Origin of the sequence: Polaribacter cellanae (assembly GCF_017569185.1) — a bacterium.
Classification (GTDB): domain Bacteria; phylum Bacteroidota; class Bacteroidia; order Flavobacteriales; family Flavobacteriaceae; genus Polaribacter; species Polaribacter cellanae.
In genome coordinates this window covers 1,979,730-2,441,102 of record NZ_CP071869.1, presented here as the reverse complement: position 1 = coordinate 2,441,102, position 461,373 = coordinate 1,979,730, and the positions used below count along the sequence as shown (strand labels likewise).

At 30.5% G+C, this 461,373-nt stretch carries 435 protein-coding genes, 1 tRNA gene and 13 pseudogenes (2 of these 449 running past the window's edge); 176 read left to right on the top strand and 273 right to left on the bottom strand.

Features of this window, described 5'->3' with window-relative positions:
• From J3359_RS10990 to J3359_RS10980, 3 genes are all read right to left on the bottom strand, one after another.
• Nucleotides 1–99: the start of a GNAT family N-acetyltransferase gene (locus tag J3359_RS10990; RefSeq protein ID WP_208076913.1), read on the bottom strand. The gene continues 342 nt to the left of window position 1, outside the view; only the first 99 of its 441 coding nucleotides appear in the window; its start codon is at nucleotides 97–99; the stop codon falls past the left edge of the window.
• Between the two features lie 102 nt (nucleotides 100–201).
• The gene (gene rpiB, locus J3359_RS10985) at nucleotides 202–636 is read right to left on the bottom strand and encodes a ribose 5-phosphate isomerase B (protein ID WP_208076912.1); all 435 of its coding nucleotides are present in this window, start codon (nucleotides 634–636) and stop codon (nucleotides 202–204) included.
• Between the two features lie 831 nt (nucleotides 637–1,467).
• Entirely contained in the window at nucleotides 1,468–1,641 is a 174-nt protein-coding gene (locus J3359_RS10980) for a hypothetical protein (protein ID WP_208076911.1), read from the bottom strand.
• A 763-nt stretch (nucleotides 1,642–2,404) separates the two neighbouring features.
• Between J3359_RS10980 and J3359_RS10975 the strand changes: the two genes are divergently transcribed.
• The 4 genes from J3359_RS10975 (at nucleotide 2,405) to tatA (ending at nucleotide 6,200) form a co-directional block, all read left to right on the top strand.
• Nucleotides 2,405–4,645, top strand: a complete 2,241-nt coding sequence (locus J3359_RS10975; protein ID WP_208076910.1) for a ribonuclease R family protein — start codon at nucleotides 2,405–2,407, stop codon at nucleotides 4,643–4,645.
• A 187-nt stretch (nucleotides 4,646–4,832) separates the two neighbouring features.
• Complete coding sequence (locus J3359_RS10970) at nucleotides 4,833–5,156, top strand: heavy metal-binding domain-containing protein (RefSeq protein WP_208076909.1); 324 nt, start codon at nucleotides 4,833–4,835, stop codon at nucleotides 5,154–5,156.
• A gap of 94 nt (nucleotides 5,157–5,250) precedes the next feature.
• Nucleotides 5,251–5,940: a head GIN domain-containing protein gene (locus tag J3359_RS10965; protein ID WP_208076908.1), complete on the top strand. Its 690-nt coding sequence runs from the start codon at nucleotides 5,251–5,253 to the stop codon at nucleotides 5,938–5,940.
• A 68-nt stretch (nucleotides 5,941–6,008) separates the two neighbouring features.
• Nucleotides 6,009–6,200 carry a twin-arginine translocase TatA/TatE family subunit gene (tatA, locus tag J3359_RS10960; RefSeq protein WP_208076907.1) on the top strand — a complete coding sequence of 64 codons (192 nt, stop codon included), beginning with the start codon at nucleotides 6,009–6,011 and terminating at the stop codon, nucleotides 6,198–6,200.
• Nucleotides 6,201–6,297: 97 nt separating this feature from the next.
• On the opposite strand, the gene J3359_RS10955 is transcribed toward tatA, so the two are convergent.
• The 3 genes from J3359_RS10955 to J3359_RS10945 all read right to left on the bottom strand — a co-directional run bounded on the left by J3359_RS10955 (nucleotide 6,298) and on the right by J3359_RS10945 (nucleotide 10,052).
• Nucleotides 6,298–7,224, bottom strand: coding sequence for an SPFH domain-containing protein (locus J3359_RS10955; protein ID WP_208076906.1), 927 nt, complete (start codon nucleotides 7,222–7,224; stop codon nucleotides 6,298–6,300).
• A gap of 173 nt (nucleotides 7,225–7,397) precedes the next feature.
• Nucleotides 7,398–8,924, bottom strand: coding sequence for a glutamate--tRNA ligase (gene gltX, locus J3359_RS10950; protein WP_208076905.1), 1,527 nt, complete (start codon nucleotides 8,922–8,924; stop codon nucleotides 7,398–7,400).
• 294 nt (nucleotides 8,925–9,218) lie between these two features.
• Nucleotides 9,219–10,052, bottom strand: a complete 834-nt coding sequence (locus J3359_RS10945; RefSeq protein WP_208076904.1) for a hypothetical protein — start codon at nucleotides 10,050–10,052, stop codon at nucleotides 9,219–9,221.
• Between the two features lie 111 nt (nucleotides 10,053–10,163).
• On the opposite strand from J3359_RS10945, the gene J3359_RS10940 reads away from it, so the two are divergent.
• The 4 genes from J3359_RS10940 to J3359_RS10925 are packed head-to-tail and all read left to right on the top strand — an operon-like array spanning nucleotide 10,164 to nucleotide 16,824.
• Complete coding sequence (locus tag J3359_RS10940; protein WP_208076903.1) at nucleotides 10,164–13,580, top strand: DUF4175 family protein; 3,417 nt, start codon at nucleotides 10,164–10,166, stop codon at nucleotides 13,578–13,580.
• A complete protein-coding gene (gene ybeY, locus J3359_RS10935; protein WP_208076902.1) occupies nucleotides 13,577–13,990 on the top strand; it encodes an rRNA maturation RNase YbeY in 414 nt (137 codons plus the stop codon). Before J3359_RS10940 ends, ybeY begins: the two co-directional genes overlap by 4 nt.
• A gap of 44 nt (nucleotides 13,991–14,034) precedes the next feature.
• On the top strand, nucleotides 14,035–15,912 hold the full coding sequence (gene mnmG, locus J3359_RS10930) for a tRNA uridine-5-carboxymethylaminomethyl(34) synthesis enzyme MnmG (protein ID WP_208076901.1): 1,878 nt from the start codon (nucleotides 14,035–14,037) through the stop codon (nucleotides 15,910–15,912).
• A gap of 54 nt (nucleotides 15,913–15,966) precedes the next feature.
• On the top strand, nucleotides 15,967–16,824 hold the full coding sequence (locus J3359_RS10925; protein ID WP_208076900.1) for a class I SAM-dependent methyltransferase: 858 nt from the start codon (nucleotides 15,967–15,969) through the stop codon (nucleotides 16,822–16,824).
• Nucleotides 16,825–16,968: 144 nt separating this feature from the next.
• Here the strand turns inward: J3359_RS10925 and J3359_RS10920 are convergent, their stop codons facing one another.
• From J3359_RS10920 to panB, 6 genes and pseudogenes are all read right to left on the bottom strand, one after another.
• On the bottom strand, nucleotides 16,969–17,367 hold the full coding sequence (locus J3359_RS10920) for a DoxX family membrane protein (protein ID WP_208076899.1): 399 nt from the start codon (nucleotides 17,365–17,367) through the stop codon (nucleotides 16,969–16,971).
• A 13-nt stretch (nucleotides 17,368–17,380) separates the two neighbouring features.
• The gene (locus J3359_RS10915; protein ID WP_208076898.1) at nucleotides 17,381–17,818 is read right to left on the bottom strand and encodes a YtxH domain-containing protein; all 438 of its coding nucleotides are present in this window, start codon (nucleotides 17,816–17,818) and stop codon (nucleotides 17,381–17,383) included.
• A 2-nt stretch (nucleotides 17,819–17,820) separates the two neighbouring features.
• A pseudogene (locus J3359_RS10910) lies at nucleotides 17,821–18,003 on the bottom strand (VOC family protein); the annotation flags it as partial.
• A 30-nt stretch (nucleotides 18,004–18,033) separates the two neighbouring features.
• Nucleotides 18,034–18,492, bottom strand: a complete 459-nt coding sequence (locus tag J3359_RS10905) for a DUF1801 domain-containing protein (RefSeq protein ID WP_208076897.1) — start codon at nucleotides 18,490–18,492, stop codon at nucleotides 18,034–18,036.
• Between the two features lie 154 nt (nucleotides 18,493–18,646).
• The gene (locus tag J3359_RS10900) at nucleotides 18,647–19,627 is read right to left on the bottom strand and encodes a 2-hydroxyacid dehydrogenase (protein WP_208076896.1); all 981 of its coding nucleotides are present in this window, start codon (nucleotides 19,625–19,627) and stop codon (nucleotides 18,647–18,649) included.
• Nucleotides 19,628–19,781: 154 nt separating this feature from the next.
• Nucleotides 19,782–20,600 carry a 3-methyl-2-oxobutanoate hydroxymethyltransferase gene (gene panB, locus J3359_RS10895; RefSeq protein WP_208076895.1) on the bottom strand — a complete coding sequence of 273 codons (819 nt, stop codon included), beginning with the start codon at nucleotides 20,598–20,600 and terminating at the stop codon, nucleotides 19,782–19,784.
• A gap of 171 nt (nucleotides 20,601–20,771) precedes the next feature.
• Here panB and J3359_RS10890 point away from each other — a divergent pair, with 171 nt between their 5' ends.
• The 9 genes from J3359_RS10890 (at nucleotide 20,772) to J3359_RS10850 (ending at nucleotide 32,083) form a co-directional block, all read left to right on the top strand.
• Nucleotides 20,772–21,338, top strand: a complete 567-nt coding sequence (locus J3359_RS10890; RefSeq protein WP_208076894.1) for a sigma-70 family RNA polymerase sigma factor — start codon at nucleotides 20,772–20,774, stop codon at nucleotides 21,336–21,338.
• A 3-nt stretch (nucleotides 21,339–21,341) separates the two neighbouring features.
• Nucleotides 21,342–21,602 (top strand): hypothetical protein, encoded by a 261-nt coding sequence (locus J3359_RS10885; protein WP_208076893.1) that lies wholly within the window; start codon nucleotides 21,342–21,344, stop codon nucleotides 21,600–21,602.
• 156 nt (nucleotides 21,603–21,758) lie between these two features.
• Nucleotides 21,759–22,400, top strand: coding sequence for an O-methyltransferase (locus J3359_RS10880; protein ID WP_208076892.1), 642 nt, complete (start codon nucleotides 21,759–21,761; stop codon nucleotides 22,398–22,400).
• A 598-nt stretch (nucleotides 22,401–22,998) separates the two neighbouring features.
• Nucleotides 22,999–23,565, top strand: coding sequence for an RNA polymerase sigma factor (locus J3359_RS10875; protein WP_208076891.1), 567 nt, complete (start codon nucleotides 22,999–23,001; stop codon nucleotides 23,563–23,565).
• Between the two features lie 89 nt (nucleotides 23,566–23,654).
• A complete protein-coding gene (locus J3359_RS10870; protein WP_208076890.1) occupies nucleotides 23,655–24,881 on the top strand; it encodes a FecR family protein in 1,227 nt (408 codons plus the stop codon).
• A gap of 95 nt (nucleotides 24,882–24,976) precedes the next feature.
• A complete protein-coding gene (locus J3359_RS10865) occupies nucleotides 24,977–28,309 on the top strand; it encodes a SusC/RagA family TonB-linked outer membrane protein (RefSeq protein WP_208076889.1) in 3,333 nt (1,110 codons plus the stop codon).
• Between the two features lie 15 nt (nucleotides 28,310–28,324).
• Nucleotides 28,325–29,782, top strand: coding sequence for a RagB/SusD family nutrient uptake outer membrane protein (locus J3359_RS10860; RefSeq protein ID WP_208076888.1), 1,458 nt, complete (start codon nucleotides 28,325–28,327; stop codon nucleotides 29,780–29,782).
• A gap of 17 nt (nucleotides 29,783–29,799) precedes the next feature.
• Nucleotides 29,800–30,573 carry a DUF4843 domain-containing protein gene (locus J3359_RS10855; protein ID WP_208076887.1) on the top strand — a complete coding sequence of 258 codons (774 nt, stop codon included), beginning with the start codon at nucleotides 29,800–29,802 and terminating at the stop codon, nucleotides 30,571–30,573.
• Between the two features lie 31 nt (nucleotides 30,574–30,604).
• Entirely contained in the window at nucleotides 30,605–32,083 is a 1,479-nt protein-coding gene (locus J3359_RS10850; protein WP_208076886.1) for a PKD-like family lipoprotein, read from the top strand.
• A gap of 575 nt (nucleotides 32,084–32,658) precedes the next feature.
• On the opposite strand, the gene J3359_RS10845 is transcribed toward J3359_RS10850, so the two are convergent.
• Nucleotides 32,659–32,964: a Sec-independent protein translocase subunit TatA/TatB gene (locus J3359_RS10845; RefSeq protein ID WP_208076885.1), complete on the bottom strand. Its 306-nt coding sequence runs from the start codon at nucleotides 32,962–32,964 to the stop codon at nucleotides 32,659–32,661.
• A gap of 324 nt (nucleotides 32,965–33,288) precedes the next feature.
• On the opposite strand from J3359_RS10845, the gene J3359_RS10840 reads away from it, so the two are divergent.
• From J3359_RS10840 to J3359_RS10825, 4 genes are all read left to right on the top strand, one after another.
• A complete protein-coding gene (locus tag J3359_RS10840) occupies nucleotides 33,289–36,138 on the top strand; it encodes a TonB-dependent receptor (RefSeq protein ID WP_208076884.1) in 2,850 nt (949 codons plus the stop codon).
• Between the two features lie 86 nt (nucleotides 36,139–36,224).
• Entirely contained in the window at nucleotides 36,225–37,487 is a 1,263-nt protein-coding gene (locus J3359_RS10835; RefSeq protein ID WP_208076883.1) for a DUF5690 family protein, read from the top strand.
• Nucleotides 37,477–38,634, top strand: a complete 1,158-nt coding sequence (locus tag J3359_RS10830; RefSeq protein ID WP_208076882.1) for a TIGR03364 family FAD-dependent oxidoreductase — start codon at nucleotides 37,477–37,479, stop codon at nucleotides 38,632–38,634. Before J3359_RS10835 ends, J3359_RS10830 begins: the two co-directional genes overlap by 11 nt.
• A 5-nt stretch (nucleotides 38,635–38,639) precedes the next feature.
• Entirely contained in the window at nucleotides 38,640–39,308 is a 669-nt protein-coding gene (locus J3359_RS10825; RefSeq protein ID WP_208076881.1) for a phosphonatase-like hydrolase, read from the top strand.
• Nucleotides 39,309–39,867: 559 nt separating this feature from the next.
• Here J3359_RS10825 and J3359_RS10820 read toward each other — a convergent pair.
• Nucleotides 39,868–40,443, bottom strand: coding sequence for a helix-turn-helix domain-containing protein (locus J3359_RS10820; RefSeq protein ID WP_208076880.1), 576 nt, complete (start codon nucleotides 40,441–40,443; stop codon nucleotides 39,868–39,870).
• A gap of 393 nt (nucleotides 40,444–40,836) precedes the next feature.
• On the opposite strand from J3359_RS10820, the gene J3359_RS10815 reads away from it, so the two are divergent.
• The 13 genes from J3359_RS10815 to J3359_RS10755 all read left to right on the top strand — a co-directional run bounded on the left by J3359_RS10815 (nucleotide 40,837) and on the right by J3359_RS10755 (nucleotide 51,833).
• A complete protein-coding gene (locus J3359_RS10815) occupies nucleotides 40,837–42,540 on the top strand; it encodes a hypothetical protein (protein WP_208076879.1) in 1,704 nt (567 codons plus the stop codon).
• The gene (locus J3359_RS10810) at nucleotides 42,527–43,015 is read left to right on the top strand and encodes a hypothetical protein (protein ID WP_208076878.1); all 489 of its coding nucleotides are present in this window, start codon (nucleotides 42,527–42,529) and stop codon (nucleotides 43,013–43,015) included. Before J3359_RS10815 ends, J3359_RS10810 begins: the two co-directional genes overlap by 14 nt.
• A gap of 96 nt (nucleotides 43,016–43,111) precedes the next feature.
• The gene (locus tag J3359_RS10805) at nucleotides 43,112–43,969 is read left to right on the top strand and encodes a hypothetical protein (protein ID WP_208076877.1); all 858 of its coding nucleotides are present in this window, start codon (nucleotides 43,112–43,114) and stop codon (nucleotides 43,967–43,969) included.
• On the top strand, nucleotides 43,950–44,549 hold the full coding sequence (locus J3359_RS10800; protein WP_208076876.1) for a hypothetical protein: 600 nt from the start codon (nucleotides 43,950–43,952) through the stop codon (nucleotides 44,547–44,549). The genes J3359_RS10805 and J3359_RS10800 overlap by 20 nt, the downstream gene beginning before the upstream one ends.
• 344 nt (nucleotides 44,550–44,893) lie before the next feature.
• Complete coding sequence (locus J3359_RS10795; RefSeq protein WP_208076875.1) at nucleotides 44,894–45,730, top strand: hypothetical protein; 837 nt, start codon at nucleotides 44,894–44,896, stop codon at nucleotides 45,728–45,730.
• A 1-nt stretch (nucleotide 45,731) separates the two neighbouring features.
• A complete protein-coding gene (locus tag J3359_RS10790; RefSeq protein WP_208076874.1) occupies nucleotides 45,732–46,115 on the top strand; it encodes a hypothetical protein in 384 nt (127 codons plus the stop codon).
• Between the two features lie 531 nt (nucleotides 46,116–46,646).
• Complete coding sequence (locus tag J3359_RS10785; RefSeq protein ID WP_208076873.1) at nucleotides 46,647–48,584, top strand: hypothetical protein; 1,938 nt, start codon at nucleotides 46,647–46,649, stop codon at nucleotides 48,582–48,584.
• Between the two features lie 115 nt (nucleotides 48,585–48,699).
• Complete coding sequence (locus J3359_RS10780) at nucleotides 48,700–49,062, top strand: hypothetical protein (RefSeq protein ID WP_208076872.1); 363 nt, start codon at nucleotides 48,700–48,702, stop codon at nucleotides 49,060–49,062.
• Between the two features lie 20 nt (nucleotides 49,063–49,082).
• On the top strand, nucleotides 49,083–49,313 hold the full coding sequence (locus tag J3359_RS10775; RefSeq protein WP_208076871.1) for a hypothetical protein: 231 nt from the start codon (nucleotides 49,083–49,085) through the stop codon (nucleotides 49,311–49,313).
• Between the two features lie 165 nt (nucleotides 49,314–49,478).
• Nucleotides 49,479–49,748 carry a hypothetical protein gene (locus J3359_RS10770; protein WP_208076870.1) on the top strand — a complete coding sequence of 90 codons (270 nt, stop codon included), beginning with the start codon at nucleotides 49,479–49,481 and terminating at the stop codon, nucleotides 49,746–49,748.
• A 329-nt stretch (nucleotides 49,749–50,077) separates the two neighbouring features.
• The gene (locus tag J3359_RS10765) at nucleotides 50,078–50,536 is read left to right on the top strand and encodes a hypothetical protein (RefSeq protein WP_208076869.1); all 459 of its coding nucleotides are present in this window, start codon (nucleotides 50,078–50,080) and stop codon (nucleotides 50,534–50,536) included.
• 177 nt (nucleotides 50,537–50,713) lie between these two features.
• Entirely contained in the window at nucleotides 50,714–51,391 is a 678-nt protein-coding gene (locus J3359_RS10760) for a hypothetical protein (RefSeq protein ID WP_208076868.1), read from the top strand.
• Nucleotide 51,392: 1 nt separating this feature from the next.
• Nucleotides 51,393–51,833 (top strand): hypothetical protein, encoded by a 441-nt coding sequence (locus tag J3359_RS10755; protein ID WP_208076867.1) that lies wholly within the window; start codon nucleotides 51,393–51,395, stop codon nucleotides 51,831–51,833.
• 68 nt (nucleotides 51,834–51,901) lie between these two features.
• Here the strand turns inward: J3359_RS10755 and mutS are convergent, their stop codons facing one another.
• Nucleotides 51,902–54,475, bottom strand: coding sequence for a DNA mismatch repair protein MutS (mutS, locus tag J3359_RS10750; protein WP_208076866.1), 2,574 nt, complete (start codon nucleotides 54,473–54,475; stop codon nucleotides 51,902–51,904).
• Nucleotides 54,476–54,751: 276 nt separating this feature from the next.
• Between mutS and J3359_RS10745 the strand changes: the two genes are divergently transcribed.
• The 8 genes from J3359_RS10745 to J3359_RS10710 all read left to right on the top strand — a co-directional run bounded on the left by J3359_RS10745 (nucleotide 54,752) and on the right by J3359_RS10710 (nucleotide 62,951).
• Nucleotides 54,752–55,708, top strand: coding sequence for a Rossmann-fold NAD(P)-binding domain-containing protein (locus J3359_RS10745; RefSeq protein ID WP_208076865.1), 957 nt, complete (start codon nucleotides 54,752–54,754; stop codon nucleotides 55,706–55,708).
• Nucleotides 55,709–55,715: 7 nt separating this feature from the next.
• Entirely contained in the window at nucleotides 55,716–57,173 is a 1,458-nt protein-coding gene (gene thrC / locus J3359_RS10740) for a threonine synthase (RefSeq protein ID WP_208076864.1), read from the top strand.
• A gap of 1 nt (nucleotide 57,174) precedes the next feature.
• The gene (locus J3359_RS10735) at nucleotides 57,175–58,119 is read left to right on the top strand and encodes a phosphotransferase (protein ID WP_208076863.1); all 945 of its coding nucleotides are present in this window, start codon (nucleotides 57,175–57,177) and stop codon (nucleotides 58,117–58,119) included.
• A 32-nt stretch (nucleotides 58,120–58,151) separates the two neighbouring features.
• The gene (locus tag J3359_RS10730; protein WP_208076862.1) at nucleotides 58,152–58,466 is read left to right on the top strand and encodes a pyridoxal-phosphate dependent enzyme; all 315 of its coding nucleotides are present in this window, start codon (nucleotides 58,152–58,154) and stop codon (nucleotides 58,464–58,466) included.
• Nucleotides 58,420–59,157, top strand: a complete 738-nt coding sequence (locus J3359_RS10725; protein ID WP_208076861.1) for a pyridoxal-phosphate dependent enzyme — start codon at nucleotides 58,420–58,422, stop codon at nucleotides 59,155–59,157. The genes J3359_RS10730 and J3359_RS10725 overlap by 47 nt, the downstream gene beginning before the upstream one ends.
• A gap of 2 nt (nucleotides 59,158–59,159) precedes the next feature.
• The gene (locus tag J3359_RS10720; RefSeq protein ID WP_208076860.1) at nucleotides 59,160–60,683 is read left to right on the top strand and encodes a M28 family peptidase; all 1,524 of its coding nucleotides are present in this window, start codon (nucleotides 59,160–59,162) and stop codon (nucleotides 60,681–60,683) included.
• A 1-nt stretch (nucleotide 60,684) separates the two neighbouring features.
• Nucleotides 60,685–61,218: an RNA methyltransferase gene (locus J3359_RS10715; protein WP_208076859.1), complete on the top strand. Its 534-nt coding sequence runs from the start codon at nucleotides 60,685–60,687 to the stop codon at nucleotides 61,216–61,218.
• Nucleotides 61,219–61,613: 395 nt separating this feature from the next.
• The gene (locus J3359_RS10710) at nucleotides 61,614–62,951 is read left to right on the top strand and encodes a transposase (protein WP_367890395.1); all 1,338 of its coding nucleotides are present in this window, start codon (nucleotides 61,614–61,616) and stop codon (nucleotides 62,949–62,951) included.
• A gap of 246 nt (nucleotides 62,952–63,197) precedes the next feature.
• Here the strand turns inward: J3359_RS10710 and J3359_RS10705 are convergent, their stop codons facing one another.
• The 5 genes from J3359_RS10705 to rsmA all read right to left on the bottom strand — a co-directional run bounded on the left by J3359_RS10705 (nucleotide 63,198) and on the right by rsmA (nucleotide 66,524).
• A complete protein-coding gene (locus J3359_RS10705) occupies nucleotides 63,198–63,641 on the bottom strand; it encodes a MarR family winged helix-turn-helix transcriptional regulator (RefSeq protein WP_208076858.1) in 444 nt (147 codons plus the stop codon).
• On the bottom strand, nucleotides 63,625–63,948 hold the full coding sequence (locus J3359_RS10700) for an EVE domain-containing protein (protein ID WP_302850178.1): 324 nt from the start codon (nucleotides 63,946–63,948) through the stop codon (nucleotides 63,625–63,627). The genes J3359_RS10705 and J3359_RS10700 overlap by 17 nt, the downstream gene beginning before the upstream one ends.
• A gap of 105 nt (nucleotides 63,949–64,053) precedes the next feature.
• Entirely contained in the window at nucleotides 64,054–64,287 is a 234-nt protein-coding gene (locus tag J3359_RS10695) for a DUF2798 domain-containing protein (protein ID WP_208076857.1), read from the bottom strand.
• 91 nt (nucleotides 64,288–64,378) lie between these two features.
• The gene (mgtE, locus tag J3359_RS10690) at nucleotides 64,379–65,731 is read right to left on the bottom strand and encodes a magnesium transporter (RefSeq protein ID WP_208076856.1); all 1,353 of its coding nucleotides are present in this window, start codon (nucleotides 65,729–65,731) and stop codon (nucleotides 64,379–64,381) included.
• A complete protein-coding gene (gene rsmA, locus J3359_RS10685) occupies nucleotides 65,715–66,524 on the bottom strand; it encodes a 16S rRNA (adenine(1518)-N(6)/adenine(1519)-N(6))-dimethyltransferase RsmA (RefSeq protein WP_208076855.1) in 810 nt (269 codons plus the stop codon). The genes mgtE and rsmA overlap by 17 nt, the downstream gene beginning before the upstream one ends.
• An 86-nt stretch (nucleotides 66,525–66,610) precedes the next feature.
• Here rsmA and J3359_RS10680 point away from each other — a divergent pair, with 86 nt between their 5' ends.
• Nucleotides 66,611–67,459 carry a hypothetical protein gene (locus J3359_RS10680; protein ID WP_208076854.1) on the top strand — a complete coding sequence of 283 codons (849 nt, stop codon included), beginning with the start codon at nucleotides 66,611–66,613 and terminating at the stop codon, nucleotides 67,457–67,459.
• Nucleotides 67,460–67,631: 172 nt separating this feature from the next.
• Here the strand turns inward: J3359_RS10680 and J3359_RS10675 are convergent, their stop codons facing one another.
• Together J3359_RS10675 and J3359_RS10670 are read right to left on the bottom strand one after the other, a co-directional pair.
• Entirely contained in the window at nucleotides 67,632–67,958 is a 327-nt protein-coding gene (locus tag J3359_RS10675) for a DUF4286 family protein (protein WP_208076853.1), read from the bottom strand.
• 100 nt (nucleotides 67,959–68,058) lie between these two features.
• Nucleotides 68,059–69,873 (bottom strand): tetratricopeptide repeat protein, encoded by a 1,815-nt coding sequence (locus tag J3359_RS10670; RefSeq protein ID WP_208076852.1) that lies wholly within the window; start codon nucleotides 69,871–69,873, stop codon nucleotides 68,059–68,061.
• A 125-nt stretch (nucleotides 69,874–69,998) separates the two neighbouring features.
• Between J3359_RS10670 and J3359_RS10665 the strand changes: the two genes are divergently transcribed.
• Complete coding sequence (locus tag J3359_RS10665; protein ID WP_208076851.1) at nucleotides 69,999–70,142, top strand: hypothetical protein; 144 nt, start codon at nucleotides 69,999–70,001, stop codon at nucleotides 70,140–70,142.
• Between the two features lie 114 nt (nucleotides 70,143–70,256).
• On the opposite strand, the gene serS is transcribed toward J3359_RS10665, so the two are convergent.
• On the bottom strand, nucleotides 70,257–71,531 hold the full coding sequence (gene serS, locus J3359_RS10660; protein WP_208076850.1) for a serine--tRNA ligase: 1,275 nt from the start codon (nucleotides 71,529–71,531) through the stop codon (nucleotides 70,257–70,259).
• Nucleotides 71,532–71,754: 223 nt separating this feature from the next.
• Nucleotides 71,755–72,693 carry a bifunctional riboflavin kinase/FAD synthetase gene (locus tag J3359_RS10655; protein WP_208076849.1) on the bottom strand — a complete coding sequence of 313 codons (939 nt, stop codon included), beginning with the start codon at nucleotides 72,691–72,693 and terminating at the stop codon, nucleotides 71,755–71,757.
• A 192-nt stretch (nucleotides 72,694–72,885) separates the two neighbouring features.
• Between J3359_RS10655 and J3359_RS10650 the strand changes: the two genes are divergently transcribed.
• Both J3359_RS10650 and J3359_RS10645 read left to right on the top strand, forming a co-directional pair.
• Nucleotides 72,886–75,606 (top strand): TonB-dependent receptor, encoded by a 2,721-nt coding sequence (locus J3359_RS10650; protein ID WP_208076848.1) that lies wholly within the window; start codon nucleotides 72,886–72,888, stop codon nucleotides 75,604–75,606.
• A 17-nt stretch (nucleotides 75,607–75,623) separates the two neighbouring features.
• Nucleotides 75,624–77,291 (top strand): SGNH/GDSL hydrolase family protein, encoded by a 1,668-nt coding sequence (locus J3359_RS10645; protein ID WP_208076847.1) that lies wholly within the window; start codon nucleotides 75,624–75,626, stop codon nucleotides 77,289–77,291.
• A 138-nt stretch (nucleotides 77,292–77,429) separates the two neighbouring features.
• On the opposite strand, the gene J3359_RS10640 is transcribed toward J3359_RS10645, so the two are convergent.
• Complete coding sequence (locus tag J3359_RS10640; protein WP_208080463.1) at nucleotides 77,430–78,644, bottom strand: aminotransferase class V-fold PLP-dependent enzyme; 1,215 nt, start codon at nucleotides 78,642–78,644, stop codon at nucleotides 77,430–77,432.
• A gap of 99 nt (nucleotides 78,645–78,743) precedes the next feature.
• Here J3359_RS10640 and J3359_RS10635 point away from each other — a divergent pair, with 99 nt between their 5' ends.
• From J3359_RS10635 to J3359_RS10625, 3 genes are all read left to right on the top strand, one after another.
• The gene (locus tag J3359_RS10635; protein WP_208076846.1) at nucleotides 78,744–80,066 is read left to right on the top strand and encodes a serine hydrolase domain-containing protein; all 1,323 of its coding nucleotides are present in this window, start codon (nucleotides 78,744–78,746) and stop codon (nucleotides 80,064–80,066) included.
• A 121-nt stretch (nucleotides 80,067–80,187) separates the two neighbouring features.
• The gene (locus J3359_RS10630) at nucleotides 80,188–80,490 is read left to right on the top strand and encodes a nucleotidyltransferase family protein (protein ID WP_208076845.1); all 303 of its coding nucleotides are present in this window, start codon (nucleotides 80,188–80,190) and stop codon (nucleotides 80,488–80,490) included.
• A complete protein-coding gene (locus J3359_RS10625; protein ID WP_208076844.1) occupies nucleotides 80,480–80,815 on the top strand; it encodes a HepT-like ribonuclease domain-containing protein in 336 nt (111 codons plus the stop codon). The genes J3359_RS10630 and J3359_RS10625 overlap by 11 nt, the downstream gene beginning before the upstream one ends.
• Before the next feature lie 578 nt (nucleotides 80,816–81,393).
• Here J3359_RS10625 and J3359_RS10620 read toward each other — a convergent pair.
• The 12 genes and pseudogenes from J3359_RS10620 to J3359_RS10565 all read right to left on the bottom strand — a co-directional run bounded on the left by J3359_RS10620 (nucleotide 81,394) and on the right by J3359_RS10565 (nucleotide 92,271).
• On the bottom strand, nucleotides 81,394–81,597 hold the full coding sequence (locus tag J3359_RS10620) for a hypothetical protein (protein WP_208076843.1): 204 nt from the start codon (nucleotides 81,595–81,597) through the stop codon (nucleotides 81,394–81,396).
• Between the two features lie 100 nt (nucleotides 81,598–81,697).
• Nucleotides 81,698–83,011 (bottom strand): Fe-S cluster assembly protein SufD, encoded by a 1,314-nt coding sequence (gene sufD / locus J3359_RS10615; protein WP_208076842.1) that lies wholly within the window; start codon nucleotides 83,009–83,011, stop codon nucleotides 81,698–81,700.
• Between the two features lie 48 nt (nucleotides 83,012–83,059).
• Nucleotides 83,060–83,447: pseudogene (locus J3359_RS10610) on the bottom strand (four helix bundle protein).
• Nucleotides 83,448–83,478: 31 nt separating this feature from the next.
• Nucleotides 83,479–84,228: a Fe-S cluster assembly ATPase SufC gene (sufC, locus tag J3359_RS10605; RefSeq protein WP_208080462.1), complete on the bottom strand. Its 750-nt coding sequence runs from the start codon at nucleotides 84,226–84,228 to the stop codon at nucleotides 83,479–83,481.
• A 22-nt stretch (nucleotides 84,229–84,250) separates the two neighbouring features.
• Nucleotides 84,251–85,366: an MBL fold metallo-hydrolase gene (locus J3359_RS10600; protein WP_208076841.1), complete on the bottom strand. Its 1,116-nt coding sequence runs from the start codon at nucleotides 85,364–85,366 to the stop codon at nucleotides 84,251–84,253.
• A 57-nt stretch (nucleotides 85,367–85,423) separates the two neighbouring features.
• The gene (gene sufB / locus J3359_RS10595) at nucleotides 85,424–86,872 is read right to left on the bottom strand and encodes a Fe-S cluster assembly protein SufB (protein ID WP_208076840.1); all 1,449 of its coding nucleotides are present in this window, start codon (nucleotides 86,870–86,872) and stop codon (nucleotides 85,424–85,426) included.
• Nucleotides 86,873–86,904: 32 nt separating this feature from the next.
• Complete coding sequence (locus J3359_RS18325) at nucleotides 86,905–87,117, bottom strand: four helix bundle protein (protein ID WP_243766020.1); 213 nt, start codon at nucleotides 87,115–87,117, stop codon at nucleotides 86,905–86,907.
• Between the two features lie 179 nt (nucleotides 87,118–87,296).
• The gene (locus J3359_RS10585) at nucleotides 87,297–87,626 is read right to left on the bottom strand and encodes a HesB/IscA family protein (RefSeq protein ID WP_208076839.1); all 330 of its coding nucleotides are present in this window, start codon (nucleotides 87,624–87,626) and stop codon (nucleotides 87,297–87,299) included.
• Between the two features lie 109 nt (nucleotides 87,627–87,735).
• Nucleotides 87,736–88,794 (bottom strand): cytochrome-c peroxidase, encoded by a 1,059-nt coding sequence (locus J3359_RS10580; RefSeq protein ID WP_208076838.1) that lies wholly within the window; start codon nucleotides 88,792–88,794, stop codon nucleotides 87,736–87,738.
• 187 nt (nucleotides 88,795–88,981) lie between these two features.
• Nucleotides 88,982–89,722 carry an MbnP family protein gene (locus J3359_RS10575; RefSeq protein ID WP_208076837.1) on the bottom strand — a complete coding sequence of 247 codons (741 nt, stop codon included), beginning with the start codon at nucleotides 89,720–89,722 and terminating at the stop codon, nucleotides 88,982–88,984.
• 5 nt (nucleotides 89,723–89,727) lie between these two features.
• Complete coding sequence (locus J3359_RS10570; RefSeq protein ID WP_243765899.1) at nucleotides 89,728–91,053, bottom strand: hypothetical protein; 1,326 nt, start codon at nucleotides 91,051–91,053, stop codon at nucleotides 89,728–89,730.
• Nucleotides 91,054–91,059: 6 nt separating this feature from the next.
• The gene (locus J3359_RS10565) at nucleotides 91,060–92,271 is read right to left on the bottom strand and encodes a choice-of-anchor B family protein (RefSeq protein ID WP_437440100.1); all 1,212 of its coding nucleotides are present in this window, start codon (nucleotides 92,269–92,271) and stop codon (nucleotides 91,060–91,062) included.
• Nucleotides 92,272–92,478: 207 nt separating this feature from the next.
• Here J3359_RS10565 and thiL point away from each other — a divergent pair, with 207 nt between their 5' ends.
• The gene (thiL, locus tag J3359_RS10560) at nucleotides 92,479–93,528 is read left to right on the top strand and encodes a thiamine-phosphate kinase (protein WP_208076835.1); all 1,050 of its coding nucleotides are present in this window, start codon (nucleotides 92,479–92,481) and stop codon (nucleotides 93,526–93,528) included.
• Between the two features lie 301 nt (nucleotides 93,529–93,829).
• On the opposite strand, the gene J3359_RS10555 is transcribed toward thiL, so the two are convergent.
• The 4 genes from J3359_RS10555 to J3359_RS18315 all read right to left on the bottom strand — a co-directional run bounded on the left by J3359_RS10555 (nucleotide 93,830) and on the right by J3359_RS18315 (nucleotide 97,182).
• Nucleotides 93,830–95,671 (bottom strand): PLP-dependent aminotransferase family protein, encoded by a 1,842-nt coding sequence (locus J3359_RS10555; protein ID WP_208076834.1) that lies wholly within the window; start codon nucleotides 95,669–95,671, stop codon nucleotides 93,830–93,832.
• A 64-nt stretch (nucleotides 95,672–95,735) separates the two neighbouring features.
• Nucleotides 95,736–96,521, bottom strand: coding sequence for an alpha/beta fold hydrolase (locus J3359_RS10550; RefSeq protein ID WP_208076833.1), 786 nt, complete (start codon nucleotides 96,519–96,521; stop codon nucleotides 95,736–95,738).
• A 58-nt stretch (nucleotides 96,522–96,579) separates the two neighbouring features.
• Entirely contained in the window at nucleotides 96,580–96,795 is a 216-nt protein-coding gene (locus J3359_RS18320; protein ID WP_243765898.1) for a hypothetical protein, read from the bottom strand.
• Between the two features lie 48 nt (nucleotides 96,796–96,843).
• On the bottom strand, nucleotides 96,844–97,182 hold the full coding sequence (locus J3359_RS18315) for a transposase (protein ID WP_243765897.1): 339 nt from the start codon (nucleotides 97,180–97,182) through the stop codon (nucleotides 96,844–96,846).
• Nucleotides 97,183–97,348: 166 nt separating this feature from the next.
• Here J3359_RS18315 and J3359_RS10540 point away from each other — a divergent pair, with 166 nt between their 5' ends.
• Together J3359_RS10540 and brnQ are read left to right on the top strand one after the other, a co-directional pair.
• Nucleotides 97,349–98,899, top strand: a complete 1,551-nt coding sequence (locus J3359_RS10540) for a serine hydrolase (protein WP_208076832.1) — start codon at nucleotides 97,349–97,351, stop codon at nucleotides 98,897–98,899.
• A 1-nt stretch (nucleotide 98,900) separates the two neighbouring features.
• Entirely contained in the window at nucleotides 98,901–100,166 is a 1,266-nt protein-coding gene (gene brnQ, locus J3359_RS10535; RefSeq protein ID WP_208076831.1) for a branched-chain amino acid transport system II carrier protein, read from the top strand.
• A 3-nt stretch (nucleotides 100,167–100,169) separates the two neighbouring features.
• On the opposite strand, the gene J3359_RS10530 is transcribed toward brnQ, so the two are convergent.
• On the bottom strand, nucleotides 100,170–100,652 hold the full coding sequence (locus tag J3359_RS10530) for a PIN domain-containing protein (RefSeq protein WP_208076830.1): 483 nt from the start codon (nucleotides 100,650–100,652) through the stop codon (nucleotides 100,170–100,172).
• On the bottom strand, nucleotides 100,642–101,421 hold the full coding sequence (locus tag J3359_RS10525) for a hypothetical protein (protein ID WP_208076829.1): 780 nt from the start codon (nucleotides 101,419–101,421) through the stop codon (nucleotides 100,642–100,644). The genes J3359_RS10530 and J3359_RS10525 overlap by 11 nt, the downstream gene beginning before the upstream one ends.
• On the opposite strand from J3359_RS10525, the gene J3359_RS10520 reads away from it, so the two are divergent.
• Complete coding sequence (locus J3359_RS10520; protein WP_243765896.1) at nucleotides 101,402–102,358, top strand: helix-turn-helix domain-containing protein; 957 nt, start codon at nucleotides 101,402–101,404, stop codon at nucleotides 102,356–102,358. The genes J3359_RS10525 and J3359_RS10520 overlap by 20 nt on opposite strands.
• 164 nt (nucleotides 102,359–102,522) lie before the next feature.
• On the opposite strand, the gene J3359_RS10515 is transcribed toward J3359_RS10520, so the two are convergent.
• Complete coding sequence (locus tag J3359_RS10515) at nucleotides 102,523–103,530, bottom strand: IS110 family RNA-guided transposase (RefSeq protein ID WP_208076828.1); 1,008 nt, start codon at nucleotides 103,528–103,530, stop codon at nucleotides 102,523–102,525.
• Between the two features lie 479 nt (nucleotides 103,531–104,009).
• Here J3359_RS10515 and trxA point away from each other — a divergent pair, with 479 nt between their 5' ends.
• The 3 genes from trxA to J3359_RS10500 all read left to right on the top strand — a co-directional run bounded on the left by trxA (nucleotide 104,010) and on the right by J3359_RS10500 (nucleotide 105,811).
• A complete protein-coding gene (gene trxA / locus J3359_RS10510) occupies nucleotides 104,010–104,333 on the top strand; it encodes a thioredoxin (RefSeq protein ID WP_208076827.1) in 324 nt (107 codons plus the stop codon).
• Nucleotides 104,334–104,771: 438 nt separating this feature from the next.
• Entirely contained in the window at nucleotides 104,772–105,323 is a 552-nt protein-coding gene (locus J3359_RS10505; protein WP_208076826.1) for a carboxymuconolactone decarboxylase family protein, read from the top strand.
• Between the two features lie 98 nt (nucleotides 105,324–105,421).
• On the top strand, nucleotides 105,422–105,811 hold the full coding sequence (locus tag J3359_RS10500) for a cupredoxin domain-containing protein (RefSeq protein ID WP_208076825.1): 390 nt from the start codon (nucleotides 105,422–105,424) through the stop codon (nucleotides 105,809–105,811).
• 81 nt (nucleotides 105,812–105,892) lie between these two features.
• Here the strand turns inward: J3359_RS10500 and J3359_RS10495 are convergent, their stop codons facing one another.
• The 5 genes from J3359_RS10495 to J3359_RS10475 form a co-directional block, all read right to left on the bottom strand.
• On the bottom strand, nucleotides 105,893–106,906 hold the full coding sequence (locus J3359_RS10495) for a hypothetical protein (protein ID WP_208076824.1): 1,014 nt from the start codon (nucleotides 106,904–106,906) through the stop codon (nucleotides 105,893–105,895).
• Nucleotides 106,884–107,936 (bottom strand): cytochrome-c peroxidase, encoded by a 1,053-nt coding sequence (locus J3359_RS10490; protein ID WP_208076823.1) that lies wholly within the window; start codon nucleotides 107,934–107,936, stop codon nucleotides 106,884–106,886. The genes J3359_RS10495 and J3359_RS10490 overlap by 23 nt, the downstream gene beginning before the upstream one ends.
• 155 nt (nucleotides 107,937–108,091) lie before the next feature.
• Complete coding sequence (locus tag J3359_RS10485; RefSeq protein ID WP_208076822.1) at nucleotides 108,092–108,871, bottom strand: MbnP family protein; 780 nt, start codon at nucleotides 108,869–108,871, stop codon at nucleotides 108,092–108,094.
• Nucleotides 108,872–109,049: 178 nt separating this feature from the next.
• Nucleotides 109,050–109,349 (bottom strand): hypothetical protein, encoded by a 300-nt coding sequence (locus tag J3359_RS10480; RefSeq protein ID WP_208076821.1) that lies wholly within the window; start codon nucleotides 109,347–109,349, stop codon nucleotides 109,050–109,052.
• Nucleotides 109,350–109,506: 157 nt separating this feature from the next.
• The gene (locus J3359_RS10475) at nucleotides 109,507–109,854 is read right to left on the bottom strand and encodes a hypothetical protein (RefSeq protein ID WP_208076820.1); all 348 of its coding nucleotides are present in this window, start codon (nucleotides 109,852–109,854) and stop codon (nucleotides 109,507–109,509) included.
• A gap of 113 nt (nucleotides 109,855–109,967) precedes the next feature.
• On the opposite strand from J3359_RS10475, the gene J3359_RS10470 reads away from it, so the two are divergent.
• A complete protein-coding gene (locus J3359_RS10470; protein ID WP_208076819.1) occupies nucleotides 109,968–110,753 on the top strand; it encodes an alpha/beta fold hydrolase in 786 nt (261 codons plus the stop codon).
• On the opposite strand, the gene J3359_RS10465 is transcribed toward J3359_RS10470, so the two are convergent.
• The 3 genes from J3359_RS10465 to J3359_RS10455 all read right to left on the bottom strand — a co-directional run bounded on the left by J3359_RS10465 (nucleotide 110,750) and on the right by J3359_RS10455 (nucleotide 113,729).
• Entirely contained in the window at nucleotides 110,750–111,838 is a 1,089-nt protein-coding gene (locus J3359_RS10465) for an acyltransferase family protein (protein ID WP_367890373.1), read from the bottom strand. The two genes, J3359_RS10470 and J3359_RS10465, sit on opposite strands and share 4 nt — an antisense overlap.
• Before the next feature lie 122 nt (nucleotides 111,839–111,960).
• Nucleotides 111,961–112,674 carry a LytR/AlgR family response regulator transcription factor gene (locus J3359_RS10460; RefSeq protein WP_208076818.1) on the bottom strand — a complete coding sequence of 238 codons (714 nt, stop codon included), beginning with the start codon at nucleotides 112,672–112,674 and terminating at the stop codon, nucleotides 111,961–111,963.
• A gap of 11 nt (nucleotides 112,675–112,685) precedes the next feature.
• Nucleotides 112,686–113,729 carry a sensor histidine kinase gene (locus J3359_RS10455; RefSeq protein WP_243765895.1) on the bottom strand — a complete coding sequence of 348 codons (1,044 nt, stop codon included), beginning with the start codon at nucleotides 113,727–113,729 and terminating at the stop codon, nucleotides 112,686–112,688.
• Nucleotides 113,730–113,929: 200 nt separating this feature from the next.
• On the opposite strand from J3359_RS10455, the gene J3359_RS10450 reads away from it, so the two are divergent.
• From J3359_RS10450 to J3359_RS10435, 4 genes are all read left to right on the top strand, one after another.
• Nucleotides 113,930–117,055 (top strand): SusC/RagA family TonB-linked outer membrane protein, encoded by a 3,126-nt coding sequence (locus J3359_RS10450; protein WP_208076817.1) that lies wholly within the window; start codon nucleotides 113,930–113,932, stop codon nucleotides 117,053–117,055.
• A gap of 19 nt (nucleotides 117,056–117,074) precedes the next feature.
• Complete coding sequence (locus tag J3359_RS10445; RefSeq protein WP_208076816.1) at nucleotides 117,075–118,601, top strand: SusD/RagB family nutrient-binding outer membrane lipoprotein; 1,527 nt, start codon at nucleotides 117,075–117,077, stop codon at nucleotides 118,599–118,601.
• 239 nt (nucleotides 118,602–118,840) lie between these two features.
• Nucleotides 118,841–120,856: a beta-N-acetylhexosaminidase gene (locus J3359_RS10440; RefSeq protein ID WP_208076815.1), complete on the top strand. Its 2,016-nt coding sequence runs from the start codon at nucleotides 118,841–118,843 to the stop codon at nucleotides 120,854–120,856.
• A 5-nt stretch (nucleotides 120,857–120,861) separates the two neighbouring features.
• Nucleotides 120,862–121,746, top strand: a complete 885-nt coding sequence (locus J3359_RS10435; protein ID WP_243765894.1) for an SMP-30/gluconolactonase/LRE family protein — start codon at nucleotides 120,862–120,864, stop codon at nucleotides 121,744–121,746.
• A gap of 300 nt (nucleotides 121,747–122,046) precedes the next feature.
• Here the strand turns inward: J3359_RS10435 and J3359_RS10430 are convergent, their stop codons facing one another.
• From J3359_RS10430 to J3359_RS10415, 4 genes are all read right to left on the bottom strand, one after another.
• Entirely contained in the window at nucleotides 122,047–124,266 is a 2,220-nt protein-coding gene (locus J3359_RS10430; RefSeq protein WP_208076813.1) for a nitric-oxide reductase large subunit, read from the bottom strand.
• A 17-nt stretch (nucleotides 124,267–124,283) separates the two neighbouring features.
• The gene (locus J3359_RS10425) at nucleotides 124,284–124,622 is read right to left on the bottom strand and encodes a cupin domain-containing protein (RefSeq protein WP_208076812.1); all 339 of its coding nucleotides are present in this window, start codon (nucleotides 124,620–124,622) and stop codon (nucleotides 124,284–124,286) included.
• 72 nt (nucleotides 124,623–124,694) lie between these two features.
• Nucleotides 124,695–125,129, bottom strand: a complete 435-nt coding sequence (locus tag J3359_RS10420; RefSeq protein WP_208076811.1) for an RrF2 family transcriptional regulator — start codon at nucleotides 125,127–125,129, stop codon at nucleotides 124,695–124,697.
• A gap of 294 nt (nucleotides 125,130–125,423) precedes the next feature.
• A complete protein-coding gene (locus tag J3359_RS10415) occupies nucleotides 125,424–126,716 on the bottom strand; it encodes an aminopeptidase P family protein (RefSeq protein ID WP_208076810.1) in 1,293 nt (430 codons plus the stop codon).
• 1,283 nt (nucleotides 126,717–127,999) lie between these two features.
• On the opposite strand from J3359_RS10415, the gene J3359_RS10410 reads away from it, so the two are divergent.
• Nucleotides 128,000–128,446 (top strand): hypothetical protein, encoded by a 447-nt coding sequence (locus J3359_RS10410; RefSeq protein WP_208076809.1) that lies wholly within the window; start codon nucleotides 128,000–128,002, stop codon nucleotides 128,444–128,446.
• Between the two features lie 864 nt (nucleotides 128,447–129,310).
• Here the strand turns inward: J3359_RS10410 and J3359_RS10405 are convergent.
• The 3 genes from J3359_RS10405 to J3359_RS10395 are packed head-to-tail and all read right to left on the bottom strand — an operon-like array spanning nucleotide 129,311 to nucleotide 130,473.
• Nucleotides 129,311–129,925 (bottom strand): hypothetical protein, encoded by a 615-nt coding sequence (locus J3359_RS10405; RefSeq protein ID WP_208076808.1) that lies wholly within the window; start codon nucleotides 129,923–129,925, stop codon nucleotides 129,311–129,313.
• Nucleotides 129,912–130,208, bottom strand: a complete 297-nt coding sequence (locus tag J3359_RS10400) for a helix-turn-helix domain-containing protein (protein WP_208076807.1) — start codon at nucleotides 130,206–130,208, stop codon at nucleotides 129,912–129,914. Before J3359_RS10400 ends, J3359_RS10405 begins: the two co-directional genes overlap by 14 nt.
• A 55-nt stretch (nucleotides 130,209–130,263) precedes the next feature.
• The gene (locus J3359_RS10395) at nucleotides 130,264–130,473 is read right to left on the bottom strand and encodes a hypothetical protein (protein WP_208076806.1); all 210 of its coding nucleotides are present in this window, start codon (nucleotides 130,471–130,473) and stop codon (nucleotides 130,264–130,266) included.
• A gap of 124 nt (nucleotides 130,474–130,597) precedes the next feature.
• On the opposite strand from J3359_RS10395, the gene J3359_RS10390 reads away from it, so the two are divergent.
• Together J3359_RS10390 and tnpA are read left to right on the top strand one after the other, a co-directional pair.
• Nucleotides 130,598–131,503, top strand: a complete 906-nt coding sequence (locus tag J3359_RS10390; protein ID WP_437440098.1) for an IS982 family transposase — start codon at nucleotides 130,598–130,600, stop codon at nucleotides 131,501–131,503.
• Between the two features lie 100 nt (nucleotides 131,504–131,603).
• Entirely contained in the window at nucleotides 131,604–132,044 is a 441-nt protein-coding gene (gene tnpA, locus J3359_RS10385; protein ID WP_208076805.1) for an IS200/IS605 family transposase, read from the top strand.
• On the opposite strand, the gene J3359_RS18540 is transcribed toward tnpA, so the two are convergent.
• From J3359_RS18540 to J3359_RS10360, 4 genes and pseudogenes are all read right to left on the bottom strand, one after another.
• Nucleotides 132,020–132,202 carry a hypothetical protein gene (locus J3359_RS18540; RefSeq protein WP_367890399.1) on the bottom strand — a complete coding sequence of 61 codons (183 nt, stop codon included), beginning with the start codon at nucleotides 132,200–132,202 and terminating at the stop codon, nucleotides 132,020–132,022. The genes tnpA and J3359_RS18540 overlap by 25 nt on opposite strands.
• 26 nt (nucleotides 132,203–132,228) lie before the next feature.
• A complete protein-coding gene (locus J3359_RS10375) occupies nucleotides 132,229–132,696 on the bottom strand; it encodes a GLPGLI family protein (RefSeq protein WP_302850220.1) in 468 nt (155 codons plus the stop codon).
• Between the two features lie 302 nt (nucleotides 132,697–132,998).
• Nucleotides 132,999–133,987 (bottom strand): annotated as a pseudogene (locus tag J3359_RS10365) (IS110 family RNA-guided transposase).
• A 318-nt stretch (nucleotides 133,988–134,305) separates the two neighbouring features.
• Nucleotides 134,306–134,737, bottom strand: a pseudogene (locus tag J3359_RS10360) (IS1595 family transposase); the annotation flags it as partial.
• Between the two features lie 344 nt (nucleotides 134,738–135,081).
• Between J3359_RS10360 and J3359_RS10355 the strand changes: the two are divergent.
• The 3 genes from J3359_RS10355 to J3359_RS10345 all read left to right on the top strand — a co-directional run bounded on the left by J3359_RS10355 (nucleotide 135,082) and on the right by J3359_RS10345 (nucleotide 137,783).
• A complete protein-coding gene (locus tag J3359_RS10355; protein ID WP_208076801.1) occupies nucleotides 135,082–136,338 on the top strand; it encodes a tyrosine-type recombinase/integrase in 1,257 nt (418 codons plus the stop codon).
• 167 nt (nucleotides 136,339–136,505) lie between these two features.
• The gene (locus tag J3359_RS10350) at nucleotides 136,506–137,231 is read left to right on the top strand and encodes a hypothetical protein (protein WP_208076800.1); all 726 of its coding nucleotides are present in this window, start codon (nucleotides 136,506–136,508) and stop codon (nucleotides 137,229–137,231) included.
• Between the two features lie 6 nt (nucleotides 137,232–137,237).
• A complete protein-coding gene (locus J3359_RS10345; protein ID WP_208076799.1) occupies nucleotides 137,238–137,783 on the top strand; it encodes a hypothetical protein in 546 nt (181 codons plus the stop codon).
• Between the two features lie 177 nt (nucleotides 137,784–137,960).
• Here the strand turns inward: J3359_RS10345 and J3359_RS10340 are convergent, their stop codons facing one another.
• The 11 genes from J3359_RS10340 to J3359_RS10295 all read right to left on the bottom strand — a co-directional run bounded on the left by J3359_RS10340 (nucleotide 137,961) and on the right by J3359_RS10295 (nucleotide 149,420).
• On the bottom strand, nucleotides 137,961–138,200 hold the full coding sequence (locus J3359_RS10340) for a DUF6443 domain-containing protein (protein ID WP_208076798.1): 240 nt from the start codon (nucleotides 138,198–138,200) through the stop codon (nucleotides 137,961–137,963).
• A gap of 5 nt (nucleotides 138,201–138,205) precedes the next feature.
• Nucleotides 138,206–141,562 carry an RHS repeat domain-containing protein gene (locus tag J3359_RS10335; RefSeq protein ID WP_208076797.1) on the bottom strand — a complete coding sequence of 1,119 codons (3,357 nt, stop codon included), beginning with the start codon at nucleotides 141,560–141,562 and terminating at the stop codon, nucleotides 138,206–138,208.
• 252 nt (nucleotides 141,563–141,814) lie between these two features.
• Complete coding sequence (locus J3359_RS18430) at nucleotides 141,815–141,946, bottom strand: hypothetical protein (protein WP_302850177.1); 132 nt, start codon at nucleotides 141,944–141,946, stop codon at nucleotides 141,815–141,817.
• 145 nt (nucleotides 141,947–142,091) lie between these two features.
• Complete coding sequence (locus J3359_RS10330; RefSeq protein ID WP_208076796.1) at nucleotides 142,092–142,238, bottom strand: hypothetical protein; 147 nt, start codon at nucleotides 142,236–142,238, stop codon at nucleotides 142,092–142,094.
• 327 nt (nucleotides 142,239–142,565) lie between these two features.
• Nucleotides 142,566–142,991, bottom strand: coding sequence for a hypothetical protein (locus tag J3359_RS10325; RefSeq protein WP_208076795.1), 426 nt, complete (start codon nucleotides 142,989–142,991; stop codon nucleotides 142,566–142,568).
• Between the two features lie 171 nt (nucleotides 142,992–143,162).
• Nucleotides 143,163–143,333: a hypothetical protein gene (locus J3359_RS10320; RefSeq protein ID WP_208076794.1), complete on the bottom strand. Its 171-nt coding sequence runs from the start codon at nucleotides 143,331–143,333 to the stop codon at nucleotides 143,163–143,165.
• Nucleotides 143,334–143,378: 45 nt separating this feature from the next.
• Nucleotides 143,379–143,927, bottom strand: coding sequence for a DUF6934 family protein (locus J3359_RS10315; protein ID WP_208076793.1), 549 nt, complete (start codon nucleotides 143,925–143,927; stop codon nucleotides 143,379–143,381).
• 56 nt (nucleotides 143,928–143,983) lie between these two features.
• Nucleotides 143,984–147,232, bottom strand: coding sequence for a DEAD/DEAH box helicase (locus J3359_RS10310; protein WP_208076792.1), 3,249 nt, complete (start codon nucleotides 147,230–147,232; stop codon nucleotides 143,984–143,986).
• A 145-nt stretch (nucleotides 147,233–147,377) separates the two neighbouring features.
• Nucleotides 147,378–148,367: a hypothetical protein gene (locus tag J3359_RS10305; protein ID WP_208076791.1), complete on the bottom strand. Its 990-nt coding sequence runs from the start codon at nucleotides 148,365–148,367 to the stop codon at nucleotides 147,378–147,380.
• The gene (locus J3359_RS10300; protein WP_208076790.1) at nucleotides 148,354–148,743 is read right to left on the bottom strand and encodes a hypothetical protein; all 390 of its coding nucleotides are present in this window, start codon (nucleotides 148,741–148,743) and stop codon (nucleotides 148,354–148,356) included. The genes J3359_RS10305 and J3359_RS10300 overlap by 14 nt, the downstream gene beginning before the upstream one ends.
• Before the next feature lie 137 nt (nucleotides 148,744–148,880).
• Nucleotides 148,881–149,420 (bottom strand): tyrosine-type recombinase/integrase, encoded by a 540-nt coding sequence (locus J3359_RS10295; protein WP_208076789.1) that lies wholly within the window; start codon nucleotides 149,418–149,420, stop codon nucleotides 148,881–148,883.
• 227 nt (nucleotides 149,421–149,647) lie between these two features.
• Here J3359_RS10295 and J3359_RS10290 point away from each other — a divergent pair, with 227 nt between their 5' ends.
• The 3 genes from J3359_RS10290 to J3359_RS10280 all read left to right on the top strand — a co-directional run bounded on the left by J3359_RS10290 (nucleotide 149,648) and on the right by J3359_RS10280 (nucleotide 152,037).
• On the top strand, nucleotides 149,648–150,019 hold the full coding sequence (locus J3359_RS10290) for a transposase (protein ID WP_208076788.1): 372 nt from the start codon (nucleotides 149,648–149,650) through the stop codon (nucleotides 150,017–150,019).
• The gene (locus tag J3359_RS10285) at nucleotides 150,016–150,870 is read left to right on the top strand and encodes an IS3 family transposase (RefSeq protein WP_208076787.1); all 855 of its coding nucleotides are present in this window, start codon (nucleotides 150,016–150,018) and stop codon (nucleotides 150,868–150,870) included. The genes J3359_RS10290 and J3359_RS10285 overlap by 4 nt, the downstream gene beginning before the upstream one ends.
• A gap of 204 nt (nucleotides 150,871–151,074) precedes the next feature.
• Nucleotides 151,075–152,037 (top strand): hypothetical protein, encoded by a 963-nt coding sequence (locus J3359_RS10280; RefSeq protein ID WP_208076786.1) that lies wholly within the window; start codon nucleotides 151,075–151,077, stop codon nucleotides 152,035–152,037.
• Between the two features lie 344 nt (nucleotides 152,038–152,381).
• Here J3359_RS10280 and J3359_RS10275 read toward each other — a convergent pair whose 3' ends face one another.
• The 6 genes from J3359_RS10275 to J3359_RS10250 form a co-directional block, all read right to left on the bottom strand.
• Nucleotides 152,382–152,762 carry a hypothetical protein gene (locus J3359_RS10275; RefSeq protein WP_208076785.1) on the bottom strand — a complete coding sequence of 127 codons (381 nt, stop codon included), beginning with the start codon at nucleotides 152,760–152,762 and terminating at the stop codon, nucleotides 152,382–152,384.
• Entirely contained in the window at nucleotides 152,759–153,622 is an 864-nt protein-coding gene (locus J3359_RS10270; RefSeq protein WP_208076784.1) for an RHS repeat domain-containing protein, read from the bottom strand. The genes J3359_RS10275 and J3359_RS10270 overlap by 4 nt, the downstream gene beginning before the upstream one ends.
• Nucleotides 153,623–154,600: 978 nt before the next feature.
• Nucleotides 154,601–155,146, bottom strand: coding sequence for an ORF6N domain-containing protein (locus J3359_RS10265; RefSeq protein WP_208076778.1), 546 nt, complete (start codon nucleotides 155,144–155,146; stop codon nucleotides 154,601–154,603).
• Between the two features lie 54 nt (nucleotides 155,147–155,200).
• Nucleotides 155,201–156,085 carry a tyrosine-type recombinase/integrase gene (locus J3359_RS10260; RefSeq protein WP_208076777.1) on the bottom strand — a complete coding sequence of 295 codons (885 nt, stop codon included), beginning with the start codon at nucleotides 156,083–156,085 and terminating at the stop codon, nucleotides 155,201–155,203.
• Between the two features lie 12 nt (nucleotides 156,086–156,097).
• Complete coding sequence (locus J3359_RS10255) at nucleotides 156,098–157,027, bottom strand: tyrosine-type recombinase/integrase (RefSeq protein WP_208076776.1); 930 nt, start codon at nucleotides 157,025–157,027, stop codon at nucleotides 156,098–156,100.
• A gap of 36 nt (nucleotides 157,028–157,063) precedes the next feature.
• A complete protein-coding gene (locus J3359_RS10250; protein WP_208076775.1) occupies nucleotides 157,064–158,647 on the bottom strand; it encodes an MTBMA_p00010-related P-loop-containing protein in 1,584 nt (527 codons plus the stop codon).
• Nucleotides 158,648–158,804: 157 nt separating this feature from the next.
• Between J3359_RS10250 and J3359_RS10245 the strand changes: the two genes are divergently transcribed.
• Nucleotides 158,805–159,125: a helix-turn-helix domain-containing protein gene (locus J3359_RS10245; RefSeq protein ID WP_243765893.1), complete on the top strand. Its 321-nt coding sequence runs from the start codon at nucleotides 158,805–158,807 to the stop codon at nucleotides 159,123–159,125.
• Nucleotides 159,126–159,233: 108 nt separating this feature from the next.
• Here the strand turns inward: J3359_RS10245 and J3359_RS10240 are convergent, their stop codons facing one another.
• From J3359_RS10240 to J3359_RS10205, 8 genes and pseudogenes are all read right to left on the bottom strand, one after another.
• A complete protein-coding gene (locus J3359_RS10240) occupies nucleotides 159,234–159,602 on the bottom strand; it encodes a hypothetical protein (RefSeq protein ID WP_208076774.1) in 369 nt (122 codons plus the stop codon).
• Nucleotides 159,583–160,491: pseudogene (locus J3359_RS10235) on the bottom strand (RHS repeat-associated core domain-containing protein); the annotation flags it as partial. The gene J3359_RS10240 and the pseudogene J3359_RS10235, both read right to left, overlap by 20 nt.
• A 1,289-nt stretch (nucleotides 160,492–161,780) precedes the next feature.
• A complete protein-coding gene (locus J3359_RS10230) occupies nucleotides 161,781–161,996 on the bottom strand; it encodes an ORF6N domain-containing protein (RefSeq protein ID WP_208076783.1) in 216 nt (71 codons plus the stop codon).
• A gap of 54 nt (nucleotides 161,997–162,050) precedes the next feature.
• Nucleotides 162,051–162,935, bottom strand: a complete 885-nt coding sequence (locus tag J3359_RS10225; RefSeq protein WP_208076777.1) for a tyrosine-type recombinase/integrase — start codon at nucleotides 162,933–162,935, stop codon at nucleotides 162,051–162,053.
• Between the two features lie 12 nt (nucleotides 162,936–162,947).
• On the bottom strand, nucleotides 162,948–163,775 hold the full coding sequence (locus J3359_RS10220) for a tyrosine-type recombinase/integrase (RefSeq protein ID WP_208076782.1): 828 nt from the start codon (nucleotides 163,773–163,775) through the stop codon (nucleotides 162,948–162,950).
• Nucleotides 163,776–164,478: 703 nt separating this feature from the next.
• A complete protein-coding gene (locus J3359_RS10215; protein ID WP_208076781.1) occupies nucleotides 164,479–164,643 on the bottom strand; it encodes a hypothetical protein in 165 nt (54 codons plus the stop codon).
• Nucleotides 164,621–164,842 carry a hypothetical protein gene (locus J3359_RS10210; RefSeq protein ID WP_208076780.1) on the bottom strand — a complete coding sequence of 74 codons (222 nt, stop codon included), beginning with the start codon at nucleotides 164,840–164,842 and terminating at the stop codon, nucleotides 164,621–164,623. Before J3359_RS10210 ends, J3359_RS10215 begins: the two co-directional genes overlap by 23 nt.
• A gap of 18 nt (nucleotides 164,843–164,860) precedes the next feature.
• Nucleotides 164,861–165,511: an MTBMA_p00010-related P-loop-containing protein gene (locus J3359_RS10205; RefSeq protein ID WP_208076779.1), complete on the bottom strand. Its 651-nt coding sequence runs from the start codon at nucleotides 165,509–165,511 to the stop codon at nucleotides 164,861–164,863.
• Between the two features lie 157 nt (nucleotides 165,512–165,668).
• On the opposite strand from J3359_RS10205, the gene J3359_RS10200 reads away from it, so the two are divergent.
• A complete protein-coding gene (locus J3359_RS10200) occupies nucleotides 165,669–165,989 on the top strand; it encodes a helix-turn-helix domain-containing protein (RefSeq protein WP_243765893.1) in 321 nt (106 codons plus the stop codon).
• A 108-nt stretch (nucleotides 165,990–166,097) separates the two neighbouring features.
• Here J3359_RS10200 and J3359_RS10195 read toward each other — a convergent pair whose 3' ends face one another.
• The 6 genes and pseudogenes from J3359_RS10195 to J3359_RS10170 form a co-directional block, all read right to left on the bottom strand.
• The gene (locus tag J3359_RS10195; RefSeq protein WP_208076774.1) at nucleotides 166,098–166,466 is read right to left on the bottom strand and encodes a hypothetical protein; all 369 of its coding nucleotides are present in this window, start codon (nucleotides 166,464–166,466) and stop codon (nucleotides 166,098–166,100) included.
• A pseudogene (locus J3359_RS10190) lies at nucleotides 166,447–167,355 on the bottom strand (RHS repeat-associated core domain-containing protein); the annotation flags it as partial. The gene J3359_RS10195 and the pseudogene J3359_RS10190, both read right to left, overlap by 20 nt.
• Before the next feature lie 954 nt (nucleotides 167,356–168,309).
• Nucleotides 168,310–168,855 (bottom strand): ORF6N domain-containing protein, encoded by a 546-nt coding sequence (locus J3359_RS10185; RefSeq protein WP_208076778.1) that lies wholly within the window; start codon nucleotides 168,853–168,855, stop codon nucleotides 168,310–168,312.
• Between the two features lie 54 nt (nucleotides 168,856–168,909).
• A complete protein-coding gene (locus tag J3359_RS10180; protein ID WP_208076777.1) occupies nucleotides 168,910–169,794 on the bottom strand; it encodes a tyrosine-type recombinase/integrase in 885 nt (294 codons plus the stop codon).
• A gap of 12 nt (nucleotides 169,795–169,806) precedes the next feature.
• The gene (locus J3359_RS10175) at nucleotides 169,807–170,736 is read right to left on the bottom strand and encodes a tyrosine-type recombinase/integrase (RefSeq protein WP_208076776.1); all 930 of its coding nucleotides are present in this window, start codon (nucleotides 170,734–170,736) and stop codon (nucleotides 169,807–169,809) included.
• 36 nt (nucleotides 170,737–170,772) lie between these two features.
• Nucleotides 170,773–172,356, bottom strand: a complete 1,584-nt coding sequence (locus J3359_RS10170; RefSeq protein ID WP_208076775.1) for an MTBMA_p00010-related P-loop-containing protein — start codon at nucleotides 172,354–172,356, stop codon at nucleotides 170,773–170,775.
• Nucleotides 172,357–172,513: 157 nt separating this feature from the next.
• Here J3359_RS10170 and J3359_RS10165 point away from each other — a divergent pair, with 157 nt between their 5' ends.
• Complete coding sequence (locus tag J3359_RS10165) at nucleotides 172,514–172,834, top strand: helix-turn-helix domain-containing protein (protein WP_243765893.1); 321 nt, start codon at nucleotides 172,514–172,516, stop codon at nucleotides 172,832–172,834.
• 108 nt (nucleotides 172,835–172,942) lie between these two features.
• Here J3359_RS10165 and J3359_RS10160 read toward each other — a convergent pair whose 3' ends face one another.
• The 7 genes and pseudogenes from J3359_RS10160 to J3359_RS10130 form a co-directional block, all read right to left on the bottom strand.
• On the bottom strand, nucleotides 172,943–173,311 hold the full coding sequence (locus J3359_RS10160; RefSeq protein WP_208076774.1) for a hypothetical protein: 369 nt from the start codon (nucleotides 173,309–173,311) through the stop codon (nucleotides 172,943–172,945).
• A pseudogene (locus J3359_RS10155) lies at nucleotides 173,292–174,200 on the bottom strand (RHS repeat-associated core domain-containing protein); the annotation flags it as partial. The pseudogene J3359_RS10155 and the gene J3359_RS10160, both read right to left, overlap by 20 nt.
• Nucleotides 174,201–175,154: 954 nt before the next feature.
• A complete protein-coding gene (locus J3359_RS10150; protein ID WP_208076754.1) occupies nucleotides 175,155–175,463 on the bottom strand; it encodes a type II toxin-antitoxin system RelE/ParE family toxin in 309 nt (102 codons plus the stop codon).
• Nucleotides 175,464–175,727, bottom strand: coding sequence for an addiction module protein (locus J3359_RS10145; RefSeq protein ID WP_243765891.1), 264 nt, complete (start codon nucleotides 175,725–175,727; stop codon nucleotides 175,464–175,466).
• A gap of 7 nt (nucleotides 175,728–175,734) precedes the next feature.
• Nucleotides 175,735–176,622, bottom strand: coding sequence for a tyrosine-type recombinase/integrase (locus tag J3359_RS10140; RefSeq protein WP_208076753.1), 888 nt, complete (start codon nucleotides 176,620–176,622; stop codon nucleotides 175,735–175,737).
• Nucleotides 176,615–177,544 carry a tyrosine-type recombinase/integrase gene (locus J3359_RS10135; protein ID WP_208076752.1) on the bottom strand — a complete coding sequence of 310 codons (930 nt, stop codon included), beginning with the start codon at nucleotides 177,542–177,544 and terminating at the stop codon, nucleotides 176,615–176,617. The genes J3359_RS10140 and J3359_RS10135 overlap by 8 nt, the downstream gene beginning before the upstream one ends.
• Before the next feature lie 124 nt (nucleotides 177,545–177,668).
• On the bottom strand, nucleotides 177,669–179,195 hold the full coding sequence (locus J3359_RS10130; RefSeq protein ID WP_208076751.1) for an MTBMA_p00010-related P-loop-containing protein: 1,527 nt from the start codon (nucleotides 179,193–179,195) through the stop codon (nucleotides 177,669–177,671).
• 164 nt (nucleotides 179,196–179,359) lie between these two features.
• On the opposite strand from J3359_RS10130, the gene J3359_RS10125 reads away from it, so the two are divergent.
• Nucleotides 179,360–179,707 (top strand): helix-turn-helix domain-containing protein, encoded by a 348-nt coding sequence (locus tag J3359_RS10125; RefSeq protein ID WP_208076750.1) that lies wholly within the window; start codon nucleotides 179,360–179,362, stop codon nucleotides 179,705–179,707.
• A gap of 2 nt (nucleotides 179,708–179,709) precedes the next feature.
• Here J3359_RS10125 and J3359_RS10120 read toward each other — a convergent pair whose 3' ends face one another.
• Both J3359_RS10120 and J3359_RS10115 read right to left on the bottom strand, forming a co-directional pair.
• On the bottom strand, nucleotides 179,710–180,267 hold the full coding sequence (locus J3359_RS10120) for an REP-associated tyrosine transposase (protein WP_208076749.1): 558 nt from the start codon (nucleotides 180,265–180,267) through the stop codon (nucleotides 179,710–179,712).
• Nucleotides 180,268–180,642: 375 nt separating this feature from the next.
• Nucleotides 180,643–181,524 carry a hypothetical protein gene (locus tag J3359_RS10115; protein WP_208080528.1) on the bottom strand — a complete coding sequence of 294 codons (882 nt, stop codon included), beginning with the start codon at nucleotides 181,522–181,524 and terminating at the stop codon, nucleotides 180,643–180,645.
• A gap of 310 nt (nucleotides 181,525–181,834) precedes the next feature.
• Between J3359_RS10115 and J3359_RS10110 the strand changes: the two genes are divergently transcribed.
• Nucleotides 181,835–182,629: a hypothetical protein gene (locus J3359_RS10110; RefSeq protein WP_208076772.1), complete on the top strand. Its 795-nt coding sequence runs from the start codon at nucleotides 181,835–181,837 to the stop codon at nucleotides 182,627–182,629.
• Between the two features lie 119 nt (nucleotides 182,630–182,748).
• Here J3359_RS10110 and J3359_RS10105 read toward each other — a convergent pair whose 3' ends face one another.
• The 4 genes from J3359_RS10105 to J3359_RS10090 all read right to left on the bottom strand — a co-directional run bounded on the left by J3359_RS10105 (nucleotide 182,749) and on the right by J3359_RS10090 (nucleotide 187,615).
• On the bottom strand, nucleotides 182,749–182,940 hold the full coding sequence (locus tag J3359_RS10105) for a hypothetical protein (protein ID WP_208076769.1): 192 nt from the start codon (nucleotides 182,938–182,940) through the stop codon (nucleotides 182,749–182,751).
• Between the two features lie 1,178 nt (nucleotides 182,941–184,118).
• A complete protein-coding gene (locus J3359_RS10100) occupies nucleotides 184,119–185,003 on the bottom strand; it encodes a tyrosine-type recombinase/integrase (protein WP_208076767.1) in 885 nt (294 codons plus the stop codon).
• A 40-nt stretch (nucleotides 185,004–185,043) separates the two neighbouring features.
• On the bottom strand, nucleotides 185,044–185,964 hold the full coding sequence (locus J3359_RS10095; protein WP_208076766.1) for a tyrosine-type recombinase/integrase: 921 nt from the start codon (nucleotides 185,962–185,964) through the stop codon (nucleotides 185,044–185,046).
• Between the two features lie 142 nt (nucleotides 185,965–186,106).
• Complete coding sequence (locus J3359_RS10090) at nucleotides 186,107–187,615, bottom strand: MTBMA_p00010-related P-loop-containing protein (RefSeq protein ID WP_208076765.1); 1,509 nt, start codon at nucleotides 187,613–187,615, stop codon at nucleotides 186,107–186,109.
• A gap of 141 nt (nucleotides 187,616–187,756) precedes the next feature.
• On the opposite strand from J3359_RS10090, the gene J3359_RS10085 reads away from it, so the two are divergent.
• Both J3359_RS10085 and J3359_RS10080 read left to right on the top strand, forming a co-directional pair.
• Complete coding sequence (locus J3359_RS10085; RefSeq protein ID WP_208076764.1) at nucleotides 187,757–188,086, top strand: helix-turn-helix domain-containing protein; 330 nt, start codon at nucleotides 187,757–187,759, stop codon at nucleotides 188,084–188,086.
• 19 nt (nucleotides 188,087–188,105) lie between these two features.
• Nucleotides 188,106–188,591 (top strand): hypothetical protein, encoded by a 486-nt coding sequence (locus J3359_RS10080; protein WP_208076763.1) that lies wholly within the window; start codon nucleotides 188,106–188,108, stop codon nucleotides 188,589–188,591.
• Here the strand turns inward: J3359_RS10080 and J3359_RS10075 are convergent.
• The 4 genes from J3359_RS10075 to J3359_RS10060 all read right to left on the bottom strand — a co-directional run bounded on the left by J3359_RS10075 (nucleotide 188,575) and on the right by J3359_RS10060 (nucleotide 191,746).
• Nucleotides 188,575–189,345 (bottom strand): DUF2927 domain-containing protein, encoded by a 771-nt coding sequence (locus J3359_RS10075; RefSeq protein ID WP_208076762.1) that lies wholly within the window; start codon nucleotides 189,343–189,345, stop codon nucleotides 188,575–188,577. The two genes, J3359_RS10080 and J3359_RS10075, sit on opposite strands and share 17 nt — an antisense overlap.
• 108 nt (nucleotides 189,346–189,453) lie before the next feature.
• A complete protein-coding gene (locus J3359_RS10070; protein ID WP_243765892.1) occupies nucleotides 189,454–190,293 on the bottom strand; it encodes an RHS repeat-associated core domain-containing protein in 840 nt (279 codons plus the stop codon).
• A 789-nt stretch (nucleotides 190,294–191,082) separates the two neighbouring features.
• Complete coding sequence (locus J3359_RS10065) at nucleotides 191,083–191,283, bottom strand: hypothetical protein (protein ID WP_208076770.1); 201 nt, start codon at nucleotides 191,281–191,283, stop codon at nucleotides 191,083–191,085.
• Between the two features lie 271 nt (nucleotides 191,284–191,554).
• Nucleotides 191,555–191,746: a hypothetical protein gene (locus J3359_RS10060; protein ID WP_208076769.1), complete on the bottom strand. Its 192-nt coding sequence runs from the start codon at nucleotides 191,744–191,746 to the stop codon at nucleotides 191,555–191,557.
• A gap of 723 nt (nucleotides 191,747–192,469) precedes the next feature.
• On the opposite strand from J3359_RS10060, the gene J3359_RS10055 reads away from it, so the two are divergent.
• A complete protein-coding gene (locus J3359_RS10055) occupies nucleotides 192,470–192,727 on the top strand; it encodes a hypothetical protein (RefSeq protein ID WP_208076768.1) in 258 nt (85 codons plus the stop codon).
• Nucleotides 192,728–192,928: 201 nt separating this feature from the next.
• Here J3359_RS10055 and J3359_RS10050 read toward each other — a convergent pair whose 3' ends face one another.
• The 3 genes from J3359_RS10050 to J3359_RS10040 all read right to left on the bottom strand — a co-directional run bounded on the left by J3359_RS10050 (nucleotide 192,929) and on the right by J3359_RS10040 (nucleotide 196,425).
• Nucleotides 192,929–193,813 (bottom strand): tyrosine-type recombinase/integrase, encoded by an 885-nt coding sequence (locus tag J3359_RS10050; RefSeq protein ID WP_208076767.1) that lies wholly within the window; start codon nucleotides 193,811–193,813, stop codon nucleotides 192,929–192,931.
• Nucleotides 193,814–193,853: 40 nt separating this feature from the next.
• A complete protein-coding gene (locus J3359_RS10045; RefSeq protein WP_208076766.1) occupies nucleotides 193,854–194,774 on the bottom strand; it encodes a tyrosine-type recombinase/integrase in 921 nt (306 codons plus the stop codon).
• 142 nt (nucleotides 194,775–194,916) lie between these two features.
• On the bottom strand, nucleotides 194,917–196,425 hold the full coding sequence (locus J3359_RS10040; protein ID WP_208076765.1) for an MTBMA_p00010-related P-loop-containing protein: 1,509 nt from the start codon (nucleotides 196,423–196,425) through the stop codon (nucleotides 194,917–194,919).
• A 141-nt stretch (nucleotides 196,426–196,566) separates the two neighbouring features.
• Between J3359_RS10040 and J3359_RS10035 the strand changes: the two genes are divergently transcribed.
• On the top strand, nucleotides 196,567–196,896 hold the full coding sequence (locus J3359_RS10035) for a helix-turn-helix domain-containing protein (RefSeq protein ID WP_208076764.1): 330 nt from the start codon (nucleotides 196,567–196,569) through the stop codon (nucleotides 196,894–196,896).
• A gap of 19 nt (nucleotides 196,897–196,915) precedes the next feature.
• Complete coding sequence (locus tag J3359_RS10030) at nucleotides 196,916–197,401, top strand: hypothetical protein (RefSeq protein ID WP_208076763.1); 486 nt, start codon at nucleotides 196,916–196,918, stop codon at nucleotides 197,399–197,401.
• Here the strand turns inward: J3359_RS10030 and J3359_RS10025 are convergent.
• Both J3359_RS10025 and J3359_RS10020 read right to left on the bottom strand, forming a co-directional pair.
• Nucleotides 197,385–198,155 (bottom strand): DUF2927 domain-containing protein, encoded by a 771-nt coding sequence (locus tag J3359_RS10025; protein ID WP_208076762.1) that lies wholly within the window; start codon nucleotides 198,153–198,155, stop codon nucleotides 197,385–197,387. The genes J3359_RS10030 and J3359_RS10025 overlap by 17 nt on opposite strands.
• 108 nt (nucleotides 198,156–198,263) lie before the next feature.
• Complete coding sequence (locus tag J3359_RS10020) at nucleotides 198,264–199,103, bottom strand: RHS repeat-associated core domain-containing protein (protein WP_243765892.1); 840 nt, start codon at nucleotides 199,101–199,103, stop codon at nucleotides 198,264–198,266.
• A 303-nt stretch (nucleotides 199,104–199,406) separates the two neighbouring features.
• Between J3359_RS10020 and J3359_RS10015 the strand changes: the two genes are divergently transcribed.
• Nucleotides 199,407–200,201 (top strand): hypothetical protein, encoded by a 795-nt coding sequence (locus J3359_RS10015; protein WP_208076761.1) that lies wholly within the window; start codon nucleotides 199,407–199,409, stop codon nucleotides 200,199–200,201.
• A 1,612-nt stretch (nucleotides 200,202–201,813) separates the two neighbouring features.
• On the opposite strand, the gene J3359_RS10010 is transcribed toward J3359_RS10015, so the two are convergent.
• The 3 genes from J3359_RS10010 to J3359_RS10000 form a co-directional block, all read right to left on the bottom strand.
• Nucleotides 201,814–202,698, bottom strand: a complete 885-nt coding sequence (locus J3359_RS10010) for a tyrosine-type recombinase/integrase (RefSeq protein ID WP_208076760.1) — start codon at nucleotides 202,696–202,698, stop codon at nucleotides 201,814–201,816.
• 40 nt (nucleotides 202,699–202,738) lie between these two features.
• A complete protein-coding gene (locus J3359_RS10005; protein ID WP_208076759.1) occupies nucleotides 202,739–203,659 on the bottom strand; it encodes a tyrosine-type recombinase/integrase in 921 nt (306 codons plus the stop codon).
• A 142-nt stretch (nucleotides 203,660–203,801) separates the two neighbouring features.
• A complete protein-coding gene (locus J3359_RS10000; RefSeq protein WP_208076758.1) occupies nucleotides 203,802–205,310 on the bottom strand; it encodes an MTBMA_p00010-related P-loop-containing protein in 1,509 nt (502 codons plus the stop codon).
• Between the two features lie 141 nt (nucleotides 205,311–205,451).
• Between J3359_RS10000 and J3359_RS09995 the strand changes: the two genes are divergently transcribed.
• Nucleotides 205,452–205,784 carry a helix-turn-helix domain-containing protein gene (locus J3359_RS09995; protein ID WP_208076757.1) on the top strand — a complete coding sequence of 111 codons (333 nt, stop codon included), beginning with the start codon at nucleotides 205,452–205,454 and terminating at the stop codon, nucleotides 205,782–205,784.
• A gap of 36 nt (nucleotides 205,785–205,820) precedes the next feature.
• Here J3359_RS09995 and J3359_RS09990 read toward each other — a convergent pair whose 3' ends face one another.
• The 7 genes and pseudogenes from J3359_RS09990 to J3359_RS09960 all read right to left on the bottom strand — a co-directional run bounded on the left by J3359_RS09990 (nucleotide 205,821) and on the right by J3359_RS09960 (nucleotide 212,230).
• On the bottom strand, nucleotides 205,821–206,243 hold the full coding sequence (locus J3359_RS09990) for an Imm44 family immunity protein (protein WP_208076756.1): 423 nt from the start codon (nucleotides 206,241–206,243) through the stop codon (nucleotides 205,821–205,823).
• 14 nt (nucleotides 206,244–206,257) lie between these two features.
• Nucleotides 206,258–207,235: pseudogene (locus tag J3359_RS09985) on the bottom strand (RHS repeat-associated core domain-containing protein); the annotation flags it as partial.
• Nucleotides 207,236–208,189: 954 nt separating this feature from the next.
• On the bottom strand, nucleotides 208,190–208,498 hold the full coding sequence (locus tag J3359_RS09980; protein ID WP_208076754.1) for a type II toxin-antitoxin system RelE/ParE family toxin: 309 nt from the start codon (nucleotides 208,496–208,498) through the stop codon (nucleotides 208,190–208,192).
• Nucleotides 208,499–208,762, bottom strand: coding sequence for an addiction module protein (locus J3359_RS09975; RefSeq protein ID WP_243765891.1), 264 nt, complete (start codon nucleotides 208,760–208,762; stop codon nucleotides 208,499–208,501).
• A 7-nt stretch (nucleotides 208,763–208,769) separates the two neighbouring features.
• The gene (locus J3359_RS09970; protein WP_208076753.1) at nucleotides 208,770–209,657 is read right to left on the bottom strand and encodes a tyrosine-type recombinase/integrase; all 888 of its coding nucleotides are present in this window, start codon (nucleotides 209,655–209,657) and stop codon (nucleotides 208,770–208,772) included.
• Complete coding sequence (locus J3359_RS09965) at nucleotides 209,650–210,579, bottom strand: tyrosine-type recombinase/integrase (RefSeq protein WP_208076752.1); 930 nt, start codon at nucleotides 210,577–210,579, stop codon at nucleotides 209,650–209,652. Before J3359_RS09965 ends, J3359_RS09970 begins: the two co-directional genes overlap by 8 nt.
• Nucleotides 210,580–210,703: 124 nt before the next feature.
• Complete coding sequence (locus J3359_RS09960) at nucleotides 210,704–212,230, bottom strand: MTBMA_p00010-related P-loop-containing protein (protein WP_208076751.1); 1,527 nt, start codon at nucleotides 212,228–212,230, stop codon at nucleotides 210,704–210,706.
• Nucleotides 212,231–212,422: 192 nt separating this feature from the next.
• Here J3359_RS09960 and J3359_RS09955 point away from each other — a divergent pair, with 192 nt between their 5' ends.
• Nucleotides 212,423–212,743 (top strand): helix-turn-helix domain-containing protein, encoded by a 321-nt coding sequence (locus J3359_RS09955; protein ID WP_302850219.1) that lies wholly within the window; start codon nucleotides 212,423–212,425, stop codon nucleotides 212,741–212,743.
• Between the two features lie 2 nt (nucleotides 212,744–212,745).
• Here J3359_RS09955 and J3359_RS09950 read toward each other — a convergent pair whose 3' ends face one another.
• The 7 genes from J3359_RS09950 to J3359_RS09920 form a co-directional block, all read right to left on the bottom strand.
• The gene (locus J3359_RS09950; RefSeq protein WP_208076749.1) at nucleotides 212,746–213,303 is read right to left on the bottom strand and encodes an REP-associated tyrosine transposase; all 558 of its coding nucleotides are present in this window, start codon (nucleotides 213,301–213,303) and stop codon (nucleotides 212,746–212,748) included.
• Nucleotides 213,304–213,678: 375 nt separating this feature from the next.
• Nucleotides 213,679–214,521: a hypothetical protein gene (locus J3359_RS09945; protein WP_208080527.1), complete on the bottom strand. Its 843-nt coding sequence runs from the start codon at nucleotides 214,519–214,521 to the stop codon at nucleotides 213,679–213,681.
• Nucleotides 214,522–215,502: 981 nt separating this feature from the next.
• A complete protein-coding gene (locus tag J3359_RS09940; protein ID WP_208076754.1) occupies nucleotides 215,503–215,811 on the bottom strand; it encodes a type II toxin-antitoxin system RelE/ParE family toxin in 309 nt (102 codons plus the stop codon).
• Complete coding sequence (locus J3359_RS09935; protein ID WP_243765891.1) at nucleotides 215,812–216,075, bottom strand: addiction module protein; 264 nt, start codon at nucleotides 216,073–216,075, stop codon at nucleotides 215,812–215,814.
• A gap of 7 nt (nucleotides 216,076–216,082) precedes the next feature.
• Entirely contained in the window at nucleotides 216,083–216,970 is an 888-nt protein-coding gene (locus tag J3359_RS09930) for a tyrosine-type recombinase/integrase (RefSeq protein WP_208076753.1), read from the bottom strand.
• Nucleotides 216,963–217,892, bottom strand: a complete 930-nt coding sequence (locus tag J3359_RS09925; protein WP_208076752.1) for a tyrosine-type recombinase/integrase — start codon at nucleotides 217,890–217,892, stop codon at nucleotides 216,963–216,965. Before J3359_RS09925 ends, J3359_RS09930 begins: the two co-directional genes overlap by 8 nt.
• 124 nt (nucleotides 217,893–218,016) lie before the next feature.
• Entirely contained in the window at nucleotides 218,017–219,543 is a 1,527-nt protein-coding gene (locus J3359_RS09920; RefSeq protein ID WP_208076751.1) for an MTBMA_p00010-related P-loop-containing protein, read from the bottom strand.
• 164 nt (nucleotides 219,544–219,707) lie between these two features.
• Between J3359_RS09920 and J3359_RS09915 the strand changes: the two genes are divergently transcribed.
• On the top strand, nucleotides 219,708–220,055 hold the full coding sequence (locus J3359_RS09915; protein ID WP_208076750.1) for a helix-turn-helix domain-containing protein: 348 nt from the start codon (nucleotides 219,708–219,710) through the stop codon (nucleotides 220,053–220,055).
• Nucleotides 220,056–220,057: 2 nt separating this feature from the next.
• On the opposite strand, the gene J3359_RS09910 is transcribed toward J3359_RS09915, so the two are convergent.
• From J3359_RS09910 to J3359_RS09880, 7 genes are all read right to left on the bottom strand, one after another.
• Nucleotides 220,058–220,615 (bottom strand): REP-associated tyrosine transposase, encoded by a 558-nt coding sequence (locus tag J3359_RS09910; protein ID WP_208076749.1) that lies wholly within the window; start codon nucleotides 220,613–220,615, stop codon nucleotides 220,058–220,060.
• A 375-nt stretch (nucleotides 220,616–220,990) separates the two neighbouring features.
• Entirely contained in the window at nucleotides 220,991–221,833 is an 843-nt protein-coding gene (locus J3359_RS09905) for a hypothetical protein (protein ID WP_208080527.1), read from the bottom strand.
• Nucleotides 221,834–222,814: 981 nt separating this feature from the next.
• On the bottom strand, nucleotides 222,815–223,123 hold the full coding sequence (locus tag J3359_RS09900; RefSeq protein WP_208076754.1) for a type II toxin-antitoxin system RelE/ParE family toxin: 309 nt from the start codon (nucleotides 223,121–223,123) through the stop codon (nucleotides 222,815–222,817).
• On the bottom strand, nucleotides 223,124–223,387 hold the full coding sequence (locus J3359_RS09895; RefSeq protein WP_243765891.1) for an addiction module protein: 264 nt from the start codon (nucleotides 223,385–223,387) through the stop codon (nucleotides 223,124–223,126).
• A 7-nt stretch (nucleotides 223,388–223,394) separates the two neighbouring features.
• A complete protein-coding gene (locus J3359_RS09890) occupies nucleotides 223,395–224,282 on the bottom strand; it encodes a tyrosine-type recombinase/integrase (protein WP_208076753.1) in 888 nt (295 codons plus the stop codon).
• Entirely contained in the window at nucleotides 224,275–225,204 is a 930-nt protein-coding gene (locus J3359_RS09885; protein ID WP_208076752.1) for a tyrosine-type recombinase/integrase, read from the bottom strand. The genes J3359_RS09890 and J3359_RS09885 overlap by 8 nt, the downstream gene beginning before the upstream one ends.
• A 124-nt stretch (nucleotides 225,205–225,328) precedes the next feature.
• Complete coding sequence (locus J3359_RS09880) at nucleotides 225,329–226,855, bottom strand: MTBMA_p00010-related P-loop-containing protein (protein ID WP_208076751.1); 1,527 nt, start codon at nucleotides 226,853–226,855, stop codon at nucleotides 225,329–225,331.
• Nucleotides 226,856–227,019: 164 nt separating this feature from the next.
• On the opposite strand from J3359_RS09880, the gene J3359_RS09875 reads away from it, so the two are divergent.
• The gene (locus J3359_RS09875; RefSeq protein WP_208076750.1) at nucleotides 227,020–227,367 is read left to right on the top strand and encodes a helix-turn-helix domain-containing protein; all 348 of its coding nucleotides are present in this window, start codon (nucleotides 227,020–227,022) and stop codon (nucleotides 227,365–227,367) included.
• A gap of 2 nt (nucleotides 227,368–227,369) precedes the next feature.
• Here the strand turns inward: J3359_RS09875 and J3359_RS09870 are convergent, their stop codons facing one another.
• The 9 genes from J3359_RS09870 to J3359_RS09835 all read right to left on the bottom strand — a co-directional run bounded on the left by J3359_RS09870 (nucleotide 227,370) and on the right by J3359_RS09835 (nucleotide 245,121).
• On the bottom strand, nucleotides 227,370–227,927 hold the full coding sequence (locus tag J3359_RS09870) for an REP-associated tyrosine transposase (RefSeq protein ID WP_208076749.1): 558 nt from the start codon (nucleotides 227,925–227,927) through the stop codon (nucleotides 227,370–227,372).
• Nucleotides 227,928–228,302: 375 nt separating this feature from the next.
• Nucleotides 228,303–232,220: a DUF6443 domain-containing protein gene (locus tag J3359_RS09865; protein WP_208080526.1), complete on the bottom strand. Its 3,918-nt coding sequence runs from the start codon at nucleotides 232,218–232,220 to the stop codon at nucleotides 228,303–228,305.
• A 3-nt stretch (nucleotides 232,221–232,223) separates the two neighbouring features.
• Entirely contained in the window at nucleotides 232,224–235,232 is a 3,009-nt protein-coding gene (locus J3359_RS09860) for an RHS repeat domain-containing protein (RefSeq protein WP_208076631.1), read from the bottom strand.
• A 505-nt stretch (nucleotides 235,233–235,737) separates the two neighbouring features.
• Entirely contained in the window at nucleotides 235,738–235,851 is a 114-nt protein-coding gene (locus J3359_RS18585) for an IS1/IS1595 family N-terminal zinc-binding domain-containing protein (RefSeq protein WP_437440099.1), read from the bottom strand.
• A gap of 634 nt (nucleotides 235,852–236,485) precedes the next feature.
• Nucleotides 236,486–238,651, bottom strand: a complete 2,166-nt coding sequence (locus J3359_RS18310) for an RHS repeat domain-containing protein (RefSeq protein ID WP_243765890.1) — start codon at nucleotides 238,649–238,651, stop codon at nucleotides 236,486–236,488.
• 164 nt (nucleotides 238,652–238,815) lie between these two features.
• Nucleotides 238,816–240,063 (bottom strand): transposase, encoded by a 1,248-nt coding sequence (locus J3359_RS09850; protein WP_496559661.1) that lies wholly within the window; start codon nucleotides 240,061–240,063, stop codon nucleotides 238,816–238,818.
• Nucleotides 240,064–240,291: 228 nt separating this feature from the next.
• The gene (locus J3359_RS09845; RefSeq protein ID WP_208076748.1) at nucleotides 240,292–240,894 is read right to left on the bottom strand and encodes a hypothetical protein; all 603 of its coding nucleotides are present in this window, start codon (nucleotides 240,892–240,894) and stop codon (nucleotides 240,292–240,294) included.
• Between the two features lie 214 nt (nucleotides 240,895–241,108).
• Nucleotides 241,109–241,750, bottom strand: a complete 642-nt coding sequence (locus J3359_RS09840; RefSeq protein WP_208076747.1) for a DUF6443 domain-containing protein — start codon at nucleotides 241,748–241,750, stop codon at nucleotides 241,109–241,111.
• 5 nt (nucleotides 241,751–241,755) lie between these two features.
• A complete protein-coding gene (locus J3359_RS09835; protein ID WP_208076746.1) occupies nucleotides 241,756–245,121 on the bottom strand; it encodes an RHS repeat domain-containing protein in 3,366 nt (1,121 codons plus the stop codon).
• A gap of 318 nt (nucleotides 245,122–245,439) precedes the next feature.
• Here J3359_RS09835 and J3359_RS09830 point away from each other — a divergent pair, with 318 nt between their 5' ends.
• Nucleotides 245,440–245,853, top strand: coding sequence for a hypothetical protein (locus J3359_RS09830; protein WP_208076745.1), 414 nt, complete (start codon nucleotides 245,440–245,442; stop codon nucleotides 245,851–245,853).
• A 351-nt stretch (nucleotides 245,854–246,204) separates the two neighbouring features.
• Here the strand turns inward: J3359_RS09830 and J3359_RS09825 are convergent, their stop codons facing one another.
• From J3359_RS09825 to J3359_RS09775, 11 genes are read right to left on the bottom strand one after another with little or no spacing between them, the layout of a single operon-like run.
• On the bottom strand, nucleotides 246,205–247,332 hold the full coding sequence (locus J3359_RS09825; RefSeq protein ID WP_208076744.1) for a type II secretion system F family protein: 1,128 nt from the start codon (nucleotides 247,330–247,332) through the stop codon (nucleotides 246,205–246,207).
• A complete protein-coding gene (locus tag J3359_RS09820) occupies nucleotides 247,332–247,793 on the bottom strand; it encodes a prepilin-type N-terminal cleavage/methylation domain-containing protein (RefSeq protein WP_208076743.1) in 462 nt (153 codons plus the stop codon). Before J3359_RS09820 ends, J3359_RS09825 begins: the two co-directional genes overlap by 1 nt.
• Complete coding sequence (locus J3359_RS09815) at nucleotides 247,780–248,136, bottom strand: hypothetical protein (protein WP_208076742.1); 357 nt, start codon at nucleotides 248,134–248,136, stop codon at nucleotides 247,780–247,782. The genes J3359_RS09820 and J3359_RS09815 overlap by 14 nt, the downstream gene beginning before the upstream one ends.
• On the bottom strand, nucleotides 248,124–249,389 hold the full coding sequence (locus J3359_RS09810; RefSeq protein ID WP_208076741.1) for a hypothetical protein: 1,266 nt from the start codon (nucleotides 249,387–249,389) through the stop codon (nucleotides 248,124–248,126). Before J3359_RS09810 ends, J3359_RS09815 begins: the two co-directional genes overlap by 13 nt.
• Nucleotides 249,390–249,845 carry a hypothetical protein gene (locus J3359_RS09805; protein ID WP_208076740.1) on the bottom strand — a complete coding sequence of 152 codons (456 nt, stop codon included), beginning with the start codon at nucleotides 249,843–249,845 and terminating at the stop codon, nucleotides 249,390–249,392.
• Between the two features lie 9 nt (nucleotides 249,846–249,854).
• Nucleotides 249,855–251,264: a GspE/PulE family protein gene (locus tag J3359_RS09800; protein WP_208076739.1), complete on the bottom strand. Its 1,410-nt coding sequence runs from the start codon at nucleotides 251,262–251,264 to the stop codon at nucleotides 249,855–249,857.
• A complete protein-coding gene (locus tag J3359_RS09795; protein ID WP_208076738.1) occupies nucleotides 251,264–251,746 on the bottom strand; it encodes a prepilin peptidase in 483 nt (160 codons plus the stop codon). Before J3359_RS09795 ends, J3359_RS09800 begins: the two co-directional genes overlap by 1 nt.
• An 8-nt stretch (nucleotides 251,747–251,754) precedes the next feature.
• Entirely contained in the window at nucleotides 251,755–252,276 is a 522-nt protein-coding gene (locus J3359_RS09790) for a hypothetical protein (protein WP_208076737.1), read from the bottom strand.
• Nucleotides 252,269–253,444: a PilN domain-containing protein gene (locus J3359_RS09785; RefSeq protein ID WP_208076736.1), complete on the bottom strand. Its 1,176-nt coding sequence runs from the start codon at nucleotides 253,442–253,444 to the stop codon at nucleotides 252,269–252,271. Before J3359_RS09785 ends, J3359_RS09790 begins: the two co-directional genes overlap by 8 nt.
• Nucleotides 253,444–255,537, bottom strand: coding sequence for a type II secretion system protein GspD (locus J3359_RS09780; RefSeq protein ID WP_208076735.1), 2,094 nt, complete (start codon nucleotides 255,535–255,537; stop codon nucleotides 253,444–253,446). Before J3359_RS09780 ends, J3359_RS09785 begins: the two co-directional genes overlap by 1 nt.
• A gap of 7 nt (nucleotides 255,538–255,544) precedes the next feature.
• Complete coding sequence (locus J3359_RS09775; RefSeq protein ID WP_208076734.1) at nucleotides 255,545–255,898, bottom strand: hypothetical protein; 354 nt, start codon at nucleotides 255,896–255,898, stop codon at nucleotides 255,545–255,547.
• A 94-nt stretch (nucleotides 255,899–255,992) separates the two neighbouring features.
• Between J3359_RS09775 and J3359_RS09770 the strand changes: the two genes are divergently transcribed.
• Nucleotides 255,993–256,406, top strand: a complete 414-nt coding sequence (locus J3359_RS09770) for a type IV pilin protein (protein WP_367890372.1) — start codon at nucleotides 255,993–255,995, stop codon at nucleotides 256,404–256,406.
• On the opposite strand, the gene J3359_RS09765 is transcribed toward J3359_RS09770, so the two are convergent.
• From J3359_RS09765 to J3359_RS09745, 5 genes and pseudogenes are all read right to left on the bottom strand, one after another.
• Nucleotides 256,396–257,073 carry an IS1 family transposase gene (locus tag J3359_RS09765; protein ID WP_208076732.1) on the bottom strand — a complete coding sequence of 226 codons (678 nt, stop codon included), beginning with the start codon at nucleotides 257,071–257,073 and terminating at the stop codon, nucleotides 256,396–256,398. The two genes, J3359_RS09770 and J3359_RS09765, sit on opposite strands and share 11 nt — an antisense overlap.
• Nucleotides 257,074–257,499: 426 nt before the next feature.
• Nucleotides 257,500–257,973, bottom strand: coding sequence for a hypothetical protein (locus J3359_RS09760; protein WP_208076731.1), 474 nt, complete (start codon nucleotides 257,971–257,973; stop codon nucleotides 257,500–257,502).
• Nucleotides 257,973–258,959, bottom strand: a pseudogene (locus J3359_RS09755) (RHS repeat-associated core domain-containing protein); the annotation flags it as partial. The gene J3359_RS09760 and the pseudogene J3359_RS09755, both read right to left, overlap by 1 nt.
• A 135-nt stretch (nucleotides 258,960–259,094) precedes the next feature.
• On the bottom strand, nucleotides 259,095–259,400 hold the full coding sequence (locus tag J3359_RS09750; RefSeq protein ID WP_208076729.1) for a hypothetical protein: 306 nt from the start codon (nucleotides 259,398–259,400) through the stop codon (nucleotides 259,095–259,097).
• A gap of 3 nt (nucleotides 259,401–259,403) precedes the next feature.
• Entirely contained in the window at nucleotides 259,404–259,670 is a 267-nt protein-coding gene (locus tag J3359_RS09745; RefSeq protein ID WP_208076728.1) for a hypothetical protein, read from the bottom strand.
• A gap of 76 nt (nucleotides 259,671–259,746) precedes the next feature.
• Between J3359_RS09745 and J3359_RS09740 the strand changes: the two genes are divergently transcribed.
• The gene (locus J3359_RS09740) at nucleotides 259,747–261,048 is read left to right on the top strand and encodes a DDE-type integrase/transposase/recombinase (RefSeq protein WP_208076727.1); all 1,302 of its coding nucleotides are present in this window, start codon (nucleotides 259,747–259,749) and stop codon (nucleotides 261,046–261,048) included.
• Nucleotides 261,049–261,427: 379 nt separating this feature from the next.
• Here J3359_RS09740 and J3359_RS09735 read toward each other — a convergent pair whose 3' ends face one another.
• Together J3359_RS09735 and J3359_RS09730 are read right to left on the bottom strand one after the other, a co-directional pair.
• Complete coding sequence (locus tag J3359_RS09735) at nucleotides 261,428–261,631, bottom strand: hypothetical protein (protein ID WP_208076726.1); 204 nt, start codon at nucleotides 261,629–261,631, stop codon at nucleotides 261,428–261,430.
• Nucleotides 261,618–263,189, bottom strand: coding sequence for a hypothetical protein (locus J3359_RS09730; RefSeq protein WP_208076725.1), 1,572 nt, complete (start codon nucleotides 263,187–263,189; stop codon nucleotides 261,618–261,620). The genes J3359_RS09735 and J3359_RS09730 overlap by 14 nt, the downstream gene beginning before the upstream one ends.
• 78 nt (nucleotides 263,190–263,267) lie before the next feature.
• Here J3359_RS09730 and J3359_RS09725 point away from each other — a divergent pair, with 78 nt between their 5' ends.
• Nucleotides 263,268–263,834 (top strand): hypothetical protein, encoded by a 567-nt coding sequence (locus J3359_RS09725; RefSeq protein WP_208076724.1) that lies wholly within the window; start codon nucleotides 263,268–263,270, stop codon nucleotides 263,832–263,834.
• A gap of 131 nt (nucleotides 263,835–263,965) precedes the next feature.
• Here the strand turns inward: J3359_RS09725 and J3359_RS09720 are convergent, their stop codons facing one another.
• The 3 genes from J3359_RS09720 to J3359_RS09710 form a co-directional block, all read right to left on the bottom strand.
• The gene (locus J3359_RS09720; RefSeq protein ID WP_208076723.1) at nucleotides 263,966–264,862 is read right to left on the bottom strand and encodes a tyrosine-type recombinase/integrase; all 897 of its coding nucleotides are present in this window, start codon (nucleotides 264,860–264,862) and stop codon (nucleotides 263,966–263,968) included.
• Entirely contained in the window at nucleotides 264,852–265,796 is a 945-nt protein-coding gene (locus J3359_RS09715) for a tyrosine-type recombinase/integrase (RefSeq protein WP_208076722.1), read from the bottom strand. Before J3359_RS09715 ends, J3359_RS09720 begins: the two co-directional genes overlap by 11 nt.
• A gap of 189 nt (nucleotides 265,797–265,985) precedes the next feature.
• Nucleotides 265,986–267,533: an MTBMA_p00010-related P-loop-containing protein gene (locus tag J3359_RS09710; protein WP_208076721.1), complete on the bottom strand. Its 1,548-nt coding sequence runs from the start codon at nucleotides 267,531–267,533 to the stop codon at nucleotides 265,986–265,988.
• Between the two features lie 152 nt (nucleotides 267,534–267,685).
• Between J3359_RS09710 and J3359_RS09705 the strand changes: the two genes are divergently transcribed.
• Together J3359_RS09705 and J3359_RS09700 are read left to right on the top strand one after the other, a co-directional pair.
• Nucleotides 267,686–268,078 carry a helix-turn-helix domain-containing protein gene (locus J3359_RS09705; RefSeq protein WP_208076720.1) on the top strand — a complete coding sequence of 131 codons (393 nt, stop codon included), beginning with the start codon at nucleotides 267,686–267,688 and terminating at the stop codon, nucleotides 268,076–268,078.
• Between the two features lie 263 nt (nucleotides 268,079–268,341).
• Nucleotides 268,342–268,695 (top strand): DUF7222 domain-containing protein, encoded by a 354-nt coding sequence (locus J3359_RS09700; protein WP_208076719.1) that lies wholly within the window; start codon nucleotides 268,342–268,344, stop codon nucleotides 268,693–268,695.
• A gap of 362 nt (nucleotides 268,696–269,057) precedes the next feature.
• Here J3359_RS09700 and J3359_RS09695 read toward each other — a convergent pair whose 3' ends face one another.
• From J3359_RS09695 to J3359_RS09645, 11 genes are all read right to left on the bottom strand, one after another.
• On the bottom strand, nucleotides 269,058–269,348 hold the full coding sequence (locus J3359_RS09695) for a hypothetical protein (RefSeq protein ID WP_208076718.1): 291 nt from the start codon (nucleotides 269,346–269,348) through the stop codon (nucleotides 269,058–269,060).
• Between the two features lie 47 nt (nucleotides 269,349–269,395).
• Nucleotides 269,396–269,932 (bottom strand): relaxase/mobilization nuclease domain-containing protein, encoded by a 537-nt coding sequence (locus tag J3359_RS09690; protein WP_208076717.1) that lies wholly within the window; start codon nucleotides 269,930–269,932, stop codon nucleotides 269,396–269,398.
• Nucleotides 269,929–270,396 (bottom strand): hypothetical protein, encoded by a 468-nt coding sequence (locus tag J3359_RS09685; protein ID WP_208076716.1) that lies wholly within the window; start codon nucleotides 270,394–270,396, stop codon nucleotides 269,929–269,931. Before J3359_RS09685 ends, J3359_RS09690 begins: the two co-directional genes overlap by 4 nt.
• 24 nt (nucleotides 270,397–270,420) lie before the next feature.
• Nucleotides 270,421–270,786, bottom strand: a complete 366-nt coding sequence (locus tag J3359_RS09680; protein ID WP_208076715.1) for a DUF2958 domain-containing protein — start codon at nucleotides 270,784–270,786, stop codon at nucleotides 270,421–270,423.
• 10 nt (nucleotides 270,787–270,796) lie between these two features.
• Entirely contained in the window at nucleotides 270,797–271,105 is a 309-nt protein-coding gene (locus J3359_RS09675) for a hypothetical protein (protein WP_208076714.1), read from the bottom strand.
• Nucleotides 271,105–271,308: a hypothetical protein gene (locus J3359_RS09670; RefSeq protein WP_208076713.1), complete on the bottom strand. Its 204-nt coding sequence runs from the start codon at nucleotides 271,306–271,308 to the stop codon at nucleotides 271,105–271,107. The genes J3359_RS09675 and J3359_RS09670 overlap by 1 nt, the downstream gene beginning before the upstream one ends.
• The gene (locus J3359_RS09665; protein ID WP_208076712.1) at nucleotides 271,295–272,794 is read right to left on the bottom strand and encodes a type IV secretory system conjugative DNA transfer family protein; all 1,500 of its coding nucleotides are present in this window, start codon (nucleotides 272,792–272,794) and stop codon (nucleotides 271,295–271,297) included. Before J3359_RS09665 ends, J3359_RS09670 begins: the two co-directional genes overlap by 14 nt.
• 49 nt (nucleotides 272,795–272,843) lie before the next feature.
• Nucleotides 272,844–272,993 (bottom strand): hypothetical protein, encoded by a 150-nt coding sequence (locus tag J3359_RS09660; protein ID WP_208076711.1) that lies wholly within the window; start codon nucleotides 272,991–272,993, stop codon nucleotides 272,844–272,846.
• 5 nt (nucleotides 272,994–272,998) lie between these two features.
• The gene (locus tag J3359_RS09655; protein WP_208076710.1) at nucleotides 272,999–273,703 is read right to left on the bottom strand and encodes a hypothetical protein; all 705 of its coding nucleotides are present in this window, start codon (nucleotides 273,701–273,703) and stop codon (nucleotides 272,999–273,001) included.
• Between the two features lie 12 nt (nucleotides 273,704–273,715).
• Complete coding sequence (locus tag J3359_RS09650) at nucleotides 273,716–274,828, bottom strand: hypothetical protein (RefSeq protein ID WP_208076709.1); 1,113 nt, start codon at nucleotides 274,826–274,828, stop codon at nucleotides 273,716–273,718.
• A 64-nt stretch (nucleotides 274,829–274,892) separates the two neighbouring features.
• Nucleotides 274,893–275,372: a hypothetical protein gene (locus tag J3359_RS09645; protein WP_208076708.1), complete on the bottom strand. Its 480-nt coding sequence runs from the start codon at nucleotides 275,370–275,372 to the stop codon at nucleotides 274,893–274,895.
• Between the two features lie 154 nt (nucleotides 275,373–275,526).
• Between J3359_RS09645 and J3359_RS09640 the strand changes: the two genes are divergently transcribed.
• A complete protein-coding gene (locus J3359_RS09640) occupies nucleotides 275,527–279,237 on the top strand; it encodes an NACHT domain-containing protein (protein ID WP_208076707.1) in 3,711 nt (1,236 codons plus the stop codon).
• Between the two features lie 2 nt (nucleotides 279,238–279,239).
• On the opposite strand, the gene J3359_RS09635 is transcribed toward J3359_RS09640, so the two are convergent.
• The 4 genes from J3359_RS09635 to J3359_RS09620 all read right to left on the bottom strand — a co-directional run bounded on the left by J3359_RS09635 (nucleotide 279,240) and on the right by J3359_RS09620 (nucleotide 281,763).
• Entirely contained in the window at nucleotides 279,240–279,701 is a 462-nt protein-coding gene (locus J3359_RS09635; RefSeq protein ID WP_208076706.1) for a hypothetical protein, read from the bottom strand.
• 135 nt (nucleotides 279,702–279,836) lie between these two features.
• On the bottom strand, nucleotides 279,837–280,346 hold the full coding sequence (locus tag J3359_RS09630; RefSeq protein WP_208076705.1) for a hypothetical protein: 510 nt from the start codon (nucleotides 280,344–280,346) through the stop codon (nucleotides 279,837–279,839).
• Entirely contained in the window at nucleotides 280,333–280,545 is a 213-nt protein-coding gene (locus tag J3359_RS09625; RefSeq protein WP_208076704.1) for a hypothetical protein, read from the bottom strand. The genes J3359_RS09630 and J3359_RS09625 overlap by 14 nt, the downstream gene beginning before the upstream one ends.
• A 309-nt stretch (nucleotides 280,546–280,854) precedes the next feature.
• Nucleotides 280,855–281,763 carry a tyrosine-type recombinase/integrase gene (locus J3359_RS09620; protein WP_208076703.1) on the bottom strand — a complete coding sequence of 303 codons (909 nt, stop codon included), beginning with the start codon at nucleotides 281,761–281,763 and terminating at the stop codon, nucleotides 280,855–280,857.
• A gap of 462 nt (nucleotides 281,764–282,225) precedes the next feature.
• Between J3359_RS09620 and J3359_RS09615 the strand changes: the two genes are divergently transcribed.
• From J3359_RS09615 to J3359_RS09590, 6 genes are all read left to right on the top strand, one after another.
• Nucleotides 282,226–283,398 carry a type IV secretory system conjugative DNA transfer family protein gene (locus J3359_RS09615; RefSeq protein ID WP_208076702.1) on the top strand — a complete coding sequence of 391 codons (1,173 nt, stop codon included), beginning with the start codon at nucleotides 282,226–282,228 and terminating at the stop codon, nucleotides 283,396–283,398.
• A 121-nt stretch (nucleotides 283,399–283,519) separates the two neighbouring features.
• Nucleotides 283,520–283,987 (top strand): JAB domain-containing protein, encoded by a 468-nt coding sequence (locus tag J3359_RS09610; RefSeq protein WP_208076701.1) that lies wholly within the window; start codon nucleotides 283,520–283,522, stop codon nucleotides 283,985–283,987.
• Nucleotides 283,988–284,010: 23 nt separating this feature from the next.
• Nucleotides 284,011–284,811, top strand: coding sequence for a DNA adenine methylase (locus J3359_RS09605; RefSeq protein ID WP_208076700.1), 801 nt, complete (start codon nucleotides 284,011–284,013; stop codon nucleotides 284,809–284,811).
• Between the two features lie 26 nt (nucleotides 284,812–284,837).
• A complete protein-coding gene (locus J3359_RS09600) occupies nucleotides 284,838–285,029 on the top strand; it encodes a hypothetical protein (RefSeq protein ID WP_208076699.1) in 192 nt (63 codons plus the stop codon).
• Nucleotides 285,030–285,125: 96 nt separating this feature from the next.
• Nucleotides 285,126–285,689, top strand: coding sequence for a hypothetical protein (locus J3359_RS09595; RefSeq protein ID WP_208076698.1), 564 nt, complete (start codon nucleotides 285,126–285,128; stop codon nucleotides 285,687–285,689).
• Complete coding sequence (locus J3359_RS09590; protein WP_208076697.1) at nucleotides 285,661–286,083, top strand: hypothetical protein; 423 nt, start codon at nucleotides 285,661–285,663, stop codon at nucleotides 286,081–286,083. The genes J3359_RS09595 and J3359_RS09590 overlap by 29 nt, the downstream gene beginning before the upstream one ends.
• A 68-nt stretch (nucleotides 286,084–286,151) precedes the next feature.
• Here J3359_RS09590 and J3359_RS09585 read toward each other — a convergent pair whose 3' ends face one another.
• Both J3359_RS09585 and J3359_RS09580 read right to left on the bottom strand, forming a co-directional pair.
• Nucleotides 286,152–286,475 (bottom strand): hypothetical protein, encoded by a 324-nt coding sequence (locus J3359_RS09585; RefSeq protein WP_208076696.1) that lies wholly within the window; start codon nucleotides 286,473–286,475, stop codon nucleotides 286,152–286,154.
• Nucleotides 286,476–286,477: 2 nt separating this feature from the next.
• On the bottom strand, nucleotides 286,478–286,822 hold the full coding sequence (locus tag J3359_RS09580) for a hypothetical protein (protein WP_208076695.1): 345 nt from the start codon (nucleotides 286,820–286,822) through the stop codon (nucleotides 286,478–286,480).
• 153 nt (nucleotides 286,823–286,975) lie between these two features.
• Here J3359_RS09580 and J3359_RS09575 point away from each other — a divergent pair, with 153 nt between their 5' ends.
• The gene (locus J3359_RS09575) at nucleotides 286,976–287,209 is read left to right on the top strand and encodes a helix-turn-helix domain-containing protein (protein WP_208076694.1); all 234 of its coding nucleotides are present in this window, start codon (nucleotides 286,976–286,978) and stop codon (nucleotides 287,207–287,209) included.
• A 585-nt stretch (nucleotides 287,210–287,794) separates the two neighbouring features.
• On the opposite strand, the gene J3359_RS18535 is transcribed toward J3359_RS09575, so the two are convergent.
• Entirely contained in the window at nucleotides 287,795–288,778 is a 984-nt protein-coding gene (locus J3359_RS18535; RefSeq protein ID WP_367890398.1) for a Hint domain-containing protein, read from the bottom strand.
• A gap of 177 nt (nucleotides 288,779–288,955) precedes the next feature.
• A pseudogene (locus J3359_RS18415) lies at nucleotides 288,956–289,183 on the bottom strand (RHS repeat domain-containing protein); the annotation flags it as partial.
• 236 nt (nucleotides 289,184–289,419) lie between these two features.
• On the opposite strand from J3359_RS18415, the gene J3359_RS09565 reads away from it, so the two are divergent.
• A complete protein-coding gene (locus tag J3359_RS09565; RefSeq protein ID WP_208076692.1) occupies nucleotides 289,420–289,680 on the top strand; it encodes a hypothetical protein in 261 nt (86 codons plus the stop codon).
• A gap of 4 nt (nucleotides 289,681–289,684) precedes the next feature.
• Nucleotides 289,685–289,987, top strand: a complete 303-nt coding sequence (locus J3359_RS09560; protein WP_208076691.1) for a type II toxin-antitoxin system RelE/ParE family toxin — start codon at nucleotides 289,685–289,687, stop codon at nucleotides 289,985–289,987.
• Nucleotides 289,988–290,014: 27 nt separating this feature from the next.
• On the opposite strand, the gene J3359_RS09555 is transcribed toward J3359_RS09560, so the two are convergent.
• From J3359_RS09555 to J3359_RS09530, 6 genes are all read right to left on the bottom strand, one after another.
• The gene (locus J3359_RS09555; RefSeq protein ID WP_208076690.1) at nucleotides 290,015–291,781 is read right to left on the bottom strand and encodes an anti-phage protein; all 1,767 of its coding nucleotides are present in this window, start codon (nucleotides 291,779–291,781) and stop codon (nucleotides 290,015–290,017) included.
• Between the two features lie 12 nt (nucleotides 291,782–291,793).
• The gene (locus tag J3359_RS09550; protein ID WP_208076689.1) at nucleotides 291,794–292,357 is read right to left on the bottom strand and encodes a Cap15 family cyclic dinucleotide receptor domain-containing protein; all 564 of its coding nucleotides are present in this window, start codon (nucleotides 292,355–292,357) and stop codon (nucleotides 291,794–291,796) included.
• Nucleotides 292,358–292,363: 6 nt separating this feature from the next.
• Nucleotides 292,364–293,263 carry a nucleotidyltransferase domain-containing protein gene (locus J3359_RS09545; RefSeq protein WP_208076688.1) on the bottom strand — a complete coding sequence of 300 codons (900 nt, stop codon included), beginning with the start codon at nucleotides 293,261–293,263 and terminating at the stop codon, nucleotides 292,364–292,366.
• Nucleotides 293,264–293,420: 157 nt separating this feature from the next.
• Nucleotides 293,421–294,317: a tyrosine-type recombinase/integrase gene (locus J3359_RS09540; RefSeq protein WP_208076687.1), complete on the bottom strand. Its 897-nt coding sequence runs from the start codon at nucleotides 294,315–294,317 to the stop codon at nucleotides 293,421–293,423.
• Entirely contained in the window at nucleotides 294,307–295,251 is a 945-nt protein-coding gene (locus tag J3359_RS09535) for a tyrosine-type recombinase/integrase (RefSeq protein WP_208076686.1), read from the bottom strand. The genes J3359_RS09540 and J3359_RS09535 overlap by 11 nt, the downstream gene beginning before the upstream one ends.
• A 201-nt stretch (nucleotides 295,252–295,452) precedes the next feature.
• Nucleotides 295,453–297,000, bottom strand: coding sequence for an MTBMA_p00010-related P-loop-containing protein (locus tag J3359_RS09530; RefSeq protein ID WP_208076685.1), 1,548 nt, complete (start codon nucleotides 296,998–297,000; stop codon nucleotides 295,453–295,455).
• Between the two features lie 152 nt (nucleotides 297,001–297,152).
• On the opposite strand from J3359_RS09530, the gene J3359_RS09525 reads away from it, so the two are divergent.
• The gene (locus J3359_RS09525; RefSeq protein WP_208076684.1) at nucleotides 297,153–297,542 is read left to right on the top strand and encodes a helix-turn-helix domain-containing protein; all 390 of its coding nucleotides are present in this window, start codon (nucleotides 297,153–297,155) and stop codon (nucleotides 297,540–297,542) included.
• 51 nt (nucleotides 297,543–297,593) lie between these two features.
• On the opposite strand, the gene J3359_RS09520 is transcribed toward J3359_RS09525, so the two are convergent.
• The 12 genes from J3359_RS09520 to J3359_RS09465 form a co-directional block, all read right to left on the bottom strand.
• Nucleotides 297,594–297,905 (bottom strand): helix-turn-helix domain-containing protein, encoded by a 312-nt coding sequence (locus tag J3359_RS09520; RefSeq protein ID WP_208076683.1) that lies wholly within the window; start codon nucleotides 297,903–297,905, stop codon nucleotides 297,594–297,596.
• 190 nt (nucleotides 297,906–298,095) lie between these two features.
• A complete protein-coding gene (locus J3359_RS09515; protein ID WP_208076682.1) occupies nucleotides 298,096–298,326 on the bottom strand; it encodes a hypothetical protein in 231 nt (76 codons plus the stop codon).
• Nucleotides 298,327–298,770: 444 nt separating this feature from the next.
• Complete coding sequence (locus tag J3359_RS09510) at nucleotides 298,771–299,673, bottom strand: relaxase/mobilization nuclease domain-containing protein (protein ID WP_208076681.1); 903 nt, start codon at nucleotides 299,671–299,673, stop codon at nucleotides 298,771–298,773.
• Nucleotides 299,670–300,116 (bottom strand): hypothetical protein, encoded by a 447-nt coding sequence (locus tag J3359_RS09505; RefSeq protein ID WP_208076680.1) that lies wholly within the window; start codon nucleotides 300,114–300,116, stop codon nucleotides 299,670–299,672. Before J3359_RS09505 ends, J3359_RS09510 begins: the two co-directional genes overlap by 4 nt.
• A complete protein-coding gene (locus J3359_RS09500) occupies nucleotides 300,116–300,505 on the bottom strand; it encodes a DUF2958 domain-containing protein (protein ID WP_208076679.1) in 390 nt (129 codons plus the stop codon). The genes J3359_RS09505 and J3359_RS09500 overlap by 1 nt, the downstream gene beginning before the upstream one ends.
• A gap of 4 nt (nucleotides 300,506–300,509) precedes the next feature.
• Nucleotides 300,510–300,956, bottom strand: a complete 447-nt coding sequence (locus J3359_RS09495; RefSeq protein WP_208076678.1) for a TraM recognition domain-containing protein — start codon at nucleotides 300,954–300,956, stop codon at nucleotides 300,510–300,512.
• Nucleotides 300,957–300,962: 6 nt separating this feature from the next.
• The gene (locus J3359_RS09490) at nucleotides 300,963–302,261 is read right to left on the bottom strand and encodes an IS1380 family transposase (protein WP_208076639.1); all 1,299 of its coding nucleotides are present in this window, start codon (nucleotides 302,259–302,261) and stop codon (nucleotides 300,963–300,965) included.
• Between the two features lie 63 nt (nucleotides 302,262–302,324).
• Complete coding sequence (locus tag J3359_RS09485) at nucleotides 302,325–303,386, bottom strand: type IV secretory system conjugative DNA transfer family protein (protein ID WP_208076677.1); 1,062 nt, start codon at nucleotides 303,384–303,386, stop codon at nucleotides 302,325–302,327.
• Nucleotides 303,387–303,510: 124 nt separating this feature from the next.
• Entirely contained in the window at nucleotides 303,511–304,218 is a 708-nt protein-coding gene (locus J3359_RS09480) for a hypothetical protein (RefSeq protein WP_208076676.1), read from the bottom strand.
• The gene (locus J3359_RS09475) at nucleotides 304,218–305,309 is read right to left on the bottom strand and encodes a cytochrome b family protein (protein WP_208076675.1); all 1,092 of its coding nucleotides are present in this window, start codon (nucleotides 305,307–305,309) and stop codon (nucleotides 304,218–304,220) included. The genes J3359_RS09480 and J3359_RS09475 overlap by 1 nt, the downstream gene beginning before the upstream one ends.
• A gap of 67 nt (nucleotides 305,310–305,376) precedes the next feature.
• Complete coding sequence (locus tag J3359_RS09470; RefSeq protein ID WP_208076674.1) at nucleotides 305,377–305,610, bottom strand: hypothetical protein; 234 nt, start codon at nucleotides 305,608–305,610, stop codon at nucleotides 305,377–305,379.
• A 426-nt stretch (nucleotides 305,611–306,036) separates the two neighbouring features.
• Nucleotides 306,037–306,507 (bottom strand): hypothetical protein, encoded by a 471-nt coding sequence (locus J3359_RS09465; RefSeq protein ID WP_208076673.1) that lies wholly within the window; start codon nucleotides 306,505–306,507, stop codon nucleotides 306,037–306,039.
• Between the two features lie 97 nt (nucleotides 306,508–306,604).
• Between J3359_RS09465 and J3359_RS09460 the strand changes: the two genes are divergently transcribed.
• Nucleotides 306,605–307,267, top strand: a complete 663-nt coding sequence (locus tag J3359_RS09460) for a hypothetical protein (protein ID WP_208076672.1) — start codon at nucleotides 306,605–306,607, stop codon at nucleotides 307,265–307,267.
• A complete protein-coding gene (locus J3359_RS09455) occupies nucleotides 307,264–309,147 on the top strand; it encodes a WG repeat-containing protein (protein ID WP_208076671.1) in 1,884 nt (627 codons plus the stop codon). Before J3359_RS09460 ends, J3359_RS09455 begins: the two co-directional genes overlap by 4 nt.
• A 29-nt stretch (nucleotides 309,148–309,176) precedes the next feature.
• Here J3359_RS09455 and J3359_RS09450 read toward each other — a convergent pair whose 3' ends face one another.
• The 16 genes from J3359_RS09450 to J3359_RS09375 all read right to left on the bottom strand — a co-directional run bounded on the left by J3359_RS09450 (nucleotide 309,177) and on the right by J3359_RS09375 (nucleotide 318,621).
• Nucleotides 309,177–309,662, bottom strand: a complete 486-nt coding sequence (locus J3359_RS09450; protein ID WP_208076670.1) for a hypothetical protein — start codon at nucleotides 309,660–309,662, stop codon at nucleotides 309,177–309,179.
• Nucleotides 309,652–310,002: a hypothetical protein gene (locus J3359_RS09445; RefSeq protein WP_208076669.1), complete on the bottom strand. Its 351-nt coding sequence runs from the start codon at nucleotides 310,000–310,002 to the stop codon at nucleotides 309,652–309,654. The genes J3359_RS09450 and J3359_RS09445 overlap by 11 nt, the downstream gene beginning before the upstream one ends.
• A 142-nt stretch (nucleotides 310,003–310,144) precedes the next feature.
• Nucleotides 310,145–310,639, bottom strand: a complete 495-nt coding sequence (locus J3359_RS09440) for a hypothetical protein (protein WP_208076668.1) — start codon at nucleotides 310,637–310,639, stop codon at nucleotides 310,145–310,147.
• Nucleotides 310,640–310,745: 106 nt separating this feature from the next.
• On the bottom strand, nucleotides 310,746–311,639 hold the full coding sequence (locus J3359_RS09435) for a tyrosine-type recombinase/integrase (RefSeq protein ID WP_208076667.1): 894 nt from the start codon (nucleotides 311,637–311,639) through the stop codon (nucleotides 310,746–310,748).
• Between the two features lie 365 nt (nucleotides 311,640–312,004).
• Nucleotides 312,005–312,973, bottom strand: a complete 969-nt coding sequence (locus J3359_RS09430; protein ID WP_208076666.1) for a tyrosine-type recombinase/integrase — start codon at nucleotides 312,971–312,973, stop codon at nucleotides 312,005–312,007.
• Nucleotides 312,974–313,037: 64 nt separating this feature from the next.
• On the bottom strand, nucleotides 313,038–313,466 hold the full coding sequence (locus J3359_RS09425) for a hypothetical protein (protein WP_208076665.1): 429 nt from the start codon (nucleotides 313,464–313,466) through the stop codon (nucleotides 313,038–313,040).
• On the bottom strand, nucleotides 313,438–313,977 hold the full coding sequence (locus J3359_RS09420; RefSeq protein ID WP_208076664.1) for a hypothetical protein: 540 nt from the start codon (nucleotides 313,975–313,977) through the stop codon (nucleotides 313,438–313,440). The genes J3359_RS09425 and J3359_RS09420 overlap by 29 nt, the downstream gene beginning before the upstream one ends.
• Nucleotides 313,978–314,022: 45 nt before the next feature.
• The gene (locus tag J3359_RS09415) at nucleotides 314,023–314,634 is read right to left on the bottom strand and encodes a hypothetical protein (RefSeq protein ID WP_208076663.1); all 612 of its coding nucleotides are present in this window, start codon (nucleotides 314,632–314,634) and stop codon (nucleotides 314,023–314,025) included.
• On the bottom strand, nucleotides 314,631–314,915 hold the full coding sequence (locus J3359_RS09410; protein ID WP_208076662.1) for a hypothetical protein: 285 nt from the start codon (nucleotides 314,913–314,915) through the stop codon (nucleotides 314,631–314,633). Before J3359_RS09410 ends, J3359_RS09415 begins: the two co-directional genes overlap by 4 nt.
• The gene (locus tag J3359_RS09405) at nucleotides 314,866–315,069 is read right to left on the bottom strand and encodes a hypothetical protein (RefSeq protein ID WP_208076661.1); all 204 of its coding nucleotides are present in this window, start codon (nucleotides 315,067–315,069) and stop codon (nucleotides 314,866–314,868) included. The genes J3359_RS09410 and J3359_RS09405 overlap by 50 nt, the downstream gene beginning before the upstream one ends.
• An 18-nt stretch (nucleotides 315,070–315,087) precedes the next feature.
• Nucleotides 315,088–315,354, bottom strand: coding sequence for a hypothetical protein (locus J3359_RS09400; RefSeq protein ID WP_208076660.1), 267 nt, complete (start codon nucleotides 315,352–315,354; stop codon nucleotides 315,088–315,090).
• Nucleotide 315,355: 1 nt separating this feature from the next.
• Nucleotides 315,356–316,144, bottom strand: a complete 789-nt coding sequence (locus J3359_RS09395) for a DNA adenine methylase (RefSeq protein WP_208076659.1) — start codon at nucleotides 316,142–316,144, stop codon at nucleotides 315,356–315,358.
• Between the two features lie 53 nt (nucleotides 316,145–316,197).
• A complete protein-coding gene (locus J3359_RS09390) occupies nucleotides 316,198–316,665 on the bottom strand; it encodes a JAB domain-containing protein (protein WP_208076658.1) in 468 nt (155 codons plus the stop codon).
• 91 nt (nucleotides 316,666–316,756) lie between these two features.
• Nucleotides 316,757–317,740, bottom strand: coding sequence for a type IV secretory system conjugative DNA transfer family protein (locus tag J3359_RS09385; protein WP_367890371.1), 984 nt, complete (start codon nucleotides 317,738–317,740; stop codon nucleotides 316,757–316,759).
• A gap of 300 nt (nucleotides 317,741–318,040) precedes the next feature.
• Nucleotides 318,041–318,361 (bottom strand): hypothetical protein, encoded by a 321-nt coding sequence (locus J3359_RS09380; RefSeq protein ID WP_208076656.1) that lies wholly within the window; start codon nucleotides 318,359–318,361, stop codon nucleotides 318,041–318,043.
• Between the two features lie 2 nt (nucleotides 318,362–318,363).
• On the bottom strand, nucleotides 318,364–318,621 hold the full coding sequence (locus tag J3359_RS09375; protein ID WP_208076655.1) for a hypothetical protein: 258 nt from the start codon (nucleotides 318,619–318,621) through the stop codon (nucleotides 318,364–318,366).
• Nucleotides 318,622–318,852: 231 nt separating this feature from the next.
• On the opposite strand from J3359_RS09375, the gene J3359_RS09370 reads away from it, so the two are divergent.
• Both J3359_RS09370 and J3359_RS09365 read left to right on the top strand, forming a co-directional pair.
• Entirely contained in the window at nucleotides 318,853–319,086 is a 234-nt protein-coding gene (locus J3359_RS09370; protein WP_208076654.1) for a helix-turn-helix domain-containing protein, read from the top strand.
• 151 nt (nucleotides 319,087–319,237) lie between these two features.
• Nucleotides 319,238–320,293 (top strand): hypothetical protein, encoded by a 1,056-nt coding sequence (locus tag J3359_RS09365; protein WP_208076653.1) that lies wholly within the window; start codon nucleotides 319,238–319,240, stop codon nucleotides 320,291–320,293.
• Nucleotides 320,294–320,444: 151 nt separating this feature from the next.
• Here J3359_RS09365 and J3359_RS09360 read toward each other — a convergent pair whose 3' ends face one another.
• Nucleotides 320,445–321,692, bottom strand: a complete 1,248-nt coding sequence (locus tag J3359_RS09360; protein WP_496559661.1) for a transposase — start codon at nucleotides 321,690–321,692, stop codon at nucleotides 320,445–320,447.
• A gap of 211 nt (nucleotides 321,693–321,903) precedes the next feature.
• On the opposite strand from J3359_RS09360, the gene J3359_RS09355 reads away from it, so the two are divergent.
• Nucleotides 321,904–322,179 (top strand): hypothetical protein, encoded by a 276-nt coding sequence (locus J3359_RS09355; protein WP_208076651.1) that lies wholly within the window; start codon nucleotides 321,904–321,906, stop codon nucleotides 322,177–322,179.
• A 209-nt stretch (nucleotides 322,180–322,388) separates the two neighbouring features.
• Here J3359_RS09355 and J3359_RS09350 read toward each other — a convergent pair whose 3' ends face one another.
• The 3 genes from J3359_RS09350 to J3359_RS09340 all read right to left on the bottom strand — a co-directional run bounded on the left by J3359_RS09350 (nucleotide 322,389) and on the right by J3359_RS09340 (nucleotide 324,885).
• Entirely contained in the window at nucleotides 322,389–323,276 is an 888-nt protein-coding gene (locus tag J3359_RS09350) for a two-component regulator propeller domain-containing protein (RefSeq protein ID WP_208076650.1), read from the bottom strand.
• A gap of 118 nt (nucleotides 323,277–323,394) precedes the next feature.
• The gene (locus J3359_RS09345) at nucleotides 323,395–323,712 is read right to left on the bottom strand and encodes a hypothetical protein (protein WP_208076649.1); all 318 of its coding nucleotides are present in this window, start codon (nucleotides 323,710–323,712) and stop codon (nucleotides 323,395–323,397) included.
• Nucleotides 323,713–323,715: 3 nt separating this feature from the next.
• Nucleotides 323,716–324,885: an RHS repeat-associated core domain-containing protein gene (locus J3359_RS09340; protein ID WP_208076648.1), complete on the bottom strand. Its 1,170-nt coding sequence runs from the start codon at nucleotides 324,883–324,885 to the stop codon at nucleotides 323,716–323,718.
• A 288-nt stretch (nucleotides 324,886–325,173) separates the two neighbouring features.
• Here J3359_RS09340 and J3359_RS09335 point away from each other — a divergent pair, with 288 nt between their 5' ends.
• Nucleotides 325,174–325,968, top strand: a complete 795-nt coding sequence (locus J3359_RS09335) for a hypothetical protein (protein ID WP_208076647.1) — start codon at nucleotides 325,174–325,176, stop codon at nucleotides 325,966–325,968.
• Between the two features lie 160 nt (nucleotides 325,969–326,128).
• Here J3359_RS09335 and J3359_RS09330 read toward each other — a convergent pair whose 3' ends face one another.
• From J3359_RS09330 to J3359_RS09315, 4 genes are all read right to left on the bottom strand, one after another.
• Nucleotides 326,129–326,278: a hypothetical protein gene (locus J3359_RS09330; RefSeq protein ID WP_208076637.1), complete on the bottom strand. Its 150-nt coding sequence runs from the start codon at nucleotides 326,276–326,278 to the stop codon at nucleotides 326,129–326,131.
• 1,161 nt (nucleotides 326,279–327,439) lie between these two features.
• Complete coding sequence (locus J3359_RS09325; RefSeq protein ID WP_208076636.1) at nucleotides 327,440–328,324, bottom strand: tyrosine-type recombinase/integrase; 885 nt, start codon at nucleotides 328,322–328,324, stop codon at nucleotides 327,440–327,442.
• Entirely contained in the window at nucleotides 328,321–329,241 is a 921-nt protein-coding gene (locus J3359_RS09320; RefSeq protein WP_208076635.1) for a tyrosine-type recombinase/integrase, read from the bottom strand. The genes J3359_RS09325 and J3359_RS09320 overlap by 4 nt, the downstream gene beginning before the upstream one ends.
• Before the next feature lie 89 nt (nucleotides 329,242–329,330).
• Nucleotides 329,331–330,857, bottom strand: a complete 1,527-nt coding sequence (locus J3359_RS09315; RefSeq protein WP_243765889.1) for an MTBMA_p00010-related P-loop-containing protein — start codon at nucleotides 330,855–330,857, stop codon at nucleotides 329,331–329,333.
• Between the two features lie 90 nt (nucleotides 330,858–330,947).
• Between J3359_RS09315 and J3359_RS09310 the strand changes: the two genes are divergently transcribed.
• Complete coding sequence (locus tag J3359_RS09310) at nucleotides 330,948–331,364, top strand: helix-turn-helix domain-containing protein (RefSeq protein ID WP_208076642.1); 417 nt, start codon at nucleotides 330,948–330,950, stop codon at nucleotides 331,362–331,364.
• Nucleotides 331,365–331,778: 414 nt separating this feature from the next.
• On the opposite strand, the gene J3359_RS09305 is transcribed toward J3359_RS09310, so the two are convergent.
• Nucleotides 331,779–332,858 carry an RHS repeat-associated core domain-containing protein gene (locus tag J3359_RS09305; protein WP_208076641.1) on the bottom strand — a complete coding sequence of 360 codons (1,080 nt, stop codon included), beginning with the start codon at nucleotides 332,856–332,858 and terminating at the stop codon, nucleotides 331,779–331,781.
• A 288-nt stretch (nucleotides 332,859–333,146) separates the two neighbouring features.
• Between J3359_RS09305 and J3359_RS09300 the strand changes: the two genes are divergently transcribed.
• The 4 genes from J3359_RS09300 (at nucleotide 333,147) to J3359_RS09285 (ending at nucleotide 335,349) form a co-directional block, all read left to right on the top strand.
• The gene (locus J3359_RS09300) at nucleotides 333,147–333,506 is read left to right on the top strand and encodes a hypothetical protein (RefSeq protein ID WP_208076646.1); all 360 of its coding nucleotides are present in this window, start codon (nucleotides 333,147–333,149) and stop codon (nucleotides 333,504–333,506) included.
• A 540-nt stretch (nucleotides 333,507–334,046) separates the two neighbouring features.
• Complete coding sequence (locus J3359_RS09295) at nucleotides 334,047–334,229, top strand: hypothetical protein (RefSeq protein WP_208076645.1); 183 nt, start codon at nucleotides 334,047–334,049, stop codon at nucleotides 334,227–334,229.
• Between the two features lie 19 nt (nucleotides 334,230–334,248).
• Nucleotides 334,249–334,980, top strand: coding sequence for a transposase (locus J3359_RS09290; RefSeq protein WP_208076644.1), 732 nt, complete (start codon nucleotides 334,249–334,251; stop codon nucleotides 334,978–334,980).
• 150 nt (nucleotides 334,981–335,130) lie between these two features.
• Complete coding sequence (locus J3359_RS09285) at nucleotides 335,131–335,349, top strand: hypothetical protein (RefSeq protein ID WP_208076643.1); 219 nt, start codon at nucleotides 335,131–335,133, stop codon at nucleotides 335,347–335,349.
• 159 nt (nucleotides 335,350–335,508) lie between these two features.
• Here the strand turns inward: J3359_RS09285 and J3359_RS09280 are convergent, their stop codons facing one another.
• The 4 genes from J3359_RS09280 to J3359_RS09265 form a co-directional block, all read right to left on the bottom strand.
• Nucleotides 335,509–335,658 carry a hypothetical protein gene (locus tag J3359_RS09280; RefSeq protein ID WP_208076637.1) on the bottom strand — a complete coding sequence of 50 codons (150 nt, stop codon included), beginning with the start codon at nucleotides 335,656–335,658 and terminating at the stop codon, nucleotides 335,509–335,511.
• Nucleotides 335,659–336,819: 1,161 nt separating this feature from the next.
• The gene (locus J3359_RS09275) at nucleotides 336,820–337,704 is read right to left on the bottom strand and encodes a tyrosine-type recombinase/integrase (RefSeq protein WP_208076636.1); all 885 of its coding nucleotides are present in this window, start codon (nucleotides 337,702–337,704) and stop codon (nucleotides 336,820–336,822) included.
• Nucleotides 337,701–338,621, bottom strand: coding sequence for a tyrosine-type recombinase/integrase (locus J3359_RS09270; protein ID WP_208076635.1), 921 nt, complete (start codon nucleotides 338,619–338,621; stop codon nucleotides 337,701–337,703). Before J3359_RS09270 ends, J3359_RS09275 begins: the two co-directional genes overlap by 4 nt.
• Before the next feature lie 89 nt (nucleotides 338,622–338,710).
• Entirely contained in the window at nucleotides 338,711–340,237 is a 1,527-nt protein-coding gene (locus tag J3359_RS09265; protein WP_243765889.1) for an MTBMA_p00010-related P-loop-containing protein, read from the bottom strand.
• Nucleotides 340,238–340,327: 90 nt separating this feature from the next.
• Between J3359_RS09265 and J3359_RS09260 the strand changes: the two genes are divergently transcribed.
• Nucleotides 340,328–340,744 carry a helix-turn-helix domain-containing protein gene (locus J3359_RS09260; RefSeq protein WP_208076642.1) on the top strand — a complete coding sequence of 139 codons (417 nt, stop codon included), beginning with the start codon at nucleotides 340,328–340,330 and terminating at the stop codon, nucleotides 340,742–340,744.
• A gap of 414 nt (nucleotides 340,745–341,158) precedes the next feature.
• On the opposite strand, the gene J3359_RS09255 is transcribed toward J3359_RS09260, so the two are convergent.
• Complete coding sequence (locus J3359_RS09255; RefSeq protein WP_208076641.1) at nucleotides 341,159–342,238, bottom strand: RHS repeat-associated core domain-containing protein; 1,080 nt, start codon at nucleotides 342,236–342,238, stop codon at nucleotides 341,159–341,161.
• A gap of 375 nt (nucleotides 342,239–342,613) precedes the next feature.
• On the opposite strand from J3359_RS09255, the gene J3359_RS09250 reads away from it, so the two are divergent.
• From J3359_RS09250 to J3359_RS09240, 3 genes are all read left to right on the top strand, one after another.
• Nucleotides 342,614–342,985 (top strand): hypothetical protein, encoded by a 372-nt coding sequence (locus tag J3359_RS09250; protein WP_208076640.1) that lies wholly within the window; start codon nucleotides 342,614–342,616, stop codon nucleotides 342,983–342,985.
• A gap of 63 nt (nucleotides 342,986–343,048) precedes the next feature.
• Nucleotides 343,049–344,347, top strand: coding sequence for an IS1380 family transposase (locus tag J3359_RS09245; protein WP_208076639.1), 1,299 nt, complete (start codon nucleotides 343,049–343,051; stop codon nucleotides 344,345–344,347).
• Nucleotides 344,348–344,353: 6 nt separating this feature from the next.
• Complete coding sequence (locus J3359_RS09240) at nucleotides 344,354–344,722, top strand: hypothetical protein (RefSeq protein ID WP_208076638.1); 369 nt, start codon at nucleotides 344,354–344,356, stop codon at nucleotides 344,720–344,722.
• 160 nt (nucleotides 344,723–344,882) lie between these two features.
• Here J3359_RS09240 and J3359_RS09235 read toward each other — a convergent pair whose 3' ends face one another.
• The 4 genes from J3359_RS09235 to J3359_RS09220 form a co-directional block, all read right to left on the bottom strand.
• Entirely contained in the window at nucleotides 344,883–345,032 is a 150-nt protein-coding gene (locus J3359_RS09235; RefSeq protein ID WP_208076637.1) for a hypothetical protein, read from the bottom strand.
• Between the two features lie 1,161 nt (nucleotides 345,033–346,193).
• Entirely contained in the window at nucleotides 346,194–347,078 is an 885-nt protein-coding gene (locus J3359_RS09230) for a tyrosine-type recombinase/integrase (RefSeq protein ID WP_208076636.1), read from the bottom strand.
• Nucleotides 347,075–347,995, bottom strand: coding sequence for a tyrosine-type recombinase/integrase (locus J3359_RS09225; RefSeq protein WP_208076635.1), 921 nt, complete (start codon nucleotides 347,993–347,995; stop codon nucleotides 347,075–347,077). The genes J3359_RS09230 and J3359_RS09225 overlap by 4 nt, the downstream gene beginning before the upstream one ends.
• Nucleotides 347,996–348,084: 89 nt before the next feature.
• Nucleotides 348,085–349,611, bottom strand: coding sequence for an MTBMA_p00010-related P-loop-containing protein (locus J3359_RS09220; protein ID WP_243765888.1), 1,527 nt, complete (start codon nucleotides 349,609–349,611; stop codon nucleotides 348,085–348,087).
• Between the two features lie 90 nt (nucleotides 349,612–349,701).
• Between J3359_RS09220 and J3359_RS09215 the strand changes: the two genes are divergently transcribed.
• Nucleotides 349,702–350,118: a helix-turn-helix domain-containing protein gene (locus J3359_RS09215; RefSeq protein WP_208076634.1), complete on the top strand. Its 417-nt coding sequence runs from the start codon at nucleotides 349,702–349,704 to the stop codon at nucleotides 350,116–350,118.
• 67 nt (nucleotides 350,119–350,185) lie between these two features.
• Here J3359_RS09215 and J3359_RS09210 read toward each other — a convergent pair whose 3' ends face one another.
• The 4 genes from J3359_RS09210 to J3359_RS18580 all read right to left on the bottom strand — a co-directional run bounded on the left by J3359_RS09210 (nucleotide 350,186) and on the right by J3359_RS18580 (nucleotide 358,309).
• The gene (locus J3359_RS09210; protein ID WP_208076633.1) at nucleotides 350,186–350,635 is read right to left on the bottom strand and encodes a contact-dependent growth inhibition system immunity protein; all 450 of its coding nucleotides are present in this window, start codon (nucleotides 350,633–350,635) and stop codon (nucleotides 350,186–350,188) included.
• Nucleotides 350,635–354,678, bottom strand: a complete 4,044-nt coding sequence (locus J3359_RS09205; RefSeq protein ID WP_208076632.1) for a DUF6443 domain-containing protein — start codon at nucleotides 354,676–354,678, stop codon at nucleotides 350,635–350,637. Before J3359_RS09205 ends, J3359_RS09210 begins: the two co-directional genes overlap by 1 nt.
• Before the next feature lie 3 nt (nucleotides 354,679–354,681).
• Complete coding sequence (locus tag J3359_RS09200; protein ID WP_208076631.1) at nucleotides 354,682–357,690, bottom strand: RHS repeat domain-containing protein; 3,009 nt, start codon at nucleotides 357,688–357,690, stop codon at nucleotides 354,682–354,684.
• A 505-nt stretch (nucleotides 357,691–358,195) separates the two neighbouring features.
• Nucleotides 358,196–358,309: an IS1/IS1595 family N-terminal zinc-binding domain-containing protein gene (locus tag J3359_RS18580; RefSeq protein WP_437440099.1), complete on the bottom strand. Its 114-nt coding sequence runs from the start codon at nucleotides 358,307–358,309 to the stop codon at nucleotides 358,196–358,198.
• 173 nt (nucleotides 358,310–358,482) lie between these two features.
• On the opposite strand from J3359_RS18580, the gene J3359_RS09195 reads away from it, so the two are divergent.
• The 10 genes from J3359_RS09195 to J3359_RS09150 all read left to right on the top strand — a co-directional run bounded on the left by J3359_RS09195 (nucleotide 358,483) and on the right by J3359_RS09150 (nucleotide 364,973).
• Complete coding sequence (locus tag J3359_RS09195) at nucleotides 358,483–358,773, top strand: hypothetical protein (RefSeq protein WP_208076630.1); 291 nt, start codon at nucleotides 358,483–358,485, stop codon at nucleotides 358,771–358,773.
• A 283-nt stretch (nucleotides 358,774–359,056) separates the two neighbouring features.
• The gene (locus J3359_RS09190; protein WP_208076629.1) at nucleotides 359,057–359,317 is read left to right on the top strand and encodes a hypothetical protein; all 261 of its coding nucleotides are present in this window, start codon (nucleotides 359,057–359,059) and stop codon (nucleotides 359,315–359,317) included.
• Between the two features lie 159 nt (nucleotides 359,318–359,476).
• Nucleotides 359,477–359,758, top strand: coding sequence for a hypothetical protein (locus tag J3359_RS09185; RefSeq protein ID WP_208076628.1), 282 nt, complete (start codon nucleotides 359,477–359,479; stop codon nucleotides 359,756–359,758).
• A gap of 782 nt (nucleotides 359,759–360,540) precedes the next feature.
• Nucleotides 360,541–361,359 (top strand): hypothetical protein, encoded by an 819-nt coding sequence (locus J3359_RS09180; protein ID WP_208076627.1) that lies wholly within the window; start codon nucleotides 360,541–360,543, stop codon nucleotides 361,357–361,359.
• 3 nt (nucleotides 361,360–361,362) lie between these two features.
• Entirely contained in the window at nucleotides 361,363–361,896 is a 534-nt protein-coding gene (locus tag J3359_RS09175) for a hypothetical protein (RefSeq protein ID WP_208076626.1), read from the top strand.
• A gap of 102 nt (nucleotides 361,897–361,998) precedes the next feature.
• A complete protein-coding gene (locus J3359_RS09170) occupies nucleotides 361,999–362,328 on the top strand; it encodes a helix-turn-helix domain-containing protein (protein WP_208076625.1) in 330 nt (109 codons plus the stop codon).
• Nucleotides 362,329–362,330: 2 nt separating this feature from the next.
• Nucleotides 362,331–362,672 (top strand): plasmid mobilization protein, encoded by a 342-nt coding sequence (locus J3359_RS09165; RefSeq protein ID WP_208076624.1) that lies wholly within the window; start codon nucleotides 362,331–362,333, stop codon nucleotides 362,670–362,672.
• A complete protein-coding gene (locus tag J3359_RS09160; RefSeq protein WP_208076623.1) occupies nucleotides 362,647–363,267 on the top strand; it encodes a relaxase/mobilization nuclease domain-containing protein in 621 nt (206 codons plus the stop codon). Before J3359_RS09165 ends, J3359_RS09160 begins: the two co-directional genes overlap by 26 nt.
• A gap of 85 nt (nucleotides 363,268–363,352) precedes the next feature.
• Complete coding sequence (locus J3359_RS09155) at nucleotides 363,353–364,258, top strand: IS982 family transposase (RefSeq protein WP_437440098.1); 906 nt, start codon at nucleotides 363,353–363,355, stop codon at nucleotides 364,256–364,258.
• A gap of 220 nt (nucleotides 364,259–364,478) precedes the next feature.
• Nucleotides 364,479–364,973 carry a hypothetical protein gene (locus tag J3359_RS09150; protein ID WP_208076622.1) on the top strand — a complete coding sequence of 165 codons (495 nt, stop codon included), beginning with the start codon at nucleotides 364,479–364,481 and terminating at the stop codon, nucleotides 364,971–364,973.
• Here J3359_RS09150 and J3359_RS09145 read toward each other — a convergent pair.
• Nucleotides 364,970–365,170, bottom strand: coding sequence for a helix-turn-helix transcriptional regulator (locus J3359_RS09145; protein WP_302850173.1), 201 nt, complete (start codon nucleotides 365,168–365,170; stop codon nucleotides 364,970–364,972). The genes J3359_RS09150 and J3359_RS09145 overlap by 4 nt on opposite strands.
• Before the next feature lie 121 nt (nucleotides 365,171–365,291).
• On the opposite strand from J3359_RS09145, the gene J3359_RS09140 reads away from it, so the two are divergent.
• The 3 genes from J3359_RS09140 to J3359_RS09130 all read left to right on the top strand — a co-directional run bounded on the left by J3359_RS09140 (nucleotide 365,292) and on the right by J3359_RS09130 (nucleotide 368,094).
• Nucleotides 365,292–366,629: a transposase gene (locus tag J3359_RS09140; RefSeq protein ID WP_367890397.1), complete on the top strand. Its 1,338-nt coding sequence runs from the start codon at nucleotides 365,292–365,294 to the stop codon at nucleotides 366,627–366,629.
• A 530-nt stretch (nucleotides 366,630–367,159) separates the two neighbouring features.
• Nucleotides 367,160–367,429 carry a hypothetical protein gene (locus tag J3359_RS09135; RefSeq protein ID WP_208076619.1) on the top strand — a complete coding sequence of 90 codons (270 nt, stop codon included), beginning with the start codon at nucleotides 367,160–367,162 and terminating at the stop codon, nucleotides 367,427–367,429.
• A 200-nt stretch (nucleotides 367,430–367,629) separates the two neighbouring features.
• Nucleotides 367,630–368,094, top strand: coding sequence for a hypothetical protein (locus J3359_RS09130; protein WP_208076618.1), 465 nt, complete (start codon nucleotides 367,630–367,632; stop codon nucleotides 368,092–368,094).
• 107 nt (nucleotides 368,095–368,201) lie between these two features.
• Here J3359_RS09130 and J3359_RS09125 read toward each other — a convergent pair.
• The 3 genes and pseudogenes from J3359_RS09125 to J3359_RS09115 form a co-directional block, all read right to left on the bottom strand.
• Nucleotides 368,202–368,348, bottom strand: a pseudogene (locus J3359_RS09125) (transposase); the annotation flags it as partial.
• Nucleotides 368,349–368,361: 13 nt separating this feature from the next.
• A pseudogene (locus J3359_RS09120) lies at nucleotides 368,362–369,239 on the bottom strand (IS982 family transposase).
• Between the two features lie 439 nt (nucleotides 369,240–369,678).
• A tRNA-Gln gene (locus J3359_RS09115) sits at nucleotides 369,679–369,750 on the bottom strand.
• A 169-nt stretch (nucleotides 369,751–369,919) separates the two neighbouring features.
• Between J3359_RS09115 and J3359_RS09110 the strand changes: the two genes are divergently transcribed.
• From J3359_RS09110 to J3359_RS09100, 3 genes are all read left to right on the top strand, one after another.
• Complete coding sequence (locus J3359_RS09110; protein ID WP_208080373.1) at nucleotides 369,920–373,030, top strand: glycosyltransferase family 117 protein; 3,111 nt, start codon at nucleotides 369,920–369,922, stop codon at nucleotides 373,028–373,030.
• A 6-nt stretch (nucleotides 373,031–373,036) separates the two neighbouring features.
• On the top strand, nucleotides 373,037–373,729 hold the full coding sequence (locus tag J3359_RS09105) for a polysaccharide deacetylase family protein (protein WP_208080372.1): 693 nt from the start codon (nucleotides 373,037–373,039) through the stop codon (nucleotides 373,727–373,729).
• A gap of 514 nt (nucleotides 373,730–374,243) precedes the next feature.
• Complete coding sequence (locus J3359_RS09100; RefSeq protein WP_208080371.1) at nucleotides 374,244–375,557, top strand: hypothetical protein; 1,314 nt, start codon at nucleotides 374,244–374,246, stop codon at nucleotides 375,555–375,557.
• A 111-nt stretch (nucleotides 375,558–375,668) separates the two neighbouring features.
• On the opposite strand, the gene J3359_RS09095 is transcribed toward J3359_RS09100, so the two are convergent.
• The 4 genes from J3359_RS09095 to J3359_RS09080 form a co-directional block, all read right to left on the bottom strand.
• The gene (locus J3359_RS09095; protein WP_208080370.1) at nucleotides 375,669–376,526 is read right to left on the bottom strand and encodes a DMT family transporter; all 858 of its coding nucleotides are present in this window, start codon (nucleotides 376,524–376,526) and stop codon (nucleotides 375,669–375,671) included.
• A gap of 92 nt (nucleotides 376,527–376,618) precedes the next feature.
• Nucleotides 376,619–379,963 carry a transcription-repair coupling factor gene (gene mfd / locus J3359_RS09090; RefSeq protein WP_208080369.1) on the bottom strand — a complete coding sequence of 1,115 codons (3,345 nt, stop codon included), beginning with the start codon at nucleotides 379,961–379,963 and terminating at the stop codon, nucleotides 376,619–376,621.
• Nucleotides 379,964–380,058: 95 nt separating this feature from the next.
• A complete protein-coding gene (locus J3359_RS09085) occupies nucleotides 380,059–380,544 on the bottom strand; it encodes a thioredoxin family protein (protein WP_208080368.1) in 486 nt (161 codons plus the stop codon).
• A gap of 199 nt (nucleotides 380,545–380,743) precedes the next feature.
• On the bottom strand, nucleotides 380,744–383,017 hold the full coding sequence (locus J3359_RS09080) for a TonB-dependent receptor (RefSeq protein ID WP_208080367.1): 2,274 nt from the start codon (nucleotides 383,015–383,017) through the stop codon (nucleotides 380,744–380,746).
• A 107-nt stretch (nucleotides 383,018–383,124) separates the two neighbouring features.
• On the opposite strand from J3359_RS09080, the gene J3359_RS09075 reads away from it, so the two are divergent.
• The 10 genes and pseudogenes from J3359_RS09075 to J3359_RS09030 all read left to right on the top strand — a co-directional run bounded on the left by J3359_RS09075 (nucleotide 383,125) and on the right by J3359_RS09030 (nucleotide 397,032).
• Nucleotides 383,125–383,781: a metal-dependent transcriptional regulator gene (locus J3359_RS09075; protein ID WP_208080366.1), complete on the top strand. Its 657-nt coding sequence runs from the start codon at nucleotides 383,125–383,127 to the stop codon at nucleotides 383,779–383,781.
• Complete coding sequence (locus J3359_RS09070; protein WP_208080365.1) at nucleotides 383,778–384,788, top strand: metal-dependent transcriptional regulator; 1,011 nt, start codon at nucleotides 383,778–383,780, stop codon at nucleotides 384,786–384,788. The genes J3359_RS09075 and J3359_RS09070 overlap by 4 nt, the downstream gene beginning before the upstream one ends.
• A gap of 17 nt (nucleotides 384,789–384,805) precedes the next feature.
• A pseudogene (gene feoB, locus J3359_RS09065) lies at nucleotides 384,806–386,983 on the top strand (ferrous iron transport protein B).
• A gap of 391 nt (nucleotides 386,984–387,374) precedes the next feature.
• Nucleotides 387,375–390,515 carry a UvrD-helicase domain-containing protein gene (locus J3359_RS09060; protein ID WP_208080364.1) on the top strand — a complete coding sequence of 1,047 codons (3,141 nt, stop codon included), beginning with the start codon at nucleotides 387,375–387,377 and terminating at the stop codon, nucleotides 390,513–390,515.
• A gap of 47 nt (nucleotides 390,516–390,562) precedes the next feature.
• Nucleotides 390,563–391,756, top strand: a complete 1,194-nt coding sequence (kbl, locus tag J3359_RS09055) for a glycine C-acetyltransferase (protein WP_208080363.1) — start codon at nucleotides 390,563–390,565, stop codon at nucleotides 391,754–391,756.
• 116 nt (nucleotides 391,757–391,872) lie between these two features.
• Complete coding sequence (locus J3359_RS09050) at nucleotides 391,873–393,234, top strand: OmpA family protein (protein WP_208080362.1); 1,362 nt, start codon at nucleotides 391,873–391,875, stop codon at nucleotides 393,232–393,234.
• A 178-nt stretch (nucleotides 393,235–393,412) separates the two neighbouring features.
• On the top strand, nucleotides 393,413–394,924 hold the full coding sequence (gene atpD / locus J3359_RS09045; RefSeq protein WP_208080361.1) for a F0F1 ATP synthase subunit beta: 1,512 nt from the start codon (nucleotides 393,413–393,415) through the stop codon (nucleotides 394,922–394,924).
• Nucleotides 394,925–394,999: 75 nt separating this feature from the next.
• Complete coding sequence (locus J3359_RS09040; protein ID WP_208080360.1) at nucleotides 395,000–395,293, top strand: FoF1 ATP synthase subunit delta/epsilon; 294 nt, start codon at nucleotides 395,000–395,002, stop codon at nucleotides 395,291–395,293.
• A gap of 104 nt (nucleotides 395,294–395,397) precedes the next feature.
• Nucleotides 395,398–395,793, top strand: coding sequence for a 30S ribosome-binding factor RbfA (gene rbfA, locus J3359_RS09035; RefSeq protein WP_208080359.1), 396 nt, complete (start codon nucleotides 395,398–395,400; stop codon nucleotides 395,791–395,793).
• A gap of 9 nt (nucleotides 395,794–395,802) precedes the next feature.
• Nucleotides 395,803–397,032 carry an ABC transporter permease gene (locus J3359_RS09030; protein WP_243766014.1) on the top strand — a complete coding sequence of 410 codons (1,230 nt, stop codon included), beginning with the start codon at nucleotides 395,803–395,805 and terminating at the stop codon, nucleotides 397,030–397,032.
• Nucleotides 397,033–397,034: 2 nt separating this feature from the next.
• On the opposite strand, the gene dusB is transcribed toward J3359_RS09030, so the two are convergent.
• The 3 genes from dusB to J3359_RS09015 form a co-directional block, all read right to left on the bottom strand.
• Nucleotides 397,035–398,033, bottom strand: coding sequence for a tRNA dihydrouridine synthase DusB (gene dusB / locus J3359_RS09025; RefSeq protein WP_208080358.1), 999 nt, complete (start codon nucleotides 398,031–398,033; stop codon nucleotides 397,035–397,037).
• 81 nt (nucleotides 398,034–398,114) lie between these two features.
• Complete coding sequence (locus J3359_RS09020) at nucleotides 398,115–398,507, bottom strand: DUF4345 domain-containing protein (protein WP_208080357.1); 393 nt, start codon at nucleotides 398,505–398,507, stop codon at nucleotides 398,115–398,117.
• Between the two features lie 188 nt (nucleotides 398,508–398,695).
• The gene (locus tag J3359_RS09015; RefSeq protein WP_208080356.1) at nucleotides 398,696–399,919 is read right to left on the bottom strand and encodes a M28 family peptidase; all 1,224 of its coding nucleotides are present in this window, start codon (nucleotides 399,917–399,919) and stop codon (nucleotides 398,696–398,698) included.
• A 44-nt stretch (nucleotides 399,920–399,963) separates the two neighbouring features.
• On the opposite strand from J3359_RS09015, the gene J3359_RS09010 reads away from it, so the two are divergent.
• The 5 genes from J3359_RS09010 to lepA all read left to right on the top strand — a co-directional run bounded on the left by J3359_RS09010 (nucleotide 399,964) and on the right by lepA (nucleotide 407,308).
• On the top strand, nucleotides 399,964–401,061 hold the full coding sequence (locus J3359_RS09010) for a TolB family protein (protein ID WP_208080355.1): 1,098 nt from the start codon (nucleotides 399,964–399,966) through the stop codon (nucleotides 401,059–401,061).
• A gap of 128 nt (nucleotides 401,062–401,189) precedes the next feature.
• Nucleotides 401,190–403,664 (top strand): TonB-dependent receptor, encoded by a 2,475-nt coding sequence (locus J3359_RS09005; RefSeq protein WP_208080354.1) that lies wholly within the window; start codon nucleotides 401,190–401,192, stop codon nucleotides 403,662–403,664.
• Entirely contained in the window at nucleotides 403,665–404,930 is a 1,266-nt protein-coding gene (locus tag J3359_RS09000; RefSeq protein ID WP_208080353.1) for a PepSY-associated TM helix domain-containing protein, read from the top strand.
• An 89-nt stretch (nucleotides 404,931–405,019) separates the two neighbouring features.
• The gene (locus J3359_RS08995; RefSeq protein ID WP_243766013.1) at nucleotides 405,020–405,322 is read left to right on the top strand and encodes an EF-hand domain-containing protein; all 303 of its coding nucleotides are present in this window, start codon (nucleotides 405,020–405,022) and stop codon (nucleotides 405,320–405,322) included.
• A 189-nt stretch (nucleotides 405,323–405,511) separates the two neighbouring features.
• Nucleotides 405,512–407,308, top strand: coding sequence for a translation elongation factor 4 (gene lepA, locus J3359_RS08990; protein ID WP_208080352.1), 1,797 nt, complete (start codon nucleotides 405,512–405,514; stop codon nucleotides 407,306–407,308).
• A gap of 229 nt (nucleotides 407,309–407,537) precedes the next feature.
• Here lepA and J3359_RS08985 read toward each other — a convergent pair whose 3' ends face one another.
• Together J3359_RS08985 and J3359_RS08980 are read right to left on the bottom strand one after the other, a co-directional pair.
• The gene (locus J3359_RS08985; protein ID WP_208080351.1) at nucleotides 407,538–407,831 is read right to left on the bottom strand and encodes a thioredoxin family protein; all 294 of its coding nucleotides are present in this window, start codon (nucleotides 407,829–407,831) and stop codon (nucleotides 407,538–407,540) included.
• An 87-nt stretch (nucleotides 407,832–407,918) separates the two neighbouring features.
• Entirely contained in the window at nucleotides 407,919–409,142 is a 1,224-nt protein-coding gene (locus J3359_RS08980) for a metallophosphoesterase (protein ID WP_208080350.1), read from the bottom strand.
• A gap of 105 nt (nucleotides 409,143–409,247) precedes the next feature.
• Here J3359_RS08980 and polA point away from each other — a divergent pair, with 105 nt between their 5' ends.
• From polA to J3359_RS08970, 3 genes are all read left to right on the top strand, one after another.
• Nucleotides 409,248–412,079, top strand: coding sequence for a DNA polymerase I (polA, locus tag J3359_RS08975; protein ID WP_208080349.1), 2,832 nt, complete (start codon nucleotides 409,248–409,250; stop codon nucleotides 412,077–412,079).
• 254 nt (nucleotides 412,080–412,333) lie between these two features.
• Nucleotides 412,334–412,459: a hypothetical protein gene (locus J3359_RS18405; RefSeq protein ID WP_302850212.1), complete on the top strand. Its 126-nt coding sequence runs from the start codon at nucleotides 412,334–412,336 to the stop codon at nucleotides 412,457–412,459.
• Between the two features lie 28 nt (nucleotides 412,460–412,487).
• Entirely contained in the window at nucleotides 412,488–413,447 is a 960-nt protein-coding gene (locus J3359_RS08970) for an L-threonylcarbamoyladenylate synthase (RefSeq protein ID WP_208080348.1), read from the top strand.
• A gap of 53 nt (nucleotides 413,448–413,500) precedes the next feature.
• Here J3359_RS08970 and J3359_RS08965 read toward each other — a convergent pair whose 3' ends face one another.
• Entirely contained in the window at nucleotides 413,501–414,055 is a 555-nt protein-coding gene (locus J3359_RS08965) for a coiled-coil domain-containing protein (protein ID WP_208080347.1), read from the bottom strand.
• 155 nt (nucleotides 414,056–414,210) lie between these two features.
• On the opposite strand from J3359_RS08965, the gene J3359_RS08960 reads away from it, so the two are divergent.
• The 8 genes from J3359_RS08960 (at nucleotide 414,211) to J3359_RS08925 (ending at nucleotide 421,444) form a co-directional block, all read left to right on the top strand.
• Nucleotides 414,211–415,878, top strand: coding sequence for an RluA family pseudouridine synthase (locus J3359_RS08960; RefSeq protein ID WP_208080346.1), 1,668 nt, complete (start codon nucleotides 414,211–414,213; stop codon nucleotides 415,876–415,878).
• Nucleotides 415,879–416,406: 528 nt separating this feature from the next.
• A complete protein-coding gene (rplM, locus tag J3359_RS08955; protein ID WP_208080345.1) occupies nucleotides 416,407–416,862 on the top strand; it encodes a 50S ribosomal protein L13 in 456 nt (151 codons plus the stop codon).
• On the top strand, nucleotides 416,862–417,248 hold the full coding sequence (gene rpsI, locus J3359_RS08950) for a 30S ribosomal protein S9 (RefSeq protein WP_208080344.1): 387 nt from the start codon (nucleotides 416,862–416,864) through the stop codon (nucleotides 417,246–417,248). Before rplM ends, rpsI begins: the two co-directional genes overlap by 1 nt.
• 180 nt (nucleotides 417,249–417,428) lie before the next feature.
• Nucleotides 417,429–418,247, top strand: a complete 819-nt coding sequence (rpsB, locus tag J3359_RS08945; RefSeq protein ID WP_208080343.1) for a 30S ribosomal protein S2 — start codon at nucleotides 417,429–417,431, stop codon at nucleotides 418,245–418,247.
• Nucleotides 418,248–418,295: 48 nt separating this feature from the next.
• A complete protein-coding gene (gene tsf, locus J3359_RS08940) occupies nucleotides 418,296–419,261 on the top strand; it encodes a translation elongation factor Ts (RefSeq protein ID WP_208080342.1) in 966 nt (321 codons plus the stop codon).
• 140 nt (nucleotides 419,262–419,401) lie between these two features.
• Entirely contained in the window at nucleotides 419,402–420,109 is a 708-nt protein-coding gene (gene pyrH / locus J3359_RS08935) for a UMP kinase (protein ID WP_208080341.1), read from the top strand.
• Between the two features lie 114 nt (nucleotides 420,110–420,223).
• On the top strand, nucleotides 420,224–420,778 hold the full coding sequence (gene frr, locus J3359_RS08930; protein WP_208080340.1) for a ribosome recycling factor: 555 nt from the start codon (nucleotides 420,224–420,226) through the stop codon (nucleotides 420,776–420,778).
• Nucleotides 420,779–421,189: 411 nt separating this feature from the next.
• Nucleotides 421,190–421,444, top strand: coding sequence for a hypothetical protein (locus J3359_RS08925; protein WP_208080339.1), 255 nt, complete (start codon nucleotides 421,190–421,192; stop codon nucleotides 421,442–421,444).
• Between the two features lie 464 nt (nucleotides 421,445–421,908).
• On the opposite strand, the gene J3359_RS08920 is transcribed toward J3359_RS08925, so the two are convergent.
• The 6 genes from J3359_RS08920 to J3359_RS08895 form a co-directional block, all read right to left on the bottom strand.
• Nucleotides 421,909–422,628, bottom strand: coding sequence for an energy transducer TonB (locus J3359_RS08920; RefSeq protein WP_208080338.1), 720 nt, complete (start codon nucleotides 422,626–422,628; stop codon nucleotides 421,909–421,911).
• Nucleotides 422,629–422,695: 67 nt separating this feature from the next.
• Entirely contained in the window at nucleotides 422,696–422,977 is a 282-nt protein-coding gene (locus tag J3359_RS08915; RefSeq protein ID WP_243766012.1) for a VanZ family protein, read from the bottom strand.
• A gap of 58 nt (nucleotides 422,978–423,035) precedes the next feature.
• Nucleotides 423,036–423,416 (bottom strand): glycine cleavage system protein GcvH, encoded by a 381-nt coding sequence (gene gcvH, locus J3359_RS08910; RefSeq protein WP_208080336.1) that lies wholly within the window; start codon nucleotides 423,414–423,416, stop codon nucleotides 423,036–423,038.
• Nucleotides 423,417–423,444: 28 nt separating this feature from the next.
• Nucleotides 423,445–430,575 carry a T9SS outer membrane translocon Sov/SprA gene (gene sov, locus J3359_RS08905; RefSeq protein ID WP_208080335.1) on the bottom strand — a complete coding sequence of 2,377 codons (7,131 nt, stop codon included), beginning with the start codon at nucleotides 430,573–430,575 and terminating at the stop codon, nucleotides 423,445–423,447.
• A gap of 4 nt (nucleotides 430,576–430,579) precedes the next feature.
• Nucleotides 430,580–431,161, bottom strand: a complete 582-nt coding sequence (gene ruvA / locus J3359_RS08900) for a Holliday junction branch migration protein RuvA (protein ID WP_208080334.1) — start codon at nucleotides 431,159–431,161, stop codon at nucleotides 430,580–430,582.
• 251 nt (nucleotides 431,162–431,412) lie between these two features.
• Nucleotides 431,413–433,695 (bottom strand): NADP-dependent malic enzyme, encoded by a 2,283-nt coding sequence (locus J3359_RS08895; protein ID WP_208080333.1) that lies wholly within the window; start codon nucleotides 433,693–433,695, stop codon nucleotides 431,413–431,415.
• A 309-nt stretch (nucleotides 433,696–434,004) separates the two neighbouring features.
• Between J3359_RS08895 and J3359_RS08890 the strand changes: the two genes are divergently transcribed.
• Complete coding sequence (locus J3359_RS08890) at nucleotides 434,005–436,479, top strand: DUF5686 and carboxypeptidase regulatory-like domain-containing protein (protein ID WP_208080332.1); 2,475 nt, start codon at nucleotides 434,005–434,007, stop codon at nucleotides 436,477–436,479.
• 9 nt (nucleotides 436,480–436,488) lie between these two features.
• On the top strand, nucleotides 436,489–436,731 hold the full coding sequence (locus J3359_RS08885) for a MoaD/ThiS family protein (RefSeq protein WP_208080331.1): 243 nt from the start codon (nucleotides 436,489–436,491) through the stop codon (nucleotides 436,729–436,731).
• Between the two features lie 164 nt (nucleotides 436,732–436,895).
• Here the strand turns inward: J3359_RS08885 and J3359_RS08880 are convergent, their stop codons facing one another.
• Nucleotides 436,896–437,168: a DUF3817 domain-containing protein gene (locus tag J3359_RS08880; protein WP_208080330.1), complete on the bottom strand. Its 273-nt coding sequence runs from the start codon at nucleotides 437,166–437,168 to the stop codon at nucleotides 436,896–436,898.
• 149 nt (nucleotides 437,169–437,317) lie between these two features.
• Here J3359_RS08880 and J3359_RS08875 point away from each other — a divergent pair, with 149 nt between their 5' ends.
• Nucleotides 437,318–437,740 carry a molybdenum cofactor biosynthesis protein MoaE gene (locus tag J3359_RS08875; protein ID WP_208080329.1) on the top strand — a complete coding sequence of 141 codons (423 nt, stop codon included), beginning with the start codon at nucleotides 437,318–437,320 and terminating at the stop codon, nucleotides 437,738–437,740.
• Between the two features lie 168 nt (nucleotides 437,741–437,908).
• On the opposite strand, the gene J3359_RS08870 is transcribed toward J3359_RS08875, so the two are convergent.
• A complete protein-coding gene (locus J3359_RS08870; RefSeq protein ID WP_208080328.1) occupies nucleotides 437,909–438,931 on the bottom strand; it encodes a COX15/CtaA family protein in 1,023 nt (340 codons plus the stop codon).
• A gap of 412 nt (nucleotides 438,932–439,343) precedes the next feature.
• Here J3359_RS08870 and J3359_RS08865 point away from each other — a divergent pair, with 412 nt between their 5' ends.
• The 5 genes from J3359_RS08865 to J3359_RS08845 all read left to right on the top strand — a co-directional run bounded on the left by J3359_RS08865 (nucleotide 439,344) and on the right by J3359_RS08845 (nucleotide 447,574).
• Nucleotides 439,344–440,618, top strand: coding sequence for a ribonucleotide-diphosphate reductase subunit beta (locus tag J3359_RS08865; RefSeq protein WP_208080327.1), 1,275 nt, complete (start codon nucleotides 439,344–439,346; stop codon nucleotides 440,616–440,618).
• Nucleotides 440,619–440,621: 3 nt separating this feature from the next.
• A complete protein-coding gene (locus J3359_RS08860) occupies nucleotides 440,622–442,400 on the top strand; it encodes a ribonucleoside-diphosphate reductase subunit alpha (protein WP_208080326.1) in 1,779 nt (592 codons plus the stop codon).
• Between the two features lie 305 nt (nucleotides 442,401–442,705).
• Complete coding sequence (locus J3359_RS08855; RefSeq protein WP_208080325.1) at nucleotides 442,706–443,461, top strand: hypothetical protein; 756 nt, start codon at nucleotides 442,706–442,708, stop codon at nucleotides 443,459–443,461.
• A gap of 13 nt (nucleotides 443,462–443,474) precedes the next feature.
• Nucleotides 443,475–444,815: a deoxyguanosinetriphosphate triphosphohydrolase gene (locus J3359_RS08850; protein ID WP_208080324.1), complete on the top strand. Its 1,341-nt coding sequence runs from the start codon at nucleotides 443,475–443,477 to the stop codon at nucleotides 444,813–444,815.
• 44 nt (nucleotides 444,816–444,859) lie between these two features.
• Entirely contained in the window at nucleotides 444,860–447,574 is a 2,715-nt protein-coding gene (locus tag J3359_RS08845) for a T9SS type A sorting domain-containing protein (RefSeq protein WP_208080323.1), read from the top strand.
• Between the two features lie 13 nt (nucleotides 447,575–447,587).
• Here the strand turns inward: J3359_RS08845 and dxs are convergent, their stop codons facing one another.
• Entirely contained in the window at nucleotides 447,588–449,357 is a 1,770-nt protein-coding gene (gene dxs / locus J3359_RS08840) for a 1-deoxy-D-xylulose-5-phosphate synthase (RefSeq protein WP_208080322.1), read from the bottom strand.
• Between the two features lie 109 nt (nucleotides 449,358–449,466).
• Between dxs and J3359_RS08835 the strand changes: the two genes are divergently transcribed.
• The 3 genes from J3359_RS08835 (at nucleotide 449,467) to J3359_RS08825 (ending at nucleotide 451,463) form a co-directional block, all read left to right on the top strand.
• Entirely contained in the window at nucleotides 449,467–449,916 is a 450-nt protein-coding gene (locus tag J3359_RS08835) for a nucleoside deaminase (RefSeq protein ID WP_208080321.1), read from the top strand.
• A 97-nt stretch (nucleotides 449,917–450,013) separates the two neighbouring features.
• Complete coding sequence (locus J3359_RS08830; RefSeq protein WP_208080320.1) at nucleotides 450,014–450,781, top strand: enoyl-CoA hydratase/isomerase family protein; 768 nt, start codon at nucleotides 450,014–450,016, stop codon at nucleotides 450,779–450,781.
• A gap of 124 nt (nucleotides 450,782–450,905) precedes the next feature.
• On the top strand, nucleotides 450,906–451,463 hold the full coding sequence (locus J3359_RS08825; protein WP_208080319.1) for an MOSC domain-containing protein: 558 nt from the start codon (nucleotides 450,906–450,908) through the stop codon (nucleotides 451,461–451,463).
• Nucleotides 451,464–451,518: 55 nt separating this feature from the next.
• On the opposite strand, the gene J3359_RS08820 is transcribed toward J3359_RS08825, so the two are convergent.
• The 4 genes from J3359_RS08820 to J3359_RS08805 form a co-directional block, all read right to left on the bottom strand.
• Nucleotides 451,519–452,763, bottom strand: a complete 1,245-nt coding sequence (locus J3359_RS08820; RefSeq protein ID WP_208080318.1) for an RNA polymerase sigma factor — start codon at nucleotides 452,761–452,763, stop codon at nucleotides 451,519–451,521.
• Nucleotides 452,763–453,110, bottom strand: coding sequence for a YciI family protein (locus J3359_RS08815; RefSeq protein ID WP_208080317.1), 348 nt, complete (start codon nucleotides 453,108–453,110; stop codon nucleotides 452,763–452,765). The genes J3359_RS08820 and J3359_RS08815 overlap by 1 nt, the downstream gene beginning before the upstream one ends.
• Before the next feature lie 100 nt (nucleotides 453,111–453,210).
• Nucleotides 453,211–453,552: a hypothetical protein gene (locus J3359_RS08810; protein WP_208080316.1), complete on the bottom strand. Its 342-nt coding sequence runs from the start codon at nucleotides 453,550–453,552 to the stop codon at nucleotides 453,211–453,213.
• A 2-nt stretch (nucleotides 453,553–453,554) separates the two neighbouring features.
• Nucleotides 453,555–454,697, bottom strand: coding sequence for a DNA polymerase III subunit (locus J3359_RS08805; protein WP_208080315.1), 1,143 nt, complete (start codon nucleotides 454,695–454,697; stop codon nucleotides 453,555–453,557).
• A 155-nt stretch (nucleotides 454,698–454,852) separates the two neighbouring features.
• On the opposite strand from J3359_RS08805, the gene J3359_RS08800 reads away from it, so the two are divergent.
• The 3 genes from J3359_RS08800 to J3359_RS08790 all read left to right on the top strand — a co-directional run bounded on the left by J3359_RS08800 (nucleotide 454,853) and on the right by J3359_RS08790 (nucleotide 458,172).
• Nucleotides 454,853–455,614, top strand: coding sequence for a TspO-related membrane protein (locus J3359_RS08800; RefSeq protein WP_208080314.1), 762 nt, complete (start codon nucleotides 454,853–454,855; stop codon nucleotides 455,612–455,614).
• A 94-nt stretch (nucleotides 455,615–455,708) separates the two neighbouring features.
• Complete coding sequence (locus J3359_RS08795; RefSeq protein WP_208080313.1) at nucleotides 455,709–456,902, top strand: phosphoglycerate kinase; 1,194 nt, start codon at nucleotides 455,709–455,711, stop codon at nucleotides 456,900–456,902.
• Nucleotides 456,903–457,131: 229 nt separating this feature from the next.
• A complete protein-coding gene (locus J3359_RS08790) occupies nucleotides 457,132–458,172 on the top strand; it encodes an aldo/keto reductase (protein ID WP_208080312.1) in 1,041 nt (346 codons plus the stop codon).
• 57 nt (nucleotides 458,173–458,229) lie between these two features.
• Here J3359_RS08790 and J3359_RS08785 read toward each other — a convergent pair whose 3' ends face one another.
• Nucleotides 458,230–459,087, bottom strand: a complete 858-nt coding sequence (locus tag J3359_RS08785; protein WP_208080311.1) for an alpha/beta hydrolase family protein — start codon at nucleotides 459,085–459,087, stop codon at nucleotides 458,230–458,232.
• 93 nt (nucleotides 459,088–459,180) lie between these two features.
• Between J3359_RS08785 and J3359_RS08780 the strand changes: the two genes are divergently transcribed.
• A complete protein-coding gene (locus J3359_RS08780) occupies nucleotides 459,181–459,999 on the top strand; it encodes a helix-turn-helix domain-containing protein (protein ID WP_208080310.1) in 819 nt (272 codons plus the stop codon).
• Between the two features lie 159 nt (nucleotides 460,000–460,158).
• Nucleotides 460,159–461,373: the 5' portion of an apolipoprotein N-acyltransferase gene (lnt, locus tag J3359_RS08775; RefSeq protein ID WP_208080309.1), read on the top strand. It continues 303 nt past the right edge of the window; only the first 1,215 of its 1,518 coding nucleotides appear in the window; it begins with the start codon at nucleotides 460,159–460,161; its stop codon lies off the right edge, out of view.

The window sequence follows — 461,373 nt, the reverse complement described above, 5'->3', positions numbered from 1 at the left end:
ACAATCTTGCTCCACCACAAAAACTTTAGCACGTAATTGCAATATTTCGTACAATTCGTAAGTTGTTAATTCGGAAAATTGTTTTGTAGTGAAGTTCATTATTTATCTCATCTTTAAAAAGATTTCTCTGTACTATTCCCTAAAAAAGCGGAATCACTCGAAATAACAGTTTGTAAGTTATATTGTATTTACAAAAGAAATTTACACAGCACAAGAAATTTTATCGACTCTAGTTGCATGTCTTCCTCCCTCAAATTCTGTATTTAAGAAAACATCTACAAAACTAATGGCTTGTTGTAAAGACACAAAACGTGCAGGAATTGTTAAAACGTTTGCATTGTTATGCTGTCTTGTTAACTCTACTAATTCTTTATTCCAACACAAAGCTGCTCTAATTCCTTGGTGTTTGTTGGCTGTCATTTGTGCGCCATTTCCAGAACCACATAAAATAATACCTAATGCTGCTTTCCCAGATTCTACTGCATTTGCTGTTGGGTGAATAGCATCTGGATAATCCATAGAACTATTTGAGTCGGTTCCAAAATTTAATACCTTATGTCCTTTTTCTTCTAAATGTTTTATAATTTCGAACTTGTATGCTGTTCCTGCATGATCGTTACCAATGGCAATTGTCATAATAAGTTAGTTTTTTAAATTTATTATCTTGTTAATTTGTCATCCTCGAGTTTATGGAGAGATCTCAATTTTAAAACAATTTTATAGATTCCTCTGTTTGGCTATCGCTTCAATCTTAATGACAGATAGTTACATCAACAAAAATATAGAATTTTATGGTTATGAACAGTTATAAACAACTTAAAAATTCTCTTTTTTAATAACTCTTTAGTATTTAAGTTTTTAGCGTTTTAAGCCAATGTTAAGAAGTTGTAATAATAAACTCGTAACTTTTTTTGGTGAATTAAATTTTTATTACAATACAGCGAGCCTTATAACATACACAACTTTTTTTATTCTTATTTCATAAAAGTTTATCAACATAAAATTTACAATTTATTTACATAGAAAGTGGTATTAATTATTCATAAAAATAGGTTGATAGCTGTTTATAAGTTTTGTTAATAAGTGTATTTTAAGATTGATTTTTAACTCTTTAAATAGCTTATAAAATGTCAGCAGTTTTTAATAACTCATATATTAAAATAAAAAGTAATTATTTTATGGTAACTATTCACACACTATTATAACCATTATAGTTTTTTAAAAATTTTATAAAAGAAAAAATATAATAATATAGAATGTTAATAAGTGTAGAAAGAGAAAAAAAAATATTTTTAAAAGATACGAATTACACAGATTCCACGAATCTTATCTACTTTTTTTTAGAGAAATAGCAAAGATTAATAGTTTTTTTTAAATTATAAAATAGAATTTTATATAATATTTTAAGATAATTCTATAAATAAATGTTAGGCTAAGTTTGTCGAATTTTTTTATGAAATTTAAATTCTAAACCGTTTTCTTTTCAGCCTTTAAAAGATAAGTGGTGTCTTTTTTAATTTCAACCGTTTTTTGAGGAGTATCTACTTTATCCAACGAAGAATTAACTGTTATTACAGTTACAAAAACTCCTGCAATAAAGATAATAGCAAATAAAGTAATTATTTTATATAGATTTTTCATCTGAATTTAAATGTCCTCTTACTATAAAGACGCTTAATTTTCAGAAACGTTACAAAAATATTAAGTTTTTTTTAACTTTTTAAGATTTTAATTTTTAAAAACTATAAAGTAGCGCATTTAACTTTGTAAGTTGAATTTATTTATCGATTTTTTAGTATACTTAAAAATATAGTACATCTTTACCCAATCGTTTCCAGTTCTTAAAGGAATATACGAATAGTTAATTCGGAAGTTTTTACATACCTTTGCACTATTATTTCGTTTACTACATTGTGTAGTGTTTCATCTCCGCCAACTTAAAATAATTGTTTCTAAACCCCTTTTTTTGATAGCATTTGTACTAAATTAACCTTGTGTGTTTAGAGAATTTTGTAAAAACAAAAGAATAGTTTAAATTCTTGCGTTTTAAGTTTTGTTGAATTTCTTTCCATCGTTTAGAAAAATCGCCATTACCAGAAGCTGGGTTTGCAATTGTAAACCAAGAAATACTATTTATAGTATAAATATAACATATAAAAAAATAAATTAATAGCGCTATTTCTAAAGTAGGAGTAGTATAAACAAGCAAAGTACAATATAGAATCGTAACAATAAATTAATAAAAATATAGATTCTTTAGAAATAATGATGGTTATTTTAGCATCGAATTCAATATTTAAATTAGATTTATAAACAAATAAAATTTGTGAATTTGTGGCGAAAAAATCCACAAAAATTTCATTTTAAAAAATTGTATTTTGCAGAAGAAATAATAAGAATATAAATGACAAAAAAGAAGAAAAAAATATACAAAAAGAAAGGAAAAGTTGTAAAAGATTTAACCAAAAATATATTTAGAATTTTAAATGAAGACAGTAGTAAGTTCTTTAATTATAAACAAATAGCTTCAAAATTAAAAATAGAAGATACTAATGGGAAAAATCAGGTTATTAAAAAATTAGCCGAATTAACTGCTACCAAAAAAATTAAAGAAGTAGATAGAGGAAAGTTTCAAATTAATGAAGATAGAAAATATTCTATTGGAACTTTAGATATTACATCGAACGGAAATGGATATTTTGTAACAGACGCTTACGAACACGATGTTTTTGTTCCAAACATTAACCTTGGTAAGGGTTTACATGGCGATGTTGTAAGAGCTTATGTGTACAAACGAAAGCGAAGTAATAAGCTAGAAGCCGATGTTGTAGAAATTATAGAACGTGCAAAAACAGAGTTCGTAGGTGTTTTACAGAAGAATAAAAATTTCGGATTCGTAATTTGCGACAACCACAAAATGTACGCAGATATTTTTATTTCTCAAAACAAGATAAATGGCGCAGAACATGGAGATAAAGTACAAGCAACCATACAAGATTGGCCAGAAAATTCTAAAAATCCGTTTGGTAAAATAACCACAGTTTTAGGAAAACCAGGAGACCATAATACAGAAATGCATTCTATTTTATTAGAATACGATTTGCCTTACGAATTTCCGCCAGAAGTAGAAAAAGATGCAAAATTACTTCCATTAGAAATTACAAAAGAAGAAATTTCGAATCGAAGAGATATGCGTAAAGATTTAACGTTTACCATAGATCCAAAAGATGCAAAAGATTTTGATGATGCATTATCTTTCACAAAATTAGAAAACGGAAATTTCGAAGTAGGCATTCACATTGCAGATGTTTCGCATTATTTAGAACCAAATACCCTTTTAGATAACGAAGCTTATGAAAGAGCAACATCTGTTTATTTAGTAGATAGAGTAGTGCCAATGTTACCAGAAATGTTAAGTAATGGTGTTTGTTCTTTAAGACCAAATGAAGAAAAATTAACGTTTTCTGCAGTTTTTGAAATCAACCAAAAAGCACAAATCGTAAACGAATGGTTTGGTAGAACTGTCACCTATTCCGACCAACGTTTTGCGTATGAAGAAGCACAATATTTAATTGAAAATAATGATGTGATCTCGAGCGAAATCGAGAAATCTCATAATAATTTTAACTGCACAATTCCTTCAAATATTTCAATTACAGATAAAGAGTATATTGTTACTCCAGAAGTGGTAGAAGCCACTTTACAATTAGATAAATTGGCAAAAATTCTTCGTAAAAAAAGAATGAGACAAGGTGCCATTTCTTTTGATAGAGTAGAAGTAAAGTTTAATTTAGATGAAGAAGCAAACCCAATTGGTGTTTTCTTTAAAACCTCTAAAGATGCTAATAAATTAATTGAAGAATTTATGTTATTAGCCAATAGAAAAGTGGCAGAATTTATTGGAAGACATAAAGGAAAACCATCAGGAAAAACGTTTATTTACAGAGTTCATGACGAGCCAAATGAAGAAAAATTAGCTTCTTTAGAAAATATTATTGGCAAATTCGGTTATAAAATTGATACGACTACAAAACAATCTACATCTAATTCTTTAAATAAGCTTTTAAATGATGTAAATGGAAAAGCAGAATCGAATATGATAGAAACGCTTGCTATTAGAACCATGTCTAAGGCAGTCTATACCACACAAAATATTGGGCATTATGGATTGGCTTTCGACTATTACAGCCATTTTACGTCGCCAATTAGACGTTACCCAGATGTTATGACACACAGATTATTGCAACATTATTTAGATGGAGGAACATCACCAAAAGCAGATTCTTACGAAGAGAAATGTAAACATTCTTCACATAGAGAAGAATTGGCTTCAAAAGCAGAACGTTCTTCCATAAAATATATGCAAGTTAAATACATGCAAGATCATAAAGATGAAGTGTTTAATGGTGTAATTACAGGTGTTACAGAATGGGGAATTTATGTAGAAATTTCGGCCAATAAATGTGAAGGAATGGTAAGAATTAGAGATATAAAAAGCGATTATTATATTTTTGATGAAGACCAATATGCTATTATTGGGCAGTCTACAAAAAATATGTATCAATTAGGAGATAATGTAAAAGTTCAGGTAAAAAAAACCGATTTAGAACGCAAACATTTAGATTTTAATTTAATTGAAGAATAAATTAGTCTGTCATTTCGACCCTGTGGAGAAATCTCTAATTTATAATATTAAATTTATATAAAGTTTGTAATGCTGTAAGTTTCTCACATAAGAGTAAGAAAGTAGTGTGGAATTCTTTCAGAATAACAAACTCTGTGGTTACTTTGAGAGAAATTCTATTAATAAATATAATTAATTTAAAAAAACAATGATTTTAACAACAACACACAACATAGAAAGCTTTAAAATAATTAATTATTTAGGAATTGTAACAGGAACAGCCTACGATTCTAGTTACTCTTCAAACGGAACAAAAATGTCTTTTAAAGACATGTTTAGCATGTCTAAATATTACGAAAAATATACTTTGGGTTTAGAAGCTATTAAAGAAAAAGCCTTCCAAAATTTAAAAGATAATGCTTTAAAATTAGGTGCAAATGCAGTTGTTGGTATTCAGTTAGATGTAGAACCTTTGGCAAATTCATCTACTTTATTAGTTTCAATTACAGGCACTGCAGTAAAAGCTGAATAGATTTTTTTAACGATATTTGCACAATAAAAACCAGTAAAAAACTTTATAGTGGTATAATTTTTGAAACAGGATTATCAACTAAACCCTAATTATAATGAAAAAATTAGCTTTTTTAAACTTACTATTTGTAGCATTTTTAACAAATGCACAAACAACAGTTACTAAGAACTTAGGCGATTATAATACATTAAAAGTGTATAATGGAATAGAAGTAACACTTATAAAATCTACCGATCAAAAGTTAGAAATTACTGGCGAAAAATCGGAAATGGTAAAAATTAAAAATGTAAACAACACTTTAAAATTATCTTTACCTTTTTCTTTAAAACCAGATAATAATGCTGCAGATGGTAAAATTTTAATTAAAATTTATTACAATAAAAATATCGATGTTATTGATGCAAATGAAGGTGCAACAATTACTGGAAAAGATTTTAAACAAGATAAAATTGAAGTAAATGCACAAGAAAGAGCATTCATAAACTTAACCTTAACAACAAAAGAATTAAAAGTAAGAGCTTCTTCTGGAGGAATTATAAAACTTTCTGGAACAACAACTAACCAAGAAGTAGATGTAGATTTATATGGTATTTACCATGGTTTTAAAATGAATTCTTCAGCAAAAACAGATGTAAAAGCAGGAACAGGAGCGAAAGCAGAGGTAAATGCAGAGAAAACGTTGCATGCGAAAGTAAGTTTTGGAGGAACCATTTTTTACAAAGGAAATCCAGAAGTTGTAAAAGATAAAAAAGTAATTGGTGGTATTATCGAAAAAAGAAATTAGGAGAAATAAAACAAAATAGTACTATAACAACCTTTTTTGTATCTTTGTACTATTAAATTACATAAAAAATGAACAGTTTATCTATATTTTTTGGCTTTATTGGCGGACCTCAAGTAATTATAATTCTTGTAGTTGTTTTATTATTGTTTGGTGGAAGAAAAATACCAGAATTAATGAAAGGTTTAGGAAGTGGAATTAAAGAATTTAAAAATGCTTCTAAAGAAGATTCAGAAGAACAACTAAAAGAAGAAAACAAATAATAAAAAAAGCGCTATTTTACTTACAAATAGCGCTTTTTTTATTTAAGAATTTAATGGATTTTAATCTCCAATTAATTTAAATTTTTAATAAAAAAAATTATTTGTCTAATTTTTTTGTTTTTTGATTTTTCATAGCTTCACCAATTTGGTTACTTGCTGTAAAACTAGCTACCATATCGTTTAACATTTGGCTTCCAGCTTGTGGCGAGTTTGGTAATAAAATTAAGTTGCTATTAGTTTCGCCTCCAATTGCTTGTAAAGTATCATAATGTTGGGTTACCACGATTAATGCAGACGCTTCTTGTGAATTGATACCTACTCTATTTAAAACATCTACAGATTCTTCTAAACCACGCGCAATTTCTCTTCGTTGATCTGCAATACCTTGTCCTTGCAAACGCTTACTTTCTGCTTCTGCTTTTGCACGTTCTACAATTAAAATACGTTGTGCATCCCCTTCAAATTGAGCCGCAATTTTTTCTCTTTCGGAAGCATTAATTCTGTTCATGGCTTCTTTTACTTGCGCATCTGGATCGATATCTGTAACCAACGTTTTAATAATATCGAAACCATAATCTAACATGGCATCATTTAATTCTGCTTTTACAGCGATGGCAATATCATCTTTTTTTACAAAAACATCGTCTAATTTCATTTTTGGAACTTCTGCTCTTACTACATCAAAAACATAAGAAGTTATTTGATCGTGAGGATAATCTAATTTATAAAAAGCATCGTACACCTTGTCGTAAATAACTTTGTATTGTACAGAAACTTTTAATTTTACAAAAACATCATCTAATGTTTTTGTTTCTATAATAACATCTAATTGCTGAATTTTTAAACTTAATCTTCCTGCAACCCTATCTACAAAAGGTATTTTTGCTCTAAGACCAGATTGTCTTATGGCGTTAAATCTTCCAAAACGTTCGATTATAGCAGCAGTTTGTTGTTTTACCATAAAAAAGGAAGCGAAAAGAATAAGAATTCCAATAAATAAAAGGATAATTAAAAAAGGAGGCATAGTTTAGTTTTTTTAGAAGTTAATATTGGTTTTTTTGTAAATATACAGAAATTATATACTAACTTATTAGTATACAAATCTTCTAAAAAGTTACAATTTTTTTATAAAAAAAAAACTCTCAAATAAATGAGAGGCATTAAACTTTTATTTTTGGTAGAAAATAAATTTGTAAGTTAAATACTAATTTTTAAAATTGCGTTTTCAATTCTCAAAATTGTTTCTTCTTTTCCAATCATTTCCATAATATCAAATAAATGAGGTCCAGCTAATTTACCAACCAAAGATAAACGTAGTGGTTGCATTACTTTACCAAAACCAATTTCTTTATTGGCAATCCACTCTTTAATTTCTTTTTCTGTGTTTTCTGATGAAAAGTCTTGGATTTTTTCAATTTCTGAAATCAATTCTTGCATTAATTCTGCAGTTCCTTCTTTCCAATTCTTTTTTGAAGCTTTTGCATCATATTCTGTTGGAGCTTCAAAAAAGAAAGAAGATAAATCCCAAAAATCTGATACGAAAACGGCTCTTTCTTTAATTAAAGAAACTACTTTTTGAGTATAATTTTTATCCGTTTTAATTCCTTTTTCTTCTAAAATAGGCAAGTACAAATCTGTTAATAATGCATCAGATTTTGTTTGCATATATTGTTGCTGAAACCACTTCGTTTTATCGGGATTAAATTTGGCACCAGATTTACTAACACGTTTTAAATCAAACTCTTGTGCTAAATCTTCTAAAGAAAATAATTCCTGTTCTGTTCCAGGATTCCAGCCTAAAAAAGCCAACATATTTATAAAAGCATCTGCAAAATAACCATCTTCTTTATAACCACGAGAAACGTCTCCAGTTTCTTCATTTGTGTAGGCTAAAGGAAATACTGGGAAACCTAATTTATCGCCATCTCTTTTGCTTAATTTTCCTTTTCCAGTTGGTTTTAAAATTAATGGCAAATGTGCAAATTTTGGAGTTTTCCAACCAAATGCTTTGTATAATAAAACGTGTAAAGCCATGGATGGTAACCATTCTTCACCACGAATTACGTGACTAATTTCCATTAAATGGTCATCAACAATATTTGCTAAATGATAAGTTGGCATACCATCACTTTTAAACAAAATTTTATCGTCTAAAACATTGGTATCTATTTTAATTTCTCCACGAATTTCGTCATTCATTATTAAAGTTTCGTCTTGTGGAGATTTAAAACGAACTACATATTTATCGTTATTATTAATTCGGTTTTGTGTTTCTTCATTAGTTAAAACTAAAGAATTTACCAAACGTCCTTTTTCGCGATTGTGCCAATTGTAAATAAATGTTTTTCCTTCAGATTCGTGAGCTTTTCTTTCTGTATCTAAAGCTTCAACAGTATCAAAAGCATAATAAGCCCAGCCTTTTTCAATAAGAATATCTACGTATTTTTTGTAAATTTCTTTACGTTCCGACTGTTTGTATGGACCAAATTTTTCGTTCTTTCCTGAACCTTCATCAAAAGGAATATTACACCATTTTAAAGAGTCTATAATATATTGTTCTGCATTGGCAACATAACGAGTTTGGTCTGTGTCTTCGATTCTTAACACAAAAGTTCCATTGTGTTTTTTGGCGAATAAATAATTGTATAAAGCTGTTCTTACGCCACCAATATGTAATGGTCCTGTTGGACTTGGGGCAAAACGAACACGAACATTAGATTCCATTTTTTTGTTTTTATATTCCTGTTTTACTGAAACAAGTTCAGCATAAATCACAAGAAATTTATTTTTAATGAACCTTAAAGAAAGTTTAAGGTGCTTTTTTCGTTGTGCAAAGATAGTTTTTAATGAAAAAATTTGCCACGAATTCACAAATTAATACTCTTAAAAATAAAATGAGTACGTAAATTTATAGAAAACATAGGTTTATAGTATAAAAAAGACCTCACGAGGTTTTTTAAACTTGTGAGGTCTGAAATACATTTGTGAATTTGTGGCATTATTTAAGAAATAACTAACCTAAAAAGTATTAAAAATACCAATGGAAAAAGCAGTTTTTTTAGGCACATTATTACCAAAGAAAGCGTTACCAAAACTAGCAGTAATTCCTAAATCGCACAATTGTAAAATTCCTTTTAAACCATAAGCACCATATTCTTGGTCGTTTACATATAAACCTGTTAATGAGTTGTTTATAGGTATATTTACCTCTCCATTTTTAAATGATTTTACAACATCTACATACCCAATTAACCAAATATTTTTAGTAATTTTTCCTCCAAATTCTCCTCCAATTTTAAAGTTAGAACTGTAATCGTTCGTTCTTAAATCTGCACCAATATGTGTTTGTAAAAATGTTTTTCCAAAACTTTTACCAGCTAACAATTGAGGGGTAAAAGTAAAAGCATCGTAACCTGTTCTAATTCCTGTTGCTTTGTCGTAAGAACTTGTATTTATTTCAGATAATAATTGACCTGCTAAAACCCAACCATTATTATAAAATTGATGTTTTAAACCCAATTGAATGTTTCCGAAAGAGGTTTTAGTTCCATTATTTGTTAAAGGAGAAATTAAATTTTTATTGGCAACAAAATCTCCTACTTTAATAGATTTTAAAGGAACACTAAAAATTAAGGAAGTCTTATTTGTAAACCCATATTCTCCATAAATTTGGAAGGTTCTATCCGTAATATTTCTTTCGGTGTTATCTGGGTCTCCAAAAAGTTTGTTATAATTAGGAATTGTGGTGTAAGAAAAATTTACAAATAAATCTCCTTTTTTCTTAGTCCAAGGACTTTGTGCAAAAAGGGATGTTGTTAAAAGTAATAGTAATAGTGAAGTTAATTTTTTCATTTTTTTTAGTTTATTTTTTGTTAGTAGAAATCATTTTAAAATGCTTACAAATTCATTTAACAAATATTTCGTTTCAATTTCGTGCAAAAATAGTATTTTTATTAGTTGATTATGAGCGGATTTAAAATTATAGAACAAAAACTACATCGATTTACGAGAAAATTCTACGTAAATGAACTGATAAAAGGAACCATTTTATTCCTTTCTTTAGGATTCTTATACCTAATTTTTACCCTTTTTATAGAATATTTTTTATGGTTGAAACCCACTGCAAGAACCCTATTATTTTGGGTTTTTATAATTGTTGAAGTTTTTCTACTAATAAGATTTATCGCGATTCCTATTTTTAAATTGTTAGGGTTAAGAAGAGGAATTTCTTTGGAAGAATCTTCAAAAATAATTGGAGCACATTTTCCAGAAGTTAAAGACAAATTATTAAATGTTTTACAGCTGAAACAAAATTCTAAACAATCGGATTTGTTATTGGCGAGTATCAACCAAAAATCGGAAAAGTTACAACCCATTCCGTTTGTAAAAGCTGTTGATTTTAAGAAAAATACCAAGTATTTAAAATACGCAATTGTGCCTGTTTTAATTTGGTTAATTACTTTAATATCAGGTAATAATGGGGTTTTTACACAAAGTTTAAATCGTGTTGTAAACCATAGAACAGCTTACAATCCGCCAGCGCCATTTTCTTTTTCTTTACAAAATAAAAAATTGCAAGTTATTCAGGGAAAACCAATTACAATTATTGTAAATACAATTGGAACTGTGTTGCCTTCCGAAGCAAAAATAATCTACGATAATCAACAATATTTCCTTCAAAATAATGGGAATGGAACTTTTTCTTACACATTTTCGGATGTTCAAAAACCCGTAAATTTCTTTGTTGAAGCAAATGGAGTGCAGTCGCAAGACTATAAAATTGAGGTGATAAACACACCAACAATCAACAATATTTCTTTGCAATTGAGTTACCCAAGATATGTTGGTAAGCGAAATGAAACCATCCAAAATACAGGAAATATAATTGTTCCAGAAGGCACCAGAATTACGTGGAAAGTGCAAGCTTCTCAAACCGATTCTGTGGCGTTTATCAACAATAAAAAAAGAACATTATTCAAAAACGGTACGAATTCTAATTTTGAGTTTTCGAAATATATTAGAAATTCGCTTAATTATCAAATAACATCTTCCAACAGAAATCTTCGCGATTATGAAAATTTGCAATTTTCTGTCGGTATTATTAAAGATGAAGTTCCAGAGATTTCTGTACAAACAAATATCGATAGTATTTCACGTGGAACAGCAGAATTTGCGGGTCAAATTTCCGACGATTATGGGTTAAACAAATTGCAGGTTGTTTATTATGATGTAAATAATCCACAAAACCAACAGACGTTCGATTTACAAATTACGAGATCAAACATTCAAACATTTTTCTATCAATTTCCTGATGGCTTGAATTTAAAACAGGGAATTAATTACGAACTGTTTTTTCAGGTTTTTGATAATGATGCCGTAAATGGAAATAAAAAAGCGAAGAGTAAAGTTTTTAATTATCGACAAAAAACTACGCAAGAAATCGATGAAGAATTATTGCAAGAACAACGCAATACAATTAATAGTTTAGAAAAATCCATTCAAAAACAAGAAAAGCAAGAGAAAGAGTTGACTAAAATTCAGGAAGATTTACAAAACAAAAAAAAGTTAAGTTGGAATGATAAGAAGAAAGTTGAAAATTTTATAAAACGTCAAGAGAATTATAAAAAAATGATGCAACGTCAAACGGATGAGTTGCAAGAAAATTTAGACGAAAAAAAGGAAGAGAATGAGAATCTCCAAGAAAAAAAAGAAGAGCTTAAAATGCGAATTGACGAGCTTAAAAAGTTAGATAAGCAACAGAAGTTGTTAGACGAAATTAAAAAAATGGCAGATAAACTAAACAAGGAAGATTTAGTGAAAAAAGCCAAAGAATTAGCACAACAAAACAAACAACAAAGAAGAAGTTTAGAGCGCATGTTAGAGTTAACGAAACGTTTTTACGTGGAACAAAAAACAATGCAAATTGCCAATAAGTTGGAAGCATTAGCAAAAAAGCAAGCCGATTTAGAGAAAAAAGAAGATGCAACTTTAGCAGAGCAAGAAAAAATAAACGAAGAATTTAAAGAATTAAAAAAGGAATTAGAAGAATTGGCAAAGGATAACGAAAAGTTAAAAGAGCCAATGGAATTGCCAGATGTAGAAGATGAAAAAGAGGTAATTGACGAAGAATTAAAAAAATCGGAAGAAAGTTTAAAAAAGCAAGATAAAAGCGGAGCAAAGAAAAGTCAAAAAAAATCATCTAAAAAGATGAAAGAAATGAGCGCCAAAATGCAAAAGGCGATGGAAGCAATGGAAGGAGAATCCATTGAAGAAAATATGGACGATTTGCGTAAAATTTTAGAAAATTTGGTCACGTTTTCTTTTCAACAAGAAAATTTAATGAATAAATTTAATGAGATTTCTACAGGACATCCAGATTATGGAAAAGACCTAAAAAAGCAAAACGATATTAGAACTTATTTCGAACATATAGACGATAGTTTGTATGTGCTTTCTATGCGTTTACCAAAAATATCCACAAAAATTCAAGACGATTTATCTACTGCACATTACAATTTAGAACAATCTTTAGAAAATTTTTCTGAGAACAGATTCAATAATGGAATCTCAAATCAACGTTATGTAATAACGTCCACAAACAATCTTGCAGACTATTTAAGTAACATTTTAAATAGTATGAAAAATTCGATGTCTATGAAAATGGGCAAAGGAAAAAAAGGAAACCAAGGAGGTTTTAGTTTGCCAGACATTATTAAAAAACAAGGCGAATTATCGGAGAAGATGAAAGAGGGAATGAAAAAAGAAGGAAAGAAATCTGGTCAAAAACCTGGCGAAGGCCAAAAAGGAGGAAAAGACGGAAATAAGCCAGGAGAAAATGGGAAACCTGGCGATTCTGGTAAGTCAGGTAAGAATGGAAAAGGAAAAGATGGCAAATCTGGTGAAAATGGAAAAGTTGGAGGAGAAGGTAATAGAGAAAATGACGATTTAGATGGTGAATTGTATGAGATTTACAAAGAACAATCTAAATTAAGACAAGAACTTCAAAATGCTATAAAAGAAAGCGAAAACGGAAATCCTAATGGAAATACCAATGCAAAAAAAGCATTAAAAACCATGGAGCAGTTAGAAAACGAAATTTTGGAAAAAGGTTTTAATGCAGGAACGATTCAAAACATGCAACGTTTAAATTACGAATTATTAAAATTAGATACAGCTGCTTTAGAGCAAGGAGAAGATAAAAAACGAAAATCTACTACTAATTTTAAAGAAACGAAAAGAAATAAAGCAAAAGCATTGCAATTTAAAAAGCAGTTTTACAATCAAATAGAAATATTAAATAGACAATCCTTACCTTTGCAGGAAAATTACAAAATAAAGGTTCGAGAATATTTTTCTGAACCTCAGAAAAAAGAAAAATGATAACCTTTAATTACGAAACGGATTTTGAAATCGTTAACGAAAAATCTTTAGAAATTTGGATAGAAAATACGATTAAAAAACACAATTGTGAAGTTGGAGAAATCAATTATATTTTTTGTGATGACACTTATTTACATAAATTAAATGTCGAATTTTTACAGCACGATACGTTAACGGATATTATAAGTTTCGATAATTCTTTAGGTAAATTAATTAATGGAGATATTTATATTTCTGTAGAAAGAGTAGCAGATAATGCAAACGATTTTAAGGTTTCTTTTGAAGAAGAATTACACAGAGTAATGATTCATGGTATTTTACATTACGTCGGTTTTAAAGACAAAACAGAAACCGATAAAAAAGAGATGAGAAAGCAAGAAAATATTGCTTTATCTGTTTTAAATATTTAATAATCAGTTATTTAAAACTATAGTTTCACGTGGAACAGTAATATATGAGTTTATTTACAACAATTTACGATGTTATAGTAGTTGGTGGTGGTCATGCAGGAAGTGAAGCAGCAGCTGCAAGTGCAAATATGGGTGCACATACGTTATTAATTACAATGAATTTGCAAAACATAGCGCAAATGAGTTGCAACCCTGCAATGGGTGGAATTGCAAAAGGGCAAATCGTTAGAGAGATAGATGCTTTAGGTGGTTATAGTGGAATTGTTACAGATAAAACTGCGATTCAGTTTAAGATGTTAAACAAATCTAAAGGACCTGCAATGTGGAGTCCAAGAGCACAGTCGGACAGGATGCAATTTGCAGAATGTTGGAGAACTATGTTAGAGCAAACAGAAAATTTAGACTTTTATCAAGATTCCGTAAACGGATTATTACTTGATGAAAATAAAATTATTGGAGTAAAAACAGCTTTAGGTTTAGAGATAAAAGCAAAGACGGTTATTATAACTGCAGGAACTTTTTTAAACGGATTAATTCATATTGGTGATAAAAGTTTTGGAGGAGGTAGAGCAGGAGAAGGAGCGTCAACAGGAATTACAGAAGATCTTTTAAAAAAAGGTTTCGAAGCTGGTAGAATGAAAACAGGAACACCTCCAAGAGTCGATGGAAGATCGTTAGATTATTCTAAAATGATTGAACAACCAGGAGATAAAATTACAGAAAAATTTTCTTATTTACCAACTTCAAAAGCATTAACAGAACAACGTTCTTGTTGGTTAACTTATACCAATTTGAATGTGCATGATTCTTTGCGAGAAGGCTTTGATCGATCTCCAATGTTTAACGGTAGAATACAATCTACAGGACCAAGATATTGTCCTTCCATTGAAGATAAAATAGATCGTTTTGCGACAAAAGATAGACATCAAATATTTGTAGAACCAGAAGGTTGGACAACTTGCGAAATGTATGTAAACGGATTTTCAACTTCGCTTCCAGAAGACATTCAAGACAAAGCAATTCGTTCTGTTGAAGGTTTCGAAAATGTAAAGTTTTTAAGATATGGTTATGCAATTGAATACGACTTTTTTCAACCAACACAATTAAAACATTCTTTGGAAACAAAGTTAATTGAAAACTTATTTTTCGCAGGACAAATAAATGGAACAACGGGTTACGAAGAAGCAGCTGCACAAGGTTTAATGGCGGGTGTAAATGCGGCCTTAAAAACGCAAGAAAAAGAACCTTTTATTCTAAAAAGAAACGAAGCTTATATTGGAGTTTTAATAGACGATTTAATTACAAAAGGAACAGAAGAACCTTATAGAATGTTTACTTCTCGAGCGGAATATAGAACACTTCTTAGACAAGATAATGCCGATTTAAGATTAACTCCAAAAGGTTTTGAACTTGGTTTGGCATCCAAAGAACGTTTAAATCGTGTAATAGAAAAACAAAGAAAAACCGACTTGTTAATTGACTTTTTACAAAAAACAAGTGTAAAAGAAGCAGAGATAAATCCTATTTTAGAAGCAAAGAATTTAGCGTTAATTAATCAATCGATGAAGCTTTATAAAATTGCGGCAAGACCACAATTAGAGTTTTCTGAGTTTTATAGTATAGAAAAAGTAAAGGTCTTTTTAGAAGAAAATAATATCGATAAAGAAATTATAGAACAAGCAGAAATTCACTTAAAATATGCTGGTTATATAGAGAAAGAAAAAAACAATGCAGATAAATTAAATAGGTTAGAAAATGTAGTAATTCCTTCTTCTTTTAATTACAGCAAAGTAAAATCTCTCTCTTATGAAGCAAGAGAAAAATTAACTAAAATACAACCAACTTCTATTTCGCAAGCAAGCAGAATTAGCGGAGTTTCACCAAGTGATATTTCTGTTCTTTTGGTTTACATGGGAAGATAAAAAAACAAAAATTGCAAAATGTTCCTCGTGGAACAATGTTAAAAATTAATAAATATGGAGAATGAAAAAGAACTCTATACAAATTTAATTCCCCACTTAAATTGTAAAGATTTTACGGTTTCGAAAGAAACTTTTCGAATACTAAAAAATAAGGAATATGAAATGTTAGTTACATTACCTGTTCCAGAAAATTTAGAAGATTATTATAAAAGTGAAGATTATATTTCTCACACAGATAGTAAAAAATCTTTAATTGATAAAGTATATCAACGTGTAAAAAATTACACTTTAAAACAAAAACTTTCGCTATTAAATTCTTTTGAAACAAAATCTAAATTGGTTTTAGATATTGGAGCAGGAACAGGAGATTTTTTAAAAGTTTGTAAAAATGATAATTGGGAAGTTTTAGGAGTTGAACCTAATTTAGATGCAAAAAGTATTGCCGCAAAAAAAGGAATTCAATTAAAAGAAAATTTATTAGAAATTACAAAACAACAATTCGATGTAATTACACTTTGGCATGTTTTAGAACACGTAGAAGATTTAAAAGAAACTATAAAAACTTTAAAAAGTTTATTAAAACCAAAAGGCAGAATTCTTGTTGCAGTACCCAATTATAAAAGTTACGATGCAAGTTTTTATAAAGAATATTGGGCTGCTTACGACGTGCCAAGACATCTTTGGCATTTCTCACAAAAATCGGTTCATAAATTATTTTCTGAAGTAGAAATGGTTGTAGATGCAACTTTACCTATGAAATTCGATGCATATTATGTTTCGCTATTAAGCGAGAAATACAAAACAGGTAAAATAAAACCATTAAAAGCTTTTTACAGAGGTTTTTTATCTAATATGAAAGCAATAAAGAATTCTGAGTACTCTTCGCATATATATGTAATAAAAAACTATTAAAAAATGATTTTAAAGTATTAAATTTAATACTTACAGATTAAAAACACATAAATACCTTGTTAAATTTTAAAAAGCCCTTAAAACGCATGTTTTAAGAGCTTTTTTTATAAATTATATTTATTGAATATTTAAAAAATATAAAATTTAACTATTTAAAAGATAAATACCAAATATTGATATGATAAAATAGACGGCTAAAGACATCGCTCCTGCATAATCTTTTGCCAAACGTTGTCCTATTAATAAAAATATTAATGTAATTGCAGAGAGCTCAATTCCAAGAGAGGCAATTTCTTTTGCTTCTGAAGTGTATAATTGATAAACACCAATAATCATTAAAATTCCAGAAAGAACTTCAATAATTAAAATAATGGCTAGCAAAAATGGAACACTATTTTTTAGTGGAGAATTTTTAAAATGATCTGTAATAAAAGAAACATTTCCTTTCCAATCTAAAAGTTTGTCGATTCCAGATTGTATAAAAGTAACAATTAGGAAAAACAGAATTAATACTTCTGCAGGGTAATTTGATAAAAAGTTCATAATTTGTATTTTTTTATTTTCCGAATAAACGTTGAAAGAAACCCTTTGTTTTTGTGGTTGCTTCTTTTATTTCTTCCTTAGCTTCTTCTGCTAAATCAGCCAAGTTTTCTGCTGCTTCACTTGCAAATTCAGATGCTTTTTCCTTCACATCATCAAACATTTCTTCTGCATCTTCTGCAAATTCACTTACTTTTTCTTTGGCTTCGTTTGAATATTCGCCTAGTTTTTCCTTCACTTTGTCCATATTTTCATCAGAAAAAGTTTCGTTTATTTTCTCTTTTGCAACATCAAAAGCCTTGGTTGCGTCTTCCTTAAATTCAGCTACTTTTTCTGAAGTTACCTCCTTAATTTCGTTCGCTTTTTCTTTTAAATTATCTAAGGCTTCTTTAGACTCTTTTGTAACCGTTTTTTTTATTTCTTTCGGTTGTAATTTATCTTCTTTTTTAGACATAATTAGTTGATATATAATTGTTTATGTTGTTTAAAAGTTTTATCTATGGGTTCCCAAAGTTCTATTTTATTTCCTTTGTTATCTAAAATCCAGCCGAATTTTCCATAATCGTAGGTTTCTATTTCTCCAACAATAATAACACCTTCTTTCTTTAATTCAGCTAACAATTCTACTAAATTTTCGACTCCACTACGTTTTATTTGGATGACAAAATATTACTTCTTTTTAATGTTCGTTTCATAAATATCTATCCATTCTTTAACAGATAATTTTTTACATAATTCTCCAATTAAATCATAAGGAATAGCATCTACTTTTTTAAAACGGATACAACTTTTTCCCATGTCTAATTTTCGAGAATTGTGTTTTGAATATTCTTTTACAAACCAATTATTAATTTCTGGAACTGCATAAATTCCACTATGATATAAATTAACAGAATTTTTTTGAGAAGCAAAACTCATAAAAGGCAAAGGCTCTTCTGGCTTACAATGATAACCATCTGGATAAATTTCGTGTGGAACAAAATACCCAATCATTCCATATTGAATGCCTTCCTCGAAGTCTTTTGGTAGGTTTTCTTTGATGGTTTTTCGCAGCTTTTTAAGCGCCTCTTGTCTCTCTTCTGGAACTTGATTGATGTAATCTTCAGGAGAATTTGCTTTGTATTGCATAATTTAATTTTGAAGTTTACAAGTTAGCAATTTTTTTTGAGCATGTCATTTCGAACAAAACCCAGTGGAGTTAAGAAATCTTATTGTTAAGTTTTAGTCTTTGAGATTTCTCTCCCGAAATTTATGGAAAAATCGAAATTACAAATAAAACGATTTAACAAAATTTTGCTTTGATCTTATCGACAATCGTTTGAGCTAATTTTTCCTTGCTTTCAACAGTCCAACCAGCAACGTGAGGAGAGAGAATTACGTTCTCTGAATTAATTAAATAATTAAACGCTTCAGGCATTTTATCATTTTCATTGTCAGGTTGAGCGCAGTCGAAACCTCTTTTTTCGTTTTTAAATAAGTTTTCGAAACTTGCTTTTTCATACTCCAAAACATCTAAACCAGCGCCTAAAATTTTGCCCGATTTTAATGCAGCAACCAAATCTTTGGTAACTACAGAGGTTCCACGTGCAGTATTTATTAACCAGAAATTCTTTTTAAAACTGTTGATAAAATTCGCATTTACCATATTTTTTGTGAGTTCTGTTTGTGGTGTGTGTAAACTTAAAACATCTACATTTTCCTGGAGTTCTTGTAAGGAAACCTGTGTACAATTTTCGTCGCCAACATTGGGTTTTAAATCGTAACAAAGAACGTTTACATCGAAACCACGCAATTTTTTTGCGAACGATTTCCCCATATTTCCATAACCAATTAAACCAACCGTTTTCCCATCGAGTTCTATTCCGCGATTTTCTTCACGCAACCATTTTCCGTTTCTAACTTCTTTATCGGCTTTATTTAACTTATTAAAAAGCGATAATAACATGCCTAAAGAATGTTCGCCAACTGCGTTTCTGTTTCCTTCTGGAGCAGCAATTAATTCGATATTTTTAGAGGTTGCATAGTCACAATCGATATTTTCTAAACCAGCACCAACTCTTCCAATAAACTTCAGTTTTGTGGCTTTGTCCAGGAAGTTTTTATCAATAGAAAACCTGCTTCTAATGATAAAACCATCGTAATTATTAATTTTTGCTTCAATTTCTTCTTTTGAAGACGTGTAATCTTCATCATTAGTAAAGTCTAAATCTTTTAATTGATTAATTAAAAGTGGGTGATTTGTGTCTAAATGGAGGATCTTCATCTGTAATATACTTTTTTTGATAGGAAGTTAAAACACAATCTTACAATTGGAATCAAGAGCAAAAATTTTATCGTAAAATAAATTTTCTCAGCCATTTCTATTTTAACTTATACCATAACAATTTCCTTCCCTTTTGGAAGGTTAGGATGGGATTTTAATACTGCTCCTTATCACTAGGAAAATCGCCACTTTTAACATCTGTAATATAGCTTTCGAAAGCACCAGACATGTCTTTGTATAAATCTAAATATCTACGTAAAAAACGCGGATGAAATTCGTGTGTCATTCCAATCATATCGTGTGTTACCAAAACTTGGCCATCAACACCATTTCCTGCGCCAATTCCTATTACAGGAATCGAAATTGCATCTGCAACTTGTTTTGCTAATTTTGCAGGCACTTTCTCTAAAACAATGGCAAAACAACCAATTCTTTCGAGCATTAAAGCATCTTCCATTAGTTTTTCCGCTTCTTCTTCTTCTTTTGCTCTAACAGTGTACGTACCGAATTTATAAATAGATTGTGGTGTTAAACCTAAATGCCCCATTACAGGAATTCCAGCGTTTAAAATTCGTTTTATCGATTCTTTTACCTCTTTTCCACCTTCTAATTTTATGGAATGTCCACCCGATTCTTTCATAATTCGAATCGCAGAACGTAAAGCTTCTTTAGGGTCCGATTGGTAACTTCCAAAAGGCAAATCTACCACTACCAAACAACGCTCAATTGCTCTAACGACAGAACTTGCGTGATAAATCATTTGATCTAACGTAATTGGTAACGTCGTTTCATGCCCAGCCATTACATTAGAAGCGGAATCGCCTACTAATAAAACATCTATTCCTGCGCTATCTAAAATTTTTGCCATGGTATAATCGTAAGCAGTTAACATAGAGATTTTCTCTCCATTTGCTTTCATATCTACCAACGATTTTACAGTAACGCGTTTGTATTCTTTTTTAGCTACAGACATATTTTATAGTTTTTTGTTGTGGTAAAAGTAAGAAAAAGCAATAGATGTTCTGCATTTTTTCAATTTCTAAAAAAATGATAAATAATTTATTTGGTAGATGTAAGAAGAAGAGAAAATTGTGAAGCTTTAAAAGAAAAAAAATAGCAGTATATTTGTTGCTTTAAGAACCAAATGGCAGAAGAAATAAACACAATAAATTCCGATAAATGGATTGATAGTTACGCAGATTATCTATTTAATTATGCAATTTCTCGTGTAAACAATAGCGATTTAGCAAAAGATTTAGTGCAAGATACTTTTTTTGCAGGTTTAAAATCTGCTAAAAATTTCCAAGGAAAATCAACGGAAAGAACCTGGTTGGTTTCTATTTTAAAGAGAAAAATTATCGATTATTATCGTAAAATTAATTCTAATAAAGGAAAAGCCGAAGTTCGAATGAATTTTTATGACGATGGCGAAAACGAAGGTAATTGGCTAGAAGAAAGAGTGCCACAAAGTTGGGACAATCAATCTGAAAAAAATATAGAAAGTCAAGAATTAAGAGACCAAATAGAAGTTTGTATTGATAATTTACCAGAAAAATACGCGATGGTTTTTAGGATGAAAACAATACAAGAATTTGAAACTGAAGAAATTTGTAAGGAGTTAGCTATTACTGCGTCAAATTTATGGGTTATTATTCATAGAGCAAGAACACAGCTTAGAAAATGTATGGAAGATAACTGGTTTAATAATTAAGAAATGTTTAAAAGCTTAAAAATAACTTGTGATGAGGCAACTGCTATATGTGATAAAAATCAGTATGGAGAGGCTTCTATCTTAGAATTAATAAAGTTAAATATCCATTTTATTCGATGTAGAATTTGTGCTTTGTATACCAAACAAAATATGAAGTTGTCTAAGTTTTACAAAGGATATTCTAAAACTTGTAAAAAAGTAAACCATAGTATGTCTGCAGAAGACAAAGAAAGGTTAAAAAAAGCACTTAAAGAAAGTAAATAGTAATGTTACTTCTTTTAAATCTTAAAACGGAACGTGTAATTTGCAAGTTCCGTTTTTTTGTATTTTTGAATTGTCTCCTCGAGCGCAGTCGAGAGGTATTTATTTTAAGAAACTTAAACTAAGCGTCGACTGCGCTCGACCAAACATATAAATTAAATGCACTTTTTACCAGAAAATATAGACAACTACGTAGTTAATCATTCGCAAGAAGAACCAAAAATATTACAAGAATTAACCAAAGAAACTTGGCAAAAAGTACTGAATCCAAGGATGTTAAGTGGTGCTTTTCAAGGGCGAGTTTTATCGATGATTTCTAAATTAACTTCGCCAAAAAATATTTTAGAAATAGGAACTTATACAGGGTATTCTGCATTGTGTTTGGCAGAAGGTTTGGCGAAAAATGGCACTATTTTTACAATTGATAAAAATGAAGAATTAGAAACTCTTCAAAATAAATATTTCGAAAAATCGGAATATAGAGACCAAATTACGCAGTTTGTGGGAAATGCTTTAGAAATTATTCCAACAATTGATGTAAAATTCGATTTGGTGTTTATTGATGCAGATAAATCAAATTACATCAATTACTTCAACTTAATTATTAATAAAATGAATGCTGGCGGAATTATTTTGTCTGACAATGTACTTTGGAGCGGAAAAGTTGTAGAAGAATTAGATCCTAAAGATACAGATACAAAAATACTTTTAGAATATAACAAATTACTAAAAGAAGATGTTAGAATAGAAACCGTTTTATTACCAATTAGAGATGGTTTAACCATTAGTAGAGTAAAATAATTTTTAGATTTTGCCCTTAAAAAAAACTTACTCTGGTGTTGTTTTAGGTTTAAATTAAAAAAAAATGGATATGTTATATTTGACAGAAAGAAATTTATAAGTAAAAGTGTTTTAAATAAATTACTGAATATCACTAATTTATAAAAAATGATACCTTACAACTATATGATTATCAAATATTTAAGTCGTCCCGTAAAAAAACAACACCAAAAAACACAAAACGTATTATTGTAGTAGAGTTTAGTTATGCAAAAGGAAATTTAAAATAAATCTGCAAAGATTTATATATTTATTTATAAAGACTATACTCTGAATTATAGCTAAAACCTATAGAATAATTTCAAAGAGAAAAAGAATAATCAAAAATTAGTAGCATAATATCTTTTCTTTTTCTCTAGTTTTTTTGCAATCCTACAACTCTAAAAAAAAAGTAAATAATTAATTTTTAATTAATTATAAAATAATTTTTCAAAAAAGTATAACTTTGTTTTCTTGGTAAAAATAAATGAGTAATGTTAATAGAGATTTTAGTTAAAAAAAAATCAGTATTTTTTTTGAAGTAAAATATATTATATGTGTTTCACTATAAATCTTATAAATGACTGAACTTTCAAAAACAGTTCTAGAAAACTTAAAAAAAGGAAATCAAGCTGCTTTTAAAGAGCTCTTTGATTTTTTTTATGAAAGACTTTATGCTTTCTCTTTTAAATATGTAAAAAATAATTATGCTGCAGAAGAAATCACTGCAAATACAATGCTTTTTTTATGGGAAAAAAGAGCTAATATTTCAAATATAAAAGACATTAAGCCCTATTTGTATAAAGTAACTAGAAATGCTTCTTTAGATTATTTAAAGAATAAAGATAAAGTTGTAAGATTAGATTTTAACTCTGTAAGCCTACTTTATTTTGACAAGTATATAATAGAAGAAGAAGTACATGCTATTTTGTTAAAAGCAATAGAAAACTTACCTAGTAAATGCAAACGTGTTTTTGAACTATGCTGTATTGAAGGGGTTAAGTATAAAGACGTAGCAGAAGACCTTAATATAAGTATTAATACGGTTAAATCTCAAAGGAGACGCGCCTTAGCTTTATTGAAAAATCAATTTAAAGACAATCCTTTATTTTTATTTATTCTTAAAGGTCTCTTAAAAGTTTCTTAAAAAAAACAAAATTTTTTACACCCTTTTTCTGTTTTAGACAGTCTTATTAAAAAAGGTAGCTAAAATAATAGCTCTATATTATTAAGAAAGTGTCAAAACAAACAAACCCATTTAATATTTCTCGGTTAATATATAAGTCTATAATTAAGTCACTTAGAGGCGTAGAGAAAGAAGTTTTTACAGACTGGTTAAAAGACGAATCAAATGAAAAAATATATACAGAAATTATTAGTGATGTTGCTATTTATGAAAAGAGGAAACTTTACAAGGAATCAAACAAAGAAAAAGTCTTTAAAATTGTTCAAAAAAAAATAAAAAAAAATAAAAAGAAGGCAATTTTTAAACAAGTTTATTTTAGGGTTCTTAATTATGCTGCTATTATTTTAATACTATTAACACTAGGAAATGTTATTTATAAAACAAATTTTGATAAAAAAGCAATTACTAAAGAAGCAATTAAGAATATTAAACCAGGAGTTAAGAAAGCCACATTAACTTTGTCTGATGGAACAACAATTGATTTAGGAGAGTATAAAAACGAGTTAATTACATCTAAAAATATTACTCGAGTACAAAATACCAACAATGGGTTGGTATATAATGCTATAACAAAGGATGGGGTAAAAACCCCTACTATTCCTTTGAAGTACAATACTTTAAAAACCCCTATTGGAGGTACATACCAAGTAGAGCTAATTGATGGAACAAAAGTATGGTTAAACTCTGCCACAACATTAACTTACCCTAAAAGCTTTAATGGCAAACAAAGATTGGTAAAGTTAGATGGAGAGGCTTATTTTGAGGTAACAAAAGGTGTTAAAGAATTTGTCGTTCAAACCAATACAGCAGATGTTATCGTTTTAGGAACTCAATTTAACGTGTCTTCATATAAAGATGATCCTTTTTTCTCATCAACTTTAGTTGAAGGTAAGATTAAGTTGGCAACATCTCAAAAACTAAAGGTTAGTAATACTAAAATATTATCTCCAAACCAAAGAGGTGTATTAGATAAGAATACATCAAAAATTAAAATAACTACAGTCGAAACAGATATATATACTGCCTGGAAAGATGGTAAATTTTACTTTGAAAAGGAAAAGTTAGAGCGTATTTTAACAAGAGTGGGTAGGTGGTATAATATAAATGTAGTATTTGAAGACAATTCTTTAAAAGATGAAATTTTTACTGGTGTTATACTTAAAAACAAACCCATTGAAAACCTATTAAATATGATAAGGAAAACAACAAAAATTAATTATTTAATAACTAAAAACAAAATAAATGATAAATACGAATTAAAACTAATTAGAGATTAGTTAACAAAAACCGGAAAATGCTGTGAACATCTCCCGGATAAATTTAGTTAACTAAAAAATTTTGAAACCGATTATTTAACTAAACAAACACATTTATGGAAAAAAAAAGAACCATAAAAATGAGTGGTTTTCTTAGCAAATATACTAAAAATCTCTTGTTAATTATGAAGCGTTGTCTTATTCTAAGTATGCTATTTTTTAGTGTTACTGCTTTCTCTTATTCTCAAAAAGTAACATTAGAATTAGGAGAAGTCAAATTATCAAAAGCGTTAAAAAGCCTTAAAAAACTAACAAAAGTCGATTTCTTTTATAGTGATAATGAACTTAATGTTAATCGTATGGTTGTCGCTAATTACAAAGAAATAGACCTAATTACTGCTGTATCAAAACTTGTAGGAATAAATTATAAAGTAGAGAAAACAAATGATAACATTGTGCTAATTACTCCTGTTACAATTTTAAATTTTAAAAAAAATATTATTGTAAAAGGAACAGTAACAAATACCAATGGAGATGTTTTACCAGGGGCAACTGTAATGATTAAAGGAACCAAAAACGGTACTATGACAGATTTTAATGGAAATTATTCCATTGAAACAGATAAAAAAGCAACTTTAATTTTTAGTTATATTGGATATTTATCTCAAGAAATTAAAGTTGATGGTAAAACACAGATTAACGTAAAATTAGTTGAAAGTGCCTCTAAATTAGATGAAATTGTTATTACAGGTGTTGTAAAAAGAAAGAAAGAAAGTTTTACAGGAGCCATTACTACAGTAAAAGGTAAAGAATTGAAAACAATAGGTAACTTAAATGTTATTGAAAGCTTAAAAACAATAGACCCTTCTTTTGTTATATATGAAAATAATATATTAGGCTCAAACCCAAACAGGTTGCCAAATATCGAAGTTCGTGGTAAAACTAGTGTGTCTACAGATAATTTAAGAGACGAATTTGGAGCAAACCCTAACCAACCACTATTTATTTTAGATGGTTTTGAATCTACATTAAGAACAATTATCGATTTAGATATGAATAGAGTTGCATCTATCACAATTTTAAAAGATGCTTCTTCTACAGCGTTATATGGTGCTAGAGCTGCAAATGGAGTAATTGTTGTTGAAACTATAAAACCTGTAGCAGGAAAATTACAGGTAATATACAATTCTGATTTAAGGGTTGAAATGCCAGATTTAACTGATTATAACTTAATGAACTCTACTCAAAAACTAAAGTACGAAAAACTTTCGGGCCTTTGGAATGCCCCTTCATACGATATTGGAAAACAGTTTGAGTTGGATAAACAATATAATAAAACATTAGCTGAAATTAAGCGAGGAGTAAATACGTATTGGTTAAATGAACCTGTGCGAGTAGGAACTACCACAAGTCACTCTTTAAATATTAGTGGAGGTAATAAGGAAATTACTTTTGGAGTTGGTCTTAACTATAAAGATTTAAATGGGGTAATGATTGGCTCAAACCGTAAAACTTGGGGAACTAACTTTAATTTAAGATACCGAAAAGATAAATTAAATGTTTCTAATAATCTATACATAAATGGCTACGATGCCAACGAATCTCCTTACGGATCGTTTTCAAATTTTGTAACGGCAAATCCATATTTTAGAAAAACAGATACTAATGGTAATCCTACAAAATACTTAGATATCGATGGCTACTTTAGAAATACCATTACAAATCCATTATATAATGCAACGTTGAATACTAAAAACAATAGTTCTAATTTGCAAATTACCAATAATTTACAAGCTATATTAACGTTGAGTGAGAAGTTTCGAATTCAGTCTAATTTTCAGATTAACAAAGAGACCACTATTTTAGATACTTTTTTACCTCCAGAACACACTAACTTTATAGGTACAGATATTCTAGAAAGAGGTAAATATACAAATCAAAAATCAGATAGATTTAGTTATAGATTAAATGTAATGGCATCTTATGCAACTGTTGTAAAAGATAAACATAGTATAACTGCAAACTTAAGAGCAGAAGCAGAAGAAACTAACAATAATAGATTAGGTGTATCTGCTGTTGGTTTTCCTACAGGAACAAATGGAAACCCTGCTTTTGCGTTCGGTTATCAACCAAACTCTAAGCCTGTTTCAGTAAATAGTAAATTTAGAAGAATTAATATGCTAGCAAGTGTTAACTATGTTTTAGATAGAACATATTTATTTGATGCCACATATCGTATAGATGGATCTACAGTTTTTGGCTCCAATAAAAAATTCTCTCCATTTTGGGCTATTGGTGCAGGTATAAATTTACACAAAGCATTCGAAATGGATAATCATAAAGTATCGATGCTTAAATTAAGAGGGAATATTGGATCGACAGGAAATCAAGGTTTTGGTAATTTATCATCGGTTTCTATTTATGAGTTTACTAAAGACATAAATATTTTTGGGCAAGGAACAGATTTATTAACATTGGCAAACCCTAATTTGCAATGGCAAAAAACGTTAAATACAAGTATTGGTTTAGATGCTGTTTTATTTAATAACAGAGTTAATGCAACTTTAAATGCATTTCAAAAGAAAACAGACCCTTTAGTTGTTCGTATTGACCTTCCTTCGTCTACAGGTGTTTTTAATTATCCCATTAATACCGGTTTTATGAATACAAAAGGAGTTGAAGCTATTATTAGAGTTTCTCCAATTTATAAACCACAAGAGCAAATAGTTTGGACCTTAGGGTTTACAGCAAGTGCAGTAAAAAGTGTTTATGGAGGGTTTAATAATACTTTAAAATCTTTAAATGATAAAGCTCAAGTAAGTCAATCTTTACTTAGATATAAAGATGGATATAGTCCAGATGATTTATGGGCAGTAGAATCTCTAGGTATAGATCCTGCCAGTGGTAAAGAGGTGTTTTTAAATTCTGATGATTCTCCAACTTATGAATATAATTCAAAAAATATAAAAGTAATGGGTAATAGCAGGCCAGATTTAGAAGGGGTAATTAGTAGTAATTTACGCCTAAAAAACTTCACTTTTGGTGTTAATTTACGATATCGTTTTGGTGGAGATGTATTAAATACGGCCCTTTTTAATAAAGTTGAAAATATCTCTTTGAGACAAAGAATTAACAATCAAGATTTACGTGCATTAACCGACAGATGGATAAAACCTGGAGATATTTCAAGTTTTAAATCTATAGCACAATTTGGGTCAACACCTATTTCTTCACGTTTTATTCAAGAAGAAAATGTAATTATTGGAGAGTCGATAAACTTTGGTTATGAGTTTAGAGAACAACAATGGATAAAGCACATTGGTCTAAATAGATTAAGATTAAATGGCTATATGAATGAAATATTCCGAATTTCATCGATTAGAACAGAAAGAGGTATCGATTACCCATTTGCACGTGCAATTTCGTTTAGTATTAATGCATATTTTTAATAAAAAGAGAAGACAATGAAAAAATACTTAAAAAATATTATAGGAATATTGGGTTGCATTTTAATAATTTCATGTAGTAATTATTTAGATGTTCAACCTGAAGATAAATATTTAGAAGAAGATGTTTTTAGCTCGGAGGCAGGTATACAAACTGCATTAAATGGAATTTATTCTAACATGGCCAATAATAATACTTATGGAAGTAATTTAACAATGAGTACATTAGATGTATTAGGGCAAAGATATAATGTTGCAGATAAAATTCATCCTTGGCATTATTATGCAAAATACAATTATGAAGATAATTTAGTAAGAGCTACTTTCGATAAAATATGGACAAGCCAATACACCAATATATTAAATATTAATAACTTCATTAAAAGTATAGATACTTATAAAGGTGTTATTTCAGCTGAAAATGAACGTATTTTAAAAGGCGAAGCAATAGGATTAAGAGCAATGCTTCATTTAGATTTGTTAAGATTATATGGTCCTATCTATAGTACTAATGCCAAAGATTTAGCAATACCTTATTACACAGAGGCAAAGGCTAGTTTAAGCCCTTTACTTACTGCAACTGAAGTTATCGCTAATATTTTAAATGATTTAGATATCGCTGAAAAGTTGTTAGAAAACGATCCAGTAAGAAAGTATGGAAAAATTATCGTACCTCAATTCGATGAAGAGTCAGATTTTAAAGGCACAGATTTTTACAGACATAGAAACTTAAGGCTTAATTATTTTGCAGTAAAAGCATTACAAGCAAGAGCTAATTTATATGCAGGAAACAACCAAGCTGCATTAAAAGCAGCTAAAACAGTAATAGATAAAGCTACTGAATGGTTTCCTTGGACAAATCCGTTAGATATAATTTCGGCAGGAGCAAACCCAGACCGTACTTTTTCTTCTGAAGTTTTATTTGCTATTCAAAACAATAATCTATATAATAATCAAAGAGTGCTTTTTAGTAGTTCTTTAGAAAATAGTAAAATTTTGGCACCTCAAAATTCAAGATTAAATGTTGAAGTGTTTGAGAACAACCAAAATGATTATCGTTACAACTCTACTTGGGCATTACCTGCTGTTGGAGATAAGCAATATAAAACCTTTTTTAAATTTGCAGATGTCGAAAATAAGAAAAAAGATTTTCGTTTTAGACAGCCATTAATAAGAATTAGTGAAATGTATTATATAGCTGCAGAAACAGAGCAAAATTCTTCAATAGCCTTAACTTACTTAAATACTGTAAGATTAAATCGTGGATTGGTAAACTTAGCTTCTGGGGTTGATATAGCAGATGAGATCCAGAAAGAATATCAAAAAGAATTTTACGGAGAAGGACAGCTTTTCTTTTATTATAAAAGAAAAAATATTAAAAGTATACCAAATGGTTCTTTAGAATCTGGTACTATAAGTATGGGAGCCAATCAATATGTAGTTCCGTTACCTTTATCAGAATTAGACTTTCGTTAATAATAAAATTTAATTTCATGAAAAAATATATAAAAACTATTATAGCAACATGTTTAGTTGGGTTAACATTTTTCGCCTGTGAAAATGAAGATATTGCTACCTTTAGTGGTAAAAATGTAATTTATTTTCAATGGGCAATAGATGGTAAAGACTTTGCAGCAAATAAAATAGATAGCACATCTATAACTTTTGCTTATAAATTACCAAGTAAAGTCTCAGATTCATTAATAAAAGTACCAATAAAAGTACAGGGTTTTATTAGTGATAAAGATAGAACAGTAAAAATTAATATTTTAAAAACATCAACAGCTAAAAAAGGTGTTCATTTTAATATTGCAGACAATATAATTGTACCTGCAAATGAAATAATTGGCTACATACCTGTTACTTTAAATAGAACTGCAGATATGAAACTAAAGCCATTTTCATTAAAACTACAATTATTAGAAAATAAAAACTTTAAAACCAATCTTAAGGGAAGTAAAAAAAGCTCTAACGCTAACAGACTACTTAATTATACAGAATTTGAATTAACTTTTTCTGATATTTTAACAGAGCCAGATAAATGGTTTATTTTAAAAAGTTGGATTGGCGATTTTTCAACAAAAAAGCTTTATCTATTTGCAGAGGTAAATAAAATTCCAGTTCCAAATTATAATAAATTTCCAGATTTTGGTAACTTTTTAGGGCAACTAGCAGTAATGAAAGCTTATTTAGCAGCTCAAAAAAATGCAGGAACTCCTATTTTAGAGGAAGATGGTTCAGAAATGACTTTGGGACCTTATGCATAAAAAATTTAGTGTTTAATTTAAAAAAAGAAATATGTTTAAATATATAAAGACACAATTAATCCTAGTATTATTTACCTTAGTGTTAGTTATTTCTTGCATGGAAGATAAAGGTAATTATAATTATAAAGAAATAAACGAAGTAAAGGTTGAAGGACTTAAAGAAGAGTATTCGGTTGTTAGATTTGATAATTTTAACATTGTTCCTCGGATAGTAAACACAAAAAAAAATAATAATAGTGCTGGCTATAGTTATAAGTGGCAAACGTACGATTCAAATAGCATTGGAGATGAAGTTAAGTTGATAGATTTATCAACAGAAAAAGACTTACTAACACCTATTCAATTAAAACCAGGGAACTATAATATTTATTATACCATAAAAGATTTAGATACAGAACTAGAATTTCAATATAATTTTCGTTTAGAAGTTGTAAATAGTATTTATGAAGGGTGGCTAGTTTTAAGTGAAGTTAATGGAGGTTCTCGTTTAGATATGGTTTCATTAATCAACGGAAAATATGAAACAAAAATAGATGTTCTTGGTTTATCTAGTTCTGAATTAAAACTAAAAGGAAAACCAGGGTTTGTTTACACGTATAAATATAAAAGAGATTATTATGGAATCTATATTTCAACTTCTGGAAATGGAACCGTTAAAATAGAGCCAAACACTTTTTCTTGGAACAGTGCCCTTAATATTTCTAATGAATTTGTAGGTTCGCAACCATTAGATTTAGAAGTAGATAATTTAGTAGCAAAATATAATGGACATGCTTATATCGCTAAAAATGGTAACATATACTATTACTTTGATACTTATCAATTAAAATATAGTGCACCAATTAATACAATTGGAGGTGTTGTATTTGAGGCCTCTCCATTTATAGGAAAAGGATACTTATTTGGTAATTCTATTTTGTACGATAATACAAACAAACGTTTTGTAAATACAAATTATGGAAAGACAAGTGTAATGCCTGCAGGAACTTTATTTAACTTTACCACAGGAAAAGATTTGGAATATATGGTTGGAAGTGAGTTTAATGGAAGTTATGGGGCAGAAATTTTTTCAATCTTAAAAGACTCTAATAACGGAAAAAAATACTTAGCTATATTTAATTCACAAAACAACTCACAATCTTATTATGGAGAAGTAATTGCACCAGATTTTAACAAGGCAACAAGTTATGCTGTTAGTCCAGATTATGGGTATTTATTTTATGTTGCAGGAAGTAAAGTATATCAATACGATTTTTCTTTACGAACAACCAAACTAATGTTAGACAAAGGTTCTGAGGAAATCTCTTTGATAAAATTTCATAATTTCTTTGAAGATTTTTTAAATGATGATTATAAAAGTATGCAAAGTAAATTAATTGTCTGTAGCTATAATGGCTCAGAAGGAACAATGGAATTATACAAAGTGCCACCAGTAAATGGTCAAATAAAACTAGAAACCAAATATTCTGGTTTTGGTAAAATTAAAAGTATTACCTACAGAGAACGTTAAAAACTCGCTTTTAAAAATTAAATAAACAAGGATTTTTAAAATAACAAACCTTAAATATTCTATAAGTAATAATTTTGTGGATAGTTTTTCCATATCCTTTTTTAGAAAACCTAAAAGTTTTTTCAATAAAAATTAAATATCTAAAATTATTTAGCCATCCCCCGTTTTTTTGAAAAAAACCTAATTTAGCTAAAATAAAAACAATTAAATTTCTCATTTTAAATAATTTAAGAAATTCATTTTTTTTCAAATTTAAAAATGCTTTCCAAATAAAAAATCCTCTGAAACATTAGTACTTCACAAATATGAAATTTAAATTTTCAGGGGATGACTAATAAAAACAAACATCAAATATTAATTATCAAGGAAATATTTAAAAGGTAGTTATACCAATCTATAACCCTAAAACATGGCAAACAAGTTGGCTGCAAATGAACAAAGAAAAACTACAAGCACTTTATATTAAGATAAACAACAGGGGTTGTTACTAATAATTATTAAACCCATATTAAGAAATAATAATGATGTATTTTGGAGTGTAAAATTAACAGGCAGAGTTTCATTTAAATTTCTAACTAAAACTGTCTTTTAATCGGGCCAGTAATATCTTCTATATCTTTTTGCACTCTTTTAAACTCTTCACTTACACCCTTAGTAGCTTCGTTAGCAGTATTTTTAATAGATTTAGTTTCCGATTTTTGGATATCCGAACTATCTTTAATTTCTTGCTTAATATCGTTGGTTGCATCTTTAATTTGACGCATTCCTTTCCCCAATCCTCTAGCAATTTCAGGAATTTTATCCGCACCAAAAACCATTACTACGATTAACATAATAACCATAATTTCAGGACCGCTAATAAATAAGAATACTGTATTCATATTACAAAGATAATGAGATATTTTAATAAATTGAATAAACTAACAATTGTTTAATACTTCTTAGTACAAAAAAAAGTTAAAATTTATAGCAAACATTTTATTAATTTTACTATTTGTAAATTTTTTGTTAATCAATAATAAAAAATAAAACCTTTATTTTAAAGGAATTTAGATTTTTCTTCCATTTTAGATAACATTGTTAACCTTAAACTAACATTTTATTTCTGTTTTCGTAAAACTTTCTTAATATTTAAATATTTACAAATAGTAAAAAGAACTATTTATTTGTGTTGTAAAATTTAATAATTGTAAACAAACCAACAAATGAATAATTTTAAACTATTAGTAAGTACATTTTTTGTTTTACTTGTAAGTAGCAATGCATTTTCACAAAAAGCAACAATAACAGGAACTGTAAGCGATGGAAATTATCCTTTACCAGGAGCAAGTGTTATGATTTCGAATACAAATAAAGGTGTAAATACAGATTTCGATGGAAAGTTCGTATTAACAAATGTCGATTCAGGAAAATTAAATATCCTAATCTCTTACATAGGTTTTAAAAAGAAAGAAATTTCTGTAAAAACTGTAGAAAATAAAAACGTTAATATAGGTTTAATTGTCTTAGAAGCTTCATCAGAAGAATTAAATGAAATTGTAATTAGCGGTTCTACAAGAAGAAATAGTGAAGCAAGAGCATTAAATATTCAAAAAAAAGCAATGAGTATTTTAAATGTAATTGCAGCAGACGGAATTGGAAAATTACCAGATAGAAATGCAGCAGAAACCGTACAACGTATTCAAGGTTTATCAATAGAAAGAGATCAAGGAGAAGGACGTTTTGTCTCTGTGAGAGGATTGCCACCATTTTGGGCATCTACAACCATTAATGGAAACAGAATACCAACTGCAGAAGAGGAAACAACTTCTCGTGCAACAGCATTCGATTTTTTCCCATCAGAATTAATTTCTTACGTACAAGCAGCAAAGGCATATACACCAGATATGGAAGCAGACGGAATTGGAGGTGGAGTAAATTTTATCACACAAACTGCCCCTGCAAAACAAATTTTAAGTGTAAATGTTGGTGGAGGTTACAATGTAAAATCAGAAAAACCAATTTACAATGCTTCTTTAACTATTGGAAACAAAAGTAAAAATGGGAAATTCGGTTACATTTTAAACGGTTCCTACTGGAACAGAGGTTGGGGAACAGATAATTTTGAAGCTCGAAGAAAAGGCGACGAAGGTGTTTACAGAATGGAATTGAGAGATTATAATGGAGAAAGAGTTACAAAAGGAATTAATGGAGCGATGGAATACAACTTTACACCTGCGACCAAAATGTATTTTAGAGGAATGTATGGAACCCTGTTAGATACTGAAAAACATTATAAACACAGAGTTCGTTTCGATAAATTTAATGCAAATACAAGCACAGCAAGAGTAGAACTTCAAAATATACATAACGAACTTATAACAGAAATGTTTGGAAGTGAAATTGGTGGAAAACACAATTTTAACAACGGAAAATTAGATTGGAGCATTGCTTCTTATTCAAATGAATTTAAGTACGGAGGAATTCCAACAGCAGAAGACAAGAGTTATTTTGTAGTAAAATACAAGCAAGATGGTGTAGGCATCAAACCCGATTATTTAGATAATAGACCAAAAGCAAATGGCGGAGCAGGAGACGATAGAGCTTATTGGAAAGTAGATGGTGGTAAGTTAGATTATAACGATACAGACGCTTTATTCGGTTTTTATAGCGACCCATCTTTTAAAATGGATGCAACAAAAATGAAATTTGCTGACTTAGAATTGTATAAAATTTCAATTAGAGAAAGAGATAATATTGTAGCTTCTTTAAATTACGAATTAAATGTAAACGATAATTTTAAGCTAAAAGTTGGTACAAAATACAGAGATAAAGATAGGCGAGCAACGTTCGAAGATTTATTTTACGGTTGGTCTGGAGCAGGTACAACACCATTTTTATCGGATGAATCTAAATTTATTACAGAGCAGCCAGGAAGAGCAAATTATTTAAAAGAATTGGGTGCTAATATACAAAATACTTTTGGACCAGTTTTATCTACAGACGGAATGACAAATTTCTGGAATAAAAACAGGGCGAATTTAACTGTTTTACCAGACGATTCCGCAGCAAAACAATTTAACACTGGTTTAGGAAGAAACTTTAATGTAGATGAAACTCATTTGTCTTTCTACGGAATGGGAACCTTAAAAGCGTCTGAACAATGGACAGTTTTAGGAGGTTTAAGAGCCACGAAAACCAACACAAAAGTAGGTGGTTATGTAAACGATAATAGAACGCTTATCAAATCCATGAAAACAAACAATTATTGGGCAATTCTACCAATGTTGCATATTAAATATTCGCCTTTAGAAGATATGAATATTCGCTTTGCAGCAACTAGAAGTTTCTCAAGACCAAACTTTGGAGACATTTCTCCTTCTGGAACTTATTTTTCCTTAGAAAACGAATTTAAAGGAGGTAACCCAAACTTAAAACCAACATATTCTTGGAATTTAGATCTTTTAGGAGAATATTATTTCGAAAATGTAGGGGTTTTAAATGCTGGTATTTTTTATAAATCTATTACAGATCCAATAATTAATAATACTTATCAAGGAACTTATAATGGAATAACTGGTGTAGAATTTAATACACCTGTAAATGGAAATAAAGCTTGGATTGGTGGTATTGAATTAGGTCTTAACAAACGTTTCGATTTTTTACCTGGTTTCTGGAAATATTTCGGAACACAAATTAATGCCACTTTTATGGATTCTGAAACCTCTAAACCAAGTGGAAGAAAAGTAGCTTTAGCATATCAAGCAAATGCGCTATTTAATGCGCAATTATTCTACGAAAAAGATGGTTTTAACACAAGATTGGCTTTTAACCATAAAGGAAAATATGCAATTGCTTACGGAGAAAGAGATATAGATGATGTTTATTACGGAAAATATAGTACTTTAGATTTTTCTGCATCGTATCAAATTGGAAAAAAATGGACTATTTTTACGGATGTGAATAACATTTTAAATAACCCTTTAATTTATCATTATGGCAAAACAGAAGATCGACCAAAACAAGTAGAGTTCTATGGAATTAAAGGAAATATTGGAATAAAATATAGTTTATAATAAATTTTAACTTTGTTAAATGTTGGCAAAACTCTCGATTTTTATATGGAGAGTTTGCTGGCTTTTATCAACCTAACAAAACCAACATGAATTTAAGGTTTATAATACAAGCATCTTTAGCGGCATTCGGAACGTATTTTTGTATGTATGCGTTTAGAAAACCGTTTACGGTTGCTACTTTTCAAGACCTTGCTTTTTGGGGTGTCGATTATAAAATTTTATTAATTATTGCCCAAGTTGTTGGATATACACTCTCTAAATTTATTGGAATTAAGGTAATTGCAGAAATGAAATCGAACAAAAGAATTTTCTTTTTAGTCGGTTTTATTCTTTTTGCAGAACTAGCACTGCTCGGTTTTGCAGTAGTACCTGCACCTTATAATATTGTATTTTTATTCTTAAATGGTTTGCCTTTAGGGATGATTTGGGGCATCGTTTTTTCGTATCTCGAAGGTAGAAAAACTTCTGAATTATTAGGTGTTATACTTTCTTCCAGCTTTATTGTTTCTTCTGGCGCAGTAAAATCTATCGGAAAAATTGTGCTAGACGATTTTAATATCAGTCAGTTTTGGATGCCTTTTGCCACTGGCGCAATTTTTGTGCTTCCTTTAGTGTTTTTTGCTTGGTTATTAGAGAAAATTCCTGCACCCTCTGCAGAAGATAAACTTTTAAAAAACGAACGAAATACACTAAATTCAAAAGAACGAAAAGCATTATTTAAAAAATTTGCAATTCCATTAATTTGTATTATTGTTTTTTACATGATTTTAACATCTGTAAGAGATTTTAGAGACAATTTTGCCAGAGAAATTTGGGATGCTCTTGGATATAGAGATGCTTCAATTTATAGCATTTCAGAAATACCAATTGCAATTTTGGTATTGGTTGTTTTGGGAATTATTGGTAGTATCACAAAAAATTACAAAGCATTCTTATACTACCATTACGTATTGCTAACAGGCTGTTTATCTATATTAATTAGTACTTATTTTTATAAAATTGAAGTAATTTCTCCACTAACGTGGATGATTATTTCTGGACTTGGATTGTACAGTTGCTATGTTCCTTTCAACGGAATTTTTTTTGATAGAATGATAGCCACATATAAAATAAATGGAAACGTAGGATTTCTAATTTACATTGCAGATGCTTTTGGTTACTTAGGAAGCATTTTAATTTTATTATATAAAAATTTCGGACAAAAAGATATTTCTTGGCTTACATTCTTTACCAATATTTTATATTTTTTAGGGTTTATAGGTTTGCTAATAACCATTTATTGTTACTCTTTTTTTCGAAAAAAATACCACAAAAAAGTACAAACCAATTTTTCAATTTATGAACAATAAATACGATTTAATAATTGTCGGGGGAGGCGTTCTTGGAACGTTTCACGCTTTTCACGCCTTAAAAAAAGGATTTTCTGTTGCAATTTTAGAAAAAAACAGCAAACCACAAGGTGCGACTGTTCGTAATTTCGGACAAGTAGTACCATCTGGAATGAATCAAAAATGGCAAAATTACGGACGAAAAAGTTTGGAAATTTATAAATCCATTCAACAAGAATTCGATATTTCTATCAGGCAAAATGGAACGATTTATATCGCTTCTAATGATGAAGAAGTTCAGTTGATAGAAGAACTTCATCAAATTAACAAAAACAATAACTATAGCTCTAGAATACTAACAAAACAGCAATGTTTAGAGAAATATAATGGTTTAAAAAGTAGTTATTGCAAAGCGGGTTTATTTTTTCCAGAAGAGGTAACTGTAGAGCCAACGAAAATGATTCATGCATTGCATTCTTTTATGATTAAAACCTTAAAAGCAACTATTATTTATAACACAACAATAGTAAATGTTGAAGAACAAAATGAAGAAACTGTGGCAATTACATCCGAAGGAAAAAAATACAGCGCCACAAAAACAATTATTTGTAATGGAAGCGATTTTAAAGCGCTATTTCCAATAATTTATAATCAAAGCGATTTAATTGTATCTAAACTACAAATAATGCAAACAAAACCTCAAAAAAACTATAAGTTAAATGGTTCTATTTTAGCAGGTTTAACCATTCGTAGGTACGAAGCTTTTGAAGAGTGTGCCTCTTGGAAAACGATTAAAGCAAACGAAAATCCAGAAAGTTTCGAGAATAAATTTGGAGTCCATATTCTTTTTAAACAAGCTACAGATGGTTCTGTAATTTTGGGAGATTCTCATGAATATGCAACTGCAAAAGAAATAGACAATTTAGGGTTCGATTTGAATATGGATATTGATAATTTTATGATAAAAGAAGCCAAAAAAATTATCGATTTACCAACCTATGAAATTCAGCAACGTTGGGCTGGTTTTTATTCACAATGTAAAAACACCGATATTTTTGAGCGTTCAATAGGTAAAAATATTCACATTATTACAGGAATTGGCGGAAAGGGAATGACAGGAAGTGCTGGTTTTTCCGAAGAAAACTTACAAAAAATACTTAACAATTAATATAGATGAAAAATATAAAAATGGTGGTTTTAGATATGGCAGGAACCACAGTAAACGAGAATAATGTCGTGTATAAAATGGTGCACAAAGCCATTGAAAATGCAGGTGTTGTTGTTACTTTAAAAACTGTTTTAGAATATGGAGCAGGTAAAGAAAAACACCAAGCAATTAAAGATGTTTTAACGCATTTAAACGAAGTCGATAAAAGTTCTTTAGCAATATTTAAAGAGTTTAAAGTTTTATTAGAAGAAGCCTATAAAACGCTGGATGTTAGTCCAATTAATGGTGCAGAAAAAACAATTTTAAACCTAAGAGAAAAAGGAATTATTGTTGTTTTAAATACGGGTTATAATAAAAAAGTAGCCACAAGTTTATTGGAAAAAATGCAATGGAAAAAAGGGCAACATTTCGATGCTTTAATTACAGCAGACGATGTCGAAAAAGGACGACCAAACTCAGATATGATTTTAAAAGCGATGCAACTTTTTAATCTTAAAGACCCAAAAACTGTTTTAAAAGCAGGCGATTCTGCAATTGATATTGAAGAAGGTAAAAACGCAAATTGCGGTATTACAATTGGTGTTTTATCGGGAGCGCAAACCAAAGAACAAATAGAAAAAGAAAATCCAACTTATATTTTAGATTCTTTGGCAACTTTAGAAACTGTTTTATAAAAAAGGGTACAAATCGTGGAGAAAATAGTAGAGATTTAAAAATAGAAGCATTACAATCTTCTTTTTCTCCAAGAAGAATTTACCTGTGTTAGAAATGTAACTCTTTTAGGACTAAATTTAGCGGTAGATATTATAAAAAGAAAAAAGAAAAAGAGATTCCGAAAAAGCATATCAATTAATAACGTGAGTTCGATTTAAGAAATAATAGATGACTATATTTTAATTTATTGATAAAAAGTACTTTATACTTTGTTCATTTCGAGAATGGGAGAAATCTCATAATTTATAACTACAATTTGTAAGATTCCTTTTGCTGCGTCATCGAAATGATATATATATTTTTAAGAAAAACACCTAAGCAGTTGATAATTAATAAATTAGTAGTGTGTCGAACTTACGTTTAATAATATTTTACTAAAAAAAACGACATTTCATTCAAACTAATTCAAGGCAATACTCTAAATCTAAAAACAAGTTTAATCATTACAAAAGAAGAAGTGTATTTTGTATAGAAAAACCTAAAAAACGGATTGCTTTCGTTGTAAATTTATTATGAATTTTATTGATTTTCAGAATAAAAATAAAGTACTAACATCGTACAAGATTTTGTGTTATTATTTATAGGAACGTGAGGCAATCTTCCATTAAAATAAAGAGCATCTCCTTCGTTAACAGTTACTTCTTCGTTATTTATAATATAAGTACAACTTCCGTTTAAGATATATTTTAATTCCCAGGCATCTGTAGTTACTTTTTCTCTGTGAGAATTTGGTGCAATTGTTAATACAACAGCTTCAAAACCAATAGTATTTAGGTTTTTTCCAAAAATATGATAATAGGTAAAACCCTGTGCATCTGTTTCTTTTTCTAAAAACTGTTGTTCGTCTTTTTTAATTAAAATATAGGTGGCTCCAGCTGTGTTTTCTACGCCTTCAAAAAACGTACTTGCATCAATTTCTAAGGCGCTAATTAACTCTAACAAAACAGGAAGAGAAGGAATGGTTCTTCCGTTTTCGATTCTGGAAATAAGTCCATTACTAACCCCAGCAGAAGTTGCCAAAGTGCTAATGGTAATTTTTTGTTTATTTCTAATGGATTTAATTCGCTTTCCAATACCAATTAAAAAGTTATTCATACCTTGTTTTGTTTACTGCTTACGAATGTAAAATAATTTGTCTAAAAAGAGTTGTTTTGTAGTGAATATCTATTTAAATACGTTCAATTTCATCAACGCTTCAATAGGTGTTAAAGTTTCCTCACAAATTTTACATATTTTTTCACTTTTAACAAAAATCTGCGTTTTTAAAATTATCAAGATTGTTAAAACTGTTTTTTAGATTATTATTTGGGGCTAAAAAACATTTTTTAACTAACTAAAAATCAAATAATTAAAAACATTTTATCCCTGAGTTCAGGGACAAGCATCCCTGAGTTCAGGGATACGAAAAACATACGGAGCTCAGGGATTGACAAGTACTTTTTTATCGTTTATGTTTGTTGAACACAAATAATTACTAAATTTATAAAAATGAAAAACAGTACAAACAAAATTGCTAAACTTTTAAAATTAGGGATGTTTCTCTTTGGAATAATATTGTTGTGGAGTTGCGAGAAAGAGAATGAAGTAGTTCCAAATTCAGATTTACAAGATAAAACAAGCACAATTAGTAAGATTTCATTAGACGCTTTTTTAGAAAAAAACAATACAACAACACAAGGTATTGGTTTTAAGAAAAAAAAACAAGCAAACAACAACAGCAAAAAAACCAATAAACCTTCTTACAAGATAAGTAGCAGCACAGTTTTATCTTACACAAATAAAAAAGGAAAAACAACCTATATATTACCCTTAAAAAAAAGTACCAAAGACCCTTCATATATTTACAATCTAGTAATAAAAAAGACTGATAATAATTTAGAGAAATACATCTATAAGTACCCCAAAGACAAATCTAAACCCATAGAAATTTCGAAAATTGGAAAAACAAATTCCCATAAAAAAGCTTCACATACTCACAAAAAAGGAAAAACATGCGAAACATTTACAAGATATAGAGTAATACCATGTCCATGCGTAGGTCATATAGACCCTTATACCTGTTTTTGTGCAATAAGACCACAATGGTTTGTCGTAGGCTCCTATCAAGTATGCACAACAGACAATACCGAGCCAGATATCGAAGAACCAGATGGCGATTCAGCATCAGAATCAGATGATGATACGATTATATTTATAGACAATGGCTGTAGAAGAAACAGAGAAGGCATTAGCGAATGCCCTCCAGCAGAAGAAAACCCAGATGTTAGCACCCCTTTCGAGCCACTACCAATAGTAACCGAAGAAGATTTATTAGATAATAACTTTGCCTTTTCAGATGCGTTAGATTTAACAAGAGAACAACAAGACTGGATTAATAATGAAAAAAACGAAGCTGTTAAAGATGCAATTACAAGTTATTTACAAAAGTTTGCGCTTACCAATAACAATAAATTTGAAAATGCTAAAAGTTTTGCCTACGAGAGCATTCTTGCTTTATATACAAACCCATTGCTATCTTTAAATAATATTGATTTTGATGACCAAATTATTAACGAACTTACAGGGAAATTAAAATGCGTTTATGATAATTTAAAAAGTAATAATTTATTAAATAAGACTTTAGAAAAGTTTGATGGTAAAAAAACACCTGTACACTTACTAATAAAGGAGGGTGATTTAATTTCACCTAGAGTTGGAGTAACAAATTATGGATCTACAGGATATTTTATATCTATTACTTTTGATAAAAGCTACTCAAACGATAATCCTTCATTAGAAGTTGTTAGTACCATATTACACGAAGCAATACATGCAGAAATTTATAGAAAAATTAAAACTACGTCTGGATTGTATTTGAATTCATCAACAAATAAATGGGAATTGGGAAATGGGGCAGAAGTAGATTTTCCAACTCTTTTTAACTACTACAATAATTATCCACAAAACCCTCACCACAATTTTATGGCAGATTATTATTTAGATGCTATAGAACAAGGATTAAGAGACTACGCAAAATCTATAGGAAAAACATATCCAGATAATTTATATAGAGATTTGGCTTGGGGAGGATTAATGACTACGAATGCCTGGAATAATATGTTTGCAGATCCAGTTCACACTGAAAATGAACAGAAAAGAATAAGTAAATCAATAAAAGACTTTAAAAATTCTGGAACTAATGAGTGTAAATAAATTTATATTATTTTTCTTATTACCTTTAGCATGTGTTTCTCAAACTACAAATTATGATGCTTACTTCATATTAAATAAGAGTCATTCAGATTATGTGGTTGCTTATCAAGGATATAAACTAAATAAAGAAAATTTAAATGGAATATCTACAATATATCTTTACGATAGAAAACAATATGAAAAAAGGCAAAAATATGTTGAACGAGATAAAAAAAAAGGAACTTATAATGATTCTAAGTTTTTTCAGTATAAACGACCAAGTGAAAGTGTTTTTAATGTAATAGAGAAGGAAAAAGATACAATTATTCATTGTGATATTCATCAGTTAAATATTGTAAATTATGATTGGATAATTAGAAATACTTGGAAAGAAAATAATCCAAATATTCTTTTTAAAAACTTATTTTTTCTTTATAAATTAGAAAAGGGTAAATTTATTAAATTAAAGGTAGCTAGAACCGTAACTGCACATTAAAAATATATAAAAATAGCAGAAAAGTACAGCCTTTGTGGTTTTACTTTTCCTCTATTTTTTTACTCAATATCATTATTTGATGAACAAACAAAAAAGATGCTTTATAAGAAGTATAAAGTAATAGTTATAGAACAAGAAGACTGGATTAATAATGAAGAAAACGTAACAGTTAAAGATGCAATTACAAGTTATTTGCAAAAGTTTGTGTTTACCAATAAATTTGAAAATGCTAAAAGTTTTGCCTACGAGAGCTTTCTTGCTTTATTTACAAACCCATTGTTATCTTTAAGTAATATTGATTTTGATGACCAAATTGTTAACGAACTTACTGGGGAAGAAAAATGCGCTTATGAAAAATTAAAAGAATTAAAGTTATTTAAATCTACAATTAATAAATTTGAAAATAATAAGAATTATAATTTAATTATAAAAAGAGGGAATTGTAAAAATTCAAATACTGGTTGTACAGATGGGAGAGATATATCAAATGGCAACATCACAATTACAATGGAAGAAGGAGTTAATGGAAACCCTCTTGGATTTGCATCAAATTTATTACACGAAGGCATTCATGCAGAAATATTCAAATATGTAGACGAACGCATAAAAGGTATAGACCCAAATGACAGGAAAAATTTAATGTATTATTATTGGCTTGAGAAACAAAAAGGGGATCCAAGATATTTTGATGCTAATTATCAACATCAACATATGGCAGATAAATATATAAAGCCTATAACTGAAGCATTAAGGAAACTTGATAATTATAGTTATACTTCAGATTACTACCTAGGTTTTGCTTGGACAGGATTGCATGCTTATGGATTTGATAAATATTGGAAGGATGGCAAATTAGTGAAATTAACTAAAGAGATGATAGCAGAATATGAAACTAAATCTGGTATAGTAAAAAATAAAACAAAATTTAATGGTGATGATTGTAAAAAAATATAAAATAATAGCTGTTGCATCATTTTTTTTATTTCTTTCGTGCAGCAATAATATTAAAACCGAAGAATCTTATCAAATTTTAAACTTATTGATAAGAGATTTTGAAAAAACATCAATTTTACACCCCAGCTTTGCTCCACCACCCTCAGGTAGTTATATCTATTCCAAAAATGATAGTCTTAACCAATATATATATTTTTACAAACAGTATATAAAGAAAAAAACTATATTTATTGAGAATGAAGTTTTAGAAATAGACGAAACAGAGTTAAATGTAATAAAAGATTGTAAAGGCATTAATACAAAAAATGAATTTATCTTTAACAATAAATTAAAATCTATAGATTATAAGTATTTAAGTTCTAAAAAAAATAATGTTTTTACTAATAAAAACATACAAAATAAAGAAATTGATGCTTATTTAAGTTTTTCAAATATTATTTTTAATAAAAATCATAATAAAGCAGTAATTATATTTTCGGTAAAATATAGTAAATTAAATGGTTTTACATCAATAGTTTATCTTGAGAAAGAACATTATTTTTGGGAAATTATTTGTGAGAAAAATCTTACTGTATCATAAATAAAAACTTAAGATGTATCTAAAAATAACAGAAAAGCTGAAACTTTGCAGTTTTACTCTTCTGCTATTTCTTCACCAACATTCGCTTAATTTCATTCAATTTCATCAACGCTTCAATAGGTGTTAAAGTTTCCTCACAAATTTTACATATTTTTTCACTTTAAAACAAAAACCTGCGTTTTTAAAATTATCAATATTATTAAAACTATTTTTTTGATTATTATTTTGGTGTAGAAATATATTTTTAGGTAACTAAAAAATAAATATTCCTGAGTTCAGGGATAAACGAGTACTTTTTTATCGTTTATGTTTGTTGAATACAAATAATCACTAAATTTATAAAAATGAAAAACAGTACAAACAAAAACGTAATTGTTAAAGATACAATTACAAGTTATTTACAAAAGTTTGCGCTTACCAATAACAATAAATTTGAAAATGCTAAAAGTTTTGCCTACGAGAGCTTTCTTGCTTTATTTACAAACCCATTGTTATCTTTAAGTAATATTGATTTTGATGACCAAATTATTAACGAACTTACTGGGAAAGAAAGATGTCTTAATGACAGTTTAACCAAAAAAGGAAATAGTTATATAAAAAATATTTTGAATAAATTTCAAGGAGCTAAAACTGAATTTGATATAAATTTAAAATCTAAAAATAAAGTTTTTTTTAATGGTGATGAAGTTAATGGGTTAACTAATTATAGTACAGATAATAAATTAATAACAATAAGTATTAGTAAAAGTAGACTTTCAAATGAACCAGCTTTAAGTGCTGTAAGGACAATTATACATGAATATATTCATGCAGATATGATTGAAAAATTATTTTCAAAAAATAAACAAAAAGATTTAGTTTTTAAAACTGCCTATGAAAGTTTTGAAAAAGGAAACTTTAAAGCTACACCGCAACATGAAACGATGGCAAAATTATATGTGAATTCTATGAGGGATGCTTTAAAACATTTTCATAAAAATATTTTAATAGGAGATTATAATTATTTAACTGATAATGGAACAAATCCATTACCAGACGATTTTTATGAAGCTTTGGCTTGGCAAGGATTAAAAGATCATAAAGTTAAAGCGTATACTGATTTATTAGATTCGAAAAAAACTAAATTAACAAATAGTTTAAATAAATTCTATCACAGTACAACTAAAAATTGCCCAAAATGACATGAGAAACTCTATATTTTCAATTGCAATTATTTTCAACTTGGCTTGTTTAAGCCAAGAAAAACAAAAAGATTCCTTATTTATCAAATTCGATAAATCTCTAATAGATAAAGTAAAAGAACAAAACAAAAATAGTTTCTATTACAAGATTAAAGATTGTGATAAAAAAGAGGATTTAGTATATTTTTTAGAGAAAAAAAAATATTATAATCTAAAAGTAAAAAAAGTAAAATGTTTAAAAGAAGTTTTAAAAAAATCTAATGCTGGTTCTAAGAAAAATAAAATAGATGATTTAAAATTAGCTAAATATTTAAGTGATTTTTTGGTATTTTTTGTTAGGAGAAATGAATTTATAAAAGTCGAAACATCGTATTCAATAGAATAGACAGTAATCATAAATAAGAAGCAGCAGAGAAGTATAAACCATAAATCCTATACTTTTCTGCTATTTCTTCACCAACATTCGCTTAATTTCATTCAATTTCATCAACGCTTCAATAGGTGTTAAAGTTTCCTCACAAATTTTACATATTTTTTCACTTTAAAACAAAAACCTGCGTTTTTAAAATTATCAACACTGTTAAACCCGTTTTTTAGATTATTATTTGGGGCTAAAAAACATTTCACAATTAACTTATCCCTGAGCTCAGGGATAAACAAGTACTCTTTTTATCGTTTATATTTATTGAACACAAATAATTATTAAATTTATGAAAACGTTATAAGATATAGAGTAATACCATGTCTATGTCACATAGCTCCTTTTTTGTTAAAAAAAAATAATTGCTAATTTTGTACTTAACCAAAGGCATCTGTGGTTTATATGGCACGTCAAACAGGTGAATTGAATATTGAATATTAAAAAATTACAGCTTATTAAAAAAAATTAAATATTAATCATTTAAATCTATTTTTGATGAAAACAATTATTTATTTTCTAAAGAAACGGAATAAATTATGGTTCTTATTCCTATTATTATTTCTATTAACTTGCCAAGAAGAAGATTACTTGAATCAAACTTCGCCGCCTGCAAAAGAAAAGAACTCTTATACATTAAATCGTGTTGCTAAAAATAAATTGCCAGAAACGGTACAACAAAATATAGCTTCCATTTTTAAATCTAACAATAATTCTTTTCAAGCCAAACCTACAGGAGGTAAACCAATTGACACCTATACAATATCTGCTGGGTTAGATTTAGAACTTTCTGTAAGATTTGGTAAAAATTATTCTTTAGACCTCGATTATACGAAAACAGTTGTTTTAACAAACGAAACTACCAATAGCAAAACCTATTCTATACCCATTAATATTAATAGCGATGCTAATAATTTTGCTTTTGGTTCGTATGTTATTACCCCATCTACAACAAAAAATAAAGAAGATTTTACAGGAAGCATTCATATTTTTATACCAGAACCTAAGTGGTTTTCAAAAAATGTAAAAAACCTAGAAATGAATACTTTTACAGGAATACAAATTAGTGAAAATTTTCCTGTAGATAAACAATTAATTTCTAACAACGTACTTACAAACTACTACATTGCAGGAAATGTTACAACAAAAGAAAAATACAAATTACAATACAATCCAGATATGTTTTTTGCAGATGGTGGTACAATTGCGCTAGTAAAAGAAGCCATTATGGATACAGATACAGGTAGAGACCCATGTGAAGATGATGATGTTCCTTGTAAAAAAGAAAGAGTAATTATGCTTGATGAAATAATTATTGTTGCAAAAAGAAGAAGCACAGGAGCATCTAACAGTTTTGGTCTCTCAAATAAACTTGCCTTAGAGCTTGGGCTTCCTAGAAGGATAAGAATACCTCCAATTTATTCAACAAGCAATACTTTAAACGGAGGTCTTGGTGTTACACCTATTGGTGGTGGTGGCGCTCCTGCAACACCTATATCGTTACCTTCTTTGGGTGTTACTTTAAATCCTTTAAGTTTAAATTTTGCGACTCCTGTGTTAAAATTAATGGGAATTAAAAACACGAAAGTGAGCAAAGTTTTTACTCAACCTCAAAAAGATTGGTTGGCTGCAAACCCTGTAATAGCTGCAAGAGTTGCACAATTTTTAAACAATGCTAACTACAGTTTTTCTGCTTTAAGTTTTACCACAAAAGCCATCAACGCTTTAAAAGGAGGTAGTGGCGCAAATACAACTGTTAATTGGGAAAATAGCATTATTAATAAACTTACAGGGAAAGCTCTTTGTGTTTACAAAAAATTGGAAGATAACAACTTATTAAAAAAAACCTTACAAAGATTTAAAGGTAAAACTCCTAACAACTTAATTTGGAATCAAGAATCTAATTTAACTATAAGAGATAAAAATGGAAATAATGTTTTGGTAAATGGTTATACTAAATATGGAGAATCCTATAATATAACAATTCTTTTAAATACAGAGCAGTCAATAAATAGACCATCATTAGCAGTAGCAAGAACAATTTTACACGAAGCAATTCATGCAGATATTTATAGAAAAATTAAAGAAAATGGCGGATTAATTTTTAGTAATAATTTATGGACAATTAATGGTTCTCGTGCTAATTTTCCTTCTTTATTTGATGCTTATAATGAAGATACTAAAAATCCTTATCATAATTATATGGCGAAATATTATAGAGAAGCTTTGGAGTTAGGTTTAAAAGAGTATGCAAAATCCATTGGAGAAACACATACTAATAAGTTTTATGAAGACATGGCTTGGGCTGGTTTATTAGATACGAAGGCATGGAGCAAGCAATATGCAGACCCTACATATGCTAATAAAGAGAAAAATAGAATTAAAAAAGTAATTGAAAATTATAGAAACTCTGGAAATAATGAATGTAGCAAATAAATATATATTATTATGTATAATGTTTTTTTCCTTTTTTTTGACATTTTCTCAGAAAAAAGAAGATGTGTATTTTCTTTTAAATGATAATAACAACACATACGTTATATCTCACCTTATGCACGGAAAAGATATAGGTCTAATAATTTTATCTAACAGAAAAGAGTACGAATATCACCAAATGAAAGTAAAGGAAGCAAAAGAAAAAGGAAATTATTCTTTTGACCCTGAAGGGGGTAGAGATAACTTAAAAATTAAAGTTCCTACTTTAACGTTTCAAGTAATTTCAATGAAAGAAGTAGTAATTACTGATTGTGAAATAAGTAGATTAAAATTAATAGATTATCAATGGATTCAAAATAATAGTTGGAAAAAAATAGCAAAACAGCCTTATGATTTTAAAGATATATATTTCTTATATAAAAAAGAAAAGAATAATTATGTCTCTTATAAAGTAGGTTTAACTATTGTAGAATACTAAAACAAGCCATAATATAGTATATGGCAGATTATTATAGAGGTGCCATTGAAAAAGGTTTGAGAGATTATGCAACATCAATTGGAAAAACATTTCCAGACCAATTATATAAAGATTTAGCATGGTTTAGATTACAAGGAACAAAGGCTTGGAGCGAAATGTATGCAGACCTTGTATATAGAGAAAAAGAACAAGATAGAATTAAAAATTCAATTAACAATTTTAATAAAACAGGAACAAATGAATGTCAATAGAATAAGTATCATATTTTTTTTAACCCCTTTTTTCTGTTTTCCTCAAATAGAAGATAAGTATTTTTTTTTAAAAAAATAGTGAATATATATAAAGTAATTAATCAATAAAAAAATAAATCTATTTTTATAATCTCAAAAGAGAATTATAAAATTTATCAGAATAATTTGAATAAGAAAAATTATACAAAAGGAGAGCCTCCAAATTTAGAGGGTTTAAGTTTTATAATAAAAGGTGAGAAAAAAATTAGTCAATGTGAATTTAAGAAATTAAAATTAGTAGATTTTACGCGGCTTGTAAAAAATAAAACTTTAGAATATAAAAAAGGAAATGAGACAGTTATTGAGTTAAATAACTTCAAAAACCTTAATCTAATAATAAAGAATAAGGGAAAATATATTTTATATAAAGTTATCAGAGAGTTTTATGAAAAATAATACAAATCACAACATGGTATTATAAAATAGCAGTTAAAGCTAAGTACAAGCTACAAAGTTTGTGTTTTTTTACTTAGTTTAAATTAGACTTCTCTTAAAAAACACAAAGGATGCCTAATTAAAAATAAATACTATGGAATTTGGGATGAGTATATGAAAGAAACTGATGACTATAATAAGAATACCTTTTATAAAAAAGTAGTACAAGCAGGTCTTTCAAAAACTTCATATTTTAAAAGTCTAAAAAATGATACTATTAGTGTATTGAATATGTACTCTGCCTTAAAAGTAAACGGAAAAAAAATTACAAATTATAAAACTTGTAAATAATGAAAAATATAATATTTCTAATTCTTTTTTTTAAAATTCTTTTAATCTCTTGTCAGGATAAAACAAATTTATATTTAATATTTAAAAAAGAAAAAAAGAATGTATCGATAAGTATTAGTAAAGATCTTAATAATCTAAAAATTTATTCTTTTGTAACTAAAAATTCAAAAAATCAAAAAGATGTACTATATTTTTCTTCATTAACGTTAGAAGAAGAAGAAAAATATTCTAAAAGTAATGGAAAATATAAAGTTAAAGCCATAAAGGATACTTTAAATTTAAAAGAAATAAAAAAATACAATTTAAAATCTTACAAATGGTTGAAAGAAGAAATGAAAAAAAACATCGATTTTTATAAGGTAGAAAAAAAATATGAGAAAATTTTTATAGTTGAATTAGATTCAATTAATAATAAAGCTATACTTACTGAAGTTCAACATGTAGAAATTATAGATTAAAATACAAACCAAAATACGAGCATATAAAAAAATAGCTGTAAATTATATTTTTTTATCAAACAAGCTATCAACGCTTTAAAAGGAAGTGGTGGTGCGAATACAACTGTTAATTGGGAAAATAGAATTATTAACGAACTTACAGGGAAAGCTCTTTGTGTCTATAAAAAGTTAGAACAATTGAATTCAACATTTTTTTCAAATCTAATTAACGAATTTTTTAAAAGTTCTAAAAATGCACATATTAAATTTAAAGTTGGAGATATTCCAGATGATAATAATTTTAAATATAAAGCACGAACTTACCCTTCTTATAATAGCCCTCAAAGATTTTATAGAGTTAGACTAAAAACTAGTTTTGTTAAAAATGCTTCATTAATTGAAATTGCTTTAGCAATAATACATGAAACGATACATGCAGAATTACTTGATAGGAGTATTCAGTCTGGTCTTATTTTAAACATCAAACCTAATGGCAGTTACACTTTTCAAAATTATGGCAATATTAGTACTTATAATAATATAACTATTTTCAATGCTCTTACTACTTATTATAAAAATTTAGGAAATGGTAACCCTCAATGGAATCATGATCAATTTAATATATTTGGTTATAGACAAAAGTTGAGTGAAAATTTAAACCAAATTCATCCATGGCTAGATGATTTAAATAATCCTTTCATAAATTTTATAAATTCTGATTCAGTAATAACCGATTTAGATGATTTTTTCGATTATTTATCATGGGAAGGTTTAGAAGGTACACAAGAGTATATTAACTTGAGTGATGATAGTAAAACTAAAAAAGATTATATTTCACAATATGTTAGAAGTGAATACAATAAAAAATGTAAATAATATGAAATATATACTTATTATAATAAGTTTTTTATCCATATCTATAACTTTTGGACAAAACAAAAAAAGTCCATTATATTTAAGGGATTATAATCCCATTATAAATAGTGATGAGCTTGGGAATTTATATTACATTTTTAGCATTAAATCTATTGACAAAACATTTAACAATGATGCATATAAATTTATTGTGCCTAATAAAATCGGATTTGATAAATTTAAAAAATTAGAGGAAGTAGAAAACAAAATTGCTATTGATACATTAAGCAATTTTATAAATGTAACTCATCTAAAAAAATATAATCCTTGTGAATTACATAAAAATTTAAGTATCAGAAGAACTATTTTTTTAGTATATAAAAATAAGTATTCAGAAAATGTATTTATTCCTCTAATCTATGAAGGTACTCAAAAGAATATTGAAGTATTAAAATTTAAATAAAAACAAACCACATCAAAGTATATAAAAAATAGCAGTCAAGTACAAACCATAAAGTCTATACTTTTCTGCTATTTCTTCACCAACATTCGCTTAATCTCATTCAATTTCATTAACGCTTCAATAGGCGTTAGCGTATCGATATTTGTAGATAAAATTTCATCACGAATATTTTCTAAAAGCGGGTCATCTAACTGAAAAAAGCTCAACTGCATTTCTTCATGCTGCGTTTGTTTTAAAACGTCCTTAACTTCTGCATTTTTATTATTTTTTTCTAATTGCGCCAATATTTTATTCGCTCTGTGGATTACCATATTTGGCATTCCAGCCAATTTTGCTACATGAATACCAAAACTATGGTTAGAGCCACCAGAAACGAGCTTTCGCAAGAAAATAATGTTGTCTTCCAATTCTTTTACAGACACATTAAAGTTTTTAATGCGTTCGAAGGTGGAAGTCATTTCGTTTAATTCGTGATAATGTGTGGCAAACAATGTTTTTGCTTTTGTGGGATGTTCGTGCAGAAACTCAGAAATTGCCCAAGCAATAGAAATTCCATCATAAGTAGAAGTTCCACGCCCGATTTCATCTAATAAAATTAAACTTCTGTCGGAAACATTATTTAAAATAGAAGCCGTTTCATTCATTTCTACCATAAAAGTAGATTCGCCCATAGAAATATTATCACTCGCACCAACTCTTGTAAAAATCTTATCTACAATCCCTATTTTTGCATTTTGTGCAGGCACATAACTTCCCATTTGTGCGAGTAAAACAATCAATGCAGTTTGTCTTAAAATAGCTGATTTACCAGACATATTGGGTCCAGTAATCATAATTATTTGTTGCTGGTTTCTGTTTAACACAACATCATTTGCAATATAGGTTTGGTCGATTGGCAACTGTTTTTCAATCACAGGATGCCTTCCGTTTTTTATGTCCAAATCAGTACTTTCATCCATAATGGGGCGCACATAATTGTTGTCAATCGCTAAAACAGAAAAAGAGAGCAAACAGTCAATTTTTGCAATAATTTGCGCATTTTCTTGCACTTTTTGTACAAAACCAATTACGTATTGCAATAGTTTAGCAAAAATTTCTTGTTCTAAAACCTGTATTTTATCTTCTGCACCTAAAATTTTCGTTTCGTATTCTTTTAATTCTTCCGTAATATAACGCTCTGCAGAAACCAAGGTTTGTTTACGAATCCATGCTGAAGGGACTTTGTCTTTATGCGTGTTTCTAACTTCAATATAATACCCAAAAACGTTGTTAAATGCAATTTTTAAGCTGCTAATGCCTGTACGTTCTGTTTCGCGCTTTAGCATATTGTCTAAATACGCTTTTCCAGAATTGGAAATGGCGCGTAAATCGTCTAATTCTTTATGAACACCAGCAGCAATTGCATTTCCTTTACTAATATTTACAGGAGCATCATCAAACAAAGTATCCGTAATTTTTTCAATTAAAACTTTGCAAGTATGTAACTGATTCCCAAGGTCTTTTACGGCTTTATTTTTACTTTTTTCTGAAGCTACTTTTATCGGTAAAATAGCTTTTAAAGAATCTTTTAAAAGTACCATTTCTCTTGGCGAAGCTTTACCTGTAGCTACTTTAGAAATCAACCGTTCTAAATCGGAAATTTGTTTGAGTTGATAGGTTACGGTTTGCGAAAAATCGTCTGAATCTATAAAAAACTTTACCAATTCATGGCGATTTTTAATTTCGTTAATATCTTTCAAAGGCAATGCCAACCAACGCTTTAACAATCGTCCACCCATTGGCGAAATGGTTTTGTCAATCACATTTAAAAGCGTAACTGCGTTTACCGAATTCGGATTGTACAACTCTAAATTTCTAACCGTAAATCGGTCCATCCAAACATAATTGTCTGCTGCAATTCTACTAATTTGTTGAATGTGTTTTAACTGATTGTGTTGCGTTTCCGATAAATAATACAAGACTGCTCCTGCAGCAATAATTCCATTTTTTACATCTTGTACACCAAAACCTTTTAAACTTTTTACCTCAAAATGGTTCTGCAACGTTTCGTTGGCATATTCCTCCTGAAAAACCCAGTCGTCTAAATAAAACGTGTAATACCTGTTTTCAAACAATTCTAAAAATTGCTGTTTGTGTTGTTTTTGAACCAAAATTTCGCTAGGAGAAAAGTTTTGCAATAATTTATCGATGTATTCTGCAGTTCCTTGTGCTACTAAATATTCGCCAGTAGAAACATCTAAAAACGAAATTCCGAGTTGTTTTTTATCGAAATGAACTGCCGCTAAAAAATTGTTAGTTTTAGTTTGTAAAACTTCGTCATTTAAAGAAACACCAGGCGTAACCAATTCTGTAACACCACGTTTTACGATGGTTTTGGTCATTTTTGGGTCTTCTAACTGGTCGCAAATTGCCACACGCATTCCTGCTTTTACCAACTTTGGTAAATAGGTGTTTAAAGAATGATGAGGAAAACCCGCTAAAGCCGTTTCCGTTTCGCTTCCTGCACCGCGTTTTGTTAAAGTAATTCCTAAAACACCTGCTGCTTTTACGGCATCTTCTCCAAATGTTTCGTAAAAATCTCCCACACGAAAAAGCAACATCGCATCAGGATATTTATTTTTGATAGCGTTGTATTGTTTCATTAAAGGCGTTACCTTTTTTGATTTTGCCAAGGTTTCAGAAATTTGTGGTTCGTTTTGCGAAGTTACAAAAAGTGTTTTGTATGTGTATAATTTTAATGTAAGCTGTTTTTAAAATAATAAAAATAATAATATATTTGTAACAAGTTATTTCTCAACATTAAGGAAGAAAATAGGAGAAATAATAAATTATTTTACAGAAAACCTCTGTATACCTTAATCAACAAATGGTTGATTTGGTGTACAGAGGTTTTTTAATTTAAAACTATTTATAAAATTATGACAACAATAATTAAATTAGACGAAATTTTATCGATTTCAAAAGAAATTGATGCAATTAGTGCCATGGAAGAAGGTTTTATTAAATATAGTAATGGGCAAACTGTAGTGCCACCTGTTGCAGAATTACTTTTTGAAAACCCTCCAGGAGATGTACATATTAAATACGGATATATTAAAAAAGATGATTTTTATTGTATAAAAATAGCTTCTGGTTTTTATGATAACACCAAACTAGGAATAGCATCTAGCCAAGGAATGATGTTATTATTTAGCCAAAAAACAGGGCAACCAACTGCCATTTTATTAGACGATGGGTATTTAACAGATATTAGAACTGCTGCTGCTGGTGCTTTGGCGGCAAAGTATTTTGCCCCTAAAAATATTTCGGCAATTGGCATTATTGGTACTGGAGGTCAAGCAAAATTACAGTTGGAATATCTTCAAAAAAATACGCCTTGTAAAACGGTTTGGGTTTGGGGAAGATCCGCAGAAAAAGCACAAAAATATAAAGACGATTTAGGAACTAATTTTGAGGTTCATATTGCAAAAAATCCTGCGGAAGTAGCAAAAAACTGTAATTTAATTGTTACCACAACACCTTCAGAAAAAGCATTGTTATTTGCTAAAGATATTAAACCAGGAACCCATATTACGGCTGTTGGTTCAGATACGTTAGACAAACAAGAATTGGATAGCGAAATTCTTAAAAAAGCAGATTTGGTTATTTCTGATAGTATTCCTCAAAGTAAAAGTCGTGGTGAAATTTTTCAAGCAACAAAAGCAAAAGCGATTGTTGATGAAAAAGTGGTAGAGTTAGGAACAGCTATTCAAGATAGTTCTCTTCAAAGAACAACAGAGAACCAAATAAGTGTGGTCGATTTAACAGGCGTTGCTGTACAAGATATTATGATTACACAATCCGTTTACAAAGCCTACATTCAAAATAAAAATTAAAAAATTTATGCTTAAATACGTTAGTAACAAAGGTGGTGGGAGTTCTGTAGATTTTGAAACGGCTATTTTAAATGGTTTTGCATCGGATGGCGGTTTGTATGTTCCTGAAAAATTACCTAAAATAACCAAAGAGCAACTTGTAAAATGGAAAGGACTTTCTTACACAAAACTTGCTTTTGAAGTTCTTTCCCTTTTTATAGATCGCTCGATTGTTTCTGACACAGAATTAAAAGAAATTATTAACGAAGCCTATGGTTCTTTTGAAAAAGAGGAAATTATTCCTTTACATCTCTTAAAATCTCGAAAAGATACGTATGTAATGGAACTGTTTTATGGACCTACTATTTCTTTTAAAGATATAGGATTGGCTTTTTTAGTAAACCTCGTAAACTTTTTTTTAAAGAGAAAAAACGAACGCCTTTCTTTAATTGTTGCTACCACAGGAGATACTGGACCAGCTACAGCTTATTTTACCGCAGGAAAATCTAATTTAGATGCTTGGGTTTTGTACCCAAAAGGAATGATTACCGAAGAACAAGAACGCCAAATGACCACTTTGCCACACGCAAATATTCATCCTGTGGGCGTGTATAATTGCCCAGATGGAGGAGACGATTTAGATTTGGTAATTGGTAATTTATACAAAAATAAAACGTTTAAAGAAAAATTGAAACTCTCTAGCGTAAACTCCATTAATTGGGGGCGCGTAATGATGCAAACCGTGCATTATTTTTACGGATATTTTAACGTGGTAAATTCTATTGAAGAGCAAGTAAATATATCAGTTCCTTCTGGCGGATTCGGAAATTTATGTGCAGGTGCTTTGGCACGCGAAATGGGTTTGCCAATAAAAACATTGGTAGTTGCAAATAATGAAAATGCTTGTTTACATCGTATTTTTTCTGAAGGTGTTTTTTCTAAAAAAGCCATTATTGAAACACCATCTTCTGCCATTGATATTTTAATTCCTGTAAATTTTTGGAGATATTTATATTTTAAACTAGGGCAAGATGCAACAAAAATTAAAAAATATTGGAACACTTTTAAAGAAACCGGAATTGCACATTTTAGTGAAGAAGATTATAAAATATTTAAAAAAGGATTTTCTTCTAACAGCGCTACAGCCAAAGAAACGGTGTCTTTAATTAAAGATATTTATGAAAATGAAAAATACTTGTTAGATCCACATGGGGCAGTTGCTTTGCTTGCTGCAGATTCTTTAAATAATAAATTTGGGAATGAAAAAATGATTTGCTTGGCAACAGCGCATCCTGCTAAATTTCCTGCAGTACTAAAAAAAGCGTTGAATACGCAAAAATTGCCAAAAGTAGCCAAACATCATTCTATTGAAACCGCAAAAAAAAGGTGTCAAAAACTACATACTTGCAATCATTCTCATTTGGAAGAAGCCCTAATAAACGCTATGGAAACTAATTGGCAATTAACCAATAAAAAAGTACTATAAAATGAGGCAGTATAGTGATTTACACAGTACAGAAATTAAAGAGATTATTGCTGCATATACAAATAATGATGTTGTTTCATATAAACTTTTAAGTGGTGGTTCAGAAAACACAAACTACCTCGTAAAACTTACAAAGGAAACGTATGTATTAACGATTTGCGAACAAAAATCAATTCATGAAGCACAAGAATTAGTCTATTTATTAAATTATTTAAATCAACATCATTTTTCTACCTCAAAACCTATTAAAACTAAAACAAACGAACCCATTTTAATTTGGAAAGGAAAAACGGTTATTTTAAAAGAATATTTATCAGGCTTTATTGCAGAAAATTTGCCTAATAATTTGCTAATTGAAGCAGGAGAACAACTAGGTAAATTGCATAAAATTAAAGCACCTCATTTTATTAGAAAAGATATTAGTTATGGCATTGAGTATTTTAAAGAAATAGAAGCATATGCCGCAAATTCACCTTTTCAATTTTGGTTAAAAAACATAAAAACTTCTGTTGAAAAACACATTGCTTTAAACCTGCCTAAATCATTAATTCATAGCGATTTATTTTACAGTAACCTTATAATTAATGAGCATAAAACTGCTGTAACCATTATGGATTTTGAAGAAGCCAGTTTTTATTATCGAGTTTTTGATATTGGAATGGCAATTGTTGGTTTGTGCCAAGAAGAAGAAAAAATAAATGTAAATAAGGCAAAATATCTTTTAAAAGGCTATAAAAAAGAGGTTAATTTATTAGCCATTGAAAAAGAAAGTTTAAAAGACTTTACTGCTTATGCAGCAGCAGGTACAGCTTTTTGGAGGCACAAACATTTTAATTACATACAACCTGAAAAAAAAATGTTTAAACATTATTTACAAATGAAAAATATTGCCGATTACACAAACGAACTTTCTAATGATTTTTTTAAAAAATCACTAAACTTATAATTCTATGTACATTTCTTTCCTAAAAAACACGTATGATTCATTTTAAAGATATTAGTTTAAAAACCATATATGAAGCCAAAGAACGCATTGCCCCCATGGTTTTTAAAACACCTTTGCTAACCTCTTTTGTGCTTTCACAAAAATGGAATAAAAACATTGCATTAAAACTAGAAAACCTACAACCCACAGGTGCTTTTAAACTTCGGGGAGCTGCCAATGCAATGTTAAGTTTAAGTGATGCTGAAAAAAAACGAGGAGTCGTAACAATGTCCACAGGTAACCATGGAAAAGCAGTCGCTTATGTTGCAAAAAAAACTAAATATAAAAGCTGTAATTTGCATCTCTGAATTGGTTCCAAAAATAAAAGTAGATGCAATAAAAGCGTTAGGAGCAAAAGTAGCTATTGTAGGAAAAAACCAAGAAGAGGCAACTTACAACGCTTTACAAATGGAAAAAGAAGAAGGAATGCGCTACATTTCTGCATTTGATGATCCATTAATTATTGCAGGCCAAGCCACAACAGCGCTCGAAATTTTAGAACAAAACCCAAATACAACTACTATTTTAGCTCCCGTAAGTGGTGGCGGATTAATGAGTGGAGTTGCTTTTGCAGCAAAAGCATTAAAACCAGACATACAAATTATTGGAGTAACTAATAATAGCGAACCCGCAATTTATTCAAGTATAAAAGCAGGAAAAATTGTACAAGTAGGAGAAACAGAAAGTTTAGCAGATGCTTTACCAGGACCAATATCACACAATAACCAGTACACTTTTAAAATGTGTGAGCGTTATGTTGATGATATTTTATTAATTTCTGAAGAACAAATTGCCCAAGCCATGGCTTTTTCTCTACTAAAAGAAAAACAAGTGTTAGAAGGCGGTGGCGCTGCTACAATGGCACTACTTTTAAAAGATGAATATGTTCAAAATTTTGGAGAAAATACCGTAGCAATTTGCTCTGGAAACAGTGTAGCTATGGATACATTGCTAAAAATAACATCAACACACAAAAAATTTATAAATCAAAACTTTTAATTATGAAAAAACATCTTTTACTTATAACATTAATGATAATACCTCATTTGTTTTTTGCGCAAAAACAAGACATTACAAATACGATTACACAAATAGAAAAAGAAGGCATAGAAAATTCGAAAGTAATGGATATTTTAAGTTCCTTAACCAACATTTATAGTCCTCGTTTATCAGGCTCTAAAGCCTATTTTAAAGGAGCGAAATGGGTAGAGAAAGAACTAACCGCTTTGGGTTGTAAAGTGCAATTAGAACCATATAATTTTCCTGCCAAAGGTTGGGAAGCCAATGAGTTTTCAGTGGTTTTAACTTCACCTAGGTTCGAAAACATTATTTCACATCCTGTAGCTTGGTCTGGAAGCACTAAAGGAAAAATTACAGACACACCCATTGTTGTTGATGTTTTTAATCTTAAAGCATTAAAAAGACTAAAAGGCAAATTAAAAGGGCGCATTCTTTTACATAAAAAAATTGAAGACAGGTTGCCAGATTTAGAAACAAAACTCTCTAAAAAAGAATTAGATAGCGTTATTAAAGGAGTTCCCGACAGTAAGTCTTTGGAGGTAAATAAAAATTTTATTTCCCAAATGCTAAAAAGCAATCCTTTTAAAGACGATAAATTAGAAGGAATACTCGCTTATTTGAAAAAAGAAAAAGTAGGAGCCGTTTTATTACCAAGTGTTTGGGATAATCATATTTTAGAAATTAGTAGTACCTCTTTTCAAAATATAAAAAACACATTTTCTGTTCCTTTTTTATTTATTTCTAAAGAATCTGCTATAAAATTAAAATATCTAATTCAAAAAAATATACAGCCAAAAATTTCTGTAAGCTCTAAAACAACATTTTACAATAACAAAGATTACAATGTTAATATTTTAGCAGATATTGAAGGAACTGACCCGAAATTAAAAGACGAAATTATTTTAGTAGGTGCACATTTCGATACTTGGCACGGAAGTGGAAATGCTTCTGATAATAACGCAGGAGTTGCTACAATTATGGAAGCATTTAGAATACTTAAAAAGCTAGGATTAAAACCCAAAAGAACCATTCGTGCTGGTTTTTGGGGAGGAGAAGAACAAATTTTTTACGGTTCGTTAAGCTATTTAAAAAAACACATTATAAATGCATCTATAAACGATTATAAACCAGAACAGTCTAAAACTTCTTTGTATCTAAATATAGATTCTGGTGGAGGTGCCATTCGTAGTTTTTTTACACAAGGCAACAAAAAAGTACAAGAAATAATACTTCCTTGGATAACACCATTTAAAAAATGGGATTTAGAATATATAAGTTCTTTCCCCTCAGATGGTAGCGATCACATGGTTTTTGATGCCGCCAATATTCCCAGTATTGATGCGTACCAAGATCCATCTTTATACTGGTCACATCAACATCATACAAATATAGATGAAGTTGCACTTATTAAAGAGGAACCCATGAAAAGAAATGCTGTAATTATGGCAGCATTTATTTACAGAGCTGCAATGATGGACAAAAAATTTCCCAGAAGAACGAATTAAAATGAATAGAAAATTAAAGAATAACGAGTTAGGAAGAATTACAGTTGAAACATTTAAAGAAACCACAAAAACGCCAATAATTGTCGTTTTAGACAATATTAGAAGCTTAAACAACATTGGTTCTGTGTTTAGAACTTCGGATGCTTTTTTGATTGAAAAAATATATTTATGCGGAATTTGTGCAACGCCACCAAATAAAGACATTCATAAAACAGCTCTGGGTGCTACTGAATCTGTGGATTGGGAATATGCAAAAGATACGCTTTCGCTTATTGAAAAATTGAAAAATTCAAACATTAAAATATTAGCTATTGAACAAGCAGAAAACAGTACAAAATTGAATGATTTTAAACCTAAAAAGGGCGAAAAATATGCTATTGTAATGGGAAATGAAGTAAAAGGTGTGCAACAAGAAGTGGTAAACGCATCAGATTTTTGTATTGAAATCCCGCAATTGGGCACCAAACATTCTTTAAATATTTCCGTAACTACGGGTGTTGTAATTTGGGATTTGTTTTGTAAAATGAAGAGTTAATTATGTTGTTATTTCTATGTAGGCAGGAATCTAAAGCTACTTAATAAGCCTGCGTTAGCGATTGAAACGGCATCCTTTTGTTTTTCACAAAAAGATACAGTGGAAAGCGCGACCCTTGTGGTAACGGCTCCGTATAAGAACAGTAGGGCTGAAAATGAGTGCAAACCATTCGGTTGAACACAAGCCGAATTTTTAAATTTTTCTAATTATCTTTCTTTTCTTAATTAGCCAAATTTAAAAACTTGGCGACTTCGCAGGCGCTTTCATAAAACAACGAATCCCTTGTTTTTACGAGGGATTTGTTGTATTTTGTAGCTATAATAAACCCCGAAAATGGCCAATATAGGCAAAAAACGGGGTTTTAATTTCGACAATTATGAAAGTACGAAGAATTTCTGAAATGCAACACCGCATTTCAATTTTTTCCCCTCAGCGAGAATTATGATGCTCATTATGCGCGATTTTTAGAGGGAGATTTAGGTAAAATCTACTCTGCAATTCCTTGGAATGATTTAGTTAGCTCTTTTGGTATTTCTGAACAATCAAAAGGGAGAAACTATCTTTTTAGTCCTAAAGGAAGACTAGGTTTAATGTTTTTAAAACATTATGCTAATTGTTCAGATAGAAAATTGATTGAGCAACTAAACTCGAATTTAGACTATCAATTTTTCTGTGATATAGAACTAGGTTTTGAACGCTTAACAAACTATAAAATAGTGAGCCAAATACGTTGTGAATTAGCAGAGAAACTCGATATTAATTCCATAGAAAAAATTCTATTCAACTCTTGGAAAAACGAAATTGAAAACCCCAATCAAATTGTAATGGATGCTACTTGTTATGAAAGTGAAGTTCGTTACCCTAGCATCCAAAAATTACTTTGGGAGTCGGTTCATTGGTTGTACAATCAATTACGTAAAACCTGCTCTATATTAGGGGTTAAAATGATTAGAAGTAAATATATCAAGTGGAAAAAACGTTATCAAGGATTTAGTAAAATGCGAAGAAAAACCAAGTCGAAACGTATTTCATTAACCCGAGGTTTACTCAATCTGTTAAGTAAATTTATCAACTTTGAAAAAGAGTTGTCAGAAAATCACAATATTGAGTTTATAGCTTTGTATTATAAGCGAATAAATACAATTCAAAGGATTTACAAACAACAAAAAGATCATTTTGATACAGGAGAAAAAATCAAAGATAGAATTGTAAGCATTCAAAAGGATTATATTCGTCCTATTGTTCGAGGAAAGGAAGTAAAACCTGTTGAATTTGGAGCAAAAGTTAACAAAGTTCAAATTGATGGAATTAGCTTTATCGAACATATTAACTTTAATGCATTTCATGAAGGAAATCGTTTTATTCAAACAGTCCAAAAAGCACAAGGATTAACTCGAAAAAAAGTAAAAATAGCTGGAGCAGATAAAATTTATGCCACCAATAAAAATAGAAAACACTGTAGTTCTAAGAACATAGAAACAGACTTTATCCCCAAGGGAAAAAAGCCGAAAAATCATAAAGAAAAAAAGCAACTTAGAGCTATTATCGCAAAAGAAAGAGCTACAAGATTAGAAGGTTCTTTTGGAAAGGATAAAGAATATTATCACTTACGAAAAATAAAAGCCAAAACTAAAAAGAATGAAATTCTATGGATATTCTTTGGAATACACACAGGGAATGCTCTTGAAATTGGCCGAAGAAAAATAGCTAAAACAGCACAACAAGTAGTCTAAATTTGAAGCATTGAATATAGTTTTATGGGAGAGGTATGTCTTGTTGGGAAGTTTTTAAGAAACTGAACACTTAAAACAGCTTTAAAACAAAAATTGAGGGTAGAATTTAAATAATTCTGCCCGCAATTTTAGCTGCATTTTTAAAAATAACCTATTTTCTGAATGTGCCTTCGCAAATTTGCCCAAACCCTTTGGTTTAGCTACTAATTGCCCTATTGTTTTTATACTTCTTTGTTAGGTGGCGTTTTATTCCGTAATGTTTCTTAATTCATTTCCGAATTTTTGTTTGTCCGACAATTTACCAAAAAATAAATTATTTGCTTGTGTCTTTATCTCAATAGCTTTTTGTAAAGTGTCAATTCCTTTGTCGGTCAAGAAAACACATTTCGCTCTTGTGTCCGTTTCGTGTTCTTTTCGTTCAATCAATTCATTTTTTTGTAGTGTACGAAGTATTTTTGAGACCATCATTCTGTCTGTATTGCTATGGTCAGCAATTTCTTTTTGGGTTACATTTTTTGAACTTTTTAAAAGCCAACCTAATGCTGCCATAATCACAAACTGTGTATGGGTCAAGTTGATTTCGTCCAAGGCTCGGTTCATTTGTTTTTGCCATAACATAGTGGTTTGCCAAAGTAAATACCCTAAATTGTCTTCTGGTTTCTGAAAGTGAAAATTAATTTTCTTGTCCATATAGCATTAATTTTGAAATTAATTGAAAATCGTGTTTGCCTATTTGTAAAGTTCCCCAACGAAAAGGATAACCCCATTTTTGTTTGTTGGGAATAAAATCTAATTCGTCAATCAAAGGAAGAATTGAGATGTCTTTAGATTCCAAGAAGTCAATTTCAATTCGGAAAGGGCAAAATTCAGGTGTCATTTCAAACGGGTAAATATCGTTAGATTTTACTTGACCAATAGCAGTAAATTCTTGACACTTATCTTTTTTGTCGAAATATTCCTTACTTGAATAGTAAATAACAAAATCTCCTTTTTTCATTTTTTCAATGGCGTAGCTTTTCCGTGACAAGCTTGTGCAAAATTTCCTTGAACTCCCTTTTTAACGTGCTCTTTTGAGGCTGTTATTATCCAATACTTTGTTTCTCTATTTTCCATTCTTTGAAATTGTACTTATAAATTTTTGAGAAATAGGTGCTGCTACCATAGAGGTTGGAACTGCAACCACAAATCCAATTGCAAAACTTTTCATCCAAATCGGCAAAAATGCTTTGACCACTCCTACGTTAATAAGTACCATTATAAATGACATTGCCAAAGCCATAAAAAATGCCATTAAAATTCCAAAAATAATTTTCGTTTGTTTTTCAGTTAAATTCATAATATTTATTTTTAATGTCGCAAATATAATATACACGACAACAAAATACAAATGATTAGTAGAATTTTTATTTTAAATGCCACCTAACGCCCTAAAAACCTAGTACCAACTTCGCGATTGAAAAGTAAATTAATATTCCTAAAATATCGTTACTGGTCGTAATAAAAGGGCCAGTTGCCAATGCAGGGTCTATGCCTCTTTTTGCCAAAATAATGGGAATAAATGTTCCAATAATCGAAGCGATTACAATTACAGAAATAAGAGAGGCTGCTACTGTAATTCCTAAATCTAAAGGAAAACCTAAAAATAACATTCCTGCAGACATTAACAAAGCCGCCAAGACAAAACCGTTTAATAAACCTTGTAAAATTTCCTTTAAAAGTCTTCTAAAAAGAGAACCTTTTAAGCTGTCGTTTGCCAAACCTTGCACAATAATTGCGGAAGATTGTACACCCACATTTCCAGCCATTGCAGCAATTAAAGGTGTAAAAAAGAATAATTCTTTATACTTAACCATGGCACTATCGAAACTTCCTAAAACGGAAACTGATATAAAACCACCAAAAAGTGCTAATATTAACCAAGGCAAACGTGCTTTTGTGAGTTCCCAAATGGTGTCATTTACTTCTACATCTTGCGAAAAACCTGCTGCCATTTGGTAATCTTTATCGGCTTCGTCTCGAATAACATCTACAATATCATCAATAGTAATTCTACCCAATAAAACGTTATTATCGTCTACAACAGGGATGGCTTCTAAATCGTATTTTGCCATAATTTTTGCGACTTCTTCATCATCTTCATGCACATTTACAGCATCTACTTTTGGCTTTAAAATATCGGCTATTTTTTGGTCGGATTTAGAGGTAATTAAGTCTTTTAAAGACAATCTACCTACCAATTTTTCTTCTTTGTCTACTACATAAATGGAGTGTACTCTGGTTACTTCTTTTGCTTGGCCACGAATTCTTCGCATGCAACCTGCAACCGTCCAAGTTTCGTAAACTTTTACCAATTCTTTCGCCATTAGAGCACCTGCAGTATTATCGTCGTAAGACAATAATTCTTTAATATCTGCAGCTAAGTCGTCGTCTTCCAGCGCATTTATTACACGTCTTTGGCGTTCTTCGGAAAGTTCTCCAATAATATCTGCAGCATCATCTGTGTCCATCTCTCCAATTTCATCGGCAATTTCTCTAGCAGATAAATTTTCTAAGATTTTTTCACGTGTGTCTTCATCTAATTCTGTAAGAATTTCCGATGTTTTTTCGCTGTCTAAAAGTTTTATAATATAGATAGCTTCGTCGAAATCTAATTCGTCTAAAACTTCTGCAATATCTGCAAAATGGACCTCAGCAAACAGCGCAGAAATTTTTTTATCGTTTTTAGAGGCGATAAGTTCTGTTAGATTGTCTAGAAATTCGTTATTAATTTCCAAGGTCATTTTCTGCTAATTTTTGCGTCAATAAAATAAAGTCTTGTACCGATAATTGTTCTGGGCGTTTCGCAAATATAGGTTCTTCTTTTAAAGAATCCGAAAGATTAAAAGATTTTAAGCTAGAACGCAACATTTTTCTACGTTGATTAAATGCTGTTTTTACGACTCTAAAAAATAATTTTTCGTCTACAGGAAGCGAATAATCCTTTTTTCTGATGAATCTTATAACACCAGAATCTACTTTTGGTGGTGGATCGAAAACGGTTGGAGGCACTGTAAAAAGATATTCTACATCAAAGAAAGCTTGCGTTAAAACAGATAAAATTCCGTACACTTTAGAACCTTCTTTTTCTGAAATTCTTTTGGCAACTTCTTTTTGAAACATGCCAGCAAATTCAGGAACATATTCTCTATTTTCAATCACTTTAAAAACAATTTGTGTAGAAATGTTATATGGGAAATTACCAATAATTGCGACTTGTTTTTTATCGAAAATTTCTGCTATTTCTTTCTTTAAGAAATCGCCTTCTATAATCTCGAATTTTTCTTTGGAAGTATCTAGGTTAAGGTGTTCTATTGGAAAAACATCATGCAAATAAGCAACAGATTCTCTGTCTAATTCCATGACTGTAATTTTTGGCTTTTTCTGTAATAAATATTTGGTTAAAACACCCATTCCAGGGCCAATTTCCAAGACGTTATCATAGCCATTTTCTGTTAACGCATATGCAATGTTTTTTGCAATTGTTTCATCTGTTAAGAAATGCTGACCTAAATGTTTTTTTGCTTTTACAGACATTTTACCCGTTTTTACTTTCCGCCACAAATGTACAGTTAAAATTCGGCATAATTTTTGGTTGAATGTAAGATTAAAATCAACCAAAAATGTTTAAAAAACTACTATTAATTGGAGTCTTGTTTTTTGGCTCGCAAACGACTGTTTTTTCTCAAGAAGGTAAATTAAAAAAAGGGAAAGAGAGTATTAAAGAGAAGAATACAAATTTTTCGAACGGAACAAGAGTAACAAAAGTTTCTAGAAGTAACAAAAAATCTAAAGTCTCTTTATTTGACGATGATGTAAACCCATTTGTAAAAATTGGAGGTTATATTCTTGCCTATACCGTTTATGGAATTGCCATTGAATCTCCTTGGGAATTTAATGGAAGAATGCACGATGCAGAAATTTCTAATTACCCTTACAAGGAAGCGAGATATGGAAATTTTATTTATACAGATTCTACCAATTATAATATTACTCGTTTTGATATTACCAACAATTTTGTGAGAGAAAGTAAAAATTTGTATGGCAATAATTTTGGTGTAAATTTTCGCTTTTTTAAGCGTTTTGCTTTGGATATAGATTATTTATATCTTTCTGAAAATGTGAATGGAAACCGAGATTCATTTTCTTTATATTCGGCTTTATTAAAGTATTACAGAATTCGAACGCAACGTTTCGATGCTTGGTTCGGTTTGGGAATTATGCACGTTGGAAGTGATGTAAATGAAACACGTTTTGGACTTGGAGTTGGTGCAGAATTATTTATTGCAAAACCAATAAGTATCGATTTTTATCATAAATGGACAAGGGTAAATAACAGAGGTGTTCAAAAAACGAAAGTATTGTTAAAATATCATCTTAAAAATTACCATATTTCTTCTGGTTATGAAGATTTTAAGATTGGTGTTTCTAATATAAAAGCTTTTTCTATTGGTGTTGGAGCGAGTTTTTAGTTTCTGTTTACCCAGATTGTCATTTAGATTTGAAGGTAAAATAGAGAATTTTCTATGTGTAACTTTGTGTCTTCTTTGTGCAACTCTGTGTGATAGTTATTTCGCAAAGTTTCAAAAAGAAAAACCACAAAGAATCACAAAGGTTTTTTTAAGTGAATCAATTTTTAAAGATTTAATTACTCGTAACTGTAGGGTAAAATTCATTTACAACACGTAATTCTGTTCTAAAAGCAACCATTTTATCGGCAAATTTTAGTCCATCTTTTCTTAATTTATCGGCATCAAATTGATAATAATCGTTTAAATCTTCTCTCGTATTTGCAGTGTATTGTACAGAATAGGTTTTTCCACTCATTTCTTCGTCTACTAAAACCTGTGTGAGTTTTGCGGATATAAATCTGCCAGTATTTAAAACATCTAAAATGTGTGTTTCCATCCAAGTTAACCACTCTTCATGAACACTTTCATCTATATTTATTGTTACGTTGTATATGTACATTATTGTTAGTTTTTGGTTGATGGTTTTTAGTTGGTGGCGATATCTTAGTTTCGATTTTCTTATGTATTAAAACCATAAACCAACAACAAAAAACCATTGACTATATATCGTCTCCTCTTAATTTTCTATATTTTTTTCTGGCTTCTACCAAGTAAATACTGGAGGGATGCTCGAAAATTATTTTTTGATAATATTCTTGTGCTTTCTCTGTATTTCCTAAAAAATTGTACAATTCTGCCATTTCATAATAGACCTCATCCGTTAAAAAACCTTGATTGTCTGTTGCTATAATTTTGGCGAAATTTAAAATTGCTTCTTCGTATTTCTTTTGCTTTATCTGCAATTTTGCAATCTTAAAATGCACGTTATTTGTAATCGGAACAAAACCGCCATTCAACTCTTTTAAGGTTTCGTTTTCTAAGATAGAATTCAGCACTTTTATGGCTTCGTCGTCTTTATTTTGATATGCCAACAATTCTGCTTGTGCATATTCTTTTAATCCTGATGGAATAGAATCTAAAGGTTCGTTATCGGAAATGATTAAAAATAAATCGACAGCATCGTTCGCGATTAGCTGTGTTGTAGAGCCTTTTAAAACTTTTAATTGTGCTTTTGCCCATGTAAAATCGCCTTTAAAATAACTTGTTTGCGCTACTTTAAAACGAGCTTCTTGCGCCAATTCGTGGTTTTTTAGCTGTGTTTGTATTTGAGAAAAATAAATTAATGCTTTGTTGAATTTCCCTGTAAATACTAAAACATCTCCCAGTTTTAATTTAATTCTTGCCTTGTCGAATTTAGAACGAGAATAGCCAATTGCTTCTTGTAAAACTTCTTTTGCTTTTTCTGGTTTGTTGGCAGAAAATGTAAGAAAATCCGCATATGCTACTTGTATTTTTATGGTAGATGTGTTTTTACCAAACTCTTTTAAGAGAGATTGAAACAATGCTTCTGTTTCAGGGTTTTTTGTGGCGACTGCTATTTTTGCGAGGTATAAATTGGCATCAATTTTTTCTTCTTTAATTTTTGATGTTTCTTTAATAAAGTTGAAACATTCTGTAGAGGTATCGAAATTATGGTTTTCGAAAGCGATTTTCCCAACTGTAAAAATGGAAGATAAATCTGTAAGATTTCTTTGATACAAAGCTTTTTCTTGAACAAATGCTTTCTTGTAATCTTTTTGTTGTGCAAATAACCAGCTTAGTAGCTTGTTCCAAATACCTTTTGGGTTGCTAACCGATTTTCTTAAAAGTGTTTTTCTAAATAAAATATTTGCTTCATTTTCGGAATCGTCTGTAATATATCTACTCGCATATCTTTGCACCAAATTAAAATATTGCTCGTTTTTATCAACCAGATTTATATAAGATTCGAACATTTGTTTGTAGTTTCCTTTTTCGCCATAAATTTGTGCAATTTGAAAGCTGTAATTGGCATTTTTATTCTTTTCCATTGCTTTCTCATAAGCCAAAATTGCATTGTCTAACAAATTATAATCTTTAAAAAGGCGTCCAATAATTCCACCATAAGCAGGGCTTTTATCCAAAGAATTTAAAGCCAAATTGTAATTAATTTTTGCTTGTTCTTTTTTTTGCTGACGCTCGTAATTATAACCCAGATACACATATAAATAAATTTGTGATGCGTTAGCTCTAATCCTTGCTTTTAGCAAATTTTCTGCTTCTTTAAATTTATCGGTTTCTTGATAACAAGCAATTAATCGTCCTAAATAAGTGGTGTTAAAAGGCGATTTATCGTATAATTTTTTAAAAATCTGAGTCGCTTTTTCATACGCTCCTTCCCTGTAATAATTTTCCGCAAGCAAATATTCGTTTTGTGTTGCTTGTTGTGGAATTGTTTGTTGAGCAAAACTAAAACTACTAACAGTAAATAAAATAAGAAAAAATAAGTTTTTCATAGACATCAAATATAAACAACAAAAATGTTAATTTTTTATTAAAGCAAACACTTTTTGAAAGCTCTTTTGTAACATTTTGGTACGAAATAGGTCTTTAGGGTATATAACCAATCAAATTAACTATTATGCATACTTTTTATCAGCAATACCAAATTGCAAAAAATAACTCTATAAAGTTTATGAAAAACGGACAAATAGCTGCGTATTTACAAGCTCTTTCAGAAATGAATAAATATAAGAGATTAATGGTAGCAGTTGTAGCTAATTAGTTTGCAGTTTTTCAGTCTTCAGTAGGCAGTGATTTTCTGACTGTAAACAAATACTTAAAAATTTAGAAGATTACCACACAACATTCAACCGCAAACAAGCTTACTGCCAACTGCTTACTGAATCATTTCAAATCCACAATAAGGAACCAACACATCTGGTATTTTAATACCATCTTCGGTTTGATAATTCTCTAAAATTCCTGCTAAAACACGTGGTAAAGCTAAAGAACTACCATTTAATGTGTGTGCAAGTTCACTTTTACCTTCTTTATTTTTAAAACGTAATTTTAATCTATTTGCTTGAAAAGTTTCAAAATTTGAAGCCGAACTAATTTCTAACCATCTATCTTGCGCTGTAGAAAATAATTCGAAATCGAATGTTAAAGCAGCAGTAAAACCAGTATCTCCTCCACACAAACGTAAAATTCTGTAAGGCAATTTCAATTCTCTTAAAATGTTTTTTATATGCTCTACCATTTCACTTAAAGCGTGATATGATTTATCTGGATGCTCTACTCTTACAATCTCTACTTTATCGAATTGATGCAACCTGTTTAAACCACGAACATGTGCGCCATAACTACCAGCTTCGCGTCTAAAACAAGGTGTGTAGCCAGTTGCTGTAATTGGAAAATCGCTTTCTTGCATTAAATTGCCACGAAACATATTGGTAATTGGTACTTCTGCAGTTGGTATTAAATATAAATCGTCTATTGTTGCGTGGTACATTTGTCCGTCTTTATCTGGCAATTGCCCAGTTGCTGTGGCAGATGCTGCGTTTACCAAATGTGGCACTTGGTATTCTTTATAACCAGCTTCAATATTTTTATCTAAAAAATAATTAATTAATGCACGTTGTAATCTTGCTCCTTTTCCTTTGTAAACAGGAAAACCAGCACCTGTAATTTTTGTACCTAACTCGAAATCGATAATGTTGTATTTCTTTGCCAATTCCCAATGAGGCAATGCATTTTTGCCTAAATCAGGTATCATTCCTTCTTTAAAAACCTCTTCGTTATCTTCTTCAGAATTTCCTGCTTTTACAGAAGCATGAGGAATATTTGGTATTTGATATAATAAGTTCTGAAGCTCATCACCAAAACCATTTAATTTTTCTGACAATTCTTTAGATTGTTCTTTTAGCTGACTCGTTTTTTCTTTTAAAATGTTGGCTTTTTGTATTTCTCCAGATTTAAAAAGACCGCCAATTTCTTTGGATAAAGTATTAGATTCCGCTAAAACATCGTCTAAAGCAACCTGTGTTGCTCTTCTGTTTTCATCCGCAGTTAAAACTTGCTCAACAATAGTTTCTGCATTCGCAAAATTACGTTTTGCCAATCCTGCTAAAACTAATTCTTTGTTTTCTCTAATAAATTGTACTTGTAACATTTTGTAAGAATTTAAGAATGCAAATATATAATTTGTGCAGTAGTTTCAATACAAAAACCTCATCATAATCTTCCAAAAGGGAAGAGACACTCAAACCTTTAAAGATTATGTTACTAAAATTAAAATCTTTTTTAGGAATGGTTATTTTTTTCAATTAAGATAAAACTGAAAAATGGCTTTTTTTATAAAAAATTTTCACAAGAGTATTTACTCCTTTGGGAAATTAAAGGAGCTTTTTATTTTTTATATAATTTCTTGCAATTTCTTCATCTTTTTTAAGTTGAAGAATTAGTGCATCTAAAGAATCGAATTTTTCTTCGTTACGTAAAAAGTAAATTAAATCTATGGTTAAAATTTTTCCATATAAATCTCGATTGAAATCAAAAAAATGTACCTCAATTGTTTGATGATTTCCATCTACAGTAGGTCTACTTCCTATATTCATCATCCCAAAAACAGTCTTTTTATCAATCGTAGATTTTACGACATACACACCTGTTTTAGGAATCAATTTGTAATCTTCCTCAACATTTATATTTGCAGTTGGATACCCAATTTTGCCACCTAATTTTTTTCCGTTCACAACTTTGCCCTTCAACATAAAATTGTAGCCCAAATAATTGTTGGCAGTTTTTAGGTTTCCATTGGCTAAAGCACGTCTAATTTTTGTGGAACTTACAGAAACATCATCAATATCTTGTGCTGGAATTTCTTCCACTTTAAAATCGTATAAATGGCTGTATTCTGTTAACTGATTGATATTACCTTCGCGATTTTTACCAAAATGATGGTCGTAACCAATAATTAATTTTGATATATTAAATTGGTTCACCAAAATATCTCGCACAAATTCAAGTGCAGTTATTCTGGAGAAATCTCTGCTAAAAGGATGGATAATTAAGTAATCTAAACCTGTTTTTTTTAGCAATTTTTCACGCTCGTCAATCGTGTTAATTAGCTCGATGGAAGCATCTTTTTGTAACACCATTCTTGGATGTGGAAAAAAAGTAAGTAAAACCGATTTTTTTCCAGCCTTTCTCGCTTCAGAAACCAATTTTTCTAATATTTTTTGATGACCAAAATGCACCCCGTCAAAGGTTCCAATGGTAACAAATGTTTTTTCTTTGGTCGAAAAGTTAGATATATCGATAATCGTTTTCAAAAAAATAAGATTTACTTAGAGCAAATGTACAACACTAAATTTTTAAAATTTATGGATTTTGATAGATTATTCGAATGAGATTCTAATAAATTTCGTTACTTTATTTGTTAAAAACACAAAATAATTGATCAGATAATTAATAATTCAAAAAAAATTGTATTTTGCATAACAGTTAACAAATTAATTCAAATTATGATAAAAAAGATTTTACTACTTGTATGTATTGCTTTTAGTAGCACTGTTATGGTTGCCCAAACTACTGTAACAGGTACAGTTAAAGATGCGCTCACAGGAGATTTACTTCCAGGAGCAAACATTAAAGTTTCTAGAAAAGCTGTGGGTACAACTACAGATTTCGATGGCAAATTTGTACTAAAGGTTGCAGATAATCCGCCTTTTACCATTGAAGTATCGATGTTAGGTTTTAAAACTGAAGAAATCGAGATTACTAAAAAAAACCAAAAGGTAGAAGTTATTTTAACAGAGAATGAAACCTCTCTAGACGAAATTGTTGTTTCTGCTTCTAGAACTCCAGAACGTATTATGGAGTCTCCAGTAACTGTAGAAAGGTTAGATGCAAGAGCGATTAAAAACACTTCTTCGCCTTCTTTTTACGATGGTTTAGAAAATTTAAAAGGGGTAGATATTAATACAAACAGTTTAACGTTTAAATCTGTAAATACGAGAGGTTTTGCAACATTTGCAAACACGCGTTTTATGCAATTGGTAGATGGGATGGATAATTCTTCTCCAGCTCTTAACTTTGCGATTGGGAACCTTTTAGGAATGTCGGAATTAGATGTTAACACAGTAGAATTACTTCCTGGAGCATCTTCTGCATTATATGGAGCGAATGCTTTTAACGGAATTATGTTTATGACAAGTAGAAACCCTTTTGATGATCAAGGTATAAGTTTTTCTTATAAGAGTGGTTTAACGAGCCAAGATGCAGCTGGAGATAATACTTTCCATGATGTAAGTATTAGAATGGCATACGCTTTTTCTAATAAATTTGCAGCAAAAGCAACACTTTCTTACTTAAAAGGTACAGAGTGGTTTGCTACTGATTACAGAAATACCGCAAAAGGAAAATATGCTCCTGGAGATAGAAACTCTAAAAATGATTTTGACGGCTTAAATATTTATGGAGATGAAGTTGCAATAGATTTAGGTGGTGCAATAGGTAGAGTAAGTAGAACAGGTTATAGAGAGGTAGATTTAATGAGAGATTATGAAGCTAGAAGTGTAAAACTAAACACAGCTTTACATTATCGTCCTTTTGGAGATGATCGTTTAGAAGTAATATTTAATTCTAAGTTTGGTGTTGGTAATACAATTTATCAAGGAGCAAATAGATATAATATTAGAGACTTCTATTTAGCACAACAAAAATTAGAATTAAGAGGTAAAAATTTCTTTGTAAGAGGTTATGTTACTACAGAAGACGCTGGCAATTCTTATGATTCGCGTTTTGCCGCAATTAATATTAACAGAAGATGGAAATCGGACCAAGATTGGTTTAAAGAATATGCAGGAGCTTATTTGGTTAGTGGATCACACGCATTTGCAAGGACTCAAGCAGATTCTGGAAGATTAGAGCCAGGAACACCAGGTTTCCAAGCTGCATTTAATGATGTAACATCAGACCCAGATTTAGTTACAGGATCTAAATTTCAAGATCAAACAAAATTATATCATGGCGATGTAAATTATAACTTTCAAGATGTTATCGATTTTGCCGAATTTCAAGTAGGAGGTTCATACAGAAGATACTCGTTAAATTCTAGTGGAAGTATTTTTACAGATTTCGATGGTCCTATCGATTATGATGAGTATGGAGTTTACACACAAATGCAAAAGAAATTCTTAGAAGATGATCGTTTAAAGTTTACAGCTTCTATTCGTTATGATAAAGCACAAAATTTCGAAGGTAACGTTTCTCCAAGAGTCTCATTAGCTTATGCTGCAGGAGAAAATAAAAACGACAATTTTAGAGCTTCTTTTCAAACAGGCTTTAGAAACCCAACCACACAAGATCAATATATTGGTTTAGATGCTGGAGCTGCAATTTTGGTAGGTTCTGCACCAGATAATTTAGATAGATATACATCTGCACCTTTACCAGTAAGTACTGCAGGTCTAGCGTTTACAGGAGGAGCTACAACAACTATAGTGGGAAGACAGGCTTATGAAAATTCTTTCTCTGCAAGTTCTGTTCAAGCTGGAGCACCAGCTGCATCAGTTGCACCTTTAGTAAAACCAGAAAAAGTTACTGCTTACGAATTAGGATATAGAGGTTTAATAAATGCAGGAAAATCTAGAATTACTATAGATTTAAGTGGGTATTATAACAGCTATGAAGATTTTATTTCTGGGAAAAATGTATTGGTTCCTTTTTATGGAACAGTAGGAGATAATAGTTTGTCTCTTTTGGCATTAAGAAATGGAGATTTTAAAGCGTTCCAAGTATATACAAACTCAACTGCAGATATTAGTTCTTATGGAGCTTCTATAGGTTTAAATACAAAAGTATTTAATGGTTTCGATTTAGGCGTAAATTATACCTATGCTAAGTTCGATTTCGACCAAGCATCTGACCCAGATTTTGAAGCTGGTTTTAACACACCAGAACACAAAGTAAAATTACAATTCGGTCATACAAACTTATTCGAAAACTTTGGTTTCAATATCAACGCAAGATGGCAAGACGAATATTTATGGGAATCTACTTTCTTAGATGCAACCATAGAATCTAGAACTATTTTAGATGCTCAAATTAATTATACTGTACCTTCAATTAAGTCGGTATTTAAATTAGGTGGCGCAAACTTAACAGGAAAACAATATTTTAGTGCACCAGGAGTTGGGGCAATAGGTTCTCAATACTACCTTTCTTGGACAATTAATAACTAATAAAAAAACAATAATTTATGAAAAATTATAAATATATAGGTCTCCTTCTTTTATCAATTGGTTTTGCATCTTGTGATGTAAACAACGATTTAGATCCAATTTTAGAAGAAGTAAAACCACAAGTAAACTTAGATGCAAATGGCTTAGATTTCTCTAACTATGTTTCTATTGGAGCCTCATTTACAGCAGGTTTTACAGACGGAGCATTGTTTAAAGCAGGACAAGAAAATTCCTTTCCAAATATTTTGGCTACAAAATTTAAAGCAGCTGATGGTGGAGACTTTAACCAACCATTAATGGGCGACAATATTGGAGGTTTTGTAACAGGAAGTACTGTTGTACAACCACCAAGATTGGTTTTTAATCCAGTAACTAGAACACCTGCAAGATTAGGTGCAACACCAACTACTAGTTTAACAGCACGTGCAGATGGATCTTCTTTTAACAATTATGGAATTCCAGGAGCAAAAAGTTTTCATCTAACGTTTGCTGGGTATGCAACATTAAACCCTTATTTTGGTAGAATGGCTTCAAGCCCAACTACAACTGTTTTAGCAGATGCTTTAGCACAAAAACCAACGTTTTTTACCTTATCTGAAATTGGAGGAAATGATGTATTAAGTTATGCTATAAGTGGTGGTTCAGGTGTAGATCAATCTCCATCAACAACAAACCCAACAGGTAATTTAAACCCGGCAACTTATGGTTTAAATGATATTACAAATCCTTTAGTTTTCGATAATGTTTTTAAAGGAATGGTTACAGCATTAACTGCAGGAGGAGCAAAGGGAGTTATTGCTACAGTACCAAATATTAATTTGTTGCCCTATTTTACAACAGTTCCTCACAATCCTTTAAACCCAAATGACAAGAAAACGGGACCAGCATTAAAAGCACAAATACCTTTATTAAACTCTGTATTTGGTGCAATAAATAAAATATATGTTGGTGCAGGTGAGCCAGAACGTGCTATTATTTTTTCTGAAACTAAAACAAACCCAGTAGTTATATTTGATGAAGACGCAACAGATTTATCTGTGGCAATTACGACTACTTTGGGTAAAAGTCCAACTTTTGTACCTTTTGTACAATCTTTAGGTTTACCAGCAGCAGCAGCGCCTTTGGTAGCTGGTTTGTTAGGAAAACAATATGGAAAAGCAAGATCTGCAACAGTTAAAGATTTATTAGTTTTACCAAGTAGCAGTGTTATAGGAACAGTAAACAAGACTGTAGCTGGTTCTTTAATTACCCAAAGTGGTGGACTCTTACCAGCTACTTTGGCAGGTCAATTTTCTGCTGAAGGAATTACACTTCCATTAGCAGACCAATGGGTGCTTACTCCACAAGAACAAGAAGCGATTAAGAACGCTACAGTAGCTTATAACAAAACCATTACCGAAACTGCAAACGCTAATAAAAATCTTGCTTTAATAGATTTAAATGCAATTTTACAAGAAGCTTCTAACGGAATTCAATTCGACAATTATACGATGACCACAAGTTTGGTAACTGGAGGTTTGGTAAGTTTAGATGGAATTCATTTAACAGCCAGAGGTTATGCATTAATGGCGAATAAAATGTTAGCAGCCATAGATGCGAAGTTTGGTTCTAATTTTACAAAAGCAACAGATGGTTTGGCAAAAGCAGATGACTATCCTACAAATTATTCTCCTACATTAAAATAGGAAAGTTTTAAATTAAATAAAAAAAGGTTGAGGAATTATTCTCAACCTTTTTTGTTTTGTGTGGTTTCACTCAATTTCTACCCTGTTTGTTATCCTGAAAGAATCTTTTCCACAATGTTCGCGAAAGTTATTTTTCTACTAAGAAAGCATCATTACCGCTTTTTTTAAAGCTGTAATCATTACATCTATTTCTTCTTTTGTGTTGTAAAAAGAGAAGGAGGCTCTAACTGTTCCTGGAATTTTATAGAAATCCATAATGGGTTGTGCACAATGATGGCCTGTTCTTACAGCAACGCCTAATTTGTCTAAAATTACACCAATATCATAAGGATGAATTACGCCAACATTAAAAGAAACAACAGCTGTTTTTTCTAATGTAGTTCCGTAGATTTTTAAACCTTCAATTTTTAATAATTCTTGCGTTCCGTATTTTAAAAGTTCTGCTTCGTAAGAAGCAATATTATCGAAACCAACAGCATTCATATAATCTATTGCGGCTCCAAAGGCAATTCCACCACAAATATTTGGAGTTCCAGCTTCAAATTTATGAGGTAAACCAGCATAAGTAGTTTTCTCGAAAGTAACAGTATCTATCATTTCTCCTCCACCTTGATAAGGAGGTAATTTTTCTAACCATTTTTGTTTTCCATACAACATTCCAACGCCTGTTGGTCCACACAATTTATGGGCAGAAGCCACGTAAAAATCAACATTTAAAGCTTGTACATCTGGTTTTATATGGGGTGTTGCTTGTGCTCCGTCAATTAATACAGCAGCTCCGAATTTATGTGCAGTTTCAATAATTTCTTCAATAGAATTTATAGTTCCTAAAGCATTGGAAACATGGTTACAAAAAACCAATTTTGTTTTTTCGTTTACTAATTTATAATATGCTTCCATGTTCAAAGAACCATCTTCCAACATCGGAATTACCTTTAAAATAGCGCCTGTTTTTTCACACAACATTTGCCAAGGCACAATATTAGAATGGTGTTCTAAAGCAGAAACGATAATTTCATCATCTTTATTTAAAAGTGATGCAAAACCAGCCGCAACTCTATTTATAGAATCTGTTGTACCAGAAGTTAAAATAATTTCGTACGCATGTTTTGCATTAAAATGATGCTGAATTTTAATACGAGCTTCTTCATATTTATCGGTTGCTTCCTGACTTAAAGTATGTACGCCTCTGTGAATATTTGCGTTGTAATTGCTATAATAATCTACAATGGCATCAATAACAACTTGTGGTGTTTGTGAAGTCGCTGCATTATCGAAATACACCAAAGGTTTTCCATTTATTTCTCTTTTAAGAATCGGGAAATCTGCTCTTATTTTATCAACATTTATCATACAAATCATTTTAAAGTACAAAGATAAAGGATGGAATTTTAAACTTATAAGAAAGTCGATATGATTTTCTTATTTTTACATCTTCAAAAACTTGTATAGATGAAAATTTTAAAGAGAATATTACTTTTATTAGCTGTTTTTATACTAATTGCTGTTATTTATAATTATCCAAAATTGAATATATTATCTGGTTATTCAGCAAAAAATACGGCTTCTTCTGTTTTTTTGGCAAAAAGAACTTTAGAATTGACAGATACAACTGATAATAATTTTTCGCCCGTAAATTTAGCAAGCGATAAAGTAGATAAAGAGAAGAAAATAGCAACCTCATCTACATTTGGTTTGTTAACCAGAAAAGCAATTTATAGAGAAGGTTTAGGCGCAGTTTTAACGTTAGATAAAAGTGACGAAACTGCGCCTTATTTAGTTCCTAAAAGAACGAAACCCGATAATAATACGCCTTTTCCTTATGGAAATGCGCCACAAAAAGACACTGTTTTTAGCAATGTTGATTATAATAAATTAGAAAAAGCAATGGATTTTTTGTTTGAAAAGAAAAACCAAACAAGAGCAGGAATTGTAATATATAAAAACCAGATTATTGCAGAACGTTATGCAGATGGATTTGATAAAACCTCAAAATTACTGGGTTGGTCTATGACAAAAAGTATTACTTCTACCATTTTTGGAATTTTACAATCTCAAGGAAAATTAAATGTAAAAGACAAAGCACCTATTAAAAGTTGGCAAAATGATGATAGAAAAAACATCACCATTCATAATTTATTACAAATGAATTCTGGTTTGGCTTGGGACGAAAACTACGAAGAGATTTCAGACGCTACAAGAATGCTGTTTTTAGAGCGAAATATGACCAAGGAACAAGAAAAAAAGCAATTGGTAGGTAAACCAAATGAAACTTGGAATTATTCTTCTGGAACGAGTAATTTACTTTCTGGGATTTTAAGAAGTCAATTTAAGACGCATCAAGAGTATTTAGATTTTTGGTACACAAACTTAATTGATAAAATTGGTATGAATTCTATGATTGTGGAAGCCGATTTAGATGGAAATTACGTAGGCTCTTCTTATGCTTGGGCAACTGCAAGAGATTGGGCAAAATTTGGTTTGTTGTATTTGCATCGTGGAAATTGGAATGGAACACAAATTTTTAGTGAAAATTGGACAGATTATGTAGTACAGCCAACACCAACTTCAGAGGGTTGGTATGGAGCCCATTTTTGGTTGAATGCTTCTGGAAGATATCCAAGTGTTTCTAAAAAGATGTTTTTTGCAAGTGGTTATAAAGGACAAAATGTATATATTTTACCAGATGAAGAGATGGTTATTGTTCGTTTAGGTTTGACTAAAAATGCCGACCAAAATGAGTTTTTGAAAGGGGTTGTTGGAAGTATAAAATAGTTTTTTCTGAACAGGTTTTAAAATTTAATAAGATCTTATTCAATTTACTTCCTGTTGTGGCTAATGCAAGAAAAATTCCAATCAAAATTGAACCTACAAGAAATTTGACTATTTTTGAGATATGAAAATAAACGACAAAAATATAAATCGGATTAAAAAGCTTTGTGAACAATACAAAGTTCGAACTTTCTCTGCATTCGGCTCTGTGATTCGAGATGATTTCAGCGATGAATCTGATATAGATTTTGTTGTGGATTTTGATGAAAATGACCCATTTGAATACACGAATTTATACTTCCAATTAAAAGACAAATTGGAAAAGTTATTAAAACGCCCAATTGACTTAATTGAATATCGAGCTATTAAAAACAAATATTTCAGAAAGGAACTCGATGAAACCAAAGTGTTGATTTATGGACAATAGAATTAACTCTTGGCTTGAAGATGTTGAAAGGTCTATTGACGAAATTTTTGATTTCTTACCCGGACAACGAGACTTTTTTGTCTATCAAAAAGACTTAAAAACAAAAAAAGCGGTAGAACGAAATATAGAAATTATTGGAGAAGCAATAAACAGAATTTTAAAATATAAACATTCTGAGATTGAAATTAAAAATGCCCAAAAGATAATTGGAACAAGGAATCGAATCGCTCACGAATATGACAGTATTTCGGATGAAGTTATTTGGACTATAATTATTAAAGAACTTCCTGAACTGAAAAAGGAAATTATCGAATTGAGGAAATAAACACTAACCACAACAACTTGTATAACTTATTACTGGTCAGTTTCTTAATTGAAGTAATGGCGTATTTGGAAAATCAACAAATTTTTAAATTTGAAGATTTCCAATAAAAAAGATAAATAGCAAAATTTAAAAATCTGGTTTGTGATTTAACCGAAAATTTATAGCTCATTGCACGCAACGAGTCATACACAAAACTGTTTCCTAACCCCTAAAGGGTTTCAAACCCTTTAGGGGTTAATTTCGGAATGGAAGTTTATTGCTGGTTATTAACTGAATCTCTAATTGTTTTCTTTATTCTCTAAGTTTTTTCGCGTTAAGGATAGAGGCATTGTTGGAGCTCTTTTTTGCATCGAATTTACTTTTAATTCTTTTATAAAAACTATCTTTTCAATTGAGCAAATACTAAATTAAATGAAGCAAAAAAAGCGACTGCCGAAAGCCTGACGTTTTTGCATTTAAAAGTTTTATTTCTAAACTTTTAAATGCAAAAAGGGAACGCCCAAACAATTATAAAACTAAAAAACCACTCACTTTTATAGTTAAGATTAAGTGGTTTGTAATAATTTTATGGTTTCGTGTTAGCTTTTTCCTTTAATTAAACTTAAAGCTACAGCTACAATTCCTAAACCGATTGTAATGTAAGAATTGGTGTTGTCTTGTGCTTCGATTAAGTCTAAATCTCCAATAGAAACTTGGGCTTCTGGCTGAATTAATGTGTAAATTCCGTATCCTAATAATATAAGGCCTGCTACTAATAATACTGTTTTAATACTTTTGTTCATAATATTCGTTTTTATATAGTTAGTCAATTTTAAACAAAGCTAAATAAACTATATAATTGGCATTAACTTGTTTAGTACAAAAGTTAACTGTATTACTTACTTACAAATCAAAACCCATATTAACACCTAATTTCTTGGCGATAATTTTGGTAATTCGTTGTTTTACTTCTGGTATTTTTACACTTTCTAAAACCGTATTTGCAAAAGCATACATTAACAATGCTTTTCCCTCTTTTTTAGGAATTCCACGTTGTTGCATGTAAAATAAAGCATCCTCATCTAACTGACCAATGGTACAACCATGAGAACATTTTACATCGTCTGCAAAAATTTCTAGCTGAGGTTTTGCATTTATGGTTGCTCTATCGCTAATTAAAACGTTGTTGTTTTGCTGATATGCATTTGTTTTCTGAGCTTCTTTTTCAACAATTACTTTTCCGTTGAAAACACCTGTGGAACGCTCGTCGTAAATTCCTTTATAATCTTGGTGAGACTCGCAATTTGGCTCTATATGATGTACTAAAGTATGATGATCTACATGTTGTTTTCCTTCGATAATTGTAATTCCTTTTAAGATAGAATCGATGTATTCTCCTTTTTGATAAAAGTTTAAATTATTTCTTGTAATATTTCCTCCGAAAGAAAATGTATGCACAGAAACCACACTTTTCGATTGTTGTTCGATGTAAGAGTTGTCGATTAAAGAAGCGTTTAAATCGTCATTCTGAATTTTATAGTAATCTACAAAAGCACTTTTATCGGCAAAAATTTCTGTAACCGCATTTGTTAAAACAGGATTGCTGGTTAAACTTTGGTGACGTTCTATAATTTGTACCAGAGAATTCTCTCCAACAACAATTAAATTACGTGGTTGTAATAGGGTTGCTACTTCAGATCCTGTTGTTAAGTGAATGATTTGAATTGGTTTGTTAACCTCTGTATTTTTTGGAATATTTATGTAAGCACCTTCACTTGCAAATGCAGTATTTAAAGAGGTTAAATTGTCTTGTTTTGCAATTTTATTAAAATAATTATCAATTACAGCTTTGTATTTTGGCTTTGTTAATGCAGATGACATTAAGCAAACATCAATTTTATCGTGTGTAGTTTCAGATAAAAAGGAGCTGTATTTTCCATCGATAAACACAATTTTATACGCATCTATATCATGAATAAAATACTTCTTTACTTGTGCTAATTCAATTGCATTTTCTTTGTGTGGAAATAAGCTATAATCTTGCTTTAAAACCGAGTTTAAAGAAGTGTATTTCCAAGCTTCTAATTTTCTTGTTGGGAAACCTAAATTTTCAAAATTTTTAAGTGCCTCAGAACGAATTTCGTGAATATCCGATTTGGTATCTACACGATTTTCAAACGCTACGTATGATGATAGTAATTTATCTTTTAATTCCATTTTTCTATAAGTTTCAGGTTTAAAGTTTCTTTTGTTTCAAGTTGTTGCTTACTTAAATTTATTTCCTTTAAAATCCTTTTTATTTAAATAGCTTATAAAATTTGCTATTTTTTTACTCAAGCTTTCACACTCTGTAATTAATTGTTTTAATTGTTCTTCAGAAATATATTCTGAATCAAAAAGTCTGTATGATTATGAACGTGTTTCTCCTGCAGAACCTTTTGCTATTGATAAATATTGTCTAAACTCTAAATTTCCATCTCTTTCAAAACCTTCTGCTATTGTCTATAACTGAACCTGATGAGGCTTTAATTTGGTCTTTAAAGCGATAATCATTTTTTAACTCTGTGTTTTTAGATATAGAAATAACTTGCTGAGATAATTTTCTCGCAAGTTGCCATATTTCTAAATCTTCGAATCTTCTAATAGTAGCCAAAACCTGAAACTTTAAACAATAGAAACAATTTTTAAACTAACTCTTGCTTAATCCAATCATATCCTTTTGCTTCTAACTCTAAAGCCAAAGAAGCATCGCCCGTTTTTACAATTTTTCCATCGTGTAAAACGTGTACAAAATCTGGTACGATATATTCTAATAAACGCTGGTAATGTGTAATTACAATTACAGCATTGTCTTTCGATTTTAGTTTGTTTACGCCATTTGCAACAATTCTTAAAGCATCGATATCTAAACCAGAATCAGTTTCGTCTAAGATTGCTAATTTTGGCTCTAACATTGCCATTTGAAAGATTTCGTTACGTTTCTTTTCTCCTCCTGAAAAGCCTTCGTTTAAAGAACGAGATAAGAATTTGCGGTCTATTTCTAACAATTCCGATTTTTCACGAATTTTCTTTAACATGTCTTTTGCAGGCATGTCTTCTAAACCTTTTGCTTTACGAGTTTCGTTAATGGCAGTTTTTATAAAGTTGGTTACAGAAACTCCAGGAATTTCTACAGGATATTGAAAAGATAAGAAAACACCATTATGTGCTCTTTCTTCTGGAGCAAGTTCACTAATATCTTCGCCATTTAATTCGATAGATCCGTTTGTAACTTCGTATTCTTCTTTACCAGCAATAATATTTGCCAAAGTACTTTTTCCAGCACCATTGGGTCCCATAATTGCGTGTACTTCACCTGCTTTAACTTGTAGGTTTAAGCCTTTTAAAATTGTTTTATCGTCTATGTTTGCTTGTAAGTTTTCTATTTTTAACATCGTATTTGTATGTTGATTTTTTTTAATTACATTTTCTATTTTCATCTAAAGAAATAAACTTTGAAACAACCAATTGTTTTTCCAAATTACCTTCCATTCCTTCTTCCATTTTTAAATTTCCTTCAATTTTAACCCATTCTGGCTCAAAGTCTTTATGCACTGCATTTAAGTATGCTTTTTCAAGTAATAAATAAGCTTTATTTCTATTAACAGCATATCTTTTGCCAGTTTTACAATCTTTAAAAGTAGCTGCATCAGCAACATAAGTAAATTCTCCTTCGAAAGTTTTTGGCGTATTTTTTGAATTTTTATCAAGTATTTCTTGCAGTTTTAAAAAGTCTTTTGGAGAATGCTGTATAATTACTGTCGCATTTTTTTCTTTTGCAAAAGCTTCAAACTTTTTCATGCTTTCTGAAGTTTGTTTTACATTGTAATTAAATGAAGGAACTCCTTTATTGGTTCTATTTTCTTGAAAATGATACAAGTCTCCTGTTAATAAAATGGGTTTTTCTAAGCCTAAATCTACATATAAAACTTGATGCCCAATTGTATGTCCTGGCATATATTTTATGACCACTGTTCCATCACCAAAAACATCGTAATCTCCATTTATTTTTTTTACATTTTTTAATTCAGCAACTGCAGGGTTTTTAGTTTTTAAAGTATCTCCTAAAACTGAATTGTATTCGTTTTCTTGCACAATCCAAGTAGCATCTTTCATATAATTTGCATGTCCTGTATGATCGAAATGTGAATGTGACATAGCAAAATACTTGAAATCTTCAATTTTAAAACCGATTGATTTAAGTTGATTTACCAGAGAATCGGGTCTTTGAACTCTAAAAACACCACTTGGCTCATTAAAAGGTTCTGATCTTACTAATTGTTCTGGCAAACCTGCATCCCACATTAAGTTTCCTTTTGGATGTTCAATAACATAATAAGCATCTGTAAATTGTTTTGTTTGCCCTGTATAAGTTGTGTCTTGAGAGAAAACTTCTAATTTTTTCACAAAAATAGAACCGCCAACTAATTGATGTAATTTTACTTTTGGTCTCGAAGCTTCTTCAACCTTTTTTTCTGATTTTTTACAGCTTACAACACTAATTGCAAATAGTAAGAATAGTATTTTTTTCATTTTGAATTTTGCAGACCCTTCAGGTTTTTAAAAACCTGAAGGGTCTTTTTAGTTATTTTATCCTACAGAACCTTCTAAAGAAATTTCCAATAATTTTTGAGCTTCCACAGCAAATTCCATTGGTAATTTATTTAGTACCTCTTTACTAAAGCCGTTTACGATTAAAGCGATTGCTTTTTCGGTGTCTATTCCACGTTGGTTGCAATAAAAAAGTTGGTCTTCACCAATTTTACTGGTAGTTGCTTCGTGTTCTATTTGTGCCGATTTGTTTTTTGCTTCTATGTATGGAAATGTATGTGCTCCACAGGCATTACCCATTAAAAGAGAATCGCATTGAGAGAAATTACGCGCATTTTCTGCTCTCGAATTAATTTGAACCAAACCTCTATAGGAGTTTTGAGAATTTCCAGCAGAAATACCTTTAGAAATAATGGTAGAACGTGTGTTTTTCCCTAAATGAATCATTTTGGTTCCAGTATCTGCTTGCTGAAAGTTATTAGTTACAGCAATCGAGTAAAACTCACCTACAGAATTGTTTCCTTTTAGAATACAAGAAGGATATTTCCAGGTTACAGCAGAACCTGTTTCTACTTGTGTCCAAGAAATTTTTGCATTGTTTTCGCACAAACCTCTTTTGGTAACAAAGTTATAAACGCCACCTTTTCCTTCTTTATTACCAGGATACCAGTTTTGTACGGTTGAGTATTTTATTTCGGCATTGTCCATGGCAATTAACTCTACAACAGCTGCATGTAATTGGTTTTCGTCTCTCATTGGTGCTGTACAACCTTCTAAATACGAAACGTAACTATCTTTGTCTGCAACTACTAACGTTCTTTCGAACTGTCCTGTACCACCTTCGTTAATTCTAAAGTATGTAGATAATTCCATTGGACATTTTACTCCTTTTGGAATGTAACAGAAAGATCCATCAGAGAAAACTGCTGAATTTAATGCTGCATAAAAATTGTCTTTTGTTGGAACTACAGTTCCTAAATATTTACGAACCAATTCTGGGTGTTCTTGAATTGCTTCGGAAATTGGCATAAAAATAATTCCTTTTTCGCCTAATGTTTTCTTAAAAGTTGTAGCAACAGAAACAGAATCCATTACAATATCTACAGCAACATTGGCTAATTTTTTTTGTTCTTCTATAGAAATTCCTAAACGTTTAAAAGTATCTAGTAATTCTGGATCTACTTCATCTAAAGAATTTAATTTTGGTTTCTTTTTTGGCGCAGAATAGTAGGCGATATCTTGGAATTTTGGTTTCTCATAATTTACATTTGCCCAGTCTGGCTCTTCCATTTGTTCCCAAACTCGGTAAGCTTCCAAACGCCACTCAGTCATCCATTCTGGCTCGTTTTTCTTCTTGGAAATGGCACGAACAACATCTTCACTTAATCCAATTGGAAACGTGTCACTCTCTATATCTGTATAAAAACCGTATTTATATTCTTGGGTTTTTAATTCTTCTTCTAATTGTTCTTCGGTATACTTGCTCATAAATTAGTTTATAATGTTAAAAAGTTGAAAGTTTATAAAGTTGAATGTAGATATTTTAACAAACCACTTATTAGTTTTGAAACTTCGTTAATTTTTAACTTTAATTGTTCAAACTCATTTTTATCAATATATTTTATATCTAAAGCTAAACACAGTTGAGAACGAACTTCGCCTGCAGAAGCTTTTGCTAAATATAAGAATCTTATAAATTCTTTTGTTGTTTGTCTTTCAAAACCTTCAGCAATATTTGAAGAAATTGAAATTGACGCTCTTCTTATTTAATCTTTTAATCCAAAGTCTTTAGAAATAAATTGTTTGAATTGGTTACTCTATATATTTATACGTTTAGCTCTCTTGTTTTTTGCCAAGAAATTATTTCTTTAAAAGAACTAAATTTTGCCATTAGTTATGCTACTTTTTAACTTTATAAACTAAATGACTCTCCACAACCACACGTTCTGTTGGCATTTGGGTTGTTAAAAACAAAACCTTTTCCGTTTAAACCCCCAGAATATTCTAATGTGGTTCCTACTAAATATAAAAAGCTTTTTTTGTCTACAATAAGCTTTACATTGTTTTCTTCAAATACTTTATCGTCGTCAGTTTTTTTATTATCAAAAGTTAAATCGTAAGACAAACCTGAACAACCACCACTTTTAACACCAACTCTTACGTAGTCTTTGGTAGCGTCAAAACCGTCGTCAGTCATTAATTCAATGACTTTCTTTTTTGCTGTGTCTGAAACTTTTATCATAATTTTAATAAGTAAATTAAATCTAAATTGAGTGCAAATATACGATATCTGTTGCAAAAATGCACAGAACTTTCATTGTGAAACACAATGTAGCAATTGGTTTTATTGATTATTTGTTGATGGAAGCATTGTTAACAAATTCTTCGTCGGAAAGCGATAATAGAAAAGCTTTTAAATCGGCTTTGTCTTTGGTTGATAAATTTACACCACCTTCGTTAATTCTTTTCATTAAAGGATCTATCGTGGAAGATCTTTGTAAACCTTCGGAATAATGGTTAATAACTTCGTCTAAAGTTGTAAATCGTCCATCATGCATATAAGGTGCCGTAAATTTTAAATTTCTAATGGATGGCGATTTAAATTTTCCATTATCATTAGGGTCTCCAGTAACTTCTCCCAAACCTAAATCTGTAAAAGTTGCATCTAAACCATTGTTGTGAAATTTGTTATCTGTCCAAAGTGGATTGTTATTACTTCCATGACAATGGAAACAATCGCCTTTTGCTTCGTCCATAAAAACGTTAAATCCGTTTTCTTCTTCTGGTGTTAACGTTGCTTTTCCTAAAAGAAATTTATCGAATTTAGAATTTGCTGAAATAAGTGTTCTCTCGAATTGTGCAATTGCTTTTGTTACTAAAACAGAATCGATTGTTGAAGTGCCAAATGCACGTAAAAACAAATCAGGATATGTTGCATCTCCTTGTAATTTCTCTGCCACTTTTTTCCAATTCGAATGCATTTCAATAGGATTTGAAACAGGTTCAAACGCTTGTTTTTCTAAGCTAAACTCTTTTCCATTCCAAGTAAATTTTTCATCGAAGTTCCAGGCCAAATTAAATAATGGCATAGAGTTTCTGGTGCCAAAATTGCCATCTATTCCATCACTAAAACGTGTTTCGTCTGTAAATGCTTTTTTAGGATTGTGGCAAGTTGCACAAGATTGAGAATTGTCGCCAGAAAGTGTTTTATCGAAAAATAATTTTTTGCCTAAGGCAACGCCTTCTTCAGTTAATGGGTTGTTTGTGGGAATTATCGGTGCAATTAATTTATTTGCAAATAAAGTAGGAATTTCTAAATTATAAGGAATTGGGGTATAAATTTCTTCTTCTTTCGATGCGCAATGCATCAAAAGCAAAAAGGAGAGAAGAAAAATAGATTTTGTTTTCATTTTTATTTTTTACACAATTTTTTTTTACCACATAGATTTATAGAAAACATAGAGTTGGTGCCTGAAATTAAAAGACATAGATTTCACCAATTTTTAAGATTTTTTTTCTAAGATTTGCAAGTTTTTTACACAAAGATAGGCTATGTTTTCTATGTGTCTATGTCTATGTGGTTTTTACACACATACATTACTGTACTTCCCCCAAAGAAAAAACGGATTTTCCATTAGCACTCATCATTTTTTGAGCCTCGAAATTGCCCATTAAATTGGTGTCTAATTCGTTTAAATTCCACAAATTCGGATTCTTAAACCATTCTGCGATGTTTACCTTAACTTCAATTTCGGTGTTGCCTTTAATTAGCACTTTTCCAAGATTTATTTCAAAAGAAGTGTCTTCGAATTTTAAATCGGCAGGATCTGTTTTATCAACAGCTCTAATTGTATGGTAATTAAAACCAGTTTTTTGGTTGTTATCGTTTATATATTTTCCATCAAATTGCATAAAATGATAACCTCCCCCCAACATTGTAGGAACATCGAAATTTACAGAATTTAAAAATTGGTACTTACCATCTATATTTTCTTCGTTAGAAAGTCCAAAACGAAAAGTAAGATCGTAAATACCATCTTTTACATCTAAAATACTAATTTCTGTTCCAGAATTTTCGCCAACATTTACTAAAATATAATTTTTAAAACCTGTTAGATTGATGTTCGAAATTAAATAACGCAATCTTTCGATGCTTACTTTTTCGCCATTTTCGGTTGTAAATTTTAGCTTATTAAAGTCTAGATTTGTTAATGGAACTCCATCCCAATTATGGGTAAATTTTAAATTGATAAAAGGAGGGTTTACACAACAATCGATTTCTTTACAATTATTAAAAGTCATTAAAATTACAATTAATAGAATACAATATTTTTTCATTTTTTTTATTTAATTTGAATAATTAATACATCTGTAAATCCTTTGTTTTCAGTAATTTCAAAATCGTTACTACTGCTTTCTCCAACAGCAATAATCGATTTGTTATTGAGTTCTACAATATCGTATAAAAAGTCAATTTTTGCACCACCAATTGTTTTTTGCCACAACATTTTTCCGTTTTTATCTACCTTTAAAATAAGGGCATCATTTTGGCCATTATTAGAAAAACCATTGTCTAAACTTCTGGAACTTCCAGCAATTATAAAACCATTATCTTGGGTTTTATAAACGGCTCTTGCAACATCGAAATTGGTTCCACCAATTGTTTTTTCCCAAATAATTTCTCCATTTGGGGTTATTTTTACAATCCAAACATCTGCTGCACCATTATTTTTAGCAATATCTTTGTTGGAACTTCTAGTGTCGCCAATAACTATAAAATTATCATCATTTGTGGCTACAATTGCTCTTGCTTCGTCAATTTCGGAACCACCAAAACTTTTTTCCCAAACTAAATCTCCTGTTTCGGAGATTTTTATCACCCAAAAATCATAGGTTCCTTTGTTATTTTTTATGTTGAAGTCGTTACTATCGGACGAACCTGCTAGAATATAACCATTATCTGCCGTTTTTACAACTCCTAAAGGTGTGTCTGTAAACGAGCCTCCAAAATATTTACTCCATTCTAAGGTTCCAGAATTATTTGTTTTTATCGCCCAATAATCGCCACCTGCATGTTTTGTGCCAGCTGGTTTTGCATTTCCTTGTCCGCCAGAAGCAGAAACGTCTAAAACGCCAGTAATTAAATAACCATTATCGTTCGTTTCTAATAAAGAAGTGCCATAATCTGCGCCAGAAAAACCGTATGTTTTTTGCCAAAGTAAATTTCCTGATGAAGAAATTTTAAGCAACCAAAAATCTTGAAAACCTGCATTGGAAGTTACATTTCCATCGAAACTTTTGGTGTAGCCCAAAATAGCAAAACTACCATCTTTGGTTTGAATAATGTCTGCAGCTCTATCGTCTTTAGTTCCGCCAAAGTTTTTTTGCCATTCTAAAGAACTATCAGCAGAAAATTTTAAAATCCAAAAATTGAAAGATTCGTTTATTTTTCCAGAAATATCGCCATTATTGCTTTGGGTATAACCTGCAACAATATAGCCACCATCTGTAGTTTTTGCAACTGCCTTTGCCACATCGTTTTTAGAACCTCCTAAGGTTTTAACGGTAATTTCTTGAACTGAGTTTTCATTGTTTTTAACTACAATTCTATCATCATTAGAACAATTAAAAAATAAGAAACAGACAAAAACCAGTAAAAAATTTCTCAAAATATATTAAGATTTGCTTTTTCGAATAACAAATAACCCCCGATTTATATCACTTATAATAATATTTCCACTTGGTAAATAGGGGTACACATTCCAAGCACCATTAAAAGCGGTATTGTCGTTTTCTGGATAGGTGTCAAAAAAACCAACTTCAGAGAACGCTTTATTATCAATATTAGAAATGTCTATAATTCGAACGCCTGCTGTATAATTGGCTTGAAAAAACAAGTTTCCTTTTACATAACCATTATGATCGATTGCTGCAGATTTTCCTAAATACTCGAAATGGAGTAGTGGATTGTCTAAATCTGTAAAGTCGAAAATTATTGTTCTTGTATTTACACCTTTGTTTTTTTCATCTAACTCATCTCCCAAAATAAAATATTTAAAGTCTTCTGTAAACCAACCTTGGTGAGTGTAACCAATATTTGAGTAACTTATGGCAGCAATTTTAGTAGGATTTTCTTTGTCTGTAACATCTACAATTACCACTTCGTTTTCGTTGCTTCCAATAAGAATTTCTTTTCCTGTATAATCTAAATCGGGCCCATTATAAGTTACTACTTGTGCATCATGCGAATAGGCACTTTGCTCGAAACCACCAGCAGCTTTTACTTGAAAAGGATCGCTTAAATCGATAAAATGTGGACCACCAGCAAAGGTTTTTGTTCCAACTGCATACGCAAAACCACTTTCTTCGTTAATAACGATGTTATGAGCACTTCCAAAACCACTATACTCTCTATCTGCCACAAATTCTATTGGAGGGTTTGTAACTTGTGCTAACCTATTTAAATTAAAGATTTGCATTCCATGATCTTTGGCTTCGCTTACAATATATGCTACATTTTTATATACTTTTATATCTCTCCAAGAACTATTTTCGGTTCTTGTCTTTAGAAAACCTAGGATGGTTGCTTTTGCAGGATTCGTAATATCGATAAAAGAAACACCTTTATTTGTTCCAACAAGTGCATATTCTTTATTGGTTGCACTGTCTACCCAAGCCCAACTATCGTTACCAACTGTGTTTTCGCCAGCCATTTCTTCTAAAGAAATGTGTGCTAATAAATCGTAATCTTTACAGGGGTATTTACCAGCAAAGCCATTTTCGCATTTGGCAGACGGTTTTATAATTATTTGTCTATCCACTTCGAAAACATCTTTTTTAGAACAACTAAATGTTGCTAATATTAAGAGAAGGAGAATTTTTTTCATCATAATTTATTTTTAAAAATCTATGTAGATTCTACATTAAGATAACGAAATTATCTATTTTTAGTATTTCGAATTGTGTCTTAAAAAGACAATTTATTTAAGTTAATAACTTTTTAAAAATCAAAAATAAACATAATACAGCAAATTATTTATACATCTCTGTTAAAGTAATTCTGTATTCTTTTTTATTGTAATTATCTTTGCAAAATGTTAGAAGATAAAAACCCACAGAAAACATCGTTATCCGAACTTGGAGAGTTTGGTTTAATAAACCATATTACACAGCATTTTAAAGTTGAAAATCCATCTACAATTAAAGCTGTTGGAGATGATGCAGCAGTTTTAGATGCTTCCGAAAAGCAAACTTTAGTTACTACAGATTTGTTGATTGAAGGGGTGCATTTCGACTTAAGTTACATGCCTTTAAAGCATTTAGGTTACAAAGCTGTAATGGTTAATTTGTCTGATGTGTATGCAATGAACGGGTCTGCAGAGCAAATTACGGTTTCAATTGCAGTTTCTAATCGTTTTCCTTTGGAAGCTATTGAGGAATTGTATGCAGGAATTCAGTTGGCTTGTAACACTTATAAAATTGACTTAATTGGTGGAGACACCACGTCTTCTACCAAAGGAATGTTAATTTCCATTACTGCCATTGGTAAGGCAAATAAAGAGGATGTTATTTACAGAAATGGCGCAAAAGAAACCGATTTAATTGTAGTTTCTGGAGATTTGGGAGCTGCATATTTAGGTTTGCAAGTTTTAGAACGAGAGAAACAAGTTTTTAAAGTAGACCCAAACAATCAGCCAGATTTAGACAATTATACGTATTTAATTGAAAGACAATTAAAGCCTGAAGCTCGAAAAGATGTTCCTGGAATTTTAAAGGAATTGAAAGTTAAACCAACTGCTATGATTGATATTTCTGACGGACTTTCCTCGGAACTTTTTCATATTTGTACACAAAGTAAAGTAGGTTGTAAAATTTATGAAGATAAATTGCCTTTAGACCCGCAAGTAATTTCTACCTGCGAAGAATTTGAGTTAGATTCTACCATGGTTGCTTTAAGTGGAGGTGAAGATTACGAACTTTTGTTTACAGTACCAATTGACGATTTCGAAAAAATAAAAGGAAATCCTAATTTTTCTGTTATTGGACATATTACTGCAGAAAACCAAGGGTTAAATTTGGTAACCAGAGCAAACCAAGAAATTGAGTTGAAAGCTCAGGGTTGGAATGCTTTGAAAGGTGATTAGAAATTTTATGATTCGTTTTTTCGGGGATGATTCGTTTAACCCTATATTGATATGTAACTTTTTAATGTTTTATATCAGAAGTTAAACGAAATTAGCGTTTTTTTTTTTGAGAAAGTCAAGTTTTCTGCTTTCTCTGATTATTGATACAAAACACATCTTAGAGGTTTTTTCCATTCAATCTTAAAGAGACCAAAATATAAGCTCTATGATATTTAATATGGTCGGAAAGTAGTCATAAAACTTGTCTTTATACGAAACTAAGATAATTTTTTAGTTTAGGTATATATTCCTTTTTAACAGATTAAATATCTTCCACAAACTCTAAAAACACTTTTTTATGACACTCTAAATCTAAATCTGGAGAAAGTGAAACTCTGGCAATATAATCTTTGTCGCCTTCTTTTGTAGTTCCTTGGGTTGAGGTTGCAGGAATGGTCCAATAACAACCTTTTAATTGTCCATAACTTACACAATGCTTGCTTTCATTCGGAATTTTAGTAATCATTAAATGTATTAATTTATGATTCAGTTCTCGTTTATATGCTTCTTTTTCTTTAGCAGAATTTCCTTTTGTGGGTAAATCCAAAGAAAAAACAGAAGGTGTAAAACCTTGTTTTGCTAATTTTTCTGACACAAAATTTATTTTCGCTTCTGGCAAAACTTTATGAATAAAATTCACAAATTCACGCGTATTTTTGTAAGCATCTTTAATTCTTTGGTTCATAGAAGGTAGTTGTTTTGCCAAGATTTCCATTTGAATATCTGTGGCTTCATTATCACAAAGATTTAAGTGAATTTCTATTTTCTCCATTAAATCTTTCGTTTTATTGTTTCCAACAACATAACCAGCAGTACATTTTCCACCACTTGGAAATTTAGAACCACTTGCATAAGAAATCGTTCTAACTGTAGAAAGAATTTCTCCTTCGCCTAAAAAATGAACATTTGGGCAGAAAGTTTGGTCTAAAATAAAAACGGGGTCAATCGCAATTTTTCCATTTGCAGTTGTACGTTCTTTGCTTAAAGCCTCTTTTAATTTGATTAAATCTGGAACTTCCACACGTGGATTCGTAGGAATTTCTGCAATAATATAAGGAATCGCATCTTCGTTGGCGATTTTCTCCAAAACTCTATTGATGCTCTGAACCATATTATTATCACCATCAACTGGCAAATCCACAACCTCCACATTTGCATTGCAAGTAGCAACACGTCTTGCTTGGTCGTTTGTGCCTCCATAACAATTTGGTGGAACAATAAATTTAATGGCTTTTTTAGGATGATTTTCTCGTGCATGATGCACTAAACCCATCATAATTGCATATTGAACAGACAAACCACTTGAACCCACCAAAGGTTGTAAGGTAGTTTCTGTAATTTTTTTGATGGAATTTAAAACGCTCCTTTTGTTTATTTCAAAATCACTATTATTGATAAAAGGAGTATTTTCAACTAAAGATTGTAAAGCAATTAAACAATTAGAAGGCGTCATTGCAATGGTTTCTCTTCTTCTTACATGTTGAATATCGGGAATATAAGATTTGTTTTCTTGTCCATTGATTAATAAAATACTACCTAAATTTTTATAAATATTGATGTAGAAATCGATGTTTGATTGTAAGTTTTGTATAGAAATTTCACTTTGTGCTTCAATAAAAATAGTACTTCCATCAAATTCATCAACTTTTGAAGTGTTTCCTACTTTTTTCAATTCAAATTGATAGCCATAAACACTTTTTAAAATTTCTGCATTAAAAGATTTAGGGATTTTATTTGAATATAAAATTTGCGTTTTTTTATTGGCTAATAAATTCGTTCTTAAAATTGCCAAAATAGGCATGGTTTCAGATGAAAAACTAATAATTTTTTCTGCATTTAGATTGTGTAATTTTCCAATAACCCATTCTAAAACACAAGATAAAGGATGTCCTAAACGAATATAATCGTACGCAGTTGGTAATTCTTTTAGCGCAGAATTATTAAAATTATTTTTGTTGAATAAAGTTTCAAATTGATTTATAAATTCGGTTTTTGCTAATTTTTCATTATAAATATCTAATCTGTGTGTTGTTAGGTTTAGCCAATCTTTTGGTATGTTTTCTAATACTTTTGTTATGTAATTGGATAATTTATTATTGTACATACTTTTTATTTTCTTTGTAGGAGTTGCAAGTTACGTTAATTCGGTTTTTTAGAAAAAATAAAGGCTAACAGCTTTTTATAAAAACTTTTAAAGCCTTAATTAATTCCTCTTTATTTTCAATATGGCTCATGTGTCCATTATTAAAAATAACCACTTCCGAATTTGTTTTTTTAGCTTCATTTATAGATATTTTAAAATTTAAAACAGGGTCTTTTTCACCTACAATTATCAATTTTTTAAAATCGTTTTCCGCTAAAATATGATTTCTATTCGAGCGAATTCTCATGCCTTCTTGTGTTGCAATATACCCTTGAATTGGCGTTTGTAAAGCTTCATGTAAAGCCGATTTCATTTCCTCTTTAAATTTTTGTCTACTCTCCTCGCCAAACAAATTTAAAAAAGACATTCTAACCATATTTGTAAAGTTATCTTGAATCATCTTATTAGCGCGTAAACGTAAATTTTTACGTTCATTATCATCTTCATTTGAGGTAGAATTTAGCAAACACAAACCTTTTACTTTTTGCGGGTTTTTATCAGCAAAAGCCAAAGCAACATAACCACCTAAAGAATGCCCGATTAAAATAGATTTTCTGATTCGTAAATGTTTTAAAACGGCTTCAACAGTTTCTGCAAATAACTCCATAGAATGGGAATACCCAATACAATCCGTTTTTCCATGTCCTAATAAATCAATGGTAATTATTCTGTTTCTTTTAGAAATTTCTGGAATAATGTCTTTCCACATCGTAGAATTTTCTAAAAACCCGTGAATTAAGACAATTGCAGTTCCTTTTCCCTGGTCAGAAAAAGAGATTTTGGCGTTTTTAAATTTGATGTTTTGTGTCATTTTATTTTTATTCTATTTTAACCCAGAAAGGGTTTCAAACCCTTTCTGGGTTGGAGCTCTATATTTTTAACCATTCATCTATAGAAAAAGCATCAATTTTTTGCTGATGTGTATCTATAAAATTCTGTTTGTCATCAAAATAATCAATCACTTTTTCTCTTTCTATTAATGTTTTTTGATCAGAAATAATAGCACTATAAGAACTCCAATAATAATCCGCTAATTTTTCAACAAAGTTATGCTGAATCGGATTGTTATGAATATATAAAATCAAATTTTTTAAATACTTTTCATCTTTAATTTGCTTTCTTTTAAAAGGTTTTTATAGCAAAGAACCATGTCTATTATTTTGTTTATTAATAGCTTGTGCATAGGCATTAAAAAGGTTAGAAAATTGTTGAGAAGGTTTCTTTTCTGCTTTTTCAGAATTAATTGAAAAACCAGCACAAATTTCTTCCTCACTTCTAATTTTTATCAATAAATGAAAGTGATTTTTTAATAAACACCAAGCAAAAGTTTCTGCGACTGGGAAAATGTATTTTTTATATAACTTTAAGAAATGACGATAATTACCATCAGTATAAAACAAATTTTCTCCATTAATTCCTCTATTATAAACATGATAGTAATAATCTAATTGAATGGTTTCTAATTGTCTCATTTTTATTTATCTGATTTTTATTAATTTATAATTAATAAACCCCTAAAGGGTTTTAAACCCTTTAGGGGTTGGTGATTTTAAAACTTATTTACTTCAAAATAAATATTTAATCTGTTAAATATACCTAAAATATGTATATTTCACGTTTAAATATAATGCTACAATTATGAAATTTATAAAAGGATTCATTTTCGCTTTTTTACTATCTACAATTACTTTATCTGCTCAAATAAAAGATAAAAAATTAGACAAATTAATACAAGAAACGCTCACCACTTTCGATGTTCCTGGTATTTCTGTCGGAATTTTAAAAGACGGCGAAATTGTCTATGCAAAAGGTTATGGAGTTCGTTCTTTAACCACAAAAAAAGACATGAACGAAAATACCTTGGTTGGTGTTGCTTCCAACAGTAAAGGTTTTACATGTTTTGCGTTGGCAATGATGGTAGATGAAGGCAAATTAAATTGGGACGATAAAGTACGAAAACACATTCCAGAATTTCAATTATATGATGCTTGGGTTACACAAGAATTTACGGTTAGAGATTTGGTTATACACAGAAGTGGAATGGCTTTAGGCGCTGGAGATTTGATGTTTTTTCCAGAAGGAAACGATTTTACAGTAACAGATATAATTAACAATGTAAAGTATTTAAAACCAGAAACTTCGTTTAGAAGTAAATTTGCTTACAACAACAACATGTTTATTATTGCTGGCGAAGTTTTAAAACGTGTAAGTGGTCTTTCTTGGGAAGAATTTATCGAGCAAAAAATAATGAAACCTGTTGGAATGAACAACAGTAAAGCGTCTTACAACAGAGTTACAAATCGTACAAATATTATTGATGCGCATACAAGAACCGAAGGAAAAGTTGTTCAAATTCCTCATGATTGGAGCGAAACAGCAAACGCTGCAGGAGGAATTGTAAGTAACGTAAAAGACATGCTTACTTGGGCAAAATTTTTAATGAATGATGCTGTAACTGAAGATAGAAAACGTTTGTTGAGTTCGAATCAATTTCATGAACTTTGGCAATTGCAAACACCTTTAAAAGTGGGTAAAAACGATTGGTACAATTCTAATTTTAGAGGGTATGGTTTGGGTTGGTTTTTAACGGATGTTAAAGGTGGATATAAACAAGTATATCATACAGGTGGTTTGTTGGGTACTGTTACACAATTTACCATGATTCCTGATTTAGATTTAGGAATTATTGTACTCACAAATCAAATGAATGGAAATGCATTTCACACGATTACAAATACGATTAAAGACAGTTATTTAGGTTATAAAGACAGAAATTGGCTAAAAACCTATGGAGATAGAAACGCCAATTATTTAAAATATAACGACAGTATAAAAGCAAGTGTTTACAAGAAAGTCGCCTTGGCTAAAAATGATAGAAATTTACCAAAACCGAGTCAAATTGTGGGTACTTATAACGATGCTTGGTTTGGTGATGTTGTGATTTCTTTTGATGGAAATAAATACACCATAAAAAGTAAACGATCTACAGATATTGTAGGTGAATTATTACCTTACAACCAAACAACATATGTTGCAAAATGGAATAATAGAAGTTTCGATGCCGATGTTTTTGTAAACTTTACTTTTAATGAAAAAGGAAACGCAACAAATGCAGTTATGAAGTTTGTAGCACCAATTACCGATTTCAGTTTCGATTTCGAACATTTAAATCTTAAAAAAGTCAATTAAATTGAATAAAACAAAAGAAATTTGGATTGCTGGTTTTGCACTTTTCTCGCTTTTTTTTGGAGCAGGAAATTTAATTTTACCTCCATCCTTGGGTGCAAATGCTGGTGCAGATTGGTGGATTGTTGTGTTGGGTTTTGTACTAACTGCAGTAACAATTCCTATTTTGGCAATTTTTGCACATGCAAAACTACAAGGAACTTTATACGATTTTGGTAAAAAAGTCTCACCACTTTTTAGTACAATTTATTGTTTGCTTATTTATAGTATTGCCATCGCAATTCCATCTCCAAGAACAGCTGCAGTTACGCACGAAATGACTATGCAACCGTTTTTTGAAACTACACCACTTTTAACAAGCATTATTTATTTTGTGTTGGTTTTTATTTTTGCCAGTAACAGGTCTAAAATAATTGGTTTAATTGGTAAGTTTTTAACACCAATTATTGTGCTTATTTTACTAATAATTATCGGAATTTCGTTTTTTACTTCATCAGGTACAGTAAATCCATCTACATTTAAAATGCCTTTTGTAGACGGAATTTTAGAGGGTTACCAAACTTTTGATGCAATTGGTGGCGTTGTTGTTGGAGCTGTAATTATTATTTCTTTGAATTATAGTTCTCACACCACTTTCGAAGCCAAAAGAAAACTCATTAGAAAAGCTGGTTTTATTGCAGGAACAGGTTTGTTATTAATTTACGGAGGACTAATTTTAAGTGGCTCTTTATTTTCATCTACTTTTGTGGAAGGAGCTTCCAGAACTGAAATTTTATCGAGTTTAAGCACACAAACTTTAGGATATTTAGGCACTACGTTTTTAAGTGTTTTGGTAGCTTTGGCATGTTTTACAACAGCAGTTGGTATTGTAACAGGAACTGCAGATTACATCAAAGGAATTTGTAACGATTCTAAAAAAGCATATATTATTACAGCTGCAATAGCTTCTATAATTGGTATTATTGTGGGAAGTTATCAAGTAGATTTTATTATTACATTGGCAGTGCCAGCATTAATGTTTTTATATCCAATAACAATTGTTTTGATTTTACTAAACATTGTTCCAGATAAATATGCTTCGAAATTGGTATTTAGAGGCGTGGTTTTAGTAACGTTTATTTTTAGTATTCCAGATTTTTTAGGATTTGTAATTCCAAGAGAAAATTTAGTGGTAATTAAAAATATAATTCCATTAGCAAACTTAAGTTTAGGCTGGGTAATTCCTGCTATTTTGGTATTTTTTGGGTTGAATTTGGTTAAAAGAAATTAAATATTACAAATCTAAAATCCCAAAAGTTTCAGTGTAAGGAACATCAATACTAATTATTTCAAATTTTGGTTGTATTCCTTTTTTCAATAAAGCCAAAGTTTTTTTTGAACGAACATCAGAAGTAACGAAATGAGTAATAGTTTTATCAAAATCTGCTTGAGCAAAAAGTTTTGAATCGTTAGGTATTATTGCTCTTGGAGACAATGATTCTTCACTAATTCTATTTTCTCTAAAAAGTATTTTTGCAAATTCTCCAGTTTTTTCTGCGTCTTTTAAATTGAAAGCAAGAATTTGAATGTTTTTTAAGGGTAAATCTTCAATTTTTCCAAGAACACAATATTCTGCAATTGTAATTGTTGAAACTTTTAAAACGATATCATTTTCCAAGAAATATCTATAATATCCAACTGCATTTGAGTGAATAGGGTCTTCATCATTTAATAAACGAATGAAGAAACTTGTATCGAGTAATACACTATGCTTCATAACCACCTCTTAAATTACATAGCCATTCATCTGTATTAATACTATTCCAACTTTTTTTAGCTTTATTAATTAATGAATTCAAATATTCACTATCGAATTTTGGTTGATAATCGATTAATTCTAATAAAGTAAGTCTTTTTGTATCAATTTCTCCAGTTTCAATATTTTGTTTTCCTTTTGCTCTAACACCAAATTTTTTGAAAAGTAAGTTTTCTTCTTTTTCTTTCAAAAATTCTTCTCCAGTTTCTATGGTAAGATAACCAAAATCTTTAGTATCTAAATGAATATTTATTTTACTTTTACCTCCAGCATCTTTTAAAATACCATAAAAGTAGAATTCTGCATCAACCCAGATATTTTCTGTTCTAAAGAATTTAGTAGAAGGGTTTATTGTTAACTCGTAAGTTTCATTTAAAGAGGTTTTTATTTGAAATTCATAATCTTTTTGAAGAGATAAATTTTGAATATTCTCAATAGCTCTTGCTGTTTTTACCTCTAAAAAATCAATAGATTCATTGGTTTGAATTTGAGTTAAAATTGCACTGAATCCAATAACTGCTTGAATTGTGGTTTTAAATATATGTTTTACAGAACCTTCTTCAATATCATATGTAATTAAAGGCCTGTCTTTCTTGTTATTTGGATACAATAAATCATCTACATTTTGCAAAATTGATGCAATATGTTTAATGTCATAATTATTGGGTTTTAAATCTTGATTTCCAGATTTTCCAACAACACGAATTTCTATGTCTCCTATTTTTTCCACAACCCAAAGATACAATTTATTTAATTTTCAAAATTATCATTTTTACCAAAACGTTAAAGGTTTTATTTATTTTTACGACCAACAAACAAAAACCAATTTGGCACTCCAAGAGATTACAAAATATTCGTTTAAAGATACTTTTTCATTAAGTCGTGTTCAGTTCGACAAAGCATGTACCATAAATCGTAACGAGCAAATAAACGCGTATGCTATTTATTGGATCCAAGAAGGAAAAGGAACTTATAATATCGATTTTAAAGAATATACGTTTGATGATAATGTGTTGTTTTTCTTGTCTCCAAATCAGGTTTTTACAGTCGATTCCGAAAAAATAAAAACAGCTTATAAACTTACTTTTGTGCGAGATTTTTACTGCATTCAAACACACGATAAAGAAGTGGCTTGTAACGGAATTCTCTTCAACAATATTTATGAAACTCCGTTTGTAAAACCTTGCAAAAAAGACACTGTAAAACTCAACTTTATTTTGGAGAGTTTGGTGGAGGAATTTCAGCAAAACGAAACTGCACAATATGATATGTTGCAAGCCTATTTAAAGCAATTTATTATTTATGCAGTTCGTGTAAAGAAGGAAAATCATGTACTAAAAGAAGATACAGAAACCCGACTTTTTAAAGATTTTAGTTTGTTGGTAGAGCAGAATTTTAAAAAATTACATTCTGTAACAGATTATGCGAACAGATTAGGAATTTCGCCAAAATCTATCACGAAACACTTTCAGAAATTAGGTACAAAAACACCATCAGAATTTATTAAAAACCGTATTTTATTAGAAGCAAAACGCTTGTTAATTTATACCGATAAAACCGTAAAAGAAATCGCTTTTGAGCTTGGTTTTAATGATCCTGCGTATTTTACTCGCTTTTTCACTAAGGCAATTTCCAAGTCTCCACTTCAATTTAAAAAGGAACATTAATACTACCCCAAAATTTCGGGAGTTTCAGTTTTTTTTAATTTCATAACAGACCTCACAGATACTGTGTTAAAATCCTAATTTATTTATATTAATTTTCTATTTTTATATTTCATTTAGGAAATCAATTTTATGATTATCCTGTGGGCGATTCATTTCGCCCTTTTTTATTTCCATTGATATTCTGGATTATACTGTTGCTCATTTTTCCATAAGGTATAAATTACAATTAATAGTTTTCTCATCACAGCAATAACTCCTTGTTTTTTAGTATTTTGTTTTTCATTTAATCTTTTATAGAAAGTTTTCATTCTCTGATCAAATCTAGAAGCACAAAGTGCTGGCATATACAACGCTTCTCTTATATGCGAGTTCCCTTTTTTTGAAATTCTAGTTCGCCCTGATTTAGTTCCAGATTGATTTTCTACAACATCTAAACCAGCATAACTGACTAATTTACGAATACTACTACATTTTCTAAAACCATCTGTTTCTGCTAATAATTTAACAACAGTAAGCATTTGAATGCCTTTAATTGCTGTTATTCTATTAATTTTTTCTTCTAAATCTTTGTCTTTTGAGACCCATAATTTTATTTCTTTTTCACACTCATTTATACTATCTTCTTGCTGAACCAATAGCTTATTCATAATTGTAAGCACTTCTTCCAAAACACCGTGTTTACTCTCAAACGCATGCAATTGAGATTGTGTTGCAGATTTAGATTTTTTTAATTGTGATAACATTCTACACAAGTCTTTTATGGCTTGAAAATGTTCACTAATTGGTTCCCATAATGCTACTGAAAATGAAAACCCAAAAAGAGCGATTAATTTAGCATCAGCTTTATCTGTTTTTGTTTTTTGATGTAAACTTTTTCCAAAATATTTTATCTTTTGTGCTAATTGTACACTTACTTTTTCTTGCTGTTCAAATAAGAAATAACATAAATTCTCATGATAAACACCTGTAGCCTCCATAATATGAACTAAATAAACTTCCTTTTTACGTTTAGAAAACCATATTAAATAGTCTTTAAAGCCTTTTAGATCATTACTAAAACTACGTGTGCCTTTAATACTTAAACTTCCTGTTTGTGTTTGCTCTTGAAAACATACATCAAATTTCTTACAAGAAACATCAATGCCTACTACTTGTTTAATTACTTTGTCCATTTTGTTAGATTTACAAAGAATTCTTCCCACAGCCTAACCTCGTAATAATACTGGATATAATTATTGAAATTATTCCTAAAATACTGTTCAGGTTCTAAAGAAAGAAAGCTAGGTAAGAGGATATTCTGAAAGACGATATATGCAAATGCATTATCAAGGTTTGTTTCTTGCACTTACCTAGTTCTTTGTTTGTTTAAGTATCAAAACAAAACATTTTTATCCTTTTTTCAATGAACTTTATGTATTTTTATTCTTCAATTTAATCAAACACAAACATACGAGGTTTTTAAAACCTGTGAGGTCTTCTTTTTTAGTAAACTTTTAGCAAGTCCTAACAGAAAGAACTTTTGTCCATTTTTAAACCTTCATGTTGGTTGCATCTTTGCAGTGTAGAAAATGCTGAACATGTTTCAGTATCAAAAACAAGTCATTTTAAGAAAGTCTTAAAAGAATATTAAAATATAAAATAAAACAAAAAAATGGAAGCACAATTAGAACAAACAGATTTCACAAATGTCATAGAAAATAACAGCAATGTATTATTAGATTTTTATGCAGAATGGTGTGGACCTTGCCAAACTTTATTGCCAACAATTCACAAATTAGCAGACGAATTAAAAGACGAGATTACTATCAAAAAAGTAAATGTAGATGAGTACCCAGAAATTGCATCAAAATTTGGAATTAGAAACATACCAACGTTAATTTTTTTTAAAGACGGACAAGCTACAGACAGACACATAGGTTTAATTAACGAAAGTAATTTAAGAGATAAAATTAACAGTTTAAAGCACCTTTTTTAAGCTGTCCAAACCAAAGGAACTTTTGTCCATTTTTAAAGGTTAAAGTTGGTTGCACCTTTGTAGTATCAAAAAATACTGAACTTGTTTTTAGTATTAAAAAAAGAAGTTTAACTAAAAAAGATGCTGAACTAAATTCAGCAAAATATTATGAAAACAATAGAAAACACACAATGTCCAAACTGTTGGGGTTACCAAATGTATGATGAAGAAAACCAAGAACAACAAATTTGTACTTGCAAATAGCAACTTGTTATTCGAATAAAAACGCAGTGGAATTGAGAAATCTAGATTTTAATAATTTAATAAAAAAGATTTCTCTACAAGGTCGAAATGACAAAAAATTAATAGTAACAAGATGCTGAACTTGTTTCAGTATAAAATAAATAAAGTTTAACACAAATAAAAAGATGCCGAACTAAATTCAGCACAAAGAAAATTATGAGCACATTTAACGTTCCCAAAAAAAACGAAGTATCAGAAAACAACCAAGCAATTTTTAATCAGTTAGAAAAAGGATTAGGTTTTGTACCCAATTTATACGCAACTTTTGCACATAGTAAAACTGCTTTGGCAAACTTTTTAGCAATTGGAAATGGAAAAACAAGTTTTTCAGCAAAAGAAAAAGAAGTAATTAATTTGGCTGTAAGTCAAGTAAACGAATGTGTATATTGTTTATCTGCTCATACTGCAATTGGTAAAATGAACGGTTTTACAGCAAACCAAATTTTAGAATTAAGAGCAGGAACAGCATCTTTCGATTCAAAATTAGATGCTTTGGCAAAATTTGCAAAAAACATTGCTTTAAATAGGGGGGCAACAGACCCAAAAATTTTAGAAAATTTATTCGAGCAAGGTTATACAAAAGGAAACATTGCAGATGCAGTAATTTTAGTGGGAGAAATTACCATTACTAACTATTTCCATAGAACCACAGAAGTAGCTGTAGATTTTCCAGTAGTAGCAGTATCAGATATTTTAGCAACAGTTTAAAAAATTCAATTCTACAAATTAGAGCCAAAAAGGAAAGAGGTTTCTAGACTGCGCTCGAAAAAACAAATTAATAACATAAATATAAAATAATAGAAATAATGAAAAAAATAATCGCAATTTTAGTATTCGTAGTAGGTTTTACATTCAACACAAATGCACAAGACAAAATAACGAAAAATAATGCTGTAAAAACAGTTTCCTTAGAGCAAACGAAAGGAGAATTTACGCAAAAGCAAATTACTTTATCTGAAGGAACCTATGTTTTTAAAGTATCTAATAACAACGCTTCACCAGAAGTTGGTTTGGTATTAATTGAAGATGGTAAAGATGGAAAAAACCCAGAAAATCATATAAAAAATGCCTATGTTTCTCAAATGGTAAAGCATGGTAAGACAGAATCTTCTAAAGAAGTAACACTTAAAAAAGGGACTTATAAATACTTTTGTCCTTTTAACAAAACACCACAATATACTTTAATAGTAGAGTAGTTTTTAAGTTTAGTTGGTTGAAAAGACGAGCAGAAATGCTCGTCTTTTTTTTATGCTTTTATTTCTTACAAAAGGTTTTATTTAATTATTCAAATTAAAGTTCAAATAAAAAGAAATTGCATTTTTAGGAGTTACATTTCCACCAAATAAATTATGTAAAATTGGCAAGGTGTAATTTGCACCAAAAATAAAACCTCTAGTAGTTACTTCTGCACCAAAAGTTCCGTTAAAAACGTTTCCATCGGTTTTTGGAACTTCTTCTCTAAACTGTTCTATTTTATCGTAAATATTACCAGAAACTCCTACAAAAGGCAACAACATAAACTTTTCTTTAGAAATTGCATAGAATAAATTCGAAGCATAACTAAACTGATTCCCAAACTTGTAATTGTTTTTATTTTTACCTTTTAAATAGTAAGTTAAAGTGCTGTTTACACCAATTTTATCTGCACCATAACTGTGTGCAACTGAAAAAATTGCGTCGAAACTTCCGGTTCCTAATTGAAAACCTGGGTTTACTCTGTCTGTTAAAATTTGTTCGAATTTTCCAGTTGGTAATTTTGCGCCCAAACCAATTTCCAAAGAATGCCCAGAAGGTTCTCTTTGCACATTCGAGTATAATTTGGCTTTTTCTTCGTCCAATTTTTTGTAGAATTTTATTTTATACCAGCCCATAATTGTGGCATCTCCAAAGCCATTTATATTTTCTTCTCTGTCGGAAAACTGTCTCCTTAAATCTTGATAAGGCAAAATGGCACTCAGATAAAATTTCTCGCTCAAAGGCACTCTTCCCCAAAGTTGGTAGGTATGAAAATTCTCTGTACTTGTTGGAGAATTGGAGAAAATACCGTCTTTAGATTCAAATTTTAGATAAATATAACGCACGCCAACAAAGCTGGCATTGTTTAAAGTGCCCAAACCAAAACTTCCACTACTTGTGGAACAACCACATAAATCGCAGAAAAATTTTACAGATGTTGGTTTGTATTTGTAAATAGGATCTTTTGTTTCTCTTGCAAAATTCGAATAGGAAATAAGCAAAAATCCTACCAAAATAAGCGTCTTTTTTTTATTAATATTCAGCAAATCTTTCATCACTTAAAAATGTTTTGTCTGTTAATGTTTTTAAGAAAGCAATTATTGCTTTTTTACCTTCTGTGGTTAAATCGATGCCTAAAGTTCCATTTGTTTTTACCAATAATGGATCTACTTTTCCACCATTTTCTACCATTCCATCTGTATAAAAATCTAAGACATCTTCTAAGGTTCCAAATCGTCCATCATGCATGTAAGGGAAAGATTTTTCGATATTTCTTAAACTTGGCACTCTAAATTTATAATAATCTTCGGCTAAACCAGAAACTCTTTTTCTACCTTCTTCCTCAGGGAATTTTGGGTTGACAGGAATTCCGTTATTTCTATAATTTTTGTCCGTAAATAAAGATCCAGAATGGCAAGAAGCACATTTGTTATTAAAAATGGTAAACCCTTTATTTTCTAAAGTTGAAAACTGCATCTTACCTTCTTTTCGAATAACTTTATCGTATTTCGAATCCCCAGAAATTATGGTAAGCATAAACTGAGAAAGCGCTTTTAAAATGCGTTCGGAATTTACTTCGGAATCGCCAAAAGCGTTTGTAAATAAAAGGTCATATTCTCTATAAGAACTCAATTTCGAAATTATAGAAGGAATGGTTTCATTCATTTCAACATCGCTTGTAATAGGAATTATGGGTTGCAAGTCTAAATGAATTGCGGCGCCATCCCAAGTAAATTCGCTAAAAAAAGCCAAATTCTGAATGGGTTGTGTGTTTCTAAACCCCATTTTTCCATCAACTCCATGGCTAATTGTGTGTCCATGATGTGTAAATGCAGATTGCTGTTCGTGGCAAAAACCGCAAGAAATGATGCCATTTGAAGCCAACCTTCCTTCGTAGAAAAGTTTTTTTCCGAGTGCAATTCCATCTTCAGTTAATGGGTTTTTATTAAGATTGTAAGCTATATCTGGAAAATTACTGGGTATTTTTAAAGTTACGTCTCTAGGAATGTGTACATATTCCTCTTCCTCTTTAGAGCAAGAAAAAAGGGTAAAAATTCCTAAAATGGTTATGAGTATTTTTTTCATAATTTTAGGAGAAAAGAAGCTATCTCAAAAATAAATTTGGTTGTCTTTTTTAGCGAAATCAAAAAATATAAAAGATTGAAATTCAATAATTAATATTTCTCCACTACAGTCAGAAATGACAAATTCTAATACTTTTGAGACTGCTTCTTTCTATTTTAGTTATGTACGTGATTTACAGAAAACATACCATTTACATTTGTTGCAATTTGTGGTGATTTTAATCCATCTACATGAATTTGTGGAGCATCATCTAACATAAATTTAGTGGTTCCGTCTAAAATATTAGCAACGTTAGAAACGATGTGAATTTCTGGTGTTGCATTGGTTCTAACTCTTGCAGAATTCGTTAAATTTAACGTAACTTCTTTGTAGTTATCTACAGCAGTTCCATGGCTTCCCATGTGAAACGCAAAAGCGGTTTCTGTAGTTGTTGTGCTAGATGTGTACATTCCTTCGAAAACGATAAATTTATAACCAGCTTGCCAGCTCCACATCATGCCTGCTTCTTTTGCTTTTGATAAAAAATCTCCCTGACCAGTTGCGCCTTCTAAATACTTCTCTTGGTCTACCCCAATTCCGAACGTTACTTTTGTGTAATTGTCTGCAGGAACTCCAGTTAAAGTAATAAATTGAGAGGTTTCCACTTCTTCATCTACAATAAAATAAGAATCGTTTTTTGGGTAGGTAAATACGTTTCCAGTGGCATTTTCTAAGCGAATATTACTTACGATATATTTTACTTTAGAAATTTTAATTTTCTCTGTTTCATTTGCTTTGTATGGAGTTGTTTTTAATAATAAATCAGACGTTTTGTAAGCATTATCGAATTCTAATCTTACGTTTCCTTCTCCAATTAAATCGTCTTCAGAGGAAGAGGAACAAGAGGCAATTGTTGCTGTTAAAAATAAAACAGCGATGTATTTTAAAATTTTCATTTTTTATGTGTTTTTTTAATTCTACAGTTCGTGAAATCGTTTTTTTTCTGTAAAATAAAATGGTGTAATTATTAAATATTGATGTATTATTTTACAATTAAAAAAGTGCAGACAAAAAATAATCTTACAATTTTAAAGTTGAAAAATAGAAGTATAGAAATATACTTATAACGGATATTTAAAAGTAGAAGTCTGGTGGATGATCCAAGCCATTTATTACTGAAATAGGCTTAGAAGAAGTTGTTTTCCAACAATTTTTATTTTTGTTGAGAAATGCAATTTTAGCTGAATAAACAGCTGTTTTTTGATGAAAAACTGGGAAAAATGCTCCAGAAGCAATGTTTAAAGCTTTGGTTTCATTGTCTGAAGTATTTAAATTTGGTGTAATTTTTTTTGCTAAATGACATTTACCATTACATTGCAATGCTGGTTTGTCTTTATTAACACAATAGGTTTCGATAATATAATCGATATTCAACTGAAAATACCCAATATATGCAAGATGATATACGGGTCTAAAAGCAAAAGCTATAAATAGTACTATACAGATAGTTTTTTTCAGAGGTAAAATTTTTGCAAAGATACTTCCAACAGTTTAAAAAAGGGAGCATAAAAGCTAAAAAAGAGTTTTTAAACTATTTTCTAATCGTTATTTTTTTAATTTTTGTAGATGGTTTTATCTTAGATTCGTCTACTTTATACGTATTAAAAGCTGTGTTATTTAGCAGAAAAGAGTAATTCCAAGTTTGAATGCCATTTACACTGTTTTCAGTAATTGTAAACTTGTTATATTTAGTTTTTTCATCAGTATTTATAATTTTTTTTTCTGCGGAAGGCGTTACTCTTTTTACAGAATTTTCTATTTCTTTTGTAGAATCTTCCATTTTTTCGATGATAGTTTCTGTTTTTTTTGATGAAGATTTAGTTTCCTTTTTTTCTTTATTTTTACAAGAGTTAAAGTTGATAATACTTATTAAACCCACGATTAAAAATGTCTTTTTCGTAATTTTTATTTTAGGTTTATGAATAAATTTAGCTAAAAAAACGACTCAAATTTAAAAGCCCTATTTTTACAAACTAAATTTAAGTAAAAAGTTTGTTAAACTACTATTCATATCCTCATAAAACGTCCACAGAATGGGTAACTTTTGTACATGGTGCAGGAGGTAGTAGTTCTATTTGGTATAAACAAATTCGCGATTTTAAAAAATGTTTTAATGTTTTAATTCTCGATTTACGTGGACATGGAAACAGCAAACCAAAATTAAAAGACACCTTTAATCTTAAATATACATTCGATTCTATTACTGCAGATATTGTTGAGGTTATTGAACATTTAAAAATTAAAAAATCGCATTTTATCGGAATTTCTCTAGGAACGATTCTCATAAGAAACCTTGCAGAAAAAAAGCCAGAATTGGTAAAAAGTATGATTATGGGTGGTGCAATTATTAAGTTGAATTTTCGCTCTCAAGTACTTATGAAAGTTGGTAATATTTTTAAATCTGTGGTGCCATACATGCTATTGTACAAACTCTTTGCATTTATTATTATGCCGAAGAAAAATCACAAGAAATCGAGATTGTTGTTTGTAAATGAAGCCAAGAAATTGTACCAAAAAGAATTTTTACGTTGGTTTAAATTAACTTCAGAAATAAACCCACTTTTGCGTTTTTTTAGAACAAAAGACATAAATATTCCTACATTTTATGTGATGGGGTCAGAAGATCATTTGTTTTTACCTTCTATTAAAAACATTGTTGCAAAACACAAAACCTCATCTCTTTTTGTGGTGGATAATTGTGGACATGTTGTAAACGTAGAACAGCCAGAAACGTTTAACAAACAAACGATTAATTTTATTACTACTTTGCCTGTTTAAACTTTTATAAAAATTTTCTTTTTAAAGAGAATATAGCCCAAAAGAACATAAAAAGCGACTACTGTTATTGCGTATAACATCGACGAAAACTCGGCACTAAAAAACGATTGAATATAGATATTCTTAAACAAAAAAGAATGGATATTTTCTGTTTCGCTCACTTTGGTTAAATAGAAGGTTTTAGAGATAAAGCTGGAAAGGAAATAAATGGTAATTGCATTCATACCTACATATTTAAAAATACGTCCAAATTTTACGTTTTTAAGATCTACTAAATAGTAAATTCCTGCCAATATTAAACTTGCCCAACCACTTGTAGTTAAAACAAAAGAGCTGCTCCAAATGGCTTTATTTATTGGAAAGTATAAGTTTAAAGTATAGCCTAAAATTAGAAATACAAAAGAAACAAGAAGTAGTGGTTTTATGTTTTTTAACTGGTCTAAAAGTGTTCCAATTAACACACCAATAAGACAAGAAGCAATGGATGGAATGGTGCTTAAAAGACCTTCTGGGTCGTAATCTGGTTGCCACATATGTTTTCCTAAAATATTGGAATCTATGTACATTGCCCAATTATTTGGAGCTCTGTTAAATGTTGGTAAAGTTCCATTTGGCAGTAGAACAAAACCTAATAAAACCCAATATATAATAAGTATAGAAATTGTAATTCCTGCCAAAACTCTCCAATTAAAATGAAGATATAAAATAGCAGAGATAAAAAAAACAATTCCAATTCTTTGTAGAACTCCTAAAAAACGTAGGGTTTCAAAATCTTGAAAAAACGGGAAATAGGGAATAAAAAGGTTTAAAAACAATCCTAAACCAACTAACTTTAGAGATCTTATAACAATTTTCTTGTAAATATCTTTCGAAGGATTTTTGTATTTATAAGCAAAGAAAATAGAGATTCCTACAATAAATAAAAAGAAAGGAAATATTAAATCTGTTGGTGTTAATCCATGCCATTTTGCATGTAATAATGGCGAATAAACTGCGCTCCATGTACCTGGGGTATTTACTAAAATCATTGCACAGATGGTAATTCCTCTTAAAATATCTACGGATTCAATTCTTTTTTTTATCATAATGCATAGTTACTTAGATAAACGAAAAGTAATACTTAACGTTTTAAATACTAAATTAATTCTGCCAATAACAGTATATAGATGCCAAACAAAATATCGAAGTAGATAAAGAGAAGTTTTTGCTAATCTGTTTTTAGAATAATTTTTTTAGCGTGATTTACGTATTTTCTTCCAATAGGAATTCGCTTCGTGTTTATTTCTACTAAATTTCCTTCAACAGAACAAACCTTATCAATAGCAATTGTAAAAGAACGATGAATTCTTATAAAACAATCTTGTGGTAATTCTTCAGTAATACTTGTTAAAGACCTGTGTACTAAATAATTACCTGTAGTTGTAAATACTTTTATGTAATCTTTTAGGCTTTCAATATATAAAATGTCATCAAATTTAATTTTTACCAGCTTTTTTTCAACCTTTAAAAAAATATAGTAATCGTTATGTACTTCTTCTTCCTTTATTTTAATTCCTTTTTGGAGTTCTACTTGTCGAGTAATTCTATTAATTGTTTTTAAAAATCGAGTAAATGGAATGGGTTTTACTAAATAATCTAAAACATTTAAATCGTAACTTTCTACAGCATATTCTCTGTAGGCAGTGGTTATAATAACATGAATATCTGGGTTTAATGTTTTTGCAAAATCTAAACCAGACATTTTAGGCATATTAATATCTAAGAATAAAACGTCAACAGCTTCATTTTGCAAGGTAGATAAGGCTTTTACAGGGTTATTAAAAGTAGCTAGAATTTTAAAATCCTGAAATTCTTTTAAATGGTTTTCCACCACTTTAATGGCAAGTGGCTCATCATCTATAATTATACAGTTTATTTTCATTTGAACAGATGTTATAGTTGTATGGTTAAATCTACCATATATTTATCGTCTTTTCTCACTTTAGACAAAGTATATTTATTTTTAAATAGAAGTTCTAGTCTTCTTTCTAAATTTTTGTTTCCAATACCATGTTTCTTCGTTTGTTTTACAGCTGGGTTGTAATTATTCGACACAGAAAATCTTAATAGGTTATTGGGTGTTAATTCGAATGCAATAAGAATTTCTAAATTCTCATTTTCTTTAGAACCGTGTTTAAAGCAATTTTCTATAAAAGATAAAAAAAGTAAAGGTGGTACTTTTTGATTATTGATAGCTCCTTGTATCGTAAATTCTACAATCAACTTGTCATCATACCTTAATTTTTCTAAATCTATATAATTTTGAATGTGTTTTATTTCTTTTAAAAGCTTAACTTTAGGTTCTTTAGCATCGTATAAAATATACTCCATTATTTTAGACAATTTTAAAACAACGTCAGACGCTTGTTTGTTATCTGTTAATGTTAGTGCATATAAATTATTTAATGTGTTAAAAAAGAAATGGGGTTGTATTTGTGCTTTTAAAAATTGTAGTTCTGTTTTTAGTTGCATGGCCTGCAAACTATCTACTCTATTTTTTTCGTACATCCAATCTAACATTAACTTAATGGTAGAAGCAAATGCAATTACATAAATTTCACCTAATACAACTGCTATAACATGGTTAAACGTAAATGCTTCTTGTATGCCTTCTGCCTCTGGCCAAATTTTTTCAGAAACCAATAAATAATTAAAACCAGTTCTAACGAAATAAAGTACTATTAAGGAAGAAATAAAATATAAGAAAAACATATAATATTTTTTCTTAAGGATAAAATTTGGAAATAAATAATAAATATTAAAATACACAATAATAATATGCAGAGGAAATTCTACTAAGTTCGATTTTATAGAATACCAATAGTCGTTAAAATAGCTCCCCCATCTAATAAAATTTAAAATAAAATAGCCTCCCCAAAATATAAAATGATACTTAATAGGTATCTTATAACTGGTGTTTATTAAAGGTAATTTCAAGAAAAATTAGGTTTTATTGTAAATAATATGGGTAAAAGTAACAAAAAAACACTAAAGAAATCAATATTTGCTTTATAGGTAAAAATATGTTATTCATTGTTAAATTAATGTTGTTTGCATATTATTTTTTTTGATTTAACAGGTTTTAACATATCTTTATTGAAGATAATATCAATTAATTCAATTAATTCAAGTAATTTATGAAAAGAATTTACACACTACTTATTGTAATTTTTTCTTTGTCATTTTCCAATTATGGATTCGCACAAGAAAAAACGATTTCAGGTAAAGTAACCTCAAAAACAGATGGAGCACTACTTCCTGGAGTAAGCGTTATTGTACAAGGTACAACAAAAGGAACAGAGACAGATTTCGATGGAGAGTACACCATTAAAGCATCTGTAGGAGACGTATTAAGTTTTTCTTACTTAGGTATGAAAGAAAAAAAAGTAACTGTATCTACATCTAACACCATTGATGTTGTTTTGGAAGATGCAGAAAACCAATTAGACGAAATTGTGGTTACTGCGTTTGGTGTTAAACGAGAAGCTAAAAAGTTAGGGTATGTAGTAGAAGAGGTTAAAAGTACAGAATTAACTAAAGGTGGCGATTTTGATGTCGCTAATGCTTTGCGTGGTAAATTAACAGGTGTAGATATTAAAGCAGGTGCAACAGGTCCTGGTTCTTCTGCAAATATAACCATTAGAGGTATTACTTCTCTTTCTGGTAACAATCAACCCTTAATTGTTGTAGATGGTGTAATTGTTAGTAACTCAAACGTTTCGCAAGGAGACTTTGCAGGAGGATTTGACACGGGTAACGGATTGTCTAATTTAAATCCAGACGATATTGAGAGAGTATCTGTACTAAAAGCAGGTAACGCAACAGCTCTTTATGGATATTTAGGGGCAGGAGGAGTTATTTTAATAACAACCAAGTCTGGAAAAACAGGCAAAGTAAGTGTTACCTTAAATTCATCTAGCTCTTTTGAAAACGTTTTAGTAAGCCCAAAATTACAAAACCAATATGGTCAAGGAAGATTCAATACAACAACAAATCAATTAGAATATAATATTACTGATGGTGGAAGTTGGGGTCCAAAACTAGATGGTACACAAAAATTACGTTTTGATGGTGTAGGAACTGCACCATATTCCGCAAGCCCAGGAGATTTTAAAGATTTTTACACTACAGGAACAACTTTTAATAATGCAATAAATGTATCTCAGAGAAAAGAAAAATTCAATTATAAGTTGTCTTATGCTCGTTTAGATAACGAATCTATACAAAGAGGCACAAAATTAAAAAAACATAATTTTGGTTTTAAAGCTGGTTTAGATATTACTGACAAAATTAGGGTTTCTGCAAAGTTAGATTATATCAAACAAAATGGAGAAAATAGACCAGAATTAACAGATGGACAATCAAACACAGTTAAAGCTTTATCTCTAAAACCACGTAATATATCTAATAGGTTATTGCAAAATAATTACTTAAAAGCAGATGGTTTACCTAATACATGGACAGGTAGTTTTACAATGAACCCTTATTACACAGCAAATACACTTTTAAACGAAGATGAATTAAATAGATATTTAAGCTTAATTAGTTTAGAGGTAGATGTATTTGAAAGTTTAAAAGCAAATTTAAAAATATCTCAAGATGCAGCTTATACAAATGCTTTTATCTATAGAAGAAAAGGAGCTTTTGATATTGCGCCAAATGGTAAATTAGATGAGTTTAATACAACATCAATATTAAATAGTTACGACTTTTTATTAAATTACAATAAAAATATTACAGAAGATTTTAACCTTACAGCTTCCGTTGGTTTAAACCATATTAGTAGTAGTTTTAAATCTCTTATAACTACAGGAGAGACTTTTGTTCAAGACAACTTCTTCTCATTTAATAATTTTGTATCTAAGAATATAAATCCTAGGTTAGATAGAAGAAATTCTAATTCTATTTACGGAACTGCAACTTTAGGGTATAAAAATTATGCTTTTTTAGAACTGACTGCTCGTAATGACTGGTCTTCAAGTTTACCTTTAGATAATGCATCTTTCTTTTACCCATCAGTAGGAGCAAGTGTTGTATTAAGCGACGCATTTCCAGAAATAATAGAAAATTCTCCACTTACTTTTTTAAAGTTAAGAGGTGGTTATGCTAAAACTGGGAACGCTACTGATGCTTATAATTTGCAGAATACATATAAGATATCTTCGGGACAGTATAACAATCAATTATTTTACTTTTTTGGAAATAGTGAAGAAGGCGCAGATTCTGGAGCAAAAGTTAAAAACCCAAATTTAATAGCAGAAATTTCTACAAATTTAGAATTTGGTTTAGATGCTCGTTTTTTTAATGATCGTTTAAGGTTAAATGCAACCTATTATAAAGTTGATACAGATAATCAAATAATAGAATTATCTCTGCCACCCTCAGGAGGTGCAGACAAGCAGGTAGTAAATGCAGGTTTGATTACTAATAAAGGGTTAGAAATAAGTATTTCTGGGGATATTGTGAAAAGTAAAGATTTTACGTGGACAGCAGATTTAAATTTCTCTAAAAACGAAAGTAAAATAGAAGAATTAGCCCAAGATGTAGATGTACAAGTTAGAGAACGTCAATTTAATGATGTTGTTCAGGTTGGTGGTAAGTTAGGAGAGTCTCTTTGGACTTTATTTGGTTCTACATACGAAAGAGACGATAGTGGAAAAATTATTTATGATTCAGATGGATTACCAAAGGTAGGAGGAATTGATAAAATTGGAACAACTAATCCTGATGCATTAGCCAATTTAAGAAACACATTTACGTATAAAAACTTTTCATTATCTGTATTATTAGATGCTAAATTTGGTGGAGACTTATTTTCTTTTTCAGATTTAAACAGAGCAACATCAGGTACAGATGTAATTACTTTAGAAGGAAGAGAGTATTTTACTGGAGGCAATGGTTTTATGGTGCCAAATGGTGCAGTAATTGATGGTACTTTAGATCCAGACGTTGTAGCTAGAGGTGTAAACCCACAATCTTATTGGGGGCGTTTAGGACAAATATCAGAACGTTGGGTACAAGATGCAAGCTTTATCAAATTAAGAGAAGTTAGTTTAAATTATAATTTTACTGGTTCAATACTAGAAAAGCTTCATTTATCTAGACTGTCTATAGGTTATTTTGGTAGAAATTTAGCAATTCTTCACAAAAATACAGACAATTTTGATCCTGAAACAGGTTTTAATAATAGTTTTGCTGGGGTAGAGTATTTTGGATTTCCATCGACTTCGAGCCATGGTTTAAAATTAAACATAGCATTTTAAAAATTAAAAAAAAGAACACATGAAAATATTTAAATTTATAATAGCAGGTTTTGCTGTGTCAACATTATTTTTAAGTTGTACAGAAGGCTTCGAAGAGACAAATACAGATCCATACAACCCTGTTTCGGCTCCTGTTGCTGGAATTATGGCAGGTGTGCAATATTTCGAATTTGCAGAACCAAGGTTTTTAACTTGGAGAGGTAATATCATTTATTCAAGTCAATTTGCAAGTCAATTTAGCTATAACTATGCTGGTGCATGGTTTGGAGCAGATGCCTTTCAAAACAACCAAGGTTGGACCAATGCAGTTTTTGACAATTCATATAAAAAAGTTACCTTAAATGCTAGGAACCTATTACGTTCTTACACAGAAGCAAATGATAGCAATGGTGTTGCTGTAACTAATATTATGATGTCTTGGTTTTTTCAAAAAATGACAGACATTTATGGAGATGTTCCATATACAGAATTAAGAGGAACAAATCTTATTTTAGAAAATCCAAAACCAGTTTACGATAGTCAATCTATTATTTATAAATCTATTTTAGACGATTTAAAAGCACAAATGGATGCAATTGGTAGTTCGTCAAAAGCAATTGAAGGAGCTTCTGGAGATTATATTTACCAAGGAGATGTTCAAAAATGGAAAGCTTTTGCAAACACTTTAAGATTGCGTATGGCTTTAAGAGGTAGAGACGCGTTTATTGCAGATGGTGAGCAAACATACATAGATCAAGTAATTAACGATTGTTTATCAAATACTTTAATTGACGAGTCTAACCAAGCGTTGTTAAAAAGGTCAGAAACTCCTTTAATTTTATCTTTTTTAGATGGTGGTTTTGAAGACGTATTCTATGGTTTCGGAGGTGTAGGTTCTAAATTTACATTTGCAAAACGTTATGTAGATATGTTGGCAAACAATAATGATCCGCGTTTAAAAACGGTTGCAGAGCCAACTGTTAATGGAGCTATTTATGCAGGTTCTGCAATTGGTTCTAGAACACAGTTAGATAGAGACGATCTATCGAACCCAACTCCTTTAATTATTGGTAAATCTACTACAGATGTTGCAGACATAGTTCCTGTAAAGGTATTATCTGCAAGTGAATCTTACTTTTTACAAGCGGAAGCTGCATTATTAGGTTATACTGGTAATGCAAATGAACTGTATCAAAAAGGAATAAAAGCAAGTATGAATTTTTGGAAAGTAAGTGCTTCTGATGCAACAAATTTTATGACAACTGAGCAGGTAGCAACCTTAGCAGGTAGCAATACCAATCAATTAAAAATGGTTTGGAACCAAAGATGGTTAAATTCATTAATGAATGGTTATGAAGCATGGTCTTTAGTAAGAAGAACAAATCTAATTCCAAACCTTACAGATAACACCAATTTTTGGGTAACACAACCAAACAATGGTGTTGTACCAAAAAGATTACAATATTCTAGTACAGAAGCAGTTTCAAATGCTAAAAATTTGGAACAAGCAATAGCGGCACAAGGTCCAGACGAAATGTCTACTGCTATTTGGTGGGATAGAAATTAAAAAACAATAATTGTTTTAATTAGATTTGAATTGATTCAACCGGAGAAGCATTCTATTTTCCGGTTGTTTTTATGCAAAAAACTTAAAAAAAGTTGTTAGTCAATTTGAATTTAGAAGATTCAAAAAAAATTTATCATGTAATATTTAAATAGTTATTAATAATTTCTATAAAATATTAATAACAATAAATTCTGCTATGATAAAACTATTTAAAGCTATTATCTTTTAAAAAAAAATATATGAAAAAATTTATATTACTTATTATCCTTGGTGTATTCCATCAATTTATATTCTCTCAAAATAATTTATCAGAAAAATATAATTTAATGCCTTGGCCACAAGAAATTGTAGAAAATGGGCAGCAATTTTTAATTACAAGTAATTTTACAATAGGTATAGACAATCTTAAAAACAGAAAGATAGTAAAAGCAACTACCCGTTTTTTAAGAAGACTGTCTAACAGAACAGGTATTTTTATAGAAAAAGGATTTGCAGTAAATGCAACTGAAGTTACAAAACCTGCTGTGTTGATAAAATACCAGCGTGTTGGAAAATTAGAATTACACGAAGATGAATCTTACCAACTTTCTATAAAAAACAATCAAATAACTATTAATGCAATTACAGATACTGGCGCTATTAGAGGTTTAGAAACCTTGTTACAATTAACATCACATAACAAAACCAATTACTTTTTTGAAGGAGTTTCTATAAAAGATGCACCAAGATTTCCTTGGCGAGGTTTAATGATTGATGTTGCTCGACATTACGAACCAGTTGGTGTTTTAAAAAGAAATTTAGATGCAATGGCTTCTGTAAAACTAAACGTTTTTCATTGGCATTTAACAGACGACCAAGGTTTTAGAGTAGAAGTAAAATCGAGACCCAAATTACATGAATTGGGTTCAGATGGGCAATATTATACGCAAAACCAAATTAAAGAAGTGGTAGCATATGCTGCAGACTTAGGCATTAGAGTTGTTCCAGAATTTGATATCCCTGGTCATGCAACATCTTGGTTAACAGCGTATCCAGAAATAGGAAGTAAAGACACCATTTATTCCATTGAACGTTACGCAGGTATTTTCGACCCAACTTTAGATCCTACCAATCCTAAAACATACGAAATTTTAGATGATGTTTTTTCCGAAATTGCACCACTTTTTCCAGATACATATTTCCACATTGGAGGAGATGAAAATGAAGGAAAACATTGGGATGAAAACAAGAAGATACAAACATTTAAGAAACAACACAATTTAAAAACAAATCATGATTTGCAGAATTACTTTAATATTAAAGTTCAAAAAATTCTAAAGAAAAATAAAAAAGTAATGATGGGTTGGGATGAAATTTTACAACCAACCTTACCTAAAGATGTGGTAATTCATTCTTGGAGAGGTAAAGAAGCTATGTTAAAAGCAGCCAAACAAGGCTATAAAACTATTTTGTCTAAAGGATATTATATCGATTTATTAAAATCGGTAGACCATCATTACACAAACGAACCAATAAAAGAAGATAATGATTTAACAGAAGTACAATTAAAAAACATTCTTGGAGGTGAGGCAACAATGTGGTCGGAACTGGTAACTCCACTAACAATAGATTCTAGAATTTGGCCAAGAACTGCAGCCATTGCAGAACGTTTCTGGTCACATAGAAATGTTAAAGATTTAGAAAGTATGCACAGAAGATTGGCAGTAATTAATAATAGGTTAGAAGAATTAGGCATTACACATATTAGAAATAAAAGTGTTATTTTAAGAAATATAAGTAATTATCAAAACACAGAAGCGTTGTTCAACCTCACAAAAATTTGCGAACCATTAAAGGCATACCAGAGAAATAAAGGAGGCAAAGAATACAAATCGTACTCACCATTTACGCAGTTTGTAGATGCCTGTAATGTAGATGCTGTAGATGTAAAACCTTTTAATAATGCTGTAGATGCTTTTTTAATAAATGGCACCGAAAAAACAAAAATTATTTCTTTTTTCGAAAAATGGATTGCCAATAACACTGCATTTCAAAAAATAAACAATACACCAACACTCGCTACTTTAGAACCACTTTCTAGAAATTTAGCAAAACTTTCTTCGTTGTTATTAGATGGTGTTGTTTCGGGGAAGTTATCAAAAGGAAATTACGACAAAGCCCAGAAATTAATACAAGAACTAGATAAACCAGTTGCAGATACAGAATTGGCGATTATTTCTGGATTAAAAAAACTAGTATTAAACTATAAAAAATAAAAATGTTGAAGAAAACCTTTCTAAAAACACTCCCATTATTACTTTTAGGGATTTTTTACTCCTGTAAAGAAGAACAACTAAGCAATAAAAGCACCGATTTTACAAAAGAATTTCTTTTTACAAAAGGCATTGAAGGACCTGCTGTAGATCGTAAAGGAAATTTATATGCTGTTAATTTTCAAAAAGAAGGAACTATTGGTAAAGTAGATAAACAGGGAAAAGCATCCTTATTTATAGAACTTCCAAAAAATAGTATTGGAAATGGAATTCGTTTCGATAAGAACGACAATATGTTTATTGCAGATTATGTGAATCATACTATCTTACAAGTAAGAAAAGATGAAAATCGTGTTCGCATTTATGCTTCAGATTCTACAATGAATCAACCGAACGATTTAGCGATTGCTCCCAATGGAAACTTATATGCAAGCGACCCAAACTGGTCTAACAATACAGGTAATTTATGGTTGATAAAAGACGAAAAAATTACTTTATTGGAAAAAGATATGGGAACAACCAATGGTGTTGAGGTAAGTCCAAATGGAAAAAAATTATACGTAAACGAATCTGTGCAACGCAATATTTGGGTGTTTGATATCAATTCAGATGGAACAGTAACAAATAAGAAACTATTTAAAAAGTTTACTGACTTTGGAATGGATGGAATGCGATGTGATACCCAAGGAAACCTATATGTTTGTAGATATGGAAAAGGAACAGTAGTAATGCTTTCTCCAGAAGGAAAAATGTTAAGAGAAATTAAATTAAAAGGAAAAAACGTAACCAATATTGCATTTGGAGGAAAAGATAAAAAACAATGTTTTGTAACCGTTTCAGATAGAGGTTGTTTCGAAACTTTCTTTGCTAAATTTCCAGGAAGAAGTTTTTAGGAATATTTTTAATATATCTTATAATCTGTTACTTTTTAAAATAAAACCAATTCTATTTATAAATTTTAATAAAAAAGAGGCTGTCTTAAAAGTATTAGAATTTGTCATTTCGACTATAATGGAGAAATTTTATTTATTGAATTTCAATATTTTAGATTTTTCTACTTCGCTAAAAATGATAACTAAATTTACTTTTAAGACAGCCTCTTTTCGTGGAAATAATTAATACGATTTATACTCTATTTTTCTTTTTTATACATAGAAAAAAATCAGTAATTTTAAAACAGAAATGGTAGAACGTTATTTTTTTCTTTTGAAGTTATAAATTGTTTCATCAATTGTAAACCAACAGAAGTAAAAAATACCAATAGAGAAAATAATATCACCAATCATTCTCATCCATTTTAAGGTTTGTATTGTTGGCGAGTATAATAAATTCGATTCTCTTGCAAAAGAATATCCTTCCGTAATTGAAGTATATGCCTGTATAATTCCTATTGGCAGTAAACTTAAAACTACCATCGCCACTAAACCAATATTTAGCAACCAAAAAGCTCTTTTTAGCTTTTTACTATTCCAAACTCTGTTAGAATAAAAACGCAAACAGATAATAATAAAGCCCATTCCTAACATTCCATACACACCAAATAAAGCAGTATGCGCATGAACAGCAGTGGTATTTAAACCTTGAATATAGTACAATGCAATTGGCGGATTAATTAAAAAACCGAAAACACCAGCACCTAAGAAGTTCCAAAAAGCAACAGAAATAAAGAAGAATATTGGCCATTTGTATTTCTGAATCCATTCTTTACTCTTTAAAAGATTCCAGTTTTCTCTAATTTCAAAACCCATTAAAGTTAATGGAACCACTTCTAAAGCACTAAAAGTTGCTCCTAAAGCAATTGCTTGAATTGGAGTTCCAGAATAATATAAATGATGCAAAGTACCAATAATTCCGCCCGCTAAAAAAATAGAAGCAGAAGCAATGGAAACTCTACCAGCTGTTTTTGGAGAAATTATTTTCATTCTTGAGAAAATAAAAGCGATAACTACTGTTGCAAAAACTTCGAAGAAACCTTCTACCCATAAATGTACCAACCACCATCTCCAGTAATTTATTACTGGTAAACTACTGTTTTCTCCATACATTAAACCAGAGAAGAAAAACATACCAATTGCCATTACAGAAATTAATAAAATAATTAATAAATGTTTCGATTCATCATTTTTTCGAATCGCATATAAAATATGTCTGCTAACCATAACAACCCATAAAACTAGTCCTATTCCCAAAAATATTTGCCAGAATCTTCCTAGATCCATGTATTCGTACCCTTGATGTCCGAAGAAAAAGTTTGTGGTTACATCTAAAAATTGATGCACTCCTAACCATTCGCCCAACATAGAACCAAGTACAATAACTAACAACGCAACAAACAAAAAGTTGATTCCAAATACTTGATATTTCATTTCTTTTTTAGAAATCATTGGCGCTAAAAAGAGTCCTGTAGCTAACCAGGTTGCAGCAATCCAAAACACCGCCAATTGTGTGTGCCAAGTTCTACTAACGGAATAAGGTAAATATTGTGCTAAATCGAAACCAAAAAAGGCTTGCCCTTCTACTGTATAATGTACAGTTATAATTCCTAAAACTATTTGCAATCCAATTAGTAAAGAAATTACCACAAAATATTTTAGAACTGCTTTTTGGGACCTCACTAATTTCATGTTTGTTAAAGGGTCTGAATCTGGTTTTGTTAGAGATTCACCTTTTTCATGATTTCTTAAGTAGTAATAAGTTAAAACTCCAATAAAAAGCAATAATAGCACAATGGATAACCCAGACCAAATTATAGAACCATCTGTAATATTGTTATCAATTAGCGGTTCGTGTGGCCAGTTAGATGTGTAAGTATAATCTTTTTCTGGTCTGTTTGTACTTGCTGCCCAAGAAGTCCAAAAGAAAAAAGCATTTAATTGCTTCAATTTTTCTTTGTTTTTTAGAGCACCTTCTGGAATTGCATATCTTTCATTTCCTTTAGAAAAAACACCTGTAAAATGTTTAATATTATTGTTAATTGCGAATGCTCTTTCTTTAGAAATTACAATTGTTTTTGTTGATGAGTTGTATGTATTTGTTTTAATGTCTTTTATCAAACGAGCTTTTAAAGCTGCTTTTTGTTCTACATTTAAATTTTTGTAAGCAGTATTAAAGTCTTTATTTGCCCAATATTCTAGCATAAAAACGGCTTCTCTGTGAATCCAGTCTGCACTCCAATCTGGGGCAACATAACTTCCATGCCCCCAAATAGAGCCAACTTCCATGCCTCCAATAGATTCCCAAACATTTTGTCCTATTTGTATATCTTCTATGGTATAGAAAACTTCGTTCGTATCTTTTACAATAACTTTTTTAGGAATTGGAGGTTGTTTTTGGTATACTTCCGTTCCTACCCAAATTAATACTGCAAAAGAGAGTACAATTACGCTTATAAAAGCGAGCCAAATTTTTTTCATTTTTTTATTTTTATAAGTTAAGAAACTACTTTATTTACTCTATTTACGGAATCTGTTTTTGCGATGGTAAGTCTAATAATTGCATTTTCAATACAAATTAAATTGTGCACTTCGTTTGCATTTAATGCTATTAAATCTCCTTTTTTAAGTTGAAATTCTTTATTATCTACACCAAAAATAATCTCGCCTTCGAAAATTTCTACCACAATTGGGTTTGGTGCAGCATGATCTTTCATTTCTTGACCTTTAAGCATTGCAATTCTAATTTCTTTTGTAGTGTTTGTTTCCATAAGTAGCGTTATTGCTGGCTTATCTTTCTTATGGGTTATGTTGTTTGAGATGGATGCTGTAATCATAATTATATATAGTTTTAATTTATTTTTATTTTAAGAATAAAAGACCTTTATATCTTTTATGTTGATAAATTTTTACGTTTTCAAATAATAATCTGCAATATTTTTATCAGAAGAAAGTTCTAATAAGGTGGTACTTTCTAACATTTTTCTTAAATTTTCTCTAATTTCTACAAATTTAAAATGTAGTGGACAAGGTTTTTGGTCGTTACATTCGTGCAATCCCAAACCACAACTTGTGTAAATAGTATCGCCATCTAAAACCTGAACAACATTACTTAATACTGTTGTTTTTAAATTGGTATCATTAATATAAAAACCACCATAAGGACCTTTTACAGATTGCACTATTTTGTGTTTTGTAAGTTGTTGTAAAATTTTGGCAGTAAAAGCTTGTGGAGAATCTATCGCATTAGAAATGGCAGTAATGCTCACTTTTTTATCAGCCTTTGCATGTTGAGCAATAAAAATTACGGCTCTTAAACCATATTCGCACGTTTTGGAAAACATATATTTGTTTTATGTTACAAAGGTACAAAAATTTAATAAGGGATAAATTTATCTTTTATTAAATTTTTAATTATTTTTAAAAAAGAAAATTATTGTAAAGTCCCAGAGATGCAAAGTTTTCCAATCAGTTTGTTATTCTAGAAGGATTTTTTTTGCAGAATTGGTTGAGATGCTTTTGGCAAGACAAACTGTATGAAAAGAATGAGGAAAAACAAAACTTTCTGTAAAAATCTGTATCAGAAAAAGACATAAAGTTTTGTTTTTTCTCTCTTTAGGTGTTCGATTTTAAAGGTTTTAAGAATTCATAAGCTCTTCAATTTCATCTGCTTCAATAGGAATATTCCCCATTAAATTAAAAGGTGATCCTTTTTCTTGAATTACAACATCGTCTTCTAAACGAATGCCAAAACCTTCTTTAGGAATGTAAATACCTGGTTCTACAGTAAATACATTATTTGCTTGCATAGGTTCGTGTAAAAGTCCATAATCGTGTGTATCTAGACCAATATGATGGCTTGTTCCATGCATAAAGTATTTTTTATAGGCAGGCCAATTTTTGTCTTCATTTTGTACATCAGCTTTGTCTAATAAACCTAATTTTATCAATTCAGCTGTCATAATATCACCTACTTCAATATGATATTCTTTCCAAAGGGTTCCAGGAACTAATAATTTTGTTGCTTCTTTTTTAACGTGGTTTACAGCATTATATACTGCTTTTTGTCTATCAGAAAAACGACCAGAAACAGGCACAGTTCTCGACAAGTCACTTGAGTAATTTGCATATTCTGCAGCAGTATCAAATAAAATTAAATCACCAGCTTTGCATTGTTTATTATTTTCGATATAATGCAAAACATTGGCATTATTTCCTGACGCAATAATTGGTGTGTATGCAAAACCTTTAGATTTGTTTCTAATAAATTCGTGTAACAATTCTGCTTCAATTTCATATTCCCAAACTCCAGGTTTTATAAAGTTTAAAATTCTGCGAAACCCTTTTTCAGTAATATTACAGGCATGTTGCATTAAATCCAACTCAATTTTGTCTTTTACAGCACGTAAACGTTGCAAAATAGGATTGCTTTTTGCTACAGAATGTGCAGGATATTTTGCCAACAACCATTTTGTAAAACGATCTTCGCGAGTTTCTGTAGCAACGTTTGCTCTATAATGTTCGTTGGTGTTTATGTAAAAAGTATCTGCATAGGTAGACATTTCAAACAATACTTTTTCTAAATCTTGCAACCAAAAAACATTTTTAATGCCACTTGTTTTAAAAGCCGCTTCTTTGGTTAATTTTTCTCCTTCCCAAACTGCAATATGATCGTTTGTTTCGGTAACAAATAAAACTTCGCGTAAGTTTTCATTTGGGCAATCTGGAAACAACATTAAAACACTTTCTTCTTGATCTACGCCAGATAAATAGAAAATATCTCTATGTTGTTCGAAAGGCATTGTACTATCTGCGCTTATTGGATAAATATCATTAGAATTAAAAACTGCAATACTTTTTGGCTTCATTTTTGAAGCAAAATTTTTACGGTTTTCTATAAATAATTTAGAGTCTATTGGATTGTATTTCATATTTAATAGTGTTTAAAAATCAAAGGTAAGAATAATTAATACCAAGTTGAAAATCAAGCCATTTTTTTAAGAAAACAAGAAGTTAAAGCTATGTTAAACTAAAAAATATCTTTTTTAATAATATTCTACAAAGATTTAAAGAATCTTGTAATGGTTTAATTTGTTCGTGTTTTAGGTGAGTTTGATGTGTTATTAATTAATTATTAGTCATTTAAATATTTTTATTTTGAAAATCATTGTCACTCCTATGAAGCAGGAAGAGAAATATGACAAACTGTAGTTATAAATTATGAGATTTCTCCTATCGTCGAAAATGCCACAAAAAAAAATATCTAAGTTATACATTTAGATACTATTACTGTAAGTCTTGTCTTTACTGCGTTTCAGAGATAATAAATTCTAAATTTAGAACAATCTCTTTATAAGAATTAAGGTTTTTTAGGCTTTATAATTTTTATGTATTTGATTATTAAGACTATAATTAAAATTATTTGCATTTTCTAAATGTATAACTCGAAACATCTATATTAAAAAATAGAATTATATTTTTTCTTAAATCGAACTCATGTTATTTTATGTTAGTAAATATTGTTCTCACTCAAACGCTGAAAAATAGTGAATTAAAACTAATAGATTTTATCACAAAAAAGGAATTTCAAAATGCTGAGCACTCTCTCGCTCGTAAGATTTTGCGTGGGAATTTACTCAAATGTGGAATTATAAAACGTGAGAATTTTCTTAAACTCAAAAAAAACAAAATTGCGTAATTTTCAAGGAATCGTGAAATTTAGAAAGTTTGAGAAATTGAGCAAAAAATGAAAAATATAAATTACGGAATTCTTACTCAAAAGCTGAATTTTGGGATTTAATTAATGAACTAAGGAGAATGAAAAAAACAACATTTGCTAACAACGCATAAAAATAATTGCTTAAATTCAACTAATAAATGCAACTTTTAGATTAGAGACTTTATTTACCTTTTTCAAAACAGAAAAGTAGGAATTCCTACTTTTGCTCTTCTGATGGATTGTGTATATTACGGTCTCAAATTACCAAAAGTGGAGTATGTATAAGCTGAAAAGCCACTATGTAAATTAGAGTAAGCCGATTTAAATATCGAAAATTTACATTAAAATTTATGTTTAACCGAAAGACTACAAAATTTAAGAAGTCTTTCAAAACTTTGAAAAATGAAAAGTATATTAAAATTTACTTTTGCGCTACTTTTAAGTTTAACCTTCTTTTATTGTAGCGAAGAAAATAATGTCGAAAAATAGATTTAGTTGATAATTCTGAAAACATTCAAAAAATTAATTACTTCTTTTGATGTAGTGTTAAAAACTTCAATTAAAAATCCTAAATTAACAAATGATAAACTTGGAGAATTATTTATTGAGGAATCAAAAAACAGAGGCTTAAGTATTGTAGAAGTTAATTCAAGTTATTTAGCAAAGAATAACAAACAAAATTTACAATATTCAGATGAATATTTTGAATTTTCAAGTCAAATCCAAAATGCTAATGGTTTTTCAACTAAAGAAGAATATAAAACTAGTTTAGCTATTTTGAATACTGATGCCCTTAATTCTAGTATACCAATTGAAGAAAAACAAATTTTAGTTGATAATATTGATTTTATAACTGCTTTTATTGATTGGATGAACGAAACTAATATACAGACTGTAAATAAATCGACTTTTCTTACTAAATCTGAATGTGACGGTTGGTAGTCTTGCTGGGGTAAATGTGTTGCAGGCACTATTGGAGGAATACTGACAGGAGCTTTAGAAGGTGCAGGAATAGGAGCTGCTATTGGTGGTACTATTGGAGCAGTTGGTGGTTCAGCTGCATCTATTGCGAGTGGAGCAATTACAGGAGGTGCTGCTGGTGGAATGTCAGGCGCAGCTGAACACTGTTAATAGTATTTCTTATGGATTTTAAAAGAAAATACTTAAATATATTGATATTTGTAGGACTTCTAATAGGTATAAATAAATAAATCTATAAATTCTTGCATCTCTCTCATTGGTTTTAAACCAACTATTGGAACTAATGAAGAATGGAGATTTTATTTTGAATTAACTGAATTTTTAATTTTTTCTACTATGTCTTTGATATTAATACTATTAATAATTAAAAGATACATAAAAAAATAACATAGCATAACGGTTTTGTATATGAAAAGTAGCCTGTAAATAAACACATACTTTTCCGACTAAAATAATGTTTTTAAATTAGACCTAAACAATAGTTTGGCACAGAATTAGCTATTTTTTATATACGTTGTTGGCATACGTTTTTTATAAATTCATAAATATTTTGTATATTTGCAACAGTTAAGTCTGCGAAACACGAAAGTCGACTCCACGTCGTTATTTCAAATTTAATTTGGAATTAGTGTTTTAGTGGGCTTATTTTATTTTCAGCCGTTAATGGATTTTTTCTGTTGTCATAATAATTTTTCCACCCATCATATTTTTTTGTGTCGTACAAGTCAATTACCAATTTCACTTGGTCTTTGATAAAATTATAATATCTAACTTCTCCTCGTTCAAATACTCTTTGAATAGTCCAACAGAAATAGTCAGCTAAATTTAGTAATGGGTCTTTGTCGGATAATTTACATTGAAAACTACTTCAGTTTTGGATTCTTTGTTTCCGTTAATTTTAGTAAACCTTTGTTTGGCTTTAAGAAATGCTAATTCTAAATTATGGTTTTTCGTACTTTTTCCACGCTCTGAAATGTGCATAACAAGTTTATCGTGCTTTGAGAGTTTGTTTTTAAGTAAATGAGACAGTAAATCAGCATAAAAATACTCTTCTTTGCCCTTATGTTTTGTTTCATATCGTTCAATGTCTTTTCTTCCAACAACTGCTTCAAAACTGCAATTTATTGTTTTCATTAAGTCAAACATTTCCTTTCTAACTTCTGGTAAATCGTCTGTTGCGTGTAAATAATATCCAGTTTTATTAATCTTCTTTAAAACACTTGGAACGTGATAAAATTCATCACTAACAATTTTATCCTGAAGCGCATTTATTTTATCTCTGACTTCATCTAATGGGTCTTTCACTTTTATCATACCAAGAATAAAAGTTTTCGACACTCCATCTTGACCAATAATGTTTTTCTTTCCCTTACCATAGAAAGTAGTATCTCCAGCTTCATCCAAAAAGCGATGATAATCCATTAATTTATTCTTTCTCATTTTTTATTTTTTGCTCTGCTATTCTTAAAATTTTCTCAATATTATTTTCGTCTTTTAACTCACTTACTATTTTGTCCGAAAACCATATTATTAATAGTTCGTTGTAATCTACCTTATATAGTTTAGAGAACTTTTTAACAAGTTCTTTTTTAGCTACTCTATTGTTGTTTTCGATTTTACTTAAAATAGAAGCATCAATTTCCAATTTTGCGGAAACCTCTCTTAAAAGAAGATTATTTTTTTCTCTCAATTTGCGTATTGTTTCTCCGAAGCTATTTTCCATATTTTGACTTGACAATATTTGTCAAATATATAAATAAAAAAATAGGGTTACCCATTTAGGTATCGATATATTTGATTGATTTATAGGTAATTGGTTTTTCTTTACACATTCTTATCAATAAATTTTCTAAGATATTACCTCTAAAGTTAAGTCTGTTTAATCGATAAAAATACTCTTGAATGTATTGATTGATATACTCTTTTTCACAATATGAATGAACTCCTCTTAGCCAGTTTTTAAAATTTCTTATCTGAAAATGTAACATTTTAAAATTTTCGCCTTTATTAACCTGAGTTCGACGTAAGAAAGCCTATTTTTTTATTGTAAAAAAAGTAGAAAATTAGTATATTTAAATGCTGAATATCAAATTTTTAACTAAAATTCTACTTATGATTTCTATAGATAAAATTACTACAATTTTTTGTGATATTGACGATTTTTGTCAAGTTTTTGAGCCTGCTTTACAAAAAAGAACGATTTCAGGCGGAAAAAAGAAAAGAAATCGTTCTTTTAAAATGTCCACAAGTGAAATATTAACCATAACTGTTCTTTTTCACACAAGTAATATTAGAACATTCAAACATTTTTACCTTTTCTATGTTCAAAAGCATTTAACTGATGAATTCCCTGAGACAGTTTCTTATAATCGTTTTGTTGAGCTAATGCAAAGCAATATGCTTCCTTTGATAGTGTTTATGAAAACCTGTTGTTTGGGTAAATGTACAGGGATATCCTTTATAGATTCAACTCCTTTGAGAGTGTGTGACAAAAAGAGAATTAAAAATAATAAAGTCTTTAAAGGAATTGCGACTACTGGAAAGTCTACCATGGGATGGTTCCATGGTTTTAAATTACATCTATTAGTAAATGATAAAGGTGATATTCTGAACTTTATCATCACCCAAGCCAATGTAGACGATAGAACACCAATCAAAGAAGACAATTTTTTAAAAAAAATTGTAGGAAGTTTATACGCAGATAAAGGGTATATTTCAAAAGAAATCACTCAATTACTTTTTGAAGACGGACTGCATTTAGTTACTGGAATTAAAAATAATATGAAAAATGTACTAATGACAATGCGTGACAAAATTTTACTGCGTAAAAGATCAATTATAGAAACAATTAATGACCAACTTAAAAATATCGCCCAAGCTGAACATTCTAGACATAGAAGTTTTAGTAATTTTATCACAAATTTAGTAGCTAGCCTTATTGCTTATTCTTTTCAAGAAAAGAAACCATCTATTAAATTTGAAACAGAAAGTACAGCACAATTAGCTCTTTTTTGCTAAATCCTTAGGTCGAACTCAGGTCATTAATTTTAATTCACCTTAAAAATCCACCTGCTTTGCAGGTGGTAATGTTCTGATGGCTATGCCTTATATTTGTACCATGAGCAAATATAAGAAACTTAGCCATGTAGTTTATAAATGCGACTACCATATTGTATGGGTTCCAAAATATCGTTTTCGGATTTTGAAGGGAGCGATAAAGGAACTTGTCGAGCGAGATATAAGAATGCTCTGTGAATGGAAGCATTGCGAGGTCGGGGAGCTTACTGTTCAGGAGGATCATATCCACTTGTTGGTTTCGGTTCCTCCCAAAGTTTCTATCTCGAAGTTGATGGGCACATTGAAAGGAAAGATTGCTATAAAACTGTTCAAGAGTTATCCCAAACTGAAAAAGAAGCCCTATTGGGGCAATCACTTTTGGGCTCGCGGGTATTTTGTGAGTACGGTTGGATTGGACGAAGAAATGATAAAAAGATATGTCAAATACCAAGAAAAAGAAGAAAAGCGGGTTGAGGATCAGCAACAAAAGTTTGATTTTTGACCATGCCCTTGTCGCCCCCTATGGGGGCTATCCAAAGCCACCTTCTTAGAAGTGTGATTTTTACTAACATCTGCTGAAAATAAGAGGGATCCTTCTTTTAACATAATTATTAAACCTGGTAAACTATTGTAACTTTTAGGACCGTAATTAAATGGTATTTCTGGAGCATACCATGCCTCTACTTTTATTTTTTTACTCCTTTTCTTCCTTCAATAGTTTTCTCTGTTATTGCTTTATAACATAAATACTTACCAATCATTTTTTTTTCTCTAGTAATTTTCCATTTACTTTCAGGTATTAAAATTAAAAAGTTTTCTCCAAATGAATTCTTCTGAAGTAAGTTTTCTTTTTTTATCTTATCAAAAAAATAAACTCCGCTACCCGCTTTTAATTCCGTAATATTTATACCCCCTTTTTTAGTGTCTTTTTTCATTTTGGCTTCTTTAGAAAAAGAAGAACTTACGCTATTAAAGGTTAGAATGTACTTTATATTTTTGTTATTATTTAATGTTTCGTTTATTTGACTTTTGTGAGCCTTAGGTGCTTTCACTAAATAATTTCCCAAACTACTTATATCTAAAGAAGCTACATAGGTAATATGTCCACTTTTTCTAACTTGAGATAGTAAAAGTTGTGGCAAGGTAAATAGTATAATTATTAATAAAATGTATTTTTCATGTGTCTTTCTTTTGTTTCGTTAATATTTTGATTTTCAATAGTTAGCATTATTTTCAAGTGTTTTTTAAGTATAAAAACCCTTACCCATTTATGGGGTTTGGTATTTTCTCTATTTTTAATAAGTAGCAACACGTTAAGAAAATCAAAATTTCATGTTCATGCTCTAGGCAATACTCTTGGGTGCTTAACGTTTGTTGTCAGTTTCATAATCGGGGTTTCTAAATGGTTCAAGACCTAAGATATTTCAACCTCCAGTAAAAATCGACCTTTTTTTATTTATGCTACTTTGTTTTTTATCTCCACTTCAATGCCTAATTCTTTTAGGATTTTGATATGGCGATTTATCTTCTTATCTTTTTTTAAATTCTGTAAATAATCATATCCAAGTTCTTGATATTCAACTTTGTTTTTTAAGATAAAATAGGTGGCTATCAGGATCTTGTGTCCTACTGCTATTAGTGCTCTCTTTTTACCTCTTCTTATGACTAAGCTATCATATTTTGCTCTGAGATATGTTCCTTTTGTTCTTGTGGCTGCCCAAGCAAACTGGACCAACATTGTTCTTAAATATTTGTTGCCATGTGTTATTCTACTACTTTTTTTTTACCAGCACTCTCATTACTGCCAGGACTCATTCCTGCCCAAGAGGCTAAGTGTTTTTCATCGGGGAATTGTTCCATATTTGATCCTATTTCTGCTAATAAATAGGCTACGCCATCTTTTCCGACTCCTGGAATGGTTTGCAACAGTTCTGAATCTAATTCTAACTCGTGCTTTTTTAAGTGATTTTCTATTTGTTTATCTATTTTTTCGAGTAAGTTTTGTTTATCATTTATAGACTCTTTTATCGTTTGTAACATAAATTTATGATGTGCTGTTAAATTGCCTTTCAATGCAGAGACCATATCTTCGATGCTTGATTGTATGCTTCTATGTCGAAATTTAAGGAGTTCATTAATGTCTTGTTCTCCTGCTATCATGGCATCTATAATCTTGGTAGCTGTTGCCCCACTTGTACTACTCACTACACTAGATATTTTGATATTTGCATCTTCCAGTATTTTTTGAATCCTATTTTTCTCTGCCGAAACTTGTTCTATTACTTTTCGCTTGTAACGGGTTAAATCTCGCAACTCTCTTGTTGGTTTTGGTGGAACAAAACTGCCTTTTAATAATCCACTTAATAATAGTTTGGCAATCCATTTACTGTCTTTCTTATCGGTCTTTCGTCCTGGAACATTCTTTATGTGCCTTGCATTGACCAATAAAATATCAAAACTATCTTCCAATATATTGTAAATTGGTTTCTAATAAACCCCAGTACTTTCCATAGCTACGTGGGTAATCTTATGTTTGTTTAACCAATCTCGTAGCTTTTCTATTGATTCTGTGAATCCGTCGAAGGTTCGTGTTTCTTCTTTAATCCCTGTGCCTCGGATTGTAGCAACAATAATTTTTTTATGTACATCAATGCCACAACCTCGTTCGATGAGTTGTTCAAACTCAATTTGTTGTTTTTTCATGGTTGTATCTCTTTTTGTTAAAGTCATTACCTTGGGTGGCAAAATCTTTGCCATGGATGTTTCATAACCACCAACTACAAATTCATCGATATGAACATTACCTTTCATTGGATGATTTTCGCTAGATTTCATAGTTTCTCTTACTTTATGCATAAATAAACGAGCCGTTTTTTCCGTGACTCCAAAACGAACTCCCATATAACTTGCTGATAAACTTTTTGTAGTGGTTGACATCTCAAAACAGATAAAAAAGCTTTACGTAAACCAAACTTTACTTTGTGAAATAAAGTGTTGGCAGAAGCTGTTTCTGTATGGCTACATTTATTACAAGTACGTGCAAAATTCTTGCGAATTTGACTCGTTTTGTTACTACACTTTATGCATTTGAATTCATCTTTTCCACTTAATAGTTGCTAAATATTCTTTACAACAATCATCTGTTTTGAAGCGTTCAGTAAACTCTAAAAGGTTTCTTCCTTGAAAAACATCCATAACTCCCTTATTTTATTGACTACAATATATGAAATTATCTACTGACTTCAAAAAAGGTTTTCTTAGCTTATTTGATAGTTTTTGTAACGGAAATGAAATTGACTTTCTGGTTAAAAGTAAAAAGTCCTAACAAATTTAATTTGTTAGGACTTTTTTGTTGGCCTACAAGGACTAGCGTACTTTACAAAGTAATATACTATACTACATAAAAAAATATTAAAAATCTTAAAAACAATTATTTATAAAACTGAACATAAAATAAGATAATACTATGTTTTATATATTAAAGTAAAAAATCGGGATATTATCGGGATTATATTTTATCTTTACACTATACAAATACTATGGGGAAAATTAAATTTAATGTAATTGGAAAAAAGAAACCTGCTAATATGAATGTCAGGTTTTATCATGGTAAAGAAATTGATTGTAATGCAATGTCTCATATTTTAATTGACCCTAATATTTGGAGTAACAAGCTACAAAATTTAAAACCGAGTGCTGATAAAAAAATAAAAAATCATTACAGAGAAAAAATAGATGGTTTAAAAAATCATATCATCATGAAATTTAATGATGATTTTGCAGCAGGAAACTCTATTAATTCAAAGTGGCTTAATAATTCTATCAATGATTTCTATGGAAGAAACAATAAGGAAGAATCACTTTTATTTGTTGATTACATTAAAGAATATATTCAAAAATCTAAAACAAGAATTAATCAAAGTTCTGGTCAACTCATATCAAAGAAAACCATTGCTAAATATCAGAATATATTGAATAAGATAACTGATTTTGAGGAATCTCTTAATCATAAATTTGGCATTATAAATATAGACCTTGAATTTCACGAAAAATTCACGACTTATCTAAAAGTTGAAAAAAAATATTCAAACACTTATATTCAGAGGTCTATTAGGCAATTAAAAAGTTTTTTATCCGAAGCCAAATCAGATGGACATAATGTGAGTTTAGAAGTTGATAATAAAAAATTCTCTTTTAAGAAAGATGATGCTATTGATACTTATTTAAATGAAACAGAAATAAAAAATATTTTTTGCCTTGATTTGTTAGAAAATGAAAAATTAGATAACATTAGAGATTTATTTATAATTGGATTGAGAACAGGTTTAAGAATTAGTGATTTGAAAAGAATAAATGATTTCCATTTTGGTAAAAATGTCATTTTAATATCTGGTACAGAAAAAACAAACTCTAAAGTAGAAATTCCTATTCACCCGCAAGTGAAAGAAATCATAGAAAAAAGAGAAGGCAAATTACCAAGGGTCGTGAGTGATCAAAAATTCAATTTGTATGTAAAAGATCTATGTGCTTTAGCTAAAATAGATCAAAAAATTATGGGTAAATTAATGAACCCTAAAACTAATAGAAAAGAACTTGGTTACTATCCAAAATATAAATTAATCAGTTCTCACACTTGTAGGAGGAGTTTTGCTACAAATCTGTATGGAAAAATCGATGATAAAACTATTATGGCTATTACAACTCATAAAAGTCACAAACAGTTTTTAGATTATGTAAAAACAACACAAAAAGAGTATGTTGAAAAACTTGCTGAATTTTGGGAGAATGAAATTTGAATTTACAGACTAACCATTTTTAAAAATTGTTTTACGAAAAAAATATAATATGTACAATATCATAATTGGAGTATAAAAAAAATATCCCCCAACATCTTCAGATTATGTGATTTTTATGAAAGTGAAAATTAATATTCTATTTTAGCTCACGAAATAGCTATGATAAAATGTACAAAAGAAATTATCATCCGTTAATTCCTTTGTTTTATATAAAAGGAATATTAGATGAAAATCAATTGGGTGAAATAGCAAAAAGAACATTACAACATTGGAATAAAAATAAAGACAAGCATTATGATTTTGAGAGTTTAGTTTTTCCTTTTTTAAATGAGTTAGGAGATATTCAAAAAATATACGAACGAAAACAACTTAAAAAAACAATGAAGTTTATACTGCATCTAAGTGATGGATATCAGAAAGTATTAAATGAGGTTCATAATTCTAAAAAAGTAGTAAAACAAAATACCAATTTTATTATCAACTCTATCAATCAAATTATTGCTATTTCTGGAATAAATATTAAGCGCGCTTGTAAATTTTACGGAGTTTCTTCTGATTGGTATTATCGTGAGAAAAGAAAAATTAATTGTTCTTTAAATATTTTTAAAACTTGTTATAAACAACACCCTAATCAACTAACATTTAAAGAAACAACTGCTATCGAAAAATTAGTGACTAATCCAGCACATTATGGAAAAACCAAAACCACATTGTATTATTTTGCCTTAAGAAACAAATTAGTGTCTTGTGCAAAATCAACTTTTAGTAAATATGCCAAAGCATTAGGATATCAAAAACCAAAGAAACCTAAAATTCCAATAAAAAAAGGAGTAAGAGCAAATCGTATTTTTGAGTGGTTGCATGTTGATATTACATTAGTACCCACTTTGTAAGATGGAATGCAAAAAGTAGCTTTTGTAAAAGATAATTTCTCGAAAGTAATTTTACATTATGGTTCTGTTTCTGAAAAAGCAGATAGTAAATTTATTACTAAACTATTTAAAGAGGCTTTTTTAAAATTTAATTTAAACAATGTTAAAGAGCCAATCAATATATTAACAGATGGAGGTTCGGAAAATAAAGGAACATTTTCTACTTGGGTAAATCATTTTAATGCGCCTCCTGTGGTTTCAAAAATTACTGCTAGAACGAATGATTTTCCGTCATCTAATTCTATGGCGGAAAGTACTCATAGTATTTACAAAACAGAATTTCTAAAAGGAAAAGTTTCACAATACAAAAAACAGCATTTAGTTAGTTTAGATGCCTTTGTTGATTATTATAACCATCATAGATTTCCAAATGGTCTATTTGGATTGACTCCTTTTGAGGTAATTAATGGAAAAACACCTGATAAAGATTTCTTTAAAAATCAAATTACTGAAGCCAAATTAGATAGAGTTATTAAAAATCAATCTTTTAACGAATGTGCTTTTTCAAGATAAGCATGTTTAAGCGAAACTAAAAATGATATTTTTTACTATTTTTTATATTTATTATTGAAAACAAATTGAAACCCCACTTTATTTTTTAAATGCAATTCTATTTTAAATAAAAAAGACTCCTATTTAATTAAAAATAGAAGCCTTAATTTATCATATGATGAAACGCAAACATTTGCGCTATTTCGTTGTAGTTTCAAATAGATATTGCTCTGCAATACTTTGCTTAGCTCTTCCTAAACCATCGAAATAAGTGATATTTTCTTGTTTTTCTTCGGGTGTTATGGAACCCCCAATAACTTTTGTGGTTCCATCTGTTGTTTTTACTTTATATGTAGTGCTCTTTACGAAATTCTCTGTGGTAGTCTGCGCTAGTAATCCTGATGATACTAACAGAAATATATAAACTAATTTTTTCATAGCTCCTAGTTTTTGTAGTTATATTCATTCTTGTTTAGTATGTTTCCATCGTGATCTTTTACTTGTTTGAGTCGATTAAAGGAATCATATTCGTAATAGACTACTCGCCCTCGTGGATCTGTTACACTAGTAACTCCAATCAACGGATCGTAAGTAAATGTTGTTACTTGTGCATTAGTATTAGTAAGGGCATTTCGTAAAGCTGTTAATGCAGTTCTAAGATTATTCTCGGAAGTTGTTGTTCCTTGGGTATTGTCTAAATTAGAAATTTCTTGAATCTTTTCCAATGTATTATAACTTGCACTCAAACTTGAAATAACAGATGTTAATTCACTTGAAGTTAAATTCTCAATCTTTGCAATAGGCTGAGTTTTATTATATCCCCAAATATAAATAATATGAGTTCCATCTTTTTTACTTACTTCTATTGGATTACCCTTATCGTCATAATCATGATAAATAATTCTGTCTTCTAAAAGACCTGAACCTTTAGAGGTTTGGATTAGTTTTGGTAAATAATTTCCACTAAAAGTATCGTAAATGGTTTGTTGTTCTGATAATTTTGAAGTTCCTCTATAGTTCTTTATCTTTATAGGGATTATTCTGAATCTTAGAGGGTTTGAAAAAATAGTATAATTATTCTCTATTTTTAACAGAGACCCTTGACTATCGGCTACTTCTCTATTTACAATCTGGTAATGATTGGTATAATCGTAGTTGTAGTTTGTAGTGGTAGAAAATTCTCCACTTTCATTATAAGTCGTTTCTTTTTTCTGAAATAACTTTTGTGTACCTCCAGTCAAATAATAGATTTTGTAATCTTCTGGATTTACATAAGGTGAATTTGGAGAGGCTGAATATGCATAATATTCTTCTCTCTTGTAAGTAACCAGAGGCCTAAAGTATTGTAAACGATCTATAATGTAATAAAAATCAATAGATGGTTTTGAAAAAGTTAAATTAGAAAATCCATCTGCATATTTGTAGGTAAATTCTTCCTTTTTTATAATATTATAATCGTTGATAGAATTTCCTTCTTTTTTATAATATTCCATTAAAAGAGGTTTACCTCGAAGCCATTCGTTATTTATTGACAAAGTATAAGGATACTTATAAAAATTACCTCCATCGGGCATTGAGGTAAATTGATATTCTATTTTACCGCCTTCTCCTTGTTGAGTATCAGAATCAATATACTCAGTAACATGGCTATAACCTACGTGATTTCCTTGCTCATAGGTTAATGGACTTCCAGGTCTGGCTCCATTGAATTTTTTAATGGGAATTTGCACCCCATTTGAGAGAACAGTAAATTCATCTACGTACCAATAACTTGGTAAAGCAAAAAGCAACCCGCTACTTGAATTATCGACTTTTTTGTATTCATAAGTTCTTATTATTGTACCGTTATCCACAGTGTGGTTTTCTATTTTTTTGATTCTATTACCACCACTGTAGATTAAGTCTGGATGATCAGGGTTACTAGATTTACCCCAACTTAGATTCACAACAAAACTATTATTTCTATCATTTGGACTATCGGTACCTGTTGAAACTTCAGCTCTTATTTTGTAAGTTCCTGTTTGTAAGGGTTCAATTGCCATATTATAAGATACTCGTCCAACTTGTTTAAATAAAAGTATTGGAGTTCCACTGGGGTAGTAAACTTGATGACCATTATCATCTACTATGCTAAATATATAATTGCAATTAGAACTTTGATACCCATTTTGATTAACTTCACAATTAATTGCATCTCCATTTAGATAAATTTGAACATTAATTGGTCCAATGTCAGAACTAAAAATATCAAAGGAATCACTTTCATAGGTGTTCTTTTGAGAGGTACTTGATACTAATGTAAATGTACTTTTAGAAAGATAGGCAAATGTATCTTGGACAGTTGGATTGGGGTTTGCAAAATATAAATTTTTAAAGTATTCAGGAATAATTGATTTATTGGCTTCAAAGGTATAAGCTGTATACCCTCCTGTAGGATAACTCATTTTATTAATTAAACCAACTTTAGCTTTCAAAGTATCTACTTCTCTATTGATGGGATAACCAGGATAACTATAAAAAGCTAGATAAGGACCATTATTAGCATTATTAAAGTATCCCCATAAATCTTGTGAGTTCGAAAATCGATTAGGCATATCGTTTTTATTTGTATATTCAAAAGCACGATACAATTCAAAAGTATTGTTATTGTCTATTACTTGAATATTATCTAAAAATAATCTTTTTCTAGCCTTAACCTCCCAATCAAACAAAAAGTAGTTGATGTTATACCCAATATTAGTATTGGGAGAAGTACTGTAGCTATAATTAAAATTGTATTTTTTTACACGTTGATACTTATTTACTACCTCAATAGAAGCTAATGCAAACCCACCGTCTAAATCATCTCGCCCGGTACTTTTAGGTATGAATTTAACACTGCCTTGATCGAAAATAATTTCTTGTATCTGGTATTGATATCCATGATATTTAGTGAAGTATGAGGTATGACCTGTAGTAATTTCCTTTTTATCGTAAGATCTTCGATAAAAATAAGGCTCTTCCAAATCATACATAAAACGTATTTTTTTTCCATTAGGACTCACAATATCCATCAAGTGCCATGTGTTAAGTGGAGCAGATGCATTGTTGGTTACATCGTCACGACCTGCAGCATGATAAGCAGAACTTACAATGGTTTGGTCTTTACTTTTTGCTGTTCTATTTTCAATGTTATCATGTGATTTTCCAAAATAAAATCGAAACCCATCTTGTGTAGTAATTATAAAATATAAATCATTCTCAGAGTTCCCCATTTTCTTTATTTCTAAATCATCGTAACTTTGTAAGATAGGTTCTTTTGTCTTTTGATCAAAAATAAATTTACCTGAATATCCTAAAAAATTAAAACTAAACTGATCTGGCACAAAGTCCACCCTATTATTAGCATCGGTATCAGTCCAAGCTACATTACTTCTAACTTGAGGATTTGTTGCAAAATTTTCATAAAAATTACCGTTATAGTAGCCATACGGGCCGTTAAAATCATTTTGATCTCTTATTTGTCTTGTAATAGCGCCACCTGCATTGAGTGCCCAACCAATTCCAACTCTCGATGCTATTTCTTCAACTTTAACACCTCTTGCATGATAAGATATACTTATAGGTATTTTTAATCCATCAAAATTGATTTCGTAAATAGGAACATTAATATTCGGTATTCCTGTATAATGGCTTACAGGAATCTCTGTAAACTTAGCCAAAGAGGTCGCTTCTGGTGATGGTGGAATTATTGTTGGTAAATCTTGAGAAAAAAGTGTTGTTTGTGAAAGCAACAGTATAAAAAATAACAACTTCTTCATAGTTTATTGATTTTAGCTTGATTTGACAAATTAAGAAGTTTTATAAAAAAAGAAGTTTAATTTATATCTATTTACGTTCATTTTGAATCAAAAAACAATTTAACACTAGTGTCCACTAAAAAGTAAACAAAGCTGGTTCCTTTTAAATCATTAATGTCCGATAAAAAATATAATCGATTGATTTCATTTTTTATACAACTGATATTCAATATTTTATTTTTTTTGTTTCATTTTTTTCTAAAAACAGGCTACCTAGAAGAACTCTTGTAGGTAATTTGGGAACGTGTAAACGCTTGTTTCAGCAAAATCAAGTATATCTAACCATTCTTTGTAATTAGCTACTAATACTTTATAACTTCTATTCGTTAGTTTGAGTTTCTTCATTTTTAGATGTCGAACTTCTCGACTAATTTTTTTTATCCCTTGACCTTTTTTTAAGATTTCGCGAACCACTTATTTAACTTGCTGATTTAAAGATATTTTATTAGTCCATTTTTATGATTGAACCATTATGAACTACTTTGAACTTCTACCTCTGTAAAGTGCTATTTAGTAATGTTTCTATTTGAGTATTGGTGTTCTTGTAATCATCATAATTCACGACTTCATAACAATAACCTTTTCTTTTATCGCCTTTAGATTTCTTTACTAAATCTGCTAGTTGTAGTTGAACCATATAGCGCTTTTGGTTACTTGGGTTTACTCGTGTAAAGCTCTGCGGATTTCTGCATTAGTAAACGTGCTTAATGTGTTTGTTTCTAAGTAAGCTTTGAGCATTTCAAAAAACTGTCTGCAAGCGCCATTTAGTAAATCACTTTTTAATATAACTCCCATACTTTTTCTTTTTATTTCAATTTAATTTTAAACACTCTATTTATGAAGATAAACTATGTGCTAAAGAAATTTTTAATTCCACACTAACATCATATTGATTACCCATATTCTTTTTAAAAAATTAAACTTTTTTGTTTCTTGTAAATAATTTTTATTTGTTCTCTTATCACTAAAAAACACCTGCATATCCAGTCGAGAACATAATAGAACTATCTTTATAATTACGAAGTAGTTTTGATAAAGTAAATTCTTTTTTGAAGAATTTAGCAAACTCATTTAATACTTTTATTTCATTTTGATTAAGTTTATAAATTTTGTCTTTATATTCTGAACTCTTAACTTGAATTAGCATAATATGCCAATAGCGTCCTCTTCTAGCAACAGCAAAAACATCAATAGGAGTTCTACTACCCTTTGATTTTTTTCCTATATAATTTTGAGGTAACCCTTTAATTTTTCTTAATATATAATCTTCTACTAAATCACCTGTTTCTCTATTACTAATCCCTGCTAAACCAGCACTTTCAAGAATAGCTTTCTTTTCAGAAAACCATTTAGAAACTATCTCATCAACAAATAACTCAAAATTTTTCATAAACCAATTTCACACTTTATTTCATAAATAATTCTTTTTCTTATTTTCTTTATCACTACTAAAATAATTATTTGTGTTTTATTGACCTAATATTTATTAAGAAATTCACCTAAAACAAAAAAGTGATTACCTATTTAAGTAATCACTTTTGAATTTATATTAATGGTAATTTTAAATCGGAAGCGATTTAAGATTACTTAAAGTCTTTTTTGCTAAAGCAACTTTTTCAGGGAATAATTCTTTTCCCTTAATACTTTTAGCAATAGAAAATATCCTCTCCTTTGTCTTTTTAGACATAGATAGCGTTTTCTCTGCTTTTAATATTTGTTTTTTTTGCTTCATTTTATTTATAATTTATTCTTAGTTAAAAGAATACCACAAAATTAGTTATTTTTTCTTGAAAACCAAAATTCCAATATAATCGTTTTCAGGAACATACTGAACTAACGTTGGGCTTTCCTCATTTGTATAGCCAAATATAATATATTCCCTAATCAAATTTGTAAAATTCTTATTAATATAATATCGATAAGTCTTTATTCTTCTGTTAAATTTTTTACATTCTCCATTTTCAATATCACATCCTTTTTTACAATCTACTTTACATTCTTCTTTAAATTCATTGGAACTATCACTTCCTTGAATCCAAATTGCGTCATCATTATGAGTTTTAAAAAAGTGAGGAACAGTATTCAAAACTGTACTAAACACCTTTCTCATATCTCCATTATTACTATTAATATCATCAATAATAGTGCCATTTGAAAAATCATAATCTCCGAAACCTAAATTATAGATTACTTTTCCATCTTGTTTCTTGAAAGGAGAGTATTCAATTGCTTTGATAATAAATATATTACCTTTACTTTCAAATAAGTATTGTACCTTATTTTCATCAGAAATAAGTTCAGTTTTGTAAGCAGGAATATTGTTCAATTATACTTTTATTATCATCGTTTCAAATGTAACAATTTTTGAATAATTTTTTATGATTAACTAGAATATACTTTCAAATCAACATTCCCAACCGTGTGAAGATAATGATGCGTGTTCCCTAAAAGTAACATAATGTTTTCAGAACCACTACCTTTTACAAGACTTGGTTGGACAATATAAATATGAAACTTCATCTCTTTTGTCCATTTAGCAGCATTCAGTAACAACTCTAATTCTTCTTCACTACCCTTAATTATCCTACTACAAGATACTCTGTTTTTAGTCTTTATTTGTCTTCTTAAAAGATGGTCAAAAAAGTCTTTTCCATTTCGATATTTCCAATTTAGAGATTTCTGTGCCTGACCACATACTTCATAGAAATTACTTATATCATTTCCAGTACGACCATTTTTGGCATATTTTAAATGAAATAAGTGTATGTCTATTTTTTTATCTTCATCATTGATCCCTATAATGTCTGCAATCTCTCCTGAACCATCATCATCATATATTATCTGAAAATCATCTCTAATTTCATTAATAAAATGATACTGTATTGAATCCGTTTCATAAGGATGGACTCCTTGAGCTTCTTTGTTAATTGCAACTCCAGTCCAATCGTGTGAAATAATATTGTCTAATGAAATTCCAGCAACTCCTTCTTTTGGAACTACATAACTATTTTGAAATAATTGTCCCCCATTCGCAAACCAAATTGTTGGGGTAAAAGTTTGAAAGAAATCTGTCAAGCTTTCTGTTCTGTTTCCGTAAGTAATTGTAGCCTCTTCAATAGAATCTTTTCTAATTTCATGAAATGTAAGTTCTTCTCCATCAACTATTTTAGTTCCTAATATTAATTCATACTCAATATTATAATCTTCACATTTAAAAGAAAAACGTAAAGGAGTATTATTTGGGGTATCTACTACATTTAATTCAGAATTAGATAAATCATAAACACTTCCATTAATATGAATAACAAACCTATTTTCTGCGTACTCATACATTTCATGATGCCATTCAATAGCAATTGGAATAGCCTCTGGTCTTTCAGCAATTACAACAGGAACAAGTGTATTTTCTAATACAGTATTTGGGTTGATATTAGGATTTTCTAATACATCTCCTATTTTTTGACACCATTGAGTTAGCTCATTTAAGTTACCTCTTAAGTATGACCAAACTTTTCCTTTTACAGAACACCCTAATGAGACTTTTTCTCCATCTTTAAATCCAACTCCAAAAACATTGTTTTTTATTAATGTTCCTTGCTCTAAAAGTTTTAATCCGTCTTGAACTCCCTTTCCAAAAAATGACTGAAAACTAATATCACGTCCAGTGCCCTTTCTTGCTCTAACGTTGTAAAGTGTCAATCTTTTAACGTCATGAAATATCTTAAACATATCCATCCCCTTAATCATACTAAATTCATTACCAAAAATTGCTTGAACTAATTTATTGGTAGATAAATTCTTTAAGGAAGAGTGTATGAATACTAAATTCTTATTAGGTCTAAAATCCCAATGAACAACAGCCATATTCCATTCCATATTTTGAACGACATCAAAATCTCCCCACTCAACTTTATTTACTTTTCCTAAAATAATAACTAACGTATTTTTTTCAGAATTGTGCTTACTAAATTGATGTTCGTAAGTACCTATATTATTAATTCCCTCTCTCCAATTATTAGGATTCCAATTTTTACCATTATTACGATAAACAACAGAACTCATTGCTGGATTAATGTTCTGAAAAGGAATATTAGAATTTTCTAAGTCATGGAAGCCTTCTAAAAATTCTTGAAAATTAATTTCTTTATCTGTAGCTCCTTCGCTCATATTTGGAAGCAATAAATTCCAATCTGCATTTTTTGCGTAAAGATGATTTAACTCTTGTTGAATAGGTGGATAAGCAATATTCGTTATAAAACTTGCAGTACCAAGACTATTAAACGATGTCCTAGTAAATCGCCCAACAAATTGAAGAGTAATTGGTAAACTTTGTCTCTCATCATGTATTGCTGCAATTTTCAATTCAGGAAGATCAAATCCTTCACCTAACATATTTACGCAAACAATAATACTGTGTTCTTTTGCTTTAATTGCATTCACCTTGTCTTTTAGACCTGCAACTCCTGTATATACCATTACTGGATTTAAATCTTCATATTCTTTATAATACTCAAAAACTTCAATAGCCCTACTTTTTGAAACACACCTAGCCATTATTATATGTTGATAACCATTTGCAATATCTTCTCGAAGTTTAGTTACTGCTTTTATTGCAATCTTTTTATCAGCTTCTGCTTTATCATATTCTCTAATTGGCAAGAAATTAATTTTTTTATAATATTCTTGCTTTTGAGCTTCTTTAAGTGAGAAATTAAAGATGAATTTTCCTTCTAAATTTTTACCATCATTTCTAAAAGGAGTTGCTGTGAATAAGAATACTTTTTTATTATCAAAAAGCTTTATGAATTTTTTCCATGTACTTGCTTCAGAATGATGTGCTTCATCAACAAACAAATGGCTAAATGCCTCGGATATTGCTAATTGCTGACCATGAGTACTTCCTGCAAGAATACTCATGGTTGTAACAACAACATTAGTTTTAGAAATAAAATCTAAAAGTTCTTCTTCATTTTCAAATTTTTGATTTATAACACCGACAATCGGATTATGACAAGTCTCATCTACCATTCCAAACTCCCTTAATAATCCGAGAGTAAAAAACTTATTTGATAATTGAGTGCGTAAAGAATCGGAAGGAACCGCTACTAATAGTCTATTACATTCATTTGCTACTAATGTAGACAACATCGTTTCTGTTTTACCTGTACCAGTTGGCATTACAACAATTCCTCTTTCTTCAGGGTTTTGAACATGAGCCAGTATCGAATACAAAGCTCCTATTTGAGGAGGACGTAATCCATTGATATTATTTTCAATATCCTCTTTTACAAACTTAAATTTGTTTTTCCATGAATTAAGAACATCTTGAGGAGTTAATTTTTCAAAAGAAGGATGTTTGAGCCATCTCGTAATCTTTAAAGAACCTGATTCAAAATCTCTTTTAGTAGGTCTTCTACTTGTTAATATGGCATAAGTACAATTTTCAGGAATTACATCATTTAAGTTACTTGTTATAAAATATAATTCCTCGTCAGAAGATAAGATAAATGGATTGTTTTGAACAAACTCAAAAGATTTAATTTCTGATGATTGTTCATAATATTGTTTAATGAAATTTTTATCTTTTGAGTAAATTAATTTTTCAATTTTTGGTGTGGTGATTTCTATCATGCAAGTTTTTATAACGACTATGTTAAATAATTATAATATAGACTCCTAATTTAGTAAAAAAGACTTAATAACTTTTATGGGTTTCCGTATCTAAAATAAAAAGTATTAACAAATCGGATACTTGAAACAATTTTCAAGACCATCTCTATTTAGTATCAAGTGAAAATTTTACTTTTAAAGCCATAGTATCGTAATCTTGGTCAACAAGTCCTTTGTAAGGATTAGCACCTCTAACTGTATTGTAAGATAGTTGAATTGTTGATGTTTTCCCTGCATCAATCTCTAAACCATAAGTCCACGTTCTAAAAGCTTTATTATCTGATTCAAGATTTCCTAATAACTCTCCTCTTGCTGAATAGTTGTAGCTTATGAAAAGTAATTGTTCTTGATTAAAAGTATTCTTTAGGTATTTTGACAATGGATAAAAATTAAGTTGAAAGTCAATGTTCCCTAAAATTACTTTTTCATTTTCGATATAACCTAACCCAATATTGTAATCATAAGACATTTGAAAAACATTTGTGATTTTTCCTTTCTCAGGCAATTTCATAGTTGCATTTAAAAAACGAAAAGAATCTTCATCAGCACTTTTCATAGACCTTAATCTATTTATCTTAAAACCAACAATAGCTTGAAAACTATTTTTATCAGTAATTCTATTGTAACTTTTTCGAATACTTCCACTAATTACATAATCTCTTATGGATTCCTTTCTTTTGCCACTTGGTCTATATGGGTCGTCCAAATCCTTTATCGCTCCCCAAGTATGATTAAACGAAACTCCAAACTGCCTTACATCCTGTTCTTTCCCTGAATCAACTAATGTATTCTTATGAATTTCATAAAAAGCTCCTATTGATGTAATACTGGAAAATACATCTTCGCTCATTCTCTCTATTACATACGATGCATCTAAATACCCATCTATTAAATAAGAGTCAGTAGCCCCATCTGTATTTGGAAAGGTAGCTATAGCTTGTGCTGATTTAGATTTTGTAAAACTATTATCAGTTGCTTTTCCTATTGAAAAAGTATAATGACTTTGTTTTGTAATACTATCTTTTTTTTTCTGAGAAAAGAGAATGTTAGCTGTTAATAAGAATACAGCTAACCCTAAATTTTTATAGTGCTTCAAAACCATCATGAATAATTTTAATTATACTACCTACTGTTTTACATTTAACAATTTTATATTGGGGAATCCTTTTAAAAGGTTTATTATCTTCATATGCATTTCTTAAGTTTATTAAGATATTGTTACATACCATTCCTAAGCCCCCAGGAGATTTTATATAATTCGGAGGCAAGTCCAAATTTAATTTTAATTGTGCTTTCCTTATGACCAAAGCAGGGTTTACACCTTGAGAATTTTTTAAATAGTACTTTAGCTGATCAAGAATTATATCATCTATTTTATAATCAACTTTTATACTCTGTATAATCTCAATTAAACTTTCTCTAGATTCTGGGTTACTTGTTCTGCTTAAAGCATATTTTAACGAATTCATCATTAAAACTGCATCTTTTTTGGAAATCTCGAATTCTATTTTTATGAATTTTATTTTTATAAATTTGATATAAAATTAATGATAATTATATACCTACAAATAGGTATTTTCCCTTGTTTTTTTTTGATGTTTACCTATTTTCAACAAATCGGATGCAAATTCTCAATCAATTCGTGTAGATTCTCAAGATCATCTTGCTGATATCGTTCCGTGGAAGAAATATAGCGATGTCCTGCCTTAAACTGCACTTCTCTGATGTTATAGGTTTTGAGCCAATGGGTAATCACTGAAGCTCGTATTTGCTTCATATTGGTTATTTTATGATTAATTCTTTTAAATAAGTGTGTAGTGATAATGTCAAAACGTTCTGAATTGAGCGGAAATAGGCTTTCTGTGTAGTTTTTGAGTTCTTCTTGAAGGATTTCTCTGTAGGTTTCTAAAAATAGTACAAAAGGCAGTATTTGCGCTGATTTTAGCTCTAAGGTTCTACTATTTGTTTTACGTGTGCTTGGAATATACACAGTTCCCTTTTCTAATTGAATATGCTCAACTTTAAGAGATTTTAGCGCAGTTACATTTAATCCTTGATACACCATTAAACCCGTAATGACTTTATTACGAATGGCTACCGATTTAGAATTTGGAAATTCAATACGTTCTGTTTGATAGCTGTAATACAAATCTTCGAGTTCTTCTGCTTCTAATAGATTGTGATTGAGAGTTCTTTGTACCCCTCTAATATTGATGCTCTCTATGGGGTTTTCAAATCGTTGTTCAGAATCAATTAAATAATTGAAATAGATTTTTAAGCCGCCTACTTGATGTTTAATCGTGGATTGTGATACTCGCTTCCCTTTCTTAATTACTTGACCCGTCCTGAATAAAGGCTACATAATCTTAAACAATTATGTACAAAAATGACAAAGTAATTAGAAGGTATTCAGAACCTTTCAAACTGAAAATTTTATCCGAACTTACTGCCGGAAAATTAAACAAGTATCAACTAGGTAAAGCTTACGGTATTGCTCCTTCCACAATTAACGAATGGATAAAGAAGTACAACCGTAAAGACCTTATGAACACCAGAGTAACCGTGAAAACTAAAGACGAAATAACTCGCATTAAACAACTTCAAAAAGAGATTGAACAGCTAAAGAAACTATTGTTGAAAAAAGATATGGATGCACTTATTGACGATTCATACCTTGAGGTTGCAGCAGAACAGTTGGGGTATAAATCTGTCCTGGAGTTAAAAAAAAAGCTAAGTATCAAGCCTTGATTAAGGCCAAGGAAAGGTCTAAGGGATTTGCTTCTCTCACGACTATTACTACTTGTTTCGGACTTAAACGTGATGCTTACTACAAGTACAAACGTAGAGAAGATAAACGTTTAGAGGTAGAGAAAAAAGTGGTTGCAATAGTGAAGAACAGACGCAAATCCCTTCCTAGAGAAGGTGTTAGAAAACTTACCAAATCATTAAAACAAGAGTTTATTGAATCAAACTTAAAAATTGGTAGAGACACCTTATTTAACATCCTTAGAAAACACAATATGCTTACACTTAGAAAAAAATATAGCTCAAGAACCACCAACTCATTGCACAGGTTCTATAAATATAAAAACATCATTAAAGATATTGAAGTGACAAGACCAAACCAAGTTTGGGTTAGTGATATCACCTACATAAGAACTATAAAAGGATTTTGCTATTTAGCACTCATAACAGATGTATTCAGCCGTAAAATCGTTGGATACGACATTAGCAATAGCCTAGAACTTAAAGGCTGCGTGAGAGCTTTAAATAAGGCCTTATATCAAGCTAAAGATATTAAACAGCTTATTCATCATTCCGATAGAGGCATACAGTATTGCAGTAACGTTTACACTCAAATTTTAAAGAGAAACAACATCAGTATCAGTATGACGGAAGAAAATCATTGCTACGAAAACGCAATGGCAGAGCGTGTAAATGGTATTTTAAAAGACGAATTCTATCTTGACCAAACCTTTGACAGTCTGCAACACGCAAAGAGAGCAACAAAAAATGCAATTAATTTATACAACGAAATAAGATTACACTTATCTTTGGATTATAGAACACCAAATATGGTATATAAATTAACAGCGTAAATCAATTTTAACCTGTAGCCATATTTCAGGACAAGACAACTTGAAGTTTTTTGATGTACTGTAAGCAGGATTTATAATCAATAATATCTGTTGTGTAATTGTTGTATTCACACCAATTGATAAATAAGTTTGCATTTCTATTGTATGAATTTACAGTAGTTTTTGCATATCCCCGCTGACAAAATTATTTCATCCATCGAAAAGATGAAATCTTTAGCTAATGTGAATATGAAAACTGCTTGTAAATATTATGGAATCTCTAAAGATTGGTATTACAGTCAGAAAAGAAAAATCGTTTGTAATATAAGTCCGTTTCAAAAATGCTATCGTCAGCATCCAAATCAATTAACAGTTAAAGATATGTCTAATATTGAAAATTTGGTGATTGATTCTGCAAACTATGGAAAAACAAAAGTAACCTTATATTATCACGCTTTAAGAAATGGTTTGATCTTTTGTGGCAAATCTACGTTTAACAAATATGCATCTGCTCTTGGATATATAAAACCAAAACGATTTAGATATCCAATTAAAAAAGGTTTGAGAGCTTCAAGAGTTTTTCAGTGGTTGCATGTAGATGTTACTATTGTGAATACCATAGAAGATGGCGTTCAAAAAGTAGCTTTTGTAAAAGATAATTTTTCTAAAGGAATTTTACATTATAGTTCTACTAGTGGAAAAGCTGGAAGTGAATTTATTAAAAACCTTTTTGCTGAAACATTTGAAAAATACAATTTACGAAATGCTGTAAAACCCATAAACATCTTATCTGATGGTGGAAGTGAAAATAAAGGAGAACTCTTATCTTGGATAAATACTATTCAAGCGCCACCAGTTGTTACTAAAATAACAGCACAAACCAAAGACTTCCCTTTTTCTAATTCAATGTCAGAGAGTACGCATAGTATTTATAAAACTGAATTTTTACACGGAAAATATTCTCTCAATGAGAAAACGCATTTAAAAGATTTAGCACGCTTTGTTGAATATTATAATCATCATAGATACCCAACGGATTTATTTGGGCTTACCCCAATAGAAGTTGTAAACGGAAAAATTCCTGATAAAAACCATTTTAAAGGAAAAATACAAGAAGCTAGAAAAGATAGAGTAGTCGTAAACCAACAATTCAATGATTGTAAAATTATTCTTGGTTGTAATTCTTAAAATTAGAGAAATTTAGGTCAGAACCCAAAATCTTTTTAACGAACAAAACGAATTTTTGTTAAATTTCAAAAATAAAAAAGGATATCCGTTTATGAATATCCTTGTTTATACTATGATTAATTTTATTTTTCTAAAACCTTGTTATTACTGATAAATCCAATGTTGGAACCCTTTTGTCGCGTTTAGAAATAGCGAGTGCCCTTTAAAGTAGCGAGTGCAATCTATTGCATAAAAAAAGATGAACCTTAAAACTCATCCTTTTTTACTATAATTAATATGTTAATTTATTGTTTTACAGTAGTTTATGTTTTATAAATTTATTATCAACTAATCTGCACCATTACCTAAATAATAAAAATAAATAAATTATAAAACACATGCCAAGTTCCTTCTTCGAAAAAAACCTTGTATACTCTTTCTTTAGTATGTAACGTCAGTTCTGTATTTGTTTTTTTTATTTCGATATTTTCCTTAACACTATCAAAGTCTACTTTAACTAAATCAGACAATTTTATTTTGATTTGACTTGTTGGAATGAAAAAATTAATATTTGTTAAAACCCAACGATAATTATCTATTTCATATAATGCTATAACTTCTTCATTTTCATCAAGATTTAAATCATCAAAATTATGCTTTTTAATGTCTTTTATTTCAAAAAGAGTCTTTACGAAAGTTACTCTACTTCTGCTCAATTTAGCCCTTATTATTGAACTTTTTATCATTTTAATTTTTTTGAGATTTTTATAGTTTCTGTTGTCGTTTTTTCAATTGTATAGCCTAGGCGTTTAACGTATGGAAGAAGTTCTATTAATCTTTTTTCACCAATTGCCAGACCTTCTACAACAATTTTGGAAGCTCCAGCCGCTTTTGCTTCAGCTTCCAATACTTTTAAAACCTTAACAGCACTTCCTCCTTTTTCAACAGCAGCTAAGCCATAAATAGCGGCTTTAAATACACCTTTATTCATTGCAACTTTTAGCCATGCATAATAAGCTCCTATACTTCTAATATTCCATGCCCCTTTACCACCAACATACCATGGTAATTCAAATGCAGTTACATTATTTTTATCCGCAATTAACCAACGTTGAAAGGTAGGGGGTAATTTTACATCATTAAAGATGTCGTTAATCGCTACATAACTTCCTTCTTTATACTCCCTTCCCTCTCTTTCAACACCTATAATATTGTCAAGTTCTCTTGAATTTAAATAAATAAAAGGGTCACCATCATCTTTATGGTCAATTATTTTACCTGTATTATCAACTACAGTTGAGGCTTGTCCTTTTGAACCATCATCGAAATCAAAATTTTTCTTATCATCCATTCCTTCTCCAACTGGAGACATCCCATCAGGATCTATAAAATAAATAGGATTATTAAAAGCATAATTATATGGACTATGTCTTCTCATAGATTCTGCTAATGGGTCTAAATTCATCCATCTACCAAGAGCAGCATCATAGTTCCTTGCTCCAAAATCATGCCAATTAAGTTTTGTACCTCCTATATCATCGTCATTTAGTTCTTTTCCTCCAAAGCCCCATTTCTGAGCTAATGAATTTCCATTAGACGAAGTCACGTTATTATACCCTTTGTGTTTAAGTCCAAAGGGATAATAGTTTACGCGTTTTTTTTAACAACGGTCGCATTTTTAGCACGTACTTACTCCAAAAATTTTACAAAAAGAACGTCCTTACTTTCATTTATCTACCTTTTGTAAATATAAAAAATATGTATGAATATTCCCAAGCTATGTTAACATAATTGGGCATTATAGTACATTCCTTTAATTCCTGTACTATAATACATTTATGTAAAATAGCCGACTGCTACCATAGTTTGTATTGAGCTTGACGAAAGGTACTTGGTATTTGTTAATGCTTTGCTATCGCAAACTGTACGCAAGAAGTTTACATTTTAAAAATTGTCGATTTTCCTCGCTTTTTCCAGCCTCTAAATCGTCAACTTTTAAAACGTTTTGATGAGAACTTACGTTTTATTTTTAGTAGAAAAAGAGGTGGCTGATGCGTGGATTTTCTACTAAAAATAAAATGACTTGTTTTTCATAATATTGGCACGAGTTGTACAAAAAAACAAGCAAAGAAGTAAGACAAGCTTTTTCGCTTGACGTCTTTTTGCGAAGCTTTTTTTTGTACAAATTCGGAGCGTTGGCTTACGTAGTAAAAATTAAAGGATTCGTAGTGCGTGGGCAGAAGTGGCTGTAAAAAAGCGTTGGAAGAGCGGCTATTTTACATAATAGCAGTTATAACTACAAAATAAATTATGCCAGCGTTAGCGTACTTTTGAAGCGCATTTTGCTATTATAACTTCTATTATGTAACTTAGCTTGGGGTAGATTTTATGGCGGATTTTTTGTTTTTGAGCGTGGGCAAACAGCTCTTTGGAGTTGTGAGGAACGAACAAGCTACAATGTGCTGTTTTATGCGTTGGCTTACAAAAAATATGACATAAAAGCTACAGAGTGGTGGCAAGCGTGGGCTGATTCTGACTGGGTTTTTTGCGAGCTTTTGAGGAACGAAAAAGCGAAGCTTTTATCTTATTTCTTACTTGTTTTGTAACCTATTTCTTTTCGAGGTTTTTCGTTTTCTTTTTTCTCAATCAATTCATCCAAATAATTAAATACAAGTTCTATGTTTTTACTTTGATTAGTTAACTTCTTTTTAATTTCTTCTATTTCAAGTTTTAAGCTTAAATTATCTGTCAATATTTCTCGCATTTTTATAAAGACTTCTATAATTTGTATGCTTACATTTATTGCTCTTTCACTTGTTAAAACATTAGCAACCATCATTATTCCGTGTTCTGTAAAAACTTTTGGTAAAACTGGAGAGAACTTTAGTTTCTCTAGGTGGTCGCAATTTGCGACTACCTGTGCTTTTTCTTCTTTGGTTAATTCAAACATAAAATTAGAAGGAAAACGACTACTATTTCTTTTTACCTGTTCGTTTAAACGTTTTGTTTCTACTCCATAAAGTTCAGCAATATCACTATCTATCATTACTTTTTGGTCTCTGATAAACAATATTCTACTCGCAATTAAATCGTCTGGAACTAGTGATTTTTCTTTATTATTTTCGCTCATTTTATGTAGTATTTCTGTGTGTAAAAGTAGTTTTTAAAATTGAGTATTACAATCTCAACTTATAGGATGGAAGTTGTTAACGATTTCGTGTAAACTTTCTAAATCGTCTTGTAAGTATCTTTCTGTTGAACTTATATAACGATGTCCTGCTAAAACCTGTACTTGTCTTAAATTGTATTGTTTTAACCAATTGGTAATAACTGAAGCTCTTATTTGATGAATGTTATTTACTTTTTGATTATAGCTTTTTAACTTCTTGATAATTGCTAAAACTGTATTTCCTAATCTTGCATTGTTTGGGATAAAAATTCGATTGGTTTCTAAAGGTTTTCTTGTGAGTATTTCTTCTCTAAATTTTTTGATGTATTCTAAAAACTCAATGACTTGCCACGATTTTAATTCTAAGGTTCTTGCGTTACTTCTTGCGCCACTTTTTATATAAATCTTTCCTTTGTATAATTGTAAATCTTCGAGTTCTAACTTTATAAGTTCACTTGTATTTAAACCTTGATACACTAGTAAACCAACAATAACTTTATTTCTTTTTGCTGTTAATTTATGATAGCTGTCTTTGATGTTTTCAGTTTCGTAAGAATAGTATAAATCTTCTAATTCGTCTGCTTCTAATACGTTGTAATTGATGGTTCTTTTTACACCTTTAATATTGATATTTTCTATTGGATTGTCTATTCTATAATTTTCTGATAACAGATATTTAAAGTATATTTTTAAGGTTCCTATTTTATGCTTTATTGTCTTTTTTGTGGTATTTTTTCTTTGTAAATATTTGATGTATTTTAAAAATGTTTTGTAATCTATTAGATCTGGAGTTGTATGATTTCTCTTGCACCATTTTACAAAGTTTTCTGCTCCTTTTGTATAGCTTTCTATGGTAGATTTTGTGTAACTTTCTTGCTGTAAATACTCTTTGTAGTCCATCGTTTTTGGTTGTTAGTTGTTGGTAATTTGTTGGAGGATATGTGTGTAGATTTGTGTGGATTCTAAAGAACTATGGCCTAAAAAGGTTTTGATGTTTTCTAATTTTACTTCGTGTTGTAACAAGTGTGTGGCTATGGAGTGTCTTAAGGTGTGGAGTGTAATTCTCTTTTCTGTGATTTCTTTGTTGTTGGTGGCTTGTACTATTTTCTGTAATCGGTTGGTAAAACTCATTCCTTGCATTCGGGTTCCGTTTTTATTAATAAATAGAGCTTCGCTTAAATGACTTTGATAAAATTGTGGACGTGCTTCAAAAATATAGGCTTCTAATAGTGCTGCATTTTTTCTGTTGATAGGTATAAATCGTTCTTTGTAGTTTTTGCCTTTTCTTACAAATACTCTTTCTTTATCAAAAAATATATCATTGGTATTTAGATGTACGGCTTCGTTTCTTCGTAATCCACAACTGTACAAAACGACTAAAATAGCTTTGTCTCTTAATTTAAATTTGCTTTCTGTATGGCTAAATTCTGTGGCTTTAAACAATTCTTTAATTTCTGATTGTGTTAAGATGTTTAGCTTTTCTTCTGTTGGGTTTTTCTCTGATTTTAAATGGATATTTATTCCTGTATGATTGTGGTTAGTCAAATATTCTTTGAACTTCTTTAAGGCTTGTTGGTGTTTGTTTAAATAGCTTTTACTTAATCCGCCATTTCTGGTTTCATTGGCTCTTTCTTGTAGATAATTGTAATAGTTTTTTACTGTTTTGGTTTGTATGTCATTGATATTTTTAATGTGGTTTTGTTCCAGATAATAGAAGAACTCTTGTAAGTGGTTTGGCAAGTAATAGACCGTACTTTCTGCATAGCCTAAAATATCTAACCATTCTTTATAGTTGGTAACAAATAATTTATAACTCTCATTTTGTAGCTTTAATTTTTTCATCCCTTGACCTTTTTTAAGTTTTAATGGAACTTTCTTTTAACTTGCTGTTTTTGTTTTAGTTATCTGTTCCACTTTGATAGTGGAACACTTTGGAACATTGGAACGATTGATTTTAATAATACATTCTTGCAATGACTTTGATATAGCTTCTTCTAACTCTTTGTATTCGTTGGGATTTGTTACTTCGTAACGATTTAGATTTTCTCCTTTTATCTTTACTTTTTTGATGTAATAATTATCCATTAATTGCTGATGATATCTCCATTGTGTAGTTTTCTTAACCTTTAATTTTTTTCTGATTTCTAAAGCTGTAAATGTGCTTTCTTTTTCTACTGTTAAATGCTTTTTTAAACTTTCTAAATAATTGCGTGTTGCACCATTTATAGTATCTGATTTCCGCAATAAAACTTCTATAATTAATTCGTTAGCCTGTTTAATATCTTCGATTGTAGTTTCTATAAAAACTTCTCCTGTTTCTTCATTTACTTGTTGCTCTCGCTGATATTGTTTGTAAAATGTAATTGCTTCTATAAATTGTAAATAGTGTGAGTTGGTTCTTCTTGGTTTAAAAACCGATTGTGGCAACTCTAAATATTCTGCAAATGGATTAATTACTTTTATGGGCTTTAAAACTCGTTGCACATCTTTTAACAATTCTCTTGATTTGTGTTCCTGGTCTTCGTTTATTTTTCCTGCACTTATAAGCCTTTGGTAATTCATTATTCTACTATCTTGTTCTTGACTTTCATCTATATAGAGTAAAAAACTTCTGTTACTATTGTCTTCGTAAATGCTTTCTTGTGTGGTACAACCTGCAACAGATACAGGACCTTCAACTGTTAGATGAATGGTTTTTGTATTACCTCTTGCATCTTTGTGAACTACGGTTTTTATAATTCGCTTTTTACTTTGTAATTCTCTTAATGGATACAATACAGATTCTGCTCCATCTAAATCTTCTATTAAAATTAACTTGTGTTGTAATTCTGTTCTATTGAAGTAGTAAAAAGCGTTTGCAGATAATACTGTAATTTCTACTTTATCTTCTTCAGGTATCAGTTCTGATACTTTAGATTGTAGATGAGTTTTCCCAACTCCCGAACTTCCCAAGCTAATACAGTGCAAAGGATTATTTGTTTTTCTTGATGTGAAGATTAAATACATTAACAATCTGTTAGTTCGCTCTCCAATTACTCCGCTTTTTCCTATAAATTCGTTGGTCTTTGTTAGTAAATCTTTTCTTTTTAGGAAGGTAATCGCTTCTTTTTCTTCGGTTGCTGATAATTCTTTTATAAATGGTTTGTTAGCCTCTTCATATTCTTGGAGTAATAAAAAGCGGTAGTTTTCTAATTCTTTGGTTACTTCTTGTAGTGTTCTTCTAACTATACTTGTTCCAATTTCTAAACGTTCTGCTACTTTTCTAACAAACTTTTCTACTTGATTATCGTTGTATAAATCGAGTGTATGACGTAAAATGTTTTCTTGTTTTAGTTTTTGGATAGATAACGTAATTCGTAAACTCTCTAGTTTATTGGTCTTTATTCCGCCTAAAATGTGAATTTCTAAATGTTTTGTGATGTATTCGTAGTTGTTGGAATTGGAAGTATCAAGTTTGTTCATAACTATAGAATTGCTAATATTTGGTACAAATCTATAAAATATTATTTATTAATACGCATAATATCTTATTTTTATATATAATTTATTCGCAATATATTTGCCTAAAATGCTTAAAAAACCTTATTATATACCATATATGAGAAGTTTCGGTAAAAAATTGAAAGAATGTAGAGAAGTCAAAAAGATTTCACAAAATGAGTTAGCCAAACTGATACAAGCTCATCATTCTATTATTGGCAAGTACGAACGTGATGAAGTTAAACCATCTATTGATGTGGCTGTTAAAATTGCAAATGTTTTAAATACAACAGTAGGTTTCTTATTAGGGGAAACAGAAGATAATAATGCATTTCAAGACCCTTTAATGCTTAAAAGATTGAATGATATTAACATTTTACCCAGTAGAGAAAAAGAAGCTTTATTACTTACTTTAGATGCTTTTTTAAGAGATTATAAAGCTAAAAAAGCATATTCTTAAATCTATTGCATAAAAAAAGATGAACCTAAAAGCTCATCCTTTTTTACTATAATTAATAAGCTAATCCATTGTTTTAAAGTATTTTATGTTTTATAATTTGTTCATCAACTAATCTGCATCATTATCATCATCTTTTTTAACAAAAATCATGATATCCTCTAATGTATCTTGAATAGTTGGTTTTAACTTTTCATCTTCTATTTTATCAAAAGAGTAATATAATTCTGTAAGATTGATTTTTTTATGAATCCTAGCTAAATCTCCTAAACAATTTATAGCAGTTTTTGCAACCCAAAAATTACTATGATTAATATATTTCAAATATATCGATTGTAGCCAATTAAAATCATCTATTCCTCTTACTGCACCTATTAAAGCCAATTTAATATCTTCGTTTGTGCCTTTATCGAGAATTTTATATAAATCTTCTTTACTTTCTAATAAGTCACTTTTATATTTATTCATTTTGATTATCAATTATTTTACCTTTTTTATTAACTAAACCAGCTTTTCTTAATATTGCCTGCATTCCCTGACTTAGTTCACTCCAAGTTCTTACATGTCCATGAAATACACCTTCAGAATGTTCATCAAATACAACAAACTCACCTGTAGAAGAATCTACGCCAACTCTCCTAGTAGTATTACCAGTTAATTCTAATGATGCATCTAGTACTTCTTGAGGATTGGTAGGTTCAGCACCAGAACTACCTTTTTTCTTTTTTCCATGCTTAGGGTTTCTTTCAAATCTTCTTATTGGACTATCATCATTTGTTAATGTTGCTGCTTCAGGTTTTTCTACTTGGAGTAATTCATCAATTTTAACGTTATATTTATTTCTTTCTCTCAACCACTCTTTCTCACCTCCATTAGTACTTTGAGTATTCAATAAAGCAGCAATTGTACCTAATGCTCTTGCTCCACCTGAGAGTAATTTAGAAACAACACTTGGTTTTTTTGCAACTTGTTTTACAACTTCTTTTGTAGTTTCTTGGACTACAACAATTTTCCCTAAACCTCCTGGGCCAACAAAACCCTGTTTAGGTTCAGTTCTTAAATTTGTATTAACTACTTTAACTGGTTCATGAGTTATTGCATCTACACCAAATAAATGGTGTCCCTCTAATCCTTCTATTTCAATTTTAGAAACAGGATTATTATGAGCAAATTGATATGTTGAGATTGACATATACTCACTAGAAACAGGGTCTACTCCAAAAAATCTTCCAATTTCAGGCATATAATTTCTATAACGAAATGTAAGCCAATTCAGACCAAGCTCTTTGTTCATCTCTTGTCCTAAAAAAGTTTTATGATTATTCTCAACGCCATTTACCACATTATTGTATCCTTTATGTTTTAAGCCAAAGGGATAGTAGTTTACGCGTTTTTTTTAACAACGGTCGCATTTTTATCACGTACTTACTCCAAAAAATTTACAAAAAAGAACGTCCTTACCTCATTAACCTACCTTTTGTAAATATAAAAAAATATGATGAATATTTCCAAAGCTATGTTACATAATTGGGCATTATAGTACATTCCTTTAATTCCTGTACTATAATACATTTATGTAAAATAGCCGACTGCTACCATAGCTTGTATTGAGCTTGACGAAAGGTACTTGGTATTTGTTAATGCTTTGCTATCGCAAACTGTACGCAAGAAGTTTACATTTTAAAAATTGTCGATTTTCCTCGCTTTTTCCAGCCTCTAAATCGTCAACTTTTAAAACGTTTTGATGAGAACTTACGTTTTATTTTTAGTAGAAAAAGAGGTGGCTGATGCGTGGATTTTCTACTAAAAATAAAATGACTTGTTTTTCATAATATTGTTTGCACGAGTTGTACAAAAAAACGAGCAAAGAAGTAAGACAAGCTTTTTCGCTTGACGTCTTTTTGCGAAGCTTTTTTTTGTACAAATTCGGAGCGTTGGCTTACGTAGTAAAAATTAAAGGATTCGTAGTGCGTGGGCAGAAGTGGCTGTAAAAAAGCGTTGGAAGAGCGGCTATTTTACATAATAGCAGTTATAACTACAAAATAAATTATGCCAGCGTTAGCGTACTTTTGAAGCGCATTTTGCTATTATAACTTCTATTATGTAACTTAGCTTGGGGTAGATTTTATGGCGGATTTTTTGTTTTTGAGCGTGGGCAAACAGCTCTTTGGAGTTGTGAGGAACGAACAAGCTACAATGTGCTGTTTTTATGCGTGGCTTACAAAAAATATGACATAAAAGCTACAGAGTGGTGGCAAGCGTGGGCTGATTCTGACTGGGTTTTTTGCGAGCTTTTGAGGAACGTAAAAAGCGAAGCTTTTATCTTATTTCTTACTTGTTTTGTAACCTATTTCTTTTCCGAGGTTTTCGTTTTCTTTTTTCTCAATTCAATTCATCCAAATAATTTAATACAAGTTCTATGTTTTTACTTTGATTAGTTTAAACTTCTTTTTAATTTCTTCTATTTCAAGTTTTAAGCTTAAATTATCTGTCAATATTTCTCGCATTTTTATAAAGACTTCTATAATTTGTATGGCTTACATTTATTGCTCTTTCACTTGTTAAAAACATTAGCAACCATCATTATTCCGTGTTCTGTTAAAAACTTTTGGTAAAACTGGAGAGAACTTTAGTTTATCTAGGTGTCGCAATTTGCGACTACCTGTGCTTTTCTTCTTTGGTTAATTCAAACATAAAATTAGAAGGAAAACGACTACTATTTCTTTTTACCTGTTCGTTTAAACGTTTTGTTTCTACTCCATAAAGTTCAGCAATATCACTATCTATCATTACTTTTTGGTCTCTGATAAACAATATTCTACTCGCAATTAAATCGTCTGGAACTAGTGATTTTTCTTTATTATTTTCGCTCATTTTATGTAGTATTTCTGTGTGTAAAAGTAGTTTTTAAAATTGAGTATTACAATCTCAACTTATAGGATGGAAGTTGTTAACGATTTCGTGTAAACTTTCTAAATCGTCTTGTAAGTATCTTTCTGTTGAACTTATATAACGATGTCCTGCTAAAACCTGTACTTGTCTTAAATTGTATTGTTTTAACCAATTGGTAATAACTGAAGCTCTTATTTGATGAATGTTATTTACTTTTTGATTATAGCTTTTTAACTTCTTGATAATTGCTAAAACTGTATTTCCTAATCTTGCATTGTTTGGGATAAAAATTCGATTGGTTTCTAAAGGTTTTCTTGTGAGTATTTCTTCTCTAAATTTTTTGATGTATTCTAAAAACTCAATGACTTGCCACGATTTTAATTCTAAGGTTCTTGCGTTACTTCTTGCGCCACTTTTTATATAAATCTTTCCTTTGTATAATTGTAAATCTTCGAGTTCTAACTTTATAAGTTCACTTGTATTTAAACCTTGATACACTAGTAAACCAACAATAACTTTATTTCTTTTTGCTGTTAATTTATGATAGCTGTCTTTGATGTTTTCAGTTTCGTAAGAATAGTATAAATCTTCTAATTCGTCTGCTTCTAATACGTTGTAATTGATGGTTCTTTTTACACCTTTAATATTGATATTTTCTATTGGATTGTCTATTCTATAATTTTCTGATAACAGATATTTAAAGTATATTTTTAAGGTTCCTATTTTATGCTTTATTGTCTTTTTTGTGGTATTTTTTCTTTGTAAATATTTGATGTATTTTAAAAATGTTTTGTAATCTATTAGATCTGGAGTTGTATGATTTCTCTTGCACCATTTTACAAAGTTTTCTGCTCCTTTTGTATAGCTTTCTATGGTAGATTTTGTGTAACTTTCTTGCTGTAAATACTCTTTGTAGTCCATCGTTTTTGGTTGTTAGTTGTTGGTAATTTGTTGGAGGATATGTGTGTAGATTTGTGTGGATTCTAAAGAACTATGGCCTAAAAAGGTTTTGATGTTTTCTAATTTTACTTCGTGTTGTAACAAGTGTGTGGCTATGGAGTGTCTTAAGGTGTGGAGTGTAATTCTCTTTTCTGTGATTTCTTTGTTGTTGGTGGCTTGTACTATTTTCTGTAATCGGTTGGTAAAACTCATTCCTTGCATTCGGGTTCCGTTTTTATTAATAAATAGAGCTTCGCTTAAATGACTTTGATAAAATTGTGGACGTGCTTCAAAAATATAGGCTTCTAATAGTGCTGCATTTTTTCTGTTGATAGGTATAAATCGTTCTTTGTAGTTTTTGCCTTTTCTTACAAATACTCTTTCTTTATCAAAAAATATATCATTGGTATTTAGATGTACGGCTTCGTTTCTTCGTAATCCACAACTGTACAAAACGACTAAAATAGCTTTGTCTCTTAATTTAAATTTGCTTTCTGTATGGCTAAATTCTGTGGCTTTAAACAATTCTTTAATTTCTGATTGTGTTAAGATGTTTAGCTTTTCTTCTGTTGGGTTTTTCTCTGATTTTAAATGGATATTTATTCCTGTATGATTGTGGTTAGTCAAATATTCTTTGAACTTCTTTAAGGCTTGTTGGTGTTTGTTTAAATAGCTTTTACTTAATCCGCCATTTCTGGTTTCATTGGCTCTTTCTTGTAGATAATTGTAATAGTTTTTTACTGTTTTGGTTTGTATGTCATTGATATTTTTAATGTGGTTTTGTTCCAGATAATAGAAGAACTCTTGTAAGTGGTTTGGCAAGTAATAGACCGTACTTTCTGCATAGCCTAAAATATCTAACCATTCTTTATAGTTGGTAACACATTAATTTATAACTCTCATTTTGTAGCTTTAATTTTTTCATCCCTTGACCTTTTTTAAGTTTTAATGGAACTTTCTTTTAACTTGCTGTTTTTTGTTTAGTTATCTGTTCCACTTTGATAGTGGAACACTTTGGAACATTGGAACGATTGATTTTAATAATACATTCTTGCAATGACTTTGATATAGCTTGCTTCTAACTCTTTGTATTCGTTGGGATTTGTTACTTCGTAACGATTTAAGATTTTCTCCTTTTATCTTCTTAATTTTTTGATGTAATAATTATCCATTAATTTGCTGATGATATCTCCATTGTGTAGTTTTCTTAACCTTTAATTTTTTTCTGATTTCTAAAGACTGTAAATGTGCTTTCTTTTTCTACTGTTAAATGCTTTTTAAAACTTTTCTAAATAATTGCGTGTTGCACCATTTATAGTAGCTTGATTTCCGCAATAAAAACTTCTATAATTAATTCGTTAGCCTGTTAATATCTTCGATTGTCAGTTTCTATAAAAACTTCTCCTGTTTCTTCATGTACTTGTTGCTCTCGCTGATATTGTTTGTATAAATGTAATTGCTTCCTATAAATTGTAAATATGTGTGAGTTGGTTCTTCTTGGTTTTAAAAACCGATTGTGGCAACTCTAAATATTCTGCAAATGGATTAAATTACTTTTTATGGTCTTTAAAACTCGTTGCACATCTTTTAACAATTCTCTTGATTTGTGTTCCTGGTCTTCGTTTATTTTTCCTGCACTTATAAGCCTTTGGTAATTCATATTTCTACTATCTTGTTCTTGACTTTCCATCTATATAGAGTAAAAAACTTCTGTTACTATTGTCTTCGTAAATGCTTTCTTGTGTGGTACAACCTGCAACAGATACAGGACCTTCAACTGTTAGATGAATGGTTTTTGTATTACCTCTTGCATCTTGTGAACTACGGTTTTTATAATTCGCTTTTACTTTGTATTCTCTTAATGGATACAATACAGAGTTCTGCTCCATCTAAATCTTCTATTAAAATTAACTGTGTTGTAATTCTGTTCTATTGAAAGTAGTAAAAAGCGTTTGCAGATAATACTGTATTTCTACTTTATCTTCTTCAGGTATCAGTTCTGATACTTTAGATTGTAGATGAGTTTTCCCAACTCCCGAACTTCCCAAGCTAATACAGTGCAAAGGATTATTTGTTTTTCTTGATGTGAAGATTAAATACATTAACAATCTGTTAGTTCGCTCTCCAATTACTCCGCTTTTTCCTATAAATTCGTTGGTCTTTGTTAGTAAATCTTTTCTTTTTAGGAAGGTAATCGCTTCTTTTTCTTCGGTTGCTGATAATTCTTTTATAAATGGTTTGTTAGCCTCTTCATATTCTTGGAGTAATAAAAAGCGGTAGTTTTCTAATTCTTTGGTTACTTCTTGTAGTGTTCTTCTAACTATACTTGTTCCAATTTCTAAACGTTCTGCTACTTTTCTAACAAACTTTTCTACTTGATTATCGTTGTATAAATCGAGTGTATGACGTAAAATGTTTTCTTGTTTTAGTTTTTGGATAGATAACGTAATTCGTAAACTCTCTAGTTTATTGGTCTTTATTCCGCCTAAAATGTGAATTTCTAAATGTTTTGTGATGTATTCGTAGTTGTTGGAATTGGAAGTATCAAGTTTGTTCATAACTATAGAATTGCTAATATTTGGTACAAATCTATAAAATATTATTTATTAATACGCATAATATCTTATTTTTATATATAATTTATTCGCAATATATTTGCCTAAAATGCTTAAAAAACCTTATTATATACCATATATGAGAAGTTTCGGTAAAAAATTGAAAGAATGTAGAGAAGTCAAAAAGATTTCACAAAATGAGTTAGCCAAACTGATACAAGCTCATCATTCTATTATTGGCAAGTACGAACGTGATGAAGTTAAACCATCTATTGATGTGGCTGTTAAAATTGCAAATGTTTTAAATACAACAGTAGGTTTCTTATTAGGGGAAACAGAAGATAATAATGCATTTCAAGACCCTTTAATGCTTAAAAGATTGAATGATATTAACATTTTACCCAGTAGAGAAAAAGAAGCTTTATTACTTACTTTAGATGCTTTTTTAAGAGATTATAAAGCTAAAAAAGCATATTCTTAAATCTATTGCATAAAAAAAGATGAACCTAAAAGCTCATCCTTTTTTACTATAATTAATAAGCTAATCCATTGTTTTAAAGTATTTTATGTTTTATAATTTGTTCATCAACTAATCTGCATCATTATCATCATCTTTTTTAACAAAAATCATGATATCCTCTAATGTATCTTGAATAGTTGGTTTTAACTTTTCATCTTCTATTTTATCAAAAGAGTAATATAATTCTGTAAGATTGATTTTTTTATGAATCCTAGCTAAATCTCCTAAACAATTTATAGCAGTTTTTGCAACCCAAAAATTACTATGATTAATATATTTCAAATATATCGATTGTAGCCAATTAAAATCATCTATTCCTCTTACTGCACCTATTAAAGCCAATTTAATATCTTCGTTTGTGCCTTTATCGAGAATTTTATATAAATCTTCTTTACTTTCTAATAAGTCACTTTTATATTTATTCATTTTGATTATCAATTATTTTACCTTTTTTATTAACTAAACCAGCTTTTCTTAATATTGCCTGCATTCCCTGACTTAGTTCACTCCAAGTTCTTACATGTCCATGAAATACACCTTCAGAATGTTCATCAAATACAACAAACTCACCTGTAGAAGAATCTACGCCAACTCTCCTAGTAGTATTACCAGTTAATTCTAATGATGCATCTAGTACTTCTTGAGGATTGGTAGGTTCAGCACCAGAACTACCTTTTTTCTTTTTTCCATGCTTAGGGTTTCTTTCAAATCTTCTTATTGGACTATCATCATTTGTTAATGTTGCTGCTTCAGGTTTTTCTACTTGGAGTAATTCATCAATTTTAACGTTATATTTATTTCTTTCTCTCAACCACTCTTTCTCACCTCCATTAGTACTTTGAGTATTCAATAAAGCAGCAATTGTACCTAATGCTCTTGCTCCACCTGAGAGTAATTTAGAAACAACACTTGGTTTTTTTGCAACTTGTTTTACAACTTCTTTTGTAGTTTCTTGGACTACAACAATTTTCCCTAAACCTCCTGGGCCAACAAAACCCTGTTTAGGTTCAGTTCTTAAATTTGTATTAACTACTTTAACTGGTTCATGAGTTATTGCATCTACACCAAATAAATGGTGTCCCTCTAATCCTTCTATTTCAATTTTAGAAACAGGATTATTATGAGCAAATTGATATGTTGAGATTGACATATACTCACTAGAAACAGGGTCTACTCCAAAAAATCTTCCAATTTCAGGCATATAATTTCTATAACGAAATGTAAGCCAATTCAGACCAAGCTCTTTGTTCATCTCTTGTCCTAAAAAAGTTTTATGATTATTCTCAACGCCATTTACCACATTATTGTATCCTTTATGTTTTAAGCCAAAGGGATAGTAGTTTACGCGTTTTTTTTAACAACGGTCGCATTTTTATCACGTACTTACTCCAAAAAATTTACAAAAAAGAACGTCCTTACCTCATTAACCTACCTTTTGTAAATATAAAAAAATATGATGAATATTTCCAAAGCTATGTTACATAATTGGGCATTATAGTACATTCCTTTAATTCCTGTACTATAATACATTTATGTAAAATAGCCGACTGCTACCATAGCTTGTATTGAGCTTGACGAAAGGTACTTGGTATTTGTTAATGCTTTGCTATCGCAAACTGTACGCAAGAAGTTTACATTTTAAAAATTGTCGATTTTCCTCGCTTTTTCCAGCCTCTAAATCGTCAACTTTTAAAACGTTTTGATGAGAACTTACGTTTTATTTTTAGTAGAAAAAGAGGTGGCTGATGCGTGGATTTTCTACTAAAAATAAAATGACTTGTTTTTCATAATATTGTTTGCACGAGTTGTACAAAAAAACGAGCAAAGAAGTAAGACAAGCTTTTTCGCTTGACGTCTTTTTGCGAAGCTTTTTTTTGTACAAATTCGGAGCGTTGGCTTACGTAGTAAAAATTAAAGGATTCGTAGTGCGTGGGCAGAAGTGGCTGTAAAAAAGCGTTGGAAGAGCGGCTATTTTACATAATAGCAGTTATAACTACAAAATAAATTATGCCAGCGTTAGCGTACTTTTGAAGCGCATTTTGCTATTATAACTTCTATTATGTAACTTAGCTTGGGGTAGATTTTATGGCGGATTTTTTGTTTTTGAGCGTGGGCAAACAGCTCTTTGGAGTTGTGAGGAACGAACAAGCTACAATGTGCTGTTTTATGCGTTGGCTTACAAAAAATATGACATAAAAGCTACAGAGTGGTGGCAAGCGTGGGCTGATTCTGACTGGGTTTTTTGCGAGCTTTTGAGGAACGAAAAAGCGAAGCTTTTATCTTATTTCTTACTTGTTTTGTAACCTATTTCTTTTCGAGGTTTTTCGTTTTCTTTTTTCTCAATCAATTCATCCAAATAATTAAATACAAGTTCTATGTTTTTACTTTGATTAGTTAACTTCTTTTTAATTTCTTCTATTTCAAGTTTTAAGCTTAAATTATCTGTCAATATTTCTCGCATTTTTATAAAGACTTCTATAATTTGTATGCTTACATTTATTGCTCTTTCACTTGTTAAAACATTAGCAACCATCATTATTCCGTGTTCTGTAAAAACTTTTGGTAAAACTGGAGAGAACTTTAGTTTCTCTAGGTGGTCGCAATTTGCGACTACCTGTGCTTTTTCTTCTTTGGTTAATTCAAACATAAAATTAGAAGGAAAACGACTACTATTTCTTTTTACCTGTTCGTTTAAACGTTTTGTTTCTACTCCATAAAGTTCAGCAATATCACTATCTATCATTACTTTTTGGTCTCTGATAAACAATATTCTACTCGCAATTAAATCGTCTGGAACTAGTGATTTTTCTTTATTATTTTCGCTCATTTTATGTAGTATTTCTGTGTGTAAAAGTAGTTTTTAAAATTGAGTATTACAATCTCAACTTATAGGATGGAAGTTGTTAACGATTTCGTGTAAACTTTCTAAATCGTCTTGTAAGTATCTTTCTGTTGAACTTATATAACGATGTCCTGCTAAAACCTGTACTTGTCTTAAATTGTATTGTTTTAACCAATTGGTAATAACTGAAGCTCTTATTTGATGAATGTTATTTACTTTTTGATTATAGCTTTTTAACTTCTTGATAATTGCTAAAACTGTATTTCCTAATCTTGCATTGTTTGGGATAAAAATTCGATTGGTTTCTAAAGGTTTTCTTGTGAGTATTTCTTCTCTAAATTTTTTGATGTATTCTAAAAACTCAATGACTTGCCACGATTTTAATTCTAAGGTTCTTGCGTTACTTCTTGCGCCACTTTTTATATAAATCTTTCCTTTGTATAATTGTAAATCTTCGAGTTCTAACTTTATAAGTTCACTTGTATTTAAACCTTGATACACTAGTAAACCAACAATAACTTTATTTCTTTTTGCTGTTAATTTATGATAGCTGTCTTTGATGTTTTCAGTTTCGTAAGAATAGTATAAATCTTCTAATTCGTCTGCTTCTAATACGTTGTAATTGATGGTTCTTTTTACACCTTTAATATTGATATTTTCTATTGGATTGTCTATTCTATAATTTTCTGATAACAGATATTTAAAGTATATTTTTAAGGTTCCTATTTTATGCTTTATTGTCTTTTTTGTGGTATTTTTTCTTTGTAAATATTTGATGTATTTTAAAAATGTTTTGTAATCTATTAGATCTGGAGTTGTATGATTTCTCTTGCACCATTTTACAAAGTTTTCTGCTCCTTTTGTATAGCTTTCTATGGTAGATTTTGTGTAACTTTCTTGCTGTAAATACTCTTTGTAGTCCATCGTTTTTGGTTGTTAGTTGTTGGTAATTTGTTGGAGGATATGTGTGTAGATTTGTGTGGATTCTAAAGAACTATGGCCTAAAAAGGTTTTGATGTTTTCTAATTTTACTTCGTGTTGTAACAAGTGTGTGGCTATGGAGTGTCTTAAGGTGTGGAGTGTAATTCTCTTTTCTGTGATTTCTTTGTTGTTGGTGGCTTGTACTATTTTCTGTAATCGGTTGGTAAAACTCATTCCTTGCATTCGGGTTCCGTTTTTATTAATAAATAGAGCTTCGCTTAAATGACTTTGATAAAATTGTGGACGTGCTTCAAAAATATAGGCTTCTAATAGTGCTGCATTTTTTCTGTTGATAGGTATAAATCGTTCTTTGTAGTTTTTGCCTTTTCTTACAAATACTCTTTCTTTATCAAAAAATATATCATTGGTATTTAGATGTACGGCTTCGTTTCTTCGTAATCCACAACTGTACAAAACGACTAAAATAGCTTTGTCTCTTAATTTAAATTTGCTTTCTGTATGGCTAAATTCTGTGGCTTTAAACAATTCTTTAATTTCTGATTGTGTTAAGATGTTTAGCTTTTCTTCTGTTGGGTTTTTCTCTGATTTTAAATGGATATTTATTCCTGTATGATTGTGGTTAGTCAAATATTCTTTGAACTTCTTTAAGGCTTGTTGGTGTTTGTTTAAATAGCTTTTACTTAATCCGCCATTTCTGGTTTCATTGGCTCTTTCTTGTAGATAATTGTAATAGTTTTTTACTGTTTTGGTTTGTATGTCATTGATATTTTTAATGTGGTTTTGTTCCAGATAATAGAAGAACTCTTGTAAGTGGTTTGGCAAGTAATAGACCGTACTTTCTGCATAGCCTAAAATATCTAACCATTCTTTATAGTTGGTAACAAATAATTTATAACTCTCATTTTGTAGCTTTAATTTTTTCATCCCTTGACCTTTTTTAAGTTTTAATGGAACTTTCTTTTAACTTGCTGTTTTTGTTTTAGTTATCTGTTCCACTTTGATAGTGGAACACTTTGGAACATTGGAACGATTGATTTTAATAATACATTCTTGCAATGACTTTGATATAGCTTCTTCTAACTCTTTGTATTCGTTGGGATTTGTTACTTCGTAACGATTTAGATTTTCTCCTTTTATCTTTACTTTTTTGATGTAATAATTATCCATTAATTGCTGATGATATCTCCATTGTGTAGTTTTCTTAACCTTTAATTTTTTTCTGATTTCTAAAGCTGTAAATGTGCTTTCTTTTTCTACTGTTAAATGCTTTTTTAAACTTTCTAAATAATTGCGTGTTGCACCATTTATAGTATCTGATTTCCGCAATAAAACTTCTATAATTAATTCGTTAGCCTGTTTAATATCTTCGATTGTAGTTTCTATAAAAACTTCTCCTGTTTCTTCATTTACTTGTTGCTCTCGCTGATATTGTTTGTAAAATGTAATTGCTTCTATAAATTGTAAATAGTGTGAGTTGGTTCTTCTTGGTTTAAAAACCGATTGTGGCAACTCTAAATATTCTGCAAATGGATTAATTACTTTTATGGGCTTTAAAACTCGTTGCACATCTTTTAACAATTCTCTTGATTTGTGTTCCTGGTCTTCGTTTATTTTTCCTGCACTTATAAGCCTTTGGTAATTCATTATTCTACTATCTTGTTCTTGACTTTCATCTATATAGAGTAAAAAACTTCTGTTACTATTGTCTTCGTAAATGCTTTCTTGTGTGGTACAACCTGCAACAGATACAGGACCTTCAACTGTTAGATGAATGGTTTTTGTATTACCTCTTGCATCTTTGTGAACTACGGTTTTTATAATTCGCTTTTTACTTTGTAATTCTCTTAATGGATACAATACAGATTCTGCTCCATCTAAATCTTCTATTAAAATTAACTTGTGTTGTAATTCTGTTCTATTGAAGTAGTAAAAAGCGTTTGCAGATAATACTGTAATTTCTACTTTATCTTCTTCAGGTATCAGTTCTGATACTTTAGATTGTAGATGAGTTTTCCCAACTCCCGAACTTCCCAAGCTAATACAGTGCAAAGGATTATTTGTTTTTCTTGATGTGAAGATTAAATACATTAACAATCTGTTAGTTCGCTCTCCAATTACTCCGCTTTTTCCTATAAATTCGTTGGTCTTTGTTAGTAAATCTTTTCTTTTTAGGAAGGTAATCGCTTCTTTTTCTTCGGTTGCTGATAATTCTTTTATAAATGGTTTGTTAGCCTCTTCATATTCTTGGAGTAATAAAAAGCGGTAGTTTTCTAATTCTTTGGTTACTTCTTGTAGTGTTCTTCTAACTATACTTGTTCCAATTTCTAAACGTTCTGCTACTTTTCTAACAAACTTTTCTACTTGATTATCGTTGTATAAATCGAGTGTATGACGTAAAATGTTTTCTTGTTTTAGTTTTTGGATAGATAACGTAATTCGTAAACTCTCTAGTTTATTGGTCTTTATTCCGCCTAAAATGTGAATTTCTAAATGTTTTGTGATGTATTCGTAGTTGTTGGAATTGGAAGTATCAAGTTTGTTCATAACTATAGAATTGCTAATATTTGGTACAAATCTATAAAATATTATTTATTAATACGCATAATATCTTATTTTTATATATAATTTATTCGCAATATATTTGCCTAAAATGCTTAAAAAACCTTATTATATACCATATATGAGAAGTTTCGGTAAAAAATTGAAAGAATGTAGAGAAGTCAAAAAGATTTCACAAAATGAGTTAGCCAAACTGATACAAGCTCATCATTCTATTATTGGCAAGTACGAACGTGATGAAGTTAAACCATCTATTGATGTGGCTGTTAAAATTGCAAATGTTTTAAATACAACAGTAGGTTTCTTATTAGGGGAAACAGAAGATAATAATGCATTTCAAGACCCTTTAATGCTTAAAAGATTGAATGATATTAACATTTTACCCAGTAGAGAAAAAGAAGCTTTATTACTTACTTTAGATGCTTTTTTAAGAGATTATAAAGCTAAAAAAGCATATTCTTAAATCTATTGCATAAAAAAAGATGAACCTAAAAGCTCATCCTTTTTTACTATAATTAATAAGCTAATCCATTGTTTTAAAGTATTTTATGTTTTATAATTTGTTCATCAACTAATCTGCATCATTATCATCATCTTTTTTAACAAAAATCATGATATCCTCTAATGTATCTTGAATAGTTGGTTTTAACTTTTCATCTTCTATTTTATCAAAAGAGTAATATAATTCTGTAAGATTGATTTTTTTATGAATCCTAGCTAAATCTCCTAAACAATTTATAGCAGTTTTTGCAACCCAAAAATTACTATGATTAATATATTTCAAATATATCGATTGTAGCCAATTAAAATCATCTATTCCTCTTACTGCACCTATTAAAGCCAATTTAATATCTTCGTTTGTGCCTTTATCGAGAATTTTATATAAATCTTCTTTACTTTCTAATAAGTCACTTTTATATTTATTCATTTTGATTATCAATTATTTTACCTTTTTTATTAACTAAACCAGCTTTTCTTAATATTGCCTGCATTCCCTGACTTAGTTCACTCCAAGTTCTTACATGTCCATGAAATACACCTTCAGAATGTTCATCAAATACAACAAACTCACCTGTAGAAGAATCTACGCCAACTCTCCTAGTAGTATTACCAGTTAATTCTAATGATGCATCTAGTACTTCTTGAGGATTGGTAGGTTCAGCACCAGAACTACCTTTTTTCTTTTTTCCATGCTTAGGGTTTCTTTCAAATCTTCTTATTGGACTATCATCATTTGTTAATGTTGCTGCTTCAGGTTTTTCTACTTGGAGTAATTCATCAATTTTAACGTTATATTTATTTCTTTCTCTCAACCACTCTTTCTCACCTCCATTAGTACTTTGAGTATTCAATAAAGCAGCAATTGTACCTAATGCTCTTGCTCCACCTGAGAGTAATTTAGAAACAACACTTGGTTTTTTTGCAACTTGTTTTACAACTTCTTTTGTAGTTTCTTGGACTACAACAATTTTCCCTAAACCTCCTGGGCCAACAAAACCCTGTTTAGGTTCAGTTCTTAAATTTGTATTAACTACTTTAACTGGTTCATGAGTTATTGCATCTACACCAAATAAATGGTGTCCCTCTAATCCTTCTATTTCAATTTTAGAAACAGGATTATTATGAGCAAATTGATATGTTGAGATTGACATATACTCACTAGAAACAGGGTCTACTCCAAAAAATCTTCCAATTTCAGGCATATAATTTCTATAACGAAATGTAAGCCAATTCAGACCAAGCTCTTTGTTCATCTCTTGTCCTAAAAAAGTTTTATGATTATTCTCAACGCCATTTACCACATTATTGTATCCTTTATGTTTTAAGCCAAAGGGATAGTAGTTTACGCGTTTTTTTTAACAACGGTCGCATTTTTATCACGTACTTACTCCAAAAAATTTACAAAAAAGAACGTCCTTACCTCATTAACCTACCTTTTGTAAATATAAAAAAATATGATGAATATTTCCAAAGCTATGTTACATAATTGGGCATTATAGTACATTCCTTTAATTCCTGTACTATAATACATTTATGTAAAATAGCCGACTGCTACCATAGCTTGTATTGAGCTTGACGAAAGGTACTTGGTATTTGTTAATGCTTTGCTATCGCAAACTGTACGCAAGAAGTTTACATTTTAAAAATTGTCGATTTTCCTCGCTTTTTCCAGCCTCTAAATCGTCAACTTTTAAAACGTTTTGATGAGAACTTACGTTTTATTTTTAGTAGAAAAAGAGGTGGCTGATGCGTGGATTTTCTACTAAAAATAAAATGACTTGTTTTTCATAATATTGTTTGCACGAGTTGTACAAAAAAACGAGCAAAGAAGTAAGACAAGCTTTTTCGCTTGACGTCTTTTTGCGAAGCTTTTTTTTGTACAAATTCGGAGCGTTGGCTTACGTAGTAAAAATTAAAGGATTCGTAGTGCGTGGGCAGAAGTGGCTGTAAAAAAGCGTTGGAAGAGCGGCTATTTTACATAATAGCAGTTATAACTACAAAATAAATTATGCCAGCGTTAGCGTACTTTTGAAGCGCATTTTGCTATTATAACTTCTATTATGTAACTTAGCTTGGGGTAGATTTTATGGCAGATTTTTTGTTTTTGAGCGTGGGCAAACAGCTCTTTGGAGTTGTGAGGAACGAACAAGCTACAATGTGCTGTTTTATGCGTTGGTTTACAAAAAATATGACGTAAAAACTACAGAAGTGATGGCAAGCGTGGGCTGATTCTGATTGGTTTTTTTGCGAGCTTGTGACGTTGAACAAGCGAAGTTTTTATCTTATTTCTTCATTCTTTTTCTTGCTATTTCTGGATTTCTTCTTGTGTGTAAAACTCCAAAAATTACAATTCGTTTTTGCTGTTCTTCCACTAAATAAAAAATTGCATAAGGAAAACGAGTGACTAAAGATTGTCGTAATTCTTTGTATTTTCTTTGATAATGTTGTGGATATTCTCCAATATAATCTATCTCTTTATTGACTTCTATTTTAAATTCTTCTCCTAATCCTTCTCTTTCTTTGTTGTACCACTTTTTTGCTTTTTTTAAATCTGTGTGTACAATTGGGAGTAATTTAATGCTATAACTCATTTACCAATTTTCTTTTACAGCTGACCAATCTAAAACATCATCAGGATTTTCTTTATAGCTTTTTAAACGATTGTCTAATTCTTTTTTGTGTGCAGTTGAGATTTCTTGGTGTTCTTCTTTTTCTTGCTTTAAAACACGTTCTAAAGTAGCCATAATGCTTTCTTTTTCTACATCAACTAATTGTTGTATAAAATTGTATTTTCTTAATTGCAAGTCCATAACTGTCGTGTTTTTAGCATAACAAATGTACAATTTTTGTTCCATATTTTTTCTATGAGATTGGATGGAAGTTGTTAACGATTTCGTGTAAACTTTCTAAATCGTCTTGTAAGTATCTTTCTGTTGAACTTATATAACGATGTCCAGCTAAAACCTGTACTTGTCTTAAATTGTATTGTTTTAACCAGTTTGTAATTACTGAAGCTCGTATTTGATTTCCATTATTTACTTTATGATTTATCTTTTTTAATTTCTTTAAAATAAATTGGATTGTATTTCCTAATCTTGCATTGTTTGGTATAAATAATCGTTCATTTTCCATGTTCCATTTTAACTTTATTTCTTCTCTAATTTCTTTTACATATTCTAATAATTCTATGACTTGCCACGATTTTAATTCTAAGGTTCTTGCGTTACTTCTTGCACCACTTTTTATATAAATTTTTCCTTTGTATAGCTGTAAATCTTGAATTTCTAGTTTGATGAGTTCACTTGTATTTAAACCTTGATAGACTAATAAACCAACTATTATTTTATTACGTTTTGCTGTTAATTTATGATAGCTGTCTTTGATGTTTTCAGTTTCGTAAGAATAGTATAAATCTTCTAATTCGTCTGCTTCTAATACGTTGTAATTGATGGTTCTTTTTACACCTTTAATATTGATATTTTCTATTGGATTGTCTATTCTATAATTTTCTGATAACAGATATTTAAAGTATATTTTTAAGGTTCCTATTTTATGCTTTATTGTCTTTTTTGTGGTATTTTTTCTTTGTAAATATTTGATGTATTTTAAAAATGTTTTGTAATCTATTAGATCTGGAGTTGTATGATTTCTCTTGCACCATTTTACAAAGTTTTCTGCTCCTTTTGTGTAACTTTCTATCGTTGTTAAACCGTAACTTTCTTTCTGTAAATAACTTCTATAATCATTCATTTTCAAGTGTTTTAAGCAAGTGTGTGTAAATTTGTGTAGATTCTAAAGAACTATGGCCTAAAAAAGTTTTGATGTTTTCTAACTTTACTTCGTGTTGCAATAAATGAGTTGCAATTGAGTGTCTTAATGTGTGAAGTGTGATTCTCTTTTCTGCTATTTCTTTGTTGTTGGTGGCTTGTACTATTTTCTGTAATCTGTTGGCTAAACTCATTCCATTTAAACGAGTTCCTCTCTTACTAATAAATAAGGCTTCACTTAAATATGCATCTTTAAATTGCAATCTTGCTTCAAAAATATAATCTTCTAATAGTTCTGCATTCTTTCTGTTTATAGGAACAAAACGCTCTTTATAATTCTTCCCTTTTCTAACAAATATTCTTTCTTTATCAAAAAATATATCATTCGTATTTAGATGTACAGCTTCATTTCTTCTTAATCCACAACTGTATAAAACGACTAAAATAGCTTTGTCTCTTAATTTAAATTTAGTTTCTGTATGGCTAAATTCTGTTGCTTTAAAAAGTTCTTTTATTTCTGATTGTGTTAAGATATTTAGCTTTTCTTCTGTTGGGTTTTTCTCTGATTTTAAATGGATATTTATTCCTGTATGATTGTGGTTAGTCAAATATTCTTTGAACTTTTTTAAGGCTTGTTGATGTTTGTTTAAATAGCTTTTACTTAATCCTCCACTTTGTCTTTCGTTGGCTCTTTCTTGCAGATAATTGTAATAATTTTTTACGGTTTTAGTAGTAATTTGATTGATGTTTTTAATGTGGTTTTGTTCCAGATAATAGAAGAACTCTTGTAAGTGGTTTGGCAAGTAATAGACTGTACTTTCTGCATAGCCTAAAATGTCTAACCATTCTTTATAATTGGCAACAAATAGTCTATAACTCTCGTTTTGTAATTTTAGTTTCTTCATTTTTTTGGCTGTAGTGGCTCACTACTTTTTTCATTCCCTTGACCTTTTTTAAGTTTTAATGGCGATGTAGATTTAAGTTTCTTTTATTCAGTATTTTAACTTCGCCATTTTAATGGTGGCGAACTTATGACGAAGTGGCGAAGTTGATGTTAGCAATACAATCTTGTAATGATTTATCTATCTGACTTTTAAGGTTTGTATATTCCTCTATATCCACAATTTCATAATGATACATTTTACCTTTTTCTGCTTTTACTTTTCTAATATATTGTTCTGCTAATAGTTGCTTATTGTATCTTCTTAATGTGGTTTCTTTTAATCGTAGTTTTCTTCTGATTTCAGAACTTGTAAACGTGGTTTGTTTATTTTCTTGTAAATAGGCTTTTAGATTCTCTAAATGATTTCTAATTGCTCCTGTAAGTGTGTCAGATTTTCTTAATAGAACTTCTATAATTAATTCGTTAGCTTCTTTAATATCTTCGATTGTGGTTTCTATAAATACTTCTCCTGTTTCTTCATTTACTTGTTGCTCTCGCTGATATTGTTTGTAAAATGTAATTGCTTCTATAAATTGTAAATAGTGGCTGTTGGTTCTTCTTGGTTTAAAAACCGATTGTGGCAACTCTAAATATTCTGCAAATGGATTAATTACTTTTATGGGCTTTAAAACTCGTTGCACATCTTTTAACAATTCTCTTGATTTGTGTTCCTGGTCTTCGTTTATTTTTCCTGCACTTATAAGCCTTTGGTAATTCATTATTCTACTATCTTGTTCTTGACTTTCATCTATATACAGTAAAAAACTTCTATTAGAATTATCTTCGTAAATGCTTTCTTGTGTGGTACAACCTGCAACAGATACAGGACCTTCAACTGTTAAATGGATGGTTTTTGTATTTCCTCTTGCGTCTTTATGAACAACTGTTTTTGTAATTCTCTTTTTAGATTGTAATTCACGAAGTGGATAGAGTACAGATTCTGCTCCGTCTAAATCTTCTATTAAAATAAGTTTGTGTTGTAATTCTGTTCTATTGAAGTAGTAAAAAGCGTTTGCAGATAATACTGTAATTTCTACTTTATCTTCTTCAGGTATCAGTTCTGATACTTTAGATTGTAGATGAGTTTTCCCAACTCCCGAACTTCCTAAACTGATACAATGCAATGGATTGTTTGTTTTTCTACTTGTAAAAATTAAATACATTAATAATCTATTTACTTGTTCTCCAATAACTCCAGCTTTACCAATCAATTCATTTGTTTTTGGTAGTAAATCCTTTCGTTTTAAGAACTTTATAGCTTCTCTTTCTTCGGTTGCAGATAATTCTTTAAAATAAGGTTTATGCGCTTCTTCATATTGTTGTATAAGTAAAAACCTATAATTTTCTAATTCTTTGGTTACTTCTTGTAATGTTCTTCTAACGATACTTGTTCCTACTTCTAATCGTTCTGCTACTTTCCTAACAAACTTTTCTACTTGATTATCGTTGTATAAATCGAGTGTATGACGTAAAATGTTTTCTTGTTTTAGTTTTTGGATAGATAACGTAATTCGTAAACTCTCTAGTTTATTGGTCTTTATTCCGCCTAAAATGTGAATTTCTAAATGTTTTGTGATGTATTCGTAGTTGTTGGAGTTACTTGTATCTAACATTGTTAAAAAGTTTTAATAATCATATTTGACTACAAATATATACATTTTGTTTATTTATAAATATATACTTTGATTATTATTTTTAACAGTATTACATTTTATGTCTATAATTAACTAACTTTGTATATCATTTTTGATGTTTCATTTACTAATTCAGTACACTTATGTCGTTTGGAGATAACTTAAAAAAAATACGTGCAGAGAAAGATATTTCGCAAGGAGACCTTGCTAAAATGATAAATGTACACGCAACACATATTTCAAGATATGAACGTAATTTAACATCACCAACTATTGATGTGGCTAAAAAGATTGCTGATGCGTTAGAAGTTTCTACAGATGCGCTTATTTACGGTTCTAACGAACAGATTATAAATAACAAACTAAATGATGAAGAACTATTACAATTATTTCATAAAGTGCAAAAGCTAGATGATGAAAATATTACAAGCGTAAAAGCAATGCTTAAAGCGTTTGTATTTCAAAAAGATATTCAAAAACAACTCGCATAAAACTACCCTAAAAAACCTGAATCATCTATTTCTAAAACAGTATTATCTTCTTGATAATTTCTAGCACTTGAGTATTTCCAATCAATTGCATCCGTTACAAAACCACTTGCTACTGGATTATTATGGATGTAATCTATTTTTTGTTTGATTACTTTTTCGCTCCACAATTCTATAGGTTTATTATGATGTTGCCAAAACTGATATTTACTGGTAGTTGCATTCTTTTTTCCTGCTCTTTTAAACATCCATAATAACCATTCTTTTCTACTTTCTTGTGGATTACTTTCTATAGATTCTATGACTTTTTTAGATGTATGACGTTTAAAATCTCTTAATAATTCTGATGGTTGTTCGTTAGCACTTCTAAAGATAAAATGGATATGACTTGGCATAAAACAATAACAATATAATTCTAGCCCTTTCTCTTTTCTACAATAACTTACACTGTCTGCTAAAACATCAAAATATACTTGTCTTGTAAATACATCTAACCAATTTATAGTCGCAAAACTTGCAAAATATAAACCTGCTTTATTATGGAATTTATATTTTCTACTCATAACAATACTAAAATACAAAAAGCTACGCTTGTAGCATAGCTTTTTGTTCTTATTGTTAACGGTACTAGCAAATGCTAGCACTAGCGTGTGCGTGACATACTAGCGCCATCTGGGGTTTAGAAATAGCGTGTGCCAGGTTGTATCATCAACTAATCTGTACCATTACCAGAAAAAGCATCATTAAAAAAAATTGTAAAAAAGCAAAGAAAATGAATAAATACAATTTTCTTAATTCATTTTTTATTACACTATTTTTTATTTTAAGAAGCTGAAAAAAGTTTGTTATCTTATTTTTCTTTGCTATTCTGTTAATTTTTAAAACAGAATATAGTATTAAGGTAACAGCTATTAAAAACGAGGTAATCATTAATATTATCATTCTTCTTCTTCATTTTGATTATTTATTATATACATATAACCACTAATATTATCATAATAAGATTGTAGTTGTTCTTTTGAAAAACTTGTTGCTCCTTCATTCGATTTAAGAAAATCTTTGGTTATGTCTAATATCCCATTAAGAGCATTTCCATATTCCTTATTACCTTTAAAGGTATCTGTAATAAAATTTTTAATCTCATCTGAAGAAAGTTTTCCAATTGTACCTGTATTACTCAGATTTAAATACACACCAAGACCTATTCCTGGGCCAGCAGAAATTGTAGCTCCAATATATTGATTTTTAGGTGCAGTAAAAGCATCAATCCAATCTTCTCCATCTGAAGTAAAAGAGAAATTTATTTCACCTGCTAAAGATATAACTTGTCCTCCAAATAAGCCTACTTCTGCACCAGCTCCTGCTAAATCGTCAACTGTTGGAGCTGCACTAATACTTACACCTACTCCTGCTCCTGCTCCTGCTCCGAAGAATAATCCCGCTCCATAAGAATATTGTAAAGCTACATTACCTTTTACATCAGCAGCTAGTTGAATAGAAGCATAACCTCCAACAGCGCTTCCACCTCTAACTTCTCCATTTAAAACTACTGCCTCTAATCCCTCTAATTCAATTGCATCTATAACTCTATTTTCAGAAAAATTATACGTCCCATTGTGAACAAAATCTTCAGCTAATGGGTCAATATTAAAAAACCTCCCTATCGCAGGGTCAGCATTTCTCCATTTAAAAGAAGACCAATTCAAATTTAAATCTTCTTGTAATTCTTGTCCTTGGAACCCAAACTTCTGCGCGGTACTATTCCCATTAGAACTTACCACATTATTGTATCCTTTATGTTTAAGTCCAAAAGGGTACAAGCTTATGCATTTTTTTTCAGCATAGTTCCCTTATCTCGACCAACTTTTACACCAAAAATTTTTTCTTTGAACGTCCTTTCTGCTACATCAGAACATAAAGATAATTATTTCTGTATTGCCCAACAAACAAACTTTAACATTTTGTATATACGTTTAGTACCATTATTGTAGTTCTCTATATAACAAGACGTTAACACTTGTCCACTGATCAAATTGCTTTCAACCACCAAGCTTGTATTTATTGTTTAACCAGTTCTGTAGGATACTGAACCAAGTTCAGCATAAACCACAGAACATAAATTTCTTTATTATGAGCAAGCAAAAAGGATTGATTAAATTAGTAGGTAACATTGGTGGTGTATCTTTTTACACTTCTAATGGTGAGTATCTAGCTAGGATGGCTGGAGGACCTAGCAAGGAACGTATTCAAAGTGACCCTAATTTTAAACGTACCAGAGAGAACAATGCCGAGTTTGGTGGTTCTGCCAAAGTAGGTAAAGCATTAAGAACCGCTTTGAGTGGTGTACTTCAAGTAATGGGTGGCAGTAGATTGGCTTCCCAGTTAACCAAGATTTTTAAAACCATTAACCTAAAAGGTGTAGGTGTCAGAGGTAAAAGACCGATTACACTTTCTGCCAACAAAGAACTCTTGACTGGTTTGGATTTAAATAGTAAATCGAGTTTATCAACGGTGTTTACTGCTCCTTATACAGCCACCATCAATGCAGACCGTAATGAAGTTGTTTATACAATAGCTGCATTTACCCCTGCTAATTTTATTGTTGCTCCTGCAGGTGCTACGCATTTTAGATTGGTAGCTGCTGTTGGTTTGGTTTCAGATTATGTGTATGATGATGGAGCAAGTACTTATGAGCCTACTGTACCAGATGAGAACAGTATTGGTGTGGTAGCTTCAAGTACAACAAAGGCGTTAGATGCTAATAGTACTGCAACAACTTTAACGGCTACCATTCCTGGTGGAGCTGTTACAGATGCAGAAGTAAGCGTAGTTTCTTGTTTAGGAATTGAGTTTTACCAAAAGGTTGGCACTACAGATTATATATTATCGCAAGGTAATACAATGAAAGTTACACACGTATTTTAAGCGTTAAACGATTCATTTGATAGTGAGAGCATCCTCTTTTGAGGGTGCTTTTTTTATGGACTGATTGAACACTAGCACTCGTGATTAGTGGGAACATATACGGCTTATATACGACTCATCTACGGTTCATCATCAGTTATACTATTTGTTTTAGTTCCCTTATAAGATTTTATTATTTGACTGACAGGGAGGATTTGTAATAATGATTTCAATTCTTTATTTACTGCTTTCATCTTCTCAACTGGCATTATCCAATAAGCCAACAGAACCACTAAAAAAGTTATACATATAATTACTGTTGTTGTTCCCATATTTTCTATTATTTTATTATTCTAATTTTTTACTTGTTATCATCATATCATACATTCGAACAAAAGTCAAGTCTTTTTACTTAAAAAAAAGGACATCGTTTTTTCCCTTTGTTTGCAAGATATTATAAGTTCCTATTTTAAAATAGGACAGCTTTTTACATTTAATTAAAAGCAAGATAAACAAAGAGTTATTTTATTGTTTGCCACATTTTTGGCAGTAAAAATATACTCTTAAGAACCTTATTTTACTAAAGTAAATACGTTGTTTTTTATAAACAATGATCAAGTCAACTAATTTCCGTAGTTTCATCATTTACCCTTAAAACCAAAGTTAATTCGTTCTTTTTTTATCCGTCGTTGTAAATAAGTAAAATTAGGTTTTCAGTAGGCTTACGTTTTAAAAACATAGGATTTGGGGGCGGATGATGTGGCAGAGAATCCTATGTTTTTAAAATGACTTGTTTTTCATTCAGTGGCACGAGTTGTATACAAAAACGAGCAAAGATGTGAGCGTAGGAACACTTGGACTACGTGAGGGTTTTGTGAAGTTTTTTTATGCAAATTCGGAGCGTTGGCTTACGGAGTAAAAATTAAAGATTTCGTAGTGCGAAGGCGTTGGATGTAGTGAGGCATTGGCAGTAGCGTGGGCAAAAAGCGTGGGCAGAGCGGCTATTTTACATAATTTACATTATAACTACGGCTTTGGTGGAGTGGGGCTTTTTGCGGCAGTATTATAATGCCAATTATGTAAAGATAGCTTGGGATAGTTTTTTTGGCGGAGTTTTTGGTTTTTAGCGTTGGCAACAGCTTTTTGTGATTGTGAGGAACGAGCAACTTACAAAGTGCTGTATTTAGCGTTGGCTTCCAAAAACTGTGACTTAAAAACTATAGAAGTGGTGGCGAGCGGAACAAAACAAAAGACAGAGGTTTTTTACTTTTTCTGTAAAAATCTGGATTTTGTTTTGTGGGGATATTAATGTAAATTTGTCTTATGAATTGGATAGAGTTTATCGGTTTTATATCTTCTCTTTTTGGGATTTTCTCGTTTTTTAGGAACGACGTATTTTCTATTCTCCAATATAAAAAAAACCTAATTTTCTAGCGCTATTTTATTTAAACGGTATTTAAACACTGTTTAAACGTTACTTAAACATTTTTCTCTTTTTTTAACGGTATTTTCAACTGATTGGATGATACAGATTAATCACTTCTTGCATATTTTCTAAATCGTCAGTCAAATATTTTTCGGTAGAACTTATATAACGATGTCCTGCTAGATATTGTGTTTTTCTTAAGTTGTATTGCTTTGTCCAATTCGTAATGACTGATGCTCTTATTTGATGCACATTTTCTACTTTCTGATTGTACTTTTTTAGCTTTTTAATAATAGCTAAAATGGTGTTTCCTAATCGTGCATTGTTGGGTATAAAGAGTCGTTCACTTTCTATATGCTTTCGTTCCTTGATTTCTTCTCGAACTTCTTTGATGTATTCCAATAGCTCTATAACTTGCCACGACTTTAACTCTAATTCTCTTGTATTGCTTCTTGCTGTTTTTGGAACGTGAACTTTTCCTTTGTAAATTTCTATGTGTTCTAATTCTAATCTGATTAATGCGTTTGTGTTTAATCCTTGATATATCATTAAGCCAACAATAATTTTATTTCTTTTTGCTGTTAATCTGTGATAGGGGTCTTTGATGTTTTCTGTGCTAAAACTGTAATAGAGATCTTCTAATTCTTCTGCTTCTAATAGATTGTAGTATAATTTTCTTTTTACTCCTTTTATAGTGATGCTTTCTGCTGGATTATCTAGTCTGTAGTGTTCTTTGATTAAGTAATTAAAATAACTCTTTAGGATGGCTAATTTATGATTGACTGTCTTTTTGCTATTTCCTTTTCTGGTTAGGTATTTTGTGTATTTTAATAATTGTTTGTAGTTGATGGTTGTTGGTTGTTGGTCTCTTTTTTTGCACCATATTTTGAACTTTTTGATTTCTACTAAATAACTGGCTACTGTTGTAATGCTGTATGCTTCTTTTTGTAAGTGTTCTTGATAGTTCATAGTTGGTGGTTTTTGGTTGTTAGTTATTGATCAATTGGCCTTATAATTGCTTGACTAGATGTGTGTAGATTTGTGTACTTTCTAATGAACTATGTCCTAAAAACTTACTGATGATTTCTATATGTACTTCTTTCTGTAATAAGTGTGTTGCTATACTATGTCTTAGTGTGTGAAGTGTAATTTGTTTTTCTTGTAGCTCTTTATTTTCTGTTTTTCTAATGACTTCTTTTAATCTATTGAGCATACTTTGTCCTTGCATTCGCTTTCCTTGTTGACTGATAAATAATGCTTCTGTACTGTTGTAAATATTGAGTGCTGGTCTTGCTTCAAAAATATAATCTTCGAGTATTCTAATATTATAACTGTTGATTGGAATAAAACGTTCTTTGTAATTTTTTCCTTTTCGTACATAGATTCTTTCTTTATCAAAAAATACATCACTAACATCTAAATGAACGACTTCATTTCTTCGTAAACCACAACTATAAAAAACCACTAATAATGCTTTATCTCTTAACTTAAAACTATCTCTTTGATGACTGTAATTTGTGGTTGTAAATAGTTCTTTAATTTCTTCTTGTGTTAAAATATCTACTTGCTTTTGGTTGCTGTCTTTCTCTGTTTTTAAGTGGATTCTAAACCCTTTGTAATTGTGCTTTTGTAAATATTCTCTAAACTTCTTTAATGCTTGTTGATGCTTGTTTAAATAGGCTTTACTTAAACTGCCTCCTCTGGTTTCATTGGGACGTAATTGTAAGTGTTGATAGTAGTCTTTTATAGTTTCTGTATGGATGTTTTCTAATGTATTTATATTCTTTTTCTCTAACCAATAAAAAAATTCTTTGATATGATTTGGCAAGTTGTAAAGCGTACTTTCTGCATAACCCAAGATGTCTAACCATTCTGTAAATGATTGTAATAATACTTTGTAGCTTGTATTTTGTAGTTTTAATTGTTTCATTTTTTACTTTGCTTGGTTGCCTTTTTCTTGTTTTAGTGAGCTTTCTTTTTAAATTGTTGATTGTTAGTTTCTTTAGTGGCTCATTTACTTACTGGGCTACTGGTAAGCTACTGGGCTGTAGCAGGTTGCTACACACAAGTATTTATAATTGTAGGATGGCTTCATCTAGTACTGTTGCAATTGTTTTTTTAAGTTGTTGGTATTCTTCGTAATTCGTGATTTCATATAAGTGTCTGCCTGTTTTATCTTTTTCTCTTAATTGTATTCTTTGGGTATTGATGAGTTGTAAATGATAGCGTTTTACAGTGGATAAAGGGATTCGTAATAGGATGCTAATTTGTTTGTTGGTAAAGGTTGTTTGTTGATGTTCTTTCAAGTAATTTTTTAGTTTCTCAAAATAGTTTCTACACGCTCCTGTAATGGTATCTGACTTTCTCAAGAGAACCTCTTGTAGTAGTTTATTGGCTTCTTTAATATCTTCTATCGTAGTTTCTATATATTCTTCTCCTGTTTCTTCATCATATTTTTTTTCTCTTTGATGCTGATGATAAAAGGTTACAGCTTCTATAAATTGCAAGTAATGTGCGTTGGTTCTTCGTGGTTTAAAAACGGCATTGGGTAGCTTTAAACTTTCTGCATATGGGTTTCTAACAGATATGTTTTTTAAACATCTTTGTGCATTTTGTAATAAATCACGCGATGTGTGTTCTTGGTCTATATGTACTTTTCCTGCACTTATTAATCGCTGATACTGCATTATTCTTTCGTCTTGTTCCTCACTTTCATCTATGTACAGCAGGAAGCTCCTGTTGCTATTGTCTTCGTAGATACTTTCTTGTGTGGTGCATCCTGCTATACATACTGGACCTTCTACGGTTAAGTGGATGGTTTTGGTATTTCCTCTGGTGTCTTTATGAACTACTGTTTTAGTAATCTTGTGTTTTGATTGTAATTCTCTAATCGCATATAAGGCATTTCCTGCTCCGTCTAAATCTTCTATTAATATGAGTTTGTATTGTAGTTCTGTTCTGTTGAAGTAGTAAAAAGCATTTTCACTTAATACTGTGATTTCTACTTTATCTTCTTCTGGAATTAATTCTGCAACCTTACTTTGTAAATGCGTTTTTCCTGCACCAGAACTTCCTAAACTCATACAATGCAAAGGATTGTTTGCTTTTCTACTTGTGAAGATGATGTACATTAATAATCTATTATTTACTTCGCCAATAACTCCGCTTTTACCTATTAACTTATTGGTTTCTTCTAGTAAATTCTTTGATTTTAGTAACTTTAATGCTTCTTTTTCTTCGGCTTTTGTGAGTGTTTTTACTGTTACCTTGTCTGCTTCTAGTTCTGCTAGTTGTGAGATTCTATAGGTTTCTAACTCGTTAATTAAATCTTGGATTGTTCTTCTAACTACACTTGTTCCTATCTCTAATCGTTCTGCTATTTTACGTACTAATTTTTCTACTTGGGTATCATTATATAAATCTAAATTGTGTCGTAATTTTAAATGCGTTCCTTGCTTTTGGATGCTAATTGTTACTCGTAGTCTGTCTAAATGATTTAATCTAATGCCTCCTAATATTTCTATTGATAAGTGCGTGGTTTCATAATGGTAGCTGTTTGGGTTGTCTGTGTTGAGTTGCATTGTTGATAAGTTGTAAAATATAACTATTAAGGTGTAAATATACCTATTTCGTTTTATAAAACAAACTTACAATGTATTTTTATACCTAAAAAAGTATCTTATATTTGTATTTCAACACTCTTTAAGGTGTATTTTAATAATATGAGTTTTTCTAAAAGATTGTCGGAGTTACGTAAACAGCATAAGTTCTCGCAAAGTGAGTTAGCCACTAAAGTGGGTATTCACAACAATGTATTAGGACGTTATGAACGTGGAGAAGCTAACCCATCTATTGAGGTAGCCACTAAACTTTCTGACGTTTTAGGTGTTTCTTTAGATTATTTGGTAGGGAAAACAGACTTACTTTTGGATGATACTATTGTAGATAAAATTCTAACCATACAACAGCTTCCTACTGAAGATAAAGAACATATTCTTTTTGCTATTGATGCGCTTTTAAGAGATGCTAAAGCTAGAGCTACTTATTCGTAATGATATAATGATTTAATTTATGCAAAATAGTAAGTTAGACCTACAAAATGGTTCAAAAATACAATTAGATAAGGGTTTTGAAAAAGAATTAGGACTTATTCATATTAAGATTGAGCAACTAAAGAAGAAGAAAATATCAACTTATATTTATTTTATTATATGTATGGGGATAGGATTACCAATTATGATAAGTCAAAGAGACTTATTAGTCGGCTTTGATTTTACTTACAGCAAATATCTAAAATTTGCTCAATCATTTTTAATAGTTATCTTGGGATTTGGGTTCTGCAATATAGCTGTTAGTAAATTAAAGAAGTATATAAAAGAAAGAAAAGCTGTAAAAGAGGAAAAAGAAAAAATAGATACTATCCTTAATAGATATAAAATTAAATACAGCTACAATATTGAATTTGGTAAAAAATATCACGGCATTCAAGATGTAACTGTAGAATTAAAAAGTAATAGCGACCTATTAAAAGGCTCAAAAATCACCCATCAAGTTTAATTTTTTCTAGCTTTAAAATTTTTTTAATTACTCTTTCTACTTCAATAGAATCTAACCCAGGTTTCATTTTTGGATGATATAAGAGCCTAACAATATCTTTGTCCAATTGAGAATATTTCTTTACTCGGACTTTTTGTTTAGATTTTTCTTTGTAAAAAACACTATTTGTATATAATTTAGAATCAAACGCTAAACCTAAACTTTGAGTTATTTCTTCTAATATAGTAGCCTCTTGAATATCAAAAGAATATTCAGAGTTTATAAAAATTAAAGCTTTATCTATAGTATGTGTTTTTGTTGAAAACTCTGTATATGCAAGACCTGCAATATCATAATCTATATCTTTAGTAAGCATTTCATAGAAATCTTTGTTTGATTTATAAACTTGCTCTCTGTTACACAAATAAAGTATAGAATTACTTTTTGCATAATTATCGGTTAATATTATTTTAAATCCATCTGTTGTTAATCGATTAATATTATCAATAACTTTTTTTATGACAGATATTTGAGGCTTAAACTCTTTTTCTTTTACTACATAAAGTAGCATTGATTCCTTCCATTTAATTATTTTCTCGGGATTATTGTCATATTCTGACTGTAGGGCAATTTCCTTAAAATAATCAATTAGTTCTTTTTCATATGGTGTTGGGATATAATTGACTTTTCTAATGAATAACAAAAAAGAAGATATGACTGCAATCAAAATAATTGATATTAAAAGAAATTTTTTATTCTTATTTGATTTGAACATTACTTATTAAGGTTAAGTATCTTTTTTTGCAATATAATTATTTTACTTGCTTTGTAATTAAAATAAAAAAGAGGCTTTTTTAAGCCTCTTTAATTGAAAATAATTTAATTAATCTTTATTTTTAATAGTTCGTGTATGGGGCTTAACCCAAACTTTTTTACCACTCTTTAATGTTCTATAATGACCTTTTACATTTACTGTTCTTGTATTACTTGTGTTTGCATTGGTAGAAGTTCCACTACTTGTTGTCCTTGTGCTACTTCTATTTATTCTTGTACTTCCACCACCTTTACCTAATGCTCCCTTAATAATTTTATTTATAGGGTTAAGTTGCTCCATTGCCATTGTAGCTATTTCAATTAAAGCAGCTTTCTTGGGGTCTTTTGCATCTGGGTTTGGAAGTTTATCAACTATAGGTGTTTCATTATTATCTGACCCTGTGTCCTTTGTATCATAGTAGTCACCTAATCCAGTCGAACTTTTTACCTGTTTTCCTTCGTGTACAACATCACCTGGGTCTATATTAGATTTTTCTATTCCATCTTCTACTCGGTTTTCACTATACTGCTGTTCAACCATTGCATTTGTTTCTTCAAATGTATAGCCCTTTTCCTCTAAATGTTGAGTATGTAGCGTGGAAGCACTATCTCCTTTTTCAGCCGTATACGTCCCATCTCCATTATCAATCCAAAGTTTACCATCAGGGTCAATGTATAAAACAGGATTATTATTAGTATAAGCAAATGGTGAAGCGTGTAATTGTTTTGGGTGGTCTGCTAATGGATCAATATTCATCCATCTTCCTAAACTCGCATCATAATTCCTAGCTCCATAATCATACCAATCTAATCCTAATTCATCTTGTAACTCTTTTCCGTTAAAAAGTTTCTTCTGCGCAACGCTATTTCCATTGGAAGAAGTTACATTGTTGTATCCGCGATGTTTCAAACCAAAGGGTACAAGCTTATGCAATTTTTTTTCAGCATAGTTCCCTTAGTCTCGACCAACTTTTACACCAAAAATTTTTTCTTTGAACGTCCTTTCCTGCTACATCAGAACATAAAGATAATTATTTCTGTATTGGCCCAAACAAACAAAACTTTAACATTTTGTATATACGTTTAGTACCATTATTGTAGTTCTCTATATAACAAGACGTTAACACTTGTCCACTGATCAAATTGCTTTCAACCACCAAGCTTGTATTTATTGTTTAACCAGTTCTGTAGGATACTGAACCAAGTTCAGCATAAACCACAGAACATAAATTTCTTTATTATGAGCAAGCAAAAAAGGATTGATTAAATTAGTAGGTAACATTGGTGGTGTATCTTTTTACACTTCTAATGGTGAGTATCTAGCTAGGATGGCTGGAGGACCTAGCAAGGAACGTATTCAAGTGACCCTAATTTTTAAACGTACCAGAGAGAACAATGCCGAGTTTGGTGGTTCTGCCAAAGTAGGTAAAGCATTAAGAAACCCGCTTTGAGTGGTGTACTTCAAGTAATGGGTGGCAGTAGATTGGCTTCCCAGTTAACCCAAGATTTTTAAACACCATTAACCTAAAAGGTGTAGGTGTCAGAGGTAAAAGACCGATTACACTTTTCTGCCAACACAGAAACTCTTGACTGGTTTGGATTTTAAATAGTAAATCGAGTTTATCCAACGGTGTTTACTGCTCCTTATACAGCCACCATCAATGCAGACCGTATGAAGTTGTTTATACAATAGCTGCATTTAACCCCTGCTTAATTTTATTGTTGCTCCTGCAGGTGCTACGCATTTTAGATTGGTAGCTGCTGTTGGTTTGGTTTCAGAATTATGTGTATGATGATGGAGCACAGTACTTATGAGCCCTACTGTACCAGATGAGAACAGTATTGGTGTGGTAGCTTCAAGTACAACAAAGGCGTTAGATGCTAATAGTACTTGCAACAACTTTAACGGCTACCATTCCTGGTGAGCTGTTACAGAATGCAGAAGTAAGCGTAGTTTCCTTGTTTAGGAATTGAGTTTTACCAAAAGGTTGGCACTACAGATTATATATTATCGCAAGGTAATACAATGAAAGTTACACACGTATTTTAAGCGTTTAAACGATTCATTTGATAGTGAGAGCATCCTCTTTTGAGGGTGCTTTTTTTATGACTGATTGAACACTAGCACTCGTGATTAGTGGGAACATATACGGCCTTATATATCGACTCATCTACGGTTCATCATCAGTTATACTATTTGTTTTAGTTCCCTTATAAGATTTTATTATTTGACTGACAGGGAGGATTTGTAATAATGATTTCAATTCTTTATTTACTGCTTTCATCTTCTCAACTGGCATTATCCAATAAGCCAACAGAACCACTAAAAAAGTTATACATATAATTACTGTTGTTGTTCCCATATTTTCTATTATTTTATTATTCTAATTTTTTACTGTTATCATCATATCATACATTCGAACAAAGTCAAGTCCTTTTTACTTAAAAAAAAGGACATCGTTTTTTCCCTTTGTTTGCAAGATATTATAAGTTCCTATTTTAAAATAGGACAGCTTTTTACATTTAATTAAAAGCAAGATAACCAAAGAGTTATTTTATTGTTTGCCACATTTTTTGGCAGTAAAATATCTACTCTAAGAACCTTATTTTACTAAAGTAAATACGTTGTTTTTTATAAACAATGATCAAGTCAACTAATTTCCCGTAGTTTCATCATTTACCCTTAAAACCAAAGTTAATTCGTTCTTTTTTTATCCGTCGTTGTAAATAAGTAAATTAGGTTTTCAGTAGGCTTACGTTTTAAAAACATAGGATTTGGGGGCGGATGATGTGGCAGAGAATCCTATGTTTTTAAAATGACTTGTTTTTTCATTCAGTGGCACGAGTTGTATACAAAAACGAGCAAAGATGTGAGCGTAGGAAACACTTGGACTACGTGAGGGTTTTGTGAAGTTTTTTTATGCAAATTCGGAGCGTTGGCTTACGGAGTAAAAATTAAAGATTTCGTAGTGCGAAGGCGTTGGATGTAGTGAGGCATTGGCAGTAGCGTGGGCAAAAAGCGTGGGCAGAGCGGCTATTTTACATAATTTACATTATAACTACGGCTTTGGTGGAGTGGGGCTTTTTTGCGGCAGTATTATAATGCCAATTATGTAAAGATAGCTTGGGATAGTTTTTTTGGCGGAGTTTTTGGTTTTTTAGCGTTGGCAACAGCTTTTTGTGATTGTGAGGAACGAGCAACTTACAAAGTGCTGTATTTAGCGTTGGCTTCCAAAAACTGTGACTTAAAAACTATAGAAGTGGTGGCGAGCGGAACAAAACAAAAGACAGAGGTTTTTTACTTTTTCTGTAAAAATCTGGATTTTGTTTTGTGGGGATATTAATGTAAATTTGTCTTATGAATTGGATAGAGTTTATCGGTTTTATATCTTCTCTTTTTGGGATTTTCTCGTTTTTTAGGAACGACGTATTTTCTATTCTCCAATATAAAAAAAACCTAATTTTCTAGCGCTATTTTATTTAAACGGTATTTAAACACTGTTTAAACGTTACTTAAACATTTTTCTCTTTTTTTAACGGTATTTTCAACTGATTGGATGATACAGATTAATCACTTCTTGCATATTTTCTAAATCGTCAGTCAAATATTTTTCGGTAGAACTTATATAACGATGTCCTGCTAGATATTGTGTTTTTCTTAAGTTGTATTGCTTTGTCCAATTCGTAATGACTGATGCTCTTATTTGATGCACATTTTCTACTTTCTGATTGTACTTTTTTAGCTTTTTAATAATAGCTAAAATGGTGTTTCCTAATCGTGCATTGTTGGGTATAAAGAGTCGTTCACTTTCTATATGCTTTCGTTCCTTGATTTCTTCTCGAACTTCTTTGATGTATTCCAATAGCTCTATAACTTGCCACGACTTTAACTCTAATTCTCTTGTATTGCTTCTTGCTGTTTTTGGAACGTGAACTTTTCCTTTGTAAATTTCTATGTGTTCTAATTCTAATCTGATTAATGCGTTTGTGTTTAATCCTTGATATATCATTAAGCCAACAATAATTTTATTTCTTTTTGCTGTTAATCTGTGATAGGGGTCTTTGATGTTTTCTGTGCTAAAACTGTAATAGAGATCTTCTAATTCTTCTGCTTCTAATAGATTGTAGTATAATTTTCTTTTTACTCCTTTTATAGTGATGCTTTCTGCTGGATTATCTAGTCTGTAGTGTTCTTTGATTAAGTAATTAAAATAACTCTTTAGGATGGCTAATTTATGATTGACTGTCTTTTTGCTATTTCCTTTTCTGGTTAGGTATTTTGTGTATTTTAATAATTGTTTGTAGTTGATGGTTGTTGGTTGTTGGTCTCTTTTTTTGCACCATATTTTGAACTTTTTGATTTCTACTAAATAACTGGCTACTGTTGTAATGCTGTATGCTTCTTTTTGTAAGTGTTCTTGATAGTTCATAGTTGGTGGTTTTTGGTTGTTAGTTATTGATCAATTGGCCTTATAATTGCTTGACTAGATGTGTGTAGATTTGTGTACTTTCTAATGAACTATGTCCTAAAAACTTACTGATGATTTCTATATGTACTTCTTTCTGTAATAAGTGTGTTGCTATACTATGTCTTAGTGTGTGAAGTGTAATTTGTTTTTCTTGTAGCTCTTTATTTTCTGTTTTTCTAATGACTTCTTTTAATCTATTGAGCATACTTTGTCCTTGCATTCGCTTTCCTTGTTGACTGATAAATAATGCTTCTGTACTGTTGTAAATATTGAGTGCTGGTCTTGCTTCAAAAATATAATCTTCGAGTATTCTAATATTATAACTGTTGATTGGAATAAAACGTTCTTTGTAATTTTTTCCTTTTCGTACATAGATTCTTTCTTTATCAAAAAATACATCACTAACATCTAAATGAACGACTTCATTTCTTCGTAAACCACAACTATAAAAAACCACTAATAATGCTTTATCTCTTAACTTAAAACTATCTCTTTGATGACTGTAATTTGTGGTTGTAAATAGTTCTTTAATTTCTTCTTGTGTTAAAATATCTACTTGCTTTTGGTTGCTGTCTTTCTCTGTTTTTAAGTGGATTCTAAACCCTTTGTAATTGTGCTTTTGTAAATATTCTCTAAACTTCTTTAATGCTTGTTGATGCTTGTTTAAATAGGCTTTACTTAAACTGCCTCCTCTGGTTTCATTGGGACGTAATTGTAAGTGTTGATAGTAGTCTTTTATAGTTTCTGTATGGATGTTTTCTAATGTATTTATATTCTTTTTCTCTAACCAATAAAAAAATTCTTTGATATGATTTGGCAAGTTGTAAAGCGTACTTTCTGCATAACCCAAGATGTCTAACCATTCTGTAAATGATTGTAATAATACTTTGTAGCTTGTATTTTGTAGTTTTAATTGTTTCATTTTTTACTTTGCTTGGTTGCCTTTTTCTTGTTTTAGTGAGCTTTCTTTTTAAATTGTTGATTGTTAGTTTCTTTAGTGGCTCATTTACTTACTGGGCTACTGGTAAGCTACTGGGCTGTAGCAGGTTGCTACACACAAGTATTTATAATTGTAGGATGGCTTCATCTAGTACTGTTGCAATTGTTTTTTTAAGTTGTTGGTATTCTTCGTAATTCGTGATTTCATATAAGTGTCTGCCTGTTTTATCTTTTTCTCTTAATTGTATTCTTTGGGTATTGATGAGTTGTAAATGATAGCGTTTTACAGTGGATAAAGGGATTCGTAATAGGATGCTAATTTGTTTGTTGGTAAAGGTTGTTTGTTGATGTTCTTTCAAGTAATTTTTTAGTTTCTCAAAATAGTTTCTACACGCTCCTGTAATGGTATCTGACTTTCTCAAGAGAACCTCTTGTAGTAGTTTATTGGCTTCTTTAATATCTTCTATCGTAGTTTCTATATATTCTTCTCCTGTTTCTTCATCATATTTTTTTTCTCTTTGATGCTGATGATAAAAGGTTACAGCTTCTATAAATTGCAAGTAATGTGCGTTGGTTCTTCGTGGTTTAAAAACGGCATTGGGTAGCTTTAAACTTTCTGCATATGGGTTTCTAACAGATATGTTTTTTAAACATCTTTGTGCATTTTGTAATAAATCACGCGATGTGTGTTCTTGGTCTATATGTACTTTTCCTGCACTTATTAATCGCTGATACTGCATTATTCTTTCGTCTTGTTCCTCACTTTCATCTATGTACAGCAGGAAGCTCCTGTTGCTATTGTCTTCGTAGATACTTTCTTGTGTGGTGCATCCTGCTATACATACTGGACCTTCTACGGTTAAGTGGATGGTTTTGGTATTTCCTCTGGTGTCTTTATGAACTACTGTTTTAGTAATCTTGTGTTTTGATTGTAATTCTCTAATCGCATATAAGGCATTTCCTGCTCCGTCTAAATCTTCTATTAATATGAGTTTGTATTGTAGTTCTGTTCTGTTGAAGTAGTAAAAAGCATTTTCACTTAATACTGTGATTTCTACTTTATCTTCTTCTGGAATTAATTCTGCAACCTTACTTTGTAAATGCGTTTTTCCTGCACCAGAACTTCCTAAACTCATACAATGCAAAGGATTGTTTGCTTTTCTACTTGTGAAGATGATGTACATTAATAATCTATTATTTACTTCGCCAATAACTCCGCTTTTACCTATTAACTTATTGGTTTCTTCTAGTAAATTCTTTGATTTTAGTAACTTTAATGCTTCTTTTTCTTCGGCTTTTGTGAGTGTTTTTACTGTTACCTTGTCTGCTTCTAGTTCTGCTAGTTGTGAGATTCTATAGGTTTCTAACTCGTTAATTAAATCTTGGATTGTTCTTCTAACTACACTTGTTCCTATCTCTAATCGTTCTGCTATTTTACGTACTAATTTTTCTACTTGGGTATCATTATATAAATCTAAATTGTGTCGTAATTTTAAATGCGTTCCTTGCTTTTGGATGCTAATTGTTACTCGTAGTCTGTCTAAATGATTTAATCTAATGCCTCCTAATATTTCTATTGATAAGTGCGTGGTTTCATAATGGTAGCTGTTTGGGTTGTCTGTGTTGAGTTGCATTGTTGATAAGTTGTAAAATATAACTATTAAGGTGTAAATATACCTATTTCGTTTTATAAAACAAACTTACAATGTATTTTTATACCTAAAAAAGTATCTTATATTTGTATTTCAACACTCTTTAAGGTGTATTTTAATAATATGAGTTTTTCTAAAAGATTGTCGGAGTTACGTAAACAGCATAAGTTCTCGCAAAGTGAGTTAGCCACTAAAGTGGGTATTCACAACAATGTATTAGGACGTTATGAACGTGGAGAAGCTAACCCATCTATTGAGGTAGCCACTAAACTTTCTGACGTTTTAGGTGTTTCTTTAGATTATTTGGTAGGGAAAACAGACTTACTTTTGGATGATACTATTGTAGATAAAATTCTAACCATACAACAGCTTCCTACTGAAGATAAAGAACATATTCTTTTTGCTATTGATGCGCTTTTAAGAGATGCTAAAGCTAGAGCTACTTATTCGTAATGATATAATGATTTAATTTATGCAAAATAGTAAGTTAGACCTACAAAATGGTTCAAAAATACAATTAGATAAGGGTTTTGAAAAAGAATTAGGACTTATTCATATTAAGATTGAGCAACTAAAGAAGAAGAAAATATCAACTTATATTTATTTTATTATATGTATGGGGATAGGATTACCAATTATGATAAGTCAAAGAGACTTATTAGTCGGCTTTGATTTTACTTACAGCAAATATCTAAAATTTGCTCAATCATTTTTAATAGTTATCTTGGGATTTGGGTTCTGCAATATAGCTGTTAGTAAATTAAAGAAGTATATAAAAGAAAGAAAAGCTGTAAAAGAGGAAAAAGAAAAAATAGATACTATCCTTAATAGATATAAAATTAAATACAGCTACAATATTGAATTTGGTAAAAAATATCACGGCATTCAAGATGTAACTGTAGAATTAAAAAGTAATAGCGACCTATTAAAAGGCTCAAAAATCACCCATCAAGTTTAATTTTTTCTAGCTTTAAAATTTTTTTAATTACTCTTTCTACTTCAATAGAATCTAACCCAGGTTTCATTTTTGGATGATATAAGAGCCTAACAATATCTTTGTCCAATTGAGAATATTTCTTTACTCGGACTTTTTGTTTAGATTTTTCTTTGTAAAAAACACTATTTGTATATAATTTAGAATCAAACGCTAAACCTAAACTTTGAGTTATTTCTTCTAATATAGTAGCCTCTTGAATATCAAAAGAATATTCAGAGTTTATAAAAATTAAAGCTTTATCTATAGTATGTGTTTTTGTTGAAAACTCTGTATATGCAAGACCTGCAATATCATAATCTATATCTTTAGTAAGCATTTCATAGAAATCTTTGTTTGATTTATAAACTTGCTCTCTGTTACACAAATAAAGTATAGAATTACTTTTTGCATAATTATCGGTTAATATTATTTTAAATCCATCTGTTGTTAATCGATTAATATTATCAATAACTTTTTTTATGACAGATATTTGAGGCTTAAACTCTTTTTCTTTTACTACATAAAGTAGCATTGATTCCTTCCATTTAATTATTTTCTCGGGATTATTGTCATATTCTGACTGTAGGGCAATTTCCTTAAAATAATCAATTAGTTCTTTTTCATATGGTGTTGGGATATAATTGACTTTTCTAATGAATAACAAAAAAGAAGATATGACTGCAATCAAAATAATTGATATTAAAAGAAATTTTTTATTCTTATTTGATTTGAACATTACTTATTAAGGTTAAGTATCTTTTTTTGCAATATAATTATTTTACTTGCTTTGTAATTAAAATAAAAAAGAGGCTTTTTTAAGCCTCTTTAATTGAAAATAATTTAATTAATCTTTATTTTTAATAGTTCGTGTATGGGGCTTAACCCAAACTTTTTTACCACTCTTTAATGTTCTATAATGACCTTTTACATTTACTGTTCTTGTATTACTTGTGTTTGCATTGGTAGAAGTTCCACTACTTGTTGTCCTTGTGCTACTTCTATTTATTCTTGTACTTCCACCACCTTTACCTAATGCTCCCTTAATAATTTTATTTATAGGGTTAAGTTGCTCCATTGCCATTGTAGCTATTTCAATTAAAGCAGCTTTCTTGGGGTCTTTTGCATCTGGGTTTGGAAGTTTATCAACTATAGGTGTTTCATTATTATCTGACCCTGTGTCCTTTGTATCATAGTAGTCACCTAATCCAGTCGAACTTTTTACCTGTTTTCCTTCGTGTACAACATCACCTGGGTCTATATTAGATTTTTCTATTCCATCTTCTACTCGGTTTTCACTATACTGCTGTTCAACCATTGCATTTGTTTCTTCAAATGTATAGCCCTTTTCCTCTAAATGTTGAGTATGTAGCGTGGAAGCACTATCTCCTTTTTCAGCCGTATACGTCCCATCTCCATTATCAATCCAAAGTTTACCATCAGGGTCAATGTATAAAACAGGATTATTATTAGTATAAGCAAATGGTGAAGCGTGTAATTGTTTTGGGTGGTCTGCTAATGGATCAATATTCATCCATCTTCCTAAACTCGCATCATAATTCCTAGCTCCATAATCATACCAATCTAATCCTAATTCATCTTGTAACTCTTTTCCGTTAAAAAGTTTCTTCTGCGCAACGCTATTTCCATTGGAAGAAGTTACATTGTTGTATCCGCGATGTTTCAAACCAAAAGGGTACAAGCTTATGCAATTTTTTTCAGCATAGTTCCCTTGTCTCGACCAACTTTTACCAACAAAATTTTTTCTTTGAACGTCCTCTCTGCTACATCAGAACATAAAGGTAATTATTTCTGTTTTGTCCAACAAACAAACTTTAACATTTTATATATACGTTTAGCACCATTATTGTAGTTCTCTATAAAACAAGACGTTAACACTTGTCCACTAATCAGATTGTTTTCAACCACCAAGCTTGCATTTATTGTTTAACCAGTTCTGTAATTATTACAGAACATAAATTTCTTTATTATGAGCAAGCAAAAAGGATTAATTAAATTAGTAGGGAACATTGGGGGCGTATCTTTTTACACTTCTAATGGCGAGTATCTAGCACGTATGGCTGGAGGACCTTCAAAGGAACGTATTCAAACAGACCCTAATTTTAAACGTACCAGAGAGAACAATGCCGAGTTTGGTGGTTCAGCCAAAGTTGGTAAAGCATTAAGAACCGCTTTGAGTGGTGTACTTCAAGTAATGGGTGGTAGTAGATTGGCTTCCCAGTTAACCAAGATTTTTAAAACCATTAACCTAAAGGGTGTAGGTGTCAGAGGTAAAAGACCGATTACACTTTCTGCGAACAAAGAGCTCTTGACTGGTTTGGATTTAAATCGTAAATCGAGTTTATCAACTGTATTTACTGCTCCTTATACTGCGACCATCAACGCAGACCGTAATGAAGTGGTGTATGATATTCCTGCATTTACGCCAGCTAATTTTATTGTTGCGCCAGCTGGTGCTACGCATTTTAAATTAGTAGCTGCTGTTGGTTTGGTGTCAGATTATGTGTATGATGATGGAGTGAGTTCTTATGAACCTACTGTACCAGATGAGAACAGTATTGGCATTGTAGCTTCAAGCACAACAAAAGCGTTAGATGCTAATAGTACTGCAACCACGTTAACGGCTACCATTCCTGGTGGAGCTGTTACAGATGCTGAAGTGAGTGTAGTTTCTTGTTTGGGGATTGAGTTTTACCAAAAGGTTGGCTCTACAGATTATATATTATCGCAAGGTAATACAATGAAAGTTACACACGTTTTTTAAGCTGTAATCAATTCATTTGATGTTTAAAGCATTCTCTTTTGAGGGTGCTTTTTTTATGGACTGATTTAATACTGGTACTCGTGATTAGTGGGAACATATACGGCTTATACACGACTCATCTACGAGTTATCTACGTTTCTTTCTTCTTATACATCGTTAAGCAAAACTTTATAAAAGGTAGTATTAATTTTATAAATTGGTAAGCACCCATCACTAATATTGGCCATTTTAAAAAGGCTAATATTAGTTTAATTTTATCTACTGTTAAAAAGCAAAAGATAATCATCATTATTGCAAAGAAGATTAGTATTTCTGTAGAGTATTTTTTCATTTCTATTACGTTTTATTTTCTTTATTTATTCTTTCATCTAAAAACTTTTTGTTTAAAAGTTCATTTATAAGGTGTTATTTTTTTAATCGCTGTTTCCATTTTATTAGATTTCGCTGTTATATATAAAAGCGTTTTCAATAATTTGTTTTTACAAAAACGCCTATAGTATATATCATAATTTGGGTGTGGGCTTTCGTATCTCGCTCCTACAAGCTTCCCAACCTTTTCAATACCCCAGTTTTTGTTCTACATCTATTATACTATCAAAACCAATTTTTGTAAAGGCTTTCACATCTATTTATTTTACTGTTTTGTTTGCAATGTATTTTATGGTGTTGATTTAAAATAGGACAGAAAAAAATCACTATAATTTTTGACTGTTTTTCTCCTATAAACAAAGGAACTAAAGAGATTTTAGTTTTTTAGGATATGAACTTTTGTATTTCCGTAGTTTCGTACGATAGTGTTTCCATCAATAGTTTTACGTTTTAAAAATAGGATGATTTAGACGAGGCTGGTTTTCGAGCGCAAAGGCAATCATCCTGTTTTTAAAATGACTTGTTCTCCATACTGCTTTGCACGAGTTGTATACAAAAACGAGCAAAGATGTGAGCGTAGGAACACTTGGACTACGTGAGGATTTTGTGAAGTTTTTTTATGCAAATTCGGAGCGTGGGCTTACGTAGTAAAAATTAAAGCATACCTAGTGCGAAGGCGTTGGATGTAGTGAGGCATTGGCAGAAGTGGTGGCAAAAAGCGTGGGCAGAGCGGATATTTTACATAATTTTCATTATAACTACGGCTTTGGTGATGTGGTGGCTGATGTGGGCAGTATTATAATGCCAATTATGTAAAGATAGCTTGGGATAGTTTTTTTGGCGGAGTTTTTGGTTTTTAGCGTTGGCAACAGCTTTTTGTGATTGTGAGGAACGAGCAACTTACAAAGTGCTGTATTTAGCGTTGGCTTCCAAAAACTGTGACTTAAAAACTATAGAAGTGGTGGCGAGCGGAACAAAACAAAAGACAGAGGTTTTTTACTTTTTCTGTAAAAATCTGGATTTTGTTTTGTGGGGATATTAATGTAAATTTGTCTTATGAATTGGATAGAGTTTATCGGTTTTATATCTTCTCTTTTTGGGATTTTCTCGTTTTTTAGGAACGACGTATTTTCTATTCTCCAATATAAAAAAAACCTAATTTTCTAGCGCTATTTTATTTAAACGGTATTTAAACACTGTTTAAACGTTACTTAAACATTTTTCTCTTTTTTTAACGGTATTTTCAACTGATTGGATGATACAGATTAATCACTTCTTGCATATTTTCTAAATCGTCAGTCAAATATTTTTCGGTAGAACTTATATAACGATGTCCTGCTAGATATTGTGTTTTTCTTAAGTTGTATTGCTTTGTCCAATTCGTAATGACTGATGCTCTTATTTGATGCACATTTTCTACTTTCTGATTGTACTTTTTTAGCTTTTTAATAATAGCTAAAATGGTGTTTCCTAATCGTGCATTGTTGGGTATAAAGAGTCGTTCACTTTCTATATGCTTTCGTTCCTTGATTTCTTCTCGAACTTCTTTGATGTATTCCAATAGCTCTATAACTTGCCACGACTTTAACTCTAATTCTCTTGTATTGCTTCTTGCTGTTTTTGGAACGTGAACTTTTCCTTTGTAAATTTCTATGTGTTCTAATTCTAATCTGATTAATGCGTTTGTGTTTAATCCTTGATATATCATTAAGCCAACAATAATTTTATTTCTTTTTGCTGTTAATCTGTGATAGGGGTCTTTGATGTTTTCTGTGCTAAAACTGTAATAGAGATCTTCTAATTCTTCTGCTTCTAATAGATTGTAGTATAATTTTCTTTTTACTCCTTTTATAGTGATGCTTTCTGCTGGATTATCTAGTCTGTAGTGTTCTTTGATTAAGTAATTAAAATAACTCTTTAGGATGGCTAATTTATGATTGACTGTCTTTTTACTATTTCCTTTTCTGGTTAAGTATTTCGTGTATTTCAGCGTTGCTTTATAATCTATAGTTTCAGTTTCATAATGATTTCTTGTACACCATATTTTGAACTTTTTGATTTCTACTAAATAACTGGCTACTGTTGTAATGCTGTATGCTTCTTTTTGTAAGTGTTCTTGATAGTTCATAGTTGGTGGTTTTTGGTTGTTAGTTATTGATTAATTGGCTTTATAATTGCTTGACTAGATGTGTGTAGATTTGTGTACTTTCTAATGAACTATGGCCTAAAAACTTACTGATGATTTCTATATGTATTTCTTGCTGTAATAAGTGTGTTGCTATAGAATGACGTAAACTGTGGAGTGTGATTTGTTTTTCTTGAAGCTCTTTATTTTCTGTTTTTTTAATCACTTCTTTTAATCTATTGAGCATACTTTGTCCTTGCATTCGCTTTCCTTGTTGACTTATAAATAATGCTTCTGTACTGTTGTAAATATTGAGTTCTGGACGTGCTTCAAAAATGTAATCTTCGAGTATTCTACTATTGTAATTGTTGATGGGTACAAAACGCTCTTTGTAATTCTTTCCTTTTCGTACATAGATTCTTTCCTTATCAAACAGTACATCACTCACATCTAAATGAACTACCTCATTTCTTCGTAAACCACAACTATAAAACAATACTAATAATGCTTTATCTCTTAACTTAAAACTATCTCTTTGATGACTGTAATTTGTGGTTGTAAATAGTTCTTTAATTTCTTCTTGTGTTAAAATATCTACTTGCTTTTGGTTGCTGTCTTTCTCTGTTTTTAAGTGGATTCTAAACCCTTTGTAATTGTGCTTTTGTAAATATTCTCTAAACTTCTTTAATGCTTGTTGATGCTTGTTTAAATAGGCTTTACTTAAACTGCCTCCTCTGGTTTCATTGGGACGTAATTGTAAGTGTTGATAGTAGTCTTTTATAGTTTCTGTATGGATGTTTTCTAATGTATTTATATTCTTTTTCTCTAACCAATAAAAAAATTCTTTGATATGATTTGGCAAGTTGTAAAGCGTACTTTCTGCATAACCCAAGATGTCTAACCATTCTGTAAATGATTGTAATAATACTTTGTAGCTTGTATTTTGTAGTTTTAATTGTTTCATTTTTTACTTTGCTTGGTTGCCTTTTTCTTGTTTTAGTGAGCTTTCTTTTTAAATTGTTGATTGTTAGTTTCTTTAGTGGCTCATTTACTTACTGGGCTACTGGTAAGCTACTGGGCTTTGGCGAGTTAATACAGAACAGTATTTATAATTGTAGGATTGCTTCATCTAGTACTGTTGCAATTGTTTTTTTAAGTTGTTGGTATTCTTCGTAATTGGTGATTTCATATAAGTGTCTGCCTGTTTTGTCTTTTTCTCTTAATTGTATTCTTTGGGTATTGATGAGTTGTAAATGATAGCGTTTTACAGTGGATAAAGGGATTCGTAATAGGATGCTAATTTGCTTATTGGTAAAGGTTGTTTGTTGATGTTCTTTCAAGTAAGTTTTTAGTTTCTCAAAATAGTTTCTACACGCTCCTGTAATGGTATCTGACTTTCTCAAGAGAACCTCTTGTAGTAGTTTATTGGCTTCTTTAATATCTTCTATCGTAGTTTCTATATATTCTTCTCCTGTTTCTTCATCATAATTTTTTTCTCTTTGATGCTGATGATAAAAGGTCACAGCTTCTATAAATTGTAAGTAATGTGCGTTGGTTCTTCTGGGTTTAAATACTGCCGATGGCAGACATAGATTTTCGGCATATGGGTTGCGAATCGCAACGGATGATAACATTCTTTGTACATTTTTAAGCATTTCTTTTGCTTGTAACTCTTGGTCTAATGTTATCTTGCCTGCGGAGGCTCTCCGCTGGTATTGCATTATTCGTTCATCTTGTTCCTCACTTTCATCTATGTACAGCAGGAAGCTCCTGTTGCTATTGTCTTCGTAGATACTTTCTTGTGTGGTGCATCCTGCTATACATACTGGACCTTCTACGGTTAAGTGGATGGTTTTGGTATTTCCTCTGGTGTCTTTATGTACGACTGTTTTGGTTATTTTGTGTTTGGATTGTAATTCTCTGATGGCATATAGGGCATTTCCTGCTCCGTCTAAGTCCTCAATGAGGACTAATTGGTTTTTAAGCTCTGTACGGTTAAAATAGTAGAATGCATTTTCTGATAATACGGTTATTTCTACTTTGTCTTCTTCTGGAATGAGTTCTGATACTTTAGATTGTAAATGTGTTTTTCCTGCGCCACTACTTCCTAAACTCATACAGTGCAATGGATTGTTTGCTTTTCTTGATGTAAAAATGAGGTACATTAATAATCGGTTTGTAACTTCTCCTATGACACCGCTTTTACCTATTAACTCATTTGTTTTTTCTAATAGATTTTTAGAGGTTAGTAACTTTAATGCTTCTTTTTCTTCGGCTTTTGTGAGTGTTTTTACGGTTATTTTGTCTGCTTCTAATGCTGCTAATTGTGAGAGTCTATAGGTTTCTAACTCGTTAATTAAATCTTGGATGGTTCTTCTAACGATACTAGTTCCTATTTCTAATCGTTCTGCTATTTTTCTGACTAATTTTTCTACTTGGGTATCGTTATATAAATCTAGATTGTGTCTTAATTTTAAATGGGTTTCTTGCTTTTGGATGCTGATGGTTACTCGTAATCTGTCTAAATGATTTAGTCTAATGCCTCCTAATATTTCTATCAGTAAGTGGGTGGTTTCGTAATGGTAGCTGTTTGGATTATTTGTGTTGAGTTGCATTGTTGATAAGTTGTAAAATATAACTATTAAGGTGTAAATATACCTATTTCGTTTTATAAAACAAACTTACAATGTATTTTTATACCTAAAAAAGTATCTTATATTTGTATTTCAACACTCTTTAAGGTGTATTTTAATAATATGAGTTTTTCTAAAAGATTGTCGGAGTTACGTAAACAGCATAAGTTCTCGCAAAGTGAGTTAGCCACTAAAGTGGGTATTCACAACAATGTATTAGGACGTTATGAACGTGGAGAAGCTAACCCATCTATTGAGGTAGCCACTAAACTTTCTGACGTTTTAGGTGTTTCTTTAGATTATTTGGTAGGGAAAACAGACTTACTTTTGGATGATACTATTGTAGATAAAATTCTAACCATACAACAGCTTCCTACTGAAGATAAAGAACATATTCTTTTTGCTATTGATGCGCTTTTAAGAGATGCTAAAGCTAGAGCGACGTATTCTAAATAAAAAAACCACAACTTGCGCTGTGGTCTCTTATTTAACTTATGATAAAGATTTCTCTAAATATCCTTGTTCTTTAAAGTAAGATTCTAAATCTTCTATAAATTGTTCTTTTTCAAAACCTTTTATAGTCTTGCTCATTAAAACCTCTTTAGTAACTTCAAATATTTTTGATACTAATAATTGTTTTCTTTCTTCTTCACTTGCAGGCTTAAAAGTATCAAAGTCTAATTTTAGCTCATATTCTAAAGCTGGTTGATTTCTTAATACTTTAGGAGGACGCACTACACAAAATGCTTCAAAATCCTTGGATACACATATGACACTTATATAAATCTTAAGGATTCTTTCTCCGTATTCTTTATCTTTAAAAAAATCATTTAACTTATCTGCAAGCTTATATGTTATCCTACCTTCTTCAAAGGTAAATTCTCTAGAAAATTCTGGTCCTATATTAAATTCCATAATTATTTTTATTATTATCTAAATATCTTATTTCCAGGAGGAAGTGAACCTGTTGCTAAATAATGTCCATAAATCATAATCTTTTCTTGAACCTTTATTTCGACTGTATTTCCGAAGAAAAGAGGTCGCGCTGTTACACCGCCAGGAACCATACCATCTAATTCAGATCGAGTATATCTTCCATTAATTCCTTTAGTGGTTTCTCCATATTTCCATACTTCACCCGCATTTAAATACACTGAATTCCCTCTAACATCTGTATAAGTTCCTGATAAATTTACTGTTAGCATATATGTCATTCCTGGAGGACCTCCCTCTTTTTCTAATATTCTTTGTATTTCTTTTTCTTGTTTTGCATATGTCCAATTAGCATCAGCAGCAGCTAAAACTGCATCATTAATAGAATTTATAATTGCTACTGTACCATAAGCCGCACCGTAAACTAAAATTAAATCTAAAGCATAAGATATAGCTACAGCATCCATAATCGGTAGTGGTCCATCTGAAGCAGCTAAAGTTCCTAACATTGATCCACTCGATAGTAACTTTTCTTTTGGACTATCAACACTTAGTTTATACTTATTGTCTATTTTACCATCTTCTCCTTTACTACAATTTGGGTCACCTGGTGGACAATCAGATGGAGAATCATCACTTGCCTCATAAATAGTTGTATAATCTTTACCTTCAGTTAATGTATGCCAATTACCATCTAAATCTTGAAGCCTCATCGTTCTAGCATCAGCTCCACTTGGATCTGCCCAAAAGACAGGGTTATTATCAAAAGCAGTATAAGTAGACATACTCCAATGAGTTACTGGATCAATAGATGTCCAACGAGCTATAGCGGGGTCATAACTTCTAAAATTCATTTCCATTAGATTCAACCCAAGAGATTCTTCTAATTCCATGCCATTATACCCAAACTTCTGTGCCAGTGGATTTCCAGCCCCAAGAATTTTCACGTTATTATATCCGCGATGTTTCAAACCAAAGGGATAGTAGTTTACGCGTTTTTTTTAACAACGGTCGCATTTTTATCACGTACTTACTCCAAAAAATTTACAAAAAAGAACGTCCTTACCTCATTAACCTACCTTTTGTAAATATAAAAAAATATGATGAATATTTCCAAAGCTATGTTACATAATTGGGCATTATAGTACATTCCTTTAATTCCTGTACTATAATACATTTATGTAAAATAGCCGACTGCTACCATAGCTTGTATTGAGCTTGACGAAAGGTACTTGGTATTTGTTAATGCTTTGCTATCGCAAACTGTACGCAAGAAGTTTACATTTTAAAAATTGTCGATTTTCCTCGCTTTTTCCAGCCTCTAAATCGTCAACTTTTAAAACGTTTTGATGAGAACTTACGTTTTATTTTTAGTAGAAAAAGAGGTGGCTGATGCGTGGATTTTCTACTAAAAATAAAATGACTTGTTTTTCATAATATTGTTTGCACGAGTTGTACAAAAAAACGAGCAAAGAAGTAAGACAAGCTTTTTCGCTTGACGTCTTTTTGCGAAGCTTTTTTTTGTACAAATTCGGAGCGTTGGCTTACGTAGTAAAAATTAAAGGATTCGTAGTGCGTGGGCAGAAGTGGCTGTAAAAAAGCGTTGGAAGAGCGGCTATTTTACATAATAGCAGTTATAACTACAAAATAAATTATGCCAGCGTTAGCGTACTTTTGAAGCGCATTTTGCTATTATAACTTCTATTATGTAACTTAGCTTGGGGTAGATTTTATGGCAGATTTTTTGTTTTTGAGCGTGGGCAAACAGCTCTTTGGAGTTGTGAGGAACGAACAAGCTACAATGTGCTGTTTTATGCGTTGGTTTACAAAAAATATGACGTAAAAACTACAGAAGTGATGGCAAGCGTGGGCTGATTCTGATTGGTTTTTTTGCGAGCTTGTGACGTTGAACAAGCGAAGTTTTTATCTTATTTCTTCATTCTTTTTCTTGCTATTTCTGGATTTCTTCTTGTGTGTAAAACTCCAAAAATTACAATTCGTTTTTGCTGTTCTTCCACTAAATAAAAAATTGCATAAGGAAAACGAGTGACTAAAGATTGTCGTAATTCTTTGTATTTTCTTTGATAATGTTGTGGATATTCTCCAATATAATCTATCTCTTTATTGACTTCTATTTTAAATTCTTCTCCTAATCCTTCTCTTTCTTTGTTGTACCACTTTTTTGCTTTTTTTAAATCTGTGTGTACAATTGGGAGTAATTTAATGCTATAACTCATTTACCAATTTTCTTTTACAGCTGACCAATCTAAAACATCATCAGGATTTTCTTTATAGCTTTTTAAACGATTGTCTAATTCTTTTTTGTGTGCAGTTGAGATTTCTTGGTGTTCTTCTTTTTCTTGCTTTAAAACACGTTCTAAAGTAGCCATAATGCTTTCTTTTTCTACATCAACTAATTGTTGTATAAAATTGTATTTTCTTAATTGCAAGTCCATAACTGTCGTGTTTTTAGCATAACAAATGTACAATTTTTGTTCCATATTTTTTCTATGAGATTGGATGGAAGTTGTTAACGATTTCGTGTAAACTTTCTAAATCGTCTTGTAAGTATCTTTCTGTTGAACTTATATAACGATGTCCAGCTAAAACCTGTACTTGTCTTAAATTGTATTGTTTTAACCAGTTTGTAATTACTGAAGCTCGTATTTGATTTCCATTATTTACTTTATGATTTATCTTTTTTAATTTCTTTAAAATAAATTGGATTGTATTTCCTAATCTTGCATTGTTTGGTATAAATAATCGTTCATTTTCCATGTTCCATTTTAACTTTATTTCTTCTCTAATTTCTTTTACATATTCTAATAATTCTATGACTTGCCACGATTTTAATTCTAAGGTTCTTGCGTTACTTCTTGCACCACTTTTTATATAAATTTTTCCTTTGTATAGCTGTAAATCTTGAATTTCTAGTTTGATGAGTTCACTTGTATTTAAACCTTGATAGACTAATAAACCAACTATTATTTTATTACGTTTTGCTGTTAATTTATGATAGCTGTCTTTGATGTTTTCAGTTTCGTAAGAATAGTATAAATCTTCTAATTCGTCTGCTTCTAATACGTTGTAATTGATGGTTCTTTTTACACCTTTAATATTGATATTTTCTATTGGATTGTCTATTCTATAATTTTCTGATAACAGATATTTAAAGTATATTTTTAAGGTTCCTATTTTATGCTTTATTGTCTTTTTTGTGGTATTTTTTCTTTGTAAATATTTGATGTATTTTAAAAATGTTTTGTAATCTATTAGATCTGGAGTTGTATGATTTCTCTTGCACCATTTTACAAAGTTTTCTGCTCCTTTTGTGTAACTTTCTATCGTTGTTAAACCGTAACTTTCTTTCTGTAAATAACTTCTATAATCATTCATTTTCAAGTGTTTTAAGCAAGTGTGTGTAAATTTGTGTAGATTCTAAAGAACTATGGCCTAAAAAAGTTTTGATGTTTTCTAACTTTACTTCGTGTTGCAATAAATGAGTTGCAATTGAGTGTCTTAATGTGTGAAGTGTGATTCTCTTTTCTGCTATTTCTTTGTTGTTGGTGGCTTGTACTATTTTCTGTAATCTGTTGGCTAAACTCATTCCATTTAAACGAGTTCCTCTCTTACTAATAAATAAGGCTTCACTTAAATATGCATCTTTAAATTGCAATCTTGCTTCAAAAATATAATCTTCTAATAGTTCTGCATTCTTTCTGTTTATAGGAACAAAACGCTCTTTATAATTCTTCCCTTTTCTAACAAATATTCTTTCTTTATCAAAAAATATATCATTCGTATTTAGATGTACAGCTTCATTTCTTCTTAATCCACAACTGTATAAAACGACTAAAATAGCTTTGTCTCTTAATTTAAATTTAGTTTCTGTATGGCTAAATTCTGTTGCTTTAAAAAGTTCTTTTATTTCTGATTGTGTTAAGATATTTAGCTTTTCTTCTGTTGGGTTTTTCTCTGATTTTAAATGGATATTTATTCCTGTATGATTGTGGTTAGTCAAATATTCTTTGAACTTTTTTAAGGCTTGTTGATGTTTGTTTAAATAGCTTTTACTTAATCCTCCACTTTGTCTTTCGTTGGCTCTTTCTTGCAGATAATTGTAATAATTTTTTACGGTTTTAGTAGTAATTTGATTGATGTTTTTAATGTGGTTTTGTTCCAGATAATAGAAGAACTCTTGTAAGTGGTTTGGCAAGTAATAGACTGTACTTTCTGCATAGCCTAAAATGTCTAACCATTCTTTATAATTGGCAACAAATAGTCTATAACTCTCGTTTTGTAATTTTAGTTTCTTCATTTTTTTGGCTGTAGTGGCTCACTACTTTTTTCATTCCCTTGACCTTTTTTAAGTTTTAATGGCGATGTAGATTTAAGTTTCTTTTATTCAGTATTTTAACTTCGCCATTTTAATGGTGGCGAACTTATGACGAAGTGGCGAAGTTGATGTTAGCAATACAATCTTGTAATGATTTATCTATCTGACTTTTAAGGTTTGTATATTCCTCTATATCCACAATTTCATAATGATACATTTTACCTTTTTCTGCTTTTACTTTTCTAATATATTGTTCTGCTAATAGTTGCTTATTGTATCTTCTTAATGTGGTTTCTTTTAATCGTAGTTTTCTTCTGATTTCAGAACTTGTAAACGTGGTTTGTTTATTTTCTTGTAAATAGGCTTTTAGATTCTCTAAATGATTTCTAATTGCTCCTGTAAGTGTGTCAGATTTTCTTAATAGAACTTCTATAATTAATTCGTTAGCTTCTTTAATATCTTCGATTGTGGTTTCTATAAATACTTCTCCTGTTTCTTCATTTACTTGTTGCTCTCGCTGATATTGTTTGTAAAATGTAATTGCTTCTATAAATTGTAAATAGTGGCTGTTGGTTCTTCTTGGTTTAAAAACCGATTGTGGCAACTCTAAATATTCTGCAAATGGATTAATTACTTTTATGGGCTTTAAAACTCGTTGCACATCTTTTAACAATTCTCTTGATTTGTGTTCCTGGTCTTCGTTTATTTTTCCTGCACTTATAAGCCTTTGGTAATTCATTATTCTACTATCTTGTTCTTGACTTTCATCTATATACAGTAAAAAACTTCTATTAGAATTATCTTCGTAAATGCTTTCTTGTGTGGTACAACCTGCAACAGATACAGGACCTTCAACTGTTAAATGGATGGTTTTTGTATTTCCTCTTGCGTCTTTATGAACAACTGTTTTTGTAATTCTCTTTTTAGATTGTAATTCACGAAGTGGATAGAGTACAGATTCTGCTCCGTCTAAATCTTCTATTAAAATAAGTTTGTGTTGTAATTCTGTTCTATTGAAGTAGTAAAAAGCGTTTGCAGATAATACTGTAATTTCTACTTTATCTTCTTCAGGTATCAGTTCTGATACTTTAGATTGTAGATGAGTTTTCCCAACTCCCGAACTTCCTAAACTGATACAATGCAATGGATTGTTTGTTTTTCTACTTGTAAAAATTAAATACATTAATAATCTATTTACTTGTTCTCCAATAACTCCAGCTTTACCAATCAATTCATTTGTTTTTGGTAGTAAATCCTTTCGTTTTAAGAACTTTATAGCTTCTCTTTCTTCGGTTGCAGATAATTCTTTAAAATAAGGTTTATGCGCTTCTTCATATTGTTGTATAAGTAAAAACCTATAATTTTCTAATTCTTTGGTTACTTCTTGTAATGTTCTTCTAACGATACTTGTTCCTACTTCTAATCGTTCTGCTACTTTCCTAACAAACTTTTCTACTTGATTATCGTTGTATAAATCGAGTGTATGACGTAAAATGTTTTCTTGTTTTAGTTTTTGGATAGATAACGTAATTCGTAAACTCTCTAGTTTATTGGTCTTTATTCCGCCTAAAATGTGAATTTCTAAATGTTTTGTGATGTATTCGTAGTTGTTGGAGTTACTTGTATCTAACATTGTTAAAAAGTTTTAATAATCATATTTGACTACAAATATATACATTTTGTTTATTTATAAATATATACTTTGATTATTATTTTTAACAGTATTACATTTTATGTCTATAATTAACTAACTTTGTATATCATTTTTGATGTTTCATTTACTAATTCAGTACACTTATGTCGTTTGGAGATAACTTAAAAAAAAATACGTGCAGAGAAAGATATTTCGCAAGGAGACCTTGCTAAAATGATAAATGTACACGCAACACATATTTCAAGATATGAACGTAATTTAACATCACCAACTATTGATGTGGCTAAAAAGATTGCTGATGCGTTAGAAGTTTCTACAGATGCGCTTATTTACGGTTCTAACGAACAGATTATAAATAACAAACTAAATGATGAAGAACTATTACAATTATTTCATAAAGTGCAAAAGCTAGATGATGAAAATATTACAAGCGTAAAAGCAATGCTTAAAGCGTTTGTATTTCAAAAAGATATTCAAAAACAACTCGCATAAAACTACCCTAAAAAACCTGAATCATCTATTTCTAAAACAGTATTATCTTCTTGATAATTTCTAGCACTTGAGTATTTCCAATCAATTGCATCCGTTACAAAACCACTTGCTACTGGATTATTATGGATGTAATCTATTTTTTGTTTGATTACTTTTTCGCTCCACAATTCTATAGGTTTATTATGATGTTGCCAAAACTGATATTTACTGGTAGTTGCATTCTTTTTTCCTGCTCTTTTAAACATCCATAATAACCATTCTTTTCTACTTTCTTGTGGATTACTTTCTATAGATTCTATGACTTTTTTAGATGTATGACGTTTAAAATCTCTTAATAATTCTGATGGTTGTTCGTTAGCACTTCTAAAGATAAAATGGATATGACTTGGCATAAAACAATAACAATATAATTCTAGCCCTTTCTCTTTTCTACAATAACTTACACTGTCTGCTAAAACATCAAAATATACTTGTCTTGTAAATACATCTAACCAATTTATAGTCGCAAAACTTGCAAAATATAAACCTGCTTTATTATGGAATTTATATTTTCTACTCATAACAATACTAAAATACAAAAAGCTACGCTTGTAGCATAGCTTTTTGTTCTTATTGTTAACGGTACTAGCAAATGCTAGCACTAGCGTGTGCGTGACATACTAGCGCCATCTGGGGTTTAGAAATAGCGTGTGCCAGGTTGTATCATCAACTAATCTGTACCATTACCAGAAAAAGCATCATTAAAAAAAATTGTAAAAAAGCAAAGAAAATGAATAAATACAATTTTCTTAATTCATTTTTTATTACACTATTTTTTATTTTAAGAAGCTGAAAAAAGTTTGTTATCTTATTTTTCTTTGCTATTCTGTTAATTTTTAAAACAGAATATAGTATTAAGGTAACAGCTATTAAAAACGAGGTAATCATTAATATTATCATTCTTCTTCTTCATTTTGATTATTTATTATATACATATAACCACTAATATTATCATAATAAGATTGTAGTTGTTCTTTTGAAAAACTTGTTGCTCCTTCATTCGATTTAAGAAAATCTTTGGTTATGTCTAATATCCCATTAAGAGCATTTCCATATTCCTTATTACCTTTAAAGGTATCTGTAATAAAATTTTTAATCTCATCTGAAGAAAGTTTTCCAATTGTACCTGTATTACTCAGATTTAAATACACACCAAGACCTATTCCTGGGCCAGCAGAAATTGTAGCTCCAATATATTGATTTTTAGGTGCAGTAAAAGCATCAATCCAATCTTCTCCATCTGAAGTAAAAGAGAAATTTATTTCACCTGCTAAAGATATAACTTGTCCTCCAAATAAGCCTACTTCTGCACCAGCTCCTGCTAAATCGTCAACTGTTGGAGCTGCACTAATACTTACACCTACTCCTGCTCCTGCTCCTGCTCCGAAGAATAATCCCGCTCCATAAGAATATTGTAAAGCTACATTACCTTTTACATCAGCAGCTAGTTGAATAGAAGCATAACCTCCAACAGCGCTTCCACCTCTAACTTCTCCATTTAAAACTACTGCCTCTAATCCCTCTAATTCAATTGCATCTATAACTCTATTTTCAGAAAAATTATACGTCCCATTGTGAACAAAATCTTCAGCTAATGGGTCAATATTAAAAAACCTCCCTATCGCAGGGTCAGCATTTCTCCATTTAAAAGAAGACCAATTCAAATTTAAATCTTCTTGTAATTCTTGTCCTTGGAACCCAAACTTCTGCGCGGTACTATTCCCATTAGAACTTACCACATTATTGTATCCTTTATGTTTTAAGCCAAAGGGATAGTAGTTTACGCGTTTTTTTTAACAACGGTCGCATTTTTATCACGTACTTACTCCAAAAAATTTACAAAAAAGAACGTCCTTACCTCATTAACCTACCTTTTGTAAATATAAAAAAATATGATGAATATTTCCAAAGCTATGTTACATAATTGGGCATTATAGTACATTCCTTTAATTCCTGTACTATAATACATTTATGTAAAATAGCCGACTGCTACCATAGCTTGTATTGAGCTTGACGAAAGGTACTTGGTATTTGTTAATGCTTTGCTATCGCAAACTGTACGCAAGAAGTTTACATTTTAAAAATTGTCGATTTTCCTCGCTTTTTCCAGCCTCTAAATCGTCAACTTTTAAAACGTTTTGATGAGAACTTACGTTTTATTTTTAGTAGAAAAAGAGGTGGCTGATGCGTGGATTTTCTACTAAAAATAAAATGACTTGTTTTTCATAATATTGTTTGCACGAGTTGTACAAAAAAACGAGCAAAGAAGTAAGACAAGCTTTTTCGCTTGACGTCTTTTTGCGAAGCTTTTTTTTGTACAAATTCGGAGCGTTGGCTTACGTAGTAAAAATTAAAGGATTCGTAGTGCGTGGGCAGAAGTGGCTGTAAAAAAGCGTTGGAAGAGCGGCTATTTTACATAATAGCAGTTATAACTACAAAATAAATTATGCCAGCGTTAGCGTACTTTTGAAGCGCATTTTGCTATTATAACTTCTATTATGTAACTTAGCTTGGGGTAGATTTTATGGCAGATTTTTTGTTTTTGAGCGTGGGCAAACAGCTCTTTGGAGTTGTGAGGAACGAACAAGCTACAATGTGCTGTTTTATGCGTTGGTTTACAAAAAATATGACGTAAAAACTACAGAAGTGATGGCAAGCGTGGGCTGATTCTGATTGGTTTTTTTGCGAGCTTGTGACGTTGAACAAGCGAAGTTTTTATCTTATTTCTTCATTCTTTTTCTTGCTATTTCTGGATTTCTTCTTGTGTGTAAAACTCCAAAAATTACAATTCGTTTTTGCTGTTCTTCCACTAAATAAAAAATTGCATAAGGAAAACGAGTGACTAAAGATTGTCGTAATTCTTTGTATTTTCTTTGATAATGTTGTGGATATTCTCCAATATAATCTATCTCTTTATTGACTTCTATTTTAAATTCTTCTCCTAATCCTTCTCTTTCTTTGTTGTACCACTTTTTTGCTTTTTTTAAATCTGTGTGTACAATTGGGAGTAATTTAATGCTATAACTCATTTACCAATTTTCTTTTACAGCTGACCAATCTAAAACATCATCAGGATTTTCTTTATAGCTTTTTAAACGATTGTCTAATTCTTTTTTGTGTGCAGTTGAGATTTCTTGGTGTTCTTCTTTTTCTTGCTTTAAAACACGTTCTAAAGTAGCCATAATGCTTTCTTTTTCTACATCAACTAATTGTTGTATAAAATTGTATTTTCTTAATTGCAAGTCCATAACTGTCGTGTTTTTAGCATAACAAATGTACAATTTTTGTTCCATATTTTTTCTATGAGATTGGATGGAAGTTGTTAACGATTTCGTGTAAACTTTCTAAATCGTCTTGTAAGTATCTTTCTGTTGAACTTATATAACGATGTCCAGCTAAAACCTGTACTTGTCTTAAATTGTATTGTTTTAACCAGTTTGTAATTACTGAAGCTCGTATTTGATTTCCATTATTTACTTTATGATTTATCTTTTTTAATTTCTTTAAAATAAATTGGATTGTATTTCCTAATCTTGCATTGTTTGGTATAAATAATCGTTCATTTTCCATGTTCCATTTTAACTTTATTTCTTCTCTAATTTCTTTTACATATTCTAATAATTCTATGACTTGCCACGATTTTAATTCTAAGGTTCTTGCGTTACTTCTTGCACCACTTTTTATATAAATTTTTCCTTTGTATAGCTGTAAATCTTGAATTTCTAGTTTGATGAGTTCACTTGTATTTAAACCTTGATAGACTAATAAACCAACTATTATTTTATTACGTTTTGCTGTTAATTTATGATAGCTGTCTTTGATGTTTTCAGTTTCGTAAGAATAGTATAAATCTTCTAATTCGTCTGCTTCTAATACGTTGTAATTGATGGTTCTTTTTACACCTTTAATATTGATATTTTCTATTGGATTGTCTATTCTATAATTTTCTGATAACAGATATTTAAAGTATATTTTTAAGGTTCCTATTTTATGCTTTATTGTCTTTTTTGTGGTATTTTTTCTTTGTAAATATTTGATGTATTTTAAAAATGTTTTGTAATCTATTAGATCTGGAGTTGTATGATTTCTCTTGCACCATTTTACAAAGTTTTCTGCTCCTTTTGTGTAACTTTCTATCGTTGTTAAACCGTAACTTTCTTTCTGTAAATAACTTCTATAATCATTCATTTTCAAGTGTTTTAAGCAAGTGTGTGTAAATTTGTGTAGATTCTAAAGAACTATGGCCTAAAAAAGTTTTGATGTTTTCTAACTTTACTTCGTGTTGCAATAAATGAGTTGCAATTGAGTGTCTTAATGTGTGAAGTGTGATTCTCTTTTCTGCTATTTCTTTGTTGTTGGTGGCTTGTACTATTTTCTGTAATCTGTTGGCTAAACTCATTCCATTTAAACGAGTTCCTCTCTTACTAATAAATAAGGCTTCACTTAAATATGCATCTTTAAATTGCAATCTTGCTTCAAAAATATAATCTTCTAATAGTTCTGCATTCTTTCTGTTTATAGGAACAAAACGCTCTTTATAATTCTTCCCTTTTCTAACAAATATTCTTTCTTTATCAAAAAATATATCATTCGTATTTAGATGTACAGCTTCATTTCTTCTTAATCCACAACTGTATAAAACGACTAAAATAGCTTTGTCTCTTAATTTAAATTTAGTTTCTGTATGGCTAAATTCTGTTGCTTTAAAAAGTTCTTTTATTTCTGATTGTGTTAAGATATTTAGCTTTTCTTCTGTTGGGTTTTTCTCTGATTTTAAATGGATATTTATTCCTGTATGATTGTGGTTAGTCAAATATTCTTTGAACTTTTTTAAGGCTTGTTGATGTTTGTTTAAATAGCTTTTACTTAATCCTCCACTTTGTCTTTCGTTGGCTCTTTCTTGCAGATAATTGTAATAATTTTTTACGGTTTTAGTAGTAATTTGATTGATGTTTTTAATGTGGTTTTGTTCCAGATAATAGAAGAACTCTTGTAAGTGGTTTGGCAAGTAATAGACTGTACTTTCTGCATAGCCTAAAATGTCTAACCATTCTTTATAATTGGCAACAAATAGTCTATAACTCTCGTTTTGTAATTTTAGTTTCTTCATTTTTTTGGCTGTAGTGGCTCACTACTTTTTTCATTCCCTTGACCTTTTTTAAGTTTTAATGGCGATGTAGATTTAAGTTTCTTTTATTCAGTATTTTAACTTCGCCATTTTAATGGTGGCGAACTTATGACGAAGTGGCGAAGTTGATGTTAGCAATACAATCTTGTAATGATTTATCTATCTGACTTTTAAGGTTTGTATATTCCTCTATATCCACAATTTCATAATGATACATTTTACCTTTTTCTGCTTTTACTTTTCTAATATATTGTTCTGCTAATAGTTGCTTATTGTATCTTCTTAATGTGGTTTCTTTTAATCGTAGTTTTCTTCTGATTTCAGAACTTGTAAACGTGGTTTGTTTATTTTCTTGTAAATAGGCTTTTAGATTCTCTAAATGATTTCTAATTGCTCCTGTAAGTGTGTCAGATTTTCTTAATAGAACTTCTATAATTAATTCGTTAGCTTCTTTAATATCTTCGATTGTGGTTTCTATAAATACTTCTCCTGTTTCTTCATTTACTTGTTGCTCTCGCTGATATTGTTTGTAAAATGTAATTGCTTCTATAAATTGTAAATAGTGGCTGTTGGTTCTTCTTGGTTTAAAAACCGATTGTGGCAACTCTAAATATTCTGCAAATGGATTAATTACTTTTATGGGCTTTAAAACTCGTTGCACATCTTTTAACAATTCTCTTGATTTGTGTTCCTGGTCTTCGTTTATTTTTCCTGCACTTATAAGCCTTTGGTAATTCATTATTCTACTATCTTGTTCTTGACTTTCATCTATATACAGTAAAAAACTTCTATTAGAATTATCTTCGTAAATGCTTTCTTGTGTGGTACAACCTGCAACAGATACAGGACCTTCAACTGTTAAATGGATGGTTTTTGTATTTCCTCTTGCGTCTTTATGAACAACTGTTTTTGTAATTCTCTTTTTAGATTGTAATTCACGAAGTGGATAGAGTACAGATTCTGCTCCGTCTAAATCTTCTATTAAAATAAGTTTGTGTTGTAATTCTGTTCTATTGAAGTAGTAAAAAGCGTTTGCAGATAATACTGTAATTTCTACTTTATCTTCTTCAGGTATCAGTTCTGATACTTTAGATTGTAGATGAGTTTTCCCAACTCCCGAACTTCCTAAACTGATACAATGCAATGGATTGTTTGTTTTTCTACTTGTAAAAATTAAATACATTAATAATCTATTTACTTGTTCTCCAATAACTCCAGCTTTACCAATCAATTCATTTGTTTTTGGTAGTAAATCCTTTCGTTTTAAGAACTTTATAGCTTCTCTTTCTTCGGTTGCAGATAATTCTTTAAAATAAGGTTTATGCGCTTCTTCATATTGTTGTATAAGTAAAAACCTATAATTTTCTAATTCTTTGGTTACTTCTTGTAATGTTCTTCTAACGATACTTGTTCCTACTTCTAATCGTTCTGCTACTTTCCTAACAAACTTTTCTACTTGATTATCGTTGTATAAATCGAGTGTATGACGTAAAATGTTTTCTTGTTTTAGTTTTTGGATAGATAACGTAATTCGTAAACTCTCTAGTTTATTGGTCTTTATTCCGCCTAAAATGTGAATTTCTAAATGTTTTGTGATGTATTCGTAGTTGTTGGAGTTACTTGTATCTAACATTGTTAAAAAGTTTTAATAATCATATTTGACTACAAATATATACATTTTGTTTATTTATAAATATATACTTTGATTATTATTTTTAACAGTATTACATTTTATGTCTATAATTAACTAACTTTGTATATCATTTTTGATGTTTCATTTACTAATTCAGTACACTTATGTCGTTTGGAGATAACTTAAAAAAAATACGTGCAGAGAAAGATATTTCGCAAGGAGACCTTGCTAAAATGATAAATGTACACGCAACACATATTTCAAGATATGAACGTAATTTAACATCACCAACTATTGATGTGGCTAAAAAGATTGCTGATGCGTTAGAAGTTTCTACAGATGCGCTTATTTACGGTTCTAACGAACAGATTATAAATAACAAACTAAATGATGAAGAACTATTACAATTATTTCATAAAGTGCAAAAGCTAGATGATGAAAATATTACAAGCGTAAAAGCAATGCTTAAAGCGTTTGTATTTCAAAAAGATATTCAAAAACAACTCGCATAAAACTACCCTAAAAAACCTGAATCATCTATTTCTAAAACAGTATTATCTTCTTGATAATTTCTAGCACTTGAGTATTTCCAATCAATTGCATCCGTTACAAAACCACTTGCTACTGGATTATTATGGATGTAATCTATTTTTTGTTTGATTACTTTTTCGCTCCACAATTCTATAGGTTTATTATGATGTTGCCAAAACTGATATTTACTGGTAGTTGCATTCTTTTTTCCTGCTCTTTTAAACATCCATAATAACCATTCTTTTCTACTTTCTTGTGGATTACTTTCTATAGATTCTATGACTTTTTTAGATGTATGACGTTTAAAATCTCTTAATAATTCTGATGGTTGTTCGTTAGCACTTCTAAAGATAAAATGGATATGACTTGGCATAAAACAATAACAATATAATTCTAGCCCTTTCTCTTTTCTACAATAACTTACACTGTCTGCTAAAACATCAAAATATACTTGTCTTGTAAATACATCTAACCAATTTATAGTCGCAAAACTTGCAAAATATAAACCTGCTTTATTATGGAATTTATATTTTCTACTCATAACAATACTAAAATACAAAAAGCTACGCTTGTAGCATAGCTTTTTGTTCTTATTGTTAACGGTACTAGCAAATGCTAGCACTAGCGTGTGCGTGACATACTAGCGCCATCTGGGGTTTAGAAATAGCGTGTGCCAGGTTGTATCATCAACTAATCTGTACCATTACCAGAAAAAGCATCATTAAAAAAAATTGTAAAAAAGCAAAGAAAATGAATAAATACAATTTTCTTAATTCATTTTTTATTACACTATTTTTTATTTTAAGAAGCTGAAAAAAGTTTGTTATCTTATTTTTCTTTGCTATTCTGTTAATTTTTAAAACAGAATATAGTATTAAGGTAACAGCTATTAAAAACGAGGTAATCATTAATATTATCATTCTTCTTCTTCATTTTGATTATTTATTATATACATATAACCACTAATATTATCATAATAAGATTGTAGTTGTTCTTTTGAAAAACTTGTTGCTCCTTCATTCGATTTAAGAAAATCTTTGGTTATGTCTAATATCCCATTAAGAGCATTTCCATATTCCTTATTACCTTTAAAGGTATCTGTAATAAAATTTTTAATCTCATCTGAAGAAAGTTTTCCAATTGTACCTGTATTACTCAGATTTAAATACACACCAAGACCTATTCCTGGGCCAGCAGAAATTGTAGCTCCAATATATTGATTTTTAGGTGCAGTAAAAGCATCAATCCAATCTTCTCCATCTGAAGTAAAAGAGAAATTTATTTCACCTGCTAAAGATATAACTTGTCCTCCAAATAAGCCTACTTCTGCACCAGCTCCTGCTAAATCGTCAACTGTTGGAGCTGCACTAATACTTACACCTACTCCTGCTCCTGCTCCTGCTCCGAAGAATAATCCCGCTCCATAAGAATATTGTAAAGCTACATTACCTTTTACATCAGCAGCTAGTTGAATAGAAGCATAACCTCCAACAGCGCTTCCACCTCTAACTTCTCCATTTAAAACTACTGCCTCTAATCCCTCTAATTCAATTGCATCTATAACTCTATTTTCAGAAAAATTATACGTCCCATTGTGAACAAAATCTTCAGCTAATGGGTCAATATTAAAAAACCTCCCTATCGCAGGGTCAGCATTTCTCCATTTAAAAGAAGACCAATTCAAATTTAAATCTTCTTGTAATTCTTGTCCTTGGAACCCAAACTTCTGCGCGGTACTATTCCCATTAGAACTTACCACATTATTGTATCCTTTATGTTTTAAGCCAAAGGGATAGTAGTTTACGCGTTTTTTTTAACAACGGTCGCATTTTTATCACGTACTTACTCCAAAAAATTTACAAAAAAGAACGTCCTTACCTCATTAACCTACCTTTTGTAAATATAAAAAAATATGATGAATATTTCCAAAGCTATGTTACATAATTGGGCATTATAGTACATTCCTTTAATTCCTGTACTATAATACATTTATGTAAAATAGCCGACTGCTACCATAGCTTGTATTGAGCTTGACGAAAGGTACTTGGTATTTGTTAATGCTTTGCTATCGCAAACTGTACGCAAGAAGTTTACATTTTAAAAATTGTCGATTTTCCTCGCTTTTTCCAGCCTCTAAATCGTCAACTTTTAAAACGTTTTGATGAGAACTTACGTTTTATTTTTAGTAGAAAAAGAGGTGGCTGATGCGTGGATTTTCTACTAAAAATAAAATGACTTGTTTTTCATAATATTGTTTGCACGAGTTGTACAAAAAAACGAGCAAAGAAGTAAGACAAGCTTTTTCGCTTGACGTCTTTTTGCGAAGCTTTTTTTTGTACAAATTCGGAGCGTTGGCTTACGTAGTAAAAATTAAAGGATTCGTAGTGCGTGGGCAGAAGTGGCTGTAAAAAAGCGTTGGAAGAGCGGCTATTTTACATAATAGCAGTTATAACTACAAAATAAATTATGCCAGCGTTAGCGTACTTTTGAAGCGCATTTTGCTATTATAACTTCTATTATGTAACTTAGCTTGGGGTAGATTTTATGGCAGATTTTTTGTTTTTGAGCGTGGGCAAACAGCTCTTTGGAGTTGTGAGGAACGAACAAGCTACAATGTGCTGTTTTATGCGTTGGTTTACAAAAAATATGACGTAAAAACTACAGAAGTGATGGCAAGCGTGGGCTGATTCTGATTGGTTTTTTTGCGAGCTTGTGACGTTGAACAAGCGAAGTTTTTATCTTATTTCTTCATTCTTTTTCTTGCTATTTCTGGATTTCTTCTTGTGTGTAAAACTCCAAAAATTACAATTCGTTTTTGCTGTTCTTCCACTAAATAAAAAATTGCATAAGGAAAACGAGTGACTAAAGATTGTCGTAATTCTTTGTATTTTCTTTGATAATGTTGTGGATATTCTCCAATATAATCTATCTCTTTATTGACTTCTATTTTAAATTCTTCTCCTAATCCTTCTCTTTCTTTGTTGTACCACTTTTTTGCTTTTTTTAAATCTGTGTGTACAATTGGGAGTAATTTAATGCTATAACTCATTTACCAATTTTCTTTTACAGCTGACCAATCTAAAACATCATCAGGATTTTCTTTATAGCTTTTTAAACGATTGTCTAATTCTTTTTTGTGTGCAGTTGAGATTTCTTGGTGTTCTTCTTTTTCTTGCTTTAAAACACGTTCTAAAGTAGCCATAATGCTTTCTTTTTCTACATCAACTAATTGTTGTATAAAATTGTATTTTCTTAATTGCAAGTCCATAACTGTCGTGTTTTTAGCATAACAAATGTACAATTTTTGTTCCATATTTTTTCTATGAGATTGGATGGAAGTTGTTAACGATTTCGTGTAAACTTTCTAAATCGTCTTGTAAGTATCTTTCTGTTGAACTTATATAACGATGTCCAGCTAAAACCTGTACTTGTCTTAAATTGTATTGTTTTAACCAGTTTGTAATTACTGAAGCTCGTATTTGATTTCCATTATTTACTTTATGATTTATCTTTTTTAATTTCTTTAAAATAAATTGGATTGTATTTCCTAATCTTGCATTGTTTGGTATAAATAATCGTTCATTTTCCATGTTCCATTTTAACTTTATTTCTTCTCTAATTTCTTTTACATATTCTAATAATTCTATGACTTGCCACGATTTTAATTCTAAGGTTCTTGCGTTACTTCTTGCACCACTTTTTATATAAATTTTTCCTTTGTATAGCTGTAAATCTTGAATTTCTAGTTTGATGAGTTCACTTGTATTTAAACCTTGATAGACTAATAAACCAACTATTATTTTATTACGTTTTGCTGTTAATTTATGATAGCTGTCTTTGATGTTTTCAGTTTCGTAAGAATAGTATAAATCTTCTAATTCGTCTGCTTCTAATACGTTGTAATTGATGGTTCTTTTTACACCTTTAATATTGATATTTTCTATTGGATTGTCTATTCTATAATTTTCTGATAACAGATATTTAAAGTATATTTTTAAGGTTCCTATTTTATGCTTTATTGTCTTTTTTGTGGTATTTTTTCTTTGTAAATATTTGATGTATTTTAAAAATGTTTTGTAATCTATTAGATCTGGAGTTGTATGATTTCTCTTGCACCATTTTACAAAGTTTTCTGCTCCTTTTGTGTAACTTTCTATCGTTGTTAAACCGTAACTTTCTTTCTGTAAATAACTTCTATAATCATTCATTTTCAAGTGTTTTAAGCAAGTGTGTGTAAATTTGTGTAGATTCTAAAGAACTATGGCCTAAAAAAGTTTTGATGTTTTCTAACTTTACTTCGTGTTGCAATAAATGAGTTGCAATTGAGTGTCTTAATGTGTGAAGTGTGATTCTCTTTTCTGCTATTTCTTTGTTGTTGGTGGCTTGTACTATTTTCTGTAATCTGTTGGCTAAACTCATTCCATTTAAACGAGTTCCTCTCTTACTAATAAATAAGGCTTCACTTAAATATGCATCTTTAAATTGCAATCTTGCTTCAAAAATATAATCTTCTAATAGTTCTGCATTCTTTCTGTTTATAGGAACAAAACGCTCTTTATAATTCTTCCCTTTTCTAACAAATATTCTTTCTTTATCAAAAAATATATCATTCGTATTTAGATGTACAGCTTCATTTCTTCTTAATCCACAACTGTATAAAACGACTAAAATAGCTTTGTCTCTTAATTTAAATTTAGTTTCTGTATGGCTAAATTCTGTTGCTTTAAAAAGTTCTTTTATTTCTGATTGTGTTAAGATATTTAGCTTTTCTTCTGTTGGGTTTTTCTCTGATTTTAAATGGATATTTATTCCTGTATGATTGTGGTTAGTCAAATATTCTTTGAACTTTTTTAAGGCTTGTTGATGTTTGTTTAAATAGCTTTTACTTAATCCTCCACTTTGTCTTTCGTTGGCTCTTTCTTGCAGATAATTGTAATAATTTTTTACGGTTTTAGTAGTAATTTGATTGATGTTTTTAATGTGGTTTTGTTCCAGATAATAGAAGAACTCTTGTAAGTGGTTTGGCAAGTAATAGACTGTACTTTCTGCATAGCCTAAAATGTCTAACCATTCTTTATAATTGGCAACAAATAGTCTATAACTCTCGTTTTGTAATTTTAGTTTCTTCATTTTTTTGGCTGTAGTGGCTCACTACTTTTTTCATTCCCTTGACCTTTTTTAAGTTTTAATGGCGATGTAGATTTAAGTTTCTTTTATTCAGTATTTTAACTTCGCCATTTTAATGGTGGCGAACTTATGACGAAGTGGCGAAGTTGATGTTAGCAATACAATCTTGTAATGATTTATCTATCTGACTTTTAAGGTTTGTATATTCCTCTATATCCACAATTTCATAATGATACATTTTACCTTTTTCTGCTTTTACTTTTCTAATATATTGTTCTGCTAATAGTTGCTTATTGTATCTTCTTAATGTGGTTTCTTTTAATCGTAGTTTTCTTCTGATTTCAGAACTTGTAAACGTGGTTTGTTTATTTTCTTGTAAATAGGCTTTTAGATTCTCTAAATGATTTCTAATTGCTCCTGTAAGTGTGTCAGATTTTCTTAATAGAACTTCTATAATTAATTCGTTAGCTTCTTTAATATCTTCGATTGTGGTTTCTATAAATACTTCTCCTGTTTCTTCATTTACTTGTTGCTCTCGCTGATATTGTTTGTAAAATGTAATTGCTTCTATAAATTGTAAATAGTGGCTGTTGGTTCTTCTTGGTTTAAAAACCGATTGTGGCAACTCTAAATATTCTGCAAATGGATTAATTACTTTTATGGGCTTTAAAACTCGTTGCACATCTTTTAACAATTCTCTTGATTTGTGTTCCTGGTCTTCGTTTATTTTTCCTGCACTTATAAGCCTTTGGTAATTCATTATTCTACTATCTTGTTCTTGACTTTCATCTATATACAGTAAAAAACTTCTATTAGAATTATCTTCGTAAATGCTTTCTTGTGTGGTACAACCTGCAACAGATACAGGACCTTCAACTGTTAAATGGATGGTTTTTGTATTTCCTCTTGCGTCTTTATGAACAACTGTTTTTGTAATTCTCTTTTTAGATTGTAATTCACGAAGTGGATAGAGTACAGATTCTGCTCCGTCTAAATCTTCTATTAAAATAAGTTTGTGTTGTAATTCTGTTCTATTGAAGTAGTAAAAAGCGTTTGCAGATAATACTGTAATTTCTACTTTATCTTCTTCAGGTATCAGTTCTGATACTTTAGATTGTAGATGAGTTTTCCCAACTCCCGAACTTCCTAAACTGATACAATGCAATGGATTGTTTGTTTTTCTACTTGTAAAAATTAAATACATTAATAATCTATTTACTTGTTCTCCAATAACTCCAGCTTTACCAATCAATTCATTTGTTTTTGGTAGTAAATCCTTTCGTTTTAAGAACTTTATAGCTTCTCTTTCTTCGGTTGCAGATAATTCTTTAAAATAAGGTTTATGCGCTTCTTCATATTGTTGTATAAGTAAAAACCTATAATTTTCTAATTCTTTGGTTACTTCTTGTAATGTTCTTCTAACGATACTTGTTCCTACTTCTAATCGTTCTGCTACTTTCCTAACAAACTTTTCTACTTGATTATCGTTGTATAAATCGAGTGTATGACGTAAAATGTTTTCTTGTTTTAGTTTTTGGATAGATAACGTAATTCGTAAACTCTCTAGTTTATTGGTCTTTATTCCGCCTAAAATGTGAATTTCTAAATGTTTTGTGATGTATTCGTAGTTGTTGGAGTTACTTGTATCTAACATTGTTAAAAAGTTTTAATAATCATATTTGACTACAAATATATACATTTTGTTTATTTATAAATATATACTTTGATTATTATTTTTAACAGTATTACATTTTATGTCTATAATTAACTAACTTTGTATATCATTTTTGATGTTTCATTTACTAATTCAGTACACTTATGTCGTTTGGAGATAACTTAAAAAAAATACGTGCAGAGAAAGATATTTCGCAAGGAGACCTTGCTAAAATGATAAATGTACACGCAACACATATTTCAAGATATGAACGTAATTTAACATCACCAACTATTGATGTGGCTAAAAAGATTGCTGATGCGTTAGAAGTTTCTACAGATGCGCTTATTTACGGTTCTAACGAACAGATTATAAATAACAAACTAAATGATGAAGAACTATTACAATTATTTCATAAAGTGCAAAAGCTAGATGATGAAAATATTACAAGCGTAAAAGCAATGCTTAAAGCGTTTGTATTTCAAAAAGATATTCAAAAACAACTCGCATAAAACTACCCTAAAAAACCTGAATCATCTATTTCTAAAACAGTATTATCTTCTTGATAATTTCTAGCACTTGAGTATTTCCAATCAATTGCATCCGTTACAAAACCACTTGCTACTGGATTATTATGGATGTAATCTATTTTTTGTTTGATTACTTTTTCGCTCCACAATTCTATAGGTTTATTATGATGTTGCCAAAACTGATATTTACTGGTAGTTGCATTCTTTTTTCCTGCTCTTTTAAACATCCATAATAACCATTCTTTTCTACTTTCTTGTGGATTACTTTCTATAGATTCTATGACTTTTTTAGATGTATGACGTTTAAAATCTCTTAATAATTCTGATGGTTGTTCGTTAGCACTTCTAAAGATAAAATGGATATGACTTGGCATAAAACAATAACAATATAATTCTAGCCCTTTCTCTTTTCTACAATAACTTACACTGTCTGCTAAAACATCAAAATATACTTGTCTTGTAAATACATCTAACCAATTTATAGTCGCAAAACTTGCAAAATATAAACCTGCTTTATTATGGAATTTATATTTTCTACTCATAACAATACTAAAATACAAAAAGCTACGCTTGTAGCATAGCTTTTTGTTCTTATTGTTAACGGTACTAGCAAATGCTAGCACTAGCGTGTGCGTGACATACTAGCGCCATCTGGGGTTTAGAAATAGCGTGTGCCAGGTTGTATCATCAACTAATCTGTACCATTACCAGAAAAAGCATCATTAAAAAAAATTGTAAAAAAGCAAAGAAAATGAATAAATACAATTTTCTTAATTCATTTTTTATTACACTATTTTTTATTTTAAGAAGCTGAAAAAAGTTTGTTATCTTATTTTTCTTTGCTATTCTGTTAATTTTTAAAACAGAATATAGTATTAAGGTAACAGCTATTAAAAACGAGGTAATCATTAATATTATCATTCTTCTTCTTCATTTTGATTATTTATTATATACATATAACCACTAATATTATCATAATAAGATTGTAGTTGTTCTTTTGAAAAACTTGTTGCTCCTTCATTCGATTTAAGAAAATCTTTGGTTATGTCTAATATCCCATTAAGAGCATTTCCATATTCCTTATTACCTTTAAAGGTATCTGTAATAAAATTTTTAATCTCATCTGAAGAAAGTTTTCCAATTGTACCTGTATTACTCAGATTTAAATACACACCAAGACCTATTCCTGGGCCAGCAGAAATTGTAGCTCCAATATATTGATTTTTAGGTGCAGTAAAAGCATCAATCCAATCTTCTCCATCTGAAGTAAAAGAGAAATTTATTTCACCTGCTAAAGATATAACTTGTCCTCCAAATAAGCCTACTTCTGCACCAGCTCCTGCTAAATCGTCAACTGTTGGAGCTGCACTAATACTTACACCTACTCCTGCTCCTGCTCCTGCTCCGAAGAATAATCCCGCTCCATAAGAATATTGTAAAGCTACATTACCTTTTACATCAGCAGCTAGTTGAATAGAAGCATAACCTCCAACAGCGCTTCCACCTCTAACTTCTCCATTTAAAACTACTGCCTCTAATCCCTCTAATTCAATTGCATCTATAACTCTATTTTCAGAAAAATTATACGTCCCATTGTGAACAAAATCTTCAGCTAATGGGTCAATATTAAAAAACCTCCCTATCGCAGGGTCAGCATTTCTCCATTTAAAAGAAGACCAATTCAAATTTAAATCTTCTTGTAATTCTTGTCCTTGGAACCCAAACTTCTGCGCGGTACTATTCCCATTAGAACTTACCACATTATTGTATCCTTTATGTTTTAAGCCAAAGGGATAGTAGTTACTTTCTTCTATAATTTCAGATTGAGTAATACTACTATTTTTGTTAGCATCACTATAAGACAATCTAACGTTTCCTAAATGATCTTTATATTGATATACATACTTCCAAACATTTCCAGTAGTTCCATTAGGAGAGGCATACCCTTCTGCATGATTAAAAAATTCTAACGTTTTAGTTCCAGTACCTATTTTTTTATAAATAAAATTTCCAGCATATTCTGTGAGTTTCCCATCAGCTACTTTACTTTGTTTTACTCCAGTTGCATCATATTTGTAAGTTATTGTTCCTCCTGCTAAGGTAACACTTTTTGGTAAATTTAAATGATTGTAGCTTATTGAGGTAATTCCTTTATTTGTATCAGTTAGCATATTTCCATTAGCATCATAACTGTAATCATTAGAGCTATCAGCAGTATTATTTAGGGCATCATCTTTAAAGCCAAATTGATCATTTGCAAGTGCATCGCTTACTTTCATTAACTTATTTCCACTGTCATAAGAATATGTTAAGTTATCCATTTGTCCGAAAGAAGTGTAGGAAGAATTTAAATGACCATCTCTTTTTAAATTTTTAATGTTTCCATTTTTATCATACACAATTCCCCAAACATCATATCTTCCTGTATTATCATTTGCACTTGTAATTCGATTTAAAGCATCGTAAGAATATGAATATTTATTACTAATCGTGTTTCCAGATGGGTTAGCACTTGTTGTTTTCCATAAGGTTTGGCTTATATTCCCATTATATAAAGCAGTTCCTCCTGTACTTGGATTGTTATAGTTAATTTCAAAGCCAAATAAATCGCCTGATGCTAATGAAACTGAAGTATTACTGGTATTATTGTCGTTGATACCTCTCAGCCACCCTCTAACATTATATTTATAATTTACCGTTTGCAATCTATTAGTATTGCTAGATTTACCTCCAACTCCTTTAGTTATCAGCTTCCCTAAATCGTCATAGGTATTTTCCACAATCGTCTCAGTATGTGTCCCAATGGTTTGACTTTGCTTTTTTAGTCTGTCCATATGATCGTATGTCAAATCATCTTTAATAATTATCGTAGAGGCGATATTATCTCCTGTTTTAGAATGATGAGATTTTGTTTCTAAAACTTTGCCAACAAAATCTAATTTACTCTCTACAATATCTATGGAGCTTAAATATTCATTTTTTGAGTAAGTATATATTGATCGAGCCTTAGCATCGTAATAGCTTACTGTGGTAATCCATTTTGTTGGGTTTGTATCTAAGATTTTTACGCGACTTCCAGTAGCCAGTCCTTTTACATTACTTGTTGATGTAACGCCATTTGTGGTGACAGATATTCCAGCGCCAGCTCTATTAAAGGTATAATTATCATAATAATTAACAGTTAATATTTCTAAATTTGAATTTGGAAAATCGCTATTCGAGTAATAAGTTCCACTGTAACCTGTTCCTGATGTTACTTTTGTCTCATAGTTTTGAGCTTCACTTTTGTTTTTAAAAGTTGTTTGCATGCTTGTCCTGCTTGACAAAGAAGCATGTGTATAAATTCCTGTATATATAACTCTACCTAATTGATCGTATTTGGTAAATAACCATTTTTTAGGCGTTCTTTGATTAGCATCTTGAGTCAGCACAGGTCTGTCTAAATTGTCATATATAATATATTCCCAACCTTTTCCTGGTATTTTTTTCTCAACCAAACGATTTCTATGATCATATTTGTATTGATAACATAATTCTGACAATTTTGTTGAATTTGGTTTAGATGTGTTTGCCTCTGCTTTAGGAGGTAAAACATAGGTTAAGTTTCCAAAATCATCATATACGTAGTACGTATCATGTTTAGCCTGTTGCTCTCCAGTATCAGCAGTGTCTCCATCTCCATTTAAATCGATATCTGCATAAGTTCTTTTTAAAACAACTTGACCTTGTTTATTTTTAAACTCTTCTGTAGTATGATTTTTAGTGGTGCCAGTATGGTTTTCATCTTTGGTTATAGTTTTGTATAATTGAGAAGCTTTGTAATAACCAGAATTAATAGATGTATTTAATTGTAAAGTAGGAGTGTAAGTATTGTTTGAAAAAGTAGTGGTCACATAATACTGTCTTACCTCTGTAGCTGTATTGGTAGCATATTCAAATTGTATGGTATGCCCAGCGCCCACTTTCCAATCTTTTCCTGGAGCTGCCTGTTCTAAAACTCGGTTTAACGGAGATTTGTCAAATACTTTTTGTGAGTAGGCATTTGTATTAGGTACTGTAACTCCTGCAAAATCTTCTGCGTATTTTGTTTTGTAATAGTGATTTGTAGTGGTTGCTAAATCTCCTGTCCTGTAAAGTCCATTATTAGTTGTAGCTGCAAATGGTAAATATTCTTTTGCTTGACGCCCGAATGCATCGTATTCGATATGAGTAACAATGTCTTGTTTTTGCCCTCCAGCTCTTATAGCTATAGATTGTTTCGCTCTTCCTAAACCATCGAAATAAGTGACATTTTCAATTTTCTCATCATTTGAAAGACCAGATACATCTGTGGTTGCTTTTCGTGGTGTTATTGTGTAAATGTAATTCTCGTTACTTAAGTTAGTTGTTGGATTCGGTGTTGGATTTGGTGTTGAACTTCCAGTAGATGACCCTATAACAACGTTTAAAGAGACTGTTTTAAAAATAAGTTCTTCAAATTGCTTGTCTACAATTAAATATGTTATCGACCCACTCCCAGAGGCAGTCCATTTTATTTGAATATTTGTATTGGATTGACTTAAAATAACCCCCTTGGTAACTGCCCAAATACCTTTTTGATTTAAGTTTATGGCAGGAGCGGGGCTTAGCAAGTACGTTTTAATATCATTTACTTTAACAGAAGTAAGACCAGAAATGATAGGAATAGGTGTTGCTGGATCTCCCGGACCCCCAGGGCCTCCTGGTCCAATAGGTACCACAGGGTCATCATCAAAAACGGTTAAGTTTGTATCTTGGGCGCTTGTAATAAAACTAAAAAATAAAAGTGTCAAACACAATATAAGTAGCTTTTTCATATCTTAGTTTTTATAGTTATATTCATTCTCAGTTAATATCTTGCCAGCAGCATCTTTAACTTGTTTTAGGCGGTTAAAGGTATCATACTCATAGTACATCGTATAGCCTCTCGGATCTGTAATACTAGTAACTCCAATTAAAGGGTCGTAAGTGTATGTAGTAACTTGAGCGTTGGGGAGCAAAGCTCTTACTAAACCTAACTTTTCTCGTAATGTTTTCTCATTACAACTCTCTGAGTCTAAACATCTACTAGTATCACTATTTGACGCTAAAACTGCATTGTTTATAGCTAATTGTTGAGCGGAAGTGAAGCTAGTGTATCCTACAATTTTGGCAATGGGTTTTGTTTGTTGATAACCCCAAACATAATAAATTTTTAAACCATCTTTCTTGCTAACCTCTGTAGGATTTCCCTTATCGTCATAATCATGATAAACTATCCTGTCTTCAAATGTACTTGTTCCTTTTGCAGTTTGGACTAAGTTAGGTAGAATAACATTATTGCCCCAGTCTTTATAAACAATGTAGTTAGCAGATAGTAATTTTTTTAATCCAGCTTTATCTTTATACATTTTAGTTTGTATAGCTGGTACTAACATAAAATTATCTTTTAACTTATTGGTTACCGCTGAAGTATTTTCAATCGTATGAGGGTATTCATATTGAGTTTCAATTTTATTATTGATAACACTCGTATTACTAATTTCTTTTTTTAACAAAAAGTGTTCTTGCTCATATTCATAATCTGATGATGAAGATATAACTAATTGACCATTTTTATATTTTTCAGTTATTGTTTTATGAATAGCGCTTTTACCTAAAAGTATATTGTAATTAAAGGCAACAATTCCTAACCCTCCTTCATTAGAATCTTGAACATAGACCTGTGCTTTTAAAGCTTTAATTATCTTTTGTTTTAGATTTGTATAAAGATTTTTCTGTCTTAAAACTAGTGAATAAGCATTGTTTTCATAACTGTAAACTTCTTTTGATTCTAATCTTCCTTGTTGCCATTGAGGGTAAAAAGATAGTTCAACATTTGGATACGGAGTATGAAGTATAGGTAGCCCTTGAAAATCTAAAACAGAAGGCTTATAATTGTAAACTGTTTTTCCTGATATTCCTTGTTGACTATTAAATTCTGTGACCTTAGAGTATTCTACTGGAGAGCCATTATTAGATTTTATATCAACCGGGTCTGAACTGTAATTTTCATATTTATAAGAAGGACGTACACCACCAGAAAAAGGGCTACCAGGAATAGAGACTGATTGAGTTTTATTATTATCGTATTTGTACAGCATTTTTCCATCCCCTGCGTAAGCTTCTCCATTATAGGTGTATCTTTTTATCAGAGAAGGGATGTCGGTAACATCATTAATAAAATGTTTTATAGACTTTATGCGTAAACCTCCAACTGGAATTGAAACATTGTTTCCATCTTTAGCATAATGGGGTTCAAAATCAAATTTAACAATTCCTTTTGTTGGGTACTTTATTTCTTCTAACACTGCAGCTTTCATATGTACTGAACTAGCTTTTCTATCTGAAGTGAACGTTTGGTTAAAACATGAAGGAGTTTTATAATATGTGGCTTCAGGAACTAAAGAACTATTGGATGTTTTTCCATTATAATATCCCCAATAATCTTGAGCAGTGCTATTTCTTTTAGGTAATTGTCCAGAATTATATTTAAATGAATATTTTTTTTCTTCTACATTATTACTACTGTTAAAGACAATTTCTTTTAATTTTAAAGATTTGGTTGGTGCATTACTACTTAAAGGTTCTATAAAGTTCCCAAATGTAGTCCTATTAAAATAATGATTATTGTCTAGAATTATACTTTTGATTTTACTATAGGTATTTTTAATTTTATTATAAATTTCAATGCTTGATAATCTGTATTCAGCACTATCTTCTCTATCTTTAACAGAGTTGAATACTATTTTTCCAGACTTAAATAAGATTTCCTTTAAATATTTAGATTCTCTACTTACACCTGAGTAATTTACTTTTAAAGCAGTACAATCGCCAATAGTATTTGAACTTACATCAGAACTTAATTGATAACCGTCTATTATTTTACTAAATCCTTGTGAAAAAAAACTTTCAGGATTAGAGTAACTCTTATATTTAAAACTAATTGTATCTAATTTATTCGCCGAAACAATCTCAGTTAAATACCAAGAAGAAATGTAGTTGGGATTTATGTAACTAGTTGTACCTGATTGAGTAGAACTAGAAGGAATTGTTTTTTCTGTTACAGAATTTCCTTGAAAATCTTTACCAAATTTATACAATATACCGTCTGGAGTAGTTATGCTGATGTCCCCCCCATCATAATTATTGATATTTTCTTCAATTTTCACTGTTTCATAAGAAGATGAATATACTTTTCTAGGTATTCCATCTAAAAAAAAACCTCCAACATTACCATTAAAATTGTAAATAAATTTATCTGGTTCTCCATCTTTTGTTTTAAACCTAACAAGTTTATCTAAATAGATTTTTTTATTTAACTCACTTGGACTCATATAGTTTTCATCGATAAATAGACTAAACCAATAAGGGTTAGCATTTGGGTTTATCCATCTTGGGTCATTTGTCATTGCTAAAGGGTCTCCAAAATACTGATAATCAACAGCATTTGGGGCTGGTGGTCTATCAACATACCCGTCAGGACTCCCTTTTACAGTTCTAGTAATAACACCTCCTGCATTTAGACTCCAGCCTAAACCTACACTCGAAGCTCTGTCATTTACCTTAATTCCTGAACTATGATAACTAATAGAGATTGGTAAAGTAATAGAAGAAGTATTTAAGGTATACAAAGGAACTGAAATGTTAACAGTGCCAGTATTTAAACTTACAGGATAATCTGCATATTTCCCAAGAGAAGCAATATTAGGAGACGAAGGTGCGTAAGAATTCAATTGAACAGGTGGGGTTTGAGCCTTTGAAAAAATGGTGATTAGTAGCATTAAAATAAAGCCAGTTATTTTTTTCATAATTTTTTATTTATGTAATCAAAAATAAGGAAATTTTCTAAAAAAATATTAATAATTGAGATACTGTTCAGAAGCTATTTGAGAAAGTATCAAGCAAGGCTGTAATACTAATATAATTTTGAGATTTGTATTTATTATTGACATCATTTTTTATTTTCTTTTTTAAAAGAATCTTTTCCTAGAGTATAAAAATAATAAAGAAACATTATCTTTCTACATTATAGAATTGCTAAAATATATAATTCATAAATTTAAAAAAATGATAATTATCATATATAACAATTATTGGTCATCTTTCGATAATTTAATATTCATAATTTTATGAATCTATATTTTATTTTGAAAGTAAAAAGCAACTTTACAGTTTCTTAATACAGATTTTATATAGTCAATGAGTTGCTTACGAATAACTAAGATTAAGAAATCACAGTACAGTTGCAGTTATTCCAACACTTTCTCTTAAGAAGAGATAAATGTTTTTATCTGTATTCTCCCTATAAGCCTTTTATATATAACTTCTTTGAAAACTACATTTACAACTTTTACAATAGTATCGTTGTCTCCCATTTGATTGTTTACCATTTTTAACGGCTAATCTCTTACACTTTTTACATTTCATTTAGCATTTTATTTATTTGGTTAAATGTTGTTCGCAAGCTCGTTTCATAACTTTTTCATCAACTAATTTGAACCACCAAGGTAAAAAAGACACATTTTAACGCCTTTAAATTCATTCAAAAATAAAAGAATGAACTTTTTGTTCATCCTTATTTACTATAATTAATCTGTTAATCTGTTGTTTTACAATATCTTATGTTTTAGAAATTTATCATCAACTAATCTGTACCATTACCGATTAAACTAATTAATCAATTAGACGAAGAAGATAAATCTACGATACTTAAAATCATTGATACAATGCTTACCAAAAAGAAGTTTAAGGACTTTTTTAATAAAAATGTAGCTTCACTTTAGAGCATAAAAAAAACCACCCGAAGGTGGCTTTTTATCTATTTTATTTTCTTGAATATAAAGGCGCTAATTATTGCTAAAATTAAAGACGCTATAATTAAAATATACCACCAATATGGTATAACCCATTTAAAAAAGTATTCAAATGTCTTTCCAATATTTTTAAAATAACCACCTTCTAATTTGAACACTTCTATTCCTTCCTTTATTGTAGAGAAGTATAAGACAAGAGAACTGATTATAATAAAAACTATAAAATGCTTTAGATATATTTTCATTTTTTAATTGTTGCCATTAGGGTTTTGAGTTTCAAATAATTTATTATAATCCTGTATATTATACTGCTTACCTTGATAGATTACATTTTGGAATATACCATCAGAATTAAAATTTATTCGAAGGTCAGTATTAATCATTTTTCTACCACCTTCTCCTTTTAAACTTGAAAAAGGGCTTCCTTTTAGTGCACTTACTCCAATAAATACAGAATTTTTACCATCACTAATAAATGATTCTGTGGAAGGAAAATTATCTCCTGTTATATTTGCTGATATACTTAAAACGCCTGTTTCCTGATTTGATGATATTGAAAAAATACCATCGACATCAATATTAGGTGTTAAAGCTTTTGGTGTAAGTGGATTTGCTCCTTCAATTTCTGATTGAAAACTTACTTGTTTAGCTCCTGTGCTTGTTTCTCCTATTTGTACATTTTTTAATGCATCTCTACTTAGTGCTGTGTCTTCTCCTAAAATAGGGTGATGTGTTGCATCACTGGTTTGTAGACCTCCTGACACAACAGGTGTACTTTGGTTAAAATCTATACCTACAGATTGCTTAACTCTTGAAGTTACATTTTGAGAAGTTGTAAAGCCTCTGTCTGCTCCATCTCCCGAAAAGCCACCTCCAAATGTTTTAAACGGTGCAAAAGCTCTTGTATGTATCGATACTTTTTCAAGTCCTTCTAATTCAAATGCATCAATTACTCTATTTTCAGAAAAATTATATGGTGATTGATAATTATAATCTTCTGCTAATGGGTCTATTTGCCAGAACCTACCAATTGCTGGGTCACTTACTCTATATTTCCATTCGTGAGTATTCAGCCCTAAATCTTCTGTAAATTCTTGTCCTTGATATTGCTTTAAATTATTTACAGTTCCGTTGATAACATTATTATATCCACGATGCAATAATCCGAAAGGATAATAATTTCGCTCGTGTAAAATTTCAGTAGAAGCATCGATAGCCCCATTATTATCAAGGTCTGAATACGAGAGTCTTACGTTATTTACTTGGTCTTTATATTGATAGACATATTTAAACCCTTGAGTAATATCTCCTTCACTTTTAGGTTCAATATAGCCTTCGGAGTGATTAGAAAATTTTAAAACATCATTTTCGTAAATATAATTCCCTGCATATTTTGTTTCCGTTTTTTTAGTAGGACTTTCTATTACTTTCTTGCTTAATTTAATACCTGTAGCATCATACGTATAAACAATACGCTTGTATACATTGTTTTCAAATTTAACAACTACTGGCAAATTTAAATGATTGTATTTTATGGTTGTAATTTTTTTGTTTTCATCTTTTGTTAAATTACCATTTAAATCGTAATTATAATCGTTATTTGTGTTTGTACCGTCATCAAAACCTTTTTCTGGATGTATAGTACTATTATCTTTTACTTTAGATAACCGATTACTTAAACCATCTTCATAATAACTATATGATAATATATCAGTTAACTCTCCTGCTGTTAGAACACTATTTCCAGATTTACGAACTAACCTATGAATGTTTCCATTATAATCGTATTTTACATTCTTTAAATCGAATGCTCCAATTTCTTCTGTAAAATTAGTTCCTGCTTTATACTGTGCTTTTGTGATTCTATTTAGCGCATCGTAACTATAGCCATAAGCACGTAGTTTATTATCGTTTTTAGTTCGCCAATGTGTTTCGCTAATATTTCCATTATACAACGCTTCTGTATTTAATTTTGAAGCTCCAGAATTATTTTTTTCAATTGTATTATAGTTAATGTTGAATGCAAATAAATCATCTGTTAGAACATCAGTTGGATTATTTATCGTTTTTAACCAACCTCTAACATTGTAGGTGTAATCTATCTTTTGTAAGCCATCTGTATCTGTCGTTTCGCCTCCAACTCTTTTAGATTCTAGTTGTCCTAAAGCGTCATAAGTATTTTCTACAATAACTTCTTCAGAACTAGTTGTTCCATTAACCTCAAATTGCTGTTTTTGTAATTTCAGTCTTTCTGAATGGTCATACTCAAACTTATCTATGGTAATAATATCGACTTGATTATCTTTTTTATGTGTAGCTTTTGTCTCAGTAACTTTACCAATAAAATCTAGCTTACTCTCAACAATATCGGTTGTTTTTAAGTATTCATTTTTACTATATGCATAAATAGGCACATTCAGAAAATAGGTTATTTTTAAAAATGCAGCTAAAATTGCGGGCAGAATTATTTAAATTCTACCCTCAATTTTTGTTTTAAAGCTGTTTTAAGTGTTCAGTTTCTTAAAAACTTCCCAACAAGACATACCTCTCCCATAAAACTATATTCAATGCTTCAAATTTAGACTACTTGTTGTGCTGTTTTAGCTATTTTTCTTCGGCCAATTTCAAGAGCATTCCCTGTGTGTATTCCAAAGAATATCCATAGAATTTCATTCTTTTTAGTTTTGGCTTTTATTTTTCGTAAGTGATAATATTCTTTATCCTTTCCAAAAGAACCTTCTAATCTTGTAGCTCTTTCTTTTGCGATAATAGCTCTAAGTTGCTTTTTTTCTTTATGATTTTTCGGCTTTTTTCCCTTGGGGATAAAGTCTGTTTCTATGTTCTTAGAACTACAGTGTTTTCTATTTTTATTGGTGGCATAAATTTTATCTGCTCCAGCTATTTTTACTTTTTTTCGAGTTAATCCTTGTGCTTTTTGGACTGTTTGAATAAAACGATTTCCTTCATGAAATGCATTAAAGTTAATATGTTCGATAAAGCTAATTCCATCAATTTGAACTTTGTTAACTTTTGCTCCAAATTCAACAGGTTTTACTTCCTTTCCTCGAACAATAGGACGAATATAATCCTTTTGAATGCTTACAATTCTATCTTTGATTTTTTCTCCTGTATCAAAATGATCTTTTTGTTGTTTGTAAATCCTTTGAATTGTATTTATTCGCTTATAATACAAAGCTATAAACTCAATATTGTGATTTTCTGACAACTCTTTTTCAAAGTTGATAAATTTACTTAACAGATTGAGTAAACCTCGGGTTAATGAAATACGTTTCGACTTGGTTTTTCTTCGCATTTTACTAAATCCTTGATAACGTTTTTTCCACTTGATATATTTACTTCTAATCATTTTAACCCCTAATATAGAGCAGGTTTTACGTAATTGATTGTACAACCAATGAACCGACTCCCAAAGTAATTTTTGGATGCTAGGGTAACGAACTTCACTTTCATAACAAGTAGCATCCATTACAATTTGATTGGGGTTTTCAATTTCGTTTTTCCAAGAGTTGAATAGAATTTTTTCTATGGAATTAATATCGAGTTTCTCTGCTAATTCACAACGTATTTGGCTCACTATTTTATAGTTTGTTAAGCGTTCAAAACCTAGTTCTATATCACAGAAAAATTGATAGTCTAAATTCGAGTTTAGTTGCTCAATCAATTTTCTATCTGAACAATTAGCATAATGTTTTAAAAACATTAAACCTAGTCTTCCTTTAGGACTAAAAAGATAGTTTCTCCCTTTTGATTGTTCAGAAATACCAAAAGAGCTAACTAAATCATTCCAAGGAATTGCAGAGTAGATTTTACCTAAATCTCCCTCTAAAAATCGCGCATAATGAGCATCATAATTCTCGCTGAGGGGAAAAAATTGAAATGCGGTGTTGCATTTCAGAAATTCTTCGTACTTTCATAATTATCGAAATTAAAACCCCGTTTTTTGCCTATATTGGCCATTTTCGGGGTTTATTATAGCTACAAAATACAACAAATCCCTCGTAAAAACAAGGGATGCGTTGTTTTATGAAAGTGCCTAAATAGGTCGAGCTCTATCATCATAATATGTAATTGTTGTTATCCATTTATTATTGTCTGCATATACTCTTGAGTCTGTAGGCAGTCCTTTTACATTTGAAGTACTTGTAACCCCATATGAAGTTACGGAACTTGTACTTTCTTGTAAGTTAAAATTGTAATTGTCGTAATAATTTACTGTCCAAATTGTTAAATTTGTATCAGGAAAATTAGTATTGCTGTAATAGGTGTTTGAAAAACCTGTTCCTGCACCCATCGTTATTTTCGTCTCAAAATTTTGAGTCGCAATTTTAGCATTAAATGTATTTTGTAAGGTTACACGAGTTTCTGTTGAGTTTGCACCTAAGTAATATCTTCCAGTGTAAACGACTCTTCCTAAGGCATCGTATTTTGTAAATAACCAAATTTTACTTTCTTTAAGATTTGCGTCTTGTGTTAATACTGGTCTATCTAAATTATCGTAAACGATAGACTCCCAACCTTTTCCAGGTATTTTCTTCTCTACTAATCTATTTCTATGATCGTATATGTATTGATAACAAAGTTCAGCTAAAACAGTTGATGTGATACTCGATTGAGCTGAGGCTTTTGGAGGAATCACATAGGTTAAATTTCCAAAATCGTCATATACATAATAAGTATCATGTGCAACATTGTTTTCTGTGGTTCCATCTCTATTAGAATCTATATTTGCATAGGTTCTTTTTAATACAACTTGCCCTTGTTTGTTTTTAAATTCTTCTGTGGTGTGGTTTACTCCATCTGAAACTTTCCAGTTTTCATCTTTTGTGATTGTTTTATAAAGTTCTCCTGCTTCATAATTCGCTTGACCTGAAGTTGTACTTAGTTCTTAAAGAAGGATTGTAAGTATTGTCAGCAAAAACAGTAGAAACGTAATATTTCTTTACTTCATTAGCAATATTGCTACTATATTCAAATTTAATGGTGTGCCCACTACCAACTTTCCAATCTTTTCCTGGTGCTGCTTGTTCTAAAACTCTATTTAATGGAGAGTTGTCAAATACTTTTTCTGAATATGCGTTTACTTCCAAACTTAGTGGATCTAAGCCTTCAAAATCATTCGGGTATTTACCTTTATAAAAATCTTGAATATTAAATTCGATATTCCCTTCTCTAATATTTAGATTATCACTCCCATTAGAATAAGGTAAGAAATCTTTCGTTTGCCTTCCAAATTCATCGTATTGTATATGTGTAATTATATCATTTTCATTTCCACCAACTCTAACCGAAATATTTTGTTTAGCTCTTCCTAATCCGTCAAAATAAGTAATACTTTCAACTTTATCTTCTGGTGTTATTGAACCTCCAACGACTTTTGTGGTTCCATCTGTTGTTTTTACTTTATATGTAGTGCTCTTTACGAAATTCTCTGTGGTAGTCTGCGCTAGTAATCCTGATGATACTAACAGAAATATATAAACTAATTTTTTCATAGCTCCTAGTTTTTGTAGTTATATTCATTCTTGTTTAGTATGTTTCCATCGTGATCTTTTACTTGTTTGAGTCGATTAAAGGAATCATATTCGTAATAGACTACTCGCCCTCGTGGATCTGTTACACTAGTAACTCCAATCAACGGATCGTAAGTAAATGTTGTTACTTGTACATTAGTATTAGTAAGGGCATTTCGTAAAGCTGTTAATGCAGTTCTAAGATTATTCTCGGAAGTTGTTGTTCCTTGGGTATTGTCTAAATTAGAAATTTCTTGAATCTTTTCCAATGTATTATAACTTGCACTCAAACTTGAAATAACAGATGTTAATTCACTTGAAGTTAAATTCTCAATCTTTGCAATAGGCTGAGTTTTATTATATCCCCAAATATAAATAATATGAGTTCCATCTTTTTTACTTACTTCTATTGGATTACCCTTATCGTCATAATCATGATAAATAATTCTGTCTTCTAAAAGACCTGAACCTTTAGAACTTTGGATTTTTTTTGGTAAAACTAACTCATTAAATTCACTATAAATAGTTTGTTGTGTTGATAGTAATATATTATTTTTATACCTTTCTGTTTGAATAGGTTCAGCTATACGGTTTTGAGCAAGAGGACTGGTGATTGATTTTTTTTGTAATTTCTTTATTGCAGCGAATTCAGAATTTGATAAATTGTTATTCCCTAGAGAATTTAAATTTGTTATGTCGTCTGGATAATAAATTTTGGTTTTTAGCATTTCTCTCATACTGTTTGTCGTTATAATCTCTTTTGGAAGACTAGGATAAATTCCATAGCTGTATTCCTTAGTTTCAACCACAGAATTACTTTCTGATGCAGTATAATTATATAAGGTTTTTGGAAAAAAAGTATAAATAGTAGAATTTTTTATTGAGAACTTAAAAGAACAAGTGTTATAAATACCTAAGTATAAACCATTTAAATAATTATGATCTCCAGGAGCAGGAACTTCAAATTCTTCTACACACAAATTATTGACTATTTTTTTATAAGTACTTGTTGAATACTCATTGTTTATTTCTTTTAATTTATAATACAATTCATTTTCTTTTTTAAAATAAATTTCATTCAATAAAACTCCATTTAATGAATACTCATTAGATTTAGAACTTGAGAAGTCAAACGCAGTATTTGAATCGTAAAGATATGGCGAAGGAAATTTACCCTCAAGTAAATTATAATGAATCTGTTTACCTCCATTTTCAAAATTATCCCCACCATAGCTTATAGTTACATAATCGTATGCTATTTGATTATAGTTAGTTCCGAATAGAGCATTAACACTATTGGAATTTATATTTACCATGGAAATATATAAGTATACTATCCTTGGCGGAGTACCTGTAGAACTACAATTTATAACAAAAAGCTTTTTACTTGTAGAATAATATTTCGGTTTATAAAATTGATTGTTAACAGAATTATTAGCATTAATAATATCATCTAGTTTTTTATAATAAAAAACTTTTTGAATTTTAGATCCAGAAATAGGGTTATTTGTTATCTTTTTTATTCTTATTCCAGGACCATCAACAATTTTATTTTTATCAGTGTATTTGTAATTAAAATGAACTACAACATCTAATATATTGTTAGTGTCTATCCCATTAAACAATTCAGCGATTACTTTATAACCTTTTTCGCTTTTTTCAGGATTATTAAAATTAACATCAACCCCTTGAGAAGTATTTAAATAATTATCTAAAGGAATTAGTTTAGTTTCGACTAAAGCATTAGTCGTTAAATTTATAAGAGATATTTTTATCTCGACTCTTCTTGTGTAGTCATTTTCTGAAGAAACAATAATATTTGTTCTAATATTTCTTATAAACTTTGATTGAATAGTTTTCTCATGTACAAGCCTTGTTTTGGGATAATAATGAGGTACGTTATTATGTACGTTTAAACCAAGAGTTGTATCATAAATATAGTCGTCATATATTTTTGGGCTTTCATACTCAAAAACTGTATTGCCACCAGTAGGGTACGTTATTTTTGTTAATATACCTAAAGAAGCATAATCAAAGTCAGACCTTCTATCTGCAAAATCATTTTTATAATTTTTAAAACTATAAACTTCATTATTAGGTAATAAGCTAGTATTACTTTTATTGTTAAAATAACCAAAATGATCTTGACTAAAAGAAAATCTCTTTGGTAAATTCTCAGGAGACTTATATTCAAAGCTATATTTTCTATCTGTACTATTGTTTTTATTAAATAAAATTTCTTTTAAAAAAAATCTTTCCGAATTTGAATCTCCTTTAGGAAAAAGATATTCGAAATTTATACTTTGACTAACTAGTTCATCAGATTCATTAACTACTATTTCTTTAAGATAGTTATTAAAATGGAAAGAAGAATTAACATGTGATTCAATTCTTGTAAAATCAATTGAATGTGAATTAACATTAGAGTGTATTTTCTTCAAAAAACGTCCAGATAAAATAGAATTAGTTAATAATTGGGGGTTTGAATTAATAATTTGAAATGGTATTTTTTCAAAACTGCATGTTGAAGAATCTGATCTAGATGTTTCTATAGAAAAAGATTCTTTCTTACCAAGATCTACGTAATAATTTAAAGTATCATATTCAAAATAAATTTCGTCTCCTATAAAATTTTTAATTTTTGTTAAATAAAAAGATGTTGCAACTGTAGGGCTAAGTCCTTGTCCAAATTGACCATTATTAAGTAATCTTGTACTTTCTGTTCCGTTATTTCCTCCAAAAAAATATTTATCTCCATTTTCTGTAGTAATTGTAATTTGTAGTCCGTAATTTGATATACTTCCAATAAACTCAATATCTAATTCTTTATCATATTTTAATAAGGTAGGTTTCATATTATCGTTAGGGTTTAAAAAAAAACTCCCAGAGTAACCTGAAAAAGAGAAATTAAAAATATCTACTTCAGAATCAATCATGTTATCAGCTACATGAGTTCGAACCTTTGCTCTATTACCATTTTGAATTAAATTATCTATTTCTTCAGCAGTATAAAATTCTTTTGTAGATTTTAAATCATCTAAATCTTTTACTATTCGAGTAATTACACCGCCAACATTTAGATTCCAATTCATACCAGTCCAAGAAGCGGCATCATCTACTTTAACTCCACTACTGTTATACGACATACTAATTGGCACATCTAACTTACCTGCTTTGTATGTAAATAAACTAACCGATGGATTTACCAAACCTAGATGCTCATTTACCTGAATATCTCCATATTTTGTGAGCTGAAATGCGGTTGGACTTGGTGGTACTATTGTTGGTAAACTTTGCCCATTAGTAAAAGCAGTTATTAAAACAATAGAGATTATTAATAAGTTCTTTTTCATAAAATTAAATTAAAAAGCAAAAATACTAAAACCAGCATAAAAAAAGTCACCTAAACAGATTTTTATGATACTTATTTACTTGGAGAATATTTGTAGTATTAATTTTAGCTCACTTGTAAAAATTCTAAAAGTGATGGATATTTCTTTGGAAGAGTTTTTTAAAGGGATGTAAAAAACTTTCAGTATCATTTAAAATGAAAATAGTGCGGTCTCGCACTTTCTTTTTCATAGCAATTTTTTTCACCTCCACGTGAGGTGGTTATTTTTTATTTTCGCTATAGAAAAAGCTTTGCTGAAACTTTTTCTAAATACAATTTATTGAACGTTGTAAAACCCATTAACATCTTATCTGATGGTGGAAGTGAAAATAAAGGAGAACTCTTATCTTGGATAAATAATATACAAGCCCCACCAGTGATTATCAAAATAACTTTACAAACCAAAGACTTCCTTTTCACTAATTCTATATCAGAGAATACGCATAGTATTTATAAAACTGAATTTTTACACGGAAAATATTCTCTCAATGAGAAAACGCATTTAAAAGATTTAGCACGTTTTGTTGATTATTATAATCATCATAGGTATCCAACGGATTTATTCGGATTAACACCTTTTGAAGTTGTAAACGGAAAAATTCCTGATAAAAACCACTTTAAAGAGAAAATACAAGAAGCTAGAAAAAATAGAGTCTTAGTCAATCAACAATGGAAGAGTTTTAAGGGGATGTGATCCTATTTTACTACTTTTTCATCAACTAATTTGAACCACCAAGGTAAAAAAGACACATTTTAACGCCTTAAAATTCATTCAAAAATAAAAGGATGAACTTTTTGTTCATCCTTATTTACTATAATTAATCTATTGTTTTACAATATCTTATGTTTTAGAAATTTATCATCAACTAATCTGTACCATTACCAAAAGTAGTAATAATTTCATAGAATCAATTGGTAATAATATTTTCATAACTTCTGCATAAAATCAGCAATTATCTTTAGTGTTAAAAGTAAGTTAAAAACCAAACAAAAAATATGATAAATATCAGGTTTTCAATAATCTTTGAATTAGTCCTAAAATGTATTATGATATCACTGTGCTCAACTTAAACATCGGTAAGTACATCGCGATTAAGATAGTCGCAACAATAGCTCCCAAGATTAGAATTATAAAAGGTTCAATAGTGGCAGAAATAATTTTAGATTTGTATTCGATTTCTTGATTGTATTGATCTGTAAGTCTTTTAAAAATCGTTTCGTTTTGGTTGGTTTCATCCGCAACTTTAATGAGGGAAATCATTTTTTTATCGAATATTTTGTAGTTCCCCATACTTTGATGTAAACTTTTTCCTTGAAGAATATCACTTTCAACTTTTTCTAAAACCGTTTCAAGTGGATAATAAGCAATCATTTTTTTTGTTAATTGGATTCCGTTTAACAAAGGTACTTTTGCGCCAGTTAGCAAAGTAATTGCTTGTGTAAATTGTGCTATTTTTACTTTTCTTACAAACTCTCCAACAAATGGGATTTTTAGTATTAAAAGAGAGGTGTATTTTTGATACCATTCCTTTTTTTTAATAAGGTTTCTAAAAAGAAACAGGCCTAATATCAATATAAAAAAGACTCCCCAGTGATCTTGAAAAAGAATGGATGCGCTCATTATTTTTTTTGTAATCCAAGGAAGTTCTACCTTGTTTTGTTTAAATATATCTGCAAACATGGGTACTACAAATTGCAACATAAAAAGAATCGCTAAAAAAGCTGTAAATAAAACTACTATTGGATAAGATAGAGCACTTAAAATGATTCTTTTTTGTTCATTTTTTCGCTTGTAAAAAAAGCCTAATTCTTTAGACACTTTTAAAAGTGTACCTGTTTGTTCTCCAATTCTTAATGAATGATATTCGTATTCGCTAAACTCCTTTTTATTTTTAATAGCATCAGATAGATTTTTTCCATCAATTAGCTCGGCTACTATTTTCTCTATTAAAATTTTATCGTTCTCTTTTTTTTGTTCTTCAGAGACTAAAATAAGAGCATCTTTTAAAGTTAATCCAGCATTTAATAAAACACTTAATTCCGTATAAAAAGCTTCTTTCTTCTTGTTGGAAAAAGAGTTTCCAAAGGAAATTTCTTTTTTTAATATCTTATCAATATTAAAAGAAGAACTGTTTTGTTTTTTGGATGCTATGTTATTTAATTTGAATGCCATTAGTTATTTAAATAAAAAGTAGCGTCTTTATTTTGTTGAATAAAAATAGTTTTGTTTGCAAACTCCTCTGAAAACTGAATTTCGATACCATCTATAAATTTATTTTCTACCAATAAACCGTTTAAAAATAGTTTTTTATTTTCTATTTTTAAAAAAAAGGTATCTTTCTCTCTAATAATTAAATTATCTGAAAATGTATAAGTAATGCTATCTTTAGTATCCTTTAAAATTAGTTTATTTTCTTTATTTCTAAAAAAAGCATTATAAGAGTTAAAATCTCTTGAAAATCTAGTTTCAAAAAACTGTATTTCTTGTTTTTTTTGATAGTTAGCTTGAATTAATTTCACTTGCTTCCTAACCATATTTAATATTAAAAAAGCCATGGAAATAACAATGCTCGAAACAACCAAAACTACGAGCATTTCTGCTAAAGTAAATGCTTTTAATTTAGTTACTTTCATTTGCGAAAATTCTTTTTGTAATTTCTTTTTTTATACCTGCATTTTTAATTGAAAACTCAATAAAAAATACTCCATCTATTTTAATTTTTTCTATAGAAACTAACTCGTCTTTATCTTTGTAGGTACTTGGTATTTTTAATTGATTGTTGTTGTATTGATACATCATTTTTTCAATTTTGGTTTCTAAATTTTGTGTATCATTTTGGACTGTATTCACCATAATATTATTAAGGGTAATTACGGCAATTCCAAATACCAAAAGCAGAATAGAGGTTGCAACAATTACTTCTGTTAAAGAAGAAGCAATAACTCTTTTACCAAAACAACCTTTTAATTGAGCCATTTTGCAACAGTGTTTAAATCTTGATGAATTTGTAAGCCTGCATATTCTAAAGGTAGTTCCTTAGAATTGATGACTCCATTATAAATATGATTTACGAAAATACCTCCAAATTTATTTACGATAAAATTACTTGTATAAACGGAACCAAATACACTTCCTTGTAAATCTAAATTTTTAGCACAATAAATTTCTCCTTTTATAATAGCGTTCTTTTCAATACTAACTTGAGCATTATAGTTTGTAGAGATGCTTTCTGTCTCAAATAAAACAACACCTCGTACTTCACTATTTTCGGCTATTTTAATTTGGTTGATTTCTATTTTATTTTTTTCTGAATTTTGATTTTCATTATTTTCAAAAAGAGATAAAACTGTTGGGTACATTAGTAGACAATTTTCACCAACGATAATTTTTTTATTAGCAAAAGCTTGAAAATTACCTGTGACATTAGATTCAATGATAATTTCTGGAGCAATTAATATCACATCCTTCAATTTTGCTGTTGATTTTATATGTATTGATTTTTTTGATACTAAAATAATGTTTCCACTCAATGATACATTTTCTAATTGAACAATATTTTCATCTTCATACAACAATGTGTTTTCAGTAAATGAATTGTGTAATTTTAAATTATTTTCAAGTTCAAATTCAGAAATATTCTGCTTTTGATAAGAGCTAAAAAAGTTTTTTAGATAAGCGAGGTTTTTTATTTTCGGTAGCTCGTTAGAACTAAATGTTTTTATTCCATTTACTAAACTATTTCCATAGTAGGAAAAACCTCCAATACTTCCAGTTTTTACTCCTTGTTTTGGCAATTGAGCATTACCTGTAATTTTAGTATTCCCCACTAAAACTAAAGATTGATTGTTATCTTTTAAATACAAAGCTTTTCTTTCTGAATTTTTAACTCCTAAAAGCCCTATTTTTTCAAAAACTTCATTTTTAACTTTAGAAGTAACTATTGCCAAATCAAAGACACCCCAGTGTTTCTTTAATATTGCTGTTTCAGTATTTTTTTCATCAAAAAAATTGAAGATTTTTTCTTCATCATAAGCAATGGTATTATTTCTTAAATAATCGAAACCCGCTAAAGTATTATGAATTGCTTTTTTAGAAAATTGATGTTTTAGAGTCATTTTCTGTTGCAGGTAAATCAAAGAAATAAAAGCAAAAATAATTATTCCAATCACTACTGAAATAACTAATACATATTGTAATGCTCCAGCTTTTATTTTTTTTAGAAACAGCATCTATTGGAGCTTTACAGTTTTTCTAACACCATTAAATTTTACAATAGCTTCTTTTGAGTTTGCTCTCAACAAAACTACATTTTGAACCTTTTCTCCTTTTTTTAAAATTTCCTGAATTCCATTTACGGTTAAAATGTAAGATTTTTCTTTACCTCCTTCAACTATTCCATTGTAAACTACGTTTGGAAAAGGAATTGTAACTGTAGGTTTTACAATTCGCTTTTTTATCACACGTTTTTTTTGAGGAAATTTACCTAAAAAAGGGTCTCTATAAGATTCTTGAATTTCATAAAAAGCATTTTTTTGAATTTTTGCTCTTTTAAAATTAGAAGATACTTTAGTTTTGCTTAACTCAATAACCTCAGGGTTGAATCTCTTATAAATTTGATATCCTATTATACCCCAAATAATTAGAACAGCAATTAATAGACCATATGTTTTTTGTTGCTTCGTCATTTTAATTATTTAAATTAGAAATGGATATACTTCTTCAATTGAAGTGACTCCTTTTTTTACTAAATCAAGCATATTTTGTTTTAGAGTGGCAATATTATTCTGTTGTAAGTATTGATTAATTTCTAATTTTTTATCTTTTATATTATTAACTAGTTCTTCTGTTATTGGAATAATTTCATAAACCGCTTTTCTACCTTGATAACCTGTTTGATAACAAGATGGACAACCTACAGCTTCAAAATGCTTTTTGACGCTTTTCAATTCTTTTACAATATCAGAATTAAAACTTAAAACAGTTTCCGACTTTTTACAATTATCACATAATTTTCGAACCAAACGTTGTGCAACACTTACATTTAAAGTACTTGCAATTAAAAAAGATGGAATGCCCATATCTATTAATCGAGAAACTGTTGCCCAAGCAGAATTGGTATGAATCGTAGATAACACCAAGTGGCCTGTTAAAGATGCTCTAATAGCCATGTTTGCAGTCTCCACATCTCTAATTTCTCCGACCATAATAATATCTGGATCTTGCCTTAGAAAAGTACGCAATGTGCTAGCAAAATCTAAACCTATATTTTGTTTTAGTTGTACTTGGTTTACTCCTTCTAAAGTATATTCAATAGGATCTTCTATTGTTAAAATGTTGGTGTCTTTGGTATTTAACAACTTTAACGTTGCATATAATGTGGTTGTTTTTCCAGACCCTGTTGGCCCTGAAATTAAGACAATTCCATTTGGTTTTTTTACAGCTGTAGTATACGTTTTAAGTTCTTCCTCTGTAAAGCCTAAATTATTTAAAGAAACATGAACATTGTTTTTAGACAAGATTCTTAAAACTAATTTTTCTCCATGCAATGTAGGTAAAGAGGAAACGCGAATGTCAAAATCTTCATTTTCTGTAACCAAATTTATTCTTCCATCTTGTGGCAAACGTTTCTCAGAAATATCTAAGCTTGCCATAATCTTAATTCGATTGATAATTTTAGGATATTCTTCTAAGGAAATGACATATTTTTCAATTAATTTTCCATCTATGCGCAATCGAACTCTAGCTTGATGTTCAAATATTTCGAAATGAATATCACTACTGCCAATTTCTTTGGCTTCATGAATAATATTTAATAAAAAATCTTCTGAATATTGAAGTGTGCTTTGTTGTTGATTTTTTGCCCTTTTTCTATAGTTTTTCTCTAATAATTTTTGAATATTTTCTTTTATTTCTCTTTTAAAAGAAACTTTTTCTCCTAATACAATAGGTAGTTCTATAGAAAGTTCTCCTGTATTATCTGTATCTGTTTTAAAAATAATTCCCTCATTATTTTTCTCAACTGGAATAATTCTATATTGGTATGCCTGCTCTGAAGAGATCAGTTGTAATAATTCAGTTGATATTTCGAGGCTATTATTTTCCATTACATACTATATAAATCTAAGTTTTTTACAATTCTATTAAATAATAAAACAATAATAAAAAACAAACTTTGTAAGCCTGCTAAAGGTACAGAACTATCTTTAAATCTTTTTTTTAAACTTATAAAAATTGCTAATGAGAATATTAAAGAAAAAATAAAAACGATTAGAAAAGATAGAATTGGTAAACTTACTGCTAATAAAATAAAGAAAAATAAGTCTCCCACTCCAAAAACATCAAATATTTTTGTCTTCATTTTCCATTTTGAGTATGCAATCAAAATGCCAAAAACAATCATTACAAAAAGAGAATTCACTAAAATATTATATAAAAAAATCGTTATTTCTTGGTTTAAATAATGGGTAAATCCTCCAACAACTATCCCTAAAACTAATATGAATAAAGATACTTTTCTTTCTTTTATATCTTGATAACAAAGAATTGCTAAGATAATAATCAATAAAAGTTCTAAACTTATATTCATTTTATTTATTATTCTTGTTGCGTTAATTTTTGCATGAAAAACTTCCCAATCAGCTCTTCTTTTCTACTCCTGTAATTTTTCTTTTTTTCTATATTCACACTCACTAACTTACCTAATTGTTGTCTCTCTAAAGAATTTGTTAACTTTAAAAGTGAGATAAAATCTGCTTTTACTTCAAAAACATACGTTTTTAAATCAGCTGTATTTTCTTTTATTGTGTGAGGCTCATTAAAAGCGATAATTTCAATAGGATTTTGTACAGAAAATGAATTTAATTTTCTCAATAAAGTTTGTTGAAATGAATTTTCAATAGATAAATCGTTTTGTTTTAAAATAGAATCGAAGTAACTGTTTTGCTGTTGAAGATCTAATATTTTCTGACTCGCATTAGATAACAACTCTTCATCTTTCTGAAGGTTAGTTAATCGTGTTTTTAAATCCAACGTTTTTTGAATTGAAAAAACATAAGAAATAATTGAGAGAAGAATAAAACTTCCTATTAAAAAAATATTCTTTTGTTTGCTATTCATTCTTAAAAGTTATTAAAAATTCAAAAGCTGATAATTTATTTTCTTTTTTTCCTTTTCCATATGCAATAATCGAAATATTTTCTATCCAGTCTTTTTTTTCTAAAAAAGCAATCCAATTCGTAAAATCGTTATTTTCTTTAGCGTTTCCTCTAACAATAATAGTATGTTTTTTAAAGGAAATCTCTTTATCGGATTTTAATACGCCTTCTAAAGGTTGGTATTCTATTTTACTTAATAAAACTGTATTTGGAACAGAACTACCTAAATTGTCTAAATATTTCGATACATCCGTATTTGAGCCACTTTGAATACTTTCGACCAAAGTTTTCTTTTGATTTACTTTTTTAAGAAGGGTATTCAATTGTTTTTTATACGTGCTTTGTAATTGAAGGTCATTTGTTAAACTACTTACCTTATCTCTATAATTACTAAAAAACATAAAGTTGATTATCAGCGCAAACAACAATAATCCTGACCCCAACTTTAAACCAACATCAAAAAAGCGTTTCTGTTGATATGCTGTTTTTAATTCTTTTGATATAAGGCTTAGACTGGTTTCTGTATAGTAAGAAATAATACCAGCTAAGGATAGTAATTTGGTATTTGAAACTTCTAAATCGTTAACAGAATAATTTTCTTTTTCTACTTCTGTTTTTTCAATTTCTTTAATATTATTATTTTCTATATGAACTGCTGCATTCGAAGTGAAAAATTTATTATTATCTAAATAGCTTGTTAAGCTTTGTATTCCAATATTTCCAATGGAAAAATCTATAATAGAAATTCCAGCTTTCTGAAATTTTGTTATTAGCATATTAACCACAGTTTTTCTTACAATACTTACAAAAGAACAAGTTTCAGAAGAATGTACTTGATAATAAAAATCGTTTAGAGAGAGGTTAGGAAAAGCAGTTCTTAGAATGGTAATCGGTTCTTTTTGGCTACTTATTACTTTTTTAGATAAAACTTGTTCGTTGTTCAAAACAAGAAATAAGTGTTTTAAATTATTTAGTTCTTGTGAAAGTTCTTCAAAATTATCTACTTCTAGATTTCTTGTAATAATGAATTCATCTTTTTTCTTTTTTAGCTGTAGAATATGTAATTTATCTTTTTCAGCAAATTCAACTGCCGAAAATGTATTCCCATATATAATTGCTTTGCCGATCATTAATTGATAATAGTTGGCTTGATAAGAACAGATAATTTACTTTTAGATGCTTTTCGAGTTCTTTTACTAAACAACCACTTAATAAGAGGAATTCTTGCCAAAAAAGGAACCCCAGAACCCGAATTATTTTTTGAAGTTTCCTCAATACCTCCTAAAATTATTACATCTTTATCTTTTACGCGAATGGTAGAAGTAAACTCTCTCGAATCCATACCTGGAGGAGCCTCAGGGTCTATTCTCTCTCCATTAAAACTAGATTGTAATACATTAATACTTAGAGTAATATTACCATCTCCAGAAACTAAGGGCTTAATCCCTATAGATAGATTTGCGTCTATTGGATAATAATTTTTTACATCTGAAATTTGTGGATTTTGACTTCCAATAATATCTCTTTGCGTAACTGCATAATAGGATCGTTCTCCTCTAGACAATGTTGCTTGATGTCCATTAAGGGTAGAAAGTTTTGGTGTAGAACGAATTTTTAAATCTCCATTCGTTTCTAGTGCTTTAATTTTTGCATAAAAATTAGGAACTACTTTACCAACATTTAACGAACCAAAACCATTTAAACCTCCTATTATTTTATTGATGCTAGAAGAACCCAATGTTACTTCTGTATTCGGAAAAACTGTTCCTTTATCTTTAGCAGGAGAATCTCCCAATCCTAAATCTAAACCGATAGAGACAGAATTAGAATTTGAAACCTCAATAATCATAACTTCAATTAAAATTACAGGAACTGGCTTATCTATTGATTTTAAAAATTTTCTAAAGGATTCTATTTTTTGAGTGTTACCATTTACGATGAATGCATTTTGCTCAACATCTGTAGTTATACTTAAACTATCTTTAATTTTTTTTGGAATTAAATCAAGTAAAGCGTCTGTATTGTTAGAATAATCTTGAAAAGTTCCTCTTGAGTTTAAATTCTGATTTACAGAATTATTTCTATTCGAAAATTGGTTATTTTGATTGTAATTCTGGTTTGAAAAATTTTGATTTCTATTAAAAGTTTGAGAACTTCGATTATTAAAATCAGAATTTTGATTATTCTGAATCGGACTATTCATTATTTCAATAGAACGATGCAACAATGGAATCGTAACAGAATTTGTTAATGAAGCTTGGTTTTTAAGTCCAAAATAATAGATATTATCAATTTTACTATAACTGAATTTTGTGTTTTCTAATATTTTAGCTAATAAAACATCATAAGTTATATTCGTAGCTTTTACAGTCGCATTTCCTGCGGATGTTAATGGAGTACTGGTGAACATATTAATACTTAAATCGAACCCAATATCTTTGACAATAGAGGCAATAGCTACATTTTCGAAATCAACGTCTATAATTTGTTTAATAGTGTCTTGAACCTTAAAATAAAAATTGGAGTTTCTATATCTTGCTGGTTTCTGTCTTCTAGTATCTGTAATTCCTTTTTGATTCGGTGCATCTGCAGTTTCAAATAAATAATAATTATCCTTTGTTTTAGTTACAGATAAATTATTTGAAAATGCTATTTTATCTATTGCACTTTCGAAAGTTTTTTCTTTGATGTAAGAGGAAATTGTTTGATTGCCAATTCCTGGTGCAAAAACTAAGTTTTTGCCTGTAAAATCAGTAATTTTTTTAAAAGCAACATGTAATGTGTCGTTTTGAAGATTTACTGAAAAGAGATCTTTCTCTTTATCGAATACAATTCCAATGTCTCTAGGCACGTAAGGTGGAGAATATTTTTTCACACTTAAAATAGTTCCTAAAAAATCAATCGTTAAATTGTATTCTTTACATAAATAAAGTAGTACATTTTTAACGGTTGCATCCGAAAAATTATGAGATACTTTTATTTGTTGTAATGCAGGATCTATACTTACATTTACTTTATTGTTTTTAGCTATCGCTCTAATAAAAGTCGATAATTCTGTATTACTAACACTAAAATCTACTTTTTTTGAAAGTCCTGAAATACTATTGGACAGACTATCTAATGTGCTTTCGATTTTTTGAATTCTTTGTTCTTGATTTTGGGATTGTACAAATTGACTACACAAACAAAAAAACAAAAAAACAAAGGTATAAATATATTTCATTTTTGTTTTAATTTATTGTGAGGTTAGCTGTTGTATATGTTGTTGAAAAATTTGTATTAGATGCTTTAACTCTCCATTGATATTCTCCTGTACTTAATTCCTTAGATATCGTATTTTTCTTTGTTAAAGAATCTAATAAAATTTGTTTAGCATTTTCAAAATTTGGAGTAGCAATTTGAATTTGATAGCTTAAAGTGTCTGAAAGTTTTTCCCAATGAAAAGTAATTTTTCCAGACTCTAATTGAGAGTTATTTTTTGGAGCCAATATAATAACAGCATCTTGTGTTATATCATCCACAAAAAGTGCTTCACAACTTAATACAGAAAATATAATACATACAAATAATAATTTCTTTTTCATTTTTATGTTATTGATTCTAAAGGCATAAAAGTAAGAAATAATTACTATTTTTACTCTTCTAAAACAAGATTATTATTTAAATTCCTTTATGAAAATGAAAACACTTTTATTTAGAAAAAAAGTACCTGCATTTAATATGCAAGAACTTCTTGTAGTTTTAGTTATTATTGGAATTCTTGTTTTAATTGCATTACCGAATTTAATGCCTATAATTTCTAAAACAAAAGCACTAGAAGCGCAAAATAATTTAGTGCATCTATATAGTCTTCAAAGGAATCATTTTTTTATGTATTCTAAATACTCAAAAGACTTAAATAACATTGATTTTCTATCTGAAAAAACAGTTAAAAATGGTGGAAGTGCTAATTACGAATATGAAATAATTGAAGCCACAAATAATTCTTTTAAAGCCAAAGCAATTGCTGTAGTTGATTTTAATGGAAATGGCGTTTTTAATGTTTGGGAAATTGACCAAGATAAAAATTTGAAAGAAGTCGTTAAAGATTAAAATTTAATTGATTTCCCCAAATATATAGTTTTAATGTAGCTTCTAACATTTGAAAGTTTTTACTAAAACAAATCGTTTTTCTTGATAGCCTTTTTAAATGGGTTCTTAAAGTTAAATTATGTCTTTCAATAATTGTGGTGTTTTTCTTTCTTGTATCGTGTTGTTTTTTTGGTATTAGTTTTATGTAAGTTCTTAATCTATCTGTAAGTACTCGTTTTGGATAGAGTTGTAATACTGATTTTGTAATAATTGACAAGTTTCGTTTTGTTCTTCTACCAACAATAAAGTTAACAATTCTTTTAGTATCTCTATTAATAGCATAGGTGATCCAAGCTTCATTTTGTTTATAATCAACAACTACTCGCATTTCATCCAATTCATAATATTGATATTTCTCATTTAGAATAGGTTTTACAATCTTTGATGCCATCATTTTTATTCTTTTAATCACAGTCGTTTTTGAGATTGAAAGTAATCTTGAAGTTGCTGTTATTCCAACACTTTCTCTTAAGAACAAATAAATATTTCTATTTATGTCTTTCTCATAAGCATTATAATTATAACTTCTTTGAAAACTGCATTTACAACTTTTACAATAGTATCGTTGTCTCCCATTTGATTGTTTACCATTTTTAACAGCTAAACCCTTACACTTTTTACATTTCATTTAGCATTTTATTTATTTGGTTAAATGTTGTTCGCAAGCTCGTTTCATAACTTTTTCATCAACTAATTTGAACCACCAAGATAAAAAAGACACATTTTAACGCCTTTAAATTCATTCAAAAATAAAAGGATGAGCTATATGCTCATCCTTTTTTATTATAATTAATATGTTAATTTATTGTTTTACAATATTTTATGTTTTAAAAATCCTTCATCAACTAATCTGTACCATTACCGATGAAGATAAAAACCATCTTTTCTATGTGATTGATAATCTTATTAAAGCTGTTAAATTTAAATCTATTGCATAAAAAAAGATGAACATTAAGCTCATCCTTTTTTACTATAATTAATATGTTAATTTATTGTTTTGCAATATTTTATGTTTTAAAATTTGTTCATCAACTAATATGTATCATTACCCATATTATCTAGGTATAAAATAAATAACTTTTAAAGTAGGCGTATCATCTTCCACAAATACTTCACATATATATACTTTATTGTTTTTAGGATTGAAAACCGAAAATTGACAAGTACTGTTTTCAGTATAAGAATAGCATCTACTAGATATCATATGTAAATCATATTTTAGTAAAAAATCACTAACAAACTCAATATCAATAGATTTAATTTTAATTGACCATATTTTACATCTCAAATCATTAAAATCAGGATCTACTTGTAGATGAACAATTATATCTTTATTTACTTTTTCAAGTAATAAAATATTTCCTTCCATTGGATTAAAGCCCTGACTTTTCAAATCATTTACTGATTTTATTTCTTGATTTAAGTTTTCAGTATTAAACAATTCACTAGAAATAATACCTTTCTTTTTCTGATTACAAGAAAATAAAAATACAATGCACAAAGCATAAAATAACCATTTATTTACCATTAGTTTTTTATTTTTACTGGTTCTTTTTTATAATTATCTTTCGTTACTCTTCTGATAGACATATTACTTTCCACTCTAACACCATAATGATTTTTCCCTTTTGCTAAACCAAAATATGTACGCATATTATTGACATTCGCATCAATGTCTCCATCAGGGTGGATATGTCTTAATAATTCGTGTAATGTCACTCCTCCTATAGAATGTGAAGTATTTCCTTTGTAAATTTGTAATAAATCTGATAAGACAACTAATTTACTTGATTCAGTATGTCCTCCATAATAATCACTCATTAAACCATTTCCAGTAGCTCCCTCATAGTTAGATTTATCAGGAATAATATCAACTAATATATCTGAAGAAGCATCTATTATATCTTTTAACATCCTTACATAATAATGCTGATCCCAATCAAATCCCATACTACCGACAATTTTATATGTCTCTACTTTCACATATTCTGCTTCCCTTCCAAAGAAAAAATGCGAAAAAGTCCATTTATATTCTAGCCTTGTTGTTTTTTCTACTGAAAAAGGTGTCTTCCCAAATTTCTTTTTAAAAATACTGTTTAGATCACCTGCAATTGTTTGAGCTTCTTTTTCATCATCATTAACTATGTGATCTTCATCTGTTGCTGTTGAACCGTTTGAACCAGAGAAAGTTCCATCATTATTATTTGTCCAAGTTGTTTTACCACTACCACTTTTTGCTAAAATTTCATCAATCAAAGATTTAGCATCTGCACCACTTGGGTCAGCAAAATAAATAGGATTATTATCAAAAGCTACACTTGTTCCTTGTGAATGGTGAGTAACTGGATCTATTCCATTAAATCTACCAATAGCTGGGTCATACATTCTAAAGTCCATTTCGTGAAGATTTAATCCGAGACTTTCTTCTAATTCAACTCCATTATAACCGAACTTCTGTGCAACACTATTCCCATTGGAACTGGTAACATTATTATAACCCTTGTGTTTCAAACCAAAGGGATAGTAACCACCCCTCTTTTTTGAGGGCTTTTACACTTTTTCTACCTATACCTCACATTTTAACTCAAGGCTATTTCAATGAACTACTTTTTATTTTAAAATGAAAAAAGTAATATTTTCATATCACTTTTATTTCAATAATTTCTTTAATGTTTTTGGATTCATTCGATTATTAAAAAATGTAATCAAATAAATCTTACTACTTTTCTTGTCTTCTTTATAAAACAAAGACACATTTTTATGAACTATAGCTTTTCTAATTCCTAAAGCTTTGTTTACAAATGGATGAGTTACTTGTTCGTTTTTAACCTTTTCTAACAAATCATTAGTTAAGTCTCTAAAGTTTCTCATTTCTTTTTTTGTCCATCTCCAATCAAGATTTTCAAATACTTCTTTATAAGTAATATTGGCTAATCTTGTCCAAATAATTTCCATCTACTAAATCCCGTAAGCCTCGTTAATTTCTTTCATTACTTGCTCATGGGTAAATGTATTTCCTTCTTCAATATCTTTCAACCCAGCATTGATTAATAATTTCTCTGTTTCAGAGATATCATCTGCCCAATCTGAAGACTTAGATATACTATTTTTAATAGTATTTAATTTAGAAATAACAGATTCATCTTTTAGACTCATCAACCATTCCATTAATTTATACTTCTCTATTTGAATATCCATATTACAATCTATATACTCTTTAAACAAAGATAACTAATTTTTATTTTCATAACAGTTTGAAAGATTGTTTCTTTGGCTACTTTTTTAATTCTCTAAATCCGTTATGGGAAAATATAAAAAGTATCATTCTGATGTTAAAGTTACTTATGCTTTAAAACTTCAGGACGAACTCTTGCCCAATAAATTTACTTCTCAAATTCCTAATTCAACCACTAGTTATTGGAAAGATAATGAAAAACCCGAACGCTATGTAGGTAGTGAATTTGCATCGAATATTCAAACCAACTTAAATGATACGAAAGTCTTTTTAGACCCTCGAGTTCATTTTGGTAAAGAAGTTTTTATTCAGATGGCTCGTTTCTATATCACTATTTTAAATCTCATTGGTAAAGAACGTGTCTTTGCATCTATCGTTAAGAACAAGAATGTAATTGTTCAACTCTTGGAAAATCTCAATCATAACTTTCCTTTTGAAAAGAAAATACTATTGTTGTTTTTGAATATCTCACAACATCGCTATTCAATGTGGTTAGGAGTTCACGCTTTTGCATGTGATAAATCCTTAGCTAATACTTGTTTTAAAAAACGCCCTAACCAAGTTGCCTTGTTTGAAATAGAAGTCCTAAAGAAATACATGAATAAAAAATCACATCAGTTTTGGTCAATAGGAGCTATTTGGGGTAAAGCGGTTAAAGATGGTGCTATCTCGATGTCATCTGCCTCTTGGTATAAGTATTCTAAAAAGTTAGGATTATCAGAAGCGAGAAAACCTAAAAAGAAATCTAGAAAGAAAGGTTCTTTAGATGTGGATAGACCCAACCACACTTGGCATATGGATGTTTCTCAATACAAGACTATGGACAATGTAAAATTCTATATCTATACCGTAGTTGATAATTTCTCTCGTAAAATCGTATCACATCATCTCTCTCGAAAACTATCTGCTCAAATACGAGTTGAGAGTTTACGAAAAGGTATTTTGAATGAGTTTAATATTGAGATTAAAGGTCAACATCTCGATTTAATAGTTGATGGTGGTTCAGAGAATAACAATCATACCGTAGCGGATTTTATCAAAAACTGTGAGATTTCTATCCAAAAGAAAATCGCCTTAAAAGACGTTACATTCTCAAACTCAATTGTTGAAGGGCCGTATAAGATTATGAAAAGCTATTACTTCCGTAAAAAAGAAATCTATGCCGATGGTATGCAAAAGGAATTGGATTTTTTCATTAATGATTATAATAATCTAAAGCCCTGTCACAAGCATAAATTCTTTACACCTTATGAAGTGCATTTGAAACCAGATATACTGGAGTCAAAACCTATCATTTCCAATTGCAATGAAGCCCGATTAGAAGCCAACAGAAACTACTGTTGTAAACTCCTATTACCTACAAATTAAGTTTTTAGCGAATAGCGTTAAAAATCACCTAAAATTTATTGTTTTTAATCTTTCAAAATGTCAATGAACGTCATTTTTATTCTATGAGAAATTAATCAAATATGTTTTTAACGAATAGACTATCCTTATAAGAACTATTTGATTTCTTTGCAAGTTGTTCGAAAATTCGAACTCCTTGTTTGTAAACTACTTATCTATTTATTAACAGTTTTTAAAGCAACCAGAGTAGATAATAGCTTTTTGATTTCTAATTCAATACTAAAGTAATTCTTTGTCTTTTATTGACCTAATATTTATTTAAAAAATCTTTTTAAAAAGAAAAAGAGGTTTTGATTAAATAATCAAAACCTCTTATATTGGTGAGAAAAGTTATTTTCTTTTAAGAATTCAATACAATCTTAGAAGCAGATTTTCTTGAAATTGCTTCTTTAACAGCGTGTTCTTTAACCAAAGGAGACATAAACTCTCTAATTCTTTGATTAGATGCCGCTACGTCTTCAGCTGGAATGAATTCATACTGTTTTTTATTAATATATCCGAAAGAAATTTTTTCTCTTCTACTTTTATTTTTATCTACTGCCATATTCTTTTTTAAAGTTATTATAATACGTATAGTAACTTAATGAAAGCCCCAAAGTTACAAATTTATTTTCAATTAGACTTATACATCTATTTGGGTACCCTGCAAAGATAAGTGCATCAGAACTTTCTTTGTTAGCTTCAGTCGCATCTATTATTATTAAACCATCAGCTATTTTATTCCTTTTTTCATCAATTTTTATCTCATTACAGTTTTCGTAATCCTGATAAATTTCTGAACACCATATAAATTTAGGCATTTTTGTACCTAAAATATCGTACTTTAAATCTTTGTCTAATCTAGTAAGTGATGATAGATGAGATTTAAAGGAACGACTAGAGGTTAAAAAGAATCTAAACACAAAACCATTTTCAAATTTATATCCATAAATTGGGTCTGCTAATATAGATAAACTCATCTTTTTAGCTAGTGTTGCTTCCAAATATATTTTGGGATATAGTGGTACTACTATAGCGTCTACTTGATAATTACTTGATAAATCTTCATCATCATAGTGCTCTCCAATATTATCTAAAGATACTTCTCTATATGGAAACAAATTATCATCTTGAATAATAATTTTTTGATTAATATTAGCGAAATCTATATAATTAAAATAGTCTCTACCATTAATACTGAAAGTTTTACTTTCTATTTTATTTAAAGGAGTTTTATCTTCATAATTTTTACCAATTGCAATAACAGCGTGACCTTGTATGTTTTTAATGTTTTCGTCTTCATCTTTTTCGTCTGCTTCTAATGTAAGAACAATAGGTATGCCAGACTCTATATAATAGTGAATATTATCAAACATATCACCATCAAACCCCTCTGTAGAGTAGATTCTAGTTCCAAAACCAAAATCTTTTAGGCTATAGGAAATTTCTTCTGTAGTTAAACCTATCGAGGGCAGTTGTCTTTCAAAAATAATTGGTTTTAAAGAACTCATTATTTCAGATGGCAATGAGGGTGTATAATCTGGATATTTAGAACCAAAGTACTCCATTAATCCCCATATAGTTGTTTCTGCGCAAGTGATTGTTTCTTGGTTTTGAGAACTGTGAGGAAATCCGAATGTTTTGAATTTAACACCCAAAATCATTGACCTAGATTCAAAAGAACATATTTGGGAAGTTGTTTTAAATAGTTCAATATTAAGATGAGATCTTCCAAAAATAGCATTTTTCAAAGGTCGAATAATAAAATACCCTTTGTAATGTTTTCTTAGGAGATGATGACTTGTTGGATTAAGAAACATTTCTCCTGTTATTTTACCATAAAACAGAGATACTCTTATACAATCTCTTTTGTAAGAATAATGCTTTGATGCGTAATAATTATAATAACTATCTCTATAAACTTTATCAACATATGGGTATTCAATAAGAGAGTAAATATTTTCAGGGAGTTCTTTTTCAAAGAAATTAGAAAGCTTTGCCTCTATTTGAATCCTAGTATCAGTGATTACCTCATCATTAAAAAAAACCTTGTCTATTGTTTCTAAAATAGCATCAGTGGCTTCATCGCTTGGTGCTATTTCAAATCCTATTTGATTCTCCATCAATTACATTTTTGAGCTAATATATTAATTAAATTTTTTATTTTTACAAATGGCACTACATTTTACACAATATTAAAAATGATAGAAAAAGAAAATAATTTAGACTTTTACAAAGAACAATATATTTTTGAATACGAAAGAGCTCGTTTTTACGACCAATCAATTCAATTTCCAACGACTCTTTTGATAGTTTATATTGGAGGGTCTGTTTATTCTTTTAAAGAATATTTTAATAACGGAAATATATTACTGTGTTCGTATTTAGATTGGATATTTCTTGGTATATATATAGTTTTCTCAATTTCAATAATTTTTACTATTTATTACATGAGTAGTGTTTTTCATGGTTTTACAAGAGAATATCATTTCTTACCATCATTAAATTCTTTGAAAAAATATGAAACCGATTTATATAAATACTATTATAGGTATGAGAGTGGGACTTATTCAGAAAAAAGAATGAAAGCTAAAAAATCCACTCTTGAGCATTTTAATAAAAACCTAAAAAAAGATTATATAAAAATGACCTCTTTAAATCAAATAGTTAATGATAAAAGAGCAAATAGTTTTTACATAACAAGATCTTTATTATTTATAAATTTAATTTTACTTATCATTGTAGGAATCATGGGATTTCTATTCTAAAAAAAAGCTATGGCAAAAAAACCACCACCATCACCTCCAAAAACAAGAAGAGTAAAAGGGTCTCCACCATATACCCCTAAGAGAGTTCCGAGTATTAAACCGAATACGCCGAAAAAGTCATAGTTATTACTTTAACTGATTGGATGCAAAGTCTCAATCATTTCATGTAGGTTTTCAAGATCGTCTTGCTGGTATCTTTCAGTAGAAGAAATATAACGATGTCCTGCCATATACTGCACTTCTCTAATATTGTACGTCTTTAACCAATTGGTAATTACAGAAGCTCTAATTTGCTTCACATTCGTTACTTTATGATTGATGCGTTTGAGTCTTTTAAACAAGTGCGAAGTAATAATATCAAAGCGATCTGAATTTAGCGGAAACAGGCTTTCTGTGTAGTTTTTAAGTTCTTCTTGGAGGATTTCTCTATAAGTTTCTAAAAAGAGCACAAAAGGCAGGATTTGCGCTGATTTTAGCTCTAACGTTCTACTGTTTGTTTTGCGAGTGCTTGGAATATACACAGTTCCCTTTTCTAATTGAATATGCTCAACCTTAAGCGATTTTAATGCAGTTGCATTGAGTCCTTGATACACCATTAAACCAGTAATGACTTTGTTACGAATCGCAACCGATTTAGAACTTGGAAATTCAATCTTTTCTGTTTGATAACTGTAATACAAATCTTCGAGTTCTTCTGCTTCTAACAAATTATGGTTGAGTGTTCTTTGTACTCCTCTGATGTTGATATTCTCTATAGGATTGTCAAATCGTTGTTCAGTATCAATTAAATAATTGAAATAGATTTTTAAGCCGCCTACTTGATGTTTAATCGTGGATTGTGATACTCGCTTCCCTTTCTTAATTATTTGAAGTTTCTTGATGTATTGTAAGCAGGATTTATAATCAATAGTTGTAGTTTCATAGTTATTACACTCACACCAATCGATAAATAAGTTTGCATTTCTAATGTATGAATTTACAGTAGTTTTTGCATACCCTTGTTTCGTTAAATATTCTCTATAAGTCATCTTGTAATTGATTTTCTCTTTTTGTGAGATGAACATAAATCTGTGTACTTTCTAAAGAAGCGTGACCAAGGAATGTGCTTATTGATTTAATAGGTACTTTATTCTGCATCAAATGTGTGGCTATGCTATGACGTAAGGTGTGAAGTGTGATGTTTTTTTCTTGGAGGGTTTCATTTTCAGTTGCATTGATAATTTCTTTTAAACGATTGGCAATCGTTAAATCACTTGCACGTTTTCCTTGGTTCGAGAGTAGGAGTGCATCTGTTTGATAATTTTTTAAAAACTCTGGTCGTGCTTCATACAGATACTCTTCAAGTATATTTAAATTATACTTATTAACGGGTATTACCCGCTCTTTATAATTCTTTCCTTTTCTGACATAAATACGCCCTTTTTCAAACAAAATATCTTCTGTATTGATATGTACGGCTTCATTGCGGCGAAGGCCGCAGCTATACAAAAGAACAAGAATTACCTTGTCCCTAGCTTGAAAATGTTCTGCCATGTGGGAGAAATTACAGGTTTCAAAAAGTTCTTTGACTTCTTCTTGAGTAAGGATAGTTTTATGCTCTTGGTAGTTGGTTTTTTCTCCTTTGAGGTGCACACCAAATTTGATATTCGATTTGTGTTCTTTGAGATATTTTAAAAAGAGTTTTAATGCTTGTTGATGTTTATTTAAAAAAGCTTTAGAAAGTGAACCACCACGTCGTTGGTTTGTTCTTTGTGATAAATGATCGTAATACTCTTTTACAAGTTGAGTTGTGATGAATGAAATATCTGAATATCCTTTAAACTCCAAATAATAGAAAAACTCTTTTAAATGATTGGGAAGATTATATACCGTAGAAGAAGCATACCCCAATACAGATAACCATTCTTTATAGCTTTCTATCAATGTGATAAACGAGGTGCTCTTTAATAGTAGTTTCTTCATTTTTATGCTGAACTTATTTCAGTATCTTTTTATTGATTTTCTATGTATTGGGTGTCGAGCCTCTCGACCTTGCTTGTATTTTAGTTTTTGTGGCGAGGTACTCACAACTATTTGATTTATTGAGTTTTACCCTCTCCACTTTTAAAATGGCGAACCTTGGCGCGCCGAAGCTCGGCGTGGCAAGGTATTTTATTTTGTTTCTTTACTTAAAGGGGTCTGCGCCTCCATTTTTTCAATACAGAAATTGAGTGCTGAATTGATACTATTCTCTAATTCTTGAAACTCATTAGCATCTATAATTTCATAAGCAAAAGAATCGCTATCGATATCCTTTCTTCTTTTGATATACCCCTCTTGTAATAACAACAATTGATATCTTCGTAAGGTACTTTCTGCTATTCTGAATTCTTTTCTGATTTCCCTATTGGTAAATAGGGTATCTCCTTTATTATCTAAATACGTTTTTAACTTCTCCAAGTAATTTCTTGTGGCTCCGTTTAGATTATCAGATTTGCGAAGTAGTATTGGTTTTAGAATTTCATTGGCATATTTAATATCTTCTAACGTGGTCTCAATATATTCCTCACCAGTTTGGAGGTCGAACTTCGATGCTCTCTGTAACTGGTGGTAGAACGTAATCACTTCAATAAATTGCAGATAATGTGCATTGGTTCTTCGTGGCTTAAATACTGCCCGTGGCAGAGACAAGTATAAGGCATATGGGTTTATCACTTTAATAGGTTTGAGTAATCGCTGTACATTGCGCAATAGTTCCTCCGCTTTCAATTCTTCTTCAATATCTATCTTCCCTGCGGATAGTTGTCTCTGATACATCATTATCTTTTCGTCTTGTTCCTCACTCTCATCAATGTGGATTAAAAAACTACGATTCGCATTATCTTCATAAATACTTTCTTGGGTAGTACATCCTGCAACAGATACTGGCCCCTCAACGGTTAAGTTCTTGGTCTTTCCTTGTCCACCAATTCCCTTTTGAACTACAGACTTGGTAATCTTCTTTTTAGTTTGTAATTCCCGAAGTGGATATAAGACATCATCTGCTCCGTCTAAATCTTCTATTAATATCAGTTTATGTTTTAATTCTGTTCTTTTGAAATAGTAAAATGAATTGGCAGAAAGTGAAGTCAAACTTAATCGCTCTTCTTCAGGTATGAGTTCTGCAATCTTTGATTGCAGATGTGTTTTCCCAGAGCCTGAACTTCCAAAAGAAATACAGTTTAATGGATTGTTCATTTTACGTGATGTAAAAATCAAATACATCAGTAGTCGGTTTCCATCTTCTCCAATCACTCCAGATTGTCCGATTAACTTATTCGTCTTTTCTAGTAGATTTTTAGATTTCAAAAAATCAGATGCTGAACGGCGTTCTTTTTTGGATAATAGGTATTCTTCGGCTTCTTCATTTTCGACTTGGTCTAATAGTTCTAATCGATAGTTTTCTAATTCAGCAATCAATACTTGTAAGGCTCTTCTAATTTTTGACGTTCCAACTTCTAAAAACTCTGCGAGTTTGCGTACAAACTTTTCTACGCTATTGGCATTGTATAAATCAATATTATTTCGGTAGGCGTGGAACTCATCCTCAATTCTATTGACCTTTAAGGTGACACGCATACGATCTAAACCAAAGGTTGTAAGTCCTCCTAAAATATGGAAGTCTAATAGTTCTGTCGTATATTTGAAATGGTTAGGATTGGAAGTATCAAAGTCATTCATTTGTTAGGTAGCTTTTAAAAACATCATATTACACAAAAATATATTTCAAAAGTAAACTATTTTGTTTATAAATAAAAATAAAACTTGTGTTTTTTGGTTTTATAATCAATTCTACCTATGTTTGCGGTAAATAATTGATAAAAAAACCTAAAATGGAGCCTACACAAGCACTTTTACTAGCCAACATTAAACGTATTCGAAAAGAAAAAGGACTCACGCAAAAGGATGTAGCCGAGGGTTGTGGGATGTTAGTGCCCACCTATTCACGTTTAGAGCGTGGTGGAAGCAATCCAAGTTTAGCTTCTATTGTTCGTATTGCGGATGCCTTGGGTATAGGAGTGATAGAATTATTTCAGTCTTCTGAAATTAAAGATAAGTCTGTGGCTCAAAAATTGTCTATGATTAATGAGCTTTCTGAATACAATAGAAATGTAGTGACCATTCTATTAGATTCTATGATTGAGAAAGATAGAGTGGAGAAACTGCAAGATGTGAAGATGAAAAGCAGATTATCAGAACTGAATGCCATTCGCAAAAAAGCCTAATTCAAAAATCTAAATTAATTAATATTTTAAATTCTTAAAGAGCAGTTGACTGTTTTTCAAGAATTTTCTTTTTTACAACCTCCTGTATTTATTAAGTTGTTATTCCCTGTCTTACATAGAGGTATCAAATAAGGACTTCGACATTACTCCATCATCACTTTTTCGCAAGGATTTGCTTCTTTCAGAATTCCTCCTTGTCAAAAAAGATGAGCAATGGAGTTTTTGATGTCAACGTATTATTCGCTTAACCTATATATAATACTATGACTAACTTAGAACTTAAAAATACTTTACAAGCAATTGCAAACCAACAAGAAAATTCTATTGAAAAACAAGTAGCAATTGAAGCTCTTGAATATGATGAAATTAAAAATTTCTTTTTAGATTTGATGAATCACGGTTGTATAACTGGAATGGTAAGTTCTTTGATTTACTATACAGATACACATACTTTCTTTGATACTCACTATTCTCAAATTGAAGAATTACGTTCTTACTTTGAAGATGAAATGGGTGGTAAAATCAAAATCATAGGTGATTTAAAAAACACATTAGCTTGGTTTAGTTTTGAAGAAACAGCTTACAAAATGGCACAAGAATTAGGACTTGAATTGTAAGTTCTTTTTTTTGTTCATTTAAAATCATCTTCTTATAAGATGATTTTTTTATGTCTTTTAAAGTCGAAAATGTCCTCATCTATTTTTTTACCATTTAAAAATATTTGAAGGACATTTTTCAGTCAGTCCAAAGTCGCTCACCATTAGCTTTTTGAAACTGACATCTTCGATATGACGGAAATCGTATTTGCCAATACTTTTCCGACACATCGAAACGGAAAATTCATTTTTTGAATTTTGCCAGATTGCAAGTTTAATTGAAACTATCGTTATCCATAAAACTTGCCTCTGGTTGAGGGAAAAGCATTTCCCTCAAACTCCCTTTCTTACCAAACTGTGAATAGAAAAATAGAATCTTATTTTTATAATTCTATATCGTTGGATTTGTCTAAATCTTGTTGCTGTTTCATTCGCTGAAGTGATGCAAATCGTTCTTGTGTTTTGTCTTTAAGTAAAAGTAATTGTGGGTCAATTCCCAAGCTATGTTTTAGTCTGTATTTTAGTTTTCCAAAATAAACACCAGTAAGTTTATCATTACGATGGTAGGTTTGAATATTGGCTTTTAAAAGCAAGTTTTCAAACTGCTGAATTGAATTCGATTTTTGAAAAATATCCTGTACTTTTTCAAATAGTATATCCTTATCAGATGGCATTGCCATCCTTTTTTTAAGTTGACTTTCCTTTTCAGAATACGCTTTGGTTAATTCTTTTTTTTTAATCCATGTCGTACAATACTATCTTCTAAAAATGGATAGGTTTTTATCTGATAGTTTTGAAGTTGACTCTTAATATCAGCTAACTTTTTCTTGCTGATCCTCGAACTTTTATAGTTAGTCATACGAATTCCTGAAAAAACTAAATGTGCGTGCCAATTTTTATTTTTCTCAAAATGCATTGCTCCAGCACAAAACATTTGACCATTGGTACGCATCTTAATATATCTACCAACTAAATCTTTAAGAATGGATCTTGTGAGGTGTTTAGTTGATAGGTCTGAAAAAGAGACAACTTCGTGATATGCCACTACAGATTTGTTGCCATAATGGGATTTTCTATTGGCTTCTAAATCTTCAAATTGTTTCGCCCATTTGTCTTTGTCATAACCTCTTAAATGCTGTTTAAAAATGAGTTGCTGACCCTTTGGGTCTTCCAAAGACTTACGTCCATCAAAGATGTATTTTATGAGCTTTCTTGCTGCTTTTTTATTTCCTGTATGACTAATACTTTTGATGATCAAAATTCTTGATTTAATAAGGTTTCTAATTGTTTGAAAAGCTGTAGTAATTCTTGATAACTATTAGATAACTCTGGGTAACTATTCTCAAAGGCTAATTCTTCTACAACATCAAAGCCAAGGGAGAATAATTGTTTGATTTCTGTTGTGGTTTTTGATGCTCTAATATTTGCTGTATGTATAGAATTGGTTTCTGCATATAAGAGTGCAATATCTTTTAAAAAGCCTGTTAATTTTTTTCCTTGTTCAAGTGCCAGTCTTTCCAATATTACTTTCTCTTTTTTAGAAAACGAAATACTAATATTCGTATGAGTACTCTGATAGCGACGCTTTTGATAATGCTGTAAATATAACTTTCGATATTCTTTTCGAGAATTTTCTACGTCTTGAGCAGTTCCCCATTCAAGTACACCAATAGCATCTAAATAGGCTTGAACATTGTTGTATGGAAAATTTGTTGTTTTCATTTTAGCTTCTTTCAGAGAAATGGTTTAGAGTTCTATATCTTGGTCTTGAGTATTGTCTTTTTCTTGAGTATTTAAATCTTGAAATCGTTGTTTATGAATAAGCTCTTTAAAAGTAATCTCATCAAAATGGATATCCCTTTCTATGGGTAGTCCAAAAGGTGGTGGTTTTAGAGCCTCTAACTCTGTAATAGAAAAAGTTCCCCATTCATCAACATACATTCCAGTAACATAGCCATAAGCTATTTTTGTCTCTGGGTCGTACTCACTTGAGTACCAAGTCTGAGAGCCACATGGGTTAAAGAATTTTGCAATAAATATTGGATTTTCTACTTCATCTTGATTTCCAACTTCTTTAAATCGATCTAATAATTCTGGTGTTATCAATTTCATATCTTTAATTTTAAGGTGTTATTTCTATGGAGTTTTCGTTTTCTATTTCAATAGATTGTATTTCTAATGCTGTAAATCGCTTTTGAACTTTTTTCTGATGTATTTCTCTTCTCACAGCTTGAGCTTCTTCACGTTCTTCTGCCAAAACCTTGTTACTCTTTTTTGGTAATTCTTGTTTTTGTTTCGTTTTTCTTTTTTGAGGTTCTTCCAACCATTGGTCTAATTTCTTTTCAGAAGCAATCCATAATCGCAACAAACTATGTTCTGCAACCGCTAAGATTTTACCTATATCAAAATGTGCTACTTTCTTTGTTTTCATTATTCAGCTTTTTTTTGTTTTTGATGATTTTCTTTGAGCAATTGTTCGATGCATTGCAAACGCTTTTCAACAGCTCTCTTGGAGTTTCTGTTTTGAAGCTCAATACATTTCAATAGGCTTGTAAAAACAATACAGACCAACAGTATCATTGCATTTTTCATCAACCTTTTGTTTTTAGATAGAGTCCTTTTAAGCTTTTTCATTGGATGTGTTTTTATTGAGTTTTATCACATCTTTTATCAATTCATCAATTGGTAGGAGTTCTGGCATTGGGTTGTTGGTTTGAATCTCTGGTGCAGGAATTTCAGCTCGTTTTCTCAAAAACCGATCCTGATAGAAAGCTTTGATACGTTTCAAACAAATAGGACGTTCTTCACTGGTGATTAAAAAGCCACCCTCTTTTGTATGCTGATACATCACTTCTTCAGGGGTCATGACTTCCCTTGTAAGCGTTTTACCCTCTTTTTCGTAAGAATACCTACCAAGAGACTTGCTAATATGCGAGGCAGTATCTAAATCTTGTTTTCCTAAATACAAGACAGTTCCTGTATTGGTTCTTAAGGTCGTAGCGCCCTCTTTTCCATATAAATTGATGCATTGACTATAAGACTGATAACCAAAGATTCCGAACGATTTAAACTTACGTATTTGACTGGAAATAAACGGAATAAATCCTTTGTCAGTTGTAGCTACTGCTGACATTTCATCTGCAAAAAAAGCAATTGGAAGTTCTTCTTTGGTGGGTACACCTGATTTCATAATGAAATCAAACCAAGCTTTTAGGAATAAAGAGTTCAAACCTTTCAATCGTTTTTGGGCGGTAATAGAACTCTGTATCCAGAGGATTTTACGCTCATATCGAAACGATTCCATCACCAACGAAGTAGTTGAAGTCGTGCGTATCACATCCTCATCTTGCCAAAGTACCAACACAGATAAAACATTAGAAAGTACACTGTTTAAAAACTTGGCATCGTTGGCTAAAAATGCTTTGAAATTGCTGTATAATAAATCGTCAGCAAATATGGAAATGAGTGCCTTGAGTTTTGTAGGTTCTCCTTGTAACACAACTATTAGGTATCTGACATTGTACAAGTTTACATATCCTCTTAATCCTGTGATGTATTCAATACGTTTTAACAGTAAAATACAGTAACTAATCACAGAAGCAGACAAATTGTTCCATATTGGGTCTTTACTACCACTATCTGGGATATGACTTGCTACCAAATCAACCGAAAATCGATGCACATCTTCTGCTTTTAAATCTTCCAAAGGATTCCATGTTACGGTGGATGCATCTGCCTTGGAGAAATTAATGACAGATTGTTCATCCAATACTTGTTCTATATAACCCCCTGTGGTATTTCTTAATTCTTCTGCCAAGTCCAAACAAACAATTGACATCGGAGTTAGTTCACTTAGAGAAAGTAAGTTTTGGAGGTAAATTTTTGTGGATTTACCAACTCCAGTTTTACCAAGTAAAAGCATTCCACCTTTCATCATTTGGGCTAAACTCACAAAACGATTGCCTATTTTCAGTCCATTGCCTTTGGAATGTTTGCGTTTGAGAATTTTGTCTGCATCTCCCAAACTTCCTTTATAACCATAGTCTTTTTCAAAGAGACTTTCAATGCCATCAAAGAGCATTGTTAGGGGTTCTAATAGTGCATCTATAATTGTTTTCATTTATTTTATTTTTAATAATATCTATGCCTAATGTCCATTATGGACTGGACTAATCAATAAACTTTTCACTGATTTTTGCCAATATTTTTGAGATTCCCTCTGTAATTCTTGAGAGCATATAAACGCCCATCATCAAGAGTTTAAATACAGCAGAGAATATCTGCTGTAGGGTTCTAAAAAATGTTTTTGCTTTACTCATATTGGTTAGTTTAAATTGGCAACAAACTTGATACGAATCCCCAATTTTGAAAACAACTGAGCGTAAAGATGTTTTAATTTCTGAAAGCGTTCATCTTGGTCAATTGTTTGTGGTTGAAAAACCACAACAACTTCAATGGTATCCGTAGGTTGAATCCCTTTGGACTTCTCTAAAAAAAGTGCAAGTACCTTTTCCTGTTCCCCTTCTAATAATTGTAAATCAGCTACTCTAAATACAGAGAAAAAGCGACTGTTTTCTTGCAAATCTGAAAACAGATAAACAGTTGTATTGCTATTTGCTGTTTTTTGTAATACTTTTAATTCTTTCACAAGGGGTAACCAAATAGAAGAATATTTGTGTCCTTTTGTTTCTTTTGATTTTTGTAATATGTTCTCAATATCATCTTGAAATCCAGTCACCAATTCTTGACGTTCCAATTCATTGCCTAACAATGCTTGTTCCGATGGAATACCTACTTGTTGACGTGTATTGTGCATCAAGCTATTGATCCTACCAAAGCGAAAATTAGCAGATTGCCATAAGTTGGTGTCAAAATTGTAGTAGTTTTGAATTGTAGTTGCATCAGGCTTGGCAATAAAATCAATTTCTGTAGTATCTTCTAATACCGAAATAATACGTGTTTTGTCTTCTGAAGTGGTGCAGGCTGATACCATCAGCCCAAACACCAGTATGTAAATATTTAGTTTCATCTTGTTTGTGATTTATAAATTAAACCCTTTATAGAATGAGGGTAATTGTTGTATGGGTTGTTTGAAAAACAAAGGTGTTTTTCCATCACTTCTGTGTATGGCATTGGTGCTGTAAAAAGTATGTTGGCTCTCTTCAAATAAGCGTTGGATTAATTCTTGTAAGTCCTGCGCATATAGTTGAATTTTCTGACGTGCCAACTCTGATTGGGATTGTACCAAACGAATCGTTTCCTTTTCTTGTTTTAAACGATTTACTGCTCTGGTTAGAATCTCCACTTCCCCTTTTACAATCTTCCATTTGTCTATGATTTTTTGTTCTACAGGAGATAACTTTTTTTGAAAAACAGTAATGACTGATGCTGCAAAAAAGAACAGATTTAAACAAGCAAAGTAAATTGGTTTTACCCCCTCTGAATTACTTAGTACTCCACTAGAGAATTGTGTCGCTCTAAACATTCCCAACACATAGAATAAAAGGAAAGCGAATAAAAAAGTACTCCCTAGAATTAAGCGTTTTTGAAATGAATTTTTTCCTTTGCTGGCGATATTTTGAATTTGCTCGCTCACGAAAAATATCGCCCCACCGATTCCTATGCCGACTATATATGATGTAAGCATGTTATAACCCATCGCCATAAGCGCCACCGATGAAATAGCAACATCAACCAAACAGATAAACAGCAAGAAAATTCTTATATATTTATAGCGTCTGTCTTTTTTAATCAAAGAATTATCGCATTCTTCTAATTGACGTTCTTTGATACGCAATTCTTTTTCTTTTTTCTCCAATTCCTTATTTAAGGCTTCCTTTTTCTCTTTGGCGATTTCACGCTCTGAAACAATATGATAGGATTCTATCTCTGGACCTATTTCCTTTTTAGCTTTGGCAATCATTTTTGCATAAGAGGCTCTAATGACTTTTGTGTACACATCAACGTCACAATCAGCTTCTGGTTTATTCATCGCACCTAAGTCTTTCGCCAAAGGGATGGATATCTCATTTTTAATGGCTTCGTGTTCTTGATGCAATTCTTTTTCTAATTGTTCTTTTTGAAACATAAAACTCAGGACTTCTGTGGTTTTGTTTCCGTTCTTTTTTTCTGCTTTTTTACTTAATAATTTCATTGTGTTTGTATTTAGAGTTATTATTATTTGTATTAAGATTTGAAAAATAAATAAGCACCTCTTTTTATAGAGAGGTGCTTATCTTTGATGATTCTGTTAGTTTCTCCATTAACCATTTGATGGAAGAATTTCCAGGGAATAACATAGAAGCATTTGCATTTACACTGAATGCCAATGAATCATAATCGTCAGCTGTATTTAAGCACAAAACAATCTGACTTAATCTATATGAAGTTTCTGCATACTTAAAATGGAATTTTGGGTTCTTCACAAACTTTCGTTTGTTTCTAGCAATTGTAAAAACACGTTTAAAATTTTGATGTGCTTTATATAGGTTGTCTAATTCTTCTACTTCTTTAGATTTTAAATAGAAGTACTTGCCTTTTAAATAAGAAGCATACATTTCTAAACCTGTATTGTGTTTTAAATCTAAAGTTTGTATCTTAGCAAAAGCATTTTCTCTTCGAGTTAAATCTCCTGATTTAATCTCTTCGTTTAATTCCTTTAAGTAAGTAAAGGTTACTTTTTCATCATTTGTAATCATAATATTTGTTTTAAATTATTACAATTGCAATAGACTGAAAATCAATATACTGGACCTTTAAGAATTATTCTAAAACCTATTCTAATTTGAAAAAATCATTCTAATTTCGATTCGATTTTAATTTTATGTATTTTTAAGGTGTAAAAGTTGTCAGATGATACAAGAAAAAGATTTAAAACTGTTCTGGAACTTCTTATATGGAATAGATAATTTACCCATCCCAAAAAAAGGAGAGTCGCATCACGGAATTGCAGGTCATATCGCCTATGCTACGTCATACTATCAAAAAAACTGGAATTTAGACGAGCAAATAACTTCTGGAAAATTTAATAACAAAAAGGTTAAAGGGTTTATAAAGGTTCGTTCTGGAGCAGAGACCATTGCAAAGCATATCAAATCAGGAGAATTATCTATCTATACATTTAATGCTATTTTATGTTATTTCTTTTTTGAAATAGAAAGACTATATGAAAACTTAGAAGAAAGGATTCTTCCTTTAAAAAATTTGAAAACATTTTTTAAAACCATAGATGTAGAATATGCAAAACCTGAACACATTTTTTACACTAATGAATTCATAGCATTATTTTTCAAAAAAATAAAAATAATTGGTATCTATCCAAATGTACAACCTAATTTTGAATTGGTTCTTTCTAAATATACAAATGATGGAGAGTACATTACAATTTTTGATGATAAAGAGGTTCGCGATTATAAAGATATTTTACCCTCTATCAAAGATATTCTTAGGTATAAAGAACTTGTAAAAGATGAATTTAAAGAATTTCGTGTTGGTTTTGATGGGTTTCCAATACCAATAGATCAAATTATTGAACTCCCTTTTTTTAGAATTGATAAAAGAAAAGAAGAACAGTTGGATTTACTAAAAGATGAATTAAACTTAATATTAGAAAAAGAAAATAAAGCTAAAGAATTAATACAAGAGGAAATAGAATTTAAAGATGCAATAGAAAAAGATTTTATTCTAAAAAATCAGTTAAGAAATGAAATTAAAAAAATAAAAGCCTTTTTTAGCAAAAAGCATACTCCAATAGAAGTTCTAGAAAAACAAAATGATATTTATATTTCATCCCCAGCAGGTTCTGGTAAAACAACTACATTGAAATGGTTTGCTTATAAACTCTCTTCCCAAGGCAATCAACTTCCAATTTTCGTTGAATTGCAGTCTTATAAATCTGATCTAAAAACATTAATAGAATATAGCATAAAGCGATTTAAATTAGATTTTAATTCAATAAGAAATCATAAAAATTTAATATTACTGATAGATGGTTTCGATGAATACTCTGGAAATGATCAGGATACCCTAGTTAGAGAAATAAGAGATTTTAAAAAAGAGTTTGGATGTCAAATTATTTTTAGTGGTCGCTATAAACCCATAGGGCTTGGAGAAAAAGAATTCTATACCTACAAACTTTCTGTATTTGATGATAATGATATTCAACGCATTTTTAATAATGTATTTCCAGAAAAAGGAACAGAGTATTATAATTCTTTATATAAAGCAGATTTATTAGAATCAATAAATATTCCATTGTTCTTAATGTTTTTAATTGCACACTTGAAAAAACAAGGTGAATTTAAAATTAAAGTGATTACTGAACTACTACAAAACAAAGGGAAACTTTTAAAAACTGTTTTAATAGATGATTTTTTAAATGAATATGAGCATAAAAAATACACAAAACTAAGAGAACATCAATGGTTAGAGTTGAAAACAAAACAAATAGAGCTGATCTCTCTATTTGCTTATTATTTAACATTTGAATTAATAAACAAAGAAAATGCTCATTTACAAAAAGATGGTATTATTACGTTTTTAAAAGTTCATGCTGTGCCTATTATTAGGTATGAAAGTATCGATTATGAACAATTATTTATTGATTTTAAAGAGCATTCTATATTATCCTTTAAAAGAGATTTTGTAGGTTTTGATAAAAAAGAAGTTCGTCTTTTTTTTACTGCAAATTATTTAAAAAATCAAATTCATAGTAATAAAGATTACAGCGTTTTTAGAAAGAAGTTTAAAGGTGATGAAAATAGCTGGAGTTCTATTGAGACCTATTTATTTGGACTTATAGAACCTAAAAAAGTGATGCAAGAAATAAAATCATTTTTTATAGAAGATCAAATCGTTTATAATAATCATTTTATATTTCAAATAGAATACGCTCTCAAATTTATCAAAAGCGGAAACCTAGACTCAAATTTTAAACTTTTAAACAAATTTTATATCTTAAACCTAATAGGGCTAATACTTTTTAATGATTTAAAATATACTGTCAATAATAAAAGAAGAAAAAACAATCATTTCAAGTATTCACTCTTTTACATTATCAATGAATCTAAATATCTAATTAGAACATATTTATCTTCTTTAATACCTGATGCAAATCACTATTATTTTCATAATATATTTAACAAACCTCATGTCAGTATAAGATCCACATATGAATTGAGTGAGATTCTAGATAAAAAAATAGGTAACAATAGTTTATTCAAAGACCTCAAGATTAATCCAAAATTTTTTAAGTATAAGAATTACTTATTAGATAAAAAACCTATACCTGTAGACGACATAAATAAAACACCTAATTTTATCTTTTCTCTTTTAGAAAATTTGATTTTCAATCCATTTTTTGATGACCGAATAAATACAATAAACATTGTTAAGGGATATGAATCTCAATTAAAATATATGAGATTATATCTATCAAGGTTTTTTGAACTATATGCACATTCCTATTTAGATTTCTACTTTAAAACACATTCTCCCACTATATTTAATTTAAAAACTCTTTATCTATATTATAAAGAAAATAGAGCAAGAATTTTATCAAATAGAATACTCCCAGAAACAAAAGAAAAAATAGTCCATCACTTTAATGAATTAGCTTTACACAGCAAAAATAAATATCGATTGGTTATTATGATTTATAATGCTTTTGATTCAATTTTAGATTCTGAAATACAAATAGAATTATTGACATCTTGGCGAAAGAAAATAAGTGAGAAAAGTACCAGTAAAAATATTAAAAATACTCTTGTTGAAGTAATTTTTAGACACCTTAAAGATGAAGATGTATCTCTGTTCATATCTTTATTAAAATCAGAAAATCAAAGGATTATACAAAATACTATATTTGGACTTTCATTATATATAGCTAGAAATCCTGATGAAAATAATAAATATACTTCTGAAATATACGAAGAACTACAGACCTTATTCAATGATGAAATTAAAGATATAAAAATAACAATGCTTAGTGCATTTCAATTATATCGAGTAAACCCTCCTAAGGATTTTATAAATGATATTTTGAAATTTGCAGACAATGAAGAAGTACACTATTTTGCAGCAATTTTGTTTTTTGGACGCTCAAAAATTAAAGAAGCTGAACCCTATCTAATCAAAGTAATTAACGAAGAAAATTCTAATTCACCAATCGTTTATGATGCATTAACGAATTTAAATTACGAGAATTTCTACAAATACAATAATGATTTTTTTGAACAAAAAAGAATTAAACTTTCAACTCAACTTAAGTTTTTTATATTTATCGGTGAACCAAATATCTTAGAATATCGTTTTACATTTGACTTAGAGACGTATAACAATTTTGTTAGAATAGGAGGTGAAGATGAATTGCAATTACTTGAGGAAGCCTATAACATTATATTGAAAAATAAGATAATTTTTAAACCTAGTGAAAAGAAGGCATTTGAAGAAAATATTAAATATTTAAAATTAAAAGTTGAAAAATTGAAACAAACTGATTATTATAAAAATAATATTCTTCCCAAGAAAAAATCTTCTGATGCATCATCAGAAGATTTAATATAATTTTATAAAAGTTCATTCGTAACTAACGATTCATAGTTATTTTTATTAACTACTAAAGCATCAATAATATTAATTTCAAATGGGAGTAATTTTTTTTTATAAAACCTTACCACCCTTGGAGGAACATCAAATAAATTTACTTTCTGTGAATAATTTAGTGCAAAAACTACTTTTTTAACATCCATCATTAATATCAAACGCATAACTTCTGTTGCTGTTGCTGAATGAAATATTTGAAAGTTCATCTGATAATATCCTTTTATTTCTTTCTCTTCATTAATAAAGAATATCCATACGCATTGATTACTAAAATCTTTGACCTTATATTTAGAAATTAAATAATTCCATATGAGGTTGTTTGTATATTTTGGAAAGCTTTTTTTAAAAGGTTGAAAGCTTTTTAAAGAATAGAATCCATCTATTAATTGTAAATCAAACTCGTTAAAAGAATATTGGTCAGTCATAATAATTAAGTTTTAAGTTCTTGATTATCATATCATTACCTTAATCATTTGTCAATACATAAGTATTTAAAAATCAATAACTTAATCTTTTAAAAGCTTCAGCTTTTAAGTTATAAAAACAAAAAAAAACAACCATTACCAGTTGTCTCTTTGTATTTGCATTCTTTCTTGTTGTCGTTTAATTTGTTCGATTCTAAAACTATCAGGAACACGCTCATTTGCAGTGTACTTTGGTAAAGAAATTTCTTTTGTAGAACGTAGTTCTTGCGGTGGTATTTCTTTCGTTTTTTCGTTGTAGAACGTAGTTTTTTTTTGGTTTTCCAGTAGTAGAGCGTAGTATACTCTTTTGGCTTTTTTACGTTGGAATGGGTCTGCTAAATCGTTATTCAAGTAATCTGTTACTTGAATCAAATTCTCGTTAAGTAATTCCTGGATTCCGTTAGTAACACTTCTATTGGAGAGTCCTGCTTTCTCAAATTGTGAGTGCGCAATCCAATCTTTTTTCTTCACGTTTCCATTTTCATCGCGCCAGCCTAAAAGGTTTCGGACAATTTTTAAATACACTCTTATAGCAGAACCACTCAAATTTCCAATCTGTGCATCAAAAAATACATTTGGAACAGGTGTGGTGTTATTTAGTTTCATCTGCTCCAAAATTAATCACGGGTAAATTATCATTATGATTTGGAAAAATCATATAATCTGTATCAGGTTGATGGTACAGTTGTAAAAACCAACCACCATTTTCGGTGACTTTAACCACACCGACCTTGTGATAAATCATTCTTTCATTCTCACTTGTTTTTAATGTCTTACGAGTAACTACATTGTAAAATTTCGTCATTTTATGTTGAATTGTTATGTCCTTTAACCTTAGGGTTGCCCCAATACAAGGATATTTTTACTGTAATTGATGTCGTGTAAAGGGTATTTTACGACGTTAAATCTCTATTTTTTAAAGGCTATATGCCCTAACGTGGAGTTAACTGGTTATAACCGATAACATACGACAAAGGTGTAAATTAAATATAAAGGATAAACTTTATAAAGTATTACAGTATTGGTATCATTATATTCATAGTTAGAAAGTACTGCTTGTAATTATACACAACTATAATAAAAAAACAATCTGTTAAAGACTGTTTTGATTTGTTTACGCCAATTGTAGTTCTTTGCTTGTTGTAAATGTAGTCAGGTACCTACGAGCCACATCTTCATATCGCTTTTTAGAGAGTTGCATATATTGGAAGCTCGATTCTGGTTTTACGTGTCTGAGTAATGCACTCACATCACGAACACTTCCTCCTTGATCTAAAATAAAGTTGGCTTTTCCGTGTCGAAAACTATGTGGAGTGATATTTTTATCCAGCATTGCCATATCCGAGAGCTCTGTAATCCATCGTTGTACACTCCTTGGTGTGAAGACTTTTTTGGTTTTAGGGTTAATCAGCAATAAATTCGATTCACAATCCAAACAAGCACGCATACCTAAATATCGATTCATAAGTTCGTCAGTATCTGCTCCCCAAATCACCAAATTGTAACGCATACTTTTTCGAGTTCTTACTTTTGCGGTTCTAAGTCCATCAGTTCCCTGTTCTCCAATATCTGAAATTTTGATATCTAACAGTTCGCTCAATCGCATTCCTGTATCCCAAAGCAAATGAATAATCAATTTCTTTTGTAAGTCTTGCAAATGATTTACTTCCAATAAATCGCTCATGTCTTCCAAATCATCTTTGGTGACAATATCTTTATCTGCACTAATAAAACGAATCGGAATAATTTCTTTAGGATTGAATCCTGTTTTTCCTCTTCCGTGCCAAAACCAAAAGAAGTTTTTCAACACTCTTGCAGAATATGCAATGGTATTCAAACTGTATTTTTCTTCCAAACTTCTGTGAAAAGCAACAATATCGTCTCCATTAATTTCGTCTAACTTATCTTTAGGTACTATAAACGCTTTGAACTGTAGTAATCTGTTTTCATAGCGTGTGTACGCCCAATTGGTATGTGTCTGTTTCCATTCTAAATAAACCTGTATAGCTTTTTCAATATTCATGTCATAAAAGACCCGCCAAAAGGAAATCTAGCGGGTCTTTTATATACCCAAGGTCGTAGGACGACAGCCAAAGTATTAAAATGAAAACACTTTAATAAAAAGACCATTGTTCTGACCACTTAGGTAGATAAATAAACACGCGCTGTTTCCTTTAATCTGTTTAAAAATAAATAGACGAGGCTTTCGCCCAACGGGGTTTCTTCATATTTAATTTACGGTTAAAAGTATAATTCATAATCTTAAATTTAGCAAGGAACAACGCAGTTGTTTTTTGTCTAAATCAGCTTTAATGCTTCCCTGTTCCATTTGTGCTATAATAGTAGTAAATAGAACGTAAAAAAGTTTCTCATTAAGAATTTCCAAACAGTACCACAGATTTAAAATAAAGCAAGTTCTTTCCACAAGTCCAAATATTGGACTGCACAATTTTATATTTATTCTTTTTTTACACTAACTCCCATTATGCAATGGCAAGACTTTCGTTTGTATGACATCAGCTATTTTGCCAAATCTAATTTTAGAAACACACGACAAATCTTCGGCATCAAACAAGCCGACAGATTGTATCACTTTTATTGTTTCGGAAAGAGTGGGAGTGGTAAGACTTCCCTTTTAAAAACTCTCATGTATCAAGATGCACAAGCACAGCGTGGTTTTGCATTCTTGGATGTTCATGGAGATGCTTCTCGTGAAATTGTCACCGAATTGAAATCTCGTTTTCCAAATAGAACCTTTGTCTATTTTAATGTAACGGATGCCAATCTCGATTATGGTTACAACCCATTACGAAGTGTCTCTCCCTCCAAACGCTCTTTGGTAGCATCAAATATTTTAGAAATTTTCCAGCGAAATTGGAAATCGGCTTGGGGTATGAAAATGGAACATATCTTACGAATGATTTTACTCACCTTATTGGACCAGCCCAAAGCACAGCTTTCGGACATCCTAAACCTATTACACCAGAAATCATATCGAGAAGAGTGTTTACCCAATATCACATCTCTGGCGATTCGCCAGTTTTGGGAATCTGAATTTCCAAAATACAAGCCGAACGATCTATTGCCCATTATGAACAAATTGGGTGGTTTTTTAAGCCATTCTATTGTGCATAAAATTCTAATTGAGAATACCAATCAATTATCGTTACGGAAGATAATCGATGAGGGCACCATCTTGGTATTAAACTTGGCAAAAGGACAAGTTGGAAGTGATGTAGCCAATATTTTAGGTGGACTCTTATTAACCTCTTTAGCATCTGCATCTTTTTCAAGAATTGATATTTTAGAGAAAGACAGAACACCATATTTTCTATACATAGACGAGTTTCAAACCATCTCTGGAACAGAGTTGATTGCTGAATTACTGGCGCAGGTGCGTAAGTTCAAAATTGGACTCATCCTCGCCAACCAATTCTTACATCAACTAGATTCCGAAGTTCGCAATAGTGTGCTTGGGAACGTAGGTACTATTGTTGCCTTTCGTTTGGGAATTTCTGATGCCAACTTAATGGCAAAAGAATTCTATCCCATCTTTAAAGCTTCAGACTTCACTTCCCTAGCCAATCATTCAATCTATTTAAAATTGATGATAGATGGCAAACCCTCTGTGCCCTTTAGTGCTGATACCATTTTATAGTTCGCAGTAAAACAGTCGCAGTATGCAGTCTCTGAATGCAGATGATGTACTGAAAATTGATACTACCAACTGAATACTAAAAACTATCAACCAAAAACTAATAACTAAAAATCTTAAACCAATGAAAAAACAGTTGCCCTCAACACAGGTATTCTCTTATGCTGAAATTGAAATCCATTACAAACGACCTTTATTCTCTAAAATGAAAAGTATTTCATCTGCAGAAGATGTCAATGCCCTGTTACGAGCCTATATACATCCAAATCAAATGGATGTAAAAGAATTCTTTTTTACCATTTTCCTCTCCAGAGCCAATACTGTTTTAGGTATTGCAACCATAGGAGTAGGGACAATTGATGGTGTAAATGTAAATATTCGCGAGATATTTGAATTGACTTTACTCACTCACGCTTCACATATTATTGTGGCGCACAACCATCCCTCTGGGAAATTACAACCCTCACAAAATGACAGAAAAATTACCGAAAAACTCAGAAAAGGTTTGTCCTTATTTGATGTAAAATTGTTAGATCATTTAATCCTGACTTCGGAAGATTATTTGTCTTTTGCCAATGAGGGAGAACTTTAATTATATATAACCCTAATACCCTTATGCCAAAGACTTGCATTTCCTATTATGGAGGCAAACAGAATTTAGTTAAAACCATACTTCCTTTAATTCCAGAACATAAAATATACACAGAGGCTTTCTTTGGAGGTGGTGCAATATTCTTTGCAAAACCACCATCTGAAGCGGAAGTGATTAATGACACCAACAATATGGTGGTTAATTTCTATGAAGTCGCTCGAAGCGACTTTCAAGCATTAAAAGAAAAAATTGAAGCTACCTTATTTTCAAGAGCAACTTACACTGTGGCATTAAGTATCTACCGTATGCCACACCTGTTTAATAAGTTGCAACAAGCTTGGAGTTTTTATGTCGCTTGTAATATGGCGTTCTCATGTGCTATTGGCTCATGGGGTTATGATAAGTATGGAAAACGAGTCAAAGCTTTTATCAATAAGAAGATGCTCTTCAACCAAGAAATTCCAAGGCGCTTAGAAAATTGCCAAGTAGAAAATAATGACGCGATTAAAGTTATTCAAAGTCGAGATGCAATAGATGCATTCCATTATGTGGACCCACCTTACTTCAATAGTGATATGGGGCATTATGGTGGATATACTGAAAATGATTTCAAGCAATTGTTAGAAACATTATCGAAGCTCAAAGGTAAATTCTTACTGAGTTCTTATCCATCGGATATTTTAGAGAACTATTCTAAAAAATATGGATGGCATACGATACGAATTGAGAAACCTCTTTCTGCTCAAAAAGCAGTTGCTGGAAAATCGAGAAAACGGAAAATTGAAGTCTTGACTGCCAATTATCCGCTTAAACCAAGTGAATAATAAAATACAATTCTAAACTTAAAAATATGGACAAAATGATTGACCTCGATTTAAGAGGATTTAAAGGAACAGCACACACTTTGCTACAACTCTTTACGCATATCGCAAGACGAGAATTGTGGAGTGAAGCAGAAATTACTGCTGTAATTACAGAAGCTAATAAACACAATGACCACGACCACGTGATAGCAACCATTCTTGAATACTGTAAACACTAATATATCAGTACCGATTTGGTACAAATGCTAATCTGTGGCGATTCGCCACCAAATATTAATCCGCATCGATTCGGTGCAAAACTAAATAGTAAAATTATGAATAATACAACTGTAGTTGATGTACTTATTAGTAACATCAAAGAAGATCAAATGCTTTTAAACGTAGTTGAAGCAAAAATGAATGAAACAAAAGATCAAAAACAAGCCATTGTAAATCGTTTGAGAGAACAGCAAAGAGACTTATCGGTCTTATCAAAATATGCTAACGAAGAACAACAAGCGAAAATCAAGGAACTAGGATTTGATGTTTCTGAGCCTCATAAAAATGTGAATTCTGTTGCCAATAGTTCTTTTGATTTGATACTAAAAGCCAAAGACCATCAGTTAACCAATAATGATTGGTATGAAGCGTATGTAAAAAATCTTCCTAAAAATGAAGAGGCTTTAAATTATACCGCTTTTAATATCAAATGTAGAACCTTGTTTAATACGCAAAAACTCATTCGTACCAAAAGTAAAGATGCTACTTCTTCAAGAGAAGATATTATTTCTCTAAACGGGCAGGTAAGACCTGCTGCTAAAAAGGAAGAAAAGTCAGTATCTGAAAAAAACAAAACACCAAATAAAAAAGATGACAAACCTGCTAAGACAACCAAATAAAGAGAAAGCAATTGATTTTGCTCTTTGGCAGAATTTCAAGCATCGAGTGGATGGTAAACATTTTGGAGTAATTCAAAGTGTGGAGGGAGATTTCTTAATCGTATCTCCCGACCATCCTACTTTTAAAGGAGAAGTGTTTGAAACTTTACCTGACCATTATGCTGGTATGGAGTATAAACATATTCGAAATATTAGCATGGACATTGACCCTTTGCATCATTTTTCTGAAATAAAAGGAATGATATCTGTGATGGATGGAGAAATTTTACGATTTATATTAAAGTATAAAATTCCATTAGAGAAGCTAATCCGTTATGAATTGGCTAGTCGTGGATATGATGAAAACCACCAGTGGGTAGGTTTTGAAAAAGCTGAAACAATTTGGCTGAAATAACAATTGAATATATTAAAGCACTCAAAGATTTTTTGAGTGCTTTTTAATCTATTATTTAGTGGTTATTTTTAGTTCTTGATAAAAATACTCGAACTTCCATCTTCAACTGTCATTTTTTTCCCTTCGATTTTAAATGAAATATCACCTGAAGAAGAAAAAGTAAATACCCCACTTGAACCATTAAACGTATAGGTTCCAGATTCTATAGTCCCCTCTCCAACATATTTAAAATCACTATCTGATAAGAAAGTATAACTCTCACCCTCATCATCTCCAATTCCTAACCAAATGGTATTAAATAATTCTCCATCAAATGGATTGTCTATCTCGTCAGAATTAGAACAAGCACTAATTCCTAAAATTATTGTCAAAATTAAAATTACTTTTCTCATCACTATTCTGTATATCTAATTACTACTCCTTTAACTTGCGAAATATCTTCTGTTAAGTTGATTATTGCATTTCCACCTATAGAAGCTGCTTTTTCTTTTAACTCCTTGTAAGTCTTTTCTTGTGTTCTTGAAAAGATGCCTACATTTTTAGAAGATGTAACTGTGCCAATTTCGATAAATTTCTTAGTGGGCTTTTTGGACATAAAAACTTCAATGTCTGCTGGATTGGTTTTTGCGTAACTATCTGAACTTGTTTTTAAAATAGAAGCGGTTTTACAGGACTGTAAACTTGAAACTCCAAAAACTAAAAAACAAGTAAAGAAAATGTGTACTACTGTTTTTCTCATAAAGATTTGATTTTAATTGCCTTTGACTCCTAAAAAAGGCAGTTCGTATAAAATGAGTCACAGCTAAAGTAGACAAACAATTTCAAAAAAACTACTTATTAGTGGTATTTTATAAGTAGTAACAAAATTAAAGTAACTATTCTTTATTTGTATATGGCAAATCAAGAAGACTTTATCAAAGAACAACAGGAAAAACTCGGAAAAAGATTCCGAGAATTACGAATAGCGAAAGGCTATACGAATTATGAACAATTTGCTTTTGAGCATCGAATTCCAAGAGCACAGTATGGACGTTATGAAAAAGGAAGCGATCTGCGTTTTAGCTCGCTTGTGAAAATTCTAAAAGCAATGGATATTTCTTTAGAAGAGTTTTTTAAGGGGATGTGATTTTCCACTTTTTCATCAACTAATTTGAACCACCTAGGTCAGAAAGACCTATTTTAAAGCATTTAAATTCATTCAAAAAATAAAAGGATGAGCTATATGCTCATCCTTTTTCACTATAATTAATATGTTAATTTATTGTTTTACAATATTCTATAATTTGTTCATCAACTAATCTGTACCATTACCAAAAAATCTAAAGTAGAAAATATATAATATTAGTGTACCTCCAATTAGAAAGAGAGTCAAAAAAGTTCTAAAATAAATTGAAAACTTTTCCTCTTTCTTCTTTTGAAAAAATTCAATCAATTTTTCGTATTTATTCTCTCGTTCAAAATTTATATAATGTACTAAATATAAGATTGACACCGTTATCAATGAAAAAAATATATTTGAAAATGGAGAAGGTATATCTAAATTAGTCAAATCATTAATAAAACTAATAACCAAATTTATCAATGCAACATTAAAAAAAACTAATCCTAAAATTGTTTGAGTAACTGCAAACTTTTCATTTTTATTCAAATGTAAGTTCCATTTATAAATAGTATAAAAAAAACTATTGTAAATAAATTTGAGTTTTTTCATTTAATCTTTGTATTTGTTATGTACTAAAATTCCATTAGCAAAAAAAGTACGATTTTTTTTAACGAACTCAACGTTGTACATAATTGTAGATTTACCTTGATTTATTAGGTTCAAAATTTTAGTTTCTTTTAATTTATCATTACTATAATACAAAACCAAATCTCCAACTTCTATTTTTTTAACATTAAAAGATAGTTCCTTTTTGGCTTCTTCTATGTCATAAACACTCCACCCTTTACCTTTTACCCAATAAGGATGAGCAGGAGAGAATGTGTTCGATATACCATTATCAAATACAGCAGTAATCATATTATATTTTTTTAATTTATCTGGTATTGCTACAACTATATCAGGCTCTATATTCATAGTGTTAATATCTACACTTAAAATTTCATCTCCAACAACAATATCTTCAATTTTCTTGAGTTTTTTATCCTTCATAAGAATCATAGTTCCAGCAACAAAACAAGTTGTAGTACTAAAATTATTTATAGGCTTTAAAGGTGTCATGTTTGGATTTAAAATTAATGAAAAATGAACTCCAAGACCAACTCCCCAACCAATTATCCCTCCATATGTTATTGCCGCATTTGCAACTCCACTTGCTTCAGCTCTTCTCATAGCAAGTTCATCTCCACTTTTTTTCGCAAGTTGCCATTGCGTGGCATTTATTGCAATAGAGGCAACCCCTAAAACTGTACTAATTTTTGAAGCCTGTGCAACTTGAGAACCTAAAATTACATCATCACCTACATTAACGGTTGCATTAATAAGATTTTCAGCACCAGCCATAGAAATCCCTAAAATAGTGAGTCCTAAATCTGCATCATTAGCCACATCAGTGCCTGATCTGCTATTTGTATTTACTGTTGAGTCATCCGTTGGTTCTACTTCTGCTGTAGTAATTGTTGAATCATCTTTAGTATCTGCAGCTGGAGTTTCAATGGTTACTTTGTCCCCTACTTCAGTGTTAGACATCAACATTCCATCTGATTTTCTAATATAATTAGATCTATTCTTTTCAACAGCTGTATTAGCTTGATCTGCTGTAAATCCATCTTGTTTACCAAACTGTTGATATAACGACCAAGCACTATCGCCTTCTTCTGCTATATAGTTACCTTCACTATCTTTTTTCCAAAAAGGCGCCATTCCATCTGGGTCTATAAATCTAATAGGATTATTAAACGCATAATTATATGGAGAATGTCTTCTCATCTGTTCAGCTAATGGGTCTAAGTTCATCCATCTTCCAAGAGAAGCATCATAATTTCTCGCTTCAAAGTCATGCCAATTAAGTCCAAGTTCTTTTTGATTTTCTTTCCCTTGATAATCCCAGTTATGTTGTACTCCAACAATCACGTCATTATACCCTTTGTGTTTGAGTCCAAAGGGATAGTAACACCCCGTCTTTTTTAGAGGCTTTTGACCTTTTTATACCAATGCCTCACTTTTTTATACGAGGTTATTTCAATGAACTTCTATTCCAATACTAAAATAATTCTTTGTCTTTTATTGACCTAATATTTATTGATAATTTTTATTTGGAATGATTTATGTTGAAATAAATTCAAATAAATTGTGTTATAATTTATGTATATTTGTTACAGTAATCATTAATTATTATGGAAACGGTAGAATTAAAAAATAAATTAGTTGATATCATTAACTCATCAGATGAGCGATTTTTACGAATGGTAAAAGCATTGCATCAAACTTACAACGAAGATATATCTGTTAAAGCTGATATTGTAGCCTACACCTTTAAAGGAACACCTCTTACTAAAACCGATATTGTAAAAAACAATAGAGAAGCTATAAATTCTATTGAAAGAGGAGAGTTCAAAACCCACTCTCAAATACGTCAAAAATACGTTAGTCAGTAGTAATATGTCTAAAAATTACGAGCAAATTATTTGGTCTACACAATCAGAAATAGATTTAGATGATATTTTAGAATACTACTTAGAATTCTCTCCTAACAAAGCCTATATTCATATAAATGATATTATTGATGCCGTAGAAGAAATAGTTTTCTCTGAACAGTGGCAGATAGATGAATTTGACCCTTCATGTCGAAGAGTAATTGTTAAAAAAAAATATCGAGTTTACTACCAAGTAGATAAAACTACTGTTAGAGTAACTAGAGTGTATCCAACGCAAAAAAATCCAAACAATATTTTAGACCATTAATGAAAAGACAGTTTTCAAACTTTAATTTCATTCCTCTTTATAATATGAATCGTTCATTTCAGCATATGGTGTTATGTCCTGATAAACAATTCGTAACATTACCAAATCTTTAGCAAATTTTTCCTCAATTTGGTGTCGTAAAGAATTTATGTTTTTACAATCTTCTTCTGTGAGATAAAAATTAATACTCTTAAAAAAACTCATTCCCGTATTGAATTTTTTTTTATTTAGAGTCTCTGATTTAAGAACATCTTCAAAGTTATCAATAGCTTCTATAATAACACTATGCTTAATTTGGGGTTTTAGTTCTGGTATAAGGTTTATCATTCCGTCTTCAGAGATAACAACAATAACAACTGGTGCTTCCGCTCCAAAATGTTCATTATATCGAACAGCAGAATTATATCTTGAACCTCTCGAGGAATCTCCTTTTTCAGTCGCTATCCCATCTAAGATGACTCCAATAGCATGGCAAATAGCATTTTCATCCATAAGAACACCTCCATCAATGGAAGTTGTTTGTGCTATTAGTTTTGAATTTAACTTTAGAGGTTCTAATGGGAAACACTGACTTTCTAGACGCTTTGCTTCTGTTTCGGCTTGAGCAGAAATAATAAGCATCGCTCCGTGCTTTTGCTTAGTCGCCTCCATAGTCACTTCCCATAAAGCATCTATTTGTTTTTTCTCAATGCCTTTAAATAGTCTTGGAAAATCATCATAAAACTTATCTCGATTTATTTTTTCTTTAGGTAAAGAAGGAATACCATACTCTACTAACATTAATGAGTTTTCATCATGCAATAATTCCCACTTCAAATGATTCTTAAAACTAATAACAAATATATTTTCATCTTTAGGGTTATACTTCCCTGTGAATTTACCTAAACCATATATTAAAGCAGAATCTGAAATTATATAGGATTCCGAATCTACTAATTCTAAAAATTTACGAACCTTTCTGTGGTTTCGCATCTTAATAGGTTTTTTAAGCTCCAAAGTCATTCGGATATTTTTATGTCCAGATGGAGCAACTACTAATCCACCTAATCCCTCAGCTCCTTCATATTTCATAGAAGCTATCTCATTACAGGTATCATATAGTCCGTGTAAACCCTCAAAGTTTCCGCCAACATTTGATGCAGAATACATAAAATTACGAGCCGAATCTCTCAATAGCTCCTCTGCTTTTCGAGACATAAAACTAATTCCACGATTTGGGTCTTTTAATTCATGAGTACATTCATCTAAAAATGTATCGATACAGCTTTCAATGAATGAACGTGAAATATGAAATCTATCATTCCACTTATCTTTTGTCAGCGAATAGTACTTTTCTAACTTTCTTTTATTAAGCGATAGAACAGTAAAAACAAGATATCCTTCTACATTAGTCGGATAAGAAACGAAATGGTCGTTCTCTCCATAAGAACTTTCTCTTTCTATAGTTTTTAAAATACTATCCCTGTATGCTTTCGCTTTTATCTTATTATCTTGATTCTCTTGAGCTATCGGATGGGAATGAATTATTCTCGAATCACTATCTATTTTTTCAAGTTCATTAGCAAGCCTTTTTACATCAGTAAACTGACTTACATAGAAATCAGTATCATCAGGCTCGATACAGATGGGATGTCTATTTTCTCTATCTTCAACCAATACTCCAACAAAAAAGATTTTGGGGTCAAGCTCTATATCTAATTTTTTAAAAATACTTTCTGCTGATACCTGAAGTGATATTTGAGCATGTTTTTGATATCCCCACATAAATAATTCAATTACGTCTCCATTTGTCATATTAATAATATTTTATCTTTTCCTTTTTAAATGTAGCTCCCCTGTAGTTTCTCGAGACGTCCAATACTCACCTTCTAATTCATCAACCTTAAATCCTTTGAATTCAAGTCGTGTAGTACCGTAGTGAATTTCACTACGCTCTCTTACACTTGGTTTGGGTGTATTCAAATATGAATAAAATAATTGTTGCAAGCCTCTATCTGTATCTATATCAAATGAAGCTCCTGTACTAAAGCTTTTACTTTCTCCTGTTTGAATTTGCACTTGAACATTAAAAAATGTTTGATTAATAATTACTTTTGTAGGAATTGGGTCTAATGATTTGTTATCCCAATTAGAAATTAATTCACCTTCCCATTTTCCTGATAGATTAGGAAAAGGTACCAACCACGGATAAAATATTTTAAATTTCCAAGCCCAATTAATGAATAGCGTCCATATAATAATGTTAAATGCTACCGCTGAAGAAAAAGATGAAAGTAAGTCTTTTGATATGAAAAGGAATATTACCAAAAAGGTAATTATTCCAAGACCTAATATCGCATAAGCGAAAACTCTAATGTTGTATTTAATCATAATATTTTATTTAAATTCTAAATAATTCCACACTTGCATCATGTATCTATTTACATCTTCTCTAGACCATTTCCTACTTCCAGTAAAAAGATAAAGTAAATCAGATACTTCTCCCCATTCTTTACATTCTTTATCTTCTTTGGTCTTTAGATAAACAAATCTTATGGATTCTTTTAACCGATCTGTCCATGTATCATTGTTATTAAATATATAATCTGGAATGTTCCACACCAAGCATTCTAACAAAAAAGACGTAATTCCATCATTTATTTTTTCGCCATCTTCAATCATTTTATATCTTAACTTTCTATGGATTCGAGTAAGGCGTTTAAATCTTTTTTGAGTTCGAGCATTTTTATCCTTTCCATTCTGAATATGCTGTTCAGGATAATTGGTTACTACACCACCATCATCGGGGAAAAATCTTGCTCCTAATATAGGAGTATTATTCTTATCATATCTTCTTAACTCCCATGTTGGTACAACATCTGTTTCAACCCTGTAGTTATTTGCCAAAATAGTGATGCATTTATTTTTTCTTTTGACAGAATTACGTCCAAACTTTTTTACCATTGCTTTCTCAACATCATCCTTGAATTCGCTATAGGAATAAGTTGAGCTAGATAGTTTTCCGATACCTGCATCCTCTTGTGTTGTATCATTTAATAACTGATAATAAAACCCTCCAGTGTATTGAACATTAATATCAATATCGCTGTTCAGTTTCACATTTGTATCATTTGCGTATGAACCTTGCCCAAATATTCTTGTGGATTTTGAGCTTAAAATATCATCTTCACTAATAGCTTCACGTACCATGCGCTCGGCATTAGTTAGTTTTGTTTCCTCCGCATCACTTGGCGGTTTTCTCCAACTGTTTAAAGTTTCTTCTGTAAATCTACTCATTAAATTAAATTATATTACCTTTCTAATTAATTGACTAATAGCTTATAACAAAAATATGACCATAAATTATCTAATGTCATTTTGGCATTGAATTATTTATGTAAGAAAGTGAAAAGCAGGAAGAAAAGTTTACGGATTTCCGTAAACTTTAATATAATTAACAAATCGGATGCAAACTCTCAATCATTTCGTGTAGATTCTCAAGATCATCCTGTTGGTATCGTTCCGTGGAAGAAATATAGCGATGTCCTGCCATATACTTCACTTCTCGAATATTATACGTTTTGAGCCAATTCGTTATTACCGAAGCTCTGACTTGCTTTACATTGGTCACTTTATGATTGATTCGTTTCAGTCTTTTGAACAAGTGAAGCGTAATGATGTCAAAACGCTCTGAATTTAGCGGAAACAGGCTTTCTGTGTAGTTTTTGAGTTCCTCTTGTAGTATTTCTCTATGTTTTTCTAAATACTGGACAAAAGGAAGGATTTGAGGGGATTTGAGCTCTAATGTTCTACTGTTTGTTATGCGTGTACTTGGAATATAGATAGTTCCTTTTTCTAATTCGATATGTTCTACATTGAGTGCTTTTAAAGCTGTTGCATTTAATCCTTGGTAAACCATTAAACCAGTAATGACTTTGTTACGAATGGCTACAGATTTAGAGTTTGGAAACTCTATTCTTTCTGTTTGGTAACTGTAATACAAATCTTCGAGTTCTTCTGGTTCTAACAAATTATGATTCAATGTTCGTTTAACTCCTCGGATATTAATATTCTCTATTGGGTTATCAAATCGTTGCTCTGAATCTACCAAATAATTGAAGTAGATTTTTAACGCACCTACTTGATGTTGAACCGTACTTTTAGTAATGGTTTTCCCTTTTTTTGATTGTTGGATGAATTTGATATATGAAAGGCAAGATTTGTAATCAATAGTAGCTTCTTCATAATCTTTGTATTCGCACCAATTGGAAAAAAATGATTGGTAACGCAAATAGGAAGTAATGGTCGTTTTGGCGTATCCTTCTTTTTGTAAATATTCTCTATACATCATCTTTTAGTTGAGCTTCTTTTTTGACTAAATGAACATAAATTTGTGTGCTTTCCAAAGAAGCATGACCTAAAAAAGTGCTGATTGATTTGATTGGAACTTTGTTCTGCATTAGGTGGGTTGCGATACTATGACGAAGTGTGTGAAGCGTAATAGGCTTTTCTTGGATGGTTTCATTTTCAGTAGCATTAATTATTTCTTTTAATCGATTTGCAATACTTAAATCACTAATGCGCCTTCCTTGATTTGAGAGTAGGAGCGCATCTGTTTGATAATTTTTTAAAAACTCTGATCTTGCTTCAAAAATATATTCTTCTAAAACGTTTAAATTGTATTTATTAATTGGAACAAAACGTTCTTTATAGTTCTTCCCTTTTCGGACATAAATTCGTTGCTTTTCAAACAGGATATCTTCCGTATTGATATGCACAGCTTCGTTTCTACGAAGACCACAACTGTACAATAAAACCAATATCGCCTTATCACGCAGTTGAAAATGTTCTGCCATGTGGGAGAAATTACAAGCTTCAAATAATTCTTTTACTTCTTCTTGAGTAAGTATTGTTTTACTTTCTTGGTAATTGGTTTTCTCTCCTTTTAAATGGACACCAAATTTGATATTTGATTTATGTTCTTTTAGATATTTGAGAAATAACTTTAACGCTTGTTGGTGTTTGTTTAAAAAGGCTTTAGAAATCCCACCACCACGTCGTTGGTTTTTTCTATTGGATAAATGATTGTAATACTCTTTTACTATTTGTGTAGTAATTAACGAAATATCTTTGTGTCCTTTTTGTTCAAGGTAGTAGAAAAATTCCTTTAGGTGGTTTGGTAGATTGTAAACGGTAGAAGAAGCATACCCCAATACATCTAACCATTCGGTATAGCTATATATAAGCGTGATAAACGAGGTGCTTTTTAGTGGTAGTTTCTTCATTTTTATGCTGAACTTATTTCAGTATCTTTTTATTGGTTTTCTATTTATTGGGTGTCGAGCCTCTCGACCTTGCTTATGTTTTAGTTTTTGTGGCGAACCTTATCTAACTTTCTCATTTTAAAACCCTTACCCTCGCCACTTTTAGAGTGGCGAACCACTGGCGGTAGCGAATCGGTCGAGAAGCTCGACACTTAAACAAAATCAGTTTGATTTTTTGCTTATTGAGGTTTTTGATCCTATCTTTTCAATGCAAAAATTGAGTGCTGAATTGATGCTATTCTCTAATTCTTTAAACTCATTCACATCTACAATTTCATATACAAATGAATCTCCTTGCACATCTTTTCTTCGTTTGATATAGCCCTCTTGTAATAACAAGAGCTGATATCTTCGTAAGGTGCTTTCTGCAATTCTAAATGCGGTTCTGATTTCTCTATTGGTAAAAACGGTATCTCCTTTATTTTCCAAATACATTTTTAACTTTTCTAAATAACTTCTTGTTGCACCGTTTAGATTATCAGATTTACAAAGCAAAATTGGTTTTAGAATTTCATTCGCATATTTAATATCCTCAATCGTCGTTTCAATATATTCTTCTCCAGTATGAAGGTCATATTGTTTCTCTCTTTGTAGTTGATGATAAAAGGTAATCACTTCTATAAATTGTAAGTAATGAGCGTTTGTTCGTCTTGGTTTAAATACTGCTTTAGGCAATACAAGATATTCTGCAAACGGATTGATTATTTTAATCGGCTTTAATAATCGTTGTGCATTTCGTAACAATTCTTCTGCTTTGAGCTCTTCTTCAATATCTATCTTCCCTGCTGATAGTTTTCGCTGATACGTCATTATCTTTTCGTCTTGCACTTCGCTCTCATCAATATGTATTAAGAAACTCCTATTGGAGTTGTCTTCATAAATACTTTCTTGGGTGGTACATCCAGCAACTGATATCGGTCCTTCTACGGTTAAATTTTTAGTTTTACCTTGTCCGCCAATTCCCTTCTGAACAACTGATTTGGTAATCTTTTTTTTGGTTTGCAATTCTCTTAATGGATACAGTACATCATCTGCTCCGTCTAAATCCTCTATTAAGATTAATTTGTATTTTAGTTCTGTTCTTTTGAAATAGTAAAATGAATTGGCAGAAAGTGAAGTCAAACTTAATCGCTCTTCTTCGGGAATTAATTCTGCAACTTTAGATTGCAGATGCGTTTTTCCAGATCCGCTTGAACCGAAGCTTACGCAGTTTAATGGATTGTCCATTTTACGAGAAGTAAAAATCAAATACATTAACAGACGGTTTCCGTCCTCTCCAATAACTCCAGATTGTCCGATTAGTTTATTTGTCTTTTCTAATAGATTTTTAGATTTCAAAAAATCAGCAGCAGAACGTCGTTCTTTTTTTGATAGTAAGTATTCTTCTGCTTCTTCGTTTTCTACTTGGTCTAATAATTCTAATCGGTAGTTTTCTAATTCAGAAATGAGTTCTTGCAAGGCTCTTCTAATGTTTGACGTTCCAATCTCTAAAAACTCTGCAAGTTTGCGAACAAACTTTTCAACGCTATTGGCATTGTATAAATCAATATTATTTCGGTAGGCGTGAAATTTATCCTCAATTCTATTTACCTTTAAAGTCACACGCATACGATCTAAACCAAAGGTTGTTAGTCCACCTAAAATATGGAACTCTAATACATCTGTTGTATATTTGAAATGGTTACTATTGGAAGTATCGAAGTCATTCATTTTTTTAGTTAGCTTTTAAAACATTATATTACACAAAATTATATTTCAAAAGTAAACTAATTTGTTTATAAATAAAAATAAAACTTGTGTTTTTTGTTTTTATAGCCAATTCTACCTATGTTTGTGGTAAATAATTGATAAAATAACCTAAAATGGAGCCTACACAAGCACTTTTACTAGCCAATATTAAACGTATCCGTAAGGAAAAGGGACTAACTCAAAAAGATGTAGCTGAAGGTTGCGGGATGCTAGTGCCAACTTACTCTAGATTAGAGAGAGGAGGAAGTAATCCAAGTTTGGCTTCCATGGTTCGAATCGCAAAAGCTTTGGCAGTAGATGTAGTAGAATTGTTTCAATCCTCAGAAATTAAAGACAGATCAGTAGCTGAAAAATTAGTTTTGGTAAATGACTTATCTGAATACAATAGAAATGTAGTTACTATTCTTCTTGATTCCATGATCGAAAAAGATAGAGTAGAAAAGTTGCAGCAGATTAAAATGAAATCTAGGCTTGTTGAATTAGAAAAAATAAGGAAAAAATAAGTTGAATAAAAAAGGCTCGTAAAAACGAGCCTAGTTAATCTAATTATTTTATTAACTAAAAGAATAAAGTAAATCTGTGATTTTTTTCATGTGAGGTCTAATTTCTCTCACCAATCTTCTTCTTTCAGGGTCTTCAATTTTATCTTCATTAATAGCTTTGAGGATAAAAATTTCAATCGGCACGTCAATGTTAGAACATATTTGTTCTAGAGTTGTTACGTTAAGGTTTCTTTTCTTATTGATTATTTCTGAATAAAATGATTTTGAGATTCCACATTTGTCAGCAAAATCTCCTTTATTCAAGCGCTTCTCTAAACGTATTGATTCCAACGTTTCAGCGATATTTAATTTTTTTGTGTCCATAAGTGATTAAAATGATTCTTAAAGGTAAAATCCTATTTTACGATCATTCTAAAATAAAAAGGCGTTTTTAGCAAGACCGCCTGTACATTTCATATTTAGATTTTATCTATATTTATCCAAAATACATTAGATATTACTCTAATTTATTTGGTTACTTTTGTGATATAACACTACCTAGTAATTTCTAAAATTACTTTTTTAAAGCGATATCATTAAACTTTTTTAATATAGTAAGTAAATTTTCTAAAGCGATTCCTTCGTCTGTGAAATCTCGAATGATACTTTCAGAGCATAGTCCACATTGACTTGCCAAATCTTCAAGTTCACGATCAAGAACCTTACTAATATTATTTTTACTTCTATAGGCTAAAATTTTACGTTCCGCAAGAAGATACTCCTTGCTTATTGCATGAATATTCATAATTAACTAATTTTAAATTGTGCTGATGCATTTTACTGGAATGCTTGTAATTCATAAGATCTTTCATGGTTTAAAATTTTTAATTAATATTATATGATTTAAATAATTCAATACAAATATACTAAAATTTTCCGAATAGCGAAATAAAATAGTTATAATAACAAAAAATATCGACTATACGTTGATTGGCATGGATTAAATAAGAAATAAAAAAATATCCAAAGTCGTCTACTGACTTTTTGGACATTTTAAAATCACGATGACGTAATTCGAAAATGGATTTTCTTTTAGCGACATCCTGATGCAAGATTGCTTTTGAACTGTTCAGTGGAACAATTCAAAAGCAGTCTTGCCAAAGGACACCTTTGGAATCCGTTTCACCCAAAAAAAGAAGACAGGAGAATTACTTCTTCCTGTCTTGTATTTTTGTAACTACCACGTTAATTATTGTTCCAACTCCTGATTTTTATTTGATTTAAGTTTTTGTAAATCTTTAAGTCGAATATTCTCTTGTACTTTTTCTAATGAAATTCGTTTTGGATCAAAGCCCAAAGTCTTCAATCTATATCGCTTATTAAAACCTTGAACACCTACAATTTTTCCACCTCTGGAATACAATTCTAATCCAGCCTTTTCTAATTCTCTGTAATATACTTTTTCAGTTCTTACTTTGGCAAAAACCTGTATTAATTTGGATTGTATTTCTTGACGTTCACTTCGCTTCCCTCTTAGATTGAGTTCTCTATCAATATCAAGTTGTAACATTTGAACTTTTTTTTTAGAATGATCTACTTTGCTAAATTCCAATCCTAATTCTTGTTGTTGAAAATATTCCATACGAATTTTTACATCCTTAAATTCTTTTCTTGTTAACCTTACTGGTTTTCCTGTCGCAAATTCTAAAGCAGAAATTACATTATGAATGTGAAGATGAGATTTATCTGAATGCATAGAGCTTATAATCATAGAATTCGGTGAACGTTCTTTTGCGTATTTTCTCGCAATTTTTAACAATACTTTTTTAGGCAATTTATCTGTATCAGATTTATGAAAAGAGATAATCTCATGGTACGCAATGTTTGCATTACTTCTTTCTATTTTCCTTTTCGATTCATTGGATTCAAATTGTTTCACCATATTTTGAATGCGTTTCTCTAAAATCTGTTCTTGCTTTAATAAATCTTTATCAGCTAACTGCATTTGCTTATCAAAATTTCGGTCGCCTTTTATATAGCGATTCATAATAAAGCCTACTTGTTTTTGGCTTTCTTTTGTAAGGATATATCGAATGGTATTCTCCAAGGCTTTCTTACTTTTCTTCTTGATAGATTTTGACTTAATAATCATAATTTACCTTCCTGTAGCGTTGTGAATTGTTCTTCAATTGTTTCTAAACGAAGCAATATTTCTTCTATTTTTTGATAGGTATGTTCTTCCAATAATTCCTCCACCAAAGTAATGAGTTCCATTACTTTTTGATAGAGTTCATCTAACTGATAGTTGTTGGCAAAAGAAATAGCATCATTTTTTAATATTAAAAACACACAGTTGTAGAGAAATTCTGAAACAGATAAATTTTCTCTTTTTTGATGAATCTGTTCTAATTGGTCTGGATAAAAACCAAGCGTAAACTCTTTACGAGTTTTACGCTTTTGTTTTCTATAATACCCATAGTATATTTTCCAATAGGCTTGCTTTGCTTTTTTGATTTGGGAGTCTGTTGGATTTTGTATTTGCCCCAATACTTCATCCAAATATTGATGGACTGACGTATATCTAAAAGCCCCCATTATCGTTCTAATTCATCGCTTTTATCTTTATCTTTTTTGTCTTTTTTTGTTTCTAATTCCCTTTTAGGTCTTTTCTTTTCCATCTGCTCTTTAAAAGTAATTTCATTAAAATGTCGATCTCTTTCAATGGAAAGCCCGAAAGGAAGTTTTACAGATGCTAATTCCTTAAGGGAGAAGTAGCCCCACTCATCATATATTCCATTAGGGCTTGAGACTAAATTTTCAACATAACCAAAACAGATATTCGTTTTTGGGTCATATTCTGTAGCATACCAAGTTGCAGCACCTACAGGGTTAAAATATTTAGCGACGATGATTGGGTTGTCTTTTTCAGATTGATCTCCGATTTGTTCAAATCGTTTTTCAAGTTCTTTCGTTATTAGTTTCATTCATTTATGAAAGCGTTGTAGACGAAGTTTCGTCTTGTGAATTATTATTACTATTTGGTTTTTCTTCTCGGTAAGAATCTAAATCGATATACTGGGTGGTGTATGCTAATGGTGCAATTAAGTTATCTTCTTCTACTGGTTCCAATGCCAAACGCTTCATCAATTGAGGTTGTTGATACGCTGGCTTCACTTTTACTTTGATTGGTTTTTCGCCACTTGGAATGATGAGGATTTCGTCTTTGAGTTCTCGTATTTCTGATGCAGTCATTAAAGAACGCTGGCGCACTTGTTTTGTTTTTGCATCTTCATATTCAAATTTCCCCAACACTTTTTCAAGTTCAAATGTCTCTTGACCCAATCCGCCATAATAACATTTGATGTTGCAGTTATTTTTAATATTCTGTGCCTTTTTACCATATTTTTCCAATTGGCTTTCTGATTGAACCCGCATTATGCATTAGGAATAAACAAAAGGAGGACTTAAATTATTAATTTGGGAGAATAATCCGTCCATCCAAGGTCTTTTTTTAGTGTTCAAAGCAATCTTTAACACCTTTCTGTTAGCATGATTTACTGTCCAAGCTCCTAATGCAAAGCAATAGACTTTTAGGGTTTTTAAAGTTGCTCGATTATGATGATTTAAGGCAAAATGCCTAAACAAACTCATTAGGTTATAAGCCACCATAATGAATCTAAAGGAAGCCTCAGTTGCCCAAAAATTCTTTAAACAAAAGTTGTCCAATCCAAAGTCTTCTTTGAGTTCTTTGATTCTGTTTTCACAATCAGCTCTGGTGTTGTAGATATTCCAAACTTGGTCTAGGGGTAAATCTAGATTAGTTACATAGCAACTAAAACGATAACCAGGCAGATCATCAAAGAGTAATTTCCCTGCTGCTTTTGGACGATCTTCTACTTTCTTTTTTATGACAATATAGCGCCTTGACTTACCATCTGTATGGTTAAAAATCATCTCATTAAGCTCAATTCCTTTTGTGAGCTCTATCCAATTATCCAAACTCCAAACTGTATTTTTTATATTTGGATACATACGTGCTGCCATAATGTAATTGAGTTGTTTGCCTTCTAGATAATCTAATAAATCTTGTGTGTAAAAACCACTATCTGCACGAACTAAACCAACTCTTTTGTCCTTTAAAGCTTCATTGAAGGTTTCTTCCATAAACTCTTTACAGCTACTACTATCTGCTGTATTGCCTGGTCTTAACCAAGCATTGGCAACCATTCTGGTTTGGCTCACAAAGGCCATTAATGGGTGATGTGAGTTCCTGCCTTTTTTATTGGGATTATAACCTTTTGCGCTACCTTGTTGCTCTCCATATCTTGTAATAACTGTGCTATCAAAATCTATAGTTAAGTTGTCAACATCTAATTGCTTGAAAAACCAATGTTGCAACTTTGGAAATACTTCTGTATTGCGCTTTTGAGAAAACTTGCCAAAAAAACGACTATAGGTACTTTGTGAAGGCATACGATTCCATCCAAAAATTTCTTGCAATGCGCTATCATAACGTAACCAATCACAATGGATATAACGAGAGGCTCCTGTCCAAATACTCAACCAAAAAGCTTCAGTTATATGTGCAGGATTATAACCCGCATTAGAGCTTGGTTGAGGTAAATCTAATTGTGCTAGTTGTTCTCTAATTTCTGTTTGATCAATAAAACGCTTCATTAAGCTCATCCCTCCAAAAGGGGTGACTTTCTTACTTGAATACTCTATAGGGAGATTAACCATTTGGGTTATGTGTTAAATTCACTGTAAAGCTAATAATCGTAATCGTTTATACAAAATTTTAAATCATCTATTGCATAATTCAGGTTGAATGATAATTTGCTGTGGAATTTTAGCCTTTCTTGAATTTGAAATAATTGTAGAATAATCTTGAATTGCACCTAATGTATCGAACTCATCCAGTACCATAAAGATTTCTAAATCGTCCTTTTTTGGAAGTTCTGCAAACGCAAAACGATAAAATTCTTGAAAGAATAAATTTAAGATGGGTGCATAGAATTGAACATCACCCACAGGTACGTGTATAAACAAAGCATGTGGTGTTTCTCTAAAATCTCGAAAGTTTATTGTGCTTACTGATGTTATGTCGCTCAAAGTTGGATTATCTCCAATAAAACTAATAGCAGACAAACAACTGGCAACAATCGATTTTCTGGTATTGTCTGATGTTCCTGCCAAACTTTTAAACTTTCTCCAAACCCCTTCACTGGCTTTGGTAGCGAATAGCTTTTCAATAACTTGAGGGTTTCCTTGGTATTCTAAAATCAATCGGTACACATTGGCAATGTTCTGATAAACCTTTGATTCGGATTCCATTAGGTATTGAATAAACAGCACTAATACATCTTCTGCGGAAATGGTAAAGAAATCTTTTTCTGAGGTATTCGCGTTCATCAGTGCTTTGGCAACTTTTCGCATCTGTGTAATATTCTCTTTACATCCTTCTAATGGATTAAAGTATACGCCCGTTTTCTTACCAAAATCTAAAACAGCAGTTTGTATTCCAACAGATTCCAAATAGGGCTCTACTTCTGAAATCTCACCACTAGGGTCGTTACAAATAATGGAATAGTTCCCTTTTTGGTTTAGTAAAAACGGAAAAACGGATACTTGTGTTTTCCCTTTTCCACTCGGTGCTACTGTCAAAACATTGGCGCAACTTTGGTGTATGCTAATACTTCTAATCCCATCCAAACAAAAACCTTCATGGGTTCTTTTTAAGATTTTGGATGCTTTTCCAAAACCAGCTTTTAAGCGATGGTCTTTGCCTAACATCATTTGTAAAATAGTATCCAAAAAATGGAATACGTTTTCTTTTAAAATACTTAATGTATCTATAATACTCATTTTTCTAATAAAGCTTTAAATAATTTATTGAATGCTTGGAGCACTAATTCTGCACCTTTGGAAATTCCATAGGCGCAGATTAGAAACAACTTCCACAGAAACTGAAAGAGAGTGACTACTATTTTCATAAGCCAATCTTGTGATGAAAACCTACGATAATCTTCACGCCTTTGGGTTCTAATATACTTTTGTAAACGGATAGTAATTGTGAAAAAAACCGTGCATCTTCCAAGGTCGGTTGGTATAAAATAGCGAGTTCAATACCTTTTAAATCAGTCGCTGGAGTTGCCTGTTTTATAAATAATCTCGCTACTTGTTCAGGAGACTTTTCTAATAAACGAAGATGCTGTTTGTTGTATACCGAGAAAAAACTATGTTCTTTTAAATCTGAAAACAACAATACTTTTTTAGTACCTGAAATTGGTGACAAACGGTTCAGTTCTTCTACCAAACTTCTATAGATTTCTGAACGATTAAAACTGGTAACTTTTTGATTGGAAGCCTCAATAGAATCTCCAAATTGCTTGTAGAATTTCTTGATGTTTTTTCGTCTTTGGTCTTCATTTCCCATCCAACCCAACGTTGCTTCGGGTAATACAAAGGTTTGTTTTGGGTTGTAAGTAATGTCTGAAATCGATTGTAAGGTAATGGTTACTCCTGATTCAGGACTTTGTGGCTTTATCTGTTGAATTAATTCATCAGAATGGGGCTTGTGTCCATCTACTTCTGTTCTGTCTATCAGAATAGAAATATGAGCTTGCTGTGGCGGAATAGACTCCTCACATCCAGTGAGGAATATTCCAAGGATGATGATACTTAAAAACGTTCTCATTATTTAATTTGCAAAGCGTCAATGTCATCAAAATAAGTGATTAGTGGTGTAGGTGTTTCCGTAAACGCTTTGGGATTAGAAACCGAATCTTTACGTGCAATAATGTTTTCTGAAGTAAACAAAGCACAGGCTGACAAATACTCTGAAGAGATAATCTTTTCGTAGTGTTTTGCCATTAGTAAAATTCCATACAAATCTCCCAACTTATCATTGCGCTCTTCTGTTAGAATAGCCAATCTTCTATCGATACTAATGACCTCTTTACTCTTTACTTTAATTTCATCACCCACCATTTTATGTGCTTTGTAATCTGAAACCGTTTGCTTATTTGGTTTGTAGATGAGTACAAGGATAGCACCCGCCAAGAAGAGTGTAAGATTTAGAATTACGAAGACCCATTCAGAAATGGAATTTGCAGATTCGTCTACCTCCGAAAGGAAAGACAACCGAAGTGTTGCAAACCCATATAACAAACCTGTAACCAATCCAATGACTACAAATCCTACTACCCATTTCATTTTCTTATTTGGAAAATGGTTTAAAGTATCCTTGAAAACATGAGAAAGAATGAACAGTGCAATTGCCACACCAATGGCACTAATCAAAGCTGTTGCATTGTTGGTCGAGATTAATAAGAAAATCTTGTAATTTAAGATGGCTTCTGCAAATGATAACAATACTAAAAAGAACAAGCTGATGTGCCAGTTTCTCATAATATGCTTTAGATTGTTATTTAGTGTTTTCTCATCTTTTCTTAACAAACGTAAGTCTTGTTCTAATTCTAATTTACGCGTGATTAAGGTTTTCTCTTCTTTTTGGTAGTTCTCGTTTAAGGAAATACTATCCGATTTGGCACGTCTTGCTCCAATAAGTTTGTGGACTTTTTCCAGTAGCACCTGAAAAGGTTGCTTGATTTTTGGTAAATACACTTCTAATGTATCATTTACATTAGGTAATTTCCGATTTGCTAAATTAATAGCATACGATTGAACTTCTTGGCGAATTGCAGGAACTTCTTTTCCTATCAATTCGTCTGCGAATTTATCTGTAAAGTTTTTAATTACAGATACGATTTTGTTTCTTGAAAACATGTGTTGCTAAAAAGCGTTGTGATAGTAAAGCACTCCAAAACGATTTCGGAGTGCTTTACTATCGTGGTTATTGTGAAATTAAATGTTTAAAGTAACGTTCTGCTGTTTGGTAGAACTTACTATAAAAGCTTGCATTGTATTTTCCATTGAAAATAATATAATGCTTACTTTTATTATCATACAGAAAACGAATAAAACCTTCGCTTTCTAATATTTGCATTTTTAAAATGCGCTCTCTTGTCATTACTTCCAAACTATTGATTTGGTTTGTCCCTCCCTTTTTTCTATTGGTTTTTCTCATAATTATTTAGTTTTAATGTTTATTATTTGTTAGTTTGGATTTCTGGCATATTGTAAAAATTTCAATAAAATTGATTTTACATTTACTAATTGGATCATTATTATGCTCTTTTACAAAAGCACCTAATTCTTCTTGTGTTACAGGATTGTTTTTTTGCATCGTTATTTAATTTTAGAATTATTATTTTCTGTTTGCGTAAAATGATTTTTCAACAATTTGTTTATATTTAGCTTTCTAAGACTTAATACTTTTTCATGCTGTCTTGCATTCGTAATTTTTTTTAGTTTCATTTTATTTATTATTTTAATTATGAAACAAAACACACTAGTTTAGATTTGGTTTAGTAGTTTATGTTGGTTTATGTTTGGTTTAGGGAGTTCAACCACAAAAAAAAACACCCTTATGATTGGGGTGTTTTGTAAATTACTATTGAAGTTTTTTTATAATATGTTCCACAAAAGTCGACATCATTTTTCGCCATTCTTCAAAATGGAATTCTAAAATTTGCTTGTTATCAAAATCTTTATCAAGTATTAAGCACAGAGAATGTGTTTGATTATCAGGTTTTACATAAACAGTAAAATCAATTGATATAGGGAATTCTGAATCACCTACAATTTCGCATTTTAGTATTGGAGTTGATTTGTAATTTTCACCTTTGATTGTATTAAATATTTCACCAAAATTGAAACTATTATGAAAAAAATCACTCACAATAATTTTTTCATTATTGTATAAATAATAATAAATTGAAAAAATATTGATAAGACAGTTGTTGTTGTCTAAAGACGATTTGTGAGTTACTTTACTTCCTCTGTTCGCTAAAAATTTAGTGAGTCTTTTCAACATTGAAATAAACTCAGATTCAAAAATTAAATATTGATGTTGTGTAACCATAATTGTAAGTATTAAATTGATTTTAAGTATATTTAAACACAACTCTAAATAAGGTAAAGGAGTTATACACAGATAGAGAAGCTAAAAAAAACAAGCTATGAGTAGTAAAAACGAATCATTTTCACTTAAAGAAGCATCTGTGCTTTTAAAAAATACTGAAGAGTTTTACCCTATTTTCTATCAAGAAAGTGAAGAAGATTTAAAAATATTCAAACAAAAATCTTATAATGCGGAAAATGCTTTTTGGGAAAAGTTAAGAGTTGATACACAGCATTTTATTTCAAAAGATTTCAAAATTTCTGCTTCTAGAGTTTATCAGTTTTTTAAAGCTAATAAAACTCCGTCTAACAAATATGTAAGAAATTTCGATATTGAAGAAATAGAATGTCTGCGTGAATTAGTGTTAACTTATGAAACATGCATCTATGATATAAAAACTAAACAACCTGTTCTTAAAAATAAAAATCCATCTAATAAAAAACCGAAAAAAAGATTTTCCACTAAACAAATTCTTTACGGTTTTGTTATTTGTTTTGCAATAATAATACCTATAATTTTAATCCAATATGATTTTATAAATACAGAAAAAAAAGAAGTACTAGAACCTTTGATTCAAAAAAAAGTATTAGATACTACTAAAATAAAAAAAGATAGTTTACCTAAAAACATCAATAATATGAATATTCATATTCAAGTTAAAGATAGTGGCAAAATAGAACAGATTAATAATTTTGGTAATGTTAAAGAAGTAAATTTATGATTAGAAAAACTGTTTTTTTTAGTCTTTTTTTTATGGCATTTCAGTTACATAGCATTGCACAAGAAATCAAAGACAAAGATTTTCCAACAAATATAGAAATCAATGCTTTATTAAAGAAAACTCCAAAAGATTCAAGAAGACTTCCTATGTCTTTTAATCTAACTAACTCTGGAACAGTAAAAAAACTTACCAACATAGGAAATGCAGAAAAGTTAAATATTGATAACAATGGAGGTATCGTCAACCAAAATTTTGTTTTTATTACATTAGATAATAAAACCTTTTTTGCTCCTGAAAAAAGTGAGTTCTTTAGGAGAGAATATTTTGAAAAAATGTTCAATTTACAAACAAAAGTAAATGAAAATTTTGATGCTTTTGATGAAAAAATAGAACAATGGGAAAAAAGGTTAGAATTATATGCGAAAGAACTAAAAAAGATTTCGAATAATGATCCAAGAAAAAAAGAAGGATTTGAAGTACTGAAAAACTATAAAAAGAACATAGATATTGCAACAAATTTATCTAAAGATTTTTCTAAAGAAACAAGAGTTGTAGAAGATGACAAGGGGAATAAAAATTATTTATTTAAGATTGAAAACCTTAAAAATGATCCTCGTTATTTTTTTATTGGAGATGTGTTTGAAGATTTTAGTGTAGCTAAAAAATTCAACAAGTATGGATACATAAGTCATTCAGAAAAATTCAACGACATTCCTTTTAAATATGATTCTTGCACTGATTTTAAATATAATTATGCTATTGTAACTGAACAAAATTTTTCTCATATAATTGATAAAAAAGGTAATGAGGTCTACACATTTGAGACTTCTAAATTTGTAGAAATAACCTCTGTAGGTATAGGATTTTTTTTAGTAATTGATAAAAAAGACGCTATTTCATATGATTACGATTACTATTTTATAAATAATTTAGGTGAGATTGTGACAAGAAAATATAAATCTATAGAACCTTTAAATGATTCTAAAAAACATTTTAAAGGAACATACTATACTCCATCTAACTCTAAAAATAAGAAAACTGGAGTTATGGAAAAATCAGAAGACCTTATAAGTAATAAAGGAGAAGTTCTATCATTATCTAAATTTGATTGTTCAAAATATTTTCCAGAAAATAAAAGTAAGTTTTGTTTTGTAAAAATCCTTAATATTATTGAATTACCAAAAACCAATAAACTTTTGTTTATCTGTAAATTAGGTTCTCAAAAAGAGCCTTCTTTTATTTTACTAAATGATTTGCCACAAAAGAATATTTATCAAAAAACATCTATTAGTAAAATAATAAAAAATTACAGTAATGTGTCTTTTTCTAATATAAAAAACACCATATTTTCTTCTCCAAAAAGTAATAAAAATATTTTATTAGAAATGTCTTTCTCTAAAAAGAAAATTGAATTTATACATATTGAAAATGATACAATATTAGAAAGATCGTATCGTTTTTTAGGAATTGTAAATAAAAAAACTTTTAAAATTGATAATCCTATAGATATAAAGCGTAAAACAATTTATAACTTTTCCAAAAATAAAATTATAGGTAAAGATTATTTTGATATTTCAAAAGTAAATTATTTTAAAGAATTAATTTTTATAAGTGATAAAATTAGTTATAATATACAAGATAAAATTGCTTTTGGAATTATGAATTTTAATGGACTATATCTAATCCCTCCCATTTTTAAAGAGATTAAATTTATGGAAAGCCATAATATTTTAGAAGTATTAAATTTTAATAATTCTAAATACATAATAGATACTAATGGTGCTTGTATAGAAAACTGTAAGGAGTATAATTTAATAATTAAAAAATACTATACTCCAAGTAAAAGAATATGGTCTGACCCCATTCCTTTTAAAGGATAATTTATTAATGATTTTAAGAAATAAATTAATCAATCATTAAAATACCAATGCACCACCGCCAAACTCACGGCATCAAAGAAACCTGTATTATAATCTTCTGTCATAAAACTCTTCCTTTTCGGAAATTCATAGGCTCTTAATTCAGAAAACCATTCCATCAATTTTTTGGAGATTTCAAATTTGGTTGTGCATTTAAAGTTCACAAATACCTGTTTTATTTGTGTTCGTGTGTAACTAAAGACTTCTAATTTTTGCAATTTGGCTTCGGTACAAATCATATCAATGATACGTTGTGTTTTTTTAGATTGGTTCTTTTTTAAATCATTGATATTTCTTGAAATCACAATATCAGGTTTGTAATACGATAAAAACTGTTGTATTTTTCGGTGGGTCTTTTTTAAATGAAAAGGATAGGTATTTTTAATTCCATAGTCTACCAAATCTTTGTCATGAAAAAGCGCATAAGCAATTCCCCTTCTATTTGGGTACAATGCCAATATGGTCTTATTTTCCATGAGCTTCATCAAGTGTTACCAATCGTTCAATAATTTTATGCACTCCTTCAATGCGTAAATTGTTTTTAATGGTATGACTTTTCTGTTGTAACTCTTCTAATAATTGAAAAGCACGATGCATTAATTCCTTGTAGCCTTGTTTAAAAACTTGTCTAATGTTGTTTTGTATTGATAAATTAAAAAGGATATGATACCCTACTAGGGCTTTGGGGTATGGTTTTCCATCTTCAAAGCGGCTTAAATTAGCAGCATCAATTCCGAGAATATGAGAAAGGTCGTTTAGTTTCAAATAGGACGCCTTTCGAATCGCAGAAAGATTTTTTGTTGTTGTTTGAGTCATAAAATAATGTAGAAAGGCATGGGGTTACTCATTGCCTTTTTACATACTAAAAAAAGATTGCAAGTTCCAAAAGGAGCAAAAAATTGTAATAAATACCAAAAAAAATCGAGGGTCCTCGAACGTTTAGTGGATAGCTTGTGGATTAGTCGGTTCTTTGATGTGCTGTGTTTGCTATTTTTTGCTGTATCTCTTGGTAGCGTTCTGTATCTGATAATCGTTTCACCCCTTGTGTAATCATATCACAAGATGGTTTTATCTCTGTTAGTTTTATTGTGTGAACTGGGGTCACTGGGTTGTTGCAATTCAGTTCACAAGCTTTATTTTTTTTCTTTGGAGATTCCTTGGAATCAAGCCGTAAACGGCTTGCAAAATACAGACGTAATTTTCCTCTTCGTTGCTTTGGAGTGTCCAGGATGTTTCCATTAAAATCAGTGACTTCTATGAGTCCTTTTTTTACTAAATAATCAATTCCAGTAGATACTGCTCTTCCTGATAAATTGCAACACATTTTAAATAATTTTTGGCTCATCCAAGCTCTTTGCACACGTTTGGTATTATCATTCCTATCAACCATTCCTGTGGTTCTTCTGATGATAAGTAGTAGAATTTTAAATTCACTTGTAGGGAGTGTTTTCATCAAGGTGTCAATAAGTTCATTGGGTACTTGGGTGGTATTTTTATAATAAGACATTTTATAACTTTACCTTGTCATAGGATGCTGATGATAGGGACAAGAAATGGTATTACTTTCTGTTGAGTGGGTGCTTGGTTACTTGGGAACGTAAATGTTCCGCAGTTGCTGAAAGGTAAATTGTGGTAGTTTTAATATCACTGTGTCCCATCATTTTCGAAAGACTGAAAATATCACATCCGCCTTCTAACATTAGTGTTGCAAACGTATGACGTAACTTATGAATTGTAAAATCTAATTTTGATGCTGTTTTTATTTGTTTGGTTATGATTTTTAATCCTGATGCTGTAAAACCGCCATTACGATTGGAAGATGTAAAAAACTCTGGACATGTTTTTCGGCTTTTTTTACGCGCTAACAAGTATCGATTTAAACTTTGAGCCAATGTATAGCTAATAGGAATAATACGGTCTTTATTGCCCTTTCCTTGCCTTACAAAGAGCGTTAGGTTCTCAAGGTCTACGTCCGAGAGTTTTAAATGTAAAAGTTCGCTCTTGCGAAGTCCCGCAAATAAAAATGTAGAGAAAATAGCGTGGTTTCTGTACTTTAGATAGCTTTGGGTATATGGATAGTTATAGGCATATTCTAACAATAGCAAGGCTTCTTGTTTTTTTAATTTCTTTGGAAGTGATTTTTCTAATATGGGCAACTGAAAATCTTCCATAGGGTTTTGTTCTAAATGTCCTTGCTTGATACACCACCTGAAAAAAACTACTAAAGTCATATAGTAGGTTCTGTAAGAGGATGTTTTCCATTGTTTTTCAATTCTTCCGTGTAAAAAGAATTTTTTAACTACTTGCTCGTTTACTTTTTGTATTGTTTGGCTGTCTGTCGCTGTAATAAAGTAACTGATATTTTGACGATACCGTCTGATGGTGTTTTTTGAAACTCCTCGAATGTAGGTGGATTCATGACAAAAATCCTCTAATAAAATAGCTAATTGCATATAAATTGTTGCAGATAAGCGTTACTTTAAAAAGAGGATTTTGTGACCAGCCTTAGTAAAGAGGTGGTCGAAGAAGGGTGTTTTTTAGGGGTTTATTTCCGCTAAAACGTGAAAATATAAGGGCGATTTGTGGACCCGACAGGACTTGAACCTGCCACCTCCTCAGTGCAAGGAATCAGGTCATTGGGCGATTCCGATATTAGCCTATTTTATAAGGCGTTTAGGTCGATTTGATACTTTTTTTACAAACTTTTCAATGACCACCTCTCCGCATTTTTTTATCTCTTTTGAAGTAACACCTATCCATTAAAAAATGAATAATGTCGACTTTTAAAGTATAGCATATTTTGTTTTAGGATCTAACATTAAAAATTGAGTTGTTCTATAAAATTTCTTGAACCTTCTGATTTTATGGAGCGTAAATATCCTTCGGTTACTCGTAAGGAAGAATGCCCCATCACATTCATAATGCTGACAATGTCTGCATTGGCTTTGGCTAAACTACAGGCAAACGTATGACGGAACCGATGTAAGTGAAATGGTACTTGAGAGAGTTTTACGTATTTATTGACCCAATGTTTGAGTCCATGTTCTGATAATGGGGTATCACTTTTACTTGAAATAATTAATTGTGGGTGCTTGTAGCCTATTTTTTTTCGCTCTTCTAAATAAGAAGATAAATGGGTCAACAAAGAGTAATGTAATGGAATAAAACGTCCTTTTTTAGACTTAGAGGTGGCTCCATTTATAAATAAGGTGCGCTTTTGAAAGTCGATGTCTTGTATTCGTAGCCCTAATAGTTCTCCCTTTCGAATACCTGTATATAAGAGTAAACTGACCAATACGATATCTCTTTTATAGGTAAAGACTGTTTGCATTCCATCCAAAGTAATAGCACCAATAATTTTAGAAACTTCTGTTGGTGACAATGCTTTCCCATCTTGGTAATTAGGTTTTGGAGGTTTGACCATTTTTGGTGTAATGATTTCTTTTAGATACCCTCTACCTTCTAACCATCTAAAAAACACTATGAGTTTGGTGTGATAGGTGTTAATGGTCGATGCCTTTACACCCGTTACCTTTGTATCTTTTCCTACCATGCGTTCTCTTACACTTACTCTCTTTAAAAATTCTGCCATCACAAAAACTTGTAGGTCTTTAACAAAAAGAATTTCAGGCATCATTTTTTGAAAAACAGCATATACTTCTTTATATCCTCTCACTGTTTTTGGTCTTAACTGTTTGCTGTAAATACATTCAGAAATGTAATCATCAAACAGCGTCTCTAAACGATATGAAGTTGTATGAAATTGTGATGGGGTATGTATGTGCATAGTTTTTTGGAAACAAAACGCCATTGTAATGGCGTTTGTATCATTGATAAATTCCAATGATTGTTTAATTGTCTGTAAGCCAAACATTTTCAGCTTCTTTAAATCCAACCCAAATATGGTCAGCATTAAATCCACGACACGCCAATTCATAACGAATGAATTTTTCTATGGGAATTTTACGAGCGAGTATAAATCTCAATAACTCACCATCCATATTTGAGAATGCGCCTTTGAGTTCTTCCCAATGGGGTAGTATTTCCACATCCGTATACATATTTCGGATGTGTTTGTAATCCATTTGAGAATAATCAATGGGTAATGTTTCAAATTCTTCATCTTTAAACGTAGGATGTGAGGGAGGAATTATAATAAAATCTCCCTCAATACTTTGGATCACTCCAACTATTTCTCCACCTACTCGATGTTTGAAATTTCGCCATAAAGCGACATCAATCGCTTTCTGCTTATTGGGTTGTTTTTCCAGTTTTTTCATCGGCTTTTTTGTTTGGTTTTGGTTTGTCTTCCTTTGGTAAGACACGTCCATTGAGAGAAATGATATCTTCTCTTGAGGATTTTGGGTCTGTCCCTTTTTTACGAAGTAACTTCTGTGTATTGAACAGCGAACGACATTTGATATTAAATGCTGAATACGTAACCGCTTCTTCTTTATTTTTCAAGCTTTTTACATAACCTTCATACAAAGCATTATTGCTTAATTGATGGTCTTTGGCTTTTAATATTAAGTCAAAGGCAACGGTTGCAATCGTATTTACAGTTTTCTGATTTTCATTAAAATCAAATCCCAATTCAGTAATCTTTGCTTGTTGGTCTTCATCCGCATATTTCAGTAAGACTGAAATATCTTTTTGCTGTTCTTTTAGACGGTTTACAATTGCTTGTTTTTCGTCTTTAGCGGTTTCAATTTTTACTTCTACCTCTTGTAGAAGATTTTGGTCGGTTTGAATGTTTTCTATTAAAACATCCACAATACTTGATTTACTCATAATAGTTTTTTTTGTGTGCATATTGCACGGATTCATATTTAATTGTTAGTACTCATTATTTTGAATTTGCCAAAGCGAGTGAATGGTCAGTTCATCACGTTTGAACTGTTGCTCTTTGATGATGTTATAAATTTCCGCTTCTGCTTCTTCTTTGGTGTCAAAGAAATACGAAGGCTTGGTAGTCACTACGTAAACGTCTTCTGCAAGCACATCTGAAGTGAAAATTGCATAGACCTTTTTAGTGGTATTGGTCTTTGAGCGTAGCGCATGATAATTAGCGGTATCATAGGCATCCCATTGTTCCACAGGCTTATTCGCCAAATAATGGATTTCGTTTTGACTTTTTTGAAAGAAATCTGTCACTTCCGATTGTGAATAGTCCAATGTATTAGTAATTGAATCATTGATTTGTTCAATCAGATACGAAAGGATATTTACATCATTTCCAACCATAGAATGCATCCATTCATCTGACTTATGAGCTAAACTCTCTTTGGTAAATTTCCTTGGAAATAGCCAACAGACCACCTGAATCAATTCTTCACGAGAAAGCTGTTTTATGACAGCAGGATGAATTGGTTTTAATGTTGTCTGTGAGAGTTGTTCTGCTAGAAATTCTAAATAGATCGCAATGCGTTTTTGTGCTCTGATTTTCATACCGTTTCATCTTTGGGTTCGCAATGGTTTTCTATGGTTGCTAACAAATGGTGGTAATTTCCACTTTTCGCTTCTTCCATCACTTGTTCAATCTCTTCGGATGTCCAACCTTCTTTTTTGGCTTGTCTTCGAAAGAATCCCATAATCACAAAGGCATTTCCATCCACTCCAATCAAATTGAGATTGACGGTTTTTTGAATTACTTTTTCCATTGTTTTATAATTTAAAAGATTAGTATTTACAGTGTTCCAAAATGGTTGCGATGAGATGGTCTTCGTCATCGTGTTTGGTCGCTTCAGAAATGACTGTTTGTATTTCTTCTGCACTCCAGCCTTCTTGTTTGGCAAGATGCTCGAAGAGTTCTAAAACCGCTTGTGTCGTTCCTTTAAAACCTCGAAAATCGAAGTCAATCATTTTGTTTTGGATTTGTTCCATATTGAATTGTTTTTAAGTTTACTTTTTTTTATTTTTTTGAATTATTTTTCCACTTCTCACATAGACACTTTTAGGCATTTTCACAATGACTGCATACTGCATCAAATGTAAAAACATCTCAAAAGGTGTCATGTTTTCGGTCTGGTCAAAAACTACGGTTTGTAGTTCTTGATACGTCCAACCTTGTTTGATTGCTGTTGCTCTAAATGCCAATAGAAATCCCATAAAGTCATCACTATAATGGTAAAGGCTGACTCGGAGTTTAGGTCTTTTATTGATTCGCATATTAGATAGCATAGTTCGCTACTAAAACTTCTAATTTCCTACCTCTTGATTTTCCAGCTACTGCTTTTTTTGCGGATAATGGTTTGTCAAAAGTTTTGGTGTACCATCCATTTTTTTGAATGAAGGTTTCTAAAATTTCAGAGGGATAGGAACTCAATAGAAATTTCCCTTTGATATTAGAAAGTAATTCTAATAAGTCTCTATAATTCTTCTCTGTATATCCAGCATAGTGTCCCATATTGCTATTGAAGTATGGCGGGTCGATATAGTGGAATGCATCTTCTGCATCTCGACTTTTAATTACTTGGAGTGCATCATTGTTTTCGATTTGAGCATTTTCTAATCGTTTGAAGATTTCTTCATTAAAAGCCAACTTCTTATTCTGAAATGCTTTGACTCTTTTGGAATACTTATCGTAACCCCAACTTCCAATTTGGCAACTAAATCCCATGTTTGTACCAATGTAGAAAGCCCAGGATTGCTGTATTTTATCAAACAAGTGTGGCATTCGATAAATTGCCAAGGCAACTGTGTAGGAAGCTCTTGAAAATAAAGTGGCTTCTATTTTTGTTTTTAAAGCCTCAAAATCCGTTTGAACTACTTCATAGAAATTAACCACCATATTATTGGTGTCGTTAATTACTTCAGCTTCTGATGGAGGTTTTGAAAAGAAAATTGCTCCGCCTCCAAAAAAGGCTTCAGTATAGATTGTATGTTCTGGAATTAAAGGAAGGATTTCTGATACTAAATTGATTTTACCACCATAATAAGTGATAGGCGTCTTGGGCATAGATAAGTTAAAAAGTTAAAAATTTATAAAGTTGAAAAGGCAAAAATCACCAATTACAACATTCCTTCATCTGCGAAGGATAGATAGGCTTCAGAAGTTAAAATGAGATGATCTAATAATTTTACATCAAACAAGGACAATCCTTGTTTGAGTTTTTCAGTAAGCTGTTTGTCATTTTCACTGGGCGTTAATTTCCCTGAAGGATGATTGTGTGCTACTACGATTTGTGAGGCGTGTGACAACAAGGTTAATTGAAAGATTTCTTTAAGGTTCACAATTACTCCAGAAACACTTCCGCAACCGATGGTAGAAATCCCTAATACTTTGTTGGATCTTGATAAAAGTACAACATAGAAGAATTCTTTGACATCGATTACATTAGTATCGATATAGGTTCTCAATAGGTTATCTACATCTTGTGCAGAAGCAATACTTTTCATCTTTGAAAATAAAGGACGTTTGTAATGAATTTCCACTTCAGCACAACTTAAAATCTCTTTTGTTAAAAATGGTGTTTTCATAAAATATTGAATTAAAGGTTTTGATTTATCGCTATTGTAGAATCTTTAGTTTTTTTCAGGTAGCGTCAAAAAAATGTAATTGGTGGAAAACTCAATAAATATCTTCGGGTTCTAAGGTATTGGCTGAAAATGCAATAGAAGGAACTCCAGAAATCATCATTTTTAAATAGATGGAGTAGTTGGCAATATTCACAAAATCTGAAGCCATAAAGACAGGCGAAAACTCTCGCTCCATAGTTTTGGCATCTGCTTGCCCCAATCGAAAACTAACAATTGTTCCTACATTGGAGAGAATAGCGTCACGTACTTTGAGTTCTAATTGTGAACCATATTGGTGTGCCAGTATTAAACCTACATGGAACTTACGAAGCTGGCTCAACATTTCTGCCAAAGTAAGTCCGCTGTATTCTTGAAATTCATCGGCGTACACAAAGAAAGGTTTGCGCTTGATTTGTGGTGTATCTACTCTTGAGAATCCTGCGTTGGCAATAGAAATTAACAACAACCCTCCTAAAATTTGTGCTGGCTCATTTCCAATACTTCCCTTTGCTAAATTTACCAGCAATATTTTCTTGTTATCCATAATGGAACGCAACGAAATTTGTTCTTTGTTGGTCACCAAGATTCGATATACAGACGGATAGGATAGTAGTCCACCAATTTTGTTAAATACAGGAAGTAAATCCCCTTTTGTGTACGTATTGAATTCTTTCTCAAAAAACTGTTTTACGGTCGGATTCTCAATATTTGGAATACAAGATTCTCTGTAGGTTTTATCTTGTAAGAGTTTTAAAATATCAGCGAAGTTGGCTGAAGGTTGGTCTGTGAGGCACAGAATACTGTTCCTTAACAAATGTGATAGTTTTACACCCCAGCCTTGCTTGCCCCAAATTCGTTCTAAGATTTCCAAAATGGAAGATGCTACCAAAGCTCGTTTTTCATAACTTACTTTTTTTAAAGGATTGTAGCCTAATGTTGTTGTACTGGAGGCATCCAAATACAACACATCCTTTTCTTTGTAGGGAGGAATACTTTTGTATACATCTTTGACCAAATCTGAGTGCGGGTCTATCAAACAAAAGCCATTGTTTTGGATGATGTCATTCTTCATTTTAGTATGTAATAGAGTAGATTTTCCCGACCCTGAACGACCTATAATATAAAAATGATACATACGGTCTTGTAGAAAAATACCAAATCTATTTTTGGTATTTCTGAAATTGGTTTCTGCAAAGTAGCAGATGGGATTGTTTGAGTCTTTGTTCACGAGGTGTAGTTTCTCGTGTATGAAGATGCTTTAAAAGGGACAATAAATGGTATAAAAAAAGCACTCAAGATATTTCGAGTGCTTTACCTTTTTATAAAATTGTTAGTTCTAATTCTTTATAAATACGCTCGAACTTCCATCTTCAACCGTCATCGTAATACCATCAATTTTAAAAGAAAACGTACCATCGGGATTGATTAGTGTTCCGTTTGTACCATCAAAAGTATAAGTTCCAGTTTCTATAAATCCCCTCTCAACAAATTTATAATCTTTGTTTGATAAGAAGCTATAACTTTCTCCTTCATCATCTCCTTTTCCTAACCAAACGGTTCCTACCAGTTCCCCGCCAAAAGGATTGTCTTGTTCATCAGAATTAGAGCAAGCACAAATTCCTAAAATCATTGTAAAAATTAAAATTATTTTTTTCATAGCTATTCTGTATATCTAATGACTACTCCTTTTTTACTGGCTAAATCTTCCGTCAAATTAATAATAGCGTTTCCTCCAATAGAAGCTGCTTTCTCTTTTAATTCTTTGTAGATTTTTTTATCTGACCTTGAAAACCCCATTACATGTTTTGAAGAAGATACCGTTCCAATCTCTATAAATTGCTTGGTTGGTTTTTTAGACATAAAGACTTCTATGTCATTAGGATTTGTTTTTGCAAAACTTTCGCTGGAAGTTTTCATAATTGACGCTGTTTTGCACGATTGTAGGGACGTTGCTCCAACAAGTAACGTACACACTAAAAAAATTCTAAATACTACTTTTTTCATAAAAATGAGTTTTATTGCCTTGACCCAGAGGCGTTCGTTAAAAATGAGCCAAGCCAAAAATAAGTAAACAATTTTACAAAAACTACTTAATAGTAGTAATATATTAGTAGTAACATAATCAAATGAACTATTCTTTATTTGTATATGGCAAATCAAGAAGATTTTATAAAAGAAGAACAGGAAAAACTTGGAAAAAGATTCCGAGAATTACGCATAGCAAAAGGTTATACGAATTATGAACAGTTTGCTTTTGAGCATCGCATACCTAGAGCTCAATATGGACGTTATGAAAATGGGAGTGATCTACGTTTTAGCTCGCTTGTGAAAATTCTAAAAGCAATGGATATCTCTTTGGAAGAGTTTTTTAAGGGAATGTAAAATACTTTTAGTATCTTTAAAATGAAAATAGTGCAATCTTGCACTTTCTTTTTCATAGCAATTTTCCACCTCACTTGTGAGGTGGTTTTTGGTTATAATTAAAATTGTTCAAACATTTTTCTATTTTAGCTTCTGAAAAAGCTATGAGAAAATGTACAAAAGAAATTATCACCCATTGATAATTCTACTTTATGCAAGTGGAATGTTGGATGCCAAACAAATTGCTCAAATCCCAAAAACAACAAAGTTTAATTGGAATAAATTTTGCCATAAAAACTATTATGGAAACGAATGGGCTAAAAATTATATCCATCAATTTGAAGATATAAAAGCTGTTTTTGCTTCTGCTTTTCTCTTTAAATCTTTACGTTTTTTAATAGAAACTCGAAAAGGTTATCTAAATATGTTACAAGAGTTTTCTAACAACAAACAGTTATTAAAATTACACGCTGACAAAATTATTTCATCCATCGAAAAGATGAAATCTTTAGCTAATGTGAATATAAAAACTGCTTGTAAATATTATGGAATCTCTAAAGATTGGTATTACAGTCAGAAAAGAAAAATCGTTTGTAATATAAGTCCGTTTCAAAAATACTATCGTCAGCATCCGAATCAATTAACAGTAAAAGAAATTTCTAATATTGAAAATTTGGTGATTGATTCTGCAAACTATGGTAAAACAAAAGTGACCTTATATTATCACGCTTTACGAAATGGTTTGATCTTTTGTGGCAAATCTACATTTAACAAGTATGCCTCTGCTCTTGGGTATATAAAAGTAAAACGATTTAGATACGAAACAAAAAAAGGTTTAAGAGCCTCAAGAGTTTTTGAGTGGTTGCATGTGGATATTACCATTGTAAATACAATAGAAGATGGTGTTCAAAAAGTAGCTTTTGTAAAAGATAATTTTTCTAAAGGAATTTTACATTATAGTTCTACCAACGGAAGAGCAGGAAGTAAATTTATCAAAAACCTATTTGCTGAAACTTTTTCTAAATACAATTTGTTCAATGTTGTAAGACCCATTAACATCTTATCTGATGGTGGTATTGAAAATAAAGGCGAACTACTTTCTTGGATAAATAATATTCAAGCACCACCAATATTTACCAAAATAACAGCACAAACCAAAGACTTCCCTTTTTCGAACTCGATGTCTGAAAGTACCCATAGCATTTATAAAGGCACATTCAGAAAATAGGTTATTTTTAAAAATGCAGCTAAAATTGCGGGCAGAATTATTTAAATTCTACCCTCAATTTTTGTTTTAAAGCTGTTTTAAGTGTTCAGTTTCTTAAAAACTTCCCAACAAGACATACCTCTCCCATAAAACTATATTCAATGCTTCAAATTTAGACTACTTGTTGTGCTGTTTTAGCTATTTTTCTTCGGCCAATTTCAAGAGCATTCCCTGTGTGTATTCCAAAGAATATCCATAGAATTTCATTCTTTTTAGTTTTGGCTTTTATTTTTCGTAAGTGATAATATTCTTTATCCTTTCCAAAAGAACCTTCTAATCTTGTAGCTCTTTCTTTTGCGATAATAGCTCTAAGTTGCTTTTTTTCTTTATGATTTTTCGGCTTTTTTCCCTTGGGGATAAAGTCTGTTTCTATGTTCTTAGAACTACAGTGTTTTCTATTTTTATTGGTGGCATAAATTTTATCTGCTCCAGCTATTTTTACTTTTTTTCGAGTTAATCCTTGTGCTTTTTGGACTGTTTGAATAAAACGATTTCCTTCATGAAATGCATTAAAGTTAATATGTTCGATAAAGCTAATTCCATCAATTTGAACTTTGTTAACTTTTGCTCCAAATTCAACAGGTTTTACTTCCTTTCCTCGAACAATAGGACGAATATAATCCTTTTGAATGCTTACAATTCTATCTTTGATTTTTTCTCCTGTATCAAAATGATCTTTTTGTTGTTTGTAAATCCTTTGAATTGTATTTATTCGCTTATAATACAAAGCTATAAACTCAATATTGTGATTTTCTGACAACTCTTTTTCAAAGTTGATAAATTTACTTAACAGATTGAGTAAACCTCGGGTTAATGAAATACGTTTCGACTTGGTTTTTCTTCGCATTTTACTAAATCCTTGATAACGTTTTTTCCACTTGATATATTTACTTCTAATCATTTTAACCCCTAATATAGAGCAGGTTTTACGTAATTGATTGTACAACCAATGAACCGACTCCCAAAGTAATTTTTGGATGCTAGGGTAACGAACTTCACTTTCATAACAAGTAGCATCCATTACAATTTGATTGGGGTTTTCAATTTCGTTTTTCCAAGAGTTGAATAGAATTTTTTCTATGGAATTAATATCGAGTTTCTCTGCTAATTCACAACGTATTTGGCTCACTATTTTATAGTTTGTTAAACGTTCAAAACCTAGTTCTATATCACAGAAAAATTGATAGTCTAAATTCGAGTTTAGTTGCTCAATCAATTTTCTATCTGAACAATTAGCATAATGTTTTAAAAACATTAAACCTAGTCTTCCTTTAGGACTAAAAAGATAGTTTCTCCCTTTTGATTGTTCAGAAATACCAAAAGAGCTAACTAAATCATTCCAAGGAATTGCAGAGTAGATTTTACCTAAATCTCCCTCTAAAAATCGCGCATAATGAGCATCATAATTCTCGCTGAGGGGAAAAAATTGAAATGCGGTGTTGCATTTCAGAAATTCTTCGTACTTTCATAATTGTCGAAATTAAAACCCCGTTTTTTGCCTATATTGGCCATTTTCGGGGTTTATTATAGCTACAAAATACAACAAATCCCTCGTAAAAACAAGGGATGCGTTGTTTTATGAAAGCGCCTATAAAACTGAATTTTTACACGGAAAATATTCTCTCAATGAGAAATCTCATTTAAAAGATTTAGCACGTTTTGTGGAATATTATAATCATCATAGATATCCAACTGATTTATTCGGATTAACACCTTTTGAAGTTGTAAACGGAAAAATTCCTGATAAAAACCACTTTAAAGAGAAAATACAAGAAGCTAGAAAAAATAGAGTCTTAGTCAATCAACAATTCAATGATTGTAAAATTGCTCTTGGATGTAACTCTTAAAAATGAGTCTTAAAACTCGAAATCCTAAAATCGTTTTTAACGAACATAACGAATTTTCGTACATTTTTGAAAATAAAAAAAGGATATCCATTTATGAATATCCTTGTTTATACTATGATTAATTTTATTTTTCTAAAACCTTGTCATTACTGGTTATTCCAATGTTGGAACCCTTTTGTCGTGGTTTAAAGTAGCGAGTGCCCAGTACTCTATTCTTTGATATCACTCATTTTATCAAGTTCAAAAAAACCAAAAAGAGTAGCTACCCAAACAACATTACCTTCAATTGTTATATCCAAAATTGCATCTCCTTTATTCCTGAAATGTATTGGAGTAATTTTATTTTTACTTATTTTAATAAGACCATTGTTAGATGCCATCCAAAAATTCCCTTTAGCATCAATTTCAATATCACGAATCATATTATCTGGTAAATCAGAATTTTCTTTATTAATATGGGTCCATTCATCATTTCTAACTTTAGAAAATCCACCTTTTAAATTACCTCCATAACCTATGTATAAATCGTTTCCAACATATTTTAATGAACGCACGTATGATTGTAATTCTGAGTTTCTTTCTGTAAAAGAAGTCCACTTATCATCTTTTTGGATTAAAAGACCTTTATTATGACCAACTGCAATAGTGTTATTAGAATTAATATCAATTGCTCTTATTGTATAATTTTTACCTTTTGGTAGCGGAACTTTTTGCCATTTATTTCCATCAAATTTTGTCAAACCACTGGCACCTCCAAAATAAAGGTTCCCAGCTTTGTCTTCTGCAATATCAATTATTGAAAGCTTAGATAGTTTTATTTCTTCTGATGAAAAGCTAATCCACTTTTCTCCATCATACTTAACAAGGCCTTCTGGATTTGAAAAACTAATCCAAATATTATTTTTTGAGTCGACAAAAATAGGTGAAACTTGTTCTCCTATTACTAATGAATTAGATTTATTAAAAACAGAAAAAGTACCTCCATTATACTTAACTATACCAGAGTTTGATGTTCCCAACCATTTATTACCTTTTTTGTCAACAGCAATAGACCAAATTTTATCATCAGTTAGTTCAGAATTAGATTTATTAAACATTGTGATTTTTTGCCCAAAAAGACAATAAAAAGAAAAAAAAAGAAAAAGTTGAATTAATTTATTTCTCATATTATTATATTAATTATCACCAACATAAATTTATCTTTATTTAGTTAATTTAGTCAAATATTTTTTTTAAAACTTTCGAATCTTTAGGATTAGAAATAGGGAAACTAATTAAAATAGAATCTCCTTTAGAATAAATATAATCGTGTGACCTTGTAAGTTTGTTGCTTTTATATGAACATTTATAATTCTTACCACTATAGGTGAAATTATAGTAAATTCTTGTTTTATAAAATCCTTTACCCCAATGAATCATTTTTGTACTATCAATTCTTGTTCCGATAGTTCTTAATACCTTTTTATCTTTGGTACATGAAAACAAAACATTAAGGATAATATAAAGCCCCATTAATTTTTTAGAATTTTTCATAAATTATTTTTTAATATATGATTTATTTCCGTTTGAATTAATATAATATTTTCCACCTCTTGGTCCAGTATGAATTTTTCTACTAACACCTTTTACTACAATTGTAGGTGTTGTTCTTTGAGTGACGCCAGGACTGAAACTTCTAGATTTAGACGAATTAGGGTTACTAAAACTTGTGACCATATCTGCCATCATAATATATGAGTCTGTCAATTTCAAATTACCAACAGTATGTCCATACCATAGATAATAAGTTTTTTTAGACAAAGGTGTAGGACTTCCATTTAACCCACTTTGTAGCCTTTTACGAATTACTTGTTTAAGAACACTATTTCCCTCACTAGTTAAGATTGCAATAGCTACTTTTAAATCAGCAACATCAAATTGATATGCTTGACCATTTGATGAAAATTGAGGTGCTCCACTAGTCCAAGTATTACCATAAATTAACATAGCATCTGAATTTGTACTTATTAAAACATTGTTTAATTCTTGAGTTAAATCGTCAACTTGAACAACTTGATTAGGATTAATTCGTGATTTAGTAACACCATCAGAATCTACATAAGTTCCATATCCTTGACTCTCCATTAAGGAATATGCTTTTTTTCTTGAAATACCAGTATCTTGAGCTAAAGTTTCTGCACCATCCCCTTTTTCTGCTATAAATCCTCCATTTCCATCAGGAATCCAGTTTTCAAAATGGGATTGAGTTTCTGATATAGCTCTTTGCCAATCATCTGAAGTTTCACCTGTTTGATTATTTCTGTAATTACCATTACTTATATAAGTCCAACTATCAGCTCCACTTGGGTCAGCCCAAAATATTGGATTATTATCAAAAGCAGTATATGTTGAAAAATCGTAATGGGTAAGAGGGTCTATAGAAGTGAATCTACCAATAGCGGGGTCATAGCTTCTTACATCCATTTCATATAAATTTAGCCCTAAAGATTCTTCAAATTCCTTGCCATTATACTTAAACTTCTGCGCCGTAGAATTTCCATTCGACGAAGTTACGTTATTATACCCTTTATGTTTTAAGCCGAAAGGATAGTAGTTACTTTCTTCTATAATTTCAGATTGAGTAATACTACCATTTTTGTTAGCATCACTATAAGACAATCTAACGTTTCCTAAATGATCTTTATATTGATATACATAACCTAACACACTTACGCATTTTTTCTACTGGTATTCCCTTATTTCTATTAGCTTTTTCACTAAAAATTGTTTTTTATGAACGTCCTTTCTACACCATCACAGCATAAAGATAATTATTTCTGTTTTGTCCAACAAACAAACTTTAACATTTTGTTTATACGTTTTGCATCATTATTGTAGTTCTCTATAAAACAAGACGTTAACACTTGTCTACTAATCAGATTGTTTTCAACCACCAAGCTTGCATTTATTGTTTAACCAGTTCTGTATGTTTTACAGAACATAAATCTTTTTATTATGAGCAAGCAAAAAGGATTAATTAAATTAGTAGGGAACATTGGGGGCGTATCTTTTTACACTTCTAATGGTGAGTATCTAGCTAGGATGGCTGGAGGACCTTCCAAGGAACGTATCCAAACAGACCCTAATTTCAAACGTACCAGAGAGAACAATGCCGAGTTTGGTGGTTCAGCCAAAGTAGGTAAAGCATTAAGAACCGCCTTGAGTGGTGTACTTCAAGTAATGGGTGGCAGTAGATTGGCTTCCCAGTTAACCAAGATTTTTAAAACCATTAACCTAAAGGGTGTAGGTGTCAGAGGTAAAAGACCCATTACACTTTCTGCCAATAAAGAGCTCTTAACTGGTTTGGATTTAAATCGTAAGTCAAGTTTATCAACGGTGTTTACTGCTCCTTATACTGCAACGATTAACGCAGACCGTAATGAAGTTGTTTATACAATAGCTGCATTTACACCTGCTAATTTTGTGGTTGCGCCTGCAGGTGCTACGCATTTTAAATTAGTAGCTGCTGTTGGTTTGGTGTCAGATTATGTGTATGATGATGGCGTAAATACTTATGAACCTACTGTACCAGATGAGAACAGTATAGGTGTGGTAGTTTCAAGCACAACAAAGGCGCTTGATGCGAACAGTACTGCAACCACATTAACGGCTACGATTCCTGGTGGAGCTGTTACAGATGCAGAAGTAAGTGTAGTTTCTTGTTTAGGAATTGAGTTTTACCAAAAGGTAGGCACTACAGATTATATATTATCGCAAGGTAATACAATGAAAGTTACACACGTATTCTGATTTGTAAACCCCTTGTTTTGCCAAGGAAGCATCCTCTTTTGAGGGTGCTTTTTTTATGGACTGATTGAACACTGGTACTCGTGATTAGTGGGAACATATACGGCTTATATACGGCTCATATACGGAACGTCTGTAAATATGAGTTATATAATTTCTCATTTTAACTAAACTTAATTTTTTCTATAATTGGTTTTAAATATTCTAGCACTTCATTTGGATTCATTTTCATTATTGTGACTACAGCTAATATAATTAACATTACTTGCCACCAAGCAATTTCTACTTCTACTTCTTTTAATTTTATCTTCATATTCTTGTTGTGTTATTTTATTTATTTATCTAAATTTTGATTCTGTTTTTGTGAGCAAGGTTTTTAACCTCATTAAAACTAAAAATATCATTCTATACATAAGGTGTTCTTTTTTTGTTCGCTGTTTCCATTTTATTAGATTCTACTGTTATATATAAAAGCGTTTTCAATAATTTGTTTTTGCAAAAACATCTATAGTATATATCATAATTTGGGTGTGGGCTTTCGTTTCTCGCTCCTACAAGCTTCTCAACCTTTCTAACACCCCTCTTTTTATTTTGTACTTACTATAAAATAAAAGGTACATTTTGCCCATATACACACATACGTTTACTTCATCTCTTTGCTAGCAATGTATTGCAAGGAGTTGATTTAAAATAGGACAGAAAAAAAGCACTATTATTTTTGGCTGTTTTTCTCCTGTAAACAAAGGAACTACACACTTTTTATTTATTTAAAAAATAAGCTGACCAGTTTCCGTAGTTTCACACGATAGTGTTTTCATCAATCGGTTTACGTTTTAAAAACATAGGATTTGGGGGCGGATGATGTGGCAGAGAATCCTATGTTTTTAAAATGACTTGTTCTTCACAACAAGGAACGAGTTGTATACAAAAACGAGCAAAGATGTGAGCGTAGGAACACTTGGACTACGTGAGGATTTTGTGAAGTTTTTTTATGCAAATTCGGAGCGTGGGCTTACGTAGTAAAAATTAAAGATGTCGTAGTGCGAAGGCGTTGGCTGTAGTGAGGCATTGGCAGAAGTGGTGGCAAAAAGCGTGGGCAGAGCGGATATTTTACATAATTTACATTATAACAACGGCTTTGGTGATGTGGTGGCTGATGTAGGCAGTTTTATAATGCCAATTATGTAAAGATAGCTTGGGATAGTTTTTATGGCGGAGTTTTTGGGGTTTAGCGTGGATAACAGCTTTTTGTGATTGTGAGGAACGAGCAACTTACAAAGTGCTGTATTTAGCGTTGGCTTTCAAAAACTGTGACATAAAAACTATAGAAGTGGTGGCGAGCGGAACAAAACAAAAGACAGAGGTTTTTTACTTTTTCTGTAAAAATATGGATTTTGTTTTGTGGGGATTCTTTCCATTCCTACTGGATTTTTAGCGAGCTTGTGAGGAACGAACAAGCGAAGCTTTGTTATCTTTAATTTATTGGATGGAACTTTGTAATAGCTTCTTGTAAATTTTCTAAATTATCTTGCTGATATCTTTCTGTAGATCCAATATATTTATGACCACACATTTGTTGTACTTCTCTAATATTATGCTTTGTTAACCAATCTGTAATCACACTTGCTCGTAGTTGTTGTAAGTTTTCTACTTTGTAATTAATCTGTTTTAACTTTTTTATAATACTGTTCAATATTGTATTAAATTGATTGGTATTTAGAGGGAATAAAGTATCGTTATATAGTTTTATATGTTGTTGTATTTTGGGTCTATATTCATTAATATATTCCATTAATTCTATCACTTGCCAAGGTTTTAATAGTAAGGTTCTTGGGTTGCTTCTTTTGGTACTTGGAACATCTATTTTACCTTTGTATAACTGTAAATCATCTACTTGCAATTTTGCTAATGTGCCATTATTTAAAGCTTGATAAACAATTAAACCTGTAATTACTTTATTTCTTTTAGCTGTTGCTGTAAAATAAAAATCGTTAATATTTTCGGTTTCATAACTGTAATATAAATCTTCTAATTCGTCTGTGGATAATAGATTTGCTAATACTTTAATTCTTGTTCGTTTTACTTTCACATCTTCAGCAGGATTGTCTATTCTTATGTTTTTTGCTATTAAATAATCGTAATAATATTTGATGCCTCGTATTTGATTGTTTACACTTTCTGGTTTCCAGTTTTTGGCTTGTAGATATTTGATGTATTGTAGTAAAGTTTTATAGTCTATTAATTGTGGATTGTAATTGCTGTTTTTACACCAATTTTTATAATCGGTTAATCTCCAAACATAACGCTGTATGCTAATTGTACTGTGTTGTTCTTTTTGTAAGTATTCTTTATAACTCATAATTTCTTTACTAAATGCGTATAAATTTGTGTTGTTTCTAAATGACTATGACCTAAAAATTGTTTGATATCTTCAATGTTCATACCTGCTTCTAAAAAATGTGTCGCAATAGAATGACGTAATCTATGAGGAGAGATACGCTTGTCAATAATTTCTTGATTGTTCGTTGCTTTTACAATTGCTCTTAATCTACTTGCTAATGTATTTCCTTCTAAACGTGTTCCGTAATTTCCTATTAATAAGGCTTCACTTTCTCTATAATCTTTAAACTGTATTCTTGCATCATAAATATATTCTTCTAGTATTTCCAAGTTGTATAAATTGATAGGTACTAATCTTTCTTTATAATTTTTTCCTTTTCTAACGTGTAGAATTTCTTTATCAAAAAGCACATCTTTGATATTTAATTGTACTGCTTCATTTCTGCGTAAACCACAACTATATAATAATACTAACATTGCTTTATCTCTTTGTTGTATGTGTGTAAATGGACTGCTAAATTGGGTTGCTTTAAAGAGTTCTTTTGCTTCTTCTTGTGTGAGGATATTAATAATTTCTAATCGATTTATACGTTCTGGTTTTAAATGGATAGCTATATTTTTTGCACTATGTTTTTGTAGGTATTCTTTAAATTTTCGCAACGCATTTTGATGTGAGTTTAGAGAACTTTTACTTAATGCACCACTTCGTTTTTGATTGGGTCTTTGTTGTAATTCTTTGTAATATTCTTTAACTATGGTTCTTGTAATATTTTCTACACTATTAATATGATGTTGTTCTAAATAATAAAAAAACTCTTGTAAAAATCGTGGATAACTATAAACACTCTTTTCTGTAAAACCTAATATGTCTAACCATTCTTTGTAATTAATTACCAATGCTTTATAACTACTATTTTTTAACTTTAATTTTTTCATCTCTTAACCTTTTTTAGAGTTTGGTGGCGAGGTAGAATTAAATTTCTTTTAACCAGTTATTTAACTTCGCCATTTTTATAGTGGCGAACTTATGACGAAGTAGCGAGGTTGATATTAGCAATACAATCGTGTAATGCTTTGTCTATCTGATTTTTAAGTTCTTTATATTCGTTTATGTCAATAATTTCATAATGATACAATTGCCCTTTTTTACCTTTTACTTTTTTAATATAACTCTCTGCTAATAATTGTTTGTTGTATCTTCTTAATGTAGTTTCTTTTACTCTTAAATTTCTTCTGATTTCTGAACTGGTAAACGTAGTTTGCTTATTTTCTTGTAAATACTTTTTTAAGTTTTCTAGGTGGTTTCTTGTTGCTCCTGTAATGGTATCAGATTTTCGTAATAATACTTCTGTGATTAATTCATTGGCTTCTTCAATATCTTCTATGGTAGTTTCTATATATTCTTCTCCAGTATCTTTATTATATTTCTTCTCTCTTTGATATTGCTTATAGAATGTAATGGCGTTTATAAATTGCAAGTAGTGTGAGTTTGTACGTCTTGGTTTAAAAACTAATTGAGGAAGCTCTAAATATTCTGCAAAAGGATTGATGACTTTTATAGGTTTTAATACTCGCTGTACATTCTTTAAAATTTCTTTGGATTTGTATTCTGATTGTTCATCTAATTTACCTGAGGTTGCTAATCTCTGATAATTCATTATTCGATTATCTTGTTCTTGACTTTCATCTATGTACAGTAAAAAACTTCTATTACTGTTATCCTCGTAAATGCTCTCTTGTGTAGTACAACCTGCTACACTTACTGGACCTTCTACTGTTAAATGGATGGTTTTTGTATTGCCTTGCGCATCTTTATGTACAACTGTTTTGGTAATTCTTTTCTTGGATTGTAATTCTCTTAATGGATAGAGTACTGATAATGCGCCGTCTAAATCTTCTATTAAAATAAGTTTGTGTTGTAGTTCTGTTCTATTAAAATAATAAAATGCGTTGGCGGATAATACTGTGATTTCTACTTTGTCTTCTTCTGGAATGAGTTCTGCAATCTTACTTTGTAAATGTGTTTTTCCTGTTCCAGAACTTCCTAAACTAATACAGTGTAATGGATTGTTTGTTTTTCTACTTGTAAAAATTAAGTACATCAAAAGGCGGTTATTGACTTCGCCAATTACGCCGCTCTTGTTGATGTACTCGTTGGTTCTCTCTAGCAATTTTCCCTTTCTTAAAAAGCTAATAGCTTCTTTTTCTTCTACAGCTGATAATTCTTTGTAAAATGGTTTGTAGGCTTCTTGTTCTTTTTCTATTAATAAAAATCTGTAGTTCTCTAACTCGTGTGTGAGTTCCTGTAATGTTTTTCTAATAACACTTGTACCTATTTCTAATCGTTCTGCTACTTTTCTTATAAATTTCTCTACTTGATTATCATTATATAAATCTATACTTTGACGTAATATGTTATGTTGTTTTACCTTTTGGATTGATAGAGTTACGCGTAGACTTTCTAATTTATTAGTTCTAATACCGCCTAAAATGTGTATTTCTAAATATTTTGTAGTGTAACTATAGTTATTGGTGTTGTTAGTGTCTAACATATAAATTATTTTTTGCCTTATTTATCAATAGAACAAAATTATTTATATTTGCCTTATTAAGCAAATATAATTCAATAAAAATATAATAAATTGATAAATAAAGCTGCAAAACGTAGATTTGTTATCGCATTAAGCAATACTATTATGATTAGTGATAACATTAAACGAATGAGAGAAGCTAAAGGACTTTCTCAAAAAGAAGTGATTTCTGCCATTAGTATGGGAGCTGCCCAATATAGCAGAATTGAAAATGGTAAAACTGACCCTTCTATTTCTACTGTGGAGAAGATTGCTAAAGCTTTGGGTGTTACTATGGCTGAACTTTTTACGGATGCTAACGATTTAAAAGAAATTAACTCACTTAATAAAACACTTATTGAACGTGTTACCTTAATTGATACGCTTACCAAAGAGGAACAAAAAACTATCTTTACTATCCTTGATGCTTTTATTTCTAAACGTAAGTTTAAATCTACTCTTAAAAACGTTCTTAAAGATATTGAGTAATAACCATAAAAAAACCACCTCATTAAAGGTGGTTGTAGTTTATTATTAACTTTTAATTATCTTAATTTTTATTAAGGTTTGTTTTTCTGTAAGTTAAATTATAAAAAATTACTGATATAATACTAATCAATAAAAAAACAAAAGCAATATAATATACCCAAAAATAAAAACTTTTATTAATCGCTATAAAGTCTGTAAAATAATTATTAATTTTATTATTACTACTTATTAATAGCGAGATTACATAGTATATATATGAGCCTAAAATCAAAGAAAGAAACACTTTGCTAAATAATTTAAAACCGTGTTTTATCTTAATAGAATTTCTGATTAAAATAACTATGAGTGTTACTATCAAAAGAATAGGAAAAAGATAATACCAAATTGTTGCTATAACTTTCATTATTAAATTTATTAGTTATTATTAGTAGATACATTACCATCCTTTGGATCTAATTTTGTGAATTGTTTATTCCATTCGGCTACTGTGTAATTTTTCTTATTATAAGTAACACCAGTTATACCACCATCAGTATTAAAATTAACACTAATATTAAATGTAGACATAGTTTCATTACCATTACCTGGTAATGAAATAAGAGGGTTACCATCTGCTCCAGAAACACCTAGAAAGACACCAACTCCATTAGAATCTGTTATAAAAGTTTCATTTGAAGGGAATTTATCTCCAGTTATTTTTCCAGAAAAACTAATAACACTTCCTTTATCTCCTAATTGTTGACTTGTAATTGTCATAGAACCTTTAGTATCTATATCTGGAGAACCAGGTACAAGACTATTATTACCACTTAAATGAAATCCTACTTCTGCAGAAACTTTTCCATCATCTCTTACACCACTTACGTTATTAGACATACTATGCTCAATACTTGCATCAGAATATGATGAATTACCTGTTAAAATATTATGAGACATAGAACCTGTTGCAGAAGAACCACGATCACTAATTCCAGTACTTGTAGCCCTCACATTAACTCTACCTGATATTCTCGAACTTGAACTTGGATTAGTAGTAAACTTCCTATTAGCCCCATCACCTTTATAAGGACCACCAAATGTCTTAAAAGGAGCAAAACTGGCAGTATGTATAGAAACTTTTTCTAAACCTTCTAATTCATAAGAATCAATTACTCTATTTTCGGAAAAATTATATGGAGATTGATAATTGTATTCTTCAGCTAATGGGTCTACTTGCCAAAATCTACCAATTGCAGGGTCACTTACACGATATTTCCACTCGTGAGTATTTAATCCTAAATCTTCTGTGAACTCTTGACCTTGATAATGTTTCAAATTATTTTTAGCACCAATAATAGTGTTATTATATCCACGATGCTCTAATCCGAAGGGGTAGAAATTTGATTCTCTTAATATTTCAGTAGCAGGCTGTATAATACCATCATTATTACTATCTGAATACGAGAGCCTTACGTTGTTAACTTGATCTTTATATTGATACACATAACCTAACACACTTACGCATTTTTTCTACTGGTATTCCCTTATTTCTATTAGCTTTTCACTAAAAATTGTTTTTTATGAACGTCCTTTCTACACCATCACAGCATAAAGATAATTATTTCTGTTTTGTCCAACAAACAAACTTTAACATTTTGTTTATACGTTTTGCATCATTATTGTAGTTCTCTATAAAACAAGACGTTAACACTTGTCTACTAATCAGATTGTTTTTCAACCACCAAGCTTGCATTTATTGTTTAACCAGTTCTGTATGTTTTACAGAACATAAATCTTTTTATTATGAGCAAGCAAAAAGGATTAATTAAATTAGTAGGGAACATTGGGGGCGTATCTTTTTACACTTCTAATGGTGAGTATCTAGCTAGGATGGCTGGAGGACCTTCCAAGGAACGTATCCAAACAGACCCTAATTTCAAACGTACCAGAGAGAACAATGCCGAGTTTGGTGGTTCAGCCAAAGTAGGTAAAGCATTAAGAACCGCCTTGAGTGGTGTACTTCAAGTAATGGGTGGCAGTAGATTGGCTTCCCAGTTAACCAAGATTTTTAAAACCATTAACCTAAAGGGTGTAGGTGTCAGAGGTAAAAGACCCATTACACTTTCTGCCAATAAAGAGCTCTTAACTGGTTGTGGAATTTAAATCGTAAGTCAAGTTTATCAACGGTGTTTACTGCTCCTTATACTGCAACGATTAACGCAGACCGTAATGAAGTTGTTTATCCTGAATTATGCAATAGATGATTTAAAAATTTTGTATAAACGATTACGATTATTAGCTTTACAGTGAATTTAACACATAACCCAAATGGTTAATTCTCCCTATAGAGTATTCAAGTAAGAAAGTCACCCCTTTTGGAGGGATGAGCTTAATGAAGCGTTTTATTGATCAAACAGAAATTAGAGAACAACTAGCACAATTTAGATTTACCTCAACCAAGCTCTAATGCGGGTTATAATCCTGCACATATAACTGAAGCTTTTTGGTTGAGTATTTGGACAGGAGCCTCTCGTTTATATCCATTGTGATTGGTTCCGTATGATAGCGCATTGCAAGAAATTTTGGATGGAATAGTATGCCTTCACAAAGTACCTATAGTCGTTTTTTTGGCAAGGTTTTCTCAAAAGCGCAATACAGAAGTTATTTCCAAAGTTGCAACATTGTTTTTCAAGCAATTAGATGTTGACAACTTACTATAGATTTGATAGCACAGTTATTACAAGATATGGAGAGCAACAAGGTAGCGCAAAAGGTTATAATCCCAATAAAAAAGGCAGGAACTACACATCACCCATTAATGGCCTTTGTGACCAAACCAGAATGGTTGCCAATGCTTGGTTAAGACCAGGCAATACAGCAAGATAGTAGTAGCTGTAAAGAGTTTATGGAAGAAACCTTCAATGAAGCTTTAAAGGACAAAAGAGTTGGTTTAGTTCGTGCAGATAGTGGTTTTTACACACAAGATTTATTAGATTATCTAGAAGGCAAACAACTCAATTACATTATGGCAGCACGTATGTATCCAAATATAAAAAATACAGTTTGGAGTTTGGATAATTGGATAGAGCTCACAAAAGGAATTGAGCTTAATGAGATGATTTTTAACCATACAGATGGTAAGTCAAGGCGCTATATTGTCATAAAAAAGAAAGTAGAAGATCGTCCAAAAGCAGCAGGGAAATTACTCTTTGATGATCTGCCTGGTTATCGTTTTAGTTGCTATGTAACTAATCTAGATTTACCCCTAGACCAAGTTTGGAATATCTACAACACCAGAGCTGATTGTGAAAACAGAATCAAAGAACTCAAAGAAGACTTTGGATTGGACAACTTTTGTTTAAAGAATTTTTGGGCAACTGAGGCTTCCTTTAGATTCATTATGGTGGCTTATAACCTAATGAGTTTGTTTAGGCATTTTGCCTTAAATCATCATAATCGAGCAACTTTAAAAACCCTAAAAGTCTATTGCTTTGCATTAGGAGCTTGGACAGTAAATCATGCTAACAGAAAGGTGTTAAAGATTGCTTTGAACACTAAAAAAAGACCTTGGATGGACGGATTATTCTCCCAAATTAATAATTTAAGTCCTCCTTTTTGTTTTATTCCTAATGCATAATGCGGGTTTATACAATAGCTGCATTTACACCTGCTATTTTGTGGTTGCGCCTGCAGGTGCTACGCATTTTAAATTAGTAAGCTGCTGTTGGTTTGGTGTCAGATTATGTGTATGATGATGGCGTAAATACTTATGAACCTACTGTACCAGATGAGAACAGTAATAGGTGTGGTAGTTTCAAGCACAACAAAGGCGCTTGATGCGAACAGTACTGCAACCACATTAACGGCTACGATTCCTGGTGGAGCTGTTACAGATGCAGAAGTAAGTGTAGTTTCTTGTTTAGGAATTGAGTTTTACCAAAAGGTAGGCACTACAGATTATATATTATCGCAAGGTAATACAATGAAAGTTACACACGTATTCTGATTTGTAAACCCCTTGTTTTGCCAAGGAAGCATCCTCTTTTGAGGGTGCTTTTTTATGGACTGATTGAACACTGGTACTCGTGATTAGTGGGAACATATACGGCTTATATACGGCTCATATACGGAACGTCTGTAAATATGAGTTATATAATTTCTCATTTTAACTAAACTTAATTTTTTCTATAATTGGTTTTAAATATTCTAGCACTTCATTTGGATTCATTTTCATTATTGTGACTACAGCTAATATAATTAACATTACTTGCCACCAAGCAATTTCTACTTCTACTTCTTTTAATTTTATCTTCATATTCTTGTTGTGTTATTTTATTTATTTATCTAAATTTTGATTCTGTTTTTGTGAGCAAGGTTTTTAACCTCATTAAAACTAAAAATATCATTCTATACATAAGGTGTTCTTTTTTTGTTCGCTGTTTCCATTTTATTAGATTCTACTGTTATATATAAAAGCGTTTTCAATAATTTGTTTTTGCAAAAACATCTATAGTATATATCATAATTTGGGTGTGGGCTTTCGTTTCTCGCTCCTACAAGCTTCTCAACCTTTCTAACACCCCTCTTTTTATTTTGTACTTACTATAAAATAAAAGGTACATTTTGCCCATATACACACATACGTTTACTTCATCTCTTTGCTAGCAATGTATTGCAAGGAGTTGATTTAAAATAGGACAGAAAAAAAGCACTATTATTTTTGGCTGTTTTTCTCCTGTAAACAAAGGAACTACACACTTTTTATTTATTTAAAAAATAAGCTGACCAGTTTCCGTAGTTTCACACGATAGTGTTTTCATCAATCGGTTTACGTTTTAAAAACATAGGATTTGGGGGCGGATGATGTGGCAGAGAATCCTATGTTTTTAAAATGACTTGTTCTTCACAACAAGGAACGAGTTGTATACAAAAACGAGCAAAGATGTGAGCGTAGGAACACTTGGACTACGTGAGGATTTTGTGAAGTTTTTTTATGCAAATTCGGAGCGTGGGCTTACGTAGTAAAAATTAAAGATGTCGTAGTGCGAAGGCGTTGGCTGTAGTGAGGCATTGGCAGAAGTGGTGGCAAAAAGCGTGGGCAGAGCGGATATTTTACATAATTTACATTATAACAACGGCTTTGGTGATGTGGTGGCTGATGTAGGCAGTTTTATAATGCCAATTATGTAAAGATAGCTTGGGATAGTTTTTATGGCGGAGTTTTTGGGGTTTAGCGTGGATAACAGCTTTTTGTGATTGTGAGGAACGAGCAACTTACAAAGTGCTGTATTTAGCGTTGGCTTTCAAAAACTGTGACATAAAAACTATAGAAGTGGTGGCGAGCGGAACAAAACAAAAGACAGAGGTTTTTTACTTTTTCTGTAAAAATATGGATTTTGTTTTGTGGGGATTCTTTCCATTCCTACTGGATTTTTAGCGAGCTTGTGAGGAACGAACAAGCGAAGCTTTGTTATCTTTAATTTATTGGATGGAACTTTGTAATAGCTTCTTGTAAATTTTCTAAATTATCTTGCTGATATCTTTCTGTAGATCCAATATATTTATGACCACACATTTGTTGTACTTCTCTAATATTATGCTTTGTTAACCAATCTGTAATCACACTTGCTCGTAGTTGTTGTAAGTTTTCTACTTTGTAATTAATCTGTTTTAACTTTTTTATAATACTGTTCAATATTGTATTAAATTGATTGGTATTTAGAGGGAATAAAGTATCGTTATATAGTTTTATATGTTGTTGTATTTTGGGTCTATATTCATTAATATATTCCATTAATTCTATCACTTGCCAAGGTTTTAATAGTAAGGTTCTTGGGTTGCTTCTTTTGGTACTTGGAACATCTATTTTACCTTTGTATAACTGTAAATCATCTACTTGCAATTTTGCTAATGTGCCATTATTTAAAGCTTGATAAACAATTAAACCTGTAATTACTTTATTTCTTTTAGCTGTTGCTGTAAAATAAAAATCGTTAATATTTTCGGTTTCATAACTGTAATATAAATCTTCTAATTCGTCTGTGGATAATAGATTTGCTAATACTTTAATTCTTGTTCGTTTTACTTTCACATCTTCAGCAGGATTGTCTATTCTTATGTTTTTTGCTATTAAATAATCGTAATAATATTTGATGCCTCGTATTTGATTGTTTACACTTTCTGGTTTCCAGTTTTTGGCTTGTAGATATTTGATGTATTGTAGTAAAGTTTTATAGTCTATTAATTGTGGATTGTAATTGCTGTTTTTACACCAATTTTTATAATCGGTTAATCTCCAAACATAACGCTGTATGCTAATTGTACTGTGTTGTTCTTTTTGTAAGTATTCTTTATAACTCATAATTTCTTTACTAAATGCGTATAAATTTGTGTTGTTTCTAAATGACTATGACCTAAAAATTGTTTGATATCTTCAATGTTCATACCTGCTTCTAAAAAATGTGTCGCAATAGAATGACGTAATCTATGAGGAGAGATACGCTTGTCAATAATTTCTTGATTGTTCGTTGCTTTTACAATTGCTCTTAATCTACTTGCTAATGTATTTCCTTCTAAACGTGTTCCGTAATTTCCTATTAATAAGGCTTCACTTTCTCTATAATCTTTAAACTGTATTCTTGCATCATAAATATATTCTTCTAGTATTTCCAAGTTGTATAAATTGATAGGTACTAATCTTTCTTTATAATTTTTTCCTTTTCTAACGTGTAGAATTTCTTTATCAAAAAGCACATCTTTGATATTTAATTGTACTGCTTCATTTCTGCGTAAACCACAACTATATAATAATACTAACATTGCTTTATCTCTTTGTTGTATGTGTGTAAATGGACTGCTAAATTGGGTTGCTTTAAAGAGTTCTTTTGCTTCTTCTTGTGTGAGGATATTAATAATTTCTAATCGATTTATACGTTCTGGTTTTAAATGGATAGCTATATTTTTTGCACTATGTTTTTGTAGGTATTCTTTAAATTTTCGCAACGCATTTTGATGTGAGTTTAGAGAACTTTTACTTAATGCACCACTTCGTTTTTGATTGGGTCTTTGTTGTAATTCTTTGTAATATTCTTTAACTATGGTTCTTGTAATATTTTCTACACTATTAATATGATGTTGTTCTAAATAATAAAAAAACTCTTGTAAAAATCGTGGATAACTATAAACACTCTTTTCTGTAAAACCTAATATGTCTAACCATTCTTTGTAATTAATTACCAATGCTTTATAACTACTATTTTTTAACTTTAATTTTTTCATCTCTTAACCTTTTTTAGAGTTTGGTGGCGAGGTAGAATTAAATTTCTTTTAACCAGTTATTTAACTTCGCCATTTTTATAGTGGCGAACTTATGACGAAGTAGCGAGGTTGATATTAGCAATACAATCGTGTAATGCTTTGTCTATCTGATTTTTAAGTTCTTTATATTCGTTTATGTCAATAATTTCATAATGATACAATTGCCCTTTTTTACCTTTTACTTTTTTAATATAACTCTCTGCTAATAATTGTTTGTTGTATCTTCTTAATGTAGTTTCTTTTACTCTTAAATTTCTTCTGATTTCTGAACTGGTAAACGTAGTTTGCTTATTTTCTTGTAAATACTTTTTTAAGTTTTCTAGGTGGTTTCTTGTTGCTCCTGTAATGGTATCAGATTTTCGTAATAATACTTCTGTGATTAATTCATTGGCTTCTTCAATATCTTCTATGGTAGTTTCTATATATTCTTCTCCAGTATCTTTATTATATTTCTTCTCTCTTTGATATTGCTTATAGAATGTAATGGCGTTTATAAATTGCAAGTAGTGTGAGTTTGTACGTCTTGGTTTAAAAACTAATTGAGGAAGCTCTAAATATTCTGCAAAAGGATTGATGACTTTTATAGGTTTTAATACTCGCTGTACATTCTTTAAAATTTCTTTGGATTTGTATTCTGATTGTTCATCTAATTTACCTGAGGTTGCTAATCTCTGATAATTCATTATTCGATTATCTTGTTCTTGACTTTCATCTATGTACAGTAAAAAACTTCTATTACTGTTATCCTCGTAAATGCTCTCTTGTGTAGTACAACCTGCTACACTTACTGGACCTTCTACTGTTAAATGGATGGTTTTTGTATTGCCTTGCGCATCTTTATGTACAACTGTTTTGGTAATTCTTTTCTTGGATTGTAATTCTCTTAATGGATAGAGTACTGATAATGCGCCGTCTAAATCTTCTATTAAAATAAGTTTGTGTTGTAGTTCTGTTCTATTAAAATAATAAAATGCGTTGGCGGATAATACTGTGATTTCTACTTTGTCTTCTTCTGGAATGAGTTCTGCAATCTTACTTTGTAAATGTGTTTTTCCTGTTCCAGAACTTCCTAAACTAATACAGTGTAATGGATTGTTTGTTTTTCTACTTGTAAAAATTAAGTACATCAAAAGGCGGTTATTGACTTCGCCAATTACGCCGCTCTTGTTGATGTACTCGTTGGTTCTCTCTAGCAATTTTCCCTTTCTTAAAAAGCTAATAGCTTCTTTTTCTTCTACAGCTGATAATTCTTTGTAAAATGGTTTGTAGGCTTCTTGTTCTTTTTCTATTAATAAAAATCTGTAGTTCTCTAACTCGTGTGTGAGTTCCTGTAATGTTTTTCTAATAACACTTGTACCTATTTCTAATCGTTCTGCTACTTTTCTTATAAATTTCTCTACTTGATTATCATTATATAAATCTATACTTTGACGTAATATGTTATGTTGTTTTACCTTTTGGATTGATAGAGTTACGCGTAGACTTTCTAATTTATTAGTTCTAATACCGCCTAAAATGTGTATTTCTAAATATTTTGTAGTGTAACTATAGTTATTGGTGTTGTTAGTGTCTAACATATAAATTATTTTTTGCCTTATTTATCAATAGAACAAAATTATTTATATTTGCCTTATTAAGCAAATATAATTCAATAAAAATATAATAAATTGATAAATAAAGCTGCAAAACGTAGATTTGTTATCGCATTAAGCAATACTATTATGATTAGTGATAACATTAAACGAATGAGAGAAGCTAAAGGACTTTCTCAAAAAGAAGTGATTTCTGCCATTAGTATGGGAGCTGCCCAATATAGCAGAATTGAAAATGGTAAAACTGACCCTTCTATTTCTACTGTGGAGAAGATTGCTAAAGCTTTGGGTGTTACTATGGCTGAACTTTTTACGGATGCTAACGATTTAAAAGAAATTAACTCACTTAATAAAACACTTATTGAACGTGTTACCTTAATTGATACGCTTACCAAAGAGGAACAAAAAACTATCTTTACTATCCTTGATGCTTTTATTTCTAAACGTAAGTTTAAATCTACTCTTAAAAACGTTCTTAAAGATATTGAGTAATAACCATAAAAAAACCACCTCATTAAAGGTGGTTGTAGTTTATTATTAACTTTTAATTATCTTAATTTTTATTAAGGTTTGTTTTTCTGTAAGTTAAATTATAAAAAATTACTGATATAATACTAATCAATAAAAAAACAAAAGCAATATAATATACCCAAAAATAAAAACTTTTATTAATCGCTATAAAGTCTGTAAAATAATTATTAATTTTATTATTACTACTTATTAATAGCGAGATTACATAGTATATATATGAGCCTAAAATCAAAGAAAGAAACACTTTGCTAAATAATTTAAAACCGTGTTTTATCTTAATAGAATTTCTGATTAAAATAACTATGAGTGTTACTATCAAAAGAATAGGAAAAAGATAATACCAAATTGTTGCTATAACTTTCATTATTAAATTTATTAGTTATTATTAGTAGATACATTACCATCCTTTGGATCTAATTTTGTGAATTGTTTATTCCATTCGGCTACTGTGTAATTTTTCTTATTATAAGTAACACCAGTTATACCACCATCAGTATTAAAATTAACACTAATATTAAATGTAGACATAGTTTCATTACCATTACCTGGTAATGAAATAAGAGGGTTACCATCTGCTCCAGAAACACCTAGAAAGACACCAACTCCATTAGAATCTGTTATAAAAGTTTCATTTGAAGGGAATTTATCTCCAGTTATTTTTCCAGAAAAACTAATAACACTTCCTTTATCTCCTAATTGTTGACTTGTAATTGTCATAGAACCTTTAGTATCTATATCTGGAGAACCAGGTACAAGACTATTATTACCACTTAAATGAAATCCTACTTCTGCAGAAACTTTTCCATCATCTCTTACACCACTTACGTTATTAGACATACTATGCTCAATACTTGCATCAGAATATGATGAATTACCTGTTAAAATATTATGAGACATAGAACCTGTTGCAGAAGAACCACGATCACTAATTCCAGTACTTGTAGCCCTCACATTAACTCTACCTGATATTCTCGAACTTGAACTTGGATTAGTAGTAAACTTCCTATTAGCCCCATCACCTTTATAAGGACCACCAAATGTCTTAAAAGGAGCAAAACTGGCAGTATGTATAGAAACTTTTTCTAAACCTTCTAATTCATAAGAATCAATTACTCTATTTTCGGAAAAATTATATGGAGATTGATAATTGTATTCTTCAGCTAATGGGTCTACTTGCCAAAATCTACCAATTGCAGGGTCACTTACACGATATTTCCACTCGTGAGTATTTAATCCTAAATCTTCTGTGAACTCTTGACCTTGATAATGTTTCAAATTATTTTTAGCACCAATAATAGTGTTATTATATCCACGATGCTCTAATCCGAAGGGGTAGAAATTTGATTCTCTTAATATTTCAGTAGCAGGCTGTATAATACCATCATTATTACTATCTGAATACGAGAGCCTTACGTTGTTAACTTGATCTTTATATTGATACACATAACCTAACACACTTACGCATTTTTTCTACTGGTATTCCCTTATTTCTATTAGCTTTTTCACTAAAAATTGTTTTTTATGAACGTCCTTTCTACACCATCACAGCATAAAGATAATTATTTCTGTTTTGTCCAACAAACAAACTTTAACATTTTGTTTATACGTTTTGCATCATTATTGTAGTTCTCTATAAAACAAGACGTTAACACTTGTCTACTAATCAGATTGTTTTCAACCACCAAGCTTGCATTTATTGTTTAACCAGTTCTGTATGTTTTACAGAACATAAATCTTTTTATTATGAGCAAGCAAAAAGGATTAATTAAATTAGTAGGGAACATTGGGGGCGTATCTTTTTACACTTCTAATGGTGAGTATCTAGCTAGGATGGCTGGAGGACCTTCCAAGGAACGTATCCAAACAGACCCTAATTTCAAACGTACCAGAGAGAACAATGCCGAGTTTGGTGGTTCAGCCAAAGTAGGTAAAGCATTAAGAACCGCCTTGAGTGGTGTACTTCAAGTAATGGGTGGCAGTAGATTGGCTTCCCAGTTAACCAAGATTTTTAAAACCATTAACCTAAAGGGTGTAGGTGTCAGAGGTAAAAGACCCATTACACTTTCTGCCAATAAAGAGCTCTTAACTGGTTTGGATTTAAATCGTAAGTCAAGTTTATCAACGGTGTTTACTGCTCCTTATACTGCAACGATTAACGCAGACCGTAATGAAGTTGTTTATCCTGAATTATGCAATAGATGATTTAAAATTTTGTATAAACGATTACGATTATTAGCTTTACAGTGAATTTAACACATAACCCAAATGGTTAATCTCCCTATAGAGTATTCAAGTAAGAAAGTCACCCCTTTTGGAGGGATGAGCTTAATGAAGCGTTTTATTGATCAAACAGAAATTAGAGAACAACTAGCACAATTAGATTTACCTCAACCAAGCTCTAATGCGGGTTATAATCCTGCACATATAACTGAAGCTTTTTGGTTGAGTATTTGGACAGGAGCCTCTCGTTATATCCATTGTGATTGGTTACGTTATGATAGCGCATTGCAAGAAATTTTTGGATGGAATCGTATGCCTTCACAAAGTACCTATAGTCGTTTTTTTGGCAAGTTTTCTCAAAAGCGCAATACAGAAGTATTTCCAAAGTTGCAACATTGGTTTTTCAAGCAATTAGATGTTGACAACTTAACTATAGATTTTGATAGCACAGTTATTACAAGATATGGAGAGCAACAAGGTAGCGCAAAAGGTTATAATCCCAATAAAAAAGGCAGGAACTCACATCACCCATTAATGGCCTTTGTGAGCCAAACCAGAATGGTTGCCAATGCTTGGTTAAGACCAGGCAATACAGCAGATAGTAGTAGCTGTAAAGAGTTTATGGAAGAAACCTTCAATGAAGCTTTAAAGGACAAAAGAGTTGGTTTAGTTCGTGCAGATAGTGGTTTTTACACACAAGATTTATTAGATTATCTAGAAGGCAAACAACTCAATTACATTATGGCAGCACGTATGTATCCAAATATAAAAAATACAGTTTGGAGTTTGGATAATTGGATAGAGCTCACAAAAGGAATTGAGCTTAATGAGATGATTTTTAACCATACAGATGGTAAGTCAAGGCGCTATATTGTCATAAAAAAGAAAGTAGAAGATCGTCCAAAAGCAGCAGGGAAATTACTCTTTGATGATCTGCCTGGTTATCGTTTTAGTTGCTATGTAACTAATCTAGATTTACCCCTAGACCAAGTTTGGAATATCTACAACACCAGAGCTGATTGTGAAAACAGAATCAAAGAACTCAAAGAAGACTTTGGATTGGACAACTTTTGTTTAAAGAATTTTTGGGCAACTGAGGCTTCCTTTAGATTCATTATGGTGGCTTATAACCTAATGAGTTTGTTTAGGCATTTTGCCTTAAATCATCATAATCGAGCAACTTTAAAAACCCTAAAAGTCTATTGCTTTGCATTAGGAGCTTGGACAGTAAATCATGCTAACAGAAAGGTGTTAAAGATTGCTTTGAACACTAAAAAAAGACCTTGGATGGACGGATTATTCTCCCAAATTAATAATTTAAGTCCTCCTTTTGTTTATTCCTAATGCATAATGCGGGTTTATACAATAGCTGCATTTACACCTGCTAATTTTGTGGTTGCGCCTGCAGGTGCTACGCATTTTAAATTAGTAGCTGCTGTTGGTTTGGTGTCAGATTATGTGTATGATGATGGCGTAAATACTTATGAACCTACTGTACCAGATGAGAACAGTATAGGTGTGGTAGTTTCAAGCACAACAAAGGCGCTTGATGCGAACAGTACTGCAACCACATTAACGGCTACGATTCCTGGTGGAGCTGTTACAGATGCAGAAGTAAGTGTAGTTTCTTGTTTAGGAATTGAGTTTTACCAAAAGGTAGGCACTACAGATTATATATTATCGCAAGGTAATACAATGAAAGTTACACACGTATTCTGATTTGTAAACCCCTTGTTTTGCCAAGGAAGCATCCTCTTTTGAGGGTGCTTTTTTTATGGACTGATTGAACACTGGTACTCGTGATTAGTGGGAACATATACGGCTTATATACGGCTCATATACGGAACGTCTGTAAATATGAGTTATATAATTTCTCATTTTAACTAAACTTAATTTTTTCTATAATTGGTTTTAAATATTCTAGCACTTCATTTGGATTCATTTTCATTATTGTGACTACAGCTAATATAATTAACATTACTTGCCACCAAGCAATTTCTACTTCTACTTCTTTTAATTTTATCTTCATATTCTTGTTGTGTTATTTTATTTATTTATCTAAATTTTGATTCTGTTTTTGTGAGCAAGGTTTTTAACCTCATTAAAACTAAAAATATCATTCTATACATAAGGTGTTCTTTTTTTGTTCGCTGTTTCCATTTTATTAGATTCTACTGTTATATATAAAAGCGTTTTCAATAATTTGTTTTTGCAAAAACATCTATAGTATATATCATAATTTGGGTGTGGGCTTTCGTTTCTCGCTCCTACAAGCTTCTCAACCTTTCTAACACCCCTCTTTTTATTTTGTACTTACTATAAAATAAAAGGTACATTTTGCCCATATACACACATACGTTTACTTCATCTCTTTGCTAGCAATGTATTGCAAGGAGTTGATTTAAAATAGGACAGAAAAAAAGCACTATTATTTTTGGCTGTTTTTCTCCTGTAAACAAAGGAACTACACACTTTTTATTTATTTAAAAAATAAGCTGACCAGTTTCCGTAGTTTCACACGATAGTGTTTTCATCAATCGGTTTACGTTTTAAAAACATAGGATTTGGGGGCGGATGATGTGGCAGAGAATCCTATGTTTTTAAAATGACTTGTTCTTCACAACAAGGAACGAGTTGTATACAAAAACGAGCAAAGATGTGAGCGTAGGAACACTTGGACTACGTGAGGATTTTGTGAAGTTTTTTTATGCAAATTCGGAGCGTGGGCTTACGTAGTAAAAATTAAAGATGTCGTAGTGCGAAGGCGTTGGCTGTAGTGAGGCATTGGCAGAAGTGGTGGCAAAAAGCGTGGGCAGAGCGGATATTTTACATAATTTACATTATAACAACGGCTTTGGTGATGTGGTGGCTGATGTAGGCAGTTTTATAATGCCAATTATGTAAAGATAGCTTGGGATAGTTTTTATGGCGGAGTTTTTGGGGTTTAGCGTGGATAACAGCTTTTTGTGATTGTGAGGAACGAGCAACTTACAAAGTGCTGTATTTAGCGTTGGCTTTCAAAAACTGTGACATAAAAACTATAGAAGTGGTGGCGAGCGGAACAAAACAAAAGACAGAGGTTTTTTACTTTTTCTGTAAAAATATGGATTTTGTTTTGTGGGGATTCTTTCCATTCCTACTGGATTTTTAGCGAGCTTGTGAGGAACGAACAAGCGAAGCTTTGTTATCTTTAATTTATTGGATGGAACTTTGTAATAGCTTCTTGTAAATTTTCTAAATTATCTTGCTGATATCTTTCTGTAGATCCAATATATTTATGACCACACATTTGTTGTACTTCTCTAATATTATGCTTTGTTAACCAATCTGTAATCACACTTGCTCGTAGTTGTTGTAAGTTTTCTACTTTGTAATTAATCTGTTTTAACTTTTTTATAATACTGTTCAATATTGTATTAAATTGATTGGTATTTAGAGGGAATAAAGTATCGTTATATAGTTTTATATGTTGTTGTATTTTGGGTCTATATTCATTAATATATTCCATTAATTCTATCACTTGCCAAGGTTTTAATAGTAAGGTTCTTGGGTTGCTTCTTTTGGTACTTGGAACATCTATTTTACCTTTGTATAACTGTAAATCATCTACTTGCAATTTTGCTAATGTGCCATTATTTAAAGCTTGATAAACAATTAAACCTGTAATTACTTTATTTCTTTTAGCTGTTGCTGTAAAATAAAAATCGTTAATATTTTCGGTTTCATAACTGTAATATAAATCTTCTAATTCGTCTGTGGATAATAGATTTGCTAATACTTTAATTCTTGTTCGTTTTACTTTCACATCTTCAGCAGGATTGTCTATTCTTATGTTTTTTGCTATTAAATAATCGTAATAATATTTGATGCCTCGTATTTGATTGTTTACACTTTCTGGTTTCCAGTTTTTGGCTTGTAGATATTTGATGTATTGTAGTAAAGTTTTATAGTCTATTAATTGTGGATTGTAATTGCTGTTTTTACACCAATTTTTATAATCGGTTAATCTCCAAACATAACGCTGTATGCTAATTGTACTGTGTTGTTCTTTTTGTAAGTATTCTTTATAACTCATAATTTCTTTACTAAATGCGTATAAATTTGTGTTGTTTCTAAATGACTATGACCTAAAAATTGTTTGATATCTTCAATGTTCATACCTGCTTCTAAAAAATGTGTCGCAATAGAATGACGTAATCTATGAGGAGAGATACGCTTGTCAATAATTTCTTGATTGTTCGTTGCTTTTACAATTGCTCTTAATCTACTTGCTAATGTATTTCCTTCTAAACGTGTTCCGTAATTTCCTATTAATAAGGCTTCACTTTCTCTATAATCTTTAAACTGTATTCTTGCATCATAAATATATTCTTCTAGTATTTCCAAGTTGTATAAATTGATAGGTACTAATCTTTCTTTATAATTTTTTCCTTTTCTAACGTGTAGAATTTCTTTATCAAAAAGCACATCTTTGATATTTAATTGTACTGCTTCATTTCTGCGTAAACCACAACTATATAATAATACTAACATTGCTTTATCTCTTTGTTGTATGTGTGTAAATGGACTGCTAAATTGGGTTGCTTTAAAGAGTTCTTTTGCTTCTTCTTGTGTGAGGATATTAATAATTTCTAATCGATTTATACGTTCTGGTTTTAAATGGATAGCTATATTTTTTGCACTATGTTTTTGTAGGTATTCTTTAAATTTTCGCAACGCATTTTGATGTGAGTTTAGAGAACTTTTACTTAATGCACCACTTCGTTTTTGATTGGGTCTTTGTTGTAATTCTTTGTAATATTCTTTAACTATGGTTCTTGTAATATTTTCTACACTATTAATATGATGTTGTTCTAAATAATAAAAAAACTCTTGTAAAAATCGTGGATAACTATAAACACTCTTTTCTGTAAAACCTAATATGTCTAACCATTCTTTGTAATTAATTACCAATGCTTTATAACTACTATTTTTTAACTTTAATTTTTTCATCTCTTAACCTTTTTTAGAGTTTGGTGGCGAGGTAGAATTAAATTTCTTTTAACCAGTTATTTAACTTCGCCATTTTTATAGTGGCGAACTTATGACGAAGTAGCGAGGTTGATATTAGCAATACAATCGTGTAATGCTTTGTCTATCTGATTTTTAAGTTCTTTATATTCGTTTATGTCAATAATTTCATAATGATACAATTGCCCTTTTTTACCTTTTACTTTTTTAATATAACTCTCTGCTAATAATTGTTTGTTGTATCTTCTTAATGTAGTTTCTTTTACTCTTAAATTTCTTCTGATTTCTGAACTGGTAAACGTAGTTTGCTTATTTTCTTGTAAATACTTTTTTAAGTTTTCTAGGTGGTTTCTTGTTGCTCCTGTAATGGTATCAGATTTTCGTAATAATACTTCTGTGATTAATTCATTGGCTTCTTCAATATCTTCTATGGTAGTTTCTATATATTCTTCTCCAGTATCTTTATTATATTTCTTCTCTCTTTGATATTGCTTATAGAATGTAATGGCGTTTATAAATTGCAAGTAGTGTGAGTTTGTACGTCTTGGTTTAAAAACTAATTGAGGAAGCTCTAAATATTCTGCAAAAGGATTGATGACTTTTATAGGTTTTAATACTCGCTGTACATTCTTTAAAATTTCTTTGGATTTGTATTCTGATTGTTCATCTAATTTACCTGAGGTTGCTAATCTCTGATAATTCATTATTCGATTATCTTGTTCTTGACTTTCATCTATGTACAGTAAAAAACTTCTATTACTGTTATCCTCGTAAATGCTCTCTTGTGTAGTACAACCTGCTACACTTACTGGACCTTCTACTGTTAAATGGATGGTTTTTGTATTGCCTTGCGCATCTTTATGTACAACTGTTTTGGTAATTCTTTTCTTGGATTGTAATTCTCTTAATGGATAGAGTACTGATAATGCGCCGTCTAAATCTTCTATTAAAATAAGTTTGTGTTGTAGTTCTGTTCTATTAAAATAATAAAATGCGTTGGCTGATAATACTGTAATTTCTACTTTATCTTCTTCTGGAATGAGTTCTGCAATCTTACTTTGTAAATGTGTTTTTCCTGTTCCAGAACTTCCTAAACTAATACAGTGTAATGGGTTGTTGGTTTTTCTTGATGTAAAAATTAAGTACATCAAAAGGCGGTTATTGACTTCGCCAATTACGCCGCTCTTGTTGATGTACTCGTTGGTTCTCTCTAGCAATTTCCCCTTTTTTAAAAAACTAATAGCTTCTTTTTCCTCGGAAGCCGAGAGCTGTTTTACAAATGGTTTGTTTGCTTGCTCCTCATTGCTAATGAGTAAAAATCTGTAGTTCTCTAATTCGTGTGTTAATTCTTGTAATGTTTTTCTAATAACGCTTGTACCTATTTCTAATCGTTCTGCTACTTTTCGTATAAATTTCTCTACTTGATTATCATTGTATAAATCTATACTTTGTCTTAAAATTTGATGTTGTTTTACTTTTTGGATAGATAATGTTACTCGTAAGCTTTCTAATTTATTAGTTCTAATACCGCCTAAAATGTGTATTTCTAAATGCTTTGTTGTGTAGCTGTAGTTATTTGTGTTGGTAGTATCTAACATATAAATTATTTTTTGCCTTATTTATCAATAGAACAAAATTATTTATATTTGCCTTATTAAGCAAATATAATTCAATAAAAATATATTAAATTGATAAATAAAGCTGTAAAACGTAGATTTGTTATCGCATTAAGCAATACTATTATGATTAGTGATAACATTAAACGAATGAGAGAAGCTAAAGGGCTTTCTCAAAAAGAAGTGATTTCTGCTATTGGTATGGGAGCTGCTCAATATAGTAGAATTGAAAATGGTAAAACTGACCCTTCTATTTCTACTGTAGAGAAGATTGCTAAAGCTTTAGGGGTTACTATGGCTGAATTATTTACAGACACAAACGATTTAAAAGAGATTAATTCACTTAATAAAACGCTTATAGAACGTGTTACCTTAATTGATACGCTTACAAAAGAGGAACAAAAAACTATCTTTACTATCCTTGATGCTTTTATCTCTAAACGTAAGTTTAAATCTACCCTTAAAAACGTTCTTAAAGATATTGAGTAATAATCATAAAAAAAGCTATAACTGCATTTAGTTATAGCTTCATTAATATTTATGAAAAATACTCTTTTTATTTACTTTTTACAAAAGCTTGCTCTAAAGCTTCTGCTAATTTTTCAAGAGTTGAAGTTATCGGAATACTAATTCTTCCATCATAATCATACCTAAAACCTTTTCGAGTACCCTGATTATCTGAAGGAGTGATATGTATATAGTTATCTCTGATATAAGTACTAATATTCATACTGTCTTTATGAAGGTCTTTAACATTTTTTATGCCTGTAACTTTTACATTGTCTTTATGGAAAAACAACTCTGAATCTCTAGGTGGTTGTATCCCGATTTCACTATAATTTAAAGATTTTTTTAATACTTCTGCTAACTCTAAAAATGTTATATTATAATCTACAATAAAAGGAGGTATTGCGTAACTACCTGAATCTTTTATTGTTCTTAATGGGTAAACTACTGTTTTACCATCTTTAAATTTTAAAATATTAGCACTTTTAATTTCTTTCATTAATCAATAAATTTAATAGTAAAATTGATGTTTTTATCTAAAGCGTAATTAACTGCTTTTTGTATTTGCTCCCATTGTTTTGTGTTTCCTGCTCCGGTTTCTACAGCTAATTCTAAAGATTTACTAGTAAAATCTCTACCTTTTTGTATATCTGCAAACGTACCTGTTGCTTTATTACCCCAAGCAGCACCACTAAAACCGTCTAATTTATCAATATAACCTTTCAATGTATTAAATACTTTATTCCCTTTTTGGTAACTTTTAGCTCCCAAATCCATACTTTTGATACTTGTTGCTACACCATCAACTATTTTATCTATTACAGGAAAGTTACGTGCCCATTGGGTGTTAGCTCCAAGCATATTTTCAATAGACCTACCTCTTGTAAATCTATTCATATTCCATACAGAACTTGCCTTTCTATAAAGACGTCCCAATTGGACTATTGCACCACCCATTGCAACATCTAAAGTAGCTTCTCTTATTCCTGCATTAAGACTATTAGCAAGACTATAACCAGATTGAGGGTATCGCATACCAAACTCTGCTAAAGATATGTTACCATCTTTGATAACTGCTGGTTTTCTTGTAGGTAAACTAGCTATTTTCTTTTGGAGTGCTTTTATCTGTGCCTTCCTTTGATTCATAATACTTCTTATCTCTTGAAGTGTATGTGTCTTTTTAGTCCAAGTAGCAAAACCACCTCTATGAGCTGTAGCTTTATTTCCTTCTAAATCAAAACTTAATTCAAGACCTTCTAAATCTGTACCAGATGTAACATTATTTTCCGCATATGCATATGTAGAGTTATACTCATACGCAGGTGCTAATGGATCTATTTGTAAAAACCTTCCAATTGTGCGGTCATAAGTTCTATATCGATAGAAGTGCCAGTCTAAACCTAAATCTCTATCTAAATGCTGTCCGTGGAAAGTTTTGTGATTATTTTCAGAACCAATAACTACATTATTATACCCTTTATGTTCAAGTCCAAAAGGGTAGAAATTTCGCTCCTGTAGGATTTCTGTACTAGCTTGTATAACTCCATCGTTATTACTATCAGAGTATGAGAGCCTTACGTTTCCGAGGTTATCCTTATACTGATACACATACTTCCAAACATTTCCAGAAGTTCCATTTGGAGAAGCATACCCTTCTGCATGATTAAAAAATTCTAACGTTTTAGTTCCAGTACCTATTTTTTTATAAATAAAATTTCCAGCATATTCTGTGAGTTTCCCATCAGCTACTTTACTTTGTTTTACTCCAGTTGCATCATATTTGTAAGTTATTGTTCCTCCTGCTAAGGTAACACTTTTTGGTAAATTTAAATGATTGTAGCTTATTGAGGTTATTCCTTTGTTTACGTCTGTTAACATATTTCCATTAGCATCATAACTGTAATCATTAGAGCTATCAGCAGTATTATTTAGGGCATCATCTTTAAAGCCAAATTGATCATTTGCAAGTGCATCGCTTACTTTCATTAACTTATTTCCACTGTCATAAGAATATGTTAAGTTATCCATTTGTCCGAAAGAAGTGTAGGAAGAATTTAAATGACCATCTCTTTTTAAATTTTTAATGTTTCCATTTTTATCATACACAATTCCCCAAACATCATATCTTCCTGTATTATCATTTGCACTTGTAATTCGATTTAAAGCATCGTAAGAATATGAATATTTATTACTAATCGTGTTTCCAGATGGGTTAGCACTTGTTGTTTTCCATAAGGTTTGGCTTATATTCCCATTATATAAAGCAGTTCCTCCTGTACTTGGGCTGTTATAGTTAATTTCAAAGCCAAATAAATCTCCTGATGCTAGTGAAACTGAAGCATTACTGGTATTATTGTCATTGATACCTCTCAGCCACCCTCTAACATTATATTTATAATTTACCATTTGCAATCTATTAGTATTGCTAGATTCACCTCCAACTCCTTTAGTTATCAGTTGCCCTAAATCGTCATAGGTATTTTCCGCAATCGTCTCGGTATGTGTCCCAATGGTTTGACTATGCTTTTTTAGTCTATTCATATGATCATATGTCAAATCATCTTTAATAATTATTGTAGAGGCTATATTATCTCCTGTTTTAGAATGATGAGATTTTGTTTCTATAACTTTTCCTACAAAATCTAATTTACTCTCTACAATATCTAAGGAGTTTAAATATTCATTTTTTGAGTAAGTATATATTGGTCGAGCCTTAGCATCGTAATAGCTTACTGTTGTAATCCATTTTGCTGGGTTTGTATCTAAGATTTTTATACGACTTCCAGTAACCAGTCCTTTTACATTACTTGTTGATGTAACGCCATTTGTGGTGACAGATATTCCAGCGCCAGCTCTATTAAAGGTATAATTATCATAATAACTTACAGTTAATATTTCTAAATTTGAATTTGGAAAATCGCTATTCGAGTAATAAGTTCCACTGTAACCTGTTCCTGATGTTACTTTTGTCTCATAGTTTTGAGCTTCACTTTTGTTTTTAAAAGTTGTTTGCATGCTTGTCCTGCTTGACAAAGAAGCATGTGTATAAATTCCTGTATATATAACTCTACCTAATTGATCGTATTTGGTAAATAACCATTTTTTAGGCGTTCTTTGATTAGCATCTTGAGTCAGCACAGGTCTGTCTAAATTGTCATATATAATATATTCCCAACCTTTTCCTGGTATTTTTTTCTCAACCAAACGATTTCTATGATCATATTTGTATTGATAACATAATTCTGACAATTTTGTTGAATTTGGTTTAGATGTGTTTGCCTCTGCTTTAGGAGGTAAAACATAGGTTAAGTTTCCAAAATCATCATATACGTAGTACGTATCATGTTTAGCCTGTTGCTCTCCAGTATCAGCAGTGTCTCCATCTCCATTTAAATCGATATCTGCATAAGTTCTTTTTAAAACAACTTGACCTTGTTTATTTTTAAACTCTTCTGTAGTATGATTTTTAGTGGTGCCAGTATGGTTTTCATCTTTGGTTATAGTTTTGTATAATTGAGAAGCTTTGTAATAACCAGAATTAATAGATGTATTTAATTGTAAAGTAGGAGTGTAAGTATTGTTTGAAAAAGTAGTGGTCACATAATACTGTCTTACCTCTGTAGCTGTATTGGTAGCATATTCAAATTGTATGGTATGCCCAGCGCCCACTTTCCAATCTTTTCCTGGAGCTGCCTGTTCTAAAACTCGGTTTAACGGAGATTTGTCAAATACTTTTTGTGAGTAGGCATTTGTATTAGGTACTGTAACTCCTGCAAAATCTTCTGCGTATTTTGTTTTGTAATAGTGATTTGTAGTGGTTGCTAAATCTCCTGTCCTGTAAAGTCCATTATTAGTTGTAGCTGCAAATGGTAAATATTCTTTTGCTTGACGCCCGAATGCATCGTATTCGATATGAGTAACAATGTCTTGTTTTTGCCCTCCAGCTCTTATAGCTATAGATTGTTTCGCTCTTCCTAAACCATCGAAATAAGTGACATTTTCAATTTTCTCATCATTTGAAAGACCAGATACATCTGTGGTTGCTTTTCGTGGTGTTATTGTGTAAATGTAATTCTCGTTACTTAAGTTAGTTGTTGGATTCGGTGTTGGATTTGGTGTTGAACTTCCAGTAGATGACCCTATAACAACGTTTAAAGAGACTGTTTTAAAAATAAGTTCTTCAAATTGCTTGTCTACAATTAAATATGTTATCGACCCACTCCCAGAGGCAGTCCATTTTATTTGAATATTTGTATTGGATTGACTTAAAATAACCCCCTTGGTAACTGCCCAAATACCTTTTTGATTTAAGTTTATGGCAGGAGCGGGGCTTAGCAAGTACGTTTTAATATCATTTACTTTAACAGAAGTAAGACCAGAAATGATAGGAATAGGTGTTGCTGGATCTCCCGGACCCCCAGGGCCTCCTGGTCCAATAGGTACCACAGGGTCATCATCAAAAACGGTTAAGTTTGTATCTTGGGCGCTTGTAATAAAACTAAAAAATAAAAGTGTCAAACACAATATAAGTAGCTTTTTCATATCTTAGTTTTTATAGTTATATTCATTCTCAGTTAATATCTTGCCAGCAGCATCTTTAACTTGTTTTAGGCGGTTAAAGGTATCATACTCATAGTACATCGTATAGCCTCTCGGATCTGTAATACTAGTAACTCCAATTAAAGGGTCGTAAGTGTATGTAGTAACTTGAGCGTTGGGGAGCAAAGCTCTTACTAAACCTAACTTTTCTCGTAATGTTTTCTCATTACAACTCTCTGAGTCTAAACATCTACTAGTATCACTATTTGACGCTAAAACTGCATTGTTTATAGCTAATTGTTGAGCGGAAGTGAAGCTAGTGTATCCTACAATTTTGGCAATGGGTTTTGTTTGTTGATAACCCCAAACATAATAAATTTTTAAACCATCTTTCTTGCTAACCTCTGTAGGATTTCCCTTATCGTCATAATCATGATAAACTATCCTGTCTTCAAATGTACTTGTTCCTTTTGCAGTTTGGACTAAGTTAGGTAGAATAACATTATTGCCCCAGTCTTTATAAACAATGTAGTTAGCAGATAGTAATTTTTTTAATCCAGCTTTATCTTTATACATTTTAGTTTGTATAGCTGGTACTAACATAAAATTATCTTTTAACTTATTGGTTACCGCTGAAGTATTTTCAATCGTATGAGGGTATTCATATTGAGTTTCAATTTTATTATTGATAACACTCGTATTACTAATTTCTTTTTTTAACAAAAAGTGTTCTTGCTCATATTCATAATCTGATGATGAAGATATAACTAATTGACCATTTTTATATTTTTCAGTTATTGTTTTATGAATAGCGCTTTTACCTAAAAGTATATTGTAATTAAAGGCAACAATTCCTAACCCTCCTTCATTAGAATCTTGAACATAGACCTGTGCTTTTAAAGCTTTAATTATCTTTTGTTTTAGATTTGTATAAAGATTTTTCTGTCTTAAAACTAGTGAATAAGCATTGTTTTCATAACTGTAAACTTCTTTTGATTCTAATCTTCCTTGTTGCCATTGAGGGTAAAAAGATAGTTCAACATTTGGATACGGAGTATGAAGTATAGGTAGCCCTTGAAAATCTAAAACAGAAGGCTTATAATTGTAAACTGTTTTTCCTGATATTCCTTGTTGACTATTAAATTCTGTGACCTTAGAGTATTCTACTGGAGAGCCATTATTAGATTTTATATCAACCGGGTCTGAACTGTAATTTTCATATTTATAAGAAGGACGTACACCACCAGAAAAAGGGCTACCAGGAATAGAGACTGATTGAGTTTTATTATTATCGTATTTGTACAGCATTTTTCCATCCCCTGCGTAAGCTTCTCCATTATAGGTGTATCTTTTTATCAGAGAAGGGATGTCGGTAACATCATTAATAAAATGTTTTATAGACTTTATGCGTAAACCTCCAACTGGAATTGAAACATTGTTTCCATCTTTAGCATAATGGGGTTCAAAATCAAATTTAACAATTCCTTTTGTTGGGTACTTTATTTCTTCTAACACTGCAGCTTTCATATGTACTGAACTAGCTTTTCTATCTGAAGTGAACGTTTGGTTAAAACATGAAGGAGTTTTATAATATGTGGCTTCAGGAACTAAAGAACTATTGGATGTTTTTCCATTATAATATCCCCAATAATCTTGAGCAGTGCTATTTCTTTTAGGTAATTGTCCAGAATTATATTTAAATGAATATTTTTTTTCTTCTACATTATTACTACTGTTAAAGACAATTTCTTTTAATTTTAAAGATTTGGTTGGTGCATTACTACTTAAAGGTTCTATAAAGTTCCCAAATGTAGTCCTATTAAAATAATGATTATTGTCTAGAATTATACTTTTGATTTTACTATAGGTATTTTTAATTTTATTATAAATTTCAATGCTTGATAATCTGTATTCAGCACTATCTTCTCTATCTTTAACAGAGTTGAATACTATTTTTCCAGACTTAAATAAGATTTCCTTTAAATATTTAGATTCTCTACTTACACCTGAGTAATTTACTTTTAAAGCAGTACAATCGCCAATAGTATTTGAACTTACATCAGAACTTAATTGATAACCGTCTATTATTTTACTAAATCCTTGTGAAAAAAAACTTTCAGGATTAGAGTAACTCTTATATTTAAAACTAATTGTATCTAATTTATTCGCCGAAACAATCTCAGTTAAATACCAAGAAGAAATGTAGTTGGGATTTATGTAACTAGTTGTACCTGATTGAGTAGAACTAGAAGGAATTGTTTTTTCTGTTACAGAATTTCCTTGAAAATCTTTACCAAATTTATACAATATACCGTCTGGAGTAGTTATGCTGATGTCCCCCCCATCATAATTATTGATATTTTCTTCAATTTTCACTGTTTCATAAGAAGATGAATATACTTTTCTAGGTATTCCATCTAAAAAAAAACCTCCAACATTACCATTAAAATTGTAAATAAATTTATCTGGTTCTCCATCTTTTGTTTTAAACCTAACAAGTTTATCTAAATAGATTTTTTTATTTAACTCACTTGGACTCATATAGTTTTCATCGATAAATAGACTAAACCAATAAGGGTTAGCATTTGGGTTTATCCATCTTGGGTCATTTGTCATTGCTAAAGGGTCTCCAAAATACTGATAATCAACAGCATTTGGGGCTGGTGGTCTATCAACATACCCGTCAGGACTCCCTTTTACAGTTCTAGTAATAACACCTCCTGCATTTAGACTCCAGCCTAAACCTACACTCGAAGCTCTGTCATTTACCTTAATTCCTGAACTATGATAACTAATAGAGATTGGTAAAGTAATAGAAGAAGTATTTAAGGTATACAAAGGAACTGAAATGTTAACAGTGCCAGTATTTAAACTTACAGGATAATCTGCATATTTCCCAAGAGAAGCAATATTAGGAGACGAAGGTGCGTAAGAATTCAATTGAACAGGTGGGGTTTGAGCCTTTGAAAAAATGGTGATTAGTAGCATTAAAATAAAGCCAGTTATTTTTTTCATAATTTTTTATTTATGTAATCAAAAATAAGGAAATTTTCTAAAAAAATATTAATAATTGAGATACTGTTCAGAAGCTATTTGAGAAAGTATCAAGCAAGGCTGTAATACTAATATAATTTTGAGATTTGTATTTATTATTGACATCATTTTTTATTTTCTTTTTTAAAAGAATCTTTTCCTAGAGTATAAAAATAATAAAGAAACATTATCTTTCTACATTATAGAATTGCTAAAATATATAATTCATAAATTTAAAAAAATGATAATTATCATATATAACAATTATTGGTCATCTTTCGATAATTTAATATTCATAATTTTATGAATCTATATTTTATTTTGAAAGTAAAAAGCAACTTTACAGTTTCTTAATACAGATTTTATATAGTCAATGAGTTGCTTACGAATAACTAAGATTAAGAAATCACAGTACAGTTGCAGTTATTCCAACACTTTCTCTTAAGAAGAGATAAATGTTTTTATCTGTATTCTCCCTATAAGCCTTTTATATATAACTTCTTTGAAAACTACATTTACAACTTTTACAATAGTATCGTTGTCTCCCATTTGATTGTTTACCATTTTTAACGGCTAATCTCTTACACTTTTTACATTTCATTTAGCATTTTATTTATTTGGTTAAATGTTGTTCGCAAGCTCGTTTCATAACTTTTTCATCAACTAATTTGAACCACCAAGGTCAGAAAGAACTATTTTATGTTTTAGAAATTTATCATCAACTATTCTGTACCATTACCCAATTTAGCAATAATTTTAATAATAAACAACAAAATGGTTTACTTACAATATATTCCAGATTATAAAGATATAAATTTGCTATATTCTGAAAAAGAACTTGTTCGGTTTGAACAAGGAAAAGCTTTTTTAAAATTAAAAATAAATTCAATTTTAGTAAAAGGAAAATTTATTGATGAAATAAGTGTTTTACGAAACGAAGAACTTGGGAGATATCTTATGAGAAGAATAAGTTATAAATTAAATCAGATTCCAAAAATTAAATTAAAACCTTATGAAGTTATTCAAAAAATTGAAAAGGAAAATTTTGAAAAAAGTTATGATTAATTTAATCGAAACAGAATTTACTAAAGCTAATTTTAAAGATGTAGAAAGTAAAGTTTTTATATACAAAACTAATGAGTTTATATATGACTCCAAAGAAAACCGAATGAGAGATTTTTTATTCTCACTAAGCATTAAAACTAATACTATCAACCAAAGGTAAAAAGATAGATCCAGTCACAGCCCTTTACTTTTCTAAAGCAGCTGTTGCTATTATGGGATTAGAAAATTACAGAAAAAAAATACTATATCTTTAAGAATAGGAGCGATTGCAATAACTGAAGAAATGATTATCGAAAAAAATGAACCCAATAGAGATAATCCACCATATAATATAATAATTAAAGCAAAAGTTAGGTTTCCAGATGAGTTAAGAAATAGAGAGATGCAAAAATTTGATACTGTGCAGAAAATACAGCCTCAATATCCTTGTAGATTTTATGACTCCAATACAAATGATTCTAAAATAAACAGATTTAATGGTAGAAAAAAAGGGACTTACAAAGATGCTATAGCACTAATTATATCTGGAAGTAGCTGGATTTAAAAAAATAAAAAGGTAGTTATAACTTTAGTAAAAACTTACGATAATGTAAAAAATTGTTAATCTAAAGCTACATGCGTACACTTTTTCTATGTTCATGAGTAGCAATTTAGTATACATTCTTGCAATAGTTTTGTCAAATAACATAAAATAATGTATGCGATGAAACTATTAATTATTGACAAAAATGGTTTTAGAGAATTTATCGAAGCTAATCCAAACCCACAAGATAAAACTGATTCAAAATCTATAATTGAACTTTTAAAAGAAAGTATCAATCAAGATAAAAAAGAACCAGTCACTAAAGAATTAGAACTACACACATTTACTTCTCTTTTAAAGCTCCTTACAACAAGACCCTCATTATACTCATGGATAGAACGCGGAGATCTTATACCAGTAAAAATTGGTGGTCGCGTTTTTTTAGACACCAAGACATCCTAAAAATGATTGCTCGCAAATCTGCCGAGTCACAATCTATCTAAAAATTTTATTTCCCATTAAGTAACTAACTATCCTCTTTTGAGGTTAGCAAGTTGTGTAAATGTACGTACCTCCCATTTCCAAACTTGTTTATTCGCTTATCAGCTCATAAAGATATAATGTGCCAAATAAATGATATCGCTTTTATTTAAAAATTTGCGTCAATTTCTAATTATCATATATTTAATAAAAATCTTAATTCATTAAATTTAAATAAAAAATGATAATATCATTTAATAAAAACATAATCTTAAAATTTTCAATAAAAGACATTAGCTCCTGGTAAAATTTTCAAAATTCAGAGCTCAAAAAAACTAATAACAATACTTAAAACTCTTCTTAAATAATTTTAATACTCTAAATAATAGGTATTTAAAATTAATTTATTTTATTTAAATAAAATGTTATAACTTATTATAACCATAAATTTTAACGGTTAAAATCAGCATGTTCGTAATTTTTCAATAAACTACTTAATTCCTAATTTAATAATAGAAGATCCGTGAAATTTTAACATAAAAAACAAGGAAATATAATAAATTAAAATTCATAAATGAAGCCTATTAATCAATAAAAAAGTGAGCAAATTATTTCGAAAGCTAAAATCAAAAATACTTATTCAAATGAGAATACTCTAAAAGATGTTTTAGTGAAATTAGTAACCATAAAGTTCTATAAAAAAGAATTTGGTGTTTGAGTATCGTAATGTAAAAGTTAAAAAAACCTTCAAAAATTAAAATCAAATGATAAATATTCTACCTGTCGATACTAGACAAAAAATCGACTTAATTACAGAAGAGAGAGATTTAGTTTTTCCGAAAGAAGAAAAGAAATTTTTATCTGAAAAAGGATCTATAAATTTCCTTGCCTCTTTATCAACAATGAAACTACTATTTAAACCTTCAGAAGATCTTAAAAAAGCCCAGATAAGATTCGATGTGATATTGAAATCTGATGAAAACATACTTGGAACAATTAAAAAATACATGTACTATTTTATTCAATTAAAAAAAAACAAAAAAGATGAAGATTTACGTAGTTTACTTTTAAAACTAAAGTCTACGGATTATAATTTGAACATTAAAGCGAACCCCTCTTTAAACAATTTTATTCAAAAGGTATTTATCGATGATATTAGTCTTATCAGAAATTTTGAGTTAGGATACTACTTAATGAAAGAAATAACTTTTTTAATCATCCGACCTTTCGAAAATCAACTGAAACTTACTAATTCTGAAATTATAAGATCTATTCCTGAGAATAAATTTAAAGAAGTGATTTTAGACTTGATACATAAGAATTGTGATATAGATAATATTGCCATAAAGAAATTACTATATAACTGCAACTTGTTTCTAAAAGAACATTATAAGAAAAATGAAATGAGGTCTTTATTTTTTTGTTTAGATATAAAAGAGAATTTTTTATTTTTTGAGAGAAAATTAAATTTTATACAAAAAATTCAAGAAAAAATAATTGAAAACATATTTATAAAATATGATTTAAGTAATAAAATTGATAAAAATAACCAAAATGACATGGACAATGGTCTATCACTATAAATCATGAAAGAAGAACTACTAAAAATAATAGAAAATGAAAGTGCAATTGCCGCACTCACAAAAGACCTTACCACCTTGAACACAAGCAAAACTATAAATTGCATGAAAACTAAAGAACTTTTAAAAATTCTATTACAATTATATGATAAAAAAAAGTACAGAGAATTAAATACGATATCTATAAGAATAGGAGCTATTGCAGTAATTGAAGAAATGTTACTTGAAAAAAACGATCGTAGAAGAAGTATCTTAGATTATTATGATGTTATAAAAAAAACTAGGGTTCGTTTTTACTTAAACATCAAAAATAGGGATATTTCAAAATTTGAAACTGTAGATAAAATACATCCTCAATATCCCTGCAATTTATATGAAACACTTACTAAAGATAAGAAAGTAAACATTAGTAATGCTAAAAGAAAAAGCAAATACTTAGAGGCAATTTCTAAAATCATTTTGGGATCTGAGTGGATTCTAGAAAACCCCTTAGCTTACAAATCTTTTAAAAGAATATATAATGAAGTAAAAGATTGTTAATTAATTGCTGGTAGCGTACATAAAATTTACGTACGCTACCATTAATTACCATAAAGTATAGCTATTAGTTTTGTTGTCAAATAACACTAAATAATGAATATAATGAGACTATTAATTATTGATGAAAAAGGGATTAGAGAATTTACACCTTTAAAATTAGACAACAAAAACGAAAATGAATCCAATTCCATTATTAAATTTCTAAAAGAAAAATTGGATTCAAAAGAAAGCTTAGCTCCTAAAAAAGAGTTAAATCTATATACGATTTCCAAATTGGTTGAATTATTTCAAACCACCAGGCCTACTTTATATAATTGGATTGAGAAAGGAGACTTAACTCCAATTCGTATCGGTGGAAGGGTTTTCTTTAATCAGATAGATATTGAAGAAATGCTTCTTAGAAAATCTTTCAATTCAATTACAGATAAATAGGTATGAGTTCTATAAAAAAAACTGAACGCATATATCTTAGAGTTACTCCTGAAACAAAGTTAGAGTTATTAAAATTAAAAAAGAAATACAACATTTCTATTTCCAGCTACCTAATTCATTTAATTGAAAATAAAAAATTATACATACAAGCTTTACCAGATAAAAACACGCTGAAGCTTCAAAATGAATTAGGTATAATAGGAAAGAACTTATGGACTTTAATTAAGTACAACAAGACTTTAAAACTTACTGAAAAAATATCATTAGAAAAAACGATTTATCACATAAAACTATCTCTTGAAAAAATAAATAATTATTATGATCGCAAAAATATTAACAGGTAGTGGTAAAGGATGCTTAAAACTTTTACAATACATAACGACAAAAGATAATCAGGTAATTACTTCTAACAATATACTACCTAATTTAAAGATAACAGAAGTGGTTAAAGAGTTTAAAAAAACACAGTCACTAAATAATAGATGTACAAAAAACCTAATGCATATTGTGTTATCGTTTCCTAAAAGTGAAAAAATAAACTCTTTTAAAATGAAAAACATTTCGGAAGATTTTATTAAAGCTTTTAATGCAAATGATTGCATGAGCATTACGTATCAACATTATGATCGTGAACACCCTCATTTACACATTGCTTTAAACAAAGTAAAGAATGATGGTTCAATTTTATCCGATTCGTTTAGCCATTTAAGAGCAAGAGAAATATGTCGGAAAATTGAGCAAATCTATGATTTAGAGCAAATATCTAATTATAGTACTAAGAATAAAAACACTTCTATTGAAAAAATTAAAGAAGACATTGATGCTGCAATTTTAGCTTCAAGATCCTTCCAACAATTTATAGAAATCATGGCAATCTATAATTATAAAGTTTTAAAAGGACGAGGTGTGAGTTTTATTTATAACCTGAGTTCGACGTAAGAAAGCCTATTTTTTTATTGTAAAAAAAGTAGAAAATTAGTATATTTAAATGCTGAATATCAAATTTTTAACTAAAATTCTACTTATGATTTCTATAGATAAAATTACTACAATTTTTTGTGATATTGACGATTTTTGTCAAGTTTTTGAGCCTGCTTTACAAAAAAGAACGATTTCAGGCGGAAAAAAGAAAAGAAATCGTTCTTTTAAAATGTCCACAAGTGAAATATTAACCATAACTGTTCTTTTTCACACAAGTAATATTAGAACATTCAAACATTTTTACCTTTTCTATGTTCAAAAGCATTTAACTGATGAATTCCCTGAGACAGTTTCTTATAATCGTTTTGTTGAGCTAATGCAAAGCAATATGCTTCCTTTGATAGTGTTTATGAAAACCTGTTGTTTGGGTAAATGTACAGGGATATCCTTTATAGATTCAACTCCTTTGAGAGTGTGTGACAAAAAGAGAATTAAAAATAATAAAGTCTTTAAAGGAATTGCGACTACTGGAAAGTCTACCATGGGATGGTTCCATGGTTTTAAATTACATCTATTAGTAAATGATAAAGGTGATATTCTGAACTTTATCATCACCCAAGCCAATGTAGACGATAGAACACCAATCAAAGAAGACAATTTTTTAAAAAAAATTGTAGGAAGTTTATACGCAGATAAAGGGTATATTTCAAAAGAAATCACTCAATTACTTTTTGAAGACGGACTGCATTTAGTTACTGGAATTAAAAATAATATGAAAAATGTACTAATGACAATGCGTGACAAAATTTTACTGCGTAAAAGATCAATTATAGAAACAATTAATGACCAACTTAAAAATATCGCCCAAGCTGAACATTCTAGACATAGAAGTTTTAGTAATTTTATCACAAATTTAGTAGCTAGCCTTATTGCTTATTCTTTTCAAGAAAAGAAACCATCTATTAAATTTGAAACAGAAAGTACAGCACAATTAGCTCTTTTTTGCTAAATCCTTAGGTCGAACTCAGGTTTATAAGAAAAATGGGGCTAAAATAAAAGGGAGTGCAGTAGGTAGAGGGTATAGTTTATCTGGTATTACTAAGAAAATTTTACAAAACATTGATAAATCAATAGATCAGGATAATAACTTAAAACAAGAACTATAAATAGCTAAAGTTTTAAAAAAACAGTATAAAAAACAAAACAGTTTAATTTAAATAATAAGAATAATGGAAAATTTAGAAACAAAACAAATTTTATTACAATTAGAAAAACAACATGAAGATTTTAAAACCCTTAAAAATGATGTGCGGGATATAAAAAACAACAAAATAGGTAACGATGTCGTTAGTGTTTGTAAAATGACTTTACTTAAAATTAAAAGTTTTGAAGAAAAACATGATAAACTACATGAAGAGGTAAAAAGCAGTATAACTATCTACAAAGCTATTCACAGTTACCTTGAAGGTATTATGTCTAAGTTTCCACTAAAAACAACTCAAGAAATTATTTTCAAAGGTAAAATTAAATGGCAATTGTATCTATTCACTATTTTTCTAACATCTGTTATCATATTCTCTACAATTAGATACAATAGCTATGTCGATAGCAAAAACGATACATTTCATGATAAAGCGTTCAAATCATTATTAAAAAAAGATTTGCCCGATAATTTTAGAAAACAATTAAACTCCTTATTAGAAGAAGCTAAAAAAGATAGTTAATAATCAAAATCAAAAAGATCTTCAACCTTTTTATTTAAAGCTTTAGAGATTGCCAATAAGGTAGAAATTGTTGTATTTATCTCCCCTCTTTCAATTCTTCCAATTTGAGAAACAGGAATATCTAAATCATAGGCAAGTGCTTCTTGTGTTAAACAAGACATTTTCCTATGTTTTTTTAAGGCGCTTTCATAAAACAACGCATCCCTTGTTTTTACGAGGGATTTGTTGTATTTTGTAGCTATAATAAACCCCGAAAATGGCCAATATAGGCAAAAAACGGGGTTTTAATTTCGACAATTATGAAAGTACGAAGAATTTCTGAAATGCAACACCGCATTTCAATTTTTTCCCCTCAGCGAGAATTATGATGCTCATTATGCGCGATTTTTAGAGGGAGATTTAGGTAAAATCTACTCTGCAATTCCTTGGAATGATTTAGTTAGCTCTTTTGGTATTTCTGAACAATCAAAAGGGAGAAACTATCTTTTTAGTCCTAAAGGAAGACTAGGTTTAATGTTTTTAAAACATTATGCTAATTGTTCAGATAGAAAATTGATTGAGCAACTAAACTCGAATTTAGACTATCAATTTTTCTGTGATATAGAACTAGGTTTTGAACGTTTAACAAACTATAAAATAGTGAGCCAAATACGTTGTGAATTAGCAGAGAAACTCGATATTAATTCCATAGAAAAAATTCTATTCAACTCTTGGAAAAACGAAATTGAAAACCCCAATCAAATTGTAATGGATGCTACTTGTTATGAAAGTGAAGTTCGTTACCCTAGCATCCAAAAATTACTTTGGGAGTCGGTTCATTGGTTGTACAATCAATTACGTAAAACCTGCTCTATATTAGGGGTTAAAATGATTAGAAGTAAATATATCAAGTGGAAAAAACGTTATCAAGGATTTAGTAAAATGCGAAGAAAAACCAAGTCGAAACGTATTTCATTAACCCGAGGTTTACTCAATCTGTTAAGTAAATTTATCAACTTTGAAAAAGAGTTGTCAGAAAATCACAATATTGAGTTTATAGCTTTGTATTATAAGCGAATAAATACAATTCAAAGGATTTACAAACAACAAAAAGATCATTTTGATACAGGAGAAAAAATCAAAGATAGAATTGTAAGCATTCAAAAGGATTATATTCGTCCTATTGTTCGAGGAAAGGAAGTAAAACCTGTTGAATTTGGAGCAAAAGTTAACAAAGTTCAAATTGATGGAATTAGCTTTATCGAACATATTAACTTTAATGCATTTCATGAAGGAAATCGTTTTATTCAAACAGTCCAAAAAGCACAAGGATTAACTCGAAAAAAAGTAAAAATAGCTGGAGCAGATAAAATTTATGCCACCAATAAAAATAGAAAACACTGTAGTTCTAAGAACATAGAAACAGACTTTATCCCCAAGGGAAAAAAGCCGAAAAATCATAAAGAAAAAAAGCAACTTAGAGCTATTATCGCAAAAGAAAGAGCTACAAGATTAGAAGGTTATTTTGGAAAGGATAAAGAATATTATCACTTACGAAAAATAAAAGCCAAAACTAAAAAGAATGAAATTCTATGGATATTCTTTGGAATACACACAGGGAATGCTCTTGAAATTGGCCGAAGAAAAATAGCTAAAACAGCACAACAAGTAGCCTAAATTTGAAGCATTGAATATAGTTTTATGGGAGAGGTATGTCTTGTTGGGAAATTTTTAAGAAACTGAACCCTTAAAACAGCTTTAAAACAAAAATTGAGGGTAGAATTTAAATAATTATGCCCGCAATTTTAGCTGCATTTTTAAAAATAACCTATTTTCTGAATGTGCCTTTTAAGTTTAAACCAAAGGCCTTAATAAATAATTCTTCTTTTATTTTTATCACATGGTAAAAATTAAAAAACATTATACCTTATTTAAACTCATGTATGCGTTATTTTAATAATATTTGAATTTAGACAACATTATGAAGCAAAAATATATTCTTTTCTTTCTCTGGATAATTCAATTACATACTTCTTGTACAAGTAAAATAGAATCCTTTAAAGGGGATTATACTTTTTATGTCATTACTTACATAGACATTCCTAATGACTACGGTATTACAACCTACTTTAGAACTAAAAAAATATCAGAAATAGGGAAGCAGGTTTATCTTTAAAATAAAACTAAGTTTAAAAGAAGAAAATAATTTGGATGAAATACAAGGGGAAATGAATTTTAACTTTTTCCTAAAAGAAAAGGTTGGTTCACGTACTAAAATTGTAAAAAAAGATATCGACTTACGTTTAGAAAAAATCTTTTTAAAAAATGATACTTTAAATTTTGAAGTAGTAAATAGTTCGACTAAGGAAGCTGGAAAATTTTTTAAGGGGTATATGTATAAAAACAACACAAATATAACTATTGGATTAGATGATAGAGTGATTGGAAATAATGAATACAGATCTGAAATTCCCTAGTTTGTTACAACTAAAAACAACAAGATAGTTTTTAAAATTATTGATAATAAAAGTGTTGTAGAAAAGTTTAATACAAGGCAAATAGATTCTTTAATGAAGAACAAAACTAAACTGAAAAGTCAAAAAAATAATGAATTAATTACTGATAACAGTGTCAATTTCTTACAAAAACAATTAGAAAAATTAAATCAACAATACAAATGCAAACAAAAGAAGAGTTTTATGAAGCTATTAAAAATGAAGATATTCGTTTAAGAAAATTAAAAGAGTCCAATCCTTATTTACTCGAGGAAATTATATATCATATGGATATAAATTTCCCTGATTGGTTAACCAATCAGGGAGTTGGTAAACTTGCTGGATTTTTTATTTGGACAATTTTTGAAGAAATTAATAAATTAAAAATCATTACTGTTGATGAAAATTTTAAAAAAAGAATTGGAAGTACCTACATTTTTTTAAAGTCCATTAATAAACAAGTATTTGAATATGAGCTGCTAAATAAGTTTAATAATGATTTTGAAGAACAGATGAATAAATGTAGATATTTACCTACCGAAACTTTTGAAAAATTGTGCGATGAGGCATTTCAATTTTATTTAGATTTTTTTCAAAAACAAACTACTTTCGAATTCAAAAATAAATTGTTTCAAAGAAAAACTTGACACTATCCAAAAAACTGTGTAAGTTTAAAAATTCAGGGTTAAATTATTTATAGTTTAATCCTGTTTTCAAATATAGCTAAAAATTGGTTTAAAATAATGCCCCAATTTCAAAATGGCATTTTCCATTTTTTAGTACTTTCTCTTACTGCTAGATAAACTGATTTCATCACAGCATCGTCTGTTGGAAAAGAGAGTTTGTTTTTTGTATATTTTCTAATTTTACCATTTAAGTTTTCGATTAAATTAGTTGTATACCCGTTGTGCATTTTAAATTATGCTAATTTTAATGTTATTGATATTTCTATCAAAAATAAACTTATTGATGTATTGTATAGTTGTTAAAGAAGTTATTTTCGACAGTACTCTGGTTTTAAATCCATCAAAAGATTTTGCATAATTTCTTCTAATCATAAATTGGCCGCAGAGCTGTGAGAATAAAGTTTCTATTCGTTTTCTTTTTTTTCTAAAGATATAAGGTTGTTTCTTATAGTTGTTTTGATTGTTTCTCATTGGAGTATTCAATTTTATATTACAGGTTTCAAATAAGTTTAACTGAATTTCTGCCGATAAATAACCACGATCTCCAATTAAAGTACAATTACTAATTTCATCTTTGATATCCTTTAAATAGTTGATGTCATGTACAGATGCTGGACTTAAATCAATACTTTAAAAACCCCACTAATAGAGCAAATCGCATGTAATTTATATACGTAATATTTCGAACCTTGTGAGGCACAAAATCCTTTATTTGGTGCGTTTTCAATATTTTCTTTGCAAACTGTAGAACGTGCACTTCTTGAAAACTTAGAAACCTCTAAGGGCATACTATCAATCACGAAATAATTTTCAAAATCATTAAAGAAGGAAGCTAATTTTAAACGAATACTGTTTGTGTGCTCAAATAAATTTCTCCTTCTTCTATTGTAAACGCTTCTTTCGATTTTTAGTAAAAATGACTCAGGAAGGTTTCTAAATAAATCATTTTCACTGTCAATTCCCATAAATTCAGCAGTTAAACTTAAACTAATCAATTCTAAATCGCTCATTTTAAGCTTTCTCCTTTGATAGATTAAAAGCTGTTCTTTTGATATTTTTCTTAAAACTTTCAGTATTCTTTCATAATTTGCGTTTAAGTTGCTCATTGTAAATGATTTGTAGTTAAATCAATTTACTGATTATCAGTAATATGGACAACTTTTTTATACTAAATCAAAATGCACAACGGGTATTTATTATTATTTAAACAAAGAAAAATCTTTAGAAAAAGAATTTCTTAAAAACCAAATTATCTTAATGAAAGATATTGGATTAGAAAAAATAAAAGTAGAAAGGTTGAAAAATGGAGTTAAATATTTAGAGGGTTTGGATAAAAAATAAATTGTAAAAAAATAGAAAAATTTTAAAATCTCAAGATTAGAAAATAATCTTGAGATTTTTTTCTTTAAATTTGTTTCTATTATAGATTTATAGAACATTTTAAGAAAGAATTAAATATAAATTTCGGAATTAAATAAATCGGGATATAATCGGAAGTAAAAAATTAAAAAACCCTCTAAATCAATCGATTAAGAGGGTTTAAAGTTGGCCTACAAGGACTCGAACCTTGAATGTCGGTACCAAAAACCGGTGTGTTACCAATTACACCATAGGCCAATGCTTCTTAGCGGATGCAAATTTAATGCATTCTTTTAAATTCACAAACATTTTTTTGCAATTTTTACTTTTAACAAAGTTTTATGAAGTAGAATGCTTGCAATAAAATACATAGAATAGTCATTTAATAATAATTATTATTAAATTCGCAACATATTATTTGTTCATTATGACATCAGAAAATTTTAAGAAATGGAACATCATTTTAGGATGGGTTACATTTGCTATTGCCTTAACTACCTATACTTTAACATTAGAACCAACAGTTAGTGCTTGGGACGTTGGAGAGTATATTTCTACTGCTGTAAAGTTAGAAGTTGGGCATCCACCAGGTGCACCATTGTTTCAAATGTTAGGAGCCTTTTTTGCCATGTTTACTTCAGATAATGCAGAAATCGCAAAAATGGTAAACTTTATGTCTGCTCTTGCAAGTGCATTTACCATTTTATTTATGTTTTGGACCATCACGAACTTGGGGGAGAAACTAGCTTTAAAATCTGGGAAATTTACAGGTGGCAGTTATATCGCTATTTTAGGAAGTAGCCTTGTGGGTTCTTTGGCTTATACATTTTCAGATAGTTTTTGGTTTAGTGCTGTAGAAGGCGAAGTATATGCAATGTCGTCTTTTTTAATGGCAATTTTATTCTGGCTAGGCCTAAAATGGGAAAGTGAAATTACAAACCCAAGAGGAAATAAATGGCTTATTTTAATAAGTTTTGTGGTTGGTTTATCTTTTGGTGTTCATATACTTTCTTTGCTAGTAATACCAGCAATTGTAATGCTATATTTCTTTAAAACGTACAAAAATATCACTATAAAAACCACTGCAATCGCAACCGTTTTATCTGTTGTTGTTTTAGCTTTTGTTTTTAAATTTTTATTTCCTTTTACGCTAAAATTCCTAAGTGCATCAGAATTATTCTTTATTAATACTGTGGGTTTACCCTATAACTCAGGAACAATTATTGCAGGAATTATTTTAATTGCACTCTTCTTTTTCGGTTTAAAATATACACGAAAAAAAAACAAAGTACATACAAATACTTTAATTCTTTCGATTTTATTTATTATGATTGGTTTTTCTTCTTGGATGATGTTGCCAATTAGAGCAAATGCAGACACAACCATTAACGAAAACAACCCCTCTAGTGCTCGTGAATTATTAGCTTATTATGAACGTGAACAATATGGAGATGCCAACGTTTTTTACGACACCTATTACTCCAATAAATACAATAACGACCAAGATAAAGCTAAACCTTTTAAAGACGATAAGCCAAAGTATGAGAAAAAAAATGGTAAATATGTTATTGTAAATAAATACAAAAACGCCAATAGAAATTGGTCCGACAAACACAAAGGTTTTATTCCAAGAATGGTAGATCCTGCTGCAGAAGAAATGTATAAAGCAGTTGCTGGAATTCCAAAAAACAGCAAACGTAGACCTACTTTCGCAGAAAACATGAAATTTATGTTTAGCTATCAGTTTGGCTACATGTATGGGCGCTATTTTATGTGGAATTTTGTAGGAAGACAAAACGATATTCAAGGAAGATTAGATATTTTTAATGGAAATTGGATTAGTGGAATCAATTTTATTGACGAAGCAAGATTAGGCTCTCAAAAAAAATTACCTACCCAAGTTTTAGAAAATAAAGGACGAAATAAATATTATTTTTTACCTCTAATTTTAGGGCTTATTGGATTGTTTTTTCAAATTAAATGGGACAAAAAAAACTTTTTCACACTCTTTTTATTTTTTGCATTTACTGGTTTTGCCATTATTTTTTATACGAACCCAAAACCTTTTGAACCAAGAGAAAGAGATTATGCAGTTGTGGGTAGTTTTTACATTTTTGCCATTTGGATTGGATTTGGAGTTTTAGCTTTGTACGAATATTTAAAAAAGTTTGCGAACAAAAAAACAGTTGCAGTTGCAGTTTCTGTGGTTTCGCTATTGGCAGTTCCAACATTAATGGCTTCCGAAAATTGGAATGATCACGATAGATCTGGCAGATATACCACTCGTTTAAATGCACAAGCATATTTAGAAAGTTGCGACCAAAATGCAATTATGTTTACGATTGGAGATAATGATACATTTCCACTTTGGTATATGCAAGAAGTAGAAGGTATTAGAACCGATTTAAAGCTTGTAAACACAAGTTTATTTGCCACAGATTGGTACATAGATCAAATGAAGCGTGCCACTTACGATGCGCCTCCAATTCCTTCTCAATTAACACATGAAGATTATAAATATGGTAGTTTAGATGTTGCTTACTTCTTTGAAGAATTAAGAGCAGTTCCAAAAGATTCTGTAATTGCCATAAAAGATTTTATGCGTTGGATGCAAAGTAATAACAAGCGTACTTTTTATGATTTAGATGATAATGGTATTCCCGAAAAAATGATGCCAACTACTAAAATTAGAATCCCTGTAAACAAAGAAAATGTTTTAAAAAGTGGTATTGTTGCACAAAAAGATGCAGACAAAATTGTAGATTATATAGATATTAACATTGGAAGCGCAATTGCTAAAAATCGTATTTTAATGTTAGATATTTTGGCAAATAACGATTGGAAACGACCTATATATTTTACAGGTGGTGCAAATGCAGATGAAGAATATATTTGGCTAAAAGATTACTTACAGTTAGATGGTTTGGCTTTTAAATTAGTTCCTATTAAAACTCCTATTAAATTTGAAGATGAAAGTGGGAAACTAAGAGAATTAAGCTTATTTGATGTTGGAAGAATAGATACTGAAAAAATGTACAACAATATTAAAAAATTAGAATGGAGAAACATTAATAATGGAGAAATTTATTTAGATGAACAAACCAAAAGAAACGCCATTTCTCTAAGAAATAGTTTAATGCGTTTGTCTGAAGCATTCGCAAAAGAAGGCGATACCATTAAAGCTGTTGAAGTATTAGATTTATCTTTAGACAAATTACCAATCGAAAAATTCGACCATTATAGTTTGTCTTTAGGGTATCCAGAAATGTATTATAAATTAGGAAAACAAAAAAAAGCAAGAGAAACTGCAGAGATATTATTAAATCTATACAAAGAAAAAGCAATTTGGTTTAGTACTTTTAAGTTAGAAGATTTAAATGCAATAGAAGACGAGTTCCAAAGAACATTTTACATTTTAGATTCTCTTTTAAATGATTTAAAAAATTACGATAAAGATGCAGAATATGTTACAAAACAAAAACGATCTGTAGACGATATCTTTAAGCTTTTTAGTCATTTATTACCAGATGGGCAATAAGTTTTTATGAAAGTATATCTCCCCCGAACGCCAGATTTTATTGCGAGAATCTTCTCTAAATATACCTGGCGTTTTTCTTCGGATAAAAAGGAAATATATCTTACTTTCGACGATGGTCCAACTCCAGAAATTACTAATTTTGTAATAACTGAATTAAAAAAATACAATGCAAAAGCTACTTTTTTTTGCATTGGAAAAAACATACAAAACCATCCAGAAATATTTAAAAGAATTATTGCTGATGAACATTCTGTTGGGAACCATACTCAAAATCATTTGAATGGCTGGAAAAGTAAAAACACTATTTATATTGATGATTTTTTAGAGTGTGATAAACTCCTGCAAGGTTCTCAAAAGCTTATAGGCTTAAATGAGAATGGTAAAAATACCTACAAGGTTTTGAGAACCTTACAGGAAAAACCGAAGTTGTTTAGACCTCCTTATGGAAAAATTAAAAAAAGTCAAGCAATAGAAATTTTAAAAAAAGGCTACAAAATTATTATGTGGGACGTTTTATCTGCAGATTTCGACACCTCAATTTCTAAAGAAAAATGTTTGCAAAATGTTCTTAAAAATACCAAAAACGGAAGCATTATTGTTTTTCATGATAGTATAAAAGCCTCTGAGAAATTGCGTTTTGTGTTGCCAAAATTTTTAAAAGAATTTTCTGAAAAAGGGTTTAGTTTTAAATCTATTTAATATTGTATATTAATCTCTACCTAAAAAAATCACATGATTATTCAACATCAAAAGAAATAGGCAAACTATAGCTAGTTTATAATCTTATTTTTTTATGAAATAAATTCAGGTAATTTTTTAAGCATTTTAAATAGCTCTCTTTTTATTTTTAGATGTGGAGTTCTCATTTTTTAGTACCTGTAACATTTCCTTTTTCTTTAGAAGACATTTTTTTCCAATTTTCGAGACAAGGTTTTGGACTGGTAATCTTAAATTTTGAGTTTATAGTATTGGATTTTGTGAACTAAAATCAAAGAAGATGCCAAGGTTAAAATTATATTAAAGAAATATTTTTTTACTTTAAAATAACAGTTTTAACCACTAAATATCCATTTTATAACTAATATAATTTACCTACGCTTATTATAACTCCCATAATTGCATAAATTTTCTCCCTTTTAAACCGATTTATTTAAGAAATTTGAAAAAACAAAATTATCATTCTAATAAAACCAACCATTTTTCAATAAAAAGTATGACATTCACAAAAAAAATAGTCACTATTTTAGGAGTTGCTTTATCAGTTTCCACAGTACTATCTGCACAAAACCAAATTGCACCTTCAAGAACCGAAGTTGTTATACCAATTCATAAAAACGAATTTAGAAATGATAACTGTAAACAACGTGTACAAGGTGGAAACCCTAAAACCATAAATGGCTACATGCAGTTTAATGGAAGTATGGATGGAAACAGACAAGTAGATCCGCAAATTGCCATTGGTGGAGGTTATATTTTACATGGTTCTAATTCTGGCTTAGTTATTTACGATAAAAAAGGAAACTTTATAGATGGTGCTTCTCAAAGATGCTTTAATAACGGAATAGACCCAAAAATGTATTACGATGCACATAATAAAATGTTTGTTTTCGATTTATGGAATCCTTGGGATAAAGCAAAAAAGAAACCAGTAAATGTTGCTGTTTCAGAAACGAATAATCCAAATAAAGCATGGAATGTTTACCCTGTTTCTGCACCAAATGGTGTAGATGGTGGTGGAATTGGTTATAGCAAAAAATGGATTGCTTATTCTTTTCCTGGTGGAGATGAAAGAACATTTGTTTTAAAATCTAAAGAAGTAAAATCTGGAAAACCAGCTACAGTATATCATTTTAAAGGAAGTTTAGGACACCCTATTTTTACACAAGACAATACAGAAGATTTATATTTTTTCGAAATTAAAGGAGATCGATTTGTTATTAATAAAGTAACTTCTGCAAGTGATGGTTCTCCTGTTTATGAAGAAGTTGGGAATAAACGCCATCATTTAAAATACATAAATTATCCACCACAATCGCCACAAAAAGGAACAGAGCAAAAAACATCTTCTGGAGATAGAAACCCAAAAAACTTAGTGATGCAAGGAGGTTATATTTGGTTTTCTCAGGCAGTAAATGTAGAAGGAAACTCTGCTGTTCAATGGCATCAAGTAAAAACAGATGGAACCATTGTACAAACAGGTTTAATTCATAAAAAAGGAACAAATTACATACAAACAACCATTGGTGTAAATTCTAATAACGATGTTTTAGTGGGTTTTCAAGAAACGAATAAAAATATGTTTATTAGTCCAAGAATGGCATTTAGATATGCGAATGATCCAAAAGGAACCTTAAAAAATATTGTAAATTTAGGTGAAGGTAGAGGAGCAACCAATGGAACTTCTTGGGGAGATTACAGTGGAACTACTGTAGATGGAGATAATTTTAAAGACTTATGGACCATACAGAGTATCGCCAACGAAAAAGGAAGAGGAGAAACTGTAATTGTAAAAGTACCTATGAAATAGGTTTTATTATACAGATTACAATATTTAAAATGAAATTATAGTGAGAATTATAATTTCATTTTTTTTTTTTTGCAAAAATGAAAAATCTATGCAGTTTTTATGATAAATAAGTCATTTTTTACTCCGAAAACTCTCAATAATAACAGTCAACAAAATTAAGCCTCCACCAATATAAGTGGCATTATTAGGTATTTCCCTTAAAATAAAATACGCAATTACAATTCCAGAAATTGGCTGGATACTACTAATAATACTTGCTGTAGAAGCCGAAAAATGTTTTAAAGAATGTACCAACATTGTGTGCCCAATTGCAGTGGTTATGAATGCTAATAAAATTAAATAAGGCAATTGACTTTGGAAATTAGAAAAATCTCCGAAAAATAAAAGGGGAAGCATTAAAACACTAATAATTAAAGTCTGATAAAACATAAGCATGCTTCCATTATAATTGCCAATATGTTGTTTTAAAATTAAGATTCTAATTGCATAACAAAATGCAGAAAAAACACCCAGCAGTATTCCTTTTAAATTTGAATTTCCCAAACTTAATTCAGGTGTTAAAATGTACAAACCCGTTAAAACTAATAAACCTAAAAAAATATGTATTGGATTAAATTTCGTTTTAATAAAAAGCGGTTCTAAAAACGCAATAATTACTGGAAACGTATAAATTGATAACATTCCAATAGCAACATTAGATAGTTTTAGTGCATAAAAATAAGTAATCCAATGTGTTGCCATTAGTATAGCACTTATTAAAAATGGCGTAAAATCTTTACGCTGTTTTATTTGTAAATCTACTTTTTTGATCTTACAATAGGTAAACAAAAACACCCCTGCAAAAATAGAACGAAACCAGATAATTACTTCTGGAGGCATGTTTATATATTTTCCTAAAACACCAGAAGTACTAATAAAAGTGGTTGCTAAAAGTAAAAGAAATATGTTTTTTATGTGAGAGTTTTGCATTTGTTTTTAAGAATGTCTTCTCAAGCACAATCGAGAGGTTTTTAAAAGAATAACTTATGTAGGTTTCGACTGAGCTCAACCTGACATCGAATTTATATTTTCTGTAAAATACCCAATCCAGTTTTTATAGAATCAATTCTTATAAATGTAATTAATAATCGCAATCCGTTTTTGGTTTGTTTCTCTTTCATTACACAACTTTTTGGGTTTTGCTGCACATATTTTAATATGCGAGAAAAAGCTTCAGTTTGGTAAAAATCGCTTTGTTGATTCGATACAAAATACCCCAACATTCTTTTTTGCTTCAAAATAATTTTCTCTAAACCAAGCTCTTTAGCTAACCATTTTATTCTTACAGAATCTAATAAATCTTCAACCTGCGTTGGAAACTCTCCAAACCTGTCTGTAATTTCTTTTTCAAAAGTTTGTAGCGCTTCCTCTTTTTCTAACGTTCCTAATTTGTTGTATAAAGCCAATCTTTCTGTAACTGAATTTACATAATCATCAGGAAACAAAATCTCGAAATCGGTATCTATTTGTACTTCTTTTACATATTCTTTTGGTTTAGATTTATCTGTTGGATATAAATCTGCGAACTCATTTTCTTTCAATTCTTCAATGGCTTCTTGTAATATTTTTTGATAGGTATCAAAACCAATATCATTAATAAATCCACTTTGTTCACCACCTAATAAATCTCCAGCTCCACGAATTTCTAAATCTTTCATGGCAATGTTAATTCCGCTTCCTAAATCAGAAAATAAAACCAAGGCTTCAATTCGTTTTCTGGCATCATCTGTCATCATATGATAAGGAGGTGTTATAAAATAACAGAACGCTTTTTTGTTCGAACGACCAACTCTACCACGCATTTGGTGTAAATCACTCAAGCCAAAATTATTCGCATTATTAATAAAAATGGTGTTTGCATTGGGCACATCTAAACCACTTTCAATAATTGTGGTAGAAACCAAAACATCAAATTCATTATTCATAAAACCGAGCATTAAACCCTCCAGTTTTTTGCCTTCCATTTGTCCATGACCAATGCCTATTTTTGCTGAAGGAACCAGTCTTTGTAACAAACCAGCTACTTCTTTTATATTTTCGATTCTGTTATGAATAAAGAAAACTTGCCCTCCTCTTGAAATTTCATACGAAATGGCATCACGAATTACATCTTCCGAAAAACGAATTACATTACTCTCTATTGGATGTCTGTTTGGAGGTGGTGTTTTTATAACAGACAAATCTCTGGCAGCCATTAAACTAAATTGCAAAGTTCTTGGAATTGGAGTCGCAGTTAAGGTTAATGTATCTACATTTTCTTTTAAGGTTTTTAATTTATCTTTTACAGCAACACCAAATTTTTGTTCTTCATCTATAATTAAAAGCCCTAAATCTTTAAATTTTATTTTTTTATTTGTTAGTTGGTGTGTTCCAATAATAATATCTACAGAACCATCATTTACACCATTAATTACTGCAGTTTTTTGTTTTGCAGTTCTAAATCTGTTTAAATAATCGATCGTAACAGGGAAATCTTTTAAACGCTCTGTAAAAGTTTTATAATGTTGAAAAGCCAAAATAGTAGTTGGAACTAAAATGGCGACTTGTTTTCCATTATCAACCGCTTTAAAAGCAGCTCTTACAGCAACTTCTGTTTTTCCAAAACCAACATCTCCACAAACCAACCTGTCCATAGGTTGCTCTTTTTCCATATCGTTTTTTACGGCTTGTGTCGCTGTAAATTGGTCAGGTGTATCTTCGTACATAAAACTACTTTCCAATTCATGCTGAATGTGTGTATCTGGTCCAAAAGCAACCCCTTTTTGCAGTTTTCTTTTTGCGTATAATTGAATTAAATTAAACGCAACATGTTTTACTCTGGCTTTGGTTTTCTGTTTAATTTTTTTCCAAGCACCAGAACCTAATTTGTATATTTTAGGTGCTTTACCATCTTTTCCATTGAATTTAGAAATCTTATGCAGCGAGTGAATGCTTACATATAAAATATCACGTTCGCCATAAACCAATTTAATGGCTTCTTGCTTCTTACCTTGAACATCAATTTTTTGTAAACCGCCAAACTTTCCAATTCCATGGTCCATGTGGGTTACATAATCGCCAATTTCTAGTTTGTTTAATTCTTGTAGGGTTATGGCTTGCTTTTTTGCATACCCATTTTTCAATCTAAATTTATAATAACGTTCAAAAATTTGATGATCAGTGTAGCAAACTAATTTAGTATCTACATCTACAAAACCTTGGTATAATGGAAAAACCACAGTTTGGTAATGTACTTTTTCTTCAGCATCATCAAAAATATCATGAAATCGTTTGGCTTGTTGTTCGTTGGCGCAGAAAATATAATTGGTAAAACCTGCTTTATGATGTTCGTTTAAATTGGCAATTAATAAATTAAATTTTTTATTAAATGAAGGTTGAGGAATTGTATTGAAATTAATTTCCTGCAAGGTTTTTGAAACCTTGTAGGTATTACTTGTTCCAAAATTAACTAAAGTAAAATCTTGCAACTGATTTTTAATAAAAGTTCCATCGCAAAATAATTCAGCAGGTTTTGCGTGTTTTATTTCTTTAGATAAATCGTTAAAAGCTTCTTCTGCTTTTTGATAGAATTTATCTAAATTCCCCACTAATAAATCGATATTTTTAGCAAAAATCACAGTTTTATCTGCAATGTATTTTAAGAAACTTTCTCGGCTTTCTTGCAAAGTTTTATTCTCTACATTTGGCATGATAGAAACCTTCCTCATTTTTTCTTTAGAAAGTTGCGTTTCTACATCAAAAGAACGAATGCTATCTATCTCGTCTCCAAAAAACTCGATTCTGTAAGGTTCGTCGTTCGAAAAAGAAAATACATCTATAATTCCTCCACGAACCGAAAAATCGCCAGGTTCTGTAACAAAATCTACACGTTTAAATTTATATTCAAACAAAACTTCGTTTACAAAATCGAGCGATAAATTTTCGCCAACAGAAACTTTTAGTGTGTTTTTTTCTAACTCTTTTTTAGTAACTACTTTTTCGAACAAGGCAGTTGGATAGGTAACAATTATAGCCGGTTTTTTTCTTGAATTTATCCTGTTTAAAACTTCGGAACGTAATAAAACGTTGGCATTATCGGTTTCTTCTATTTGATATGGTCTTCTATAAGATCCTGGGTAAAAAAGAACATTTTTATCTCCTAAAAGTTGTTCTAAATCATTTAAATAATAAGCAGCTTCTTCTTTATCATTAAAAATTAAAAGATAAGGTTTGTCTGTTTTTTTAAAAGTTTCGGATATCACAAAAGACAACGAAGAACCCACCAAATTCGAAATTTGAAAATGGTTTTTTTCTTGTTGAAGTGCTGTAACAATCTGCGAAACATTTGCAGATTTTTGATATTGATTTACAATGTGCTGCTTGCTCAACGTACTAAATTTTGTGCAAATGTAAGGAGTTCGTTCATAAAAAACGTTTACTATTTTTATTTCTTGAAGATTTTACATATTATATATGTTTAAATTTATTTTTTATCTGCAGTATATTTTTCGAGAATTTTTAGAAATATGGTATTATTTATATAATTAGGAATTTGCAAATCAATCGTAAATTTTGAGTTTAAAATAACAGTTGTTGGGTAACTTATTTTAGCATTTACTGTTGCCAATTCTTCCGCCAATTCATGTACGCCAGTATTGGTTCCAGTAGGTTTGTAAACAAATGTTTTTCCTAAGAAAGTAATGTCTTTTTTTTCTTCGCCATTTAATTTAATAAAATAGAACTTTTCATTTAAAAGCTGCATAATTTTATTGTTTTTAAATGTAGTTTGTTTCATTCCAAAACAAATTTTACACCAATCTGTGAAAACAAAAACAACAATAGGTTTTGGTTTTTGTTGGTGTAATTTCTCGACTTCCGAAAATGTATAGACATTTAATTTAGTTTCCTTTTTTTGTGAAAAAGTAGCAAAACTTCCAAAGAAAATAAAAAGTAGAAATATTGTTTTCATTTTTTGTGTATAATTTTTTAGATATTAATTGGTGTTTTTTAGTAAAATCTCTAAAAAATAAACTTTTTCAATTGCATCTAGCTTTAGCTAGATGTTATGGTAATAATACATAATGGCTTTAGCCAAAATATTAATTCTTATTATTTTTTTTGGAGCCAAAGCCATTTTTCTTAAAAATATATTTACTATAGATTTTTTTTTAAAATAAGGTATATCTTAATCCTAAAAAGGCTCTAATTCCTTGGTTAGAAGCATAGACATAACTAGGGTCGAAAGTCAACGCATTTGGGTTGTTTGGTGTTGCAGTCGCTTGTCCATTTGCATCAAAAACAACTTCTTTATCAAAAGGATCGAAAGGACGTGCAATACTATTTTTGGCTGGTGTAAAGTTTAATAGATTTTTTACGCCTCCATACAATTCCCAATTATTGGTAAATTTCTTTGTCAATTGAATATTTTGTATACTAAACCAAGGCGAATTTGCAGCTCTTGGATCTGTGTCGCTAATTAAAGGAAGCCTCATTGGACCATAAACATTTCCAGTATAATCAACAGAAAAACTTGAATTAAACTTGTAAGAAATAGACCAAACTCCACTAAAACTTTCCGTTAATAATTGTCTTTTTCTTATACCATTTTCTGTAATTGAAACATCCATTAAAGTAGCGCCTGCATTTAACGATAATCCATTTGTAAACGTAATATCTGTGTTTAAAGAAATTCCTTGGGAAACAGAAAAACCATTTAAATTTGCATAAATAATTTTGTTAGGATCTGTTTCGTAATCTGGTAAAATGCGATTGTTAAAATAGGTGTAAAAAACACTTCCATCTAAAGTTATAAAAGCGTTTTTTGTATTAATTTTTTTTACGTAATTAATATTTGCATTCCAAGAAGTTTCTGGTTCTAATTCGCCATTAAACTCCACTTTTCTTGCGCCAGTTAAAGCAGCATGATCTTCCGTAAAAACGTTGGCAACTCTAAAACCATTACCAACACTTGCTCTAAAAATATCTGACTTGTCTTTAGAATTCCACTTGTAATTTATTCTTGGCGAAAAAATATTTCCATGCAAACTATTATAATCCCACCTTGCGCCTAAAAGCAGTTTATTTTGTGAGTTTAAAGCAATTTCATCTTGTGCAAAAATGCCTGGTAAATGTGTTACAGAAGGTTTATTTGTAATTCCATCTTCTTCGAAAGTAGCGAAAGTATTATCATCATAAAAAGTATATCTATAAGCCAAACCTAACAACAAATCGTGTTTTTGGGCAATTTGTTTATTGTACACAAATTGTCCGAAACCAATAACTTGTTCAGCATCATAAGCATCTGTTCCATAAAACGAATCTTGGTAATGCCCATTTGCACTAAACTGAAAATTAATATTTTCTGATGTTGGTAATTCGTATGTTCCAAAAGTCTCCCATCTATTGGTGTAAATACTTTCGCCATATTTTATATCAGTTCCTCTAAATTCACGTTCCCAATCCATTTCTCCTCCCCATCTATCTTCATAAACATAACGTCCAGCAATTGTAAAAACCTTGTTACTTTTTCTTTCAATATTTACTTTATTAAAAATTGAAATTCTATTTTGAAGCGTTAAATCCGTAAATCCGTCTTTATTATTATCAATTCTATTCTGGTAATTAAAATAATTAATTCCTAAAAGACCTTGCGCTTTTTTAGACAATTTATAACGCAAACCAATATCTGTATTCACTTCTCCCCAAGAACTCGTTAAAATATCTGTCGATAAAATTGGTGCATTTAAAGGTTTTTTTGTGATGATGTTTATAATGCCACCAACAGCTTCAGAGCCATATAAAGTAGAAGCGGGTCCTTTTACAACTTCTACCCTTTCTATTAAAGCTTGCGGAATTCCTGTTAAACCATAAACTGTAGAAAGTCCACTTACAATTGGCATCCCATCAATTAAAACAAATGTATAAGGACCTTCTAAACCATTAATATGAATGTCGCCAGTATTGCAAACATTGCAATTTAGTTGAGGTCGAACTCCGTTTACATTTTGCATCGATTCAAAAATAGAAGGTGTAGGATTTTTTTTGAAGAATGTTTTGCTATACACTTCTACAGGAACAGGGCTGTTCGATTTTGTTACGGGTCTTAAAGTTCCCGAAATTACAATTTCTTCCAAAGAATTATTTTCACTTAAATTAAAGTTTTTTGTAATTTTTTCAGTTCCAGAAAGTATAAGTTTTGCAGATTTAGATTTAAACCCAACAGAACTTGCCACAATTATGTAGGTTCCATTTGGGATATTTTTTAACTCAAAAAAGCCATTTTCGTTGGTCGAAGTTCCTAATTTTGTATTCTTTAAATAAATGTTTACAAAAGATAAAGACTCTCCGTTTGAAGTTACTTTCCCAGAAACACTATTGTTTTGAGCATAGGTAGAAATAATTCCGAAGAAAAAAAGACAGCTAATTCTAATAAATATTTTCATTACTTTAAATAAATATTTCGACAAATATAATATTATTTTTAGATTTATCTAAAAATATATTTTAATTTAAATAAAAAGTTTATATTTGTAAGACTAAATAAGTACAGATGTTTACGCTTTCGGAAGAGAATTATTTAAAAACAATTTATCATTTACAGTTAGATACTAATGGAGGAATTAGTACAAATGCAATTGCAGAAAAACTACAAACAAAGGCTTCTTCTGTAACAGATATGATTAAAAAACTATCAGACAAAAAGGTTGTAGTTTACAAAAAATATAAAGGAGTTACTTTAACCAAATTAGGAAAGAAAACTGGTGCTAATGTTGTTAGAAAACACAGGTTATGGGAAGTTTTTTTGGTTGAAAAGTTAAATTTTTCTTGGGATGAAGTACATGAAGTTGCAGAGCAATTAGAACACATAAAATCGTCAAAATTAATCAATCAATTAGATATTTTTTTAGGTTTCCCAACACACGATCCTCATGGAGATCCAATTCCAGATGAAGAAGGAAATTTAAAAACCATCGAGAAAAGTTTACTATCCACTTTATCTAAAAACGAAAGCGGCATTTGTGTTGGTGTGAATGATTCTTCATCAGAATTTTTACAATATTTAGATAAAAAGGGCATTACTTTAGGTAAAAAAATAACGATTTTAGAAAAAGAAGATTTTGATGATTCTTTCTCCATTTCAATCGAGGAAAAAAAATTATCAATTTCTAGTAAAATTGCAAATAATTTATACATTCAAAAAGTATGATTTATTACAATCCTTTAATAGCGCTTTTGGTTTTTTGTGTTGTTGTTTTTGTATTGTATTTTATTTTTAATCCTGAAAAAGGTCTTTATTTCAAGTATATTAAAGCACAAAAGGAAAATAAAAAAACGGCAGTTGAAGATATTTTAAAATTGTTATATCACAACCCAAAAATCTCAAAAAATCTTATTTTCAAACAACTAAATTTTAGCAATAGTTTGTTATTAGAAAGTATAGACTCAATGTTAGAAAGTGGCTTAATAAATAATGAAAATGGATTTTATTCCCTTACAAAAAATGGCGATGAATATGCATTAAGAATTGTAAGAGCACATCGTTTATGGGAAAAATATTTATCAGAAAAAACAGGTTTTAAAAAAGAAGAATGGCATAAAAGAGCGGAGTTAAAAGAGCACGAATTGTCGAGGGCAGAAGTAGAAGATTTAGCAGCACTTTTAGGGAATCCAAGATACGATCCACATGGAGACCCAATACCAACCAACACAGGTAAAATTCCAGAGAAAAAAGGAATACTACTTTCTGATTTGCCCGTTTTTAATTTTGGGAAAATTATTCATATAGAAGACGAACCGATAAGTGTTTACAAACAAATTTTAAAGAAAAATATTCATTTAGATTCTCAAGTTTATATTAAAGAAACAAATAAAAAAAAGATTGTTTTTGAAGCAGAAGGAGAACAATTTACGTTAACCCCAACTGTTGCAAACAATATTACCGTTATTGCTTTAAAAAATGCAGATGTAATTGAAAAAGACACTATGCGTTTATCAAACTTAAAAAATGGTGAAAAAGCAACAATAATTGGTATTTCTAAAGAATGTAGAGGCGAAAATAGAAGAAGATTATTGGATTTAGGTTTTGTAAAAGGCGCCACTGTAAGTATAGATTTGTTAAATCCCTTGGGTGATCCGAAAGCATTCTTAATTAAAGGCACAGCCATTGCTTTACGAAGTGATCAGGCTGTAAAAATTCTAATTACAAAAAAATAAGAAAGATGAAAACAGCGATAAAATCCGACTGCGAAACGTGTGTTCATTTTAATGTAGAAGGGATAAAAAAATTAGGCGTTAATACCACAAATATCGATTTTGTAATTGCTTTGGCTGGAAACCCAAATACTGGAAAAAGCACTGTTTTTAACGCATTAACAGGTTTAAGACAACATACTGGAAACTGGCCAGGGAAAACAGTAACAAGAGCAGAAGGGGCATTTGAATATCAAAATCAAAAATATAAATTAATAGATTTACCAGGAACGTATTCTTTAATGTCAAGATCCGAAGATGAGGAAGTTGCTCGAAATTTTATCCTTTTTGGAGCACCAACAATTACGGTTATTGTTGTAGATGCGAGCAGATTAGAACGAAATTTAAACTTGGTTTTACAAATTTTAGAAATTACCACAAATGCTATTTTATGTCTTAATTTAATTGATGAAGCAACAAAAAATAACATAAAAATAGATTATAGAAGCTTATCGAAAGAGTTAGGAATTCCAGTTGTACCCACAAGTGCAAGGTCTCAAGAAGGAATTCCAGAATTAATTAAAACAATTAGCGATTTAGCAAACGGAAAAATAGTGTGTAAACCACATAAAATAAAAAACATCCCTAAACATGTAGAAGGAGCTGTGCAAAAGTTAAGTGATGCTATAAAAGAAGAATACCCAAATGTTGTAAATAGTAGATGGTTAGCTTTTCGAGTTTTAGAAGGAGATACCCATATTTTAGATGCTTTAAAAACAGGTGTTTTTATTTAATTTTTAAAAATGGAAACAAAAAATATAGATAAAATAATCGCATTATCTAATGAATTACGCTGGCAAATTGGCGATGATTTTCATGATAATATAACCGAAGCAATTTATGCAGATGCTGCTAAAATTGTCGAAAAAACGGTTGTAAAAGACAATAAAAAAGGCGCTTTTTATTTAAATGCAAAAATAGATCAAATAGTTACCAGTAAAATTTGGGGCTTTCCTATTATGTTGTTGCTTTTAGGCTTGGTACTTTGGCTAACAATCATTGGCGCAAATTACCCATCATCTATGTTGTCTGGCTTGTTGTTAGACACCATTCATCCGTTTTTAAAAGAAGGTGCAAATTCTTGGAATTTTCCATGGTGGTTATCTGGTTTTTTAATTGATGGCGTTTATTTAGCTGTTGCTTGGGTAATTGCAGTAATGTTACCACCAATGGCAATCTTTTTCCCGCTTTTTACACTTTTAGAAGATTTTGGTTATTTACCAAGAGTTGCATTTAATATGGATTCACTTTTTAAAAAATCGGGCGCTCATGGAAAGCAAGCATTAACTATGACTATGGGTTTTGGTTGCAACGCTGCAGGTGTAGTTGCAACAAGAATTATAGATAGCCCCAGAGAAAGATTAATTGCAATAATTACCAATAATTTTTCTTTATGTAACGGTCGCTGGCCAACACAAATTCTGTTAGCAACAATTTTTATTGGTGCAGTTGTACCCTCTACTTACTCCAGTTTCGTTTCTTTAGCAGCAGTTGTAGCAATCGCAGTCTTAGGAATATTTTTTATGTTTTTCTTTTCTTGGGCGCTGTCTAAAACCATTTTAAAAGGAGAAGTTTCAACGTTTAATTTAGAATTGCCACCTTATAGAACGCCACTTTTCTGGAAAACAATTTACACTTCTTTAATAGATAGAACGTTGATTGTTTTATGGCGTGCAATTGTTTTTGCGGCGCCTGCAGGAGCTGTAATTTGGCTAATTTCTAATGTTTTTATTGGTAATGAAAGTATTGCTTTACATTTAATTAATTCTTTTGATGGATTTGGATTTTTATTAGGTTTAAATGGCGTAATTTTATTAGCTTATATTGTTGCAATTCCTGCAAATGAAATTGTAATTCCAACAATTTTAATGCTAACAGTTATGGTAACTGGTGCAACAGGAGCTGGTGCTGGTGTTATGTTTGAGTTAGATTCTGCTTCTGCAACTTCTACTTTATTAAGAGAAGGAGGTTGGACGCTTTTAACAGCAGTAAATGTAATGTTATTTAGTTTATTACATAACCCTTGTAGCACCACAATTTATACCATTTATAAAGAAACCAAGAGTGTAAAATGGACGGCAGTTGCATCTATTTTACCTGTTATTGCAGGCTTTATAGTTACTTTTTTAGTCGCCCAAATTTGGAGGATTTTTAGTTAATTATTGTTGGCATTCATTGCGAAACGAAATCTGTTAAAATTTTAAAAAACGAATAAAAAATAGTTATTTAACAACCGGAATAATCTGTTCAATTATTCTTATCGTATTTATGAGAGGAAATGAACCTTATTTATAACTTAGATAAGGTTTTTTTTTGTTTTTGATTTCAATATTGAGTTTTCTGAAATATTCTAAAATAAAGAAAGCCGAAATCTAAGTAATTTTTTCTATTATTAACGTTAAATACTTTACTAAGAAGAAATTTATTCTATTTGTAGAATTTACTAACCAAATTTACTTAAACCCTAAAAATTGAAAATAGAACACATACAAATCAGATAATAAAATTTATTTGATCTCTTAATTTTTGTATTTTGCAATAAAATTATTTGTGCAAAATCCATCAACTTTTCAAGTTTACAACGCTTCTGCAGGAAGTGGAAAAACCTTTACACTCGTAAAAGAATACCTAAAAATATTACTAAATTCCGAGGATATTTTTCGTTTTCAGAAAATACTCGCAATTACATTTACCAACAAAGCCGCTGGTGAAATGAAAACCCGTATTTTAGAAAACTTAGAAGATTTTTCTGAAGGAAAAGAAAACGATTTATTTAAAATAATTATTGAAGAAATTTCGGTTGATAAAGCCACAGTTCAAGAAAAAAGTAAGAAAATTTTAGATGCAATTCTGCAAAATTATGCCGCTTTTTCAATTACTACGATTGATAGTTTTACACATAAAATAATTAAGAATTTTGCATACGATTTAGGGCTGTCTCTTAATTTTGAAGTAGAGATGGATGCGCTTTCTTTGTTAAATGAAGCTGTAGATTTATTAATTTCTAAAATTGGAACAGATAAAAAACTAACAAAATTATTAATAGATTATTCGCTTGATAAAACCGATGATGATAAGTCTTGGGATATTTCCAGAGATTTAAATGATTTTGCTAGAATTCTTTTAAATGAAGAGGATAACAAACACTTTAGAAAGTTAGCCGATAAAAAATTAGACGATTTTACGAATTTAAAATCGAAGCTTTTTACACATCAAAAAGAATTAAAAAAATCGCTAAAAGAAGTTGGAGAAAATTGTACGAATCTAATCAGTTCCGCTGGTTTAGGGCCAAAAGATTTTATGCGCGGAACTGTACCTAAATTCTTTGCAGATTTAAGTGAAAAATCCGTAAATATCGATTTTATAAAAAGAAGCGAAACCATTGAAAAGGCAATTGTAAATAATCAATATTATACAAAAACAGCAAAACCAGAGATTTCTAATTCTATTGATGCAATTGTACCACAAATTGTAAGTTTTTTTCGTGAGGCACAAGAAATTTATCAGCAATTTTTAATGAATAAATTGGCATTAAAAAGTATTATTCCATTAGCGGTTTTAAATAATATAAATTCGGAATTAGATGCTATAAAAGAAGAAAATAACATTCGTTTAAATGCAGAGTTTAACCAATTAATTTCCGACAATATAAAAGACCAACCAGCGCCTTTTATTTACGAACGAATTGGGCAACGTTTTATGCATTATTTTATTGACGAAATGCAAGATACTTCTGTGTTGCAATGGCAAAATTTAATTCCTTTAATAGATAATGCTTTGGCGCAAGAAAATAGCAATTTAATGTTGGTGGGCGATGGAAAACAAGCGATTTATAGATGGCGAGGAGGAAAAGCGGAACAGTTTATCAACTTGGGTTCAGAGATAGAAAATGGAAAAAACCCGTTTCAAATTCCAAAAGATATCAAAGAATTAGAAACCAATTTTAGAAGTTATTCAGAAATTATCGATTTTAACAATTCGTTTTTTCAACATTCATCAAGATTTCTTCAAAATGAAGCTTATAAAAAACTATTTTTTGAAGGAAATCAGCAAAAAGAAAATCCTAAAAAAGGCGGATTTGTATCCCTTTCATTTTTAGAAAAAGAAGAGGATAAAGAAAACGATAAAATAAAGTATCCAAAGAAAGTTTTTGATACAATAAAAGAGCTTGAAAATGATTTTTCTTTAGATGAAATCTGCATTTTAACACGAACCAAAAAAGACGGAGTTGCAGTTGCGAATTATTTATCAGAAAAAGGAATAAAGATTATTTCTTCGGAAACGTTATTGCTTCAAAATGATGCAAAAGTCAATTTTATTGTAAACGTTTTACAGGTTCTACAACACCCAAATGATGAAGAATCTCGTTTCGAAATGCTGTATTTTTTACACGAACATTTAAAAATTGAAGAACCCAAACATCAATTTTTAAAAACTTTTACAAAATCTACAAATACAGTCATTTTTCAAACCTTAAAAAAATACGGAGTTTCGTTTGAAGTTTCTACATTTCATCAACTTCCTTTTTACGAGAAAATTGAAGAAATTATAAGAAGATTTCATTTGGTTAATTCCTCTGATGCGTACATACAGTTTTTCTTGGACGTTGCTTTAGAGCAACAAAGAAAAGGCACAAATGTGCAAGATTTTTTAGATTTCTGGGAACTAAAAAAAGACAAGTTGAGTATAGTTGCACCAGAAAGCGCAAACGCAGTTCAGGTAATGACGATTCATAAATCGAAAGGTTTAGAGTTTCCAGTTGTTATTTTTCCTTGTAATGTAGATATTTACCGACAAATAAACCCGAAAGTTTGGTTAGACGAATTGCCTGAAAGTTATACCAATTTTCAAGAATTATTGGTGCCTTATAATCGAGATTTAAGTTATGTAAACGCAACAGGTTTAAAGATTTTTAATTTGCAAAGAGAAGCATTAGAATTAGATAATTTTAATTTATTGTATGTCGCGTTAACAAGAGCTGTGGAACAACTGCATATAATTACAGATAAAAAATTGGTAGGTAAAAATAAAGAAGAAGATTTAAAGTTTTATTCAGGTTTTTTTATTAATTATTTAAAAGAAAAAGCACTTTGGAATGATAAGTTATTAGAATATTCTTTTGGCGATAAAAAAAGAGTTAGTAGTAAAGAAGAAAGAGATTCTGTGGCAGAAATTTACGAAAAATTTATAGCCACCCCTTGGAATGAACATAAAATTATTTTATTGGCGAGTGCATCAAAATTATGGAATACAGTTCAAGGAGAAGCAATTGATTATGGAAATTTGTTGCACGAAATATTTTCTAAAATAAAAACGAATAAGCAAGTTGAAGAGGTTGTTACCACTTACGAACAACAAGGTATTTTAGATAAAAATCAAACAAAACTCATCAAAGAAAAAGTTACAAGTGTTGTAAATCACCCGAAATTAAGAGCTTATTATTCAAACGAAGCTACTGTTTTTAATGAAAGAGAGATTGTAACTGCAGATAATCAAATTATAATTCCAGATCGTTTGGTTTTCAATAAAAATAATAATGTTACAATTATAGATTATAAAACGGGAGTTTCATCAGAGAAATACCATCAACAATTAAAAAACTACGAAAATGTTTTAAAATCGATGCATTTTAAAGTGGATAAAAAACTACTCATATATATTAATGACAAAATTGATGTTGTTGAAGTATGAGCAAGAACATAAACTTTGTAACTTTGTATTTCTTAAATCGATAAAATATGTACGGAAAAATTAAAGATACTTTAAATAAAGAGCTTCAAGAAATAAAAGATGCAGGTTTATATAAATCTGAAAGAATTATTACATCATCACAAGATGCAGTTATAAAAATTTCCACAGGAGAAGAGGTAATTAACTTTTGTGCGAATAATTATTTAGGATTGTCTAACAACCCAGACGTAATTCAAGCTGCAAAAGATACCTTAGATTCTCATGGATTTGGAATGTCTTCTGTTCGTTTTATTTGCGGAACGCAAGATATTCACAAACAATTGGAAGAAAAAATCGCAGACTTTTACAAAACTGAAGACACGATTTTATATGCTGCATGCTTTGATGCAAATGGAGGGGTTTTCGAGCCATTGTTAACAAAAGACGATGCCATTATTTCTGATAGTTTAAATCACGCTTCTATTATAGATGGCGTTCGTTTGTGTAAATCTGCAAGATATCGTTATAATAATAACGACATGCAATCTTTGGAAGAACAGCTAATTGAAGCAAACAAACAAAACCATCGTTTTAAAATTATTGTTACAGATGGTGTTTTTTCTATGGATGGAATTGTCGCTAAATTAGACGAGATTTGCGATTTAGCAGATAAATACGATGCTTTGGTAATGGTAGACGAATGTCACGCAACCGGTTTTATAGGAAAAACAGGAAGAGGAACTGTGGAACTTAAAAATGTAATGAACAGAGTAGACATCGTTACAGGAACTTTGGGAAAAGCATTAGGTGGAGCAATGGGAGGTTACACTACAGGTAAAAAGGAAATTATTGAAATTTTGCGCCAACGTTCTCGCCCCTATTTATTTTCAAACTCCTTAGCACCAGCAATTGTTGGAGCTTCTTTAAAAGTTTTCGATATTATTTCTAATGATACCACTTTACGTGATCAATTAGAATGGAATACAAACTACTTTAGAATAGAAATGGAAAAAGCAGGTTTCGATTTGGTAGGTGCAGATGCAGCAATTGTACCTGTGATGTTATACGATGCAAAATTATCGCAAACGATGGCAAACAAGTTATTAGAAGAAGGTATTTATGTAATTGGTTTCTTTTTTCCAGTGGTTCCGAAAGAAAAAGCAAGAATACGTGTGCAATTATCTGCTGCCCATACAAAAGAACACTTAGATAAGGCAATTAATGCCTTTAAAAAAGTAGGAAAAAGCTTAAATATTATTTAGAATTATTAAAAAAACTTGTAATATTAGTAATATTTTGTAGATTTGTCTTTGTAGATAAGTTTTAACAACTTACTTTTGCAATTAAAATAACGAACTTTTAATTTAAAAATTTGATAATGAAACGATTAAAATTAGCTGTGATAGCTCTATTTGCGTTGGTAACAGTTAGCAACGTAAATGCACAAGATGAAAACAACCCTTGGGCTGTAGGTTTTGGATTAAACAATGTAGATTTCTATGGTTCTAGTAACTTTAGTACTCAGGTTAAAGATGTACTTGGGAACAGCGATTGGAATGTTTTACCTTCTATCTCTAGAATTTCTGTAGACAAGTACTTAGACAAAGGTTTTTCTTTACAATTAGCAGGATCTTTAAATAAGATTGAAACTGTTGTTACAAAGAACGATTCAGATTTCCTATACTGGGGATTAGATGCAATCGTAAAGTATGATGTTAACAACTTAGTTGGAGATACTGGTTGGTTTGATCCTTATGTGTATTTAGGTGGAGGCTACACTTCTGTTGATTCAAGTGGAGAAGGTATGTTAAATGCAGGTTTTGGTTTTAATACTTGGTTTAACGATAACTTAGGTTTAAACTTCCAAACAGGTACAAAAAAAGGTTTTGCTGATAAAGTAGGAACTCACTACCAAACTACTTTAGGTTTAGTAATTAAATTTGGAGGAAAAGATACTGATGGAGATGGAGTATATGACAAAAATGATGCTTGTCCAGAAGTTGCAGGTTTAAAAGAATTTAATGGTTGTCCTGATGCTGATGGTGATGGAATCAAAGATTCTGATGATGCTTGTCCAGAAGTTGCAGGTTTAGCTGCAATGAACGGTTGTCCTGATTCTGACGGAGATGGTGTTGCTGATAAAGACGATATGTGTCCTAACGATAAAGGAACAAAAGCAAACAAAGGTTGTCCTGACTCTGATGGAGATGGAGTGGTTAACAAAAACGACAAATGTCCTAACGTAGCAGGTCCAGTTGCAAACAACGGATGCCCTTGGCCAGATACTGATGGTGATGGTGTTTTAGATAAAGACGATAAATGTCCTTCTGTTGCAGGTCCAGCATCTAACAATGGATGTCCTAAGCCAGTAATTACTAAAGAAGATGAAAAATCTATTGGAGAAGTTGCAAAAGCTATTTTCTTTAATGTAGGTAAATCTTCTTTCAAACCAGGAGTTACTGCTAAATTAAATGAAGCTGTAAAAGTAATGAAGAACAATCCTAAAGCTACTTTTGTAATCGAAGGTCATACAGATAGTTCTGGTTCTGCACCATTAAACTTAAGGTTATCAGAAAAAAGAGCAATTTCTGTAAGAGATTACTTAGTAAAACAAGGAATTGAAACAACAAGATTAGAAGCTGTTGGTTATGGAGAAGGTGAACCAGTTGCAACTAACAAAACAAGAGCTGGTAGAGCTCAAAACAGAAGAGTTGTTATTAAAGTAACAAATAAGAAATAATTCTTCAAATAAATTTTTTAGAAAAGCCTTACCTTTTTGGTGAGGCTTTTTTATTTTATATTAAGATTGTTTTTTAATTTAAAAACTTTTTTAATTACACACAAAAGAATTACCTTTGCATCCTGAAAATGAGATGCTAAATCTCAAAATATAAATAATAATTATAATTAGATACAGAATGTCTACAACAACAGGAAAAGTTTCTCAAATTATTGGGCCAGTAATTGATGTTGAATTCAATACAGAAAATACAGAGCTTCCTAAAATTTACGATTCATTGGAAATTAAAAGAGCCGATGGTTCAATTTTAGTATTAGAAGTACAACAACATATTGGAGAAGATACCGTTAGAACCATTGCAATGGATGCTACTGATGGATTGAGTAGAGGTGTTGAAGTTCTTGCTACAGGAAACCCTATTCAAATGCCAATTGGAAACGATATTTATGGTCGTTTGTTTAACGTAACTGGAGATGCTATTGATGGTTTAGGAAATTTAAAGAAAGAAGGTAAAGATGGTTTACCAATCCATAGAGCTGCACCTAAATTTGAAGACTTATCTGTTTCTACAGAAGTTTTATTTACTGGAATTAAAGTAATCGATTTAATTGAGCCGTATGCAAAAGGAGGTAAAATTGGATTATTTGGAGGAGCAGGTGTAGGTAAAACTGTATTAATTCAAGAATTAATTAATAATATTGCCAAAGGACATGGTGGTTTATCTGTATTTGCAGGAGTTGGAGAAAGAACTCGTGAAGGAAACGATTTACTTCGTGAAATGTTAGAATCTGGAATTATAAAATACGGAGACGATTTTATGCATTCTATGGAAGAAGGAGGATGGGATTTATCTAAAGTAGACAAACCTGGAATGATAGATTCTAAGGCAACATTTGTGTTCGGGCAAATGAACGAACCACCTGGAGCACGTGCACGTGTTGCATTATCTGGTTTAACCATTGCAGAATATTTTAGAGATGGAGCTGGAGATGGACAAGGAAAAGATGTACTTTTCTTCGTAGATAACATTTTCCGTTTTACACAAGCAGGCTCAGAAGTGTCTGCTTTATTAGGGCGTATGCCTTCTGCAGTAGGTTACCAACCAACATTAGCAACAGAAATGGGTGCAATGCAAGAACGTATTACATCAACAAAGAAAGGTTCTATTACATCTGTACAAGCGGTTTACGTGCCTGCAGATGATTTAACAGACCCTGCACCAGCAACAACGTTTGCGCATTTAGATGCAACAACAGTATTGTCTCGTAAGATTGCAGAATTAGGTATTTATCCTGCAGTAGATCCTTTAGATTCTACTTCAAGAATTTTATCTGCAGAAATTTTAGGTGACGAGCACTATAACACAGCAACAGCAGTAAAAGAAATTTTACAGAGATATAAAGAATTACAAGATATTATTGCCATTTTAGGTATGGAAGAATTATCTGAAGAAGATAAATTAGTAGTTCATAGAGCAAGACGTGTACAACGTTTCTTATCTCAACCATTCCACGTAGCTGAACAATTTACAGGAATTCCTGGAGTTTTAGTTGATATTAAAGATACTATTAAAGGATTTAATATGATTATGAGTGGAGAGTTAGATAAATATCCAGAAGCAGCATTTAACTTAAGAGGATCTATCCAAGATGCGATTGATGCAGGTGAAAAAATGTTAGCGGAAGCTTAAAAATAGTTGGCAGTATTCAGTAAATAGTCAACAGCGACTGCGAACTGCGAACTGCGAACTGCAAACTAAATAAATATGTTTTTAGAAATTGTAACGCCAGAGGCGATTTTATTTTCATCGGAAGTAGATTCTGTATCGGTTCCAGGTGTAAATGGAGAATTTCAAATGTTAGATAATCACGCACCAATCGTTTCAGTTTTAAAAGAAGGTGTTATTAAAATTCATGTACATTCTCAAGGCCATTTAGTGTTAGACGATTTGCATGGCAAGTTAGAACAACAAATTGATGATGATAAAATAATTACCTTAGCCATAAACTCTGGTACTTTAGAATTAAATGATAACAAAGCGATTATCTTAGCAGATTAAGAATACAAATAATTAACTTTATAAATCTCAAAGTATTAGATGCTTTGAGATTTTTGTTTTTATAACAAAGAGTTAAACTCTTTAAAATATTGTAAATTTGTACTATGGAAGAAACAAACAGACAGCGAAAAATAGCTGGAGTCTTACAAAAAGACTTGGTAGATGTGTTGCAAAAAGCAGCACAGGATGGTATGAAAGGAGTAATTATTTCCGTTTCTAAAGTTCATGTAACTTCAGACCTAGGAGTTGCAAAAGTATATTTAAGTATTTTCCCTTCAGCAAAAAGAGATGAAATTGTAGAAGGAATTCAATCTAATACACCTTTAATTCGTCATGAAATGGCGAAAAGAACCAGAAATCAATTAAGAAGAATGCCAGAATTACTATTTTTTGGTGACGATACTTTAGATTATATAGAAGAGATTGATAAATCTTTAAAAGGAGAAGACGAAAACCCTATTAAAAATCCTGATGTTTTACCAAAACGTAAAAAAATCTAAATCCTTAAAATGTCAGATAAAGCGCAAGCAAAATCTTTGAGTTTCCCTTTATTTATAGCTAAAAGATATTTATTTACAAAAACCAGTAGTAATGCCATAAATATTATTACAATAATAGCTTCTTTTGGAGTTATTGTAGGTTCGTTTGCACTTTTTATTATTCTTTCGGGCTTTTCTGGTTTAAAAACATTTAATTATAGTTTTTTAGATTTTTCTGATCCAGATATTAAAATAACGCCAACGAAAGGAAAATCCTTTTTATTTGATGCTAAAACAAAACAGGTTTTAGATGGTAATTCTTCCATAGAAGTTATCTCAAAAGTAATAGAAGAACGTGTTTTTTTAGAATATAAAGATAAAAATGAAATCGCTTACATAAAAGGAGTTGACGATAATTATTCTAAAATCACACAAATAGATTCTTCTTTAAGTCAAGGAACATGGCTTCAGAGAGACTTTAAAAATACTGCTGTAATTGGTAGAGGAATATCCAACAAACTCTCTTTAGGAATATTAAATTACGGAGCGCCATTAACAATTAACTTACCAAAACCTGGAACTGGCTTTATAAACCCAAGAAACCCTTTCTACAAACTAGAAACTCAAATTGTAGGCATTTATATGGGCACAGAAGAATTTGAAAGCAAGTTTGTTTTTGTAGATTTTAAGGATGCATCAGAACTTTTAAGATTTCAAGAAAACGAAATTACTGGTTTAGAATTGAAATTAAAAAATTCAGAAAAAGTAGATTTGGTCGCAGAGAATTTGCAAGAAAAATTAGGATCAGATTTTAAAATACAAACGAAAGAGCAGTTAAATGAAGTGCTTTATAAAGTGATTAATACAGAGAATTTTGTTTCCTATTTAATATTCACATTAATAGTAATTATTGCTTTATTTAATGTTATTGGAGCGATTATTATGATGATTATCGATAAAAAACAAAACTTAAAAACATTGCTAAGTTTAGGGGCTTCCATAAAAGAAATTAAAAAAATATTTGTTTTACAAGGTTTTTTGCTAACCCTTTTTGGAATGTGTATTGGTCTTTTTTTAGCTATAATTTTGGTGTTTCTTCAAAAAAAATTCGAACTTTTTATGATTGTACCAGATTTGGCGTATCCAGTTGAATTTCGTTTTTCGAACTTATTTGTTGTAATACTAACCATTACAGTTTTAGGCTATTTAGCAGCAAAAATTGCAAGTAGTAGAATTTCTGAAGAGTTTATTGAAAAATAAAATTATAGTTCAGGAATAATTGCATTTCCAAATTTGGCTTCCACTTCATCGAAAGCTGCAAAGACATCTTTTGCATCGTCTGAAGTAACCATTTTCATTCTATATTCTTTAAAATGTGGAATTCCCTTAAAGTAATTGGTGTAGTGTCTTCTCGTTTCAAAAACGCCCAAAACAGGTCCTTTCCAATCAATCGCCATTTGTAAATGTCTTCTTGCCATTTCTACACGTTGTGCAATTGTAGGTTTTGCCAAATGTTCTCCAGTTTTAAAATAATGTTTTACTTCATTAAAAAACCAAGGATAACCAATAGAAGCTCTACCAACCATAGCACCATCTAAACCATAAGAATCTCTCATTTCCATTGCTCTTTCTGGAGATGTAATATCTCCATTTCCAAAAACAGGAATGTGCATTCTTTGGTTGTTTTTTACTTTTGCAATGGGTTTCCAATCTGCATCTCCCTTATACATTTGCGCGCGCGTTCTTCCATGAATAGAAATTGCTGCACAACCCACATCTTGCAAACGTTCTGCAACTTCTACGATTCTTATAGAATCATGATCCCAACCCAAACGAGTTTTTACAGTAACTGGTAAATTCGTGTGTTTTACCATGGCTTCTGTAAGCGAAACCATTAAATTGATGTCTTTTAAAATACCTGCTCCTGCACCTTTAGAAACTACTTTTTTTACAGGACAACCAAAGTTGATATCAATAATATCTGGATTCGATTTCTCAACAATTTCCACTGTTTTTAACATCGAATCTAAATTGGCTCCAAAAATTTGAATGCCAACAGGACGTTCTTTCTCATAAATGTCTAATTTCATAACGCTTTTTGCAGCGTCTCTAATTAAACCTTCCGAAGAAATAAATTCTGTATACACAACATCTGCTCCATTTTCTTTACACAAAGCTCTAAATGGAGGGTCCGAAACATCTTCCATTGGTGCTAATAAAAGTGGAAAATCGGGTAATTCTATGTTGCCTATTTTTACCAAAGTAATATACTTTTTTTTGCAAAATTAGTGTTTTCCTACAAGGTTTCAAAAACCTTGCAGATATTTAGTTTCTTGTGATTTTTAAAGTGATTTTGAGAATTTATTCAAAACCCAAACTCCATAAAACCCAAGAAATAATTCAGCAAAAGTGCCTAAAATATAACCAAAAGTTGGAGTTCCATCTAAAAATAAACTTAAAACGCGTCCGAAACCAAGTCCTAACATAAAAATGATGTTGGTAAGAATGGCAATTTTTAAATAGTTGTTTTTAAAAATACCTAAAAGCCAAAGTGCAGAAAAACCCAAATACAAACCCATAATTGCTTTAAAGAAATTATGCTCGTCTATGGTTTGTAGCTGAATATCGAATTGCGAAGAAGGATTAAATGCGTAAACAAAAGAAACAGGAATTACAATACAAACAGAAACAATTAAATGTATTTTGTTGATGAAATCTTGCTTCGTTTTTATCATAGTTTTTTATGAATGCCATTTCGACTTTGTGGAGAAATCTCTGTATTTAAAAAATTTCTCGACTTCACTATTTATTTCGTAGCTACTTTCAATTAAAATACATTTTAATTTCTGCAATGCTCGAATTGACAAAAAATAATGAAATTATTTTTTAAAGTCCCTCCCTTTGGGAAAGATTTAGAATGAGATTAAAAATTAATTTCTTTTTCAATTTTAGTTTCTCCTCTTTTAACCACTACTTTTGTGCTATTCCCTTTTTCAAAAACAGATAAAGCTCGCATATAACTCATCATGTTTGTTACCAAACTATCGCCCAATTTTATAACAATATCTCCCTTTTGTAAACCTGCTTTTTGTGCGGGTTTGTCTTCGGAAATTCCATCGATTCGCATTCCCTTTCCATCGAACATATAATCGGGTATTACACCCAAACCAACTTTAAAACGAGGAGAATCTTCACTTTCGTTTTTTGTTTTTCTAAAAGCTAGTTTTCCATTATCATCTAAATCTGTAATTAAATTAAAAATATAATCAGCAATTAAATACATGCCTTCGTAATTCAGTTTTTCGGAATCGTCTCCAGGTTTATGATAATCTTCATGCTGACCCGTAAAAAAATGCAATACAGGAATATCTGCCAAATAAAAAGAAGTATGATCACTTGGTCCAATACCAGATTCTTGCTGAATTAATTTAAAATTATCGTTATGAGATTTTAAAACTTGCTTAAAAATTGGCGAAGTTCCTGTGCCATAAACAGCCAAAGCACTATCTTTTTTCAAACGACCAACCATATCCATATTAATCATATAAGCTACGTTTTTAGTGTCGATTGTAGGATTCTTTACAAAATAATTAGAACCTAAAAGCCCCATTTCTTCACCAGAAAAAGCCATAAATAAATAATTATTGTTGGTATTTTTCTTTTTCAATTTTGAAGCTAAATTTAGCATAATAGCAACACCAGAAGCATTGTCATCTGCACCATTATGAATGGCTTTTATAGAATCTCTGTACAAAGAACCTTCGCCACCAAAACCTAAATGATCGTAATGAGCACCAATAATTATGGTATTTTTTGCTTTATTATCAATAAAACCTAAAATATTATTTCCAGTAATTGTACCATCGCCATTTACATCGAACTTCACTTCCTCATGAGGGTTCGTCTTTGGTTTAAACGTAAAAGGTTGTAAATATTCTTGTGTTCCTTTTGGTTGTAAGTCTAGTTCTTTAAAGCGTTCAGCAATATATTTAGCCGCTTTTTTTTCGCCTTCGGTTCCTGTTTGTCTTCCTTCTAATGCATCCGAAGCCAAAAAACTTACATCTTCTTTCATTCGATTTTCTTGGTTGACTTCTGGTTTACAAGAAATTAAAAAGCATAAAAAAATTAGAAATAGAATGTTTCTCATGACGATAAATATTATTTTTGCAAAGTTAATTAATAAAACAGAAAATGAGAGTTGTTTACCTAATTGTATTTACGTTGTTAGTGGTTTCTTGTAAAAATGAAAAGAAATCCATAGAAACAAAATCAGTAGAAAGAGTTCATGCAAACGACTCCCTAATTTATCCAGAAGAAGTGCATTTTAAAAGCATAAAACAAATTACATTTGGTGGCGACAATGCAGAAGCCTACTGGAGTTTCGACGATAAGCAACTGGTTTTTCAATCTAATTATAAAAAATGGGGCGTAAACTGCGATCAGATGTTTTTAATGAATGCAACCGAAACATTTAAAAACAAAATACCTCCAATGGTTTCCACAGGAAAAGGACGAACAACTTGTTCTTATTTTTTGCCAGATAACAAACACATTATTTATGCATCTACACATTTAATGGATAAAAATTGCCCAGAAGTTCCTTTACGTAAAAATGGAAAATACATTTGGCCAGTGTACGATAGTTTCGACATTTTTGTGGCAGATTTACAAGGAAATATCGTAAAACAATTAACGAATGAAAAAGGGTACGATGCAGAACCAACAGTGTCTCCAAAAGGAGATAAAATTGTATTTACATCTACCAGAAGTGGCGATTTAGAATTATATACGATGAATATCGATGGTTCTGACGTAAAACAAATTACAAACGAATTAGGTTATGATGGAGGCGCATTTTTCTCTCCAGATGGAACAAAAATTATTTTCCGTTCATCTAGACCAAAAACACCAGAAGACATAAAAGCATACAAAGATTTATTGGCAGAAGGTTTGGTAGAGCCTACAGAAATGGAACTTTATATTTGTAACGCAGATGGTTCTGAATTGCGTCAATTAACAGATTTAGGAAACGCAAATTGGAGCCCGTTTTTTCATCCTTCAGGAAAAAAGGTTTTATTCTCATCTAATTTTGAAGCAGAAAGAGGATTTCCTTTTAATTTATATATGATAGATTTAGATGGTAAAAATTTGGAAAGAGTAACGCATGGAGAAACTTTTGATGCATTTCCAGTATTTTCTAACGACGGAAAAAAATTAATTTTTTCTTCGAATAGAAATAATGGAGGAGGTAGAGATACCAACTTATTTATTGCAGAATGGCAAGATTAAAATCTTAGTTTTATATACTTTTGATTATAAGTACCTTAAAAAATTAAGGTGCTTTTTTTTAGTAAATAAACATTATTTTTATTCAGACTTAATATAAATAATGATATTTTTGCACGAAAATTTAATCAATGAGACTATTAAACAAACAATATATTTTAGTTTTTTGCACACTATTTGCAGCGAATATTTATGCACAAACGACTAATATAAAAGGCGTAGTAAAAGATAGTAATGAGATTGCTTTAGAAGGAGCAACTGTCTTTATCAAAAAATTAAATAAGGGAATAAGTACAGACAGAAATGGTGCTTTTGAATTTAAAAATATTAAAAATGGCACTTATAAGATTACAGTTAGCTATGTTGGTTTCGAATCATCAACAAAAAATATAATTGTTAATGACAGTACAATAACAATAAATTTTATTTTAAGCGAACAAAATGAACGTTTACAAGAAGTAGAAATTATTGGTAGAAAAGAACAAAGTTATAAAAACACCAAATCTTTTTCGGGCACTAAATCTGCCATCAACTTAAAAGACTTGCCACAATCTGTTGGCTATGTTACCAAAGAGGTGGTTTTGGATCAAGCAGGGTATCGTCTAAACGACGTTGTAAAAAATATAAGTGGTGTAAACCAACATTCTTTTTATAACGATTTGGTAATAAGAGGGCATAGAGTTTCGGGACAAAGAAACTCTAGTATGATGCTAAATGGTATGCGAATAATGACTAGTTTTTGGAAGCAACAATTGATACCACATATAGAAAAAGTAGAAGTTATTAAAGGACCCGCATCTGCACTTTTTGGAAATGCTTCTCCTGGGGGTGTTATAAACAGCGTCACAAAAAAACCGCTTTTTACAGAAAAAAAATCTATAAGCTCTAGTGTGGGTAGTTTTAATACATTTAGAATTTTATCTGATTTCACAGGGCCAATGGATGATGCAGACAAACTTTTATATAGATTGAATATAGGCTACGAAAATTCTGATGGCTTTAGAGATTTGCAGTTTTCTAAAAATTTAGTAGTTGCCCCTTCCTTTTCATTTTTACCTAATGACAATACTAGGTTAAATTTAGATGTGGTTTACCAAGATTCTAAAGGAAGATTGGATAGAGGGCAAGCTGTTTTTGGCAATGGAGATTTATACTCTGTACCTGTCACAAAATCATTAAGTGCGGTTAATGATTTTTTAAATGAATTTAATTTAAACGTGACCTTATCTTTTCAACATAAATTTACAGAAGATTTAAGTTTTAATAGTATTTACTTGAACTCTAGTTACGATGAAGATTTGTTAGAACACAGAACCGCCAATTCTTTTGCTGCTTTAGGGGATGGTTCTTTTGATATTTCTAAAGTTGCCATGCGAGTTTTTGAAAGAAAACGCTCTTGGAACAACCAAAATTTCACGAATTATTTTAATTATAAATACAGTGTAGGGAATACTAAAAACACCTTATTGGTTGGTTTCGATTATTTCCAACAAGAATTACAAGCAGGAGGTTCTCAAAGAGAAGCACGTGCATATTTACTAAAAAACGGAACAGCGACCAATTCGTTTAAGATAGCAAACAAAAATAATTATGTATTAGATTCAGACGGAAACCCTGTTACTAATGTGGCACATTTTGACCTAATGTCTCCAACAGCAAATGGTATTAGGGATAGGAGTAATTATGTATATCAAATTAGGCAATTTCCACAGTTTCTACAATCCAGCAAAGGTATTTATATCCAAAACCAAACTTCAATAAACGATAAGTTTGATGTATTGCTAGGATTACGTCAAGATTATTTTTCGGATTTCATAAATTATAAAACAGAAAAAGAGAAGATTGTAGAACAACAATCCTTTTTACCAAGATTAGGTTTGGTTTATAAAGCCAATAAAAATATAAATATTTATGGTACTTGGGTGAGAGGTTATCAACCACAAAGCGCAACACAAGTGAGCAACCCAAATGTTGGTGGTCCTTTTGACCCTCTGACCAGTGAGTTGTTTGAGGTAGGTGTAAAAACAGAATGGTTTCATAGAAAATTAAGTGCCACTTTAGCATTGTATGATTTGACACAAAGAGGAGCATTGCTAAACGCCAATGACGTTAGTAACCCAGATAGATTGGTGCAGCTAGGTAAAGATAAATCTAAAGGCATAGAATTAGATGTATATGGAAAAGTGATGCCCAATTGGAGTGTGATTTTAAACTATGCTTATAACCATGCTTTTATAGTTTCTGCAAGTGATGCTGATGTATTAAAATTTGGAAATCAAAAACCAAATGCACCAAAACACGCTTTTAACTTTTGGTCTAAATACACTATAAATAACGGAAGGTATAAAGGCTTAGGATTTGGCTTGGGATATGATTATGTATCTCGTAGATTAGGTTCTATCGTTAGAGACCCAAAATTAGTGCCCATTTTCCCATCTTATGGCTTGGTAAATACGGCTTTATATTACAATGTGGGTAAATTTCAAATTCAATTAAACGTAAATAATATATTTAACGAAATTCACTGGGTCGGAGGATACGATTTTTTGAGAGCTTTCCCGGGGCAAACAAGAAACTTAATAACGACAGTTTCGTATACGTTTTAAATGAAAAAACTGAAAAAGAAAGATTATTTTTCTATTCATAGTTGGATAGGAGTTCAGTTGTGTATGCTATTTTTTATAGTATGCTTTTCTGGTACAATAGCTGTTTTTAGTCACGAATTAGATTGGTTGTTTAATCCGGAAATGAGAGCTGTACCTCAAGAAAAATTGGCGTCTAAAAACGATATTTTACAGCAAATAAAAACACAATATCCAGAGGGGAATATTACTTTTTGGATGAAGTCTCACGAAGATTATTTGTGTGATATTATTTATTTAGAACAAAAAGGGGGCAAAAGACTATTTCTTTTTGCAAACCAGTATACAGGAAAACTACAAGGTGCTGCTGCTACAACAATTCAGCGTTTTTTTAGAGATTTACATTACTACCTATTTATTCCTTTTCAGATTGGGCATTTTTTAGTTTTGTCCTTTGCATTTTTGCTTTTGGGGTCCTTGATAAGTGGCTGGAAATTTATGCGAAAAAAGAAAAAGCATTTTTTGAATTTAGGAAAAAAAAATAACACCTTAGCATATCATAAAAATTTACATAAAACTTTTGGTTTATGGTCTATTCCTTTTGTTCTATTATTTTCTATAACAGGAATTTGGTATTTTTCTGAAAGGGTAGATTTGTTTTCTATCTCCAATTTTATTGGTGATAAAAAGATTGAAGTAATACCCTCAAAAACACACACGACCAAAAACTTTTCCTATTCTTTAGATTATGACAGTGTTTTAAATATTGCTAAAAAAGAAATACCAAATTTTACATTTGGCTCTTTTGTGATTTCTAATGATAATACAAAACCTATTATAGAAGTAAGAGGCAAATCTGATATGCCAATGGTAAGGTACAGGGCAAATAGAGTGGTGATAGACACAGAAACAGATACATTGTTGTATGTGCAAAAAGCAACTGAAACCAATACACTAAAGACTATTAATAATATGATAGATCCCATTCATTTTGGACATTTTGGTGGTCTTTTTACAAAAGCAATTTGGTTTGTTTTTGGTTTGATGATTACCTATTTGACAGCAAGCGGTATTTGGATTTATCTAAAGAGAATCTCAAAAAACAAAAAAGGAGCCTATACGTTTAGGTATGTAAACTGGTTTTTGTTCGCTGTAATGCAGTTTTTTATGTACCAAAGACTTATTTATATACAAGGAGTCTCCCTTCTAAGTCATATTATAATTTTAGTGTTTTGGAGTGTATTTTTATATTTGATTTACAGTGTTTTCTATAAAAAAATCAGAACTTAAACTTTTTTATTATGGGTATTTTTTTTGATTGAAAAATTAAACATTAATTTCATGAAATTTATTTTTAAATTTTATAAACTTGTTTTTTTATGAAACAGCAATCTAAAATCAAAAAAATGGGAGCAAAAGAAAAAATATTACAAAAAATACACGATTTAATAACAACAAAGTTTAAAAGTTCTGAAGAAGCTTTTTATTTTTATGATGAAGATAAAGATGGAAATTTAAGCAGAGACGAAATTAAAATGTTACTAAAAGCTGCAGAAATAAGTGGACTTTTAAGAGGTGTTGTTGCTAGCGAATTGATAAAAGGTTACGATAAATCAGGAGACGAAGCCATCAATTTAGAAGAGTTTAAAGTGGCAATTGCAGAGCTAGAAAGAGATTTGTAATTTTTACGAATGCTATGAAAATTCTTATAATGCCTCCTTTAGCGCAGTCGAAATGTTTCAATATTTATACATAAGTTCTCGACTGAGCTCGAACAGATATTCTTATTTTCATACACCTCCCTTTTTTTTATTTGACAAGGTTTGTAAATAGCATATCTTTGCGAGTTGAACGCAGTTAGAAAACGAAGTATGAAGAATATTAGAAACTTTTGCATAATCGCACACATCGATCATGGAAAAAGTACATTGGCAGATAGATTATTAGATTTTACAGGCTCTGTAACTTCTCGAGAAAAAAAAGAGCAATTATTAGACAATATGGATTTGGAGCGCGAACGTGGAATTACCATAAAATCGCACGCAATTCAAATGGATTATATTCATAATGGAGAGCCATATATTTTAAATTTAATCGACACGCCAGGTCACGTAGATTTCTCTTACGAAGTTTCTCGTTCTATTGCTGCATGTGAAGGCGCTTTGTTAATTGTAGATGCTGCACAAAGTATTCAAGCACAAACAATTTCTAATTTATACCTGGCTTTAGAGAACGATTTAGAAATTATTCCTGTTTTAAATAAAGTAGATTTACCTTCTGCAAACCCAGAAGAAGTAACAGACGATATTGTAGATTTATTAGGTTGCGACCCAGAAGAAGTAATTCACGCAAGTGGAAAAACAGGTTTTGGAGTCGATAATATTTTGCAAGCAATTATTAGTAGAATTCCTGCTCCAAAAGGAGATCCAACTGCACCTTTACAAGCATTAATTTTCGATTCTGTATATAATTCTTACAGAGGAATTGAAACCTATTTTAGAGTTTTTAATGGTGAAATAAAAAAGGGACAAGAAATAAAATTCGTTGCCACAGGTAAAAATTATTTTGCAGACGAAGTTGGTACTTTAAAACTGAATCAGGTTGTAAAAAAAGCTGTAAAAACAGGTGATGTTGGGTATTTAATTACAGGAATTAAAACCGCAAAAGAAGTAAAAGTAGGAGATACCATTACAGATTTCGCAAAACCAACCCAAGAAATTATTGAAGGTTTCGAAGATGTAAAACCAATGGTTTTTGCAGGAATTTACCCTGTAGATACAGAAGATTATGAAGAATTGCGTAGTTCTATGGAAAAACTGCAATTAAACGATGCTTCTTTGGTGTTTCAACCAGAAAGTTCTGCAGCCTTAGGTTTTGGTTTTCGTTGTGGATTTTTAGGAATGTTACACATGGAAATTATTCAAGAACGTTTAGAACGTGAGTTTAATATGACTGTTATTACAACAGTTCCTAACGTTTCTTACTATGCTTATACAAAGAAAAATCCAGGTGAAATTATCATCCTAAACAATCCAACAGATTTACCAGATCCATCGAGATTAGACAGGGTAGAAGAACCTTTTATCAAAGCAAGTATTATTACAAAGGCAGACTTTGTTGGGCAGGTAATGAGTTTGTGTATCGAAAAACGTGGACAAATAATTAACCAAACCTATTTAACAACACAAAGAGTTGAACTAATTTTCGAAATGCCTTTAGCAGAAATTGTATTCGATTTTTACGATCGTTTAAAAACCGTTTCTAAAGGATATGCATCTTTCGATTACCACCCAATTGGTATGAAAGAATCGAAATTAGTTAGAGTAGATATTTTATTAAATGGAGATCCTGTAGATGCACTTTCGGCGTTATTACATGCAGATAATGCCTACACAATTGGTAAAAAAATTGTAGAAAAACTAAAGCAATTAATACCAAGACAACAGTTCGATATTCCTATTCAGGCAGCAATTGGCGCAAAAATTATTGCGCGTGAAACTACAAAAGCCTTACGTAAAGATGTTACTGCAAAATGTTACGGAGGAGATATTTCTCGTAAACGTAAACTGTTAGAAAAACAGAAAAAAGGAAAGAAAAGAATGCGCCAAGTAGGTAATGTAGAAATTCCACAAGAAGCATTTATGGCGGTTTTAAAGTTGAATGATTAGATAAGGAAATCAATATTTTTAGAACAAAACATAAGATAAATAAAGAGAAATAGATTAATTGGCATACTTCTAATAGTTGCAAGTTTGTCTATTTTTTATTTTGCAAATTTTGGAGATTGTTTAGATATTCTTTTAGGAGCTTTAATAACAGTTGGTTTAGGGTTTGTTTTTAACTTTTTACCTATTAAAAAACACACATAAATTATTTGCTTAAAGAAAACAGGCAAAATTAAAAATATTCTTTAACCAAGCCAATTAATGTTTTTGCATCTTGGAAACCTGTTTTGCGCCATTTCATCTCGCCATTTTTATAAATCATAAATGTTGGGTTTCCTTTTACACGCAAAGCATCTGCAAGAATTTCGTTCTTTCTAATATCTATTTTTATTACTTTGGCTTTATCGCCCAAAGCAGCAGCAACATCTCTAAGAGTCTCTACGTTGTTTTCTGCCTCATCCCAATCTGTATAAAAATCGATTAGAACTGGTTTTTCAACACTAATTAATTCGCCAAATTTTGTCATAATATAAAGTTTTTAGGAGGGAAAAACGTATAAATTACTCAATTATTCAATAACAAAGATAAGAATTCTTTATAAATTAGTTGATTATCAGCCTTTTTTCAATTCTATAACTGTAATTTCTGGCCAAATTCCAACTCTACCAGGAAATGCATGGTAACCAAAACCTCTGTTTACATTTATATATCTACCAGCTTCTTGGTACAAACCTGCCCACTGTTTATAAACGTATTTAGAGGGACTCCATTTTAGCCACCCAGGAATTTCGATACCCATTTGTAAACCATGTGTATGTCCACTTAACGTTAAATGGTAATTAAAAGGATCTTGTTTTACCTTGTATTCCCAGTGACTAGGATCGTGAGACATTAAAATTTTGAAGTCTTCCTTATTTACTCCAGAAGAAGTTCTCTTTAAATCTCCTGCTTGGTTGAATCCTTTTCCCCAATTTTCTACTCCAAGAAGTGCTATTTTTTGTCCATCTTTTTCTAAATACCTGTGTTCGTCTAAAAGTAAATCGAAACCAATTTTCTTGTGAATATCTTTTACTTGCTGAAAATTATCAATTTTATCTTGTGGATTTTCCCAATCCATATAATCGCCATAATCGTGGTTACCAAGAATGGAAAACTTTCCTTCTTTTGCTTCCAATTTATCGAAAACATCAATCCAATTATCCATTTCATCAGCTTTATTATTTACAATATCTCCAGTAAACAACATAATATCCGATTTTTGCTTGTTTATTAAATCAACTCCGTATTTTATTTTTTCTTTATTGGTGAAACTTCCAGAATGAATATCAGAAATTTGAGTAATTGTAAAACCATCAAACGCTTCAGGTAAATCTTTAAAAGTTAAGCTGTATTTTAAAACTTTGTAATTGTATTTTCCGTAGATAATTCCATAAATAAAAGAAGCAAATGGTATGGCTGCTAAACCTAAGGCAATTTGCGAAATAAATTTTCTTCTACCAGCCAAAGGTTTTGTGTCTCCTGATGAAATTGCAGATATCAGTTTTAAAATCCACCTGAAAATATCTTCTCCAAAAAGTACTAAAATGATGATTAATTTAGGAATTGAAACTGTTAACATTAAACCCATTGCCATTTGAAACTGTGGTGTTTGTCCATTGCCTCTATCATAAGTTAAAACAGTTAGAAAAAAGTAAATATATACTCCAACACTTGCTGTTAAAAATAAAAAACGAACGAACTTACTATTAGAAATGGTTTTAAAAGCTTGAAAAGTATAAATTTCTACAGCTACAATTACAACTAATAAAATAATGAGTGGAATTAACCAACGTGGCATAAAATAAATTTAAAATATTTACCAAAGATACTGCTTAAAATATCGATTGCATTTTAATACGATGTTAAAGTTTCGTAGCTTTAGCGTTCCATTAAAACCATTAAAATGCAAGACCAAAAAAGAGTATTTTTAGTTGATGCTTACGCATTAATTTTTCGCGGATATTATGCCTTTATAAAAAACCCAAGAATTAATTCGAAAGGCCTAGACACCTCTGCAATTATGGGTTTTATGAACTCACTTTTAGATGTAATCAAACGTGAAAGACCCGATAAATTAGCGGTTTGTTTCGATAAAGGAGGTAGTGTAGACAGAGTAGAAATGTTTGAAGCTTACAAGGCCAATAGAGATGAAACTCCAGAAGCAATAAAATTGGCAGTTCCTTACATTATGGAAATTCTAAAAGCAATGCACATTCCTATTATGGTAAAAGAAGGTTTTGAGGCAGATGATGTAATTGGAACACTTTCTAAACAAGCAGAAAAGGAAGGTTACCAAACTTTTATGGTAACTCCAGATAAAGATTTTGCACAATTGGTTTCCGATAATATTTTTATGTACAAACCACGTTTTGGTGGTGGTTACGATATTTGGGGAGTGCCAGAAGTATTGGCAAAATTCGAAATTACAGACCCTTTACAAGTCATCGATTTTTTAGGAATGATGGGCGATTCTTCCGATAATATTCCTGGTTTGCCAGGAGTTGGCGAAAAAACAGCAAAAAAGTTTTTAGCAGCTTATGGCTCTATGGAAAACTTGTTGGCAAACACGCATGAGCTAAAAGGTAAAATGAAAGAGAAAATAGAAGCAAATGGCGAGTTAGGTTTGCTTTCCAAAAAATTGGCGACAATTATGTTGGATGTTCCTGTAACTTTTAATGCGGAAGATTTTGAGTTAGACCAACCAGATGTACAAAAAGTAACCGAAATTTTTAACGAATTAGAATTCAGGAATTTATTAACTAATTTCTTAAAAACATTTACAGTTGCAGATTTAGTAGATGAGGAAAAAGCCAAAGAAAAGGTAGAAAAAGTTAAAAAAGCACCTATAAATCCTGAAGGGCAGTTCGATTTATTTGCAACACCAGGAACTGGAAGTGTTTCAGAAGCAGATGTTGCATCTGGCTTTAAAACCATTGATAATACAGATCATTTTTATCAACATATAAATTCTCCTTTCTCCAGAAAATTAGTACTTCAAAAATTACTACAACAAACTTCGGTTTGTTTCGATACTGAAACTACAGGATTAAAAGCGCTGGAAGTAGAATTAATTGGAATTGCATTTTCTTACGAAATCGGAAAAGGATATTACGTTTCATTTCCTGAAGACCAAGAAGAAACAAAAGCAATTTTAGAAGAATTTAGACCGTTTTTCGAAAGTGAAATCGAGAAAATTGGGCATAATTTAAAATATGATATTAAAGTATTATCTAATTATAATATGCCAGTAAAAGGGAAATTATTCGATACGATGATTGCACATTATTTGATCAATCCAGATATGCGTCATAATATGGATGTTTTGGCGGAAACATATTTAAACTATCAACCTGTTTCTATTGTAGATTTAATTGGTAAAAAAGGGAAAAACCAGCTTTCTATGAGAGTCGTTCCAATTGCAGACCAAACAGAATATGCAGTAGAAGATGCAGATATTACTTTTCAACTAAAACAATTGTTTACAGCTGAATTAGAAAGTGGAAACGTAACCAAACTATTTAATGAAATTGAATTGCCTTTGGTATCCGTTTTAACAGCTATGGAAATCGAAGGAATTAACGTGGATGTTGCTTTCTTAAACCAATTATCTGTTGCGTTAACAGAAGACATCAACAAACTTGAAAAAGGAATTTACGAACAAGCAGGAGAAGAATTTAACATTGCTTCGCCAAAACAATTGGGTATTGTTTTGTTCGAAAATATGAAATTGGTAGACAAACCCAAAAAGACAAAAACTGGACAGTATAAAACTGGTGAGGATATTTTATCTTATTTGGCGAAAGACCACAAAATTATTAGGGATATTCAAGAATATCGCCAATATAAAAAATTACAAAGTACGTATGTAGATGCGTTGCCAAATGAAATCAACCCAAAAACAGGCAGAATTCATACGCAATATATGCAAGCTGTGGCTGCAACAGGAAGGTTGAGTTCTAACAACCCGAATTTACAAAACATTCCAATTCGTACAGAAAGAGGACGAGAAGTGCGAAAAGCATTTATTCCAAGAGACGAAAATTATGTGTTGTTAGCAGCCGATTATTCTCAAATTGAATTGCGAATTATAGCGGCTTTAAGCCAGGAAGAAACCATGATAAATGCGTTTAAAAACGGCGAAGATATTCATGCTTCAACCGCTGCAAAAGTATTTAATGTTCCTATTGATGAAGTATCTCGTGAGCAAAGAAGCAATGCAAAAACAGTAAACTTCGGGATTATTTATGGAGTTTCTGCTTTTGGTTTGAGTAATCAAACAGATTTATCGAGAGGAGAAGCCAAAGAACTAATTGATACGTATTATGAAACGTATCCAAAACTAAAAGCATATATGACTTCTTTGGTCGATTTTGCGCGAGAAAATGGTTTTGTAGAAACGGTTTTAAAAAGACGTCGTTATTTAAAAGACATCAATTCCAGAAACGCTGTGGTTAGAGGTGCTGCCGAAAGAAATGCTGTAAATGCCCCCATACAAGGTTCTGCTGCAGACATTATTAAGTTAGCCATGATAAATATTCACAAACGTTTTGAAGAAGAAAACTTTAAATCGAAGATGTTGTTACAAGTGCATGATGAATTGGTTTTTGACGCTCATAAAGACGAGTTAGAAACCATAAAACCAATTATTAAACACGAAATGGAAAACGCCTTTAAAATGGAAGTTCCTTTAGATGTAGAGATGGATATTGGTGAGAATTGGTTGGAAGCGCATTAAATATGAAACTAGATTATATAGACAATTACAATGGTCTTCAATAAAATATTGTTCGCTTATTTAATTTTGATAAAGCAGCAGCAATTCTGTTTCGAAATTTATTAAAAGAAACAGTTATCGACAAAAAACAACGATTAGATTTATCTCAAATCGATTTTATCGATACAGAAAACTGTAACCTAATTTTTGGTTTATTTAAGTCCGATGAAGGAATTCTTACCAAAGACAACGAAACCTATTTCTGCATTTTAAAGATGGAAAGTTATATAGAAATGCTTCGTCTGTTAGAACCTTTTTGTAAGAAAGAATCAAAAGGATATCAATATTTATACGATGTAGATACACCAACAGATTTGTTGTTTGCACCTTATGCGAATTGATAAATATTTGTAATTTAGCAACCGAATTATGAGCATTATTTCTAAAGACATACAAAAAGCAATAAAACTATTAACTAACGAGCAGTTGGTTGCCATACCAACTGAAACAGTTTATGGTTTGGCTGGAAATATTTTTAGCGAAAAAGCGATAAAAAGTATTTTTTCGACGAAGAAACGTCCGTTTTTTAATCCGTTAATTGTACATATTTCTGGAATAGAAAAATTAGAAAATATTGTAACTCATATTCCTGAAAAAGCAAAATTATTAGCAAACGCTTTTTGGCCAGGTTCTATGACGTTGGTTCTAAAAAAGAACGAAAAAATTCCTGATTTAATTACTGCTGGAAAAGATACAGTTGCTGTTCGTATTCCAAACCATCCAGTAACTTTAAAGCTTTTAAAACAATTACCTTTTCCTTTGGCAGCGCCAAGTGCAAACCCTTTTGGAAGTATTAGCCCAACAAAACCAGCACATGTAGAACGTTATTTTAAAGATGATATTCAGCAAGTTTTAGATGGTGGTTTTTGCAAAAGCGGAATAGAATCTACCATTATTGGTTTCGAGAATAACAAGCCAATTATTTACAGATTAGGTGCTTTAGCTTTGGAAGATATTGAAGCAGTTGTGGGTAAAATTACAATAAAAAATAAGAAAGAGCAAAGCCCAGATGCTCCAGGAATGTTGGCAAGACATTATGCACCTTCTACAAAAACTTTTATGGTAGATAATGTTGCAAAAGAAGTTAAAAAACACGCAAATAAAAAAATTGGAGTTTTAGTTTTTAAAGACTCTTTAAATAATGATAATTTAACTGAAATTATTCTGTCTAAAAACGGATTAATGCAAGAAGCAGCTTCTAAATTATACGATTCTTTGCACGAATTAGATAGTTTGTTTTTAGATGTAATTATTGCAGAGCGTTTTCCTGATAATGGTTTAGGAAAATCGATTAACGATCGTTTACAACGTGCTACTTTTAGTGCATAAAAAAAGGATAGCTTTTTACACTATCCTTCCTTAAAATTAATGTTTTTAATAAATTACGATTTTTTATATTTCGCAATTATTTCATTTAATTCTTCACGTAAATCATCAAACTTTTCGTTTAAATCTTCGATGTTTTGCTTTACTTTATCGGCAGCATCGTTTTTGTTATCGATTACATTTTTATATTCTTTTTGAACATTTTTAATGTCTTCTTTCACCTCATCTGTTTGTAACCATTTAGGAATGTTATTTCCTAATTCAGCAATTGTACCTTTTAAATTTTCAATTCTTTTGTCTACTTCATCAGTATCTAAATTTTCGATGTCTTTTAATTCTTTATTTGCAATGGTAAATCCATTCCAATCGTCAAAAGCCAAAGTACCATTAGAATCTACTTTGTAATTTACTTCTGTTCCGTCTTCTAATTTCATCTTCATTTCTTGGAACCCTTCAGAAATATCATCTCCAATTTCGTCCATCTTATCTTTTGCATTTTCCATGGTTTCTTCCATCTTGTCTTTTACCTTTTCTTTTTTTGTTTGGTTACAAGAGGTAAATAATAAACCTGTTATCGCTAATACCGTTGTTAATTTTTTAATCGTTTTCATTTTGTTATTTTTTTTTGATTGTTTTAATATTCGATACAAAATTATGGCAAATTGAAAGTTTACATTAACACAAATAAATTTAATTTTAACTCTTTAGAAAATTTATAATCTTATTTTTTAAAACAATAATCTAACTATCTTTGGCAATTATTCTTATGAAATTGAAACATTTTCAACATTTTAAAACAGCGATATCTGGAATTGAAATTCCAGCGAATTTCACGTTTCCTTTTTATTACCAACCACACCCGTTAGCTAAAGTAGCTGCGAACGAATTGCAAGCATATTTAGAAAACCAAACAGATTTTACACATAACTTTGGTTTTAATGTTAATGACAATAAAAACGCAATCGGAAAAATGTTTGGTGTTTTAGTCGTAAAGAACCAACAAAACGAATTGGGGTATTTAGCTGCGTTTTCTGGAAAATTAGAAGATGAAAGTTGTCCTGAAATATTTGTACCACCAGTTTTCGATTTAAGAACAAAAAATAGTTTTTACAGAAAAGGAGAAAAAGAAATCGAAAAAATAAGCATACAATTAGAAGCTTTAAAAAAAGATAAAAATTATCTTCAACTTAAAAAAGAAGTAAAAAAAATATCTAAAGAAATTGAAGAAGATTTGGCTTTGCAACGTAAAAACTTAAAACGAAATAAGACTAAAAGGAAAGCGCAAAAAAAAGAAAATATAAATACTGATGATTTTAAAAAACTCGAGAGAAAACTTACTCAGCAAAGTTATAACGACCAATTTTTCTACAAAGAATTGGTAGAATATTACAATGCTAAAATTGATAAAAAAAGAACAAAACTCATTAATCTTGAAGAAGAGATTTCAACATTAAAAAAACTAAGAAAAACTACCTCTGCTTTTTTACAGCAAACCCTGTTCGAGAAATTTCAATTTTTAAATCAATATAAAGAACCAAAAGCACTCATCGAAATTTTTAACAATCCAGCAATAAAACCACCTGCTGGTTCTGGCGAATGTGCAGCTCCAAAATTACTGCAATATGCTTTTAAGAACAATTTAACACCTACTTGTATGGCAGAATTTTGGTGGGGAATATCGCCAAATTCAGCAATTAGAAAACATAAAAACTTTTATCCTGCTTGCCAAAGTCGATGCAAACCTATTTTAGAACACATGTTAGGTGGAATTAAAATGGATGAAAATCTTTTAATCAAAGAAATATCTAAAGACAAGGAATTAGAAATTATTTTTGAAGACGCTGCTTTAATCGTAGTAAACAAACCTGCAGAATTTTTATCGGTTCCTGGAAAAGAAATTAGCGATTCTGTCTATTCTCGAATTAAAGAGAAATATCCAAATGCAACAGGTCCTTTAATTGTGCACAGATTAGATATGTCTACTTCAGGAATTTTGTTATTAACAAAAACCAAAGAAGCCAATAAAATTTTACAGAGTCAGTTTATAAATCGAACCATTAAAAAACGCTATGTTGCTTTATTAGAAGGAAATTTAACCGAAAATAAAGGAAAAATACAATTGCCTTTGCGAGTAGATTTAGACGATAGACCCAAACAATTGGTTTGTTACGAGCATGGAAAAAATGCAGAAACCATTTGGGAAGTAATTGAAAGGAAAGACAATAAAACGCGTGTTTATTTTTATCCAATTACTGGTAGAACACATCAATTAAGAGTGCATGCAGCTCATAAAAACGGTTTAAATTTACCTATAATTGGTGATGATTTATATGGAAAAAAAGAAAATAGATTGCATTTACATGCAGAATTTATTGAGTTTTTGCATCCATCAACAAATGAAAAAATGAGTTTTAGAGTTGCACCTAATTTTTAGGTTTTAGACACGGATTTACAAACTTGCTCTATTTTTTTCGCCACGAATGCACGAATAAAAGTTGAAAAACTAATATTCTCGAAGAAAAAAATATCAATTTTTTAAAACGATTTTCTTTTTTTAAATCCTCAAAAAATAAAAATTTGTGAATTCGTGGCATTATTATGTAACATAAAAAAAACATAAATTTAACCTCATTTTAGCTCTTTTAAGTTAGCTGATTTTTAGATCAAAAAAACCAACATAAATCTTTATCAAAAATAATTCTAAATCACTATTTGTCAATCAAATAAATAGTGGTACATTTGCACTCCTTTTTTAAGGAAAAAAATTATTTATTAACAAGTACCACTTAAACCTTAAAAACTGTAATAAAAAGTTCTTTTTCCCTTTCTATTTCAGAATAAAAATAAGCCATAGTAAAGACTATGTTTAATTTTTCTTCATTATATAAAGAAAAAAATCTTCATTTTATTTTACAGCCATTTTAGAGTATAATTGGTATAAACAAAAACTAATCGTGTAATTATGAACACATTAAGTTACAAAACAGTATCAGCAAACAGCGCTACCGTAAACAAGGAGTGGGTTTTAGTTGATGCGGACGGGCAAACGTTGGGTCGTCTAGCTTCTAAAATAGCAAAGCTAATTAGAGGTAAATACAAACCAAATTTTACTCCTCACGTAGATTGTGGAGACAACGTGGTTATTATCAACGCAGAAAAAATTGTTTTAACTGGTAACAAGTGGAGAGACAAATCTTACATTCGTCACACAGGATATCCAGGAGGACAAAGATCGTTAACTGCAACAGAAATGTTCGAGAAAGATCCTACAAGATTAATCGAGAAAGCAGTAAAAGGAATGTTGCCTAAAAATACTTTAGGAAGTGCTTTATTTAGAAACTTGTATGTATATGCAGGTACAGAGCATAAACATGATGGACAAAAACCAAAAGCTATTAACCTTAACGATTTAAAATAATGGATACAGTTCACAAAATAGGTAGAAGAAAAACTGCTGTTGCTCGTATTTATCTTTCTGAAGGAAAAGGTAACATTACAGTAAACAAAAAAGACTATAAAGATTACTTTACAACTGGAACTTTACAGTATAAAGTACAACAACCATTAATGTTAACAGAAAACTTAGCCTCTTACGACATTAAAGTAAATGTTTATGGTGGTGGTGTAACTGGGCAAGCAGAAGCAATTCGTTTGGCAATTACAAGAGCTTTAGTTTCTATTGATGCAGATCATAGAGCAGTATTGAAACCAGAAGGGTTGTTAACACGTGATCCAAGAATGGTAGAACGTAAGAAATTCGGTCAGAAAAAAGCACGTAAAAAATTCCAATTCTCGAAACGTTAATATTTTTTGGTTCCTTACCTGTCTCCTTGAGCGCAGTCGAAAGGTTACTAAAATATTTTATATCGAGAACTGTTATTATTACAAAAAATTAATATTAAACAGTTTAGCATCTAAATAGTTAAGACTCGAAAGACTACTTAATTATTGATTTCACAAACAGAAAGTAAACACATTTATAAAATGGCAAACATAAATATTCAAGAATTATTAGACAATGGAGTACATTTTGGTCACTTAACAAGAAAGTGGAACCCAAATATGGCACCATATATTTATACAGAACGTAATGGTGTACACATTATCGATTTGTATAAAACTGCAGCTAAAATAGAAGAGACTTCAGAAGCTTTGAACAAAATCGCTAACTCTGGTCGTAAAATTTTATTTGTAGCTACAAAAAAGCAAGCAAAAGATATCGTTGCAGAAAAAGCAAAAGCAGTAAACATGCCTTACATCACCGAAAGATGGCCTGGAGGAATGTTAACCAACTTTGTTACGATTAGAAAAGCTGTTAAAAAAATGGCTCAAATCGATAGAATGAAAACAGATGGTTCTTTTGATGCATTGTCTAAAAGAGAGAAATTACAAATAAACAGACAGAGAGAAAAGTTAGAAAAGAATTTAGGTTCTATATCTGACATGACTCGTTTACCAGGAGCATTATTTGTAGTAGATATTAAAAAAGAACACATTGCTGTTGCAGAAGCTCAAAAATTAAACATTCCTATTTTTGCAATGGTAGATACGAACTCAGACCCAAGACAGGTAGATTTTGTAATCCCAGCAAACGACGATGCTTCTAAATCTATAGACAAAGTATTATCTTTTGTAACAGATGCAATCGCAGAAGGTTTATCTGATAGAAAAGCAGACAAAGCTGATAAGGAAAAAGCAAAGGAAGTTAAAAAAGAAGCAAAAGCAGAAGCTTCTAAAAAAGAAGAAGCTAAAGCAGAAGTTGCTCCAGAAGTAACTGAAACTCCTGCTGAAGAAAAAAAATAATTTAATAACAATTTAGAAATTTTACATTTCTATAAAAAAATAAGTGACATGGTAAAAGTAAGTGCTGCTGATGTTAAAAAATTAAGAGAAGCAACTGGTGCTGGTATGATGGACTGTAAAAAGGCATTAGTAGAAGCAGATGGTAACTTCGAACAAGCAATTGATGTTTTACGTAAAAAAGGTCAAAAAATTGCTGCAAAAAGAGCTGATAGAGAATCTACAGAAGGTGTTGCAGTAACAAGAATTAATGACGCTAAAACTGCAGGTGTTGCAATCGTTTTAGCTTGTGAGACAGATTTCGTAGGTAAAAACGAATCTTTCGTAGCTTTAGGTGGTCAATTCGCAGATATCGCTTTAAATTTTGATAGCAAAGAAGATTTCTTAGCTGCAGATTTTGGTGGTATGTCAGTTGCAGATAAATTAGTTGAACAAACTGGTGTTATTGGCGAAAAGTTAGAAATTACAGCTTTCGAAAAAGTAGAAGCTACCTATGTTGGTGCTTATACTCACATTGGTAAAATTGCTGCTTTAGTAGGTTTATCTGCAGTTGTAGATGATGTGGAAACTTTAGCAAAAGATCTTGCAATGCAAGTAGCTTCTATGGGAGCAACTACATTGTCTTACAAAGATTTCGATCCTGCTTATGTAGCTGCAGAAACGGAAGCAAGAATTGCTGTAATCGAAAAAGATAATATCGAGTTAGGTAGATTAGGTAAAACGTTAAAAAACGTTCCTCAATTTATTTCTAGATCTCAATTATCTGACGAGGTTTTAGCAAAAGCAGAAGAAGATGCAAAAGCAGAATTAAAAGCAGAAGGAAAACCAGAACAAATTTGGGATAGAATCTTACCAGGAAAAATGGAAAGATTTATCGCAGATAACACAACTTTAGATATGGAGCAGTGTCTTTTAGACCAATCTTTTATTAAAGATGAAAAGAAAAACGTTGCACAATACGTTGCTACTTATGGCGATGTTGAAGTGACAACTTTTAAAAGAGTTACTTTAGGGTAAACCTTATCTTGTTATTCTTGCAAATACAAGGATAATAAACATATATAAAACCTCGTTTTCAAAATATTTGAAAGCGAGGTTTTTTAGTTATTAAAAAATTAAAAAAAAAACGTAATTTTGCACAACCATCAAAACAAACTATGCAATACAAGAGAATTCTTTTAAAATTAAGTGGAGAAGCCTTAATGGGCGATAGACAATATGGAATCGACCCTAAACGTCTTGCTGAATATGCAAAAGAAATTAAACAAGTTGTCGAAAAAGGAATCGAAGTTGCCATTGTAATTGGTGGTGGGAATATCTTTAGAGGTGTTGCTGGTGCTGCAAATGGTATGGATCGCGTTCAAGGAGATCATATGGGTATGTTAGCCACTTGTATTAATGGTTTGGCATTGCAAAGTGCGTTAGAAGACCAAGGTGTTTATACCCGTTTACAAACTGCTTTAGAGATTAAAGAAGTTGCAGAGCCTTACATTAAAAGAAAAGCCATTCGTCATTTAGAAAAAGGACGTGTTGTTATTTTTGGAGCAGGAACAGGAAACCCTTATTTTACAACAGATACAGCAGCAGTTTTAAGAGCTATTGAAGTAGATGCAGACGCTATTTTAAAAGGAACTCGTGTAAATGGAATTTACAATACAGATCCAGAAAAAGATAAAGATGCTGTAAAGTTTGAAACAATTACCTTTAAAGAAGTTATCGAAAAAGGCTTAAAAGTAATGGATATGACGGCTTTTACGTTAAGTGAAGAAAATAAATTACCAATTATAGTATTCGATATGAATACAAATGGAAACCTTTTAAAATTAGTTTCTGGAGAAAAAATTGGTACTGTTGTTGATAATTAAAACAAAACAACTGTTAAAATAGTAGCAGAAATCATTTAAAATTGTCATTCTTATATTTTTGCTACATTAATTTCTGCAAAAAAAAAGAAACAAAAATCTTTAAAAACACTGAAGATGAACGAAGAAATCGAGTTTATATTAGACACAGCCAAAGAAGCTATGGACAAAGCAATGGCACATTTAGAAAAAGAATTACGCACAATTAGAGCTGGGAAAGCAACACCATCTATGTTGGGCACAGTTATGGTAGATTATTATGGTTCACAGACTCCATTAAGTCAAGTTGCGAACGTAAATACGCCAGATCCAAGAACCTTAAGTGTACAACCTTGGGAAAAAAACATGTTGCAACCTATTGAAAAAGCGATTCAAATTGCAAATTTAGGTTTAAATCCAATGAATAATGGAGATCTTATTATGATTAATGTACCACCATTAACAGAGGAGCGTAGAATAAATTTAACAAAGCAAGCAAAATCTGAAGCTGAAGACGCTAAAATTGGTATTAGAAATGCACGTAAAGATGCAAATAACGATATTAAAAAGTTAGATATTTCTGACGATTTAAAGAAAATTGCAGAAGAAGATGTGCAAAAATTAACAGACACTTACGTGAAGAGAACAGATGAAACTCTTGCTGTAAAAGAAGAAGAAATAATGAAAATCTAATGTTTTTGTGTGATTAATAAGCCCTCAATTATCTTCGAAAAGAAATAAAATGAGCTTATTAACTCTTTAAATACTGTTTTCTAAAAACAAAATTTTAAAAAACCTTTTATCTCTTTAAATAAAGATAAAAGGTTTTTTTGTTAGAAATATTTAGTCGACTCTTAAACCTGAATTATGCAATAGATGATTTAAAATTTTGTATAAATTAAGACCATTGCAAAGGTTAAATTACTCAAGGGCTTTTTCTTGATTATCCTATGAAAATTTTATACTTTTAATGCGTTTAGCCTGAGGGTTTAGTTTACACTCTCAAAATTCTCATTGATTTACCTATAATTTTCACTATTTTTTGAATAGTGATTTTTTTTACCCCTATTTTGTGTTTATACAAACCTTTAAAAACATAATAATATGGAATCACAACAAACAACTGTAATAGTTAAATCTGAAAAAAGTGCTGGAATTGCGGCAATACTTGGTTTTTTCTTTGGTCCTTTAGGTATGCTTTATTCAACAGGAAAAGGAGCTCTTATAATGTTTATTATAAATTTTATTGGTTTTTTCTTTTTAGCCTTTTTTATATTAGTTATAACAAATCCTATTTGTGCTATTTGGGCATATAGAGCTGCCAAAAACGATAATATTAAACTACATAAAAATAACTAATATGAATTATTTAAAGAAAGTTATCACATTACTTTTAGTTTTATAAGTAGCTATTTAATTGGTCAAACTTCATTTAAATTTTCAAATAATGTTGAATCTAAAGTTAATCGTCCTTTTGAATTTTCTAATGCACACGTCTTTAATATAGATCAAGACCATTGCAAAAGCTAAGTTAAATTACTCAAGGGCTTTTTCAATTTCCTTTTTACTCTAGATTTTAGTGTTTTTCGTTTTTTTATTCTTTTTAGAGTGTATATAGTTTTTTTTAAGACTGTTGCAAGGGCTTGGGCTGGATTACATCGCTTCTGTGCTATTAAACCCTGTAAGTCAAAGCAATATAAACTTAACTGAATTTTTGTTATGTACTTAGAAAGAAGAGAATAACTTAGCATTACTTATCGTATAAAAAAAGTGCTTAGATTTAATCTAAGCACTTTTCTAATAAATTTATTTGTTAAATCTAATTATTCTACTAGTAGAGTAAATGGAATACTATATTTTACACCTACAGGTTTTCCTCTTTGTTTTCCAGGTTTCATTTTAGGTAATAATTTCATCACCTTTAAAACCTCTTCTTTAATTTTTGGGTGTGGCGCTCTTGCTTGAACATTTACCACATTTCCAGATTTATCTATCTTAAACATAATAGAAACTCTTTTTCTTCCTGGAGATAAACCTAACTCATTAGGTAATTCTGCATCGAATTTTCTTAAAAAATGTTTTTGTACCATTTTACTAAAACAATCTTTTAATTGTTGTTTGTTTCCTTTACATCCAGGAAATACAGGAACGTCTTCAATAATCATAAAACTTACATCTTCTACTACTTCTTCTACCTCCGCAACCTCTACAATTTCTTCTACTTCAACAGCTTCAGTTTCATCTGTTTCTGTAGATTCTATTACAGTTTCTTCTACTTCTTTTTCATCTTCTACAACTTCTATTTTTTCTGGAGTTGGTGGTGGTGGAGTTTTTGGTTTTACTGGTTCTACTCTTTCTGTAATTGGAATATCTTCTTCCATTTCTGCATTCATATTCACAACACCTAAGTCTCCAATAACTTTGTCGTAAGTCTTTTTCTCAATTGCAGCATAGGTTACAAAAAGTGCCAAAACAAGCCCAATTTGCATAAATATTTTACTGTAATTTTCTAAATTCGATTTCGGATTTTTCTTTATTTCCATTGTAGAAGTTTTTAATAGTTCGCTAATTTAATTAAAAAAATGTATCATATACAAGTATTAGTGCTAATTATATCGATTTTTTTTTATAAACCTGATTAAAAACCACCAACCCTGTAAGAACTCCAGTCGTATTTGCAAGGACATCTAAGTAATCTCCTGTTCTATATGAAGTTAATTTGTATTGTAAAACCTCAATAATTATGCCAAAAAGAATACATAAAAAAACAATTATGTATTTTTTTTGAGGTTTTCTAAAAAATGAAAACAACCAGCAAGTAGATAATATAAAATAGGCAAAGCCATGTTGCCATTTATCTATATGGCTAATTGAAACACTGTATTTTGGCATTTTTATTAAACTTAAGTACAAAATACTAAGTGTAACTATAATTGCAATTATTATTATTTTATCCTTCAATAAGGTTTTTATAGGCTGCTGCATCTAATAAATCGTCTATTTGAGAACTGTCTGAAATATCGATTTTAATCATCCAACCTTTTTCATATGGATCCGAATTTACCAATTCAGGTTCATCTTCTAAAGCTTCGTTAAATTCGATTACTTCTCCACTTAATGGCATAAATAAATCGGATACTGTTTTTACGGCTTCTACAGAACCAAAAACGTCTCCTTCTTCTACAGAATCGTCTAAAGTATCTACATCTACATAAACAATGTCTCCTAATTCGCTTTGTGCAAAATGGGTAATTCCAACAGTTGCAATGTTGCCTTCTATCTTAATCCACTCGTGATCTTTCGTGTATTTTAAGTTTGATGGGATATTCATTTCTCTAAATTATTTATTGTTATTAATTTTAATTTCCTCCTAAATTATAAACGATGTTAAATCCACCATTAATTGCCTGTCTTGGAAAAGTGGTAGAAATCGCGTATTTCGACGTTTGATGATTGTAATAAAACGACGCTGTTAAATTACTACTTAATCTATAATCTGCGGTAAATTTAATAGAAAATAATTTTTGACCACCACTAATTTGATCATTATCTTCTTCTATAGACCTAATTTGTGTTAAATTATCTCTTAGAGAAACATCTGCTCTTAAATTAATATCTCCTTTTAAAGTTTGTTTTTTACCTGTAAAACGAGTACTTACTTTTACGTCTTTAAAGACATAACCCATTCCAAATATATATTCTGTTCCTTTAATATCTGTTAAAGTACTGTTGTTAAAATTCATGGTTAAGGTTCGATCGCTTTTTATTTCTCCTCTAAAAGAAAATGAGTTTCTCATTTTCATATCTACTTTTATCAATGGAGAAAATTCGTCTACCAAAGTTACTGCAGATACTAAAAGTTCTGGTTCGTAATTTCCAGCGCTATTCGTAGCAGTTGGGTTTTTAGGATTAAATTGTAAATTATTTGTAAAACTAGAAACTGTATACGAAGAATTATAACCATGTGAAACCACAAAATTGCTAAAATTCTTCTTAAACCATTTGTATTTCATTAAACCATTGTAACGTAAGGTCCAGTTTGGTATTGGAATATTTCGAAACATAGATGTACTTACAGTCTCTGCACTTTTACCAGAATAGGCTGCTAAAAATGCAGGTAATAAAACTTGCTGACTATTTTCTCCATAACCAGAAACTGGATTTCCAGTTTCTGTTGCCAATCTATTTGCAATGGTACTTCTAAATTCTCGCATATTTTGAAACAGTATATCTGCATCTGTAAAAACCGTAGAAATCATAGAATAACTTGTGCTAAAGTTTCCGTTTTCGAAAGCTGGAGCACTATTGTCTAAAGCTCCTGTTGGTGTTCCATTTTCTACAACATCTATTTGTCGCGAAATATCTCTTGTTTTTATTTTATTTCCTCTAACATCTATATTTAAATCTTTAAAAGGTTTTAAAGTAAATGTATAATCTAATTTGTTATAGTGTGTTCTACTGTATGTTTTGTTATAATATTCGCTATTGTTTGGGTCTCTTGGACCTACTAACCAGCCATTTTCTAGAGCTTTTGCTCTAATATCTACTTGGCTACCAAAAGCAAAGGAAGTGGGTGCACCACCTAAAAAGCCAACATCTTCTGTATAACCAGGTAATAATTGCCCATTATTTTCTGTATAACTTATTTTTCCTTGCTTTATAGAAGTTACAACATCATACACTCCTTTCAATATTTTTTTACCGATAGAAAGCTTCTTTTTTTGATTTGTTTTTCCTGGAGCAGGAGGTAGGCCAACACCTTTTAATTTTTTTGAATTTCTTTTTTGATTTTTACTAAGTAATAGTTTTTCGAAACCAAGACCTTTGTAAAACTTATCGAAATTAAAAGTAGTATTTAAATTGTGTGTATTTGAATTCTGAATTACGTTACCCACCAAATCTTTATAAGCAACATCTGTTCCATTAACATTAATTGTACTTTGTGCTGCAGCTTGCCAATCGAAATCGGCTGTGTAAGCATAATCTGCTTTTATCCAACCTAAAAAAGGAATTTTATCGATTGGTAATTGGTAGGTTCCATTTAATTTTTGATGATAATGATTCGCTCTTCCTGTGTTAAAGAAATCGTCGAAAACTTGAATGTCTTCAGTTGTATCAAAAGTATCATAAATGTAACTATTGGTGGCATTAAAGTTTAAAGTAATCGATTTTGTTAAATCGAAACCAACTGTATAATCCCAATCGAACAAAAAACGTCGTTGTTTTAATTCTGGTTGAGGAGATAAACCTGCCACTAAATTACGAGATTGTTGCTCTGTATAATTTCTATTGATTCTAGAATTTACGGCAAATGTACTCGGAATAGGATTGAAGTTAAAATCTTTAATCAATTTTAAATATTTGCTATCCAAAAACTTTACATTTTTAAAAGGTTCTATTGGTTTCGACTGAAAATTATAATTGTAGCTTGCACCAGCAGTTACACTTTCGTTAATGTATTTTTGAATGTTATAATCTCTGTGGAATTCTTTATTGTGTGCATAAGAAACAGAAACATTTTCAATATCGTAAAACTTTGGTTTTTTGGTAGAATTTGGGTTTCTATTCTTTTTAACGTTTATAAAACTAATGCTTGTACGTTTTGTGTAGTCTCTAGAAAATTCGCTATTTGGATTTTGTCCCAAAGCATCTTTTAGAGTAACATCTTGGTATTGTGGGTCGAATTTAGGGTCTATAAATTTCTCTCCAATACTATAACTCATTGGTAATTGAATTCCCCAATTTTTAGGTGTTAAAACCTTTCCTAAATTAATAGTTGTAGCAACATCGTATTGTTTTGTTTCATCTAAACTACGTTGGTTTACACGATCTTCTACATTTCCAAAACCAATGGTAGACATGCTTCCTGCTAAAGAAACGTTGGCAACATCTGCAAAATTTGCATCTGCATTTAGCACAGCTGCCCAACCACCTTTATTATCGAAACCAGCAGAACGCAATTCGTTAAACCAAATTTCTCCACTTTTTTGCGTTAAAGAAGTATTTTTAAGACCTAGCATTATGGTTCTTAATTGTGCTAAAGTTGGGTTTCCTTTTACACTAATTTTATAGGGTAAGCTTGCATCTTGTTCTGTGGATGTAAAAATATCTGCAATAGGGAAACCAGCAGCATCTCTCTCTAATTTTATTTTTCCGAACGTTTCTAAAAAAGCATCTAAATTATTGGCTTCTGGCCAAATATCTAATTGCGAAGTTCCATTTCTAGAAACTTTTAGAGGAATTTCAACTTGATAAAAATTCTCGTCTAAATCGGTTCCTAATCGAATAATTGCAGACAAATCATTATCATTTAACCCAGGTTCTCCTTGGTTTTCTTGCAAGTGCATAAACATTTTTAAGCGTTTAAAACGTCTTAAATCTACACTTATGTTTTTATAAATTGCTCTTATTTTTTCTGGCTCTAACCTGTTTACTTTTAAAGTTACAGATTGTTCGTTTTGTAGTTGAACAGTGGTACTTCCTTGCAAACGCTCACGCTCTATTCCTGGAGGTTGTATGTAGCTTCCTTCATTTTGTTCGATACTAACCACTCCAACTTCAAAATCGTTTAATTCGTCTTGTGTTAAATCTATTGGATTGTTAATTGTTGGGTCTAACGTTTTAACATAACGTCTCCAATCTCCACGAACCAAATCTAATTCTCCAAAACGAATTACCACTGGAATTCTAAAATTGGTTAAAAACATTCTAATAAAACGAATGCTGTTAAAGTCAGATATATTGTTTATTGGCGTTCCACTTCTTACAGGAACTCTAAATTGGTACCATTTTGTTTGTTGGGTGGCTCCGTTTTCTAAAGTTACTGTTGTAACTTTTTCATCTACAATATAGCCAATACCTTTTCGTAAATTGTTTTTATTTAAGGAGATTTTATATTCGTAATAACTCTCTACAGTATTCATCGTTTGGTCTCTGTTAATATCCTCTACATCTGGGTAGGTAGTAGACGAAGTTGGAAAAGATTCTGGAGATTGGCTTAATGTTGGCGAGTTACCTTGTGTGTTATTATAATCTTTATATCTCGTAATTAAAGAAGCGTCTATAGCGTCTAAATTTCCTCCTCTAAAAAACTGAAAGTTATCTGCAGCAGGATCTGGTAAAGTTGCAAATTGCCCAATTCCTGCTAAATTCTTTTCTTCGTCGTCATTTAAACCATCGAAACCTAAATCTTGGTTTGTTCTTGCGCCATCTTGTTCGTTAAATGCGTAAATTATTGATGGATTTCTTGGAATATCTCCCCAAGTTGTTCTATTTACATTGTTACCAGCCACTTTTAAACCATCTTCTGGCAAACCGTTTTCGTACATTTTACGGTTATCTTTTAAAATATCTTCCGAAACATTTCCTAAGTTAATGTACAAATCTCCTACTTGATTTATAGGATTGTTTGGATCTACATTTTGTGGCAAACCTTCATCATTATCAATGGAATAGTTTTCGTAAGGATCCATAATCCAAAACTGAATATACTCTACATTTGCTTGGTCGAAATTGTTAGTTGTTAAAGGTCTCATAATTCCACCCCATCTCGTTTCAGGATTTGGTAAAACTACTTTTCCATCAGAAATACTTGCACTTGGATCGAAATTATAAGAACCTCTTTCTTGTGGGAAATAGGCTAAATCTAAAGTTCTAACTAAAGAATTTTGTGTGATGTCTAATTGTAAATTAGGGAACAATTCTTGGTAATTAATTTGTCTTGTTTCTGCTCTCGAAAGTTCGTCTGCATCTATATTTGCAGGCGTGTCTCCTGCACCATAAAATAGTTGATCTACACTATACCAAGCTAATTTTGCTCTTTTGTAATTGTAAGATAAATCGTCTCTTTCGCCATTAAAATTAGGAAAATATTTTGGTGTACTTGCTTCATACCAATCTAAAGGAGAAAGCAAACTAATAGGAATTTGCGAAGCTTCAAAATCGTCTATGTAAGAAGTTGCAGCTCCAGTTACATCAATACCACTTGGTGTTCCAGGAATTAAATATGCCATATCTCCTCTCACAGAAATATTAGAAGGTGCATCTGTATCTACGAAAGGCAATTTATTTGCTAATTTTGTAAAATAAGGCACTTCTGTAGAGTAATTAAAATTGAAACCTAACATAGTATTATTAATAGGTTCTGCACCGAAATTAACTTTTGGGGTTAAAGGTCTTTCTTCAATATTTAAATAAGTAGCACCCACTACAAAATCTTCAGAAAATTTATGCTCGACATCTATTCCCATAAAGGTTTTTCTTTGTTGATTAAAAACCGCATTGTTTTCTGTTGAAACACTTATGGGAGTGCCAGATGCTTGTAAACCTGGATCTATAATTTGTACTCTTCCTAAATTGTAATCTACTACATAATCTACGCCTTCTACCAATTGTCTTCCACCAGCAGAAACTCTTACAGAACCTCTAGGAACATTAAAAGCACCAATTGGAATTCCGCCAGCGTTTTCCGATTTAAAGTATCCTTTTAAAAAGTATTTGTCTTTATTCTGAAAGTTATTTTTGATGTTGATTTTGGTATTCAAATACAATTCTTTAAAAGCATATTTTTCTACATCTGAAGTGTTGGGATCTAAACCATTATCATTAGATCCCATTTGAACAATATCGTTTCCAAAAGGTTCTGGTTCTGGGAAAAAGATAAATCCGTTTTCGGAGTTTACTGTAATTCCTTCTACATAATCGAAATAACCATCTGGGTTTCTAGACTGACTTTGGTCTAACTGGTCTAAATTTAAAACTTGCAATAAAGGTTTATTGGCAAGCCCTGCTGTTTGTGCATTTTGTAATACGTTGGAAGGAATTCCTGTTTGGTCGTCTCTGTATTGAATTTCGAATCGGAAACCATCTTGTGTTAATGGAAAAGCGCCTAAAGCATACACGTTTTTCATCATTAAACGCCAAGTGGGGAAAGATTCCTCACCACCATTTCCATCGGGTCTTTTAGTTTGTAAAATTTCGCTACGTAATAACTTTACAGCTAAATTGTTTGGAGCTTGTATGCCATCATTAGAAAATTCTCCAACTTTAAAAGAGTTTTTGGTACTTCCAGTTACATTTCCAGCAACTGTATACTCGTAAGCAACTGCCAAAACTTCACCATCGTTTAATCTTCTATTTAAAGAGATAAAACCTAATTGAGAATTTAATTTAAATTCGTTAGGTTCTAATTTTCTAGCGTTTTCTAGCATGGAAAAGTCTGTACCTTGTTCCATGCCAAGTTCATTTCTTAAGGTACTTTCCACAGTAGAAACATCTCTAATTCCATTTAAAATATTCGGTTCGTAAATATTGTTGGCTTTGTTAAAAGGTAAATTTTTTCCAGAAACCACAGCCTGATTTGCGCTCGGAACAATATTTCCATTTTCGTCTACAAATACATTTGGGTCCGATTCTGCTAAATCTGCAATTGCCACAATGCTTCTAAAATTCTCTGTACTTGCATTTCTATTGGTAATCCAAACTTCGATTCTTGTAATGTTAATTGGACTGCTTATTAATGGATAATTTTTTAGTGAATTTGCGTAGTTATCAATGAAATATTGAGACAAGAAAAAGTGACGATCATTGTCGTAATCCGTCGTTCTTAATTCGAATTGTTGAATAGACGCTCCACCTTCTGAAACCACTGTTTTACTCTCGGAATTTTGCTGAGAAAAAACGGCTGTTATATTTGTATTCCCAAATTTTAAATCTGTTTTTACCCCAAATAAACTTTGTGCTCCGTTAATTAACGAGTTTTTTATGGGCATAGAAACGTTACCAGCTTCAATTCCTTGAATAATATCGTCTTCTGTTGGTGTGTAACCAATTTTTACTAAGTTTTGAAAATCGAAAGAAGCCTGTGTATCGTAATTTGCAGTAAACTCTAAACGTTCACCCACTTTTGCACGAATACTTGCATTAATTTGTTGGTCGAAATCGAAGGTAAAATTACTTCTGTTTTCTTCAGAAATTTGTGGGTTGTCTGTATTTTGATAAATAAACCCCAATTTTAGGTTTAAGTTTCCTGTTGGTGTAACTTTTACGGTGTTTCCTCCAAAAATAGATTCAAAAAAATCTGAATTTACATAATAAGTTGGTAGTAAATCTTTTTGTGCATCTTTAGCACCTTTTTTCTTTCCACTTGCAGCACTTACTTTATCTTTAAAATATTGAGACATATCGCGTTTTAGGCGATATTGTTCGTATTCTTTTGGTGTTAAATAAATAGGTGTTTTTGTGTAATAGTTTCCTATTTTTTCAACAATAACATACCTGTTTAGAGTTTTATCGAAAATGATAACTTTTTCTGCCAAATCGTCTAAAAATAAGCCTCCTTTTTGGTTACTTTTAAAATTGTAACGAAGTTTTATAGAATCGTTTTTAACGACAATGGTATCTTTTTTGACTTTGGTTTGTGCGTGTGTAGTTAGACTTACAGCAAATGTTACTGTTAGAAATAAGAAAGTATTTTTTAAAAACGTACTCAATGGATTATAAACTTTTTAAGGCTAATTTTATGATTTGCTCTACAGAAGCATCTGAATTTTCCTTCAAAATTGCAGAAACCAGCTTGTCTGACTGTTTTCTTTGAAAACCTAAAACTTCTAAAGCAGATAACGCTTCATCTTTATTTGTATTGCTCACAGACAGAGAAACTTCATCCATATTAAAGGTCTTTAAGATTTTATCTTTTAAATCTACAATAACTCTTTGTGCAGTTTTTGCGCCAATTCCTTTTACAGATTGTATTACAGCCACATTTTCGGATGCAATTGCATTTTGTATTTCTTCTGAAGTCATCGAAGAACACATGGTTCTAGCAATGCTTGGTCCCACACCAGAAACAGAAATTAGCAATTTAAAAACCTCTCTTTCTGTTTTACTGATAAACCCAAACAACGTATGTGCGTCTTCTCTAATAGATAAATGTGTGTATAAAACAACATTTTCATCTTCTGGTAAACTAGAAAATGTATGTAAAGAAATATGCAATAAATATCCAACGCCATTACAATCGACAACAACTTCTGTCGGACTTTTCTCAACTAATCTTCCTCTAACTTGTGTAATCATACGTTTATTTTCAGGCTTCTAAAGTACTATTTTATATTTGTTGTTGCCTAATTTTTTAAAATATTGATAAAATTGGAAAAGAAAAGAGATTATAGAAGCTAGAAAATAGACCAAACTTATAATTTGTTCGTAAAAAGCCTTACGTCAACCATCTTTTAACAAAACGATTTTTTTGTCATTTTAAACTTCCAACTTCCAACTTCCAACTTCCAACTTCCAACTTCCAACTTCCAACTTCCAACTGCGACTGCCTACTTATTTTTCCTCTTTTCTTTTTGTTGCGCATCTACAACTGCCAAAGCAGCCATATTTACCATTTCGTCTACACTTGCACCTAATTGTAAAATATGTACAGGTTTATCGAAACCTAAAATTACTGGGCCAATAGATTCTGCACCTTGTACTTCTTTCATTAATTTATAAGTAATGTTTGCAGATTCTAAATTTGGGAAAATCAGCACATTTACTTTTTTTCCATTCAATTTAGAAAAAGGAAACTCTTTTGCTAACAATTCTGGATTCAGTGCAAAATCTGCTTGAATTTCTCCATCAATCACCACATTTGGGAAATTACGATGAATGTAAGAAACCGCTTCTCTAATTTTCTTAGAAGTTTCTGAATTTGAGGAACCAAAATTAGAATAAGATAACATAGCAATGTTAGGTTTCATACCAAACATACTTGCAAATTTACCTGTCATTTGAGCAATTTTCGCTAATTCTTTCGCAGAGGGATTCTCGTTAATGGTGGTATCTGCTAAAAATAAAGGACCTTGTTTGGTTAACATTAAATTACAAGCTGCAATTCTAGAAACATCTTTATCTCTTTCAATTAATTCTAACATGGGTTTTACTACAGATGGGTAAGGTCTTGAGTATCCAGTAATTAAAGCGTCTGCCTCACCTTCATTTACCATCATTGCTGCAAAATAATTACGCTCCCGCATTAATTTTTTTGCTTCAGAAAAAGTACGCCCTTTTCTTTGACGTGTTTTCCAATAAGCTTCACCAAAACGATTTCTTCTTTCGCTTTCTTCGTCTGTTTTTGGGTCTATAATTGGCACATCTTCCGTAAAACCTATTTCTTCTTTTAGTTCTAAAATAACTTCTTTTCTTCCTAAAAGAATTGGTTTTCCTAACTTTTCTTCATAGACTCTTTGTGCAGCTTTTAACACATCTAAATGATCTGCTTCCGCAAAAACAATACGTTTTGGATTGCTTTTCGCTCTGTTATGTAATAATCTAATTTCTTTAGAACCAGAACCAGAACGTTCCATTAACTCTTCGCGATATCTGTTCCAATCTGTAATTGGTTCTAGAGCCACACCAGAATCCATTGCTGCTTTTGCAATGGCTGGAGGAATTTCATAGATTAATCTTGGATCGAATGGTTTTGGAATAATGTATTCTTTTCCATAGGTTAAACTTACTTCATCGTACACAATATTTACTTGCTCTGGCACCGATTTTTTAGCCAAATCTGCCAAAGCATGTACAGCTGCCATTTTCATTTCCTCGTTAATTTTAGTGGCTCTAACATCTAAAGCGCCTCTAAAAATAAACGGAAAACCAAGCACGTTGTTCACTTGATTAGGATGGTCCGATCTTCCAGTTGCCATAATAATATCGTCTCTGGTGGCAACTGCCAAATCGTAATTTATTTCTGGAACAGGATTTGCCATTGCAAAAACAATTGGGTTTTTTGCCATCGACAACAGCATTTCTGGTGTAACCACATTTCCCATGGAAAGACCAATAAATACATCTGCATTTTGCATGGCTTCTTCTAAAGTAGAAATATCTTGGTTTGTTGCAAATTCAGCTTTTTGTGAACTTAGGTTTTCTCTATCTTTTCTGATAACACCTTTACTGTCGCACATAACTACATTTTCTCTTTTTACACCCAATTTTAAATACAATCGAGTACAAGAAATTGCTGCAGCTCCAGCACCATTTACTACTATTTTTACTTTGGTAATGTCTTTTTCGGAAATATCAATCGCATTTTTTAATGCAGCCGCAGAAATAATAGCAGTTCCATGCTGGTCGTCATGCATTACAGGAATGTCTAGCTCTGCTTTTAACCTTGTTTCTATTTCGAACGCTTCTGGCGCTTTTATATCTTCTAAATTAATGCCACCGAAAGTTGGTGCAATTGCTTTTACTGTGGCTATAAAATGCTCTACATCTGTAGCGTCTACTTCAATATCGAAAACATCGATATCTGCAAATATTTTAAATAACAAACCTTTTCCTTCCATGACAGGTTTAGAAGCTTCAGGACCAATATCGCCCAATCCTAAAACTGCAGTTCCATTAGAAATTACGGCTACTAAATTTCCTTTAGATGTATATTTGTAAGCATTGTTTTTATTTTTGGCAATTTCCAAACAAGGTTCTGCAACTCCTGGAGAGTATGCCAATGCTAAATCGTGTTGTGTCGCATACTTTTTTGTAGGAACAACTTCAATTTTTCCAGGTTTTGGTTTTGCGTGGTATAGTAAAGCTTCGTGTCTTTTTCTAGAATCACTCATAAAAATTTATTGTTTGTTTGAACCTGCAAATATATGGTTTTCAATGGAAGGGAAAATGAATTTTCTATTCTTTTAAAAATGAAATAAACATTATTTTTATAATAAATTTTAAGATTTAGAGAATGATTGTTTTATTAAAAACAAAAACTATAAATTTGGACGATAATTCAAGATGTTTTAGTAAGAAAACAACCATTCACCTACTTTAGACATCTAAAAATTAAGAAACTATTATGTGTTGTTTAACAAATTTTAAAGATTTGCTTGTAGCATAAAACCTATGTTTGCGACTATCAACAAAACCAAATCATGAAAAAAATTACTTTACTATTTCTACTATTTACTATAACTACAAGTCTTGCACAAGTAAAAGGAACCATTACAAATACCAAAGACGAACCACTTTCTTCGGTTAGTATTTATATAGATAAAACCAATAAAGGAACTACTTCTAATAATAATGGAAAATATGTTTTAGAGCTTTCTAAAAAAGGAAAATACACCATTATTTATCAGTTCTTAGGGTATGAAACCGTAAAAAAAGAAGTAAATATTACTTCTTTTCCTTTTGAATTGAATGCAAAATTGAAAGAAGAAAATGTTGTTTTAGATGAGATTTCTATTTCTACGAAAGACAATCCTGCAAATACAATTATTAGAAATACAATTGATAATAAAGGAAAGAACACAGATAAATATGCAAATTACACTGCCAAATTTTATTCTCGTGGTTTAATTAAAATAGACGATGCTCCAGAAAGTTTTTTAGGAGAAAGTTTAGGCGATTTTGGTGGAGGTTTAGATTCTACCAGAAGCGGAATTATTTATTTATCAGAAACATTTTCTAACATTTCATTTCAGAAAAAACCAAAGAAATTTAAAGAAAATATTGTAGCTTCCAAGGTTTCTGGACAAGATCGTGGTGTAAGTTTTAACAGGGCAGAAGATTCTAAAATCGATTTATATGAGAATAGTATCGAAATTTTCAATAATTTAATATCACCAATTTCTACAAATGCTTTTAGTTACTATAAATATAAATTAGAAGGTACTTTTTACGATCCGAATGGAAAACTCATCAACAAAATAAAACTGACTCCAAAAAGAAAAGGAGATCGTGTTTTTGAAGGTTTTATTTATATTGTAGAAGACGATTGGGCAGTGTATGGAGCAGATTTAACAACAACTGGTGCTCAAGTAAATATTCCCATTGTAAATTCTTTAAAATTAAAACAGAGTTATAATTATTCGGATGAAATAGCAGGTTGGGTGTTAAGAACGCAAACGATAGATTTCGATATTAAGCTTTTCAGTTTTAAGCCGAATGGAAAATTTTCTTATGCATATTCTAAATACGACTTTAAGCCAAATTTTAATAAAAATACATTTACCAACGAAGTTTTAACGTTCGAGAAAAATGCCACTGAAAAAGATTCTGTATATTGGAATAAATTACGTCCTGTTCCTTTAACTAAAGAAGAAACGAAAGATTATTTAATAAAAGATAGTATTAAAGTAGTTCGAAAATCGAAGAAATATTTAGATTCTATCGATGCAAAAGGGAACAAATTTGGTTTATTAGATCCATTAATGGGGTATTCTTACAGAAATTCTTATGAAAACAAATCTTTTTCTTACCATGGACCGCTGTTAAGAACAAGTTTTAATACAGTGCAAGGTTTAAACACCTCTGCTGGTATTCGTTATTTTAAACAGTTAAATAAAAAAGGAAAATGGTGGACTGCAGGTGCCAACGTAAATTATGGTTTTTCTGATAAAAGAGTAAGACCCACTTTTTATTTTACTAAAAAATGGAACAATTTTTCCAGACCAAGATTAACTGTTTTTGCAGGTGTTACAACTCCGCAATTTAATGATAAAGAGCCAATTACAAAACTGAATAACCTTTTTAGTTCTTTGTTAGATCGTTTAAATTATTTAAAAATCTACGAAAAACAGTTTACAAAAATTAGTTATTCCGAAGAAATAAAAAATGGTGTTTATTTTTCTTCTTCATTAGAATTTGCGAAAAGAAAACCTTTATTTAATACCACCAATTATTCGTTTGCACCACAAGATAAAAACGGAGGTTATACTTCTAACAATCCTTTAGACCCTACAGATTTTACAAATGCTGCTTTCGAAACTCATAATATTGCGACTTTAAATGTAGGTGTAACGTTTGTTATTGGACAGAAATATTTGTCTTATCCAAATCGTAAAACCAATGTTGGTGGTTCTAAATTTCCAAGAATAAATGTACAGTACACAAAAAGGTTTGGAGCTTCTAATTCGGAATTAAATTCCGATTTGCTAACAGCTAGTCTAAGGCAAAATTTAAATGCTGGAAATTATGGCGCATTCGAATATAACATTCGAGGAGGTGTTTTTTTAAAAAAGAAAAATATTGCTTTTATGGATAAGTTACAAGTATCTGGTAACCAGTTTACTATTCCATTAAATAATCAATTAACCAGTTTTGGTTTGTTAGATTATTACAAGTTTTACACAAACGATAAATATGTAGAAGCGCATGCACAACACAATTTTAGAGGTGCTATTTTAGGAAAAGTGCCATTATTAAATAAATTAAACTTTCATTTAGTGGGTGGTGTAAAAGGGCTTTTTATGGCAAATAAAAAACCATATACAGAGGTTTCTGTTGGTCTTGGAAATGTTGGTTTTGGAAAATGGCGTCTTTTAAGAATAGATTATGTGCGTTCTAATTACGGAGGTATTTCTAATGATGGATTTTTATTTCGTTTAAACCTCCCTTTTAATTAATTTTGAAAAATGAAAATAAAAACACTTTTTTTCGGAATTACTTCAGATTTGCTAGCAACAAATAATTTAGAAATTACGGTTTCAGAAAACAGCTCTGTAAAAGATTTTAAATTATTACTAAAAGAAAAATACCCACAATTAAAAAATATAAACTCTTACGCAATTGCAGTAAATGAAGAATATGCAGCAGACGATTTGGTTTTAAAAGAAAGTGATGTTCTTGCTGTGATTCCTCCTGTTAGTGGAGGGTAGGAATCCTATCTTAATCTTCCCAAAGGGAAGAAACACTCTTTTGGAATCTTCTGTGAGATAAAAAAAAGACACGAATTTTACAGATTATTGCGTAAAGATTTACAAGGTTTTTTACAAAGAATAACTATGTTTTTTATGCTATTATGTAGTAAAAAGCAAAAAAACTACCTCAAATACTTCTTATCAATATAAAAAGTACCAAAAGGCAAAACAGAAGCTAACATTACAATTCCTAATGTTTTATTGTTCCATTTCATAGGTTTTTGCAACATAAAAGCTAAAACAATATAAAGCATGAATAAAATTCCATGAGGCATTCCTAACATTTTCACGTACGAAGCATCATCTTGAAAATATTTGATAGGAACTGCAATAAAAAGCAGTAATAAATAAGAAATTCCTTCTAAAAAGCTAACAATTCTAAATATAGTCTTCATTTATTTTTTGGGATAATGTTCGTTCGAGTGATTTTAATTTTTCTTCGAAATTGTATCGAGAACTTTTTGGTTTTAAATTTTGATGCAAAAATACAAATTTGTTTTCCTATTTTTGCCCAAGTATTGAACTTGTTTTAATATCTAATAAAATGAAGAGAACTTCCATTAAAATAACATCTAAAAAATTAGATTTACAAGAATGCTACAATTTTGTAGAAGACGATTCTTGTGGCGGAATTTCCGCATTTATTGGAACTGTAAGAAACGACACACAAGGAAAACAAGTTACGCAACTCGACTTTTCCACATACAAACCAATGGCGCTTAAAGAAATGCAGAAAATTGCAGATTTGGCTTTAGAGAAATTCCCTATTCATAAAATAGCAATTCATCACGCAGAAGGCATGTTACAAATAGGAGAAATTCCTGTAATTATAACAGCCTCTTCCAAACACAGAAAAGCAACTTTCGAAGCCTGTGAATTTGCCATAGATACTTTAAAAGAAACTGTTCCCATCTGGAAAAAAGAATATTTTTCTGATGGCGAAGTTTGGGTAAATGCGCATCCGTGATTTTAGTTTGCAGTAGCAGTTGCAGTTTTCAGTGCTTACTGTTGTGGTTATTGGTGTGAAATTTTTTCTCTCGCAAACTAGCAAAGTTTCAAAGTTTTTTAAAATTCGCTACAGCTACAGCTACAGCTACAGCTACAGCTACTGCCACTGCTACTGCCACTGCTACTGCTAACTGCGACTGGCAACTGAAGCTTGCAACCACAAATAAAACTGTAAACCAAATAAAATTGCGCCAGCCAATAAATGTACTGTTTGCGTTCCAAAAGGAATATCAGCATAATACATTAAAATTCCTGTAATGGTTTCTAAGAAGATTAAGAAAACAATCCAATTTACGAGTTTATATCCTAAATTTTTCAATTGATTTAAATACAATAACCCTAAGTTTACCAACACAATTGCAATGGTAAAAGATCTGTGAAAGTAGAATTTAAAACTCGGATTCATTAAACTATAATTCTTGTTTTCGAAACCGTATAATTTTACTTGCTCGTCTATAAACTGTCTTACTTGTGTTCCCATTGCAATTTGTATCAACGAAAAAATAACAGAAGCAATTAGTAATTTATTAAATAATGAATTGTATTTGTAAACCTTTTTATTATTAGTAACTATAAACTGCAACCACAATAAAAGTGCAATAATTATTAAACCAACCACCATATGAATAGTAATAATTGTTGGTGTTAAGTTAGAGTCTACAACAGTTTTTCCAAGCCAAGCTTCAAAAAGCATTAAAAAGAAAGCTGTGTAAGCAAGTATAGGAATTCGTTTGTCTTTCTTTCTATTTTTATAAGCGCCATAAATTAAAAAGAGAAAAACGAAACCAGCTAAAACAGAAACCAGCCTGTTGATGTACTCTGTCCAAGTATGGTATTTGTTAAATTTATTATAATCGTGTTTGGTGTATTTTTTCCAGTTTTTTATGTTGAATTTTGCTGCAGTTCTTAAGTCGTGTTCCGCAACAAATAAAGTTTCGTCTTTTATAATGATAAACCCTTTTTTAAATTCTGTATTTGGTTTCCAAGTAATTTGCGACTCGGAAGTTGGTGGAATGTAATGTCCAAAACATTTTGGCCAATCTGGGCACCCCATTCCAGATCCCGTCATTCTAACTACAGAACCCGCTAAAAAAATTAAATACAAAGAAATTATAGCAAGTTTTACAACTTTTTGGAATCTACTTTTCATCAAAAAAAATTTTTACAAAGATACTTCAAAAATTAATGTTCTAAAATATTTAGAGAAAGCTTCTCTTATGCATAAAAGTTCTAAATAAACAAGTTTTTATTCGAAAAAGAATTCTATTTCTATTTTAGAACAAATTCTATTTTTTTATTTCTGATGTTATTTTTGCTTAAAAAAGTTTTTTTTAGGAATGTCAGCAGTAGCAGTAAGTTATCTATTTTTAGAGCTTTAAAATATTGATTTTCAATTTATTGAAAAAATGTTAATTTTTTACGAAATTCATAATACGAGGTTAATTGTTAAAAACTTCAAGGGATTTGTGAATAAGTATGACTTTCATTTTGGATCAAAAATCGCAATCTTTGTAGAAGTCGTCCCTAACGATTTATTAACATTCAAATAACACCTTTTTACCGTGAAAATTACTCAAATTATTAAAAGAGACTCTGGAACTAGCAATTTCGAGTTAGACAAGATTACAAGAGCCATAGAAAAAGCAATGATTTCCGTGAACAATGGTACTTTAGAAGATGCAATGGCAATTACTAATATCGTTAACGGTACTTTATTAGAAAGAAAGTTAAATGAACCCAATTATACACCTACTGTGGAGCAGGTGCAAGATATTGTAGAATATAAGTTAATGGATAGTCGTTTTCGCGATGTTGCCAAAGCATATATTTTATATAGAGACGAACAAGCAAGAAATAGAAAAAGAAATATTTTCGAAAAAAGGTTGAACTTAAAACCTTACGATTATCCTGAATTAAATGAATATGTAGATGCAATTAGACACTCTTATTGGATTCATACAGAATTTAATTACACGAGCGATATTCAAGATTTTAAGGCATATTTAAATGAAACAGAAAAGAACGCGATAAAAAATACAATGTTGGCAATTTCTCAAATAGAGGTCGCTGTAAAAACATTTTGGGGAGACATTTATAAGAGAATGCCAAAGCCAGAAATTGGTTCTGTAGGTGCTACTTTTGCAGAAAGTGAAGTAAGACATCATGATGCATATTCGCATTTATTAGAAATTTTAGGTTTAAATAATGAGTTTAAAAACTTGAAGAAAAACCCTGTAATTATGAGACGTGTTAATTATTTAGAATTAGCATTAAAAAACGTAAATAGCGAAGACAATAAAGAATTTTCAGAATCAATTATTTTGTTTTCATTATTTATAGAACACGTTTCTTTATTCTCTCAGTTTTTAATTATCATGGCTTTTAACAAACATAAAAATGTGTTAAAAGGAATTTCTAATGTGGTAGAAGCAACTTCTAAAGAAGAGCAAATTCATGGAGATTTTGGAATCGATGTAATTAAAATTATAAAAGAAGAAAATCCAGAATGGTTCGACGAAAGTCACAATTTATTAGTACAAGAAACTTGTAAAGAAGCTTTTTTATCTGAAAGTAAAATTATCGATTGGATTTTCGAAAAAGGAGAATTAGATTTCTTACCAAAAGCAGTCATAAAAGAATTTATTAAAAATAGATTCAACAAATCTTTAGAAAGCATTGGCATTGAAAAAGTATTTGATACAGATGATGCATTATTAGAGCAAACAGATTGGTTCGATGATGAAATTATTGGAACAAAACACGGAGATTTCTTTGTAAAAAGATCTATCAACTATAGTAAAAGAACAAAAAGTATAACTAGCGACGACTTATTTTAAACCATGAACCAGACAACGAGAAAAACTACAGAACTTACAGAGCACGAAAGATTAATTCAAGTTAGAAACGCTTCCAGAAAGGAAATGCTTGATAATATGAAAGATCCTGAAATTACATGGCTAACAGAAAATAGTCGTAAATTTTTAGAGTCGGGATATTTAACAGGAGACACCACTCCAGAGCAAAGAATTCGCGAAATCGCAGATAATGCAGAAAAAATATTAAACAAACCTGGTTTTTCAGATAAGTTTTACAAATATATGGCAGCAGGGTTCTTTTCTTTAGCATCGCCAATTTGGTCGAATTTTGGTAAGAAAAGAGGTTTGCCAATTAGTTGTTTTGGAAGTCATGTTGCAGATGATATGGGAGATATTTTATTCTCGCAATCGGAAGTTGGTATGATGTCTAAATTAGGAGGAGGAACTTCTGGTTATTTTGGTAAATTGCGCGAAAGAGGCGCAGAAGTAAAAAATAATGGTTCGTCATCTGGTTCTGTGCACATTATGCAACTTTTTGAAAAAATGGTCGATGTTGTTAGTCAAGGTTCCGTAAGAAGAGGTCGTTTTTCCCCTTATTTACCAGTAGATCATCCAGATATTAAAGAATTTTTAGAAATTGGAACAGAAGGAAATCCAATTCAAGAATTAACACATGGAGTTACAGTTGGTAACCAATGGATGGAAGAAATGATTGCTGGAGATGTAGAAAAAAGAAGCATTTGGGCAAAAATTTTACAAAGAAGAGGCGAAATAGGATATCCATATATATTATTTAGAGACAACGCAAATAATGGAACAGTTGATGTTTACAAAGACAAAAACCACGAAATTTATGCAAGTAACTTGTGTACAGAAATTATGTTACCATCAAATGAAGATTGGTCTTTCGTTTGCTGTTTATCATCTGTAAACTTATTACATTACGATAAGTGGAAAGATACAGACGCAGTAGAAACACTTACCTATTTCTTGGATGCAGTAATGCAAGAATTCATTACAAAATTAGAAGTTTATAGAGACTCAAAAGACAGAGACGACCAATTTACGTTCCGTTTTATGGAAAAAGCGTATAATTTCGCAAAAGAAAATAGAGCATTAGGTTTAGGAGCTTTAGGATGGCATTCTTTATTACAATCTAAAATGTTAGCCTTCGACTCTCAAGAAGCGTATAATTTAAATACAGAAATCTTTAAAGTAATTAAAGAAAAATCTTACAAAGCTTCAGAAGAAATGGCAAAAGAATATGGAGAGCCAGCAGTTTTAAAAGGCTATGGAAGACGTAACACAACCTTAAATGCAATTGCACCAACAACGTCATCCGCATTTATTTTAGGACAAGTTTCTCAAGGAATTGAGCCAATTTGGTCGAATATTTACGTAAAAGATATCGCAAAAATTAAAACAACAATTAAAAACCCAATTTTAGAAAAAGTTTTAGAAGAAAAAGGGAAGAATACCAAAGAAGTTTGGACGAGCATTCGCGATAATGATGGTTCTGTATTGCATTTAGATTTCTTAACAGAAGCAGAAAAAGATGTGTTTAGAACGTACTCGGAAATCGACCAAAACGTAATCGTTTATCAAGCTGCAAATAGGCAAAATCATATCGACCAAGGACAATCTATTAATATAATGGTGCACCCAGATATGCCAATTAAAGACGTAAATGCAGTATATATTAACGCATGGAAATTAGGTGTAAAATCTATGTATTACCAACACAGTATGAACGCTGCACAGAAATTCAAACAAAAGAAAGAATGTGCTTCTTGTGAAGGATAATAACTTTGTTATTCTGAACCTGTTTCAGAATCTAATAAATTAAAAGTTCGTAGAAAAAGAGAAGCAGTAATGTTTCTCTTTTTTTGTGGAGCTATTTTCAGCTTTACGCATTCGCTTTTTTTTGCTAAAAAGAGCAAAAAAGAACTCAAACAAATGCTTCAATCAGGGCTCATATCTTTTTTAAATGCTTTTTGCTATTCCTAAAATTTTTAGAAATTTAATTAAGTATTTTTTTTTTGTATTTTCGTGCAACTTGTAGGATTTTTCTCTAATTGAAGAGTATAATTTTTTTAAAAAAAATATTTATGAAAAATATAGTTATTCTTTTAATAACACTGTTCGTGTTTGGTTGTAAATCTCAAAATATGAAAAGTGATAGTGATAAAGTATTAAAAGATGGTTTTATATCGTATAATTTCAAAGTTAATGCTGATCAGAAAGAATTATCAAATGAACTTGAAAAAATGTACGAGGAGGCAGAAACAAAAGAGGATAGTTTAATGGTAAAGGGTCTTATTGCAGGTTCCTTAAAAGCATTAAATAAATTTAAAGATTTATCATTTGAAGAAAATTATTTTTTTATAAATGATACAGTTATTATAAATACTGTTGAGCAGGAAACGATATTTATCCCTAAAACTTTCACAAAATATGTAGATTGGAAAAAAGGGAGATTTAAGAGAAAATATATTTCTAAAATGGACAGCCTTTACAAAACTTGGGATACTTCTTATGACATTAAGGTAGACAAAAATGATAAAAAGATAATTAATAATATTGAAGGATATAAATTAATAATAACGGAAACAAGAATTGGTTCTTATGATACATATGTGAATATATCAGAATTATATGTTTCTGATTTGTATAAATTCCCTTTTAATCACTACGATTTTTTGAAGTTAAAGAGAAAATCTAATTTATCTGGCTTAATTTTAGAATGTAAATCATATTTAATAGAAACACCGAATTTATTTAATTCACATACTTTAAAAGAATTTAATACTTCTAAACAGAAATCTAATTTAATTGATTTATCAAAATTTGATTCGGTTGAATAATTAAAAATAAAAAATGAACTGGGAACAACTCCTATCTTTAAAACGCTTTGGCGACACACAAAAACGCCCAAGAATAGCACAAGACGAAACACGTTTAGGTTTCGATGTAGATTTCGATAGAATTATATTTTCATCCGCATTTAGAAGTCTGCAAGATAAAACACAAGTAATTCCATTATCGGAAACCGATTTTGTGCACACAAGATTAACCCATAGCTTAGAAGTATCTGTAGTAGGTAGAACTTTAGGTAGAAGAGTTGGAAAAGTGTTGTTAGAACGCCACCCAAACTTAGTAGAATTAGGTTACACATTTAACGATTTTGGTGCCATTGTAGCAGCAGCATCTGTAATGCACGATATTGGAAATCCGCCTTTTGGGCATTCAGGAGAAAAAGCCATTGGCGAGTATTTTAAAACAGGAAAAGGAGCAAAATATAAAAACGATTTAAGAGAAAAAGAATATCAAGATTTAATAGATTTCGAAGGAAATGCCAACGGATTTAAAATTTTAACAGAATCCAGAGAAGGTATTTCTGGTGGCTTAAGATTAAGTTACGCGACATTAGGTGCATTTTTAAAATATCCGAAAGAAAGTCTTCCAAAGAAACCTACAAAACACATTGTAGATAAAAAATACGGCTTTTTTCAATCAGAAAAAGAAGCCTTTTTAGAAGTAGTTAAAGATTTGGGCATAAAGAAAAAAACGATTACAGAAAACCTTTCTTATTACAGACATCCATTAGCTTATTTAGTAGAAGCTGCAGACGATATTTGCTACACCATTATCGATTTCGAAGACGGAATAAATCTTGGTTTAATAGAAGAAGATTATGCTTTAGAATACATGATAAAGCTAGTAAAAGACACCATAGATTCTAAAAAATACCACTCACTAAAACATAAAACAGATCGTATAAGTTATTTAAGAGCATTGGCAATTGGCGTTTTAATTAACGAGGCTGTAGACATTTTTTTAAAAAACGAAGAAGCCATATTAAATGGTACTTTCGAGAAGTCTTTGTTAGACAAATGTAAGTATGAGGCACAAATTAACGACATAATAAAAATAAGTATAGATAAAATTTACAGAAGTACAGAGGTTATAGAAAAAGAAGTCGCAGGTTATCGAATTATAGCCGATTTATTAGACGTATTTGTAACGGCATTAAATAATAAGTTCGATGGAAATGCATCTAATTTCGACAATCTAGTCTTGCACCTTTTACCAAAAGAATATCAAACAGAAAATACAAATCTATATAGCAGAATTATGCAGGTATGTAGTTATGTTTCCAGAATATCAGATAGTTACGCAATACGAATGCACAAAAAAATAACAGGAAATATTATTTAGAGTTATTAATTAATACTAAATTTAGGTTCTCTAAAAGAAAAAAAATGACAAGAAAATACTATATATTCACTTTAATTACTGTAGGTGTAATTCTAACCATTAGCATACTTAAAAACAAAGAAACCGATTTAGAAAAAAACCATAGAGAATATACAGAGTATATTCAAAACCACCCTTATGCTAAGAGAACTAGTTTAAACAGAAAAGAATTAAAGTCCATAGCGAAAAAAGACCGCCCAGATTTGGCTTTTGAACAAGATTTTTTAAGAACGGTAGATCCTAAAACAAAAAAATTACATCAAGACAGGTTGGTAAGCGCTATTAATTATTCAAAAAAAAGAAATAAAAATAATTTCTTAAAAAAAAGCACTAATTCGACCCTTAATTGGAGCTCTAGAGGCCCTAAAACAGTATCTGGTAGAGTTCGTGCATTAATGTTCGATCCTAATGATGCAACAGATAAAAGAGTTTTTGCAGGAGGAGTTAGTGGAGGAATCTGGAAAAATAACGATATAACAAATGAAAATTCTCCTTGGGAACAAGTAAATCCAGAAATGTCTAATTTTGCTATTTCTGCGATGGCTTACGACCCAGTACAAACAAATACTTTTTATATTGGTACAGGAGAAGGTTGGGGCAACTCAGATGCTGTAAATGGAGCAGGTATATGGAAAAGTACAGATGGTGGTGTAACATGGAATAATTTAGCAACTACAGTAGATTTTGAACAGGTATTTGATATTGTTGTTCGTAATGAAGGTGGTGCAACAGGTGTTATTTATGCAGCAATGAGAGATTTAGATGGTATTAATTCTTCTGGCACAGATGTATTTAGATCTGTAGATGGTGGTGCAACATGGACCGTTTCTTTAGATGATCCTATAAGAGATTTAGAACTTGCTGCAGATGGCACTATTTGGGCAGGTAATGCAACTGGTTCAATTCTTTCATCTTCAGATGGGGTTACTTGGGTATCTAAATACACTTCATCATTAAATTCACCAGGTAGAGTTGAGTTATCTACTGCAAAATCTAGCACCAAAATTGTTTATGCTCTTATAACAGCAGAAGTTCCTAATTCAAATAATACAGGGAAGGTATCTGGTTTGGGTGAAATTGTAAAAACAGAAAATGCAGGAACAACTTGGTCGAATTTACCAGAACCAGCAGACTCTGGAGATGCAACAATACCAGATAAAGATTTTACAAGAGGCCAAGCTTGGTACGATTTAATTATAAGTGTAGATCCAACAGACTCAAAAAAACTTTACGTTGGTGGTGTTAATACCTTTAAAAGTAACGATGGTGGCACCACTTGGATAAAAACATCAAGCTGGGAAAGTTATTACGATAATTCTGTAAGTATTGTACATGCAGATATTCATAATATTATTTTTAGACCTAATAAAAATGAATTGCTAGTAGCCACAGATGGAGGTATTTTCTATTCGCCTAATAATTCTTTAACACAAACAACCACAGGTTTTGTTCCTAGAAATTTAAATTTTAACATTACTCAATTCTATTCAGGAGCAATTGATCCCGTAAATGAAAATGGCTTTTTAGGAGGTGCACAAGATAATGGTACCAGCTATTTTAATGAACCAAATATAAGTTCAACATCAGAGTTGCTAGGAGGAGATGGCGGTTTTTGTTTTATCGATCAAACAGCAACAAATAGTGTAAGAGGAATTTACTATTTGGCATCTACACAAAATAATGTAACCTATTTATATGATTATTCTAATGGTTCACCAAAATATACTAGTTTAATTAACAACGATAAAAGTGGTAGTTTTATCAACGCATCAGACTACGATGATGTTAATAATATTTTTTACTCCTATGACAGCCCTAACATAATAACTAGAGCAACTTTAAAGGCAGATTATGAAAACCAAGGAGATGATCAAAAATTTTTAGGAGTAACAGATTCCATTCAAAGTAATTTATTTAATGGAGCAGTTGCAACTCACATTAGAGTTTCACCCCACAACAACAATCAAAGACAAGTATTTTTTGGAACCTCTTTTGGTAAAATTGTAAAATTCGATTCGCAAAATGAAACTTTTTCGAATGTATCAACTCCAGTAGGCGTTAATGGAAGTGTTTCTTGTATAGAGTTTGGGGCAACAGATAACGAAATTTTACTAACATACTCTAATTACGGTATTTTAAGTGTTTGGTACACAGTTGATGGAGGTGCAAATTGGACAAATGTTGAAGGAAATTTACCAGATATTCCTGTAAGATGGGCTTTATTTAATCCCTTAAATAGAAAAGAAGTAATTTTAGCAACAGAAGTAGGTGTTTGGAAAACCAAGAACATTAAAAAAGCACCAGCTTCTAGTATCGTTTGGGAACCAGCATCTACAAACATGGGAAATGTTAGAGTAGATATGTTACAATATAGAGCCTCAGATAATTTAATTTTAGCCGCAACACATGGTAGAGGAATGTTTACAAGTAATTTTACTGCAGCACCTGCTTCAATTAACGATGTACTTGCAAAAACAAAGGCTTTTACAATTTATCCTACAATTTCAAATGGTAATTTTACACTATTTGCAAAAAACAGTTTAGGAAAATCAAAGGTGAGGGTTTTTGATATTTCTGGAAAACAAGTTTACAAAACAAATCTTGATTTTACTTCTCAAGAAAAACAAGAAATTTCTGTAAACCTAAATGCAGGAATTTATATTGTAAATGTTGTTGATGAAAACAATAAAAAATCATCAAATAAAATTATTATAGAATAGTTTCTAAACTATTTTATGAATAAGAATTTAGTAAATTAGATAAGCTTTTGGGATGTAAACCAATAGTATATTGTAACTGAGAAACAGTTCCATGCTCAATAAAATTATCTGGAATACCTAGTACTTTTATTTTATGTTGATAATTATTTTCTGAAGCAAACTCCAAGATAGCAGAACCAAATCCACCTTTTATAACCCCATCTTCCACAGTAATTATGGAAGTGTGGTTTGCAAAAATTTCTTCCAATAGGTTTTTATCCAAAGGTTTTACAAAACGCATATCATAATGAGAAAAAAGGGCTTTTTCCGAAATTAGTTCTAAGGCTTCTGTAATATTGCTTGCAATAGTTCCAATGGTTAGAATTGCAATTTTGTTTCCTTTTTGCAAACAAACTCCTGTTCCAATTTTAATTTCTTCGAAAGGTTTTTGCCAATCTAATAATTTTCCAGTTCCTCTTGGATAGCGAATCGCAATCGGATTTTCCAATCCTTTTTGAGCTGTAAACAATATGTTTCTCAGTTCAATTTCATTGCTGGGTGCAAACACAATTAAATTAGGAATGCAACGTAAATAAGCCAAATCGAAAACTCCATGATGTGTTGCGCCATCTTCGCCCACCAATCCAGCTCTATCTAAACAGAAAACTACAGGTAAATTTTGCAAAGCAACATCGTGTATTACTTGATCGTAAGCACGTTGTAAAAATGTAGAATAAATATTGCAAAAAACAACTAAACCTTGGGTAGCCATTCCTGCAGCCAAAGTAACTGCATGTTGTTCTGCAATACCAACATCGAAAGTTCTTTTTGGAAATTTATCGAACATAAATTTTAAAGAACTTCCTGTAAGCATTGCTGGTGTAACTCCAACAATTTTATCATTTTTTTCTGCCAATTCTACCAATGTTTTTCCAAAAATATCTTGGTATTTTGTGTATAAACTAGCTTCTTTTTTAATACGTTCTCCAGAAATTTTATCAAATTTCCCTGGCGCATGATACGTTACTTGATCTTCTTCAGCTTGCTGTAAACCTTTTCCTTTTGTGGTAATTATATGTAAAAATTTAGGACCTTTTACAGATTTTAAACGTTTTAATTCTGATAGGATTTTTGGTAAATTATGTCCGTCAATTGGTCCAGAATAATCGAAATTTAAAGCCTTTATAATATTATTTTGAGCTGCTAATTTTCGATCTGTTTTTACTTTTGTTAAATACTCCTTTAAAGCTCCAACAGAAGGGTCAATTCCAATCGCATTATCATTTAGAATAATTAACAAATTTGCTTTGGAAACTCCTGCATGATTCAACGCTTCAAAAGCCATTCCACTTGCAATAGAAGCATCTCCAATAACTGCAATATGATGCTTTTTTGTTTCTCCTTTTAAGTTAGATGCAATTGCCATACCTAAAGCAGCAGAAATAGAAGTAGATGAATGCCCCACACCAAAAGCATCAAATTTACTTTCTTTTCTTGACGGAAAACCAGCAATGCCACCAAATTGCCTGTTGGTATGAAAAATTTCTTTTCTTCCAGTTAAAATTTTATGTCCATAAGCCTGGTGTCCTACATCCCAAACTAACAAATCGTTTGGTGTATCAAATAAATAATGGAGCGCAATTGTTAATTCTACAACCCCCAAACTAGCTCCTAAATGCCCTTCTTTTGCAGCAACAATATCAATAATAAATGCACGCAATTCTTTGGCTAATTGTGGCAATTTCTCGGGATTTAATTTTCTTAAATCTTCGGGGTTTAATATGTTATCTAACAAATTCTTCATTCGGATACTAAAATACAACAACAAATTTTGTGTCCATAAAAAGGACTATTAAGAATTACAAATCTATCATAAAAAATTACTTAATTTTACTAAAAAATGTAAATAACAGATGCTACAACCTTTCGACGATACTTTTTTTATGAAAAAAGCCTTACAAGAAGCAGAAATGGCTTTCGATAAAGGCGAAATTCCTGTAGGTGCAATTATTGTTTTAAAAGACCAAATTATTGCAAGAGCACATAATTTAACAGAAACCTTAAATGATGTAACTGCACATGCAGAAATGCAAGCATTTACTTCTGCATCCGATTTTTTAGGAGGTAAATATTTAAAAGACTGCATTTTATATGTTACTTTAGAGCCCTGTCAAATGTGTGCAGGCGCAAGTTATTGGGCGCAAATTGGTAAAATTGTGTATGGTGCTACTGAACCAGAAAGAGGTTTTATGAATTTAAATACAAAATTACACCCAAAAACAAAAGTAGTTGGTGGTATTTTAGAAAACGAATGCTCTCAACTTTTAAAAAGTTTTTTTATTGAAAAAAGAAATTTGAATTAAATTAGAATACATAAAATTACTTTATAAAACTGCCACAAATGCACGAATTTTTCTTTTTTAAATATGAATAACTTATTTTTGATAAAAACTCAATAATATGACTACAGATAGAAAAAACGGAAGTTTATACACCAACATAAACAACAAAATTGCAACGATAGAATTTGGGCATCCTGCAAGTAATTCTTTTCCAAGTGAATTATTGGACAGATTAACCAGAGAACTTATTGCTATTGGAAAAAATACAGATGTTTCTGTAATTATCTTAAAATCGGAAGGAGAAAAAGCCTTTTGTGCAGGTGCTTCTTTTGATGAATTGGTTGCGATTTCTAGTTCAGAAGAAGGCAAAGAATTTTTCTCAGGTTTTGCAAATGTAATCAATGCCATGAGAACTTGCGGAAAATTAATTATCGGAAGAATTCAAGGAAAAACTGTTGGTGGTGGCGTTGGTTTGGCAGCTGCTTGCGATTATGTATTAACGACAGAAAATGCATCTATAAAATTATCGGAATTCACTATAGGAATTGGACCTTTTGTAATTGAGCCAGCTGTTACAAGAAAAATTGGAGTCTCAGGAACTGCAGAATTAACTTTAGACGCAAGTAATTGGAAAAACGCCTATTGGGCAAAAGAAAAAGGGTTGTATGCAAAAGTTTTTGAGAACGTAAAAGAATTAGATAAAGAGGTAGAAACTCTTTCAGAAAAATTGGCTTCATACAATCCTACAGCTTTAGCTGAAATGAAGAAAGCGTTGTGGAGAGGAACTGAAAACTGGAACAATTTATTAGAAGAAAGAGCTGCAGTTTCAGGTGAATTGGTGTTGTCTGATTTTACGAAAAAAGCATTAGAGAAATTTAAAAACTAGTGTTTTTATTGAGAATATCTTCCAAGGTTTCAAAGACTTCCTGCAAGGTTTCAAAATATATTAAATAAATTAAAATAAGTAACACCTACAAGGCATTAAAGACCTTGCAGGAGAACAAATAAAAATGAAAATAATTTCAACAAATATTGGCGAACGCAAAGAAATCGAATGGAAAGGTAAAAAAGTAACCACAGGAATCTTTAAATTTCCAGTTTCTAAACCTATTTTTTTAGATATTGAAGAAGTAAAAGATGATGAAATTTCGGACAGAAAACATCATGGAGGTATTTTACAAGCGGTTTATGGATATTCTCTAAAACACTACGATTATTTTAAAAAGTTACATCCAAATGTAGATTTCACACATGGAATCTTTGGAGAAAACTTAACAATTGACGATTTAGAGGAAACAAAAATCCATCAAGGAGATATTTTTAAAGTTGGTGAAACTATTCTAGAAGCAACTGTGCAGAGAAATCCTTGTTATAAATTAGGAATTCGTTTTAACAATATGAAAATTGTAAAACAATTCTGGAATACAACAATGTGTGGCGTTTATTTTAAAGTTTTACAAACTGGTTTTGTAAAAGCTGGAGACGAATTTCAACAAATAAAAAGTTGTCCAGAAAACCCTACAATTGCAGATTTGTATGTTGCTAAACGAACTGAAAAAGGAGTATAATTAACTCTGTCATTCCTGTGAAAACAGGAATCTATACTTCGCTTTTTAATAAATTCTACAAGTTTTTTAAAAAGTAAATTTTCTTCCTCTCCAAAAACTTCTTTTCCAAATTATTAGACACTTTTTCTAAAGCAATATCAATAAATTTTAAAGCTCCTTTTTTGTTGTTTGTTTTGGCAAAATAATCTGCTTTTGCGCCATAAAATAGATACGAACGTTGTGCTAAATCATCAGGGTTTATTTGTTCGAAATAATAATTGGCTTTTATATAGTTTTCACTTTGTAAACAAACAACAGCCATGGTTAAGAGATAAGAAGTAGAAGGTTGTATTTTGTGCAGGCATTTGTAATAATTCAAAATTTTATTCCAATCTGTTTGTTCGAAATTAGGCGCTTTTATATGTTCTGCAACAATTGCTGCTTCATAATGATATCTTGAGAATTGTGATGTTTCAACAGCTTTATTCATCATCATATTTCCTAATTGAATCAAAGGAAAAGACCATTTATTTCTATCTTGATTTTTTAAATCTAACAACTCATTTTCAGTATTAATTTTTGCATCTAATCTTGCAGAATGAAAACACATGAGCGCAAACAAAGCATAACTTTCAGGAATTTGAGTGTGTTTATTTTTTAGTAACATTTTACACAATCGAATGGCTTCTCCACACAATTCTTTTTGTACTAAAATCTCTTTTTTATTGGAGTGAAAACCTTCATTAAAAATAAGATAAATAACATTTAAAACACTGCCAATCCTCTTTGGAAGTTCTTTTCCTTGTGGAATTTTGAATTCTAAATTTGTTGTTTTAATCGTTTTTTTGGCTCTTAATAAACGTTTTTTAATAGTTTCTTCTTTGGTTAATAAAGCAGATGCAATTTCTTTTGTGCTAAAACCAGCAATTGTTTTTAAGGCAAATACAATTTGGTCTTTAGCATCTAATTTAGGATGACAAGCAGTAAAAATCATTCGAAGTTGAGCATCTTCGATTTCTGCTTCTAAAAAAAGTTCATCTGTTGCAATAGATTCAAAATCTGCTATAATTTCTGGAATGTGTTTTTGTTCGGATTTTAGTTTTCTAAAAATATCTAAAACTCTATTTTTTGCAGCTTTTGTTAGCCAAGCTTCAGGATTTTTTGGCTGTTCTTTTCGCCAAGAAATACTGGCTTTTAGAAAAGTATCTTGTACAGCATCTTCGATAATTTCCAGGTTTGAGAGTCCGAAAATTCGAGTTAAAACAGAAACCATCTTTCCACTATGATTTCGAAAAAGATGGTCTATGAGTTTCGTTTCCATTAATGATCAAATACCATAACTTCTCTAATTTCTACATAAGAACCTAAATCGTAATCTGGAAAATCTTTTGCAATTTCTTCAACTGCATCAAAATCTTTGGCAGTAACTGTGTAATAACCACCAACAATTTCTTTCAATTCTGTAGATGCGATGTCTTTAGCTGTTCTTTCAACACCAGAAATACGTCTTATTTTGGAAGTTAAGGCTTCACCTTCATGTTTAATTCCTGCAGCATCCATTTTCTGGCTCCAAGCAAACCATTTTCCCATTCTGTTTTGCATTTCTTCTGGAGAAAGCCCTAAATCAGCATAATCTTCGCCGATAAAAATCATCATAAATTGTTTCATAATCTAAAGTTTTTAAGTTTATACTATTAAGACGTTTGTCAAAATTAAAAAGGGGACACTTTTTTAGTTTTTTATTGAAATAAAAATTAAACCTGATAAATTATTTCAATATTGAAGATAGTAAACTCCAAGGAATTACAATAAAATAGTAAAGAATATAAACTCTTGTAAAATAATCAAAATTTAAAACTTCATCTTTATTTAGAAAAGAATTTCTCTTTTTCCTATAATTATAAGAACTTTCTAAATATACAAAAGAGACAAAAGCACCAATTGACATTACTAATAGTAAGCCTAATAATAAATCTGTTACAGAGAAATCAGTCGTAAAATTAGGAAAAGGAAGTAAGTAAAACAGAAATATAGCAATTATGGAAAATATTTTAACTTTTCGATTTTCAAGTTTATTCCAAATGAAGTTTCTAAAGTCAGCTATTTTCATTTTTACACAGTCTCTTCTTTCTTATGCAGAAACCTCGTTAATTTCATAGATAAATCTAATAAAATAATTTTTGCATTTCCATTTCTTTCAATGTGATACATGGCATCATTTAGTTCTTTTTCTATCTCCAAAATATTTCCAGCATGTACAAAAGGTGCAAATTTAGATAAATCGAAACCTGTTTTTGTTTCCATAAAAACCAATTGGTCCGACTGATAATTTAACAATAAAGCTTGTCTAAAAAATTGCAAACAATATTCTAAAAAACGTTTTTGAGTTTCTCGTCCCGTTTTTGCAATCGTGTCCGACCAAGAAATTAACTGTTGCACCACAGAAGCATTTCCTTTTGCTCTAAAAGCCGTTCTTATCCAGGCAATAAACCATTCTTCGAAAACCAAATCAGAAGAATCGTTGTGTAATAAATGAATGGCTTTGTTGTAATTTCCTTCAGCTTGATGCGCAATTGTAGCAGCTTCACTTTCCGAGCAATTTTCTCTTTCGATTAAAGCTTTCGAAATATCATTCTCTGCCAAAACAGGAAAATGTAAGGCTTGGCAACGAGATTTTATGGTATTTATAATCTGTTCTTCATTTTCTGTTATTAAAATGAAAACAGTTTTGTTGGGCGGTTCTTCAATTAGTTTTAATAATTTGTTGGCAGCAGCAATGTTCATTTTTTCTGCCATCCAAATAATCATCACTTTAAAACCACCTTCGTAAGATTTTAGTTTTAGCTTTTTAACAACATCTTCAGCTTCATCAACTCCAATATTTCCTTGTTTATTTTCTACGCCAATATGTTGCAGCCAATTAAACAAACTTGCATAAGGTTGTTCGCCTAAAAACTGACGCCATTCTTCTAAATATAAATTACTTACAGGATGTTTTTTAACGCTATCACTTGTGGTTACTGGAAACGCAAAATGCAAATCTGGATGTTGTAATTTGTTACATTTTATATTACAAGCTTCTTTATCATCAGAAAAATTACATAATAAAAACTGTGCATAGGCTATTGCCATTGGCAAAGTTCCACTTCCTTCTTTTCCTACAAACAATTGCGCATGCGGAATTCTACCATTTTCCGCAGAAACTTGTAAATGGTTTTTAATATGTTCTTGACCTATAATTTGGTTGAAAAGCATGCACAAATATAAAGGTTTCTAAAACTTTTATTCAGAATTTTGTATTTTTCCTCTCCCAAAATTTTAAAAAAAACAGTTTTAATCTTTCAAAATGAAAGATAAACAAAGAAACCTTTGGGCAAAGTCTTCAAGAAACTATTATTTTAAAAAATATTATGAAAAGATTTCTACAAATTTTAAACGGAGTTGCATTTATTTCTGTTGTTTTTATCAATTATTTATCCAACACAGGTTTAATGAATAATACTACAATTGGTGAGATTTCCAGTGAGTATAAATCACTCTTTACACCTGCAGGCTATGCTTTTTCCATTTGGGGACTCATTTATTTATTGCTTTTTGGATTCATTTTTTACCAAGGAAGAAGTCTATTTACAAAAGTTAGAAATGATGATTTTATTGAAATAATCGGCTTTTGGTTTGCCATTTCATGTTTCGCAAACAGTGCTTGGGTTTTTAGTTGGATTTACGAATACACTGGTTTGTCTTGCATTTTTATTTTTTTGCTACTTTTTTCAATCTTAAAAATCGTTGTAAACACAAAAATCGGACTTGAAAAAGAAACATTTTCAACAAAAATATTTATTTGGTGGCCATTTGCAATTTACAGTGGTTGGGTAACTGTAGCAAGTATTGCAAATGTTTCTACGTATTTGATAAAGATTAATTGGGACGGATTTGGAATTTCGCCAAAAATTTGGACGATTATTATGATTTCCATTGCAACAATTATCAACTTAATAGTTACGTGGAAAAGAAATATGAGCGCATTTGCATTTGTAGGTGCTTGGGCGTTAATTGCTATTGCTGTTGCGAATTCGGATAATACTTTAGTGACAATTGCAAATTCAGCTACAGGAATTTTAATTTTAAGTAGCTTGTTAAATGCATTTAAAAATAGAAAAACAATTCAATAAAAATACTACGCAAACGTTAACTTAACTTTTTAGATTTCAACTTTCTAAAAACTAAAGAAAAAGGTATTTTTGTTGAAAATAGACAAAACCAAAGATGAAAACACTAAAAGATTTTAATTTCGAAAATAAAAAAGCGATTATTCGTGTAGATTTTAACGTGCCTTTAAATGATAAATTTGAAGTAACAGATACTACAAGAATTCAGGCAGCAAAATCTACTATTATAGATATTTTAGAACAAGGAGGAAGCTGTGTATTAATGTCTCATTTAGGTCGTCCAAAGGGTTTTCAAGAAGAATTTTCTTTGAAACATATTGTAAAATCGGTCGTAGATATTATTGGTTGCAACGTAAAATTTGTGGAAGATTGTGTTGGAAGTGAAGTTGAAGAAGCTGTTGCTAATTTAGAAGCTGGAGAGATTTTATTATTAGAAAACTTACGTTATTATCCTGAAGAAACAAAAGGTGATGTTGCGTTTGCAGAGAAATTATCGAAATTTGGAGATATTTATGTAAACGATGCTTTTGGAACCGCTCACAGAGCACATGCATCTACAACCATTATTGCACAATTTTTTGAAGGTAATAAATGTTTCGGAAACTTATTAGCAAGAGAAATAGAAAGTATTGATAAGGTTTTAAATAATTCAGAAAAACCAGTTCTGGCAATTTTAGGAGGTGCAAAAGTATCTTCTAAAATTACAGTAATCGAAAACATATTAGACAAAGTAGATCATTTAATTATTGGAGGTGGAATGAGTTTTACGTTTGTAAAAGCGAAAGGCGGAAAAATAGGAAATTCTATCTGTGAAGACGATAAAATGGATTTGGCTTTAGACATTTTAAAGCAAGCAAAAGCAAAAGGAGTAGAAGTTCATGTTCCTGTAGATGTTGTTGCTGCAGACGATTTTTCTAACGATGCAAATACACAAAATTTAGATATTACTCAAATTCCTGATGGTTGGGAAGGAGTTGATGCTGGACCAAAATCAAGAGAGATTTTTGATGATGTTGTAAACAAGTGTAAAACGATTTTATGGAATGGACCTTTAGGTGTTTTTGAAATGGAATCTTTTGCAGCAGGAACCATTGCATTAGGACATTCAATAGACAAAGCAACAAAAAACGGAGCATTTTCTTTAGTTGGAGGTGGAGATTCTGTTGCAGCAGTAAAACAATTTGGTTTTGCAGATAAAGTAAGCTATGTTTCAACTGGTGGAGGTGCTATGTTAGAAATGTTAGAAGGAAAAAGTTTACCTGGAATTGAAGCGATTCAAAGCCCATCTTAATCTTCCCAAAGGGAAGAAACACTCATGTGAAATATCGTTTTTTACTTGAATATAATTTATTCTTATAAGCGTATAATTTTTAAAATTATACGCTTATTGTTTTAAATAGTTATAAGTTTTAATTTAGCAATTAGTTTCAAATATTAAATATTTATGAAGATTCAGATTCGTGAAAATCTGTGAAATCTGTGTCTTAAAATTTTAAAATCTAATAATTACGCATCGAAATATGAAATACACAAAACTACCAAATACCAATATAAAAGTTAGCAAAATATGTTTAGGAACCATGACTTGGGGAAATCAAAATACTCAAGAAGAAGGTTTCGAACAAATGGATTATGCTTTAGAACAAGGTGTAAACTTTTTTGATACTGCAGAATTATATTCTGTTCCTGCTTCTCCAGAAACGTATGGAGCAACAGAAAAAATTATTGGGAATTGGTTTAAAAAATCTGGAAATAGAGACAAAGTAGTTTTGGCAAGTAAAATTGCAGGTGGTGGAGATTATACAAAACACATTAGAGAAGGTGGTTTGAATAAGAAAAACATTAAAGAAGCAATTGAAGGAAGTCTAAAGCGTTTACAGACTGATTATATCGATTTGTATCAATTACATTGGCCAAATAGAGGTGTAAATGTTTTCGGTACAAGAGATTTTCCAACAGATACTGTAAAAGATGCAACTGAAAATTATTTAGAAATCATTCAAACTTTAAATGATTTAATACAAGAGGGAAAAATAAGACAATATGGTTTGTCTAACGAAACTCCTTGGGGAACTCTAAAATACCTACAAACAGCTGAATTAAATAAATTGGCAAGACCAATTACAATTCAGAATTCATATTCTATGATTCATAGAGGTTATGAAGCAGGAATGAGTGAGGTTTCTTTAAGAGAGGATATTGGTTTATTAGCATACTCTCCTTTGGCACAAGGTGTTTTATCTGGAAAATATTTAGATGGAAATAAACCAGAAGGCGCAAGAGGAACTTTATTTCCACGTTTTGTTGCACGTTATATGGGTGATGGTTCTTTGGAAGCTGTAAAAAGATACGAGGCAATTGCAAAGAAAGCCGGAATTACATTATCGGAAATGTCTTTGGCGTTTATCAACCAATTACCATTTGTAACCAGTAACATTATTGGAGCTACAAAATTGAGTCAATTGAAAGAAAATATTGGTAGTATTAACATCGATTTATCTAAAGAAACTTTAAAAGAAATTGAAGAAGTTCATAAAGATATTCCTAATCCTGCGCCTTAATTGAGTGGGCAGTTTTTCAGTATTTAGTTAGCAATCATAAAAAAAATCCGATGAAAATTAATTTTCATCAGATTTTTTAGTTTCACTTAATTTAGTAAAAGCATCCTCTAAAACCATTAAAGAAGGCACATGTTTTGCATTTTCTAAAACAATAAAATTTTTAAGATTATTAAAACCTTTTTCGCTCTTCTTTTTGAGTTTTTCACCAGGAACAAAAAAATCTTTTTTACTAGAAATTATGGAAATTGGTGTTTTTATCGTTGCTAAGTCTTCCGTTTTAAAATTAGGTGTTGGGCTAAAATCCATTTTAAAATGTAAGAATACTTCTTTTAAATACGCAAAGGTTATGGAGTCAAAATCATTATAAATACTGTTTAGGCACTTCTTTAAAAAATGATTTTTTTTAGTAAGTTGAAATAATTTCATTGGTATTAAAAACTTAGTTATGGAAGCTAAAATATTTCCATGAATAATACCTGCAGGAGAAATTAAGAAAACCTGTTTTATGTTTTTATTATCAATTAAAAGTGATTTTAGAATAGGAAAAGCGCCAAATGAAATGCCGCATAAAGTAATATTTTTTATGTTGAAGTAATTCGTAATTTCTAACAACCATTTTCCATAAGAGTCATCTTTTTTAGAAATTTTTACCAAATCACTTATGTTAGGTTCTCCCAAGAGATCAATAGCAAAAATGTGATGTTCTTTCAATAAAAATTGTACACTTTCAATAGCAAAAGGAGCCGCAGAGTTTAATCCATGTACTAAAAAAAACGGAGGTTTATTAGAATCTCCACAGATAATTATATTCGTTTTTCCGAAAGAAGTTTTTATGAGTTTTTCTTTAAATGGAATTTTTAACTCGTTTAATTTTAGATGGTAGTATTTAATATAATTGTAGTTTTTGGTAATCAATATATTAGTTTTTATTATCGATAAAAGTTTTTGTCGGAAATTTACATATTTTTTTTCCTCTGTTTTTTAATTTTACAATCTATTTTATAGAGAATGATATTTATCCACAACGAAAATTTTAGACATTCTTTTTACAAAGATGTAACTCGTATTAATTATATAGAAGACATGTCTTCTCAATTAATTAGCGATTATGGTTATACGTATATTATGTTGCGTTATGGAAATATTGAAGCATTTAATAACGAAGGAAAAAAGGTAGAGGTACCAAAAGTTTTTATAAAAGGAACAGGAGACTATTTTACTGTAAAAGCCTACAAAAATAGTTCTTGGTTGTCTTTCGAGTTACCAAACCACATCTTACACAATGTTACAAAAATTCATTCTTTTAAAAACAGAAATAAGTTAATAGACTTATCTCTTTATGTAGATGATGATGTTGTTAAGAGTATGTATGAGAATTTAAGAGAAGTAAATTCTATCGAAGAAATTACAAAAATTGCAGACCAGCATTTAAGGGAAAATTACAAAGATTGGAGTGTTTTACAACCTTCAGTAGAAATTGTACAATATATTTTAGATAAAAAAGGAATGCTGGCAGTAAAAGAGTTATCCGATTTTTTTCCTTATACAGAACGTTCTATAGAAAGAATGTTTAAAAAAGAAGTTGGTGCAAGTCCTTATCGTTTTATTTGTTTAGTTCGATTTAATTACATCATAAGAGAGTTAGAAAAAAAAGAGCATAAATCGCTATCTAAACTTATCGCAGATTATGATTATTACGATCAATCGCATTTCGAAAAAGACTTTCAAAAATTTTTAGGACAATCTATTAGAGATTATAAAAACGATTATAATCCACTGCTAACAAATGGCCTTTCTAGAGCCTATATTAAAAGGAGTAAATATTAAATTTAAACACGTATTTCTACCTGTTTTTTATCCTTAGAGTCAGTTTGTCGGAAATTTACAGACTGTTTTAGGTTAGGTGTTTTATTTTTAAGAATTAAACTTTTAAAGAAACTTCTAATCATAAATTTATAAATCTATTTAATCGTTTTTTAGAGAAATATGGAAACCTTTTTTTCAAAATATAAATTTTTATTTGTTGCTTTATCAGCCATTTTAAGTGCTTATGCTTTTAAGGAAGTAAATTATGTATTGTCTATTGTTAGTTTAGTTCCTGTTATAATTGCTATTAAGCAAATACCTCTTAAAAAAGTATTTTTATACGGATTCTTATTTGGTAGTATTTATGCAATTATACTTTGTTTTTGGATGTTTAGTGCTTTTGTAAATTACACAAACAATAATGCAGTTGATATGGCAATTGGTTTTATAGCCATAAGTATTTTAATGTTTGCGTTTTTTTATTCAATGGTTTTTGTGGGTATAGCCTTTATATTAAATATTCATACTAATAAAAATTTTTTAGGTTGGTTTCAGCTTATTGCGATTACTGCTTTTTGGTCACTTTTAGAGATAGCTTTTATGAGTTTTTTAAATGAATACCCTTTTCATAATTATAGAGTAGGTTTTGCTTTTACTAAAAACATATTTAGTATCCAGTGGGCAAGCTTTGGAGGGATAGAAATCTTAACTTTTTTTACTGTTTTAGTAAATGTTCTTTTAGCGAAAGCAATTGTAAGCAAACAAAAATTAGACATAAAAATAACAGTTTTAGCAATTGTAATTATATTTTTAGGAGGCGCTATTTTAAAAGCAACTTTTACTCCTCAAAATATAAATACACCTTTTAAAGTTTCTAGTATTTCCGCAAATATGAATGTGAAAGATTCATGGAATCAAAATAAAGTGAATCAATTGGCAGAAAATTATTTTCAGCTTATTAAGAAACAAGAGGTAAAAACATCTGATTTTATAATTTTTCCAGAATCTGCTTTACCATGGACTTTTTATGGAAAAGACGATTTATTAGATGAATTTCAAAAGAGAATAAACCCTAACACTGCCATTATTATAGGTTTAAATACAACAGAAAATGAAAAAGATAAAAGTGTTAAAAACACTGTTTTTTATTTTAAGAATAAACAAGAGTTGGGTAGGTATCAAAAAGAAATATTAATAAAAGGCATAGAAGCACCAATTTTAGGAAGAGCAGCGCCTTTTGCAGGTAACGCTCAATATTTAGTTGAAAAAAATAGATTCAAAAATAAGTTGTTTACAACTCCTTTTGGAAAAGCTGGTATATTAATTTGTAATGAAGCTGTTATTTCTAAACATGCTATTCAACAAGCTCAAGAAGGAGCAAATTTCTTTTTTAAT

Coding starts and splice junctions, on each gene's coding strand:
- sufB (WP_208076840.1), bottom strand. CDS start 86,872: ATGAGCAAGTATACCGAAGAACAATTAGAAGAAGAATTAAAAACCCAA.
- J3359_RS10575 (WP_208076837.1), bottom strand. CDS start 89,722: ATGAAAAAATATTGTATTCTATTAATTGTAATTTTAATGACTTTTAAT.
- J3359_RS09750 (WP_208076729.1), bottom strand. CDS start 259,400: ATGGAAATTATTTGGACAAGATTAGCCAATATTACTTATAAAGAAGTA.
- J3359_RS10025 (WP_208076762.1), bottom strand. CDS start 198,155: ATGTTCAAATCAAATAAGAATAAAAAATTTCTTTTAATATCAATTATT.
- J3359_RS10345 (WP_208076799.1), top strand. CDS start 137,238: ATGCAAAAAGTAGCTTTTGTAAAAGATAATTTCTCGAAAGTAATTTTA.
- J3359_RS10015 (WP_208076761.1), top strand. CDS start 199,407: ATGAGCAAGCAAAAAGGATTAATTAAATTAGTAGGGAACATTGGGGGC.
- J3359_RS09630 (WP_208076705.1), bottom strand. CDS start 280,346: ATGAAACTAAATAACACCACACCTGTTCCAAATGTATTTTTTGATGCA.
- tatA (WP_208076907.1), top strand. CDS start 6,009: ATGAACAGTTTATCTATATTTTTTGGCTTTATTGGCGGACCTCAAGTA.
- J3359_RS08850 (WP_208080324.1), top strand. CDS start 443,475: ATGAACTGGGAACAACTCCTATCTTTAAAACGCTTTGGCGACACACAA.
- J3359_RS09530 (WP_208076685.1), bottom strand. CDS start 297,000: ATGAATGACTTCGATACTTCCAATAGTAACCATTTCAAATATACAACA.
- J3359_RS10955 (WP_208076906.1), bottom strand. CDS start 7,224: ATGCCTCCTTTTTTAATTATCCTTTTATTTATTGGAATTCTTATTCTT.
- J3359_RS10400 (WP_208076807.1), bottom strand. CDS start 130,208: ATGGAAAATAGCTTCGGAGAAACAATACGCAAATTGAGAGAAAAAAAT.
- J3359_RS10865 (WP_208076889.1), top strand. CDS start 24,977: ATGGAAAAAAAAAGAACCATAAAAATGAGTGGTTTTCTTAGCAAATAT.
- J3359_RS09395 (WP_208076659.1), bottom strand. CDS start 316,144: ATGCCCAAGACGCCTATCACTTATTATGGTGGTAAAATCAATTTAGTA.
- J3359_RS09480 (WP_208076676.1), bottom strand. CDS start 304,218: ATGAGAACGTTTTTAAGTATCATCATCCTTGGAATATTCCTCACTGGA.
- J3359_RS10185 (WP_208076778.1), bottom strand. CDS start 168,855: ATGAGCGAAAATAATAAAGAAAAATCACTAGTTCCAGACGATTTAATT.
- J3359_RS09650 (WP_208076709.1), bottom strand. CDS start 274,828: ATGAAATTATTAAGTAAAAAAGCAGAAAAAAAGAACGGAAACAAAACC.
- J3359_RS09010 (WP_208080355.1), top strand. CDS start 399,964: ATGAGAGTTGTTTACCTAATTGTATTTACGTTGTTAGTGGTTTCTTGT.
- J3359_RS09430 (WP_208076666.1), bottom strand. CDS start 312,973: ATGCACATACATACCCCATCACAATTTCATACAACTTCATATCGTTTA.
- J3359_RS10460 (WP_208076818.1), bottom strand. CDS start 112,674: ATGAAAATAAACTGTATAATTATAGATGATGAGCCACTTGCCATTAAA.
- J3359_RS10720 (WP_208076860.1), top strand. CDS start 59,160: ATGAAAAAACATCTTTTACTTATAACATTAATGATAATACCTCATTTG.
- J3359_RS09885 (WP_208076752.1), bottom strand. CDS start 225,204: ATGAAGAAACTAAAATTACAAAACGAGAGTTATAGACTATTTGTTGCC.
- J3359_RS10210 (WP_208076780.1), bottom strand. CDS start 164,842: ATGGAGCAGAACTCTGTATTGTATCCATTAAGAGAATACAAAGTAAAA.
- J3359_RS09285 (WP_208076643.1), top strand. CDS start 335,131: ATGAGAACAGTAATAGGTGTGGTAGTTTCAAGCACAACAAAGGCGCTT.
- J3359_RS10855 (WP_208076887.1), top strand. CDS start 29,800: ATGAAAAAATATATAAAAACTATTATAGCAACATGTTTAGTTGGGTTA.
- J3359_RS10215 (WP_208076781.1), bottom strand. CDS start 164,643: ATGGAAAGTCAAGAACAAGATAGTAGAAATATGAATTACCAAAGGCTT.
- J3359_RS10555 (WP_208076834.1), bottom strand. CDS start 95,671: ATGTACAATAATAAATTATCCAATTACATAACAAAAGTATTAGAAAAC.
- J3359_RS09685 (WP_208076716.1), bottom strand. CDS start 270,396: ATGAAAACAACAAATTTTCCATACAACAATGTTCAAGCCTATTTAGAT.
- J3359_RS09720 (WP_208076723.1), bottom strand. CDS start 264,862: ATGACTTATAGAGAATATTTAACGAAACAAGGGTATGCAAAAACTACT.
- J3359_RS10705 (WP_208076858.1), bottom strand. CDS start 63,641: ATGGACAAGAAAATTAATTTTCACTTTCAGAAACCAGAAGACAATTTA.
- J3359_RS10395 (WP_208076806.1), bottom strand. CDS start 130,473: ATGTTACATTTTCAGATAAGAAATTTTAAAAACTGGCTAAGAGGAGTT.
- J3359_RS09625 (WP_208076704.1), bottom strand. CDS start 280,545: ATGACGAAATTTTACAATGTAGTTACTCGTAAGACATTAAAAACAAGT.
- J3359_RS10785 (WP_208076873.1), top strand. CDS start 46,647: ATGAAAACAATTATTTATTTTCTAAAGAAACGGAATAAATTATGGTTC.
- J3359_RS09410 (WP_208076662.1), bottom strand. CDS start 314,915: ATGACGAAGACCATCTCATCGCAACCATTTTGGAACACTGTAAATACT.
- J3359_RS10505 (WP_208076826.1), top strand. CDS start 104,772: ATGAGCACATTTAACGTTCCCAAAAAAAACGAAGTATCAGAAAACAAC.
- J3359_RS09485 (WP_208076677.1), bottom strand. CDS start 303,386: ATGAGTATTATAGATACATTAAGTATTTTAAAAGAAAACGTATTCCAT.
- J3359_RS09150 (WP_208076622.1), top strand. CDS start 364,479: ATGGAAAATTTAGAAACAAAACAAATTTTATTACAATTAGAAAAACAA.
- J3359_RS09290 (WP_208076644.1), top strand. CDS start 334,249: ATGGAAGAAACCTTCAATGAAGCTTTAAAGGACAAAAGAGTTGGTTTA.
- J3359_RS09935 (WP_243765891.1), bottom strand. CDS start 216,075: ATGGAACAAAAATTGTACATTTGTTATGCTAAAAACACGACAGTTATG.
- J3359_RS09795 (WP_208076738.1), bottom strand. CDS start 251,746: ATGAATATAAGTTTAGAACTTTTATTGATTATTATCTTAGCAATTCTT.
- rpiB (WP_208076912.1), bottom strand. CDS start 636: ATGACAATTGCCATTGGTAACGATCATGCAGGAACAGCATACAAGTTC.
- J3359_RS09540 (WP_208076687.1), bottom strand. CDS start 294,317: ATGATGTATAGAGAATATTTACAAAAAGAAGGATACGCCAAAACGACC.
- J3359_RS10630 (WP_208076845.1), top strand. CDS start 80,188: ATGAAAATAAACGACAAAAATATAAATCGGATTAAAAAGCTTTGTGAA.
- J3359_RS10145 (WP_243765891.1), bottom strand. CDS start 175,727: ATGGAACAAAAATTGTACATTTGTTATGCTAAAAACACGACAGTTATG.
- J3359_RS10795 (WP_208076875.1), top strand. CDS start 44,894: ATGAAAAACAGTACAAACAAAAACGTAATTGTTAAAGATACAATTACA.
- J3359_RS09520 (WP_208076683.1), bottom strand. CDS start 297,905: ATGGACACAAAAAAATTAAATATCGCTGAAACGTTGGAATCAATACGT.
- J3359_RS09595 (WP_208076698.1), top strand. CDS start 285,126: ATGAATAATACAACTGTAGTTGATGTACTTATTAGTAACATCAAAGAA.
- J3359_RS09880 (WP_208076751.1), bottom strand. CDS start 226,855: ATGTTAGATACAAGTAACTCCAACAACTACGAATACATCACAAAACAT.
- J3359_RS10485 (WP_208076822.1), bottom strand. CDS start 108,871: ATGAAAATTTTAAAATACATCGCTGTTTTATTTTTAACAGCAACAATT.
- J3359_RS09330 (WP_208076637.1), bottom strand. CDS start 326,278: ATGAAGATAAAATTAAAAGAAGTAGAAGTAGAAATTGCTTGGTGGCAA.
- J3359_RS10005 (WP_208076759.1), bottom strand. CDS start 203,659: ATGAAACAATTAAAACTACAAAATACAAGCTACAAAGTATTATTACAA.
- J3359_RS08825 (WP_208080319.1), top strand. CDS start 450,906: ATGAAAATAATTTCAACAAATATTGGCGAACGCAAAGAAATCGAATGG.
- J3359_RS09500 (WP_208076679.1), bottom strand. CDS start 300,505: ATGAAACTAATAACGAAAGAACTTGAAAAACGATTTGAACAAATCGGA.
- J3359_RS09645 (WP_208076708.1), bottom strand. CDS start 275,372: ATGATTACAAATGATGAAAAAGTAACCTTTACTTACTTAAAGGAATTA.
- J3359_RS10830 (WP_208076882.1), top strand. CDS start 37,477: ATGAACAATAAATACGATTTAATAATTGTCGGGGGAGGCGTTCTTGGA.
- J3359_RS10040 (WP_208076765.1), bottom strand. CDS start 196,425: ATGCAACTCAACACAGACAACCCAAACAGCTACCATTATGAAACCACG.
- J3359_RS10095 (WP_208076766.1), bottom strand. CDS start 185,964: ATGAAACAATTAAAACTACAAAATACAAGCTACAAAGTATTATTACAA.
- J3359_RS10180 (WP_208076777.1), bottom strand. CDS start 169,794: ATGGACTACAAAGAGTATTTACAGCAAGAAAGTTACACAAAATCTACC.
- J3359_RS09105 (WP_208080372.1), top strand. CDS start 373,037: ATGAAAGTATATCTCCCCCGAACGCCAGATTTTATTGCGAGAATCTTC.
- J3359_RS10495 (WP_208076824.1), bottom strand. CDS start 106,906: ATGAAAGATTTGCTGAATATTAATAAAAAAAAGACGCTTATTTTGGTA.
- rpsI (WP_208080344.1), top strand. CDS start 416,862: ATGGATACAGTTCACAAAATAGGTAGAAGAAAAACTGCTGTTGCTCGT.
- J3359_RS10290 (WP_208076788.1), top strand. CDS start 149,648: ATGTACAAAAATGACAAAGTAATTAGAAGGTATTCAGAACCTTTCAAA.
- J3359_RS08805 (WP_208080315.1), bottom strand. CDS start 454,697: ATGCTTTTCAACCAAATTATAGGTCAAGAACATATTAAAAACCATTTA.
- tnpA (WP_208076805.1), top strand. CDS start 131,604: ATGAGCAAATATAAGAAACTTAGCCATGTAGTTTATAAATGCGACTAC.
- J3359_RS09180 (WP_208076627.1), top strand. CDS start 360,541: ATGATAAATATTCTACCTGTCGATACTAGACAAAAAATCGACTTAATT.
- J3359_RS08800 (WP_208080314.1), top strand. CDS start 454,853: ATGAAAAGATTTCTACAAATTTTAAACGGAGTTGCATTTATTTCTGTT.
- J3359_RS09715 (WP_208076722.1), bottom strand. CDS start 265,796: ATGAAGAAACTACTATTAAAGAGCACCTCGTTTATCACATTGATAGAA.
- J3359_RS09965 (WP_208076752.1), bottom strand. CDS start 210,579: ATGAAGAAACTAAAATTACAAAACGAGAGTTATAGACTATTTGTTGCC.
- J3359_RS08985 (WP_208080351.1), bottom strand. CDS start 407,831: ATGACAAAATTTGGCGAATTAATTAGTGTTGAAAAACCAGTTCTAATC.
- J3359_RS10945 (WP_208076904.1), bottom strand. CDS start 10,052: ATGAAAAAATTAACTTCACTATTACTATTACTTTTAACAACATCCCTT.
- J3359_RS10805 (WP_208076877.1), top strand. CDS start 43,112: ATGCTTTATAAGAAGTATAAAGTAATAGTTATAGAACAAGAAGACTGG.
- J3359_RS09550 (WP_208076689.1), bottom strand. CDS start 292,357: ATGATTAAATACAACATTAGAGTTTTCGCTTATGCGATATTAGGTCTT.
- J3359_RS09635 (WP_208076706.1), bottom strand. CDS start 279,701: ATGACTGACCAATATTCTTTTAACGAGTTTGATTTACAATTAATAGAT.
- J3359_RS10880 (WP_208076892.1), top strand. CDS start 21,759: ATGCACTTTTTACCAGAAAATATAGACAACTACGTAGTTAATCATTCG.
- J3359_RS08895 (WP_208080333.1), bottom strand. CDS start 433,695: ATGAGTGATTCTAGAAAAAGACACGAAGCTTTACTATACCACGCAAAA.
- rsmA (WP_208076855.1), bottom strand. CDS start 66,524: ATGTCTGTAAAAGCAAAAAAACATTTAGGTCAGCATTTCTTAACAGAT.
- J3359_RS09000 (WP_208080353.1), top strand. CDS start 403,665: ATGAAAAAACTGAAAAAGAAAGATTATTTTTCTATTCATAGTTGGATA.
- J3359_RS09590 (WP_208076697.1), top strand. CDS start 285,661: ATGACAAACCTGCTAAGACAACCAAATAAAGAGAAAGCAATTGATTTT.
- J3359_RS09070 (WP_208080365.1), top strand. CDS start 383,778: ATGATTTATTACAATCCTTTAATAGCGCTTTTGGTTTTTTGTGTTGTT.
- J3359_RS09615 (WP_208076702.1), top strand. CDS start 282,226: ATGCAATGGCAAGACTTTCGTTTGTATGACATCAGCTATTTTGCCAAA.
- J3359_RS09700 (WP_208076719.1), top strand. CDS start 268,342: ATGACTAACTTAGAACTTAAAAATACTTTACAAGCAATTGCAAACCAA.
- J3359_RS10140 (WP_208076753.1), bottom strand. CDS start 176,622: ATGAATGATTATAGAAGTTATTTACAGAAAGAAAGTTACGGTTTAACA.
- sufD (WP_208076842.1), bottom strand. CDS start 83,011: ATGGAATTAAAAGATAAATTACTATCATCATACGTAGCGTTTGAAAAT.
- J3359_RS09835 (WP_208076746.1), bottom strand. CDS start 245,121: ATGAAAAAGAACTTATTAATAATCTCTATTGTTTTAATAACTGCTTTT.
- J3359_RS08880 (WP_208080330.1), bottom strand. CDS start 437,168: ATGAAGACTATATTTAGAATTGTTAGCTTTTTAGAAGGAATTTCTTAT.
- J3359_RS09970 (WP_208076753.1), bottom strand. CDS start 209,657: ATGAATGATTATAGAAGTTATTTACAGAAAGAAAGTTACGGTTTAACA.
- J3359_RS09200 (WP_208076631.1), bottom strand. CDS start 357,690: ATGAAAAAAATAACTGGCTTTATTTTAATGCTACTAATCACCATTTTT.
- J3359_RS10105 (WP_208076769.1), bottom strand. CDS start 182,940: ATGGGAACAACAACAGTAATTATATGTATAACTTTTTTAGTGGTTCTG.
- J3359_RS10275 (WP_208076785.1), bottom strand. CDS start 152,762: ATGATAAAAAGTTCAATAATAAGGGCTAAATTGAGCAGAAGTAGAGTA.
- J3359_RS09475 (WP_208076675.1), bottom strand. CDS start 305,309: ATGTTTTCAAGAAACAAAATCGTATCTGTAATTAAAAACTTTACAGAT.
- J3359_RS10940 (WP_208076903.1), top strand. CDS start 10,164: ATGAGCGGATTTAAAATTATAGAACAAAAACTACATCGATTTACGAGA.
- J3359_RS09640 (WP_208076707.1), top strand. CDS start 275,527: ATGATACAAGAAAAAGATTTAAAACTGTTCTGGAACTTCTTATATGGA.
- J3359_RS09510 (WP_208076681.1), bottom strand. CDS start 299,673: ATGATTATTAAGTCAAAATCTATCAAGAAGAAAAGTAAGAAAGCCTTG.
- J3359_RS09270 (WP_208076635.1), bottom strand. CDS start 338,621: ATGAAAAAATTAAAGTTAAAAAATAGTAGTTATAAAGCATTGGTAATT.
- J3359_RS10010 (WP_208076760.1), bottom strand. CDS start 202,698: ATGAACTATCAAGAACACTTACAAAAAGAAGCATACAGCATTACAACA.
- J3359_RS10965 (WP_208076908.1), top strand. CDS start 5,251: ATGAAAAAATTAGCTTTTTTAAACTTACTATTTGTAGCATTTTTAACA.
- J3359_RS10755 (WP_208076867.1), top strand. CDS start 51,393: ATGAAATATATACTTATTATAATAAGTTTTTTATCCATATCTATAACT.
- J3359_RS09810 (WP_208076741.1), bottom strand. CDS start 249,389: ATGCTGTTTCTAAAAAAAATAAAAGCTGGAGCATTACAATATGTATTA.
- J3359_RS09235 (WP_208076637.1), bottom strand. CDS start 345,032: ATGAAGATAAAATTAAAAGAAGTAGAAGTAGAAATTGCTTGGTGGCAA.
- J3359_RS09400 (WP_208076660.1), bottom strand. CDS start 315,354: ATGCGAATCAATAAAAGACCTAAACTCCGAGTCAGCCTTTACCATTAT.
- J3359_RS10170 (WP_208076775.1), bottom strand. CDS start 172,356: ATGAACAAACTTGATACTTCCAATTCCAACAACTACGAATACATCACA.
- J3359_RS09350 (WP_208076650.1), bottom strand. CDS start 323,276: ATGTTTAATAAATCTAATTCTGAACTAACTGATGATAAAATTTGGTCT.
- J3359_RS10205 (WP_208076779.1), bottom strand. CDS start 165,511: ATGAACAAACTTGATACTTCCAATTCCAACAACTACGAATACATCACA.
- J3359_RS09100 (WP_208080371.1), top strand. CDS start 374,244: ATGACATTCACAAAAAAAATAGTCACTATTTTAGGAGTTGCTTTATCA.
- J3359_RS09800 (WP_208076739.1), bottom strand. CDS start 251,264: ATGGAAAATAATAGCCTCGAAATATCAACTGAATTATTACAACTGATC.
- J3359_RS10800 (WP_208076876.1), top strand. CDS start 43,950: ATGATTGTAAAAAAATATAAAATAATAGCTGTTGCATCATTTTTTTTA.
- J3359_RS10715 (WP_208076859.1), top strand. CDS start 60,685: ATGAATAGAAAATTAAAGAATAACGAGTTAGGAAGAATTACAGTTGAA.
- J3359_RS09130 (WP_208076618.1), top strand. CDS start 367,630: ATGCAAACAAAAGAAGAGTTTTATGAAGCTATTAAAAATGAAGATATT.
- J3359_RS10600 (WP_208076841.1), bottom strand. CDS start 85,366: ATGAAAAAAATACTATTCTTACTATTTGCAATTAGTGTTGTAAGCTGT.
- J3359_RS09515 (WP_208076682.1), bottom strand. CDS start 298,326: ATGAATATTCATGCAATAAGCAAGGAGTATCTTCTTGCGGAACGTAAA.
- J3359_RS09535 (WP_208076686.1), bottom strand. CDS start 295,251: ATGAAGAAACTACCACTAAAAAGCACCTCGTTTATCACGCTTATATAT.
- J3359_RS09445 (WP_208076669.1), bottom strand. CDS start 310,002: ATGACTCAAACAACAACAAAAAATCTTTCTGCGATTCGAAAGGCGTCC.
- J3359_RS10860 (WP_208076888.1), top strand. CDS start 28,325: ATGAAAAAATACTTAAAAAATATTATAGGAATATTGGGTTGCATTTTA.
- J3359_RS18585 (WP_437440099.1), bottom strand. CDS start 235,851: ATGAAATGTAAAAAGTGTAAGAGATTAGCCGTTAAAAATGGTAAACAA.
- J3359_RS08820 (WP_208080318.1), bottom strand. CDS start 452,763: ATGGAAACGAAACTCATAGACCATCTTTTTCGAAATCATAGTGGAAAG.
- J3359_RS09440 (WP_208076668.1), bottom strand. CDS start 310,639: ATGAAAACACTCCCTACAAGTGAATTTAAAATTCTACTACTTATCATC.
- J3359_RS09740 (WP_208076727.1), top strand. CDS start 259,747: ATGGGAAAATATAAAAAGTATCATTCTGATGTTAAAGTTACTTATGCT.
- J3359_RS09900 (WP_208076754.1), bottom strand. CDS start 223,123: ATGAGTTATAGCATTAAATTACTCCCAATTGTACACACAGATTTAAAA.
- J3359_RS10625 (WP_208076844.1), top strand. CDS start 80,480: ATGGACAATAGAATTAACTCTTGGCTTGAAGATGTTGAAAGGTCTATT.
- J3359_RS09265 (WP_243765889.1), bottom strand. CDS start 340,237: ATGTTAGACACTAACAACACCAATAACTATAGTTACACTACAAAATAT.
- J3359_RS09585 (WP_208076696.1), bottom strand. CDS start 286,475: ATGAGAAAAGTAATTTTAATTTTGACAATAATTTTAGGAATTAGTGCT.
- J3359_RS09175 (WP_208076626.1), top strand. CDS start 361,363: ATGAAAGAAGAACTACTAAAAATAATAGAAAATGAAAGTGCAATTGCC.
- J3359_RS09005 (WP_208080354.1), top strand. CDS start 401,190: ATGAGACTATTAAACAAACAATATATTTTAGTTTTTTGCACACTATTT.
- J3359_RS09030 (WP_243766014.1), top strand. CDS start 395,803: ATGTCAGATAAAGCGCAAGCAAAATCTTTGAGTTTCCCTTTATTTATA.
- J3359_RS10825 (WP_208076881.1), top strand. CDS start 38,640: ATGAAAAATATAAAAATGGTGGTTTTAGATATGGCAGGAACCACAGTA.
- J3359_RS09780 (WP_208076735.1), bottom strand. CDS start 255,537: ATGAAATATATTTATACCTTTGTTTTTTTGTTTTTTTGTTTGTGTAGT.
- J3359_RS10175 (WP_208076776.1), bottom strand. CDS start 170,736: ATGAAAAAATTAAAGCTACAAAATGAGAGTTATAAATTATTTGTTACC.
- J3359_RS10680 (WP_208076854.1), top strand. CDS start 66,611: ATGTTTAAAAAACTACTATTAATTGGAGTCTTGTTTTTTGGCTCGCAA.
- J3359_RS08885 (WP_208080331.1), top strand. CDS start 436,489: ATGAAAATAAAAACACTTTTTTTCGGAATTACTTCAGATTTGCTAGCA.
- J3359_RS10670 (WP_208076852.1), bottom strand. CDS start 69,873: ATGAAAAACTTATTTTTTCTTATTTTATTTACTGTTAGTAGTTTTAGT.
- J3359_RS10635 (WP_208076846.1), top strand. CDS start 78,744: ATGAAAATTTTAAAGAGAATATTACTTTTATTAGCTGTTTTTATACTA.
- J3359_RS08995 (WP_243766013.1), top strand. CDS start 405,020: ATGAAACAGCAATCTAAAATCAAAAAAATGGGAGCAAAAGAAAAAATA.
- J3359_RS10980 (WP_208076911.1), bottom strand. CDS start 1,641: ATGAAAAATCTATATAAAATAATTACTTTATTTGCTATTATCTTTATT.
- J3359_RS09555 (WP_208076690.1), bottom strand. CDS start 291,781: ATGACAAATGGAGACGTAATTGAATTATTTATGTGGGGATATCAAAAA.
- J3359_RS08915 (WP_243766012.1), bottom strand. CDS start 422,977: ATGCCAAAATACAGTGTTTCAATTAGCCATATAGATAAATGGCAACAT.
- J3359_RS09725 (WP_208076724.1), top strand. CDS start 263,268: ATGATAGAAAAAGAAAATAATTTAGACTTTTACAAAGAACAATATATT.
- J3359_RS09610 (WP_208076701.1), top strand. CDS start 283,520: ATGAAAAAACAGTTGCCCTCAACACAGGTATTCTCTTATGCTGAAATT.
- J3359_RS18535 (WP_367890398.1), bottom strand. CDS start 288,778: ATGTTGATGTCTAACACTGAAGTAGGGGACAAAGTAACCATTGAAACT.
- J3359_RS09315 (WP_243765889.1), bottom strand. CDS start 330,857: ATGTTAGACACTAACAACACCAATAACTATAGTTACACTACAAAATAT.
- dxs (WP_208080322.1), bottom strand. CDS start 449,357: ATGAAGAATTTGTTAGATAACATATTAAACCCCGAAGATTTAAGAAAA.
- J3359_RS09960 (WP_208076751.1), bottom strand. CDS start 212,230: ATGTTAGATACAAGTAACTCCAACAACTACGAATACATCACAAAACAT.
- J3359_RS10905 (WP_208076897.1), bottom strand. CDS start 18,492: ATGCAATACAAAGCAAATTCTCCTGAAGATTACATCAATCAAGTTCCA.
- J3359_RS08845 (WP_208080323.1), top strand. CDS start 444,860: ATGACAAGAAAATACTATATATTCACTTTAATTACTGTAGGTGTAATT.
- sufC (WP_208080462.1), bottom strand. CDS start 84,228: ATGTTAAAAATAGAAAACTTACAAGCAAACATAGACGATAAAACAATT.
- J3359_RS10820 (WP_208076880.1), bottom strand. CDS start 40,443: ATGAATAACTTTTTAATTGGTATTGGAAAGCGAATTAAATCCATTAGA.
- rbfA (WP_208080359.1), top strand. CDS start 395,398: ATGGAAGAAACAAACAGACAGCGAAAAATAGCTGGAGTCTTACAAAAA.
- J3359_RS09190 (WP_208076629.1), top strand. CDS start 359,057: ATGATTATCGAAAAAAATGAACCCAATAGAGATAATCCACCATATAAT.
- J3359_RS09490 (WP_208076639.1), bottom strand. CDS start 302,261: ATGGTTAATCTCCCTATAGAGTATTCAAGTAAGAAAGTCACCCCTTTT.
- J3359_RS09565 (WP_208076692.1), top strand. CDS start 289,420: ATGGAAACGGTAGAATTAAAAAATAAATTAGTTGATATCATTAACTCA.
- J3359_RS09085 (WP_208080368.1), bottom strand. CDS start 380,544: ATGAAAACAATATTTCTACTTTTTATTTTCTTTGGAAGTTTTGCTACT.
- J3359_RS10725 (WP_208076861.1), top strand. CDS start 58,420: ATGTTGCAAAAAAAACTAAATATAAAAGCTGTAATTTGCATCTCTGAA.
- J3359_RS09300 (WP_208076646.1), top strand. CDS start 333,147: ATGAGCAAGCAAAAAGGATTAATTAAATTAGTAGGGAACATTGGGGGC.
- J3359_RS08980 (WP_208080350.1), bottom strand. CDS start 409,142: ATGCCACGTTGGTTAATTCCACTCATTATTTTATTAGTTGTAATTGTA.
- J3359_RS09460 (WP_208076672.1), top strand. CDS start 306,605: ATGAGTAGTAAAAACGAATCATTTTCACTTAAAGAAGCATCTGTGCTT.
- J3359_RS10530 (WP_208076830.1), bottom strand. CDS start 100,652: ATGAAGCATAGTGTATTACTCGATACAAGTTTCTTCATTCGTTTATTA.
- J3359_RS09695 (WP_208076718.1), bottom strand. CDS start 269,348: ATGCCATCTGATAAGGATATACTATTTGAAAAAGTACAGGATATTTTT.
- J3359_RS09940 (WP_208076754.1), bottom strand. CDS start 215,811: ATGAGTTATAGCATTAAATTACTCCCAATTGTACACACAGATTTAAAA.
- J3359_RS09990 (WP_208076756.1), bottom strand. CDS start 206,243: ATGGAATTTAATATAGGACCAGAATTTTCTAGAGAATTTACCTTTGAA.
- J3359_RS10425 (WP_208076812.1), bottom strand. CDS start 124,622: ATGATTACAGCATCCATCTCAAACAACATAACCCATAAGAAAGATAAG.
- J3359_RS10500 (WP_208076825.1), top strand. CDS start 105,422: ATGAAAAAAATAATCGCAATTTTAGTATTCGTAGTAGGTTTTACATTC.
- J3359_RS10790 (WP_208076874.1), top strand. CDS start 45,732: ATGAGAAACTCTATATTTTCAATTGCAATTATTTTCAACTTGGCTTGT.
- J3359_RS10550 (WP_208076833.1), bottom strand. CDS start 96,521: ATGACACAAAACATCAAATTTAAAAACGCCAAAATCTCTTTTTCTGAC.
- J3359_RS09785 (WP_208076736.1), bottom strand. CDS start 253,444: ATGATCGGCAAAGCAATTATATATGGGAATACATTTTCGGCAGTTGAA.
- J3359_RS09155 (WP_437440098.1), top strand. CDS start 363,353: ATGATTTCTATAGATAAAATTACTACAATTTTTTGTGATATTGACGAT.
- J3359_RS10135 (WP_208076752.1), bottom strand. CDS start 177,544: ATGAAGAAACTAAAATTACAAAACGAGAGTTATAGACTATTTGTTGCC.
- J3359_RS09920 (WP_208076751.1), bottom strand. CDS start 219,543: ATGTTAGATACAAGTAACTCCAACAACTACGAATACATCACAAAACAT.
- J3359_RS08960 (WP_208080346.1), top strand. CDS start 414,211: ATGAAATTGAAACATTTTCAACATTTTAAAACAGCGATATCTGGAATT.
- J3359_RS08835 (WP_208080321.1), top strand. CDS start 449,467: ATGCTACAACCTTTCGACGATACTTTTTTTATGAAAAAAGCCTTACAA.
- J3359_RS18580 (WP_437440099.1), bottom strand. CDS start 358,309: ATGAAATGTAAAAAGTGTAAGAGATTAGCCGTTAAAAATGGTAAACAA.
- J3359_RS09450 (WP_208076670.1), bottom strand. CDS start 309,662: ATGGAAAATAAGACCATATTGGCATTGTACCCAAATAGAAGGGGAATT.
- J3359_RS09240 (WP_208076638.1), top strand. CDS start 344,354: ATGCGGGTTTATACAATAGCTGCATTTACACCTGCTAATTTTGTGGTT.
- J3359_RS08870 (WP_208080328.1), bottom strand. CDS start 438,931: ATGAAAAGTAGATTCCAAAAAGTTGTAAAACTTGCTATAATTTCTTTG.
- J3359_RS09435 (WP_208076667.1), bottom strand. CDS start 311,639: ATGCAATTAGCTATTTTATTAGAGGATTTTTGTCATGAATCCACCTAC.
- J3359_RS09910 (WP_208076749.1), bottom strand. CDS start 220,615: ATGAGTAGAAAATATAAATTCCATAATAAAGCAGGTTTATATTTTGCA.
- J3359_RS09560 (WP_208076691.1), top strand. CDS start 289,685: ATGTCTAAAAATTACGAGCAAATTATTTGGTCTACACAATCAGAAATA.
- J3359_RS10665 (WP_208076851.1), top strand. CDS start 69,999: ATGCATACTTTTTATCAGCAATACCAAATTGCAAAAAATAACTCTATA.
- serS (WP_208076850.1), bottom strand. CDS start 71,531: ATGTTACAAGTACAATTTATTAGAGAAAACAAAGAATTAGTTTTAGCA.
- J3359_RS10130 (WP_208076751.1), bottom strand. CDS start 179,195: ATGTTAGATACAAGTAACTCCAACAACTACGAATACATCACAAAACAT.
- J3359_RS10050 (WP_208076767.1), bottom strand. CDS start 193,813: ATGAACTATCAAGAACACTTACAAAAAGAAGCATACAGCATTACAACA.
- J3359_RS10090 (WP_208076765.1), bottom strand. CDS start 187,615: ATGCAACTCAACACAGACAACCCAAACAGCTACCATTATGAAACCACG.
- J3359_RS08795 (WP_208080313.1), top strand. CDS start 455,709: ATGAAAACACTAAAAGATTTTAATTTCGAAAATAAAAAAGCGATTATT.
- J3359_RS10450 (WP_208076817.1), top strand. CDS start 113,930: ATGAAAAGAATTTACACACTACTTATTGTAATTTTTTCTTTGTCATTT.
- J3359_RS08855 (WP_208080325.1), top strand. CDS start 442,706: ATGAAAAATATAGTTATTCTTTTAATAACACTGTTCGTGTTTGGTTGT.
- J3359_RS10415 (WP_208076810.1), bottom strand. CDS start 126,716: ATGAAATACAATCCAATAGACTCTAAATTATTTATAGAAAACCGTAAA.
- J3359_RS10465 (WP_367890373.1), bottom strand. CDS start 111,838: ATGATAAAAAAAAGAATTGAATCCGTAGATATTTTAAGAGGAATTACC.
- J3359_RS10230 (WP_208076783.1), bottom strand. CDS start 161,996: ATGAGCGAAAATAATAAAGAAAAATCACTAGTTCCAGACGATTTAATT.
- J3359_RS09895 (WP_243765891.1), bottom strand. CDS start 223,387: ATGGAACAAAAATTGTACATTTGTTATGCTAAAAACACGACAGTTATG.
- J3359_RS09995 (WP_208076757.1), top strand. CDS start 205,452: ATGAGTTTTTCTAAAAGATTGTCGGAGTTACGTAAACAGCATAAGTTC.
- J3359_RS10340 (WP_208076798.1), bottom strand. CDS start 138,200: ATGAAAAAATTAGTTTATATATTTCTGTTAGTATCATCAGGATTACTA.
- J3359_RS09680 (WP_208076715.1), bottom strand. CDS start 270,786: ATGAAATTGATAACACCAGAATTATTAGATCGATTTAAAGAAGTTGGA.
- J3359_RS10845 (WP_208076885.1), bottom strand. CDS start 32,964: ATGAATACAGTATTCTTATTTATTAGCGGTCCTGAAATTATGGTTATT.
- J3359_RS09735 (WP_208076726.1), bottom strand. CDS start 261,631: ATGGCAGTAGATAAAAATAAAAGTAGAAGAGAAAAAATTTCTTTCGGA.
- J3359_RS10840 (WP_208076884.1), top strand. CDS start 33,289: ATGAATAATTTTAAACTATTAGTAAGTACATTTTTTGTTTTACTTGTA.
- J3359_RS08780 (WP_208080310.1), top strand. CDS start 459,181: ATGATATTTATCCACAACGAAAATTTTAGACATTCTTTTTACAAAGAT.
- J3359_RS10440 (WP_208076815.1), top strand. CDS start 118,841: ATGAAAAAATTTATATTACTTATTATCCTTGGTGTATTCCATCAATTT.
- J3359_RS10045 (WP_208076766.1), bottom strand. CDS start 194,774: ATGAAACAATTAAAACTACAAAATACAAGCTACAAAGTATTATTACAA.
- J3359_RS10325 (WP_208076795.1), bottom strand. CDS start 142,991: ATGAAAAATTTTGAGTTATTTGTTGATGAGATAGTTTCTAAATGGTTT.
- J3359_RS09195 (WP_208076630.1), top strand. CDS start 358,483: ATGGTTTACTTACAATATATTCCAGATTATAAAGATATAAATTTGCTA.
- J3359_RS10745 (WP_208076865.1), top strand. CDS start 54,752: ATGACAACAATAATTAAATTAGACGAAATTTTATCGATTTCAAAAGAA.
- J3359_RS09670 (WP_208076713.1), bottom strand. CDS start 271,308: ATGAAAAAGCTTAAAAGGACTCTATCTAAAAACAAAAGGTTGATGAAA.
- rplM (WP_208080345.1), top strand. CDS start 416,407: ATGAACACATTAAGTTACAAAACAGTATCAGCAAACAGCGCTACCGTA.
- J3359_RS09015 (WP_208080356.1), bottom strand. CDS start 399,919: ATGAGAAACATTCTATTTCTAATTTTTTTATGCTTTTTAATTTCTTGT.
- J3359_RS09765 (WP_208076732.1), bottom strand. CDS start 257,073: ATGAAATGTAAAAAGTGTAAGGGTTTAGCTGTTAAAAATGGTAAACAA.
- J3359_RS10060 (WP_208076769.1), bottom strand. CDS start 191,746: ATGGGAACAACAACAGTAATTATATGTATAACTTTTTTAGTGGTTCTG.
- J3359_RS10280 (WP_208076786.1), top strand. CDS start 151,075: ATGAAATCTTTAGCTAATGTGAATATGAAAACTGCTTGTAAATATTAT.
- J3359_RS09320 (WP_208076635.1), bottom strand. CDS start 329,241: ATGAAAAAATTAAAGTTAAAAAATAGTAGTTATAAAGCATTGGTAATT.
- J3359_RS09185 (WP_208076628.1), top strand. CDS start 359,477: ATGAAACTATTAATTATTGACAAAAATGGTTTTAGAGAATTTATCGAA.
- J3359_RS09465 (WP_208076673.1), bottom strand. CDS start 306,507: ATGGTTACACAACATCAATATTTAATTTTTGAATCTGAGTTTATTTCA.
- J3359_RS09820 (WP_208076743.1), bottom strand. CDS start 247,793: ATGAAAGTAACTAAATTAAAAGCATTTACTTTAGCAGAAATGCTCGTA.
- ruvA (WP_208080334.1), bottom strand. CDS start 431,161: ATGATTACACAAGTTAGAGGAAGATTAGTTGAGAAAAGTCCGACAGAA.
- J3359_RS10675 (WP_208076853.1), bottom strand. CDS start 67,958: ATGTACATATACAACGTAACAATAAATATAGATGAAAGTGTTCATGAA.
- J3359_RS10835 (WP_208076883.1), top strand. CDS start 36,225: ATGAATTTAAGGTTTATAATACAAGCATCTTTAGCGGCATTCGGAACG.
- J3359_RS09405 (WP_208076661.1), bottom strand. CDS start 315,069: ATGGAACAAATCCAAAACAAAATGATTGACTTCGATTTTCGAGGTTTT.
- J3359_RS10225 (WP_208076777.1), bottom strand. CDS start 162,935: ATGGACTACAAAGAGTATTTACAGCAAGAAAGTTACACAAAATCTACC.
- J3359_RS09925 (WP_208076752.1), bottom strand. CDS start 217,892: ATGAAGAAACTAAAATTACAAAACGAGAGTTATAGACTATTTGTTGCC.
- J3359_RS10355 (WP_208076801.1), top strand. CDS start 135,082: ATGGGGAAAATTAAATTTAATGTAATTGGAAAAAAGAAACCTGCTAAT.
- J3359_RS09425 (WP_208076665.1), bottom strand. CDS start 313,466: ATGAAAAAACTGGAAAAACAACCCAATAAGCAGAAAGCGATTGATGTC.
- J3359_RS18315 (WP_243765897.1), bottom strand. CDS start 97,182: ATGAGACAATTAGAAACCATTCAATTAGATTATTACTATCATGTTTAT.
- J3359_RS09505 (WP_208076680.1), bottom strand. CDS start 300,116: ATGGGGGCTTTTAGATATACGTCAGTCCATCAATATTTGGATGAAGTA.
- J3359_RS10775 (WP_208076871.1), top strand. CDS start 49,083: ATGGCAGATTATTATAGAGGTGCCATTGAAAAAGGTTTGAGAGATTAT.
- J3359_RS10150 (WP_208076754.1), bottom strand. CDS start 175,463: ATGAGTTATAGCATTAAATTACTCCCAATTGTACACACAGATTTAAAA.
- J3359_RS09805 (WP_208076740.1), bottom strand. CDS start 249,845: ATGACGAAGCAACAAAAAACATATGGTCTATTAATTGCTGTTCTAATT.
- J3359_RS10430 (WP_208076813.1), bottom strand. CDS start 124,266: ATGAAAAAAATTTGGCTCGCTTTTATAAGCGTAATTGTACTCTCTTTT.
- J3359_RS09825 (WP_208076744.1), bottom strand. CDS start 247,332: ATGGCATTCAAATTAAATAACATAGCATCCAAAAAACAAAACAGTTCT.
- J3359_RS09080 (WP_208080367.1), bottom strand. CDS start 383,017: ATGAAAATATTTATTAGAATTAGCTGTCTTTTTTTCTTCGGAATTATT.
- J3359_RS08815 (WP_208080317.1), bottom strand. CDS start 453,110: ATGAAACAATTTATGATGATTTTTATCGGCGAAGATTATGCTGATTTA.
- J3359_RS09770 (WP_367890372.1), top strand. CDS start 255,993: ATGAAAACACTTTTATTTAGAAAAAAAGTACCTGCATTTAATATGCAA.
- J3359_RS10620 (WP_208076843.1), bottom strand. CDS start 81,597: ATGAACAAAAGTATTAAAACAGTATTATTAGTAGCAGGCCTTATATTA.
- J3359_RS10445 (WP_208076816.1), top strand. CDS start 117,075: ATGAAAATATTTAAATTTATAATAGCAGGTTTTGCTGTGTCAACATTA.
- J3359_RS09040 (WP_208080360.1), top strand. CDS start 395,000: ATGTTTTTAGAAATTGTAACGCCAGAGGCGATTTTATTTTCATCGGAA.
- J3359_RS09335 (WP_208076647.1), top strand. CDS start 325,174: ATGAGCAAGCAAAAAGGATTAATTAAATTAGTAGGGAACATTGGGGGC.
- trxA (WP_208076827.1), top strand. CDS start 104,010: ATGGAAGCACAATTAGAACAAACAGATTTCACAAATGTCATAGAAAAT.
- J3359_RS10890 (WP_208076894.1), top strand. CDS start 20,772: ATGGCAGAAGAAATAAACACAATAAATTCCGATAAATGGATTGATAGT.
- J3359_RS09665 (WP_208076712.1), bottom strand. CDS start 272,794: ATGAAAACAATTATAGATGCACTATTAGAACCCCTAACAATGCTCTTT.
- J3359_RS10335 (WP_208076797.1), bottom strand. CDS start 141,562: ATGAAGAAGTTGTTATTTTTTATACTGTTGCTTTCACAAACAACACTT.
- J3359_RS08920 (WP_208080338.1), bottom strand. CDS start 422,628: ATGGAAATAAAGAAAAATCCGAAATCGAATTTAGAAAATTACAGTAAA.
- J3359_RS10515 (WP_208076828.1), bottom strand. CDS start 103,530: ATGGACAAAGTAATTAAACAAGTAGTAGGCATTGATGTTTCTTGTAAG.
- J3359_RS09210 (WP_208076633.1), bottom strand. CDS start 350,635: ATGAAAGAAATTAAAAGTGCTAATATTTTAAAATTTAAAGATGGTAAA.
- J3359_RS10735 (WP_208076863.1), top strand. CDS start 57,175: ATGAGGCAGTATAGTGATTTACACAGTACAGAAATTAAAGAGATTATT.
- J3359_RS09170 (WP_208076625.1), top strand. CDS start 361,999: ATGAGACTATTAATTATTGATGAAAAAGGGATTAGAGAATTTACACCT.
- J3359_RS09275 (WP_208076636.1), bottom strand. CDS start 337,704: ATGAGTTATAAAGAATACTTACAAAAAGAACAACACAGTACAATTAGC.
- J3359_RS10000 (WP_208076758.1), bottom strand. CDS start 205,310: ATGCAACTCAACACAAATAATCCAAACAGCTACCATTACGAAACCACC.
- J3359_RS10420 (WP_208076811.1), bottom strand. CDS start 125,129: ATGTTTTCCAAAACGTGCGAATATGGTTTAAGAGCCGTAATTTTTATT.
- J3359_RS09655 (WP_208076710.1), bottom strand. CDS start 273,703: ATGAAACTAAATATTTACATACTGGTGTTTGGGCTGATGGTATCAGCC.
- J3359_RS09580 (WP_208076695.1), bottom strand. CDS start 286,822: ATGAGAAAAACAGTAGTACACATTTTCTTTACTTGTTTTTTAGTTTTT.
- ybeY (WP_208076902.1), top strand. CDS start 13,577: ATGATAACCTTTAATTACGAAACGGATTTTGAAATCGTTAACGAAAAA.
- J3359_RS08810 (WP_208080316.1), bottom strand. CDS start 453,552: ATGAAAATAGCTGACTTTAGAAACTTCATTTGGAATAAACTTGAAAAT.
- J3359_RS09095 (WP_208080370.1), bottom strand. CDS start 376,526: ATGCAAAACTCTCACATAAAAAACATATTTCTTTTACTTTTAGCAACC.
- J3359_RS09370 (WP_208076654.1), top strand. CDS start 318,853: ATGGCAAATCAAGAAGATTTTATAAAAGAAGAACAGGAAAAACTTGGA.
- J3359_RS09280 (WP_208076637.1), bottom strand. CDS start 335,658: ATGAAGATAAAATTAAAAGAAGTAGAAGTAGAAATTGCTTGGTGGCAA.
- J3359_RS09790 (WP_208076737.1), bottom strand. CDS start 252,276: ATGAATAGCAAACAAAAGAATATTTTTTTAATAGGAAGTTTTATTCTT.
- J3359_RS10260 (WP_208076777.1), bottom strand. CDS start 156,085: ATGGACTACAAAGAGTATTTACAGCAAGAAAGTTACACAAAATCTACC.
- J3359_RS10730 (WP_208076862.1), top strand. CDS start 58,152: ATGATTCATTTTAAAGATATTAGTTTAAAAACCATATATGAAGCCAAA.
- J3359_RS10565 (WP_437440100.1), bottom strand. CDS start 92,271: ATGAAAAAAATTCTCCTTCTCTTAATATTAGCAACATTTAGTTGTTCT.
- J3359_RS10925 (WP_208076900.1), top strand. CDS start 15,967: ATGGAGAATGAAAAAGAACTCTATACAAATTTAATTCCCCACTTAAAT.
- J3359_RS09660 (WP_208076711.1), bottom strand. CDS start 272,993: ATGAGTAAAGCAAAAACATTTTTTAGAACCCTACAGCAGATATTCTCT.
- J3359_RS09020 (WP_208080357.1), bottom strand. CDS start 398,507: ATGATAAAAACGAAGCAAGATTTCATCAACAAAATACATTTAATTGTT.
- J3359_RS09160 (WP_208076623.1), top strand. CDS start 362,647: ATGATCGCAAAAATATTAACAGGTAGTGGTAAAGGATGCTTAAAACTT.
- J3359_RS10850 (WP_208076886.1), top strand. CDS start 30,605: ATGTTTAAATATATAAAGACACAATTAATCCTAGTATTATTTACCTTA.
- thiL (WP_208076835.1), top strand. CDS start 92,479: ATGTTAGAAGATAAAAACCCACAGAAAACATCGTTATCCGAACTTGGA.
- J3359_RS10300 (WP_208076790.1), bottom strand. CDS start 148,743: ATGATGAATTCGTTAAAATATGCTTTAAGCAGAACAAGTAACCCAGAA.
- kbl (WP_208080363.1), top strand. CDS start 390,563: ATGTACGGAAAAATTAAAGATACTTTAAATAAAGAGCTTCAAGAAATA.
- mgtE (WP_208076856.1), bottom strand. CDS start 65,731: ATGACCTTGGAAATTAATAACGAATTTCTAGACAATCTAACAGAACTT.
- J3359_RS10100 (WP_208076767.1), bottom strand. CDS start 185,003: ATGAACTATCAAGAACACTTACAAAAAGAAGCATACAGCATTACAACA.
- J3359_RS10640 (WP_208080463.1), bottom strand. CDS start 78,644: ATGATAAATGTTGATAAAATAAGAGCAGATTTCCCGATTCTTAAAAGA.
- J3359_RS18405 (WP_302850212.1), top strand. CDS start 412,334: ATGGAAAGTTATATAGAAATGCTTCGTCTGTTAGAACCTTTTTGTAAG.
- J3359_RS10520 (WP_243765896.1), top strand. CDS start 101,402: ATGTCTCCTATTTTTTCCACAACCCAAAGATACAATTTATTTAATTTT.
- J3359_RS10585 (WP_208076839.1), bottom strand. CDS start 87,626: ATGATAAAAGTTTCAGACACAGCAAAAAAGAAAGTCATTGAATTAATG.
- J3359_RS09165 (WP_208076624.1), top strand. CDS start 362,331: ATGAGTTCTATAAAAAAAACTGAACGCATATATCTTAGAGTTACTCCT.
- J3359_RS09605 (WP_208076700.1), top strand. CDS start 284,011: ATGCCAAAGACTTGCATTTCCTATTATGGAGGCAAACAGAATTTAGTT.
- J3359_RS09225 (WP_208076635.1), bottom strand. CDS start 347,995: ATGAAAAAATTAAAGTTAAAAAATAGTAGTTATAAAGCATTGGTAATT.
- gltX (WP_208076905.1), bottom strand. CDS start 8,924: ATGGAATCTAATGTTCGTGTTCGTTTTGCCCCAAGTCCAACAGGACCA.
- J3359_RS10645 (WP_208076847.1), top strand. CDS start 75,624: ATGAAAAATTATAAATATATAGGTCTCCTTCTTTTATCAATTGGTTTT.
- J3359_RS09675 (WP_208076714.1), bottom strand. CDS start 271,105: ATGAAAACAAAGAAAGTAGCACATTTTGATATAGGTAAAATCTTAGCG.
- J3359_RS09950 (WP_208076749.1), bottom strand. CDS start 213,303: ATGAGTAGAAAATATAAATTCCATAATAAAGCAGGTTTATATTTTGCA.
- J3359_RS09230 (WP_208076636.1), bottom strand. CDS start 347,078: ATGAGTTATAAAGAATACTTACAAAAAGAACAACACAGTACAATTAGC.
- J3359_RS09600 (WP_208076699.1), top strand. CDS start 284,838: ATGGACAAAATGATTGACCTCGATTTAAGAGGATTTAAAGGAACAGCA.
- J3359_RS09860 (WP_208076631.1), bottom strand. CDS start 235,232: ATGAAAAAAATAACTGGCTTTATTTTAATGCTACTAATCACCATTTTT.
- J3359_RS09380 (WP_208076656.1), bottom strand. CDS start 318,361: ATGAAAAAAATAATTTTAATTTTTACAATGATTTTAGGAATTTGTGCT.
- atpD (WP_208080361.1), top strand. CDS start 393,413: ATGTCTACAACAACAGGAAAAGTTTCTCAAATTATTGGGCCAGTAATT.
- J3359_RS09110 (WP_208080373.1), top strand. CDS start 369,920: ATGACATCAGAAAATTTTAAGAAATGGAACATCATTTTAGGATGGGTT.
- J3359_RS10970 (WP_208076909.1), top strand. CDS start 4,833: ATGATTTTAACAACAACACACAACATAGAAAGCTTTAAAATAATTAAT.
- J3359_RS09915 (WP_208076750.1), top strand. CDS start 219,708: ATGTCGTTTGGAGATAACTTAAAAAAAATACGTGCAGAGAAAGATATT.
- J3359_RS10815 (WP_208076879.1), top strand. CDS start 40,837: ATGAAAAACAGTACAAACAAAATTGCTAAACTTTTAAAATTAGGGATG.
- J3359_RS09815 (WP_208076742.1), bottom strand. CDS start 248,136: ATGGCTCAATTAAAAGGTTGTTTTGGTAAAAGAGTTATTGCTTCTTCT.
- J3359_RS09390 (WP_208076658.1), bottom strand. CDS start 316,665: ATGAAAACACCATTTTTAACAAAAGAGATTTTAAGTTGTGCTGAAGTG.
- J3359_RS10765 (WP_208076869.1), top strand. CDS start 50,078: ATGAAAAATATAATATTTCTAATTCTTTTTTTTAAAATTCTTTTAATC.
- J3359_RS08875 (WP_208080329.1), top strand. CDS start 437,318: ATGAAGAGAACTTCCATTAAAATAACATCTAAAAAATTAGATTTACAA.
- J3359_RS10030 (WP_208076763.1), top strand. CDS start 196,916: ATGCAAAATAGTAAGTTAGACCTACAAAATGGTTCAAAAATACAATTA.
- J3359_RS08860 (WP_208080326.1), top strand. CDS start 440,622: ATGAACCAGACAACGAGAAAAACTACAGAACTTACAGAGCACGAAAGA.
- J3359_RS10330 (WP_208076796.1), bottom strand. CDS start 142,238: ATGGTTCAACTACAACTAGCAGATTTAGTAAAGAAATCTAAAGGCGAT.
- J3359_RS10490 (WP_208076823.1), bottom strand. CDS start 107,936: ATGAAAAAAATACTCATAACCATTTTAGGAATTTTTACCCTTTTTTCT.
- J3359_RS10810 (WP_208076878.1), top strand. CDS start 42,527: ATGAGTGTAAATAAATTTATATTATTTTTCTTATTACCTTTAGCATGT.
- gcvH (WP_208080336.1), bottom strand. CDS start 423,416: ATGAATATCCCATCAAACTTAAAATACACGAAAGATCACGAGTGGATT.
- J3359_RS10540 (WP_208076832.1), top strand. CDS start 97,349: ATGAAATTTATAAAAGGATTCATTTTCGCTTTTTTACTATCTACAATT.
- J3359_RS09075 (WP_208080366.1), top strand. CDS start 383,125: ATGTTTACGCTTTCGGAAGAGAATTATTTAAAAACAATTTATCATTTA.
- pyrH (WP_208080341.1), top strand. CDS start 419,402: ATGCAATACAAGAGAATTCTTTTAAAATTAAGTGGAGAAGCCTTAATG.
- J3359_RS10075 (WP_208076762.1), bottom strand. CDS start 189,345: ATGTTCAAATCAAATAAGAATAAAAAATTTCTTTTAATATCAATTATT.
- J3359_RS09250 (WP_208076640.1), top strand. CDS start 342,614: ATGGCTGGAGGACCTTCCAAGGAACGTATCCAAACAGACCCTAATTTC.
- J3359_RS09495 (WP_208076678.1), bottom strand. CDS start 300,956: ATGCGGGTTCAATCAGAAAGCCAATTGGAAAAATATGGTAAAAAGGCA.
- J3359_RS10125 (WP_208076750.1), top strand. CDS start 179,360: ATGTCGTTTGGAGATAACTTAAAAAAAATACGTGCAGAGAAAGATATT.
- J3359_RS09890 (WP_208076753.1), bottom strand. CDS start 224,282: ATGAATGATTATAGAAGTTATTTACAGAAAGAAAGTTACGGTTTAACA.
- J3359_RS10120 (WP_208076749.1), bottom strand. CDS start 180,267: ATGAGTAGAAAATATAAATTCCATAATAAAGCAGGTTTATATTTTGCA.
- J3359_RS09415 (WP_208076663.1), bottom strand. CDS start 314,634: ATGAAAATCAGAGCACAAAAACGCATTGCGATCTATTTAGAATTTCTA.
- J3359_RS09375 (WP_208076655.1), bottom strand. CDS start 318,621: ATGAAAACTTCCAGCGAAAGTTTTGCAAAAACAAATCCTAATGACATA.
- J3359_RS10885 (WP_208076893.1), top strand. CDS start 21,342: ATGTTTAAAAGCTTAAAAATAACTTGTGATGAGGCAACTGCTATATGT.
- J3359_RS09980 (WP_208076754.1), bottom strand. CDS start 208,498: ATGAGTTATAGCATTAAATTACTCCCAATTGTACACACAGATTTAAAA.
- J3359_RS10875 (WP_208076891.1), top strand. CDS start 22,999: ATGACTGAACTTTCAAAAACAGTTCTAGAAAACTTAAAAAAAGGAAAT.
- J3359_RS10695 (WP_208076857.1), bottom strand. CDS start 64,287: ATGAATTTAACTGAAAAACAAACGAAAATTATTTTTGGAATTTTAATG.
- J3359_RS08830 (WP_208080320.1), top strand. CDS start 450,014: ATGACTACAGATAGAAAAAACGGAAGTTTATACACCAACATAAACAAC.
- J3359_RS10265 (WP_208076778.1), bottom strand. CDS start 155,146: ATGAGCGAAAATAATAAAGAAAAATCACTAGTTCCAGACGATTTAATT.
- J3359_RS10255 (WP_208076776.1), bottom strand. CDS start 157,027: ATGAAAAAATTAAAGCTACAAAATGAGAGTTATAAATTATTTGTTACC.
- J3359_RS09455 (WP_208076671.1), top strand. CDS start 307,264: ATGATTAGAAAAACTGTTTTTTTTAGTCTTTTTTTTATGGCATTTCAG.
- J3359_RS09930 (WP_208076753.1), bottom strand. CDS start 216,970: ATGAATGATTATAGAAGTTATTTACAGAAAGAAAGTTACGGTTTAACA.
- J3359_RS08970 (WP_208080348.1), top strand. CDS start 412,488: ATGAGCATTATTTCTAAAGACATACAAAAAGCAATAAAACTATTAACT.
- J3359_RS09575 (WP_208076694.1), top strand. CDS start 286,976: ATGGCAAATCAAGAAGACTTTATCAAAGAACAACAGGAAAAACTCGGA.
- J3359_RS10780 (WP_208076872.1), top strand. CDS start 48,700: ATGCACGGAAAAGATATAGGTCTAATAATTTTATCTAACAGAAAAGAG.
- tsf (WP_208080342.1), top strand. CDS start 418,296: ATGGTAAAAGTAAGTGCTGCTGATGTTAAAAAATTAAGAGAAGCAACT.
- J3359_RS10915 (WP_208076898.1), bottom strand. CDS start 17,818: ATGTCTAAAAAAGAAGATAAATTACAACCGAAAGAAATAAAAAAAACG.
- J3359_RS09345 (WP_208076649.1), bottom strand. CDS start 323,712: ATGAAAAATTCTAAAAAATTAATGGGGCTTTATATTATCCTTAATGTT.
- J3359_RS09710 (WP_208076721.1), bottom strand. CDS start 267,533: ATGAATGACTTTGATACTTCCAATCCTAACCATTTCAAATATACGACA.
- J3359_RS09420 (WP_208076664.1), bottom strand. CDS start 313,977: ATGAGTAAATCAAGTATTGTGGATGTTTTAATAGAAAACATTCAAACC.
- frr (WP_208080340.1), top strand. CDS start 420,224: ATGAACGAAGAAATCGAGTTTATATTAGACACAGCCAAAGAAGCTATG.
- J3359_RS09775 (WP_208076734.1), bottom strand. CDS start 255,898: ATGAAAAAGAAATTATTATTTGTATGTATTATATTTTCTGTATTAAGT.
- panB (WP_208076895.1), bottom strand. CDS start 20,600: ATGTCTGTAGCTAAAAAAGAATACAAACGCGTTACTGTAAAATCGTTG.
- J3359_RS09220 (WP_243765888.1), bottom strand. CDS start 349,611: ATGTTAGATACTACCAACACAAATAACTACAGCTACACAACAAAGCAT.
- thrC (WP_208076864.1), top strand. CDS start 55,716: ATGCTTAAATACGTTAGTAACAAAGGTGGTGGGAGTTCTGTAGATTTT.
- J3359_RS10250 (WP_208076775.1), bottom strand. CDS start 158,647: ATGAACAAACTTGATACTTCCAATTCCAACAACTACGAATACATCACA.
- J3359_RS09620 (WP_208076703.1), bottom strand. CDS start 281,763: ATGAATATTGAAAAAGCTATACAGGTTTATTTAGAATGGAAACAGACA.
- lepA (WP_208080352.1), top strand. CDS start 405,512: ATGAAGAATATTAGAAACTTTTGCATAATCGCACACATCGATCATGGA.
- polA (WP_208080349.1), top strand. CDS start 409,248: ATGCAAGACCAAAAAAGAGTATTTTTAGTTGATGCTTACGCATTAATT.
- J3359_RS09870 (WP_208076749.1), bottom strand. CDS start 227,927: ATGAGTAGAAAATATAAATTCCATAATAAAGCAGGTTTATATTTTGCA.
- J3359_RS09865 (WP_208080526.1), bottom strand. CDS start 232,220: ATGAAAAAGCTACTTATATTGTGTTTGACACTTTTATTTTTTAGTTTT.
- J3359_RS09545 (WP_208076688.1), bottom strand. CDS start 293,263: ATGAGTAGATTTACAGAAGAAACTTTAAACAGTTGGAGAAAACCGCCA.
- J3359_RS09875 (WP_208076750.1), top strand. CDS start 227,020: ATGTCGTTTGGAGATAACTTAAAAAAAATACGTGCAGAGAAAGATATT.
- J3359_RS09245 (WP_208076639.1), top strand. CDS start 343,049: ATGGTTAATCTCCCTATAGAGTATTCAAGTAAGAAAGTCACCCCTTTT.
- J3359_RS08965 (WP_208080347.1), bottom strand. CDS start 414,055: ATGAAAACGATTAAAAAATTAACAACGGTATTAGCGATAACAGGTTTA.
- J3359_RS09050 (WP_208080362.1), top strand. CDS start 391,873: ATGAAACGATTAAAATTAGCTGTGATAGCTCTATTTGCGTTGGTAACA.
- J3359_RS09325 (WP_208076636.1), bottom strand. CDS start 328,324: ATGAGTTATAAAGAATACTTACAAAAAGAACAACACAGTACAATTAGC.
- J3359_RS10320 (WP_208076794.1), bottom strand. CDS start 143,333: ATGAAGCAAAAAAAACAAATATTAAAAGCAGAGAAAACGCTATCTATG.
- J3359_RS09365 (WP_208076653.1), top strand. CDS start 319,238: ATGTACAAAAGAAATTATCACCCATTGATAATTCTACTTTATGCAAGT.
- J3359_RS10975 (WP_208076910.1), top strand. CDS start 2,405: ATGACAAAAAAGAAGAAAAAAATATACAAAAAGAAAGGAAAAGTTGTA.
- J3359_RS10920 (WP_208076899.1), bottom strand. CDS start 17,367: ATGAACTTTTTATCAAATTACCCTGCAGAAGTATTAATTCTGTTTTTC.
- J3359_RS09975 (WP_243765891.1), bottom strand. CDS start 208,762: ATGGAACAAAAATTGTACATTTGTTATGCTAAAAACACGACAGTTATG.
- J3359_RS08890 (WP_208080332.1), top strand. CDS start 434,005: ATGAAAAAAATTACTTTACTATTTCTACTATTTACTATAACTACAAGT.
- mnmG (WP_208076901.1), top strand. CDS start 14,035: ATGAGTTTATTTACAACAATTTACGATGTTATAGTAGTTGGTGGTGGT.
- J3359_RS09705 (WP_208076720.1), top strand. CDS start 267,686: ATGGAGCCTACACAAGCACTTTTACTAGCCAACATTAAACGTATTCGA.
- J3359_RS10085 (WP_208076764.1), top strand. CDS start 187,757: ATGAGTTTTTCTAAAAGATTGTCGGAGTTACGTAAACAGCATAAGTTC.
- J3359_RS10110 (WP_208076772.1), top strand. CDS start 181,835: ATGAGCAAGCAAAAAGGATTGATTAAATTAGTAGGTAACATTGGTGGT.
- J3359_RS10080 (WP_208076763.1), top strand. CDS start 188,106: ATGCAAAATAGTAAGTTAGACCTACAAAATGGTTCAAAAATACAATTA.
- mutS (WP_208076866.1), bottom strand. CDS start 54,475: ATGAAACAATACAACGCTATCAAAAATAAATATCCTGATGCGATGTTG.
- J3359_RS10700 (WP_302850178.1), bottom strand. CDS start 63,948: ATGAAAAAAGGAGATTTTGTTATTTACTATTCAAGTAAGGAATATTTC.
- J3359_RS18430 (WP_302850177.1), bottom strand. CDS start 141,946: ATGAAGAAACTCAAACTAACGAATAGAAGTTATAAAGTATTAGTAGCT.
- J3359_RS08790 (WP_208080312.1), top strand. CDS start 457,132: ATGAAATACACAAAACTACCAAATACCAATATAAAAGTTAGCAAAATA.
- J3359_RS08925 (WP_208080339.1), top strand. CDS start 421,190: ATGGAATCACAACAAACAACTGTAATAGTTAAATCTGAAAAAAGTGCT.
- J3359_RS09760 (WP_208076731.1), bottom strand. CDS start 257,973: ATGGTAAATAAATGGTTATTTTATGCTTTGTGCATTGTATTTTTATTT.
- rpsB (WP_208080343.1), top strand. CDS start 417,429: ATGGCAAACATAAATATTCAAGAATTATTAGACAATGGAGTACATTTT.
- J3359_RS09525 (WP_208076684.1), top strand. CDS start 297,153: ATGGAGCCTACACAAGCACTTTTACTAGCCAATATTAAACGTATCCGT.
- J3359_RS10580 (WP_208076838.1), bottom strand. CDS start 88,794: ATGAAAACAAAATCTATTTTTCTTCTCTCCTTTTTGCTTTTGATGCAT.
- J3359_RS10035 (WP_208076764.1), top strand. CDS start 196,567: ATGAGTTTTTCTAAAAGATTGTCGGAGTTACGTAAACAGCATAAGTTC.
- J3359_RS10310 (WP_208076792.1), bottom strand. CDS start 147,232: ATGATAGAAATCACCACACCAAAAATTGAAAAATTAATTTACTCAAAA.
- J3359_RS09840 (WP_208076747.1), bottom strand. CDS start 241,750: ATGAAAAAATTAGTTTATATATTTCTGTTAGTATCATCAGGATTACTA.
- J3359_RS09730 (WP_208076725.1), bottom strand. CDS start 263,189: ATGGAGAATCAAATAGGATTTGAAATAGCACCAAGCGATGAAGCCACT.
- J3359_RS10390 (WP_437440098.1), top strand. CDS start 130,598: ATGATTTCTATAGATAAAATTACTACAATTTTTTGTGATATTGACGAT.
- J3359_RS10405 (WP_208076808.1), bottom strand. CDS start 129,925: ATGAGAAAGAATAAATTAATGGATTATCATCGCTTTTTGGATGAAGCT.
- J3359_RS10900 (WP_208076896.1), bottom strand. CDS start 19,627: ATGAAGATCCTCCATTTAGACACAAATCACCCACTTTTAATTAATCAA.
- J3359_RS09205 (WP_208076632.1), bottom strand. CDS start 354,678: ATGAAAAAGCTACTTATATTGTGTTTGACACTTTTATTTTTTAGTTTT.
- J3359_RS09470 (WP_208076674.1), bottom strand. CDS start 305,610: ATGAGAAAAACCAATAGAAAAAAGGGAGGGACAAACCAAATCAATAGT.
- J3359_RS10650 (WP_208076848.1), top strand. CDS start 72,886: ATGATAAAAAAGATTTTACTACTTGTATGTATTGCTTTTAGTAGCACT.
- J3359_RS10350 (WP_208076800.1), top strand. CDS start 136,506: ATGTACAAAAGAAATTATCATCCGTTAATTCCTTTGTTTTATATAAAA.